This is a genomic window from Micromonospora sp. CA-248260 (assembly GCF_050942205.1).
GTDB lineage: Bacteria > Actinomycetota > Actinomycetes > Mycobacteriales > Micromonosporaceae > Micromonospora > Micromonospora antibiotica.
Genome location: NZ_CP192021.1, coordinates 5,097,141 through 5,558,513 on the forward strand (window position 1 = coordinate 5,097,141; position 461,373 = coordinate 5,558,513).

At 72.7% G+C, this 461,373-nt stretch carries 403 protein-coding genes, 3 tRNA genes, 1 other RNA gene, 12 pseudogenes and 1 riboswitch (1 of these 420 cut by a window edge); of the genes and pseudogenes, 171 read left to right on the plus strand and 248 right to left on the minus strand.

The features are described 5' to 3' along the window. Window positions 1-440: the 3' end of an AMP-dependent synthetase/ligase gene (locus tag ACQP2H_RS21740; RefSeq protein WP_208569704.1), read on the plus strand. The gene continues 1,387 nt to the left of window position 1, outside the view; 440 of the gene's 1,827 nt are visible here — the last part of the coding sequence; the start codon falls outside the window, past its left edge; it ends in the stop codon at window positions 438-440. A 58-nt stretch (window positions 441-498) separates the two neighbouring features. Here the strand turns inward: ACQP2H_RS21740 and ACQP2H_RS21745 are convergent, their stop codons facing one another. Both ACQP2H_RS21745 and ACQP2H_RS21750 read right to left on the minus strand, forming a co-directional pair. Further along, on the minus strand, window positions 499-1,803 hold the full coding sequence (locus tag ACQP2H_RS21745; protein ID WP_208569705.1) for a low temperature requirement protein A: 1,305 nt from the start codon (window positions 1,801-1,803) through the stop codon (window positions 499-501). 81 nt (window positions 1,804-1,884) lie between these two features. Further along, the gene (locus tag ACQP2H_RS21750) at window positions 1,885-3,342 is read right to left on the minus strand and encodes a PLP-dependent aminotransferase family protein (protein ID WP_219463889.1); all 1,458 of its coding nucleotides are present in this window, start codon (window positions 3,340-3,342) and stop codon (window positions 1,885-1,887) included. 58 nt (window positions 3,343-3,400) lie between these two features. On the opposite strand from ACQP2H_RS21750, the pseudogene ACQP2H_RS21755 reads away from it, so the two are divergent. Beyond that, window positions 3,401-4,051: pseudogene (locus ACQP2H_RS21755) on the plus strand (YczE/YyaS/YitT family protein); the annotation flags it as partial. A gap of 330 nt (window positions 4,052-4,381) precedes the next feature. Beyond that, window positions 4,382-4,840 (plus strand): hypothetical protein, encoded by a 459-nt coding sequence (locus tag ACQP2H_RS21760; RefSeq protein WP_208569707.1) that lies wholly within the window; start codon window positions 4,382-4,384, stop codon window positions 4,838-4,840. A gap of 91 nt (window positions 4,841-4,931) precedes the next feature. Here the strand turns inward: ACQP2H_RS21760 and hisF are convergent, their stop codons facing one another. The 12 genes from hisF to hisD all read right to left on the minus strand — a co-directional run bounded on the left by hisF (window position 4,932) and on the right by hisD (window position 13,381). Beyond that, window positions 4,932-5,699: an imidazole glycerol phosphate synthase subunit HisF gene (gene hisF / locus ACQP2H_RS21765; RefSeq protein ID WP_433228663.1), complete on the minus strand. Its 768-nt coding sequence runs from the start codon at window positions 5,697-5,699 to the stop codon at window positions 4,932-4,934. Between the two features lie 199 nt (window positions 5,700-5,898). Next, entirely contained in the window at window positions 5,899-6,897 is a 999-nt protein-coding gene (locus ACQP2H_RS21770; protein WP_219463891.1) for an NADP-dependent oxidoreductase, read from the minus strand. 46 nt (window positions 6,898-6,943) lie between these two features. Then, window positions 6,944-7,375: an organic hydroperoxide resistance protein gene (locus ACQP2H_RS21775; protein WP_244253193.1), complete on the minus strand. Its 432-nt coding sequence runs from the start codon at window positions 7,373-7,375 to the stop codon at window positions 6,944-6,946. Window positions 7,376-7,380: 5 nt separating this feature from the next. Beyond that, window positions 7,381-7,824 carry a MarR family winged helix-turn-helix transcriptional regulator gene (locus tag ACQP2H_RS21780; protein ID WP_363818464.1) on the minus strand — a complete coding sequence of 148 codons (444 nt, stop codon included), beginning with the start codon at window positions 7,822-7,824 and terminating at the stop codon, window positions 7,381-7,383. 162 nt (window positions 7,825-7,986) lie between these two features. Beyond that, window positions 7,987-8,403: a Rid family hydrolase gene (locus ACQP2H_RS21785; protein WP_208569712.1), complete on the minus strand. Its 417-nt coding sequence runs from the start codon at window positions 8,401-8,403 to the stop codon at window positions 7,987-7,989. Beyond that, complete coding sequence (priA, locus tag ACQP2H_RS21790; protein WP_219463896.1) at window positions 8,400-9,128, minus strand: bifunctional 1-(5-phosphoribosyl)-5-((5-phosphoribosylamino)methylideneamino)imidazole-4-carboxamide isomerase/phosphoribosylanthranilate isomerase PriA; 729 nt, start codon at window positions 9,126-9,128, stop codon at window positions 8,400-8,402. Before priA ends, ACQP2H_RS21785 begins: the two co-directional genes overlap by 4 nt. Before the next feature lie 16 nt (window positions 9,129-9,144). Continuing rightward, on the minus strand, window positions 9,145-9,468 hold the full coding sequence (locus ACQP2H_RS21795; protein WP_091237477.1) for a hypothetical protein: 324 nt from the start codon (window positions 9,466-9,468) through the stop codon (window positions 9,145-9,147). A 30-nt stretch (window positions 9,469-9,498) separates the two neighbouring features. Continuing rightward, complete coding sequence (gene hisH / locus ACQP2H_RS21800) at window positions 9,499-10,140, minus strand: imidazole glycerol phosphate synthase subunit HisH (protein ID WP_357536962.1); 642 nt, start codon at window positions 10,138-10,140, stop codon at window positions 9,499-9,501. After that, complete coding sequence (locus tag ACQP2H_RS21805; RefSeq protein ID WP_168222542.1) at window positions 10,140-10,310, minus strand: hypothetical protein; 171 nt, start codon at window positions 10,308-10,310, stop codon at window positions 10,140-10,142. Before ACQP2H_RS21805 ends, hisH begins: the two co-directional genes overlap by 1 nt. A gap of 70 nt (window positions 10,311-10,380) precedes the next feature. Continuing rightward, a complete protein-coding gene (gene hisB / locus ACQP2H_RS21810; protein ID WP_219463902.1) occupies window positions 10,381-10,992 on the minus strand; it encodes an imidazoleglycerol-phosphate dehydratase HisB in 612 nt (203 codons plus the stop codon). Then, on the minus strand, window positions 10,989-12,062 hold the full coding sequence (locus ACQP2H_RS21815) for a histidinol-phosphate transaminase (protein WP_219463904.1): 1,074 nt from the start codon (window positions 12,060-12,062) through the stop codon (window positions 10,989-10,991). The genes hisB and ACQP2H_RS21815 overlap by 4 nt, the downstream gene beginning before the upstream one ends. Next, complete coding sequence (hisD, locus tag ACQP2H_RS21820; RefSeq protein WP_208569717.1) at window positions 12,059-13,381, minus strand: histidinol dehydrogenase; 1,323 nt, start codon at window positions 13,379-13,381, stop codon at window positions 12,059-12,061. Before hisD ends, ACQP2H_RS21815 begins: the two co-directional genes overlap by 4 nt. A gap of 106 nt (window positions 13,382-13,487) precedes the next feature. Here hisD and ACQP2H_RS21825 point away from each other — a divergent pair, with 106 nt between their 5' ends. Next, window positions 13,488-14,186 carry an LON peptidase substrate-binding domain-containing protein gene (locus ACQP2H_RS21825; protein WP_219463906.1) on the plus strand — a complete coding sequence of 233 codons (699 nt, stop codon included), beginning with the start codon at window positions 13,488-13,490 and terminating at the stop codon, window positions 14,184-14,186. On the opposite strand, the gene ACQP2H_RS21830 is transcribed toward ACQP2H_RS21825, so the two are convergent. The 25 genes from ACQP2H_RS21830 to mraZ all read right to left on the minus strand — a co-directional run bounded on the left by ACQP2H_RS21830 (window position 14,101) and on the right by mraZ (window position 41,105). Next, window positions 14,101-15,042: a DUF2567 domain-containing protein gene (locus ACQP2H_RS21830; protein WP_357536965.1), complete on the minus strand. Its 942-nt coding sequence runs from the start codon at window positions 15,040-15,042 to the stop codon at window positions 14,101-14,103. The genes ACQP2H_RS21825 and ACQP2H_RS21830 overlap by 86 nt on opposite strands. Window positions 15,043-15,098: 56 nt before the next feature. Then, complete coding sequence (locus tag ACQP2H_RS21835; RefSeq protein ID WP_219463909.1) at window positions 15,099-16,709, minus strand: MinD/ParA family ATP-binding protein; 1,611 nt, start codon at window positions 16,707-16,709, stop codon at window positions 15,099-15,101. 97 nt (window positions 16,710-16,806) lie between these two features. Next, window positions 16,807-17,739 carry a hypothetical protein gene (locus tag ACQP2H_RS21840; protein WP_219463912.1) on the minus strand — a complete coding sequence of 311 codons (933 nt, stop codon included), beginning with the start codon at window positions 17,737-17,739 and terminating at the stop codon, window positions 16,807-16,809. Window positions 17,740-17,742: 3 nt separating this feature from the next. Then, window positions 17,743-18,621: an RluA family pseudouridine synthase gene (locus tag ACQP2H_RS21845; RefSeq protein WP_255598443.1), complete on the minus strand. Its 879-nt coding sequence runs from the start codon at window positions 18,619-18,621 to the stop codon at window positions 17,743-17,745. 53 nt (window positions 18,622-18,674) lie between these two features. Continuing rightward, entirely contained in the window at window positions 18,675-19,343 is a 669-nt protein-coding gene (gene lspA / locus ACQP2H_RS21850; RefSeq protein WP_219463913.1) for a signal peptidase II, read from the minus strand. Window positions 19,344-19,409: 66 nt separating this feature from the next. Then, a complete protein-coding gene (locus ACQP2H_RS21855; RefSeq protein ID WP_204959263.1) occupies window positions 19,410-19,841 on the minus strand; it encodes a TraR/DksA family transcriptional regulator in 432 nt (143 codons plus the stop codon). Between the two features lie 223 nt (window positions 19,842-20,064). After that, window positions 20,065-21,567: a potassium/proton antiporter gene (locus ACQP2H_RS21860; protein ID WP_208569723.1), complete on the minus strand. Its 1,503-nt coding sequence runs from the start codon at window positions 21,565-21,567 to the stop codon at window positions 20,065-20,067. A gap of 22 nt (window positions 21,568-21,589) precedes the next feature. Next, window positions 21,590-21,895: a DUF167 domain-containing protein gene (locus ACQP2H_RS21865; protein WP_208569724.1), complete on the minus strand. Its 306-nt coding sequence runs from the start codon at window positions 21,893-21,895 to the stop codon at window positions 21,590-21,592. Window positions 21,896-21,906: 11 nt separating this feature from the next. Beyond that, complete coding sequence (locus ACQP2H_RS21870; protein WP_374197571.1) at window positions 21,907-22,572, minus strand: hypothetical protein; 666 nt, start codon at window positions 22,570-22,572, stop codon at window positions 21,907-21,909. A 220-nt stretch (window positions 22,573-22,792) separates the two neighbouring features. Continuing rightward, entirely contained in the window at window positions 22,793-23,593 is an 801-nt protein-coding gene (locus ACQP2H_RS21875; RefSeq protein ID WP_088643047.1) for a DivIVA domain-containing protein, read from the minus strand. A gap of 43 nt (window positions 23,594-23,636) precedes the next feature. Further along, on the minus strand, window positions 23,637-23,942 hold the full coding sequence (locus ACQP2H_RS21880; protein ID WP_091237509.1) for a YggT family protein: 306 nt from the start codon (window positions 23,940-23,942) through the stop codon (window positions 23,637-23,639). 29 nt (window positions 23,943-23,971) lie between these two features. Beyond that, the gene (locus tag ACQP2H_RS21885) at window positions 23,972-24,697 is read right to left on the minus strand and encodes a cell division protein SepF (RefSeq protein ID WP_219463919.1); all 726 of its coding nucleotides are present in this window, start codon (window positions 24,695-24,697) and stop codon (window positions 23,972-23,974) included. Window positions 24,698-24,890: 193 nt separating this feature from the next. Continuing rightward, window positions 24,891-25,637, minus strand: a complete 747-nt coding sequence (locus ACQP2H_RS21890) for a YggS family pyridoxal phosphate-dependent enzyme (protein WP_433228672.1) — start codon at window positions 25,635-25,637, stop codon at window positions 24,891-24,893. A gap of 106 nt (window positions 25,638-25,743) precedes the next feature. Next, window positions 25,744-26,856 (minus strand): cell division protein FtsZ, encoded by a 1,113-nt coding sequence (gene ftsZ, locus ACQP2H_RS21895; protein ID WP_219463928.1) that lies wholly within the window; start codon window positions 26,854-26,856, stop codon window positions 25,744-25,746. Between the two features lie 240 nt (window positions 26,857-27,096). Then, entirely contained in the window at window positions 27,097-27,915 is an 819-nt protein-coding gene (locus tag ACQP2H_RS21900; RefSeq protein WP_208569729.1) for a cell division protein FtsQ/DivIB, read from the minus strand. After that, complete coding sequence (murC, locus tag ACQP2H_RS21905; RefSeq protein WP_433228674.1) at window positions 27,912-29,402, minus strand: UDP-N-acetylmuramate--L-alanine ligase; 1,491 nt, start codon at window positions 29,400-29,402, stop codon at window positions 27,912-27,914. The genes ACQP2H_RS21900 and murC overlap by 4 nt, the downstream gene beginning before the upstream one ends. Window positions 29,403-29,433: 31 nt before the next feature. Continuing rightward, the gene (gene murG / locus ACQP2H_RS21910; protein WP_208569730.1) at window positions 29,434-30,540 is read right to left on the minus strand and encodes an undecaprenyldiphospho-muramoylpentapeptide beta-N-acetylglucosaminyltransferase; all 1,107 of its coding nucleotides are present in this window, start codon (window positions 30,538-30,540) and stop codon (window positions 29,434-29,436) included. Continuing rightward, window positions 30,540-31,946 carry an FtsW/RodA/SpoVE family cell cycle protein gene (locus ACQP2H_RS21915; RefSeq protein WP_208569766.1) on the minus strand — a complete coding sequence of 469 codons (1,407 nt, stop codon included), beginning with the start codon at window positions 31,944-31,946 and terminating at the stop codon, window positions 30,540-30,542. Before ACQP2H_RS21915 ends, murG begins: the two co-directional genes overlap by 1 nt. A gap of 296 nt (window positions 31,947-32,242) precedes the next feature. Continuing rightward, window positions 32,243-33,379, minus strand: a complete 1,137-nt coding sequence (gene mraY / locus ACQP2H_RS21920; RefSeq protein ID WP_208569731.1) for a phospho-N-acetylmuramoyl-pentapeptide-transferase — start codon at window positions 33,377-33,379, stop codon at window positions 32,243-32,245. Further along, window positions 33,376-34,788, minus strand: coding sequence for a UDP-N-acetylmuramoyl-tripeptide--D-alanyl-D-alanine ligase (locus ACQP2H_RS21925; protein ID WP_433228677.1), 1,413 nt, complete (start codon window positions 34,786-34,788; stop codon window positions 33,376-33,378). The genes mraY and ACQP2H_RS21925 overlap by 4 nt, the downstream gene beginning before the upstream one ends. Continuing rightward, window positions 34,785-36,347, minus strand: coding sequence for a UDP-N-acetylmuramoyl-L-alanyl-D-glutamate--2,6-diaminopimelate ligase (locus ACQP2H_RS21930; protein ID WP_433228679.1), 1,563 nt, complete (start codon window positions 36,345-36,347; stop codon window positions 34,785-34,787). The genes ACQP2H_RS21925 and ACQP2H_RS21930 overlap by 4 nt, the downstream gene beginning before the upstream one ends. 52 nt (window positions 36,348-36,399) lie before the next feature. Next, window positions 36,400-38,073 (minus strand): peptidoglycan D,D-transpeptidase FtsI family protein, encoded by a 1,674-nt coding sequence (locus tag ACQP2H_RS21935; protein WP_433228681.1) that lies wholly within the window; start codon window positions 38,071-38,073, stop codon window positions 36,400-36,402. Window positions 38,074-38,761: 688 nt separating this feature from the next. Continuing rightward, complete coding sequence (locus ACQP2H_RS21940) at window positions 38,762-39,358, minus strand: hypothetical protein (RefSeq protein WP_208569735.1); 597 nt, start codon at window positions 39,356-39,358, stop codon at window positions 38,762-38,764. Then, window positions 39,355-40,464: a 16S rRNA (cytosine(1402)-N(4))-methyltransferase RsmH gene (rsmH, locus tag ACQP2H_RS21945; protein ID WP_433233623.1), complete on the minus strand. Its 1,110-nt coding sequence runs from the start codon at window positions 40,462-40,464 to the stop codon at window positions 39,355-39,357. The genes ACQP2H_RS21940 and rsmH overlap by 4 nt, the downstream gene beginning before the upstream one ends. A gap of 209 nt (window positions 40,465-40,673) precedes the next feature. Then, on the minus strand, window positions 40,674-41,105 hold the full coding sequence (gene mraZ / locus ACQP2H_RS21950; RefSeq protein ID WP_208569736.1) for a division/cell wall cluster transcriptional repressor MraZ: 432 nt from the start codon (window positions 41,103-41,105) through the stop codon (window positions 40,674-40,676). Window positions 41,106-41,459: 354 nt separating this feature from the next. Between mraZ and ACQP2H_RS21955 the strand changes: the two genes are divergently transcribed. From ACQP2H_RS21955 to ACQP2H_RS21965, 3 genes are read left to right on the plus strand one after another with little or no spacing between them, the layout of a single operon-like run. Next, window positions 41,460-42,707, plus strand: coding sequence for a MurT ligase domain-containing protein (locus ACQP2H_RS21955; protein WP_208569768.1), 1,248 nt, complete (start codon window positions 41,460-41,462; stop codon window positions 42,705-42,707). After that, the gene (locus ACQP2H_RS21960; protein WP_219463941.1) at window positions 42,697-43,419 is read left to right on the plus strand and encodes a type 1 glutamine amidotransferase; all 723 of its coding nucleotides are present in this window, start codon (window positions 42,697-42,699) and stop codon (window positions 43,417-43,419) included. Before ACQP2H_RS21955 ends, ACQP2H_RS21960 begins: the two co-directional genes overlap by 11 nt. Further along, window positions 43,416-44,132 (plus strand): TVP38/TMEM64 family protein, encoded by a 717-nt coding sequence (locus ACQP2H_RS21965; protein WP_433228684.1) that lies wholly within the window; start codon window positions 43,416-43,418, stop codon window positions 44,130-44,132. Before ACQP2H_RS21960 ends, ACQP2H_RS21965 begins: the two co-directional genes overlap by 4 nt. 256 nt (window positions 44,133-44,388) lie before the next feature. On the opposite strand, the gene leuS is transcribed toward ACQP2H_RS21965, so the two are convergent. Continuing rightward, window positions 44,389-47,253: a leucine--tRNA ligase gene (leuS, locus tag ACQP2H_RS21970; RefSeq protein WP_433228686.1), complete on the minus strand. Its 2,865-nt coding sequence runs from the start codon at window positions 47,251-47,253 to the stop codon at window positions 44,389-44,391. Window positions 47,254-47,750: 497 nt separating this feature from the next. Between leuS and ACQP2H_RS21975 the strand changes: the two genes are divergently transcribed. The 3 genes from ACQP2H_RS21975 to ACQP2H_RS21985 are packed head-to-tail and all read left to right on the plus strand — an operon-like array spanning window position 47,751 to window position 52,600. Continuing rightward, window positions 47,751-48,809, plus strand: coding sequence for an AAA family ATPase (locus ACQP2H_RS21975; protein ID WP_091237553.1), 1,059 nt, complete (start codon window positions 47,751-47,753; stop codon window positions 48,807-48,809). Window position 48,810: 1 nt separating this feature from the next. Then, the gene (locus tag ACQP2H_RS21980; protein ID WP_357535305.1) at window positions 48,811-50,109 is read left to right on the plus strand and encodes a DUF58 domain-containing protein; all 1,299 of its coding nucleotides are present in this window, start codon (window positions 48,811-48,813) and stop codon (window positions 50,107-50,109) included. Between the two features lie 28 nt (window positions 50,110-50,137). Then, window positions 50,138-52,600 (plus strand): transglutaminase TgpA family protein, encoded by a 2,463-nt coding sequence (locus ACQP2H_RS21985; protein WP_433228689.1) that lies wholly within the window; start codon window positions 50,138-50,140, stop codon window positions 52,598-52,600. 278 nt (window positions 52,601-52,878) lie between these two features. Here the strand turns inward: ACQP2H_RS21985 and ACQP2H_RS21990 are convergent, their stop codons facing one another. The 10 genes and pseudogenes from ACQP2H_RS21990 to ACQP2H_RS22035 form a co-directional block, all read right to left on the minus strand. Next, a complete protein-coding gene (locus ACQP2H_RS21990; protein ID WP_067301847.1) occupies window positions 52,879-53,274 on the minus strand; it encodes a DUF3040 domain-containing protein in 396 nt (131 codons plus the stop codon). Window positions 53,275-53,389: 115 nt separating this feature from the next. Continuing rightward, entirely contained in the window at window positions 53,390-54,652 is a 1,263-nt protein-coding gene (locus ACQP2H_RS21995) for a DNA polymerase IV (protein WP_433228691.1), read from the minus strand. Window positions 54,653-54,693: 41 nt separating this feature from the next. After that, complete coding sequence (locus tag ACQP2H_RS22000; protein WP_363818514.1) at window positions 54,694-55,923, minus strand: alkaline phosphatase family protein; 1,230 nt, start codon at window positions 55,921-55,923, stop codon at window positions 54,694-54,696. Beyond that, window positions 55,920-56,689: pseudogene (locus ACQP2H_RS22005) on the minus strand (methyltransferase domain-containing protein). The gene ACQP2H_RS22000 and the pseudogene ACQP2H_RS22005 overlap by 4 nt, the downstream one beginning before the upstream one ends. 42 nt (window positions 56,690-56,731) lie before the next feature. Further along, a complete protein-coding gene (locus ACQP2H_RS22010; RefSeq protein WP_244253196.1) occupies window positions 56,732-56,905 on the minus strand; it encodes a hypothetical protein in 174 nt (57 codons plus the stop codon). 98 nt (window positions 56,906-57,003) lie between these two features. Further along, window positions 57,004-60,486, minus strand: a complete 3,483-nt coding sequence (locus tag ACQP2H_RS22015; protein WP_433233625.1) for an error-prone DNA polymerase — start codon at window positions 60,484-60,486, stop codon at window positions 57,004-57,006. Between the two features lie 445 nt (window positions 60,487-60,931). Next, window positions 60,932-61,273, minus strand: a pseudogene (locus ACQP2H_RS22020) (DNA polymerase Y family protein); the annotation flags it as partial. 144 nt (window positions 61,274-61,417) lie between these two features. Continuing rightward, a pseudogene (locus ACQP2H_RS22025) lies at window positions 61,418-62,689 on the minus strand (DNA polymerase Y family protein); the annotation flags it as partial. Beyond that, window positions 62,686-63,423 carry a hypothetical protein gene (locus tag ACQP2H_RS22030; RefSeq protein ID WP_219463970.1) on the minus strand — a complete coding sequence of 246 codons (738 nt, stop codon included), beginning with the start codon at window positions 63,421-63,423 and terminating at the stop codon, window positions 62,686-62,688. The pseudogene ACQP2H_RS22025 and the gene ACQP2H_RS22030, both read right to left, overlap by 4 nt. Window positions 63,424-63,569: 146 nt before the next feature. Continuing rightward, complete coding sequence (locus ACQP2H_RS22035) at window positions 63,570-64,019, minus strand: SAV_6107 family HEPN domain-containing protein (protein WP_219463972.1); 450 nt, start codon at window positions 64,017-64,019, stop codon at window positions 63,570-63,572. A 501-nt stretch (window positions 64,020-64,520) separates the two neighbouring features. Between ACQP2H_RS22035 and ACQP2H_RS22040 the strand changes: the two genes are divergently transcribed. From ACQP2H_RS22040 to ACQP2H_RS22080, 9 genes are all read left to right on the plus strand, one after another. Continuing rightward, window positions 64,521-65,918, plus strand: coding sequence for a ferredoxin reductase family protein (locus ACQP2H_RS22040; protein ID WP_219463973.1), 1,398 nt, complete (start codon window positions 64,521-64,523; stop codon window positions 65,916-65,918). 19 nt (window positions 65,919-65,937) lie between these two features. Beyond that, entirely contained in the window at window positions 65,938-66,456 is a 519-nt protein-coding gene (locus tag ACQP2H_RS22045; protein ID WP_433228694.1) for an FMN-binding protein, read from the plus strand. Continuing rightward, window positions 66,453-67,277: an FAD:protein FMN transferase gene (locus tag ACQP2H_RS22050; RefSeq protein WP_363818528.1), complete on the plus strand. Its 825-nt coding sequence runs from the start codon at window positions 66,453-66,455 to the stop codon at window positions 67,275-67,277. Before ACQP2H_RS22045 ends, ACQP2H_RS22050 begins: the two co-directional genes overlap by 4 nt. Window positions 67,278-67,336: 59 nt before the next feature. Beyond that, on the plus strand, window positions 67,337-67,825 hold the full coding sequence (locus ACQP2H_RS22055; protein ID WP_219463977.1) for a YbaK/EbsC family protein: 489 nt from the start codon (window positions 67,337-67,339) through the stop codon (window positions 67,823-67,825). Then, window positions 67,822-68,541, plus strand: a complete 720-nt coding sequence (locus ACQP2H_RS22060; protein ID WP_219463978.1) for a monooxygenase — start codon at window positions 67,822-67,824, stop codon at window positions 68,539-68,541. Before ACQP2H_RS22055 ends, ACQP2H_RS22060 begins: the two co-directional genes overlap by 4 nt. Before the next feature lie 10 nt (window positions 68,542-68,551). After that, window positions 68,552-69,121, plus strand: a complete 570-nt coding sequence (locus ACQP2H_RS22065) for a GNAT family N-acetyltransferase (RefSeq protein WP_219463979.1) — start codon at window positions 68,552-68,554, stop codon at window positions 69,119-69,121. Further along, the gene (locus tag ACQP2H_RS22070) at window positions 69,118-70,044 is read left to right on the plus strand and encodes a carotenoid biosynthesis protein (RefSeq protein WP_357535325.1); all 927 of its coding nucleotides are present in this window, start codon (window positions 69,118-69,120) and stop codon (window positions 70,042-70,044) included. Before ACQP2H_RS22065 ends, ACQP2H_RS22070 begins: the two co-directional genes overlap by 4 nt. Window positions 70,045-70,144: 100 nt before the next feature. Continuing rightward, window positions 70,145-71,269, plus strand: a complete 1,125-nt coding sequence (locus ACQP2H_RS22075) for a glycosyltransferase (RefSeq protein WP_357535742.1) — start codon at window positions 70,145-70,147, stop codon at window positions 71,267-71,269. 10 nt (window positions 71,270-71,279) lie between these two features. Continuing rightward, window positions 71,280-72,767: a phytoene desaturase family protein gene (locus ACQP2H_RS22080; protein ID WP_219463981.1), complete on the plus strand. Its 1,488-nt coding sequence runs from the start codon at window positions 71,280-71,282 to the stop codon at window positions 72,765-72,767. Window positions 72,768-72,802: 35 nt separating this feature from the next. On the opposite strand, the gene ACQP2H_RS22085 is transcribed toward ACQP2H_RS22080, so the two are convergent. Both ACQP2H_RS22085 and metF read right to left on the minus strand, forming a co-directional pair. Next, window positions 72,803-73,492 carry a CDP-alcohol phosphatidyltransferase family protein gene (locus tag ACQP2H_RS22085; protein ID WP_208569760.1) on the minus strand — a complete coding sequence of 230 codons (690 nt, stop codon included), beginning with the start codon at window positions 73,490-73,492 and terminating at the stop codon, window positions 72,803-72,805. Between the two features lie 44 nt (window positions 73,493-73,536). After that, window positions 73,537-74,454 carry a methylenetetrahydrofolate reductase [NAD(P)H] gene (gene metF, locus ACQP2H_RS22090; RefSeq protein WP_219463984.1) on the minus strand — a complete coding sequence of 306 codons (918 nt, stop codon included), beginning with the start codon at window positions 74,452-74,454 and terminating at the stop codon, window positions 73,537-73,539. Between the two features lie 284 nt (window positions 74,455-74,738). Here metF and ACQP2H_RS22095 point away from each other — a divergent pair, with 284 nt between their 5' ends. Continuing rightward, complete coding sequence (locus ACQP2H_RS22095; protein ID WP_433228697.1) at window positions 74,739-75,401, plus strand: helix-turn-helix domain-containing protein; 663 nt, start codon at window positions 74,739-74,741, stop codon at window positions 75,399-75,401. A gap of 34 nt (window positions 75,402-75,435) precedes the next feature. Next, the gene (locus ACQP2H_RS22100; RefSeq protein ID WP_363818540.1) at window positions 75,436-76,518 is read left to right on the plus strand and encodes a polyprenyl synthetase family protein; all 1,083 of its coding nucleotides are present in this window, start codon (window positions 75,436-75,438) and stop codon (window positions 76,516-76,518) included. Between the two features lie 215 nt (window positions 76,519-76,733). Here ACQP2H_RS22100 and ACQP2H_RS22105 read toward each other — a convergent pair whose 3' ends face one another. Continuing rightward, complete coding sequence (locus ACQP2H_RS22105; protein WP_208568675.1) at window positions 76,734-77,123, minus strand: Rv2175c family DNA-binding protein; 390 nt, start codon at window positions 77,121-77,123, stop codon at window positions 76,734-76,736. Between the two features lie 143 nt (window positions 77,124-77,266). Here ACQP2H_RS22105 and ACQP2H_RS22110 point away from each other — a divergent pair, with 143 nt between their 5' ends. Both ACQP2H_RS22110 and ACQP2H_RS22115 read left to right on the plus strand, forming a co-directional pair. Next, complete coding sequence (locus ACQP2H_RS22110) at window positions 77,267-79,255, plus strand: Stk1 family PASTA domain-containing Ser/Thr kinase (RefSeq protein WP_357535329.1); 1,989 nt, start codon at window positions 77,267-77,269, stop codon at window positions 79,253-79,255. Beyond that, a complete protein-coding gene (locus ACQP2H_RS22115) occupies window positions 79,252-80,115 on the plus strand; it encodes a deoxyribonuclease IV (RefSeq protein ID WP_219463991.1) in 864 nt (287 codons plus the stop codon). The genes ACQP2H_RS22110 and ACQP2H_RS22115 overlap by 4 nt, the downstream gene beginning before the upstream one ends. Before the next feature lie 209 nt (window positions 80,116-80,324). Here ACQP2H_RS22115 and ACQP2H_RS22120 read toward each other — a convergent pair whose 3' ends face one another. From ACQP2H_RS22120 to ACQP2H_RS22135, 4 genes are all read right to left on the minus strand, one after another. Beyond that, a complete protein-coding gene (locus ACQP2H_RS22120; RefSeq protein WP_433233627.1) occupies window positions 80,325-81,299 on the minus strand; it encodes a threonine aldolase family protein in 975 nt (324 codons plus the stop codon). Window positions 81,300-81,423: 124 nt separating this feature from the next. Then, window positions 81,424-82,830, minus strand: coding sequence for a class II 3-deoxy-7-phosphoheptulonate synthase (locus ACQP2H_RS22125; protein WP_208568678.1), 1,407 nt, complete (start codon window positions 82,828-82,830; stop codon window positions 81,424-81,426). Between the two features lie 67 nt (window positions 82,831-82,897). Further along, window positions 82,898-83,374, minus strand: a complete 477-nt coding sequence (locus ACQP2H_RS22130) for a hypothetical protein (protein WP_219463993.1) — start codon at window positions 83,372-83,374, stop codon at window positions 82,898-82,900. 285 nt (window positions 83,375-83,659) lie between these two features. Next, window positions 83,660-85,294 (minus strand): glycosyl hydrolase family 18 protein, encoded by a 1,635-nt coding sequence (locus ACQP2H_RS22135; RefSeq protein ID WP_357535332.1) that lies wholly within the window; start codon window positions 85,292-85,294, stop codon window positions 83,660-83,662. A 210-nt stretch (window positions 85,295-85,504) separates the two neighbouring features. Between ACQP2H_RS22135 and ACQP2H_RS22140 the strand changes: the two genes are divergently transcribed. Further along, complete coding sequence (locus ACQP2H_RS22140; protein WP_357535334.1) at window positions 85,505-85,993, plus strand: glutathione peroxidase; 489 nt, start codon at window positions 85,505-85,507, stop codon at window positions 85,991-85,993. 744 nt (window positions 85,994-86,737) lie between these two features. Here the strand turns inward: ACQP2H_RS22140 and ACQP2H_RS22145 are convergent. Next, window positions 86,738-87,541 carry an SGNH/GDSL hydrolase family protein gene (locus tag ACQP2H_RS22145; RefSeq protein WP_219463995.1) on the minus strand — a complete coding sequence of 268 codons (804 nt, stop codon included), beginning with the start codon at window positions 87,539-87,541 and terminating at the stop codon, window positions 86,738-86,740. Between the two features lie 227 nt (window positions 87,542-87,768). On the opposite strand from ACQP2H_RS22145, the gene ACQP2H_RS22150 reads away from it, so the two are divergent. Beyond that, window positions 87,769-88,461, plus strand: a complete 693-nt coding sequence (locus ACQP2H_RS22150) for an NADPH-dependent F420 reductase (RefSeq protein ID WP_219463996.1) — start codon at window positions 87,769-87,771, stop codon at window positions 88,459-88,461. An 80-nt stretch (window positions 88,462-88,541) separates the two neighbouring features. Here ACQP2H_RS22150 and ACQP2H_RS22155 read toward each other — a convergent pair whose 3' ends face one another. Next, window positions 88,542-89,090 (minus strand): GNAT family N-acetyltransferase, encoded by a 549-nt coding sequence (locus ACQP2H_RS22155; RefSeq protein WP_219463997.1) that lies wholly within the window; start codon window positions 89,088-89,090, stop codon window positions 88,542-88,544. 3 nt (window positions 89,091-89,093) lie between these two features. Beyond that, window positions 89,094-89,588, minus strand: a complete 495-nt coding sequence (locus ACQP2H_RS22160; protein WP_433228703.1) for a GNAT family N-acetyltransferase — start codon at window positions 89,586-89,588, stop codon at window positions 89,094-89,096. Between the two features lie 197 nt (window positions 89,589-89,785). On the opposite strand from ACQP2H_RS22160, the gene ACQP2H_RS22165 reads away from it, so the two are divergent. Then, entirely contained in the window at window positions 89,786-90,649 is an 864-nt protein-coding gene (locus ACQP2H_RS22165) for a DUF4397 domain-containing protein (RefSeq protein ID WP_433228705.1), read from the plus strand. Window positions 90,650-90,896: 247 nt separating this feature from the next. Then, window positions 90,897-91,346: a sortase domain-containing protein gene (locus ACQP2H_RS22170; RefSeq protein ID WP_433228707.1), complete on the plus strand. Its 450-nt coding sequence runs from the start codon at window positions 90,897-90,899 to the stop codon at window positions 91,344-91,346. Between the two features lie 170 nt (window positions 91,347-91,516). Here the strand turns inward: ACQP2H_RS22170 and ACQP2H_RS22175 are convergent, their stop codons facing one another. From ACQP2H_RS22175 to ACQP2H_RS22195, 5 genes are all read right to left on the minus strand, one after another. Continuing rightward, entirely contained in the window at window positions 91,517-92,179 is a 663-nt protein-coding gene (locus ACQP2H_RS22175) for a DUF2203 family protein (protein ID WP_433228709.1), read from the minus strand. A gap of 12 nt (window positions 92,180-92,191) precedes the next feature. Continuing rightward, on the minus strand, window positions 92,192-93,010 hold the full coding sequence (gene proC / locus ACQP2H_RS22180) for a pyrroline-5-carboxylate reductase (protein WP_219464000.1): 819 nt from the start codon (window positions 93,008-93,010) through the stop codon (window positions 92,192-92,194). Between the two features lie 78 nt (window positions 93,011-93,088). After that, a complete protein-coding gene (locus ACQP2H_RS22185) occupies window positions 93,089-94,117 on the minus strand; it encodes a 6-phosphofructokinase (RefSeq protein WP_219464001.1) in 1,029 nt (342 codons plus the stop codon). A 178-nt stretch (window positions 94,118-94,295) separates the two neighbouring features. Further along, window positions 94,296-94,799 (minus strand): pyridoxamine 5'-phosphate oxidase family protein, encoded by a 504-nt coding sequence (locus ACQP2H_RS22190; protein WP_219464002.1) that lies wholly within the window; start codon window positions 94,797-94,799, stop codon window positions 94,296-94,298. Between the two features lie 147 nt (window positions 94,800-94,946). Then, the gene (locus ACQP2H_RS22195; RefSeq protein WP_208568690.1) at window positions 94,947-95,450 is read right to left on the minus strand and encodes a polyadenylate-specific 3'-exoribonuclease AS; all 504 of its coding nucleotides are present in this window, start codon (window positions 95,448-95,450) and stop codon (window positions 94,947-94,949) included. Window positions 95,451-95,791: 341 nt separating this feature from the next. Here ACQP2H_RS22195 and ACQP2H_RS22200 point away from each other — a divergent pair, with 341 nt between their 5' ends. The 5 genes and pseudogenes from ACQP2H_RS22200 to ACQP2H_RS22220 all read left to right on the plus strand — a co-directional run bounded on the left by ACQP2H_RS22200 (window position 95,792) and on the right by ACQP2H_RS22220 (window position 103,682). Then, a complete protein-coding gene (locus tag ACQP2H_RS22200; protein ID WP_208568691.1) occupies window positions 95,792-96,484 on the plus strand; it encodes a Crp/Fnr family transcriptional regulator in 693 nt (230 codons plus the stop codon). A 533-nt stretch (window positions 96,485-97,017) separates the two neighbouring features. Then, window positions 97,018-97,101 (plus strand): annotated as a pseudogene (locus tag ACQP2H_RS22205) (hypothetical protein); the annotation flags it as partial. A gap of 87 nt (window positions 97,102-97,188) precedes the next feature. Continuing rightward, window positions 97,189-100,683: an ATP-binding protein gene (locus ACQP2H_RS22210; protein WP_433228713.1), complete on the plus strand. Its 3,495-nt coding sequence runs from the start codon at window positions 97,189-97,191 to the stop codon at window positions 100,681-100,683. A 542-nt stretch (window positions 100,684-101,225) separates the two neighbouring features. Then, window positions 101,226-102,068 carry a DUF308 domain-containing protein gene (locus ACQP2H_RS22215; protein ID WP_219464004.1) on the plus strand — a complete coding sequence of 281 codons (843 nt, stop codon included), beginning with the start codon at window positions 101,226-101,228 and terminating at the stop codon, window positions 102,066-102,068. Window positions 102,069-102,263: 195 nt separating this feature from the next. Further along, window positions 102,264-103,682: an alpha,alpha-trehalose-phosphate synthase (UDP-forming) gene (locus ACQP2H_RS22220; RefSeq protein ID WP_219464005.1), complete on the plus strand. Its 1,419-nt coding sequence runs from the start codon at window positions 102,264-102,266 to the stop codon at window positions 103,680-103,682. 70 nt (window positions 103,683-103,752) lie between these two features. Here the strand turns inward: ACQP2H_RS22220 and ACQP2H_RS22225 are convergent, their stop codons facing one another. The 6 genes from ACQP2H_RS22225 to ACQP2H_RS22250 form a co-directional block, all read right to left on the minus strand. Then, window positions 103,753-104,580 carry an alpha/beta hydrolase gene (locus ACQP2H_RS22225; RefSeq protein WP_357535344.1) on the minus strand — a complete coding sequence of 276 codons (828 nt, stop codon included), beginning with the start codon at window positions 104,578-104,580 and terminating at the stop codon, window positions 103,753-103,755. Next, entirely contained in the window at window positions 104,577-105,983 is a 1,407-nt protein-coding gene (locus tag ACQP2H_RS22230; protein WP_208568695.1) for a flavin-containing monooxygenase, read from the minus strand. Before ACQP2H_RS22230 ends, ACQP2H_RS22225 begins: the two co-directional genes overlap by 4 nt. A gap of 156 nt (window positions 105,984-106,139) precedes the next feature. Next, complete coding sequence (locus ACQP2H_RS22235) at window positions 106,140-106,826, minus strand: endonuclease/exonuclease/phosphatase family protein (protein WP_208568809.1); 687 nt, start codon at window positions 106,824-106,826, stop codon at window positions 106,140-106,142. Between the two features lie 143 nt (window positions 106,827-106,969). Further along, complete coding sequence (locus ACQP2H_RS22240; protein ID WP_208568696.1) at window positions 106,970-107,917, minus strand: ROK family glucokinase; 948 nt, start codon at window positions 107,915-107,917, stop codon at window positions 106,970-106,972. Window positions 107,918-107,990: 73 nt separating this feature from the next. After that, window positions 107,991-108,674: a hypothetical protein gene (locus tag ACQP2H_RS22245; RefSeq protein ID WP_357535346.1), complete on the minus strand. Its 684-nt coding sequence runs from the start codon at window positions 108,672-108,674 to the stop codon at window positions 107,991-107,993. A 37-nt stretch (window positions 108,675-108,711) separates the two neighbouring features. Continuing rightward, window positions 108,712-109,164, minus strand: coding sequence for an SRPBCC family protein (locus ACQP2H_RS22250; RefSeq protein ID WP_208568698.1), 453 nt, complete (start codon window positions 109,162-109,164; stop codon window positions 108,712-108,714). A gap of 235 nt (window positions 109,165-109,399) precedes the next feature. On the opposite strand from ACQP2H_RS22250, the gene ACQP2H_RS22255 reads away from it, so the two are divergent. The 5 genes from ACQP2H_RS22255 (at window position 109,400) to ACQP2H_RS22275 (ending at window position 116,348) form a co-directional block, all read left to right on the plus strand. After that, complete coding sequence (locus ACQP2H_RS22255; protein WP_433228717.1) at window positions 109,400-111,199, plus strand: AMP-dependent synthetase/ligase; 1,800 nt, start codon at window positions 109,400-109,402, stop codon at window positions 111,197-111,199. Between the two features lie 14 nt (window positions 111,200-111,213). Continuing rightward, on the plus strand, window positions 111,214-112,905 hold the full coding sequence (locus ACQP2H_RS22260; RefSeq protein ID WP_357535350.1) for a GAF domain-containing sensor histidine kinase: 1,692 nt from the start codon (window positions 111,214-111,216) through the stop codon (window positions 112,903-112,905). Window positions 112,906-112,912: 7 nt separating this feature from the next. Further along, window positions 112,913-113,581, plus strand: a complete 669-nt coding sequence (locus ACQP2H_RS22265) for a response regulator transcription factor (protein ID WP_007072219.1) — start codon at window positions 112,913-112,915, stop codon at window positions 113,579-113,581. 204 nt (window positions 113,582-113,785) lie between these two features. Next, complete coding sequence (locus tag ACQP2H_RS22270; protein ID WP_433228719.1) at window positions 113,786-114,595, plus strand: SAM-dependent methyltransferase; 810 nt, start codon at window positions 113,786-113,788, stop codon at window positions 114,593-114,595. Beyond that, a complete protein-coding gene (locus tag ACQP2H_RS22275; RefSeq protein ID WP_363818563.1) occupies window positions 114,588-116,348 on the plus strand; it encodes a putative bifunctional diguanylate cyclase/phosphodiesterase in 1,761 nt (586 codons plus the stop codon). The genes ACQP2H_RS22270 and ACQP2H_RS22275 overlap by 8 nt, the downstream gene beginning before the upstream one ends. 82 nt (window positions 116,349-116,430) lie before the next feature. On the opposite strand, the gene ACQP2H_RS22280 is transcribed toward ACQP2H_RS22275, so the two are convergent. From ACQP2H_RS22280 to ACQP2H_RS22305, 6 genes are all read right to left on the minus strand, one after another. Next, complete coding sequence (locus tag ACQP2H_RS22280) at window positions 116,431-117,570, minus strand: glycosyltransferase family 4 protein (RefSeq protein ID WP_433228721.1); 1,140 nt, start codon at window positions 117,568-117,570, stop codon at window positions 116,431-116,433. Continuing rightward, the gene (locus ACQP2H_RS22285; protein ID WP_433228723.1) at window positions 117,567-118,826 is read right to left on the minus strand and encodes a M48 family metallopeptidase; all 1,260 of its coding nucleotides are present in this window, start codon (window positions 118,824-118,826) and stop codon (window positions 117,567-117,569) included. The genes ACQP2H_RS22280 and ACQP2H_RS22285 overlap by 4 nt, the downstream gene beginning before the upstream one ends. A 203-nt stretch (window positions 118,827-119,029) precedes the next feature. After that, window positions 119,030-119,239, minus strand: a complete 210-nt coding sequence (locus ACQP2H_RS22290) for a hypothetical protein (protein WP_091237684.1) — start codon at window positions 119,237-119,239, stop codon at window positions 119,030-119,032. Window positions 119,240-119,437: 198 nt separating this feature from the next. Beyond that, entirely contained in the window at window positions 119,438-119,986 is a 549-nt protein-coding gene (locus ACQP2H_RS22295) for a GNAT family N-acetyltransferase (protein WP_433228725.1), read from the minus strand. Next, window positions 119,983-121,374, minus strand: coding sequence for a helix-turn-helix domain-containing protein (locus ACQP2H_RS22300; RefSeq protein ID WP_357535362.1), 1,392 nt, complete (start codon window positions 121,372-121,374; stop codon window positions 119,983-119,985). The genes ACQP2H_RS22295 and ACQP2H_RS22300 overlap by 4 nt, the downstream gene beginning before the upstream one ends. 222 nt (window positions 121,375-121,596) lie before the next feature. Next, a complete protein-coding gene (locus ACQP2H_RS22305) occupies window positions 121,597-122,133 on the minus strand; it encodes a flavoprotein (protein ID WP_357535364.1) in 537 nt (178 codons plus the stop codon). A gap of 237 nt (window positions 122,134-122,370) precedes the next feature. Here ACQP2H_RS22305 and ACQP2H_RS22310 point away from each other — a divergent pair, with 237 nt between their 5' ends. Together ACQP2H_RS22310 and ACQP2H_RS22315 are read left to right on the plus strand one after the other, a co-directional pair. Further along, a complete protein-coding gene (locus ACQP2H_RS22310; RefSeq protein ID WP_357535366.1) occupies window positions 122,371-122,724 on the plus strand; it encodes a hypothetical protein in 354 nt (117 codons plus the stop codon). Beyond that, window positions 122,721-123,518, plus strand: coding sequence for an FAD-binding oxidoreductase (locus ACQP2H_RS22315; protein WP_433228729.1), 798 nt, complete (start codon window positions 122,721-122,723; stop codon window positions 123,516-123,518). The genes ACQP2H_RS22310 and ACQP2H_RS22315 overlap by 4 nt, the downstream gene beginning before the upstream one ends. Window positions 123,519-123,561: 43 nt before the next feature. Here ACQP2H_RS22315 and ACQP2H_RS22320 read toward each other — a convergent pair whose 3' ends face one another. Further along, window positions 123,562-125,079 carry an NYN domain-containing protein gene (locus ACQP2H_RS22320; protein ID WP_357535370.1) on the minus strand — a complete coding sequence of 506 codons (1,518 nt, stop codon included), beginning with the start codon at window positions 125,077-125,079 and terminating at the stop codon, window positions 123,562-123,564. A gap of 127 nt (window positions 125,080-125,206) precedes the next feature. Here ACQP2H_RS22320 and ACQP2H_RS22325 point away from each other — a divergent pair, with 127 nt between their 5' ends. The 6 genes from ACQP2H_RS22325 to ACQP2H_RS22350 all read left to right on the plus strand — a co-directional run bounded on the left by ACQP2H_RS22325 (window position 125,207) and on the right by ACQP2H_RS22350 (window position 131,362). Next, complete coding sequence (locus ACQP2H_RS22325) at window positions 125,207-126,964, plus strand: DEDD exonuclease domain-containing protein (RefSeq protein ID WP_433228731.1); 1,758 nt, start codon at window positions 125,207-125,209, stop codon at window positions 126,962-126,964. A 128-nt stretch (window positions 126,965-127,092) separates the two neighbouring features. Next, on the plus strand, window positions 127,093-128,880 hold the full coding sequence (locus ACQP2H_RS22330; protein WP_208568810.1) for a RelA/SpoT family protein: 1,788 nt from the start codon (window positions 127,093-127,095) through the stop codon (window positions 128,878-128,880). A gap of 66 nt (window positions 128,881-128,946) precedes the next feature. Then, the gene (locus tag ACQP2H_RS22335; RefSeq protein ID WP_363818585.1) at window positions 128,947-129,468 is read left to right on the plus strand and encodes an NUDIX hydrolase; all 522 of its coding nucleotides are present in this window, start codon (window positions 128,947-128,949) and stop codon (window positions 129,466-129,468) included. Further along, window positions 129,465-130,325, plus strand: coding sequence for a sugar phosphate nucleotidyltransferase (locus tag ACQP2H_RS22340; RefSeq protein ID WP_433228733.1), 861 nt, complete (start codon window positions 129,465-129,467; stop codon window positions 130,323-130,325). Before ACQP2H_RS22335 ends, ACQP2H_RS22340 begins: the two co-directional genes overlap by 4 nt. A 23-nt stretch (window positions 130,326-130,348) precedes the next feature. After that, a complete protein-coding gene (locus ACQP2H_RS22345; protein ID WP_357535376.1) occupies window positions 130,349-130,963 on the plus strand; it encodes a hypothetical protein in 615 nt (204 codons plus the stop codon). Window positions 130,964-131,074: 111 nt separating this feature from the next. Next, window positions 131,075-131,362 carry an Lrp/AsnC family transcriptional regulator gene (locus ACQP2H_RS22350; RefSeq protein ID WP_208568715.1) on the plus strand — a complete coding sequence of 96 codons (288 nt, stop codon included), beginning with the start codon at window positions 131,075-131,077 and terminating at the stop codon, window positions 131,360-131,362. 66 nt (window positions 131,363-131,428) lie between these two features. On the opposite strand, the gene ACQP2H_RS22355 is transcribed toward ACQP2H_RS22350, so the two are convergent. From ACQP2H_RS22355 to ctaE, 5 genes are all read right to left on the minus strand, one after another. Further along, window positions 131,429-132,106, minus strand: a complete 678-nt coding sequence (locus ACQP2H_RS22355; RefSeq protein ID WP_208568716.1) for a DUF4142 domain-containing protein — start codon at window positions 132,104-132,106, stop codon at window positions 131,429-131,431. Between the two features lie 227 nt (window positions 132,107-132,333). Next, window positions 132,334-133,959 (minus strand): cytochrome bc1 complex cytochrome b subunit, encoded by a 1,626-nt coding sequence (gene qcrB / locus ACQP2H_RS22360; RefSeq protein ID WP_219464031.1) that lies wholly within the window; start codon window positions 133,957-133,959, stop codon window positions 132,334-132,336. Next, the gene (gene qcrA / locus ACQP2H_RS22365; protein WP_208568718.1) at window positions 133,956-135,041 is read right to left on the minus strand and encodes a cytochrome bc1 complex Rieske iron-sulfur subunit; all 1,086 of its coding nucleotides are present in this window, start codon (window positions 135,039-135,041) and stop codon (window positions 133,956-133,958) included. The genes qcrB and qcrA overlap by 4 nt, the downstream gene beginning before the upstream one ends. Window positions 135,042-135,108: 67 nt before the next feature. After that, on the minus strand, window positions 135,109-135,942 hold the full coding sequence (gene qcrC, locus ACQP2H_RS22370; protein ID WP_208568719.1) for a cytochrome bc1 complex diheme cytochrome c subunit: 834 nt from the start codon (window positions 135,940-135,942) through the stop codon (window positions 135,109-135,111). 72 nt (window positions 135,943-136,014) lie between these two features. Further along, window positions 136,015-136,614, minus strand: a complete 600-nt coding sequence (gene ctaE / locus ACQP2H_RS22375; RefSeq protein WP_067314692.1) for an aa3-type cytochrome oxidase subunit III — start codon at window positions 136,612-136,614, stop codon at window positions 136,015-136,017. Between the two features lie 108 nt (window positions 136,615-136,722). Here ctaE and ACQP2H_RS22380 point away from each other — a divergent pair, with 108 nt between their 5' ends. The 5 genes from ACQP2H_RS22380 to ACQP2H_RS22400 all read left to right on the plus strand — a co-directional run bounded on the left by ACQP2H_RS22380 (window position 136,723) and on the right by ACQP2H_RS22400 (window position 140,321). After that, window positions 136,723-137,709 (plus strand): cytochrome c oxidase assembly protein, encoded by a 987-nt coding sequence (locus tag ACQP2H_RS22380; protein ID WP_433228737.1) that lies wholly within the window; start codon window positions 136,723-136,725, stop codon window positions 137,707-137,709. 175 nt (window positions 137,710-137,884) lie between these two features. Next, window positions 137,885-138,280: a hypothetical protein gene (locus tag ACQP2H_RS22385; RefSeq protein ID WP_208568721.1), complete on the plus strand. Its 396-nt coding sequence runs from the start codon at window positions 137,885-137,887 to the stop codon at window positions 138,278-138,280. A gap of 86 nt (window positions 138,281-138,366) precedes the next feature. Then, window positions 138,367-139,413, plus strand: a complete 1,047-nt coding sequence (gene trpD / locus ACQP2H_RS22390; protein ID WP_433228739.1) for an anthranilate phosphoribosyltransferase — start codon at window positions 138,367-138,369, stop codon at window positions 139,411-139,413. A 189-nt stretch (window positions 139,414-139,602) separates the two neighbouring features. Further along, window positions 139,603-139,809 carry a hypothetical protein gene (locus ACQP2H_RS22395; protein ID WP_357535382.1) on the plus strand — a complete coding sequence of 69 codons (207 nt, stop codon included), beginning with the start codon at window positions 139,603-139,605 and terminating at the stop codon, window positions 139,807-139,809. A gap of 101 nt (window positions 139,810-139,910) precedes the next feature. Beyond that, window positions 139,911-140,321, plus strand: coding sequence for a VOC family protein (locus tag ACQP2H_RS22400; protein WP_357535384.1), 411 nt, complete (start codon window positions 139,911-139,913; stop codon window positions 140,319-140,321). Window positions 140,322-140,524: 203 nt separating this feature from the next. Here the strand turns inward: ACQP2H_RS22400 and ACQP2H_RS22405 are convergent, their stop codons facing one another. Both ACQP2H_RS22405 and ctaC read right to left on the minus strand, forming a co-directional pair. Beyond that, a complete protein-coding gene (locus ACQP2H_RS22405; protein WP_208568725.1) occupies window positions 140,525-140,953 on the minus strand; it encodes a cytochrome c oxidase subunit 4 in 429 nt (142 codons plus the stop codon). 10 nt (window positions 140,954-140,963) lie between these two features. Beyond that, window positions 140,964-141,935, minus strand: a complete 972-nt coding sequence (gene ctaC, locus ACQP2H_RS22410; protein ID WP_208568726.1) for an aa3-type cytochrome oxidase subunit II — start codon at window positions 141,933-141,935, stop codon at window positions 140,964-140,966. Window positions 141,936-142,106: 171 nt separating this feature from the next. Here ctaC and ACQP2H_RS22415 point away from each other — a divergent pair, with 171 nt between their 5' ends. Then, entirely contained in the window at window positions 142,107-143,258 is a 1,152-nt protein-coding gene (locus tag ACQP2H_RS22415) for a cysteine desulfurase family protein (protein ID WP_433228742.1), read from the plus strand. A gap of 212 nt (window positions 143,259-143,470) precedes the next feature. Beyond that, entirely contained in the window at window positions 143,471-143,680 is a 210-nt protein-coding gene (locus tag ACQP2H_RS22420) for a sulfurtransferase TusA family protein (protein ID WP_219470244.1), read from the plus strand. Between the two features lie 234 nt (window positions 143,681-143,914). Here the strand turns inward: ACQP2H_RS22420 and ACQP2H_RS22425 are convergent, their stop codons facing one another. From ACQP2H_RS22425 to ACQP2H_RS22440, 4 genes are all read right to left on the minus strand, one after another. Further along, window positions 143,915-144,415: an AAA family ATPase gene (locus ACQP2H_RS22425; RefSeq protein ID WP_219464042.1), complete on the minus strand. Its 501-nt coding sequence runs from the start codon at window positions 144,413-144,415 to the stop codon at window positions 143,915-143,917. After that, a complete protein-coding gene (locus ACQP2H_RS22430; protein ID WP_208568732.1) occupies window positions 144,412-145,389 on the minus strand; it encodes a carbohydrate kinase family protein in 978 nt (325 codons plus the stop codon). Before ACQP2H_RS22430 ends, ACQP2H_RS22425 begins: the two co-directional genes overlap by 4 nt. Before the next feature lie 255 nt (window positions 145,390-145,644). Then, entirely contained in the window at window positions 145,645-146,013 is a 369-nt protein-coding gene (gene erpA, locus ACQP2H_RS22435) for an iron-sulfur cluster insertion protein ErpA (protein WP_091237771.1), read from the minus strand. A gap of 228 nt (window positions 146,014-146,241) precedes the next feature. After that, entirely contained in the window at window positions 146,242-147,378 is a 1,137-nt protein-coding gene (locus tag ACQP2H_RS22440; RefSeq protein ID WP_357535390.1) for a glycerate kinase family protein, read from the minus strand. Between the two features lie 95 nt (window positions 147,379-147,473). Between ACQP2H_RS22440 and nadA the strand changes: the two genes are divergently transcribed. The 3 genes from nadA (at window position 147,474) to ACQP2H_RS22455 (ending at window position 151,002) form a co-directional block, all read left to right on the plus strand. Beyond that, the gene (gene nadA, locus ACQP2H_RS22445; protein ID WP_357535392.1) at window positions 147,474-148,673 is read left to right on the plus strand and encodes a quinolinate synthase NadA; all 1,200 of its coding nucleotides are present in this window, start codon (window positions 147,474-147,476) and stop codon (window positions 148,671-148,673) included. A 239-nt stretch (window positions 148,674-148,912) separates the two neighbouring features. Further along, on the plus strand, window positions 148,913-150,268 hold the full coding sequence (murA, locus tag ACQP2H_RS22450; RefSeq protein WP_208568735.1) for a UDP-N-acetylglucosamine 1-carboxyvinyltransferase: 1,356 nt from the start codon (window positions 148,913-148,915) through the stop codon (window positions 150,266-150,268). An 89-nt stretch (window positions 150,269-150,357) separates the two neighbouring features. Further along, window positions 150,358-151,002 (plus strand): DUF3043 domain-containing protein, encoded by a 645-nt coding sequence (locus ACQP2H_RS22455; RefSeq protein ID WP_357014233.1) that lies wholly within the window; start codon window positions 150,358-150,360, stop codon window positions 151,000-151,002. A 127-nt stretch (window positions 151,003-151,129) separates the two neighbouring features. On the opposite strand, the pseudogene ACQP2H_RS22460 reads toward ACQP2H_RS22455, so the two are convergent. The 3 genes and pseudogenes from ACQP2H_RS22460 to ACQP2H_RS22470 all read right to left on the minus strand — a co-directional run. After that, window positions 151,130-152,068 (minus strand): annotated as a pseudogene (locus ACQP2H_RS22460) (ABC transporter ATP-binding protein); the annotation flags it as partial. A 38-nt stretch (window positions 152,069-152,106) separates the two neighbouring features. Further along, window positions 152,107-152,949: an ABC transporter permease gene (locus ACQP2H_RS22465; protein WP_307799479.1), complete on the minus strand. Its 843-nt coding sequence runs from the start codon at window positions 152,947-152,949 to the stop codon at window positions 152,107-152,109. Next, window positions 152,942-153,790: an ABC transporter permease gene (locus ACQP2H_RS22470; protein ID WP_433228745.1), complete on the minus strand. Its 849-nt coding sequence runs from the start codon at window positions 153,788-153,790 to the stop codon at window positions 152,942-152,944. The genes ACQP2H_RS22465 and ACQP2H_RS22470 overlap by 8 nt, the downstream gene beginning before the upstream one ends. Window positions 153,791-153,951: 161 nt before the next feature. Here ACQP2H_RS22470 and ACQP2H_RS22475 point away from each other — a divergent pair, with 161 nt between their 5' ends. Together ACQP2H_RS22475 and ACQP2H_RS22480 are read left to right on the plus strand one after the other, a co-directional pair. After that, entirely contained in the window at window positions 153,952-158,523 is a 4,572-nt protein-coding gene (locus tag ACQP2H_RS22475; RefSeq protein WP_433228747.1) for a WG repeat-containing protein, read from the plus strand. A gap of 90 nt (window positions 158,524-158,613) precedes the next feature. Then, on the plus strand, window positions 158,614-159,612 hold the full coding sequence (locus ACQP2H_RS22480) for an aldo/keto reductase family protein (RefSeq protein ID WP_219464048.1): 999 nt from the start codon (window positions 158,614-158,616) through the stop codon (window positions 159,610-159,612). 42 nt (window positions 159,613-159,654) lie between these two features. Here the strand turns inward: ACQP2H_RS22480 and ACQP2H_RS22485 are convergent, their stop codons facing one another. Both ACQP2H_RS22485 and ACQP2H_RS22490 read right to left on the minus strand, forming a co-directional pair. Continuing rightward, entirely contained in the window at window positions 159,655-160,452 is a 798-nt protein-coding gene (locus tag ACQP2H_RS22485; protein WP_208568740.1) for a site-2 protease family protein, read from the minus strand. Beyond that, a complete protein-coding gene (locus ACQP2H_RS22490; RefSeq protein WP_208568741.1) occupies window positions 160,452-160,652 on the minus strand; it encodes a hypothetical protein in 201 nt (66 codons plus the stop codon). Before ACQP2H_RS22490 ends, ACQP2H_RS22485 begins: the two co-directional genes overlap by 1 nt. A gap of 169 nt (window positions 160,653-160,821) precedes the next feature. On the opposite strand from ACQP2H_RS22490, the gene ACQP2H_RS22495 reads away from it, so the two are divergent. From ACQP2H_RS22495 to ACQP2H_RS22505, 3 genes are all read left to right on the plus strand, one after another. Further along, window positions 160,822-162,930 (plus strand): bifunctional adenosylcobinamide kinase/adenosylcobinamide-phosphate guanylyltransferase, encoded by a 2,109-nt coding sequence (locus tag ACQP2H_RS22495; RefSeq protein ID WP_433228750.1) that lies wholly within the window; start codon window positions 160,822-160,824, stop codon window positions 162,928-162,930. After that, a complete protein-coding gene (gene cobS / locus ACQP2H_RS22500; RefSeq protein WP_433228752.1) occupies window positions 162,920-163,693 on the plus strand; it encodes an adenosylcobinamide-GDP ribazoletransferase in 774 nt (257 codons plus the stop codon). The genes ACQP2H_RS22495 and cobS overlap by 11 nt, the downstream gene beginning before the upstream one ends. 65 nt (window positions 163,694-163,758) lie before the next feature. After that, window positions 163,759-165,054: a DUF2314 domain-containing protein gene (locus ACQP2H_RS22505; protein ID WP_219464050.1), complete on the plus strand. Its 1,296-nt coding sequence runs from the start codon at window positions 163,759-163,761 to the stop codon at window positions 165,052-165,054. Window positions 165,055-165,418: 364 nt separating this feature from the next. Here ACQP2H_RS22505 and gcvT read toward each other — a convergent pair whose 3' ends face one another. Next, window positions 165,419-166,549, minus strand: a complete 1,131-nt coding sequence (gene gcvT, locus ACQP2H_RS22510; protein ID WP_433228754.1) for a glycine cleavage system aminomethyltransferase GcvT — start codon at window positions 166,547-166,549, stop codon at window positions 165,419-165,421. Window positions 166,550-166,709: 160 nt separating this feature from the next. Between gcvT and ACQP2H_RS22515 the strand changes: the two genes are divergently transcribed. After that, complete coding sequence (locus tag ACQP2H_RS22515; RefSeq protein WP_219464053.1) at window positions 166,710-168,281, plus strand: leucyl aminopeptidase; 1,572 nt, start codon at window positions 166,710-166,712, stop codon at window positions 168,279-168,281. A gap of 105 nt (window positions 168,282-168,386) precedes the next feature. Here ACQP2H_RS22515 and ACQP2H_RS22520 read toward each other — a convergent pair whose 3' ends face one another. Continuing rightward, window positions 168,387-168,716, minus strand: a complete 330-nt coding sequence (locus ACQP2H_RS22520; RefSeq protein ID WP_219464054.1) for a hypothetical protein — start codon at window positions 168,714-168,716, stop codon at window positions 168,387-168,389. A 142-nt stretch (window positions 168,717-168,858) separates the two neighbouring features. Here ACQP2H_RS22520 and lpdA point away from each other — a divergent pair, with 142 nt between their 5' ends. Both lpdA and sucB read left to right on the plus strand, forming a co-directional pair. Next, on the plus strand, window positions 168,859-170,286 hold the full coding sequence (lpdA, locus tag ACQP2H_RS22525) for a dihydrolipoyl dehydrogenase (RefSeq protein ID WP_219464055.1): 1,428 nt from the start codon (window positions 168,859-168,861) through the stop codon (window positions 170,284-170,286). A 71-nt stretch (window positions 170,287-170,357) separates the two neighbouring features. Beyond that, complete coding sequence (gene sucB / locus ACQP2H_RS22530) at window positions 170,358-172,184, plus strand: 2-oxoglutarate dehydrogenase, E2 component, dihydrolipoamide succinyltransferase (protein ID WP_433228757.1); 1,827 nt, start codon at window positions 170,358-170,360, stop codon at window positions 172,182-172,184. Window positions 172,185-172,407: 223 nt separating this feature from the next. Here the strand turns inward: sucB and ACQP2H_RS22535 are convergent, their stop codons facing one another. Continuing rightward, window positions 172,408-173,352 carry an SDR family NAD(P)-dependent oxidoreductase gene (locus ACQP2H_RS22535; protein ID WP_219464057.1) on the minus strand — a complete coding sequence of 315 codons (945 nt, stop codon included), beginning with the start codon at window positions 173,350-173,352 and terminating at the stop codon, window positions 172,408-172,410. Window positions 173,353-173,650: 298 nt separating this feature from the next. Between ACQP2H_RS22535 and ACQP2H_RS22540 the strand changes: the two genes are divergently transcribed. From ACQP2H_RS22540 to ACQP2H_RS22575, 8 genes are all read left to right on the plus strand, one after another. Then, window positions 173,651-174,247: a TetR/AcrR family transcriptional regulator gene (locus ACQP2H_RS22540; RefSeq protein ID WP_433228760.1), complete on the plus strand. Its 597-nt coding sequence runs from the start codon at window positions 173,651-173,653 to the stop codon at window positions 174,245-174,247. Between the two features lie 295 nt (window positions 174,248-174,542). Then, window positions 174,543-175,061 (plus strand): hemerythrin domain-containing protein, encoded by a 519-nt coding sequence (locus ACQP2H_RS22545; protein WP_219464058.1) that lies wholly within the window; start codon window positions 174,543-174,545, stop codon window positions 175,059-175,061. Window positions 175,062-175,292: 231 nt separating this feature from the next. Beyond that, on the plus strand, window positions 175,293-176,231 hold the full coding sequence (locus ACQP2H_RS22550) for an LLM class flavin-dependent oxidoreductase (protein WP_433228762.1): 939 nt from the start codon (window positions 175,293-175,295) through the stop codon (window positions 176,229-176,231). 124 nt (window positions 176,232-176,355) lie between these two features. Beyond that, complete coding sequence (locus ACQP2H_RS22555; RefSeq protein ID WP_433228764.1) at window positions 176,356-177,369, plus strand: aldo/keto reductase; 1,014 nt, start codon at window positions 176,356-176,358, stop codon at window positions 177,367-177,369. Between the two features lie 253 nt (window positions 177,370-177,622). Beyond that, window positions 177,623-178,522 (plus strand): TIGR01777 family oxidoreductase, encoded by a 900-nt coding sequence (locus ACQP2H_RS22560; protein WP_357535410.1) that lies wholly within the window; start codon window positions 177,623-177,625, stop codon window positions 178,520-178,522. 63 nt (window positions 178,523-178,585) lie between these two features. Beyond that, window positions 178,586-180,409, plus strand: coding sequence for a DUF2079 domain-containing protein (locus tag ACQP2H_RS22565; protein ID WP_433228767.1), 1,824 nt, complete (start codon window positions 178,586-178,588; stop codon window positions 180,407-180,409). Window positions 180,410-180,548: 139 nt separating this feature from the next. Beyond that, a complete protein-coding gene (gene lipB, locus ACQP2H_RS22570) occupies window positions 180,549-181,187 on the plus strand; it encodes a lipoyl(octanoyl) transferase LipB (RefSeq protein WP_208568756.1) in 639 nt (212 codons plus the stop codon). Between the two features lie 4 nt (window positions 181,188-181,191). Further along, complete coding sequence (locus ACQP2H_RS22575) at window positions 181,192-181,584, plus strand: VOC family protein (RefSeq protein ID WP_357535415.1); 393 nt, start codon at window positions 181,192-181,194, stop codon at window positions 181,582-181,584. Between the two features lie 559 nt (window positions 181,585-182,143). Here ACQP2H_RS22575 and aspS read toward each other — a convergent pair. After that, on the minus strand, window positions 182,144-183,430 hold the full coding sequence (gene aspS, locus ACQP2H_RS22580) for an aspartate--tRNA(Asn) ligase (protein ID WP_433233630.1): 1,287 nt from the start codon (window positions 183,428-183,430) through the stop codon (window positions 182,144-182,146). 359 nt (window positions 183,431-183,789) lie between these two features. Here aspS and lipA point away from each other — a divergent pair, with 359 nt between their 5' ends. The 3 genes from lipA to ACQP2H_RS22595 all read left to right on the plus strand — a co-directional run bounded on the left by lipA (window position 183,790) and on the right by ACQP2H_RS22595 (window position 187,431). Further along, on the plus strand, window positions 183,790-184,839 hold the full coding sequence (lipA, locus tag ACQP2H_RS22585; RefSeq protein WP_357535417.1) for a lipoyl synthase: 1,050 nt from the start codon (window positions 183,790-183,792) through the stop codon (window positions 184,837-184,839). A gap of 214 nt (window positions 184,840-185,053) precedes the next feature. Next, window positions 185,054-186,580, plus strand: coding sequence for an NAD(P)/FAD-dependent oxidoreductase (locus tag ACQP2H_RS22590; RefSeq protein ID WP_357535419.1), 1,527 nt, complete (start codon window positions 185,054-185,056; stop codon window positions 186,578-186,580). A 161-nt stretch (window positions 186,581-186,741) separates the two neighbouring features. Next, complete coding sequence (locus ACQP2H_RS22595; protein ID WP_208568760.1) at window positions 186,742-187,431, plus strand: DUF4191 domain-containing protein; 690 nt, start codon at window positions 186,742-186,744, stop codon at window positions 187,429-187,431. 368 nt (window positions 187,432-187,799) lie between these two features. Here the strand turns inward: ACQP2H_RS22595 and ACQP2H_RS22600 are convergent, their stop codons facing one another. Next, the gene (locus ACQP2H_RS22600) at window positions 187,800-188,207 is read right to left on the minus strand and encodes an RDD family protein (protein ID WP_433228770.1); all 408 of its coding nucleotides are present in this window, start codon (window positions 188,205-188,207) and stop codon (window positions 187,800-187,802) included. A gap of 392 nt (window positions 188,208-188,599) precedes the next feature. On the opposite strand from ACQP2H_RS22600, the gene glnA (ACQP2H_RS22605) reads away from it, so the two are divergent. Beyond that, window positions 188,600-190,024 carry a type I glutamate--ammonia ligase gene (glnA, locus tag ACQP2H_RS22605; protein WP_208568762.1) on the plus strand — a complete coding sequence of 475 codons (1,425 nt, stop codon included), beginning with the start codon at window positions 188,600-188,602 and terminating at the stop codon, window positions 190,022-190,024. Between the two features lie 15 nt (window positions 190,025-190,039). On the opposite strand, the gene mptB (ACQP2H_RS22610) is transcribed toward glnA (ACQP2H_RS22605), so the two are convergent. The 4 genes from mptB (ACQP2H_RS22610) to ACQP2H_RS22625 all read right to left on the minus strand — a co-directional run bounded on the left by mptB (ACQP2H_RS22610) (window position 190,040) and on the right by ACQP2H_RS22625 (window position 195,507). Next, window positions 190,040-191,575, minus strand: a complete 1,536-nt coding sequence (gene mptB, locus ACQP2H_RS22610) for a polyprenol phosphomannose-dependent alpha 1,6 mannosyltransferase MptB (RefSeq protein ID WP_433228773.1) — start codon at window positions 191,573-191,575, stop codon at window positions 190,040-190,042. A 13-nt stretch (window positions 191,576-191,588) separates the two neighbouring features. After that, window positions 191,589-193,004 (minus strand): polyprenol phosphomannose-dependent alpha 1,6 mannosyltransferase MptB, encoded by a 1,416-nt coding sequence (gene mptB / locus ACQP2H_RS22615; protein ID WP_433228775.1) that lies wholly within the window; start codon window positions 193,002-193,004, stop codon window positions 191,589-191,591. Between the two features lie 154 nt (window positions 193,005-193,158). Continuing rightward, complete coding sequence (locus tag ACQP2H_RS22620) at window positions 193,159-194,772, minus strand: hypothetical protein (protein ID WP_357535425.1); 1,614 nt, start codon at window positions 194,770-194,772, stop codon at window positions 193,159-193,161. Between the two features lie 120 nt (window positions 194,773-194,892). Then, window positions 194,893-195,507, minus strand: coding sequence for a helix-turn-helix domain-containing protein (locus ACQP2H_RS22625; RefSeq protein ID WP_308290865.1), 615 nt, complete (start codon window positions 195,505-195,507; stop codon window positions 194,893-194,895). 101 nt (window positions 195,508-195,608) lie between these two features. Between ACQP2H_RS22625 and ACQP2H_RS22630 the strand changes: the two genes are divergently transcribed. Together ACQP2H_RS22630 and ACQP2H_RS22635 are read left to right on the plus strand one after the other, a co-directional pair. Continuing rightward, complete coding sequence (locus ACQP2H_RS22630) at window positions 195,609-196,658, plus strand: NAD(P)/FAD-dependent oxidoreductase (protein ID WP_433228778.1); 1,050 nt, start codon at window positions 195,609-195,611, stop codon at window positions 196,656-196,658. Between the two features lie 139 nt (window positions 196,659-196,797). Further along, a pseudogene (locus ACQP2H_RS22635) lies at window positions 196,798-197,384 on the plus strand (class I SAM-dependent methyltransferase). 201 nt (window positions 197,385-197,585) lie between these two features. Here the strand turns inward: ACQP2H_RS22635 and ACQP2H_RS22640 are convergent. Continuing rightward, window positions 197,586-200,600 carry a bifunctional [glutamine synthetase] adenylyltransferase/[glutamine synthetase]-adenylyl-L-tyrosine phosphorylase gene (locus ACQP2H_RS22640; RefSeq protein ID WP_219464070.1) on the minus strand — a complete coding sequence of 1,005 codons (3,015 nt, stop codon included), beginning with the start codon at window positions 200,598-200,600 and terminating at the stop codon, window positions 197,586-197,588. A gap of 1 nt (window position 200,601) precedes the next feature. Further along, window positions 200,602-201,366, minus strand: a complete 765-nt coding sequence (locus ACQP2H_RS22645; RefSeq protein WP_219464071.1) for a type 1 glutamine amidotransferase — start codon at window positions 201,364-201,366, stop codon at window positions 200,602-200,604. Window positions 201,367-201,505: 139 nt separating this feature from the next. On the opposite strand from ACQP2H_RS22645, the gene ACQP2H_RS22650 reads away from it, so the two are divergent. After that, the gene (locus ACQP2H_RS22650) at window positions 201,506-202,381 is read left to right on the plus strand and encodes a S66 peptidase family protein (protein ID WP_244252891.1); all 876 of its coding nucleotides are present in this window, start codon (window positions 201,506-201,508) and stop codon (window positions 202,379-202,381) included. 232 nt (window positions 202,382-202,613) lie between these two features. Next, a complete protein-coding gene (locus ACQP2H_RS22655; protein WP_219464075.1) occupies window positions 202,614-203,090 on the plus strand; it encodes a hypothetical protein in 477 nt (158 codons plus the stop codon). 145 nt (window positions 203,091-203,235) lie between these two features. Here the strand turns inward: ACQP2H_RS22655 and ACQP2H_RS22660 are convergent, their stop codons facing one another. From ACQP2H_RS22660 to glnA (ACQP2H_RS22675), 4 genes are all read right to left on the minus strand, one after another. Continuing rightward, complete coding sequence (locus ACQP2H_RS22660; RefSeq protein ID WP_208568771.1) at window positions 203,236-203,610, minus strand: VOC family protein; 375 nt, start codon at window positions 203,608-203,610, stop codon at window positions 203,236-203,238. A gap of 220 nt (window positions 203,611-203,830) precedes the next feature. Continuing rightward, window positions 203,831-204,523 (minus strand): helix-turn-helix transcriptional regulator, encoded by a 693-nt coding sequence (locus ACQP2H_RS22665; protein WP_219464076.1) that lies wholly within the window; start codon window positions 204,521-204,523, stop codon window positions 203,831-203,833. 103 nt (window positions 204,524-204,626) lie between these two features. After that, entirely contained in the window at window positions 204,627-205,052 is a 426-nt protein-coding gene (locus ACQP2H_RS22670; RefSeq protein ID WP_219464077.1) for a DUF350 domain-containing protein, read from the minus strand. 276 nt (window positions 205,053-205,328) lie between these two features. Further along, complete coding sequence (glnA, locus tag ACQP2H_RS22675; protein ID WP_208568774.1) at window positions 205,329-206,678, minus strand: type I glutamate--ammonia ligase; 1,350 nt, start codon at window positions 206,676-206,678, stop codon at window positions 205,329-205,331. A 245-nt stretch (window positions 206,679-206,923) separates the two neighbouring features. Here glnA (ACQP2H_RS22675) and ACQP2H_RS22680 point away from each other — a divergent pair, with 245 nt between their 5' ends. The 3 genes from ACQP2H_RS22680 to ACQP2H_RS22690 all read left to right on the plus strand — a co-directional run bounded on the left by ACQP2H_RS22680 (window position 206,924) and on the right by ACQP2H_RS22690 (window position 210,358). Beyond that, on the plus strand, window positions 206,924-208,684 hold the full coding sequence (locus ACQP2H_RS22680) for an NAD+ synthase (protein WP_357535435.1): 1,761 nt from the start codon (window positions 206,924-206,926) through the stop codon (window positions 208,682-208,684). Window positions 208,685-208,930: 246 nt separating this feature from the next. Continuing rightward, a complete protein-coding gene (panB, locus tag ACQP2H_RS22685) occupies window positions 208,931-209,776 on the plus strand; it encodes a 3-methyl-2-oxobutanoate hydroxymethyltransferase (protein ID WP_219464078.1) in 846 nt (281 codons plus the stop codon). A 66-nt stretch (window positions 209,777-209,842) separates the two neighbouring features. Next, entirely contained in the window at window positions 209,843-210,358 is a 516-nt protein-coding gene (locus ACQP2H_RS22690; RefSeq protein WP_433228783.1) for a hypothetical protein, read from the plus strand. Window positions 210,359-210,559: 201 nt separating this feature from the next. Here ACQP2H_RS22690 and npdG read toward each other — a convergent pair whose 3' ends face one another. From npdG to ACQP2H_RS22710, 4 genes are all read right to left on the minus strand, one after another. Beyond that, a complete protein-coding gene (npdG, locus tag ACQP2H_RS22695; RefSeq protein ID WP_219464080.1) occupies window positions 210,560-211,258 on the minus strand; it encodes an NADPH-dependent F420 reductase in 699 nt (232 codons plus the stop codon). Between the two features lie 106 nt (window positions 211,259-211,364). After that, the gene (locus ACQP2H_RS22700) at window positions 211,365-212,819 is read right to left on the minus strand and encodes an RNB domain-containing ribonuclease (protein WP_433228785.1); all 1,455 of its coding nucleotides are present in this window, start codon (window positions 212,817-212,819) and stop codon (window positions 211,365-211,367) included. A 65-nt stretch (window positions 212,820-212,884) separates the two neighbouring features. Further along, a complete protein-coding gene (locus tag ACQP2H_RS22705; protein ID WP_433228787.1) occupies window positions 212,885-213,862 on the minus strand; it encodes a histone in 978 nt (325 codons plus the stop codon). Window positions 213,863-213,944: 82 nt separating this feature from the next. Continuing rightward, window positions 213,945-214,217, minus strand: coding sequence for a hypothetical protein (locus tag ACQP2H_RS22710; protein WP_363792551.1), 273 nt, complete (start codon window positions 214,215-214,217; stop codon window positions 213,945-213,947). A 214-nt stretch (window positions 214,218-214,431) separates the two neighbouring features. On the opposite strand from ACQP2H_RS22710, the gene ACQP2H_RS22715 reads away from it, so the two are divergent. The 6 genes from ACQP2H_RS22715 (at window position 214,432) to ACQP2H_RS22740 (ending at window position 223,029) form a co-directional block, all read left to right on the plus strand. Then, on the plus strand, window positions 214,432-215,694 hold the full coding sequence (locus ACQP2H_RS22715) for a M48 family metalloprotease (RefSeq protein WP_363818679.1): 1,263 nt from the start codon (window positions 214,432-214,434) through the stop codon (window positions 215,692-215,694). Window positions 215,695-216,046: 352 nt separating this feature from the next. Beyond that, window positions 216,047-216,385 carry a hypothetical protein gene (locus tag ACQP2H_RS22720; protein WP_433233632.1) on the plus strand — a complete coding sequence of 113 codons (339 nt, stop codon included), beginning with the start codon at window positions 216,047-216,049 and terminating at the stop codon, window positions 216,383-216,385. After that, the gene (locus ACQP2H_RS22725) at window positions 216,382-216,870 is read left to right on the plus strand and encodes a roadblock/LC7 domain-containing protein (RefSeq protein WP_363669295.1); all 489 of its coding nucleotides are present in this window, start codon (window positions 216,382-216,384) and stop codon (window positions 216,868-216,870) included. The genes ACQP2H_RS22720 and ACQP2H_RS22725 overlap by 4 nt, the downstream gene beginning before the upstream one ends. Window positions 216,871-218,193: 1,323 nt before the next feature. After that, entirely contained in the window at window positions 218,194-218,799 is a 606-nt protein-coding gene (locus tag ACQP2H_RS22730) for a hypothetical protein (protein ID WP_363818682.1), read from the plus strand. Window positions 218,800-219,346: 547 nt separating this feature from the next. Then, window positions 219,347-222,256, plus strand: coding sequence for a glycosyl hydrolase family 95 catalytic domain-containing protein (locus ACQP2H_RS22735; RefSeq protein ID WP_363818685.1), 2,910 nt, complete (start codon window positions 219,347-219,349; stop codon window positions 222,254-222,256). Window positions 222,257-222,555: 299 nt separating this feature from the next. Further along, window positions 222,556-223,029: a hypothetical protein gene (locus ACQP2H_RS22740; RefSeq protein ID WP_363818688.1), complete on the plus strand. Its 474-nt coding sequence runs from the start codon at window positions 222,556-222,558 to the stop codon at window positions 223,027-223,029. 230 nt (window positions 223,030-223,259) lie between these two features. Here the strand turns inward: ACQP2H_RS22740 and ACQP2H_RS22745 are convergent, their stop codons facing one another. From ACQP2H_RS22745 to ACQP2H_RS22760, 4 genes are all read right to left on the minus strand, one after another. Further along, window positions 223,260-224,501: a hypothetical protein gene (locus ACQP2H_RS22745; protein WP_433228789.1), complete on the minus strand. Its 1,242-nt coding sequence runs from the start codon at window positions 224,499-224,501 to the stop codon at window positions 223,260-223,262. A 99-nt stretch (window positions 224,502-224,600) separates the two neighbouring features. After that, window positions 224,601-225,833 (minus strand): tyrosine-type recombinase/integrase, encoded by a 1,233-nt coding sequence (locus ACQP2H_RS22750; protein ID WP_433228791.1) that lies wholly within the window; start codon window positions 225,831-225,833, stop codon window positions 224,601-224,603. After that, the gene (locus ACQP2H_RS22755) at window positions 225,806-225,985 is read right to left on the minus strand and encodes a helix-turn-helix domain-containing protein (RefSeq protein ID WP_433233634.1); all 180 of its coding nucleotides are present in this window, start codon (window positions 225,983-225,985) and stop codon (window positions 225,806-225,808) included. Before ACQP2H_RS22755 ends, ACQP2H_RS22750 begins: the two co-directional genes overlap by 28 nt. 2 nt (window positions 225,986-225,987) lie before the next feature. Continuing rightward, a complete protein-coding gene (locus ACQP2H_RS22760; protein WP_433228793.1) occupies window positions 225,988-227,742 on the minus strand; it encodes a replication initiator in 1,755 nt (584 codons plus the stop codon). 95 nt (window positions 227,743-227,837) lie between these two features. Between ACQP2H_RS22760 and ACQP2H_RS22765 the strand changes: the two genes are divergently transcribed. Beyond that, a complete protein-coding gene (locus tag ACQP2H_RS22765) occupies window positions 227,838-228,191 on the plus strand; it encodes a hypothetical protein (RefSeq protein WP_208565248.1) in 354 nt (117 codons plus the stop codon). A 26-nt stretch (window positions 228,192-228,217) separates the two neighbouring features. On the opposite strand, the gene ACQP2H_RS22770 is transcribed toward ACQP2H_RS22765, so the two are convergent. From ACQP2H_RS22770 to ACQP2H_RS22790, 5 genes are all read right to left on the minus strand, one after another. Next, entirely contained in the window at window positions 228,218-228,787 is a 570-nt protein-coding gene (locus tag ACQP2H_RS22770) for a DUF2637 domain-containing protein (RefSeq protein WP_433228795.1), read from the minus strand. Then, window positions 228,784-228,975, minus strand: a complete 192-nt coding sequence (locus ACQP2H_RS22775; protein WP_145921118.1) for a hypothetical protein — start codon at window positions 228,973-228,975, stop codon at window positions 228,784-228,786. Before ACQP2H_RS22775 ends, ACQP2H_RS22770 begins: the two co-directional genes overlap by 4 nt. Window positions 228,976-228,980: 5 nt before the next feature. Beyond that, window positions 228,981-229,235, minus strand: a complete 255-nt coding sequence (locus ACQP2H_RS22780) for a hypothetical protein (protein WP_433228797.1) — start codon at window positions 229,233-229,235, stop codon at window positions 228,981-228,983. After that, window positions 229,232-230,821, minus strand: coding sequence for an FtsK/SpoIIIE domain-containing protein (locus ACQP2H_RS22785; protein ID WP_433233636.1), 1,590 nt, complete (start codon window positions 230,819-230,821; stop codon window positions 229,232-229,234). Before ACQP2H_RS22785 ends, ACQP2H_RS22780 begins: the two co-directional genes overlap by 4 nt. Window positions 230,822-231,130: 309 nt before the next feature. Further along, window positions 231,131-231,526, minus strand: a complete 396-nt coding sequence (locus ACQP2H_RS22790; protein WP_364310722.1) for a transcriptional regulator — start codon at window positions 231,524-231,526, stop codon at window positions 231,131-231,133. Between the two features lie 354 nt (window positions 231,527-231,880). Between ACQP2H_RS22790 and ACQP2H_RS22795 the strand changes: the two genes are divergently transcribed. Then, window positions 231,881-232,972, plus strand: coding sequence for an IS630 family transposase (locus ACQP2H_RS22795; protein WP_433228799.1), 1,092 nt, complete (start codon window positions 231,881-231,883; stop codon window positions 232,970-232,972). 4 nt (window positions 232,973-232,976) lie between these two features. Here the strand turns inward: ACQP2H_RS22795 and ACQP2H_RS22800 are convergent, their stop codons facing one another. From ACQP2H_RS22800 to ACQP2H_RS22820, 5 genes are all read right to left on the minus strand, one after another. Further along, window positions 232,977-233,201 (minus strand): hypothetical protein, encoded by a 225-nt coding sequence (locus ACQP2H_RS22800; RefSeq protein ID WP_433228801.1) that lies wholly within the window; start codon window positions 233,199-233,201, stop codon window positions 232,977-232,979. Window positions 233,202-234,046: 845 nt separating this feature from the next. After that, on the minus strand, window positions 234,047-234,826 hold the full coding sequence (locus ACQP2H_RS22805) for a glycosyltransferase family 2 protein (protein WP_433228803.1): 780 nt from the start codon (window positions 234,824-234,826) through the stop codon (window positions 234,047-234,049). Beyond that, a complete protein-coding gene (locus ACQP2H_RS22810; RefSeq protein WP_433228805.1) occupies window positions 234,814-235,635 on the minus strand; it encodes a GntR family transcriptional regulator in 822 nt (273 codons plus the stop codon). The genes ACQP2H_RS22805 and ACQP2H_RS22810 overlap by 13 nt, the downstream gene beginning before the upstream one ends. 149 nt (window positions 235,636-235,784) lie before the next feature. Beyond that, entirely contained in the window at window positions 235,785-235,982 is a 198-nt protein-coding gene (locus tag ACQP2H_RS22815) for a precorrin-4 C11-methyltransferase (protein ID WP_433228807.1), read from the minus strand. Between the two features lie 139 nt (window positions 235,983-236,121). After that, window positions 236,122-236,655, minus strand: coding sequence for a hypothetical protein (locus tag ACQP2H_RS22820; protein WP_433228808.1), 534 nt, complete (start codon window positions 236,653-236,655; stop codon window positions 236,122-236,124). A gap of 390 nt (window positions 236,656-237,045) precedes the next feature. Here ACQP2H_RS22820 and ACQP2H_RS22825 point away from each other — a divergent pair, with 390 nt between their 5' ends. Next, a complete protein-coding gene (locus ACQP2H_RS22825; protein WP_433233638.1) occupies window positions 237,046-237,423 on the plus strand; it encodes a GntR family transcriptional regulator in 378 nt (125 codons plus the stop codon). Window positions 237,424-237,588: 165 nt separating this feature from the next. Here ACQP2H_RS22825 and ACQP2H_RS22830 read toward each other — a convergent pair whose 3' ends face one another. Further along, window positions 237,589-238,470 (minus strand): hypothetical protein, encoded by an 882-nt coding sequence (locus ACQP2H_RS22830; RefSeq protein WP_433228810.1) that lies wholly within the window; start codon window positions 238,468-238,470, stop codon window positions 237,589-237,591. Between the two features lie 2 nt (window positions 238,471-238,472). Next, complete coding sequence (locus tag ACQP2H_RS22835; RefSeq protein WP_433228812.1) at window positions 238,473-239,798, minus strand: AAA family ATPase; 1,326 nt, start codon at window positions 239,796-239,798, stop codon at window positions 238,473-238,475. 425 nt (window positions 239,799-240,223) lie between these two features. Between ACQP2H_RS22835 and ACQP2H_RS22840 the strand changes: the two genes are divergently transcribed. Beyond that, window positions 240,224-240,697: a hypothetical protein gene (locus ACQP2H_RS22840; RefSeq protein WP_433228814.1), complete on the plus strand. Its 474-nt coding sequence runs from the start codon at window positions 240,224-240,226 to the stop codon at window positions 240,695-240,697. 382 nt (window positions 240,698-241,079) lie between these two features. Here ACQP2H_RS22840 and rnpB read toward each other — a convergent pair. Continuing rightward, window positions 241,080-241,498: RNase P RNA component class A (gene rnpB, locus ACQP2H_RS22845), an RNA gene on the minus strand. Window positions 241,499-241,634: 136 nt separating this feature from the next. Here rnpB and ACQP2H_RS22850 point away from each other — a divergent pair. After that, window positions 241,635-242,396: a sulfite exporter TauE/SafE family protein gene (locus ACQP2H_RS22850; protein WP_357014313.1), complete on the plus strand. Its 762-nt coding sequence runs from the start codon at window positions 241,635-241,637 to the stop codon at window positions 242,394-242,396. A 16-nt stretch (window positions 242,397-242,412) separates the two neighbouring features. Here the strand turns inward: ACQP2H_RS22850 and ACQP2H_RS22855 are convergent, their stop codons facing one another. Further along, window positions 242,413-243,636 carry an MFS transporter gene (locus tag ACQP2H_RS22855; protein ID WP_219464086.1) on the minus strand — a complete coding sequence of 408 codons (1,224 nt, stop codon included), beginning with the start codon at window positions 243,634-243,636 and terminating at the stop codon, window positions 242,413-242,415. Window positions 243,637-243,705: 69 nt separating this feature from the next. Between ACQP2H_RS22855 and ACQP2H_RS22860 the strand changes: the two genes are divergently transcribed. Beyond that, window positions 243,706-244,185 carry a MarR family winged helix-turn-helix transcriptional regulator gene (locus tag ACQP2H_RS22860; protein ID WP_357535471.1) on the plus strand — a complete coding sequence of 160 codons (480 nt, stop codon included), beginning with the start codon at window positions 243,706-243,708 and terminating at the stop codon, window positions 244,183-244,185. A gap of 290 nt (window positions 244,186-244,475) precedes the next feature. Here the strand turns inward: ACQP2H_RS22860 and mctP are convergent, their stop codons facing one another. The 7 genes from mctP to ACQP2H_RS22895 form a co-directional block, all read right to left on the minus strand. Then, a complete protein-coding gene (gene mctP, locus ACQP2H_RS22865) occupies window positions 244,476-246,131 on the minus strand; it encodes a monocarboxylate uptake permease MctP (RefSeq protein WP_357535473.1) in 1,656 nt (551 codons plus the stop codon). Window positions 246,132-246,189: 58 nt separating this feature from the next. Then, on the minus strand, window positions 246,190-246,432 hold the full coding sequence (locus tag ACQP2H_RS22870; protein WP_219464089.1) for a DUF3311 domain-containing protein: 243 nt from the start codon (window positions 246,430-246,432) through the stop codon (window positions 246,190-246,192). Window positions 246,433-246,658: 226 nt separating this feature from the next. After that, window positions 246,659-247,894, minus strand: a complete 1,236-nt coding sequence (locus ACQP2H_RS22875) for a bifunctional RNase H/acid phosphatase (protein WP_219464090.1) — start codon at window positions 247,892-247,894, stop codon at window positions 246,659-246,661. Between the two features lie 4 nt (window positions 247,895-247,898). Then, a complete protein-coding gene (locus tag ACQP2H_RS22880) occupies window positions 247,899-248,636 on the minus strand; it encodes a zinc ribbon domain-containing protein (protein ID WP_219464091.1) in 738 nt (245 codons plus the stop codon). Further along, window positions 248,633-249,499, minus strand: coding sequence for a Nif3-like dinuclear metal center hexameric protein (locus ACQP2H_RS22885; RefSeq protein ID WP_219464092.1), 867 nt, complete (start codon window positions 249,497-249,499; stop codon window positions 248,633-248,635). The genes ACQP2H_RS22880 and ACQP2H_RS22885 overlap by 4 nt, the downstream gene beginning before the upstream one ends. A 55-nt stretch (window positions 249,500-249,554) precedes the next feature. After that, window positions 249,555-250,136, minus strand: a complete 582-nt coding sequence (locus ACQP2H_RS22890) for a flavoprotein (RefSeq protein WP_208568793.1) — start codon at window positions 250,134-250,136, stop codon at window positions 249,555-249,557. Between the two features lie 16 nt (window positions 250,137-250,152). Next, window positions 250,153-251,379, minus strand: a complete 1,227-nt coding sequence (locus ACQP2H_RS22895) for a helix-turn-helix domain-containing protein (RefSeq protein WP_433228819.1) — start codon at window positions 251,377-251,379, stop codon at window positions 250,153-250,155. Between the two features lie 251 nt (window positions 251,380-251,630). On the opposite strand from ACQP2H_RS22895, the gene ACQP2H_RS22900 reads away from it, so the two are divergent. Then, complete coding sequence (locus ACQP2H_RS22900; RefSeq protein WP_208568795.1) at window positions 251,631-252,302, plus strand: bifunctional DNA primase/polymerase; 672 nt, start codon at window positions 251,631-251,633, stop codon at window positions 252,300-252,302. Window positions 252,303-252,763: 461 nt separating this feature from the next. Here ACQP2H_RS22900 and ACQP2H_RS22905 read toward each other — a convergent pair whose 3' ends face one another. The 5 genes from ACQP2H_RS22905 to ACQP2H_RS22925 are packed head-to-tail and all read right to left on the minus strand — an operon-like array spanning window position 252,764 to window position 258,932. After that, entirely contained in the window at window positions 252,764-253,486 is a 723-nt protein-coding gene (locus tag ACQP2H_RS22905; protein ID WP_433233640.1) for an FAD:protein FMN transferase, read from the minus strand. 47 nt (window positions 253,487-253,533) lie between these two features. Further along, window positions 253,534-254,112 (minus strand): FMN-binding protein, encoded by a 579-nt coding sequence (locus ACQP2H_RS22910; RefSeq protein ID WP_433228821.1) that lies wholly within the window; start codon window positions 254,110-254,112, stop codon window positions 253,534-253,536. A gap of 13 nt (window positions 254,113-254,125) precedes the next feature. Further along, complete coding sequence (locus tag ACQP2H_RS22915; RefSeq protein ID WP_357535478.1) at window positions 254,126-255,547, minus strand: ferredoxin reductase family protein; 1,422 nt, start codon at window positions 255,545-255,547, stop codon at window positions 254,126-254,128. Then, entirely contained in the window at window positions 255,544-256,911 is a 1,368-nt protein-coding gene (locus ACQP2H_RS22920) for a DUF1501 domain-containing protein (RefSeq protein ID WP_357535480.1), read from the minus strand. Before ACQP2H_RS22920 ends, ACQP2H_RS22915 begins: the two co-directional genes overlap by 4 nt. 44 nt (window positions 256,912-256,955) lie before the next feature. Further along, window positions 256,956-258,932 carry a DUF1800 domain-containing protein gene (locus ACQP2H_RS22925; protein WP_357535482.1) on the minus strand — a complete coding sequence of 659 codons (1,977 nt, stop codon included), beginning with the start codon at window positions 258,930-258,932 and terminating at the stop codon, window positions 256,956-256,958. A 639-nt stretch (window positions 258,933-259,571) separates the two neighbouring features. Between ACQP2H_RS22925 and ACQP2H_RS22930 the strand changes: the two genes are divergently transcribed. Then, window positions 259,572-259,829, plus strand: a complete 258-nt coding sequence (locus ACQP2H_RS22930) for a DUF3040 domain-containing protein (RefSeq protein ID WP_219464100.1) — start codon at window positions 259,572-259,574, stop codon at window positions 259,827-259,829. A gap of 117 nt (window positions 259,830-259,946) precedes the next feature. On the opposite strand, the gene ACQP2H_RS22935 is transcribed toward ACQP2H_RS22930, so the two are convergent. Further along, complete coding sequence (locus ACQP2H_RS22935; RefSeq protein WP_308290870.1) at window positions 259,947-260,981, minus strand: SWIM zinc finger family protein; 1,035 nt, start codon at window positions 260,979-260,981, stop codon at window positions 259,947-259,949. A gap of 98 nt (window positions 260,982-261,079) precedes the next feature. Continuing rightward, complete coding sequence (locus tag ACQP2H_RS22940; protein ID WP_219464103.1) at window positions 261,080-264,385, minus strand: DEAD/DEAH box helicase; 3,306 nt, start codon at window positions 264,383-264,385, stop codon at window positions 261,080-261,082. Between the two features lie 64 nt (window positions 264,386-264,449). Here ACQP2H_RS22940 and ACQP2H_RS22945 point away from each other — a divergent pair, with 64 nt between their 5' ends. Next, on the plus strand, window positions 264,450-265,343 hold the full coding sequence (locus ACQP2H_RS22945; RefSeq protein WP_219464104.1) for a carbohydrate kinase family protein: 894 nt from the start codon (window positions 264,450-264,452) through the stop codon (window positions 265,341-265,343). Window positions 265,344-265,363: 20 nt separating this feature from the next. Here the strand turns inward: ACQP2H_RS22945 and ACQP2H_RS22950 are convergent, their stop codons facing one another. Then, on the minus strand, window positions 265,364-265,885 hold the full coding sequence (locus tag ACQP2H_RS22950) for a DinB family protein (protein ID WP_219464105.1): 522 nt from the start codon (window positions 265,883-265,885) through the stop codon (window positions 265,364-265,366). 119 nt (window positions 265,886-266,004) lie between these two features. Between ACQP2H_RS22950 and ACQP2H_RS22955 the strand changes: the two genes are divergently transcribed. Continuing rightward, window positions 266,005-266,202, plus strand: a complete 198-nt coding sequence (locus tag ACQP2H_RS22955; RefSeq protein ID WP_208568803.1) for a hypothetical protein — start codon at window positions 266,005-266,007, stop codon at window positions 266,200-266,202. A 133-nt stretch (window positions 266,203-266,335) separates the two neighbouring features. On the opposite strand, the gene ACQP2H_RS22960 is transcribed toward ACQP2H_RS22955, so the two are convergent. Further along, entirely contained in the window at window positions 266,336-267,484 is a 1,149-nt protein-coding gene (locus tag ACQP2H_RS22960; protein WP_219464106.1) for a polysaccharide pyruvyl transferase family protein, read from the minus strand. A gap of 423 nt (window positions 267,485-267,907) precedes the next feature. On the opposite strand from ACQP2H_RS22960, the pseudogene ACQP2H_RS22965 reads away from it, so the two are divergent. Next, window positions 267,908-268,860, plus strand: a pseudogene (locus tag ACQP2H_RS22965) (phosphotransferase). A gap of 89 nt (window positions 268,861-268,949) precedes the next feature. Here ACQP2H_RS22965 and ACQP2H_RS22970 read toward each other — a convergent pair. The 7 genes from ACQP2H_RS22970 to ACQP2H_RS23000 all read right to left on the minus strand — a co-directional run bounded on the left by ACQP2H_RS22970 (window position 268,950) and on the right by ACQP2H_RS23000 (window position 275,097). Continuing rightward, entirely contained in the window at window positions 268,950-269,738 is a 789-nt protein-coding gene (locus ACQP2H_RS22970) for an alpha/beta fold hydrolase (RefSeq protein WP_433228825.1), read from the minus strand. A gap of 58 nt (window positions 269,739-269,796) precedes the next feature. Beyond that, complete coding sequence (locus ACQP2H_RS22975; protein ID WP_219464110.1) at window positions 269,797-270,156, minus strand: nuclear transport factor 2 family protein; 360 nt, start codon at window positions 270,154-270,156, stop codon at window positions 269,797-269,799. Window positions 270,157-270,267: 111 nt separating this feature from the next. Beyond that, window positions 270,268-270,339, minus strand: a tRNA-Val gene (locus ACQP2H_RS22980). 138 nt (window positions 270,340-270,477) lie between these two features. Next, window positions 270,478-270,945 (minus strand): peroxiredoxin, encoded by a 468-nt coding sequence (locus tag ACQP2H_RS22985; protein WP_204959437.1) that lies wholly within the window; start codon window positions 270,943-270,945, stop codon window positions 270,478-270,480. 104 nt (window positions 270,946-271,049) lie between these two features. Continuing rightward, a complete protein-coding gene (locus ACQP2H_RS22990) occupies window positions 271,050-271,487 on the minus strand; it encodes a DUF3052 domain-containing protein (protein WP_091238156.1) in 438 nt (145 codons plus the stop codon). 113 nt (window positions 271,488-271,600) lie between these two features. Beyond that, window positions 271,601-274,555: a thiamine pyrophosphate-dependent enzyme gene (locus ACQP2H_RS22995; RefSeq protein ID WP_433228828.1), complete on the minus strand. Its 2,955-nt coding sequence runs from the start codon at window positions 274,553-274,555 to the stop codon at window positions 271,601-271,603. Between the two features lie 62 nt (window positions 274,556-274,617). Further along, window positions 274,618-275,097 carry a MarR family winged helix-turn-helix transcriptional regulator gene (locus ACQP2H_RS23000; RefSeq protein ID WP_219464111.1) on the minus strand — a complete coding sequence of 160 codons (480 nt, stop codon included), beginning with the start codon at window positions 275,095-275,097 and terminating at the stop codon, window positions 274,618-274,620. A 243-nt stretch (window positions 275,098-275,340) separates the two neighbouring features. Between ACQP2H_RS23000 and ACQP2H_RS23005 the strand changes: the two genes are divergently transcribed. Then, complete coding sequence (locus ACQP2H_RS23005) at window positions 275,341-277,008, plus strand: alkaline phosphatase D family protein (protein WP_357535500.1); 1,668 nt, start codon at window positions 275,341-275,343, stop codon at window positions 277,006-277,008. Between the two features lie 189 nt (window positions 277,009-277,197). On the opposite strand, the gene ACQP2H_RS23010 is transcribed toward ACQP2H_RS23005, so the two are convergent. Continuing rightward, window positions 277,198-277,602, minus strand: a complete 405-nt coding sequence (locus ACQP2H_RS23010) for a YjbQ family protein (RefSeq protein WP_219464114.1) — start codon at window positions 277,600-277,602, stop codon at window positions 277,198-277,200. Between the two features lie 242 nt (window positions 277,603-277,844). Here ACQP2H_RS23010 and aceE point away from each other — a divergent pair, with 242 nt between their 5' ends. After that, complete coding sequence (gene aceE / locus ACQP2H_RS23015) at window positions 277,845-280,583, plus strand: pyruvate dehydrogenase (acetyl-transferring), homodimeric type (protein ID WP_219464116.1); 2,739 nt, start codon at window positions 277,845-277,847, stop codon at window positions 280,581-280,583. Window positions 280,584-280,710: 127 nt separating this feature from the next. Here the strand turns inward: aceE and ACQP2H_RS23020 are convergent, their stop codons facing one another. Continuing rightward, complete coding sequence (locus tag ACQP2H_RS23020; RefSeq protein ID WP_433228832.1) at window positions 280,711-281,157, minus strand: SRPBCC family protein; 447 nt, start codon at window positions 281,155-281,157, stop codon at window positions 280,711-280,713. 184 nt (window positions 281,158-281,341) lie between these two features. Between ACQP2H_RS23020 and ACQP2H_RS23025 the strand changes: the two genes are divergently transcribed. From ACQP2H_RS23025 to gltX, 3 genes are all read left to right on the plus strand, one after another. Then, window positions 281,342-282,667 carry a GH1 family beta-glucosidase gene (locus ACQP2H_RS23025; protein WP_219464118.1) on the plus strand — a complete coding sequence of 442 codons (1,326 nt, stop codon included), beginning with the start codon at window positions 281,342-281,344 and terminating at the stop codon, window positions 282,665-282,667. After that, the gene (locus ACQP2H_RS23030) at window positions 282,664-283,941 is read left to right on the plus strand and encodes an MFS transporter (RefSeq protein WP_219464119.1); all 1,278 of its coding nucleotides are present in this window, start codon (window positions 282,664-282,666) and stop codon (window positions 283,939-283,941) included. Before ACQP2H_RS23025 ends, ACQP2H_RS23030 begins: the two co-directional genes overlap by 4 nt. Window positions 283,942-284,077: 136 nt before the next feature. Then, window positions 284,078-285,487, plus strand: coding sequence for a glutamate--tRNA ligase (gltX, locus tag ACQP2H_RS23035; RefSeq protein WP_433228835.1), 1,410 nt, complete (start codon window positions 284,078-284,080; stop codon window positions 285,485-285,487). 91 nt (window positions 285,488-285,578) lie between these two features. On the opposite strand, the gene ACQP2H_RS23040 is transcribed toward gltX, so the two are convergent. Further along, window positions 285,579-286,196 (minus strand): copper resistance CopC family protein, encoded by a 618-nt coding sequence (locus ACQP2H_RS23040; RefSeq protein WP_219464120.1) that lies wholly within the window; start codon window positions 286,194-286,196, stop codon window positions 285,579-285,581. A 222-nt stretch (window positions 286,197-286,418) separates the two neighbouring features. On the opposite strand from ACQP2H_RS23040, the gene ACQP2H_RS23045 reads away from it, so the two are divergent. Continuing rightward, entirely contained in the window at window positions 286,419-287,081 is a 663-nt protein-coding gene (locus ACQP2H_RS23045; protein WP_208568929.1) for a hypothetical protein, read from the plus strand. Window positions 287,082-287,303: 222 nt separating this feature from the next. Here the strand turns inward: ACQP2H_RS23045 and ACQP2H_RS23050 are convergent, their stop codons facing one another. Further along, window positions 287,304-287,660, minus strand: a complete 357-nt coding sequence (locus ACQP2H_RS23050; protein WP_219464122.1) for a hypothetical protein — start codon at window positions 287,658-287,660, stop codon at window positions 287,304-287,306. 103 nt (window positions 287,661-287,763) lie between these two features. After that, the gene (locus ACQP2H_RS23055) at window positions 287,764-288,303 is read right to left on the minus strand and encodes a hypothetical protein (protein WP_219464123.1); all 540 of its coding nucleotides are present in this window, start codon (window positions 288,301-288,303) and stop codon (window positions 287,764-287,766) included. A gap of 188 nt (window positions 288,304-288,491) precedes the next feature. Here ACQP2H_RS23055 and ACQP2H_RS23060 point away from each other — a divergent pair, with 188 nt between their 5' ends. The 9 genes from ACQP2H_RS23060 (at window position 288,492) to ACQP2H_RS23100 (ending at window position 297,575) form a co-directional block, all read left to right on the plus strand. Next, the gene (locus tag ACQP2H_RS23060; RefSeq protein WP_357535513.1) at window positions 288,492-289,688 is read left to right on the plus strand and encodes a sensor histidine kinase; all 1,197 of its coding nucleotides are present in this window, start codon (window positions 288,492-288,494) and stop codon (window positions 289,686-289,688) included. Then, window positions 289,685-290,350: a response regulator transcription factor gene (locus tag ACQP2H_RS23065; protein WP_357535515.1), complete on the plus strand. Its 666-nt coding sequence runs from the start codon at window positions 289,685-289,687 to the stop codon at window positions 290,348-290,350. Before ACQP2H_RS23060 ends, ACQP2H_RS23065 begins: the two co-directional genes overlap by 4 nt. Before the next feature lie 203 nt (window positions 290,351-290,553). After that, window positions 290,554-291,633 (plus strand): cellulose binding domain-containing protein, encoded by a 1,080-nt coding sequence (locus tag ACQP2H_RS23070; RefSeq protein ID WP_357535517.1) that lies wholly within the window; start codon window positions 290,554-290,556, stop codon window positions 291,631-291,633. A 123-nt stretch (window positions 291,634-291,756) separates the two neighbouring features. After that, the gene (locus ACQP2H_RS23075) at window positions 291,757-292,947 is read left to right on the plus strand and encodes a PucR family transcriptional regulator (RefSeq protein ID WP_208568955.1); all 1,191 of its coding nucleotides are present in this window, start codon (window positions 291,757-291,759) and stop codon (window positions 292,945-292,947) included. Between the two features lie 133 nt (window positions 292,948-293,080). After that, window positions 293,081-294,250 carry an acyltransferase domain-containing protein gene (locus ACQP2H_RS23080; protein WP_219464128.1) on the plus strand — a complete coding sequence of 390 codons (1,170 nt, stop codon included), beginning with the start codon at window positions 293,081-293,083 and terminating at the stop codon, window positions 294,248-294,250. After that, a complete protein-coding gene (locus ACQP2H_RS23085) occupies window positions 294,247-295,191 on the plus strand; it encodes a beta-ketoacyl-ACP synthase III (protein ID WP_208568922.1) in 945 nt (314 codons plus the stop codon). Before ACQP2H_RS23080 ends, ACQP2H_RS23085 begins: the two co-directional genes overlap by 4 nt. Before the next feature lie 76 nt (window positions 295,192-295,267). Further along, window positions 295,268-295,507 (plus strand): acyl carrier protein, encoded by a 240-nt coding sequence (locus ACQP2H_RS23090; RefSeq protein ID WP_067313076.1) that lies wholly within the window; start codon window positions 295,268-295,270, stop codon window positions 295,505-295,507. Window position 295,508: 1 nt separating this feature from the next. Continuing rightward, window positions 295,509-296,735 carry a beta-ketoacyl-ACP synthase II gene (gene fabF / locus ACQP2H_RS23095; protein WP_208568921.1) on the plus strand — a complete coding sequence of 409 codons (1,227 nt, stop codon included), beginning with the start codon at window positions 295,509-295,511 and terminating at the stop codon, window positions 296,733-296,735. Window positions 296,736-296,948: 213 nt separating this feature from the next. Continuing rightward, window positions 296,949-297,575, plus strand: a complete 627-nt coding sequence (locus tag ACQP2H_RS23100; protein WP_219464129.1) for a lipoprotein — start codon at window positions 296,949-296,951, stop codon at window positions 297,573-297,575. Window positions 297,576-297,664: 89 nt separating this feature from the next. On the opposite strand, the gene ACQP2H_RS23105 is transcribed toward ACQP2H_RS23100, so the two are convergent. From ACQP2H_RS23105 to ACQP2H_RS23140, 8 genes are all read right to left on the minus strand, one after another. Beyond that, complete coding sequence (locus ACQP2H_RS23105; RefSeq protein WP_357535757.1) at window positions 297,665-298,579, minus strand: ROK family protein; 915 nt, start codon at window positions 298,577-298,579, stop codon at window positions 297,665-297,667. A gap of 103 nt (window positions 298,580-298,682) precedes the next feature. After that, on the minus strand, window positions 298,683-300,134 hold the full coding sequence (locus tag ACQP2H_RS23110) for an argininosuccinate lyase (RefSeq protein ID WP_433228841.1): 1,452 nt from the start codon (window positions 300,132-300,134) through the stop codon (window positions 298,683-298,685). Window positions 300,135-300,143: 9 nt separating this feature from the next. After that, a complete protein-coding gene (locus ACQP2H_RS23115) occupies window positions 300,144-301,154 on the minus strand; it encodes an amidohydrolase family protein (protein WP_208568918.1) in 1,011 nt (336 codons plus the stop codon). Continuing rightward, entirely contained in the window at window positions 301,151-302,155 is a 1,005-nt protein-coding gene (locus ACQP2H_RS23120) for a creatininase family protein (protein ID WP_433228844.1), read from the minus strand. Before ACQP2H_RS23120 ends, ACQP2H_RS23115 begins: the two co-directional genes overlap by 4 nt. Further along, window positions 302,152-303,933: an ABC transporter permease gene (locus ACQP2H_RS23125; RefSeq protein ID WP_357535524.1), complete on the minus strand. Its 1,782-nt coding sequence runs from the start codon at window positions 303,931-303,933 to the stop codon at window positions 302,152-302,154. The genes ACQP2H_RS23120 and ACQP2H_RS23125 overlap by 4 nt, the downstream gene beginning before the upstream one ends. 115 nt (window positions 303,934-304,048) lie before the next feature. Beyond that, on the minus strand, window positions 304,049-305,122 hold the full coding sequence (locus ACQP2H_RS23130; protein WP_363818798.1) for an ABC transporter ATP-binding protein: 1,074 nt from the start codon (window positions 305,120-305,122) through the stop codon (window positions 304,049-304,051). A 160-nt stretch (window positions 305,123-305,282) separates the two neighbouring features. Continuing rightward, complete coding sequence (locus ACQP2H_RS23135) at window positions 305,283-306,326, minus strand: extracellular solute-binding protein (RefSeq protein ID WP_219464133.1); 1,044 nt, start codon at window positions 306,324-306,326, stop codon at window positions 305,283-305,285. 42 nt (window positions 306,327-306,368) lie between these two features. Further along, the gene (locus ACQP2H_RS23140) at window positions 306,369-307,532 is read right to left on the minus strand and encodes an ROK family protein (protein WP_219464134.1); all 1,164 of its coding nucleotides are present in this window, start codon (window positions 307,530-307,532) and stop codon (window positions 306,369-306,371) included. Between the two features lie 414 nt (window positions 307,533-307,946). Here ACQP2H_RS23140 and ACQP2H_RS23145 point away from each other — a divergent pair, with 414 nt between their 5' ends. Next, on the plus strand, window positions 307,947-310,640 hold the full coding sequence (locus ACQP2H_RS23145) for a sugar-binding protein (RefSeq protein ID WP_433228848.1): 2,694 nt from the start codon (window positions 307,947-307,949) through the stop codon (window positions 310,638-310,640). A gap of 169 nt (window positions 310,641-310,809) precedes the next feature. On the opposite strand, the gene ACQP2H_RS23150 is transcribed toward ACQP2H_RS23145, so the two are convergent. Both ACQP2H_RS23150 and ACQP2H_RS23155 read right to left on the minus strand, forming a co-directional pair. Next, a complete protein-coding gene (locus ACQP2H_RS23150; protein WP_357535759.1) occupies window positions 310,810-312,540 on the minus strand; it encodes a glycoside hydrolase family 3 protein in 1,731 nt (576 codons plus the stop codon). Window positions 312,541-312,697: 157 nt separating this feature from the next. Then, on the minus strand, window positions 312,698-313,186 hold the full coding sequence (locus ACQP2H_RS23155; protein WP_088647746.1) for a DUF3145 domain-containing protein: 489 nt from the start codon (window positions 313,184-313,186) through the stop codon (window positions 312,698-312,700). Between the two features lie 357 nt (window positions 313,187-313,543). On the opposite strand from ACQP2H_RS23155, the gene ACQP2H_RS23160 reads away from it, so the two are divergent. Then, the gene (locus tag ACQP2H_RS23160; RefSeq protein WP_208568913.1) at window positions 313,544-313,873 is read left to right on the plus strand and encodes a hypothetical protein; all 330 of its coding nucleotides are present in this window, start codon (window positions 313,544-313,546) and stop codon (window positions 313,871-313,873) included. A gap of 291 nt (window positions 313,874-314,164) precedes the next feature. Here ACQP2H_RS23160 and ACQP2H_RS23165 read toward each other — a convergent pair whose 3' ends face one another. Continuing rightward, window positions 314,165-314,782 (minus strand): carbonic anhydrase, encoded by a 618-nt coding sequence (locus tag ACQP2H_RS23165; RefSeq protein ID WP_357535530.1) that lies wholly within the window; start codon window positions 314,780-314,782, stop codon window positions 314,165-314,167. 350 nt (window positions 314,783-315,132) lie between these two features. Between ACQP2H_RS23165 and ACQP2H_RS23170 the strand changes: the two are divergent. The 4 genes and pseudogenes from ACQP2H_RS23170 to ACQP2H_RS23185 form a co-directional block, all read left to right on the plus strand. Then, window positions 315,133-316,023, plus strand: a pseudogene (locus ACQP2H_RS23170) (alpha/beta fold hydrolase); the annotation flags it as partial. 330 nt (window positions 316,024-316,353) lie between these two features. Continuing rightward, window positions 316,354-318,471 (plus strand): HelD family protein, encoded by a 2,118-nt coding sequence (locus ACQP2H_RS23175; RefSeq protein ID WP_219464136.1) that lies wholly within the window; start codon window positions 316,354-316,356, stop codon window positions 318,469-318,471. Between the two features lie 194 nt (window positions 318,472-318,665). Further along, window positions 318,666-319,580, plus strand: a complete 915-nt coding sequence (locus ACQP2H_RS23180; protein WP_219464137.1) for a cation diffusion facilitator family transporter — start codon at window positions 318,666-318,668, stop codon at window positions 319,578-319,580. A gap of 232 nt (window positions 319,581-319,812) precedes the next feature. Further along, window positions 319,813-319,944: riboswitch (cyclic di-AMP (ydaO/yuaA leader) on the plus strand. Between the two features lie 3 nt (window positions 319,945-319,947). After that, on the plus strand, window positions 319,948-321,009 hold the full coding sequence (locus ACQP2H_RS23185) for a coiled-coil domain-containing protein (protein ID WP_219464139.1): 1,062 nt from the start codon (window positions 319,948-319,950) through the stop codon (window positions 321,007-321,009). Between the two features lie 130 nt (window positions 321,010-321,139). On the opposite strand, the gene ACQP2H_RS23190 is transcribed toward ACQP2H_RS23185, so the two are convergent. Then, window positions 321,140-321,607 (minus strand): SRPBCC family protein, encoded by a 468-nt coding sequence (locus tag ACQP2H_RS23190; RefSeq protein ID WP_219464141.1) that lies wholly within the window; start codon window positions 321,605-321,607, stop codon window positions 321,140-321,142. A gap of 98 nt (window positions 321,608-321,705) precedes the next feature. Further along, the gene (locus tag ACQP2H_RS23195; RefSeq protein ID WP_067309377.1) at window positions 321,706-322,068 is read right to left on the minus strand and encodes an STAS domain-containing protein; all 363 of its coding nucleotides are present in this window, start codon (window positions 322,066-322,068) and stop codon (window positions 321,706-321,708) included. Window positions 322,069-322,401: 333 nt separating this feature from the next. On the opposite strand from ACQP2H_RS23195, the gene ACQP2H_RS23200 reads away from it, so the two are divergent. Beyond that, window positions 322,402-322,548: a hypothetical protein gene (locus ACQP2H_RS23200; protein ID WP_208568905.1), complete on the plus strand. Its 147-nt coding sequence runs from the start codon at window positions 322,402-322,404 to the stop codon at window positions 322,546-322,548. A 286-nt stretch (window positions 322,549-322,834) separates the two neighbouring features. Continuing rightward, window positions 322,835-323,233 (plus strand): hypothetical protein, encoded by a 399-nt coding sequence (locus ACQP2H_RS23205; protein WP_208568904.1) that lies wholly within the window; start codon window positions 322,835-322,837, stop codon window positions 323,231-323,233. Window positions 323,234-323,465: 232 nt separating this feature from the next. On the opposite strand, the gene ACQP2H_RS23210 is transcribed toward ACQP2H_RS23205, so the two are convergent. Beyond that, complete coding sequence (locus tag ACQP2H_RS23210; RefSeq protein ID WP_357535537.1) at window positions 323,466-326,219, minus strand: cellulose binding domain-containing protein; 2,754 nt, start codon at window positions 326,217-326,219, stop codon at window positions 323,466-323,468. Window positions 326,220-326,393: 174 nt separating this feature from the next. Beyond that, window positions 326,394-328,466 (minus strand): hypothetical protein, encoded by a 2,073-nt coding sequence (locus ACQP2H_RS23215; RefSeq protein WP_357535539.1) that lies wholly within the window; start codon window positions 328,464-328,466, stop codon window positions 326,394-326,396. Window positions 328,467-328,833: 367 nt separating this feature from the next. On the opposite strand from ACQP2H_RS23215, the gene ACQP2H_RS23220 reads away from it, so the two are divergent. Continuing rightward, a complete protein-coding gene (locus tag ACQP2H_RS23220; protein ID WP_219464143.1) occupies window positions 328,834-329,331 on the plus strand; it encodes a redoxin domain-containing protein in 498 nt (165 codons plus the stop codon). Continuing rightward, window positions 329,328-329,873: a DsbA family protein gene (locus ACQP2H_RS23225; RefSeq protein ID WP_208568900.1), complete on the plus strand. Its 546-nt coding sequence runs from the start codon at window positions 329,328-329,330 to the stop codon at window positions 329,871-329,873. Before ACQP2H_RS23220 ends, ACQP2H_RS23225 begins: the two co-directional genes overlap by 4 nt. Window positions 329,874-330,082: 209 nt before the next feature. Here the strand turns inward: ACQP2H_RS23225 and ACQP2H_RS23230 are convergent. Continuing rightward, a pseudogene (locus ACQP2H_RS23230) lies at window positions 330,083-333,351 on the minus strand (LuxR C-terminal-related transcriptional regulator). 236 nt (window positions 333,352-333,587) lie between these two features. Between ACQP2H_RS23230 and ACQP2H_RS23235 the strand changes: the two are divergent. The 5 genes from ACQP2H_RS23235 to serS all read left to right on the plus strand — a co-directional run bounded on the left by ACQP2H_RS23235 (window position 333,588) and on the right by serS (window position 339,804). Beyond that, on the plus strand, window positions 333,588-334,070 hold the full coding sequence (locus tag ACQP2H_RS23235; RefSeq protein ID WP_433228855.1) for a hypothetical protein: 483 nt from the start codon (window positions 333,588-333,590) through the stop codon (window positions 334,068-334,070). Next, window positions 334,067-335,239: an alcohol dehydrogenase catalytic domain-containing protein gene (locus ACQP2H_RS23240; RefSeq protein ID WP_357535543.1), complete on the plus strand. Its 1,173-nt coding sequence runs from the start codon at window positions 334,067-334,069 to the stop codon at window positions 335,237-335,239. Before ACQP2H_RS23235 ends, ACQP2H_RS23240 begins: the two co-directional genes overlap by 4 nt. Before the next feature lie 90 nt (window positions 335,240-335,329). Continuing rightward, entirely contained in the window at window positions 335,330-336,511 is a 1,182-nt protein-coding gene (locus ACQP2H_RS23245; protein WP_433228858.1) for a saccharopine dehydrogenase family protein, read from the plus strand. Between the two features lie 53 nt (window positions 336,512-336,564). Continuing rightward, a complete protein-coding gene (locus ACQP2H_RS23250) occupies window positions 336,565-337,656 on the plus strand; it encodes a MerR family transcriptional regulator (RefSeq protein ID WP_433228860.1) in 1,092 nt (363 codons plus the stop codon). 861 nt (window positions 337,657-338,517) lie between these two features. Next, the gene (gene serS / locus ACQP2H_RS23255; protein ID WP_219464149.1) at window positions 338,518-339,804 is read left to right on the plus strand and encodes a serine--tRNA ligase; all 1,287 of its coding nucleotides are present in this window, start codon (window positions 338,518-338,520) and stop codon (window positions 339,802-339,804) included. Between the two features lie 139 nt (window positions 339,805-339,943). Here the strand turns inward: serS and ACQP2H_RS23260 are convergent, their stop codons facing one another. From ACQP2H_RS23260 to ACQP2H_RS23275, 4 genes are read right to left on the minus strand one after another with little or no spacing between them, the layout of a single operon-like run. After that, a complete protein-coding gene (locus tag ACQP2H_RS23260; RefSeq protein WP_363822686.1) occupies window positions 339,944-340,798 on the minus strand; it encodes a cytochrome c biogenesis CcdA family protein in 855 nt (284 codons plus the stop codon). Continuing rightward, a complete protein-coding gene (locus tag ACQP2H_RS23265) occupies window positions 340,798-341,427 on the minus strand; it encodes a redoxin domain-containing protein (RefSeq protein WP_433228863.1) in 630 nt (209 codons plus the stop codon). The genes ACQP2H_RS23260 and ACQP2H_RS23265 overlap by 1 nt, the downstream gene beginning before the upstream one ends. Window positions 341,428-341,486: 59 nt before the next feature. After that, complete coding sequence (locus ACQP2H_RS23270) at window positions 341,487-342,953, minus strand: NADH-quinone oxidoreductase subunit NuoF family protein (protein ID WP_208568893.1); 1,467 nt, start codon at window positions 342,951-342,953, stop codon at window positions 341,487-341,489. Beyond that, window positions 342,950-344,674 (minus strand): hypothetical protein, encoded by a 1,725-nt coding sequence (locus ACQP2H_RS23275; RefSeq protein WP_433228865.1) that lies wholly within the window; start codon window positions 344,672-344,674, stop codon window positions 342,950-342,952. Before ACQP2H_RS23275 ends, ACQP2H_RS23270 begins: the two co-directional genes overlap by 4 nt. Window positions 344,675-345,025: 351 nt before the next feature. Here ACQP2H_RS23275 and ACQP2H_RS23280 point away from each other — a divergent pair, with 351 nt between their 5' ends. Together ACQP2H_RS23280 and ACQP2H_RS23285 are read left to right on the plus strand one after the other, a co-directional pair. Further along, window positions 345,026-345,913, plus strand: coding sequence for a L,D-transpeptidase (locus ACQP2H_RS23280; RefSeq protein ID WP_433228867.1), 888 nt, complete (start codon window positions 345,026-345,028; stop codon window positions 345,911-345,913). Window positions 345,914-346,151: 238 nt separating this feature from the next. Then, entirely contained in the window at window positions 346,152-346,997 is an 846-nt protein-coding gene (locus ACQP2H_RS23285; protein ID WP_219464157.1) for an alpha/beta hydrolase, read from the plus strand. 69 nt (window positions 346,998-347,066) lie between these two features. Here the strand turns inward: ACQP2H_RS23285 and ACQP2H_RS23290 are convergent, their stop codons facing one another. Next, window positions 347,067-347,321 (minus strand): hypothetical protein, encoded by a 255-nt coding sequence (locus ACQP2H_RS23290; protein ID WP_208568889.1) that lies wholly within the window; start codon window positions 347,319-347,321, stop codon window positions 347,067-347,069. After that, a complete protein-coding gene (locus tag ACQP2H_RS23295) occupies window positions 347,318-347,632 on the minus strand; it encodes a DivIVA domain-containing protein (protein WP_219464159.1) in 315 nt (104 codons plus the stop codon). Before ACQP2H_RS23295 ends, ACQP2H_RS23290 begins: the two co-directional genes overlap by 4 nt. A gap of 362 nt (window positions 347,633-347,994) precedes the next feature. On the opposite strand from ACQP2H_RS23295, the gene ACQP2H_RS23300 reads away from it, so the two are divergent. From ACQP2H_RS23300 to ACQP2H_RS23315, 4 genes are all read left to right on the plus strand, one after another. Further along, window positions 347,995-348,873, plus strand: coding sequence for a helix-turn-helix domain-containing protein (locus tag ACQP2H_RS23300; protein ID WP_219470269.1), 879 nt, complete (start codon window positions 347,995-347,997; stop codon window positions 348,871-348,873). Beyond that, the gene (locus tag ACQP2H_RS23305; protein ID WP_219464161.1) at window positions 348,866-349,066 is read left to right on the plus strand and encodes a DUF397 domain-containing protein; all 201 of its coding nucleotides are present in this window, start codon (window positions 348,866-348,868) and stop codon (window positions 349,064-349,066) included. The genes ACQP2H_RS23300 and ACQP2H_RS23305 overlap by 8 nt, the downstream gene beginning before the upstream one ends. Window positions 349,067-349,240: 174 nt before the next feature. After that, window positions 349,241-349,972: an NPCBM/NEW2 domain-containing protein gene (locus ACQP2H_RS23310; RefSeq protein ID WP_219464162.1), complete on the plus strand. Its 732-nt coding sequence runs from the start codon at window positions 349,241-349,243 to the stop codon at window positions 349,970-349,972. Window positions 349,973-350,059: 87 nt separating this feature from the next. Continuing rightward, entirely contained in the window at window positions 350,060-350,323 is a 264-nt protein-coding gene (locus ACQP2H_RS23315; RefSeq protein WP_433233643.1) for a DUF397 domain-containing protein, read from the plus strand. Here the strand turns inward: ACQP2H_RS23315 and ACQP2H_RS23320 are convergent. The 7 genes from ACQP2H_RS23320 to ACQP2H_RS23350 form a co-directional block, all read right to left on the minus strand. Next, window positions 350,304-350,714: a hypothetical protein gene (locus ACQP2H_RS23320; protein WP_219464164.1), complete on the minus strand. Its 411-nt coding sequence runs from the start codon at window positions 350,712-350,714 to the stop codon at window positions 350,304-350,306. The genes ACQP2H_RS23315 and ACQP2H_RS23320 overlap by 20 nt on opposite strands. Continuing rightward, complete coding sequence (locus ACQP2H_RS23325) at window positions 350,711-350,992, minus strand: hypothetical protein (protein WP_145921196.1); 282 nt, start codon at window positions 350,990-350,992, stop codon at window positions 350,711-350,713. Before ACQP2H_RS23325 ends, ACQP2H_RS23320 begins: the two co-directional genes overlap by 4 nt. A 43-nt stretch (window positions 350,993-351,035) precedes the next feature. Continuing rightward, the gene (locus ACQP2H_RS23330; protein WP_357535561.1) at window positions 351,036-351,446 is read right to left on the minus strand and encodes a hypothetical protein; all 411 of its coding nucleotides are present in this window, start codon (window positions 351,444-351,446) and stop codon (window positions 351,036-351,038) included. After that, window positions 351,439-353,604 carry an ATP-binding protein gene (locus ACQP2H_RS23335; protein WP_433228872.1) on the minus strand — a complete coding sequence of 722 codons (2,166 nt, stop codon included), beginning with the start codon at window positions 353,602-353,604 and terminating at the stop codon, window positions 351,439-351,441. Before ACQP2H_RS23335 ends, ACQP2H_RS23330 begins: the two co-directional genes overlap by 8 nt. A gap of 93 nt (window positions 353,605-353,697) precedes the next feature. Then, window positions 353,698-354,237 (minus strand): DUF6879 family protein, encoded by a 540-nt coding sequence (locus tag ACQP2H_RS23340; RefSeq protein WP_357535565.1) that lies wholly within the window; start codon window positions 354,235-354,237, stop codon window positions 353,698-353,700. Window position 354,238: 1 nt separating this feature from the next. Beyond that, entirely contained in the window at window positions 354,239-354,439 is a 201-nt protein-coding gene (locus ACQP2H_RS23345) for a hypothetical protein (protein ID WP_208568880.1), read from the minus strand. Between the two features lie 202 nt (window positions 354,440-354,641). Continuing rightward, entirely contained in the window at window positions 354,642-356,786 is a 2,145-nt protein-coding gene (locus ACQP2H_RS23350) for a prolyl oligopeptidase family serine peptidase (protein ID WP_433228874.1), read from the minus strand. A 198-nt stretch (window positions 356,787-356,984) separates the two neighbouring features. Here ACQP2H_RS23350 and ACQP2H_RS23355 point away from each other — a divergent pair, with 198 nt between their 5' ends. Beyond that, window positions 356,985-358,112, plus strand: a complete 1,128-nt coding sequence (locus ACQP2H_RS23355) for a site-2 protease family protein (RefSeq protein ID WP_357535571.1) — start codon at window positions 356,985-356,987, stop codon at window positions 358,110-358,112. Here the strand turns inward: ACQP2H_RS23355 and ACQP2H_RS23360 are convergent. Then, window positions 358,109-358,975, minus strand: a complete 867-nt coding sequence (locus ACQP2H_RS23360; RefSeq protein WP_208568877.1) for an AraC family transcriptional regulator — start codon at window positions 358,973-358,975, stop codon at window positions 358,109-358,111. The two genes, ACQP2H_RS23355 and ACQP2H_RS23360, sit on opposite strands and share 4 nt — an antisense overlap. A 195-nt stretch (window positions 358,976-359,170) precedes the next feature. Here ACQP2H_RS23360 and ACQP2H_RS23365 point away from each other — a divergent pair, with 195 nt between their 5' ends. Genes ACQP2H_RS23365 through ACQP2H_RS23380 form a run of 4 tightly spaced genes read left to right on the plus strand, consistent with a single transcriptional unit; the run spans window position 359,171 to window position 361,955 of the window. Further along, window positions 359,171-359,644: a helix-turn-helix domain-containing protein gene (locus ACQP2H_RS23365; RefSeq protein WP_219464170.1), complete on the plus strand. Its 474-nt coding sequence runs from the start codon at window positions 359,171-359,173 to the stop codon at window positions 359,642-359,644. Beyond that, entirely contained in the window at window positions 359,620-360,147 is a 528-nt protein-coding gene (locus ACQP2H_RS23370) for an ImmA/IrrE family metallo-endopeptidase (RefSeq protein WP_219464171.1), read from the plus strand. Before ACQP2H_RS23365 ends, ACQP2H_RS23370 begins: the two co-directional genes overlap by 25 nt. Then, the gene (locus tag ACQP2H_RS23375; protein ID WP_219464172.1) at window positions 360,068-361,330 is read left to right on the plus strand and encodes an MAB_1171c family putative transporter; all 1,263 of its coding nucleotides are present in this window, start codon (window positions 360,068-360,070) and stop codon (window positions 361,328-361,330) included. Before ACQP2H_RS23370 ends, ACQP2H_RS23375 begins: the two co-directional genes overlap by 80 nt. Window positions 361,331-361,343: 13 nt before the next feature. Next, on the plus strand, window positions 361,344-361,955 hold the full coding sequence (locus ACQP2H_RS23380; protein ID WP_308290878.1) for a hypothetical protein: 612 nt from the start codon (window positions 361,344-361,346) through the stop codon (window positions 361,953-361,955). 140 nt (window positions 361,956-362,095) lie between these two features. Here the strand turns inward: ACQP2H_RS23380 and ACQP2H_RS23385 are convergent, their stop codons facing one another. Continuing rightward, the gene (locus ACQP2H_RS23385; RefSeq protein ID WP_219470274.1) at window positions 362,096-363,334 is read right to left on the minus strand and encodes an FAD-binding protein; all 1,239 of its coding nucleotides are present in this window, start codon (window positions 363,332-363,334) and stop codon (window positions 362,096-362,098) included. Window positions 363,335-363,339: 5 nt separating this feature from the next. Next, window positions 363,340-364,044 (minus strand): hypothetical protein, encoded by a 705-nt coding sequence (locus ACQP2H_RS23390; RefSeq protein ID WP_219464173.1) that lies wholly within the window; start codon window positions 364,042-364,044, stop codon window positions 363,340-363,342. 81 nt (window positions 364,045-364,125) lie between these two features. Between ACQP2H_RS23390 and ACQP2H_RS23395 the strand changes: the two genes are divergently transcribed. Continuing rightward, window positions 364,126-364,497 carry a hypothetical protein gene (locus ACQP2H_RS23395; protein ID WP_219464175.1) on the plus strand — a complete coding sequence of 124 codons (372 nt, stop codon included), beginning with the start codon at window positions 364,126-364,128 and terminating at the stop codon, window positions 364,495-364,497. A gap of 57 nt (window positions 364,498-364,554) precedes the next feature. On the opposite strand, the gene ACQP2H_RS23400 is transcribed toward ACQP2H_RS23395, so the two are convergent. Further along, entirely contained in the window at window positions 364,555-365,484 is a 930-nt protein-coding gene (locus ACQP2H_RS23400; RefSeq protein WP_219464177.1) for an LLM class F420-dependent oxidoreductase, read from the minus strand. Window positions 365,485-365,517: 33 nt separating this feature from the next. Further along, window positions 365,518-366,726 carry an FAD-dependent monooxygenase gene (locus ACQP2H_RS23405; protein ID WP_363822664.1) on the minus strand — a complete coding sequence of 403 codons (1,209 nt, stop codon included), beginning with the start codon at window positions 366,724-366,726 and terminating at the stop codon, window positions 365,518-365,520. Window positions 366,727-366,797: 71 nt separating this feature from the next. Between ACQP2H_RS23405 and ACQP2H_RS23410 the strand changes: the two genes are divergently transcribed. Then, complete coding sequence (locus ACQP2H_RS23410) at window positions 366,798-367,496, plus strand: TetR family transcriptional regulator (protein WP_433228878.1); 699 nt, start codon at window positions 366,798-366,800, stop codon at window positions 367,494-367,496. On the opposite strand, the gene ACQP2H_RS23415 is transcribed toward ACQP2H_RS23410, so the two are convergent. Further along, entirely contained in the window at window positions 367,456-367,839 is a 384-nt protein-coding gene (locus tag ACQP2H_RS23415) for a hypothetical protein (RefSeq protein WP_219470276.1), read from the minus strand. The two genes, ACQP2H_RS23410 and ACQP2H_RS23415, sit on opposite strands and share 41 nt — an antisense overlap. A 194-nt stretch (window positions 367,840-368,033) precedes the next feature. On the opposite strand from ACQP2H_RS23415, the gene ACQP2H_RS23420 reads away from it, so the two are divergent. The 8 genes from ACQP2H_RS23420 (at window position 368,034) to ACQP2H_RS23455 (ending at window position 376,599) form a co-directional block, all read left to right on the plus strand. Next, on the plus strand, window positions 368,034-368,339 hold the full coding sequence (locus ACQP2H_RS23420; RefSeq protein WP_219464181.1) for a DUF6403 family protein: 306 nt from the start codon (window positions 368,034-368,036) through the stop codon (window positions 368,337-368,339). Further along, window positions 368,336-369,694, plus strand: a complete 1,359-nt coding sequence (locus ACQP2H_RS23425) for a hypothetical protein (RefSeq protein WP_219464182.1) — start codon at window positions 368,336-368,338, stop codon at window positions 369,692-369,694. The genes ACQP2H_RS23420 and ACQP2H_RS23425 overlap by 4 nt, the downstream gene beginning before the upstream one ends. Then, window positions 369,691-370,725 carry a hypothetical protein gene (locus ACQP2H_RS23430; RefSeq protein ID WP_433228881.1) on the plus strand — a complete coding sequence of 345 codons (1,035 nt, stop codon included), beginning with the start codon at window positions 369,691-369,693 and terminating at the stop codon, window positions 370,723-370,725. The genes ACQP2H_RS23425 and ACQP2H_RS23430 overlap by 4 nt, the downstream gene beginning before the upstream one ends. Window positions 370,726-370,922: 197 nt before the next feature. Then, the gene (locus ACQP2H_RS23435) at window positions 370,923-371,327 is read left to right on the plus strand and encodes a hypothetical protein (protein WP_433228882.1); all 405 of its coding nucleotides are present in this window, start codon (window positions 370,923-370,925) and stop codon (window positions 371,325-371,327) included. 5 nt (window positions 371,328-371,332) lie between these two features. Further along, window positions 371,333-371,965 (plus strand): endonuclease domain-containing protein, encoded by a 633-nt coding sequence (locus ACQP2H_RS23440; protein WP_433228884.1) that lies wholly within the window; start codon window positions 371,333-371,335, stop codon window positions 371,963-371,965. Beyond that, entirely contained in the window at window positions 371,937-372,587 is a 651-nt protein-coding gene (locus ACQP2H_RS23445; RefSeq protein ID WP_219464185.1) for a hypothetical protein, read from the plus strand. Before ACQP2H_RS23440 ends, ACQP2H_RS23445 begins: the two co-directional genes overlap by 29 nt. Continuing rightward, entirely contained in the window at window positions 372,584-375,916 is a 3,333-nt protein-coding gene (locus tag ACQP2H_RS23450; RefSeq protein WP_433228886.1) for a helicase HerA domain-containing protein, read from the plus strand. The genes ACQP2H_RS23445 and ACQP2H_RS23450 overlap by 4 nt, the downstream gene beginning before the upstream one ends. Before the next feature lie 83 nt (window positions 375,917-375,999). Then, a complete protein-coding gene (locus ACQP2H_RS23455; RefSeq protein ID WP_219464189.1) occupies window positions 376,000-376,599 on the plus strand; it encodes a hypothetical protein in 600 nt (199 codons plus the stop codon). Window positions 376,600-376,627: 28 nt separating this feature from the next. Here ACQP2H_RS23455 and ACQP2H_RS23460 read toward each other — a convergent pair whose 3' ends face one another. Continuing rightward, window positions 376,628-377,650, minus strand: a complete 1,023-nt coding sequence (locus ACQP2H_RS23460) for a PaaX family transcriptional regulator (protein ID WP_357535593.1) — start codon at window positions 377,648-377,650, stop codon at window positions 376,628-376,630. 292 nt (window positions 377,651-377,942) lie between these two features. Here ACQP2H_RS23460 and ACQP2H_RS23465 point away from each other — a divergent pair, with 292 nt between their 5' ends. The 3 genes from ACQP2H_RS23465 to ACQP2H_RS23475 all read left to right on the plus strand — a co-directional run bounded on the left by ACQP2H_RS23465 (window position 377,943) and on the right by ACQP2H_RS23475 (window position 380,754). After that, on the plus strand, window positions 377,943-379,331 hold the full coding sequence (locus ACQP2H_RS23465) for an extracellular catalytic domain type 1 short-chain-length polyhydroxyalkanoate depolymerase (RefSeq protein WP_219464194.1): 1,389 nt from the start codon (window positions 377,943-377,945) through the stop codon (window positions 379,329-379,331). A gap of 288 nt (window positions 379,332-379,619) precedes the next feature. Continuing rightward, window positions 379,620-380,522 carry a hypothetical protein gene (locus ACQP2H_RS23470; RefSeq protein WP_208568860.1) on the plus strand — a complete coding sequence of 301 codons (903 nt, stop codon included), beginning with the start codon at window positions 379,620-379,622 and terminating at the stop codon, window positions 380,520-380,522. A 37-nt stretch (window positions 380,523-380,559) separates the two neighbouring features. After that, entirely contained in the window at window positions 380,560-380,754 is a 195-nt protein-coding gene (locus ACQP2H_RS23475; RefSeq protein ID WP_219464196.1) for a hypothetical protein, read from the plus strand. Window positions 380,755-380,890: 136 nt separating this feature from the next. Here the strand turns inward: ACQP2H_RS23475 and ACQP2H_RS23480 are convergent, their stop codons facing one another. Beyond that, window positions 380,891-382,450: an AMP-binding protein gene (locus ACQP2H_RS23480; RefSeq protein ID WP_219464197.1), complete on the minus strand. Its 1,560-nt coding sequence runs from the start codon at window positions 382,448-382,450 to the stop codon at window positions 380,891-380,893. Between the two features lie 342 nt (window positions 382,451-382,792). Between ACQP2H_RS23480 and ACQP2H_RS23485 the strand changes: the two genes are divergently transcribed. From ACQP2H_RS23485 to solA, 3 genes are read left to right on the plus strand one after another with little or no spacing between them, the layout of a single operon-like run. Next, a complete protein-coding gene (locus tag ACQP2H_RS23485) occupies window positions 382,793-383,686 on the plus strand; it encodes a TauD/TfdA dioxygenase family protein (protein WP_219464198.1) in 894 nt (297 codons plus the stop codon). After that, window positions 383,683-384,510, plus strand: a complete 828-nt coding sequence (gene proC, locus ACQP2H_RS23490) for a pyrroline-5-carboxylate reductase (protein WP_433228889.1) — start codon at window positions 383,683-383,685, stop codon at window positions 384,508-384,510. Before ACQP2H_RS23485 ends, proC (ACQP2H_RS23490) begins: the two co-directional genes overlap by 4 nt. Window position 384,511: 1 nt before the next feature. Further along, window positions 384,512-385,657: an N-methyl-L-tryptophan oxidase gene (gene solA, locus ACQP2H_RS23495; protein ID WP_219464200.1), complete on the plus strand. Its 1,146-nt coding sequence runs from the start codon at window positions 384,512-384,514 to the stop codon at window positions 385,655-385,657. Between the two features lie 71 nt (window positions 385,658-385,728). Here solA and ACQP2H_RS23500 read toward each other — a convergent pair whose 3' ends face one another. Together ACQP2H_RS23500 and ACQP2H_RS23505 are read right to left on the minus strand one after the other, a co-directional pair. Continuing rightward, entirely contained in the window at window positions 385,729-386,904 is a 1,176-nt protein-coding gene (locus ACQP2H_RS23500) for a pyridoxal phosphate-dependent aminotransferase (RefSeq protein ID WP_219464201.1), read from the minus strand. A gap of 71 nt (window positions 386,905-386,975) precedes the next feature. Next, window positions 386,976-388,574, minus strand: a complete 1,599-nt coding sequence (locus ACQP2H_RS23505; protein WP_357535602.1) for a thiamine pyrophosphate-dependent enzyme — start codon at window positions 388,572-388,574, stop codon at window positions 386,976-386,978. Window positions 388,575-389,019: 445 nt separating this feature from the next. Between ACQP2H_RS23505 and ACQP2H_RS23510 the strand changes: the two genes are divergently transcribed. Further along, the gene (locus ACQP2H_RS23510) at window positions 389,020-389,844 is read left to right on the plus strand and encodes a PIG-L deacetylase family protein (RefSeq protein WP_219464204.1); all 825 of its coding nucleotides are present in this window, start codon (window positions 389,020-389,022) and stop codon (window positions 389,842-389,844) included. Between the two features lie 105 nt (window positions 389,845-389,949). On the opposite strand, the gene ACQP2H_RS23515 is transcribed toward ACQP2H_RS23510, so the two are convergent. The 4 genes from ACQP2H_RS23515 to ACQP2H_RS23530 form a co-directional block, all read right to left on the minus strand. Then, window positions 389,950-390,609 (minus strand): cytidylyltransferase domain-containing protein, encoded by a 660-nt coding sequence (locus ACQP2H_RS23515; RefSeq protein ID WP_219464205.1) that lies wholly within the window; start codon window positions 390,607-390,609, stop codon window positions 389,950-389,952. Window positions 390,610-390,704: 95 nt separating this feature from the next. Further along, a complete protein-coding gene (locus ACQP2H_RS23520) occupies window positions 390,705-391,469 on the minus strand; it encodes a helix-turn-helix domain-containing protein (protein ID WP_433228893.1) in 765 nt (254 codons plus the stop codon). 149 nt (window positions 391,470-391,618) lie between these two features. After that, on the minus strand, window positions 391,619-392,800 hold the full coding sequence (locus ACQP2H_RS23525; protein ID WP_219464207.1) for a M20 family metallopeptidase: 1,182 nt from the start codon (window positions 392,798-392,800) through the stop codon (window positions 391,619-391,621). Window positions 392,801-392,860: 60 nt separating this feature from the next. After that, window positions 392,861-394,645 carry an AMP-binding protein gene (locus tag ACQP2H_RS23530; protein WP_219464208.1) on the minus strand — a complete coding sequence of 595 codons (1,785 nt, stop codon included), beginning with the start codon at window positions 394,643-394,645 and terminating at the stop codon, window positions 392,861-392,863. A gap of 431 nt (window positions 394,646-395,076) precedes the next feature. Between ACQP2H_RS23530 and ACQP2H_RS23535 the strand changes: the two genes are divergently transcribed. The 4 genes from ACQP2H_RS23535 (at window position 395,077) to ACQP2H_RS23550 (ending at window position 400,865) form a co-directional block, all read left to right on the plus strand. Next, window positions 395,077-396,408: a phenylacetate--CoA ligase family protein gene (locus tag ACQP2H_RS23535; RefSeq protein WP_219464209.1), complete on the plus strand. Its 1,332-nt coding sequence runs from the start codon at window positions 395,077-395,079 to the stop codon at window positions 396,406-396,408. Between the two features lies 1 nt (window position 396,409). Beyond that, complete coding sequence (locus ACQP2H_RS23540) at window positions 396,410-397,462, plus strand: SDR family oxidoreductase (protein ID WP_219464210.1); 1,053 nt, start codon at window positions 396,410-396,412, stop codon at window positions 397,460-397,462. 509 nt (window positions 397,463-397,971) lie between these two features. Beyond that, window positions 397,972-398,985, plus strand: a complete 1,014-nt coding sequence (locus ACQP2H_RS23545; protein ID WP_219464211.1) for a N5-glutamine methyltransferase family protein — start codon at window positions 397,972-397,974, stop codon at window positions 398,983-398,985. Window positions 398,986-399,254: 269 nt separating this feature from the next. Continuing rightward, entirely contained in the window at window positions 399,255-400,865 is a 1,611-nt protein-coding gene (locus ACQP2H_RS23550) for a DHA2 family efflux MFS transporter permease subunit (RefSeq protein WP_219464212.1), read from the plus strand. Here ACQP2H_RS23550 and rox read toward each other — a convergent pair. After that, window positions 400,853-402,295 carry a rifampin monooxygenase gene (gene rox, locus ACQP2H_RS23555; protein WP_357535606.1) on the minus strand — a complete coding sequence of 481 codons (1,443 nt, stop codon included), beginning with the start codon at window positions 402,293-402,295 and terminating at the stop codon, window positions 400,853-400,855. The genes ACQP2H_RS23550 and rox overlap by 13 nt on opposite strands. 227 nt (window positions 402,296-402,522) lie before the next feature. On the opposite strand from rox, the gene ACQP2H_RS23560 reads away from it, so the two are divergent. Further along, window positions 402,523-403,323, plus strand: a complete 801-nt coding sequence (locus ACQP2H_RS23560) for an ArsR/SmtB family transcription factor (protein WP_433233646.1) — start codon at window positions 402,523-402,525, stop codon at window positions 403,321-403,323. A 173-nt stretch (window positions 403,324-403,496) separates the two neighbouring features. Here the strand turns inward: ACQP2H_RS23560 and ACQP2H_RS23565 are convergent, their stop codons facing one another. From ACQP2H_RS23565 to ACQP2H_RS23575, 3 genes are all read right to left on the minus strand, one after another. Next, window positions 403,497-403,913: a type II toxin-antitoxin system VapC family toxin gene (locus tag ACQP2H_RS23565; RefSeq protein WP_219464215.1), complete on the minus strand. Its 417-nt coding sequence runs from the start codon at window positions 403,911-403,913 to the stop codon at window positions 403,497-403,499. Further along, window positions 403,895-404,149, minus strand: a complete 255-nt coding sequence (locus tag ACQP2H_RS23570; RefSeq protein ID WP_092381133.1) for a FitA-like ribbon-helix-helix domain-containing protein — start codon at window positions 404,147-404,149, stop codon at window positions 403,895-403,897. The genes ACQP2H_RS23565 and ACQP2H_RS23570 overlap by 19 nt, the downstream gene beginning before the upstream one ends. 308 nt (window positions 404,150-404,457) lie before the next feature. Continuing rightward, a complete protein-coding gene (locus ACQP2H_RS23575) occupies window positions 404,458-405,501 on the minus strand; it encodes a protein NO VEIN domain-containing protein (protein WP_433228897.1) in 1,044 nt (347 codons plus the stop codon). A 268-nt stretch (window positions 405,502-405,769) separates the two neighbouring features. Between ACQP2H_RS23575 and ACQP2H_RS23580 the strand changes: the two genes are divergently transcribed. After that, complete coding sequence (locus ACQP2H_RS23580; protein WP_219465140.1) at window positions 405,770-406,633, plus strand: IS5 family transposase; 864 nt, start codon at window positions 405,770-405,772, stop codon at window positions 406,631-406,633. A gap of 58 nt (window positions 406,634-406,691) precedes the next feature. On the opposite strand, the gene ACQP2H_RS23585 is transcribed toward ACQP2H_RS23580, so the two are convergent. The 10 genes from ACQP2H_RS23585 to ACQP2H_RS23630 all read right to left on the minus strand — a co-directional run bounded on the left by ACQP2H_RS23585 (window position 406,692) and on the right by ACQP2H_RS23630 (window position 414,380). Next, on the minus strand, window positions 406,692-408,026 hold the full coding sequence (locus tag ACQP2H_RS23585) for a DUF3631 domain-containing protein (RefSeq protein ID WP_433228899.1): 1,335 nt from the start codon (window positions 408,024-408,026) through the stop codon (window positions 406,692-406,694). Continuing rightward, complete coding sequence (locus ACQP2H_RS23590; RefSeq protein WP_433228900.1) at window positions 408,023-408,919, minus strand: bifunctional DNA primase/polymerase; 897 nt, start codon at window positions 408,917-408,919, stop codon at window positions 408,023-408,025. The genes ACQP2H_RS23585 and ACQP2H_RS23590 overlap by 4 nt, the downstream gene beginning before the upstream one ends. A gap of 272 nt (window positions 408,920-409,191) precedes the next feature. After that, window positions 409,192-409,419: a hypothetical protein gene (locus ACQP2H_RS23595; RefSeq protein ID WP_433228902.1), complete on the minus strand. Its 228-nt coding sequence runs from the start codon at window positions 409,417-409,419 to the stop codon at window positions 409,192-409,194. 182 nt (window positions 409,420-409,601) lie between these two features. Next, on the minus strand, window positions 409,602-411,539 hold the full coding sequence (locus tag ACQP2H_RS23600) for a conjugal transfer protein TraB (RefSeq protein ID WP_433228904.1): 1,938 nt from the start codon (window positions 411,537-411,539) through the stop codon (window positions 409,602-409,604). Between the two features lie 22 nt (window positions 411,540-411,561). Continuing rightward, window positions 411,562-411,939 (minus strand): hypothetical protein, encoded by a 378-nt coding sequence (locus tag ACQP2H_RS23605; RefSeq protein ID WP_433228906.1) that lies wholly within the window; start codon window positions 411,937-411,939, stop codon window positions 411,562-411,564. An 18-nt stretch (window positions 411,940-411,957) separates the two neighbouring features. Beyond that, the gene (locus ACQP2H_RS23610) at window positions 411,958-412,425 is read right to left on the minus strand and encodes a Pycsar system effector family protein (protein WP_433228908.1); all 468 of its coding nucleotides are present in this window, start codon (window positions 412,423-412,425) and stop codon (window positions 411,958-411,960) included. Between the two features lie 94 nt (window positions 412,426-412,519). Beyond that, window positions 412,520-413,416, minus strand: coding sequence for a DUF2637 domain-containing protein (locus ACQP2H_RS23615; protein WP_433228910.1), 897 nt, complete (start codon window positions 413,414-413,416; stop codon window positions 412,520-412,522). A 126-nt stretch (window positions 413,417-413,542) separates the two neighbouring features. Then, the gene (locus tag ACQP2H_RS23620; protein ID WP_433228912.1) at window positions 413,543-413,908 is read right to left on the minus strand and encodes an RRQRL motif-containing zinc-binding protein; all 366 of its coding nucleotides are present in this window, start codon (window positions 413,906-413,908) and stop codon (window positions 413,543-413,545) included. Beyond that, window positions 413,908-414,141 (minus strand): DUF6284 family protein, encoded by a 234-nt coding sequence (locus ACQP2H_RS23625; protein WP_433228914.1) that lies wholly within the window; start codon window positions 414,139-414,141, stop codon window positions 413,908-413,910. Before ACQP2H_RS23625 ends, ACQP2H_RS23620 begins: the two co-directional genes overlap by 1 nt. Continuing rightward, entirely contained in the window at window positions 414,141-414,380 is a 240-nt protein-coding gene (locus ACQP2H_RS23630) for a helix-turn-helix domain-containing protein (protein ID WP_020218358.1), read from the minus strand. Before ACQP2H_RS23630 ends, ACQP2H_RS23625 begins: the two co-directional genes overlap by 1 nt. Window positions 414,381-414,516: 136 nt before the next feature. Here ACQP2H_RS23630 and ACQP2H_RS23635 point away from each other — a divergent pair, with 136 nt between their 5' ends. Together ACQP2H_RS23635 and ACQP2H_RS23640 are read left to right on the plus strand one after the other, a co-directional pair. Further along, window positions 414,517-415,275, plus strand: coding sequence for an XRE family transcriptional regulator (locus ACQP2H_RS23635; protein ID WP_433233648.1), 759 nt, complete (start codon window positions 414,517-414,519; stop codon window positions 415,273-415,275). Window positions 415,276-415,279: 4 nt separating this feature from the next. After that, window positions 415,280-415,750, plus strand: coding sequence for an NUDIX domain-containing protein (locus ACQP2H_RS23640; protein ID WP_433228917.1), 471 nt, complete (start codon window positions 415,280-415,282; stop codon window positions 415,748-415,750). Here the strand turns inward: ACQP2H_RS23640 and ACQP2H_RS23645 are convergent. Next, the gene (locus tag ACQP2H_RS23645) at window positions 415,738-416,301 is read right to left on the minus strand and encodes an HD domain-containing protein (protein WP_433233650.1); all 564 of its coding nucleotides are present in this window, start codon (window positions 416,299-416,301) and stop codon (window positions 415,738-415,740) included. The genes ACQP2H_RS23640 and ACQP2H_RS23645 overlap by 13 nt on opposite strands. Window positions 416,302-416,438: 137 nt before the next feature. On the opposite strand from ACQP2H_RS23645, the gene ACQP2H_RS23650 reads away from it, so the two are divergent. After that, window positions 416,439-417,872 (plus strand): hypothetical protein, encoded by a 1,434-nt coding sequence (locus tag ACQP2H_RS23650; protein WP_433228919.1) that lies wholly within the window; start codon window positions 416,439-416,441, stop codon window positions 417,870-417,872. Here ACQP2H_RS23650 and ACQP2H_RS23655 read toward each other — a convergent pair. From ACQP2H_RS23655 to ACQP2H_RS23675, 5 genes are all read right to left on the minus strand, one after another. Next, window positions 417,829-419,094 (minus strand): tyrosine-type recombinase/integrase, encoded by a 1,266-nt coding sequence (locus ACQP2H_RS23655; protein ID WP_433228921.1) that lies wholly within the window; start codon window positions 419,092-419,094, stop codon window positions 417,829-417,831. The genes ACQP2H_RS23650 and ACQP2H_RS23655 overlap by 44 nt on opposite strands. 68 nt (window positions 419,095-419,162) lie before the next feature. After that, a tRNA-Ile gene (locus ACQP2H_RS23660) sits at window positions 419,163-419,239 on the minus strand. Window positions 419,240-419,394: 155 nt separating this feature from the next. Beyond that, a complete protein-coding gene (locus ACQP2H_RS23665; protein WP_219464216.1) occupies window positions 419,395-420,636 on the minus strand; it encodes an NAD(P)/FAD-dependent oxidoreductase in 1,242 nt (413 codons plus the stop codon). Further along, entirely contained in the window at window positions 420,626-422,752 is a 2,127-nt protein-coding gene (locus ACQP2H_RS23670) for an MMPL family transporter (RefSeq protein ID WP_357535609.1), read from the minus strand. The genes ACQP2H_RS23665 and ACQP2H_RS23670 overlap by 11 nt, the downstream gene beginning before the upstream one ends. A gap of 607 nt (window positions 422,753-423,359) precedes the next feature. Then, window positions 423,360-423,432 (minus strand) — tRNA-Asn (locus ACQP2H_RS23675). A gap of 292 nt (window positions 423,433-423,724) precedes the next feature. On the opposite strand from ACQP2H_RS23675, the gene ACQP2H_RS23680 reads away from it, so the two are divergent. Beyond that, complete coding sequence (locus ACQP2H_RS23680; RefSeq protein WP_219464218.1) at window positions 423,725-424,108, plus strand: hypothetical protein; 384 nt, start codon at window positions 423,725-423,727, stop codon at window positions 424,106-424,108. Between the two features lie 55 nt (window positions 424,109-424,163). On the opposite strand, the gene ACQP2H_RS23685 is transcribed toward ACQP2H_RS23680, so the two are convergent. From ACQP2H_RS23685 to ACQP2H_RS23765, 17 genes are all read right to left on the minus strand, one after another. After that, the gene (locus ACQP2H_RS23685; RefSeq protein ID WP_208568840.1) at window positions 424,164-425,174 is read right to left on the minus strand and encodes a sugar phosphate isomerase/epimerase family protein; all 1,011 of its coding nucleotides are present in this window, start codon (window positions 425,172-425,174) and stop codon (window positions 424,164-424,166) included. Between the two features lie 384 nt (window positions 425,175-425,558). Then, window positions 425,559-427,271, minus strand: a complete 1,713-nt coding sequence (locus tag ACQP2H_RS23690) for a ThuA domain-containing protein (RefSeq protein WP_219464219.1) — start codon at window positions 427,269-427,271, stop codon at window positions 425,559-425,561. Window positions 427,272-427,331: 60 nt separating this feature from the next. Next, window positions 427,332-430,196, minus strand: coding sequence for a carbohydrate-binding protein (locus tag ACQP2H_RS23695; RefSeq protein WP_357535614.1), 2,865 nt, complete (start codon window positions 430,194-430,196; stop codon window positions 427,332-427,334). Between the two features lie 562 nt (window positions 430,197-430,758). After that, a complete protein-coding gene (locus ACQP2H_RS23700; RefSeq protein WP_208568837.1) occupies window positions 430,759-431,826 on the minus strand; it encodes a polyprenyl synthetase family protein in 1,068 nt (355 codons plus the stop codon). Continuing rightward, window positions 431,823-433,265, minus strand: coding sequence for an alkaline phosphatase family protein (locus tag ACQP2H_RS23705; protein WP_433228925.1), 1,443 nt, complete (start codon window positions 433,263-433,265; stop codon window positions 431,823-431,825). Before ACQP2H_RS23705 ends, ACQP2H_RS23700 begins: the two co-directional genes overlap by 4 nt. 64 nt (window positions 433,266-433,329) lie before the next feature. Next, on the minus strand, window positions 433,330-434,538 hold the full coding sequence (gene eboE / locus ACQP2H_RS23710; RefSeq protein ID WP_219464223.1) for a metabolite traffic protein EboE: 1,209 nt from the start codon (window positions 434,536-434,538) through the stop codon (window positions 433,330-433,332). Beyond that, window positions 434,538-435,392 (minus strand): TatD family hydrolase, encoded by an 855-nt coding sequence (locus ACQP2H_RS23715; RefSeq protein ID WP_208568834.1) that lies wholly within the window; start codon window positions 435,390-435,392, stop codon window positions 434,538-434,540. The genes eboE and ACQP2H_RS23715 overlap by 1 nt, the downstream gene beginning before the upstream one ends. Continuing rightward, window positions 435,393-435,995, minus strand: a complete 603-nt coding sequence (locus ACQP2H_RS23720; protein WP_194821097.1) for an EboA domain-containing protein — start codon at window positions 435,993-435,995, stop codon at window positions 435,393-435,395. A gap of 37 nt (window positions 435,996-436,032) precedes the next feature. Next, the gene (locus ACQP2H_RS23725; RefSeq protein ID WP_433228929.1) at window positions 436,033-437,025 is read right to left on the minus strand and encodes a sugar phosphate isomerase/epimerase family protein; all 993 of its coding nucleotides are present in this window, start codon (window positions 437,023-437,025) and stop codon (window positions 436,033-436,035) included. Next, window positions 437,022-437,999 (minus strand): SCO3242 family prenyltransferase, encoded by a 978-nt coding sequence (locus ACQP2H_RS23730; protein ID WP_219464227.1) that lies wholly within the window; start codon window positions 437,997-437,999, stop codon window positions 437,022-437,024. Before ACQP2H_RS23730 ends, ACQP2H_RS23725 begins: the two co-directional genes overlap by 4 nt. Next, window positions 437,996-439,144, minus strand: a complete 1,149-nt coding sequence (locus tag ACQP2H_RS23735; protein ID WP_219464228.1) for an inositol-3-phosphate synthase — start codon at window positions 439,142-439,144, stop codon at window positions 437,996-437,998. Before ACQP2H_RS23735 ends, ACQP2H_RS23730 begins: the two co-directional genes overlap by 4 nt. Before the next feature lie 468 nt (window positions 439,145-439,612). Next, entirely contained in the window at window positions 439,613-440,788 is a 1,176-nt protein-coding gene (locus ACQP2H_RS23740) for a Gfo/Idh/MocA family protein (RefSeq protein WP_374197575.1), read from the minus strand. 53 nt (window positions 440,789-440,841) lie between these two features. Next, window positions 440,842-441,897 (minus strand): substrate-binding domain-containing protein, encoded by a 1,056-nt coding sequence (locus ACQP2H_RS23745; protein ID WP_208568829.1) that lies wholly within the window; start codon window positions 441,895-441,897, stop codon window positions 440,842-440,844. Between the two features lie 110 nt (window positions 441,898-442,007). Beyond that, the gene (locus ACQP2H_RS23750) at window positions 442,008-443,129 is read right to left on the minus strand and encodes an ABC transporter permease (protein WP_219464232.1); all 1,122 of its coding nucleotides are present in this window, start codon (window positions 443,127-443,129) and stop codon (window positions 442,008-442,010) included. A gap of 31 nt (window positions 443,130-443,160) precedes the next feature. Next, on the minus strand, window positions 443,161-444,750 hold the full coding sequence (locus ACQP2H_RS23755) for a sugar ABC transporter ATP-binding protein (RefSeq protein ID WP_357535626.1): 1,590 nt from the start codon (window positions 444,748-444,750) through the stop codon (window positions 443,161-443,163). Continuing rightward, a complete protein-coding gene (locus tag ACQP2H_RS23760) occupies window positions 444,747-445,925 on the minus strand; it encodes an ROK family transcriptional regulator (protein WP_208568827.1) in 1,179 nt (392 codons plus the stop codon). Before ACQP2H_RS23760 ends, ACQP2H_RS23755 begins: the two co-directional genes overlap by 4 nt. Before the next feature lie 417 nt (window positions 445,926-446,342). Continuing rightward, window positions 446,343-447,452, minus strand: coding sequence for a YihY/virulence factor BrkB family protein (locus tag ACQP2H_RS23765; protein ID WP_357535628.1), 1,110 nt, complete (start codon window positions 447,450-447,452; stop codon window positions 446,343-446,345). Window positions 447,453-447,680: 228 nt separating this feature from the next. On the opposite strand from ACQP2H_RS23765, the gene ACQP2H_RS23770 reads away from it, so the two are divergent. Together ACQP2H_RS23770 and ACQP2H_RS23775 are read left to right on the plus strand one after the other, a co-directional pair. Then, entirely contained in the window at window positions 447,681-448,013 is a 333-nt protein-coding gene (locus ACQP2H_RS23770) for a type II toxin-antitoxin system RelE/ParE family toxin (RefSeq protein WP_357535630.1), read from the plus strand. Next, the gene (locus tag ACQP2H_RS23775) at window positions 448,013-448,327 is read left to right on the plus strand and encodes a helix-turn-helix domain-containing protein (protein ID WP_357535632.1); all 315 of its coding nucleotides are present in this window, start codon (window positions 448,013-448,015) and stop codon (window positions 448,325-448,327) included. The genes ACQP2H_RS23770 and ACQP2H_RS23775 overlap by 1 nt, the downstream gene beginning before the upstream one ends. Before the next feature lie 119 nt (window positions 448,328-448,446). Here the strand turns inward: ACQP2H_RS23775 and ACQP2H_RS23780 are convergent, their stop codons facing one another. Beyond that, the gene (locus ACQP2H_RS23780) at window positions 448,447-448,638 is read right to left on the minus strand and encodes a DUF397 domain-containing protein (protein ID WP_357535634.1); all 192 of its coding nucleotides are present in this window, start codon (window positions 448,636-448,638) and stop codon (window positions 448,447-448,449) included. Next, the gene (locus ACQP2H_RS23785) at window positions 448,629-449,432 is read right to left on the minus strand and encodes a helix-turn-helix domain-containing protein (RefSeq protein WP_433228935.1); all 804 of its coding nucleotides are present in this window, start codon (window positions 449,430-449,432) and stop codon (window positions 448,629-448,631) included. Before ACQP2H_RS23785 ends, ACQP2H_RS23780 begins: the two co-directional genes overlap by 10 nt. A 289-nt stretch (window positions 449,433-449,721) precedes the next feature. Here ACQP2H_RS23785 and ACQP2H_RS23790 point away from each other — a divergent pair, with 289 nt between their 5' ends. Continuing rightward, window positions 449,722-449,967: a flavin reductase gene (locus ACQP2H_RS23790; protein ID WP_357535638.1), complete on the plus strand. Its 246-nt coding sequence runs from the start codon at window positions 449,722-449,724 to the stop codon at window positions 449,965-449,967. A 216-nt stretch (window positions 449,968-450,183) separates the two neighbouring features. Here the strand turns inward: ACQP2H_RS23790 and ACQP2H_RS23795 are convergent. The 7 genes and pseudogenes from ACQP2H_RS23795 to ppdK all read right to left on the minus strand — a co-directional run. After that, window positions 450,184-450,642, minus strand: a pseudogene (locus tag ACQP2H_RS23795) (hypothetical protein); the annotation flags it as partial. A gap of 509 nt (window positions 450,643-451,151) precedes the next feature. After that, complete coding sequence (gene dnaG, locus ACQP2H_RS23800) at window positions 451,152-453,026, minus strand: DNA primase (RefSeq protein WP_363822611.1); 1,875 nt, start codon at window positions 453,024-453,026, stop codon at window positions 451,152-451,154. An 86-nt stretch (window positions 453,027-453,112) separates the two neighbouring features. Continuing rightward, window positions 453,113-453,426: pseudogene (locus ACQP2H_RS23805) on the minus strand (BCCT family transporter); the annotation flags it as partial. A 96-nt stretch (window positions 453,427-453,522) separates the two neighbouring features. Next, complete coding sequence (locus ACQP2H_RS23810) at window positions 453,523-454,356, minus strand: siderophore-interacting protein (RefSeq protein WP_363822608.1); 834 nt, start codon at window positions 454,354-454,356, stop codon at window positions 453,523-453,525. Window positions 454,357-454,598: 242 nt separating this feature from the next. After that, window positions 454,599-455,957, minus strand: coding sequence for a deoxyguanosinetriphosphate triphosphohydrolase family protein (locus ACQP2H_RS23815; RefSeq protein WP_433228938.1), 1,359 nt, complete (start codon window positions 455,955-455,957; stop codon window positions 454,599-454,601). Between the two features lies 1 nt (window position 455,958). Further along, window positions 455,959-456,108 (minus strand): hypothetical protein, encoded by a 150-nt coding sequence (locus ACQP2H_RS23820; protein WP_357535644.1) that lies wholly within the window; start codon window positions 456,106-456,108, stop codon window positions 455,959-455,961. 154 nt (window positions 456,109-456,262) lie between these two features. Next, a complete protein-coding gene (gene ppdK, locus ACQP2H_RS23825; protein WP_433228941.1) occupies window positions 456,263-459,046 on the minus strand; it encodes a pyruvate, phosphate dikinase in 2,784 nt (927 codons plus the stop codon). A 407-nt stretch (window positions 459,047-459,453) separates the two neighbouring features. Between ppdK and ACQP2H_RS23830 the strand changes: the two genes are divergently transcribed. Then, on the plus strand, window positions 459,454-461,202 hold the full coding sequence (locus ACQP2H_RS23830) for a beta-N-acetylhexosaminidase (RefSeq protein WP_433233652.1): 1,749 nt from the start codon (window positions 459,454-459,456) through the stop codon (window positions 461,200-461,202). The last annotated feature ends 171 nt before the right edge of the window (window positions 461,203-461,373 follow it).

A 461,373-nucleotide genomic window follows, 5' to 3' on the forward strand; every position in this document is an offset into this window, starting at 1 on the left:
ACCGCAAGAAGGACCTGGTCAAGACCTCCGGCGGCAAGTACGTCGCGCCGTCGCACATCGAGGGGATGTTCAAGGCGATCTGCCCCTACACCTCGCAGGCGATCGTGATCGGTCAGGCCCGCAACTACTGCACCATGCTGGTCAGCCTGGACCCGGATGCGATCCGGGGTTGGGCGGCGGGCGGCCCGCTCGACGGGCGCGACTACGCCGAGATCGTCGCCTCGCCCGAGGCCCGGGCCATGGTCGAGGAGCACGTCGCCCAGCTCAACACCAAGCTCAACCGCTGGGAGACGATCAAGAAGGTGACCGTCCTGCCCCGCGACCTGACCATCGAGGACGGCGAGATGACCCCGTCGTTGAAGATCAAACGACGCGGGGTGGAGAGCAACTTCGCCGCCGAGATCGACCGGATGTACGCGGGCAGCCTGGCCGAGATCTGAGCGGTCCGGGCCGGTCGACGTCCGTGTCCCCCCGTCCCGGGACACGGCCGTCGACCGGTCACAGGTGCTCGCGACGCCACCGGCTCTGCTCGGCCTCGGCGGCTTCCTGTTCCGCCAGGGCCAGCTGGCGTACCCGGTGCCGACGCCGGCCCTGCCCCCGGGTCTCCACCACCACCAGGGCGACGCAGACCAGCGCCAGCAGGGCCAACGCGCCCACCTCGGACACCCGGGCCCCCACCGGGGCGAGCGCGGCCAGCGCCAGTACCGCCAGCACCGGCGGCCAGCGCAGCACCCGCAGCGCCCGCAGCCCGCAGGCGACGAGGCTGAGCAGGTAGAGACTCACCCCGCCGTAGAGCACCAGCACCCAGTAACCACCCAGCGGCACCCCCCAGTCCGGGTTGTCCGGGTCGGCCACCTCGGTCAGCAGGTCCTTGAGCCCGAGGGCGAAGAAGATGACCCCGGCGACGATCGGCAGGTGCAGGTAGGTGTAGGCGTCCCGGGCCAACCGGGCCCGGTGTGCCGGGTCCCGGCTGCGGTGCAGGGCCTGTTCCAGGGCGAGCGCCAGGGTGTCGAAGTAGGCCCACCAGAGCACCGACGCCACGGCGATGCCGAGCACCGCGGCGATCACCACCGGCCAGGTCAGCGGCAGGCCGGTGACGAACTTCGGGCCGACCCCCAGCGCGATGATCGACTCGCCGAGCGCGATCAGCACCATCAGGGCGTGCCGTTCCGCCCAGTGCCCGGCGGAGACCACCACCCAGTACGTCCCGCCCAGCCGCACCCCGGCCGCGTACTCCAGCAGCAGCGCGGCCGTCCACAGGGTGAGTTGCAGGGCGGTGGCGGCCCCGTCCCCGGAGATCCGGTTCGGCAGCAGCGCGGAGGCGACCAGCAGGGCGGCGGCGACCACCGGCAGCACCGCGAGCCGCCGCCACTGCCGCCACCGGGCCGCCTCGCCCCGGGCGAGCAGCCCGAAGACGGCCAACTGGCAGGCCCGGACCAAGAGGTAGCAGCCGACGAAGACCAACGGGCCGTTCAGCCCACCGGGCCGGTCGTTGAACGCCCCCGGCATGCTCAACGCCAGCAGGAAGGTGGCGGCGATGGTGACGAAGCCGACCACCGGCAACAGCCCCTGGTCGGCGCGGACCACGTTGCCGACGCCCGCGAACCCGGTCCAGCACCACCAGAGCAGCCCCAGCACCAGCAGGCAGCGCAGCAGGTTGGTGCCGGTGGGCTGCTGGGAGGTCAGCGCGGTGACGTTGAAGAAGGCGAAGACGAAGACCAGGTCGTAGAAGAGTTCCAGCCGGGTGGTCCGGGAGCCGGGCGCACCGAGCCGGACCCCGCGCGACCACTGCGGGCTGCCCACCCCGGCAGTCTCCCAGCCGACGCCCGCCGATCAGGCCGGTTCGTCCCGACCGGGACCGCCGGCAGTCCCCGGGGCGGGCCGTCAGGCGATCACTGCCGGTTCCCGCCAGCGCGCCCGGCCGGCACCCCGGTCGAGGTCGTAGCGGATCGCGGCCAGCCGCCCGACCGCCTCCACCAGGTCGGCGGCGGGCAGGGTGAAGGGCAGTCGCAGGAAGCGCTCCAGGGTGCCGTCGAGGCCGAACCGGGGACCGGGGGCCAGCCGTACGCCGACCTCCTCGGCTGCCCGGGCCAGGGCGCTGGAGATCGGGCCGTCCAGCTCCACCCAGAGCGTGACGCCCCCACGGGGCACCCCGACCCGCCAGTCCGGCAGCCGCTCGGCGAGCACGTCGAGCAGGGCGTCCCGCTGGGTGACGAGCTGCGCACGGCGGGCCGCGACGATCGCCGGTGCCTGGGCGAGCAGGTGCACCGCCACCAACTGGTCGAGCACCGGGCTGGCCATGTCCACCCCGACCCGGGCGGCGGCCAGCCGCTGCACCTGCGGCGCGGAGGCGCGTACCCAGCCGATCCGCAGACCGCCCCAGTAGGGCTTGCTCATCCCCCCGATGGAGATCACCCGGGAGTGCCGGTCGAAGACGGCGACCGGCGGGGGCAGCGGTGTGCCGTCCAACGGCAGGTCCACGAAGGACTCGTCGACGACCAGGTCGGTGCCGGCGGCGTGGGCGGTGGCGACCAGCCGCTCCCGCAGCTCGGCGGGCATCAGGTGGCCGGTGGGGTTCTGGAACTCGGGAATCAGGTAGGCCAGTTTGGGCCGGGTCTGCCGGACGCTGCCCAGCAGCAGGTCGGCGTCCCAGCCGGCGTCGACGGCGAGGCCGTGGGTGCTGATCCGGGCCCGCCGGGCCGCCAACGCGGCGAGCGCGTTCGGGTAGGTGGGCGATTCGACCAGCACGTTCCCGCCGGGCGCGAGGGCCAGCCGCAGCACCAGGTCCAGCGCGTGCTGGGTGCCGCTGGTCACCATGATCTGCTCGGCGCTGGTCGGCAACCCCCGCTCGGTGTACGCCCGGGCGACCGCCTCGCGCAGCTCGATGATGCCGGTCGGGTGGTAGCCCGCGCCGGACAGGTAACGCGGCAGGTCCTCCACGGCGGCTCGGGCGGCCGGCACCAGCTCGGGTGGGGCGGCCAACGCGGCCACCCCGAGATCGATCATGTCGCGGTCGTCCAGCGGGGTCCACAGGCCGGTGCTGGCGACCCGGTGGGTGCCGGGCAGCATGGTCCAGCTCCCCGCGCCGCGCCGGCTGGCCAGGTGGCCGCTCTCCCGCAACTGCCGGTACGCGGCGGTGACCGTGGTACGGCTGATCCGCAGCGCCTCGGCCAGCTCCCGCTCGGCCGGCAGGCGTACCCCCAGGGGGAGCCGGCCGTCGGCGAGCAGGCCCCGGACGGCGGCGGCGAGCGCGGCGTAGTCGGGGCTGCGGCGACGGCCCGGCAGCGCGTGCCACTGTCCGAGCAACCGGGCCAATTGGACCCCTCGCACCTGACTGGTCACGGCCACCCCTTCGGAATTGGCTCTTCTGTGGGTGATATTGGACTCTAGAGTGGCATGCATGGCTCTGATTGGCAATCTCCGGCACCGCCCCGCCCGGCGGCTCACCCAGCTCTATGCCGGGCTGGTCCTCTACGGGGTCAGCATGGCCATGATGATCCGCTCCGGGCTCGGGCTGGACCCGTGGGACGTCTTCCACCAGGGGCTGGCCCGGCAGACCGGCCTGTCGTTCGGCACCGTGACCATCGCCGTCGGCGCGGTGGTGCTGCTGCTCTGGATCCCGCTGCGGCAACGGCCGGGCCTCGGCACGATCAGCAACGTACTGGTGATCGGACTGGTGGTGGACGCCACGGTGGCCCTGCTGCCGGCCGGGTGGCCGCTGCCCGCCCGGATCGGCCTGCTGCTCGGCGGCATCGTCGCCAACGGCGCCGCCACCGGCCTCTACCTCGGCGCGCGGCTCGGCCCCGGCCCCCGCGACGGCCTGATGACCGGGTACGTCGCCCGCCGGCCGGGCCGCTCGGTCCGGCTGGTCCGCACCGTCATCGAGATCACCGTGCTGGCCCTGGGCTGGCTGCTCGGCGGCACGGTCGGCGTCGGCACCGTCGCGTACGCGCTGGGCATCGGCCCGTTGGCCCAGTTCTTCATCCCCCGCTTCGCCGTCCCCGCCGAACCGGTCCACCCGGAACCGGTCCACCCGGAACCGGACCCCGGACCACAGCTCCCCGGACCGCAGGTCCCCGGACCGCAGCTCTCCGGGCCGCCGCCTGCGGAGCCCGGCCGACGGGACCATCCGGAACCGACCCTCGGGCCACCCGTCGCCGGGCCACCCGTGTCGGCTTCCCCGCCGCCCCCGAGCCCAGCCACCGGGTCACCGGTGTCCGCCGTTCCGGCGTCCCCGGGGGCACCGGTTTTCCGGCCCCGGACAACGGTTACCGGCGAAACCGCCTGCCGAGGGTCCGGGGGTGACCACGCTGAGCTGCGCTGACAGAACAGGGGGGAAGTAGGTGTTTCCTCAACGGACACCTACAGGCATCATTCGTGCATGGGGGAGAATGCGTGGCGCTGGACGGACGCCTGGATCTTCGTGTCACTGGTGATCGCCAGCGGCGCCGGACGGCACCGCCGCGCGGCGGATTCGCGCCGCCCGGAAGGGGTCCGGCTCACTGACGTGCTGTCCACCGCCGACCACCTCAACCAGGCGATACCCGAACGGCACGACGTGGAGACAGCGGTCCAGCGGCTGGTCGGCGCGGGGCTGGTCACCGTCTCCGACGGCTGGTTCCGGATCACCCCCGACGGCGAGCAGCTCTGGCGTACCCGGCCCCGGGCCGGAGTGGGCGGCACGGTCGACAGCATGCAGGGGGTGCTCACCCGGCGACACGCCCCGGGCAGCGCGCAGTGGCACCTGCCCGAGGAGGACCACGCCGCCGCCGTGCAGGAGTACGTGGTCCGGTCGATCCCGGCCCCGCGCCGCTCCCCGGAGGGCCAGACCGGCCGCTGAGCCACCCGACCCGCAGAAGCAGTGCGCCGACCGGATGCACGGGGCGACCCGGCGGCGGTGCGCTCAGCCGACACAGTGCCCGGCGCTGCGTTCAGCGGACGGGGTGCCCGGCGGTGCGCAGGGCGTCCTTGACCTCGCCGACGGTCAGCTCGCCGAAGTGGAAGACGCTGGCGGCGAGCACCGCGTCGGCCCCCGCGCCGATCGCGGGCGGGAAGTGCGCCACCCGGCCGGCGCCGCCGCTGGCGATCACCGGCACGTCGACCACAGCGCGGACCGCCTCGATCAGGGTGAGGTCGAAGCCGGCCTTGGTGCCGTCGGCATCCATCGAGTTGAGCAGGATCTCCCCCGCGCCCAGCTCGGCCCCGCGCGCCGCCCACTCGACCGCGTCGAGCCCGGTGCCGCGGCGGCCACCGTGGGTGGTCACCTCGAAACCGCTGGGGGTGGTGCCGGCTGGTGGCCGCCGGACGTCCAACGAGAGCACCAGCACCTGCCGGCCGAAGCGGTCGGCGATCTCGGCGATCAGCTCGGGTCGGGCGATGGCGGCGGTGTTCACCCCGACCTTGTCGGCCCCGGCGCGCAGCAGGGTGTCCACGTCGGCGACCTGCCGGACCCCACCGCCGACGGTGAGCGGGATGAAGACCGACTCGGCGGTCCGGCGCACCACGTCGAGCATGGTGCCCCGGTCGCTCGAGGACGCGGTGACGTCCAGGAAGGTCAACTCGTCCGCACCGGCCCGGTCGTACGCCGCCGCCAGCTCCACCGGGTCACCGGCGTCGCGCAGGTCGAGGAAGTTGACCCCCTTGACCACCCGACCGGCGTCCACGTCCAGACACGGAATCACCCGTACCGCCACCGTCATGCGCCGAGCCTATCCAACGCCCCCGCCCCACCCCCTGCCCCGCCCACCCAACCCCACCTCCCCACCAACCCCGCCACCTCCCCGGTGATCAAGAGGTTTACGTCAGTTCGATCTCCAAAGGTGACGCAAACCTCTTGATCACCGATACCGGGGCGGGGGGCGGGGAGGGGGAAGGGGAGGAGAGGAGGGGGAGGGAGGGTTAGAGGCGGACGAGCATTTTGCCGAGGTTTTCGCCGCGGAGGAGGCCGAGGAACGCTTCGGGGGCGTTGTCGAGGCCGTCGACGATCGTCTCGTCGTAGGAGAGGCGGCCCTCGCGCAGCCAGCCGGCGACCTCGGTGACGAACTGCTCGCGCAGGTCGCCGTGGTCGCCGACCAGGAAGCCGCGCAGGGTGAGCCGCTTGCCGATGACCAGCGCCAGGTTGCGGGGCGCGGCCGGTGGCTCGGCCGAGTTGTACTGCGCGATCATGCCGCAGATCGCGGCCCGACCGTGCAGGTTCATCGCCCCGATGGCGGCCTCCAGGTGCTCGCCGCCGACGTTGTCGAAGTAGACGTCGACCCCGTCCGGAGCGGCGGCCTTCAGCGCGTCGCGGACCGGACCGTCGTGGTAGTCGAAGGCGGCGTCGAAGCCGAGCTCCGTCAACCGGGCCACCTTGGCCGGCGAGCCGGCGCTGCCGACCACCCGGCCGGCGCCCCGCAGCTTGGCAATCTGGCCGACCATGCTGCCCACCGCGCCGGCCGCGCCGGAGACGAACACGGTCTCCCCGGGCCGCATCGCCGCCACGTCGAGCAGCCCGGCGTACGCGGTCAGCCCGGTCATCCCGAGCACGCTCAGGTAGGCGCTGACCGGGCCGACGTCCGGATCGACACGGCGGGCGGACCGGCCGTCGAGCACGGCGTACTCCCGCCAGCCCAGCCCGTGCAGCACGGTGTCGCCGACGCTGATCCCGTCGGCCCCGCCGGCCACCACCTCGCCGACCGCCCCACCGTCGAGGGGCGCGTCCAGGGCGTACGGCGGCACGTAGGACTTGACGTCGTTCATCCGGCCACGCATGTACGGGTCGACCGACATGAACTGGTTGCGGACCACGATCTGCCCCGGGCCCGGGGTGGGCACCTCGGTCTCGACGAGGCGGAAGTTGTCGGCCGTCGGCCACCCCTGGGGGCGGGAGGCCAGGTGGATCTCACGGTTGCTGGTCATCCGGTGTCGTCCTCTCGTACGCGATGGTGGTGGTCTGCTGCGGCGCTCAGGCCGCAGCGGCCTCGCGCACGGTGAGCGCCACCTCGATGTTGCCCCGGGTGGCGTTCGAGTAGGGGCAGACCTGGTGGGCGGCCTCGACCAGCTGCTGGGCGGCGGCGCGCTCGACGGCCGGCAGGTCCACCACCAGGGTGACGGCAAGACCGAAGCCGCCGCTGCCGTTCGCTCCGATGCCGACCTCGGCCTCGACGACCGAGCCGGTCACGTCGGCCTTGGCCCGGCGGGCCACCACGCGCAGCGCGGAGTGGAAGCAGGCCGCGTAGCCGGCGGCGAAGAGCTGCTCAGGGTTGGCCGCGCCACCTGCGCCGCCCATCTCCTTCGGAATCGCCAGGTCCAGGTCGAGGGTGGAGTCGGAGGTCCGGACGTGGCCGTCCCGGCCGTCGCCGGTGGCGGTCGCGGACGCGGTGTAGAGAACCTGCATGGGAATCACTGCTCCTTCTGTCGGTGGATCGTCTCGGTGACCCGGGTGAGGGTGTCGCGCAACGCGACCAGCTCGGCCTCGTCGAGCCCGGTGGAACAGGCCACCCGCAACGGCACGTCGGTCATCCGTTGGCGCAGGGCCATGCCGTCGGCGGTCAGCCCCACCTCAACCCGTCGCTCGTCGAGCGCGGAGCGGGTGCGGACCACCAGGCCCGCCGCCGCCAGCCGTTTGAGCAGCGGGGAGAGGGTGCCGGAGTCGAGCCGCAGCGCGGTCCCCAGCTCGGAGACCGTGGGCGGGTCGTCGCGCTCCCACAGCACCAGCAGCACCAGGTACTGCGGGTAGGTGAGCCCGAACTCGTCGAGGATGGGGCGGTAGACGTCGGTGAGCGCGCGGGAGGCCGCATAGAGCGCGAAGCAGACCTGATCACGCAACACCAGATGGTCACTCACCGGGAAAACGTAGCTCGCAATTCAATTGCGTACAACTTATCTGGCCGGAAGTGACCCGGGTCTCCCCCCGGCGGCGGGCCGGCACGGGGAGCGCCACGGGCCGGGACGGGTCAGGGCGACAGGCCGGGACGGCGGGTCAGGGCGACAGGCCGGGACGGCGGGTCAGGACGGCGGCAGGTAGGCCTCCAGCTCGACCTCCACCAGATGGTCCGGATCGACCAGCCCGGCGACGACGACAAGCGTCGCAGCCGGCCGGACCGGGCCGAAAACGGCATTGTGGGCCCGGCCGACCTCGTCGAGGAAGAGCCGGTCGGTCACGTACAGCCGGGTCCGCACCACGTCGGCGGCACCCGCACCCACCTCGGCCAGGGCGGCCAGGGCGATCCGCAGCGCCTGGGCGGTCTGCGCGGCGGCGTCGCCGACGTGCGTCACCACCCCGTCGACGGTCGACGTGCAGCCGGCCGTCCAAGCCGACCGACCGGCCCGGACCACCCGGGAGTAGCCGTACACCGTCTCCCACGGGCCGCCCGAGCCGAGCCGGGTGACGGTCGCGTCGTCCGGCCCGGCCACGTCGGTCACCCGGCCACCCGCAACGTGGCAAGCGCCTCGGCCACCGTGAACGCACCGGCGTAGAGCGCCTTGCCGGCGATCACGCCCTCCACACCCGCCGGCTCCAGGGTCGCCAGGGCACGCAGGTCGTCCAGGGTCGACACGCCGCCCGAGGCGATCACCGGGGCGTCGGTACGGGCGCAGACCTCACGCAGCAGGTCCAGGTTCGGCCCGCGCATCGTGCCGTCCTTGGTGATGTCGGTCACCACGTACCGGGACGCACCGGCCGCGTCCAGCCGGGCCAGCACCTCCCACAGGTCACCGCCGTCGCGGGTCCAGCCCCGCGCCGAGAGGGTACGACCCCGCACGTCCAGACCGATCGCCACCCGGTCGCCGTACTCGGCGCAGATCCGGTCACACCACTGCGGGTCCTCCAGCGCGGCGGTGCCGATGTTCACCCGGGCCGCCCCGGTGCCGAGCGCCGCGCGCAGCGACGCGTCGTCGCGGATGCCCCCGGACAACTCCACCCGCACGTCCAGCTTGCCGACCACCTCGGCCAGCAGGGCGGCGTTGGAGCCCCGGCCGAAGGCCGCGTCCAGATCGACCAGGTGGATCCACTCCGCCCCGTCGTTCTGCCAGGCCAGCGCCGCGTCGAGCGGGTCGCCGTAGGCGGTCTCGCTGCCGGCGGCGCCCTGCACGAGCCGGACGGCTTGGCCGTCGGCGACGTCCACAGCGGGCAACAGGGTCAGGCTCACGTTTCCTACTCCTCGGTCAGATCCGACGGTCCAGGGCGATCACCACGATCGCCGGCAGGACCAGCAGCAACAGCACGACCAGCGCCACCCGCAGCGCGAGATCGTCGACGAACACCCAGATCAGCACCAGCGCCGCGCCGGTCAACCCGACGATGGCGGCCCGTTCCCCCCGGCTGCGCCGGGCCAACCGGCCCGTCCGGCCCCGCCGCCACTGCGGGGTGACCCGACGGACCAGGGCGCGGCGACGCTGCCGACGGGCCAACTTGCGCTGGCGTACGACACGGTCGCGGGCCGCCTCCGCCTCCCGGACGGCCCGCCGACGGGCCCGCTCCTTACTCACCGCGCACCCGACCCGGTGCGGCCGCGCGTCTCAGTCAACCGTGGCCAGCCAGTTGCGCAGCAGCACGGCACCCGTCTCGGCCGACTTCTCCGGGTGGAACTGGGCCGCCGACAGCGGGCCCCACTCCACTGCGGCGACGAACTCCGTGCCGTGGTGGGCGGTGGTGACCCGGGCGCCCGCCTCGCGCAACGACGCCTGGTCGAGCACCCCGTAGGAGTGCACGAAATAGAACCGGCTGTCGGCGGGCAACCCGGCGAAGAGCACCGACCCGTCCGGCGGGGTCACCGTGTTCCAGCCCATGTGGGGCAACCGGTCGGCGGGCAGCCGGGTCACCCCACCGGGCAGCAGCCCCAGCCCCTTGGTCACCACCCCGTGCTCGTCACCGTGCGCGAAGAGCACCTGCATGCCGACGCAGATGCCGAGCACCGGGCGGCCGGCGGCGACCCGTTCGGCGATCACCGGGCCGGCACCCGACGCCTCGATCCCGGCCATGCAGGCCGCGTACGCGCCGACACCCGGCACGACCAGGCCGTCGGCATCGGCGGCGGCGGTCAGGTCGGCGGTGACGGTCACGTCCGCCCCGGCGTGGGCCAGCGCCCGCTCGGCCGACCGCAGGTTGCCCGAGCCGTAGTCGAGCACCACGATCCGCTTGCCGGTGCCGTGCGCGCCCATCAGCCCTCCCCGGGTAGCAGCCAGAGCACCCCGCCGACGGTGGCCAGCACGGCGAGCAGCCCGGTGACCACGATCGCACCGCGTGGCGCGTCCTGCCGGTACAACGACCAGGCCCCACCGACGAGGATGCCGGCGAGGATCAGCAGCAGGGTCGGCAGCACCGGGCCCATCAGCGCCACCCCCCTGGTCGGCCGACCCGCGACGGGCAGTGCCGCGCGGAACCGGAGGCGACCGCGCCGGTCACAGCGCGCCCTTGGTGCTGGGCACCACACCGGCGTTGCGCGGGTCGAGCGCGGTGGCCTCCCGCAGCGCCCGGGAAACCGCCTTGAACTGGGCCTCCACCACGTGGTGGGCGTCCGGGTGGCCGCCCGGCCGGGCCGCCCGCAGCACGTCGACGTGCAGGGTGACCCGGGCCGACTGGCCGAAGGACTCCCAGATGTGCCGGGTCATGCTGGTCGGATAGACCGGCCCGATGTACGGCGACAGCGCCGGCTCGTCGTGCACCACGTACGGGCGGCCGGACAGGTCGACGGCGGCCCGGACGAGCACCTCGTCCATCGGGACGGTCGCCGAGCCGTACCGCCGGATGCCGGCCTTGTCGCCCAGCGCCTGGTCGAACGCGGCGCCCAGGGCCAGCGCGGTGTCCTCCATCGTGTGGTGGGCGTCGATCTCCAGGTCACCGACGGTGCGGACGGTCAGGTCGAAGCCGCCGTGCCGGGCGATCTGGTGGAGCATGTGGTCGTAGAAGCCGACCCCGGTGCTGATCTCGGCCTGGCCGGTGCCGTCGAGGTCGATCTCGACGAGGACCTTGGTCTCCTTGGTGATCCGCTCCACCCGGGCGGTGCGACTCATGACAGTTTCTCCATCGCGGTGAGGAAGGCGTCGGTCTCGGCGGGGGTGCCGGCGGTGACCCGCAACCAGCCGGGCAGGCCCACGTCCCGGACGAGCACCCCGGCGTCGAGCAGGGTCCGCCACGCGGTGGCCTGGTCGCCGCCGACGGCGAAGAGCACGAAGTTGGCGTCGCTGTCGGCCACCCGGAAACCCCGGCCCCGCAGCGTGTCGACGATCCGGTCCCGTTGCACCTTGATCGCGTCGACGGTGCCGAGCAGGGCGTCACGGTGGGCCAGCGCCGCGCGGGCGGCGGCCTGGGTGAGCGACGAGAGGTGGTACGGCAGCCGGACCAGCTGCACCGCCGACACCACCGCCGGGTCGGCGACCAGGTAGCCCAACCGGCCACCGGCGAAGCCGAACGCCTTGCTCATGGTCCGGGTCACCACCAGCCGGGGGTGGCCGGGCAGCAGCGCCAGGGCGTCGCTCGTGCCCGGTCGGGCGAACTCGGCGTACGCCTCGTCGACGACCACCATGCCGGGCGCGGCGTCGAGCACGGCGGTGACCACCGCCGGGTCCAGCGCGGTGCCGGTCGGGTTGTTCGGCGAGCAGAGGAAGACCACGTCGGGGCGGTGCTCCCGGACCTCGGCGACCGCCTCGTCGGCGGTCAGCCCGAAGTCGACCCCCCGCTGGGCCGGCACCCACCGGGTGCCGGTGCCCAGGGCCAGCAGCGGGTGCATCGAGTACGCCGGCACGAAGCCCAACGCGCTGCGCCCCGGCCCGCCGAACGCCTGCAGCAGCTGCTGCTGGATCTCGTTGGAGCCGTTGGCCGCCCAGACCTGCTCCGCGGTGATCCCGTGCCCGAGGTAGCCGGCCAGGTCGGCGCGCAGCGCCACCGCCTCGCGGTCCGGGTAGCGGTTGAGGTCACGCAGCTCGGCGGCGAGGGCCTTGCCGATCGCCTCCACCACCGGCTCGGGCACCGCGTAGGAGTTCTCGTTGGTGTTCAGCCGGACCGCCACGTCGAGCTGCGGCGCCCCGTACGGCGAGCGGCCCCGCAGGTCGTCGCGGATCGGCAGGTCGTCGAGGGTGGTCACGACGCCTCCCCGGCGAACCGCACCGCGACCGCCTGCCCGTGCGCCGGCAGGTCCTCCACGGTGGCCAGGGTCACCACGTGCGGTGCGACGTCACGCAGCGCCTCCCGGGTGTATTCCACCAGGTGCACCCCGCGCAGGAAGGACTGCACGGACAGCCCCGACGAGTGCCGGGCGCAGCCGCCGGTGGGCAGCACGTGGTTGGAGCCGGCGCAGTAGTCGCCGAGCGACACCGGCGCCCAGGGGCCCACGAAGATCGCCCCGGCGTTGCGTACCCGCAGCGCCCAGTCGCGGGCGTCGCGGGTCTGGATCTCCAGGTGCTCGGCGGCGTACGCGTCGACCACCCGCAACCCGTCGGCCAGGTCGTCGACCAGCACGATGCCGCTCTGCTGCCCGCCCAGCGCGGTGCCGACCCGCTCGGCGTGCTTGGTGGCCGGCACCTGCCGGGCCAGCTCCCGGTCGACCGCGTCGGCCAGCTCGACCGACGGGGTGACCAGCACGCTGGCCGCCAACGGGTCGTGCTCGGCCTGGCTGATCAGGTCGGCGGCGACGTGCGCCGGGTCGGCCGTGTCGTCGGCCAGCACGGCGATCTCGGTCGGGCCGGCCTCGGCGTCGATGCCGACCACCCCGCGCAGCAACCGCTTGGCGGCGGTGACCCAGATGTTGCCCGGCCCGGTGATCATGTCGACCGGCGCGCAGTGCAGGGTGCCCCCCGCGTCGACCGCCGACCCGTACGCCAGCATGGCGACCGCCTGGGCTCCGCCGACGGCGTACACCTCGTCGACGCCGAGCAGCGCGCAGGCGGCGAGGACCCGGGCGTCCGGGAGCCCCCCGTTGTCCAGCTGCGGCGGGCTGACCACCACCAGCGAGCGGACCCCGGCCACCTGGGCCGGCACCACGTTCATCACCACGGTCGACGGGTACATCGCCAGCCCGCCGGGGACGTAGAGGCCGACCCGGTCGACCGGCACCCAGCGCTCGGTGACCGTGCCGCCCGGCACCACCTGGGTGGTGTGGTCGGTGCGCCGCTGGTCGGCGTGCACCCGACGGGCCCGGCTGATCGACTCCAGCAGCGCGGCCCGCACGTCGGGGTCGAGCGTCCCCTCCGCCTCGGTGATCGCCTCGGCCGGGACCCGCAGTACCGGCGGGCAGACACCGTCGAACCGCTCGCTGGCCTCCCGGATCGCCGGGTACCCATGGTCACGGACGGCCTCGACGAGCGGGCGGATCCGCTCGACGGCCACGGACACGTCGAGCTGGGCACGGGGCAGCAGTCGGCGCGGGTCACGGACCCCGCCGCGCAGGTCGATCCGATTCAACACGCTCCCGAGTCTAGGCGGCGGCCCGGAGGGCGACCCGCGCCGCCCGTACCGCGAGACGGTGAGCCGGGACACGCCGACGTCGCGGGATCGGGCTACGCTCGGACGCGTGACCGCACGGCTGCCGGTGTTCCCCCTCGCCACGGTGCTCTTTCCAGGTCTGGTGCTGCCGTTGCACATCTTCGAGGAGCGTTACCGCCACCTGGTGCGGGACCTGGTCGGGCAGCCCGAGGGGGCGCCCCGCGAGTTCGGTGTGCTGGCGATCCGCTCCGGCTGGGAGGTCGCCCCGGGCGCGGGTCGGGCCACCCCGGGCGGCGGCGACGTGACCCTGCACGAGGTGGGCTGCACCGCCGAGCTACGCCAGGTCAACGAGCTGGACGACGGCGGCTTCGACATCGTCACGGTGGGCCGGCGACGGTTCCGGGTCACCGGGATCGACCGGGAGTCCGCCCCCTACCTGACCGCCGACGTCGAGTGGCTGCCCGAGCCGACCGGCCCGGACGAGGCCGCCGAGGTGCTGGCGGCCCGGGTGATCGCGGTCTTCCGGCAGTACCTTGGCCTGATCCGGGCCGACCCGCAGGAGCTGTCCGAGCAGCTCCCGGAGGACCCGACGGTGCTGTCGCACCTGGTGGCGGCCACCGCCGTGCTGACCGTGGCCGACCGGCAGCGGCTGCTCGCCATCGACGACACCACCGCCCGGCTCCGCGCCGAGCTGCGGCTGCTCAATCGCGAGTCGGCCCTGCTGCGTCAGGTGCGGGCGGTTCCGGTGCCGCTGTCGGAGCTGGCGTCCCCGCCGGCCCCCAACTGACCCCGGCCACCCCGTCGTCCCCCGGCTGGTCGGGGGCGGCGGGCATCCCGGGTCCGGGCGGCGGGCCGGTGACGCCGGCGCCCGACCACCCGGTGGCACCGGGGTCGACCGGCCATCCGGGCCCGCCGGGCTCCGGCTCCGGGCGCAGCGAGGGCCAGCGGGACCAGCCGGCCAGCAGGGTGTACGTGACGGCGGCGGCGAACGCCGGCAGCAGCAGGTTGCCGTACGGCAGCGGCAGCACACCGAGGACCCGTTCGATGCCCCCGGCCCGCAGGTCGGCCGGTTTGTCGAACGGCGTACCGGCGGGGGCGGTGGCGAGCAGCCGCTGGTAGCCGTCCAGCCCGATCCGGCGGCCCAGCTGCCAGGCGACCAGGGCGGTGCCGAGCGCCCCCACGGTCAGCGCGACCAGGTTCACCGGCCCGCGTCGGCGGCGCAGCAGCGTCCACACCGCGATCGCGGCGAGCACCCCGAACCCGAGGCCGAGCAGGCTGAACCAGCCGTCGGCGGCGATCGGCTGCTCCGGTTGGGGTTGGGCGTAGACGGCACCCTCGGCGGTCTTGAGCACCGGGGTGTCCGGGGCCAGCGCCGCCCAGAGCAGCCCCAGCGGCGCCCCGAGCAGGGTCAGGCCCAGCACGAGGCCGGCCGCCACCGCGCGGGTGTGCCGGGGGCGTTGCTCCCCCGGCTGCGTCGGCCCGCCCGACGGCGGCGGCCACGGCAGGTACGACCCGCCCGGGTCGTTACCGGCCACGGTCGGTGGCCCGTCGGCCGGTGCCCCGGTGGGGACGGTGTGCGGGGTGGGCGCGACACCCGCCGGGGCGTCGGCGGGGCGGTACGGATCGGGGGTGTCCGGGCTCACCCGATGATCCTCTCAGGCGGGGCGGTACGGCGGGGCGGCGGAGCCCGTACCGCCCCTCAGCGGGCGAACGGCTCCACCATCACCGAGGCGGCCCGCAGCCACGCGGCCCGGGTCTCGGCCTGGAGCTGGTGGTACTCGATCGACGACCCGGTCTCCAGCACCGGGTCGTACGGCACCACCGCGACGGCCCGGGTCCGGGTGGCGAAGTGCCGCTCCAGGTCGTCCTGGAGCGTCGACCGGCCCGGGGTGGGGCAGGAGATCAGGGTGACCGCGTTGTCGGCCAGCTCACCCATGCCCTCCTCGTGCAGCAGGTCGAGCATCCAGTCGGCGCTGAACGCGGCGTCCTCCCGGGGCACGGTGGTCACCACGAGCTGGTCGGCGGCGTGCATGACGGTGCGCCAGTTGGGGCTCTCCACGTTGTTGCCGGTGTCCACGCAGACCACGTCGTGGGTGCGCCGCAGCAGTTCCAGCACCCGTTTGACGGTGAACTGGTCGAGGCGCTGGGCGAACCGGGGGCTCTCCTCCCCGGCCAGCACGTCGTACGAGCCGTCGGAGGCGTGCCGCAGGTAGTCGTCGAGGGACTCCAGCAGCTCGGCGCCGTCGCGGATCTCGATGTGCGCCAGGTCGCTGATCAGGTGCCGGATCGTGCGGGCGTGCCGGGCGCTGCCGGCGCGCAGGCCGAGGGTGCCGCGCAGCTCGTTGTCGTCCCAGGCGAGCACGCCCCGGCCCCGGACGCTGCCGACGGTGGCGGCGGCGAGCACCGTGGCGGTGGTCTTGTGCACCCCGCCCTTGGGGTTGGCGAACGCGAGCACCCGGGGGGTGCCCAGGTCACGGCGGAGGATGCCGGCGGCGCGTTCCTGCTCGTCCTGGGGGCCCTGCTGACGCCACTCGATGCGGGCCGGCTCGATCCGGGCCGGGTAGCTCCGGTCGGCGGTCACCGCCGGCGGGTAGGTCGGCGGCTCCGGCTGGTAGGTGGGCGCGGCCGGGTAGCCGGGCTCCGGGTAGGCCGGCTCCGGGTAGGCGGGTTGCGGCGGCTGGTACGTCGGCTCCGGCGGCGCGTAGCCGGGCGCGCGGTATCCGTTGTCCAACAGGGCGTACCGGGACTCGGGGGGTGGCGGTTCGGACCGGTAGCCGTTGTCCAGCAGGGCGTAGCGGGACGGGACGACAGGCGGCTCCGGCGGCCGGGCCGGCTCCGGTGGGTAGCCGGGGTCGGCCGGGTAGCCGGGAGCGGCTGCGTAGCCGGGGTCGGCCGGGTAGCCGGGGGCGGAGCCGGCCGGATAACCGGGATCGGCCGGGTAGGCCGGGTCGGCGCGGTAGCCCGGGTCGGCGCGGTAGCCGGGAGCGGGCTCGACCGGATAGTCCGGCGCGGCGCGGCGCGGCGGGTCGACCCGGTAGCCGGCCCCGGCGCGGTAGCCCGGGTCCGGTTCGTAGCCGGGCTGCGCACCGTAGCCCGGGTCGGCGGGTGGTGGCACGGAAGCCGATCCCCGCCCGGACCAGCCGCCGGCGGGCCCCCGGCCGGGCAACGGGTCCCGGACCGGCTGCTCGTCGCGGCGGTCCGGCTCCGCCTGGTCGGCGGCGCGTCCGCCGAGGCGGGCACGCTCGAAGAGCGCCCGCCATCGCGGTGCCGGTTCGGCCGACCGACCCCAGCCGGTCTCGCTGCCGTCCAAGGCTCGCCCTCCCGCGCCGTCGATCTCCGCCTGACAGGCTACGAACGAAACCCTATTCGGACCACACCGGTCTGCACACATCCCCCGGGAACAATACTTACGGCGACCGGTCGGACGACCCACCGCTACGGGAGTCCGGGGAGGTGGGGGCGGGGGTCGGGGCGGACCCCGGCCCGACCCCGCTCGACGACGGTGCCGGGGCGATCACAGCGGGTGCCCCTTCCGACGAATCGCCCATCGCCCCACCCGGCGTCGGGACCGGGCCGGTGGACGCCGGGTGCGCCGGTGTTGCGGCGGTGTCGGCGGGTGGCCGGGCCACGTCCCGCTGTTCCGGCAGCGGCGGCAGGAACACCGTCCGGTCCAGCCGGGCCACTTCGGGGGCGGGATCGAGCGCCCGGACCCCGTCGCGTCCGGCCACGGCACGCAGCGCGGTCGGGTCGGCCCGGATCACCGCCGCGTAGACGCAGGCGCAGGCCGCCCGGTAGCCGGCCGCCTCCCGCCCGGCGACCTGCGCCCCGGTCTCGTACCCCTGACGGGCCGTGGGGTCGGTGGTGTCGGCGGCCCGCCGCCGCTGGTCGGCGGCCTCCCGGTCCTTGCGGTCCGCGAGGCCGGCCATGCCGGCGGTGACGTCCTGCGGCAGCAGTTGCGCCGGCAGCCGGACCACCTCGGTCTGCCGACCGGGCAGCGGCACCCGCACCACCACCGCGGCGACCTCGACGTCGGCGAGCAGCGCCGGCAACCGGTCCGGTACGAGGTAGCGGTCGAAGCTGACCAGCGCGTACGCCCCGGCGGTCAGCCCGGCGAGTTCGGCCCGGGCCGCGGCGGCGTACCCGGGCAGCGAGTCACCCGGCAGCACCCCGACCCGGGTCACCTGCCCGACCGTGCGGTCACCCACCGGCGCGGGTCGGCGGGCCACCCAGCCGACGGTGAGCAGCACCGCGCCGACGGCCAGCACCGCTGCGGTGACCAGCCCCCGGCGCGGCCGGGACGCGACGGCGGGCGGCCCGACGCCCGGGCGACTACCCGGCACCGGTCAGTCGCGCAGGATCGTCAGCGCGCGGGCCAGATCGTCCGGGTACTCGCTGACGAAGGTGACGTCGTCACCGGTACGCGGATGGGCGAAGGTCAACGACCGGGCGTGCAGCCACTGCCGGCGCAGTTCGAGCCGCGCCGACAGGGTCGGGTCGGCCCCGTAGGTGAGGTCGCCGACGCACGGGTGCCGCAGGGACGAGAAGTGCACCCGGATCTGGTGGGTACGCCCCGTCTCCAGCCGGACGTCGAGCAGGCTCGCCGCCGGGAACGCCTCGATGGTGTCGTAGTGGGTGATGCTCGGCTTGCCGTCGGAGACCACCGCCCAGCGGTAGTCGTGGTGCGGGTGCCTGTCGATCGGGGCGTCGATGGTGCCGCGCGACGGGTCGGGGTGACCCTGGACGACCGCGTGGTAGCGCTTCTCCACCTCGCGGTACTTGAACGCCCGCTTGAGCGCGGTGTACGCCTGCTCGCTCTTGGCCACCGCCATGATCCCGGTGGTGCCCACGTCGAGGCGGTGCACCACACCCTGCCGTTCGGCGGCCCCGCTGGTGGAGATCCGGTGGCCGATCGCGGCGAGGCCACCGATGACGGTCGGGCCGGTCCAGCCGGGGCTGGGGTGCGCGGCCACTCCGACCGGCTTGTCCACCACCACGATGTCGTCGTCGGCGTAGACCACGGTCAACCCGGGGACCGCCTGCGGCACCACGGTCGGCGGCGCGACCGGCGCGGGCAGCGTCACCTCCAGCCAGGAACCGGCCTTGACCTTGTGCGAGTTCTGCCGGATCACGCCGTCGACAAGCGCGTCCCCGGCGTCGACGAGCGCGGCGGCGGCGGTGCGGGAGAGCCCGAAGAGGCGTGCCACCGCCTGGTCCAGCCGCATGCCGTCGAGGCCGTCCGGCACGGGCAGGGAACGGTGGTCGCCACCGGCGGCGGTCACGCCCGCTCCCGCGGCTCGGCGTCGGTCGCCGTCGGCGCGGCGGCGGCCGGTCCGGTGGGGGCGGCGGCGGTCCGGGTCGCGTCGGTGGGGGCGGTGTCGGTGTCGCCCTTGGCACCGACCCGTCGCCCGTCGCGCTGGCGGCCGGTCAACTCCAGCAGCACGGCCAGCAGCACCCCGGAGACCAGGCAGCTGTCGGCCAGGTTGAACACCGGCCACACCTGGCCGTACGGGTCGAAGAGGCTGACCATGTCGACCACGTGACCGACGAAGTGACCGGGGGCCCGGAAGATCCGGTCGGCGAGGTTGCCCAGCGCCCCGCCCAGCACCAGCCCCAGGGAGACCGCCCACGGCAACGACCGCAGCCGGACCGCCATCCAGCTGATCCAGCCGACCACCCCGATGGTGATCAGCGGGAACACCCAGGTGTGGTCGGCGCCGATGCTCCACGCCGCACCGCTGTTGCGGGTCAGGGTGAGATAGACGGCCCCGCCGAGCAGGCGCACCGGCGCCCGGTCGTCGAGCAGTTGCAGGGCGAGATGCTTGGTGAGCAGATCCGTCAGCAACGCGAGCGTCGCGATGCCGACGAGGACCACGACCGCCCTGCGTCGGGGGGTGCGGCCGGCCGGCCCGGTGGTGCCGGGTCCGGCGGTCGGTGCTGTGGTCATCGACTCCCCATCGACTGTCCCGACGACGCGGGTCCGCCGTCTCTCGAGGTCACCGGGGAGTGGACGTCAGCGCCGCTCCTCCAGCTGCTTGCAGGTCACGCAGAGGGTCGCCGACGGGAAGGCGGCGAGCCGCTCCACCGGGATCGGGTTCCCGCACCGCTCGCACCATCCGTAGCCACCCTCGTCGAGCCGCTCCAGCGCGCGCTCGACCTGGGTGATCCGTTCCCGGATGCTGTTGGCGAGGGAGATCTCCTGCTCGCGCTCGAACGTCTTGGTGCCGGTGTCGGCCTGGTCGTCCCCGGCCGAATCGGTCAACCGGTCGCGCTGCAGCTCGGTGATCTCGCTCAGGGTCTGATCGTACTCGGCGCGCAGCTCGTCCCGTCGGGCCGCCAGGGCCGCCCGGATCTTCTCGGTCTCCGCCGCGCTGCGGGTGGCCTGCGCGGTGGCCTTCGCCGCCGGTTTGCGACCGGCCGTCCTGGTGTCGGCTGGCTTCGCCATCGTCAGCTCCCTCAGCCGCGGGACGCGGCGGTCGGCGGTGCCCGGACAGGGTGCGCCGACATGGCGTCCCCAGGTAACAAAACGGGCGCACGGCAACGGTGGCCGCGCACTCCGGAGGTTGGCAAGAATACGGAACGTACAGGTTTCCGACAACGTGCCGGACCGTTGCGCCGCTATTCAGCCACTAATAACCCCTAATTGGGGCAAAAAGAAGACTAGCAGATCATCCGTCCCGATCCTCGCCGTACTCGCCGAACCACCTCGCCAGGCGACCCCGCCGGCTGACCGCCCGCAGCCGGCGCTCCGCCTCGTCCCGCACCCCGGCGGTCGCCACGATCAACAGGCTGTCCCCGGTCTTGAGCCGGGTGTCCGCCCCCGGTACGAAGCCCACCCCGTCGCGCAGCACCAGGGTCACCGACGCGCCCACCGGCAGCCGCAACTCGTCGACGTGCACCCCGGCCAGCCGGGACCCCGCCGGCACCTCCAACTGGAGCAGGTCCGCCCGCATCCGCTCCAACGGCGCGGTCTCCACCCGGATCTCCGCCGGCTCGGCCGGGGCGGTCACCCGCAGCCGGCGGGCCGCCGGCGCGAGCGTGCCCGCCTGGAGCACCGTGAAGATCACCACCAGCACGAAGACCGCGTCGAACAACCGGTCCGCCCCGGGCACCCGGGCCGACAGCGGAATGGTGGCCAGCACGATCGGCACCGCACCCCGCAGCCCCGCCCAGGACAGGAAGAGCTGCTCACGCAGGCTCACCCGGAACGGCAGCGCCGACACCAGCACCGACAGCGGCCGGGCCAGCAGCAGCAGGGCCAGCCCGGTGACCACCGCCGGCAGCAGCGCGGTGTGCAGCCGCTGCGGCGTGGCCAGCAGCCCGAGCAGCACGAACAACCCGATCTGGGCCAGCCAGGCCAGCCCGTCGGCGAATCCCAGGATGGCCTGCCGGTGCGGCAGCCGGGCGTTGCCGAGCAGCACCCCGGCGACGTAGACGGCGAGGAAGCCGGAGGCGTGCAGCACCGCCCCGGCGGCGTACGCCAGCACGGTGAAACCGACGGCGGCGATGGGGTACAACCCGGAGGAGGGCAGCGCCGCCCGCCGCAACGCGAACCGGCCGGCCAGCCCGGCGGCCAACCCGACCGCCGCGCCCACCCCCAGCTCGTAGCCGACCAGGAGGACCTCGAACCACCACGGGTGCTCCACCGGCCCGGTGCGCGACAGCAGCACCACCAGGATCACCACCGGGGCGTCGTTCATGCCCGACTCGGCCTCCAGCGCGGCCACCAGCCGGGGCGGCAGCCGCAACCGGCGTAGCGTGGCGAAGACCGCCGCCGCGTCGGTGGAGGAGAGCACCGCGCCGTAGAGCAGGGCCAACCGCCAGTCCAGCCCGAGCAGCAGGTGCACCACCAGGCCCACGACGACGATGCTGACCAGCACCCCGACGGTGGACAACGCGCCGGCCAGCCCGAGCACCGGGCGCAGGGTGCTCCACCGGGCGGTGAGCCCGCCCTCCGCGATGATCACGATCAGCGCGCAGAAACCCAGCATCCGGGTCAGCTCGGCGTCGTCGAACCGGATGCCCAGCCCGGCCTCACCGATCGCCACCCCGAGCGCCAGATAGACGAGCAGACTCGGCACGCCCAACCGGGTGGAGAACCGCACCGCACCGATCGCCACCAGCAACACGGCCGCGCCGAGGAGCAGGGCCAGATCCAGTCCCGGCGTCACGGGCGCCCCACCCGGGGCGCCGTCACCCGGCCGATCCGTCGCGCAGCCGCCGCAGCAGCCCGCTCAGACCGGGCACCGGTCGGTCGACCAGGAAGAGCTTGTCCCGGCTGGCCGCACCGGTGCGCAGCGCCACCGCCGACGGGCGGACGCCCAGGGCACCGGCCAGCGCCCGCCGGGCCGCCTCGGTGGCCCGGCCGTCCACCGCCGGGGCGGTCACGGCGATCACCAGGGCGGGTCCGTGCGGGCCGGCGAAGCAGCCGCCGACGCGGGCCCGGGACGCGCCGGGCTTCACCCGCACCGCGACGGTCAGCGTGTCGTCCGTGGGCATCGACGCCGGCCTCAGCGGGGGTAGGTGTCGGCGAGCAGGGCGGTGTCCGGGTTGCAGAGACCGCACGGGGTGAACCCGAGGGAGATCGCCTCGTCCACCGGCAGCGGCTCGTGTTCCCGTTCGATCAGGTGGGCGCAGGAGGGCAGGTGGTAGCGGGGATGCCCGTCGACCACCAGCACCTCGGCGTCGAGTCGGGCCACCCGGGCGGCGTCGGCGGGTGGGACCCGCTGGGCCGGTGGATCCCACGGCGACGCGTCGTCCTCCGGCGGATCCCAGGGTGGCCCGGGGTCGTCCCCGGCCGCCCAGGCCGGGTCGTCCGCCGGGTCCCAGCGGGGGTCGTCCGGGTCGGGTCGGGCGGGGTCGGTCGGGGCACGGTCGGCCGGCGGGGCGGCGTGGTCCGGCCCCGACGCGGAGGGCACGACGACGGGGTCCCACGGGGCCTCCGCGTCGGGCTCCCAGGCACCGGCGTCGGGGCGGGTGGCCGCGCCGACGGGGTCGCCGGCCACCGGCTGGCCGGGTGGTTGCCGCCACCCGGCGCCACCGGTGCCGAACGTCGTCGGGGGGTACGTCGTCGGTTCGTCCGACGGCGCGGTCGTGGGCGGCGGGGCGGTCGGACGGGACTCCGTCGCGCTCCGACCGCGTGCCTCGGCCCGTTCCGCCGCCCTCGCCCTGGTCACGGCTGCCTGGCGGGCACCGGCCACCAGGGCGACGGCGGCCAGCAGACTGGCCGCGATGGAGCTGGTCAACAGGGTGCTGGAGCCGCCGACGAGACCGAACACCAGCAGGACCACGGCGACGAGGATGAGCAGGAGACTGGCGACTAGCACGGGCTCACCCCCGCAGCGTCGTGGGTCGTGGTGGGTCGGCGACCGTCGGGGGACGGTCGCCGACCGTGGATCAGCGGCCCGCTTCGAGGGCGCCGGAGCGACCGCCACCGTACGAGCCGGCGAGGCCCGCTGCGGCCAGACCGTTGCCACCGACGGCACGGGTGCCCTCGGCGCGGGTCATCTCGGCTTCGAGGCCCTGGCCCCGACCGTCGAGGTCCCGCAGCTGGCTCTCCAGGTAGGCCTTGAGCCGGGTGCGGTACTCGCGCTCGAACTGCTTGAGCTCCTCGATGTGCTTCTGCAACGCGGTCCGCTTGGCGTCCAGGCCCCCCATGGCCTCCTGGTGCCGCTGACGGGCGTCGCGCTCCAGCGCGTCGGCCTTGGCCCGCGCCTCGCGGGTGACCTCCTCGGCCTTGGAGCGGGCCTCGGAGAGCAGCTGGTCGGCCTCCCGACGGGCGTCGGAGACGTGGTCGTCGGCGGTGCGCTGGGCCATCATCAGCACCCGCAGCGCCTGCTGCTCGCCGTCGCCGCCGACGGCCGGACCGCCGGTCGTGCGGACCTGCTCCAGCTCCGCCTGCATCGCGCGGGCGGCCTGCTCGGCGGCGGCCTTGTCGCGCTGCACCCGGTCGAGCTGGGCCTTGACGTCGTTGAGCTCCGCCGCGAGCCGGGCGTCGCCACCGGGGCCGGCAGGGGCCCCGCCCCGACCGCCGCGCTCCACCTGCGCGCGCAGCTCGTTGTTCTCCTCGATCAGACGGGCCAGCTCACGCTCGACCTCGTCCAGGAAGGCGTCGACCTCCTCCTCGTCGTACCCCCGCTTGCCGATCGGCGGCTTTTTGAAGGCGACGTTGTGCACGTCGGCCGGTGTCAGCGGCATCGAAACTCCTCGGGTCAGTTGCGGCCGCGAAAGCGCGCGCTGGTCAGGAGAAGTTCCTGATCAGCGGATCTAACACAAACCTCATCAGCACGAACAGGATAACCAGGAGCACAAGGGAGGCCAGGTCGATGCTCACGGTACCAATTCGCAGTGGGGGGATCACCCGCCTCAACGCCTTGAGAGGCGGATCAGTGACGCTCCACACGGACTCAAGTCCGGCGGACGCGCCACGCCCCGGTTGCCACCGACGACCGTACTGGAGGACTGCACCGAGAACGAATCGGGCCAACAGCACAATAAGAAAGAGGTACACAATCAGGTACAAGAGTTGGAACATGATCGACAACACAGCAGACGACGTCCCTCGGTCGGGTGGACTTAGCTCAGGGAGAAGAAGCCACCCTCAGCGATCTTGGCCTTGTCCTCCGCGGTGACCTGGACGTTGGCCGGTGAGAGCAGGAACACCCGGTTGGTCACGCGCTCGATCGTACCGCGCAGCCCGAACGCCAGCCCGGCGGCGAAGTCCACCAGCCGGCGGGCGTCGGCCTCGTCCATCTCGGTGAGGTTGATGATCACCGGAACGCCGTCGCGGAAGTGCTCGCCGATGGTCCGCGCCTCGCGGTAGGTCGTCGGATGCAGGGTGGTGATCTGGTAACGCTGCTCCTCCTCGGCCACCACCGGCCGCTCCCGCGGCGACGCCTGCGGCGCCAGGGCGAGATTGTCCCGGGTGTGATAGCTCAGCGCGCCCGAGGACTCCGACCCACCGGACCTGGTGATCGACCGGACGCTCGCCCGCTCCGACCGTTCGGCCCGCTCCGAGCGCTCGGCCCGCTCCGACCGTTCGGCCCGCTCGTCGTCGGCGCGGTCGGCCTCGGCCAGCCGGCTGGACCGGTCCGTCAGCCGACCCCGGTCACCGAGGCGCGGACGCGGTGCCGGCGGCTCCTCCGCGTCGTCCTCGTCGTCGTCGGCGAACTCCTCGGCGTACCGGCTCGACCGGTACCGCGACTCGCGGTAGCCGGGCTTGTCGTAGCCCTCGTCGTAGCCCCGCTCGTCATCCTCCTCGACGAGACCGAGCCAGACCCCCGCCTTGCGCAGTGCACCCATCCCGCGCCCTTCCGTCCGCCGTGCGGCACGCACCCCCGTGCCGTGTCGCCATGATCGCGAATGGGCTTCCATGCCCACCGGATCGAAGTGGCAATCCCTCGACGCGCGATTCGCGGCTCGCCCGTCGTGGCCCCCGACCTGGGGACGCCGCTCCTGAACAACACTGATGTAATTTGCTTCTATCGCGGTCAGGCTACCGCAGCGTGGAACGCATTCCGAGCAACGCGCTGCCGACGCGGACATGTGTCGCGCCGTGTCCGATGGCCACCTCCAGGTCACCGCTCATCCCGGCGGAGAGCACCGTCGCCCCCGGATGGTCGGCCCGGAACCCCGCCGCCACCTCGGCCAACCGGGCGAACGCCCGCTCCGGTTCCCAGCCCAGCGGCGCCACCGCCATCAGCCCGGCCAGTCGCAGCGCCCCCGCCCCGGCCAACGCCCCGGCCACCGCACCGAGCCCCCGGTCGGCGTCCGCGGCACCCGGCAGGGCACCCCCTCGGGCCGGGTCGCCGTCGATGCTGACCTGGACCAACGTCTCCAACGGACGGTCCCGGCCGGACTCCGCGGCGGTGGCCAGCGCGCGGGCCAACCGGACACTGTCCACGGAGTGGACCACATCGGCGTACCGGACCACCGAACGGGCCTTGTTGCGTTGCAGTTGGCCGATGAAGTGCCACCGGGCGGCCACCCCCGCCGCCGCCACCTCGGCCGCCTTCGGTGCCGCCTCCTGGTCCCGGTTCTCCCCCAGGTCGGTGACCCCGAGCCCGGCCAGCGCGACCGCGTCGCCGGCCGGGTACGTCTTGGTCACGGCGATCATGGTCACCCCGGCCGGATCCCGGCCGGCGGCGGCGCAGGCGTCGGCGATCCGGGCCCGCACCACGGCCAGGCCGGCCGCGAGCGCGGCCCGGCGGTCCGCACCCACCGGATCGGGCGCGGCGTTCATCTGCCGGACCGCCCGGTCACCGGCGGGGCGGCCCGGCCGCCCCGGGACCCGTCCGGCGTCGTCGGGGTGGCGTGCCCGCCTGCGGGACTGCCCGTCATCAACGGGCTCAGGAACCGTTCTTGAGGAAGTCGGGCACGTCGACGTCGTCGAAGAGCACCCGGCGCGGCGACTGCTGCGGCGGCATGGTGGCCGGCGCGGTGACCGCCGGAGCCTGCGGCGTCGGCTGGTTCTGGTTGCTCTTGCGCGGCGACTCGGACGCCTTGTACGCGGGCGTGCCACCGTCGAAACCGGCGGCGATCACGGTGACCCGCACCTCGTCGCCGAGCGCGTCGTCGATGACCGCACCGAAGATGATGTTGGCGTCCGGGTGGGCCGCGTCGGTGACCAGCTGCGCGGCGTCGTTGATCTCGAACAGGCCCAGGTCGGAGCCACCGGCGATGGACAGCAGCACGCCCCGCGCACCGTCCATGCTCTGCTCCAGCAGCGGGCTGGAGATGGCCGCCTCGGCCGCCTCCACCGCCCGGTTCTCCCCCCGGGCGCTGCCGATGCCCATCAGCGCGCTGCCCGCCCCGCTCATCACACTCTTGACGTCGGCGAAGTCCAGGTTGATCAGACCCGGGGTGGTGATCAGGTCGGTGATGCCCTGGACACCGGAGAGCAGCACCTGGTCGGCGGTGCGGAAGGCGTCCATCATGCTGATGCCCCGGTCACCCAGGGCCAGCAGCCGGTCGTTGGGGATGACGATCAGCGTGTCGCACTGGTTGCGCAGTTCGTCTATTCCCGCCTCGGCCTGCACCTGGCGCCGCTTGCCCTCGAAGGAGAACGGCCGGGTCACCACGCCGATCGTCAACGCGCCGAGCTTGCGGGCGATGTTGGCCACCACCGGCGCCCCGCCGGTGCCGGTGCCGCCGCCCTCGCCGCAGGTGACGAAGACCATGTCGGCGCCCTTGAGCACCTCCTCGATCTCGTCGCGGTGATCCTCGGCGGCGTTCTTGCCGACGTCCGGGTTGGCGCCCGCGCCGAGTCCCCGGGTCAGCTCCCGGCCGACGTCGAGCTTGACGTCGGCGTCACTCATCAGCAGCGCCTGCGCGTCGGTGTTGATCGCGATGAACTCGACGCCCTTGAGCCCAACCTCGATCATCCGGTTGACGGCGTTGACGCCGCCGCCGCCGATGCCGACGACCTTGATGACCGCCAGGTAGTTGTGCGGAGGTGTCATCTCCGGTCCTTTCCGTTCGAGATTGGCTCGCACCGCCCCGGTACGGCGTGGCTCAGACCGGTGGTCGGCGAGCTGTCACCAGCGAGGATCAGAGGCGAACCCTAACCCTCTACTAGAGGGTTAGAGTTATGTCAACCACTGATCCTCTTCGGGGCAACGTAAGCGCCCCCACGCCGAGAGCCAAGGACCCCACCGGCGTGTCGCCGTCGCGAGAGTAACGACTCACGTTCGACACGGGCCTCACCGGAAGGTCACCACGTCAGGAGCGCTCACGTCGATCGTGTCGGCCTTACGACCCAGCAACGCCGTCGCCACCCGCGCCTTCTCCTCGCCCCGGGTCGCGTCGCCCCAGACCACCGTCCGCTCGTCACGCAGGGTCAGCCCGATCCGGGCCAGCCCCTCGACGGTCACCTCGACCAGAGCGGCCCGCAACGCCGGGGTGAGCACGGTCAGCACCTGCAACGCCGCCCGGGTGCCCGGATCGTCCGGGCCCGGGTCGGCCAGCCGCACCAGCGGCAACCCCGCCGGGGGCCGGGGCACCGTCCGGAACACCACCCCGCTGCGGTCCAGCACCACGAATTGGTCGTCCCGGGGCACCACCGCCACCCCGGTCCGCTCCACCACCGTCACCACCAGGGTGTCCGGCCAGTCCCGGCGTACGGTGGCCCGCTCGACGGGGGCCAACCCGCCGATCCGCCGGGCCGTCGCGGCCAGGTCCACCCGGGCCAGCGGCGCCCCGTCCGGCACCGCCGCCGCGTCGCGCACCTCGACCGGGGTGACCAGCCGGGCCCCCTCCACCCGGACCTCGCGCACCCCGAACAGGCCGGAGCCGAGCATCGCCCAGGCCACCAGGCCGGCCAGCACCAGCACCCCGGCGACCACCGCCCAGGGCAGGGCGGCCCGCATCCGCCGCTGCCGGGCCCGCGCCATGAACCGCCGGGTGGACGGCGGGACCGCATCGCTACCGGCCCGCACGAGCTGCCAACGCCGTGCCGGACCACGCCGGGAACCACCACCGTCCGCGCCTGCGGGACGGCCCCGCGCCGGCCCCGGACTCATCCGGTGGTGGAGACCGTGCCGTCCGGGCCGATGACCGGGCCCGGGGCGACCGGTTCGGCGACCCCGCCGGCCCGGACGGTCAACGCGTCGAGCAGCTGGTCGCCCAGCAGGGAGATCGGCGGGGCACCCATCGTCACCACCACGTCACCGGGACGGGCCCGCCGGGCCACCTCCACCGGCGCGTCGTCGAACGAGTCCACGAAGACCTTGTGCGCGGCGTCCAACGGCACCGCCGCCAGCAACGCCGCCGACCCCTCGCCCGGTTGCCGCAGCTCACCGGGGCCGAAGACCTCCAGCAGCACCAGCTCGTCGGCGATGCCCAGGGCGGCGGCGATCTCCGCCTGGAGGTCCCGGGTGCGGTAGAGCCGGTACGGCTGGAACACCACGATCAGCCGGCCGTCACCGGCGACCTCGCGCAGCGTCTGCAGGGCCAGGGTCATCGAGGTCGGGTGGTAGGCGTACTCGTCGTAGACCAGCACACCGTCGGCGACGCCCTTGCGTTCGAAACGGCGGCGTACCCCCGGGAACGCGGCCAGCGCCGCCTCCGCCGCCGCCACCGGCAGGCCGAGCAGGTGGGCGGCGAGCACCGCCGCGGCGCTGTTGAGCCCCATGTGCCGCCCCGGCACCGGCAGCCGGATCTCGCCCAACGACCGGCCGTCGAGCGCGGCCAGGTACCGCACCCCCTGGGCGGACGAGGCCATCTCGGACAACCGCAGGTCGGCGTCGGCCGCCTCGCCGTACGTCCAGACCCGCCGCCCCTCGGCGCGCAGCGTCTCGGCCAACCGCCGGCCGCCCGGGTCGTCGGCGCAGGTGATGACGAACCCGGCCGGGTCGGTGAGCCGGGCGAACTCGGCGAACGCCGCCTCCAGGGTGGCCAGGTCGCCGTAGGTGTTCAGGTGGTCGGCCTCGACGTTGGTGATGATCGACACGTACGGGCGGTAGATCAGGAACGACCTGTCGCTCTCGTCCGCCTCGACCACGAAGTGCTCGCCGGTGCCGTGGTGCGCGCCCGAGCCGACCTCGGAGATCTCCCCGCCGATCACGAAGGACGGGTCGACGCCGGCCTGCTGGAGCACCATGGTCACCATCGAGGTGGTGGTGGTCTTGCCGTGGGTGCCGGCCACCGCGACGGTACGCCGGCCGGTCATCGCCGCCGCCAGCGCCTCGGAGCGGTGCAGCACCCGCAGCCCGCGCCGCCGCGCCTCGACCATCTCCAGGTGGTCCTGCGGAATCGCCGAGGAGTAGACCACGGTGTCCACCCCGTCGAGGTTGGCCGCCTCGTGGCTCATGTGGATGGTGCCGCCCAGCGCCCGCATCCCGGCCAGCGACGGCCACTCGCGCAGTTCGCTGCCGGAGACCGGCAGGCCCCGGGTGAGGAAGAGCCGGGCCAGGCCGCTCATGCCGACCCCACCCACCCCGATCAGGTGGATCCGGCCCAGGTCCTCCGCGGTGAGCGTGCCGGCCGGGGTGAACTGCGCGGTGTTCATGCCAGGTACCTTTCCGTCGCGCTGGACCGGCTCACCGGGCCACCGCCTCGTAGACGAAGTTGAGCAGGGCCACGTCGCCGTCGCGGCGGCCGTACGCGGCGGCGGCGTGGCTCATCGCGGACAGCCGCTGCGGGTCGCGCAGCAGGGGCAGCACGGTGCGCTCCAGCCAGTCCGGGGTCAGCTCGGCGTCGTCGACGAGCAGCCCGCCGCCGGCCTCCACCACGGGCAGCGCGTTGCGCTTCTGCTCCTGGTTGGAGTGCGGGTACGGCACGTAGATGGTGGGCAGCCCGATGGCGGCCACCTCGGCGCAGGTCATCGCCCCGCCCCGGGCCAGCATCAGGTCGGCGGCGGCGTAACCCAGCTCCATCTCGGACAGGTAGGGCAGCGCCACGTACGGCACCGGCAGGTCGGTGGGGACCGGCACCGGTTCGTTGCGGGCACCCATCACGTGCAGCACCTGCACCCCGTTGCGGGACAGTTCCTTGGCCGCGCCGGAGACCGCCAGGTTGATCGACCGGGCACCCTGGGAGCCACCGGCGACGAAGAGCACCGGCAGGTCGGGGCGGAGTCCGAAGTGGGCGCGGGCGGCGGCCCGCATGGCGAAGCGGTCCAGCCCGGCGATGCCCCGGCGCAGCGGCACCCCGACCACCCGGGCGTCGCGCAGCGCCTCCGCCTGGGCCGGCTGGTGCGGGAATCCGACGGCGATGTTCTTGGTGAACTTCATGCCGAGCCGGTTGGCCACCCCCGGCGGGACGTTCACCTCGTGGATGACGATCGGCATCTCGCGCCGCCACGCGGCCAGGTAGCCGGGGACGGAGACGTACCCGCCGAAGCCGACGACCACGTCGGCGGCGACCTCGTCGATCACCTTGCCGGCGGCGCGGGCCGCCTTCCACATCCGGTCCGGGGTGCGCACCAGCCCCATGTTGACCGAGCGGGGCAGCTGGTAGGCGGGGATCTGCCGCAGGTCGTAGCCGGCCGGCGGGATCAGCTCGTTCTCCAGGCCCTTGGGGGTGCCGAGGCAGGTGATCCGGACGCCCGGGTCGTGTCGGCGCAGGCAGTCGGCGAAGGCGAGCAGCGGGTAGATGTGCCCACCGGTGCCCCCTCCACAGAGCACCACCGAACGCAGCGGACCCATCAGCGTCTCCTCTCGCTCGCCGGCCCGCCCCGGGTCCGGTCCTGCCGGACGCCGCGCGGTACGGCCTGATCGTCGGGTCGCCGCCCGCGCGCCCGGGGTACGGACCCCGGGGCAGCCGGTGGCGACGCCGGTCGGCTCCGCGCACCGGGAAGCGGCGGCAACGGGGCCCAGACTAGTCGGACCCATCGGGCGGGCGGACGGGCGTGCAGGGCTCGGGCGGCGTCGGGTTCGGCGCGGGCGAAGGAGGCGAGCATGCCGACCGCGGCCAGGGTGACGACCAGGGCGCTGCCGCCGTCGGAGATGAACGGCAGCGGCACCCCGGTCAGCGGCAGCAGCTTGGTCACCCCACCGATGTTGATCACGGCCTGGCCGGTCAGCCAGGCGGTGACGGCGGTGGCGGCGAGCCGGCGGAACGGGTCGGCGACCCGGCGGGCGATCCGCAGCCCGGTGTAGGCCAGCACGGCGAAGAGCACCAGGATGACGGTGCAGCCGACCACGCCCAGCTCCTCGGCGATGACGGCGAAGATGAAGTCGTTGTGGGCGGCCGGCAGCCAACCGAACTTGAGGCTGCTCTTGCCCAGCCCGACGCCGAACCAGCCGCCGTGTTCGATGGCGTTGCGGGCCTGGACCATCTGCCAGCAGGCGTCCTCGACGCACTTGGCCGGGTCGGGCGTGTCGAGGAACGAGGTGAGCCGGGCCAGCCGGTAGTTCTCCTGGCCGCGTGCCCCGGAGCCGGCGCCGAGGGAGGCCACCGCGACGAGCAGGCCGACGCCGGCCAGGCCGACGGCGGAGAGGGCGGCGAAGACCCGCAGCCGCACCCCGGCCGCCCAGAGCAGCCCGACCACGATGGCCAGCAGGCAGAGCATGCTGCCCAGGTCGTTGTAGCCGACCAGCACGAAGAGCAGGCCGACCACCGGGAACAGCGGGGTGGCCAACTCCTTCCACCAGCCCAGCGCGGCGCCCTTGCGGGCCACCACGTGCGCGCCCCACAGCACCAGCGCGAGCTTGGCCAGCTCGGCGGGCTGCACCTGGATCGGCCCGAGATAGAGCCAGAGCAGGTTGGCCTGCAGCGGCCCCAGCGACTTCAGCCCGAACAGCGCGTTGAGCGCCACCAGCAGGTTGAGCACCAGCAGCAGCACCACGGCCCCGCCGAGCAGCGGCCGGCCCAGCGAGCGGAAGGTGCTGGCCGGCAGCCGCTGGCAGGCCCAGAACGCGACGATGCCGATCACCGCGAAGATGGCCTGTTTGGTCACCGAGGCGGCGGCGTCGCCGGCCTCGGCGTAGTCGCGCACGCTGGTCGCCGAGAAGACCATGGTCAGGCCGATCAGCAGCAGCAGGCCGGCGCTGGACAGCAGCAGGTAGTAGGAGGCCAGCGGGCGGGCCAGCAGGCCGCGCAGCGCCGCCAGGCCGCCGGCCGGCCCCAGCCCGGACAGCACCGGGGGCGGATCGGCGGTACGCCCCGCGCCCGCGACCCGCCGTGGCTGGGTCTGCGCCGTCGTGCCGGTGCTGGTGCCTCGGTCCTCCCCCACCCGCCCATCATCGCCGCTGCGGGCGGCCGGTTCCGGCCGTTCCCCCCGGTCGGCGTGTCGAAATGCGCGACGGGGGCTCCTCCGGTAGGAGGAACCCCCGTCCGCCGGTGGTCCGGTGGCGGCCCGGCGCGGACGGAACCGGCGCGCGGGGCCGGTACCGGCCCGGAACGCGATCAGCCCATGCTGGCGAGGAAGTCGCTGTAGAACAGGCCCAGCGCGATGGCCACCCCGATGCCCGCGATGATCCAGAACCGGACCACGATGTTGACCTCGCTCCAGCCGGCCAACTCGAAGTGGTGCTGCAGCGGGGACATCCGGAACACCCGCTTGCCGGTGGTCCGGAACGAGATGATCTGGATCACCACGGACATCGTGATGATCACGAACAGCCCGCCGAGGATCGGCAGCAGCAGCACGGTACGGGTGGACATCGCCATCCCGGCGATCAGCCCGCCCAGGCCCAGCGCGCCGGTGTCGCCCATGAAGATCCGGGCCGGCGAGGTGTTCCACCACAGGAAGCCCACGCACGCCCCGGCCGCCGCCCCGGCGATCAGCGCGATCTCCAACGGGTCCCGGACGGCGTAGCAGTAGTTGTCCGGGTTGGCGGTGTACGTCGGGTCGGCGCACCAGTGCCGGTACTGCCAGAACGCGATCAGCGCGTACGCGGCCAGCACCATCACCGAGGCGCCGGTGGCCAGCCCGTCCAGCCCGTCGGTGAGGTTGACCCCGTTGGTCGCCGCCATCACCACCATGATGATCACGATCACCGAGGCGACCTTGCCGATCTCCAGGGCCGGGATGTCCCGGATGAAGCTCAGCGTGGTGCTGCCCACGGTCTCGGTGTTGGTCGTCGCGCCACTGGCGTCGGTCATGCTGCTCGGGAAGTAGAGCGCGACCACCCCGAAGACCGCGCCGACCAGGATCTGCCCGAACAGCTTGCCGCGCTTGTTGAGCCCGCCGCTGTGCCGCTTGCGCACCTTGAGGAAGTCGTCGATGAAGCCGACCGCGCCGGAGAAGACCATCAGCCCCAGCAGCACCAGGGCGGTGATGGTCGGCTCGACCTGGGCGATCTGCGCGTCCGGCAGGGTGGTCAGGGCGAGGTGGCCGGCGACGTAGGCGATGACCGTGGCCAGGATGAACACCACGCCGCCCATCGTCGGCGTGCCCTTCTTGCCCTCGTTGCTGGCCAGCCCGAGGTTCGATCGGATCGGCTGGCCGGCCTTGAGCCGGGCGAACACCTTGATCGCCAGCGGGGTGGCCAGCAGCGACACCAGGAACGCCACGCCGATGGCGACGATGACCGCCCTCACGCGGCACCCCCCGCGCCGGCCCCGTCAGCCTGGGCGTCGGCCCGCAGGGCGTCGACGACCTCCCAGGTGCGGTACCGGGAGCCCTTCACCAGGACGACGTCGCCCGGTCGTAGCTCGCTGCGCAGCACCTCGACGGCCGCCGCCTGATCGGTGAGCAGCACCGACTCTCCTCCCCAGTCACTTACCGCTGTCGCGCCCTCGTGGATCGGCGCGGCCGGCTCACCCAACACGAGCAGCCGGTCGACACCGAGTTCGGCCGCGAGCCGGCCGACCTCCCGGTGCCCTTCGTCCTCGTACGCGCCCAGCTCGGCCATGTAGCCCAGCGCGGCGAACGTCCGCCCGCCCCGGTGCATCCCGGCCAGCGCCCGCAGCGCCACCGCCATCGAGGCCGGGTTGGCGTTGTACGAGTCGTCGATCACGGTCACCCCGTCGGGACGGGTGAAGACGTCCATCCGGCGGCTGGAGACCAGCCCCAGGTCGCCCAGGGCCGCCGCCAGCTCGGCCAGCGGCATGCCCAGCTCGCGGGCCACCGCCGCCGCGGCGAGCGAGTTGGAGACCTGGTGCCGGCCGGTCAGGCCGAGCCGCACCGGGGCCGTCCCCTCCGGGGTGACCAGGGTGTACGCCGGCCGGCCCCGCTCGTCCAGGGTGACGTCGACCGCGCGGACGTCGGCGTCGGCGGACTCGCCGTAGCGGACCACCCGGGCGGCGGTGCGGGACGCCATCGCGGCGACCAGCGGGTCGTCGGCGTTGAGCACGGCCAGCCCGTCGGCCGGCAGCGCCTCCACCAGCTCCCCCTTGGCCAGGGCGATGTTCTCCACCGAACCGAACTCGCCCAGGTGCGCCACCCCGACGTTGAGCACCACCGAGACCTGCGGCGGCACCACGTCACAGAGGTAGCGGACGTGTCCGACGCCCCGGGCGCCCTTCTCCATCACCAGGTACCGGGTCTGCGCGGTGGCCTGCAACGCGGTGTACGGGTGCCCCAGCTCGTTGTTGAACGACCCGGGCGGGGCGACCGTCGGGCCGAGCCGCACGGCGAGCTGCGCGATCAGGTCCTTGGTGGTGGTCTTGCCCGAGGAACCGGTCAGCCCGATCACGGTGAGCCCGGGCAGCCGGTCCACCACCGTGCGGGCCAGCCGGCCCAGCGCGGCCAGCGCGTCGTCCACCAGCACCATCGGCACCCCGGGCAGCTCCCGGGTGCCGAGCACCGCCACCGCACCGGCGGCGACCGCACCGGCGGCGTAGTCGTGCCCGTCGACCCGCTCACCGGGGAAGGCGACGAAGAGCGCCCCGGCGGCGACCTTGCGGGAGTCGAACTCGACCGGACCGGTGACCACGGTGGCCGGGTCGGCGGCGTGCAGCCGGCCACCGACCGCCGTGGCGACCTCGGCCAGGCTCAGCGGGATCACCGGCGACCCGCCAGGTCGCCGAAGCGGACGCGCAGCGCCTGCGCCAGCTCGGTGCGGTCGTCGAACGGGTGCACCTCGCCGGCGATCTCCTGACCGCGTTCGTGTCCCTTGCCGAGCAGCGCCACCACGTCGCCCGGTGCGGCCAGCCGCACCGCCTCGGCGATCGCCTCCCGTCGGCCCGGCACCTCGACGATCCGGGCGGCGGCGTCGGCGGCGTACGCCCCGGCCAGCACCTCGGCCCGGATCGTCGCCGGGTCCTCGGTGCGCGGGTTGTCGTCGGTCACCAGCACCACGTCGGCACCCCGGGCGGCGGCGGCACCCATCACCGGCCGCTTGCCCCGGTCCCGGTCACCACCGGCGCCGATGACGCAGATCAACCGGCCGGTGCCGGTGTCGCGCAACGCGGCCAGGGCCGCCACCACGGCGTCGGTCTTGTGCGCGTAGTCGACCACGCCGCGCACCGGCGCGTCCCCGCTGACCAGTTCCAGCCGGCCGGGCACCCCGCCGCAGGCGGCCACCCCGGCGACGGCGGTCGCCGGGTCGACCCCGGCGGCGACCAGGCAGGCGACGGCGAGCAGCGCGTTGGCCACGTTGTGCCGGCCGGGCAGCGCCACCCCGGCGGGCAGGGCCAGGTCGTCCGGGCCGTGGGCGGTGAACCGCTGGGCGTAGCCCTCGCCGCCGACCCGGTCGGCCCACCAGGTGGCGGTCGGGTCGCCGGCCGCCGAGTAGCTGACCGTGGCCGGGCGGAACAGCGGACGCAGGGCCGGGTCGTCGTGGTTGAGCACCTCGACCCGGCAGCGCCCGTCGAACAGTTTCGCCTTGGCGGCGAAGTAGTCGGCCGAGTCGGCGTGGAAGTCGAGGTGGTCGGAGCCGAAGTTGGTGTAGCCGCCGACGGCGAACCGGACCCCGCCGACCCGGCCCATCGCCAGCGCGTGACTGGACACCTCCATGACCACCGCGGTCACCCCGCGCTCCCGCGCGGCGGCGAGCAGCGCGTGCAGGTCGGTGGCTTCCGGGGTGGTCCGGACGCTGTCGATCACCAGGTCACCCAACCGGGTCTCCACCGTGCCGATCAGGCCGGTGACGTGACCGGCGGCGCGCAGCCCCGACTCGATCAGGTAGGCGGTGGAGGTCTTGCCGGCGGTGCCGGTCACCCCGATCACGGTCAGCCCGTCGGTCGGGTCGCCGTAGACCGCGGCGGCCAGCTCACCCAGCACCGCCCGGGGGTCGGGCGTCACCAGCACGGGCAGCCCGGTCGCGCCGGCCGCCGCCGCACCGGACGGGTCGGTCAGCACGGCCACCGCGCCGGCCGTGGTGGCGGCGGCGGCGAACTCCGCGCCGTGCCGACGGGCACCGGGCAGCGCGGCGTACAGGTCGCCGGGGCGGACCTCCTGGCTGGCGTGGGTCACCCCGGTCACGACCAGCGCGGCGGCGTCGGCCGGCGGCGTCACGGCGAGCCGGTCGGCGAGGTCGCCGAGCCGGACTCCGGGCACGGTACGGGGGCGTGGATTGCCGGGCACGGCGTCAGACCCTACCCGGTCGTCCGGTTCCGGCCGCACAGCCGCCCCGGTGGTTCGTCGGCACTCACCGATGATGTCCCGCCGTTCCCGGTCAGCGCGGAAAGACCTCGAAGTTGGGAGACTTCCCGCGCGACGGCGGGACCCGGTAGTGACGCAGCGTGAAGCCCATCATCTCGCGGAACGCCGGGGCGACGACCGCGCCGCCACCGCCCTCGGGGTTCCACACGAAGACCGCCACCACGTACCGGGGTGCTTCGGCGGGGGCCATCCCGATGAACGAGCCGACCTCGCCGGGTTGCTGCTTGCCGTTGACGTAGCGCAGCCCGGTGCCGGTCTTGCCGGCGATCCGGTAGCCGGGCACCGCGGCGGCCAGGCCGGTCGCGCCGTCGACGGTGGTGACCGCCTCCAGCAGGGTACGCAGCGCGGCGGCGTTGCTCGGGCTGAGCACCGAACGGGTGACCGGGGCGGCGGCCGGGGTGCGTTTGCCGTCCGCCCCGACCACCTCCTTGATCAGGTGCGGCTGGACGTAGGTGCCGTCGTTGGCGATCGTGGCGTACGCGGCGGCCATCTGCAGCGGGGTCGCGTCGACGCTGTGCCCGATCGGCACCGAGCCGTAGGACGAGCCGCTCCACTGGTCGGCCGGGAGCAGCCGCCCGGACGCCTCGCCGGGCATCCCCTCGCCGGTGGGCTGCCCCAACCCGAACCGCTTCTGGTAGTCGATCAGCCGGTCCGGGCCGAGCCGGTCGCCGATCTCGATGGTGCCGACGTTGGACGAGTAGGCGAGCATCCCGGCCACGCTCAACTTCTTGCCCTCGGCCGGGTGGGTGTCGCGGAAGGTCACCCCGCCCCGGGTGATGGTGTTGGCGACCGGCCAGGCGCTGTCGGGGGTGATGACGCCCTCCTGCAACGCCGCGCCGTAGGTGATCGCCTTGTGCACCGAACCCGGGTCGACCACGAAACTGGTGGCCGCGTCCTCCCAGTCGGTGGGCCGGCTCTGATCCGGTGACGCCGCGTTGTAGGTCGGGTTGCTCGCCTGGGCCAGCACCTCACCGGTCTTGACGTCGAGCACCACGGCCGCGCCGATCGCGCCCCGGGTCTGCGCCATCTGCCGGCTGAGGATCTGCTGCACCTGGAACTGGAGGTCCCGGTCGGTGGTGAGCACCAGCGAGCTGCCCGGCCTGGGGGCGGTGGTCTGGCTGTAGCCGCCGGGGATGGGCGCGTCCAGGTCGCCCGCGCCGGCCTCGTAGACCCACCGGCCGTCCTGCCCGCGCAGCACGTCGTCGTAGCGGGCCTCCAGCCCCTCCAGGCCGTCCATGTCCGGGCTGGTGAAGCCGACCAGGTTGGCGGCCAGGTCACCGCCGGGCACCTCGCGGCGCTCGTCACGGTGGGTGCCGATGCCGGCCAGTTCGAGCGCCTCGATCTGCTTGGCCTGGGCGATGTCGACGCCCCGGGCCAGATAACGGAACTGGAGCCCGCCCTGGCGCTTCATCTTCTCGGCCAGCTCGGAGACGGGAATGCCGAGCAGCGGGGAAAGCAGCTTCGCGGTCTCCGTCCGGTCCTTGACCAGGGTGGGGTCGACGAAGACGTACCGCGCCTCGACGCTGCGGGCCAGCGGGGCGCCGTTGCGGTCCTCGATCGACCCGCGCGGGGCCGGCAGTTCGACCCGGCTGAGCCGGTTGCCGACGCCACCGCCGGCGTACGCCGGGGTGTCCACGGCCTGCAGGACGACCAGCCGGATACCGATCACGGCGAAGACCGCCAGCACGAGCGCGGTGCCCAGCCGCAGCCGGCGTCGCGGTTCGGCCAGCTTCGGCGGGCGACGCGGCTTGCGGACCGGTCGCCGGCCGGCGGGCCGGTCGGTGCGCCGGGGTGCCTCGGTCCGGCGGGGGCACCCCGGCCGGGTGCGTCGGTGCGGCGCGGGGTGGTGCGGCCGGGGCGGCGGCGCGGCGCGGGCGGATCGGCGAACTCGTCGTCGTCGGGGGCGGCCGTGGCCGGCACGGTCCGGATGACGCCGGTGCGCCCGGTCGGGGCGGCCTCCCGGCGGCCGGCCCGGTTGGCGGCGGCCCGGCCGCCGTCGAGCACCTGGAGGGCGGGCCGGAACGGGTCGCCGGAGCGTCCGGCCCGGGGGTACGCCGTTGCCCGCCCCGTTCGTCGCTGCTCTCCCGGATGGTCCGCCCCCGGGGGTGTACGCCCGCGCGTCGGAGATCCCCCGCCGTCCCCGGCGCGGGGCTGCCCGGTGCGGGCGTCCCCGGCCCGGCCCTGTCCCCGGGACTCACCGGCCCGGGGTCCGGCGGCCGGGGGTTCGCCGGTGCGCGACTGCGGGGTCCGTGGTTCTGGTGTGCGGGGCTCCGGCGGGCGTGGCTCGCCGCCCCGGGCGGTCCCACCACGAACCGATCCGCGCCGGGAGCCCGTGGCGTCCCGGCGCGGTTCGTCGGATCTGGGTGGCACGGGTGTTACCCCCCGTTGCCCTGCTGGCTGGTGATCGCCGGCTGTCCGTCGGCTGGCTGCGGCACGCCGATCAGCCGACCGTCCGGCAGCCGGATGTACGCCGGTTCGCCGGCCTCCACCAGGCCCAGCTTGCGGGCCTCGGCGGTCAGGTTGCCCGGCTCCTTGGCCTCCTCGATCTGCTTCTCCAGCTGCTGCTGGTCGACGTCGAGGCGGGCCTGCTGCTGCTGGAGCTGCTGGAGCCGGAACGCGTTCTCGTTGATCTTGGTGTTGACGGCGAGGATGCCCAGCACCCCACCGACCACCAGCACCACGATCAGTGCCGCGAACGGCGCCCGGGGCACCCGGACCGGCGGCGGCGGCGCCACCCGCAGTCGGGGTGAACCGGTGCCGGTGGCCCGGGTGGCCGGCTGCTCGGCCGGCCGCAGCGCGGCGCTGCCCTGGGTGGGGAACTCGCGCGCCCCCCGGCGAGCCTCCCCCGCTCGACCGGCGAGGTCCGCCGGCATCGTGGTACGGGTCGTGCGCTGCGCCGTGGTCCGGCCCCCCGACCGCGGTGCGCGCTGCCCGACGACCGCGTCGCGGTCGTCACGCTTGTTGACGTTCATGTCCCCTCCCCCTGTTCGTCCGTCCTGCCGTCCCCCGGCGTCACCCCGTCGTCCACTGTGGAACCCGGCGTCGACCCCGTGCCCGGTTGGTGCATCGCCCTGACCCGTCGGCGGGACCGTTCGCGGTCGGTCCGCCCCTGCTGCCCGGTGGTCGGGTCGAGTCGCTCCGCCGCCCGCAACCGCACGGATGCGGCCCGCGGGTTCGCGGTGACCTCGGCCTCCCCGGCGAGTTCGGCACCCCGGCTGAGCAGCCGGAACGTCGGACCCGACCCGGGTAGTTCCACCGGGAGGTCGACCGGGCCCTTACTGCGGACCCGGTCGGCGAGCGCCTGCTTGGTGAGCCGGTCCTCCAACGAGTGGTAGGACAGGACCACCATGCGACCGCCCACGTTGAGCGTGTCGAGGGCAGCCGGCAGCGCCGTCTCCAGCACCACCAGTTCCCTGTTTACCTCGATCCGTAAAGCCTGAAACGTTCTCTTGGCCGGGTGTCCCCCGGTTCGTCGCGCTGGTGCCGGAATGCTCTCCCTGACCAGCTCGGCCAACCGGGCCGACGAGGTGATCCGGCCCCGCTCCCGCTCCCGCAGGATCGCCGAGGCGATCCGGCCGGCGAACTTCTCCTCGCCGTAGACCCGCAACACCCGGGCCAGGTCCGGGTGGGAGTAGCTGTTGACCACCTCCTCGGCGGTCACCCCCCCGGTCTGGTCCATCCGCATGTCCAGGGGCGCGTCCTGGGCGTAGGCGAACCCGCGGTCGGGCGCGTCGAGTTGCAGTGAGGAGACGCCCAGGTCGAACAGCACCGAGTCGATGCCCGGATAGCCCAACCGCGCCACCACCTCGGGCAGCTCGTCGTAGACGGCGTGCTCCAGGTGGATCCGGTCGGCGAACCGGGCCAGCCGGACCCGGGCGTGCGCCAGGGCCTCGGTGTCCCGGTCCAGGCCGATCAGCACCGTGTGCGGGTGCCGTTGCAGCACCGCCTCGGCGTGCCCGGCCAGACCCAGCGTGGCATCGACGTGGACCGTACGGCCGCCCCGGTCCAGCGCGGGGGCCAGCAGCTCGAGGCACCGCTCGAGCAGCACCGGCACGTGCGTGCCGCGCAGCTCCCCCATGTCGACCCCCACTGTGGAATAAGTCTCGTCGTGTCGCGCTCTGCTCGTCGGACGACGCCGTACCGTCGTACCGCCAGATCCCCATCCGCTCCCGCTCCGGCTCCGGGTCACCGACCCGGGGTGGAGATCGTGCCCCTGGCACCGGGGAAGGGGCGCCAGGAACTCGAAAGCGGCTGGAGATCTCGCAGTACGTCGGGCGTCGCCACGCCCTACAGACCGCCGGGCAGCACCCCCTCCTCGATGTCGGCGAAGTCGTCTTCGCTGTCGGCGAGGTAGCTCTCCCAGGCCGCCCGGTCCCAGATCTCCACCCGGGTGGACGCCCCGATCACCACCAGATCCCGGTCGAGCGCGGCATAGGACCGTAGGTGGGCCGGGATGGTGACCCGGCCCTGCTTGTCGGGGACCTCGTCGTGCGCGCTGGCGAAGAAGACCCGGCTGTAGGCCCGGGCCGCCTTGTTCGTCATCGGCTGCGCGCGCAACTGCTCGGCGATCCGCTGGAACTCGGGCGTGGGGAAGACGTAGAGACAGCGATCCTGTCCTTTGGTGATCACGACACCCCCCGCCAGTTCGTCCCGGAACTTGGCCGGAAGGATCAACCGACCCTTTTCGTCCAGGCGCGGAGTGTGGGTGCCGAGGAACATCGGCCCAACCCCCTCGCCCTGAGCGGCGTTCGCGGCGCCGCTGACCCCCTGGGCCGGTGGGCCCTCCCGGCCTCACCAATGCGCCCCACTCTACTCCACTTCCCTCCACCTGCAACCAGAATCGCCCGCCCGGCGCGTCGCCGACGGGGATAAAACCGCACGTCAGAGCCGGTGGAGCGAAGTGGAGGGCCGAGCCGCCCCCGCGCCGCGTCCGCTACCCGACATTGATCGACTCCGTCCGGTGGAGCGCTCACCGACCGGACGCCCGGCCCACCCCGACCGAACGGTTCGCCGTCGGCGGCGATCTGGCGGGCGCGGAGGTCCGGTAACCTCGCTCGCGTGACAGACGCGAAGATGCCCCTGCGGGCGAAGGTGGCCAGCTCCGTGTCGAGGACCGCCGCGGCGCTGTCGCGCGCCGCCGGCCGGGGCGACGGCTCGGTGATCGGCGGGTGGATCGGGCTGAAGATCGACCCGGACCTGCTGGCCCACCTCTCGGCCGGTCGCGCCATCGCGCTGATCTCCGGCACCAACGGCAAGACCACCACCACCCGGCTCAGCGCCGCCGCCGTCGGCGTGCTCGGCCGGGTCGCCACCAACTCCTTCGGCGCCAACATGCCCACCGGGCACACCTCGGCGCTGGCCAAGGCCGGCAGCACCCCGTACGCGGTGCTGGAGGTCGACGAGCACTACCTCGCGCAGGTGCTGGAGGCCACCGAACCGCACGTGGTGGCCCTGCTCAACCTCTCCCGCGACCAGCTCGACCGGGCCAAGGAGGTGGCCATGATGGCGCAGCTCTGGCGGGCCGCCCTGATCCGGCACACCGACGTGCGGGTGGTGGCCAACGCCGACGACCCGATGGTGGTCTGGGCGGCGACCCCGCCGGCCGACCCCGCCCGGGGCGTCCGCCCGCCGCACGTCACCTGGTTCAGCGCCGGCCAGCGCTGGCACGACGACTCCTGGGTCTGCCCGGAGTGCGGCTCCACCATCCAGCGCTCCGGCGAGCAGTGGTGGTGCACCGGCTGCCCGCTGCGCCGCCCGGACGCCCAGTGGACGGTGGAGGACGACGGTGTGCTCGACCCCACCGGGGCCTGGCACAAGGTGACCCTCCAGCTCCCCGGCAAGGTCAACCTCGGCAACGCGGCCACCGCCCTCGCCGTCGCCGCCGAGTTCGGGGTACGCCCCGTCGACGCGGTCTCCCGGCTGCACACGGTCAGCTCGGTCGCCGGCCGGTACGCCCAGGTCGACCGGGACGGCCGCAACATCCGGCTGCTGCTGGCGAAGAACCCGGCCAGCTGGCTGGAGGCGTTCGACATGGCCGACGAGGCGCCGACCCTGCTGTCCATCAACGCCCGCGACCCCGACGGGCTGGACACCTCCTGGCTGTTCGACGTCGACTTCGCCCCGCTGCGCGGCCGGCAGGTCCTCATCACCGGCGACCGGGCGTACGACCTGGCGGTCCGGCTCGACGTCAACGGGGTGCCGTTCCAGCACGTCCGGGCGTTCGGCGAGGCGGTCCGGGCGGTGCCGCCGGGCCGGCTGGAGGTCATCGCGAACTACACCGCCTTCCAGGACATCCGAGCGGAGTTGGACCGTGTCAACTGAGAGCCTGCGTATCGTCTGGATCTACCCCGACCTGCTCTCCACCTACGGCGACCGGGGCAACCTGCTGATCCTGGCCCGCCGGGCGCAGCAGCGCGGGATGCCGGTCGAGGTGCTGGAGGTCCGCTCCGACCAGCGGCTGCCCGCCACCGCCGACATCTACCTGATCGGCGGCGGCGAGGACGGCCCGCAGGCACTCGGCGCGCAGCGCCTGCTCGCCGACGGTGGCCTGCACCGGGCCGTCGCCCAGGGGTCGGTGGTCTTCGGCGTCTGCGCCGGCTACCAACTGCTCGGCACCTCCTTCTTCGCCAAGGGCACCAAGTGCGCCGGGCTGGAGCTGCTCGACCTCTCCTCCGACCGGGGTCCCACCCGGGCGGTCGGCGAGCTGGCCGGCGAGATCGACCCGAGGCTGGGGGTGCCGGCGCTGTCCGGGTTCGAGAACCACGGCGGCCGGACCCACCTCGGCCCCGGTGTGTCGCCACTGGCCCGGGTCAGCGCCGGGGTCGGCAACGACGGCGTCACCGAGGGGGCCTGGCGGGGCAGCCTGCTGGGCACCTACTCGCACGGGCCGGCACTGGCCCGTAACCCGGCCCTGGCCGACCTGCTGCTGCGCTGGGCCACCGGCGCGCACCAACTCCCCCCGCTGGACGACACCTGGGCCGACCGGCTCCGCTCCGAACGCCGCACCGCGGTGGCCTCCGCCGCCCGGACATGACCCACCGTCGGGCGGCCGCGGTCGCCGCCGCCCGGCGGTCGCTCGGTCAGCCGTCCGCCCGGCGGTTCGCCCTGCTGCTGGTCATGCTCGTCGGGTTCGCGGCGGTGCTGCTGGTGGCACCCCGGCCGGACGTCGGCGAGCTGCCCCGGCTGGCCGACACCCTCGGCGGGTACGCCCCGGTCGTCGGGATCGTCGTCGGGGCGTTGCTGCTGGTGGCGCTCGTCCCCCGGACCTTCGTCACGCTCGTGGCGGGGGCCGTCTTCGGTGCCTTGGAGGGGGCGGCGTACGCGCTCGGCGCGGCGCTGCTGGCCGCCGCGCTCGGCTTCGCCGTCGGCCGGGTGCTGGGGCGGGAGTTCGTCGCCGAACGGGTACGCGGCCGGCTGGCCCGGCTCGACGGCTGGTTCGCCCGGCAGAGCGTGCTGGGCGTGATCACCGTACGGATGCTGCCGATCGCCGGGTTCGGCCTGGTCAGCTACGGCTACGGCACCACCGGGGCGCGGGTGCTGCCGTTCCTCGTCGGCAGCGTGCTGGCCTCCGCCCCGACCGCCTTCGGCTACGCCGCCATCGGCGCGGCGGCCAGCTCCCCCGGCAGCATCAACTGGTACGCCGCCGCCCCGGCCAGCCTCGGGCTGATCGCCAGCGCGGTGCTGGCGTACCAGTGGTGGCGGGCCGAACGCGCCCGCCGGTCCGTGGTCGCCGACCCGCGCCCCTGACCGGGACACGAGCCGGCCCCTGCGGCAGGCGGCGGCCGGAACGCCGGTCGCCGACATCCGGCCCGCTCCCGACGCCCCTGCCGGTCCGGGCCGCCGGCGTGGTCGCTCCGGCGAGCGGTATGCCGGAGAGTCATATTCATGCCCCTCAGGCATACCGCTCCACGTCGACAGTGGCCCCGTCCGCGGTCACTGCGCGCCACGGCGGCCCACAGGCCGGCAGGCCCGCGAGCCGCCCCGCCTCGGGCGGGTGGCACCGTCAGGCGACGACCGAGACCAGCCGGCCCGGCACCACGATGACCTTGCGCGGCTCCTTGCCGGCCAGCGCGGACGCGACCGCCGCCAGGGCCGCCGCCCGGACGGCCTCCTGCGGCGCGTCGGCGGGCACCTCGATCCGGCCCCGGACCTTGCCGTTGACCTGCACCGGGTAGGTGACCGTGTCGGCGACCAGCAGCGCCGGGTCGGCGGTCGGGAAGTCCGCGTACGCCAGGGAGGTGTCGTGGCCCAGCATCCGCCACAGCTCCTCGGCGACGTGCGGGGCGAACGGGGCCAGCATCAGCACCAGCGGCTCGGCCACCTCACGGGGGGTCTCCGCCAGCCGGGTCACCGCGTTGGTCAGCTCGATCAGCTTGGCGATCGCGGTGTTGAACCGGATGCCCTCCATGTCGGTCCGGACCCCGTCGATCACCCGGTGCAGCAGCCGGCGGGTCTCGGTGTCGGCGGGCGCGTCGGTGACCCGCAGCGTGCCGGTCTGCTCGTCGACCACGGCCCGCCAGACCCGTTGCAGGAACCGGTACGACCCGACCACCGCCCGGGTCTCCCACGGGCGGGACACCTCCAGCGGGCCCATCGACATCTCGTACACCCGGAAGGTGTCCGCGCCGTAGGCCGCGCACATGTCGTCCGGGGTGACCACGTTGCGCAGCGACTTGCCCATCTTGCCGTACTCGCGGGTCACCTCCTGTTCGCCGTGCATCCAGCGGCCGTCGACCTCGACGACCTCCTCGGCCGGCACCGGGGTGCCCCGGGAGTCGCGGAAGGCGTACGCCTGGATCATGCCCTGGTTGAACAGCTTGCGGAACGGCTCGAACGACGACACGTGCCCCAGGTCGTACAGCACCTTGTGCCAGAACCGGGCGTACAGCAGGTGCAGCACGGCGTGCTCGGCACCCCCGACGTACAGGTCGGTGCCCCCGCAGTCACCCTCGGCGCGCGGGCCCATCCAGTACGCCTCGTTCTCCGGGTCGACGAACCGCCCGGAGTTGGTCGGGTCCAGGTAGCGCAGCTCGTACCAGCAGGAGCCGGCCCACTGCGGCATCACGTTGGTCTCCCGGGTGTACCGCTGGGGCCCGTCGCCCAGGTCCAGCTCCACCTCGACCCAGTCGCGCCGCCGCGACAGCGGGGTCTCCGGGTTGCTGTCGGCGTCATCCGGGGCGAACGTCTTCGGGGAGAAGTCGTCCACCTCGGGCAGCTCGACCGGCAGCATCTCCTCGGGCAGCGCGATCGCCGCGCCGGTGGCGTCGTAGACGATCGGGAACGGCTCGCCCCAGTAGCGCTGCCGGGAGAACAGCCAGTCCCGCAGCCGCCAGGTGACCGCGCCGACACCGTGGCCGTTGGCCTCCAGCCAGGCGATGGTCGCCGCCTTGGCGTCGGCCACCCCCAGCCCGTTCAGGTCCAGGCCGCGCTCGGGCGCGGCGCTGTTGATCGCCGGCCCGTCCCCGGTGTACGCCTTCCCGTCGAACCCGTCGACCGGCTGCACGGTCCGCACGATCGGCAGCTCGAACACCTCGGCGAAGGCCCAGTCCCGCTCGTCCTGGGCGGGTACCGCCATGATCGCGCCGGTGCCGTAGCCGGCCAGCACGTAGTCGGCGATGAAGATCGGGATCTGCCCACCGGTGACCGGGTGGGTGGCGTACGCGCCGACGAAGACGCCGGTCTTCTCCTTGGTGTCGGCCTGCCGCTCCACGTCGGTCTTGGCCGCCGCCGCCTTCCGGTACGCCTCGACGGCCTCCCGGGGGCCGGCGTGCCCACCGGTCCAGGCGTCCCGGGTCCCGGCCGGCCAGGCGGCCGGCGTCAGCGCGTCGACCAGCTCGTGCTCGGGGGCCAGCACCAGGTAGGTGGCCCCGAAGATGGTGTCCGGCCGGGTGGTGAACACTCTGATGCGGGCTTCGCCCGCGACACCGGAATCGGTGGTCCCGGTGGCGAAGTCGATGTGCGCGCCGGTGGACCGGCCGATCCAGTTGCGCTGCTGCAGCTTGATCGACTCGGGCCAGTCCAGGGTGTCCAGGTCGTCCAGCAGCCGGTCACCGTACGCGGTGATCCGCATCATCCACTGCTTCAGGTTGCGCTTGAAGACGGGGAAGTTGCCCCGGTCGGAACGGCCGTCGGCGGTGACCTCCTCGTTGGCCAGCACGGTGCCCAGCCCCGGGCACCAGTTCACCGGCGCCTGCGAGACGTACGCCAGCCGGTGGTCGTCGACGATCCGCCGCTGCTCGGCCGGGCTCAGCTCGGCCCAGGCCCGACCGTCGGGGGTGGGCCGGTCACCGGCGGCGAACGCGGCGGTCAGCTCGGCGATCGGCCGGGCCCTGCGGGCGTCGGCGTCGTACCAGGAGTTGAAGACCTGCAGGAAGATCCACTGGGTCCACCGGTAGAAGTCGGTGTCGATGGTGGCCACCGAGCGCCGGTCGTCGTGGGCCAGCCCCAGCCGGCGCAGCTGCGCCTTGTACCGCTCGATGTTGGCCACGGTGGTCGTGCGGGGGTGGGTGCCGGTCTGCACCGCGTACTGCTCGGCGGGCAGGCCGAACGCGTCGAAGCCCATCGCGTGCAGCACGTTGCGCCCGGCCATCCGCTGGTAGCGGGCGAAGCAGTCGGTGCCGATGTAGCCCAGCGGGTGGCCGACGTGCAGCCCCGCCCCGGACGGGTACGGGAACATGTCCAGCACGTACAGCTTCTCCGCGCCCGCCCGCGGGTGCCCGGGGTCGGCCAGCGGACCGGTCGGGTTCGGTGCGTGGAAGGTCCCCTCCCGCTCCCAGGTGTCCTGCCACCGACGCTCGATCTCGTCGGCCATGGCCGCGGTGTACCGGAACGGGGGGATGTCGCCCGCAGGTGCGGCTGCCTCACTCATACCTACTCCTTGGCGCGGTCATCGCGGTCGTGTCGCACTGACGCGATCATCGGGGACCGGTGCCCTCGGGCGGGACCGGCGCGGTCGTGTCGGATCTGGGGAGCGTCGGGCCCGCAGGACCCTGCCGCGGGCACGAAAAAGCCCCTCGCACAGGAGGGGCCGCCGTGCTGTCGCGCGTCAGCGCATCAGCACGGCCCGGTAAGAAGCAGGGAGACTGCGCTCATGTCCCGCAGTCTACCCCCTGGCAGCCGCAGGCCGGGGACCGCACCCGCCCCGACGGTCACCTTCCGTGAGCACCCGGCCGCGTCGGGTCCCCCGACCTGACGAATATCCGCTGTGTGACCGGCCGACTTCCGGCAGGGTTCGGCGTTCACCGTAAACATGGTTAGCCTGAGAGACCAGTGCGATTCCTGCGGCAGACGAGGCTTCCCGTTGCGAACCGAACGACGGGTCCAGGTGCTCTTTACCGAGCTGCCGTCGCGACGAGGAGAAGGCCCGTGACACAACAGACCTGGGACGAGGTGGGCGGCGTACTGCCGCACGACGAGTTCCGCGCCGCCAGCGAGGCCGTGGTGGCCAACATCGAGCAGGTCATCGAGGGCAAGACAGCCACCGTGCGGCTCGCCCTGGCCGTCCTGCTCGCCGAGGGTCACCTGCTGATCGAGGACGTCCCAGGAGTCGGCAAGACCAAACTGGCCAAGGCGCTCGCCCGGTCCATCGACTGCTCGGTGCGGCGCATCCAGTTCACCCCCGACCTCCTGCCCAGCGACGTCACCGGGGTCAGCGTCTACAACCAGGAGACGCACGACTTCGAGTTCCGCCCCGGCGCGGTCTTCGCCAACCTGGTGGTCGGCGACGAGATCAACCGGGCCTCCCCCAAGACGCAGTCCGCCCTACTGGAGTGCATGGAGGAGCGTCAGGTCACCGTCGACGGGGTGACCTACCAGCTGCAGACGCCGTTCATGGTGATCGCCACCCAGAACCCGATCGAGATGGAGGGGACGTACCCCCTCCCCGAGGCGCAGCGGGACCGGTTCACCGCCCGCATCGCGATGGGCTACCCGGGCCCGGAGGCCGAACTGGCCATGCTGGACGGGCACGGCGCGGCCGACCCGCTCCAGGAGCTGCGGCCCGTCTCCGACGCCGACACGGTCCGCCGCCTGATCGCCACCGTCCGCAACGTGCACGTCGCCGACGCCGTCAAGCAGTACGCCGTCGACCTGGTCACCGCCACCCGGGAGGCCCCCGACCTGCGGCTGGGCGCGTCCCCCCGGGCCACCCTGCAACTGTTGCGCACCGCCCGCGCGGTGGCCGCCCTGGAGGGCCGCGACTACGTGCTGCCCGACGACCTCCAGGCGCTCGCGGTGCCGGTGCTGGCCCACCGGATCATCCCCACCGCCGACGCCCAGCTGGCCCGCCGCACCACCGACGCGATCGTCGCCGAGCTGGTGCACCGGCTGGCCCTGCCGGCGGACCGCAAGCGTCCCACCGGGTACGACACCCCCCGCCCCGCCGCCGGCAACGGCCGCCCGCCGTTCGAGCCGCGGAGGCCGTGACGTGCGTGCCGGGCTGCGTGGCCTGACCACCCGGGGCCGGTCGTTCCTGGCGGCGGCGATCGCCGCGGCGATCTCCGCCGGCATCCTCGGCGAACGGGACCTGCTCCGGGTGGCGGTGCTGCTCGGCGTCCTGCCGCTGCTCGCCGCGCTGTACGTCGGCCGGACCCGCTACAAACTGGCCTGCAACCGCTCGCTGGACCCGCACCGGGTGCCGGTCGGGGCCAGCTCCCGGGTGGTGCTGCGGTTGCAGAACATGTCCCGGCTACCCACCGGCACCCTGCTGCTGGAGGACCGGCTGCCCTACGCGCTGGGCAGCCGGCCCCGGGTGGTGCTGGAACGGCTCGGCGCGCACCAGGCCAGCTCGGTGGCGTACACGGTCCGCGCCGACGTACGCGGCCGCTACGAGGTGGGCCCGCTGGTGGTCCGGATGACCGACCCGTTCGGGCTGTGCGAGCTGAGCCGGGCCTTCCCCAGCACCGAGCAGCTGACCGTGATCCCGCAGGTCACCCCGCTGCCCTCGGTACGCCTACCCGGCGAGTACGCCGGCAGCGGCGACAGCCGGGCCCGGTCGGTGGCGGTGCACGGCGAGGACGACGCCGCCACCCGGGAGTACCGCAGGGGCGACGATCTGCGCCGGGTGCACTGGAAGTCGACGGCCCGCACCGGTGAGCTGATGGTGCGCCGGGAGGAACAGCCCTGGGAGAGCCGGGCCACGGTGCTGTTGGACACCCGGGCGCACGGTCACCGGGGCGACGGTCCCACGGCCAGTTTCGAGTGGTCGGTCTCCGCCGCCGCCAGCATCGCCTCGCACCTGCGGCAGGCCGGTTACAAGCTGCGCCTGGTCACCGGGGACGGGGTGGACGTGGACGCCACCGAGGCCACCGGGGACGGCCTGCTCCTCGACCAGCTCGCCGACGTCCGGCTCGACCAGCGTGGTGACGTGGCGACCCTGGTGCAGCGGGTCCGGCAACGCGCCGACGGGGGCCTGATCATCGCCTTGTTCGGCTCACTGACCACCAGTGAGGCGGAGCTGCTGAGCGGGCTGCGCGGCAGCGGCGCGACGTGCGTCGGCTTCGTGCTCAACAGCTCCACCTGGCTCAGCCTGCCGGAACGGGCCCGGTTCGAGGCCGAGCAGACCCACGCCGCCGCCGCGTTGGCCCTGTTGCAGGGCGGCTGGCGGGTCATCGGGGTCAACCACGACGGCCAACTGCCGGTGCTCTGGCCGCAGGCCGGGCGCGGTTCGCAGGGCTTCGCGCTGCGTGCCGCCCTCGCCGAGACGGTCGCCGGGGCCGTCCGGTGAGCCGTCCGACGACAGGAAGGGTGACGTCGTGATCGCGTCCCGGAACATCGGCTTCGTGGCAGCGGTGGCGACCCTGCTCGCCGCGGCACCACTGTCGTCGATCTTCCAACAGTGGACCTGGCTGATCCAGTCCGCCATCGCGGTCGCCGTGGTGGCCGGCGCGGCGGCACTCACCCGACTGGTCCGGGCCCCCCTGTGGGGTCAGGTGCTGGGCATGCTCGCCGGTCTGCTGCTCGCCCTGACCTGGCTCTTCCCCGGTGGTGGCGAGCTGATCGCCTTCCTGCCCACGCCGGCGACGCTGGCCCACTTCGGCGAGCTGGCGCAGGGCTCCTTGCAGGACATGCGCTCCTACGGGGTGAAGGTGCCCGACACCACCCCGCTGCTGTTCATCAGCGTGCTCGGGGTGGGCGCGGTCGCGGTGGTGGTCGACGTCCTCGCCGTCGGGCTGCGGCGACCGGCCCTGGCCGGACTGCCGATGCTGGCCATCTACTCGGTGCCGGTCGCGGTCTACGTCGACAGCGTCCCCGCGCTGCCGTTCGTGGTCGGCGCCGCCGGCTACCTCTGGCTGCTGGTGACCGACAACGTCGACCGGGTCCGCCGGTTCGGCCGCCGGTTCACCGGTGAGGGCCGCGACGTGGACGTCTGGGAGTCCTCCCCGCTGGCCGCCGCCGGTCGCCGGCTGGCGGTGGTCGGGGTGGCGCTGGCCGTGGTGCTGCCGTTGGCCGTGCCGGGGATGACCGGTGGGCTGCTGGACCAGTTCAACACCGCCGGCAACGGCACCGGCCGCCCCGGGCAGGGTGGCGGGCCAGGCCGGATCGACCTCTTCGCGTCGCTCAGCGGGCAGCTCAACCAGTCCGAGGTGGCCGACATGGTCAAGGTCACCACCACCGAGCAGAACCCGTTCTACCTGCGCTTCGGGGTCGCCGACGAGCTGCGCCCGGACGGTTTCCGGGTACGCCCGCCCAACGGCCGCCCGGTGAACCGGGAGCTGCCCGACCCGTCGGGTCGCACCGGGCCGGGGGTGGAGCAGCGGACCTACCGGGCGACGGTGGAGATCAACCGCACGCTGAGCATGCCCTTCGTGCCGCTCTACACCGACCCGGTCAGCTTCGACGGGCTCAACGGCAACTGGTCGTACGACCAGAACCTCGGGGTGGTCTTCTCCAACCGGGACAACTCCCGGAGCAAGCGCTACTCGTTCGAGTACGTGCGCTCGACGTTCACCCCGGCGGCGCTGCGTCGGGCCCGCCCGTTGCCGGCCGAGCACCCGATCCGGCTGCAACAGACCCGCACCCCGGAGGTCCGTGAGGTCAGCCTGCTGGTCAGCCGGCTGGTGGAGGGGAAGTCCACCGACTACGACCGGGTCCGGGCGATCTACGACTACTTCTCCCGGGAGAACGGCTTCAGCTACTCGCTGAGCACCAAGGGCGGCACCAGCGGCCAGGAGATCGTCGACTTCCTCACCAACAAGGTCGGCTACTGCCAGCAGTACGCGGCGGCGCTGGCCTGGCTGGTACGCGAGGCCGGCATCCCGGCCCGGGTGGCGTTCGGCTTCACCAACGGCAGCAGCGCCAACGGGGACACCTACACGTTGACCAACCGGAACCTGCACGCCTGGACGGAGGTCTACTTCGACCAGTTCGGTTGGGTCCCGTTCGACGCCACCCCGGCGTACGGCGTCCAGGGGGCGAACCGGTCGGCGTGGGCGCCGGACTCCGACGCCCCGGACCCGGAGCCGTCGGACACCGCCGCGCCGGCCGCCCCGCAGGACCCGGGGGCCACCACGGGACCGCAGCGGGACGAGGCCGCCGACAAGGACACCGACGCTGGTTTCGACCCGACCACCGGCGCTCCCGTCGAACGTGCCCCGACCTGGCCCTGGTGGACGGTGGGAGCGCTGCTCGCGGTGGCGGCGCTGTTGGCCGTCCCGGCGCTGCGGCGGCGGGCGCTGCGCCGGCAACGGCACCACCTGCCGACCCCGGTGGCGGCCGGGCCCGCCCCCGACGACGGGGCGGGCGGGAGCATCCCGATGACGGTGCTGGGCGTGGACGCCGAACGGGCCCGGGCGGACGCCCACGCGGCCTGGGACGAGTTGCTCGACACCCTGGTCGACTACCGGGTGCGGATCGACCGGACGGAGACGCCCCGGGCGACCGCCGAGCGGCTGGCCCGGGAGGCGGTCGGTGAGGACGCCGGCTCCGCCACGGCGGTACGGCTGCTCGGTCGCGCCGAGGAACGTGCCCGGTACGCCCGGGACCCGCTCACCGGCGAACCGCTGCACCCGGCGTTGCGGACGGTACGCGACAGTCTCGCCGCGCGGGCGGACCGGCGTACCCGGTTCCTCGCCGCCGTGCTGCCCCCCTCGGTGCTGCTGCGCTGGCGTACCTCGCTCGGCGACACGTCGGCGCGTCTGGTGACGGCTTCCGGCCGGCTCCGCCGCCTGCTGCTGCGCTGGAACCCGCGCCGCCTGCTCGCCACCCGCCGCGCCTGACCCCGCCCCGGCCGCCCCGCCCCGGCGGGGCGGCCGCTCGTGGGGCGGGCCGCTCGTGGGGCGATACAGCCGCGTCAGCCGTCCTGGACAACGCCACGTCGCCGCACGGGAGTGGGCCAGGGATGGTGAGGGGCGGCGTGGGGGCACCGACGGGCCCGGGTGGGCAACCTGGCTGGCAGCAGAGCGCGGGCATAGCGATATGACGGAGGTGGCCGGACCACAGGTCCGGCACCTACCGTCGTCGGCGACGCCCGTCCACCCTCAGGGGTGGGCCGGGTTCAGCGATGTCCCTCCGGACGTTGCCGCCACCGATCCTCCATGCGGTCCAGCAGCGACGGCCGACGGCCGCCCCGGCCACGCGGACGACGACGACTCGTCGTGCCGCCCACCACGTGCAGGTCCGGTGACTGCGCCCGCCGGTGCGACTGCACCGCATAGCCCAACGCGGCCAGCATGACGACGAAGCCCGCCACTGCCAGTGGCGGCGTCTTGATCACCGCGCCGTAGACCAACAGGGCCAGGCCGACGACCACCACGCCGGCAGCGACGAGCAGGCGACGCCGCGTATGGAAACGCGGGTCGCTGGCGCGCACGGCCGAGGCGAATTTGGGGTCCTCGGCAAGCGACCGCTCGATCTGCTCGAACAGCCGCTGCTCGTGCTCCGAGAGCGGCACGGCACTCCTCCCCGGTCACGTTGGTCGGCCCGGTCGGGCCGACAGACCGTGGCAGCCATCCGGCTGCTTGCCGCCAAGTCTACGAGGGGGGTCGCGCGTCGGAAAGCGGGACGACCTATGGCCGACTGCTATTTTCCCCGCGCCGGGGATCACGTTTACCGAGCAGACTGGCCGGACCTATGACGGACCGCCCGAAACGGGCAGCCGCCGCGTCGGCGGCGGTCTCCGCTTCCCGCCATCCCCGCTCCGGTGCGCCCAGCGTGAGTTGTCGCGGTGTGTCGACCGCTCCCGCCAGGCCCTCCACCCGGACGCCGACCAGCCGGACCGGCTCACCCGGGTCGAGAACCGTCCAGAGGCCCCAGGACGTGTCGAATATCTCCCGGGCCACGTCGGTCGCCCCGTCGAGGGTGCGGGACCGGCTGACGGTGCGGAAATCGGACATTCGGACCTTGATCGAGATGGTCCGGCCGACCTGGCCGGCCGCCCGGAGCCGACTGCCCACCTTTTCGCTGAGGGCGAGCAGCGCGCGCCGGATCTCCTGCGCGTCGACGACGTCGACGTCGAAGGTCACCTCGGCCCCGATCGACTTCTCCACCTGGTCCGGGCTGACCGGGCGCGCGTCGCGCCCCCGGGCCAACTCGTGCAGGTGGGTCGAGGACGCCACACCGAGCGCCTTGCGGAGCATCCCGGCGGGTGCCTCGGCCAGGTCGCCGACGGTGCGTAGGCCGAGCCGCCGCAGCGTCTCGGCGGACCGCTCCCCCACCCCCCACAACGCGTCGACCGGCAGTGGGTGGAGGAACTCCAACACCCGATCGGCCGGCACCACCAGCAGGCCGTCCGGCTTGGCCCGGGTGGAGCCGAGCTTGGCCACGAACTTACTCGGCCCCACCCCGACCGAGCAGGTCAACGCCTGCTCGGCGGCGACCCGGGCCCGGATCCGCCGGGCGATGGCGGCGGGCGGGCCGAACAGCCGGCGGGCACCCGTCACGTCGAGGAACGCCTCGTCGAGGGAGAGCGGCTCGACCAGCGGGGTGACGTCCCGGAAGATCCGCATCACCGCGTCGGAGGCCGCCCGGTAGCGGGCGAAGTCGGGGGGCAGGTAGACCGCGCCGGGGCAGAGCGCGCGGGCCCGCGCGGTGGGCATGGCGCTGCGCACGCCGAAGCGGCGGGCCTCGTAGCTGGCGGAACTGACCACACCCCGCGGCCCGACCCCGCCGACCACCACCGGACGGCCGGCCAACTCGGGCCGGTGACGCACCTCGACGGAGGCGAAGAAGGCATCCATGTCGACGTGCAGGATCGGGCTGGCCGAGTCGTCGGCGTCGGGCCCGAAACGCGGGTCACCAGCACCACGCGGCAACGACTGGCTCCGGCCCATCACCGCAGGCTAGCCGCCCGGTACGACAACCGGCCCGGCGGTCAGCCCCGGACCACCAGCAGCGGCACGGTCATCTCCGCCGCGCTGTCCGCCCCGTGGTACGCCACCAGCCGGGACGCCGCCGGCGGCTCCGACCGGGTGGCCAGCACCGCGTACGTGTCGCGGCAGGTCACCACCACGTCACCGACCCGGGACAGGTGTTCCTCGGCGACCGGGCCGAACCAGCCCTCGGCCACCAGCTCCTCCCGGGTGCACACCCGGGCGGCCGGCCCGAGCACCGCCGACCAGGTGGCCACCACGTCGTCCACCGCCCCCGGCTCGACGTGCAGGTACCGCACCCGGGGCTCACCGGCGACCACCCGGATGCCGGCCCGCAGCCGCAGATCGGTGTCCAGGTCGAAACGGTGGGCCGCCGGCACGTCGAGCTGGCCGTGGTCGGCGGTGACCAGCAGCGCGGCGTCGGCCGGCAACCCGTCGACGAGCCGGGCGAGCAGGCCGTCCACCTCGGCGGCGGCGATCCGCCAGGGCGCGGAGTCGACCCCGCTGAGGTGCCCGTGCCGGTCCAGGTCGGGGTGGTAGCCGGAGACCAGGGTGGGGCCGGCCCCGGCGGACAGCGCCGCCAGCATCGTCCGGCCCAGGGCGTCCACCCCGGCGGCGCCCCGGTAGTCGCCACCCCGGTTGGCGGCCAGGGTGAGCCCGCTGCCGGCGTACTCGGGACGACTCACCACGCTCACCGCGACCCCGGCGGCACGGGCCCGCTGCCACTGGGTGCGTACCGGCTGCCAGTGCAGCGGGTCCGGGTCGCCGTGCCAGTCGATGTGGTTGAGCACCCGGTCGGTGCCGGGCACCCGGACGGTGAAGCCGAGCACGCCGTGCGTGCCGGGGGCCGCGCCCGCGCCCAGGGTCACCAGGCTGGTCGGGGTGGTGGAGGGGAAGCCGCAGGTGAGCGGGCGGCCCACCGTCGCGGCCAGCCCGGTCAGGGTCGGGGCGTACCGGGCGGCGGTGGGGAGCTGGTACCAGCCGAGACCGTCGACGAGCAGCACGGCGACCCGGCGTACCCCGGCCAGGCCGGGGGCGAGCCCGAGCAGGTCGACCGCGCCCGGCACACCGAGCACGGCCAGCGCGCTGGGCAGCACGTCGGCCAGGCTGCCCCCGCCGTAGCGCGGCGACACCACCGCGAGCGGGTCCGCCGCAGGCACCGGCCCCGCCGCTCGGTCCACCGGCACAGCAGCCGGGGGCAGGGTCGTCCCGGCCGGGGGCAGGTCGGTCATGCCGGGCGGCGGGCGAACAGGTGCAGTTGGGCGGCGAGATCCCGGTAGGGCGGACGCCCGGCCAGCGCCTTCTCCAACTCGACCAGGGCACCCGGCTGACCGTCGGCGACGGCGGCGGGCAGCAGGTCGGCGAGGACGCGTACCCCGTGGATCTCCTCGACGGTGAGGCCGGCGGCGCGCAACAGGGCGGTGGCCTGCTCGGCGTCGAAGCGGCGGCGCAGCGTGTCCCGGGGGCGGCGGCGCCGTCGGTGGCGGCGGCCAGCGCGGCGGCGACGTCCAGGTAACCGTTCATCGCCCGACCCAGCACGGCGGCGGCCCGCCCGGCGACCAGCACACTCGCCGCCCCACCGGGGCGCAGCGCGGCGGCCAGCGCGGTCGTCACCGGCAGCGGGTCGTCGACCACCTCCAGCACCGCATGGCACAGCACCAGGTCGACGGAGGCCGGTTCGACCAGGCCGGTCAACGCGTCGCCGTCGCCCTGCACGGCGCGGACCCGGTCGGCCACCCCGGCCTCGGCGGCCCGGCGGGTGAGGGCGGCGAGGGCGTCGGGGCTGGCGTCGACCACGGTCACCCGGTGGCCGGCCTGGGCGAGCGGCACGGCGAAGCCGCCGGTGCCGCCGCCCACGTCGAGCACGGTCAGCGTGTCGTCGGCCCGCCGGTCCAGCTCGGCGGCGAGCACCGACCAGATGACGGCGGTACGGGGGGTCAACGGCGGCTCGACGAACCGACCTCGGGTGCTCTGCTCCACCCGGTGGAGCCTAGTCACCCGCCTCACCCGACCCCCGCTGGCGGTGCCGACGCCGACGGCTCAGATCTCGCCGCCGCCGGCCGGGTCCTCCTCGGCGCGGGACCGGCGGTCGTTCGCCACCGGGCCCTCGGTCACCTGGTACTCCCGCGGCTCGGCGTCCTGGGCGGGCGTCCAACCGGCGCCCAGCCGGGTACGCCGGGCGTTCGCCAGTCCACCGGTGTACGTGCTGTCCATCGTCACTGGTCATCCCCCTTGCCGCGAGCGGGCCGCTCTGCCCGCGCGTGCCGGAATTCTCCCGTCTCCCGGCCCGGAAAACCGTAATGTGGATCACTTCACCGGAAGTCGCGGGAGGCGGATTCCACCGGCGGCGTGATCGGGTCCAGCCGGTCGGCGGTGAGGTTGGTGACCCCCTCGTGCCGCTGCAACCGACCACGGACCACGAGGGCGCTGCTGGTGCGGGCGATTCGACGATAGCGCTGCCACAGCCCCGGGGAGCAAGTGACATTCAGCATCCCCGTCTCGTCCTCCAGGTTGAGGAAGGTGACCCCACCGGCGGTCGCCGGCCGTTGCCGGTGGGTGACGATCCCGCCGACCCGGACCCGCCGACCCGACTCCACCCGCCCCAACCGGGCGATCGGCACCGCACCCAGCGCGTCGAGCCGGTCCCGGACGAACCGGGCCGGGTGGGTCTCCGGGGACAGCCCGGTGGCCCAGACGTCGGCGACGAGCCGGTCCACCGCCTCCATCCCCGGCAGGGTCGGGGCCGCCGCGCCGGTCACCGTGCCGGGCAGCCGGCCCGGCCGGTCCTGGGCCGCCGCCCCGGCCGCCCAGAGCGCCTCCCGCCGGGTCAGCCCGAAACAGGCGAAGGCGTCCGCGGTGGCCAGCGCCTCCAGCTGACCCGCGGTGAGACCGACCCGCCGGGCCAGATCAGGCATGTCCCGGTACGCCCCGTGCGCCGTCCGCTCCGCCACGATCCGCCCGGCCAGGTCGTCGCCGAGGGTACGCACACCGCCCAGCCCGAGCCGGACCGCCGGACCGCCCAGCCCCCAGGCGTGCGGCGGTTCCCCCGGCACGCTCCCCCACCGGGTCTGCGGGGTGGACTCCAGCACCGCCCCGGCCCCACTGGCGTTGACGTCCGGCCGGCGGACCTCGACGCCGTGCCGCCGGGCGTCGTCGACCAGGGTCTGCGGCGCGTAGAACCCCATCGGCTGGGCGTTGAGCAGGGCGGCCAGGAACGCCGCCGGATGGTGCCGCTTGAGCCACGAGCTGGCGTACACCAGGTAGGCGAAACTCATCGCGTGGCTCTCCGGGAAGCCGTAGCTGGCGAACGCGGTGAGCTTGCGGTAGACGTCGTCGGCCAACTCGCCGGTGATGCCCCGCTCGGCCATCCCGGCGTAGAGCCGGTCGGCGAGCTGCGCCATCCGCTGCACCGACCGTTTCGCCCCCATCGCCCGGCGCAACTGGTCGGCCCCGGCGGCGTCGAAGCCGGCCAGGTCGATGGCGAGTTGCATCAGCTGCTCCTGGAACAGCGGCACGCCGAGGGTCTTCTCCAGCGCGTTGCGCATCAGCGGATGCGGGTACGTCACCGGCTCCTGGCCGTTCTTGCGCCTGATGTACGGGTGCACCGAGCCGCCCTGGATCGGGCCGGGCCGGATCAGCGCCACCTCCACCACCAGGTCGTAGAACTCGCGGGGTTTCAGCCGGGGCAGGGTGGCCATCTGGGCGCGGCTCTCCACCTGGAACACCCCGACCGAGTCGGCCCGGCAGAGCATGTCGTAGACCTCGGGGTCGTCCAACGTCATGTCGCCCAGGTCCAGCCTGGACCCGATCAGGTCGTAGCCGTAGTGCAGGGCCGACAGCATGCCCAGCCCGAGCAGGTCGAACTTGACCAGCCCGACGGCCGCGCAGTCGTCCTTGTCCCACTGGAGCACGCTGCGGCCGGGCATCCGCCCCCACTCCACCGGGCACACCTCGATCACCGGCCGGTCGCAGATCACCATCCCGCCGGAGTGGATGCCGAGGTGCCGGGGGAACGTCTGCAACTCGTTGGCGTACGCCACCACCTGCTCGGGGATGCCTTCGACGTCGACCGCCGCGACGGAACCCCAGCGGTCGATCTGCTTGCTCCAGGCGTCCTGCTGGCCGGGCGAGTAGCCGAACGCCTTCGCCACGTCCCGCACCGCCGACCGGGGCCGGTAGGAGATGACGTTGGCGACCTGGGCGGTGTGCTCCCGGCCGTAGCGGGCGTAGACGTGCTGGATCACCTCCTCCCGCCGGTCGGACTCGATGTCCACGTCGATGTCGGGTGGCCCGTCGCGTTCCGGGGCGAGGAACCGTTCGAACAGCAGCCGGTGCCGTACCGCGTCCACGTTGGTGATCCGCAGCGCGTAGCAGACCGCCGAGTTGGCCGCCGAACCCCGGCCCTGGCAGTAGATGTCCTGCGCGCGGCAGAACGCCACGATGTCGTAGACCACCAGGAAGTAGCCGGGGAAGCCCAGCTCGTCGATCATCCGCAGCTCGTGTTCCAGCTGCGCGTACGCCTCCGGGTGCGCCCCGGGCGGCCCGTAGCGCTCGTGCGCCCCGGCCAGCGTCAGGTGGCGCAGCCAGCTCATCTCGGTGTGCCCCGCCGGCACCGGGTACGCCGGCAGCCGGGGCGCGACCAGGTGCAGGTCGAAGGCGAGTTCCGCGCCGAACTCGGCGGCCCGGGACACCGCACCCGGGTACGCGGCGAAGCGGGCCGTCATCTCCGCACCGCTGCGCAGGTGGGCGGTGGCGGCAGCCGGCAGCCAACCGTCGATCTCGTCCAGGCTACGGCGGGCCCGGACAGCGGCCAGGGTGGTCGCCAACCGTCGTCGCCCCGGGCTGGCGTAGTGCACGTTGTTGCTGGCCACGGTGGGCAGCCCGGCGGTGGCGGCCAGCTCGGCGAGCGCGTCGTTGCGGTCGGCGTCGACCGGGTGCCCGTGGTCGGTAAGCTCCACCGCCACCGTCTCCGCGCCGAACAGCGCGGTGAGCCGGTCCAGCTCCCGGGCCGCCGCGTCGACCCCCGTGGTGAGCAGCGCCGCCGGCACGTGCCCCTTGCGGCAACCGGTCAGCACCAACACGTGGTCGCGCAGCTCGGCGGCGACCTCCTCCAGCTCGCCGTAGACCGGCCGGCCCTTCTCCCCGCCGCGTAGCTGGGCCCGGGAGATGACCGACGCGAGCCGGGCGTACCCCTCGTGGCCGTGGGCGAGCACCAGCAGGTGCCGGCCCAGCGGGTCGGGCTCGCCCTGCTGCGGGCCGGGCAGCCCCAGCGACAGCTCCGCCCCGAAGACCGTGGGCAGGCGCAGCGTACGGGCCGCCTCGGCGAACCGGACCACCCCGTAGAACCCGTCGTGGTCGGTCACGGCGAGCGCGGTCAGCCCCAACCGGGCGGCCTCCTCGGCCAGCTCCTCCGGGTGGCTCGCCCCGTCGAGGAAACTGAAGTTGGTGTGCGCGTGCAGCTCGGCGTAGGGCACCGGGTCGTCCGGGCGGGCCAGCTCGGGGGGCGCGTACCGCTCACGGTGCCGGGTCCAGGCCGGCGAGTCGCCGCCGTCGGCCTCGGCGAGCGGGTCCACCACGTGCAGGTGCCGTTCCCCGCGCCGCCGCCCGCCCCGCCCCCCGCCGTCCTGGGCCCCGCCGTCCCGGAGGCGGTCGTCCCGGAGGCGGTCGTCCCGGAGGCGGTCGTCACGGAGGCGGTCGTCACGGGAGCGGTGGTCCGCGCCGCCGTCGGTGGTGGACCGTCCGGACAGCACCCGCTCCAGCTCCGACCAGGGCAGCTTCGGATTGTGGAAGCTCATCCGGCCGCCCCGGTAGCGCGGGTCGGCCTTCTGCGTGCGGCGGTGGGACCGGGCGTGGCCACTACGGACAGCCATGGTCCTCCCGATGAGTGATATGCCACTGAGGCATATTTATGCCGCTGAGGCATACCACTCACCCGGAAACATCGTCGGGACGCGGGGTGACCCCGGACGGAACACCGCACCGATCGGCATACAGCCGACCGGCATGCGGTCAGCCGACACGCGGTCAGCCGGCAATGCCCGAACCGGCAGCACTCCGGCAGACCCGGAACCAGCGCGCACCCGACCGACCGGCATACCACCGGCCGACACACGGCCGACCTGCACGCAGCCGGCCGATCCGGGTCCAGCCCGGAAAGGTCCCACCGGCGCACACGAGGCCAGCGCGAACGAGGCCAGCCCAGGCAAGACCAGCCCGGACCGGACCAGCCCGGAGCACCGGTCAGTCATAGATCGCCTCCACCAGCCACCGGCCCGCCTCGACGGCCAGCAGCAGGGCGGCACCGTCGGCCAGGCAGACCTGGAACCGGGCCCGGCGACGGGCCTCGGCGGGGGCCCACCACCGCTCGTCCACCGGCCACGGGCCCGTCCAGCCGACGATCTCCGTCGGCGCGGTGCCGCCGACGACCAGCCGGGCGGGCGCCGCGCTGACCACCAGCCGGGCGCTGACCAGCACCGGTTCGCCGGTGGCGTCGTGCACGGTCGCGGTGAGCGGAACGGGCAGCACCACGGCCGGCGCGGGTGGCGGCAGTCGCCCCGGCCAGGGCGGTACGGGACCCGGCCGCCGTGGCCCGCCCCGCCTGGCACCCCCGGCCCCCGTCACCGCCTGCCCGGCACCCCCGGCCCCCGTCACCGCCCGCCCAACGCCCCCGGCCCCCGTCACCGCCCGCCCGGCACCAGCAGACTGCGCCACCGCCCGCCCGGCGGCACCAGGCTCCGCCTCGGTGACGCCCGGCAGTGGGGGCGGGCCGGGGCGGGCGGGGAGGCGTTCGTCGCCCCAGGGGACCAGGCGGGTCTGGTCGGCCGGGGACCGACCACCGCCCAGCACGGCGGTGACCACCGCCTCCGGACCGAGGATGCCCTGCACCCGGCTCAACGCCCGGTGTGCCCGGTCGCGTTCCTCGCCGACCTCCCCCCACAGGCCGGGTTGCAGCCCACCCCGGGACAGCAGCCCGTCGGGCACCAGCCGCAGCCGGATGATCCCGGCGGTCGGTCGGGCCGGTCGGGCACCGGCCCGACCGGTGCCGCCGGAGAGCCAACCGTCGAGCTGCCAACGCACCCGGTCGGCGATGGCGGCGGCGGTGAGCAGCCCGTCGTGCCGCCACACCCGGTGCAGTTCCTGGCCGTGCGCGGTGACCGCCTCGATGCCGAGCCGGGTGCAGGCCAGCCCGTGCCCGGCCAGCCGGTCGTGCAGCCGTTCGGCGAGCATCCGGGCGGCGAAGGCCGCCGCGTCGACCCGGTCGAGGGGTTCGTCGTGGTGGGCGGTGACGGTCAGGTCGACGGGGGGCTGCCGGACGGCGAGCGGCCGGTGGTCGTGCCCGGCGGCGAGCCGGTGGGCGAGGGCCCCGTCGAAGCCGAACCGGGCCAGCACGTCACCGGCGGGCAGCGCCGCGAAGTCGCCCAGCGTGCGTACGCCGAGCCGGCGCAGCAGGTCGGCCAGGGCCGGGCGGCCGATCGCCTCGACGGGCAGCCCCGCCAGGAACCCCGGCGTCCCGCCCGGCGGCACCACCTGACCGGTACGCGCGGCGAGGCCGGCGGCGAAGACCCCGTCGGCGATGCCGATCTGGCTCTCCACCGCGCAGGACTCGGCGACCTGCTCGACGATCCGCTCGGCGGCGGCCTCCTCACCACCGAGGTAGCGGGCGGGCCCCCGGGCGGCGAGCGCGCAGACGCCGGGGCGGACCACCTCGACCCCGGCGGCGACCTCCTCCACGGCGGCGACGACCGGTTCGAAGGCGCGGGCGTCCCGACCGGGGTCGTGGTCGACGACGGTCAGCGTGGGGCAGCGCCCCTGCGCCTCCCGGCGGCGCAGGCCCCGGCGTACCCCGGCGGCGCGGGCCGGTGCGGAGCAGGACACCACCCGATTGGCGTGCAGCACGGCCACCGGGCCGGTGGCGGGCACCCCGTCGACGATCTCGGCGGCGAGCACCGGCCAGTCCGGGCACCAGAGCAGCAGGGTGCGCACGGGCGTGCCGGTCACCCGGACCCGACCACGGTGAATCCGCCCGGCCGGGGCCCGGCGGTTGCGGCGGGGACGGCCGACGCGGCGGCGGGCACGACCCGGGTGAGCCCGTCGCCGGGCAGCCACATCGTGATCTCCTTGGGACGGGCCGCCGCTCCGCGTCCGCGTGCCGACACGGTGACCTCGCGTCGGCGCAGCCGGCCCTGCCCCGCCCCGAGCCCCTCCCAGACCCCCCGGACCACCTGGAGCGTCACGTCCGCGCCGGTCCACCGGCCGTACGGGACGAGCACGCAGCCGCGCTGCCGGGCCCGGGCGGCCAGCCGGTCGGCGACCGGGGCGGAGACGGTGTGCGGTACGGCGGTCACCACCACGTCGACCCCGTCGATCAGGGCGGCGACCACGGTGGGCCACTCCGGGCCGGGATGGGGCACCAGGGCCAGCCGGTCCAGGGCGATGCCGGCCTCGGCGGCGGCACCGGCCCCGAACGTGGGCACCCCGACCACCGCGCACCACGACCCGGCCCGGGACGCCTCGGCGAGCAACGCCAGCACCAGGGAGGTGCCGCCACTGCGCCGGGGCTGGCCGACGGTCACGGCGACGGTGCTGCCCCGGCGCAGCCCCCGGTGTGGCAGCAGGCCGGTCAGCTCGGGTGCCACCGGGAGCAGCCGGTGACCGACCGCCGGGTCCGGAGCGCTCGCCGGGCGTACCAGAGCGGCCAGTGCGGCGGAACCGCCCACCATGCGGCCCGCCATCGGACCAACCCCCCGTCGTGTCGTTGCGTGGATCAGGTGCACTGCGTGCTCGCCCCGGACGCGGTGGGACGCTGCGTCGAGGTGCTGCGGCGGGCCCGGTGCCGGCCGGATCAGGTGCCCGGCGGGGACCCGGGCACGCCCCCGGGTCAGGCGGCGAGGCCGTCGAGGGCGGGCTGGTGGGTCACGCCGAGCGCCTGCTCCACCACCGTCACGAACTGTTCGGCGGCCCGGAGCAGGTCGTCGGCCTCCCGGGCGTTCACCACCCGGGGTATGCCAGCCTCGGCGGCGGCCCGCTTGCCGGCGGCGGCGGCGAAGTAGCGGGACCACTCGTCCAGTTCGGGGGCGACCCCGGCGAGCAGCACCCAGACGCTGGTGATCCGGCGGCGGCGGGCGGGCGCGGGCCGGGCCCGGGCGGCCAGCAGGGCGGCGGCGGCGCGGAGCGCGGCCAGGTGGGCGGCGGCGTAGCGCAGCCCGTCGGGGCGGGTCTGGGCGGCCTCGGCCAGCCCGTGTCGGGCCACCGTGAGGAGTTGGGTCGGGGTGCGGTGCGGCAGCACGTGCGCGGGCACCGTCGGCGCCTGGGCCGGGTTGGTCGGCATGACTGTCTCCTCCGCGTGACCGGATCGGGCGGGACGCCCGGTGGAGGAGGTCCACCGGCGCGATGCCCGGGGCGGGTGGTGCGGAGGAAGACGCACCGCTGGGGGCCGGCCGGGTGCGGATGCTTCCCCACACCACACCCGGCCGGCGAACCGGCGGGTTCGTCGCCCGCCGCCCGGGGGTCGTGGGCGGCGGGCGACGACCTGCCTTGACGGGACCGGGCTCGCGACTGCCCGGAACCCGGTGCGGTCCGCGAAACCGCACCTGCCCGGGTCGACGCCGCGAAACACCGCCCGGGGGCGTTGGAACGGGTGTGCGACTGAATCGAACACTCGTTCTAACTGCTCTGACAGTACACCCTGCCCCCGACGAAAACGCAACGTCTGGCGTACGGCGTGCCAGCGACGATTCCCAGCCGGCGCACAGCGACGGCAAAGCCTGACCCGAGGTCACCGCCGCAGGGTGGAACGCATGAGTGAAGGACCCGCCGGAACGCCCCGCGGATGAGCGCCACCGTCCTGGACCGGGGTACCCCGCGCCGGCCGTTGCCCACCGCCCCCGGCTGGTGGGCCGACCTGGCCGGCAGCGCGGCGGTGCTCAGCCTGCTGGTCGTCGTCGCGCTCTGGACCGCCGACCGGGGGGTGCAGGAACTGCTCTCCGGGGTGGCCACCGGCCTCACCTCCGCCGGCCGGCTCACCGGCCTGCTCAGTGCCGACCTGATGCTCGTCCAGGTGGTGCTGATGGCCCGGGTGCCGCTCGTCGAACGGCGCTTCGGCCAGGACCGGATCGCCCGCTGGCACCGGCTGGCCGGCTTCACCTCGTTCCACCTGCTGCTGGCCCACGTGCTGCTGACCACCCTGGGGTACGCCGGCACCGCCCGGGAGAACCCCGTGACGCAGCTCTGGCTGCTGGTCACCGGGTACCCGGGGATGCTGCTGGCCACCGCCGCGCTGGCACTGCTGGTGCTGGTGGTGGTCACCTCCGTCCGGGCGGCCCGCCGTCGGCTGCGCTACGAGTCCTGGCACCTGCTGCACCTGTACGCGTACCTGGGGATCGGGTTGGCGCTGCCGCACCAGTTGTGGACCGGCGCGGACTTCGTCTCCTCGGCCGCCGCGCGGGCGTACTGGTGGACGGTGTACCTGGGGGCGCTGGGCAGTGTGCTGGTGTTCCGGCTCGGGCTGCCGGCGTACCGCTCGCTGCGGCACCGGGTCGAGGTGGCCGCGGTGGTCCCCGAGGCGCCCGGCGTCACCTCGGTCTGGTTGCGCGGGCGGGACCTGGACCGGCTGCCGGTCCGGGCCGGGCAGTTCTTCGGCTGGCGCTTCCTGACCGGCCCCGGCTGGTCCCGGGCGCACCCGTACTCGCTGTCCGCCCCGCCGACGGGCGACCTGATGCGGATCACCGTCAAGGACCTCGGCGACGACAGCTCCCGGGTGGCCACCCTGCGACCGGGCACCCGGGTGCTGTTGGAGGGCCCGTACGGGCGGCTGACCGGGCAGCACTGGCGCGGCGGCGGGATCACCCTGCTCGCCTGCGGGATCGGCGTCACCCCGCTGCTGGCCCTGCTCCGGGAGCTGCCGTACGCACCCGGGCAGGCGGTGCTGCTCTACCGCGTGCGTACCCAGCAGGAGCTGGCCTTCCGGGCGGAGCTGGAGCGGCTCGCGGTCGAACGCGGGGTGTCGGTCCACTACCTGGTCGGTCCGCGCGGCCGGCAACCCTCCTGGCTGCCCGGTTACGCGGCCGGGCTCCCGGACGCCGAGGCGCTGCGCCGGCTCTCCCCCGGCATCGCCGACCACGACGTCTACCTGTGCGGCCCGGACGGCTGGGTCGACGCGGTGCAGGCCGCGACCCGGGCCGCCGGGGTGCCCGAGCGGCACGTCCATCACGAACGCTTCGCCTGGTGACGGGCGGGAAGGGGGAACCGTGCGACGGATCACCATCTGGCTGCTCTCCACGGTGACCGCCCTGGTGCTGCTGTTCAGCTACCGGACCAGCACCATGGGCGTCGGCGGGGGGACCAGCGCCGTCGCCGTCGACCGTGGCGGCACCACCCCCGGCTCCGGGGACACGCCCTCCGGCACCGACCCGGGCTCGGGCGTGCCGGGCGGAGACACCGGCGAGGGTGGAAACACCGGCGACAGCGCAAGCACCGGCGACAGCGGCGGCGGAAGCTACGACGGGTCGGTGGCGCAGACCCGGTGGGGGCCGGTGCAGGTCCGGATCACCGTGGCGGGCGGGCGGATCACCGACGTCACGGCACTCCAGGTGCCCGACGGCAACTTCCGGGACCAGCAGATCAACGACTACGCGGTACCGATCCTGCGGCAGGCGGCGCTCACCGCGCAGAGCGCCCGGATCGACACCGTGTCCGGGGCGACCGTCACCAGCGACGGTTACCGCGAGTCCCTCCAGGCCGCCATCGACGCGGCGTACCTGAAATGAGCACGCCGACGGGCCGGACGGCGGAGCTGGACCGGCGGGCCTGGGTGGTGCAGGTGATGGGGCTGCCGGTGAGCGTGCACCTGCGCGGCCCGGACGTGCACGACGACGCGGTCGCCGCCCGGGTGGAGCGGTTCTTCACCTGGCTGGGCGCGATCGACGCGACGTTCAGCGTCTACCGGTCGGAGAGCGAGATCGGACGGCTGGCCGGGCGGGAACCCGATCCGGCCACCGCGAGCCCACTGGTGCGGGAGGTGGCGGAGCTGTGCGAACTGGCCCGGACGCGCACCGGCGGCCGGTTCGACGCCCGGCGGCTGCCGCTGCCCACCGGCGGTGCCGGCTACGACCCGTCCGGGCTGGTCAAGGGGTGGGCGGTGCAGCGGGCGGCCGGGTGGCTGGCCGACCTGGCCGGGCACGACCTCTGTCTCAACGCCGGTGGGGACGTGCTGCTGCGCGCCGAGGCGGACCGGCCGGCCTGGCGGGTCGGCATCGAGGACCCGGACCGCCCCGGCCACCTGCTGGACGTGCTGGACCGGCGCGACGGCGCGGTCGCCACCTCGGGCACCGCCCGGCGCGGCGCGCACATCGTGGACCCCCGCACCGGCCGACCGGCGACCGCGCTGCGGTCGGTCACCGTGGTCGGACCGGAGCTGCTCTGGGCCGACGTGTACGCCACCGCGGCGATGACCCGCGACGCCGACGACGCACTGACCTGGCTGACCGGCCTGGCCGACCACGAGGCGCTGCTGGTGACCGCCGACGGCCGGATCCGGGCCACCGGGCACTGGCCCGGCACCCGTCCCGGGTCGCCGCCCGCCCGCTGACCCGCCACGGTGGGCGGCCGGCTGCGGGGTGTCGGGGCGTACCGGGGAGAATGGGCCGCATGCAGTCACACCCGAACGTGCAGGCGGTGCAGCGGGCGCTCGACGAGGCGGGCGCGCGGGACGGTTCCGGTGCGGCCAGCCGGGTCCGTCTGCTACCCGAGGCGGCGCACACCGCCGCCGCGGCGGCCGACGCGCTCGGCGTCGACGTCGGCGCGATCGCCAACTCGCTGGTCTTCGAGGCCGACGGCACGCCGCTGCTGGTGCTCACCTCCGGCGCGCACCGGGTCGACACCGCCGGCCTGGCCGCCCAGCTCGGGGTGACCCACCTGCGCCGGGCCACCCCCGACTTCGTCCGGGAGCACACCGGCCAGGTGATCGGCGGGGTCGCCCCGGTCGGCCACCCCGGGCCGCTGCGCACCCTCGTCGACACCGCCCTGACCGGGCACCCGCAGGTGTGGGCCGCCGGTGGCGTACCGCAGGCGGTCTTCCCCACCACCTACCCGGAGCTGCTGCGGATCACCGGCGGCACCCCCGCCGAGGTGGCGTGAACACCACCCCGGAGCTGGTCACCCTGCACGTGTGGCGGGTGCCCCGGGCCGCCGTCGGTCGGGCGTTGGCCCGGATGGCCCGGCATCCGTGGCAGCTGCGACGCACCCCCGGCGTACGGTTCGGCAAGCTGCTCGGCACCGGGACCGGCACCGGCTTCGGCCCGGGGGACGCCGACCTGACCCGGTGGGCGGCGCTGGTGGTGTGGGAATCCCCCGCCGCGGCGGCCGGCTTCGACGCCTCCCCGGTCGGCCGTTCCTGGGCCCGGATCGCCCAGGCGTCGGCCCGGCTGGAGCTGCGCCCGGTGACCAGCCGGGGCGAGTGGTCGGGCCGGCGGCCGTTCGGCGATCCGGCGGGCGGCCGGGTCGACGGGCCGGTGCTGGCGCTGACCCGGGCCCGGCTGCGCCCCCGCCGCGCGCTCACCTTCTGGCAGGCCGTCCCGCCGGTCGCCGCCGCACTGCACGCCGCGCCGGGGCTGCTCGCCCGGTTCGGTGTCGGTGAGGCCCCGCTGGGTTGGCAGGGCACGGTCAGCGTGTGGCGCGACCCGACGGACCTCGTGGCCTTCGCGTACCGTCACCCGGAGCACCGGGCGGCGATCACCCGCACCCCCACCGAAGGGTGGTACGCGGAGGAGTTGTTCGCGCGCTTCGAGGTGCGCGCAGTGGTCGGTGACCGGTCGGTGCTGGGATGGGTCGCCGACGGTGATCCGCAACCGTGAGAGGACGCGCATGAGGTTGGTGCGGTGGACGCCGGAGGATCTCGTCCGGCGGCTCGACGACGTGGTCGCGGTGTACGGGGAGGCGATGGGCTACCGCAGCGACCTGCTGGAGGCCCGACGCGGCTACATCGCCACCCACGCCCGCCGGCCCGGGTTCCGCGCCGTCGCCAGCCTCACCAGCGAGGGCCACCTGGCCGGCTTCGGGTACGGCTACCTCGGCGCGGGTGGACAGTGGTGGCACGACCAGGTCTACCGGGCGCTGGACCCGGACGCCCGGCAGCGCTGGCTGACCCACTGCTTCGAGGTGGTCGAGTTGCACGTCCGGCCGCCCGCGCAGGGGCACGGCCTGGGTGCCCGGCAGCTCACCGCCCTGCTCAGCATCGCCGAGGGCGGCACCACCCTGCTGTCCACCCCGGAGGCCGACGAGCGGACGTCGCGGGCCTGGCGGCTCTACCGGCGGTTCGGCTTCGTCGACGTGCTGCGGCACTTCCGCTTCCCCGGCGACGAACGGCCGTTCGGGGTGCTCGGCCGGGACCTGCCGCTGCCCCGACCCGACACGTCCGGCCCGGCCTCGTCGTGACCCGCCGGCACGTCCCGTGGCTGCTGCTGGCCCTGCTGGTGCTGATCCAGATCTGCTACCCGCTCACCACCGGGGTCACCCGGGCCCGGCTCACCGTCGCCACGGTCGTGCTGGGCTACCTGCTGTCGGTGGGGCACGCGCTGCTCACCCGGGGTGCCCGTACGGCGGCGGCGCTGGTCGCGGTGGCCACCGGCGGCGGGTTCGCCATCGAGGCGCTGGGGGTGGCGACGGGCTTCCCGTTCGGCAGCTACGACTACTCGGGGGAGTTGGGGCCGAAGCTGGCCGGGGTGCCGTTGATCATCCCGCTGGCCTGGACCTGGATGGCCTGGCCCGCCTGGCTGGCCGCCGTGCGGCTGACCACGCCCGCCGGCCAACTGACCACGCCCGCCGGCCGGATGCCCGGCACCGCGCCGCCCGCCGGCCGGATGCCCGGCACCGTGTCGACCACCGGTCGGACGCCCGGCACCCTGACGCCGGCGGGGCACGTCGGGCGGGTGGCGTTGGCCACCGTCGGGCTGGCCGGCTGGGACCTCTTCCTCGACCCGCAGATGGTTGCCGAGGGCTACTGGGTGTGGCGCGACGCCACCCCGGCGCTGCCCGGACTGCCCGGCATCCCGGTCAGCAACTACCTGGGCTGGTTGCTGTTCGCGGTGCTGCTGATGAGCGCGCTGCGCCCGCTGGCGGGGCCGGCCGTCGCGGTCACCGGCTCCCGCGACGACCCGATGTTCGCCCTCTACCTGTGGACGTACTTCTCCAGCGTGCTGGCGCACGCGGTCTTCCTCCGGCTGCCCGCCTCGGCGCTCTGGGGTGCGGTGGGCATGGCGGTGGTGGCGGTGCCGCTGGCGGTGACCCTGCTGCGCGCCCGCCGACGGCCCGCCGACCGGCCGGCACCGCAGCGGCGCGGCGTCGACACCCCGGCATGAGCGGCACCCGCCCCGGCCGACCCGCCCCGCCACCGCGCCGGCACCCGACGCCGGGACGACGACCGCACCCGGCCTGGTCGGTGGGGGTCCGGCGGTGACCGTGGTTGCGCTCGTGCTGGCCGTCGCGGTGACCGCGCTGACCGCGCACACCTGGGTCAACGCCCGGTACTGGCTGCGCCGGCCCGCCGACGGGCCGGTCGGGGTCGACGAGACGGTGGCGGTGCTGCTGCCGCTGCGCGACGAGGCCGACCGGGTCACCCCGTGCCTGCGCGCGCTGCTCGCCCAGCAGGGGGTGCCCGGCCTACGGATCGTGGTGCTCGACGACGGTTCGACCGACGGCACCGCCGGGGTGGTCCGCGCGGTCGTCGGCGACGACCCCCGGGTCACCCTGCGCACCGGGGTCACCCCGCCACCGGGCTGGCTGGGCAAGCCGTACGCCTGCCACCAGCTCGCCGGGCACGCCGGGCCGGACGCCACCGTGTACGCCTTCGTCGACGCGGACGTGGTGCTCACCCCGTACGCGGTGGCGGCGGCGGTGACCGAGCTGCGCGCGGCACGGGCGACGCTGCTGTCGGCGTACCCGAGGATTCTGGTGCGGACGGTGGGTGACCGGCTGGTGCAGCCGCTGTTGCAGTGGTTGTGGCTGACCTTCCTGCCGCTGCGCGCGATGGAACGCTCGCCGCGGCCGTCGCTGGCCGCCGCCGGTGGGCAGTTCCTGCTGGTGGACCGGGCCGGCTACGAGCGGGCCGGCGGGCACGCCGCGGTCGCCGACCGGGTGCTGGAGGACATCGAGCTGGCCCGGGCGGTGAAACGCGCGGGCGGCCGGATCGCGCTGGCCGACGGCTCCCGGCTGGCCGCCTGCCGGATGTACGAGACCTGGCCGCAACTGCGCGACGGCTACACCAAGTCGCTCTGGGCCACCTTCGGCCACCCGGGGGCCGCCGCGACCGTGGTCGCCGCGCTGCTGCTGCTCTACACCGCGCCGCCGCTGCTGGCGGTGGCGGCGCTGGCGGCGGGTTCGCCGTCGGCCGCCGGGCTGGCCCTGACCGGGTACGCGGCGGGAGTCGCCGGGCGGGTGGTCGCCGCCCGCGCCACCGGCGGCCGGGCCTGGCCCGACGCGCTGGCCCACCCCGGCTCGGTCGTGGTGCTCGGTTGGCTGACCCTGCGGTCGTACCATCTGCGGAAGCGGCGTCGCCTGTCCTGGCGTGGCCGCCCGGTCAGCTAGGAGGCGCGGCATGGCGCGGATCGTGGTCATCGGCGCCGGCGTGGGCGGGCTGGCCACCGCCGCCCGGCTCGCCGTCAGCGGGCACGAGGTGACCGTCTTCGAACGGTCCGACACCGTCGGCGGCAAACTCGGCAGGTACGTCCACGACACCCCGGCGGGCAGCTTCCACTTCGACACCGGGCCGAGCCTGCTCACCCTGCCGCAGGTCTTCCACGACCTGTTCGAGGCCACCGGCGCGAAACTCGACGAGTACCTCGACCTGACCCCGCTGGACCCGATCGTGCGGCACGTCTTCCCCGGCGGCGGGCCGGCCCTCGACTCGTGCGCCGACCCGGACGAGTTCGCCGCCCGCATCGGCGTCGCCCTCGGCGACCGGGCCGCCGCCGACTGGCGGCGGCTGTGGCGGCGGGCCGCCCGGGTGTGGACCGCGTCGCACCGGGACATCCTGCGGCGTACGGTCGACTCGCCGCGCGACCTGGCGGCGCTGGCCTGGCGGCTGGGTGACCTGGCCGCCATCGGGCCCGGCCGTACCCTGCGCGGGCTGGGTCGCAGCCACCTGTCCGACCCCCGGCTGCGGATGCTGCTCGACCGGTACGCCACCTACACCGGCGCGGACCCGCGCCGGGCCCCGGCCGCGCTGGTCGCCGTCCCCTACGCCGAGCTGGCCTTCGGCGGCTGGTACCTGCGCGGCGGGCTGGGCACCCTGGCCGACGCGCTGCTCTCCCGCTGCCTGGACCTGGGCGTGACGGTCCGCACCGGGGAGACCGTCACCCGCATCGACGCCGCCGGTGGCCGGGTGCACGGGGTACGCCTCGCCGGGGTCCACGCGCCCGTCCCCGCCGACGTGGTCGTCGCCAACGCCGACGCGCTCACCGTCTACCGGGACCTGCTGCCGCACCCGGGCCGGCTGGCCGCCCTCACCGACCGCAGCCTGGCCGGTTTCGTGCTGCTGCTCGGGGTACGCGGCGACTCCGGGCTGGCCCACCACAACGTCTTCTTCCCCACCGACTACGACGCCGAGTTCGACGCCGTCTTCGGTGACCCCGGTCGGGGGGTGCGGGCCCGACCGGCGACCGACCCGACGATCTTCGTCACCGTGGCCGACGACCCGACCGCCCGCCCGACCGGGCACGAGGCGTGGTTCGTGCTGGTCAACGCCGCCCGCCACGGCACCGCCCCGGACGCCGTCAACTGGCGTCGGCCGGGGCTCGCCGACGCGTACGCCGACCGGATCCTCGACGTGCTCGCCGCGCGGGGGGTCGACGTCCGCGACCGGCTGGTGTTCCGCGAGACCCGTACCCCCGCCGACCTGGACGCCGCGACCGCCGCGCCCGGCGGGTCGATCTACGGCACGGCCGGTGGGCTGCTCCGCCCCGCCAACCGGGGGCCGGTGCACGGGTTGTGGCTGGTCGGCGGCTCCACCCACCCCGGCGGCGGCCTGCCCATGGTCACCCTGTCCGCGCAGATCGTCGCCGACGAGATCGGCCCCGCCTGGTAGGCCCCGCCCCTGCCCGGCCCGTCGGGGCGGGTGGGTCAGCCGGCGTCGAGCAGGGCGCGGCGGACGGTGGACAACAGCTGCCCCAGGCCGAAGCCGGCCAGCAGCACCCAGACGGCGGTGGCCATGGTGATGGTGCCGGCCGTCAGGTCGAGGTCGATGAGCCCGGTCAACCCGGCCAGCAGCAGCCCGACCAGGGCGACGCAGACCCGGGTGGGCCGCTCCCCCACGGTGACCGCGCCGATCTCCCGCATCCCGGCGGCGACCGCGCGGGCCCGCACGTACTCGTGCAGCCAGGACAACGCGCCGGCCGCGACGACCAGCGCGCCGGGCGCTCCGATCAGCCAGAAAGCCGCCAGCCAGGCGATCTCACCGAGCCGGTCGGCGACCGAGTCGTAGACGTAGCCGAGCCGGGTGGTCCGGCCGGTGGCGACCGCGACCGCCCCGTCGACACTGTCGGCGACCGAGGCCAACAGCACGAACAGCGCGCCGACGATCGGGCCCTGCGCCGACCGGACGCTGAACAGCGGCACGCACAGGCAGAGCAGCACCCCGCCGACGGTCACCGCGGTCGGGGTCACCCGCAGCCGTCCCAGCACATAGCCGACGTGGTACGCGAAACGCAGCCAGGCCCGGACCACCGGCGCCGCGACCCGGGGGTCGAAGCCACCGTGCAGCCGCGCCCACGCGGTCGCGTACTCGTCCCATTTCAGCTGTGTGCCCACCATCGGTCAACCGTCGCGGCCTGGTCGAGGTGTCGGGGTCGACGCGTTCACACCCGGGCGTCGGCCCGCAGGCTGCGCCACACCTCCCGGGTCGCGGGAGAACGGTTGAGGGTGATGAAGTGGATGCCGGGCACCCCCTCGTCGAGCAACCGGGCGCACATCTCGCTGGCCTGTTCGATGCCGAGCCGGCGGACCGCCTCCGGGTCGTCGGCGACCCGGGCGAACCGCTCGGCCAGCGCGGGCGGGAAGGGCGCTCCGGACAGCTGCACCGAGCGTTCGATGGTGCCGATCTGGGTCACCGGCATCACCCCGGCCAGGATCGGGGTGTCGCAGCCGGCCGCCGCGACCCGGTCGCGCAGCCGCAGGTAGTCGTCGGCGTCGAAGAACATCTGGGTGATGGCGAACTCCGCGCCGGCCCGACACTTACGCACGAAGTGCGCGGTGTCGCTGTCCACGTCGGCCGAGCGGGGATGCTTGTAGGGGAAGGCGGCCACCCCGACGCTGAAGTCGCCGGCCTCCCGGACCAGCCGGACCAGGTCCTCGGCGTAGTCGACGCCCTCCGGGTGCCGGATCCACTCCCCTCCCGGGTCACCGGGCGGGTCCCCACGGACGGCGAGCACGTTGCGCACCCCCACGCCGGCCAGCCGTCCGATCACGTTGCGCAGCTCGGCGACGGAGTGGTTGACGGCGGTCAGGTGGGCCATCGGCAGCAGCGTGGTCTCGGTGGCGATCCGTTCGGTCACCGCGACGGTGGTGTCCCGGGTCGAACCACCGGCCCCGTAGGTGATCGACACGAACGACGGGCGCAACGACTCCAGCTCCCGGATGGCCTGCCAGAGCAGCCGCTCGCCCTGCGCCGTCTTGGGCGGGAAGAACTCGAACGAGAACGTCGGCTGGCGGTCGCGGATCAGCTCCCCGATCGCCGGCTGGGGATTGGGAAGGACAGAGGGAAGACCGAGCGCCACGTGACGACTCTAGCGGGCGACCCGGCCCGACCCCACGCACTTCCCACCAGAGCATCGACACCCGCCGAAACCCGGCCGACCGACGCCGTCGCCACGCGGCGGCGCACGTCGTACCCCCGGGGTGGAAACGTCGTACGCCGGGGGTAGAACGGACGGGCGCGGGTGGCGTCGGTCGGTGCCGACGCCCGGGGTCACGCGCGGGGGTCGGCCACCGTGACCGGCGGCATCCCGGCCGTGCTGTGGGGCGGACGGGCATGGCCGCGTCGACACCCACCGGAGGACCGATGACCCCGTCCGACCCGAGCCTGCTCGGGCCGCTGATCACCCAACTGCGGCTGGCCCGTGGGTGGAGCCAGCAGCGGCTCGCCGACGAGCTGTGCGCCACCGCCGGCACACCCACCCTGACCCGGCACGAGGTGTCCCGGTGGGAACGGGCGGTACGGGTGCCGGGCGACCGCTGGCGACGGCAGCTCGCCGTCGTCCTCGACGCTCCGATCGGGTCCCTGGCCGGCGGCCCGACCCGCGACCGGCAGGCCGCTCCGACCCAGCGGGCCGACCCGACCCGGCGAGCCACTCCCACCCGGCAGGCCGACCCCACCCGGCAGGCCGCTCCCACCCGGCGAGCCACTCCCACCCGGCGAGCCACCCCGACCCGGCGAGCCACTCCGAAGCCGACCCGGGCCGGCAACGCCGCCCCGGGTCGATGGATCGAGCCGGGTCCGGACGGGCCGACACCGCAGCGGCGGCGGACCGGTCCGACGCCGGGCAAGGGACCGGGGTCGGGCGGCGGTCCCGTGTCGGGCAACGGACCGGGGTCGGGCGGCCGTCCCGTGTCGGGCAAAGGACCGGCGTCGGGCAACGGTCCGTCCCGTCCGGCGGGACACCCCGGCCGCCCGGTCGGGCGGGGTCGGGGTGGCGACCGGGGTGACGCGCCGAGCCGCTGGTGAGGCGGCGGCGGTGGGGACCGGCTAGCGTCGTGGCGTGACCCACGCTGCTCCCGTCTCCCCTGTCGACCGTGCCGGCCTGCGGCAGCGCGTCGACAAGGCGCTGACCGAGTTCCTGTCCGGCCGGCGCAGCTGGATGGCCGGCATCGACGAGGCACTGGCCCCGATCGCCGAGTCCATCGAGGGGTTCGTGCTCGGTGGCGGCAAGCGGCTGCGTCCGGCCTTCGCGTACTGGGGGTTCCGGGGTGCCGGCGGGGTGGACGCCGACCCGGTGGTGACCGCCCTGGCGGCACTGGAGTTCTTCCAGGCCAGCGCGCTGATCCACGACGACCTGATGGACCGGTCGGACACCCGGCGCGGTGAGCCTGCGGTGCACCGACGGTTCGCCACCCGACACCGGGCGTCCGGCTGGCACGGTGATCCGGACAGCTTCGGCGACGCGGCGGCGATCCTGCTCGGTGACCTCTGCCTGGTCTGGTCCGACGAGCTGCTGCACTCCGCCGGACTGGCCCCGCACACGGTGGCCCGGGCCCGACCGGTCTTCGACGAGATGCGCGGCGAGGTCACCGTCGGGCAGTACCTCGACGTCCTCACCCAGGCGACCGGGGAGGTCTCGCTGGAGCGGGCCGGCAAGGTGGCCCGGTACAAGTCGGCCAAGTACACCGTCGAGCGGCCGTTGCTGCTCGGCGCTGCGCTCGCCGACGCGTCGCCCGACGTGCGTACCGCCTACTCGGCGTACGGGTTGCCGCTCGGTGAGGCGTTCCAGCTCCGCGACGACGTGCTGGGGGTGTTCGGCGACCCGGCACAGACCGGCAAGCCGGCCGGGGACGACCTGCGCGAGGGTAAGCGCACCTACCTGGTGGCGGCGGCGGTGGAGGTCGCCGACGAGGCCGGCCGGGACCTGCTGCTCAGCCGGCTCGGCGATCCGGAGCTGGACGAGGACGGGGTGGCCCGGCTCCGCGAGCTGATCAGCGCCACCGGCGCGTTGACCCGCACCGAGCAGCGCATCGTCACCCTCACCGACACCGCCCTGGCCGCCCTGGCCGGCGTCGACCTCGACACCGAGGCCCGCCAGGCCCTGGTCGACCTGGCCATAGCCGCCACCCGCCGCGCCGACTAACCCCCTCCCCCTCCCCCGCCTCCCCCGCCTCCCCTCCCCGCCCGCCCCGCCCCGCCCGATCACGTTGATCAAGAGGTTTCGGTCACGAATGGGCCGTCAGATGACCCAAACCTCTTGATCAACTGACCCAAACCTCTTGATCAACGCGGGCGGGGGCAGGGGGGTGGGGGGTGGGGGTGGGGGTGGAAGGGGCGAGGGGTGGGGCGGGGGTCGGGCTAGAAGCCGAGGGCCTGGGCGCGGCGTTTCACCTCGCGGGCGTGGTCGCCGCCGAGGGTGACCGCGCCCGTGCCGCCGGAGAGGGTGTCGTCGGGCTCGTAGAGCCAGCGCAGGGCGGCCTCGTCGTCGTAGCCGGCGTCGGCGAGCAGGTTGAGCACGCCGGGCAGGTGCTTGAGCACCGTCTTGTTGGCCACCAGATCGGCGGGGATCCGGCGGACGCCGTCGCGACGGACGGCGATCAGCTCGCGGTCCCGGATCATCTGGTGGACCTTGCTGATCGACAGGTCGAGCCGCTCGGCGACGTCGGGGAGGGTGAGCCACTCGGCCGGGTCGCGGGGGCCGCCGAGGTCGCTGTCGGCAGGCTGGTCGGCGGGTACGGAATCGGTCACCGGACCACCCTGCCACGTCACCCGGCCACCCGTGCAGCGGCACCCCGTCGGGCCTGGGTGAGCGCGCCGGGACGGACCGGCGGGGACCCCGGCTGTAGCATCCTGTTCAACCTTCACCCTCAGGACACATAGACTCCCTGCCGATGGACATACAGGTCGCCGACACGTTGCTGGGCTCGCTGCTCGACGGGCGCTACCGCATTCGCGGCCGCGTGGCCCGTGGCGGCATGGCGACCGTGTACACCGCCACCGACGAGCGCCTGGAGCGTACCGTCGCGGTGAAGATCATCCACCCGTCCCAGGCCGCCGAGGCGCGGTCGCGGCTGGCGGGCTTTCCGGACCGGTTCACCGACGAGGCCAAGGCCATCGCCCGGCTGACCCACCCCAACGTGGTCGCCGTCTACGACCAGGGCACCCACCAGGGGCTGCCCTACCTGGTGATGGAGTACGTCCGGGGTCGCACCCTGCGTGAGGTGCTCGCCGAACGCCGCCGGCTGAACCCCGACGAGGCGCTTGCGATCATGGAGCAGATGCTCGCCGCGATCGCCGCCGCGCACCGGGCCGGACTGGTCCATCGTGATGTCAAGCCGGAGAACGTGCTGGTGGCCGAGGCGCCCACCGGCGGGGTCGCCAATCTGGTCGACAGCGTGGTCAAGGTCGCCGACTTCGGCCTGGCCCGCGCGGTGGAGGCCAGCGCCGAGGAGGGCGACGGCAACCAACTGATGGCGACCGTCGCGTACGTGGCGCCGGAGCTGGTCACCGACGGACGCGCCGATCCCCGTACCGACGTCTACTCGGCCGGCATCGTGCTGTTCGAGATGCTCACCGGCCGGGTGCCGTATGACGGGGACCGCCCGGTCGACGTGGCCTGGCAGCACGTCGACCGGGACGTCCCGGCCCCGTCGGTCCTGGTGCCGGGCCTGCCCCGGGTGCTCGACGAGTTGGTCGCCCGGGCGACCCGACGGGACCCGGGCGCGCGTCCGGCCGACGCGGGCGCCCTGCTGGCCGAGGTGCAGGTGGCCCGGGACGACCTGGGCAACCCGAACGCGCACACCGCCGTGCTGGGTCGGGTGGCCGAGGAGTTGCCGGCGGTGGCCCAGCCGACGATGGTGGTCGCGGCGGTCACCCCGGTCACCCGGCCGACCTGGGCGCGGCTGCCCGAGCCGGCCACCCCGCAGCGCCCGCACCGACGCCGGGCCGCCGAGAGCGCCGGCCTGGGGTCCCGCCTGGCGGAGCTGCGTACCCGGGTGATGGGCACCCCGCGCGGCCGGCTGTCGGTGGCGGCGGCCGTGGTGGTGGTCGGCCTGCTCGCCGCGATGGGCGGCTGGTGGGTGGGGGTGGGCCGGTACACGGTCGCGCCGCAGCTGGTGAACCTCAGCCGGGCCGACGCGCAGGCGCAGGCGGACCGGGCGGGTTTCCAGCTCGACTTCGCCGCGCCGCGCTACGACGAGAAGATCCCCCGCGACGGGGTGGTCGCCCAGGACCCGGGTTCGGCCGCCAAGATCCTCAAGGGTGGCACCATCACGGTGACCCTCTCCCTCGGCCCGGAGCGGTTCCCGCTGCCGGACGTCGTCGGCAAGGAGTTCGGCCTGGCCGAGGCCGACCTGACCGGCGCGAAGCTGGTGGTCGCCAAGGGCAGCCCCCGCTATGACGACAACCTGCCGGCCGGGGTGGTGGTGGACACCAACCCGAAGGTGGGCACCGAGGTCAAGCCGGGCACGAAGGTGACCGTCATCCTCAGCCGGGGCCGCGCCCCGATTACCGTGCCCGACCTGGTCGGCAAGAGCCTCAACGACGCCCGGTCCGCGTTGTCCCGGCTCGGGCTGGTGGTGGCCGAGACGACCTACAAGGAGTCCGACAAGCCCCGCGACGAGGTTCTCGGGCAGAGCCCGGCCGACGGTGCGGGCGTGGAGAAGGGCACCAAGGTCAAGCTGGAGGTCAGCAAGGGCCCGCCGCAGGTGACCGTCCCACGGGTCGTCGACCTGCCCTGCCAGCAGGCCAAGCAGCAGTTGGAGGGGGCCGGGTTCACGGTGAACGTCCAGTTCAACCCCAACGGCACCGTCCGGTTCCAGAACCCGGGCGAAAACTCGCAGGTGCCGCCGGGCACCCCGGTCACCCTGGGCTGCCTGTGAGCACCCGCCGGCCGGTCGGCTCGCACACCCCCACCTCGGGTGGGCTGGCCAGGGCCGCCCTGCCGTACGTGGACGCGGCCGGCTCCCAGGTGGTGCAGGTCTACGTCGCCAACTCGCGTGGCTGGGCGTTGCCGCCGGGCGACCCGGCTCAGGACGCACTGTTCGCCGAGGGTTGCGCCGCCCGGGGCGTGCCCGTCTACATCCACGCGTCGCTGCTGGTGAACCTCGGCTCGCCCACCCCGGCGACGGTGGAGAAGTCGACGCAGACGCTGGCGCACGCGCTGCGCCGGGGGCGGGCGATCGGCGCCCGGGGCGTGGTGTTCCACGCCGGTAGCGCGGTCGACGCCGGTTACGCCGAGACCGCCCTGCGGCAGGTACGCGAGTCGCTGCTGCCGCTGCTCGACGAGATCACGGCCGGCGGCGGTCCGCTGCTGCTGGTGGAGCCGAGCGCCGGTGGCGGCCGGTCACTGGCCTCCCGGGTGGAGCACCTCGGCCCCTATCTGGACGCGGTCGACCGGCATCCGGGGCTGGGCGTCTGCTTCGACACCTGCCACGCCTGGGCGGCCGGGCACGACCTGGCCGTGCCGGGCGGCATGACGGCGACCCTGGACACCCTGGTCGCCACGGTGGGGGCGGACCGGCTGAAGCTGATCCACGCCAACGACTCCAAGGACCTGTGCGGCTCCACCCGGGACCGGCACGAGAACATCGGCAAGGGCAACATCGGCGAGCCCGCCTTCGCCGAGCTGATGACCCACCCGGCGACCGCCGGCGTCCCCGTCGTCGTGGAAACCCCCTCGGACAAACACGAGGGCCACGCCACCGACATAGCCACCCTCACCCGCCTCCAAACCCCCTGACCCCCACCCCCGCACGCCCTCCCACCCGCCGCCCCCCACCCGCCGCCCCCGACTCGCCGCCCCCGACTCGGCGTCCCCGACTCGCCGTCCCCGGCGATCAAGAGGTTCGCGTCAAGTTTGATCTCCAGGCTGACGCAAACCTCTTGATCAACGCCCGACGGCGCGGAGGGTGCGGAGGGTGGAAGGGTGCGGGCAGCGCCGGTGGGAGGTCAGGGGGTTAGGAGGTGGGGGAGGATCTTGGTGGCGTGGTCGATGGCGGCGTCGTCGAGGTCGAGGTGGGTGACCAGGCGGGCGGTACGGGGGCCGAGCACCGACAGCAGCACCCCCTCGGCGCGGGCGGCGGCGGCCAGGGCCCGCGCGTCGAGCCGGTGCCCGGTCAGGTCCAACGGGACGATGTTGGTGCGTACCGGACCGGCGAGCACCCCGCACGGGGCGAGCGCCTCGGCGAGCCGGGCGGCGCGGGCGTGGTCGTCGGCGAGCCGGTCGAGATGGTGGGCCAGGGCGTACCGGCCGGCGGCGGCGAGCACCCCGACCTGCCGCATCCCGCCCCCCATCCGCTTGCGCAGGAACCGGGCCCGGTCGATCCGCTCGGCGCTGCCCACGACCAGCGAGCCGACCGGTGCGCCGAGGCCCTTGGACAGGCAGACCGACAGGGTGTCGAAGAGTGCGCCGTACTCGTGCAGCGGCACCCCGTCGGCGACGTGCGCGTGCCAGATCCGGGCGCCGTCGCAGTGCAGGGCGAGACCGGCGGTGTCGGCGACCCGGCGCAGCTCCCGCAGGGTCGCCAGCGGGATCACCCCACCACCACCCCGGTTGTGGGTCTGCTCCACGGCGATCGCCCGGGTCGGCACCGCGAAGTAGCCGTCCGGCCGGATCATCGCCGCCACCATGCCCGGGTCGAGGTCCGCGCCGACGGCCGGCCAGGTCCGGGTGGAGATCGCACCGTACGCCGCCGCCGCGCCGACCTCGTACGTGACCACGTGCGCGTCGGCGTCGCAGAGCAGTTCGTCACCCGGTGCGACGACCAGTTGCAGGGCGATCTGGTTGGCCATCGAGCCGGTCGGGGCGTAGAGCGCCGCCTCGTGCCCGAAGAGCGCGGCGACCTCGGCCTCCAACGCGTTGACCGTCGGGTCCTCGGCGTAGACGTCGTCGCCGACCTCGGCGGCGGCCATCGCTTCGCGCATTCCGGCGGTGGGCCGGGTCACCGTGTCGGAGCGCAGGTCCACCAGCGGGCCCGGGTCGCCGGGGCGGCCGGAACGCGCCGGGCCCGGCCCGCCCGTCGGGTCACCGGCGAGGTCGGCCGGATGGTCAGCCACGGAGCATCTCCGCGACCAGGAAGGCCAGCTCCAGCGACTGCTGGGTGTTAAGCCGGGGATCGCAGGCGGTCTCGTACCGGCCGGGCAGGTCGAGGTCCTCGATGCCCTGGGCGCCGCCGAGGCACTCGGTGACGTCCTCACCGGTCAGCTCGACGTGGATGCCGCCGGGGTGGGTGTCCAGCCCCCGGTGCACCTCGAAGTAGCCGAGCACCTCGTCGACGATCCGGTCGAAGTGCCGGGTCTTGTAGCCGTTCGACGACTCGTGGGTGTTGCCGTGCATCGGGTCGCACTGCCACACCACCTTCGCCCCGGCGGCGGTGACCTTGGCGACGATCGGCGGCAGCGCGTCGCGGACCTTGTGGTTGCCCATCCGGCTGATCAGGGTGAGCCGGCCCGGGATGTTCTCCGGGTTGAGCTTCTCGCACAGCTCGATCGCCTCGTCCGGGGTGGTCGTCGGGCCGAGCTTCACCCCGATCGGGTTGGCGATGCGGGAGATGTAGTCGATGTGCGCGCCGTCGAGCTGCCGGGTCCGCTCGCCGACCCACAGGAAGTGCCCGGACAGCCCGTACGCCCGGCGGTCGGAGACCCGGGTGAGCGCCCGGTCGTACTCCAGGGCCAGCGCCTCGTGGGAGCAGTAGAGGGTGACGGTACGCAGCGCGTCGTCCTCGGTCATCCCGCAGGCCCGGATGAACGCGATGGCCCGGTCGATCTCCCGGGCGATCGCCTCGTAGCGCTCCCCCGCCGGGGAGTTCTTCACGAAGCCCTTGTTCCAGTCGTGCACCGCGTGCAGGTCGGCCAGTCCGCCGGCCAGGTAGGCGCGCAGCATGTTCATCGCGGCGGCCGAGTTCGCGTACGCCCGGATCATGCGCTGCGGGTCGGCGACCCGGGCGGCCGGATCGGCCTCCAGCGCGTTGATCATGTCGCCGCGGTAGGCGGGCAGGCCCCGGGCGTCGGTCGGCAGCGACCGGGGCTTGGTGTACTGGCCGGCGACCCGGGCCACCTTCACCACCGGCAGGGACGCGCCGTAGGTGAGCACGATCGCCATCTGGAGCAGGGTGCGGGCGTTGGCCAGCAGGTGGCTCTCGGTGTTGTCGGCGAAGGTCTCGGCGCAGTCACCGCCCTGGAGCAGGAACGCCTTGCCCTCGCAGACCAGGGCGAGCTTGCGCCGCAGCTGGTCGACCTCGTAGGGGGCGACCACCGACGGCACGGTGTCGAGCACCTTGCACACCTCGGCGACCTGGGCCGGGTCGGACCACGGCGGGGTCTGCTGACGGGGCAGTTCGCGCCACCGGTCGAGGCCGAGCGCGGCGTCCTCGGCCGAGTCGACGGTGGGGCGGCTGGTCTGCAGCCCGGGGCTGCTCACGGCGGGGTAGCTCAGCTGATGCCACTCATGGCGCATGGGAGAAAGCGTACGGCGACGGTCCGGACGCCGCGCCCCCGAGGGGCGGGGTTCCGGAAGGTGGGAGTCAGGGGGTGACCGACGGTGCCGGGGTGTGCCCGCCGGGCTCCTCGCCCGCGATGCACCAGTCCGCGCCGTCGCGGGTGACGGTGAACAGCAGCGGCCGGGTGGTCTTCTTCGACCCCACCGACACGGTCACGGTGGTGCTGACCTCCTGGCCCCGGGAGCCGGCCCGGATGTCGGTGATCCTCGCGGCGGGCACCGTGAAGTGGTCGGCGAAGTCACCGTTCGGCCCGGTCGCGGCGGCGTCGAAGCCCGCCTGCATCGTCGCGCAGAGCTGGTTGCGGCCGGCGGCCGGGTCCTTGGCCGCCATCGCGTCGAGGTACGCCTGCACCCGCTCGCGGGCCTTGGCGGACGCCTCCTGGACGGGCACCCTGGTGGGCCCGCCGTCGGCCTCGTCGTCCCCCCCGAGACCGCAGCCGAGCAGGGCGAACGGCAGCAGGGCCAGCGGTACGACGCCGACGGTGCGGAACCTGCGGCCCATGCGTCCTCCCCGGGTGCGGATGTCGACCGGCCCCTGGGGCGGTTGTCGACCGGATGCCGAGCGGCGAGTCTGCCACACCGCACCCGTGCGGTGGCAACCCGTCACGGCCGCGCCGCCCGAGCCGGCCGGCGTTTCGTCCGACGGGACCGCCCGACGCCGGAAGCTGACCACCCTACCCGGCACGGGCCGACCCGGACGGGCGTCGGACGGGCCCCGGCCGCAGCCGGGCGGGGAGGGACCGGTGGCCGGTCCCTCCCCGCGCGGGTGGCGCGTCGGGCGCTCGGCTCAGCCGAGGCCGCCCTTGATGGCGCCGATCAGCTCACCGTTGCTCGTGTCGCCGGAGAGCTCCCAGAAGAACGCGCCGCCGAGGCCCTGGTTCTTCGCGTAGGTCATCTTGCCGCCGATGGTGGCCGGGGTGTCGTAGCTCCACCAGTTGCTGCCGCACTTGGCGTACGCGGTGCCGGCGATGGTGCCGGTGGCCGGGCAGGTGTTCTTCAGCACCTTGTAGTCCTCGATGCCCGCCTCGTAGGTGCCGGGGGCCGCGCCGGTGGCGGTGCCGCCCGGGGCGGCCTGGGTCACCCCGGTCCAGCCCCGACCGTAGAAGCCGACGCCGAGCAGGAGCTTGTTGGCCGGTACGCCCTTGGACTTGAGCTTCTGGATCGCCGCGTCGGAGTTGAAGCCCTGCTGCGGGATCCCGGTGTACGAGGTGAGCGGCGAGTGCGGGGCGGTGGGACCCTGGGCGTTGAACGCGCCGAAGTAGTCGTACGTCATCGGCATCAGCCAGTTGAGGTTGCCCACCGCACCGGCGTAGTCGGTGGCGTCGATCTTGCCGCCGTTGCTGCCGTCGGCCGTGATCGCGGCCGTGACCAGGGCCGACGAGCCGAACTTGGCCCGCAGCGCGGAGATCACGTTCTTGAACGCGTTCGGGCCGCTGCTGTCACAGCTCAGACCGCAGGCGTTGGGGTACTCCCAGTCGACGTCGATGCCGTCGAAGACGTCCGCCCAGCGCGGGTCCTCGACCAGGTTGTAGCAGCTGTCGGCGAACGCGGCCGGGTTCTGCGCGGCCTGGGTGAAGCCACCCGACCAGGTCCAGCCGCCGAAGGACCAGATCACCTTGAGGTGCGGGTACATCTTCTTGAGCTTGCGCAGCTGGTTGAAGCTGCCGCGCAGCGGCTGGTCCCAGGTGTCGGCGACGCCGTCCACGCTGTCGGCCGCGGTGTACGCCTTGTCGTAGTCGGCGTAGCTGTCCCCGATCGTGCACCGGCCGCCGGTGGTGTTGCCGAAGGCGTACAGGATGTGGGTGAGTTTGGCGGCGGAGCCGCTGGTGGCGATGTTCTTGACGTGGTAGTTGCGGCCGTAGACGCCCCACTCGGCGAAGTAGCCGACGACCTTCTTGTCCCCGCTGGGCGGGGTGGTCGTGGGTGGCGGGGTCGTCGGGGGCGGGGTCGTCGGCGGGGCGGTGGTGGGCGGGGCCGTGGTGGGCGGCGGGGTCGTCGGCGGCTTCGTGGTGGGCGGGGTGCCGCCGCCGCACGACGCGCCGTTGATCGTGCAGTTCAGCGGCGCCTTGTACGGCCCGGTGCCGTTGTAGCCCCAGCTGAAGCTGGCCCCCGGGGCGAGCGGCCCGGCCCAGCTCTTCTTCACCGCCACGTAGTGGTTGCCGCTGCTGGTGACGTCGGCGTCCCAGAAGCTGCTGATGGTGGTGCCGGACGGCAGGTCGAACTCGATGCGCCAGGTGCTGACGCTGGCGCTGGAGCCGTTGGCCACGGTGACCCGCCCTTCGTGGCCGGTCCCCCAGTCCTGGGCCGAGGCGAATGTCGCGGTGACGCTTCCGGCGCCGAACGCCGAGGTCACCGGTACCGCCGCCACGGTCAGCGCCATGACGGCGCCGGCCCAGAGGGCGCGGCGGAGCGATCTCTTCATGAGGCGCCTCCTCAAACAGTTAGGAAACTTTCCAAATCGATGGGGAGACGCTACTCACACCGTCATCACTTCGTCAAGATGCGCATCCGTCGATTCGTCACCGGCCCGGGGCGACGGGACGAGCAGCGGACCCGCCGGCGGGACGAGCAGCGAAGCGGGCGGCGGGACGAGCAGCGAAGCGGGCGGCGGCCCGGGCGCTAACCTCGCCACATGACCGTCTTCGACATCGAGATCGACGCCCTGGCCGGTGGCCCGGCCGACCTGGCCGGCTACCGGGGCCGGGCACTGCTGGTGGTGAACGTGGCCTCCCGCTGCGGCCTCACCCCGCAGTACGCCGCCCTCCAGGCGCTGGCCACCGAGTACGCCGACCGGGGCCTGGTGGTGCTCGGCGTACCGTGCAACCAGTTCGCCGGGCAGGAACCCGGCACGGCCGCCGAGATCGGCGAATTCTGCCAGGTCAACTATCGCGTCACCTTTCCGCTGACCGAGAAGGTCGACGTCAACGGCCCGGCCCGGCACCCCCTCTACGCGGCGCTGGTCGACACTCCCGACGCCGAGGGGCACGACGGCGACGTCCGGTGGAACTTCGAGAAGTTCCTGGTCGCCCCGGACGGCACCGTCGCCGCCCGGTTCGCGCCGACCGTCACGCCGGACTCGGCCGAGCTACGCGCCGCCATCGAGAAGGTTCTCCCCGCCTAAAGGCTCGCCCCTGCGTCCGGGTCGCACCGTCCGGGTCGGTCCCGTTCCGGGGCCGCCCACCGGTCCGACCCGGACGGTTCGGGCCGACCGCCGGCCGAGCCCCCGTCGGCCGGCTCACCCCTACCCGCCGGGCGCCGCCCACGACGCGGACCGCCCCGCCCCCACAAGGGTCTCCTCGCGCCCTTTCGAGCTGACGACACCAACGAGTCACCCCGCCCGGACAGGACGACACCCCACTCCCCCGCGTAGGAAGCCGGGCCGAGTCGACCGCGAACCCCGACCTACGCCGAGCAGCGCCGTCCGGACCCCGGTGGGGACACGCCACGTGATTTCCACCGGTCCCGACGACCCACCCCGGCCGGGGTGGACCAGCACGCGCTGCGGGCGCGGTCTGCGTCGACGACACCCGTCCAGCCCCCGTCCAGACGCCGAGCGGCCGGACGGGGGCCGCCGGAGCCGGGCCGGGCAGCGAGTCGTCAACGTCATCAGCTCGAAAGCGTCCGCGACGGCATCGGCAGGAGGGCAGACGCCCGGCACTCGACCGGACGGCCCGACCACGCCCGCAAGCCAACCCACCCACGCCCGCAAGCCGGCCGACCCGCACCCCGGAAGCCGGCCGGAACAGGGACACCTGCGGACCCGACCCGGCCGGACAGGATGCCGCAGACCCACCCGACGGCCGTGACCGCGCCGACCCGGGCGGGGCGACGCGGTCACGGTGGAGCCGGCGGGACGCGGTTCAGGTCAACCGGCGGCGGAGCGGAAGACCGGGTAGTAGCCGCCGGACTGCCCGGCCGCCGTCGGGTGGTACGAGACGCCGAGGTTGGCGAAGTTCAACGCGTGCAGCCACTTCTCGCCGTAGCTGCACAGCTGGTGACCGACGAAGATGGACCGTACGTCGGCGAACGTGAAGCCGGCCGAGGTGGCGGCGGTGCGGGTGATGTCGTCGATCAGGTTGATGCCTTCGTTGATCTTCGCGCGGGAGTTCGCGCTGAGCCCCACGCAGACCGTGCCGAGCTGGTAGAAGACCGGGTAGCCGACGACCACCACCCGGGCCGACGGCGCACGCGACCTGATCCCGTTGTAGACGGTGGCGAGCTTGGCGGGCAGTTCCGCGCGGGCCTTGTTCTCGGCGGCCTGCACGGCCGCGACGCACTGGGTCTCCCCCTGGAGCACGCAGGTCGACATGATCGTGGTGAACCCGACGTCGTTGCCACCGATGGTGACGCTGACCAGGGTGGTGGTCGAGGTCAGCGCGGAGAGCTGGTTGTTGACCACGTCGGTGGTGGTCGCGCCGGAGCAGGCCACCGACTTGTACGAGGCCGGCTTGATGTTGGTGTTGTACAGCGCCGGGTACGCGTTGGTGCTGCGCTGACAGGAGCCGCTCTCGGAGGTGTAGCTGCCGGCGCCGACACCGGAGGCGTACGAGTCGCCGAGGGCCACGTACCGGTCGGTGGGGGCGGCCTGGACGGGCACCGCCGCGCCGAGGGTCACGCCGATGGACGCCGCGAGACTCACGGCGAGGGTCACGAGTCGGGATCTCCGCACGTCGCACTCCTGGGGGTTAGGAAGTGGTGGTGGGAGATAGATATCACTCAATCATATGTTTACGGAAGATTATCGATGGGCAACAGGGGTTACTAGGGGTTCATCCGCACGTGACGTCGCCGTCGGACAGACGGCCCGGCCGGGCCGACGTGGACGGTCGACATCCGGCGCACAACCCATCGGTCAGGTCGGGAATACCCACCCACGCCGGCCGGTTGGTCACCGGCATGACAACTGTGGGACTCATCGGCAGCGGCAACATCGGCAGCACCCTGGCCCGGCTGGCGGTCACCGCCGGACATGACGTGGTGCTCAGCAACTCACGCGGCCCGGAGACGCTCAAGGACCTGGTCGACGAGTTGGGCATACGGGCCCGGGCGGCCACCCCGGCCGAGGCGGCGGCAGCGGGCGACCTGGTGGTGGTCACCATCCCGCTGCGCGCCTACCGGGAGGTGCCGGCCGCGCCGCTCGCCGGCAAGACCGTCATCGACACCAACAACTACTACCCGGAGCGCGACGACAGCTTCCCGGAGCTGGACGACGAGTCGACCACCACCAGCGAGCTGCTCCAGCGGCACCTGCCGGAGTCGCAGGTGGTCAAGGCCTTCAACAACATCTACTTCAAGCACCTGCTCGCGCTGGCCCGCCCGGCGGGGGCCACCGACCGTACCTCGCTGCCGGTCGCCGGGGACGACGCCGCGGCCAAGGCCGAGGTCACCGCGTTCATCGACTCCGTCGGGTACGACACCGTCGACGTGGGGCCGCTCGCCGAGGGCTGGCGGTTCCAGCGGGACACCGCCGCGTACGGCGTCTTCTACACCGCCGACCCGGCGGCCGGCTACGAACAGCCGGGCCTGCCGACCGACGCGCAGCGGCTGCGCGACGCCCTGGCCGCCGCCCGCCGCTACGCCGACGTCTGACCGGTACCACCACCGCGCCGGCCGGGACGGCAGCCGCGAGGCCCGTCCCGGCCGGTGCGGCCGGCGGGCGGCCCCCCGTGTCAGCGAGGAGCCTGCCACTCGTCGGCCAGCACCGCCCACACCTCCATGTCCACCCGGCCCGCCGGCCCCCGAGCGACCTGACGCAGGGTGCCCTCGTGCCGCATGCCGAGCCGCCGGGCCACCGCGATGCTGCGGACGTTGCCGACGCTGGTCCGCCACTCGACCCGGTGGATGCCGCGTTCCCGGATCGCCCAGTCCACGATCCGGGTCGCCGCCCGGGTCACCAGGCCCCGACCCTCGGCGGCCGGCTCCAGCCAGCAGCCCGCCTCCGCCACCCCCGTCGCCGTGCTGAACGACACGAACAGCACCCCGCCGACCAGGACGCCGTCGAGCCAGATCCCCCAGATGCCCCCGGCGTCGTCGGCCCACTTGTCGGCCGACCGACGCAGCACCCGGCGGGCCGCCTCCAGGTCGGTGGCCACGAAGGACGTACCCACCCACGGGGCGATGTGTGCCCGGGCCCGGTCCAGGTGGGCCAGGAACTCCTCGGCCTGCCACGGTGCGAGCGGACGCAGCTCGGCGTCCCCGGTCAGCGGTAGTGCGAACATCCGTCAGTTCCTCCGGTGTTCGACCGGCAGGCTCAGCCGCAGCGTGGGCCCGGGAGTGGGGACGAAGCCCAGCGACCGGTAGAGCGGCTCGCCGTCGGTCGAAGCCCGCAGGTCGACCTTGCCGACCCCGCGCTGCCGGTACCAGTCCAGCAACGCCTCCAGGCAGGCCCGGGCGTAGCCGCGCCGACGGTGCACCGGCTCGGTGGCCACGTTGAAGACGTACCCGGTCAGGCCGTCGGGGTTGCCGGGGCCGCCGAGACGCTGCTCGATGGTCCCGGTCGCGCAGGCCGCCAGGACGCCGGGCCGGGCCGGGTCGTCGACGACGAAGACCGCCATCAGGTCGGCCGGCTCGGCCAGCCGTCGGTGCAGCACCTCCCGGGACGCCTGCTGCCAGGGCCCCGGCGCCGGGTCCAACTGGTCGATGTCGGCCAGCATCACCCCACGCAGGCGAACGATCTCACCAGCGTCGGCGACCACGGCCCGTCGAACGTTGATCACGAACGGACGGTACCGGATGCCCCGGGCGGACCGCCGACCCGAACCGCGCCGACCCGGGACCGCCCGACCGGAAACGACGGAACCGGCCCGGAACCGCGCCGACCGGAAAGTGCCGGAACACGACGTCCGGCCAACTTGCCATCGGGTCCCACTCACGGGACGCTGGGGGTCGGGACCGACACCACCTCGGAGGCGAGATGCCCCAGCTCCCCACCGTTCCGCGTCGGCTGCTCGCCGCCGCCGGCACGCTCCTGCTCGGCACCGCGCTGGCCACCATCGGCATCACGCCCGCCGGGGCGGCGGCCGGCGACGTCGGCTACGTCCGGCTCGCCCACCTCTCCCCCGACACCCCGGCCGTGGACGTCTACCTCTCCGCCCCGGGCGCGGCGGCGCCGCAGGTCTTCCCCGCCGTCGGCTACGGCGTCGTCTCCCGTTACCTGCCCCTGGCCGTCGGCCGGTACGCGGTGGCGATGCGGCAGGCCGGCACCCCGGCCAGCGAACCCCCGGTGCTCACCACCGAGGTGGACCTCGGCGCGGGCGAGGCGTACACGGTGGCCGGGGTGGGCCGTTACGCCGACCTGGGCCTGCGGGTGCTCGCCGACGACCTCACCGCCCCGGCCCCCGGCCAGGCGAAGGTACGGGTCGTCCACGCCTCCGTGCGCGCCCCGGTGGTCGACGTGACGGCCGACGACGGGCCGACCATCGCCGACGCCGTCCGGTTCGCCACCACCACCAACTACCGGCAGGTCGAGCCGGGTCGTTGGCGGCTGCGCCTCGGCGGCGGCAGCGGCCCGAGCACCGACGCCGAGGTGACCCTCACCGGTGGGCGGGTCTACTCGCTGCTGGTGCTCGACGGCAAGCGGGGCGGACTCACCACCGAGCTGCGCGAGGACGCCCGGGGCGGCGGGGTCGCCCCGGCCGGTGGCGTGCCGGCGGGAGCGGGAGGGCTGGCCGGGGACGGGCCCGGGGCGTACCCGATGGTGGCCGGCGGGGTGCTCGCGGGGGCCGTGGTGGTGGGGGCGACGGTGCTGGCGCGGCGACGGCGGCGACCGGTCTGGTGACCGGGCCCGGCTTCGCGATCCGCCGGCACCGCGCCCGCCGGACGCCGGCCGCCGCCCTGGTCGCGGCCGGGGCGGTGCTCTGTCTGGCCGCCGGCACCGGCGTCGGCCTGGCCACCGACACGCGCCTGACCAGCGACTCCGCCCGCCCGGCCGACCCGGCCGGCGCCTGGCAGCCCGGCTGCGCGGCCGGTTGCGCCACCAGCGCCGGCACCCCCGCGCCACCCCGACACCGCCCACCCGGGTACGCGTGGCGCGGATCGGCGTCGACTCCCCACTCACCGCCCTCGGGCTGGACCGGGCCGGCATCCTGGTCCCCCCGGCGGACTTCACCCGGGCCGGCTGGTACGGCGGCGGCCCCGCGCCGGGCGACCCGGGACCGGCGGTGATCGCCGGGCACCTCGACTCGCGGCGCGGCCCGGCCGTCTTCGCCCGCCTCGGCGAACTGCGCCCCGGCGACCGGATCGAGGTGTGGCGGGGCGGACGACGGGTGCCGTTCCGGGTCACCGGCGCGCTGCGCACCCCGAAGGACGCCTTCCCCACCGCCACCGTGTACGGCCCGACGCCCGGCCCGGAGCTGCGGCTGATCACCTGCGGCGGCGACTTCGACAGACGGGTCGGCCACTACCGGGACAACGTGGTGGTCTTCGCCGTCGCCGACGCACCGGCCGATCCCCTCCCCCGCTCCGCCGCCGACTGACTCACCCGGCCACCCGCCGAGCTGACCTGCCCCGGGTGTCGCGCGCGATCTTGGAGTTCTGGTGCCGATTTCGCGGTGATACACCCCTTTTGCAACCCACCACAACTCCATGATCGACGCGGAGGGGTGGGGCGCGGGGGTGGGGAGGGGCGGAGGGTGGGGGTGGGGGGTTAGCGGATGGGGCGGCGGCCGGCGAAGCCGCACTCGACGCGGTGGAACCAGCGGACGTCGGGGTCACCCTCCAGCCAGCACCAGAGCACCGCCCGGCCCTCGTGTTCGCCGGGGAAGTCGAGCAGCACCGGGGCGATCCCCTTGACCTGGATGTCGTGCGAGTTCAGCTCCTCCAGCACGCCGTGCAGCCGGGCCTCCAGGGCCTTGACCTCGGCCCGGCCGCCCAGCGCCGACATCCCCGGGCCGGCCAGGTCGGCCCGCAGCTCGGCCAGGTCGGCCCGGATGCCGATCAGCTCGTCGATGCGGGGGTGCAGGGTGGCGACCAGGTACCGCGCCTGGGCGAGAGTGAACACGGGGCCAGTATGGGGCACCCGGGTGATCCGCACCGACCCGTCCGCCGGCTTCAGTCGGCCCGGAGGCGTCCGAACCGACCCGTCGACCGCCTCGGCGTACTCGGATGCGCTCGGCAGGCGTGCCGACATGCCGGAGCCGAGGTGGAAGGTCCAGTTGTCCCAGCCGCCGTTGGCGACCGGTTCGACCGGCAGTTCGGCCCAGTGCGGAAACTGGGTGGCGACGAGGCGGCGCACCTGCGCCACGTCGACGACGACCCGTTCGGGTGGCGGACCGAGATCCGGAATGCCGTCGGCCCCCGCCCCTGACACGGCGAGCCCGGGTCAGTCGGCCTGGGCGGCGAGTTCGCGGGCGCGGTCGCGGGCGGCTTCCAGCGCCGCCAGCAGCGCCGCGCGTACCCCGTGTTTCTCCAGCTCGCGGACGGCGGAGATGGTGGTGCCGGCCGGCGAGGTGACCGCCTCGCGGAGCTTGACCGGGTGTTCGCCGGAGTCGCGCAGCATCACGGCCGAACCGATCGCGGTCTGCACGATCAGCTCGTGCGCCACCTGCCGGGGCAGGCCGAGCAGGATGCCGGCGTCGATCATGGCTTCGACCAGCAGGTAGAAGTAGGCCGGGCCGGAGCCGGAGAGGGCGGTGACCGCGTCCTGCTGCGACTCGGGCACCCGCAGGGTCGCCCCGAGCGGGGCGAACATCTCCTCGGCCAGGGCCAGGTGTTCGCCGGTGGCGTGGGCGCCGGCCGAGATGGCGCTCATCGCCTGGTCGACCAGGGCCGGGGTGTTGGTCATCACCCGGACCACCGGGGTGCCCTCGGGCAGCCGGCGGCTGAAGAAGCTGGTGGGCAGCCCGGCGCAGAGCGAGACGACCAGCTTGTCGGCCGGCACCTTGGGGCCGATCTCGTCCAGCAGGACCCCTGCGTCCTGGGGTTTCACGGCGATCGCCAGCACCGCCGCCTCGGTCACGGCGGTCAGGTTGTCGACCACCCGTACGCCGTACCGGGTGGCCAGTTCCTCGGCCCGGACGGGTCGGCGGGCGGTCGCCAGCAGGCGCTGCGCCGGCCAGCCGGACCGCAACAGCCCGGAGAGCACCAGCTCGCCGATCTTTCCCGCCCCGATCACCGCGACGGTGTGTCTCGCCGACCCCATGTCACCCTTCCGTCCCGCTCGTCCGGTCCCGTGCCCCTTCCCCTCCGGCGCTGCGGAGGGGAAGGGGATGGGCTGCGATCAGCTGCCGAAGAAGACCTCGGCCTCGTCGTAGCGCTCGACCGGGACGGTCTTCAGCTCGCGGGTGGCCTCGGCCAGCGGCACCCGGACGATGTCCGTGCTCTGCATCGCGACCATCTTGCCCCAGTCACCCTCGTGCGCGGCGTCGATGGCCTGGAGGCCGAGCCGGGTGGCGAGCACCCGGTCGAACGCGGTCGGGGTGCCGCCGCGCTGGATGTGCCCGAGCACGACGGTGCGGGCCTCCTTGCCGGTCTTGGCCTCCAGCTGCTCGGCCAGCCACTGGCCGATGCCACCCAGCCGGACGTGCCCGAAGGCGTCCAGCTCCTGGTTGTGCAGGACCATCTGGCCGTCCAGCGGCTGGGCGCCCTCGGCGACCACGACGATCGGGGCGTACTGGTGCTGGAAGCGCTTCTCGACGTAGCCGGCGACCTGGTCGACGTCGAACTTGCGCTCCGGCAGCAGGATCACGTTGGCGCCGCCGGCGAGGCCGGCGTGCAGGGCGATCCAGCCGGCGTGCCGGCCCATCACCTCGACGACGAGGGTGCGGTGGTGGCTCTCCGCGGTGGTGTGCAGCCGGTCGATCGCCTCCATGGCGATGTTGACGGCGGTGTCGAAGCCGAAGGTGTAGTCGGTGGCGCCCAGGTCGTTGTCGATCGTCTTCGGTACGCCGACCACGTTGACGCCCAGCTCGTGCAGCTTGGTGGCGACGCCCAGGGTGTCCTCGCCGCCGATCGCGATCAGCGCGTCCACGCCCTGCCCGGCGAGGTTCTCCTTGATCCGCTCCACGCCGTTCTCGATCTTGAACGGGTTGGTGCGGGACGAACCGAGGATGGTGCCGCCGCGCGGGAGGATGCCCCGCACCTCAGGAATGCCGAGCGGCTTGGACAGGCCCTCCAGCGGACCCTTCCACCCGTCCCGGAAACCCACGAACTCGTGACCGTAAGTAGCGACGCCCTTACGGACCACCGCTCGAATGACCGCGTTGAGACCTGGGCAGTCGCCGCCGCCGGTGAGCACGCCGATACGCATGATCTGCTCATCCTCCTGGAACGTCAGGTGAAGCCCGGATAAGCCCCAGGATATGTGTCCGCTCAGACCATCGGCGTCGTTGCCGGCCCGGGGCGGGCCGTCAGTGCGCACTGTAGTCGGCTCAGCTGCACGCCGACACCGCGCCCCGGCCGGTCCCGCCCACCCCGGCGGCTACCGGTCAGTAGCTGACCTCGTGGTTCTCCCCCGCCTCCGGCGGCCTCCCGGTGACCGCCGCCCTGGCGAACCCGAGCAGGTTGACCACCGTGCCACCCGGGGAGTCCCAGTACTCGGCCGAGCTGGCGTGCACCTTGAGCAGGGTCAGCCCGGGGGTGTCCAGCCCGTCGGGGAACCAGGCCTTGAACAGCGGGTTCCACAGCTGCTCGGCCCGCGCCCGGTCGTACGCCTCCTGGGCGGTGCCGGCGATCGACACCCAGGCGTGGTGGCGCTGGTCGGAGAAGGCGACGTTGACCTCCGGGTTGACCCGGATCTGACGCACCTTGGCGGAGTCGGCGTAGGCGAAGAACCACAGGTCGCCGTCGAACTCGGCCGCCTGGAGCGCCATCGGCCGGCTGAGCATCCGACCGTCCACGCCGATCGTGGTCAACATGCAGATCCGGGCGTCCCGGATCAGCTCGGTCACCCGCCGCCGGGCGTCGGTGATGGTGGTCGCGTCGTCGGCCATGGCGCACTCCCTCGGATCGGCTCGCCCGGACCCGGTGCCCCCGACGGGACCAGCCAAACCTGCTGATCGTCACGGGCTGTCATCAGCCACCCGGCCAGCCAGGGAGCGGCCGGGCCGCCGGCCGGACCCGGCGGGCCGGGCCGGGGCTCAGACCGGACGGGCCGTCATCGCCCGCCAGCGGGCCAGGTTGTGCCGGGCGTCGACCAGCGCGTCGTGCCGGTCGGCCGCCGCGTCCGGCAACCGGGGACGACCGACGTCGTCCCAGAGCTGCCGCAGCTCCTTGGTGAACCGGGGGATCTCCCGGGGCAGCGCCGGCATCGCCCCCCAGAGCTGGGCCAGCACCACATGGTCGTACGCGGCGTACCAGGCCCACAGCTCCAGCTGCTCGTTCGGCCGGTCGCGGACCGGCTCCAGCAGGAACTCGTGCAGGTCGTCGCGGATGCGGGCCCGGGAGCGCCAGGCCCGGTCGGCCGGCGACGGGAGCTTGTCCAGCACGTTACGGCGGACCCAGGGCACGGCGCGGGAGTCGTCGAACTCGGTGGAGACCGCGTAGAACTCGCGGCCGTACTCGTCGACGACACCGATCGACACGAGGTCGACGCTGCGGCCGTCCTCGATGAATTCGCAGTCGTAGAAATAGCGGTAGACCATCGCCGTCCATCCTCGCCCACCCCCGGTGACCGCCGACGGGCGGGGCGGCACCGGAGCGGCCGGGTGGGCGGTGCCGGAGCGGCGGGTGGACGGTGCCGGAGCGGCGGGTGGGCGGTGCCGGAGCGGCCGGGTGGGGCTCCAGGGCCGTACCCTCGCCGTCCGCCGCAGCTCCGGAGTGTCACGGAAAGGTCTACAGGGGTGTACAGCAAGCGACTGGGCCGTCATGATCTGATGTGTACCGCTACCGGACGCCGAACCGGTGTCAGTTCACCTCTGCAGGGGCCGTCAGGGTTCACCCGGTGAGCGAAATTTGTGGTCCTTGACCGGGGAGGGGTGGGGCGGTGGAGATGCGCCTACCGGAGCCGGGTGACGCCCTCACGGGGGTGGAGATGTTCGCCGGGTTGGAGCCCGAGGTGCGCCAGCGGGTGATCGCCGCAGCCGTGCCGCGCACCTACCGTAAGGGTCAGCTGCTCTTCGTCGAGAACGATCCCGGTGAGTCGCTGATCGTCCTGCGTCGGGGGGCGGTGGCGGTGTTCCGCACCGCGCCGACCGGAGAGCGTGCCGTGTTGTCGGTCATCCGACCACCGGACGTGCTGGGTGAGGTCTCCCTGCTGGACGCCTCCACCCGGTCCGCCTCGGCCGAGGCGATCGAGGACTGTGCGGCGCTCGCCCTGTCCCGTCCGGCCTTCATGGAACTGGTGCACTCCAACCCGCGCATCCTGGACGCGGTGATGCGGTCGCTGGGCGCGCTGATCCGGCGGCTCACCGAGCAGAACGCCGACCATGTCTTCCTCGACCTGCCCGGTCGGGTGGCCAAGACGCTGGTCCGGCTGGCCGGCGAGAGCCAGGCCCCGATGATCACCATCGAGCTGAACCAGAGCCAGCTGGCCGAGATGGCCGGTGGTTCCCGACAGAGCGTCAACCAGGCGATCGGCTCCTTCGCCAACCGGGGCTGGCTGCGTACCGAGGGGCGCCGGATCGTGGTCACCGACGTGGCGGCGCTGCGCCGACGCGCCGGCATGAACGACCGCTGACCGACGATCCCCGGCGGACGCCCGCATCCAGGCGACGGCGGCGGGTTTCCTGGCGGGGCCGGGGTACGTGACGGTGGCACCGACAGCGGCGTGGCCGGTGGACCTGGTCCGCCGGCCACGCCGGTCACTCACTTGCCGCTGTCGTCCGCGGGCGGGGCACCCGGTCCGGGTCCGATCTCGTCCGGCGGTGTGCCTGGTCCGGGCCCGATCTTCTGCGGCTTTGACGGCGAGGTCGTGGTCGTGCCAGTGTCCGAGGACGCCTTGCTGTCGGGATTCTCCACCATGCCCTGTTCCTCCATTCTGGCGAGAGTGACCGCGTCGACGTCGACCGTCTCCCCGGGAGACCGGACGGTACCGTTCGGGTCGGTCCAGTAGCCGGACAATCGCACCTGCACGGCACTCTCCTGACAGTGAGTTTTCCTCGTGAGGAACACTAGTGGCGGCCGACCAGCGGCAGGGTCCGCCCGCACGTCGGGTACCCGACTGGCCCGCCGCAGCGGGATAATGGGACCTCCTCACGTACGGAGTTCGTCATCGACCTCAAGTGTGGACACTGCTCCCGGGCGGCGGGACCGGACGACCGCTTCTGCGGCGGCTGCGGACAGGCGCTGTCGCTCGGCTGTGCCTCCTGCGGGCACGGCAACAACCCCGAGGCCAACTTCTGCACCAACTGCGGGCAGCCGCTGCGTGACCACGGGGTCACCGTGCAGGAGGACCGCCGCCAGGTCAGCGTGCTCTTCATCGACATCGTCGACTTCACCACGTACGCCGAGCGGGCCGACCCGGAGCAGGCGCGCAGCCTCCAGCAGGCGTACTTCGCCACCGTCCGCAAGCTGGTCCACCAGTACGGCGGGGTGGTCGAGAAGTACATCGGCGACGCGGTGATGGCGCTGTTCGGTGCCCCCGTCGCCACGGACAACGACGCGCTGCGCTGCGTACGGGCCGGTCTGGAGCTGCAACGCAACCTGGCCCGGCAGGCCGCCGGCCCGCACCCGCCGCTGGGTTTCCGGGTGGGTGTCGCCACCGGTGAGGCGCTGGTGGACCTGTCCGCCACCCGTGACGGCGGCCAGGCGTTCGTCACCGGCGACGTGGTGAACACCGCCTCCCGGTTGCAGGCGCTGGCGCCCACCGGCGGGGTGGTCGTCGACGAGAGCACCTGGGCGGCGACCCGACACGAGTTGGAGTACGTCGACCGGCCGGCCGTCACCCTGCGGGGGCGCTCGGCGGTGAGCCGGATCTGGCTCGCCGTACGGGCCCGGCCGCGCAGCGGGCCGCAGGCCGCCGAGCTGACCCCGATGGTCGACCGGGAGCACGAGCGCGGGCTGCTGGTCAGTGCCCTGCACCGCACCGTCAACGAGCGCACCTCCCAACTGGTGACCGTCTTCGGGCCGGCCGGGGTGGGCAAGAGCCGGTTGCTGCGCGAGTTGTCCCGGCACGCCGCCAACCTGCCCGGCCACCGGGTCACCTGGCTGGTCGGGCAGTGCCCGCCGTTCGGCGAGAACGTCACCTACGCTGCCCTGGCGGACATCGTCAAGGGGTGGCTGGGGGTGCCGGAGGGCGACGACCCGGAGCCGCTGCGCGACCGGCTGCGCCAACGGCTGGGCCAGCTCGGCGATCCGCACGCCACCCGGTTGGCCAACGCCCTGGGGCCGCTGCTCGGGGTCGCCGCCGGCACCCGGCTCAACTCGGGGGAGACCGAGGCGGCCTGGCGGCGGTTCCTGCTCACCCTGGCCGGGCAGGGGCCGACGGTGCTGGTGTTCGAGGACATGCACTGGGCCGACCAGGCGATGCTCACCTTCGTCGAGCAGCTCGGCGCGGCGGCCCGGGGCGTACCGCTGCTGGTGGTGGCGACCGCGCGGCCGGAGCTGCGGGAGCGGCAGCCGGCCTGGACGGGCACGATCAGCGGGGCGATGTCGATCTCGGTGCCGCCCATGCACGACGCGGACATCGACACCCTCTACTCGCTGCTACTCGGGCAGGCCGCGCTGCCGGCGGCGGCCCGTGAGCCGCTGATCGAGTTCGCCGACGGCAATCCGCTCTACGCCCAGGAGTACGCCCGGATGCTGATGGACGGCGGGCTGCTGGAGCCGGCCGCCCGGTTCGCCCCGGCCGGCACCAGCGACATGCCACGCACCGTCCAGGCCGTCATCGCCAACCGGCTCGACCTGCTCGACCCGGCGGACCGGGCGGTGCTCCAGGCCGCCGCCGTGGTGGGGGTGCAGTTCTGGCCGGTGCCGGTGGCGACCGCGCTGGGGCGGACGGTGGAGTGGGTGGAGCGGGCGCTGGACCGGTTGCAGCGCCGGGACATGGTCTTCGAACTGCCCGCCTCCACCATGGCCGGTCAGCCGGAGTACCGGTTCCGGCACATCCTGGTCCGCGACGTGTGCTACCAGCGGCTGCCCCGGGCGGAACGGGTGCTGCGCCACCAGCGCACCGCCGACTGGCTCGCCCAGCTCACCGACGCCGGGCAGCAGGACCTGGCCGAGGTGCTGGCCAACCACCGCTGGACCGCCCACGAGATCGCCCGGACGGTCGGACTGGACCCGACCCCGTACGCGGTGGCGGCCCGGACGGCGCTGCACCAGGCCGCCCGCCGGGCGTACGAGCTGCACGCGTTGGAGAACGCCGCGACGTTGGTCGGGCGGGCCCTGGCCGTCGGCGGGGACCCCGACCCGGGGCTGGAGCTGTTCGCCGCCGAGCTGGCCTTCTTCCGGGACGGGGACGCCTTCCTCGTCGACGGGGGGACCGAGGTGCTGGCCGGGCTCACCGAGCGGTTGGCCGCCGTCGGGGACCGTGCCGGCGCGGCCCGCGCCTGGACCCGGCTCGCCACCGCCGCCTGGAGCCGGGCCGACCGGTCCGAGACGCTGCGTTGCCTGGACCGGGCCAACGCGATCTACGCGGAGTTGCCGGAGTCCGAGGAGAAGGCGGAGGCCCTGCTGGAGCTGGCCCGGGTCCGGATGCTCAACGCCGAGACCGATCAGGCCTGCGTGGCGGCCCGCGCGGCGGTCGAGCTGGCCGAGCGGCTGCTGCTGCCCGAGGTACGCGCCAACGCGCGGATCACCCTGGCGGTGGCCCGGTACATGGCCGGCGAGCAGCAGGCGTACGCGGAGCTGGCCGAGGTCGCCGAGCAGTGCCGGGTGGACCGGTTGGCCAGCCGACGCCGGGCGGTGCACAACCTGGCCTGGGCGGCGCAGGAGGAGGGTGACCTGGCCCGGTCGGCCGAACTGGTCGACGAGCAGCGCACGCTGGACCCGGGTGGCGGGCACAGCCTCGCGACCAGTTTCGCCGACAAGTGGGCCCGGGCGTACTACGCCGGCGACTGGGTGGCGGCGCTGGAGCTGGGCACCGAGTCGACCCGGCTGCCGACCGCCGAGTGGGACCTGCACATCGTCGCGATCTCGGGGTGGATGCGCGCCCTGCGCGCCGACGACCCACCCGCCCACCCGACGACCCAACCACCGGCTCGTCCGCCGGCCGGCCAGCCGGCTCATCCGCTGGTGCCGATCCAGCCCGGCCCGGCCGACGAGGGGCCCCGGGCGTCGGCCCCGACCCGCCACACGCCGAGCGGTCCCGGGACGCCCGACCCGGAGGCACCCGACGCCGAGGCGGCCGGCCCGGGGTCGGGCGACGCCGGGGCGGACGATCACGATCTGGTGTCCCGGGCCCTGGTCGCGGCGCGGCGCAGCGGTTTCCACCGGGTGTTGCAGTCGACGCTGGCGCACGCCGCGCTCTGCCGGGCGGTCCGGGGCCGCCGGGACGAGGCGATGCGGCTGCTGGTGGAGTTGGACGAGGACTGGGGCCGGACCCGGATGATCCCGTTCGCCGAGTGGGTGCCGGCGGTCGGTCACGTCGCCGCGGTGCTCGGCCCGCAGGCCGCCCGGCTGGTGCACGACATGCTCGACCGGTCCCCCCGGATGACCCCCTGGGCGGAGGCCGCCGGGCAGGTCGCCGACGCCACCCTGGCGCTGGCCGACGGGGACGCCGAGCGGTCCGCCCGGCTGTTCCGCACGGCGGCGCAGAGCTACGCCCGGATGACCGACGCCACGGACCACGTGCTGACCACCGCGCTGTCGGTGCGGGCGCTGGCCGTCGCCGACCCCGCCCAGGCGGCGGCCACCATCGACCGGGTACGCGACTTCGCCGATCGCAACGACGTGCCCGGTCTGCTCCGGCTCGCCACTGCGGCCCCCGCGACCTGACCCCGCCCACCACCCGCCCGGGCCAGGCCGACCCGGGCCAGGACGGGCCAGGCACCTTGATCAACTTGCTCGGACCGCTCGCGGTACGGGGATACCCGGTGAAGTATTCCGTTTCGCGCCGGATGTGAGTTCTTGCAGACACTGCCCCGGAACGGGCCGGTGGAGAGTGGTCGGATCCGCCGCCGACGCGGGGCACCGGACCGCCGACGGGCAGGTCGACGGCGCCTCCCCCGGCAGCGGATGGTCCCGCCCCGCGCGGCGCAACGGCGCCCAGTTGCACTACCAGCCGGTACGGCCACGGTTCGCGGCCTCCACCCGGGCCCGGACTCCGGGTCCAGAGAGTCCGGGCAGCTCGGCCAGGGCGGCCGGACGATCGTCCACGACGGTGACCGACGGGGAGGCGGCCGGCCCGGAGCCGACGAACCACGAGCGGCACGCCACAACGCACTCCCGGAACGGGGTGCCGACGTGTCACGATTCAGAGCACGGCGTACGGGGCGCCGACACGACCGCACCGGGAGGTGCGCGGAGGAGGATGTCCGGTGTCAGCGGGTGGTGCCCGCCGGGGACGGCGGGACAACGGGCTCGACGCGAGCGAGTACGCCGTCGCGGGCGACGTCGATCCGCGCGTCGGCGAGCACCTGCTCGACGTGCTCGCCGCGGGCGGGATCGCCGCCTACCTCCAGCCCTCCGCCGACCTGAACCCGATCACCCGGACCACCACCGTGCCGTCCCGGCCGGTCGACCGGCTCTACGTGGACCGCTCGCACCTGACCACCGCCCGGGACTACCTCACCCAGCTCGCCGACGAGGCGACGCCGGAGCCGGCCCGGGCCGAGCCGGACGTCGACGCCGAGTGGGAACGCCTGGTCGCCGCCTTCCACACCGCCCCGGCCGCCGGCAGTCATCCCTGGCCGGCCGCCGAGGACGTCGACGACGAGCCGACCGACCCGACCACCCGGGCCGGTGGATCGACGACCCGGGCCGACGAGCCGACCGGCCCGACCGCCACCGACGTGCGGCGGCTGCCGTACGCGGCTGACATCTCCGGCATCTCGGTGACCCCCCGGGGCCGCCAGGACGAGCCGTCGCTGCTGGACGGCCTGGACACCTTCGGGGCGGACCTGCCGGACGATCCGGAGGAGGGGTACACCCCGCCGCCACCCCCGCCGCTGCCCCGGATCTCGAAGTACGCGGTGGTCGGCGTGCTGGGGATCGTGCTCGGTTTCGTCCTGTTCCTCAATCCGTCGTTGCTGCCGGTGGACGCCTCGGTGGTGACCCTGCTCGGTTTCACCGGCATCCTCGCCGGGTTCGTCACGTTGATCTGGCGACTGCGCCCCGGTGACGAGGACGACCACGACCCCGACGACGGCGCGGTCGTCTGAGTCCCCACCCCCTGCACATCACCGCCCCCGCCGTCGACCTTCGCCCGCATCCCGGGACACCGTCGCCCCCACGCCGGGCGTAACAGTGGTGTAACTTACGGTCAGTAGGAATACCGCTGTAGGTCACTTCGCCCACCGACTGCCCGGTTGTTCCTTGCTCGCGTGGTCGGTCCCCTGCCGATCGGAATGCCCGAGATGCGACAGAGTTCCCTGGTGGTGGTCGCCAACCGGCTCCCCATCGACGACAGCGTGGCGCCCGACGGCGCCTGCGAGTGGCGCCGCAGCCCCGGCGGGCTGGTCAGCGCGCTGCACCCACTGCTCCGACAGACCCCGGCCACCTGGGTGGGCTGGGCCGGCGGCACCGGGCCGGCGCCCGTGCTGCCCGACGTGGACGGCGTGCACATGCAGACCGTCCCGCTCAGCGCCGACGACCTGCGCGACCACTACGAGGGCTTCGCCAACGCGACCCTCTGGCCGCTCTACCACGACGCCGTCGAGCAACCCGAATACCACCGCCGCTGGTGGGAGGCGTACCAGCGGGTCAACCAGCGGTTCGCCGAGGCGACCGCCGAGGTGGCCGACCCGGGCGCGGTGGTCTGGGTGCAGGACTACCACCTGCAACTGGTCCCCGGCCTGCTCCGCGAGCTACGGCCCGACCTGCGGATCGGCTTCTTCCTGCACGTGCCGTTCCCACCGCCGGAGCTGTTCATGCAGCTGCCCCGCCGGGCGGAGCTGCTACGTGGGATGCTCGGTGCCGACCTGATCGGTTTCCAGCGGGCCCAGGCGGCACACAACTTCGCCCAGCTGGCCAGCAAGGTCCTCGGGCTGCCCGCCACCGACCGGCGGATCGGCGTGCAGGACCGGGTGGTGCGGATCGGGGCGTACCCGGTCTCGATCGACACCGCCGAGATGGCGGCGCTGGCCGGCCGACCGGACGTCACCGCGCGGGCCCGCCGCCTGCGGCACGACCTGGGCGACCCGGAGCGGGTCATCCTCAGCCTCGACCGGATGGACTACACCAAGGGCATCGAGCAGCGGCTGAAGGCCTACAGCGAGCTGCTCGCCAGCGGTGACGTCAAGGTCCGCGACACGGTGCTGGTGCAGGTCGCCATGCCGAGCCGGGAACGTGTCGGCCAGTACCAGATCCTGCGCGAACGGATCGAACGCGAGGTCGGCCGGATCAACGGCGAGTTCGGCCGGGTCGGCGAGCCGGCCATCCACTACCTCACCCAGCCCTTCGACCGGGCCGAGCTGGCGGCGCTCTACCGGGTCGCCGACGTCATGGCGGTCACTCCGCTGCGCGACGGGATGAACCTCGTCGCCAAGGAGTACGTGGCCGCCCGGGTCGACGACACGGGTGCGTTGCTGCTCAGCGAGTTCGCCGGAGCGGCAGCCGAGCTGGACCAGGCGTACCTGGTCAATCCGCACGACCTGGAGGGGCTCAAGCAGGGGCTGTTGTCGGCGTTGCGGGCCGGGCCGGACGACGTCGGCGACCGGATGCGGGCGATGCGCGACCACCTGCACCGGCACGACATCCGGGCCTGGGCCCGCTCCTACCTCAGCGCCCTGGACGACACCGGCTCCCTGCTCACCCGGCTCAGCAGCACCGGCTGACCCGCCGCCGGCCCGGCTACCCCGCCCGGCGGGGTGGCCGGTGTCCGCCGAGCCGGCGACGGGGCGACGGTCAGCGGCGGCCCGGCTCCTTGACCAGCCAGTCCAGGAGGGCGTCCAGCGGCTCCTGCCACCGGGTGTCCAGCATCAGGTCGTGGCCCATGCCGGGGAAGAGCAGCGGGGCCGCGCCGTACCTGCCGGCCGCCCGGGTCAGGGCGGCCGGCGGGACGACCCGGTCGTCCGGGCTGCCCAGCACCAGCACGGGTGGGTGGCCCACCGCCGGCTCGGCCGGTCGGCCGGCGAGCAGCTGCCACTGGGCCCGCCGGTCGGCCCGCCCCAGCCGGGCCAGGTGCCGCCGGGCGTCCGCGTCGGGCAGTTCCCGGCCGAACAGCTGCCGGCGGTGCAGCCGCAGCGCCCCGCCGAACAGGGCGGGCAGCGTGCCGACCGGGTTGGCCCGCAGCGCCGCGAGGGCCGTGGCCGGGCCGCCGAGCACCGGCGCGACCAGCACCGCGGCCCGGGCCGGATACCGCGCCAACGCGTGCGACACCACCAACGCCCCGGCGCCGTGCCCCACCAGCACCGCCTGCCGTGGCAGCTCCGCCGCCGCCTGGACCACATCATGGGTGTACGCCCGCAGCGTCGCCCCCGGCGCAGGTTCGCTGCCGCCGTGCCCGCGCAGGCTCACCGCGTACGCGGGAAACCCGCGCGACGCGGCGTGCTCCAGCCAGTGCTCGGCGAACGCCCAGGCCCCGTGCCCGAACCCCGGGACGAACAGCAGCGGCGGGCGTCCCTCGTCCAGCTCGGGCACGGCGCTGAGCACCTCCCGGCGGGCCGGACGGACCGGGTGCGCCCACTCCCGGCCCCGCAGGATCCGTACCCGCTCCTCGGTCGTCCCGCTCACTTGCCCTCCAAGTCGTCGAGGGCGCGCTGCACCGCGCGCAGGTAGTCGACGTGGCCCACCTCGAACCAGTGCCGGCTGCTGTCCTTGACCCTCCCGGCGTACCGCTCCCCCGCGCCGGCCGCCACCCGGGACGCGAACGCGGCGGCCCGCTGCGGCCGGTCCCGACGCAACCGCAGCGACCGGGCGAAGAGCACCGTCTGCCAGTGCGCCAGGGTGAACAGGCCCGAGTCGGGCTGCAACAGCCCGGCCACCGCCAGGGTCGGGTGGCCCGGCGGGAAGGCGTGCAGCCAGAGCCGGGGCCGGCCGGAGCCGTCGGCGTCGCCGAGGATCTGCGGGTCGAGGAACTCGAAGCGGGGCAGGTAACCGGTGGCGAAGACGACCAGCTCGGGGTCGATCTCCCGGCCGTCGGTGAGGCTCACCCCGCCGGGATGGAACCGGGCCACCTCCGGGACCGGGGTGATCTCGCCGTGGCCGACGTAGTAGACCAGTTGGCTGTTGGCGATCGGGTGCGTCTCGTAGACCCGGTGGTCGGGCTTCGGCAGCCCGAACCGGGTCAGGTCGCCGACGGTCAGCCGCAGGGTCCGGTGGTAGAGCCACTGCCGCAACCGCAGCGGCACCCGCCACGACAGCAGCGCGTCGTTGACCTGGTCGGCGGGGCGGCCGAGGACGTACTTGGGGGCGTACCAGTAGCCGCGGCGGGTGGAGTGCCAGCAGCGGGACGCCTGCTGGGCGGCCTCGACGGCCAGGTCACAGCCGGTGTTTCCGGCCCCGACCACCAGCACCCGCTTGCCGCGCAGCTGGGCGGGGTCCTTGTAGGACGAGGCGTGCATGACCTCGCCCCGGAACTCCTCCAGCCCCTCGTAGCGGGGCAGCTTCGGTGACCAGTTGTGCCCGTTGGCGACCAGCACGGCGGCGTACCGGGAGGTGCGTTCGGGGCCGTACCCGCCGGTGCTGCGGGTGGTGACGTCCCACCGGTCACCGTCGACCGGCTCCACCCGGACCACCTCGGTGCCGAACCAGATGTGCCGGCGCAGGTCGAAGTGGTCGGCGTACCGCTCGAAGTAGGACAGCACCTGACCGTGGTGCGGGTAGTCCGGCCAGGAGTCCGGCATGGGGAAGTCGGGGAACTGGGTGAACGGCCGCGACGAGATGAGGTGGGTGCTGGCGTACACCGGGCTGCGGTCGTGCCGCCAGTTCCAGGCACCGCCGACGCCGGTTTCCCGTTCGTAGCAGTCGACACCGAAGCCGTGTTCGGTGAGGTTCTTGACGGCGGTGAGGCCGCTGGCCCCGGCCCCGATCACGCAGACCGTGTCGCCCCGGTCGGAGACCGGCCGGCCGTCCCGGCTCGGGGCGGGCGTCGTGGTCTCCGGATCGGGCCGGCCGTGCTCGGTGGAGGAGGGCACCGGAAATCTCCTTTGATGCGGCCAGGTACGCCGGTTCGACGGGCATCCTCCCCGTACCCGCATCCCGTTGTCCAGCCCGGCTCGCGGGGGCCCGGACCCGGCGACGGCTGCTCCCCGGTCGGCGGCGTCGGCCCGCCGGGGACGCCTGCCGGCCGGTCAGCCGGCGGCGGGCAGCAGCAGGTCGACCAGGACCGGGAAGTGGTCGCTGGCCCGGCGGGTCGTCGGGGTGTCCACCACGTCGTAGCCGACGACCTCGACGCGTGGGTCGACGAAGAGGGCGTCGATGCGCCGGCGCGGGTTGGTGCACGAGTAGGTGTGCCGGTCGGCCGCGTCGGCGGCGACCGCGGCGTCGACGAGTCCGCTCGCGACGGTGCCCCAGGCCGGGCCGTCCGGGCCCTCGTTGAGGTCGGCCCCGAAGACCACCGGCAGGTCGCTCGCGGCCAGTTCCCGCTTGAGCAGCGCGGCCTGGCCGGGGCGTTCGGCCGGGTCGGTGGCCAGGTGCGAGCCGGCCAGCAGGAACCGGGCCCCGCCGACCTGGCAGCGGGCGTACGCCGCGCCGCGCAGGTGCCGGCCGGGGGTGAGCGGGAACCGTTGGCAGTGCGTCCCGGTCACCCGGACCCGCAGGCTGGTCAGCAGCAGGTTGCCCAGCGAGGGCAGGCCACCGGCGGCCACCACCAGGCCGAACGAGTCGGCGAGGGTGGCGGACTTCTGCCGCCACCGGAACCGGCGCGGTGCCTCCTGCACGATCACCACGTCCGGGGCGGCCTCGCGGACCACGCTGGCCAGCGCCGCGGTGTCGTCGCGCTGGCTGTGGATGTTGTACGACACCACCCGCAGCGGCACCTGCCCGGCACCGGTCGGGGCGGCCCCGGCGGGGGCACCCGATCCGGAGGCCCCGGCGGCGGCGAGCCTGTCGGCGCCGGTGCTGGCGGCGGTAGGGCTGGCGGTGGTGGGGCCGGCGGCGGCCGGGTCCTGCGGTGCGGCGGTCACCGGCGGCGGGCCAGGTCGGCGGCGCCGATGACGCCGGCGGTGTTGCCCAGCTCGGCGGGGCGCACCTGCGCCACCGGGAGTCGGCTGCGCTGGGCCAGCGCGTCGGCGAAGGACCGCCGGGTCGGGCCGAGCAGCAGGTCACCGGCGTCCACCACGCCGCCGCCGACCACCAGCACCTGCGGGTCGAGGATCTGGGCCATGTCGGCGAGGCTGGTGCCGAGCCAGCGGCCGATCTGGGCGAACGCCTCGGCCGAGATCGGGTCGCCGGCCTGCGCGGCGGTGGTGACCATCGGCCCGGTGATCGCCTCGGCCTCACCACCGGCCAGCTCCAGCAGGGCGGTGGCCCGCTGCGGCTCCTGTCGGGCGCCGGCCCGGGCGAACCGGACCAGGGCGCTGCCGCTGGCGTACTGCTCGATGCAGCCGAGCCGGCCGCAGCCGCACTGGTGGCCGTCGGGGACGGTGAGCATGTGGCCCAGCTCGGCGGCGATGCCGTTGGCGCCACGGACCAGCTCACCGCCGAGCACGATGCCGCCGCCGACACCGGTGCCGATGGTGAACATGACCATGGAGTCGTCGGCGTCGCGGGCCGCGCCGTGCCGGAACTCGGCCCAGGCCGCCACGTTGCCGTCGTTCTCGACGATCACCGGCAGCCCGGTGGCGGTGCTGACGTAGTCGCGCAGCGGTTCGTCGCGCCAGGCCAGGTTGGGGGCGAAGAGGACGGTGGAGCGGGAGGCGTCGATCCAGCCGGCCGCGCCGATCCCCACCGCGTCCACCTGGTGGCCGGTGGACAGCTCGGTGACCAGCTCGATGATGACGTCGCGGGTCTTGCCGACGTCGTCCGCGGGGGTGTCCCGCCGGGCCTGCACGAGAACCCGGCCGGTGTCGTCCACGACACCGCCGGCCACCTTCGTGCCACCGACGTCGACTCCGATGGTCAGCGTCACCGCGGCCACTCCCCTCTGCTGTGCTGCCCGGCATCGACCGAAACAGGCCGTACGCTGCCGGGATGTCCGGTGGTCAGGCCCCGTCGCCTGGTGCGTCCCCGTCCGCGCCGGCCGGCGCGCGCGAGGCGGGCACCACGTGACCGTCGGCCGTGGGCCGGACCTGCTGGGCCGGCGCGGCCGGCCCGGCGTCGTCGACGGGCGGTGCGGCGACGGCCGGTGCGACCGCGTCCTCCGCCCGGGTGGCGGCGGACCAGACGTCCCGCTCCGGCGCCGACGCAGAATCATGCCCGGTACGGGTGGCCTCGCGCCACACATGATCGGCCTCGGAATCGGAAGGGCCGCCCCGACCTGTCGTCGCGCTGGCGTCACCGGGCGTCCCGTGGGATGCTTCCCCGCCTGCGGGCGGGGCGAACGCACGCATCATGCTGGCGATTCCGGCGGCCAGGTCCCCCGCGCCGGTGGCGAGCCGCTCGGCGAACTCGGGACTGGGATCGCGCAAGGCGGTGACAGCCCGGCAGATCGGACAGATGCAGCACTCGGGTGATCCGGTGGCGAAACCCTCCGCCCGGTGGGTGCCGGCGGTCGGCCGGGCCGCGCCGGCACTGTGACCGAGGACACCCGAGACGATCCCACCGAGCGGACCCCACGGTCCCGCCCCCGACCCGGTGCCGGCGGAGGCCAGCCGGGCCGTCGCGAGCAGCGTGGCGACCAGCCGTTCCGCTTCCTCCCGGGCCGAGCCCGGTTCCGTTGCGCCCATGGTCGGCTCCTCCGTCGTGTCGCCGGCCGTTGTGTCGCTACGCCGCACCGGGTGCTTCTACCCGGCGCTTGAGCTGCTTCAACGCCGTATCCATGATCATTTTCTCGGCTTTGCGGCGAAACATGCCGAGCATGCCCACCGACAGCTCGACCTCAAGCGTGTAGGTCACCGTGCAGGTGCCGTCCGGGTTGCCGACCAGGTCGTACGAGCCACGCTGGGTCTTCTGCATCTTCGAGGGTGCCACCAGGTGCCACTCGACGCGGGAGAGGTCCTCGGCGTACTCGTAGGCCAGCACGTACTCGTCGGCCATCACCCCGGCGTCGATGGTGAACCGGACCTGGCTGGCGTAGCCGTCCTCGTACTCCTCGACGACCTCGGCCCGACGCACCGCCTCGGTCCACCGGGGGTAACTCGCGAAGTCACAGATGACGGCCGCCACCCGGTCCGGTGACGCGCCGATGATGATCGACTGGGTGGAGGAGTCCGCCATGGGGGGAGGCTACCCGCCGCTTCCGCCGGCCGCCCCGCTCCACCCCCGAAGCCGGGTCCCGGGCCGCCCCGCAGCGGGGCCGGGGGTGGCCCGCCGCGGGCTCCCGGGCCGTCCCCGACGGGGTCCGGGCCGGTGGGGCGGGCAACCTGCCTGGGGCGTTCGGGGGGCCGGCCGGGTAGGTTTCGACCATGCCGACCAAGGTCGGCCCGGCCAGTGCGAGCACGAGGGAGTGCAGGTGCGCGAGTTCTCCGTTCCGCCGATCGTCAGCATCGGCGACGCGGCAAACCTGACCGACCCGGTCTGGGACAACGCCGAGGCGGCCCCGGACGCGGTGCAGTTCGTCCGGCCCGCCGCCGACGGCAGCGCCGGGATCGACGTCACCTGCCGGCAGTTCCGCGACGAGGTCGTGGCGGTCGCCCGGGGCCTGGCCGGCGCGGGGGTGGCCCCCGGTGACCGGGTCGCCCTGATGAGCCGCACCCGCTACGAGTGGACCCTGCTCGATTACGCCATCTGGGTGGCCGGCGCGGTCACCGTCCCGATCTACGAGACGTCCAGCGCCGAGCAGGCCGCCTGGATCCTCGCCGACTCCGGCGCGGTCGCCGTGGTGGTGGAGACCAACAGCCACGCCACCCTGGTCGCCGGGGTCCGCGACCGGCTGCCCGAGCTGCGCGACGTCTGGCAGATCGAGCTGGGTGGGGTGGACGAGATCGTCGCCGCCGGAGCGTCGGTCGACCCCGCCGAGATCGAGCGCCGCCGCACCTCGGTCCGCGCCGACGACGTCGCCACGATCATCTACACCAGCGGCACCACCGGCCGCCCCAAGGGCTGCGTGCTGACCCACCGCAACATGTACGCCGACATCGCCAATGCGGTGCCGGTGCTGCCGAACCTGTTCCGGCCGGGGGCCTCGACCCTGCTGTTCCTCCCCCTGGCACACGCCTTCGCCCGGCTCATCCAGATCGGGGTGGTGCAGGCCCGGGCCACGATGGCGCACTGCGCCGACACCCGGGACCTGGTCGCCCAGCTCCAGGAGTTCCGGCCGACGTTCGTGCTCTCGGTGCCACGGGTCTTCGAGAAGGTCTACAACGGCGCCCGGCAGAAGGCCCAGGCCGACGGCAAGGGCGCGATCTTCGACCGGGCGGAGAAGGTCGCCATCGCCTGGAGCGAGGCGCAGGAGATCCCGGGGGGTCCCGGGTTCGCGCTGCGCGCCCAGCACGCGGTCTTCGACCGGCTGGTCTACCGGAAGCTGCGGGCCGCCCTCGGTGGCCGGTGCCGGGACGCGATCTCCGGCGGTGCCCCGCTCGGCGCCCGGCTCGGGCACTTCTTCCGGGGCATCGGGGTGACCATCTGCGAGGGGTACGGCCTCACCGAGACCTCCCCAGCCGCCGCGGCCAACCTGCCCACCGGCACGAAGATCGGCACCGTCGGCCGGCCGCTGCCCGGCGTGACCATCCGGATCGCCGACGACGGCGAGATCCTGATCGCCGGTGACCTGATCTTCCAGGGCTACTGGAAGAACGAGTCGGCCACCGCCGAGGCGCTCGTCGACGGCTGGTTCCGCACCGGCGACCTGGGGCACCTCGACGACGACGGCTTCCTGCGCATCACCGGCCGCAAGAAGGAGATCATCGTGACGGCCGCCGGCAAGAACGTCGCCCCGGCCGTGCTGGAGGACCAGGTCCGGGCGCATCCGCTGGTCAGCCAGTGCGTGGTGGTCGGTGACCGGCAGCCGTTCATCGCCGCCCTGGTCACCGTCGACGAGGAGGCCCTGCCGAAGTGGCTGGCCGGGCACGGACTGCCCGAGGACACCCCGGTCGAACAGCTCGTGACGCACGACGGGCTGCGGGCCGAGATCCAGGGGGCGGTGGACACCGCCAACCTGGCCGTCTCCAAGGCCGAATCGATCAAGGTGTTCCGCATCCTGCCCCGCGACTTCACCGAGGCGACCGGCGAGCTGACCCCCTCACTCAAGGTCAAGCGGCAGGTCGTGCACAAGTCGTACGCGGCCGAGATCGCGGAGATCTACCAAGGCTGACTACGATCCGTCACGTGTCCGCCTCCACAGCTGTCCGCCCCCAGACGCGACCCGTCGCCGCCGCCGCGCGTGCGGTGATGCTCGCGCTGGTCGGCACACTGACCCTGATCGCCACCGGCGATCCCGCCCAGCTCTGGTGGATCGCCCTGTTGGCGGTCGCCGGGGCACCCGCCCTGCTGGCCCCCGAGCACCGGTTGATCGGTCCGTTGAGCCGGCTCGCCGAGGCGGTGGTGATCGGGCTGGCCGCCAGCCAGGTCGCCGTCTCCTCCACCCTCGGCTCGTCGGTCGGCGGGCTGGGCGCCTCGGCCGTACTGCCCTATCTGGCGGTGCCGGTGACGGTCACCGCGCTGCGCCGGCAGTTCCGTGAGGGGGCGGTGCTGCTCGGGGTCACCGCCGCCACCCTGGTGGTCGCCGGTGGTTTCACCGAGGTCGACGGCGGGCGGCAGTTGGGCCAGCCGGGCTACCTGGCGGTCTGCGCGCAGTGGTTGATCCTCGCCGGGCTCGGCCTCTACGCCGCCGGCACGCTGCACCAGGTGATGCGGGTCCGGGCCGAGGGCAAGCCCCAGCCGTACGCCGAGGCGACCCGGCTGCTGACCCAGCTGCGCACGGTCGCCCGGCAGCTGCCCGGGGCCACCCTCGATCCGGGCGGTATCTCCGAGCACCTGCTGGAGGAGCTGCGGACCGTCGCCCCCGTCAACCGGGGCGCGGTGCTGTCGGCCAGCGGCGGCGGGCGGCTGGTGGTGCTCGCCCAGATCGGCGTGGACCGGGTCGACTGGGAGACGACGCTGGACTCCGACTCGGCGATCGCCGACGCCTGGGCCAGTCAGCAGCCCCAGACCGCGGCCCGGTCGCAGGCCCGCTCGCACACCGGCGGGGACGTCTCGTCGCTGATCGTTCCGCTGGTCGCCGGGGTCCGCACGGTCGGCCTGGTGGTGCTGGAGGCGGACGCGGCACACGCGTACCCGCCGCCGGTGGTGTCCCGGGTGACCGCGCTGACCGGCCCGGCGGCGCTGCGGCTGGAGGCGGCGCTGCTCTTCGACGACGTGCGGTCGCTGGCCACCAACGAGGAGCGGCAGCGGCTGGCCCGGGAGATCCACGACGGGGTGGCGCAGGAGCTGGTGATGGTCGGCTACGGCATCGACAACGCGCTGGCCTACGTCGACGAGGACCCGAAGGAGACCGCCGAGGCGCTGCGCACCCTGCGCGGCGAGGTGACCCGGGTGATCACCGAGCTGCGGTTGAGCCTGTTCGAGCTGCGCAGCGAGGTGGACCGGCACGGCGGCCTGGCGGCGGCGATCGCCGAGTACGCCCGGACCGTGGGTTCGGCCGGCGGGCTGCGGGTGCACCTGTCGCTGGACGAGTCGACCGCCCGGCTGCCGGCCGCCACCGAGGCCGAGTTGCTGCGCATCGCGCAGGAGGCGGTGACCAACGCCCGCAAGCACGCCGGGGCGTCGAATCTCTGGGTCACCTGTGAAGTGGACCCCCCGTACGCGCAAATTGAAGTGTCGGATGACGGTCACGGCATCGGTGACCAGCGCACCGACGGTCACTACGGCCTTGCGATCATGGCGGAGAGGGCGGAACGTATCCGGGGCCGGTTGGAGATCAGTCCCCGGCAACCCAGTGGTACGACCGTGGCGGTGGTGGTGGGTTCGTCGCCCCGGCGCGATAACGTGCGTGGCAGCGCAGCAGCAGAAGTGGAGTAATTCGAGGATGACCACAAGCCCGACACCGGCCACCCGTACCAAGGTCCTCCTTGTCGACGATCACGACCTGATCCGCAAGGGGCTGCGGCACGCCTTCGAGCGGGACCGTCAGTTCGAGGTCGTCGGCGAGGCCGCCACGGCGGCGGAGGGCGTGCGCCAGGCCGGCGCGCTGCAACCGGACGTCGTGATCATGGATCTGCGGCTTCCCGACGGCAGCGGCCTGGAGGCCACCCGGGCGCTGCGCAAGTCCAGCGCGTCGATGGGCATCGTGGTGCTCACCATGTACGCCGGCGACGACCAGCTCTTCGGCGCGTTGGAGGCCGGGGCGAGCGCGTTCGTGCCGAAGACCGCGCCGGCCGACGAGGTGGTCGCCGCCGCCCGGCACGCCGCCTCCTCGCCCAGCGCGTTCACCGCGGCCGACCTGGCCGAGGCGATGAAGCGCCGGCTGGCCCCGTCCGGCCCGCAGCTCTCCCCCCGCGAGGGGCAGGTGCTGCGGCTGCTCGCCGACGGCATGAGCGTGGCCGGCATCGCCAAGCAGCTCTTCGTCAGCGAGTCCACCGCCAAGACCCACATCTCCAAGCTCTACGAGAAGCTGGGTGCGGCCAACCGGGCGCAGGCGTTGATGACCGCCCTGCGGTTGGGTCTGCTCGAGGCGCCGGACGCCCCGAAGTTCTGAGCGGGTCCCCACCCGCAGGCCGGCAGGCCCGGATCCCTCGTCGGACCGGGCCTGCCGGGCGATCCACAGGTTTCGATTGCACCCGGTGAGGGGATGATCGCGCACAGATCGCGGTCTTTGCACCTGGGCAACGGGCGGGCACAATACCCGGGTGAACCGCGCAGGCTACGACCCACGTGGTGATACTCGACAAAGGGGTTGGGGATGCAGCGACCGGACTGGGCACCCGACGACATCGACGTCGAACGCCCCAGCGTCGCCCGCATGTACGACTACTATCTCGGCGGCTCGCACAACTTCGCCGCCGACCGGGTCGCCGCCCGGGCGATGGTCGACGCGGTCCCCGACGCGCCGCTGATGGCCCAGGCCAACCGGGCGTTCCTGCGCCGGGTGGTGCAACATCTCATCGACGCCGGCATCCGGCAGTTCCTCGACATCGGCTCCGGCATCCCCACCGTCGGCAACGTGCACGAGATCGCCCAGCGGGCCGTCCCGGACGCCCGGGTGGTCTACGTCGACGTCGATCCGGTCGCCGTGGCGCACAGCCAGGAGATCCTCGCCGGCAACCGCAACGCCACCGTCGTCCGGGAGGACCTGCGCCGGCCGGAGGCGATCCTGCGGCACCCGGAGGTGACCCGCCTGATCGACTTCTCCCAGCCGGTGGCGGTGCTGGTCGTGGCGGTGCTGCACTTCATCCCGCACGCGGACCATCCGGAGGAAACCCTGCGGACGTTGCGCGCGGCGCTGGCCCCCGGCAGTCACCTGGTCCTCTCCCAGGCCGGCGAGGACGGTCGCCGCAGGGCGGAGCGGGTCGAGGCGGAACGGGTCTACCGGCGTACCGACAATCCGCTGTGCATCCGCAGCCGGGCCGAGCTGACCGCGTTCTTCGACGGTTTCACGCTCGTCGACCCCGGGGTGGTCTGGGTGCCGCAGTGGCGACCCGAGACACCGGAGAGCGCCGAGGACGCCGAACGGGCCGGCTTCCTGGGCGGCGTCGGGCGTCTCGATGGGTGAGCCGGTGACCCCCGGGGCGTCCTGCCCGGGCACCTTCGCCCGCGCCTGGGCCAAGGCGGTCTCCGGCACCAGCTACCTGCCGATGACCCAGGCCCAACTCGAGGAGCTGCTGCAACGGCTCACCCACCGGTTGGCCGCCGCGCTGCGGGCCGAGCCGTTCGACCCGCGTGTCGGCCACCAGGTGGGTGCCGAACTGGTGGCCGCGCACATCGCCTCGGCCGAGGGGTTGGGGCGTACCGTCGAGGTCATCCAGCTCCGTCTGCTGCGTGACCTCGGCCTCGTCGGCGACGACATCTCCGACCGGCTGGCCCGGCTGCTCGCCACCATCACCACCGGGTACGCCCGCGCGCTGCGCGACCGGACGCTCGACGAGCAGGAGTCGATCCGGCGGGCCGCGATGGTGGCCCGCGCGCAGGCCGAACGGGCGCTGCGCGACAGCGAGTCCCGGTTCCGCCACCAGGCCACCCATGACCCCCTCACCGACCTGCCCAACCGCACCCTGTTCACCGAACGGCTCGCCGCCGCCATCAACGCGCCGGGGCGGGGTGCCGACCGGGTCGGGGTCTGTTTCCTCGACCTCGACCGGTTCAAGGTGGTCAACGACTCGCTCGGGCACCAGCTCGGCGACGCGCTGCTGGTGCAGATGGCGCAACGGCTGCGTCGGGCGCTCGGCGAGCACCTGGTGGCCCGGCTGGGCGGCGACGAGTTCGTGATCCTGGTCGAGCGGACGGGCGGCACCGACGACGTGGTCAAGGCGGCCGAGGCGGCGCTGGCGGCGGTCAGTGAACCGGCCCTGGTCGACGGGCACGAGCTGAGCGTCACGGCCAGCGTCGGCATCGTGGAACGACCGGTCGCCGGCACCACGCCCGGCGAGTTGATGCGGGCCGCCGACAGCACCCTGCACTGGGCCAAGGCGGCCGGCGGTGCCCGGTGGGCGCTGTTCGACCCGGCCCGGCACCGCACCGAACTGGCCCGGTACGCCCTGTCGGCGGCGATCCCCGCCGCCCTGGACCGGGGTGAGTTCTTCCTGGACTACCAGCCGCTGACGTCGCTGCGCGACGGCACCCTGCTGGGGGTGGAGGCGCTGGTCCGCTGGCGGCACCCCGAGCTGGGGGTGCTGCGCCCGGACAGCTTCATCGGGCTGGCCGAGGAGACCGGGCTGATCGTCCGGCTGGGCGGCTGGGTGCTCGCCGAGGCGTGCCGGGAGGCGGAGAGCTGGGGTGCCGACGGTGGGCCGGCGCCGTTCGTCAGCGTCAACCTCGCCGTCCGGCAGGTGAACCGCCCCGACCTGGTGCAGGAGGTACGCGGGCTGCTGGCCCAGACCGGCCTGCCACCGCAACGGCTCCAGCTGGAGATCACCGAGAGCACGATGATGAGCGCCGGCGCGGAGGACCCGGTCCGGGCCCTGCGGGCGCTCAACGACCTGGGCGTGCGGATCGCCATCGACGACTTCGGCACCGGTTACAGCAACCTGGCCTACCTGCGGGACCTGCCGGTGACCGAGCTGAAGATGGCCGGCGAGTTCGTGACCGGGCTGCGTGCCCCGCAGGTCGACCCGGCGAGCCGTACCGACGAACGGATCCTGGCCTCGCTGGTGTCGTTGGCCCACGCGTTGGACCTGACCGTCACCGCCGAGGGGGTGGAGACCGCCGACCAGGCCGACCTGCTGCGCGCCATCGGCTGCGACGCCGGCCAGGGCTGGCACTTCGGCCGGCCCGCACCCGCAGCCCGCATCCTCGAACAGATCCGCTGACCGGTCGGCCGGGGTGACCGGCCCGGCACCTGCCGCTGCGGCGACGCCGGCCGGGCCACACCGGTGGGCGGTCAGTGCCGGCTCAGCCGGGTGCGGTGGTGCCGGTGAGCAGGTCGGTGAGTCGTCGGGCCTGGGTCTCCCAGCGCCACTCCTTCTCCACCCAGGCCCGGCCGGCCGCGCCGAGCTGGCGGGCCAGGTCCCGGTCGGCGAGCAGGGTGGCCACCCGGTCGGCGAGTTGGGCGACGTCGCGGCCCGGGACCACGTATCCGGTCTCGCCCTCGCGGACCGCGTCCGGTGCGCCGCCGGAGTCACCGGCCACCACCGGCAGCCCGGTCGCCGACGCCTCCAGGTAGACGATGCCCAGCCCCTCGACGTCCAGGCCCCGGTTGCGGGTGCGGCAGGGCATCGCGTAGACGTCACCGGCGGCGTAGTGGGCGGGTAGCGCCTCCCACGGCACCGAGCCGGTGAACACCACGTCCCGTTCGACACCGGTGGACCGGGCCAGCTTCTCCAGCGTCGCCCGGTAGGGCCCGCCCCCGACCACCAGCAGCGCCGCGTCGGGCACCCGGCGGCGGATCGCCGGCAGGGCCCGGATCAGCGTGTCCTGGCCCTTGCGGGCGACCAGCCGGGAGACGCAGACCACCACCGGCCGGTCGGTCAGCCCGAGCCGGGCCCGCACCGGTGCGCCGTCCACCGCCGGGTGGTAGGTGTCCACGTCGACCCCGGGGGCGAGCCGGTGCAGCTCGGTGACGCCGTGCAGGGCGCGCTCCAGGCGTACCCGGGTGTAGTCGCCGAGGTAGGTGACCACGTCGGTGTGCCGGCCGATCCGGCGCAGCGCGGCGCGGGCCCCGGGCAGGGTCGCCCAGCCGGCCTCGTGGCCGTGGGTCAACGCGACCGCCCGACGGATGCCGGCGCGTCGCCGCAGCCCTCCGGCGAGCAGGCCCAGCGGGGCGGCGGCACCGAACCAGACGGTGTCGCAGCCGTGCTCGCGGGCCAGCCCGGCGGCCCGGCGGGCGACCCGTGGGGTGGGCAGCAGCACCCGGGTGGCGTCCCGGATCACCGGGAAGGGTTGCGCGGCGTCGAACTCGGCGGTGTCGCGCCAACTGGAGGCGTAGACCACCACCGACCCGGGCGGCTGACGGACCGCCAAGTGGTGCACGAACGACTGGATGCCGCCGGGTCGGGGCGGGAAGTCGTTGGTGATCAGCAGGATACGGCTCATCGACCGACCTCCCGGGCGTAGGCACGGGCGGCGGCCATCCGCTCCACCGTCGACGGATGCGACGCCGCCCAGAGGTACTCCCAGCGGGGCGGGTCCGGGTCGGCCCGGTTGACCCCGGCGAGCCGGCGTTGCATCGCCTCGAAGGTGGCCGGGTCACCGGTGAGCGCCAGGGCGTGCGCGTCGGCCCGCGCCTCGACCCGACGCGACATCAGCGCCTGCACCGGGCCGGCGACCAGCCCGACGACCGTCACCAGGGCGATCAGCAGCGCGAATGCCCGGGGCTCGGCGATCGAGTCGACGCCGGCCCGGCGCAGCAGTGGCGTCCAGGAGCCGAGCAGGTAGAGCGCGACCACCGCGGCGGCGGCACCGAGCGCGCCGGTCACCGTGCCGGTCCACACGTCCCGGTCCTTGGCGTGGCCCAGCTCGTGCGCGACGACGCTGGTCACCTCGGCCGGGGTGGCCTCGCGCAGCAGGGTGTCGTAGACCACCACCCGCCGGGTCGGCCCCAGCCCGGACACGTACGCGTTGACCGCCGTGGTCCGCCGGGAGGCGTCGGCGACCAGCACGTCCCGCACGGGTACGCCGTCGCGGGCGGCCAGCGCGGTCAGCTCGGTGCGCAGCGGCCCCTGCTCCATCGGGGTGAACCGGTTGAACACCGGCTCCACCAGCACCGGCAGCACGAAGGAGAGCAGCACCACCAGCCCGGCCGCGCCGGCCGCCCCGAACGCCCACCACCAGCGCGGGGCCAGCCGGGTGACGGTGTAGAAGCCGAGCAGCACGGTCGCGGCGAGCACCGCGCTGAGGGCGTACGACTTGAGCAGGTCGACCGTCCAGCCGCCCCAGCCCTGGGTGCTCAGCCCGTAGCGGGTCAGCACCGACTGCCGCCAGGCGGCGAAGGGCAGGGTGAGCAGGTCGGCGACGAGCACCACGGCGATCCCACCGAGCACGGCGCGGGCGATCCAGTGGTCACCGAAGGGCCGCCCGGCCAACTCGACCAGCCGGGCACCGAGCGGGGTCAGCCCGAGCAGCAGCGCCGCGACAAGCCCGACGGCCAGCCCGGTGTAGCGGCCGGGGCGCAGGGCCGCCTGCAGCGCCCGCCCCCGGGCCACCTGGTCGGCGGGCAGGTCACGCAGCGCGGCGAGTTGGTCGGAGCGGGGTGCCGGAGGGCGGCTCCACGGGACCAGCAGGGCCGCGACGACGAGCAGCGCCAGCACCAACGCCGCCAGGGTGAGCACCGCCCAGCCGCGCGGGGTCACCTCGGCACCCCGTGGACGGGCCTGCGGGTGTGGCGTCGTACCCGTGTCATGCCGCCGCTCCTCCCGCCGTGAGCGCCCATCCTATGGCCCACCGAGGCGGCCCCGGCGCGGTGTGTGCCCCGGCCCCACCCGGCCCGCGCGGAGCAACCGTCAGCCACGGACATCGCTGGCCTGGCGGGCCTGCCCCGGCGGGGCGGCGACGGTCAGGCGACCCGGCGACGGGTGGACCGGGCCCGGCGGGTCTCGTGGGCCAGCACCTCCACCTCGAAGCCGGAGCGGGTGAGCACCTCGATCGCCCGGTGCTCGGCGGCACCCAGGCCGGCGGCCGGCGAGTCGGTGTCGAGCAGGGCCGTCACCAGGCAGCCGGCGCAGCCCGCGCCCCGGACCCGGCAACCGTCGCAGTCGATGAGCATCGTGCCTCCTGACGCAGTGCGGCGTCGGGCGGAGGACCATCGTCACCACCCGAGCACCGTCGGTCAGGTCGGACACTAACCATCGGGTACGACACAATCGGACAACCGGTGATCAACCAGGGCCGAGCCGATGGACAACGGCAGGCCACCCAGGATGATCCGCCCACGTCACCCGATGGTCCCTCGTCAGAACCTATGTCACTTCTTCATGCCCGGATCGCGGGTGAGCACGTCGAACAGGGGTGCCTCGGGCCAGCCGGGTCGAAGGCGGGTGACGGTCCGCCATCCCCAGGATCGGTACGCCGCCTGCGCGGGGCCGTTGTCCGGCCGGGCGAGAAGCGTCATCCGCTCCTCGTGTCGGCTCCCCACCAGATCGTCATGCAGTGCCCGCGCAACACCCTGCCGCCGCGATGCCGCGCGTACCAACAACTCGGAGATGGCGAAGGTGCGGTGCCCGTCCTCCTCGGTGAAACCGACCGGTACGGGTTCCTCGATGCCGTCCCACCACCGGGTGTCCGGTGCGAGTGGAAACCCGTACACGTAGCCGATCAGCTCCTCGTTGAGCCATGCGGTGACCAGCGCCCAGCCGTCCCGCTGCCGGTGCGCCGAGAGTTGGCGACGGTAACGGTCCTCACCGTAGAAATCGCCCTGCCCGGCATGGACCTCCAGGTAAAGAGCGATCAGTTGCTCGATGATTCCTTCGGATTCGGCCGCGCCGTAGTGGCGGAGGGTCAGATTCTCGGTCATCGGACGGCCACGCCGTCGAAGGCTTCGATGAAGTCTCGGACCGGGGCGGCCGGTCGAGGTAGCTGACCCACCGTCGAACGGATGTCAGCCAGGTGCCGAGTCACCCGGCCGGAGTTCATCTGCCGCACCTCGGGTAGGAGGTCAACTGCCATCCGGGCGGCCTCGTTGACGTCGCCCTCCCGGTAGGTCGCCTCGACCAGCCGTACCCGGTAGTAGACCTGGTTGCGCCGGTGTGTGGGGGACCCGTTGGCGATGGCGTCCCGGAGCGCCTCGGCGGCGCGATTCGGCTGGTCGAGCGAGAGGAGCGACAACGCCTCCAGGCCCTGGACCTCTTGGAAGTTGACGAAGTGGGTGAACTCGGGATCCTCCTCGCGCGTACCCCGCTCCAGTTGCTGGCGTGCGTTGCGCATCTCGCGCTCGAAGGCGCTGCGGTCGTTCAGCTCGGCGAACGCGCATGCCCGCCGAAGGTGCAGAAGCGTACGCAGCCGTGGAGTGGCCCAGCCTGCGGAGACCCGGAGTGCGGCGTCCGCGCAGTGCAGGGACTCGGTGGGCTGGGACTTCCAGGCGAGGAGTGCGAGTTGCGCGAGCGCGCGTGCCTCGACCTGAAGATCGTCGGCGAGACGTGCCCTCGCGATCGCCTCGTGGAGGTACGGACGCGCGGCGGCCCTGCGATCGGCGTCGTGGGCCAGCCACGCCGTCTCCACGGCAAGGTCGGCGAGCGAAGCCTGGAGGGCTTCACCGACATCCCGGCTGTAGTGCGCCTTCGCCGCCCAGGACGCCAGACGGCCATGGACATGGATGGCGATGTCGCACAGTTGGTTGGCACCGGTCGCCGCGTCGGCCTCCCGGAACTCCTTTACCAGGGAACCAGCCAGCCGGACGTGTTCGAGGCCAATGGACGGCGACTGGTCCGCGAGCGTGGCGAAGAAGCCCAGATTGCTCACGGAGGCCAGGCCCGCCAATGCTGCCAGTGCGTGGAACTGCCGGCGATCCGTCGTGACCACCCCCTTCATCGATGATGCGAACGATGCTGACGTTGCCTCAACGTTCGCGTGGTCATGGCAATCGCGCCCCCACGCCCCCGGTGCTGTCGCCGAGTCCGTGGTCGAGCCGGGCCGCGCGTCGGGAAGGCTGAACCACAGCAGGGCACCCGGTATCCCGAGGATCGTCGCCCAGTGCGCCAACCGGTCCAGGTGCACCACCGGCGGTCCGTTCTCGACCCGGCTCAGTTGTGCCTGCGTGATCCCCAACCAGCCCGCCACCACGGTCTGCGACAACGCCAACCGCCCGTGGTAGGGGTGGAACCGGTAGGCCCTGATCACCCGCCCGAGGTGTCGGTCGGCGAGCGCCTGCCCGAGCGGTTCGTGATCCCAGAAGGACGCCGGCACCTCGGGTGGTGCACTGAGCCGGTCTCGCTCCGCGGCCTGACAGGGCGCGCAGCGTCCGCTGTCGTTGTCACGGGCGAGTCGCCCGCCACAGCGTGGGCAGTTCGCAGATGTCACCGGCAACCTCGCCAATCGCGGGCGGCTGAGTCCGAAGTCGAGCGTAGCCATTCAACCCGCTCCGTGCAGGATCGGTATACGTAGCGCGCATATCGAGGACGCCCACGCTCATGTCGTACCGGTCGGCCGGCCTGTTCGACGGAGGGTGTCGACCACGATCGCCCAACGGTCGGGCGTCATCTCGTCGCCGGGCCGGAGGAAGCTGGCGTCGTGGAAGACGACCCCGGCTTCCCCGAGCAACCGGAGGTGCCCTGCGTAGGCGGGGTGGGCGGCGAGAGTCGCCTTCACCCGGGGAAAGGCGTGGACCGGCAGGCCGGTGCCGATCGCCTCGTTGAGGATGCCCAGCGCCAGCGTGTCACTCGCCCCGACCGCCCACTTGTTCACCGTGTTGAAGGTGACCGGAACGACCAGCAGCGCGTCGGCCGGTGGATGAGGCTCCGTATCACCGGGCCTGCGCCACTCCGCCCGTACCGGATAGCCGGTCTGTTCCTGCAACGCCGACCGGTCGAGCCAGGACGCCGCGACCGGGGTGGCGATGAGGCACACCGTCCACCCGTCCGCCATCAGCAGGTCGACGAGTTCGCCGATGCGGTCCACCGGCGGGGCCGCGCAGACCACGAGATGCAGCACTCCCCGATCATTCATGCCAGCAGTGTCACCCACGGGCGGGCGGGTCCATCCGCGTAGTCGGTCGGATACGGTGCGCGCATGCCGCTCACGATCAGCACCGCATAACGGAACCCCTGGTCAGCGGCGATGGTCGACGGCATGGCCCGGGGCGGGTGCCGGGCTCCGGGGTGGTGTCGACCCGAACGACACGACCTCGTCCCCGCCCGCCCCGGCGTCCGTCCACCTTCCGCGACGCACAGGGGCGCAGACACGATGACCACCAGGGCAGACATCCCCGACGGGGACCGGCCACCCGGCGACGACAAGCCGGAGCGGGACGCCTGCGGCATGACACCGGCCGAGATCGTCCGCCGCTGGTTGCGGCTGGTGACGGCGGACGCGGAGCTGTCGCCGTACCTCATCGGGGTGGATCGGGTCCGGCTTGCCGGGCACCTGACGGCGGGCGTGACCGCCGCGCTCGTCGGGGAGCCGGCGGACGCCTGGGGTGGGCTCGGCCTGTCCGAGGAGCAGCACCGGCGCATCGGTGACTACCTGGTCGGAGTGTGCTGGGCGGCGGACCTGCCCGACGGGTTGATCGCCCAGGTGCGCCGGGCGGTGGCCCGATGAGCGCCGCCCACCACCCGCCGCCGGAGCGGTCCGCCGCGCTGCCGCAGGTGACGCGGGCCGACACCGCCGAGCCGGCGGGGTGGGCCGGCGACAGCGTGCCGGCCCGGGTGATCGATCACGACCGGCCCTGCCCCGGCACCGCCATCCTGACCGTCCGCCCCTGGTCGCGGCTGCCGCACCGCCCCGGCCAGGCCGTCCCCGTGCACACCCCACACCACCCCGGCCGGTGGCGCTGGTACTCCCCCGCCAACGCCCCACGCCCCGACGGCACCATCGAGCTACATGTCCGCGCGGTGCCCGCCGGCGCCGTCTCGGCCAGCCTCGTCAACGAGGTACGCCCCGGCGACCTGCTGCACCTCGGCCCACCTCGCGACACCGGCCTGCACCTGCGCGACGGTGACCTGCTGCTGGTCGCGGGCGGCACCGGCCTGGCCCCACTGCGCGCCCTGGTCGAACAGGTCGCCGCCGCCCCCGACGGCCGCCGGGTCACCCTGATCGCCGCCACCCGCACCTTCACCGACCTGTACGACGCGATCACCCTCGACACACTCCAGCAGGCCCACGACTGGCTGACCATCGTGCCCGCCTTCTCCCACGACCCGCACGCCGCGCCGGCCGAGCAGGGCGACGCGCTCACCCTCGCCCTGCGCCACCACCGACCCCACCACCAGGTGTACGTCTGCGGCCCACCAGCGCTTCTCGACGACGCCCGCCGCCAGCTACCCCTCGCCGGGGTACCCGTAGACCGCCTCCACCTGCCCGAACCACCACGCCGCACGAAGACGCACCGCTGACGCGCGACCACCACCGACGATGTGGGTGCCCTGCTGCACCGGCTCAGGAGCGGGCGAGCCGGCGCAGCAGCGAATCCGCGCCCAGCGGGTACGCCCCGTGCCGGCGTACCCCGTCGGCGACCTCCCGGTCGGAGGAGACCACCACCACCGGACGGCCGGGCGGTTCGGCCCGGACCAGCCGGCGGATCAGCTCGTCGGCGGTTTCGCCCTTGCGGGAGAAGAGCACCCGCACCCCGCGCGGGGTGGGCGGCAGCCCGTGCATCCGTTCCGCCCCGTCGAAGACCACGGTCACCTCGTCACCGGTCTGCGCGGCGATCCCGCCCAGCCCGGTGATCAGCCGTTTGCGCTGCTGTTCCAGGGACATCTCGCCGAATCCGCGCTTGGTGACGTTGTAGCCGTCGACGACCAGGTGGGCGCGGGGCAGGGCGAGGAGTTGGTCCAGTCGGGCCGGGTCGTCGGTGTCCCGGGCGCGGGCGGCCGGCCCGCCCTGGGTGGTGACCGGGGCGTCGGTGAAGGCGTCGGCCACGAAGTCGGCGGGGAGCTTGTCCACCGGGTCCAGGGCCAGCTCCCGGCGTAGCCCCACGGCGGCCTGACCGATCGTCTCCAGCAGCAGCCACAGCCGGGCGTCGTCGACCGAGCGGGCTTCCTTGGCGCTGGCCTTGGCCACCCCCGCCGCCGCCTCGGCCTCGGCCAGCCGGGCCCGCGCGCGGCGCAGTTCGGCGTCGGTGTCGGCGGCGGCCCGGGTGGCCCGGCCACGTTCGGTGGCGAGCAGCTCGTTGGCCCGGCGTTCCCGGGCCTGGGTCTCCCGCAGGCTGCGCTGGAGCTGGCGGCTTTCCTCCCGGAGCTGGCCCAGCTCCTCGCGGACCCGGGCCAGCTCGTCGCGGAGCTTGTCCGCCTCCACCCGGGCCACCGCCCGGTCGTGCTCGGCGCGGGTGGCCCGCTGCTCGGCCTCCCGGACCAGCTCGGCGACGACGGCACTGTCCGCCTCGGCGCGGACCACCGCGCCGCTGGTGTCGATCAGCTCCCGCCAACCCCGGGGACGGACCAGGTAGGCCAGGGCGGCCACCTCGACCGGGTCGGCGGCGGCCGGCGCGGTGCCCTCGACGACGGCCGCGCCGAGGTCACCGGCGTCGGTCAGCACCCGGGCGGTGACCCGCTGCCGGAACAGCGGGTCGGCGGTGAGCTGGGCGGCGATCACCGAGCCACCGAGCCGGGCCCGGCGGTTCGGGGCGAACTTCGCCACCCGGCGCAGCGGCACCGGCACCTCGTCGGCGGGCAGACCGGGCAGGACGGCGGCGGTGAGGGCCACGATCCGCTGCCGGACCGGCTCGGGCAGGACGGGCTCCGGCTCCGGCAGCCCGGCCCCGGGCTCACCGTCGTCGGATTCGTCGGGCGTGGGCAGGGCTGGCTCCGGCTCGGGCAGGCCGGGCGCGGACTCCGGCTCGGGCAGGGTGGGTCCGGGCTCGGGTGCCCCCGCACCCAGGTCCCCGCCGGCCTCGGGCACGGCGGCGGACGACCCCTCCTCCGGGAGGCGGTCGTCGTGCGGCTCGGTGAGGGGCATGGGGCAAGTCTCCCACCGCGACCGGGCCCACCGCCGGTTGAGTGAGCCGATCTCTCATCCTATGCCGGCCGGGGCCCCTGGGGCTGCGGTGACGCGAGTGTCGCACCGAACGGTTAGCCTGCCGCCCGTGGCACCTGGGGAGTACGTCCAGCAGACCCTGGCCGGTCTGGACCAGTCGGCCGGCGGCGTCGATCCGGCCCTGCCGCTGTACGCGACGACGTTCGTGGTGGTCGACCTGGAGACCACCGGCGGCTCACCCGACGGCGGGGGCATCACCGAGATCGGCGCGGTCAAGGTGCGGGGCGGCGAGGAGCTGGGGGTGCTCGCCACCCTGGTCAACCCGGGGGTGCCGATCCCGCCGTTCATCACCGTGCTGACCGGCATCACCCAGGCCATGCTGGTCCCCGCCCCGCCGATCGAGGAGGTCCTGCCGAGCTTCCTGGAGTTCGTCGCCGACGCGGTGCTGGTGGCCCACAACGCGCCGTACGACGTGGGCTTCCTCAAGGCCGCCTGCGCGAAGCACGGCTACCGCTGGCCCAACCCCCGGGTGCTGGACACGGCGGCCCTGGCCCGCCGGGTGCTCAGCCGCGACGAGGTGCCCAACCGCAAGCTGGGCACCCTGGCCGCCTACTTCCGCACCGCCACCCAGCCCACCCACCGGGCGCTCGACGACGCCAAGGCGACGGTGGACGTACTGCACGGGCTGATCGCCCGGCTCGGCGGGCACCGGGTCGACACGGTCGGCGACGCGATCGAGTTCGCCCGCGCGGTCACCCCCACCCAGCGGCGCAAGCGGCACCTCGCCGACGGGCTACCCAAGGCGCCCGGGGTCTACATCTTCCGGGCCGCCGACGACCGGCCGCTCTACGTCGGCACCTCCGGGGACATCGCCACCCGGGTGCGCAGCTACTTCACCGCCGCCGAGAAGCGGGCCCGGATGTCGGAGATGCTGGCCGCCGCCGAGCGGGTGGAGGCGGTCGAGTGCGCCCACCCGCTGGAGGCGGAGGTGCGCGAGCTGCGCCTGATCGCCGCGCACGCGCCGCCGTACAACCGGCGGTCGAAGTATCCGGAACGGATGGTGTGGCTCAAGCTCACCGGCGGGCCGTACCCCCGGTTGTCGGTGGTGCGCGGCCTGGCCCCCGGTGACACCGCCTACCTGGGTCCGTTCCGCTCCACCCGGGCCGCCGAGCTGGCCGCCGCCGGGTTCCACGACGCGGTGCCGCTGCGCCAGTGCACCCACCGGCTCTCACTGCGCACGATCACACCGGCCTGCGCGCTGGCCGAGCTGGGCCGCTGCCCGGCACCCTGCGAGCACCGGATCACCCCGCAGGAGTACGACGACCGCGCCGTCGCGCCGTTCCGCACCGCCACCACCAGTGACCCGCAGGTGGTGGTGGACGCCCTGCTGGCCCGGATCGAGGCGCTGTCGACGGCGCAGCGCTACGAGGAGGCGGCGGTGGTGCGGTCCCGGCTGGCGGCGGTGCTGCGGGCCTCCGTCCGGATGCAGCGGCTGGCCGCGTTGACCCGGATCGCCGAGGTGGCCGCCGCCCGACCCGCCACCGGGGGTGGCTGGGAGCTGGCGCTGGTCCGGTACGGGCGGCTCGCCGGTGCCGGGGTTTCCCCGCCGGGTGTCCATCCGCGACCGACGATCACCGCGATCCGGGCCACCGCCGAGACGGTGGAACCGGGTGGGCACGGGCCGGTGCCCCGGGCCACCGCCGAGGAGACCGAGCGGATCCTGTCCTGGTTGGAGCGACCGGAGACCCGGCTGGTGGAGATGACGTCCGTTTGGTCGTCCCCGGTGGCCGGCGCGGGGCGGTTCCGTGACCTGCTGGTCAAGGCCGAGGGCGGCGGGTCCCACCAACTCTCGACCGAACGCCCATGAGCAAGTGACCGATCGGACGACCTCGCCTCGCTTAGTCTGTTAAGGGAGTGCAGTCCTGCCCGTTTCGTGGGCCTGCTTCCGGTTGCCGGTGACGGTGACCGTGGAGCCGGGGTGAGGAGGTGTCCCACGTGGACGTCGACGCCGGACACGGCGCCGCCCTGGGGGGTGCGCTCCCGGCCCAGCCGGGTGAGTTGCCCCTGGCCCGGCGGCTCCGGTCCCTGTTGAGTTGGCCGGCCAACGACGCCGACCCGGTGACCCAGCTCGTCCGTACCCACCGCGGCATCCACTCCAGCGCGGACGCCTCGGTGCTGCGCCGGGCGTACACGATCGCCGAGAACATGCACCGCGGTCAGTTCCGCAAGAGCGGCGAGCCCTACATCACCCACCCGCTGGCGGTCGCCCAGATCTGTGCCGACCTCGGGATGGACACCACCACCCTGGTCGCGGCGCTGCTGCACGACACGGTGGAGGACACCCGCTACACCCTCCAGGCGCTCAGCGAGGACTTCGGCCACGAGGTGGCGCACCTGGTCGACGGGGTGACCAAGTTCGACAAGGCGTTCTACGGCAAGGCCGCCGAGGCGGAGACGATCCGCAAGATGATCATCGCGGCCGGCAAGGACGTCCGGGTGCTGATCATCAAGCTGGCCGACCGGCTGCACAACATGCGTACCCTCGGGGTCCGCTCGGCCGCCTCCCGGGAGCGGATCGCCCGCAAGACCCAGGAGGTCCTGGTCCCGCTCTGCGACCGGCTCGGCATCCAGACCCTCAAGCGTGACCTGGACGACGTGGTGCTGCTGCACCTGGAGCCCGACGAGCACGCCCGGCTGGCCCGGCACGTGCACGACCGGCCCGGCTGGGACGCCTACCTCGACGACGTGGTGGCCCAGGCCAAGGTGGCGCTGCGCCGCAGCCGGGTGGACGCCGAGGTGAGCGTTCGCCCCCGGCACCTCTACTCGATCTGGAAGGACACCGTGGCCGGCGGGCACGCCCAGCCGTACGACCTGCCCCGGATCGTGATCGTGGTCGACGGCCCGGCCACCGACTGTTACGCCGCCCTCGGCGCGGTGCACGGCCGCTGGCGGCCGGTCTCCGGCCGGTTCAAGGACTTCATCGCCTCCCCCAAGAACAACCTCTACCGCTCCCTGCACACCAGCGTCTGCGGCCCGCAGAACCGCACCGTCGAGGTGCTGATCCGCACCCGGGAGATGCACCGTTGCGCCGAGTACGGCGTGGCCGCCGACTTCCGCTTCCCCCGCGCCGCCACCGGGGCCAGCAACACCGACCAGCTCTCCTGGCTGCGCCGGGTGCTCGACTGGGAGCAGGAGGCCCCCGACCCGGCCCAGTTCCTCCAGTCGCTGCGGTGCGACCTGGCCGAGGCGCAGATCCAGGTGGTCGCCGACGGCCGGCAGGTGGTGCTCCCGGCCGGGGCCACCCCGATCGACCTGGCCTACGAGCTGGGCACCGAGCGGGGCGACCACTGCCTCGCCGCGCGGATCAACGGCCGGCTCGCCCCACTGGCGTCCGAACTGGACGAGGGCGACGTGGTGGAGATCTACTCGGAGAGCAGCGTCGCGAGCGGCTTCGAGGCGGACGTCGCCCCCCGGGGCCCCCGCCGCGAGTGGCTCGACTTCGTCAAGTCGCCGCACGCGCAGATGCAGATCAGCCGCTGGTTCACCGAGCACGTCGAGCCGGGCATCTCCATCGCCGACAAGGTCCGCCTCGGCCGGGCCACCATCGGCCTGGCGCTGCGTACGCACAACCGGGGGCTGGCCAGCGACCTGCCGTTGCTGCGGCTGTCGGAGGAGCTCGGCTACCCCGACCTGGAGACCCTGTTGGTCGCGGTCTTCGACCGGGCGGTCGAACCGGACACCGTGGTCCGTCAGCTCATCGACCTGGTCGACCATCGACAGTGAGTCCCTGGCCGGGTGACCGGTCGCCCCGCACCCCACGGCAGCACGCCGACGGCCTAGCCTGGAGCGATGATCCTCCGTTCCCGCGCCACCGGCCGGGCCGTGGCGTACAAGGTCTTCTACCGGCTGCCGGTCTCGGTGCGGCGTCGCCTGGTCCGGCTCGCCGGGCCGAAGTACGTCGTCGGCGCGGTGACCCTGGTCCGGGACAGCGAGGCCGACGGCGCCGGCCGCCTGCTGCTGCTGCGCCAACCCCCCGGGCACAGTTGGACGCTACCCGCCGGCCTGCTCCAACGCGGTGAGACCCCGGTCGTCGGCGCGGCCCGCGAACTGCACGAGGAGTCCGGGGTCCGGCTCGCCCCGGAGCAGCTCCGCCCGGCCGTGCCGAACGCCGTGGTGCACACCCGGGGTTGGGTGGACATGGTCTTCGAGGCGGAGGTGCCCGCCGCCACCACCACCCTGGCCGTCGACGGCGCGGAGGTCTTCGAGGCCGCCTGGCACCCGCTGGACGACCTGCCCCGGCTGAGCCGGGCCACCGCCAACCTGCTCGGCCACTACGGCATCGGGCCGCAGGCCGGCCAGCCGACGACGTGACCGCCCCGGACGGCCTGTGCGCGGTGGTGCTCGCCGCCGGTGAGGGCACCCGGCTGCGCCCGCTCACCGCCCGGGTGCCCAAGGCGCTCTGCCCGGTCGGCAACGTGCCGCTGCTGGACCGGGCCCTGCACCGGCTCGCCGGGCTGGGCCTGACCGGGCCCCGGCGGGTCGCGGTGAACGCCTGTTACCTGGCCGACCAGGTGGTGGCGCACGTCAGCGACCGGGCGCACCTGTCGGTGGAGCCGGGTGACCCGTTGGGCACCGCCGGTGGCCTGGGCAACCTGCGGGACTGGATCGCCGGTCGGGGGGTGCTGGTCGGCAACGCCGACGCCTACCTGGCCGATCCGGGGGCCGCCCCCGGCCCCGACATCGCGGCGCTGCTGGCCGGGTGGGACTTCCACTCCGTACGGCTGCTGGGTCGGCCGGCGCCCGACCCGCGCGCGCCCGGCACCTTCGACGGGCACGTCTTCACCGGCTTCTCCCTGCTGCCCTGGCACCGGGTGCGCGAGCTGCCGGCCAGCTTCGGTGACCTGGTCCGCGCGGTGTGGCGGCCGGCGGAGGCGGCCGGCGAGCTGACCGTGGTGCCGTACCCGGGCACGTTCTTCGACACCGGCACGCCCGCCGACTACCTGGCGGCCAACCTGCACGCCGCCGGCGACGACGCCCTGATCGCCCCGGACGCCACCGTCACCGGTCGGGTCCGGCACGCGGTGGTCGGCGCTTGCGCGGTGGTACGCGGCGACGTGGAGCGCGTGGTGGTCTGGCCCGGCGCGACGGTCGGCCCGGACGAACGGCTCCGCGACGCGATCCGGGCCGACGACGGGCTCTCCGTCGCCGCCCCACCAGGCGGACGTTGATCACCGGTGTCAGAATCACCAGCATGCAGCCCTCCGTGCCTCGGATCCCCCTGTCGGTCGGCTACCGGTCGAGCCGTACCGGTCGGGTCGTCTCGTTGCTGGTGCTGGGTGTCATCCTGACTGTCGGTTGCGGTTGTGTCGGCGCCTTCATCGGCACCGGCATCAACGCGGCCGGCGGCAACGACACCTCGGGCAGCGCGGCGGTGCCGGCGATCGCCGCGCTGGTGTCGGCCGGGCTGGTCCTGCTCCTCATCGGCCTGCTGGTGACCAGCATCGTGCGCAGCGGCGCCTGGTTGGAGGGCAGCCGGCTCACCGTGGTCGGGCTCACCACGAAGAGCGTCGACCTGCGGGCCGCCCGGTCGGTGTCGCTGCACGCGGCGGCCGTCGCGCAGACCGGCGTCTCCAGTGACGGTTCGCTGGTCGCCACCGGCGCGGTCACCCGGACCCCGGTGCTCACCGTCACCGCCGACTCCGGCACCGTCAAGCTGGGGCTGCGCAGCAGGGAGAGCCTGCTCATCCCGCCGCCCGAGATGTACGCCCTGGCCGCCGCGCTGGACACCGCCCGCTGCCCCGGGGCGGCGGAGGCGGCCGCCTGGCTGCGCGCCATGGCCGCCGACCCGCGCACCATGCTGCTCTGACCGGCAGCCGGGTCCACCGGAGGGCCGCCCGCGGGCGGCGAGGGCGGCACTAGCATGGTCGACGACACCAGGCCGGCGTCGCGCCGGGCACGACGAACGGAGAATCGTCCAGTGATCACCGCGATCGTCCTGATCGACTGCGCCACCGACTCGATCCCCGAGGTGGCCGAGAACCTGGCCAACCTGCCCGGTGTCAGCGAGGTCTACTCGGTGGCCGGACACGTCGACCTGATCGCCATCGTCCGGGTCCGGGAGTTCGAGCAGATCGCCCAGGTCATCGCCGGCAGCATCTCCAAGGTGCCGGGGGTGCTCAACACCGAGTCGCACATCGCCTTCCGCGCGTACTCCCAGCACGACCTGGAGGAGGCGTTCGCGATCGGCCTGGCCAGCGCCGACTGACCGACGCCCGGACAGGCGACGGTGGCCGGCCCCTGGGGACCGGCCACCATCAGGTGGTACGAGAGGTCAGCTGTTGCCCGGAACGGGCGTCTCGGTGGTGCCGCCCGGTTCCGGCGACTCCGTGCCGCCGCCCGGGGTCGGGGACCCGGTCGTGCCACCCGGTGCCGGCGTACCGCTGCCACCCGGGCTCGCGGTGCCGCTGGCGCTGGTCTGCGGGACCGGGATGCCCAACTCCTGGGCCAGGGCCACCAGCGCGTCGTAGTGCGCCTGCAACACCGGCAGGGCGTCCTGCGCCAACTGGACCACCGACTGCTCGGAGCCCTGCGAGATCTCGGTCTGGGTGGCCTGGATGGCCTGCACGTGACCGGCCAGCTCAGCGGTCACCCAGGCCTTGTCGAACGCGGCGCCCTTGAGGCCGTTGAGCTTGTCGATCACCTTCTGCTGATCGGCTGTCGGCGCGTTCGGCAGGGTCACGTTCAGCTGCTGCGCGGTGCTCTGCACCGTCTGGTCGAGCTGGGTGTGATCCGTGACGAACTGCTGCCCCAACTGCTTGACCTGCTCGTTCTGCCCCTTCTTCTGGGCCAGGTTCCCGGTGACGATCTCCGCCAGGTTGACCTGGTGCACCGCCTGCAGGTACTGGGTGTCCTGCGCCGACGGTTGCGCGGCGGCCTGCGCGGCAGCCGCGGGTGCCAGGCCGACCACCGCCAGCGTGGCCAGCAGTCCCAGGCGTTTGATACCCAACATGTTTCCTCCCCGTTTTCGGTGGACCGCACGGATACCCGACTGGCGAGGGTTAATCCTGGCTTTCCACCCGTTGGGGTCCGGCCGCGCCGGCCCGCCGGCCGGAAAACGGACACCGCACCGCACGCCCCCACCGCACCGGAGCGGATACGGACGAGGCGGGCCGGGATACGGACGAGGCGCCCGCCGGAATCCTCCGGCGGGCGCCTCGGTCGCGTGGTACGGGCAGGTCAGCGGCGGGAATCTCCGCTGCCGATCTCCTCCCGCTCCGGGCGGGGTTCCACCGGCGGGTGCCCCGGCGAGACCGGTGCCTCGACCGGCTTCTCGATCGGGTAGAAGAAGCCCCGGATCGCCGGGCCGAGCGCCCCGAGCCGGTTCATCTTCTTCGGCACCACCCAGCCGACGTAGTCCAACTCGCCGTGCCCGTGGCCGTCACCGGCGCTGAGCGGCTGGTGGACCTCCTCGAACCGGCCGTCGGGCAGGCGGCGGATGATGCCGGTCTCCACGCCGTGGGCCAGCACCTCCCGGTCGTGCTGCTGGAGCCCGAGGCAGATCCGGTAGGTGACGTAGTACGCCACCGGCGGGACGATCAGCAGGCCGATCCGGCCCGCCCAGGTCATCGCGTTCAGGCTGATGTGGAACTTGTCGGCGATCACGTCGTTCGCGCCGGAGAGGGTCAGCACGATGTAGAAGGCGACGGCCATCGCGCCCACCGCGGTCCGGGCCGGGACGTCCCGGGGCCGCTGGAGCAGGTTGTGGTGCCGGTAGTCCTTGAGCTGCCGGGCCTCCACGAACGGATAGAGCGTGGAGAGGCCGACCAGGATGCCGGGCAGGACGACCGTCGGCCAGAACAGCGGCGGGATGACGTACCCGTTGCCGATCGGGATGTTGATCTCCCAGGCCGGCATCAGTCGGGTCGAGCCGTCGAGGAACATGACGTACCAGTCGGGCTGGCTGGCGGCCGAGACCACCCACGCCTCGTACGGGCCGAAGTACCAGATCGGGTTGATCTGGAACAGGCCGCCCATCAGCGCGATCACGCCGAAGACGACCATGAAGAAGCCGCCCTGCTTGAGCGCGTAGCGGGGGAACATCCGCTCGCCGACCACGTTGTCGTTGGTCCGGCCGGGGCCGGGCCACTGGGTGTGCTTCTGCTTGAACACCAGGCCCAGGTGGGCGCTGATCAACGCGACCAGCAGACCCGGGATGAGCAGCACGTGGGCGATGAAGAACCGGCTGATGATGATCTCACCGGGGAACTCGCCGCCGAAGATCGACGAGGTGACCCAGGAGCCGATCACCGGGATCGACAGCATGATGCCGGAGGCGATCCGCAGGCCGGTGCCGGACAGGCCGTCGTCCGGCAGCGAGTAGCCGGAGAAACCGGCGAGGAAGCCGACCCAGAACAGCAGCGACCCGATGATCCAGTTGGTCTCCCGCGGCTTGCGGAACGCGCCGGTGAAGAAGACCCGCATCATGTGCACCACGATCGCGGCCATGAACAGCAGCGCGGACCAGTGGTGCATCTGCCGCATGATCAGGCCACCCCGGACATCGAACGAGATGTCCAGGCTGGAGGCGTACGCGGCGGACATCGGGGTGCCCCGCAGCGGGGCGTAACTGCCGTTGTAGACCACCTCGGTCATCGCCGGCTCGTAGAAGAAGGTCAGGAAGACGCCGGTCAGCAGCAGCACGACGAACGAGAAGAGCGCGATCTCGCCGAGCAGGAACGACCAGTGGTCCGGGAAGACCTTGTTGAGCAGCTTGCGCAACGGGGTGGCGACCTGGAAGCGGTCGTCCACTCCCCCGGCGGCCTTGCCCGGCACCGCTGCTACGTCAAACTTTCGGCGCTTCATGGCCGCTCCCAGAAGTCGGGGCCGACGGTTTCGGTGTAGTCGGACTTCGCCACGAAGAAGCCTTCCTCGTCCACCTCGATCGGCAGCTGGGGCAGCCGCCGGCTCGCCGGGCCGAAGACCGGACGGGCGTTGTCGGTGATCAGGAACTGGCTCTGGTGACACGGGCAGAGCAGCCGGTTGGTCTGCTGCTCGTACAGGCTCGCCGGGCAGCCGGCGTGCGTGCAGATCTTGGAGTACGCCGCGTAGTTGCCCCACATGTAGTCACCGTGACCGACCCGCGAGTTGGCCTGCCGGGACTTCTCCGCGTCGGACTCCCGCAGGTGGATCAGCAGCGTCGGCGAGTCGGCGTGCTTGTTGCTCACGCCGTGCTCGATGCCGGGGAAGACGGTCAGCTGACCACCGGTGCTGACGTCGGCGGGCCGGATCGGCCGGCCGTCCTCGCGGACCAGCCGGATCTTCTTGCCGTCGGCCGGCGCGAACCCGGTGGTGAACATCTGGTTGTTCTTGTGCGGGTTGGAGATCAGGCCACCGACCAGCGGGGCCGCCGCGACCGCACCGACCGGCAGCAGGCCGGCGACCAGCGAGACACCGAGCAGCGGACGACGCCGTACCCCCATCTCGTCGGCGAGGTAGAGCATCGTCTCGCCGGTGATCTTCCGGTCCTCCGCCGACCCGGGACCGTCGTGCCGGTCCTGGATCGAGACCTCCTTGGGCAGCAGCTTCTTACCCCAGGTGAGGATGCCGAAGCCGATGCCGAGCAGGGCGACACCCAGGGTGAGGCCGAGCAGCGGGGTGTACCACTTGTCACCGCCGCGACCCGGCTCGTACTCCCAGGGCCACCAGATGTAGACGACCAGGAACGCGGTGGCGGCCAGGCCGGTGAGCAGGAACATCGCCGCGACCGTACGGGTCAGCCGGCGCTCGGCCTTGCTGCCCGGGACGACCTGCTCCTCGTAGTGGACGATCTCGATGTCGTCCCGGCGGGCGCCCTCGGTGACGATGTCGAACCGGGAGAGCCGGGGGTCGTGGACGTCGAGCGGCTCCCGACCCTGCGGGGCGTGCTGCTCGGTCTGGGTGCTCATGCCGTCACCTCGCTACGGGCGGTGCCGGCGCACGGCACCACGGCAATGCTGTTGACGATCCGCTCGGTCACGACTTGCCCGCAATCCACAGGCTCGCGAAGACCAGCGCGACGATGCCCACCAGGAAGATCGCCAGACCCTCGGTGGACGGGCCGTACCGGCCGAGGTTGAAGCCACCCTGGTCCTGGTCGGCCTTCAGGGACTCCTGGATGTAGGCGATGATGTCCGCCTTCTGCTCCGGGGTGATCTGGTTGTCGCCGAACACCGGCATGTTCTGCGGGCCGCTGAGCATCGCGGCGTAGATCTGCGCGTCGCTGGCCGGTGCGAGGCTCGGGGCGTACTTGCCCGAGGAGAGCGCGCCGCCGCCGCCGCCGAAGGCGTGGCACTGCGAGCAGTTGATCCGGAACAGCTCGCCGCCGGTGGCGAGGTTGGCGCCCTCGCGGAGGTTGCCCTGCGGGACCTGCGGGCCGCCGCCGAGCTCCTGGATGTACTGGCCGAGCTGGCGGACCTGCTCGTCGGTGAAGACCGGCGGCTTGCGCATGGCCTGCGCTTCCTGCCGGGCCATCGGCATCCGACCGCTGCTGACCTGGAACTCCACCGAGGCGGAGCCGACACCGATCAGGCTCGGGCCACGACCCTCGACGCCCTGGGCGTTGCGGCCGTGGCAGGTCACGCAGCTCACGTCGAACAGCGCCCGACCCTCGGCTGCGGCACCGGTCAGCGGCGGGTTTTCCTGCGCCTGCACGCCGGGGGCGAAGACGGTGTAGGCGCCGCCGGCCAGCGTCAACGCGGCGATCAGCCGGAACGCCGCGCCCAGCCGGCGGCGGCCCCTGCTGCGCGCCGCGGGCCGCCCGCGCAGGCGCGCGAGCAGACCGCGTCGGCGGTCGTTGTCAGAAGTCATGACCTGTGTCCTTAACCGGTTGGACCTTGTCTCAGGGGACGGAGCAGCGGCGCGGAACGTGACACGCCAAGATCACTGAAGCCAGTAGATCATGGCGTAGAGCCCGATCCACACGACGTCGACGAAGTGCCAGTAGTACGACACGACGATCGCCGACGTGGCCTGGGCCGGGGTGAAGCGGCCCATGGTCGTGCGGATCATGAAGATGATGAAGGCGATGAGACCGCCGGTCACGTGCAGGCCGTGGAAGCCGGTGGTCAGGTAGAACATCGACCCGTAACCGTCTTCGTTGATCTTCACGCCCTCGTGCACCAGGGTCAGGTACTCGTTCGCCTGGCCGAGCACGAAGATCAGGCCCATCACGAAGGTGAGCGTGAACCAGCGCCGCAGGGCGTGGACGTCACCCTTCTCGGCCGCGAAGACACCGAGCTGGCAGGTCACCGAGGACAGCACCAGGATCACCGTGAAGGTGGTCGCATAGGGGATGTTGAGTACCTCGGTGTGCTTCTCCCACTGCTCCGGCGCCGCCGCACGGATCGAGAAGTACATCGCGAACAGCGCCGCGAAGAACATGAGTTCGCTGGAGAGCCACACGATCGTCCCGACGCTGACCATGTTGGGCCGCGTCAGAGAGTGGATCCGGCTCTTGTCAATGGCTGGGGCCGCAGTCACGCGGTCATTATTGCCCTTGACCGGGGCGGGCGATCAGCGGGGGGCCAAACCCGGGTGAGGGATGGCCCGATCGTGGCGGTCCGGTTCGCCTGGCCTAGCCTGAAAAGCGTGCTGCACGTCGATTCGATCTTCGCCGCCACCTCGACGGCCCCGTCCACCGGCCTCGCGGCGGGCGGCGTCGAGGTACCGCCGCCGTTCGACATCACCCGGGTCTTCACCGAGACCCGGCTGGACAGCTGGCTCGCCCTGGGCCTGGTCCTCGCCGCCGGCCTCTACCTCTACGGGGTCCACCGGCTCCGGCTGCGCGGCGACCACTGGCCGGTGGTCCGTACCGTCTGCTTCCTCGGGCCGGGCCTGGGCGGCATCGCCGCGGTCACGGTCAGCGGCCTGCACGCCTACGACACCGCCCTGCTCTCGGTGCACATGGTGCAGCACATGGTGCTGTCGATGGTCTCCCCGATCTTCCTGGCCCTGGGCGCACCGATCACCCTGGCGCTGCGCACCCTGCCGGTCGGCCCGCGCAAACGGCTGCTGGCGGTGGTGCACAGCCGGATCGCCCGGATCTACAGCTTCCCGCTGGTGGCGTTCACCATCTTCGTGGTCAACCCGTTCGCGCTCTACTTCACCGACCTGTACCGCTACACCCTCGAACACGCCTGGGCGCACGAGCTGGTGCACGCGCACTTCATCATGACCGGCTGCGTGTTCTTCTGGCCGCTGCTCGGGCTGGACCCGTTGCCCGGCCGCTGGCCGTACCCGGCGCGGGCGCTGCTGATGCTGCTGTCGGTGCCGTTCCACACCGTGCTCGGGCTCACCATCATGCAGAGCACCACGCTGTTCGGCGGCGACTGGTACCCGTCGCTCAACCTGGCCTGGTCCGACCCGTGGAACGACCAGGTGGTCGCCGGCGGCGTCCTGTGGGCCGGCGGGGAGTTCGTCAGCGTGACGATGCTCGCGGTGCTGGTGGTGCAGTGGGTGAAGCAGTCCGAGCGGGAGGCCCGCCGGGTGGACCGCGAGCTGGACCGGCAGGAGGCCCGCGACCGCGCCGCCGAGGCCGCCGCCACCCCGGCCGCGGCCCCCGGAACCCCGTCCTGAGCTGCCGCGACACCCGGTCGGCCCGGGGCCGGCAGGCGGGATGTCGGGTACGCCACACCGCCCGGTACGATCAACGGCAGCAACGAGGAGTACAGCCCATGAGTGAGCGCAGCGAGCGAGTCAGGCTCAGTGCGACGGTGCCTCATCACGGCACGGAGCGAAGCGGAGTGTCGGCATGAGCGAGCGTCTCTGCACCGTCCTGCTCTACAGCGACGACGCGCAGGTCCGGGACCGGATGCGGCTGGCCGTCGGCACCCGTCCCGCCCCCGGGATCACGATCGAGTTCGTCGAGGCGTCCGACTACTTCGGCTGCGTCCGGCTGGTCGACGACTACGAGATCGACCTGATGCTGCTCGACGGCGAGGCCAGCCCCGGCGGCGGCATCGGCATCGCCCGCCAGATCAAGGACGACCGGGAAGACGCCCCGCCCACCTGCGTGGTCATCGCCCGCGCCGCCGACCGATGGCTCGCCTCGTACGCGCAGGTCGACGGCGTGCTGATGCACCCGCTCGACCCGGTGACCACCGGCACCACGGTCGCCGAGCTGCTGCGTACGCACGCCGCCGCCTGAGTCGGACGCACTCGGCGGCGTCCCTGGCGCCCGGGGTGACGGGCGCACCGTCCACCCCCACCCCACGCCCGCTCGGGAGGCCCATCATGGGCGAACGGACCTGGCCGCACCTGCTCAACGCGCTGCTGCGCGGCGACGAGCTGTCCACCGCCGACACCGCCTGGGCGATGAACGAGATCATGGCCGGCGCCGCCACCCCGGCGCAGATCGCCGGTTTCGCGGTCGCGCTGCGCGCCAAGGGCGAGACCCCCGCCGAGCTGGCCGGTCTGGTCGAGGCGATGTTCGACAACTCGGTCCGGGTGACCCTGCCGGAGGAGCTGCGCCGGACGGCGGTCGACGTGGTGGGCACCGGTGGTGACCTCGCCCACACGGTCAACATCTCGACGATGACGGCGCTGGTGGTGGCCGGTGCCGGGGTCCGGGTGGTGAAGCACGGCAACCGGGCCGCCTCGTCGCTGTGCGGCACCGCCGACCTGCTGGAGTTCTTCGGCGTGCCGCTGGATCTGGGCCCTGAGCAGGTGGCCCGGTGTGTGGCCGAGGTCGGGATCGGCTTCTGCTTCGCGGCCCGTTTCCACCCCAGCATGCGGCACACCGGCCCGGTCCGGCGGGAGATCGGCGTGCCGACCGCGTTCAACTTCCTCGGCCCGCTGACCAACCCGGCCCGGCCGCACGCCGGGGCGGTCGGCTGCTTCGACGCCCGGATGGCCCCGGTAATGGCCGAGGTCTTCGCCGGCCGGGGCGACTCGGTGATCGTGATGCGCGGCGAGGACGGCCTGGACGAGTTCACCACCGCCGCGCCCACCCGGGTCTGGGTGGCCCAGCAGGGCGCCGTCCGGGAGGCCGTGCTGGACGCGGCCGACCTCGGGGTGCCCCGGGCCACCCTGGCCGACCTACGGGGCGGTGACGCCGCGCACAACGCCGCCGTGGCCCGCCGGCTGCTCGCCGGCGAGACCGGTCCGGTACGCGACGCCGTCCTGGTCAACGCGGCCGTCGCGCTGGCCACCCAGACCCCGCTGGACGGTGACCTCACCGAGGCGGTACGCGCCGGCATGGCCCGGGCCGCCGAGTCCGTCGACTCGGGGGCGGCGGCGGCCGTCCTGGACCGCTGGGTCGACGTCGCCCGTTCCCTCTGACCCGCCGTTCAGCGCGGCCCGCTCTGACCCGCCGTTCAGCGCGGCCCGCTCCCCCGGGCCGAGCGGTGTGCCGGGCGGGGCTGGCGGGGAAGTGTCGGAGGGGCGTGGGAAACTACATGGGAGTAATTTTCCGTTTCCGGTGATGGCGGCGATGTCCATCGGCGGGTTCCGGAACGAGAGGAGACGCCCGTGTCGGACCGCGAGCTCTACTGCGACACCTGCGAGGGCGTTCAGCCGTTCGAGGTGCCGCCGTGCGCCGACGGCCACGGTGCCGACTGCCCCGAGCTGGCCTGCACCGGCTGCGGCACGGCGGTGCTGATCGCCACCTTCGCCTTCCAGCCCACCCGCCTGGCCGACCGTCGCCGCCGCCCGTCAGCCGGTCGTCACGCGGCCTGACCCCTGCCGGTCGTCACGCGGCCTGACCCCTGCCGGGCACCGCCGGCTCCCTGGTCCTGTCGGGAGATCCGGCCTGCTCAGTTGCGTGGCAGGATCACCGGATGCTCCGACTCACGGATTTCATCATCGACTGCCCGGACACCATGAGGCTGGCGGCCTTCTACGCCGCGGTGACGGGTCGCCCGGTCAGGGAGGGCAGTGACGGGGACTGGGCCGGCATCCGGTTCGGCGAGATCGAGCTGGCCTTCATCAGGGTGACGGATTACCGCGCCCCGCAGTGGCCCGACGGCGAGCACCCCAAACAGTTCCACCTCGACTTCGAGGTCGATGACATCGAGGCCGAGCAGGCCCGCGTCCTGGCCCTCGGCGCGACCCTGGCGCAGGATTTCCTCGGCCCCGAAGGCTACGGATGGCGGGTCTACACCGACCCGGTCGGTCACCCCTTCTGCCTCTGCCGCAACAGGGGTGTCACCTGGACCGACCAGGGACCCGTCTGGCCCGAGCCGGCCTGATCCACTCAGCCTGCCTGATCCACCCAGGCCGAGCCGAAACAGCGGCATCAGCCCGCCGGGGACACCGCGACTTCGGCCCCCTGGAGTCGATCACCCGCCCAACGACGACAGGCCCGCCTCCCCGGGTGGGGGGGGCGGGCCCGTCGGGTGGTTCTCCGGGCGCTGACGCGGCGAACGGGGCTCGCCGCGAGCAGGCCGGTGGGTCAGTGCTCGGCGGTGCGGCGGGTGCCGGAGTAGTACTCGAAGAGCAGGCCACAGGCGGTGACGATGACCAGCACCAGACCGAGGCCCAGCAGCCAGAACTGCCAGAACACCAGGCCCAGGCCGGCGACCGCGGCGGCCAGCGCGAGGCCGAACGGCCAGTAGCTGCCGGGGCTGAAGAAGCCGATCTCGCCCGCGCCGTCGGCGATCTCGCCGTCCGGCCGGTCCTCCGGGCGCAGGTCGATACGGCGGGAGACGAACCAGAAGAAGCCGCCGCACATCGCGCAGAGCAGGAAGGACAGCAGCAGGGCCACCGTGCCGACCCACTCGACCTGGCCACCGGAGTCGCCGTACGTCCAGGCGCCGTAGAGGATCGTCGCGCCGAGGAGGAACCCGGCGATGATGAGGAAGATGCGCCACTCGGTCTTCATGCCGGATACCTCAGTTTCCCGCGCCCGCGGACGCGCCGTCCGGGTTGAAGTTGTCCTTGGTCCGCCGGGTGTCGAACGGCTGGGTGGTCTTCGCGTACGGGTCCTGGCCGATGGCGGTGAGAGCCTCCTGCGTCGACTTGCCGTCCCGCTTGGCCGCCAGGAACTGGTCGTACGCCTCCGGGGAGACCACCCGCAGCTCGAAGTTCATGAAGGCGTGGTAGCTGCCGCACAGCTCGGCGCAGCGGCCCACGTACGCCCCCTCGGACTCCAGCTTGGAGACCTCGAACACGTTACGGATCTTGCCGGGCATCACGTCGCGCTTGAACAGCAGCTCCGGCACCCAGAAGGAGTGGATGACGTCGCGGCTGGTCTCCTCGAACCGGATGGACCGGTTGGTCGGCAGCACCAGCACCGGGATGACCTCGCTGGTGCCCAGCACCGACGCCACGGTGTTGGCCTCGGTGCCCTGGCCGTCGCGGTAGTTGAACTGCCAGTTCCACTTGAAGGCGACGACCTCGACGGTGACGTCGGGGTTCTTGGTCGTCCGCACCACGTCGGTCTGGACCACGGCCGTGTAGTAGAAGAGCACCGAGACGATCAGGATCGGCGCGATGGTGTAGAGGAACTCCATCGGCAGGTTGTAGCGGGTCTGCACCGGCAGCTCGTTGCCGCGCTTGCGGTAACGCACCACACACCAGAAGATCAGGCCCCAGACGAAGACACCGACCGCCAGGGCGGCGATGCAGGAGGCGATCCACAGGTCGTACATCCGGTGCGATTCGGGGGTGATGCCGCCCTGCGGCCAGCCGAAGCCGTCGACCGAGCGGCCGACGTCACACCCGGTGAGCAGAACCAGCAGCGCAGCTCCGCCGAGACCGAGCCCGGCGAGCCGGCCAGCACCACGCCGCCGACGCTCACCGGCTCCGGGGGAAGCGCTGTGCCGTACGGCCGACGGCCGTACCTCCGAACTCCTTGCGACCACCTGGTCCTGCCTCCCTAGCGCGCCGCGGTGGGGCTTTCCATCAGCACCGACGGCAAAGGCGTCACCGACGGTCGCAGATTACTCGACCATGGCGGGCTCGACCGTCTTGGGGTCGCTGTCCGACCCCATCGGGGGGATCGTGGCCATCCCGACGCGATAGCGTCGTCAGCCGTGAGTGCCCACCCGGTCTACCTGGACGCGGCCACTGCCGCGCCGCTGCACCCGGTCGCCCGGCAGGCGTTGCTGGCGGCCCTCGACGACGGCTGGGCCGACCCCGCCCGCCTCTACAGCCGGGCCCGTCGGGCCGCCCAACTCCTCGACGCCGCCCGCGAGGCCACCGCCGGCACCCTCGGCGTCCGCCCCGACGAGGTCTCCTTCACCCCCAGCGGTACGCACGCCGCGCACTCCGCCGTGCTCGGCGGCCTGGCCGGTCGGCAGCGCACCGGCGACACGCTTGTGCACTCGGCGATCGAACACTCGGCGGTGCTGCACGCCGCGCAGCGGCACGTGGCGGCCGGTGGCACCGCGACCTCCGTAGCGGTGGACCGGCTCGGCCGGCTCGACCTGACCGCCTGGTCGGCGGCGGTGCGCTCCCCCGGGGTGGCGCTGGCGACGCTGATCGGGGCCAGTCACGAGGTGGGCACCGTGCAGCCGGTCACCGGGGCGGCCGACGCCTGCGCCACCGTCGGGGTGCCGCTGCACGTCGACGCGGCCCAGCTCGTCGGCCGGGTGCCGGTGCCGGACGGGTGGTCGGTGCTGACCGCCAGCGCGCACAAGTGGGGCGGCCCACCCGGCGTCGGGCTGCTCGTGGTCCGCAAGGGCACCCGCTGGGAGTCGCCGTGGCCGGCCGACGAGCGGGAGTTCGGACGTACCCCCGGGGTGGTGAACCTGCCGGCGGTGGTGGCGGCGGCGGCGAGCCTGCGCGCGGCGGCGGCCGACGCGGCGGCCGAGGCGGCCCGGCTGACCCCGCTGGTGGACCTGATCCGGGCCCGGGTCGCCGCCGAGGTGCCGGACGTGGAGGTCGTCGGCGACCCCGTCGACCGGCTCCCCCACCTGGTCACCTTCTCCTGCCTGTACGTCGACGGCGAGGTGCTGCTGCACGCGTTGGACCGGCGCGGCTTCGCCGTCTCCTCCGGCTCCTCCTGCACCTCCTCGACGCTGCGCCCGTCGCACGTGCTGGAGGCGATGGGGGTGCTGTCGCACGGCAACGTCCGGGTCTCGCTGCACCGGGAGACCACCACGGCGGACGTCGAGCGGTTCCTCGCCGAACTGCCCGGGATCGTCGCCGACCTGCGCGCCGACGCCGGCGTGGTGGGCCTGTGACCACCCCGACCAGCCCGGACAGCCCCCCGACCGGCGCGGACAGCCCCCCGACCGGCGCGGACAGCCTCCCGACCGGCGCGGACGGCCTCCCGACCGGCGCGGACAGCCTCCCGACCGGCGCGGACAGCCTCCCGACCGGCGCGGACGGCCTCCCGACCGGGCCGGGCGGCGGCGAGGCCGGACCGGGCGGCGACGGGGCGGGGCCGGTCGAGGTGCTGGACTGTCGGGGGCAGCGCTGCCCGCTACCGGTGATCGCGCTGGCCCGCCGGCTGCCTGAGCTGCCCGTCGGCGCGGTGCTGCGGGTCCTCGCCGACGACCCGGCCGCCGCCGTGGACATCCCCGCCTGGTGCCGGATGCGCGCCCAGCAGTTCGTCACCGCCATCCCCGACGGCCCGGGCTACGAGGTACGCCGCACCCACTGACCCACCCCGCCCCGCTCCGTCGATCATGGAGTTGTGGTGGCCGATCTGCGGCACTAATGCCGTTTCGAAGGCACCACAACTCCATGATCGCGATCGGCAAATTCGTCCTGCTGGACTTCGCCAACGTACGCCCGCCCGAAATCGGCCGCCAGCCCCACCAGCCGCACGCCAGGTGCCCCGGACCGGGACAGCCAGGTACCCAGACCGGGATCGGGACAGCCAGTCGGGTCGGGATCAGGTGAGGTAACGCAGGAGCGCCGGGAGCGGGTCGATCGCGATGGCGGTGTCGACCACCAGCCGGGGGCCGATCAACGGTTCGTACTCCGCGCCACGCTGCCGGGTCTGCTCCCAGGTCGGAGCGTGCGGGTCGGCGGCGTGCCGGGCCTCGACCCGGCGACGCAGCTCCGCCTCGTCACCGCAGTGCACCTCGATCAGCCGCAGCGGCACCCCGGACCGCACGGCCAGGTCGAGCCAGAGCCCTCGCGCGCCGGCCACCGGGTTCGCCGCGTCGACCACCACGCCGGTGCCCAGCCCGAGCTGCACCTCGGCCAGCCCGGCCAACGCGTCGTAGCCGGCCAGGCCCGTGCCGGGGCCGGTCAGCCCGTGCCGGGCCAGTGCCCGCTCGATCGGGTCGACAGGCAGCACCGGGGCACCCAGGGCCACGCCGACCTGCCGGGCGATGGTGCTCTTACCCACCCCCGGCAGACCGGCGAAGACGACCAGGAGCTGCGTCACGGCACCAGGTGTGGCCGGACGTCCTGGGCGGCGGCGTCCCCGTACGACTCGGCCAGCCGCTTGACGAACACGTCGCGGCGCACGTCGTACTCCTGGGTGCCGACGGTCTCCAGGACCAGGGCGGCCAGCAGCGAACCGACCTGGGCGGCACGTTCCAGGCCGAGGCCCCAGGACAGGGCGGCAAAGAAACCGGCCCGGAAGCCGTCACCGACCCCGGTGGGGTCGACGGCCCGCGCGTCCCGGACGATCGGCACCCGCAACGACTCCCCGTCCCGGGTGGCGATCTCCACGCCGTCCTTGCCGAGGGTGGTGACCCGGACCTTCACCCGTTCCAGGAGCTGGGCGTCGGTGAGGCCGGCCTTGCTCTGCAGCAGCGACTTCTCGTACTCGTTGGTCATCAGGTACTCGGCGCCATCGATCAGCGCGACCACGTCGTCGCCGTCCATCCGGGCGAGCTGCTGCGACGGGTCGGCGACGAAGGCGTAGCCGCGGTCCCGGCACTCGGCCGAGTGCCGGATCATCGCCTCCGGGTCGTTCGCGCTGACCAGGACCAGGTCGAGGCCGCCGAGCCGGTCCGCGACGGGGCCCAGCTCGATGTTGCGGGCCTCGCTCATCGCACCGGCATAGAACGAGGCGATCTGGCACATGTCGGTGTCGGTGGTGCAGACGAAACGGGCGGTGTGCGCCACCTCGCTGACGTGCACCGAGTCGCAGTCCACGCCGTGCCGCTCCAGCCAGGAACGGTAGTCGGCGAAGTCGGCACCCACCGCGCCGAGCAGGATCGGGCTCAGCCCGAGCTGCCCCATGCCGAAGGCGATGTTGGCGGCCACCCCGCCCCGGCGCAACACCAGGTCGTCCACCAGGAAGGAGAGCGACACCTTGTGCAACTGGTCGGCGATGAGCTGGTCGGCGAAGCGACCCGGGAAGCTCATCAGGTGGTCGGTCGCGATCGAGCCGGTCACGGCGATCTTCATGTCAACCCTCGGGGTCGGGAGCACGGCGCGGGTCAGCCTACCGGTCGCGCGCGAACGACGGTCGACGGTCGGACGGGCACCGGCCACCACCTGCTCATCCGCCCGCCACACACCGGCAACCCCGTGCCACCGGGCACATCGGCACGAGCAGCCCGGCCACCGCGACCGGCACCGCCTCGGCCCGGACAGGGTTGCCGGACGCGCGCCGGGGCCGCCCCGTGGTGGGGCGGCCCCGGCGACGGCGACGGTCGCGACTCAGCTGAACGAGTCGCCGCAGGCGCAGGAGCTGCCCGCGTTGGGGTTGTCGATGGTGAAGCCCTGGGCGTCGATCCGGTCGGCGAAGTCGATGGTCGCCCCGGACAGGTAGGGGGCGCTCATCCGGTCGACGACGACGCCGACGCCGTCGAAGTCGGTGACGACGTCACCGTCGAGCGAACGCTCGTCGAAGAAGAGCTGGTACCGCAGGCCGGAGCAGCCACCCGGCTGCACCGCGACCCTGAGCCGCAGGTCGTCGCGGCCTTCCTGCTCGATCAGGGCCTTGACCTTCTGCGCCGCGACGTCGGTGAGGACGACGGAAGTAGGGGCCTGGGCCTCGGTCGAGTCGGTCTGCGCTGGCGTGGTCACGTGGAAATCTCCCTGCGCGGTATGGGTCCGGACACCCTGGTCAACAGCACGCGTCGCCCAGTGATTCCCGGTTTGGTCCAGCTTCGATGGTACGCCGCCCCGGCCGACCCCACCCGGCCGGCGTGATCGCCGCTCCAGGCCACCCGCACCACCCCACCCGCCCGCGCCCACCCGGTGCACGTGCGAGCCGGTCGCACCCCGGTGGTCCGGCCCACCCCGGTGGTCCGGTCAGCGGCTCCACTGGCGGGCCAGTCGGGCACCGAGCGCCCGCAGCCCCTCGACGGGCCGGCCCATCGCCGCCGCCACCCCGCCGCGTTCCTCACCACCGAAGTGCTCCACCAGGCTGTACGCCTCGGTCACCCCGGCGGAGGCGGCCTCCCGCCGGCCGGTGCTCACCCGACCCGCCAGCACCACGCAGGGCACCCCCCGGTCGCGGGCCGCCCCGGCCACCCCGGCGACCACCTTGCCGCGCAGCGACTGGTGGTCGAACGATCCCTCCCCGGTGATCACCAGATCGCAGTCGTCGAGCGCGGCCTCCAGCCCGATCGCCCGGCTGACCAGGTCGATGCCGGATTCGCAGCGCCCGCCGAGGGCCAGGATCGCCGCGCCGAGGCCGCCGGCCGCGCCGCCACCGGGCAGCGTGCCCAGGCCGGGCGGGCAGCCGGGCAGGTCCCGTTCCAGCACCGCCGCCCACCGCTGCAGTGCGGCGTCGAGCAGCAGCACGTCGGCCCGGTCGGCGCCCTTCTGCGGACCGTAGACGTTGCTCGCGCCGTGCAGGCCGAGCAGCGGGTTGTCCACGTCGGTGGCGGCGACCAGGGTCACCCCGCGCAGTCGGGGGACACCGTCGAGGGCGGCGACGGCGGTCAGCGCCGCACCGCCGTACGGCAGGGCCCGGCCGGCGTCGTCGAGCGGGGTCGCACCGAGCGCGGTGAACAGGCCGGCCCCGCCGTCGTTGGTGCCGGAGCCGCCCAGCCCGATCACCACCGTCCGGGCCCCGTGCTCCACGGCGGCGGCGACCAGCGCGCCGAGGCCGTACGAGGTGGCGGCCTTCGGGTCCCGCTCGGCGGCGGCCAGCAGGTGCAGCCCGCAGGCCTGGGCGCTCTCCAGGTAGCCGACGCCGTCGGCGGTGAGCAGGATCTCACCGGTGACGGGCCGGCCCAGCGGGTCGAGGGTGGAGACCGGCACCCGCCGCCCGTCGAGAGCGTCGGCGAGCACCGTGATGAAGCCCGGCCCGCCGTCGGCGAGGGGACGGATGAGCAGCTCGCCGACGTCGTCCACCTCGCGCCAGCCGGCGGCGACGGCGGCCGCCACCTCGGGCGCTTCCAGGGTGCCGGCGAACTTGTCGGGACAGAGCAGCACGCGCATGCCCAGAGTGTGGCAGGCCACATCGGCGCGGGGGCAGTGTGGCAGCCCACACCGGCAGCGGTCGTGCGAACGCCCCGTTGTGGGACCATGAGGACGTGACTTCGACCTGGGTGGAACCCTCCAACACGGCGACCGCGCTGCTGCTCCTCGGCCGCGGCAGCGACCCCGCCACCGAGCGTGGCGTGGAGTGTCCGGGAGACCTGCCGGCGCCGAGCGACCCGGACCTGGTGGCCCGGGCGGCGGCGGCGAAGGCCGCGCTGGGCACGAAGGTGTTCGTTCTCGGCCACCACTACCAGCGCGACGAGGTGATCCAGTTCGCCGACGTCACCGGCGACTCGTTCAAGCTGGCCCGGGAGGCGGCGGCCCGCCCCGACGCGGAGTACATCGTCTTCTGCGGCGTGCACTTCATGGCCGAGAGCGCGGACATCCTCACCACCGACGCGCAGCGGGTGATCCTGCCCGACCTGGCGGCCGGTTGCTCGATGGCCGACATGGCGGTGCTGTCGCAGGTCGAGCGGGCCTGGGAGGTGCTGACCGACCTGGGCGTCGCGGCGGACACCGTTCCGGTGACGTACATGAACTCCTCGGCGGACATCAAGGGCTTCGTCGGCCGCAACGGCGGCGTGGTCTGCACCTCGTCGAACGCGAAGCGGGCGCTGGACTGGGCCTACGCGCAGGGTTCGAAGGTGCTGTTCCTGCCCGACCAGCACCTGGGCCGCAACACGGCGGTGCTGGAGATGGGCTACTCGCTGGACGACTGCGTGCTCTACGACCCGCACAAGCCGAACGGTGGGCTCACCGCCGAGGAGCTGCGCGACGCGAAGATGATCCTGTGGCGCGGGCACTGCTCGGTGCACGGCCGGTTCACCCTGGACAGCGTCGAGGACGTCCGGGCCCGGGTGCCCGGGGTCAACGTGCTGGTGCACCCGGAGTGCCGGCACGAGGTGGTCACCGCCGCCGACCAGGTCGGTTCGACGGAGTACATCATCAAGGCGATCGAGGCGGCACCGGCCGGCTCGGCGTGGGCGGTCGGCACCGAGCTGAACCTGGTCCGCCGGCTGGCGCTGGCCCACCCCGACAAGCAGATCATGTTCCTGGACAAGGCGGTCTGCTACTGCTCCACGATGAACCGGATCGACCTGCCGCACCTGGTCTGGGCGTTGGAGGAGCTGGTCGCCGGCCGGGTGGTCAACCAGATCACCGTCGACGCGGACACCGCGCACCACGCCCGGGTGGCGCTGGACCAGATGCTCGCGCTGCCGGGTGCCGACACCCCGCCGCCCGCCGCAACCTGATCACCTACGGTCACCGCCGAGGTACGGGAACGTACCGGATTCACCGGTTCGTTCCGTAACCCGTGCGGTGACCGATTCCTATTTCGTCACGGAGGGCTATGCTGCCGGGGCGACGTACCACGGGGACCGTTTTGAGCCGGCCCCGTCCCGGGTAGCTGGACAGCTCGTATCGGACAGCTGGACAGCATGCCCCATCATCGACTCACACCGCACCACCCGACACGCGCTGGAGGTTTGCGTTGACGGACGACGTCCTGGTCGTACACGGAGGTACCCCGCTCGAAGGGCGGATCCGCGTGCGCGGCGCGAAGAACCTGGTCTCCAAGGCGATGGTCGCGGCCCTGCTGGGCGACTCGCCCAGCCGGCTGTTCGACGTCCCCAAGATCCGTGACGTCGAGGTGGTCCGCGGGCTGCTCGGCCTGCACGGGGTGAAGGTGACCGACGGCACCGAGGACGGCGAGCTGGTCTTCGACCCGTCCAACGTCGAGAGCGCCAGCACCGACCAGATCAACGTGCACGCCGGGTCCAGCCGGATCCCGATCCTGTTCTGCGGCCCGCTGCTGCACCGGCTCGGCCACGCGTTCATCCCCGACCTGGGCGGCTGCCACATCGGCCCCCGCCCGATCGACTTCCACCTCCAGGCGCTGCGCGAGTTCGGCGCGACGGTGGAGAAGACCCCCGAGGGTCTGCACCTGTCCGCACCCAACGGGCTGCACGGCACGAAGTTCGCCCTGCCGTACCCGAGCGTCGGCGCGACCGAGCAGGTGCTACTGACCGCGGTGATGGCCGAGGGCGTCACCGAGCTGCGCAACGCCGCCGTCGAGCCCGAGATCATCGACCTGATCTGCATCCTGCAGAAGATGGGCGCGATCATCAAGGTGCACACCGACCGGGTGATCGAGATCCAGGGCGTCAAGCGGCTGCACGGCTACAGCCACCGGCCGATCCCGGACCGGATCGAGGCGGCGAGCTGGGCGGCGGCGGCGCTGGCCACCCGGGGTCACGTCGAGGTGCTCGGCGCGCAGCAGGCCGACATGATGACCTTCCTCAACATCTTCCGCTCCGTCGGCGGCGAGTACGAGGTCACCGACGCCCGGCCGCCGAAGCTCAGCGACCCGGGCCAGGAGGGCGGCATCCGGTTCTGGCACCCCGGCGGTGAGCTGAACGCGGTGGCGTTGGAGACCGACGTGCACCCCGGCTTCATGACCGACTGGCAGCAGCCCCTCGTCGTGGCGCTGACCCAGGCCCGGGGCCTGTCGATCGTCCACGAGACGGTCTACGAGCAGCGGCTGGGCTACACCGAGGCGCTGAACACGATGGGCGCCAACATCCAGGTCTACCGGGACTGCCTCGGCGGCACCCCGTGCCGGTTCGGCCGGCGCAACTTCAAGCACTCCGCGGTGATCGCCGGCCCGAGCAAGCTGCACGCCGCCGACCTGGTCATCCCGGACCTGCGGGCCGGGTTCAGCCACCTGATCGCGGCACTCGCCGCCGAGGGCACCTCCCGGGTGTACGGCGTCGACCTGATCAACCGGGGCTACGAGGACTTCGAGGCCAAGCTGGCCAGCCTCGGCGCGCACGTAGAACGGCCGTAACCGACCGTCCCCCCGGCGGCCCCGACCGCCACCCGACGGCCCCCGTGGGCCCGTTCGACCCGCTCCACCGAGCGCCCGGTGCACCCGTGATGTGCACCGGGCGCCGTCGGGTGGCTACCCTTCACCTCGTGCCGTCGCTGTTTCGCCGCAAGTCCGCCGACTCCGACTCCTCCGCCACCGCCACGGTGGTGACCGAGGAGCCATCCGCCGCGCGCCCCCGGGGCTACACCCCGAGCAAGAAGGAACTGGGCGTCGAGACCCCGAAACGGCCGGTCGCCGGCCGCCGGCCGGCCGGTCCGACCCGGCCGCTGACCAAGGAGGAAGCCCGGGAGCAGCGCCGCAAGGCGCGCACCGAGGCCGCCGCCGAGTTCCGCCGCGAGGGCGGCCCCCGGGACCGGGGGCCGGAGCGGCTGCTGGCCCGCAACGTCGTCGACTCGCGGCGGACGATCGGCACCTGGTTCTTCGGTGGCGCGTTGATCGTGCTGATCGGGTCGAACGCCGCGATGCCGCAGGCGATCCGGCTCGCCTCCAACGTCGTGTGGGGGGCGCTCGCGCTCGGCGTGGTGATCGACTCGGTGCTGATCTCCCGCCGGATCAAGAAGCTGGTGCGGGAGCGCCACCCCAACAGCGGCGAGCGGATGGGTTCGCTCTACCTCTACGCGATCATGCGGTCGATCACCTTCCGCCGGATGCGCGCCCCGGCACCCCGGGTGAACATCGGCGACCCGATCTGACCGACGTCTCCCGACGGCCCCGCCCCGGTGGCGGGGCCGTCGTCGTGTCCGGAAGCCGTCGTCGCGTCCGGAAGCCGTCGTCGCGTCCGGCGGCTCGGAACGGCGGGCGGGACCGGTCCGGGACCGGTCAGGACGGGCGGCGCGGGTCGGGGGCCGGGCTGCGGTAGAGCCGGGCCACCACGTCCTCGATGTCCGGTTCGACGATCGAGACGTCACGCAGCGCGGCCAGCCCGGCCAGCGCGGAGACCACCTCCGCCACCCCCGCCGACTCCAGCGCGTAGACCAACCGGCGGCCGTCGGCCTCGACCCGGTGCAGCGGCGCCCCCACCGGCTGCGGCGGCGTCGACAACGGGGCGTCCAACTCGGCGACGACCAGCCGGCGGGAACCGTAGCGGGCGTGCAGGGCGGCGATCGAACCGTCGTGCACCACCCGGCCGTGGTCGACCACCACCAGCCGGGCGCAGAGCCGCTCGATGTCGGCCAGGTCGTGGGTGGTCAGCACCAGCGTGGTGTCACCGGCCCGACCCAACTCGGCGAGGAACCCCCGGACCGCCTGCTTGCTCACCACGTCCAGCCCGATGGTCGGCTCGTCGAGGAAGAGCACCTGCGGGCCGTGCAGCAGCGCCGCGGTCAACTCGCCGCGCATCCGCTGCCCCAGCGACAACTGCCGCACCGGGGTGTCCAGGAAGGCGTCCAGGTCGAGCAGGTCACGACAGCGGCGCAGCCGGGCGGCGTGGTCGGCGGTAGGCACCCGGTAGAGGTGGCGCAGCAGGTCGAACGAGTCGCCCAGCGGCAGGTCCCACCACAACTGGGACCGCTGGCCGAAGACCACCCCGATGCGCAGCGCCAGCCGGGTGCGGTCGGCGACCGGGCGCAGGCCGCAGACCCGGGCCTGACCCGCCGACGGGCTCAGCACCCCGGTGAGCATCTTCAGGGTGGTCGACTTGCCCGCCCCGTTCGGGCCGATGTAGCCGAGCATCTCGCCCTGCTCCACCCGCAGGTCGATGCCGTCCACGGCGGTGACCGTCCGCTTCTCCCGGCGTAGCCGGCCCGCCTTCACCCGTACCGTGAACTCCTTGCGTAGCCCGTCCAGTTCGATGACGCTCATGACCCCGTACTCCGGTAGTGGCGGATGCCGGTGCGCCAGGCCGTCGCCGCGAGCGCGGCGGCGACCAGGGCCACCGCCGGCGCCGCCCAGCCGGCCCACGACGGCAGGCCGAGCGGGTCGGCGCGGCCCAGCAGCGCCAGCGCCGGCTGGTAACTGACGAAGGCGAACCCCAGGCCGTACGCGAAGGCGGCCCGGAACCACCCGTCGAAGATGGTCACCGGGTACGTGGTGAAGTCCCGCCCGCCGTAGGTGACCGAGTTGGCCAGCTCACCGGAGTCCACCCACCAGAACGACACGGTGGCGGTCGCCACGAAGAGCGACCCGAAGAACACCACCCCGGCCAGCGGGGCGACCACCGCCAACGCCACCCGGGCCGGCGTCCAGTCGATCCCGGCCGAGGTCAGCGCCACCACCAGCACGCCCACCCCGAACACGCCCCGGGACACCTTGCGCAGCGGCAGGTTCATCAGCAGCAGTTGGGGCAGCGCGCCGAGCGGGCGCAGCAGCACCGCGTCGAACAGGCCGGTCCGCACGTGGGTGGGCAGCCGCTCGATGTTGCCGACCAGCAGGTCCGCCACCGCGAAGGCGCTGGCCGACAGCCCCACCATCACCAGCGTCTCGCGCAGCGTGAACCCGCCCAGCTCCCGGGTCACCCCGTAGATCACCAGGACGGTGACCACGTCGAACACGGTGGCCCCCACGTTGCCCAGCAGGTCCAGCAGGAACGATGCCCGGTACGCCGTCTGCGACCGGGCCTGCGCCCCGAGCAGCGCCCGGTACGCCCGCAACGTCCCACCCGGCCGGACCGCCTCGCCGGTGCACACCCCCTGCTCAACCACCCTGCACCACCAGCCGACGTTCGGCCCGCCGCTGCACCAGCCGGCAGGCGGCCAGCACCAGCACCGCCCAGCCGAGCTGGAGCGCGACCAGGCCGACCTGGACGGCCGGCGGATCCCGCTCCACCAGCACGTCCAGCGGGGTCTGCAGCAGGCTCGGGAACGGGGTGCCACACCACAGCACCAGTTGCAGCCACTCCGGCAGAAACCGCAACGGGAAGTAGAGCCCAGCCAGCACCCCCGACCCGAGGGTCCACAGCAGCAACGGACCCCGCGCGTCCTGCCACCAGTACGCGGTGGCGTTGACCAGGAAGCGGCAACCGAAGCAGAGCACCACGGCGGTCACCACGGAGACCACGAAGAGCCCGACGGTGGGCCACCGCGACGGCAGGTAGACGTCGAAGAACAACGGCCCCACCAGGACCGGCGGCAGCAGCCGGGCCAGCGCCGCGTAGCCTGCCCGACCCAGGTCGGTGGCGAGGTAGCTGGTCACCGGGTGCACCGGGCGGAGCAGGTCGGCGGCCACGTCACCGGTGCGGATCCGGTCGGCCAGGTCGCTCCAGCCCCAGAGCAGCACCACGGCGAGCAGCCCCTGGCCCGCCCAGACGAAGGTCGCGAGCTGTGGCCGGTCGTACCCACCGACGGTCCCGGAACCGGCCGCGGCCAGCAGCACCGCGCAGCGCAGGAAGCCGAACACGGTGTTGGTCACGGCACCGGCCACGGCCGCCTGCCGGTAGGTGGAGTAACGACGGAAGCCGGCCCGGGATAAAGCCCCGAATGTCCGGAACCATCGGGTAACGTTTGCGCTCGTGGCCGGTGCCACAGTGGCGGTGACCGAGCCCACGCCGTTACCCTCCTTCCGCAGCCCCGCCGTGCCGGACGGGGGACTCTACCGGCATCCCGGAGCGCCCCGCACGACAATTTGCAACGAGGTGACACCGCCGTGAGCGAGCGACGCGAGCCGGGCATCGGACCGCGCCGCACGCGTGGCCACGGAGCCCCCCGATGACGGGCGGTTGGCCCGACCGTTGGGACGCCCCGCCGGAACCCGCCTGGATGATCGAGCCGACCGGCGAATGGCATCCCCAGTTCCCCGGCCAGCGCTACCCCGGCGACATCGGCAGCCAGTACGCCGACCCCCGGGGGCGGGTCGCCGCCTCCGGTCGTGCCGAGGTGCCCCCACTCGCCCCGACCCGCCCCGACGGCACCTACCTCGGCCGGTCCTGGGCCGACCAGCAGGACGACCAGACGAACCTCAGGGGCGAACCGCACACCGACCACGACGCGTACCGGCGACCGACCGACGACGCGTACCGGCGGCTCCCGGACGAGCCGATCTGGCAGCGGGAACGCCGTCAGCCCGCAGCGGACCGGCACGTACCCGACCGGTACGACGCACTGTCGGCCCTGGACCGGCAGACCGGCCGGACCAACTGGTCCGACCGGCGGCGCGGCACCGCCGAGCCGGCCCCGACCGGGTGGCACCGCGACCAGGCCGGCGGCGACCGGCACGACGCTGGCCGGCACGACGACACCGGGCGGCACGACGACACCGGCCGGCACGACGCCCCGCCCCGCCAGGACCGCACCGCCCCCGGTGTCACGCCGGTCTCCCCCGGCCGCCCTCCGGTATCCCCCGCCCCCCGCCACGAGCCGCCCCACGGTGCCCGGCCCGACCGGTCCACCGAACCGGGCTGGGGGGCCGCCCCGACGCAGAACCCACCCCGCCGCCGGGTCACCGGGGAACGCCCCAGCGCCGACCGTCGCACCACCGACGACACACACGACTACGACCGGCTGACCGCCGAGGACTTCGCCGAGCCCGACCAGCGGGCCGGCAACGGCGCGCAGCACCGCACCACCGGTGGGTACGAACCTCACCCGGCCCGGCCGGCACCGACCGGACGGGACCTGCCACCCCGGTTCCGCGACGACGACCCGCAGCGGTCCCCCCGCCGGGACGACGACGGACGACCCGCCGCGCACAGCCACGACGACCAGCGGTACCGCCTGCCCGGGGACGCCCCACGGCACCGCCCGCCCGACGGCGGCCGAGGGGCGATGGCCGCCATTCCCGAGGAGCGTTGGCAGCACCCGCGCGGGCCCGACGAGCGCCGGTCGCCGGACCCACGCGAGGCGGCCGTGCGCAGCGAGTCGTACCCCGACCTACGCTCCCGCGAGGTGGTCACACCACCCCGCGAGCCGTGGAACACCTCCGGCACCGACCGGGCGGAGCCGCTGCGCCCCGCCCGGGAAGCGGAGCACGGTCGCGACGTCCGGCAGCCGTACTCCCGGCCGGAACGCCACCCGGCGGAGCCGACCCGGCCCCCCGCCCCGCCTGCCCCGTCCGGCCCGTGGGGTCCCCGTCCCGGCCCGCCCCCGGCGCAGCCCGGCGAGCACCCCGCCACTGCCCGCCCGGGCGACGCCGACGCCACCAACCCGGGCGTCGGGCGGCCCGACCCGGTGCCGCCGGGCACGCCCGTACCGCCGGCCGACCTGCCGACCCGGCAGCGCCGCACCGACCGGTGGTCGCCCGCGCCCGACCCGGACGAGACCGCCCCGGTCTCGGCGCCGCCGGCCGCCCGGTTGCACCTCGAGTTCCGCCAGCCCACGCCGGCCACCCCGCCGGCCGACCGGCCCACCACGGGGTCCGGCACCGGCCGGGCCGTTCCCGGGCGGACCCCGGCGGCGGCCACGGCTGGCTCCGCAACCGACCGGACCGCTCTGGAGATCACCCCGGACCGACCACGCCGGTACGTCCCACCGACGCCGGAACCCGACCCGACCGACCACCGGGACACCGCTGCCGGTACCACGTCCGGGGGTCCCGCAGCCTGGTTCCAACCCGGCCGCTCGACCTCCGCACCAACCACGCCCGCCGCACCGTCCAGCCCGCCCACGCCATCCGGCCCGACGCCCACGCCATCCGGCCCGACCGTGTCGCACAGGCCGACCGCGTCGGCCGGCGCTGCGCCCGCCACGGTCGAGCCGCCGGCACCGCGCACCGGTCGACCGGCCTCCACCCCACCCCCCTCGGACGTGTCACGGGCGGAGGGCACGGAGGTCCGGGCCCCCCGGTCGCCGGCCCCCGACGCCGCTCCCCGGCCGACCCCGCCCATCGCTCCCCCTCCCGCCGAGGACCGGCCGGAGACCCCGGTAGCCGACGCCGCCGACACCCGTGGGCGGCCGACCGTCGTCGACCGAGAAACGGGGTCGGCCGCCCACGGGCTCGCCGAGCGCGAAACGGGGTCGGTGGACCTGGCGCCCAGTTCCGGCGCCTCCGGCACCCGACCCGGTCCCGACCGTGGTCCCCTGCCGACCGCCGGTCGGGACGCCCCGTCCCCCGTCGCCGGCCCCCCGGGTGGGACCGGGCTGCCTCCGTCAACTGACCCCGGCACGGCCGGCCCCGGCACGGTTGCCGGCTCCCGCCCGACCGCCCCTGTCACGGACGGCACCGGCACGGACGAAACCGGACCCGCCGACGACGATCCGGCCACCGGTACCGCCACGGGCGTGAGTGCCGCGGCGGCGGCGACCGCCGCTCCCACGCCGCCCGACACCGCAACGGTGCCCGACACCGCAACGCCGCCGGGCACCACGCCACCGCCGGGCACCGCAACACCGCCCCGCCCGACAGCGCCGACCGATACCCCGCCATCGCGCGACACCACAGCACCGCCGGGCACCACGCCACCGCCCGGTACCCCGGCACGGACCGGCACCACGCCACGCGCCGGCACCACAGCACCGGTCGACACCCCGGCACTGACCAGCGCGGGGGTGTCGAACGCCACGGCAGCGCCGACCGCCGCCGGAGTTCCGCCGGGCGACCTCGCACGGGCAACCGCCGCGCCCGCCACCGACGCAGTGGCCGACGCCGTCGGGCCGGCCGGTGGCACACCGGAGCCGGCCACCACCGGGACCCGACCGGACACCACCGGGGTCCAGCAGGACACCACCGGGGTCCAGCAGACCGCTACCGGGGTCCAGCCGGAGACCACCAGCCTGGCGGCGACGGTGGTCGGCGGCCTGGACCGGACGTCATCTCCGGACCGGCCCCCGGCTCCGGGGCGAGCCACGACCACGGACCCGACCACCAGCACGGAACGGAACACGGCTCCCGAAGGGGCCACGACCACCGGGCAGACCTCGACCACCGGGCAGACCTCGACCACGGACCGGTCCGGCACTGCCGAACAGGCTGCGACACCCGAGCTGGTCCCGGCCACGGGCGGTGCCGCTGCTGCCCGGCAGGCCGCGTCGACGCACCTGCCCCAGGGCGATCCGGAGCAGGCGCTGGCCGGCTACCGGTGGCAGCTGGACCCGCAGACCCTGCGCGAGGTGGTCGACGACCCGACCGAACTACGACTCATCCGCCGCCGGTTGACCGAGAAGCTCGCCTCGGCCCTGGACAACCGGGCCCGGGCCCGGCTGCTCAGTCTCCGGGCGGTGCTCTCCCGGCTGGTCGGCGACCTCGCCGACGCGGTGGCCGACGGCCGGCTCGCGCTGACCTACGCCGAGGCGACCGGTGAACTGCGGCGTACCGCGCTGGCCCGGGCGCGGCTGGCCGAGGCGCTGCGCTGGAAGGGTGAGTTCGCCGAGGCCGACCGGCTCTTCGCCGAGGCCAACTCGACGGAGCTGCCGGACCGGCTGCGGTCGGCCCTGCACGAGCACGCCGGCCGGTGCTGCTATGACCAGGGCCGGTTGATCGAGGCGTGCGGGCACTTCGAGCGGGCCCTCGACCTGCACCGGGCCGACGATCCGGAGCTGACCGAGCGGATCGGGGTGGCGCTGGACGCGGTGTACGCGCGGGCGGTGGCCCGGGAGGGGTTCGGGCCGTACCCACGCAGCCGTGACGAGGTGCGGCACGGCCGCCGGTCCCCGCGGCCCACCCAGGACGGCCGGGGCCGCTGGGGGTACGCGGACACCGACGGTGACCTCGTCGTCGACTACCGCTACGCCGAGGCGCAGCCGTTCCACGAGCGGCTGGCCTGGGTACGCCGCCCCGACCAGGCCGGCTGGGAGCTGATCGACGAGTCGGGCGTCACCCGGCTCGACACCGCGTACGCCCGGGTGCTGGCCTTCTCCGACGGCCTGGCCTGGGTGTCGCAGGGCGGCGACGCGGACTGGTCGGCGATCGAGCCCGACGGCACGGTGGTGGTGCCGGCGGGTTTCGAGGAGGTACGACCGTTCCGGGCCGGGGTGGCGGCCGTACGGCGGGGCGGCTGGGGGGCGGTGGACCGGCACGGTCGACTGGTCGTCCCCCCGCGCTACCACGGGCTCGACACGATGCTGTCCGACGGTCGCCGGCTCGACGGCTTCACCGACGAGGGGCTGGTCGTGGTGGAGCTGGCCGGCCGCCGGGGCGTGCTCGACCGCACCGGCGCGGTGCTGGTCCGGCCGGTGCACCCGGCGTTGGTGATCCATCCGGTGGCGTTCCTGGTCGGCGACGGGATGAGCCACTGGGGGGCGTTGGACCGGCGGGGCGAACCGCTGATCCCCCCGGTGCACCCCGACTGGGACACGGTGGTGGCGGAGATCGACAGGCTGCTCGCCGACACCCACCCGGTGCTCTGACACCCATCCGGTGCACCGACGCCCACCGGGTGCTCTGATGCCCGACCGCGTCGGCGGGTGCCCGGGGCCGGTCGGGGCTAGGGTCGCAGGATGGAATTCCGACACCTTGGCCGTTCGGGCCTCATGGTCAGTGAGATCTCGTACGGCAACTGGATCACCCACGGTTCCCAGGTCGAGGAGGAGGCGGCGCTGGCGTGTGTCCGGGCCGCCCTGGACAACGGCATCACCACCTTCGACACCGCCGACGTCTACGCCGGCACGCGCGCCGAGACGGTGCTCGGCAAGGCCCTCGCCGGGGAGCGCCGGGAGGGGTTGGAGATCTTCACCAAGGTCTACTGGCCGACCGGCCCCGGCCGCAACGACCGTGGCCTGTCCCGCAAGCACATCATGGAGTCGATCAACGGTTCGCTACGCCGCCTCCAGACCGACCACGTGGACCTCTACCAGGCCCACCGGTACGACTACAGCACGCCGCTGGAGGAGACGATGGAGGCGTTCGCCGACGTCGTACGTGCCGGCAAGGCGCACTACATCGGTGTGTCGGAGTGGAAGGCGTCACAGCTGCGCGAGGCGCACGCCCTCGCCCGGGAACTGCGCATCCCGCTGGTGTCCAACCAGCCGCAGTACTCGATGCTGTGGCGGGTCATCGAGGCCGAGGTGGTGCCCGCCAGCGAGGAGCTGGGCATCTCCCAGATCGTCTGGTCGCCGATGGCCCAGGGGGTGCTGTCCGGCAAGTACCTGCCGGGCCAGCCGCCGCCGGCCGGTTCCCGGGCCACCGACGAGAAGTCCGGTGCCAACTTCATCGCGCAGTGGCTGGGCGACGAGGTGCTGACCCGGGTGCAGCAGCTCAAGCCGCTCGCCGAGCAGGCCGGGCTGACCATGCCGCAGCTCGCCGTCGCCTGGGTGCTCCAGAACCGCAACGTCGCCTCGGCGATCATCGGCGCGTCCCGCCCCGACCAGGTGCACGACAACGTCAAGGCGGCCGGGGTGACCCTGGAGGCCGACCTGCTCAAGGCCATCGACGAGATCGTCGCCCCGGTCACCGAGCGGGACCCGGCCAAAACCGAGAGCCCGGCCCAGCGCCCCTGACCGGCGCCGGTCCCATCCCACCCCGTCCGGGGTGGGATGGGATCAGGTCTGCCAGAAGCGGATCAGGGACAGCGCGGTGCTGTAGAGCCACGGCGGCAGGCCCAGCAGGTCGCTCAGCCAGAAGACGGCGGTGAAGAACCAGTTGCCGATGCGCGGGTTCCAGAGCAGGGCGAAGAGCAGGATGAAGCCGAACGGCGCGAACATGTCGTACATCCGGCGCCACTGCGGGTTGAGCCACGGCTGGATCATGTTGCCGCCGTCCAGGCCGGGCACCGGGAGCAGGTTCAGCACGCTCGCGGTGAGCTGGAGGAACGCCAGCAGCGCCACCCCGGCCCAGAACTCGATCGGGCCGCCCGCGTCGATGCCCACCCGCAGCACCACCACCAGCAGCAGGGTGAACAGCACGTTGGTGGCCGGGCCGGCGAGGCTGACCAGGGTGTGCCGCAGCCGACCCGGGATGGCGTGCCGGTCGACCCACACCGCCCCACCGGGCAGGCCGATGCCGCCGAGCAGCACCACCACCACCGGCAGCACGATCGACAGCAGCGGGTGGGTGTACTTGAGCGGGTTCAACGTCAGGTAGCCCCGGTGGGCGATGTCCCGGTCACCGGCCCGGTAGGCGACCACCGCGTGCGCGTACTCGTGCAGGCACAGCGAGACCAGCCAGCCGGAGACGACGAAGAGGAACACGTCGAACCGGACGTTGCCCACCCCGTTCCAGACCAGCACGCCACTGGTGACGAAGAGCGCCACCAGGGCCAGGAAGATCGGGCTGGGCCGGAACGCCGCCCGGGGCACACCGAGCACCAGCGGCTCGCCCCCCGGGCGGTCGTACCCCATCACTCCGCCGTCGGCAGCAGGCTCATCCGGTAGTCCACCCGATCGTCCTCGACGAGCGTGACCGAGGTGACGCCGGACGTCGCGAGCTCCCGCCAGGTCTGACCGATCCAGGACTCGGCGTCCGCCTGGCTGCTGAACGTCTCCGCCGGCCCGTCGACCGGTGCGCCGTCCGTGCCCTCGTACCGCCAGCTCCACGCCATGCCGCGTCTCCCCTCGCCGCTCAACCGTCCCCGGGGGACGGACCCCCGCAAGCGTAGTCGGCCGGTGCGGAGCGCACCGGACGCACGCCCCCTGGCTGCCGGGTTCCGCGCAGCGTGACGGGCCCGGGCCGGCGGGCGGGGCCGGGTCGGGCGGCCTTAAGGTACGGGCATGTCCGTTGACGGGTGGAACACGGTCCTGGTGCTCGGCGGTACGCGTTCGGGCAAGTCGGAGTTCGCCGAGTCCCTGGTGGCCGAAGCCCCCACGGTGCGGTATGTGGCGACGTCGGCCGCCGCCGACCCGGACGACACCGAGTGGGCCACCCGACTGGCCGCCCACCGGGCCCGCCGGCCGGGCAGCTGGACCACCGAGGAGACCGCCGAGGACCCGCGCCGGCTCGCCGACGTGCTCGCCTCGGCCGGGCCGAACGAGACGCTGCTCGTCGACGACCTGGGCGGCTGGGTGACCGTGCTGCTCGACCCGACCCACCAGCCGGCCGACGACGTCGCCACGATCACCGAGCTGGCCGACGCGGTACGCGCCAGCGAGGCGCGGATCGTGCTGGTCAGCCCGGAGGTGGGGCTGTCGCTGGTGCCGACCACCCCGTTGGGGCGGGCGTTCACCGATGCGCTGGGCGCCGCCAACCGGGCCGTCGCGGACGCCTGCGACGCCGTCGCGCTGGTGGTCGCCGGCCAGCCGGTCTGGCTCAAGCCGGCCACCCCGGCCCGACCGGTCGACGTACCCACCCAGGCCACCCCGACCACCGGTGCGGCCGCGCCGACCGGCGGTGTGGCGGACCCGACCGGCGGCGCGCAGCCGCCGCTGCCGGACGTGCTGACCCCCACCGTGCCGGCGGCCCCGGCCGCACCGACCGCCGACGGCACCGGCTGGGCGGCACCGACCATGGCGCTGCCGGTGGTCGCCACCGGGCTCGTCATCCAGCCCGGCATGGAACTGCCGATGCCCGACGAGTACTCCGGACCGCAGGCGGTGCAGCGGCTCGGCACCCTGGACCTGCCGGGGGCAGGGCTGGGCGTGCTGGAGCGGGTGGTCGAGTTCGCCGCCGCCACCCAGGGCACGCCGACGCCTACGCCGTGGACCGGTGTCCGGGTGCTGCTACTGCACGGCGACCACGCCGGTGGCGCGGCGGCCGGGGCACCGGTCGGGGAGTCGGCCCGACTGGCCCGGCAGGCCCGCGCCGGCCGGGGTGCGTTGGCCCGGCTGGCCGCCGAGAGCGGTGCCAGCCTCCAGGTGGTGGACGCCCCGCCGTCCGCGCCGATCGAACACGGGCCGGCGCTGGACGCCGACGCCGTCGAGGCGGCGCTGCGCTACGGCTGGCGGTTGGCCGAGGAGGCCGCCGAGGCGGGCGTACGACTGCTGGTGCTGGGGGCCTGCGGCGCGGGCGCGGAGGCCGCTGCGGCGGCGGTGCTCGTCGCGACGGCCGGCGCGGAGGCCCCGACCGTGCTGGGCCGGGTGCACACCGCCGACGGCGAGATCGACGACGCCGCCTGGATGGTGCGGTGCGCGACCGTACGGGACGCCCTGCACCGCACCCGTCGCTCCCCCCGCGACGCCAAGGACATCCTGGCCGAGCTGGGCGGCGGCGACGTGGCGGTGGCGGCCGGTGTGCTGCTCGGTGCGACCGCCCGCCGGGTGCCGGTGCTGCTGGACGGGCCGGTCGGGCTGGCCGCCGGCATGGTCGCCCGGGACCTGGCCGGCCAGGCCCGGCACTGGTGCCTGCTGGTCGACCACGGCGGCCACCCGGCGGTCCGGCTCGCCGCCGACGTGCTCGGCCTGACCCCGCTGCTGGACCTGCGGCTCGACCTGGGCGAGGGGGCCAACGCGCTGGCCGCCCTGCCGCTGCTGCGTTCGGTGCTGGCGCTGGCCGGGTCGCTGCCCGCGCACCCGCACCACGGTGGCCCCGACGACGAGCCCACCGGCACCACGCCGACCGGCGACGCCGCCACGACCACGCCGACCGCCGCCACGACCACGCCGACCGGTGAGGTCGGGGCCACGCCGACCGGTGAGGTCGGGGCCACCACCGCTCCGGCCACCACCGACCGGGCCACCGGCCTCCCGGCCGGCGACGCCGCGACCGGGGCGGCGGACCCCGACGCCGGGCCGGCCGGGGCCGAGGTGGCCGATCCCGATGCCGGGCCCGCCGGGCCGGACGCCACCCCGGAGTTCGCGGAGCCGGTGCCGGCCGGCCCGGGCCCGACCACCACCGCCACCGACGCCGGGCCGGAACGCGACCCGTCCGGCCGGCGTGCCGGCTGAGTCGGGGCGCGGCGACGGGTTCCGACTGGCGCTGACCACCCTCACCACCGTGCCGGTCCGCGCCGGCCGGATCGACCGGGCCACGGCGGGCACCGCGATGGCGCTCGCCCCACTGGTCGGGGTGCTGCTCGGCGTGCTGCTCGGGGCGGTGCTGCTGGTCCTGGCCGCGCTCGCCCCGCCCCTGGTCGCCGCCGGGCTGACCGTCGGAGTGGCGGCCCTGCTGACCCGGGGGCTGCACCTGGACGGGTTGGCCGACACCGTGGACGCGCTGGGGTCGTACCGGCGCGGGGCGGCGGCGCTGGAGATCATGAAAAAGCCGGACGTGGGCCCGTTCGGCGTGGTCGCGCTGGTGGTCGTCCTGCTGCTCCAGACGGCGACCCTCGCCGAGCTGGCCGGACGCTCCTGGCCGACGGCGCTCGCCGCGGTGGTCGCCGGCACCGCCGCCGGTCGGCTCGGGATCACCCTGGCCTGCTGCCGGGGCGTGCCGGCGGCCCGCCCCGACGGGATGGGCGCGCTGGTCGCCGGGACGGTCGGGCCGGTCGCACCGGTCGTCGGCACCCTCGTCGTCGCGCTGGCGGCGGTGCCGGCCGTGCCGGGCCGCCCGTGGCAGGGGCCGCTGGCCGTGCTGGCCGCCCTCGCCGTCGCCACCGGCCTGCTCCGCCATCTGGTACGCCGCCTCGGCGGGATCACCGGCGACGTGCTCGGGGCCCTCGTGGAGGTGGTGACCACGCTGGTCTACCTGGGCTTGGTGCTGTCCGGCTGAGGACGACGCGGCGCGCCGGGTAGCGTTTGCCCCGACAGCACCGGCACGGCCTTCCGGGGGACGACTTGCTCATCACGGACGACTTCCTGCCCGTACCGGTCCCGGAGTCGCTCAGCGCGACCTACCTGGTACCGATGGCGGGGTTGCCACCGGTGAGCCCGAAGACCGCGGTACGGGCGTTGGCGGGCCGGCTCGCCGACCCGGTCTACGGACTGGCCACGCAGATGCTGGACAGCCCGCTGATGTCGGTGGACACCCGCTCGATCGACGAGTTCCCGCAGCTGCCGCCGGACCTGCTCACCGCCTTCGGCGCGACCGAGGCCCAGTTGGGCCGGCTCGCCGCCGCCAGCCACCTGGTGGTGGTGCAGGCCGAGTACCGGCCGGGTTGGCCACCGGCGCACGAGTGGGCGGCCCGCGCGGTGGCCGCCGCCGTCGCCGAATCCGTCGACGGTGACGTGGTGGACGTGTTCGGGTTGCAGTTCCTCGACCCGGCGACGGCGCTGAAGTCGCTGCCGGACGCACAGGGCCGCATCCGGCTGGTCGACTGGGTGCTGGTCCCGTACTCCTCGGACACCGAGGGGCTGTGGTTCACCACCAAGGGGTTGCGCCGCTTCGGGCTGCTGGAGTTGCAGACCCAGGGGGTGCCCGACCACCTCACCCGGGCCTGGGGCGCGGTGCTGACCGGTGCCGCCCGCCGGCTGCTGCGGGACTGGACCGACGGGCTCGCCGGCGAGGAGGTGCCGGCGTTCGTGCAGCTGCCGGTGCTGGCCACGGTGACCGGCCACGACATCGCGGTGGCGTACGGCAACCCGGAGCAGCACGGCGCGACGGCCCCGGTGCTGCTGCGCTTGGAGCTGGACCCGGCGACCGACCCGGAGGCCGACTCGTTCCTCAGCCTGCGCCCGCCGCCCGGCCACCCCGGGCCGGACGGTCGCTACTTCGCGGCGGCCTGCGCGACCCTCTTCTCCGGCATCGAGCCGGACGTCCGGTACGCCCGCTCGGGCGACGCGATGAGCCGGGCCGTCGCCACCGCCCGCGCCGGGTTGGACGACATCCGGGCCCGGTTCCTCGCCGACGGGCTGCCACCGGAGGCCCAACTGGTGATCAAGTACGGCCTACCCGGCGACGACGGCCCCGAGTACGTCTGGGCCGGGGTCAACTCGTGGGACGCCCCGGAGCGGATCGTCGGCGCGAGCGCCAGCGACGCCAACACCGACCCCACCGTCCGGATCGGCTCCCCGGTCGAGGTGGCCGTCACCGAGGTCGTCGACTGGGCGGTCCTCGACGGCACCGGGGTCATCGAGGGCGGCTGGACCCAGGCCGTCCTCGACGCCGGCGAACGCCCCCACCCCACCCACTGACCCCACCCGGCCCACCCCGGCCCGGCCCGCCCCGGCTCGGCCCGCCCCGGCCCGGCTCGGCCCGCCCCGGCTCGGCCCGGTGATCAAGAGGTTTAGGTCAAAATCTCGGCCTGACATGACGTAAACCTCTTGATCACCGAGGCCGGTCGGAGGCGCGGAGGCCAGCCTCGGGTGATCAAGAGGTTTAGGTCAGGATTTCGGCCCGACGTGACGTAAACCTCTTGATCACCGAGGCCAGCCCCCCGGGGGCGGAGGCCAACCCGGGGGCGGAGGCCAACCCGGGGGCGGAGGCCAACCCGGGGGCGGAGGCCAACCCGGGGGCGGAGGCCAACCGGGGGGCGACGCCAGGACCGGTGGGGTGGGGTCAGCGGACGGAGGGGGTGACGAAGGGGGGGCGGGTGATGCGCATCTGGGCGCGGCGGCCCCGGATGTCGACCTCGACGAGGTCGCCGTCGGCGAGTTTCGGGGCGGTGTCCAGCAGGGCGAGGGCGATGCCCTGCTTGCGGGTGGGGCTGAAGGTGCCGCTGGTGACCGTGCCGACCGGGGCGTCACCGGCGTAGACGGTCATCCCGGCGCGGGGGATGGCCCGGTCGACGGCCTCCAGGCCGCGCAGCGTACGGCGGGGGCCGGCGGTCTTCTCGGCGCGCAGCGCGTCGCGGCCCCAGAAGGCCGGCTTGTCCCAGCCGACGGCCCAGCCGGAGCGCCCCTGCACGGGGGTGACGTCCAGGGAGAGGTCCTGCCCGTGCAGCGGGTAGCCCATCTCGGTACGCAGGGTGTCCCGGGCGCCCAGCCCGCAGGCGCGCAGCTCGACCTGCTCCCCGGCGGCGAAGAGCGCGTCCCAGACGGCGACGGCGTGTTCGGCCGGCACCACCAGCTCGTAGCCCAGCTCACCGGTGTAGCCGGTACGGCAGACGGTCAGTTCGGCACCGGCCAGTGCCGCCGGGGAGAAGCTCATGTAGTCGTGCCCGGTGGGCAGGCCCAGCGCGTCGAGCAGCTCGGCCGAGCGGGGGCCCTGCACGGCCAGCACGGCGTACCGGTCGTGTTCGTCGGTGACCTCGACGTCGGCCGGGGCGGCGGCGCGCAGCCGGCGTACCACCTCGGCGGTGTTCGCCGCGTTGGGGATGAGGAAGACGTGGTCGTCGGCGTACCGGTAGGCGATGATGTCGTCGACCACCCCGCCGGTGGCGTCGTCGCAGCAGAGCGTGTACTGCGCCTTGCCCGCCCCGATCCGGTCCAGGTCGTTGGTCAGGCAGGAGTTGACGAACCGCGTCGCGCCGGGGCCGGTGACCCGCGCCTTGCCCAGGTGCGAGACGTCGAAGACGCCGACCGCCGTCCGGACCGCCGCGTGTTCCCTGAGTACGCCGCCGCCGGCGTACTCCAGGGGCATCTCCCAACCCCCGAAGGGGGCGAACTTGACACCGAGCGCGGTGTGCCGCGCGTGCAGCGGGGAACGGCGCAGCCGGGTCGCGGCGGCGTCGGAGGTCACGTCCGTCATGGGTGGCAACTTACCGGTGGGTGCGCCGCTGGTTAGCATCGGCGGGACCCGTCGGCAGTTCGGCGGGACGCACCCGCGCTCCGGCGGATAGGTTGCCGCCGGAGACCATCACCGCCGGTACGCGACGACGCGGCCGGCCCGGCCCGCCCGGAGTAGCTCAGTGACATCGTCCAGCACCACCCTCAGCCTGGTCGACACCGACCCCGCCGAGCTCACGGTCGACGCGATCGTGATCGGCGTACACAGTCAGACCACCGGCCCGGACGCCACGAGCGGTCCCGCCGGCACCCTGCTGCTGGCCGACGGCGCGGAGAGTATCGCCGCCGCCTTCGACGGCAAGCTGACCGCGACGCTGGCCCTGCTCGGCGCGACCGGCGGCCCCGGCGAGGTGATCAAGCTGGCCACGCTGGGCACCGTCACCGCACCGCTGGTCGTGGCGGTCGGGCTGGGTCCGGAGCCGACCGGTGCCGCCCCCGCCCCGGAGACCCTGCGCCGGGCCGCCGGCGCGGCGGTCCGGGCGCTGGCCGGGGCACCCCGGGTGGCGCTGAGCCTGCCGCTGCCCGACAACGCCGACGCCCCGGCCGTGCTGCGCGCGGTCGCCGAGGGCGCGCTGCTCGGCGGCTACCGGTTCGCCGGTTACAAGACCAAGCCGCAGCCGTCCCGGCGGGAGCCGGTGGCCGAGGTGCTGATCGCCGTGCCGGACGCCGCCGACGCGACCGCCAAGGCCGAGATCGACCGGGCCACCGCGGTGGCCGGTGCGGTGCGCACCAGCCGGGACTGGGTCAACACCGCGCCGAACGAGCTGCGTCCGCCGGCCTTCGCCGACGCCGTCGCCACCGCCGCCCGCGCTGCCGGCCTCGACGTCGAAGTGCTCGACGAGCAGGAGCTGAGGGCCGGCGGGTACGGTGGCATCACCGCCGTCGGGCAGGGCTCCGAGGCCCCGCCGCGCCTGGTCAAGCTCACCTGGACCCCGCAGGGTGAGACGAACGGCAAGCGGGTCGCGCTGGTCGGCAAGGGCATCACCTTCGACACCGGCGGTATCTCGATCAAGCCGGCGCAGGGCATGTGGGAGATGAAGTCCGACATGGCCGGCGCGGCGGCCGTCGGGGCGGCGATGCTGGCGATCGCCGCGCTCAAGCCGTCCGTGACGGTGACCGGTTACCTGCCGATGGCGGAGAACATGCCGTCGGGTACCAGCTACCGGCCGGGTGACGTGGTCACCATGTTCAACGGCAAGCGGGTCGAGGTGCTCAACACCGACGCCGAGGGCCGGATGATCCTCGGCGACGCGATGGCCCGGGCCTGCGCCGACGGCACCGACTACCTGTTCGAGACGTCCACCCTCACCGGTGGTCAGGTGATCTCGTTGGGCAAGCGGATCGCCGGGGTGATGGGTACCCCCGAGTTGTGCGAGCGGGTGAAGGTGGCCGGTGACACGGTCGGCGAGCCGGCCTGGCCGATGCCGCTGCCGGACGACGTCCGCAAGGGCATGGACTCGGACGTGGCGGACATCTCGCAGGTCAACGCGGGCATGGACCGGGCCGGTCACATGCTCCAGGGTGGGGTGTTCCTGCGCGAGTTCGTCACCGACGACGTCGCCTGGGCGCACATCGACATCGCCGGCCCCGGCTACCACTCGGGTGAGCCGACCGGCTACTGGACCAAGGGCGGCACCGGTGTGCCGGTGCGTACCCTGGTGCAGCTGGTCGAGGACGTCGCCGCCAACGGCTGACGGATTCGCGACACGACGACGGGACGCCCACGGGCGTCCCGTCCGCGTTTTCCCGGGCCGGGCGCGTCGCCGGTCGGGCGTGACGTCGCCGGCGCCGGGCGGGACTCAGAACAGCTCGGGTCGGCGTTTGCGGCGTTCGTTGTAGTCGCGCATCCGCTGCGGGTAGCCCATCAGCCGGACGTCGTAGATCGGGATGCCCAGGGCGTGCGCGAAGCGGCGGGCGCCCTCCGGGCCGTCGATGCGCCGCCGGGTCCACTCGCCGTCGTCGGCGATCATGATGACGGTGGTCTCGGTCATCGTGGTCCGGGGTTCGACGAACGCCTCGACCCCCCGGCGGGTGCGGGCGAAGTTGGCCAGGTGATCCAGGTCAGCCCGTTCGGCCGGCCGGTCACGGTTGGCCGGGGTCGGCGGTTTGCGTCGCCGGAACAGCGCCACCGGGCTACTCCTCTCCCCCGTCCGTCGTCGAGGACGGTGCCAAGAGTACGTGTCGGGGACGTGTCGTTGGGCACCTCGGTACGCGCCCCGGACGGGCAAGTGACAAGATGACCGAGGTGGGGTCTGCCCGTGCCGCCCCGCCGTGACCCCCCGATGCAGCGAAGCGACCAGGGAGTTGGACGTGAGCGAGCCGAACGACGCAACCTTCGACATCGTCATTCTCGGAGGTGGCAGCGGCGGCTACGCGGCGGCGCTGCGTGCCGCCCAGCTTGACCTCTCCGTCGCGCTGATCGAGAAGGGCAAGCTCGGCGGCACCTGCCTGCACAACGGCTGCATCCCGACCAAGGCGCTGCTGCACGCGGCGGAGATCGCCGACCAGACCCGGGAGTCGGCGCAGTTCGGCGTCCAGGCCGAGCTGGTCGGCATCGACATGGCCGGGGTCAACGCGTACAAGGACGGGGTGATCTCCCGCCTCTACAAGGGCCTGCAGGGGCTGGTCGGCGGCAGCAAGAACATCACCTTCGTGGCGGGTGCCGGCAAGCTGGTCGGCAAGAACGTCGTCGAGGTGGACGGCAAGCGCTACACCGGCCGCAACGTGATCCTGGCCTCCGGTTCGTACGCCAAGAGCCTGCCCGGCCTGGAGGTCGACGGCGAGCGGATCATCACCAGTGACCACGCGCTGACCCTGGACCGGGTGCCCGCGTCGGTGATCGTGCTGGGCGGCGGCGTGATCGGCGTCGAGTTCGCCAGCGTGTGGAAGTCCTTCGGGGTGGACGTCACCATCGTCGAGGCGCTGCCCCGGCTGGTGGCCGCCGAGGACGAGGAGTCGTCCAAGGCGCTGGAGCGGGCGTTCCGCAAGCGGAAGATCAACTTCAAGGTCGGCAAGCCCTTCGAGAAGGTCGAGAAGACCGAGAAGGGCGTCAAGCTGACCATCGCCGGCGGCGAGACCGTCGAGGCCGAGCTGCTGCTGGTCGCCGTCGGCCGGGGCCCGAACACCGCCGACCTCGGCTACGCCGAGCAGGGCGTCAAGCTCGACCGGGGGTACGTGCTGACCGACGAGCGGCTGCGCACCGGCGTGCCGAACGTCTACGCGGTCGGCGACATCGTGCCCGGCCTCCAGCTCGCCCACCGGGGTTTCGCCCAGGGCATCTTCGTCGCCGAGGAGATCGCCGGCCTGAACCCGGCCGTGATCGACGAGGCCGGCATCCCGCGCGTCACCTACTCCGACCCGGAGCTGGCGTCGGTGGGGCTGAGCGAGGCCAAGGCCAAGGAGCAGTACGGCGACAAGGTCAAGGTCTACAACTACAACCTCGGCGGCAACGGCAAGAGCCAGATCCTCAAGACCGCCGGTTTCGTGAAGCTGGTACGCGTCGAGGACGGGCCGGTGGTCGGCGTACACATGGTCGGTGCCCGGGTCGGCGAGCTGATCGGCGAGGCGCAGCTCATCTACAACTGGGAGGCCTACCCGGCGGAGGTGGCGCAGCTCGTGCACGCCCACCCGACCCAGAACGAGGCGCTGGGCGAGGCGCACCTGGCCCTGGCCGGCAAGCCGCTGCACGCGCACGCCTGACCCACACTCATTCCGCGACGCCGGCGGCAAGCGGGCGAGGATCGCACCAGGCCACGAAGGAGTTTCAGAACATGCCGGTATCGGTCACCATGCCTCGGCTCGGCGAGAGCGTCACCGAGGGCACCGTCACCCGCTGGCTCAAGCAGGAGGGCGAGACCGTCGAGGTCGACGAGCCGCTGCTGGAGGTCTCCACCGACAAGGTCGACACCGAGATCCCCTCCCCCGCCGCGGGGGTGCTGAGCCGGATCGTGGTCGGTGAGGACGAGACCGCCGAGGTGGGCAGCGAACTGGCCGTCATCTCCGGCGAGGGCGAGTCGGCCGGCTCGCAGGACGACGGCGGGGCCGCCGAGCCGGAGCAGGCCGAGCCGGCCACCGAGCCGACGGCCGCCGCCGAGGGCACCGGCCCGGAGCCGGAGCAGCCGGAGCAGGAGCAGCCGGCGGCGCAGGCCGCCCCGGCGTCCTCGGGCGAGGGCACCGCGGTGAAGATGCCGGCGCTGGGCGAGAGCGTCACCGAGGGCACCGTCACCCGGTGGCTCAAGCAGGTCGGCGAGACCGTCGAGGTCGACGAGGCGCTGCTGGAGGTCTCCACCGACAAGGTCGACACCGAGATCCCGTCGCCGGTCGCCGGCACCGTCCTGGAGATCAAGGTCGCGGAGGACGAGACCGCCGCCGTCGGCGCGGACCTGGCGATCATCGGTACGGCGGACGCCGCCCCGGCCGAGTCGACGCCGGAGCCGGAGCCCGCCCCGAAGGCGCAGGCCACGCCCGCGCCGAAGGCCGAGCCGAAGCCGGAGCCCGAGGTCACCGAGCCGACCCAGGGCGCGGGATACAACGAGCCGGCCGCCGAGACCGAGTCGGCGGCCCAGCCGGCGAAGGCGGAGCAGGCCGCCCAGCCGGCCGCCCCGACCGCCACGCCGGCCCGGCCGTCCGCCCCCGTCCAGGGCGGCGGCGAGGAGGCCGCCGGTTACGTGACCCCGCTGGTGCGCAAGCTGGCCGGCCAGCACGGCGTCGACCTGGCCTCGGTCACCGGCACCGGCGTCGGTGGCCGGATCCGCAAGCAGGACGTGCTGGAGGCGGCGGAGAAGGCGAAGGCGGCCAAGGCCGCTCCGGCGGCCCCCGCGCAGCCGGCTGCGAAGGCTCCGGCGAAGCCGGCGGCCAAGGCGCAGCCGAGCGCCAAGCGCGGCAGCACCGAGAAGCTGCCCCGGATCCGGGCGACCATCGCCAAGCGGATGCAGCAGTCGCTGCACGAGATGGCGCAGCTGACCACGGTGATCGAGGTGGACGTCACCCGGATCGCCAAGCTGCGCGCCCAGGCCAAGGAGGCGTTCCAGCAGCGGCACGGCGTGAAGCTGTCGTTCCTGCCGTTCTTCGCCCTGGCGACCATCGAGGCGTTGCAGACGTACCCGATCGTCAACGCGAGCATGGACCTCGACGCGGGCACGATCACCTACCCCGACGCCGAGCACCTGGGCATCGCGGTGGACACCGAGCGCGGCCTGATGGTGCCGGTCATCCACGGCGCGGGCGACCTCAACCTGGGCGGCATCGCCAAGCGGATCGCCGACCTGGCCGAGCGCACCCGGACCAACAAGATCAGCCCGGACGAGATCGCCGGGGCGACCTTCACGCTGACCAACACCGGCAGCCGGGGGGCGCTCTTCGACACCCCGATCGTGCCGTCGCCGCAGTCGGCGATGCTCGGCACCGGTGCCGTGGTGAAGCGTCCGGTCGTGGTGAACGACCCGGACCTCGGCGAGGTCGTCGCGGTCCGGTCGATGGTCTACCTGGCCCTGTCCTACGACCACCGGCTGATCGACGGCGCCGACGCGGCCCGTTTCCTGGTCGCGGTCAAGGAGCGGCTGGAGGGCGGCAACTTCGAGGCCGAGTTGGGCCTGTAACACCCGCGTTCGACGGAGGCGCCCCGGTCGGTCGACCGGGGCGCCTGCGTCGTCAGCACGCCAGGTGCCGGCACGGGCGGACCGACCGGCCACCACCCGCCGGGCCGTGCCGGGCCGCGCGGGGCGGGGAGGGGCATGGCGGGCGCACCGACCGGCTACCGCACGTCGGGCCCCTCGATCCGAGCAGGGCGGGCCGGGGCACGGCACCCGGCGGATCGGCGGGTCAGCCGCGCAGGGTCTGCTCGGAGACCGTCCAGAGCCGCTCGGCGGCGGCCGGGTCGAGGGCGTACGCGGCGACGCCGGTGCGGGTGCCGGGCTGGTGCGGGGCGGCCTGCTGGCAGTCCTCGAAGTACCGGCCACCGATCCCGTCGAGCAGCGGCGAGGTGGCGACCAGGACGGAGGTGGCGGCACCCTGCTCGACGGTCTTCCAGGTGGCCGCGCCGCCACCGCTGGCGGCCCGCATCCGCTCCAGTTCCTCGGCGCTGACGTACCGCTGGAGGTTGGTGTGGATCGCGCCGGGCATCAGCGCGTTGCTGAGGATGCCGTCGTCGGCCCAGCGCCGGGTCGCCTCGACGGCGAACAGCACGTTCGCGGTCTTCGACTGCCCGTACGCCGCCCACGGGTCGTAGGGGCGCTGCCGGAAGTGGATGTCGTCGAAGACCACCGGGGACCGCAGGTGCGCCGCGGAGCTGACCGAGACGATGCGGGCACCGTCGGCGGCGGCGAGGGCGCGGTGCAGCCCGGTGGCGAGGGCGAAGTGCCCGAGGTGGTTGGTGGCGAACTGCAACTCCCAGCCCTCGGGGGTACGCCGCTCGGGCGAGGCCATGATGCCGGCGTTGTCGACCAGCAGGTGCAGCGGCCCGTCCCAGGTGGCCACGAAGGCGGCCACCGACGCCTGGTCGGCGAGGTCGAGCGGGGCGACCAGCAGCCGGTCGTTGCCGGTGCTGGCGGTGATGTCCCCGGCGGCCCGCTGGCCGGCGTCGAGGTCCCGGACGGCCAGGGTGACGTCGGCTCCGGCGGCGGCGAGGGCGCGGGCGGTCTCCACGCCGATGCCGGAGGCACCGCCGGTCACCACGGCACGGCGGCCGGTGAGGTCGACGTCGCGGACCACCTCCAGGGCGGTGGTACGGGCGTCGAAGGGGGTGTGGACTGGCGAGTCGGTGGTCATGATCCGTCCTTGTCGGTGCGGTACGGGCCGGACGACCCGACCGCTACGATGAGAAGTGGAGGGCCCTCCGTTACAACTCCGAGCCTAACCGGAGGATCCTCCGTTTGCCACCCGACCCCCGAGCGGACCTGATCCCCGCGCAGACCCGCCCCTGAGCAGACCCGACCCTGACCGGACCCGGACCCGGACCCGGACCTGAGCAGACCCGGACCTGAGCAGACCCGGACCGGGGCCTGAGCGGACCCGACCGCCGGAGACACCACCCGTCAGCACCACTGCACCAGATCCAGGAGGCGACGTGTCGCAGAACCGCTCAGGAGGCGACGTGCCGGAGCGCGGTTCCCGGCCGCTGCGCGCCGACGCGCTGCGCAACCGGCAGCGGCTGCTCGACACCGCCGTGAAGGCGTTCTCCCGACAGGGGCCGGAGGTGACCCTGGAGTCGATCGCCCGGGACGCCGGGGTGGGCATCGGCACCCTCTACCGGCACTTCCCCACCCGGGAGGCATTGGTCGAGGCCGCCTACCGCAGCGAACTGGCCAAGCTCTGTGCCGCCGCCGACGACCTGCTGACCCGACTGCCGCCCGCCGAGGCGACCCGGGCCTGGATGGGCCGCTTCGTCGACTACCTGGCCACCAAACGGGGCATGGCCGACGCCCTGCGCCTGGTGATCGCCGCCGGCACCAACCCGTACGCGCAGAGCCGGGACCTGCTGGTCGCCGCGCTGACCCGGCTGCTGGCGGCCGGCGTCGCCGACGGCACGATCCGTCCGGACGTCGACCCCGGCGACGTGCTGGCCGGGCTGGGCGGGATGTCGCTGGCGGCGCAGGGACCCGAGCAGCGAGACCTCGCCGGCCGCCTGCTCGATCTCCTCCTGGCCGGCCTACGCCGACACTGACGGCCCGGGTGCCGACGCCCGTCGGCAGGCCAGGGCCGACACCCGTGACGGTGGGCCGGGTCGGCACCAACGGCGATGGACCGGCACCCGTGACGACAGGTCGGGTCGACACCCACGGCGATGGGCCGGCACCCGTGACGGTGGGCCGGGTCGACAACCGGCGGTGGGTCGGCATCCGTGGCGGTGGGAGGGCGGACAGCGCGGCGGGTGGGTCGTAGGATCGTCGCCAGCGTCGCAGTGCACCCGGCAAGGAGACCGCCGAGGGCATGGAGGCGCGGGACAGCATGGGACACACGTGCACCCCGATTCCACCCCGGCCGACCGGTTGACCGCGCTCGGCCACCAACTGGTAGAGATCCACCTCTGGTTGCTCGACGAACTCGACCAGCTCCGGGCCGGCCTCGACGCCGGTCCCGACGGATCACCCGGGGCAGGCCGGCTGCGCGGCCTGCGCACCCACTGCCTCAGCTTCTGCGCGGCGCTCACCCGGCACCACACCGGCGAGGACGCCGGGGCGTTCCTGGTGCTCGCCGACGAGGCACCCGAGCTGCGGCCCGTGCTCGACAAGCTCAGCCGGGACCACCGCATGGTCGACTGGATCGTCCACCGGATCGAGGCGCTGTTCACCGACCCACCGCCCGACGACCCGGCGGCCCTCGACCGGGTACGCGTCGAGCTGGACGGGCTGTCCGCCATCCTCGAATCGCACTTCCGCTACGAGGAACGCACCCTCACCGCCGCCCTCGACGCGCTCGGCGACCGGGCCGGCGGCACCACCGAACTGCTCGGGGTGACCCCACCGCCGGACTGGTGACCCCACCGGGGCACAGCAGACCCGGCCAGGCCGCATCAGACCCGGCCAGGCCGCAACAGACCCGGCCAGGGCGCAACAGACCCGGCCAGGGCGCAACAGACCCGGCCGGCGCGCAGCAGACCCGGCCGGGGCGCGCGGTAGGACCGTCGGACCGCGGGCGGTGATTCTCCGGTTGGCAGAATCCGGGGTCGCGGGCTGGCCGGAACGGCACGCGACGGCAAAGCTGGGCCGGTGACCGTCTTCTCGCTCCAGGCCACCCCGACCGACGCGGCGGGCTGGGTCGACCTCGCCCGCCGGGCCGAGGCGGTCGGCTTCGACGCCCTGCTCGCCGCCGACCACCCGGGCGACGTGACGTCCCCGTTCGTCGCGCTCGCCGCCGCCGCGTCGGTGACCACCACGATCGGGCTCGGCTCGTACGTGTCGAATCTGGGGGTGCGGGAGCCGATCCTGCTCGCCGCCGACGTGGCCACCCTCGACCTGGTCTCCGGCGGGCGGGCCCGGCTCGGTGTCGGGGCCGGCCACACCCCCGCCGAGTGGGCCGCCGTCGGCCGGGTACGCCCCGACGTGGCCGGCCGGGTACGCCGCTGCGTGGCCGTCGCCGAGGCGGTCCGTGCCCTGCTCGACGGTTCCCCGGTGACTGTCGACTCCCCCGACCTGGTGGCGCGGGAGGCCCGGCTGACCTCGCCCCGGCCGGTGCAGGAGCGCATCCCGCTGACCATGGGCACCGCCAACTCGACGCTGCTGCGCTGGGCCGGCGCGCACGCCGACGTGGTCGGGTTGACGGGTTTCGGGCGTACCCTCGCCGACGGTCACCGGCACGAGGCGCGTTGGCGGACCGACCAGATCGAGGCGCAGCTCGCCCAGGTGGCCGCCGGCGCGGCCGGCCGGGACACCCCGCCCGCGGTGGAGGCGCTGGTGCAGACGGTGGTGGTCACCGACGACGCCGAGGCCGCCGCCGCCGAACAGGCCGGCCGGATCGGGCTGACCGTCGCCGAGCTGCTGGCCACCCCGTTCGTGTTGATCGGCACGGTGGACGAGATCGTCGCGGCGGTCGCGGCCCACCGGCGTCGCTGGGGCGTCACCCGCTTCGTGGTACGCCGGGACGCCCTCGAACCGCTCGTCCCGGTCCTGTCCCGGCTGCCCGGCGCCGCACCGACGCGGGACGGGTGAGGTCCCGGTCCGCGGGCACAGCGGAGGGTGCCGGGGCTGGAACACCCACGGGCGTCGGGCGTCCGCCGAGGGGCGGAGGCCATCGCTTGACCTGGAGCGCGCTCCAGGTTGAACACTGGTCGGCATGACGACGACACGGACTCTGGGCCGCAGTGGAATCGAGGTCGGCGCGATCGGCATGGGGTGCTGGGCGATCGGTGGCCCGCTCTGGGGCGACGACGGTCAGCCGTACGGCTGGGGTGAGGTGGACGACGACGAGTCGGTCGCCACCATCCACCAGGCCCTCGACCTGGGTGTCACCCTCTTCGACACGGCCAGCAACTACGGGGCCGGGCACAGCGAGCGGGTGCTCGGCCGGGCGCTCGCCGGCCGGCGGGACCGGGCGGTGATCGTCACCAAGTTCGGCAACCGCAGCGACGAGGCGACCCGGCGGGCGCTGGGCGTGGACGCCAGCCCGGCGTACGCGGTGGCCAGCCTGGAGGGGTCGCTGCGTCGGCTCGGCACCGACCACGTGGACCTCTACCTGCTGCACCTCAACGACCTGCCGGCGTCCGCCGCGCTCGACCTGGTCGACACCCTGGAGGGCCTGGTCACCCAGGGCAAGATCCGCGGGTACGGCTGGAGCACCGACAACCCGGGGTCGGCGCGGGCGTTCGCCGGGGCGGGGCCGCACTGCGTCGCCGTCGAACACGACGAGTCGGTGCTGAACGACAACCCGGAGGTGCTCGCCGTCTGCGACACCTTCGACCTGGCCAGCCTCAACCGGGGACCGCTGGCAATGGGCCTGCTCACCGGGGCCACCCGCACGCTGGGCGCGGACGACGTGCGGGGCCGGGCGCCGCAGTGGCTGGTCTGGTTCCGCGACGGCCGGCCCACCCCCGAGTGGTCGGCCCGGGTGGCGGCGATCCGGGCGGCGTTGACCTCGGACGGCCGTACCCTCGCCCAGGGGGCGCTGGGCTGGCTGCTGGCCCGCAGCCCCCGTACGCTGCCGATCCCCGGGTGCCGGACGGTGGCGCAGGCCCGGGAGAACTTCGCCGCCCTCACCCTCGGCCCCCTCCCGGCGGACGCGTTCGCCGAGGTGGAGCGCCTCCTGGCCGACCTGCGCCCCACCCCCGCCGGCGCCCCCGCCACCCGGTAGGTCCCGCCACCGCGCACCCCACCCCACCCCACCCGCCTCCCTCCCGCCCCGACTTCCCCACCCCACCTCGGCGGGTCGCCAGCCGGCCCCGGTGATCAAGAGGTTCAGGTCAGTTGATCAAGAGGTTCAGGTCAAATTGAAGATCAATCTTGACGCAAACCTCTTGATCACCGGGACGAGGCGGGCGGGGGCGGGGGTTGGGGGGTTGGTGGTCGGCGCATCTGATCGGGGGCGCGTGCCCGAAGATGGGGGTATGCGGATCCTGATGGCCGGCGTGTCCGGCTTCCTCGGCACCCGGCTGGTCGACCGGCTCACCGGCGACGGGCACCAGGTCACCCGGCTGGTCCGGCGCTCGCCGCGTACCCCCGACGAACAGCGGTGGGACCCGGCCGCCGGGCAGCTCGACCCGGCCGTGGTGGCCGCGGCCGACGCGGTGGTCAACCTGGCCGGGGCCGGGGTCGGCGACAAGCGGTGGACCGACGACTACCGCCGGGTGATCCGGTCCAGCCGGGTGGACAGCACCACCACGCTGGCCGTGACGATCGCCGGGCTACCGGCGGCGGACCGGCCCCGGGTGCTGCTCAACTCCTCGGCGGTCGGCTGGTACGGCAACACCGGCGACCGGGTGGTCGAGGAGGACGCCCCCGCAGGTGAGGGGTTCCTCGCCGACGTGTGCCGGGTCTGGGAGGCGGCGACCCGGCCCGCCGAGGACGCCGGGGTACGGGTGGTGCGGCTGCGGACGGGCCTGCCGCTGCACCGCGACGGAGGGCTGCTCAAGCCGCAACTGCTGCCGTTCAAACTGGGCATCGCCGGCCGGCTCGGCAGTGGGCGGCAGTGGCTGCCGTGGATCTCACTGTTGGACTGGCTGGACGCCACGGTGTACCTGCTGACCGCCGGGGAGGTCGCCGGCGCGGTCAACGTGGTCGGCCCGCACCCGGTCACCAACGCCGAGTTCACCCGGGAGTTCGCCCGCCAACTGCACCGGCCGGCGATCGTCCCGATTCCGGCGCTCGCCCTGAAGGTCGCCCTGGGCGGCTTCGCCCAGGAGGCGCTGACCAGCACCCGGGTCCTGCCCGCCGTGCTCACCCGGGCCGGTTTCCCCTGGACCCACCCCGAGCTGCCCGCCGCGCTGCACGCCGCCCTGCACGACTGACCCGCCGGGTCGGGGTCGCGGGTCCGACCGGTCGGTCCAGTTCCGGTTGGTAACGTCCGCTCCGTGCCGACTTCCCCGACCCTGGCCGCCGACCAGCCACCCACCGCCGCCCCGGACACCGCCCGGGGTCGGCGGGCCGACCTGATCATGCTGGTCGTCGCGGTGGCGCTGGCGGTCTGGGTGACCAGCGGCCTGTGGCGCGACCCGAACCAGCGGGCGATCACCGTGAACTCCAGCGACCAGGCACTCTTCGAGTGGTTGCTCGCCTTCGGCGGGCACGCGGTCACGCACGGGGAGAACCCGCTCTTCACCCATCTGCTCAACGTGCCGGACGGGGTGAACCTCGCCGTCAACACCTCGATCACCGTGTACGCGGTGGTCTTCGCACCGCTGACGTACCTGATCGGGCCGCCGGCGACGTTCCTGGTGATCCTCACCCTCAACCTCGCCGCCACCGCGCTGGCCTGGTACTGGTTGCTCTCCCGGCACCTGGTCGCCAGTCGGCTCGCGGCGGGCGTCGGGGCGCTGTTCGTCGCCTACTCCCCCGGCATGGTCGCGCACGCCAACGCCCACCTGAACTGGACCGCCGGCTGGTTGGTGCCGCTGCTGGTGGCCGGGGTGTTCGCGCTGCGCCGGCCGGGCCGTTGGTTGCGGGGCGGGCTGGTGCTCGGGGTGCTGGTCGCGGTGGCCTTCTCGATCGCCGCCGAGGGGTTGTTCTTCACCGCGCTGGCAGTCGCCGTCTTCCTCGCCGTCTGGGCGCTGCACCCGGCCCGCCGGGCGCAGGCCCGCGCCGCGTTGCCGGACCTCCTGCGCGGGTTGGCGGTGACCGCGCTGGTCGCCGGGGTGTTGCTGGCGTACCCGCTGTGGTTGCACTTCGCCGGGCCGCAACGGTTCCACGGCACCGGCTTCGACCCGGTCATCCACGCCGAGGACATCGCCGCGTTCGGGGCGTACCCGAGCCGGTCGGTGGCCGGGGCGCTGGGCTGGGACACCACGCTGGCGCCCAACCCGACCGAGGAGAACAGCTTCTTCGGGGTGCCGCTGCTGCTGCTCACCGTGGTCTGCTTCGGGTGGCTGTGGCGTCGGGCCAGCCCCGGCCGGCAGGCCACGCTGACCGCGCTCGGGGTGACCGCCGTGGTGTTCGCGGTGCTGTCCTGGGGGCCGGTGGCGAAGTGGAACGGGAGCCGTACCGGCCAACTGCTGCCTTTCGGGGTGCTGGACGACCTGCCGGTGGTCAACGCCGCCCTGCCGTCCCGGCTGGCCCTGGTGGTCGCCCCGGTCATCGGGGTGCTGCTGGCGTACACCGTCGACCGGCTGCGGGCGACGCCACCGGGTCGCACGGCGGCCTGGATGTGGGGGGTGGGTTTCGCGGCGGCGCTGCTGCCGCTGCTGCCGACCCCGCTGCTGACCAGCGTCCGCCCGCCGGTGCCGGAGTTCGTCACCGCCGGCACCTGGCGGGAGTACGTCTCACCGGGCGGGGTGCTCACCCCGATCCCGCTGACCCTGGACGTGACCCCCGACGGGCAGCGCTGGCAGGCGTACGCCCTGTCCCACCGGCAGGGTGAGTTCCGGCTGCCCGCCGGCTTCTTCCTCGGCCCGGGCGGCCCCGACGGGCGGGGGCGGATCGGGCCGCCGCCGCGCACCTTCGACACGCTGATGGACCAGGCCGGCCGGACCGGGCTGGTGCCGATCGTCACCGAGGGCAGCATCCGCCTGTCCCGGGCGGACCTGCGGTACTGGGGGGTCGAGGCGGTCGTCCTGCCCGACGAGGTGCACGGGGCCAAGTACGACCTCGACGAGGACGCCCTGCGCCGCACCGCCACCGCCCTGCTCGGCGAGCCCCGCCGGGTGGACGACGTGTGGCTCTGGACGGTCCCCGCCGCCTGACGGTCCCCCTGACCGGTCACGCCCACGGCGCAGGTCCACGCCCGGACGCGCGGGGTCACGCCCAGCGCCTGGGGTCACGCAGGGTGGGGCGACGAGGCTCACGGGGCGGAGCGCGGGCGGGCGGGGCTAGGGTGGCGGGGTGAGCGTGACGACTTCCGGGGTGACCGCCGTCCGGGCCGGTGTGGTCGACTACCCGACCGCGTGGGACGAGCAGCGGCGGCTGCACGCCGAGGTGGTGGCCGGTGAGCGTGGCGACACCGTGCTGCTGCTGGAACACCCGAGCGTCTACACCGCCGGCAAGCGCACCGAGCCCTGGGACCGGCCCATGGACGGCACCCCGGTGGTCGACGTCGACCGGGGCGGCAAGATCACCTGGCATGGTCCGGGGCAGCTCGTCGGCTATCCCATCGTCCGGCTGCCCGACCCGGTCGACGTGGTCGCCTACGTCCGCCGCACCGAGCAGTTGCTGATCGACGTCTGCGCCGAGTTCGGGCTGACCGCCGGCCGGGTCGAGGGGCGCAGTGGCGTCTGGGTGCCCGACGACGACCGGGGCCCGGCCCGCAAGGTGGCCGCCATCGGCATCCGGGTCGCCCGGGGCGTCACCCAGCACGGCTTCGCGATCAACTGCGACTGCGACCTGTCGTACTACGACCGGATCGTGCCCTGCGGCATCGCCGACGCCGGCACCACCTCGCTCACCGCCGAGCTGGGCCGCCCCGTGACGGTGGCCGAGGTGCTGCCCGTGGTGGAGCGGCACCTGCCCACCCTGCTCGGCTGAGCGGGTGCGGATCGACCTCGTCACCGTCGTCGTCGCCGACTACGACCCGGCCATCGCGTTCTTCACCGGGATCCTCGGTTTCGAACTGGTCGAGGACGAGCCGTCGCTGACCAACGACGGCCGCCCGAAGCGGTGGGTGGTGGTCCGCCCGCCCGGCGCGCAGACCGGCATCCTGCTGGCCCGCGCCGACGGGGAACGGCAGGAGGCGGTGGTCGGTGACCAGGTGGCCGGCCGGGTCGGGTTCTTCCTCCAGGTCGACGACTTCGACGCCGTCCACCGGCGAATGGTCGACGCCGGCGTGGAGTTCGTGAAGCAGCCGCGCACCGAACCGTACGGTCGGGTGGCGGTGTTCCGGGACATCGCCGGCAACCGCTGGGACCTGCTCGGCCCGGCCTGACACCGCTGCCCCGCTGCCTCCGTCGAGCCGCCGCAGCTCCACCGGGCCCGGTATCCGCCGGGCCGGGGCCCAGGTCCTACCTCCCGGTCCCGCCCCCGCATTCCCCATCTGTTCCGATCCCGGCCCGGCCCCCGCCCTGGTCCCGCTCCCGGGCTCCGCTCCCGGCTGCCGATCCCGGGCTCCGCTCCCGGGTCCCGCTCCAGCCGCCGCAGCACCTCTCCGTCCGCTACGCAGCGTAAAGACCCCGCCGGGCGTCACTTACCTCACTCGCACACTTTGCTCTGCTGCCCTGGATGCACCACATGCGGAAAGTGACCGTCGCGTCGATGGCAGCAGAGCAAAGTGCGGATGAGCGGGTAAGTGGGACAGGAAGAGGTGGCAGCAAAGCTCCTGTTCAGCGAGGTGCGGGCTGTTGCCCGGCAAAAATCAGCTCCGCCCACACCTCGCATCGATCACGGAGAGCAACCAACAGCGAGTTCAGCAAGACCACTACCCAGAGTGCGTACCCAGACGCCCGGTGAGGGCCCACGGCAGGCCGGTCGCGCGGACACCCGGCGGCTCAGGGGGCCAGCCGGTGCAGGTCGCGGGGAAAGGCGGTGACCTCCCGGACGTTCGTCGCACCGACCAGCCGGGCCACGAAGCGTTCCAGGCCGATCGCGAAGCCGCCGTGCGGCGGCATCCCGTGCCGGAACGCGTCCACGTACCCGGCGTACGGCTCGACCGGCTCGCCGCGCGCCGCCAGCGCCGCCAGGTAGTCGGCGTGGCGGTGCAGCCGCTGCCCGCCGGTGACCAGCTCCAACCCGCGAAAGAGCAGGTCGAAGCCGTTCGAGTACGCGGGCCGGGTCGGGTCGGGGTGGGTGTAGAACGGCCGCTTCGCCATCGGGTACCCGGTGACGAAGAGGAAGTCCGAGCCGTGGGTGGCACGGGCCCACGCGCTCAGTGTCCGCTCGTGGGCGGGGGCCAGGTCGGGTTCGTCGGCGGGTGCGCCGGCGATCCGCAGCGCCTCGGTGAAGTGCACGGCCGGGATCTCGACCGGCACGTCGGGCAGGGTCAGCCCCAGGGTCGCCACCGCGCCGCCGGCCCGCCGGGCCACCTCGGCGAGCATCCCCTCGAGGGTGTCCCGCAGCACCGCCATCACGTCCCGGTGGTCGTCGACGAAGCCCAACTCGACGTCGAGCGAGGTGTACTGGGCCAGGTGCCGGACGGTGTCGTGCGGTTCGGCCCGGAACACCGGCCCCACCTCGTAGACCCGCTCGAAGACGCCCACCATGAGCTGCTTGTAGAACTGCGGCGACTGGGCCAGGTAGGCGGGCCGGCCGAACCAGTCGAGGGCGAAGACGTTCGCCCCGCTCTCGGTGGACGTGGCGACCACCTTCGGGGTGTGCACCTCCACGAAGTCACGGGCGTCCAGGGTGGCCCGGAAGCCGGCCACCGCCGCCGCCGAGATCCGCAGGGCCGCCGAGCGGGTCGGGTGCCGCAGCGCCACCGGGGCGTGGTCGAGCTGGGTGGGCAGGGTCGCGGTGAGCGCCGGCCGGTACAGGTCGAACGGCGGCGGCACGGCGGCTGGGCCGAGTGGTCGTACCGTCGGATGGGTCACCTCGACCCCGGCGGGCGCGGTGCCGTTCGCGGTGACCGTGCCGACCACCTCGACCACGGTCTCCTCGGGCAGTGCCGTCACGGCGGCCCGGACGGCCGGGTCGGTGACCACCACCTGGGTCAGGCCGGCGGCGTCCCGGACGATCAGGAAGGCCACCGACTTCAACAGTCGGCGGCGGTGCACCCACCCGGCGACCCGCACGGTCTCGCCGACGCGGGTGGGCAGGTGGGAGGACAGGATGCGTTGCACGGCGGTTACCTCCTCGATCAATCGCAACGCGATCCCCGGGAGGTGTGGGCGAGCGGGAACCTCGCGGTGCCACCACACCTTCGCCCCCGCCGTGGCGGGGGCCTCATTCGTCGCCTTTTCACCGGGGCCAGCCGGGCGGGGTCTACTGGGCGCGCGGACGCGCCGTTCTTCCCGCGGCTCGGGAGGGTCTTCGCACCCCGGCGTCAGACCGCCTTCCAGCAAACCGGCGGCTCTCTGCACTGGCGGATCGGGGCGGTACTCGGCTCCGTCACAGCTCTGCCGGCACGCTAACACCCGTTCCCCCCGGCTGTAACGGGCTTTTTCGGCCCGCCGGTGTCCGGTGTCACAAGACCGGTGACGTGACGCCGGTCGCCCGACGTGCATCGATCGCCGCCGTCGGGCGTAGGCTCGGTTTTGTGACGATCGAGCACTCCGCGCCGACGACCCAGCAGGCAGCGCGCTCCGCGACGGTCGCCCCCGAGGGGCGACGGATGCTGCGGATCGAGGCGCGCAACGCCGAGACGCCGATCGAGCGCAAACCGCCGTGGATCAAAGTCAAGGCCAAGATGGGGCCGGAGTACACCGAGCTACGCGGACTGGTCTCCCGCGAGGGACTGCACACCGTCTGCCAGGAGGCCGGCTGTCCCAACATCTACGAGTGCTGGGAGGACCGGGAGGCCACCTTCCTCATCGGCGGCGACCAGTGCACCCGGCGCTGCGACTTCTGCCAGATCGACACGGGCAAGCCGGCCGAGTTCGACGCCGACGAGCCCCGCCGGGTCGCCGAGTCGGTCGCCACGATGGGGCTGCGCTACGCCACCATCACCGGTGTGGCCCGGGACGACCTGCCCGACGGCGGCGCGTGGTTGTACGCCGAGACCGTCCGGCAGATCCACGCGTTGCGGTCCGGCTGCGGCGTCGAGCTACTGATCCCCGACTTCAACGCGGTCCCCGAGCAGCTCGCCGAGGTGTTCGGTGCCCGGCCGGAGGTGCTGGCGCACAACGTCGAGACGGTGCCCCGGATCTTCAAGCGGATCCGTCCGGCGTTCCGCTACGAGCGTTCGCTCGACGTGATCCGGCAGGCCCGCGCCGCCGGTCTGGTCACCAAGAGCAACCTGATCCTGGGCATGGGCGAGGAGCGGGCCGAGGTCTCCCAGGCGCTGCGCGACCTGCACGAGGCCGGCTGCGAGCTGATCACCATCACCCAGTACCTGCGCCCCACCCCCCGGCACCACCCGGTGACCCGTTGGGTCAAGCCGGAGGAGTTCGTCGAGCTGCGCGAGGAGGCCGAGGAGATCGGCTTCGCCGGGGTGATGAGCGGGCCGCTGGTGCGCTCGTCGTACCGGGCGGGGCGGCTCTACCAGCAGGCCCTGACGGCCCGTCAGGACGCCACGGTCACGGTCGGCTGACCCGGGACGCCACCGGGCCACGCCCCAGGATTCCACCGGCCACGGCGGCGACCGCCGGGCATTCGAGTGTGTCGATCTTCCCAGACGTCGGCGACGCCCGCAAGGGGCAGCCAACCGATGATCCGGGTCGACCCGTGGGCACTCCCCGAGCAGGGCGAGATCGTGTTAGATTCCGCCAGCCCCGACCCTCAAATCATCGATGGTGGTGTCTTTAATGGCGCAGCCGCACACGGTTGTTATCGGCGCCGGCCCGGCCGGCCTGACCGCCGCGTACGAGTTGACCCGTAGACACGCCCCGGTGGAGGTCGTCGAGGCCGACGACGTGGTCGGCGGGATCAGCCGCACCGTGGAGCGGGAGGGCTGGCGGTTCGACATCGGCGGGCACCGGTTCTTCACGAAGGTGTCCCGGGTCGAGGCGTTCTGGCACGAGTTGCTCTCCGACGACGACTTCCTGCTGCGCCCCCGGATGAGCCGGATCCACTACCGGGGACGGCTGTTCGACTATCCGCTGCGGGCCGGCAACGCCCTGAAGAACCTGGGGGTGCTGGAGGCGTCCCGGTGTGTCGGGTCGTACCTGTGGGCGCGGGTGCGTCCGCCAGCCGACCAGACCCACTTCGAGGGTTGGGTGTCGGCCCGGTTCGGGGCCCGGCTGTACCGGATGTTGTTCAAGACGTACACCGAGAAGGTGTGGGGCATTCCCGCGACGGAGCTGCAGGCGGACTGGGCGGCCCAGCGGATCCGCAACCTCTCCCTCGGTGCGGCGATCCGCGGGGCGCTGCTGCCCAAGCGGGGCGGCAACGACGTGACCAGCCTGATCGAGGAGTTCCGTTACCCCCGGCTCGGCCCGGGGATGATGTGGGAGCGCTGCGCCGAACTGGTGGTCAAGGCCGGCGGGACGGTCGAGCTGGAGACTGCGGTACGCACCGTGCACCGTGAGGACGGCCGGGCGGTCGCGGTGACCGTCGACGGCCCGGCCGGTGAGCGACGGATCTCCGCCGACCACGTGGTGTCCAGCATGCCGATCTCGGCCCTGGTCCGGGCGATGGACCCGCCCGCCCCGGCGGCGGTGCGCGACGCCGCCGACCTGCTGCGGTACCGGGACTTCCTGACCGTGGCGCTGGTGGTGCCCGCCGAGGCCAGCTTCCCCGACAACTGGATCTACGTACACACCCCGGGGGTGAAGGTCGGCCGGATCCAGAACTTCGGCGCCTGGTCGCCGGAGATGGTCCGTGACGGCGGCACCTGCCTCGGCCTGGAGTATTTCGTCAACGAGGGTGACGAGCTGTGGTCGACCCCCGACCCGGAGCTGGTCGCCTTCGGCACCGCCGAGCTGGAGCGGCTCGGCCTGGTCAGCCCCGGCTCGGTCACCACCGGATACGTGGTGCGGATGCCGAAGGCCTACCCGGTCTACGACGAGGGCTACGGCGAGGCCGTCGAGGTGATCCGCCGCTGGCTGGCCGAGGCCGTACCGAACGTGCACCCGGTGGGTCGCAACGGCATGCACCGGTACAACAACCAGGACCACTCGATGCTCACCGCGATGCTGACGGCGGAGAACATCCTCGACGGCACCGACCACGACGTCTGGGCCGTCAACGTGGAGGAGGACTACCACGAGGAGGGCGGCAGCGACGGTGCCGGCCACGCCGGCACAGGTCAGAGCGGCACCGGCCGCGCCGCCCCGGTCATCCCGCGCCCCCGCACCGCGCCGCCGGCCGGGGACCGCTCCCCCACCGGCTGACCACCGTCGGGAACAGCCCCGGTCGATCACGGCCCGACCGACCCCGTCGGCCGGGGATCGACCCCGCTCGCGGTGGTCCCGCCACCCGGGAACACCGCGGCCCACCGCCGACCACCGGCCGGGGATCATCCGTCCTGGCGGCGACCACTAGACTCGGCGGCATGGCAAAGCCCCAGGAGAAGGTCTCGTTCGGCCAACGGCTGAAGCAGATCGGGATGGTGTTCAAGTTCACCGCCAAGCAGGACCGGTGGTTCGCGCCACTGGCCGCCGGGGCGGTGCTGATCCCGCTCGCGCTCACCGTGGTCGCGGTGATCCTCTGGGGCTGGCTGTGGCTGCCGATCGGCATCCTGTTCGCCCTGCTCGCCCTACTCGTCGTGCTCAACCTGCGGTCCAACAAGGCGATGATGAACGCCGCCGAGGGGCAGCCCGGCGCGGCGGCGCAGATCATGGAGAGCATGCGTGGCGACTGGCGGGTCACCCCGGCGGTCAGCTCCACCACCCAGATGGACATGGTGCACCTGGTGATCGGCCGGCCCGGCGTGATCCTGCTCGCCGAGGGCAACCCGCAGCGGGTCCGTGGCCTGCTGGGCCAGGAGAAGCGCCGGCTGGCCAAGGTGATCGGCTCCGCGCCGCTGCACGACTACGTGATCGGCCAGGGCGAGGGTGAGCTGCCGATCCGCAAGCTGCGGATGACCCTGATGCGGCTGCCGCGCACCCTCAACGGCAAGGACGTCAACTCGCTCGACAAGCGGCTCAAGGCGCTGACCGCCCGCCCGCAGATGCCCAAGGGCGCGATCCCGAAGAACATGCGGCCCCCGGGCCGCGCGTTCCGCCAGACCCGGGGCCGCTGACACCCCCGTCGTACGCCCGGCCACCGGCCACCGGCCACCGGCCACCCGCCGGCTGCCACCTGCCACCGGCCGGCTCCGTGCCCACCCGGCTCTGCCCGTGCCCACCCGGCTCTGCCCGTGCCACCCGGCTCTGCCTCGTGCCCGTGTGTCCACCTCTGCGCGGGGGACAACGCCTGCCCGCCCCGCGCCCACCCGTGCCGCGCCTGCACGCGACCCGGCGTGGTCCTCTCCGCAGCGGGGGTCGGCCGCGAGCGCCCGGGCGGCGAGCACCTGGCGGGCAGCGCGAGCACTCGCCGGGCAGCGCCGCGAGCACCCGCCGGGCGGGGCGGGCACCCGGCGGGCGGGGCGGGCACCCGGCGGCGGGGCGATCAGGTGGTGGGGCGGGGGGCGTCGGCGATGACCGCGCCGGTGAGGCGGTCGTGCAGGCCCCGGCGCTGCTCGTCCATGATCAGCGGCGGTACGACCAGGGCCAGGAGCAGGCCGCGCAGGAGCGCCCGGGGGACGCCGATCCGCCCGCCGTCGGACCAGTCGAGGCAGCGCAGCCGGGTGATCCTCATCCCGGGGGTCTGGGCGAAGAGGCCGAGGAAGAGGCCGTACTCGGCGATGAGCACCGCCACCGGGGCCCAGCCGTCGCGGACCGGGTCGGCGAAGAAGTTCGCCACCAGCAGGCAGAGCACCCAGTCGATCACCAGGGCCCCGAACCGTCGGCCGAGGGTCGGCGGGGTGAAGGCGGGATCGGTGGCGGGCGGCACCGGCGCCGCAGGCGAACTCGTCACGGTGCTCAAGGGTAGTCAGCACCGCCCTGCCACCGGCCGGGGCGGCACCGGCACCCGCCACCACTCAGGGCGGCACCGGCACCCGCTACCGCTCAGGGACGGCGGCCGGCCGGGGGTGGTCACCCGGGCCCCGGGTCGGTCGGCGGCCGGTCACCAGGTGGACAGGCAGGGTGTTCCAGCAATCTGTGCACATTCGGTCTAATCACTACGAATGGCAGCACAGCACTTCAGCCGGTATCGTCCGAACGGACAACCCGGCGGGTACTGAGCGGCGCAGATGACGCTCCGCTAGCGGCGTAACACGGCAGAAACATTGGAGACACGGGCGAGCAACCCCACGGTCATAGCGTCGCCAGAGCCCAGCCACCGGAGTGGACGTGCCAGGAGGACGTGTGTTTGCCAATCCCGAGGAACTCCTGCGATACCTCAAGAACGAGGACGTAAAGTTCGTCGACGTACGTTTTTGTGACCTGCCCGGCGTGATGCAGCACTTCAATCTGCCGGTGGAGTCCTTCGACGACAGCGTCTTCACCGACGGTCTCGCGTTCGACGGTTCGTCGATCCGCGGTTTCCAGGCGATCCACGAGTCGGACATGCTCCTGCTCCCGGACGTCGCGACCGCCTTCATCGACCCGTTCCGCGCGCAGAAGACCCTCGCGCTCAACTTCTTCATCCACGACCCGTTCACCCGTGAGGCGTACTCGCGGGACCCGCGCAACGTGGCCAAGAAGGCCGAGGCCTACCTCGCCGCCAGCGGCATCGCCGACACCGCGTACTTCGGTGCCGAGGCCGAGTTCTACATCTTCGACTCGATCCGCCACGAGACCTCGGCGCACCAGTCGTTCTACTACATCGACTCGATCGAGGGCGCGTGGAACACCGGTCGTGAGGAGGCCGGCGGCAACCGCGGCTACAAGACCGCGTACAAGGGTGGTTACTTCCCGGTGCCGCCGGTGGACCACTACGCCGACCTGCGCGACTCGATCGTGCGTCGGCTGGTCGACGGCGGGTTCACCGTGGAGCGTTCGCACCACGAGGTCGGCACCGCCGGCCAGTCGGAGATCAACTACAAGTTCTCCACCCTGCTGCACGCCGGTGACCAGCTCCAGCTCTTCAAGTACATCGTGAAGAACGAGGCCTGGGCCAACGGCAAGACGGCCACCTTCATGCCCAAGCCGCTCTTCGGCGACAACGGCTCCGGCATGCACACCCACCAGAGCCTCTGGCTCAACGGAGAGCCGCTGTTCTACGACGAGACCGGTTACGCCGGCCTGTCGGACACCGCCCGCTGGTACATCGGTGGCCTGCTGCACCACGCCCCGTCGCTGCTGGCGTTCACCAACCCGACGGTCAACTCGTACCGTCGCCTGGTGCCCGGCTACGAGGCCCCGGTCAACCTGGTCTACTCGCAGCGCAACCGCTCCGCCTGCACCCGCATTCCGGTCACCGGCAGCAACGCCAAGGCCAAGCGGGTCGAGTTCCGGGTGCCGGACCCGTCCAGCAACCCGTACCTCGCCTTCTCGGCCATGATGATGGCCGGCCTGGACGGCATCAAGAGCAAGATGGAGCCGCCGGCTCCGATCGACAAGGACCTCTACGACCTCCCGCCGGAGGAGTGGGGCGACGTCAAGCAGGTGCCGGGCTCGCTGCCGGAGGTGCTCGACGCGCTGGAGGCCGACCACGACTACCTGCTCGACGGTGGCGTCTTCACCCCCGACCTGATCTCCACCTGGGTCGGCTGGAAGCGGGCCAACGAGGTCGACCCGGTGCGTCTGCGCCCGACCCCGCACGAGTTCGCGATGTACTTCGACTGCTGAGGTCCGCCTCGACTGTCACGTTCCACCGGCCGGGCCGGCTCCGCTTCCGCGGAGCCGGCCCGTTCCGTCACGCGGACCCGCACCGTCACGCCCGCCCGTTGGATGCCACCGGCCCCGTGCCGCGCCGACCAGCAGCACCAGCAGCAGCGCGGTCATCACGATCGCGCCGGGTGCCTTGGTGTACCGGGCGACCGACGTGCCGTCGGGCAGGGTGAGGAAGGCCGCCACCGCCGCCGGCGCCACGAACCAGGTCGTCCGGGTCGCCGACACCGCGAGCAGCAGCAACGGCCAGGTCACGTACCACGGGTGCAGGACCGGGGCGAGCAGCACCGTCGCGGCCAGCGCCGCGCCCGCCGCGCCCAGGGTGACCCGGGGCCGGGCCGCCGCCAGCCGGTGCACCCGCTGCCGGACGTCGTTGAGCCGGCGCAGCGCCGTCCACGCCCGCCACCAGAGCAGCACCAGCAGCCCCGCCAGGAGCAGCAGGCCCACCGCCCGGGTCACCGGCACCGCGTCCGGCCGCCGACCGGCCAGCTCGCCGACGTAGTCGACCACGAAGCCGACCGCCGTCGGCGCCGACGTCCACTGCTGTGAGTCACCGCTGCGGGCCAACCCGGCGACCCAGCCCAGCCCCAGGCCGGACAGCGCCGAGACCGCCGCCAGGGTGGCCAGGGCCACCCCGGCTAGCCGGCCGCCGTCGCACAGCAGGGTCCGGAGGGTGTAGCGGCCGTGCACCGCCGCCAACGCCGCGAACGGCAGCACCACCACCGCTGTCGCCTTCACCGCCACCGCCAGCCCGAGCAGCACCCCGGCGACGAGCAGCCCCCGGGTCCGGCCGGGCGCGCGCACCAGCACCAGCAGGCCCAGCAGGAGCAGACCGAGCATCACCACGTCGTTGTGCGCGCCGGCCACCATGTGCACCCCGACCAGGGGGGAGGCCAACCCCAGCCAGGCCGCCCGGCGGGTGGGTACCCCGGCGGCGCGGGCCAGGCCGGGCAGGCAGAGCGCCACCAGCAGCACCCCGGCCACCGCGTACAGCCGCAGCACCATCAGGGTGCCGACCAGGGTCCCGCCGAGCACCGCGGCGAGCGCGGCCAGCAGCACGAAGGCGGGGCCGTACGGGGCCGGGGTGTCCCGCCAGATCGGCGCGACCGCGTCGACCCACGGGCAGCCGGCCGCCGCCACCCCCACCCGGTACGGGTCGTGCCCGGCCGCGTACGACCAGCCCTGGCAGGCGTACGAGTAGACGTCCCGGCTGGCCAGCGGTGGGGTGAGCAGCAGCGGCAGGGTCCACAGCCCGGCGGTGACGTACGCCCACCGGGTGGACGGGGCACCGGCGCGCAACGCCCACCAGGCACCCACCATCAGCGCCGTCCCGACCAGCCAGCAGAGGACCGCGGCCGGCCCGTGTGGCGCGCGCCACGGCCCGGTCGGCGGCACTTCGGGCAGCACCCCGCCCAGCCAGCCGGCCACGGCGAGCAGCACCGCTCCGGTCAACCCGAGGTGACGCGCCGCACGGGCCCGCCTCCCGGTCGGCACGCCGGGCTCGGTCACCGGCCACCTCTCCTCAGTCGGCGGGCGCGTCCACGGTGGCGGGCCGCCGGCCCGCCCGAGCCGACCGTACCAACCGGACGGCCACCACGATCACCAACAGCGTCATCAGCGGGGCACCGGGCATCTTGGTGTACCGGGGCAGCCCGGTGCCGTCGGGCAGCACCAGGAACGACGAGAGCAACGCCACCAGCGCGAACCACCGGGTCGTCCGGTGGGTGGTCGCGGCGAGCACGGCCAGCGGCCACAGCCAGTACCAGGGGTGGAACAGCGGCGCGAGGGCCACCGTCGCGGCGAGTGCCAGGCCGGCGTGCCAGAGCGGGTCGCGGGTGCGGGCCCGCCACCACAACCAGACCAGCAGCACCGCCAGCACCAGCATGCCGATCGTCCGGGTCACCGGTAGCGCGTCGACGTCCGCGCCGAACAGGGCCGCGACGTAGCCGGCGGTCTGCCCGACGGCGGTCGGCGGCGACGTCCAGGCGATCGCCAGGCCACCCTGCTGCAGGCCGGAGATCCAGCCGAAGTTCAGTCCGGCCGCCAACGTCGCCCCGACCACCGTCCCCACCGCGCCACCGACCACCCAGCCGCCGTCCCGGCAGAGCCTGCGGATGGAGTACGTTCCGGCCAGCGCGGCCAACGCGGCGAAGGGCACGACGACCAACGCGGTCACCTTGATCCCGGCAGCCAGGCCGAGCAGCATGCCACCGGCCAGCAGCGGGCCGGGGCGGCCGGGATGTGACGCCACCACCGCCAGCCCGGCGACGAGCAGTCCGACCATCAGCGCGTCGTTGTGCGCGCCGGCGACCAGGTGCACCCCGACCAGCGGCGACCCGAGTGTCAGCCACAGCGCCCGTTCCGGTGGCACCCCGCATCGGCGGGCCAGTACCGGCAGCACCGCCGCGAGCAGGGCGACCCCGGCCACCGCCAGCAACCGGAACAGCACGATGCTGCCGACCAGTGAGTCCGTCGCCGCCACCGCCGCGCCGGAGAGCAGGGCGAACAGCGGCCCGTACGGGGCCGGGGTGTCCCGCCAGATCGGCGAGACCGTGTCCAACCACGGGCACGGCAGCGCCGACACCCCCTGCTCGTACGGGTTGAACCCGGCGGCGTAGGTGGCACCCTGGCAGGCGTACGCGTACACGTCCCGACTGGCCAGTGGGGGGGCGACGAGCAGCGGGACGAGCCAGAGCCCGATGGTCACCAGCGCCCACCGGGTCGACGGGACGCGATCGCGCAGCGTCCACCACACTGCGGCCATCAGCCCCAGCCCGACCACCCACAGCGCGACGAGCAGGGGCCCGTTCGGGCCCTGCCAGATGCCGACCGGGGTGTTTCCGTGCGGCGAGGAAGGCAGCGCGCCGCCCAGGAACGCTGCGACGGCGAGCATCGTCGAGCCGGCCAGGCCGGTCCAGCGCGCCAAGGGGAGGGGCATGGGAGAACATGCTGCCAGTACCACGGTGACGCCACGGGGGTGGGCTATGGCAGTGGGCTACGGCGGCGGTGGGCGGGAGCGCCCTGGTGTCGGCACCGGGGCCGCTCGGCGGGTGGGCGCGGGCCGGCCACGTCGCGGCGGCCGGTCGACCCGGTCAGCAGTGACGCGCGGGCAGGAGGTCGCTCGACATCCAGAACTCACCCGGGCCGTCCACCCTGATCTCGGTCCACCCGTCGGGTCCCGGCCGCAGACAGCCGGCTGCCCCCGACAGCGAGAGCCAGCGCGACCACCGTACGCGCACCTGCACGTTCCCGGTCCGGTCGGCCGTGAACCGGACCCCGCTCTGATCCGCGGAGACCAGCCGTCCGGGAGCGCTCACCATCGGCGCGGGGTCGGCGACGGCGTACAGCCGCCAGTCGGCGTTGCGCCACACCTCGCGCAGGTAGGGCTGGCCGCCCAGCACCAGGTTGGCTTCGTCGCGCGCCCACCGGTCGGGTGGCGCGTCGGGCGCGACGGCGACGTAGCGGACGGCGTTGGCGCGCAGCCATCGGGCGTACGACTCGGCGGTCAGCCGGCCGGTGTAGAAGATCGCGTTGCGGTCGGCGTCGACCTGCCGTTCCCACCCCCGGGCCAGCGGGACGGTCGGTGAGAGGTACGCCGACTCCCAGTGGTCGCGCAGCGGCACCACCTCGGCCCGGCCCACCGGTTGCCGTCGGGCCAGTTCGTCGACGAGCGGACGGTAGAAGGCGGCGCCGCTCTGCACCGAACCGGCGCGCGTCACGTCGCTGACCATCACCGGGTTCTGCCACCAGACAGCGGCGACGAGCAGACCGGCCAGCCACGGTCCGCGCACCGCAGCGAACGCGGCGAGCAGCGGCAGGCCGAAGAGCATCGGCAGCCGCAGGGCGTTGGAGCCGATCGGGCTGGGCAGGTAGAAGGCGGCGACCAGCAACACCACGGTCAGCAGCGCGCCGATGCGCAGCACCCGGTGTTGCCGGCCGAGGACGGCGTACCCCAGCACGGCCAGCGCCACGTTGATCCGCATCGACTCGGCCGAGTACGGCTGGGTGCCGCCGTTGCCGAACAGCACCGCCATCGGCGCGAGGGCGAGCGCGGGGGTGAGGCTGAGGACGAGTCCGTCGGCCACCGGGCTGGTGGTCCGCCAGCCGCCGGGCAGTGCTCTGCCCGGGCCGTCGCCTCGTCGCAGGGCGGCCAGCAGCACTGCGGCACCGGCCAGTCCGGTGAACAGACCGGCGACCGGGCTGGCCCAGGTGGCGAGGGCGGCGAGCAGGGCGGCTGCCACCAGCCGCAGTGGCCGGCCGGGTCGTTGCGCCGCCACCGCGCAGAGGGCGAGCAGCCCGAACGCGAGCCCGACGGCGAAGGTGATCCGGCCGCTCGCCAGGTTCCCGACCAGGACCACCGCGCCCAGGACCGCGCCCAGCAGGCAATGACGGGCACCGGAGCGGACGAACAGCCAGGCCAGTGCCGCCGACGAGACGACCGCTGCCGACGCGCCGAGCGGCCGTACGCCGACCAGCGCGCCGAGCAGTTGGGTGTAGAGGCTGTAACCGCCCTGGTGGACTCCGCCGTACCAGGCGAAGTCGATGGGGGCCAGGCCGTTGCGGTCGGCGAAGCCCGCGCGGGCGACCTGGGCCGACAGGTCGGTGCCCATCGGCGGGGCGAGCAGGAATGCGACGGCGAGCAGCAGCGACACCGCCAGCGCCGCGAGGACGGGACGCGCGGACTGCTCACGGCGGGTCGTCGGCACCGAGCAGTCCTACCACGGTAGGCGCGGTGACACCCGCCCGGGGTCGTCGCGCACGCCGCCAGTGCACCGGCAGCGCACGCCGCCAGTGCACCGCCAGCGCGCCGGCACCCGGGCTGCCGGTCAGGGGCGGGTGGGGCGGACCGGGGACGGGCGGGCGCGGACGTGCAGGCGCTCACCCTGGGGGCCGAAGAGGCTGAGGATCTCCGCCGGCTCGTCGTAGGGGTTGCCGAACCAGTGCGGGGTGCGGGTGTCGAACTCGGCGACCTCACCGGCGTCGAGGGTGAGATCGTGGCTGCCGAGCAGCAGCCGGACCCGGCCGGAGAGCACGTAGAGCCACTCGTACCCCTCGTGCGCCTGCTGGGTCGGCTCCCCCACCGGCACCTGCGGTGGATAGATCATCTTGTACGCCTGGACGCCACCCGGGCGACGGGTCAACGGCACGATGGTGACGCCGTGACGGACGACGGGCCGGCGGTGGACCCGGGGGTCGCGGGTCTGCGGCGTGCCGACCAGATCGTCCAGCGGCACCCGGTGGAAGCGGGCCAGGGCGAGCAGGAGTTCCAGGGTGGGCCGCCGGCCACCGGACTCCAGCCGGGACAGCGTGCTGACCGAGATGCCGGTCGCCGCGCCGAGCTGACCCAGGGTCACGCCGCGCTGCTGCCGCAGCGCCCGCAGCCGGGGTCCGACGGCGGTGAGCACCTCGTCCGGGGGGATGTCGCTGTGGTCGTCGGTCACCGCACCAGTTTGCCATTTCGGCAACCAGATTTGGCAGTACGGTGATCCGGGCGCACGATCCGGGGCATCGGCGGGACGGACCCGCCCGTGAGGAGACAGTCATGACGTACCCGGTGGTGCACGACGTGGTGGTGGTCGGTGGCGGTGCGGCCGGGCTCAGCGGTGCGCTCGCCCTGGGCCGGTTCCGCCGCGACGTGGTGGTGGTCGACGGTGGTGCCCCGCGCAACGCCCCGGCCGACCACGTGCACAACTTCCTGACCAACGAGGGTGTCCCACCCGCCGACCTGTACGCGACGGGCCGGTCCGAGGTGGCCCGGTACGGCGTGACCGTCCTCGACGGCACCGTCACCGCCACCCACCCGATCGACCCGGCCCACCCGCACGACGCCACGGCACCGGCGGGCGACGTCGGTCCGGGGCGGTTCGCGGTGACCCTGGCCGACGGCCGTACCCTGCACACCCGCCGGTTGCTGGTCACCACCGGCCTGGTCGACGAGTTGCCCGACGTGTCGGGCCTGGCCGACCGCTGGGGCCGCGACGTGCTGCACTGCCCCTACTGCCACGGGTGGGAGGTACGCGACCAGGCCGTCGGGGTGCTCGCCACCGGCCCGATGGCCGCCCACCAGGCGCTGCTGTTCCGTCAGCTCACCGACGACGTGGTGGTCTTCACGCACACCGCCGGGCCGTTGCCCGCCGACGAGGCGGAGAAGCTGGCCGCCCGGGGCGTCACCGTGGTCGACGGGGAGGTGGCGGAGCTGGAGGTCACCGGCGACCGGCTCACCGGCGTACGGCTGCGGTCCGGCCGGGTGGTCCCCCGGGAGGCGCTGGTGGTGGCCCCCCGGTTCGGCGCGCGGGCCGCTTTCCTCGCCGGGCTCGGGTTGCCCACCGAGGAATTCGTCGTCGGTGGGCACACCTTCGGTGACCGGGTGGCCGCCGACGCCTCCGGCGCGACCGGGGTGCCCGGCGTCTGGGTGGCCGGCAACGTCACCGACCCGCAGGCCACCGTGATCGCCGCCGCCGCGGCGGGGCTGAAGGCCGCCGCCGCGCTCAACGCCGACCTGATCGCCGAGGACACCGACCGGGCGGTGGCCGCGCACCGGGCCACCGCCGCCCGCACCGGCGACGAGGACGGCGGACAGGCCAGTGAGTGACCACGGGACCGGCAACGAGGACGGCGGGCAGGGCCGCAGTACCCACGGGACCGGCAACGAGGACGGGCAGGGCGGCGGGACGCACGGAACCGTTGTCGACGCGGCCGTGGACGAGCAGACCGCCCGGCACTGGGACGAGATGTACCGGGCCCGGGGGCGGCAGTGGAGCGGCCGACCCAATCCGCACCTGGTCGACGTCGTCGGGGCGCTGCCGCCGGGCAGCGCCCTCGACCTCGGTTGCGGCGAGGGCGGCGACGCGGTGTGGCTGGCCCGGCAGGGCTGGCGGGTGACGGCGGTCGACGTCTCCACCACCGCGTTGGAGCGGTCGGCCGCCGCCGTGACGGCCGCCGGGGTGGCGTCCCTGGTCGACTTCCAGCGGCACGACCTGGCCCGGACCTTCCCGGCGGGCAGGTTCGACCTGGTCTCGGCGCAGTTCCTCCAGTCGCCGCTGGACTTCCCCCGGGCGCAGGTGCTGCGGGCGGCGGTCCGGGCGGTCGCCACGGGCGGACGGCTGCTGGTGGTCGAGCACGGCGCGGTGCCCCCGTGGGGTGCCGCCGAACATCGCCACGTGCGGTTCCCCACCCGCAGGAGACCCTGGCCGAGCTCGACCTCGACCCGGACGGATGGCACGTCGAGCGCCTCGACGCGCCGCAGCGGCAGGCCACCGGCCCCAACGGCGAGGCCGGCACCCTGATCGACCATCTGGTGCTGGTCCGCCGCCGGTGACCCGGCGAGGCCGGTGACCGGGCCGCCCTGGTGACCGGGCCGCCGTCGTCGCCCGGCTACCCGGCCCGGCACGGCCGCCCGGCCCGGCATGGCCGCCCGGCCCGGCACGGCACGGCCGCCCGGCCCGGCTGCCCGGCCCGGCTGCCCGGCCCGGCTGCCCGGCCCGACTATGCCAACGGCTTCGGTGCCGGCGGCGGGGGCTCAGCTCTCCAGGACCCGCTGCATGGCGGCCCGGGACCGCCGGGCGGTGCGCAGGTAGTCGTCGAGGAACTCCCCCGGGTCGTCCGCACCGAGCAACCGCGCCACACCGGCCAGCTCCACCCCGTGCCGGGGAAGCTGGTCGCCGGCCCGACCCCGGACCAGCATCAACGCGTTGCGGACCTGCGCGGCGAGGGTCCACCCGGCGACCATCGCGGCGGCGTCCGCCGGGTCGACCAGCCCCGCCTCCCGGGCCGCCGCGAGGGCATCGAGGGTACGCGTGCCGCGCAGCTGCGGGTACGCCCCGGCGTTGCGCAGCTGCAGCAGCTGCACCGCCCACTCGACGTCGGCCAGGCCACCCCGCCCGAGCTTGGTGTGGGTGGCCGGGTCGGCGCCCCGGGGCAGTCGTTCGTTCTCCACCCGGGCCTTGATCCGGCGGATCTCGACGACCTGCTCCCGGGTCAACCCGTCGGCCGGGTAGCGGACCGGATCGACCATCGTCTCGAACTCGGTGCCCAGGTCGGCGTCGCCGCAGACGAAGCGGGCCCGCAGCAGCGCCTGCGCCTCCCACACCCGCGACCAGCGGGCGTAGTACTGGGCGTAGGCGGCGAGGCTGCGGACCAGCGGGCCCTGCCGTCCCTCGGGGCGCAGGTCGGCGTCGACGCCGAGCGCCGGATCGGGGGCGGGGGCGGCGAGCAGCCGGCGCAGTTCCTCGGCGATCGCGTGCGCGGCGGCGCTGGCGGTGCTCTCCGCCGTCCCGGCCGGCGGGTCGTAGACGAACAGCACGTCGGCGTCGGAGAGGTAGTTCGACTCGTACCCGCCGAGGCGACCGAGGCCGATCACCGCGAACCGCAGGCCGGGTAGCTCCGGCTGGGCGGCCCGGACGGCGCGCAGCGCGGCGGACAGGGTGGCGTCGGTGACGTACGACAGGCCGGTGCCGACCCGGGTGACGTCGGCCAGCGGGCCGACCGGCACACCACGCTCGGGTCGCGGGGCCAGCCCGCCGGCCCGGCTGAGCACGTCGGCGCAGGCGATCCGGACGAGTTCCCGGCGGCGCAGCGCGCGTACCGCCCGGGTCGCCTCGACCGGGTCGGCGTGCCGGGCCGCCGCGGCGGCGAACCCGTCGCAGAGCACCTCCCGGGGTCGGGGCGTCAACTCGTTCTCCTCGGCCAGCAGCCGCAGCGCCTCCGGTTCCCGGGCCAGCAGGTCGGCCGCGTAGCGGGACGACGACAGCACCCGGGCCAGCCGCCGGGCCACCGGCCCGGAGTCGCGCAGCAGCCGTAGGTACCACGGGGTGCTGCCGAGGGAGTCGGAGACCTGCCGGTAGTTGAGCAGCCCCCGGTCCGGTTCGGGCGCGTCGGCGAACTCGCTGAGCAGCACCGGCAGCAGGGTCCGCTGAATGGCGGCGGTCCGGCTCACCCCGCCGGTGAGGGCTTCGAGGTGGCGCAGCGCCCCGGCCGGGTCGGCGAAACCGAGGATCTCCAGCCGGTGCCGGGCCGCCTCCGGGGTGAGCCGCAGGCCGTCGGCGGGCACCCGGGCCACCGACTCCAGCAACGGCCGGTAGAGCAGTTTGGCGTGCAGCCGGCGTACCTCGGTGGCGTGCGCGACCCAGTCGGCGCGGAAGCTCTCCACGGCGCTGCGGCCCGGGATGGCGGCGTAGCCGAGCGCGGCGGCCAGCCAGCGCAGCGCGGCCGGCTCGGTCGGCACGGTGTGGGTGCGCCGCAGCGCCTGGAGCTGGAGCCGGTGTTCGACCCCGCGCAGGAAGCGGTATCCGCGCAGCAGCGCCTCACCGTCGGCCCGCCCGACGTAACCGCCGGCCACCAGCGCGCGCAGCGCCGGCACGGTGCCCGGCACCCGCAGCGACTCGTCGCCCCGGCCGTGCACCAGTTGCAGCAGTTGGACGGCGAACTCGATGTCCCGCAGCCCGCCCGGACCGCGCTTGATCTCGCGGTCCAGCTCCTTCGGCGGGATGTTGTCGATGATCCGGCGGCGCATGGCGCGTACGTCGGAGACCGCTTCGGGACGCTCGGAGGCCCGCCAGACCAGCGGGGCGAGGGCGTCGACCCACTCGCCGGCCAACGCCAGGTCACCGGCGGCCGGGCGGGCCTTGAGCAGCGCCTGGAACTCCCAGGTGCGAGCCCACCGCTGGTAGTAGGCGAGGTGGCTGGCCAGGGTACGCACCAGCGGCCCCCGGTTGCCCTCGGGGCGCAGCGCGGCGTCCACCGGCCAGGCGACCAGCCCGCAGATGTGGATCAGCCGGGCGGCGACGGTGGTCGCGGCGGGCAGGTCCTCGTCGGTCGCGGCCACGAAGATCACGTCGACGTCGGAGACGTAGTTCAGCTCGTCGCCACCGCACTTGCCCATCGCCACCACGGCCAGCCGGGGCCGGGGCGTGCCCGCCGGCAGCTCACCCACCGCGATCTCGTACGCCGCCGCGAGGGTCGCGTCGGCCAGCGCGGACAGCGCCGACATCACCTGCTCCAGGCCGCGTCCGCCGGTCAGGTCGGCCGCCGAGATCCGCAGCAACGCCAGCCGGTACGCCTGCCGCAGCACCGCCACCGGCGCGGTGGCGACGGTCAACCGGCCGGCGAGGGCCAGGTCGAGTCGACCGTCGGCGGTGGGGGCCAGCCCGTCCGGGGCGGTGCCGAGCACCGTCCACTGCCCCGGGTTGGCGACCAGGTGGTCACCCAGTGCGGAGGAGGCCCCGAGGACGGCGACCAGCCGACGCCGCAGACCCGGATCGGCGGCGAGCCCGGCCAGCAGGGCCGACCCGGTGGCGTCGGCGGCGGTGCGGCGTTCGGTCTCCACCATCCGGTGCAGTTGACGCAGCGCCAGATCCGGGTCGGCGGCCCGGGAGAGCGCGGCCAGCAGGTCGGCCGCCGCGCGGTCGGTGGGCTCCTGCTCGTCGGCCTGCCACAGCCCGAGCCCGTCCGCGCCGAGCAGGTCGGCGGCGCGGACCCCGCCGTCGCCCTCGGCGAAGCCGTAGCGGGCCAGCCGTCCCCTGGTCGATCTGCTCATCTCAGTGCCCGAGCAGGGGCAGGCTGCGGCGGGTGTCGTCGTCCAGCTCGCCGAGGGCGAGGGCGGCGAACCGGACGGCGAACGGCTGCCACACCTCCTCGACGTCGGCCATCACCCGGTCGCAGGCGGCCACCACCAGGTCCTCGTCGTAACCCAGCTCGGCGAGCAGTTCGGAGCCGCGCGCCCACCCGGCGATCATCGCGGTGTCGCACTCGATGTGGAACTGCAGGCCCCAGGCCCGGTCGCCGAGCCGGAACGCCTGGTGCGGGTAGCGGGTCGAGGCGGCCAGCAGGGTGGCGGCCCGGGGCAGCTCGGTGATCTCGTCGGTGTGCCACTGGAGCACGTCCGGGATCAGCGGCACGTACCGGAACAGCAGGTCACTTTCGGCGGCGTCGCGCCGGCCGACCACGCCCGGGCCCACCTCGGGGCCGGACGGGCTGCGCTCGACCAGGCCGGCGTGCGCGGTGGCGAGCAGTTGCGCGCCGAGGCAGACGCCGAGGGTCGGCACCCGGTGCCGCACGGCCTTGCGCAGCAACCCTTCGAGCTTCGGGAACCAGGGTGCGCCGGGGGTGCCGTCGGGGGCCGGGTAGGCGTGCTGGTCACCGCCGAGCACCACCAGCGCCACGTGGCCGGCGAGGTCGTCGGGGAGTTCGTCGCCGGCGTACGGGCGCAGCAGCCGCAGCTCCAGGCCCCCCTCCACCAGCCACTCCCCCAGCCGTCGGGGGTCGTCGGTCGGGTCGTTCTCGATCACCAGTGCGGTTCCCACGCCGTCGAGGCTATCGGGTTCGTCGACGGACACCCGGAACGCCTCGGACCGCGCGGCGGGGCGACTATGCTCGGCCGCTGTGATCGCCGACGACCCGTCCGTCCTGCGCCCGCCCGTGCTGCGCGAGGGCGACACGGTGATGCTGGTCTCGCCGTCCGGGCCGACCCGGCCGGAGCGGGTGGCCCGGGGTGTCGAGTTACTGACCGGCTGGGGGCTGCGCCCGGTGGTGGCACCGAACGCGTACGCCCGACGGGGTTACCTCGCCGGTGACGACGCGCTGCGCGCCGCGGACCTGAACGCCGCCTTCGCCGACCCGCAGGTGCGCGGGGTGATCTGCACCCGGGGCGGGTACGGCGCGCAGCGGGTGGTCGACCTGATCGACATGGCCGCCGTGCGGCGGGACCCGAAGGTGGTGGCCGGGTTCTCCGACATCACCGCCCTGCAGTTCGCCCTCTGGCGGGGGGCCCGGCTGACCGGCGTGCACGGCCCCGGGGCGGCCTGGGTCGACGAGCGGACCCCGCTGCGCTCGGCGGAGTCGCTGCACGCCGCGCTGATGACCACCGCGCCGGTGACCGTGGCGGCGGTGCCCACGGAGGAGACCTACCCGGTGCGGGTCCCCGGTCGGGCGGTGGGTCGGCTGCTCGGCGGGAACCTCTGCCTGATCACCGCCACCCTGGGCACCCCGGACATGCCGGACCTGACCGGGGCGGTGCTGCTCGTCGAGGAGGTGCAGGAGCCGCCGTACAAGGTCGACCGGATGCTCACCCACCTGCGCCGCGCGGGCGTGCTGGACGGCCTGGCCGGGGTGGCGGTGGGCCAGTTCACCGACTGCGCCGACGGCTGGGACACCACCGTCGTGGACGTGCTCACCGACCGGCTGGGCGACCTCGGCGTGCCGGTCCTCGGCGGCCTGCCGATCGGCCACGGCCCCGGCCAACTCACCGTCCCGGTGGGCACCCCCGCCACCCTCGACACCGAAACCGGCACCCTCACCACCACCCCCGCCGTCCAGTAACCCCCACCCCCACGCCCCACCCCCACCCCCACCCCACCCGCTCCGGCCCCGACCGTTCCGGTGATCAAGAGGTTCGCGTCACCGGAAAGCCCGTTCCTGACCGAAACCTCTTGATCACCGGGGCGGTGGGCGGGATTTTCAGCTGGGGGACAGGGTCGGGAAGGGGGATTCCCAGGTTCGGTGGTCACTGTCGGTGACGTCAACGCATCACCACCGACGTACTGGAGGACCGATGTCCCGCATGATGTCGAAGAAGCGCCTGCTGGTCGGTTTCGCCGCCGCTGGTGTGCTCGGGGTGGGGATCGCCGCTCCCACGGTCGCCTTCGCCGAGAACGGGGCCACCCCGACGCCGAGCGCCAGCAGCGAGGCCGCTCAGGGCACCGACCGGCAGCAGCAGCGCGCCGACCGGCAGAACGAGTTCGTCGAGGCGCTCGCCAAGGAGTTGGGCGTGGACACCGACAAAGTGACCGCCGCCCTGGAAAAGGTGCGCGAGCAGCACAAGGACCGCGCCACGGGTGACCGGCCGGAGCGTCCGTCGCCGCAGGACCGGCAGGAGAAGCTGGCCGAGCGGCTGGCCCAGGCGGTCAAGGACGGCAAGCTCACCCAGGACCAGGCCGACGCGATCACCAAGGCCGTCGAGGCCGGGGTCTTCCCGGGGCCGGGTGGCCCCGGTCACCACCGCGGCCCGGCGGGTACGCCCGGCGAGTGACCCACCTCCGGCCCGCCCGACCCGGCGGGCCGACAATCGACCCGCCAGGGCCGACGTTGCGGTGTCCGACGCACTGGGACACCGCAACGTCGGCCCTGGCGTAAAGCGCTGCCACCCGAGGAAGCGCAACACCGACCCGCTGGCGTCAGGCGCTGCCACCCGAGGAGAAGAGACCGAGGTGGGTGCCCACCGGGTCGCGCACCAGGGCGAGGGTCAGGCCGCTCGGCGTGGTCCGGGGCGGGGTCAGCACCGTGCCGCCCGCCGCCTCGGCCCGCCCGCAGGTCTGCGCCACGTCGGCCACCTCGGCGTAGAGGATCGCGTAGCCGGGCGCGTCCTCGGCGAGAGCCCGGATGCCGCCGCCGATGCCGGTCGGCTCCCCCGCCGTGGTCGTCCGGTAGGAACCGCCCTCGGCCGTGCCCTCCTCGGTGAAGGTCCAGCCGAACAACTCCGCATAGAAGCTCTGCGCCTCGTCCGGCCGGTCGGTGCCGATCTCGAACCAGGTGACGGGTGTACTGGTCACGCGTTGCCTCCTGTTCCCCGCCGACCGGGCGGCCGGCGGGCTCGGCAGTCAGCCTCCCGGGTGTCCGCGACACCGTCCTGTCGGTGTTTACCGCCCGGTCCACACGGCCCGCACGCCGACCCGTCCGGACAGCCCGCACGCCAACCGGCCTGCACGGCCCGCACGCCGACCCGTCCGGACAGCCCGCGCCGACCGGACTGTGCGGCCGGCCCACGCCGAGTCAGACCAGGGTCAGCCGGCGCACCCGCTCGGCCGGGACGTCCAGGTCGGCCGGGGAGAACTCCCGGGTCACCCGCTGCGACAACGCCTCGACCCCGACGATCCGGTCGGTACGGAAGCAGCGCAGCCCGTCGCGGAGCCGGCACCAGGCGAGCAGGTACCAGTGCCGGTCGTTGCCCAGGTAACCCAGCGGCTCGACCTCGCGCGACGAGGGCACCCCGCAGCGGTCGGCGTACCGCAGGCGGAGCATCCGACGGGCGGAGACCGCGTCGGCGACGACGGCCGGGACGGACGTGCCCGGCCCGGTGCCGACCAGCAGCACCCGGCCGGCGAGCAGGCGCGCGGCATCGGCGTCGGCGGCCGGCAGCACCGCGAGCAGCTTGCGCAGTGCGGTGCTGCCGGCCACGGCGAACGGGGTGCCGGCGAGCCGGTGCAGGGCCACCGCCATCGCCACCGCCTCGGTGGCGGTCAGGTTGACCGGCGGCAGGGTGTGCGACCGGTCGACCACGTAACCGCCGGTGCGGCCGGGCTCGGCCCAGATCGGCACGCCGGAACCCTGGAGGGCGACGATGTCGCGTTCGACGGTGCGGGTGCTGACCTCGAAACGGTTGGCCAGCCAACGGGCGCTGCGCGGCCGGGGCGACACCGCCCGCAGCTCCTCCACCAGGGCGTAGAGACGATCCGTCCGGTTCACCCCCGCACGCTACGACGGGGGTACGACGCACCGCCCCTGTCCGCCCCGGCGGGGAGGGCGGACGGGGGTCGGCTCGGACGGTACGGGCGGCAGGGCCCCCGGTTCAGGCGATGCAGGCGCAGACGATCAGAGCCGCACCGAAGTGGGTGGCGGCGCTGACCCGGGCCGCCGGGTGCGGCTGGTCCGAGCAGATGACCTCACCGAGCTTGCCCGGGGTGAGCAGGTCCAGCACGCCGAAGGCGAGCGCCATGACAGCCAGCCCGATCAGCCCGAAGAGCACCGTGGAGGCGAGCCCTTTGGCGAAGTCGTCGTAGCTGGTCACGATCGCGGTGAAGACGATGCCGGCGACACCCAGCTGATTGGCGGCCAGCAGCAGCCCGGCGTTGCCGTTGCGCTGCACCCAGATCAGCTCGCGCAGCTTGCCCGGGGTGAGCACGTCGACCAGCACGAAGCCGGCCGCCATCAGCGCCACCCCGACGATCCCGAACACGACGCTCTGCCATGCTCCGGTGAGCAGATCATCCAGCACCGACGGCCTCCCGACCTCCTGCGCCCGGCGCGGGTGCCGGCACGGTGATCGAGACGATAGCGGCACCGCGCCACCCCCGACACCCCCCGGACCGTCGAACGCCCGGACCGTCGGCAGACCCGGCACCGCCGAACGCCCGGGCCGTCAGCCGACCCGGCACCGCCGAACGCCCGGACCGTCAGCCGGCCCGGCACCGCCGAACGCCCTGGGCCCCGGCGGACCCGGGACGTCGAGGACCCGGGGCCGCGCGGGCCCCGGGTCCTCGACGTCAACGGGTCACAACGACAGGTAGCGCTGCCGCTCGTACGGGGTGACCTCGCGGCGGTACTGCTCCCACTCGGCCCGCTTGTTGCGCAGGAAGAAGTCGAAGACGTGCTCCCCGAGCACCTCGGCGACCAACTCGGAGCCGGCCATCACGTCGATCGCCTCGGACAGGTTCTCCGGCAGTGCCTCGTAGCCCATCGCGCGGCGCTCGGCGCTGGTCAGCGACCAGACGTCGTCCTCCGCGCCGGGTGGCAGCTCGTAGCCCTCCTCGATGCCCTTCAGGCCGGCGCCGAGCATCACCGCGAACGCCAGGTAGGGGTTGGTCGCCGAGTCCAGCGACCGGACCTCCACTCGGGCCGAGTTCGGCTTGCCGTACGCGGGCACGCGGACCAGCGCGGACCGGTTCAGGTGCCCCCAGCAGACGTACGCCGGGCTCTCGGTGATCCGGTCCGGCAAGGCCTGCGGGAACAGCCGCTTGTACGAGTTGACCCACTGGTTGGTGACGGCGGTGTACTCCCGGGCGTGCATCAGCAGGCCGGCGATGAACGACTTCGCCACCTTCGACAGTTTCATCGGGTCACCGGAGTCGTGGAACGCGTTGCGCTCCCCCTCGAACAGCGACAGGTGGGTGTGCATGCCGCTGCCCGGCTGGTCGGTGAACGGCTTCGGCATGAAGCTGGCCTGTACGCCGGTGGACAGCGCCACCTCCTTGACCACGTGCCGGAAGGTCATGATGTTGTCGGCGGTGGTCAGCGCGTCGGCGTAGCGCAGATCGATCTCCTGCTGGCCGGGGGCGACCTCGTGGTGGCTGAACTCCACCGAGATGCCGATCCGCTCCAGCGCGAGCACGGCCTGGCGGCGGAAGTCCCGCGCGACGGCGTGCGTAGTGTGCTCGAAGTAGCCGCCGGTGTCCACGGCGGTGGGCACCGAGCCGTCCTGCGGGCCGTTCTCCAGCAGGAAGAACTCGATCTCCGGGTGGGTGTAGAAGGTGAAGCCCTTCTCGGCCGCCTTGGACAGCATCCGGCGCAGCACGTGCCGTGGGTCGGCCCAGGACGGGCCGCCGTCGGGCAGCAGGATGTCGCAGAACATCCGGGCGCTCTCACCGCTCACCCCGCCCTCGAAGGGGAACACCTGGAAGGTGGTCGGATCCGGCATAGCGACCATGTCGGACTCGAAGACCCGGGCGAAGCCCTCGATGGCCGAGCCGTCGAACCCGATGCCCTCCTCGAAGGCTGCCTCCAGCTCCGCCGGGGCGACTGAGACGCTCTTGAGCGTCCCCAGCACGTCGGTGAACCACAGCCGGACGAACCGGATGTCCCGCTCTTCCAGCGTACGGAGGACGAACTCCTGCTGACGGTCCACTTCCCCAACCCCTCGCGACGTACGTCCGGCACCGGTCGGCCGGTCCGTCCTGACCGCCCAGTCTTCACCGGCCTGGTTAAGCAGACGTTACGCGACCTGCCGCCGCTCGTCCTGCGGTGTCCCGACGGCCGGATCGACGGGCGGCCCCGCCACCAGCGGCGGGCCGGCCGGGCGCGGCGAGAGGGTGGCCGTCGTCTCGTCGCAGCCGCCGGGTCGACCGCCTGCGGCTGGGGCAAGATGAGGTCATGCCCACCCTGCGTCTGGCCCTGTGCCAGGTCAACCCGACCGTCGGCGACACCGTCGGCAACGCCGAGCTGATCCGCGCCTGGACCCGTCGGGCCGCCGACGCCGGCGCCCAGCTCGTCGCCTTCCCGGAGATGACACTCACCGGCTACCCCGTCGAGGATCTGGTCTTCCGCCGTTCCTTCGTCGCCGCCTCACAGGCCGCGGTGCGGCAGCTCGCCGCCGATCTGGCCGCCGACGGCCTCGGCGACCTGCCGGTCGTGGTCGGCTACCTGGACGCCGACGGTCCACCCCAGGTCAGCGGGGACGCCCAGCCGGGCCGGGGGGCCCGCAACGCCGCCGCGCTGCTGCACCGGGGTGAGGTGGTCGCGACCTACTTCAAGCACCACCTGCCCAACTACGGCGTCTTCGACGAGGACCGCTACTTCGTGCCCGGCGACACCCTGACCGTGGTCCGGGTGGGCGGGGTGGACGTGGCGTTGACCATCTGCGAGGACCTGTGGCAGGCCGGGGGCCCGTTCGCGGTGGCCCGGCAGGCCGGCGTCGGCCTGGTGGTCAACATCAACGGCTCGCCGTACGAGTTGAACAAGGACGACGTCCGGCTGCCGCTGGTGCGTCGCCGGGCCGCCGAGGCCGGGGCCCCGATCGCGTACGTCAACATGGTCGGTGGTCAGGACGAACTGGTCTTCGAGGGCGACTCGATGATCGTGGACGCCGACGGGGAACTGCTCACCCGCGCGCCGCAGTTCGTCGAGCACCTGCTCGTGCACGACGTGGAGCTGGCCGGGGCGGGACCGCACGCCGCCGACACCGAGGACCTCGCCGACGGGATGCGGGTGCTGCGTCGTACCGTCGAGGTGGTGCCGGCGGCCCCGACCGGGCCGGCGGCCGACGGCGGCCTGCTGGCGCCGGTGGCCGACGAGGCCGAGGTGTGGCAGGCGCTGGTGCTGGGCCTGCGGGACTACGTCAACAAGAACCGCTTCCCCTCGGTGGTGCTGGGCCTGTCCGGCGGGATCGACTCGGCGGTGGTGGCCGCGCTGGCCGTCGACGCGCTCGGCCCACGGCGGGTGGTCGGCGTGTCACTGCCCAGCCAGCACTCCTCGGAGCACTCCCGGACCGACGCGGAGGACCTGGCCAAGCGCACCGGCCTGGACTACCGCGTCGAGCCGATCCAGCCGATGGTGGACACCTTCCTGGCGAACATCTCGCTGTCCGGGGTGGCGGTGGAGAACCTCCAGGCCCGGGTGCGCGGGGTGATCCTGATGGCACTGTCGAACCAGGAGGGCCACCTGGTCCTCACCACCGGCAACAAGAGTGAGCTGGCGGTCGGCTACTCGACCCTCTACGGCGACTCGGTCGGCGGGTTCAACCCGGTCAAGGACGTCTGGAAGACGCTGATCTGGCGGCTGGCGAAGTGGCGCAACGCCGACGCGGCCCGCCGGGGCGAGACCCCGCCGATCCCGGAGAACTCCATCGGCAAGCCCCCGTCGGCCGAGCTGAGCCCCGGCCAGCTCGACAGTGACAGCCTGCCCGACTACGACGTGCTGGACCCGATCCTGATCGGTTACGTCGACGGTGACCTGGGCCGGGCCGGCCTGGTCGAGTCCGGCCACGACCCGGCGGTGGTCGACCGGGTGCTGCGGCTGGTGGACACCGCCGAGTACAAGCGTCGGCAGTCCGCCCCGGGCACGAAGATCTCGATGAAGGCGTTCGGCCGCGACCGTCGGCTGCCGATCACCAACCGCTGGCGCGAGGACGGCTGAGCATCCGGGCCGGCCGACCTGCGGCCGGCTGAGCGTCCGGGACCGACCGACCCGGGTCGGCTGAGCAGCACAGCCCGACCGACCCGGGTCGGTCGGGCACCCCGACGCCGGCCGGCCACGGTCGGTCGGCGTCGCCCCGGCGGAGTGAAATCCTGCACTGTTCCCTGCCGTCGACCGGTCGCGTGGTGCGACGATCGCGACGGAACCCGGGGACCGCGACAGCGGCCTCGAGGAAAGGAGACAGTCATGGTGGAGTCCACCCCGACCGAGGTGACCGCCCTGTACGGCGGGCCGGCCACCCGACGGGTCCGCACCCGCGACCTGATCGCCGCCAAGAAGCGCGGCGACCGGTGGGCGATGCTCACCTCGTACGACCAGTACACCGCCGGAATCTTCGACCAGGCGGGGATTCCGGTGCTGCTGGTCGGCGACTCGGCGGCGAACAACGTGTTCGGTTACGAGACCACCCTGCCGGTGACCGTCGACGAGTTGTTGCCGCTGGTCAGGGCCGTGGTCCGGGCGACTCGGCACACCCTGGTCGTCGGTGACCTGCCGTTCGGCTCGTACGAGGAGGGGCCGACGCAGGCGTTGCGCACGGCGGTGCGGTTCATGAAGGAGGGTGGCTGCCACGCGGTGAAGCTGGAGGGCGGCCGACGCTGCGCCGACCAGATCGCGGCGATCACCGGGGCGGGCATCCCGGTGATGGCGCACATCGGCTTCACCCCGCAGAGCGAACACACCCTGGGCGGCTACCGGGTGCAGGGTCGCGGCGACACCGCCGACGAGGTGCTCGCCGACGCGCGGGCGGTGGCCGGGGCGGGGGCGTTCGCGGTGGTGCTGGAGATGGTGCCGGGTGAGGTCGCCAAGCGGGTCACCGCCGAACTGGCGATTCCCACCGTCGGCATCGGCGCCGGCCCCGACACCGACGCCCAGGTGCTGGTCTGGCAGGACATGGCGGGGCTGCGCACCGGGAAGGCCCCCCGGTTCGTCAAGCGTTACGCCGACCTGGCCGGGGCGCTGACCGAGGCGACCCGCCGGTTCGCCGACGAGGTACGCGGCGGCGACTTCCCCGCCACCGAACACACCTTCTGAGGTCGCGCCGGAGCCTGGTGGGGCGCTGCCCCCACCGCCCCACCAGGCTCCGCTAGGGTTCCGCTCGTGAATCATGCTCGCTTCTCGACTGTCGCCCTGACCTGTCTCTCCGTCCTGGCACTCGCGGCGTGCAGCGAGGCGAAGCCGTCGACGACGGCCGCGCCGTCGTCCTCCGCCACCAGCGCGGCTGCGCCGGCCACCTCCCCCTCCGCCACGACCGCGCCGACCACCGACGCCCCGACCGCAGCCGCCGACCCGGCAGCCGACAAGAAGCTCTGCACGGCGGCCAAGAAGATCGCCGAGACGACGAAGGTCGACGTCGTGAAGGCCGCGATGGCGGGTGGTGACCCGAACCCGGCCATCAAGAAGGCCTACAACGAGATGGCGTCGGGCCTGGCGAAGGCCACGGCCGGCACCCCCGGCAGCGAGGCGGCCACCGCGCTGGCGGCGTTCGGCGTCGCCGCCGGCAGGGTGGCCACCGCCCCGGACATGGACGCCGCCGCCGACGGCCCCGAGTTCCAGAAGACCAGCGCCATGGTGAACGCCGCCTGCAAGAAGGCCGGCGTCGACATCAACTTCTGACGGTGACGAAGGAGCAGGTCACCCGGGCCGTCCGACCCACCGCCCGACCACCCGCACCGGGGGCCGGCCGGGGTCCCGGAGGTCACCCGTGACCGCGACGGGGCAGCACACCTCGGCACAGCCGGGTGGCCCGCTCCCGCATCCGCACGGTCAGCAACCGAGTCGGGGCAGCCGGGTTGATCTGCTCCCACATTCCCACCGTCAAAGGTCGGTGACCCGGATGCCGGCGTGCGCCTTGTAACGCTTGTTGATGGCGATCAGGTTGGCGGTGAACGCCTCGATCTGGTGGGCGTTGCGCAGCCGGCCGGCGTAGATGCCGCGCATCCCGGGGATCCGGGCGGCCAACGCGCCGACGATGTCGACCAGTTCCCGCTCCTCGGTGCAGATCAGCACGTCGAGGTCGATCCGGTCGATCTCCGGGTCGGCCAGCAACGGCGCGCTGACATGGTTGAATGCCGCGCAGACCCGCGAGTCGGGCAGCAGTGCCGCCGCCTGCTGCACCGCGCTGCCCTCGGCGACCGGCAGCGCGTACGGGCCCTGCTTGTCGAAGCCGAGCGGGTTGACACAGTCCACGACGATCTTGCCGGCCAGTGGCCCGGCCAGCGCGCCGACGGTGGCCGCGTGCCCGTCCCACGGCACCGCGATCACCACCACGTCGCTGCGGCGGGCCACCTCGTCGTTGTCCGCGCCGGTCACGTCGACCCCGGCGGGCAGCCGGGGCAGCACGGCGATCTCCGCCGCCGCCTCGGCCGCCCGGTCGGCGGAGCGGGACCCGATCAGCACCTGCTGACCGGCGCGGGCGAACCGGTAGGCCAGCCCCCGCCCCTGGTCGCCGGTGCCACCGATGATGCCGACGGTCAGCCCGGACACGTCGGGAAGGGTGCTCGCGTCGTATGCCATGGCGTCATCCTCGCAAACCGCCCGCACGGTCAGCGGCACAAGGCGCTGTGACGCTGGCCGCCCCGCCAGGGCCGCCGGACAGGGCGGGACCCCGCCGGGGCCGGGTTCAGGCCCGCGCGAAGAGGACCTTGCGGCCGACCGGGTCGGCGGTGACCAGGCGTACGGTGACCCGCTCCCCCAGTGGCAGCTCACCGGTGCAGCGGGCCCGTACCGGCGGATCGTCCAACGCCACCGTCCCGCCGGGCACCCGACCGGGCTTCGACTGACTGTTCGGCGGTGCGTCCACGTCCAGCACCGCCGCCGAGAACGTCTCCCCCACCCGGTGCTCCAGCAGCACCGCCTCGGCCAGCTCGATCGCACCCCGGGTGGCGGTGCCCGCCGTCCGGTCGGTCGAGGCCATCGCCTCCGGCAGCCGGGGCAGCGCCGTACGGGCCCACTCCGGCACCTCACGGCCCTCGTGCAGGGCCAGGCAGACCTCCGTGGCGTACCGGTCGGCCAGTCGACGCAGCGGGGCGGTGACATGGGCGTACGCGGCTGCCACCCCACCGTGCTCCGGCTGCTCGGGCAGCTCGCCGTCGAACGCCGTGTACGCCGCACCGCGCATCAACTCCGCCGCCTGGTCGACGAAGGCGGCGGCCCGGGGCTGCGAGGCGTCCAACCCGGCCAGCACCTCGCCCACCCGTACCCCGTCCGGCCAGTGCACGCCCAGCGGGGCCGCCGCCGCGCGCAGCCGGGCCACCGCCTCCGGCTTCGGTGCCGGCATGGTACGCAGCAACCCGATCCGGCCGGCGAGCATGATGTCCGCCGCCGCCATCCCGGTCAGCAGGGAGATCTGGGCGTTGTGGTCCTCCATCGGGCCGGGGCCGCGCAGCACCAGCCGCCACCCGTCCCCGTCGGGCTCGACGTCCTGCTCGGGCAGGGGCAGGTTGATCGCACCCCGGCGCAGGCCACGGGCGGTGAGCAGGGCACCGATCTCGGGCAGCAGGGCGATCGGGTCGGGCAGCCGACCGGCGTCGGCAGCCACCTGGACGCCCGAATAGTCCAGTTTGGCGCGGCTGCGGACCAGGGCGCGTTCCAGCGCGACGGCGACGGTGGCCCCGTCGGTGTCGAGGTCGATGGTCCACAGCACCGCTGCCCGGTCGACGTCGGGCAGCAGGCTGGCCGCCCCCTCGCTGAGGGTGTGCGGGTGCAACGGCACGTTGCCGTCGGGCAGGTAGACGGTCTGCCCGCGCCGCCAGGTCTCCTCCTCCAACGGCCCGCCGGGGCGCACGTGGGCAGCGACGTCGGCGATGGCGTACCGCACCCGGTAGCCGCCGGGGCGGGCGCTGAGGTGCATCGCCTGGTCCAGGTCGCGGGAGGCGGCCGGGTCGACCGTGACGAACGGGATGTCGGTACGGTCGGCCACGGCGGGCGGCGGGGCGTCGGCCACGGCGGGCGGCGGGGCGTCGGCCGCCTCGTCCGCCTCGCGCTGCGCTGCGGCCGGGAAGCTGTCGGGCAGTCCCAGCTCGCGGCGCAGCGCGCCGAAGTCGATGCGGGGCGCGAGCACACGTCGGATGACCACGGGTCAATCCTGGCAGCGTGCCGCGCGATCCGCTCTCCGGCAGGCGGGCGACGGTCTCCGTACGGTCAGCCGGTGGCCTTCCGGGCGCGGGAGCGGGCGCTGGCCGGCGCGGTGGCGCGCGCCGGCGCCGTACGGCCGGGGGCCTTGCGGGCGGTGACCTTCTTGGCGGGCGTCTTCGTGGCGGTCGCCTTCTTCGCCGCCGCCGTACGGGTGGCCGTCGCGCTCGCCTTCCGGGCCGGGGCCTTCTTCGCGGTCGACTTCGACGCGGGTGCCGTCTTCGCGGTCGACTTCCTGGCCGGCGCCTTCTTGGCTGCGGCGGCCTTCTTGGCGGGCATCGTCGTCTTCGCCGCCGCGCTCTTGCGGACCGCCGTGCTCTTCGCGGGCATCGTCGCCTTCGTCGCCGTGGTCTTCCGGGCGGCCGTGCTCTTCGCGGGCGTCGTTTTCTTCGCGGCCGTGGACTTCGTGGCGGCTGTCTTCTTCGCGGGCGTCGTCTTCTTCGCCGCAGTGGTCTTCCTGGCGGCGGTCCGGGCGGTCGCGGTGGTCTTCGCCGCCGCCGCCGCGGTCGTCCGCTTCGCCGCCGTGGTCTTCTTCGCCGCCGTGGCCCGAGCGGTGGCCGTGGTCTTCTTCGCTGCGCCGACGGTCTTCCGGGCGGCGGCGGTGGTCTTGCTGGCGGCCTTCTTCGCCGGGGCCTTCCGCGCGGTCGACTTCGACGCGGTGCTCCTGGCCGCCGGGGCCTTCTTCGCCGTCGACTTCGATGCGGGAGCCGTCTTGGCGGTGCTCCTGGCGGCCGGGGCCTTCTTCGCCGTGCCGGTCATGCCGGCCGCCGTCTTCCGGGCCGTGGCCGTGCCGGCAGCCGGGGTCCGGCCCGAGCCGGCACCCGCCGCGTTCGCCGTCGCCCGGCCGGCCGACGTCTTGCGGGCCGCAGCCGTGGTGGTGGTGGTGGAGCGGCGGGCCGCAGTGCTTCGGGTCGCGCCTGCGGTCCGCGCCGCCGCGGCGGTCTTCGTCGCGGCCGGGCGGGTGGTGGCCTTTGTTGCTTCGGCCATCTCGGTTCCCTCCTTGGGGACATGCTCCCGCGTGCCTCCTCACGGAGGCACGGAGTCCTCGACGCGGGCCGTCCCGCGCCGTTCAGTTGCCCTCCCCGGCCCAGCGGGCATCTTCGGCCTCCCACGCCTCGTTACGCTCCTGCACCTTCTGCAGGGCGTTCTCCGCGTCGGCAGCCGAGGGATACGGTCCGAGAACGTGCTTGGCAGGGCACACGTCGGCATCGGTCTCGACCCGGTGGTGTCGGGTGCACCAGTAGTAGTGCCCACCACTTCCGCTGTCGTTCATGAGATCACTGTGCACCGGGCGCAGCCCGACCGCCACCGGATCGCCGCAATTGGTCGCGACCACATCCACAGTAGACGTGCTCGGACGCCCCGGAGGCGAAACCGCGAAATCGGCCCCGACCTGCCCGGGAGCACCCGAAACCGGCCCGGCGACACCGCGCCGGAGACCCGGTTCGGGGGCAGACACGGCTCGGGCACGCCCCCGGGCCGCCGGCTCCGCGCGGGATCGGGTGAGCCGGAAAGCTGGTGGTACGACTCCCGGGGCACCGGCAGAATCGGGCGTCGTGATCACGACGGGGACCTGTCCGCGCTGCGGCACGGCGACGGTGTCGATACGGGCGGCGATGCCCTGGTGCGCGGACTGCGAGTGGAACCTGGACGGCTACGATCCCGGGCGTCGGGCGCCCGAGTTCGGCTGGGCGTGGGTCGATCGGCGCACCCACCGGATCGCGACCCGGCTGAACCGTCGGCAGTACGCCATCCTCGTCGGCCGTCCGTTGGAGCCGGCCGGACCGGGGCTGGCCGGGATGGTGACGGCGACCGCCGCGCTACTGCTGGTGGTCGGGGTGCTGGCGCTGGCCGGGCTCGGCTGCTCGCTGCTCTTCGCGTACCCGTTCCCGAATGCCGCGGTGGTCTTCGGGGTGGCGCTGGTCGGGCTGGCGGTGGTGCTGCGACCTCGTGTCGGGCGGCTCGATGCCGATCTGGAGGTGCTCGACCCTCGACGGGCTCCGGAGTTGCACGCGCTGGTCGCGGAGGTGGCGGCAGCGGTCGGCGCGCCCGTGCCGCAGGTGATCGGGGTGGACGGCAGCTTCAACGCGTACTCGACCTCGGTGGGGTTGCGGCGGCAGCGGGTGCTCTGTCTCGGACTGCCACTGTGGGGTGCCCTCGACGGGGCGCAGCGGGTCGCGTTGATCGGCCACGAGTTGGCGCACTTCGTCAACGGCGACGTCCGCCGGCTGCTGGTCACCCAGCCCGCGCTGACGATGCTCGGCAACGCCGCCGACCTGTTCCGGCCGTCTCCCACCGGCCGGCCCGGCGGGTTGCTGGAGATGGTCGGCGCGGCGTTGGGCCGGGCGGTCTCGTGGATGCTGTCCCGGCTGCTCTTCGGCGTTCACCTGCTGCTGGTCTGGACGGCGTTGCGGGACAGCCAGCGGGCCGAGTACCTGGCCGACGAGTTGGCCGCCCGGGCGGCGGGCAGCACCGGCGCGCGCGACCTGCTCGACGTCCTGCTCAGCGGGGACTCGGTCACCCTGGTGGTGCGGCAGGCGTCCCGGGGCGGGCAGGGACCACGACAGTGGCGGTCCGAGGTGGCGCGGGCCCGGACGGCGGCGGCCGGGCGAATGCCGCTGGTCCGTCAGTTGTCGGTCCGGGAACACGCGTCGCTCTTCGCCTCGCACCCGCCGGCCGGACTGCGCCACCGGATGCTCACCGCCCGCGCCCCGCACGAGCCGACGGTGACGCTGGACGAGAGTCGGATGGCGCGCCTCGACGCGGAGTTGGGCCGGCACTTCGACCGGGCGGCCCGGATCGTCGCCTGGTCCGGCTGAGCCCTCGTCCATGGTGCTCGGGGTCCGAACGCGGGACACGGCAACCAGCGGATCAGGGACTTCCGCCCCTTCCATCCGGAGCAGGTACCTGGTAGCAGCTCGCCCCGGGATGAACCATCCTTCGGCGTGGTCCTCCTGACGGGACTGTCCGGCCGGCCCGGGTCGACCGGACAGTCCCGATGCGGCAGCCCCGAGTGCGACCGGGTCGAGGTGTGTGCGAGTGTCGTCAGACCTCTTGCGGCGCTGCCACCGCCCGTCAACTGGGCGGGACGACGACGATGTCAACGGCGCCGCCCTGTCGAACCGGGAGAACACCACCGTGGCTAGCCTGGACGTCACCCTGAAGAACGCGATGAGCATCGATGGAGCGATCGGGGTGGCACTCGTCGACTACAACAGCGGGATGACCCTCGGCGTGGCCGGCGGCACCGGCGAGATCGATCTGACCGTCGCCGCCGCCGGCAACACCGATGTCGTCCGCGCCAAGATGCGCACCCTGGAAATGCTCAAGATCGAGGACGAGATCGAGGACATCCTGATCACACTCGGCGGTCAGTACCACCTGATCCGACCGCTGACCGGCCGCACCGGCAAGGGCCTGTTCCTTTATCTGATGGTGAGCAAGAGCCGGGCCAACCTGGCCATGGCCCGACACCAGCTGCGCACCATCGAGGAGAGCCTGGAACTGTGAGCGCAGACAAGACCGAGAAGACCCTGCCCCGCCGCTCCGCGCGCGCCACCAAGCTGCCGGCCGCCCGGCTGCTCCCGCCGTCGCTCGCCGGGGACCGCTCGTTGCCGTACCCGGCGATCGGTCGCGAGCTGGCGGAGCTGCGGCACCAGATCCCCGGGGTGCACGGCTGCGTGCTGGGCGGCGTCGACGGCCTGCTCATCACCCATAACCTGCAGACCGAGGTGGACCCGAACGACCTGGCCGCGCTCGCCGCGACCACCTTCGGCCTCGGCCGGCAGGTCGGCATGCGGCTCGGTCAGGGGGACTTCCAGCAGTCCACCGTACGCAACCAGAGCGGTTACCTGAGCGTCTACGCGGTCAGCGACCAGGCTCTGCTCGCCGTGGTCGGCACGGACGCCGTCAACGTCGCCCGGCTGCACCTGCACGCCCCGGGAGTGGCCGGCCGCCTCGCGGCGCTGCTGACCCGCGTACCGACGGATGCCTGATCCGGACGGCGGGGCCTGATCCGGACGGCGGGGGCCTGATCCGGACGGCGGGGGCGGCGGCGGATCACGCCGTCCCCCGGCCGGCCCGGACCACCCGGCCGCGCCGGCCCACCCAGGTCGGAGACACTCTTTAACGGGCGAATCCCGGCCTCTGTCCACACTCCACCGCACCACCCGACCAGATACCCCGGATCTGGCTTTTCCGAAATAGTCGCCACTGCTGGGAAATAGTCATCGCAGATGGTCGGAACGCGCGCCACAGCAACGATAATTGACCGCGAAAGTAACTGTGTCGACACATATTTCTGATCAAGTCTACGGATGCCACTCTCCGTACTCACACCAACGACGCGGGGTACGCGTCGTCGGCCATTCCTGTTGCTGTCCGGGCTGATCGCACTGACCATTCCCCTGGTAGCCACCCCTGCCGAGGCGGAACGTTCCGCCGCCGCCGCCGTCACCATGCCGACCTGCGCCTGGTCGTCGAAGTACGGGGCGACAAGCCTGAACGCCTACTGGCCGGACACCGCCGCCACCTACTGGTCGACCGTCTATCCGGTGACGCCGGGCCTGGAAATCACCATCTCCGGGGTCTTTCCCGACGCCAGATACGCGTCTTTCAACGTGTACGACGACAAGCCCACCTACTTTACGCGTAATGGCGTCAGCTCAAGCATGCCCGATTACCTGATCATGCCGGACACGGGCAGCCTGAATCCGTGGCAGTCCAGTGCGTCACCGGGCGGCCGGTTCACCCTCACCATCAGCCCCGAGGTGGCCTTCGGACAGACCAACCGAATGCCCCTGGCCCGGGAGGACGCCCTGCCCGGCGCGAAGGCGTCGGTGATCTTCCGGGTCTATCTGCCGGCCGGTGGTGATGCGACGGTGGTCCTGCCCACCATCACCCTCACCCTCGACGGGGTGCCGCAGACCCTGCCGCCCTGCACCTCGGGAAGCACCGCCCCCACCACCGCAGCAGTGGCGGACACGGAAAGGTCCGGCGCGGGCGGGCCTGGCGGGCCCGGCGGGCCCGGGCATCCCGGGGGCGGATCCGGCGTACCCGGACATCACCCTGGCGGGCCGGGCGGGCCCGGACATCCCGGGGGCCCTGGACATCCAGGCGGACCTGGGCCCGGCGGACCGGGTGGGCCGGGGCATCCTGGTGGGCCGGGGCCCGGCGGACCGGGTGGGCCGGGTGGACCGGGTGGGCCTGGCGGACCGGGCGGACCCGGCGGACCCGGCGGACCGGGTGGTCCCGGTGGGCCTGGTGGGCCTGGTGGGCCTGGTGGGCCTGGTGGGCCTGGGCATCCTGGTGGGCCGGGGTTGCCGGAGGAGACCGGGCAGAAGCTCTTCACCCGGACGTCCGAGGTGGAGAACCTCGCGCCGAACCCGGACAACGCGTATCTCGGCACCTGGATCACCCCGCCGGCGGCGGACCAGGTCGTGGTGATCCGGGGCCGGGCGCCCCGCGCGGTCTCCGGCAACCATCCGGGCGTCTGGCCGCGCCGGCACACCGACCTGCGCTACTTCTCGATGTGCACCAACCTCGGCGGCCAGGTCAAGCCCGTCGTGATCAACCGGTTCACCGACGCGCCGCCGAGCCTCGGCTGCCGCTACGACGACGACACCCGCCTCGACCGGCACGGCTACTACACCTACGTGCTCGGCCGGGAGCAGCAGCGGACGGCGATCGAGGCGGTGGACAACGCCACCTTCCTGCCGTTCTCCGTCTCCTACCCGGTGGCCCCGCACATGGTCCTGCTGCGCAACCTGCTGCCGGTCGCCGGTTTTCCGCACGCCACCCAGAACGTGCCGGTGGACAGCACGGCGGAGACCGCCGCGACCGTCATGGGGCCGCACTACCCGTTGTCGAAGGTCTGTTCCCTGACCAGCCTCACGGCCGACGGGGGGCGCGGGTGCACCGTCTGACCTGATCGGGATGGGGGTGGTGCCGCGTAGGTCAGCAGAGCGACCCACGCCGCACCACCCCGGACCGCCAGCCGGCTGCGCCTGAAGCGGGTGAGCCGGACTTAACGCCACACAGACCACAGCCCTCCTCTCGGACGTCCCGCACCGGACGCCACCCAACCCGCCGGCCGCCGCCCCTCGGCAGGCCAGGAAACAGCCCCGGCAAGGCCCAGCCGGCGGACGCGACGGGTAGCCGGCCACCAGGATTTGTGGCAATCGACGCCGATCGCCACCACGAACAGGAGCCATCCTGTGGCGCAGCCGCCGCAGGAATGGAAGCGGTGGAGGTGACTGGGCGCGCCGCGGCGGTGGCCAGCGGCCGAGCGGCCAGACCGCGCTACTGAAGGGGTACGACCCCACCCCGCACCGACCCCTCTTACATTGACACTTATCAACGACCATCTTTAGGATGGCCGCGAATCGATTCGCTGGCGCGCCATGTGCGCCGTACCGGCGACGCAGGGACACCACGGGAGGTCGCGTTCGTGAGAGACAGTGAGTTCAGCGCGTGAGCCTCTCCGAACGTCCCATCCGGCGCAGGCAGCTGCTCGCGACCACGGCGCTGTCGGCCGGTGCTGTCGCGTTGGCCGACGGGTTGACGCCCGGATGGGCGGCGGCGGCCGTCCCGGCGCAGGTCACGCTCCCCGAGCGGGGCATCTACGACACGGCGGCGGCGACCGCGTGGACCGATGGCTTCCTGACCGGCAACGGTGAGTACGGCGCGGTGCTCCACGGAACGCCGACGCTGGAGAAGGTGATCTTCAACCATCACCGGTTCGTGTTGCCGAACGGCTCCCGGGGCGTGCTGCCGCCGGTGAACTCCGGGCAGCTCTCCCGGGCCCGGGACCAGGCCATGTCCGGAAACTACAGCGGGGCGACGGCCACCTTCGTCAACGGCTGGGCGCTGCGGTGGACGCAGACCTACCACCCCGGCCACGAGTTGCAGATCAGCACGCCGGCGATGACGACGGTCAACAACTATGCCCGGATCACCGACTTCCGCACCGGCGAGGTCAGCCACAGCTGGATCGACGGTTCGGGCACCTGGCTGCGCCGCGTCTTCGCCTCGCGCGCCGACCGGGTCGTCGTCCACGAGCTGCTGCCGGCGGCCGGACAGACGCTGGACGCGACCCTGCGCGTCAACACCGGGTTGGCGGGCGCGCCGGGCAACGTGGGCTACACGGTCTCCGCAACGGTGGCCGCCGGCTCCGGGTACCTGGACGTGCGCGGTACGTATCCGTCCGGCGGCGCGTACGGGTTCGAAGGGGTCACCCGCGTCGTGGCCAGCGGCGGCCAGGCGTCGGTCACGGTGAGCGGTTCGGCGCTCGTGGTGTCTCGGGCCACCAGGATCCTGCTGCTGACGAAGCTCGACCGGTACGAGACGGCCGGTGCTTGGAACGGGCAGCCGTTGCAGGCCGCGCTGGCCGCGCTGCCCGCCGACTACGCCGTCCTGCTGGGCCGGCACGTCCCACCACACCAGGCGATGTACGACCGCTCCGGCATCGATCTGGGCGTCTCCGCCGCCGACCGGCAGCTGTCCACCAGCCAGCTGATCGCCCGCCAGAAGGCGAACACCTCCGTCATCGACGTCGCGCTGCTGGAGCGCCTGTACGACTCGGGTCGCTATCTCTTCGTCAGCTCCAGTGGGATCCTGCCGCCGCGCCTGACCGGGATCTGGACCGGCACCTGGACCGGGGCCTGGGCCGACGACTTCACCACCGACGCCAACATCAACCTCCAGGTCGCGGGCGGGAACATCCTCGACCTCGGTGACGCGATGCAGGGGTACCGCACCCTGGTCCTCGGGCAGCTCGCCCACTGGCGGGAGAACGCCCGCCGGCTCTACGGCGCGCGCGGCTTCCTGGCCCCGAGCCGCACCGACGGCGAGTACGGCTACATGCTGCACTTCGACGGCGGCTTCCCCGGGCACTGCTGGACGGGTGGCGCGGACTGGCTGCTGTACCCGCTGCTGGAGTACTACCAGACCACCGGGGACACCACCTTCCTGCGTGACCAGCTCGGCCCCGCCCTGATCGAGCTGGCCCTCTTCTACGAGGACTTCCTCACCCGTACCGACTCGGCCGGCAAGGTGGTCTTCGTCCCGTCCTTCTCCATGGAGAACCGGCCGGCCAGCACCGGCCAACTCCTCGCGATCAACGCCACCGGCGACATCATGGCCGGTCGGCACGCGTTGACGGCCGCCATCGACGCGGCCAACACGCTCGGCGTCGAGCAGGGCGCCGGGCAGGGCGTGCAACGCTGGACCGCGCTGCTGGCCAGACTCCCCGGCTACACCGTCAACGGCGACGGCGCGCTGGCCGAATGGTCCTGGCCCGGCCTGACCGACAACTACAACCACCGGCACGTACATCACCTGTACGGCGCCTGGCCGTTGCACGAGATCAACCCGGAGGACCGGCCCGATCTCGTCCGCACCGCCCGCCGGGCGCTGGACCTGCGCGGCGACGAGAACCTCTCGGCCCACGGCAGCCTGCACCGCGCCCTGGCCCGGGCCCGCCTCAAGGACGGCTCCGGCGTGTACGGCAACCTGCTGAAGATCCTCGGCCGCAACATGGTGTTCCGGTCCCTGATGACCGCCCACAACCCGAATCTGGACATCTACAACGCCGACGCCGCCAACGCCATCCCCGCGGTGCTCGCCGAGGCGCTGCTCTACACCCGACCGGGCGTCCTGGAGCTGTTGCCCGCGCTACCGGACCAACTCCCCCGGGGGACCATCACGGGGGTCCGGGGCCGCAACCGGATCCTGGTCGAGAAGCTCACCTGGGACATCAGCGCTCGCACCGCCACCGTCACCCTGAACTCGGCGGTCGCCCAGGAGATCAGCCTGATCTGCCGCCGGGGCATCGCCTCCGTCACCACCTCCCCCTCGGTCACCGTCGCCTCCTCCCCCCTCGGCAACCACGCCCGGGTCGTCGCGCTGCCCGCCGCCACCACGATCCAGATCACCGTGGGCCTCTCCGCGAACGCTCCCGCCGGAAAGTACCGGCTGGTCAACCGGAACAGCGGCAAGGTGATCGACGTCAACGGCGGGTCCACCGCCGACGGCGCGCGCATCATCCAGTGGACGTGGACCGGTGCCACCAACCAACAGTGGACCCTGGAACCCAACCCGGACGGGTCCTACCGCCTGCGCAGCGTCAGCAGCGGCAAAGTGCTGCACAGCGCCGGCGGCTCCGCGCAGGGCGCGGCGTTGACCCAGTCGACCGACACCAGCAGCGACAACCAGTGGTGGAAGCTCGTGCCCGCCAGCACCAGCGGCTACCACCGGCTGGTCAACGTGCGTAACGGCTGGTGTGCCGACGTGTCCGGCGCCTCGACGGCCGACGGAGGAAGCGTCATTCAATGGTCTCCCGGCACCGGCGCCAACCAGGAATGGCAACTCGTCGCCCTGTAGACCGTCCCGACGCGAGATCCCTGGTCAGCCCTTCACCGCGCCTGCGGTGAGCCCTTCTTAGCCGCACGCCACCACCGGTAGACGAATACCCGCCGGAACCAGCAGAAATCCGGCACGGCCGACGTCAGCAGCACCTCACCGCGAGGCCGCCCGACGAATTGGCACCCCGGAGCGCCCCGAACCGGCCCGACGCACCCCGGACCAGAGGAACGGAAGGACGATCTGCCCGTCGCAGCCACCGCCCCATGAGGTTCGGTATCGGATTGCCGGGCGACCAGGAAGCCTGAACCATCCACCGGGTGGACATCGTCGCCCAGTGGGTCCGCGTCTCCTGGACCAAGCAGTCACGCGGAGGCCACCACGCCGCCCGCCGCAACGCCCTACCCTCGGCGTTCACGCTGCCGCAGCACCATGCGCCCCTCACCCACGAAATCACGATGCACGAGCACGACGAGTTCCAACCAGTGATTTCCCTTCACAACGGCACACCTTCCTGCGACGCCGTCCAACTCCGCCACACCGACGACCAGGTCCGCATCGCGCTGATCCCGACGGCTTGGGGCATGCCCCGCCGACACCGCCGCCCGCCAGCCGTACGCCTCCCCCGAGGCCAATGGCTGCGCTGGCAGATCAACTACCGCTTCACCCACCACTGCACCGGGAACTGGCTCTACCGCTCGGACACACTGAACATCGCCCACGGCCCCGTACCCATCGACGTCTTCCTGACAGAACCACACCAGAGCATCGACGAACGGGCCTACCTACGCTGACCGCAGCCGACGCACGGCGGCACGGAAGCCGGCGGGGTCGCTCAGAATGGCCAGCTCAGAGCCTTGATCACGGCTGTGAGCTGGTGGGCGACGGACGAGTCGACCTGTACGCCGGATTACGAAGGTGATTCATGCCCTGACCAGGCGTTCTGTTCGGCTGAAGCCCGCTCAGGGCGTCGCCAGGGCGTCACAGTCCAAGTGCACGAGAGAGTCCAACGAGTGCAGATGACCTATTTAGGCCAGAGGGGCGTAGCCTGCCCTACACCACAGAATCTGGCCAGCTCAGCCGCCTGAGTCGGAGTTAAATTGGATGGACCGGCAAGCGGAACTACCGTAATGGTGAATGCAGGCTCCCGTTGAGGCACCCCATAGAACATGATGCCGATGGTCTCCCGGACGCCCCCACTCTCTGCTAGGGGCTGCATACCGTGTTGCAAATGCGTCAGCGCCTCGAACCGCGGAGCACTTTCAGAGGGGTGAACCTCAGTAACACCGAATACGAACTGCGTGTGACTAGAACCCTCCTGCACGACGAAAAAGTCAAGCTGCGAGCCAGTGCCCCGAAGTCGAGAGGTAAGGTGATTTGCAATCTCTTCACGCATCGAAAAGGGCAGGCGATCAAATCGCGCCATTGTTTCTAGCCGCACCCACTCATGCTCCGGCTTGAATCTACACTCAGACAGCGAAAGATAAAGGTTGCGCCAGAATTCTTCACACGTCGGCAGCGATTCCCCCATCCGGATAAGCGGCAAGGTCGGATCAACGAGAGGGACTTGAGTGTCAGGATTGGCGCTGCCACTACTCCACAGCCCGCCAGCCACGATGACCTGCTCATTAAAGCGAGCTAGCTCATCACCAAGCGGCACCGCCGGCAGCAATGCAACTCCATGGACATACCGATGAAGCCCGTGCACAGAACGCAACTGAGCAATCAAGAATTCCCACTCGTACCGCAACAGTATTAGCGTAGGGTTCTTTGCCTCAGGCACCTCAAGAAGCACTTTCGGTGGGTCAGGATGATCAATCACCACGACATTGCATACAATTAGGCGATCGAAGCTGATATCTACTTCACGACCAAGGCGGTTCACAAACCTCCCTCCACCCGTCTTGATCATGGCTCTCAAGCTTCCTTCCGCCTGACGCACCCCCTTCGCCGCATGCTTCTTAATCCATCGCCCCTCCTTATCTGCATCACCAGAAGCCGCCAAGGGATCGCGAGCTTTAACTTGCACGCTCAACGCGAGATCACTAGCGATAATCAATGCATCGGTAACTTCCCTGACAGCACCACCTTTTGAAACCTTAAGCGGGTCGAAGACAAAATCAGGAACGGCAAAGGCGGACGCAGCTTCCCTAACCCGCTCCTCAACCAACTGAGTGTAGATACCCTCTTCAGCTATAGGCGAAGGCGCATCAGTCGCTTGGATAAACACGCCGTCAGACGTTTCCACGAAATAGACACGAGGCATAACTAAATTATGCCCAACCGAGGCCTGAGGTCCAAGTAGAATTTCTTGGCACTGCGCCAGCATCGCCGATCGCAGCAGGCTCGCGGCCCCCACCTCGATTTATCGAGGGGTGTCACTTATTTTGAACAGGTCGTCGATCGCGTTGCGGGTGCGTTCCTCGCTGGCCGGCATCAGGTGGGTGTAGACGCGGAGGGTGAAGCCGGGGTCGGCGTGGCCGAGGTACGACGCGAGCGCCTTGATGCTCTCCCCGGCGTCGAGAAGTGACGAGGCGTAGAAGTGGCGTAGCGCGTGCATGCCGGTGGCCCGGGTCGGCGTGATGCCGGCCGCAACGACAGCCGGTCGCCAACTCTTGTTGTCGAAGGTGCGCCGGTTGATCGCACCCCGCCGGGTGGTGGTGAACAGCAGCGGCACCGTCACCCGCTCGTCATCGGCCGGGTTCTCCCACGGGAGGGTGAGCGGCACCGGGGCGAAGTTGTCGAGGTGTTGGCGCAGCACCTGGGCGACGGAGTCGGGCAGCGGCACCCGGCGGTCACGGTCGTTCTTGGGCAGTCCGAAGACGAGCCGGGAGCGGACGAGCTTGACCTGACGCGAGACGTGCACCCACCCCGCATCGAGGTCGATGTCGTCGACACCGAGCCCCAGGATTTCCCCCTGCCGTAGCCCGCAGCCCGCGCCGAGGTCGACCATCGGGCGGTACCGCTGGGCGAGGCCACCGCGGATTGCCGAAACCTGTTCGTATCGCCACGGCACCACCCGACGTTGCACCGGTCGCGGCGGGGTGACCGACTTTGCCGAACACGGATTCTTGGCGATCCGCTCGTCGTCGACGGCCGCGCCGAGGATGGTGCGGAGGTGGGCGAAGACGACAGCCCGGGTCGCCGGGGCCAGCTTGCCGACCATCCCGGCGTCCCACTCGCGGACGTGCCCCGGCTTGATCTCGGCCAGCTTCCGCGCGCCGAAGAACGGGAGCAGGTGTTTCCGTACCCGGAACTCCGTGCTCTCCCGGGTCGACTCGTCGAAGGAGCGGGTACGGAGCCAGGTTTCGGCGTACTCGGCGAAGGTCATCCGGCCAGCGACCGGGTCGACGTAGGAACCCCGGAGCTTATCCGTCTCGGTCGAGACGAGGAACGCGTCAGCTTCGCGCTTGGCCCGGTCGGGGTAGGACTTCTTCCGTTCCTTGCCGTCCGGCCCGATGTACCGCACCCGGTAGCGCAGCCCTTTGCCGAACAGGTTTGTCTTGACCCGCTCCCGTCGCCCGCCCGGGTGGTGAACCGTCTTGTACCAGCGATCCTCTACGTGCCCCATCAGGCCGCCGCCTGCGCGCGTACCCATGCCCGGACCATTTCCGGTTCGTACCGCAGGTGTCGGCCGACCCGGGCCGCCGGCGGACCGTATTTGACCTTGCGCCAGCGGTACAGCGTTTCCTGCGGCACCCGCAGGTAGGCCGCCACCTCCCGTACCGTCCAGAGTCCGTCGTTCACCACCGTCACAGCCCCTCCCCCGTCGAGCCGTCCGCTTCCGTCGTCGATCCCTTGTCGGGGAGCTGCGCGGCTCGGTCCTTGGCGGCGAGCAGCTCGGAGCGCCAGCGGGCACGTTCGCTGATCGACCGCAGCAACCGGTGAGCCATGGCCGGTACGTCGGGGTCATCGGGTCGGGCGAGTTCCCAGGCGTGCCGGACCGGTTCGACGGTGGCGCCCTGGTCGTCGACCCCATCCAGGCCGACCGTGACACCGAGCAGCGACCGCACCCAGGCCCGGACATCGTGCTTGTGATCGCTCAGCGTCTTGCCGGACCAGTCCCGCGAGATGAGGATGCGCCGGCCGCCGATGCCGAGGGTGTCCCGCTGGTGGACCTTGCCCCTACAGCGGCCCGGCTTGAGCTTCGGGTTCGCCTTCTTGGGTTGGACGCCGTAGAGCAGCCAGTTGGCGCATCGGTCGGTGCAGGGCGTGACGCGCAGTTCCCGCCAGAGCCGGTCGAGGTGTTTGCGTTGCCGGTCGGTGGTGGCCTTGTGCACGTCGCCCGTGTGTTTGGTGATGTACTTCGTGACGTACCGGATGGTCCGCTCCGCGTCGGTGGTGCCGGGCATGACGCCGCGCGCATCGACCTGGGTACCGAAGCGCACGACGTGCACCGGTTCCGCGTGCGGGTCGTCGTCGATGGCGTCAAGCGCTTCACCCCAGGTGGTCAACGGGCACCGGGTGTCCGGGTCAACCCACGCCGAAGCGTCCTCGTCCCACACTGGAGGCCGGTCGGCGGTGTACTGCTGGACGTCGACCACCGGCCACCACACCTGGTGATAGGTGGCCGCCGCGACGGTGCGGAGGGTGTCGCGGGGGATGGTGCCCCGGATGGCGAAGTGCGCGTGTGGAGCAAGACGACGTTGCGGCTCGACGCAGCCGGCGTACTGGACGTTCCAGCCCTCACACCGCCGCAGGTTCTGCCAGAACCGATCGAGCAGTCGGGGGAAGTGCACGGCGTCCCAGGCGGCGCGGCGGTAGTCGTACCGGTCGGGGTTGACGGGGGTGCCGTCGGGCCGGACCGGGCCGTAGGAGTCGAGGGTGAGGGTCAGCCACATCGACGGCCGGTAGGTGGTGCCGTCCGCAGCGGTGTACGTCCTGCCGACCGTGCGCCGCTCGACCTTTCGGCGCGGCAGCTCGGGCGCATCCTGCCGCCGCCGGGTCGACCGCTTCCGACGCAGGCCGGTGTCGTCGTCGCCCTGGTCGTCGTCGCCGGTCTGGTGCGGCGGGGCGACCCGGCCCCGAAGCCCTTCGGCCGCAATCGCCTCTTCCACCTCGCGGATAGCGTCGTCGAGGTCTTCGACCTGGTCCCACTGGCACGCCCGCGATGCCTCGTCACGGGAGAACTCCAGATGCCCCCGCAGCAGGATCAGCGCCTTCTGTTCCTCGGTCGCCGGTTCCGGCGGCGGCAGAGGCTCGTCGTCGCGGTGCCAGCCCTCCCTGATCTGGGCCTGCCGCAGTCGGCGGTTCTTCTTCGCGCACGGGGCGCACTTGTCTTCCCGGGTGGCCCCGCAAGGCAGGTCGATGACCTCGGTCAGGCCGGTGTCGAGATCGGTGCGGCGCATGGCGAGGGGGCGCACGCAGACGCCGTACTCGGCGGCGACTTCCTTGAGGACGTCGACCGAGCGGGGTAGCGCCATGCGGGCCGCCCGCGACCCCGGCCGAGGAGGCGCAGCCGGGGTCGGGGCGACGGGTTCGAGACCGGGCAGGGTCGGAGCGGTCATCGGCTCGCCCCCGCCGTGAGCGGAATGCGGTGGTTCCGGGTGCGGGTGCGCCGGTACTGTCCGGGCTCACCAGGAACCCGAGTGGCGAGGTCGACATGAGCGGCGATGACGGTACGACGGTGCTGTGGCGTCCGACCGGGCCGGAAGAGTTGGATCTCGTCCGCGAGTCCGGATGGCGGGCGTGGCCGCCGCGTCTGCCGGATCAGCCGATCTTCTACCCGGTCCTGAACGAGGACTACGCGGTGATGATCGCCCGGGACTGGAACGTGCCCGCGTCCGGCGTCGGTTACGTCACCCGCTTCCGGGTGGAGTCGGAGTTTCTGCGCCGGTACCCGGTCCAGCAGGCCGGCGGGAAGACCATCCTGGAGCTGTGGGTTCCGGCCGAGGAACTGGACGAGTTCAACGCGCACATCGTCGGGTTGATCGAGGTCGTGCACGAGTTTCGGTAGCCGCCGGCCGGCGGTGAAGGTGGCGGTCATCGGATGATCCCGACGACGTGCGGCCGGTTCGACGGGACGACACGTGGAGGCAGCACGGCCGCCGGGGCAGAGATGGCCGCCGGAGCAGGGACAGCCGGCGGCACGGGGTCAGCCGGGCGCTCGGGTTCAGTGGTGGCCTGCTCGGGCACTTCGTACCAGTCGCCCGGGGGTTGGTCCGGTTCGAGAGCAGGCGGGGTAACCGGCGCGTTGGACAGGACGACCTTGACCAGGGCGAGGAACGCCAGCGATGGCACGGCTGCCACGGTCCAACCCCACACCGACGGTTCGGCTTCCGCGACCTGGGCGGCGAGGGACAGCAGCGCGAACGCGACCAGGAGCGAGCCGACCAGGCCGACGGGCCGACCCGTGCGACGTCGGGCGCGGAGTTCCAGGCCGAGGTAGATCGCCATCAGCTCGACCGCAACGGCGTTGGCCCAGCCGATCCAGTCCGGTTGGCCGTGGGTGACGGACAGGTCGTGGACGTGGGTGAAGGCGGCTGCGCCGGCCATGGTGCCGATGGCGAGCAGGATCACCAGGCGTACGGCGGTTTCGGTGCGTGCGGTCATCGCCACTCCTGCATCGGCTTCTCGCGGATGGTGAGGTCGATGCGGATGCGCCGGTCGGCCATGTCGGGGCGGCGGTTGACCATGTGCGCAAGGCCGTGCAGGGCGGCGGCGGTCTGGTCGGCCGGGCCGACGAGCCGGATACGCAGCGGACGCCGGAGCCGGTTGATGACGCGGGCAAGGGTGGTCATGACGGTTACCTCCGGGCCGGTCGGATGTCAGTGCGGATGTAGTCGGGAGGGGTGCCGAGCGTGGCGACCGCTTCGGAGAGGCAGCGCCATAACGCCCACGCCTCATCAGAGGTCAGGGACATCCGCCGCCGGCCCGCCCCGACCGCCAGGTAGACGGGGTACGGGTCGGGTCGGTCGGGGTCGACGCGCACGGACACGGCGGTGACCGGTTCGGGGGTCCGCAGCCGGTAGAAGCGCCGGCCGTCGGTCGGGCCGGTCATCGGGGTTCACCCTGGTCGGCGTCGAGGATGGTGCGCAGCGCGTCGGGCAGCAGTGGCCCGCGTCGGGGCCGGGGCAGCGCCGGCCGGGCCGGTTCCGGGGTGGACTCGCGGCCGACCTGGGCGAGGATGTCCGCCGCGTCGGCCGGAGCCGGGTACCGGTGGGCCAAGTCGCGGATGTCGTCGTCGCTGACGTAGGAGAACCGGACCCGCATCGGTTCCGGGGTGCCGTCCAGGATCACGTACCCCACGCCCTTGGCCCATCGGGGCATCTGGTCTGCGAGGGCGCCCCGGTTGCGGGCACCGTCACCCAACACGAGGTCAACCTGAGCCGCCTCGGTCAGCCCGAGAGCGATGCGGGTCGGGAACAGGTCCCGGAACGGCAACACTTCCTTACGCGGGTCCTGCAACGCGGCCACCACCAGCACGCCGACCCCGGCACCCTGCGACAGCAGCAACCCCAGCGAGGACGCGATGCGCTTGCGGAGGTCGACGTCTTGCAGGTACGCGGTCAGTGCGGCCATTTCGTCGATGACGACCACGACCAGGGGGTCGACCTCGGTCGGCGTGTGCAGCCGCACGGTTCCGGCGAGGCGGGTCTGACGTTCCCGCATCACGGTCACGGCCTCGTCGAGGAGATCGGCCATGGCCTCGAACGACTTGCAGGCGAACCGGGCGAACAGCGGCCGGCCCATGGCGAACTCCATCCCGCCCTTGGGGTCGATCACCCACAGCCGCACCAGGCCCGACGTGATGCCACCGGCCAGCGAGCGGACCAGCGACCACAGGACCGAGCCTTTGCCGGAGCGGGTGGCCCCACCGATCAGCACATGGGTGGCGAGCAGGTGCAGCGACCAGGTCCCCAGGTCCTCCCGCCGCGCCAACGGCAACGCCGTGAAGTCGGGAACGGCCGGGGTGTCGAACGGCGGCACCACCGGCCGCAGCGCGTCGGTACGGACGAGCACCAGATAGACCAGCGTGGGCCGGTCCCGGAACCTCAGCCGATCCACCCAGCCCAGCGGCAGCGCCCAGTAGCCGGTACGGGTCGGCGGGGTGTCGGGCCGCTCGGAGTAGACCCGGGCGTGCCGCCGGCCGAAGGTGTACGCGAGGTTCGCGGTGACCTGTTGGAAGTCGGCCGGGGTCTGCCCCCGGACCATGCGCACGGTCAGCACGTCCAGGGCCTGATCGGAGCGCACGCGTAGTAACTCGGGCAGGACTGGCCGGTGGTCGTACGTTGCGGCCAGGCCGCACAGGGTCATGGCCTCCTGCCAGGCCCGCCGGTAGACGATGACCTGACGGAACCGGCCGAGCAGCGGCCCGGCGCACCACCGCCACCAGGACGCCTCATCACGCCACCGCCACACCGCCGACACCGCCGACACCAGCACCAGCGGCACCACCAGGCCCGGCCAACCGTGCTCGACGTAGAGGACGACGGCGGCCACGGCCAGGCCCACGGTGAGCGGGTGACGCAGGCACCACCAGCAGAACCGGGCGGCCCAGCGCAGCACCAGGCCGAGCACGACCAGCCACATCGGCAGGACGAACCGCTTCGGCCGGACCACCAGCAGATCCCCGGCGGTCACCATCACCACCCCGCCACGAGGCCGGCGCATCATCGCCCACCACCGCGCAGCGACACGAACCGGCCCGACGCATCCCGGACCGGAGGAAACGGAAGAACGAGCTGACCCACACAGCCGCCACACCGACCATCGGCACCGGTGGCCGGGTCGAGCCGGGACTGACACACCTCGCACCGAGGCGAAGCCGGGGCAGCCGAACGCCTACGCTTGGACACGTCACTACCTCTCTCGACAGAGCAGGGGAAAGAGACACCAAGGGGGCGGGGCTGCCGTCCGCCAAGACCAGACAGCCCCGCCCCCAACCACCAGCGGCTACGCCGCCGCCTTCTTCGCCACACCCGCCGGAGCACGCATCCCGGTCGCCCGCAGCGAGTACGCCATCCGGTTGTTGTTGGTCACGTACGGCGTGACCGTCATGCCCTCGAACTCCACCGCCTCGAACGGCGCACCCGACGGCGGCACCGGCTGGTAGTCGGCGGAGATCTTGACCGTCGTCTCCCGGGACCGCTTGCCAAGCTCCGGGTCCAGGTCCATCACCCGCACCTGCCACACCCGCTGACCGGTCAACTTGTCCTTCGCCGGGCTACGCCGCCCGGTCTTCTCGTCGTAGTCCTCGACCTCACCCAGGGACTCGGGGACCAGGGCGCATCCCGCCGGGAACACGTCCTCACAACGCACGGCGAACCTCGTACCGCCACGCAGAGCCATCGCTCAACCTCCAGGTTGTTGGCATGTCTGCCAAGTTGAGACTCCAAGGTAGACCCCACTTGGCAGACAAGTCAACAACCTTGGATAGAGCACCGCACCCCCCTGCCTTCGGGCAGGCCAGCAGCGCGTACCTCAGGGGCGAAGCCTGGAATACAAAGTGGCCACCCCTCAGGGGTGGCCACTGCTCTTTCCGCCGAAAGATCCGCACGCGAGGAACCTTCGGCAAATTATCGACGCGGCAAGGGCGTGATGTCGAAGCCCTTTACAAGGCCAAGGGTATGGATCAGAGAATATGGCCACTAGCTAGTGTCCTGCGCCTGAAATTCGCCTTATAACTAGGTGTAGCGTGGTGGGATGCCGAGGACCGGACGCCCCACTGCACCGTTGACGCTGTCGGACGAGGAACGGGCGACGTTGCTGCGATGGGCCCGACGGGCGAAGTCGTCGCAGGTCCTGGCGATGCGGGCGAAGATCGTCCTGGCCTGCGCCGACGGGCTGTCCAACGTTGAGGTGGCGGCGAAACTGGCGGTGCATCTGTCCACCGTGGGCAAGTGGCGGCGCCGTTTCCTGGCCGAACGCCTGAACGGCATGATCGACGAACAACGGCCGGGCCGGCCCCCATCGATCACTCTTGACCAGGTGGAACAGGTCGTGGTCGACACCTTGGAGCAGACCCCGCGTGACGCCACCCACTGGTCACGAGCGTCGATGGCAGAGAAGTCCGGACTATCGAAATCGACGATCGGCCGGATCTGGCGCGACTTCGGCCTCAAGCCACACCGGGCGGATACCTTCAAGTTGTCGACCGACCCGCAGTTCATCGAGAAGGTCGTCGACGTCGTCGGCCTCTACCACCACCCGCCCGAACGGGCGGTCGTGCTGTGCGTCGACGAGAAATCCCAGATCCAGGCACTCGACCGGTCCCAGCCAGTCCTGCCGATGATGCCGGGCATGCCCGAACGACGCACGCACGACTACCACCGCAACGGCATCACCAGCCTGTTCGCCGCCTTCAACATCGCTGACGGCACCGTGATCAGCGAGCTGCACCGCCAGCACCGGGCCACCGAGTTCACACAGTTCCTGATCGCCATCGACAAGCAGGTACCCGCCGGCCTGGACGTGCACTTGGTCTGCGACAACTACGGCACGCACAAGACCCCGGCGATCCGGGCCTGGCTCGCCCGGCATCCCCGCTTCCACATGCACTTCACACCGACCGGATCGTCCTGGATCAACCAGGTCGAACGCTGGTTCGGATTCCTCACCGACCAGAAGATCCGCCGCGGCGCCCACAAGAGCGTCCAGGCCCTTGAAGCCGACATCCGAGACTGGATCGCCGACTGGAACACCCACCCACGCCCGTTCATCTGGACCAAGACCGCCGAGGAGATCCTCGAATCACTCGCCCGATTTTGTAGCCGAATTTCAGGCGCAGGACACTAGTCGGCTAGCTATCATCCCGCTTCTTGCGAAGATACTCTGCCACCACCTTGGTAATAATGGCCGAGGCGGCAAGAGCGACACCAATTGCAGGGAAGGCAGCCACTCCGGCCGCTACAGCTATAGAAGCGACTGCACTGCCAACAGTTGCAGCCGCGCCTGCGGCCGCAGCCACCTTTTCGGATTGAGAGTGACCTTCAAAATTGTCGGACTCATTCCTATTGTCGGTCATAAACCGCCACCCCTGCCCAAACGGCGCTCAAGAGAACGAGCACTCCAAAGGCATTGGCCACTAGGACCCACCCGAGCCCCCACCAACCCCAAGGCTTAATCTCAGCATTAGGCCCGTAGGCGAATATCCTCAGGAAAAAGGGGAGGCCGCTGCAGCCGAAGAATATTGCAACGAAACATAGGAAGAGTTGCAGCTGAGGAATCTGCTTGCCCTGACTCGCCGACACGACTATAGATCCAGAGAGTGCAAGCGCTGCCGCAATCACCCAATCGGACCAGAAGAGGGCATCGTCTCGACTCAAGCCGTGATTTTTTCCCGCATAATTGGTTCGACTGAGACCCTTCATTACAAGTTGGAGCGCTGCGGTGCCCAGTGCCATAACAATAGTGGTAACAACTTCTCGCAGCCGAATCACCTCCTTCTTAACAACTTCACGGCACGCTTCGACAGCCTGCATCCATCTTTGGATTCCAGGCCAAGATCGGTAGCCGGCCGCTTGCTGAGCCTTGCATCGATAGTGGGCGAGTCGCAACCTAAGGGCAACCAGACAACGCAATTGTCAGAAATTTGACAAAATCTCGCGTTGCATCTTGTGGTCACGGATTGATCGCAGGAGCGAACAGGTGAGGTCTCTGCTGTCTGGTATGGCCAGAGCTAGTCGACCTGAATTTCGGTGCGGGAGCGCAACGTGTCGGCGAATAGATGGACGTGCAGGTCATGGAGTAGTCCAATGACAGTCATTTCGTGCGACTCAGGGCATCACGCGGGCCGCGAGAGTTGGACCAGCGCTGGCGGCGGGGTGAAGGAGAAACAGAGGTATACGTATGGGATGCTGGGACACAAAGCTAGGCTTTTGCACCGCAGCCACCGAAGCCGTTGGGGATCATCGAGGTCAGGGCGTTGGCTCTGGCTTCGATGATCTTCATGCGTGCTTGGTATTCGGCGGGTTCGCGGTGTGCGGCTTGGCTGGTGACCTGGCCGGGCCATTTGCGGTAGAGCAGGCCGTATTCGCGGGTGAAGTAGCCGGCGGTGACGGCGTTGGCGGCCAGGAGCAGGCCGGTGTCTTCGGAGGCGGGGAGGGCCATCCAGCCGCCGAGGGCGAAGACGAGATCCCGCCGCAGGCACAGGGTCGCCGGGTGTACGGACGCCCGGTAGTCGTTGGCCTGCCAGAAGGCCAGGACCGCGCCCCGGTCGATGACGCCCCCGGCCGGGTCTTTGTCCCATCCGGCGGTCGACCCGTCGGGAAGCAGGTCGAGTACCCGCGAGGTGGTCCATCCGATCTGCGGATGCGCGCCGAACGCGGCGATATCCCGCCCCAGCGCACCCGGGGTCAACTGGTCGTCAGCATCAAGAACCTTGATGAGATCCCCGTCAACCCGAGACAACGCAAGGGTCCGAGCAACACCAGGCCCGCCAGGTCGGCCGGTGCCGAGGCTGATCCGGGGGTCGTCGGGCAGTACGTCGGCCAGGGCTCCGGTCTGTCCGTCTTCCTGGACGAGCCATTGCCAATCCCACCCCGGCGGCATCTCCTGCTTGGCCAGCGACTCGTACGCGCCAGCCAGGTACTCGATGCTGGGCGCGTGGACCGGGGTGATGACCGAGACGAGCTGCGTCAAGTTTGCCACCGCTGGAGTTTGTGGGAGTAGACAAGCTCGGTCCGGTCCCCCGGCATCACCACGTCAGCCACCTCGACCACCCGGCCGGTGGTGTCGACCGAGGTTTTCCGCACGGTGAGCACGGAGACGCCCGGGTCGATGTCCAACAGCTCAGCCTCATCCGGCGACGGCGGACGCGCCCGGATCTCGTCGTCGATGCGGTCCAGCTCGACGCCGAGGGTGTACAGCTGGTGTTGCGTGCCGCCGGGCCAGGGTTCCTTGCCGGCGTCGAGCAGGTCCGGGTTCGCGGCGACCAGGTCATACGGGAGGTAGGAGTACGACACGGTCAGCGGCGCGTTCTCGTGCCGCGACGACGTCCAGTAGACCCGGCGCAGCAGCGGCGCACCCGGCTCGACCTGGAGGGCAACCGCCATCTCATCATCGGCGTCTACGCGGGTGTACTCGGCGTGGAACTTGAGGTCATCGACGGTCAGGCCGGTGTCGTGCTCGGTCGCGCCGGTCTTCAACCGTTCGTCCTCGTCAAGCAGGACCCGGTCCTTCTCCCACTGGTACCGCTCGGTATTGCGGCGGCGTACCCGCTGGCGGGGTGCCCGCACGTAGGTGCCGCGCCCCTGCTCCGCCCGGACCAGTCCCCATTCCCGGAGCTGCCGGATGGCGTTGCGGACGCTCGTGCGGGACAGCCCGGACGACTCGGCCAGCTCGGTTTCGCTCGGCATCAGCGTCCCGGGGGCAAGCTCCCCGCTCATGATCTTCGCCCGCAACTCTTCGGCGAGTTGCAGGTAGCGAGGGCGCCAGTCCCGGCCATGCACACCGGTCACCGTACCCCCTAGACGTTCCAACGTCTGCCAGGTGGTCCCCCCAGCCGGCCGCTCCGGCACCGCCGGCACCACCACCGCCCCTGCTCGCGGGGGCTGCCCACGACGCCCACCAGGCGCACGGGCGGCAGCGGCCCGCCGGCCGTTGGTGTTCACCGCGTCTCTCCCGTCCGCCCGCGCCGCCTGTTCGCTGCTTGCATGGCTTGGCGGGCGTGGGTCAGTTCCTCGATGAGTCGGTCGACGTGGGTGAGCGTCAGGAGCACGGTTTGCGTGGTGCCGTAGTGGGTCGCGTCGAGCTTGATCGCCGGGTCGCGGCGGGTGAACCGGTCGATGAGCAGTTGCAGACTCACCCACCCGGTCCCCTCCCGCCCGATCGTGGCCAGGTACCCCCGGTGCATTGGATCGTTCGGCCCACAACCCCGGCACCACGGCGGACACACCACCGGCCGAGGCGACGCCGGCCCCCGCCGGTTCATCATCGGAAAGCCGTCACTCATCGCCGGCCCCCTGCCCGCCGGCCTGCGCCAGCAACCCCCGCAACTGCTCCACCAGCTCGGCCGCTTCCGGCAGCGACAACTCCGCCCACGCGTTCCCCGCCCGACACGACGCGTGCACGCACACCAGCGGACCACCGGGAGCCTCCGCACTGATCAGGTACGTGACGACGAGCCCACTCGCCCGCTTCTCACCAACCCGGAGCATGTGGCCGCGATGACGACGGGCCATGTGCGCCATCACCGGCGGCACCAGGTAACCGCACCGCTCCGGCGTACACCAGTCCGGGTGACTCGTGACCGGGGTCGGCTTGCTCGGGCGGGTCATCGTGTCCACCGTCCGCCGTGGCCCCGGTGCGCCTGCGCCACCGTCATCAACGGCGCGTACCGCAGCACGGGCAGCTCCCGCGTCACGCCGGCCGACCACCACGGCGCAGGGCCGGTCGATCCGCCGGACGACGCCGACGGCGTGTTGCCACTGGGGGTCGAGATCGGCGTACGTCTGCGAGACCGCCAGGACGACAACCAACCGCGTCGACGATGAGAGCCAGACATCGCACCTCCACAGGTAGACGAGGAACCGGCGGCCGACCACGAGCTTGGTCGTGGCCGACCGCCGGCCCGGATGAAGGCACGGCGCACCGTCCGACGCCGGACGGGTCGGGTATCGCCGAGCCAACTTGTCTACGCGGCTACCGCAACCGGTCCCACAGGGACGCCGCGCATAGGTGCGGCCAGGGCCGACACCGCGACCACCCCTGACACGAGCCGTGACCCCGGCCGCACACCAGGAAACGTATCTACAAGTGGACGAGTTGTCTAGACGTCGAAACACGTCGCTTGCTTGGCACTTGGTACAACAAGTGCCAGGTACGGTGAGCAGGTGCCCACCCCGCACTACGGACAACCCCGCTACCGCGTGATCGCCGACGAACTCAGACACCGCATCGAGGCCGGCATCATTACGCCAGGTGCACTTATACCGACCGAAGCAGCGTTAACCGCTGAATTTCGGGCAGCGCGTGGCACGGTTCGACAAGCCATAGCTGTGCTGCGTGAGGAGGGCCTAGTGATCACCGAACACGGCCGAGGAACATCAGCCGCACCCCTTCCGGAAAAAAATGATCTAGCGAGGGGCGAAGAGTCAGAAGGACGGCAGCGTGAAGTTGCAGCTGATCCAGAGCTAGCTGCAATCTTTGACGTTGCTGGCGGAACCTGTTTAATTGAGGAACAAAGCGTTCGGTGGCGTGACGGAGTAGTCGAAAGTGTGCTCAGACGCTACTACTTAAGGCCATAGGAATACCCTCAGCTCGTATGGCCGATCGCTCTAGAACGCGCCGCGCTGAGCCACTTCGATGTAGCGCCACCACGCCAACTGGCGCATACCCATTTTTGCACAATTAGCGCAGACTCAATGAGCGAAGGAATCCACCTCAAATCCGGTTCTTTCGAGCTTCCGCACCTAGCGAGGCCTAGGAATTCGGGCAGTCCGATTCTTATGCAATCCTTCGATAAAGCGTTCGAAATCTTTACCCCACTCTGAGTCCCTTACCGACTTGCTGGCGATCGCTCTCAGTACGCCAGCCAAATGCTCCGGGTCTGTCGCAGCCTTTTGGCAGGAGCCGAACTGATGCCGCAGCCCTACGCCAGCGGCCGCAAGGAAGTCTCGTCCGCGATAGTACGGAAAGGAACGACGAGGGCAGGAAGGCTCAGGCCGAATAGGAGTGGTGCCGTCGGCAACCGAGATAAGCGTCCCAAGCGGCGGCGAATCCTGGGTGGCCTGACGCAGGGCAGCGCAGTATCCACTCAAGTTGAATGACAGACTTCTCAGCGACACCTTGCTGGAAAGATCTACCTGATCAAAGGCTAAACCCCAGCCATTTCTACAATTCGCGGCACGCAACCTTGCAACAGATACTACAATCTCTTGCACAATTCTTACCAAAGCCCGCGGGCCACCAGCATCTTTAATCTTTTTCTCACTACCAATTTCAAGCACCATTAGGTGAAATGCATCTGTTTGGGAGATCATCGCTTCCAAGTCAGCGTTTTCATAAGCGAATACTGGCAAGCCTTCAGCTTCCCTTTCAGTTACAACGCTGTCAAAATCGCGATCCACCACACAGGCAGCGCCCTCGATTCCCCAAGCCACCAGCTGGGCTGTCGCATCTAGAGCCGTACTCCGGGTTCCGCAGGGAAAGACAACATACTTGTCATCAAATCCCGCTCGAAGGAAGCGCGCATCGGTAGGCCCTTCTACTACAACTACTGGGCGCGTATCAGCCTGCCGGTGCTGCCTGATCCGATCAGCAACCCTATCATAATCTCTTATCGATACAGACATCTCTACCTACGCGATCCGAGCTCTTGAACTAAGTCCCAACGGCCGTTTATTATTCCGCTTGAGTGGGTCGCTAAGATGATCTGCAGATCGGCAATGTTAGCGACGTCAGTAATGTCATCCAGGAAAGCGTGCTTCCATGCAGCGTGGAGAGAGATTTCCGGCTCGTCTATCAGAACCACTGACCCCGGCTGCGCAGAGAAAAGCAGCATGGTAAAAAGGGCAAGAATATGCTGTTCGCCCGACGAGAGCAACGTTACTGGAATAACGGACTCATCACCTGTTGCAACAAATATTAGCGCACCCGTCTTATCTAGCCTCAGCCTCTTCCCGATGAACTTATCGTTTACGATCCGCTGCAAAACCTTCAACTTATCGTTGACTGGTAGTAGCGGTTCCAGCTTACTTTGCCAGTCGTCGATAAAAATTGAAAGGACTCGGGTTTCAGTCTCGTCGACAGCGCTTGACGGGAACTGCACATCAACCAACGTCTGCGAGAGGCCACTTCTATACAATTCCGCGCTTCGCTCAGCAATGTCTTCATATCGCCTTTTGAGATCTTCCCCTCGAATCACCTTCTTTGACCGGGTAAGAACTCTCTTGGCGAAGGTTTGATCTGACTCTTGTGTGACAGCTAGTGATGCTCGCCTGGCATCTGCCACTTGCACCTTGACTTGCTCAATATATTCGTCAATTCGAGACTGAAAGGCGGGAGCCCCTTCGGACCCGCCCTTCGCTTGAGGCGTGTCGAGCCTCTTGGTATCAATGAAAATCGGGTTACGATTTTCGATTAAATCATTTATCCAGGAATGCTCTGCGAGAGCGTCATCGCCGAACAATGCCGACTGCTCATTCATTACGCCACGCCGCTGCCTGAGGCGCACATGCTGAATATAATCGTCGAGGTACGCAGCGGACACAACACGCCCCGTTCGTCGATCTAAAAACTTCCCCTCCCCGTCAGGCATAAAGCGGTCCAGCGCTAACTCGTGAGCCGGGTCGATCACGAATTCGGCCCTACCCAATTTGCGACCGCGCGGGCCGATGCCTTCAAATACCAAACGAACACCGTTGCGGCGCTCAACCGATTGACGGAGTACAGATAATGAGCGGCCATCCGCAAACCTTAACTGGGCAGACTCATAAGGGATTCTTAACAAAGTGCTGATATTCAAACTTAGAATGGCGTGAATCAGCCTCAGGACATGAGTTTTACCAACGCCATTTAAGCCAGAGATGATCGTTACGCGCCCGTCTTTCGAGAAAGAAATTTTGTGCGCGAGCGCACTGTCAAATAGTCCATCAACCGAAAATTGCCGGATCTGCCGCATAGCATCGCATCCCTTAGGTTTTCCGGGTGACTATACACAAGGGAAGCCGGTTGAGACAGCGCTCGCTCTGTCGCAGATCCGTCAAATCTGCCAGTTGACTGCCCCTTATTTGCACATAGAGAGGCACGTGCGAAACCGTCTATCAGAGTGGACACCATGCTTGACAAGGTGCGGGAGTCTTACTATGCGATCACTGCAGCGTCCATCGTCGTGGTGTCCATCGTCATGGGTGCTGCCGAAATGCCCTCTTCTGAATCAAGGCACCGCGCTTCGCGCGGTGCGGGGCGGCAAGCCCGGCCGGCGGCAAGCCGCCCCGGACGCCTACGGCACCGGGGCGGTGAGCCACCGACAGCCGCCGGGACACCGCCCCAGGAGGCTCGGTATCGGATTGCCAAGGTGACCAGGAAGCCTGAACCATCCACCGGGTGGACATCGTCGCCCAGTGGGTCCGCGTCTCCTGGACCAAGCAGTCACGCGGAGGCCACCACGCCGCCCGCCGCAACGCCCTGCCCACGGCGTTCACGCTGCCGCAGCACCATGCGCCCCTCACCCACGAAGTCACGATGCACGAGCACGACGGCTTCCAACCAGTCATTTCCCTGCACAACAACGCACCATCCTGCGATGCCGTCCAACTCCGCCACACCCAGGACCAGGTCCGCGTCGAGCTGATCCCGACGGCTTGGGGCATGCCCCGCCGACACCGCCGCCCGCCAGCCGTACGCCTCCCCCGAGGCCAATGGCTGCGCTGGCAGATCAACTACCGCTTCACCCACCACTGCACCGGAGATTGGCTCTACCGCCTCGACACGCTGAACATCGCCCACGGCCCCGTGCCCGCCGGTGTCTTCCTGACCGAACCACACCAGAGCATCGATGAACGGGCCTACCTGCGCTGACCGCACCCGACGCACGGCGGTACGGAAGCCGGCGGGGTCGGCCTGGTCGCGTGGTCGGGGCTTCCGGCTGCCGCGCCAGTCCAACCCCGGGACTGGCTTGCCACCGGGTACCGGGTCACGCCAGCAGCTCGACCGCCAGGACGTACCCGGCCCCATCCCGCACGCCGTCCGCCGTCAACGAGGACCAGGCCGCCACCGAGCCCCAGCAGGCACCGCAGACGGTCCAACTGACCCGGGAGTCAAGGAATGCTGGGCCGTCTCTGGGCCGTCTGGGCCGTCACCGGGCCGTCAAATGCCACCTAACAATGACCAAGAACGACCATCGACGCCCGAACATAGAACCAGCTCAGAGCCATGATCGAGGCTCTGAGCTGGTGGGCGACGGACGAGTCGACCTGTACGCCGGATTCTGTGCGCGGCGCGTACCCCTTGCGGGGCCCGCACCGGCGGCGGCCATCCATCTCGGCCTACCGTCGCCGGCAGGCTCCTGCGGCCTACCCGCAGACATCGGGCGGGCAGCCCTCAAGCGTCTGCGCCGGGTCGTCAGCTTGCGGTGACGGCCCTTGCTTGGCCTTGCTCCGGGTGGGGTTTACCTAGCCACCCCGGTCACCCGGGGTGCTGGTGGGCTCTTACCCCACCGTTTCACCCTTACCGTCCCCGAGTGGGGTCGGCGGTCTGTTTTCTGTGGCACTGTCCCGCGGGTCGCCCCGGGTTGCCGTTAACAACCACCCTGCCCTGTGGAGTCCGGACGTTCCTCGGCGGCGGGCCGCAGCCCGCCGACGCGACCGCCCGGTCGACTCGTCCGTCGCGTCCCCATCCTAACGGCGCGGCGTCCCGCGCCCATCTCACCCCGGGCCGGGCCGTAACAAACCCGAAAATGGTACGCGGTCGACGCGGTGGAGGGGCTCTGATCAGGGCGTACTAGCCTCTGGGCACCATGGACCTCTCCGATGCCGTACTGCTGATCATCGCCGGTCTCGCCGCGGGCACGGTGAACGCGGCGGCCGGCGGTGGTTCCCTGATCACCTTTCCGGCGATGATCGCGGTGGGCATTCCGCCCGTGGCGGCGAACGTCAGCAACTCGGTGTCGGTCTTTCCCGGTTATGCGGCGAGTGTGGCGGGCAGCCGGATGGATCTGCCGCACCGGCGGACGCTGTGGCCGTTGCTGCCGACGGCGGTGCTCGGCACGGGGGTCGGCTGTCTGCTCCTACTGGCCACCCCGGCGCGGGCGTTCGACCTGGTGGTGCCGTTCCTGGTGCTCGGGGCCACGGCGGTGTTGGCGTTCCAGGGGCCGCTGCGCCGGCTGGTCGGTCATCCGGCCGAGTTGGGCCCGCGCCGCCGTACCCTCACGGTGCAGGCGATGGTCGCGGTCGGCACGGTGTACGGCGGCTATTTCGGCGCGGCGCTCGGGGTGATGTTGGTGGCCGGCCTGGCCCTGGTGCTCGATGCGACGCTGGCCCGGGTGTCGGCGGTGAAGAACCTGCTGTCGGCCGTGGTGGGGTTGACCACGCTTGTGGTGTTCGCCCTGTTCGGGCCGGTCAACTGGGCGGCGGTCGCGGTGGTCGCGCCGGCCACGATGCTCGGCGGGTACGTGGGGGCGCGGGTGACCCGCCGGTTGCCGCCGGTGGTGCTCCGGACGCTGATCGTCTGCTTCGGTACGGCGATCGGTCTCTACCTGCTCTGGCGGGCGCTGGGCTGAGCAGCCCCGGGGCCGTTCAGTAGGCCTCCCCGACGGGTTCGTGCTCGGCCTGCCGGGCGGCCCGGTTCCAGTGGGACCAGCGCAGCCGTTCGCCGTAGCCGGCGGCCATCAGGTGGGCGAAGGTCAGGTAGACGAGCAGGCCGACGGCGAGCACCCCGGCGCCGACCCAGAACGGCAGCGTCAGGCTGTGCTCGGCGAGCTTGCCGGCCAGGATCGGCGCGGGTGCGGCGGCACCCCAGCGGACCAGGTTGAACGCGCCGGTGGCGACCCGGCGGTCGGCGGAGCCGAGGCCGAGGGCCAGGTCGGTGAGGTTGGCGTTGGCCAGGCCCATGCACAGGCCGGCGACGACGAGCACCACGAGCGACTCGGCGGTGCCGGCCGAGGTGGCGAAGAGGACCATGCAGGCCAGCAGGCCCACGAGGGCCACCCCGACGGTCTGCACCGCGCCGATCCGGTGGGCGAGCCGGTGGCCGATGAGCAGGATGCCGGCGGCCAGGCCGAGGCCCCAGCCGGTGAAGGCGAGGCCGAGGGGAATGACGTCGAGGCCGAGGAAGAGCGGCGTGTAGCCGAGCACCACGAAGAAGACGAAGTTGTAGGCGGCGGTGACCACGCAGAGGATGAGGAACGCCGGCCGGCGGTAGGTGGCGAAGATCTGCCCCAGTCGTACGGGCGGCTGCCGGTTGGTCGGCTCACGGAGCTTGCGGGCGGCGACCAGCAGGGCGAACACCATGAACATGCCGCAGACGAAGAACGGCAGTCGCCAGCTGATCTCGCCGAGTAGGCCGCCGATCAGCGGGCCGACGGCGAAGCCGAGGCCGAGTGCGGTCTCGAAGAGGCCGACCACCCATTCCCGGTCGTTGGCGAGGTTGACCAGGACCACCATGGCGGTGGCGAAGAACATCGCGTTGCCCAGCCCCCAGACGCCGCGCAGCACCGACAGTTGCACGATGTCGTTGCTGAACGAGGCGGCGATGGCGGCCAGCCCGACCACCGAGACGCCGGTGACGAGCACCGGTTTGAAGCCGAAGCGTCCGCTGGCCAGGGTCGCCGGGATCATCCCGACCGCCATCACCGCGATGTACGCCGTGAAGAGCAGCTCGACCTGCCAGGCGGTGACCCCGATCGCGGTGCCGATGGCGGGCAGGATGGGGTCCACCACGGCGATACCGGCGATGGCGAGGAAGGCCACCAGCGTGGTGGCGTAGATGGCACTGCGGTGGGGCTCGGTTCGCCGGTCCACTCCGCCTCCTGTCGGGCCGAAGCCACAGATAGCTGTATCATACAGTTAATTCTGTTGTATCATACAGCTATGAGCGACGACCAGGCGAAGCGAACGGAGTCGGACGAGGCCACCCTCGGCCGGATCGAGACCGAGGTCGCCCTGTTGATGCGGCTGGGCGAGGCCACCCGCCGGGCCACCGGCAGCGCCGAGCACCGGGTCCTCGACCGGGCGGCGTACGTGATCCTGCGCCACCTGGACACCACCGGCCCGCAGAACGTCTCGGCGCTGGCCGCCCGGCTAAACCTCGACGGCTCCACGGTCACCCGCCAGGTGTCGGCGCTGCAACGCGACGGCCTGATCGCCCGCGCCCCCGACCCGGTCGACGGCCGGGGCACGGTGATCTCTCCCACCCCCGCCGGCCTGCACCGGATGGCCGCCGTCCGGGCCGCCCGGACCCGGCTCTACGGCGACATCCTGGCCGACTGGACCCCCACCGACCGCGACACCCTGGCCACCCTCCTGACCCGCCTCAACCAGGCCCTGGACACCCGCACCCGCCGCCCCTAACCCCACCCCCACCCCACCCCCGCCCGCTCCCCTCCACCCCCCGCCTCGCCCCCCGCCTGCCCCCGTTGATCAAGAGGTTTGCGTCAACTTGAAGATCGAACTTGACGCAAACCTCTTGATCACCAGCCCCAGCCGGCCGACCCGGGGCACGGTGACCGGGCCGGTCGCGTGATCAAGAGGTTTGCGTCAGTTCTTGGTCGGATGTTGACGTAAAGCTCTTGATCAACAGGGGCAGGCGGGGGGGGCGAGGCGGGGAGGCGGGGGCGAGGCAGGGAGGCGGGGAGGCGGGGTTAGGCGATTGGTTCGCGGGCCGGGTCGGTGGCGCGGGCGGGGTCGGGGGTGACGCGGGGGTCGCCCTCGTCGGCGAAGTAGTCGTCGGGGGTGGTGCCGTCCACTCCCTCGGCCACCTTCGCCGCCCGCAGTGCCAGCGTGACCAGCGCCGCCACCACCAGGTTCACCAGCACGGCCACGATGCCGACATAGATCGTCTTCTTGGTGTCGAAGCCGAAGTCGGACAGCGGGAACGCCGACCCGCCGAAGTGCGCGCGCTTCGACGCCGGGTTGGGGATCTGGTAGAGCATCCACATGCCCAACCCCATGCCGGCCGCCCAGCCGGCGATCAGCGCGCCCCGGTGGAACCAGCGGGTGTAGAGGCCCAGCGCCACCGCCGGCAGCGTCTGCAGGATGATCACACCGCCGATGAGCTGGAGGTCGATGGAGAACTGCGGGTCGAGGAAGACGATGCAGGCCACCGCGCCGACCTTGACCACCAGCGAGGTGATCTTCGAGACGTTCGCCTCCTGGGCCGGGCTGGCGTCCCGCTTCAGGTACTCCTTGTAGATGTTGCGGGTGAACAGGTTCGCCGCCGCGATCGACATGATCGCCGCCGGCACCAGCGCGCCGATGCCGATCGCCGCGTACGCCACCCCCGCGAACCAGTCCGGGAACTGCTGGTCGAACAGCACCGGCACCACCGTGTTGCTGTCGACGGTGCCCTCCTTCGCCCCGGGCAGCGGCTTCACCCCGGCCGCGATGGCCATGAAACCGAGCAGCGCGATCAGGCCGAGCAGCAGGCTGTACGCCGGCAACGCCGACATGTTCCGCTTGATCACGTCCCGGTTCCGGCTGGCCAGCACGCCGGTGATGCTGTGCGGATAGAGGAACAGCGCCAGCGCCGAACCGAACGCCAGGGTGACGTACTGGAGCTGGTTGTTGGCGTTGAGCAGGATGCCGTCGTTCGGATTGGGTGAGGCGGCGAACTTCGCGTCCGCCGCGTCGAAGATCGAACCCCAACCCCCCAGCTTGTACGGCAGGTAGATCACCGCCACCAGGATGACGATGTAGATCAGGGTGTCCTTGACGAACGCGATCAGCGCCGGAGCACGCAGCCCCGACTGGTAGGTGTAGGCGGCCAGGATCGCGAAGGCGATGATGATCGGCAGGTGCCGCGCCACCGCGCTGTCCCCGGTGACCCCCATCGTCTTGAGCACCGCCTCGATGCCCACCAACTGCAACGCGATGTACGGCATGGTCGCGACGATGCCGGTGATCGCGATCAGCAGCGCCAGCACCGGCGAGTCGAACCGGCGGCGGACGAAGTCGGCCGGCGTGACGAAGCCGTGCCGGTGCGACACCGACCAGAGCCGGCAGAGCACCAGGAACACCAGCGGATAGATGACGATCGTGTACGGCACGGCGAAGAACCCGGCCGCGCCCGCCCCGAACATCAGCGCCGGCACCGCCACGAACGTGTACGCCGTGTAGAGGTCACCGCCGACCAGGAACCAGGTGATCCAGCCGCCGAAGCTGCGCCCGCCCAGCCCCCACTCGTCGAGGTGGGCCATGTCCTTCGGCGCCCGCCACCGGGCCGCCACGAAACCCATGCCGCTGACCAGCAGGAACAGCGCCGAGAAGACGATGATCTCGGTCAAGTGATCGCGCCACATCAGAGCACCCCCTCCGTTCGCGACTGCGGGGCTCGCAAACCCGGCTCACTCCTCGCGCTCACCGGTGCCCCCGCTTCTTGGTCATCTGGTAGACCAGCGTGGTGGTGGCCACGCCGAGCAGGATCCAGACCAGTTGCAGCCAGTAGAAGCGCGGAAAGCCGAACAACCGGGGCGAGTCCGCATTGAAGAACATCGGGATCAGCGGTACCACGATCGGGATGAAGAGCAACCAGTTCCAGGGGCTGTGGTCCTTCGCCCTGGACGACGCCGCACGCGGCGTCTCCGGTTCGGCAGCGGTCATCTGACCCACCTCCGGTAGTCGTGCCGGCCAGTAACGGCCGGACGCTACGACCCGGTGAACCCGATCACGTTCAATCGGCGCGCGACGATGCGCTCAACGGCCGCCCGGCTGCGCCGAACGGCGCGACGCACGGGCCGACACATCGACCCACGACGAACGATGCGGCGACTCACGACGAACCGGGAAACGACGAACCGGCCCGGGCCGGCCGACGGACTATCCGTGATCAGCGGGTCGGGAGGTGGGCGGTGTCGTTGACGGAGCGGACGGCGACGCCCCCGTCGGGCCACATGTCGAGCACCGAGATGCCGGCCGCGTCCAGGTAGAGCCGGTGCAGGATGGCGTCGCCGGCCGCGAGGGCGTCGCGCAACGCCAGCTTGATCGGCGAGACGTGCGAGACGACCACCACGGTCTCCCCGGGGTACGCCTCCCGCAGCGCCACCATCGCCCGGTCGACGCGCTGCCCGACCTCGGTGAACGACTCACCGCCCGGCGGGGCCACCCGGGTGGAGGCGAGCCAGGCGTCCAGTTCGCCCGGCCACCGGTCGCGTACCTCGGCGAAGGTGTGGCCGTCCCAGTCGCCGAAGTCGCACTCGACCCAGTCGTCCTGCCGACGGACCGGCAGACCGCCGAGCGCCCCGGCGATCGCCTCGGCGGTGGCCGTACACCGGGACAGCGGGGAGCTGAGCACGGCCGCGACGGACGGGGCCAGCGCGGCCACCCGGGTGGCGGTGGCCCGCGCCTGGGCCTGGCCGGACTCGGACAGCGGCACGTCGGCGCGGCCGGCGTAGCGGTGCTGCACGGTCCACTCGGTCTCTCCGTGCCGGACCAGGATCAGCCGGGTGGCGGTGAAGCTCGGCCTCGGCTCCCAGGACGCCTTGGCGGTCGCCGGGTCGGTCCCGGCGCTGCGGGTGGCGGCACGGGCGGCCACCTCGCGGGCCTGCGCCCGGCCCGGCGAGTCGACGCCCGCCACCGACCGGGACGGCTCGTCACCGGGAGACCGGGACGCCTCGCCGCCGGCCGGTACGGCCACCGCGCGGGACGGTTTGCCGACGGCGGCGTCCATCGCCGCGTTCGCCAGGGCATCGGCGTGCCGGTTGCGTTCCCGGGGGATCCAACTGAACCGGACGGTGTCGAAGCGGTCCACCAGGGCGGCGGCCCGCGCGGCGAGCGGACGCAGCCCGGGGTGCTTGATCTGCCACCGGCCGCACATCTGCTCGACGACCAGCTTGGAGTCCATCCGGGCGTCGACCTCGACCGCGCCCAGCTCGGCGGCGGCCTCCAGCCCGGCGATCAGCCCCCGGTACTCGGCGACGTTGTTGGTGGCCGTCCCGATCGCCTCGGCGCGTTCGGCCAGCACCTCGCCGGAGGTCGGGTCCCGGACCACGGCACCGAAACCGGCCGGCCCGGGGTTGCCCCGCGACCCGCCGTCGGCCTCGATGACGACCGCGCGTACCGCCACCGGGCTACAGCCCCGACTCGTTGGTACGCACCATGATCCGCCGGCAGTCCTCGCAGCGGACCACCTCGTCCGGGTCCGAACTGCGGATCCGGGCCAGGTCCGCGCCGGACAGCTCCAGCCGGCAGCCACCGCAACGGCCCGCGGTGAGCAGCGCCGCACCGAGGCCGGTGTCCGCGCGGATCTTGTCGTAGAGGGTGACCAGGTCGGCGGGGAGGTCCGCGGCGAGCGGCTTGCGCGCGCCCTGCTTGAACTCCTCCTCCTTGGCGATGGCGGCGAGGCTCTCGTCGCGGCGCTGCTCGGCGGCGGCCCGCCGGTCCCGGGTCTCGGCGAGCCGGGACTCGATCCCGTCGAGGGTGGCTTGCGCCGTCTCCCGCTGCTCCATCAGCTCCAACTCGGCGTCCTCCAGGTCACCCTGGCGGCGGTTGAGGGAGACCAGCTCGTGCTGGAGCGCCTCCAGCTCGCGGGCCGGCCCGCTGCCGCTGGCCAACCGGGACTCGTCCTTGCTCTTGCGGGCCCGGACCTGGTCGATGTCCTTCTCCAGCCGGGCGATGTCGCGGTCCAGGTCGTCGACGGCGACCTGGGCGCGGACCCGCTCGTCCTCCAGCGCGGACAGCTCCCGGGCCAGGCCCTCCAGTTCGGCCCGTTCGGGCAGCGACCGGCGGCGGTGGGCGAGCTGGGCGAGGGTGGTGTCGATCGCCTGGAGATCGAGCAGGCGGCGCTGGACCTGGGGTTCAGCCTTCACGGTCGGGGCTCCTTGTCGTCCATCGCGGGTGCGGCGGCGTGCACGGTCCACGGGTCGGTGTCCAGATCGGACACCACGGTCTCGACGCCGAAGTCGGCCCGCAGGTGGGCGGCCACGTCGTCCAGCCAGGGTCGTTCGGTCGCCCAGTGCGCGGCCTCCAACAGGGCGGGCCCACCGGCGGCGAGGTGCTCACCGGAGGGGTGGTGCCGCAGGTCGGAGCTGAGGAACGCGTCCACCCCGGCGGCGGACGCGGCAGCCAGGAAACCTTCGCCCGAGCCACCGCTGACCGCGAGGGTACGCACGATACGCCCGGGATCGCCTCCGGCGCGAACCCCCCAGACCGTGGCGGGCAGGACGGCGGCGGCGTGCCGGGTCAGCTCGGCCAACGTCAGCGGGGCGGGCAGCTCGCCGATGCGGCCGATGCCCCGACCACCACCGGCGGACGGGGCACCGGGGGCGGACGGCGCGAGGGGACGCAGGCCGGTCAGCCCGAACCGGGCGGCCAGCGCGTCGGAGACACCCGGCGCGGCGATGTCGGCGTTGGTGTGCGCCACGTAGAGGGCCACCCCGGCGCGGATCAGGTCGTGCACGATCCGCCCCTTCCAGGTGGTCGGGGCGACCGAGGACACACCACGCAGCAGCAACGGATGGTGCGCGACGATCAGGTCGGCCCCGGCGGCGAGGGCCTCGGCGACCGTCTCGGGAACGACGTCCACCGTGCCGTAGACCCGGCGGACCGGGTCGGTGGGCTCGCCGAGCACCAGACCGACCCGGTCCCACTCCTCGGCCCAGGCCGGCGGGTAACGCCGGTCCAGCTCGGTGACGACGTCGGCGACGGACGGCGGGGACGCGGTTGTGCTCACGGCCGGTCAGCTTACCGGCGCGCACTGGCGGCCACGCCCACGCCCGTCCGGCGGGTCAGGCGGCCGAGGCGGCCCGGGACCGGTCGGGCAGGGCCGCCACCGCCGCCTCCCACGGGAAGGTGTGCAGGTGCCGTTCCCCCGTGCCGGGCGGGTGCAGCGGGTAGACGTGGTCGCCGAAGAGCACCGTGGCACCCCACTCGCCCAGCCGTTGCAGACCGGCCCGGAACGCCGGGTGCGCGGCCATCGCCGCGTTGGTGAACGGCACCACCACCACCGGCACCCCCCGGCCCTGCCCCTCGACCAGCAGGCCCAGCGCCAGGGTGTCGGTGATCCCGGCCGCCCATTTGTTGACCGTGTTGACGGTCGCCGGGCAGACGACCATCGCGTCCGCCGGGGGCAGCAGATCCGGGTCGCCCGGATTCTTGTAATGGGTACGCACCGGGTGCCCGGTCTGCCGGGCCAGCTCGGCCCGGTCCACGAACTTGGCCCCGTCGGGGGTGGTGACGACGCAGACCTCCCAGCCGTCGTCCTGGGCGAGGCCGACGAGTCGATCGAGGTGACGGGCCAGCGGCGAACCGCAGGCGATGACGTAGAGCACTCCGCGGTGCTCACTGCTCTGGTGGGGGCTGCCGCTCATCCGGCCGCCGCCGTGTTCATACTCCGACTCCCATCTGCTCAGCCAACTCCGCTATCGGCGCGGGCAACGCACCCCGTGTGCGACGCAGCACGTCGGACATCACTTCGTGGGCGATGGGTCGGCAGCGGATCTCGGACGGGGCGAGCCGGTCACCGCGCAGCAGCATCTCCCCCGCCTGGGCGACGTCACCGAGCTGGGCGTAGCCCCGGGCGATGTCGAGCAGGTGGTGGGCCCGGCGTTCGGGCAGCAGCCCGTTGAAGCTCGGCTCGGGGATGCGCTGGTGGATCTCCACGGCCCGCCCGCCGTCGCCCAGCTCCACGGCGGCGGCGGCCCGGTGCAGCTCCAGGTTGGTCGGGCCGAACGAGGTCCAGTAGTGGTTCTGGTCGCCGCCGAGCATCAGGGCCGCCTCGTGGGCCCCGTGCAGCAGGTCCTCGACCGTGTCCGAGTCGCCGAACCGGGCCGCCGCCATCGCGCCCTGCAACAGCAGCATGCCGTAGACGGAGAGCCGGTCCGGCGCGCTGTCGTTCATGCCGCCGGGGGCGAGCCGGTTGGCGATGCTGACGTTCAGCTCCAGGGCGGGCCGGGCCCGGCCCATCGCCACCAGCGCGTTGCAGACCCGGGCGGTGGCGACGCCGGCCAGCAACTGGTCGTCGGCGCGCTGGGCGACCGCCATCGACCGGTCGGCCGCCAACCAGGCCAGCTCGCACTCGCCGAGCTTGCGTAGGACCGAGGAGGCGATCTGGTAGACCTGCCCGAGCAGGTGGGCGGCTTCCTTGCCCTGCTCCCCGCCGTAGCCGGCGTCGGCCGCCTGGGCCTCCCGCAGCAGCTTCGGCAGCGCCCGGGTGAGCATCCCGTAGCGGCCGTACTGGTAGGTGAGCCAGGCGTGCGTGACGGCCTTGCGCATGTCGGACAGCGGCGGCGGGTACGCCACGGCGTCGAAGTAGACGGTCATCGAGGCGTACTGCTCCAGGGCGGCCCGGATCTCCTGCACCTCGACCTGGTCGATGCAGCTGAACGCGTCGCTGCGCCGTTCCGGGTCCTTGCCGAGCAGCAGCTGCACGTCGATCCGGAGGATCACGGCGATCTCGTACAGCACGGAGAACTTGTCCAGCCGGCGGACCCCGCGCTCGACCTTGTCGACCCAGCTCTTGGACTTGCCGAGTCGGTCGGCGAAGACCTGCTGGGACATTTTGCGCCGTCCGCGCCAGTAGGCCACCCGCCGCCCTATCGGAAGCTCGTCCATCTTCTCCCGTTCCTCCCCCTCGTGGGTCGTCCGACCGGGCTCCGGACGACCCGCACTGGGCGCCTCCGATCCGTCCGTCCCAGGTATTCGCTGGTCGCACAGGGTGTACGTCGTTCGTACACCTGCTTTTCGTACCTTCGTGCAAGTTGCATGAGCCGTTCGTCAGGTCAACGATCCCGGATCACGACAGTGACGGCGCTCGACGTGAGGGGTGGCGGGTGACCGGTCGAGGCCAGAGGAGAGCACGGGACATGTGGGGGAACGTCGGGCCACGGGTCGCCCAGCTGTCGCCGATCGAACGGGTCCGGCTGCGCCGGATCGCCGTGCGGTACGCGGTGCACGGCTGGGAGGTGACCCCCGGCGCCTGTTTGGCGCGCAGCCGCTTCGTGTGCGGCCGGGCCGGCTGTCCCACCGTCGGCTGCCATCCCGCGCTGGAGAACTGGGAACGGGGGGCGAGCACCGATCCGGCCCGGGTGGCCACCTGGTGGCGCAGCCGCCCGCACGGGGTGCTGCTGCCCACCGGTCGGGCGTTCGACGTGCTGGAGGTGTCGGCGCACCTGGGCCGCCGGCTGCTCGACGCCGTGCCCGGCCACCCCGCCGGCCCCGGGGCCCGGGGTCCGGTGGTGGTGACCCCGACCGGGCGGTGGATGTTCCTGGTCCGCCCCGGTGACCCGCTGCGCCCCGAGCTGGAACACTGCTTCCACGTGGTCCGGCACGGCACCGGCTCGTGGATCCCCGCGCCCCCCACCAGGCTGCCCGAGGGACCGGTGCGCTGGGCGGTCGCCCCCGAGCAGGCCCGCTGGCAGCTGCCCGACTCGTACCTGTTGCAGAACACTTTGATCGGGGCGTTGCGGGCCGACGGGGTGACGCTGACCCCGGAGTTGCTGCCCGGCCAGCTCCCGCTGCCCCGCCGCGGCCACTGACCGCCGGGGCGCGACGGGACGGGCGTCGGCGGGGTCGGGTTCCCGCCAACGTCCCCGCCGACGCCGGACTCGTTGCACACCACGACGGCGCGCACGCGCCACCGGAGCGGGGGTAGGACATGGCCAGGGACGACGAGATGCGGCACACCGGCGGCACCGAACCACCCCACCGGCGACGGCCCCGACACTGGTCGGACACCCGGCCCGCCGGTTCCCGACCCGGCCGCCCCCGGCCGACCGGCTCCCGCCCGGCCGGCACCCACCGCACAGCCCGGTGAACGCCCGCACCGGGCACGCTCGGGTGAGAGCCCACACCGCGCCCGGCCGGGTGAAAATTTGCACCCCACGCGGCCCGGTGAACGCCCGCAACCCACACGGCCCGGAGCACCCCGGACTGCGGGCCGCCGACCTGTGCGTCGGCGCGCGTCGTCCACCGACCTGGTGACACTCGGCACGGGCGGTCAGTCGGCCAGCGGCAGGGCGGTGGAGCGCAGCAGCCGACCGTCGTCGGTGACCACCGCGTGCAGGTGGCCGGGCAGCCGGTCGAGCCAGCCGATCCCGGCCACGCCCATCGCCACCGCCGCCGTGGCGTACGCGTCGGCGACGCCCAGGTCCGGGCCGACCACGGTGACCGAGCGCAGCCCCCGGGCCGGGCCGCCCCGCCGGGGATCGACGACGTGGTGGCCCCGCTCGTAGACGCCCGAGGTGGCGACCGCCAGATCGGTGCCGGTGAGCACCAGGCAGGTGGCGTACGCGTCCCAGGGGTGCCGGACGCCGATCCGCCACGGCCGCCCGGACGACGAGTGCCCGCGTACCCGGACGTCACCGCCGGCGTTGAGGCAGTGGTCGACCGCCCCGGCGGCCACCAGCCGGTCAGAGGCGACCTGCGCCGCCCAGCCCTTCACGTAACCGGAGGGGTCCAGCCGCCCGGTGGCGTACGCGTCGAAGAAGCCGTCGGTGTCGCCCCACAGGTCGGCGCAGCGGGCCAGCACCGCCCGCAGGTCCGCCGACGCCCCGGACAGCGGCAACTCCCCCCGGTCGACGCGGCGCACCTCGCTGTCCTCGGCGTAGGTGGTGAACCGGGCGTCGACCTCGCGCAGCCAGCGGAACGTGTCGTCGGCCAACTCGCGCAGGGTGGCGGCGGGCAGGTCGTCGGCGAGGTCCAGGCTGATCGCCGTACCCATCACCTGCTCGACCCGGCGCAGGCCGGGCCGGGTCACCGGCGCGGTCATCAGCGCACCTGGTCGAGGGCGGCCTGCAACGACTGCCGGTAACCGTTGCTGGTGGCGGTCGCCTGGGAGACGGTGTCCAGGTTGGCGTCCTGCTGGCGTACCACCGTGCCGGAGGTGCCGCTGTAGGTGTCGTCGACCCGGTTGCTGCGCAGGTCGGACTGACCGCCCTGGGGCAGTTCCAGGGCCACCGCGTTGACGATCTTCGTGCCGGTGACGGTGATCTGCACCTGCACGTTGCCGAACTCCGTGACGACCACCGGCCCGGTGACCTTGCGGGTGGTCGACTTCGGCGCGGCGGCGCTGGTCCTCGGGGCGGCCGGGGTGCTGCGTGGGCCGGCTCCGGTGCCGGTCCGGCCCGCCCCCGGGGTGCGGGCCGCGGTGGCGTCGGGTCGGCCGGTCGGTCGGGGTTTCGCGGCGGCCCGCTCCGGAGCCGCGCCGGGTGTGGCCGCAGTGGTGCCGCCCGGCGCACCGGCCGGCAGGTCCTGGGCGACCTGGCGGGCGTCCGGTGCGCCCTTGAGCACCACCAGGGCGGTGGTGCCGGCGGCCAGCCCGGTGATCGCGAGCAGCGCGCGACGCATGTCAGGTGCCTTCCTACAGCTCGAACGGGGCGAGGTGGATCTGCCGGCGGGGCACACCGGCCTGGCGGAGCACCCGCATCGACGACTCGACCAGCCCCTCCGGCCCGCACAGGTACACGTCGCGGCGGATCAGGTCGGGCACCAGCCGGCGCAGCCCGTCCGGGCTCATCACCTGGCGGGGGCCGGGGTCGTCCCGGGAGCCGATGACATACCAGACCGACGTCTGCCGGGCCTGGGCCAACCAGTCCAGCTCGTGGTGCAGCAGCACGTCGGCCGGGGTGCGGGCCCGGTAGATCAGGGCCGCGCCGGGTGGCAACTCCTCAAGCATCGCCCGCAGCGGTCCGATGCCGCTGCCACCGGCGATCAGCAGGGCCCGGTCCCGGGTCCGGTGCGCGGCGGTGAACGTGCCGGACGGGCCCTCCACCCAGACCCGGGTGCCGGGGTCGAGGTCGCGCAGGTCGGCGGTGTGCCCGCCGACCACCTTGACGGTCAGCCGCAGCCAGCGGCCGTTCGCGGCGGCGGAGAGCGAGAACGGGTGTGACTGCCACCAGCAGCCCCGGGTCAGGAACCGCCAGCGCAGGTACTGCCCGCCGAGCAGGTCGAGTTGCTGGAGCCGACGACCGGTCAGATAGAGCGACACCGTGTCGGGGCTCTCCGCCACCACGTCGGCCACCCGCAGCCGGTGCCGCAGGTTGAGCAGCAGCGGCGCGACCAGCCGGCCCCACACCAGGGCGGCGGCGACCAGCAGGTAGCCGGTGATCCAGCCGGTGCGTACCGGGCCGGGTGGGAAGAGCTGCGCACCGTTGCTGAACTGGTGGCCGAAACCGAGCAGCAGCGCCAGGTAGCTGGTCAGGTGCAGGTGGTACCAGAGTTCGTAGGGCACCGCCCGGCGGACCGCCCGGATGCCGGTGCAGCCGACCAGCACCAGGATGCCGGCCGCGACGAACGCGGACACCATGTCGTCGAAGTCACGCAGCAGCACCCCCACCTGGGCGGTGACCGGGTTGCCCTGGGTGCGCGCGTAGCCGACCACCAGCAGCGACAGGTGGGCCAGCACCGCCACCAGCAGCGTCGCGCCCAGGTCCCGGTGCACCCGGGACAGCCGCTCGCCGCCGACCCCGCGTTCCAGCACCCCGAGCCGGCTCATCATCAGCACCTGCACCAGCAGCAGGTAGCCGGCGACCAGGCCGGTGACCCGACCGGCGGCGGTGAGCACGTCGGCGGTGCCGGCCAGCGAACCGGCCGGGGTGTCGAGCCACCACGGCAGCACCGCGGCCACCAGGCCCACCCAGAACAGCCCGGACACCACCCGCCGACCGGCCGACCCCCGTCGTGGCAGGGCGGGCGGCGGGCGTACGGACGCAGCCGACCGGCCGCCGGACCGGGACGGGTCCCCGGTGCGACGGCCGGCGGCGTGCATGTCCTGATAGGTCACGCGTAGAGCTTCATCGGGGTGTACTTCTTCCTCGGGAAGATCTTGTCGACCTGGGCGGTGGTCAGCCCGAACCGGCCCTGCGCCACCGCACCGTAGACGTCGAACATGTTGTTGTACTCAGGTACGTCTCCCGAGTCCAGATCGCTCAATCCGTCCCACCTGCCGAGCAGCGAGCCGGCGAGCCGACGCCCGGACAGGATGGTGACCACCCCGCCGTGGCCGTGGTCGGTGCCGCCGCCGTTGGAGGCGACCCGACGGCCGAACTCGCTGGACACCATGATCGTGACGTCGGCGGCCCGGTCGCCCAGGTCGGTGAAGAACGCCGCCATCGCGCCGGCCAGTTCGCCGAGCCGACGGTGCAGCTGACCGCCGGGGCGGGTGCCCTGGTTCTCGTGGGTGTCGTAGCCGCCCATCCCGACCGTGGCGACCCGGACGTTCGCCCCGCCCTTGATCAGCTGGGCGAGCTGCTGGAAGGCGTACCCGACGCCCTGGTAGGTCACGCCCTCCGCCGGCTGGTACGGCTTGGCGGCGAGCTGCTGGGCGGTCGCCAACGCGCCCATCCCCTCGATCACCGCCTCCTCGACGGGGTGGTTGATCCCGGTGAACAGGCCCCGGATCGCCTTCTCGGTGGCCGCCCGGTAGCGGTCGTCGCCGTTGAGCCGCAGCGAGCCGACGCTGTTGAGCGACAACGCGCCGTTGGTGCCGACCAGCGAGCGGGGCAGCGTGCTGCCGATGCCGACGCTGCGGAACGCGGTGCCCTTGCCGAGGGCGTCGACGAGGCTGTCCAGCCAGCCCCGGCCGCCGGTCTCGCTGGGCAGACCACCCAGGTTGCAGGCGTCGGCGGCCTGGAAGTGGCTGCGCGACAACCGCTCGTCGGAGACCGCCGGGACGAAACCGAGCTGACCGGCCCTGAGCCACTTCTCCAACGGGGCGAACGCGCTGGTCAGCGTGAAGCCCCGGCCCAGGGCCAGCGAGTCGCCGCCGAGCAGCAGGTCGGGGCGGGCCTTGGCGAGCACCGGGTCGTCGGCGGGGGCGACCAGGCTGAGCCCGTCGAGCCCGCCGTAGAGGAAGACGTGGATCAGGGTGCCGGTCCTCGTCGCCGCGAACGAGGCGGAGGTGGTGACGAACTGGGCGGTGGCCAGCGTGGTGGCGGTGGCGGCGGCCCCGGCGACGAACGTCCGCCGGGTCACCCCGCGCCCGTCCTGCTGGGCCTCCTCCAGGTCCTCCAGCCGGCGGTAGCGGTCGGCCTCGGCGGCGTTCTCGGCGGCGACGACGTCGGCCTCGGCCCGCAGCAGCGCCTCGGTCGGGTCGTCGGCGAGGCGGCGCAGGTCGGGGCACTCGGGGTGCAGGGGGAACGCGGGCACGGTCTTCTCCCTCGGGTGCGTCACCGGCTTGTCCATCGTCTGCCTCACCGCAGGTGGTGCTGGGGGGACGCGAGGATCGCCCGCGCGACGGCGGCGATCGCCCCGTTGAACGTGGCGTCGACCCGTGCGGTGGCGGACACCCCGGCCACCCCGAGGATCAGGGTGCGCTCCCGCGCCGACAGCTTCTGGTGCACCAGCCGCAGGGCCAACGCGTCCACGTACGCCCCGGCGGTCGTCGGCGGCTTCGCCACCAGCTTCTCCGGCCGGGTGTACGTGAACTGGGTGCGACGGCCGGCGATCAGCTCCGCGGCCTCGTTCCAGCCGTTGACCATCGTGCCGGCCGACGTCCAGGCGACGTAGACGTCCGGGTAGCCGTCGGGGGTGGGTTGGCCCATCGGGTACTGGCCCAGCTCGCGCAGCTTGTCGTGGATCTGGCGCAGCCCCTGGGCGAAGGCGGTGCGTTTGCTGTCGCCCTGCCGGAAGCCCGGCCCGGCCTGCGGCCCGACGCCCAGCGTCCGGTACGTGGCGACCAGGTACTCCATCGGTCGGCGCACCTTCTGCCCGACCGCCGCCCAGAACTCCGACGAGCTGAACAGCGACATCAGCAGCGGCTTCACCGAGCCCCTGTTGACCGTGTAGATGTTGGCGAGCCGGTCCACCAGGGACTTCGGCGGGGTGTCCGAGACGAACCGGGTGGCCAGGCTGCGGGCCACGTACCTGGCGGTCGACGGGTGCAGCGCGAGGTACGTGAGGTACGCGTCGATGACCTGGTCGGCCTTCTTCGGGTCGGTCGAGTCGTTGGGGTGGCTGAAGCCGAGGATCTTCACCTTGCCCCGGTAGTGCCGCTCGGGACGGAAGACGTACCGCCCGTCGTCGACGCCCCGGCCGGTCTGCAGCAGGGCGGCCTGCCGGACGTCCTTCTCGGTGTAGCCGCCGTCGACCCCGACCGAGTACAGCTCCAGGTTCTCCCGGGCCAGGTTCTCGTTGACCGCGTCGGCCCGGGAGTCGTTCTGGTTGAGGTAGAGCAGCAACGCCGGGTGCCTGTTGGCCGCCACCAGCATGTCCGGATAGCTGCCCATGGCGTGCTTGCGGACCACGTCCCGATCGAACGAGTTCCGGTACGCCTCACCGCCGTCGAAGTCCGCCGCGACGTGCAGGAAGTCGTTCCAGAAGTCGACCATCACCTCGTACAGCTGCCGTTCCGACCAGATCTGCCGGGCCAGCGTCCCGTCGACCATCTCCCGCTCCGGCTGCGCGCCCCGCGCGTTGAGCTGTTCCCGCTGGTCGCGTAGCTGCTGGCTGGTCAGTTTGAGGGTGGGCAGCTCGGCGAGCTTCAGCTCGGCGGCGCTCGGCGCGATCTTCTCCGGGTCGAGCTGCTGGCGTACCCAGGCGTCGATGCCCATCCGCCTGATGTCGGCGAGCACCTTCGGGGTGGCCCCGAAGGTGGCCCGGCCGGCCAGGTGCCGCACCGGGTCCTTGGCCAGCACGGTCTGCACCGTCACCCGGGTCTGCGCCGCCGCGTCGGCCGGGCCGGAGAAGGTACGCCCCCCGCTGGGCGAGTTCTTCTTCAGCGCCGCACCGGCCCGGGAGCCCATGTAGCTCTCGTTCTGCTCGGTGTAGGTGCGTACCGTGCTGGGCTGCTGGCCGCTCGGGCGGGCCGGGGTGCCGTCGGTGGCGGTGACGCCGGTGGCGTCCCCGGCGGCGTCGTCGCCGAACAGGCCGCGCACCTGGGGGCTCATCGCCAGCGCCGCGCCGCCGGCCACCACGGCGGCGGTGCCGCCCAGCGCGACCAGTGCGCGCCGCCGGCCGACCCGGTCGCGGGCGTCGCCGTCGTCGTCCAGGTGCGGTAGTCCGGTGCCGGCCGGCTGGTGGAACGCCTGCCGACCCAACCCCTCGGGCCCCACCCACTGTGGTCCCCGGGACACCGGCGGGGGTCCGGCGGTCGGCTCGCCGTAGGGTGCGCCGGAACGCCTCTCGTCGGTGGCGTGCGGTCGGCGCGGTGGCACCTTCTGGTCGGCCATGTACCGGTCCCGTTTTCTTTCGATGCGTCGTACCACTGCGGCCAGGGGCGGGCAGGGGTGCGGCGGCGGCTGCCGGAGGAGTCGTTGCGGGGAAGGTAGCCAAGGGTTGCGGCGCCTTCAAGGCGGGTCGCGGCGGCCCCGGCGGGCACTTAAGCCGCAGCTCAGCACCCCGATCAGCCGGGCTGCCACACCCCGGTCGGCCGGCGGCGTCCCCAGCAGGGACGACGTGTCCGTCGGCAGCCCTGCCGTCACGACGCAGCGGTACGCGTCACCGCATCCGACGTTCACCGGCACAGCGAAACTTAAGCCACCGGTAAGCCTGGGCGAAGAGTCACCGCACGCCCCCGCAGCCCGGTTTCACCCGGCCCGCCCACCCTCAGGCCGGGCCGGGCCACCCGCAGCCTCGCCGCGCCCGTCCGCCAGCCGGGCCCGGTGTCGGCCGGTCTGTCGCGGTGCCGTCGACCGCTCTGCGTCGTTCGGTCGGCCGGGTGCGCCTTCGGTCGGCCTGTCCCCTTCGGCTGGTGGGTGGGACCGAAAGTAGCAGCAGCAGGAGGGCGTGACCCGCAGCCGGAGCGGGTAAGCCGCCGAACCGCTGACAAGCCGCCGAACCGCTGACAGCCGTGAGGGGAAGGCACCGCCATGCTCAGCAAAGAGGATCAGCGCAGATTCGAACAGATCACCCGGCAGCTCCGGGAGAGCGACCCGAAGTTCTTCGCGAGACTCGACCATCGGATCCGGGCCCGGCGCGGACGCTGGCTGATGTTGCTGACCGTCATCCTGTGGGCGTCGCTGCCCGCGATGACCGTCGTGGCCGGACGGACGGCCGGTGCCGCGTGCGTCGTGCTCGTGGCAGCCAACACCGGCCTGATGTGGCATTTCCGGCACCGCTGGCGTTGACCCGCGTCATGGTCGACACCAGGGTGGCGATGGTGCGGGGTCGACGCGACGGGGACACCCCGACATCGCCCCACTGGTGTCGACCATGAACCGTCACGGGTCGGGGCGGACCACTGGTCAGGACGGGCCGAGGGCCTGGTAGGCCCGGCGCAGGCGTTCCAGCAGGCCGGGGCCGCCGATCGTCGCAGCGGGCGAGCCGAGTTGCCGCAGCAGCAGTTCCGGACCGGTGGCCAGGATGGGCGGCCGGTCCGGCAACGGCACCGGCGGCAGCCAGAACCGGTCCACCGCCTCGGTGAGCGGCGCGTCGGGCAGGTCGGCGAGCACCCGGGCCGCCCCCGCCACAGCGCTCGGTGGCCCGGATGCCACCCCTTCCACCACCGACGACCCGGGCCCCGACGTCCGATCGGGCGTACCGGCGTCCGGCCCACCGTCCGGTACGCGCGACACCGGAACACCGGCCGGCCCGCTCGCCGATCCGACCCCCTGCCGCCCGGCGGCAGGGTCGACGACGGCGGGCGGAGACGACCCGACCGCCCCGGCAGGCAGCGGCCGGCCGACCGCCTCGGCGCGCAGGGAGCGGAGCCGGCCCAGCAGGGCGTCGCGACTGCGGCCCCGCCAGTGCAACAGTTGGAACGGGTCGGCGTCGAACGCCTCGGCGAGCAGATAGAACGTCGCCGCGAGATGCTTGCACGGCACCGCGAAGTCGGGGCACCCGCAGCGTTGGGTCAGCTCCCCCACCGAGTCGGGGAACAACGGCGCACCGGCACCGGCGAACAGCTCCTCCAACTCGGCCGGTAGGTCACCGGCGAGCAGCCGGGCGCTGAAGAACGCCTGACCGGCCAGCTCGCGTTCGACCCGGGCCCAGAGCGCCTCCGGAAACGGCGGCAGGGTGATGACCACCGGGTAGGGCCGGGGGCGGGAACCCTGCACACTCGCCTCGACCCGCCCGGGTGACACGTCGAGCCGGAGCACCTGCCCCCGGCGGGCGTACGCCCGGCCCCGGGTGAGTCGAGTGCCGAGCGCGAACGACTCCAGCACCTCCAGGAACCGCCGGGACCACCAGGAGACCCCGATCGCCCCCCGGGTGCTGCGCGCCCGCAATCCGCCGTCGACCCGACGCGGCGGGCCGAAGTCGGCGAACGCGCCCCCCACCCCGGAGCCCTCCGCCGCCGGACCAGTCGGCCCCGACCCGACCGGGTCAGGATCAGCCGTGCCGGGGCCGTCGGCGGGGGGTCCGGCACGCCGGGGGGTCATTCGACCACCGCCCCGGCGTCCAGCGTGAACAGTTCCCGCAGCTGCCCGGTGGACAGCTCGGTGACCCACTGTTCGCCGCTGCCCACGACCGATGCGGCCAGGGCCCGCTTGTCGGCGATCATCGCGGCCACCTTCTCCTCGACGGTGCCGGCACACACGAACTTGCGGACCTGCACCCGTCGCCGTTGGCCGATCCGGAACGCCCGGTCGGTGGCCTGGTCCTCCACCGCCGGGTTCCACCACCGGTCGACGTGTACGACGTGGTTGGCGGCGGTCAGGGTGAGCCCGGTACCGCCGGCCTTGAGGGAGAGTACGAACAGGGCCGGTCCGTCCGGGGACTGGAAGCGGGTGACCAGGTCGTCCCGGTCGGCCTTGCCCACCCCGCCGTGCAGGTAGAGCACCTCGCGACCGAAGCGGGCCGACAGGTGGCCGCGCAGCAGCGCGCCGAACTCGGCGTACTGGGTGAACAGCAGGGCTTTCTCGCCGGCCGCGAGCACCTCGTCGACGATCTCCTCCAACCGTTGCAGTTTGCCCGAGCGGGCGGCCAGCGGTGAACCGTCGCGCAGCAGTTGGGCGGGGTGGTTGCAGACCTGTTTGAGCCGGGTCATGGTGGCCAGCACCAGGCCCCGCCGTTCCATCCCGTCGCTGGACTCGATCTTCGCGAGCATCTCGTCGACGATCGCCCGGTAGAGCGACGCCTGCTCGGCGGTGAGGTTGCAGACCACCTCCATCTCCAGCTTCTCCGGCAGGTCGGAGATGATCGAGGAGTCGGTCTTGAGCCGGCGCAGCACGAACGGGCCGGTGATCCGGCGCAGCCGGGCCGCCGCGTCGGCGTCCCCGTGCCGCTCGATCGGCACCGCGTAGGACTGTCGGAAGCTGCTGGCCGGGCCGAGCAGGCCGGGGTTGGCGAACTGCATGATCGACCAGAGGTCGGCCAGCCGGTTCTCCACCGGCGTACCGGTGACGGCGACCCGGTGCCGGGCGGGCAGCGCCCGGACCGCCTCGGCCTGCCGGGTGGCGGCGTTCTTGATCGCCTGGGCCTCGTCGACAACCAGCCGGTGCCAGCCCACCGACGCCAACGCGACCGCGTCCCGGGCCGCCACCGAGTACGTGGTGAGCACCAGGTCGGCGGCGTGCACCGCAGCTTCGAACTCCGCTCCCCGGGCCCGGTCCGCGCCGTGGTGCACGTGCACCCGCAACCCGGGGGTGAACCGGGCCGCCTCCCGCTGCCAGTTGCCGACCAACGACATCGGGCACACCAGCAGGGTCGGCCCGGCGTCCGGTCGGTCCCCGGCGAGCAGGGCGAGCAGCTGCACGGTCTTGCCCAACCCCATGTCGTCGGCGAGCACCCCGCCGAGCCCCAACGACTGGAGGAAGGCCAGCCAGGCCAACCCGCGCCGCTGGTAGGGCCGCAGGGTTCCCTGAAAGGTGGGCGGCGGGTCCAGCGGGACGAGCCGCCGTTCGGCCTGCCCGGCCAGCAGGTCACCGAGCGGCCCGTCGGCGGTCACCTGAAGCACCGGCAGCGCCTCCGGGTCGTCCGCCCCGGTCAGACCCATCTTGAGCAGGTCGGCGACGGTCAGCTCGCCGGGGGAACGCAGCAGTCGCAGGCCGGCGGCCAGCCGCTTCGGGTCCAGCTCCACCCACCGGCCCCGCAGCCGCACCAGCGGGGTCTTCATCGCGGCCAGGGCGGCCAACTCGTCGGCGTCGACCGTCTCGTCACCGAGCGCCACCTCCCATCGGTAGTCGACGAGCGCGTCCAGCCCGAGCCCCCCGGAGGTGGCGGCGACGGTGCCCGGGGCCGTCCGGCTGCTGGCCCGCAACCGGGTGCCGAGCCGCGCCGACGGCCGCCGCCACCACGACGGCAGCAGCACCCCGAAGCCGGCGGCGTGCAGCACCGGTGCGCCGTCACGCAGGAACCGGTGCGCACCCTCGACGTCCAACTCCAACTGCTCCGGGGTGGGGGTGCGCAACGCCTCGTCCAGCTCCGGCCAGAGCCGCCCGGCCCGGCCCAGCTCGGCCAGCAGGGTCTCCTGCGGGTCGTTCCACCGGCCGGCGAGCGCCGGCAACCGCTCCGGCGTCCGCCAGATGTCACCGGCGGCCACGTGCAGGCCCGGCTCGTCGGCGGCCTGGAGGCCGAACTCGATCCGCCACCGTCCACCCTGCCCGATGACGGTCGACGGGTCGGCCGGCACCACGGTCAGGGTTTCGACGATCTCGTCGTCGGCCGGCTCGACCAGCCGGAAACTGGCCCGGACCGGGCCGCCCACCGCGTCGCGCTGCCAGGCGTCCAGCTCGGTGCGGAGGGTGGCCAACGCGGTGGGCTCGGCGGTGAAACGCCGCTGCGGGCCGGTCAGGGCCGCCAGCCAACCGGCCGTCGCGCCGTCGCGCCGACCGCCCCGGACCAGGTCGGTGTCGGCCAGCACCCGGCGGGCGGCGGCATCCGTGAGCAGGTCCACCGCGTCGGCGACCAGACCTGCCGACCCGACCACGGCAATACCGGACCGCGCGCCCGCCACCGCGTCGGAACCGGACCAGGCCCCGGCCGGCACGTCGACACCGGGTCGGGCCGCCGTGGTGGTGCCGGAACCGGGCGACACCTCCCCGGGTTCGGACCGCAGGCCGGTCGGCCGGCGTGACCCGGAACGGGAGCGGGAAGTGGGCGTGGGGGTGTCGACGGCGGCCCGGGTGGCCGGCGGCAGGGCCAGGGCCAACGACCGGGCCCAGGCGGCGTCCGCGCCGGTGAGCAGGGGTCGCCACACCGCCCATCCGACCGCCGCTCCCGCCGACGGCACCGACCGGCCGGCCGCCCGCCGGCCCGCCGGTGACCGGGGCACCTCCCCCGGCGGGCGGTCGGCCACACCGGGCAGCAACCGGCCGCGGGCCACCAGGTCGGCGGCGAAGTCGGCAAGCTCCGCGAGGTGCCGCAGGCCCGCCCCGACCACGGCGTCGAGCCCGTCGAGGGTACGCAGCAGGGCGAACGCGTCGTCCGGGGCGTACCGGAGGGCGGGGGTCCGCCAGGCGGCGAGGGTGACTGGGCCGCGGACCGGTTCCCCGACGGTGGCCGGGACCAGCTCCGGGGAGTGCAGCGGCGCACCGGCCCGGGTGGGGAGGGTGAGCAGCACGGCGTCGGCCGGGCGGTCACCGAACAACGCGCACAGGGCGGCCGGTTCGGCGGCGAAGGGGTGGGGGCGTTCGCGCGGGGCCCGGCCGGGGCGGCGCGGCACCTGCGTCGGGCGGGTGGAATCCTCCGCCCACACCGCCAGACCGGCCCCGACCAGCCACACCCCGTGGACGACCAGCACAGTTTCCCCCTCGTCGACGCCCGGGGGCCAGGATAGGCGGCGGCGCCCGGTTACCGTCGACGCCATGGTGGACCTGCTCGTCGTCGGTGGGCTGGGCGTCGACATCCGCACCCGGGTGCCCGCGCTGCCGCTGCCCCTCGCCGACTCCGTCACCGTTCCCGGGATCGAGCTGCGGGTCGGCAACACCGGGTCGGGGGTGGCACTGGCCGCCGCAGCGCTCGGACTGACGGTGACCGTGGTCGACGTGCTGGGGGTCGACCCGGCCGGCGACGTGGTCCGCGCCGCGCTGGCCCGCACCGGCATCCGGTCGGTGCTGGCCGACGATCCCGGGGGCACCCGCCGGTCGGTCAACCTGGTCGACCCGGCCGGCCGCCGGATGGCGCTCTACGACCCCCGACCGTGGCGTGGGGAGCCGCCGTTCCCGCGCGCCGAACTGGCCGCGCTGGCCGGCGGCGCGGCCCACGTCCACGTTTCGATCATGGACTGGGTCCGGGGCCGGTTGCCCACGCTGCGCGCCGCGCTGGCCCCGGGCGTGCTGCTCTCCACCGACCTGCACGACTGGGACGGCGACGACCCGTACCACCGGCCCTTCGCCGAGGCGGCGGACCTGGTCTTCGTCAGCGGCGTCCGGCTGGGCGACCGGGCCCCGGCGGTCGCCGCGGCGCTCGCCCCCCGGACGGTGGTGGTGACCCGGGGAGCGGACGGCGCGGACGTCCACCCGGGCGACCGGCCCCCGGTGCGGGTGCCGACGACGACACCGCCCGGTGCGGTGGTCGACACCAACGGGGCCGGCGACGCCTTCGCCGCCGGCCTGATCGCCGCCCGGCTGCGCGGGGCGGCGCTGCTGCCGGCCACCGGGTACGCCGCCAGGGTCGCTGCGGCTGCCTGCACCCACGACGGGATGGAGTATCCGACCGGGCTGTTCCCCGCCACGCCCGGCCCACACCGGCCCGGCTGACGTCGTGCTCCGGCAGGGGGTCAGACCGCGCCGGTGCTGCCGTCGGTCAGCTCACGGAGGATGTCGGCGTGCCCGGCGTGCCGGGCCGTCTCCTCGATCATGTGCACCATGATCCAACGCAGCGACACCTCACCGAGCTGCGGCTGCGCGACCACATGGTCCAGGGGGAACCGGGCGGCCAACTCTCGGGACCGGGCACACGCCCGCTCGTAGCCGTCGGTGAGCTGGTCGAGGGTCTCCCCCGGCATCAGGGCGAAGCTGGCCGCCGCGTCCTCCTCGGAGGTGGGGAAGACATCGCCGGGGGCCGGGGCGAGCAGGAACGGGAACCAGTTCCGCTCGACCAGGGTGAGGTGCCGCAGGATGCCGGCCAGGGTGGTCGCCGACGGCACCAGCCGACGGGACGCCTCGGCGTCGGTCAAGCCCCGTGCCTTGCGCAGCACGGTCGCACGGTGGAAGTCGAGGAACGCGTCGAGCACCGCCCGCTCGTCACCGGTGCGGGCCAGTACCGGAGCGAGCGTCGGGTCGATCTGGATCTCCGCCATCAGCGGACGATACCCGCACCCCGACCCTGCCGGCCGACCGGCGCGGCCCGGACCGTCGGAGCCGTCCCGCTGTCCCGGCAAACCCTGCGGCCCGGCGGCCGGCTTGGCAGGATGGGCGCATGTCTTCGACGGTACGGATTCCCCTGGCGGACGGCCCGGCTGACGGCGAGGCGGTCGACGTCGAGCTGGACAGCAACGACCGGCCCCCGCTGACCCATCACCACCTCGGCCCGCAGGGGCTGGCCGACGCCCACATCTACGAGCTGGAGTCGGCCGGCGACCAGTGGCGCTACCGCTGGCGCGGCCCGGTGCTCTGACCCCGCCCCGGTTGCCGGGAACCGACCTGCCCGCCGATCAGGCAACCATCCGGGCCGCGTGCCCGCCGATCACACAACCATCCGGGCCTCGTGCCCGCCGATCACACAACCATCCGGGCCGCCTGCCCGCCGATCAGGCGGCCATCCGGGCCAGGGTGCGTGAACGCAGGCCGTCCAGCACCGCCCGGGTGACCTGGGAGGTGCCTCGGGCCTGGTCGCACACCTCGGCGACGCGGCGGGCGGTGGCCTCGCGGCGGGAGTCCCGTTCGTCCCAGAGCCGGTCGACCTCCGCCAGCAGCGGACCCTCCACCTCACGTTCCACGCCGCGCAGCGCCGGCACGCCGAGCCGCTGGGCCAGGTCGAAGACCTTCCCCGCGTACGGCAGGGGCAGGAACGGGGTGCCGACCATCGCCGCGAAGATCAGGAAGTGCAGCCGCATGCCGACCGCCAGGTCAAAGTGCTTCATCAGGCCGAGCACCTGCCGGGGCGAGTAGTCACCGTGCAGGATGCGCCCCCGGTCGGCGGCGATCATGTGGGACAGCACCCCGTGCGAGTGCCGGATGTCGTCGCGTTCCATCGGTACGAACAGCACGTGCGCGTCGATCCGTTGCACCAGGAAGTCGCCGATCTGGGCGAGCAACCGGTGGTACCCGTCGACGTCGAGTCGTTCCGCGGCCCGCCCCGGCTCCCGGACGCTCAGCCCGACCAGCCGCTTGCCGGCGGGCACCCCCTCCTCGCGCAGCAGCCGGGCCGGAAAGTCCTCCGGCTCCAACAGGAACGCCGGGTCGGCGGTGACGGTGATCGGGTTGAGCAACCCGGCCTCCTCCAGCACCATCCGGGACTCCTGATCCCGGACGGTCACCTCGGTCGCCCCGGCCAGCGTCTCCCGGACCATGCCGGTGTCCACCCCGTCGCTGAGCGGCCCGACCCCCACCGCGTACGTCAGCAGGGGCAGCCCACGTTCCTGGGCGACCCGCACGACGCGCAGGTAGCGGCGGGCCTCCTTGTCGTACAGGATGCCGCCCCCGCCGAGGATGAGCAGGTCGAGCTGGGCCAGCACCTCGGCCGAGTCGACCCGGCTCACGCCCTCCCAGGGCACCGCCTCGACGTCGGGGTGGGCCAGCGCGGTGTGCGCCGGATTACGGGAGAACACGATGATCCGGGCGTTCGGCTCCTGTTCCCGCAGGTCAGCCAGCAGACCGGTGAGGATCGCCTCGTCACCGAGGTTCCGACCGCCGTACGAGCCGAGCACACCGATGGTCAATCCGGTGGGACCCCTCATCCGTCACTCCTCCCCAGAACCGTCCCGCCCGCATTCCCCCCCAACCCCAACCCATGCCCCAGCCGAGCCCCCGCCCCTCCCCCGTCCCCGCCCTCCCCCGTCCCCGCCCCGGTGATCAAGAGGTTTACGTCAACCCACCCGGGCGGAATGACGTAAACCTCTTGATCACCGAAAACAGCGGTGGGGGTGGGCGGGTGATCAAGAGGTTTGCGTCAGGTCGGGCCGGTGGGGTGACGCAAACTTCTTGATCACCGGGACGGGGCGCGGGCGGGGCTGGGGACGGGACGAGGGCGGGGACGGGGCGGGGACGGGGCGGGGACGGGGACGGGACGAGGGCGGGGACGAGGGCGGGGTGGGGCGGTACGTGGGGTGGGTGGGGTAATCGGGTTGCCTGGGGTGTGGGGTGCTCGCCAGGGTGGGGGGATGGCGGATGCGAACGCGGGTGGGGGCAGGATCGGGTGGGATGAGCTGCCCGGGCATGTCCGGCAGGCGGTGGAACGGATCATCGGTGACCGGGTGGTCGAAGCGGTCTCCCAGCCCGGTGGATACTCCCCCGGCACGGCCGACCGGGTGCTGACGGCCGACGGGCGACGGGCGTTCGTCAAGGCGGTCAGCTCGGCGCAGAACCCGGACACCCCCCGGATGCACCGCGCCGAGGCCCGGCACACGGCCGCACTGCCCCGGTGCGCCCCGACGCCCCGGCTGCTCGGCTGTCACGACGACGGTGAGTGGGTGGCGCTCGTACTCACCGATGTCGACGGCCGGCACCCGCACACGCCGTGGCGGCCCGCGGACCTCGACCCGGTGCTGCGCGCGTTGGAGGCGCTGGCCGACACGCTCACCCCGAGCCCGGTGCCGGACGTGCCGACCGCCGCCGAGCGGCTGGCCCACGATTTCGCCGGCTGGCGGCGGATCGTCGCCGACCCGCCGCCCCGGCTCGACCCGTGGGTCGCCGCGCACCTGGTCGAGTTGTGCGCGGCGGCCGACCGGGGGCTGGCCGGGCTGACCGGAGACACCCTGTGCCACCTGGACGTGCGGGCCGACAACCTGTTGATCGACGCGGACGGTGCGGTCACCGTGGTGGACTGGCCGTGGGCCTGCCGGGGGCCCACCTGGTTGGACACGGCGCTGCTGCTGGTCAACGTGCGGCTGCACGGCGGGCACGACACCGAGGCGCTGCTGCGCCGGTTGCCACTCACCGCCGATGTCGACCCCGCCACCCTGACCGGCTTCTATGCCGGCCTGGCCGGTTTCTTCACCGACAGCGCCCGCCACCGGCCGGCATCCCCACCGTCCGTGCCTTCCAACAGGCCCAGGCCACCGCCCTCGTCCCCTGGCTCCGCCACCGCCTCGAAACCCCCGGAGCAGTCCGGTGATCAAGAGGTTCACGTCAGCCTGCACCGCTTTTCTGACGAATACCTCTTGATCACCGCACCGGTGGTGGGGTGACCTCGGCGGGTCGGGGTCAGCGGAGCTGGTGGGCGAGGAAGGGGACGACCAGTTGGGGCAGGAGGGGGGTGGTGAGGATGTCGTGATGGGTGAGGCCGGGGAGTACCGCCAGGCGGGAGGTGGGGCGGCCGGTGCCGTCTGCGCCCGGGTGCCGGTGGCCACCGCCGAGCAGCCGGTAGAACTCGGCCATGTGGGTGACCGGGATCGAGTCGGCGTCGGCGAAGACCAGCAGGGTCGGTACGGCGAGGGCGGCCACCTCCGGCGACCAGTCGTACTCGTGGCGCAGCAGGGCACCGGACTTGGCCCACAGCTGCGGCCAGTCCTGGGGCCGGGGGGCGATCCGTTGGTAGAGCTGGTGCGGGGGCGTACCACGCATCTGCTCGCCCGCCCGTTCGTCCTGGCCGGCCATCATGGTCAGCACCTCGGGATACCAGCCCCGCCGCCGGCACGGGGTGGAGATGAGCACCAGCCGACGCACCAGTTCCGGGTGTTGGATCGCGGTACGCAGCGCCACCCCGCCACCGAGGGAGTAGCCGAGCACCTCCGCCCCGGGCAGGTCGAGGTGGCGTAGCAGCGCGGCGACGTCGTAGGCCATCGACTCGTACCGCAGGGGTCGGTCCACGTCGGCGGTCCGGCCGTGGCCCTGGAGATCCACCGCGATCACCCGGCGACGCTCGGCCAACGCCTGCAGGATCGGGGCGAACGTCTCCGTCGAGCCGTAACCACCGTGCAACAGCACCAGCGGCGGTCCGTCGCCGTGCTCCTCGTACCAGAGGCGCAACCCGTTGACGTCCGCGTAGCTCACCGGTGTCTCCCCGCCTCGGGCCCGGGGGCGTCGCCCGGGCCACCACGACGGCAGCGCCTCACGCCTCGGGCCGGTCGGGGGCGGCCTGCGGCTTCGCCGACAGGCCCCACAGCTCCACGATCCGGTCGTCGCGGAAGGTGAACATCTCCAGCATCGTCGCCGTCGAGCCGTCGGCGAGGCCGACCATCTCGGTCCGGGTCGCCACGCGCTCTCCGTCCGCGACCAGATCCTTCAGGGTCACCCTCAGGTCGGGATGCTGCGCCCACATCTGCTGCCAGGCCTGCTGCACGCGCCCCCGGCCGGTGGCCCGCAACGGATGGCTGTAGAAGGTGCCGGCGAAGATGGTCTCGATGGCCGCCACGTCCCGGCGGTTGAACGCGTCGTACATGCGCTCGGCGATCCGGCGTCCCTGATCCACCAGGCGAGTATGCCCGATGTACGTCTCCACGGGAGGCCGGTCGGGACCGTCGCTGCGGTCAGCCGCCGGATCCCCGCTCTACGGGATCGCCACGGTGCCTGTGGTGCGGGGTGGGCGCGGCAGGTTTCGAACCTGCGACCCCTCGCTTGTAAGGCGAGTGCTCTCCCACTGAGCTACGCGCCCGGAACGCCCGTGCGGGCGGGCCGGTGGCTGGCAAGCTTACCTGCCGGCCGCCGGCCCGTCGCAACGGTGTGCCGATCGAGCGGTGTGCCGCCGCACCGGCGGAACCGGTACGGCGGCACGCGCGGTCGCCGCGGAACGTCAGGCGGCGACCGTGTCGGCGAGCGCCTTGCGCCAGCTCTGCTGGTCACGCGCCTCACCCGGCATGTTCATCTCGGCGAACCGGACGATGCCCGCCTTGTCGATGACGAAGGTGCCCCGGTTGGCGATGCCGGCGAGGTCGTTGAAGACGCCGTACGCCTGGGCGACCGCCCCGTGCGGCCAGAAGTCGGCCAGCAGCGGGAACTGGTAGCCCTCCTTCTCGGCCCAGATCTTGTGGGCGTAGATCGAGTCGACGCTGACGGTGAGCACCTGCACGTCGTCGTTGACGTAGTCGTTGAGGTTGTCCCGCACCTCGCACAGCTCACCCTGGCAGATGCCGGTGAAGGCGAGCGGGTAGAAGACCAGCAGCACGGTGCGGTTGCCCCGGTAGTCCGAGAGCCGTACCTCCTGGTTGTTCTGGTCCTTCAACAGGAAGTCGGGCGCCTCGGCACCAACCTCGATCGGCATGCGAACTCCTTGGGTCGACTCTGAGGTGGGTCCAGCCTGCCACACCCGGCGCGGACGCCCCGGGTGCGGGATTGCTCAGTTGGGCCACGGCCCGGCCGGGGAGCCTACTTACGCCCCTTGGACCCCCGGCGCAGCACGAGCCGGGCGGCGCTCCAGTCCAGGCCGGCGTTGAGGGTCGAGGTCTGCTGGAGCCCGGCGGTCTGCGCCGACTCGGCGACCTCGCTCGGCTCGACGTGCCCGTCCCGGCCGGCCTTCGGGGTCAACAGCCACACGACTCCGGCGTCGGCCAACGGACCGAGGGCGTCGACGAGAAGCTCGAAGAGGTCACCGTCTCCGTCGCGGTACCAGACGAGCACCGCGTCGACCACCTCGTCGGTGTCCTCGTCGACCAGTTCTCCACAGCGGTCGGTCAGGGCGTCCCGGAGATCCTGGTCGACGTCCTCGTCGTACCCCATCTCCATGACGACCATGCCCGGTTCGATCCCGAACCGGTCCGCCAGGAGACGTACCCCGTCGGCGGCCTGACCAGCGGTCGCGCTCACTGTCGCGTGCCTCCTCATCTCGTCCCTGCCCAGCGGCGTCGCGGTGACGCCGTCAGGCAGAGTCCACACAGTTGTGGTCCGTCGCGCAAGTGGCGCACCGGGTGGAACGGAATTTACCGTGCCAGCAGCGTACGGGCACCCTGGGTAATGGCATCCTCGGAGACCAGCACCTGACGGGCAGCCGGACCTAATGGTACAAACGAGTCGACTGCGGCCACCCGCCGCGCCGCTCCCACAAATCCGGCGTCGACAAGCGTCGCGAGGATCCCCTCACCGACCCCGCCGGACCGCCGGGTCTCATCCACCACCAGCACCCGACCGGTCGCGGACGCCTCCCGGATCAGGTCCGCCACCGGCAGCGGTGCCAGCCACCGCAGGTCCACCACCCGGCAGCCGATCCCCTCGTCGGCCAGGGTCGACGCCGCCCGCAGCGACATCCGCACCCCGTTACCGAACGTGACGATGGTGACGTCCTCGGCCGAGCCGACGCCGTACACCCGGGCCCGGCCGATCGGCGCGTGACCGGCCGCCCAGTCGGCCGGCTCGGCGTAGGACCCCAGCCACTCGCCGTCACCCGGCTCGTACAGGTCCCGGGTGTGGTAGAGCGCGATCGGCTCCAGGAACACCGAGACGGTGCCGTCCACCACGGCGGCGGCCAGGCAGGTCCGCAGCAGCGGACCGGCGTCGTCCGGCCGCGCCGGCACCGCGACCACCAGACCAGGCACGTCCCGCAGTACGGCCACCGAGTTGTCGTTGTGGAAGTGCCCGCCGAACCCCTCCTGGTAGGCCAGCCCCGGCACCCGAACCACCATCGGGTTGCGGAACGCCCCCTGCGAGAAGAACTGCAACGTGGCCGCCTCGCCCCGCAGCTGGTCCTCGGCGTTGTGCAGGTACGCCAGGTACTGGATCTCCGGCACCGGCAGCATCCCGGCCAGCCCGGCGCCCAGCCCCAACCCCAGCACCGACGTCTCGTCCAGCAGGGTGTCGAAGACCCGGGCCGCCCCGAACCGCTCCCGCAGCCCCTTGGTGACCCCGTACACCCCGCCCTTGGCCGCGACGTCCTCCCCGAAGACCGCCAACTGCGGGTGGCTGAGCATCCCGTCGGCGAGCGCGGCGTTGATGCTCTGCGCCAGGGTCAGCGGGCCGGCCAACTCCGGGGGCTTGCCACCGAACGCCGCCACCCGGTCGGCCGCATCCGGCCCGGCCGCCCGCTGCGCCGCCTGCGCCACCGTCGTGGCGACCCGCTTGGGCCGGCGGGGCGACAGCGGGGCCACCACGTCGACCGGGGCAGCCAGCTTCGGCTCGTCGAGCACCTCCTCGGCGGTCCGCCGCACCTGCCAGCCCCGCTCGTCGTAGCGGGCCAGCAGTTCCTCGCCGGTGGCCACCCCCGCCTCGACGAGCAGCCGGGCGGTGGCCAGCACCGGATCGCGCGCCTCGTCGGCGGCGATCTCGGCGGTGCTGCGGTACGCCCGCTCGGCGTCCGCCCCGGCGTGCCCCAGCAGCCGTACCGTCCGCAGGTGCAGCACCGCCGGCCGCCGGTGCCGCCGCACCCAGCCGGCGGCCTCGGCGGCCACCGCGTGCACGGCCACCGGGTCGGTGCCGTCGGCGGTGAAGTAGCGCACCCCGGGCCGGGCCCGCAGGACCCGCTCCACCCAGCCGTCCGGCGACCGGACGCTGATGCCCAGGCCGTTGTCCTCGCAGACGAAGAGCACCGGGATCCGCAGGCCGGTGTGGTCGTACCAGCCGGCGGTGTTGAACGCGGCGGTGGCGCTGGCGTGGTTGACCGAGGCGTCGCCGAACGAACAGACCACGATGGCGTCGCGGGGCCACGGCGAGCGCGGCGGACCGGCCGGGTCGTCGCGCCGGCCGGCGGTGTCGATCCGGCGCAGCCGTTCCAGGGCCAGGCCCAGGCCGACCGCCCGGGGCAGGTGCGAGGCGATGGTGGAGGTCGTCGGCACCACCGCCAGGTCGGCCCGGCCGAAGACCTTGTGCCGGCCCCCGGCGATCGGGTCGAGGGTCGAGGCGACCATCCCGCGCAGCACGTCCCGGGCCGCCCCGGCGTACGCCTCCTGCCACCCGTCGTCCCCGCCCGGTCCCGGGTCGACCGCCGTTGCCGGGGACGTCCCGGTCACCGGGAGCCCGGGGCCGGCCGGACCGGGACCGGCGGAGACGGGACCGGCGGAGACGGCATCGGTGGCGGTGGGGACGGCATCGGCGGCGGTGGGACTGCCCGGGGCGGGGTCCGGGGCGGCGGTCACCGGGGCGGCGGCGGGGGCGGCGGGGGTGCCCTCCGGGGCGGCGGGCCGCTGCCGGGGCACCGGCTCGGTGGTGCCGTCGCTGCCCACCCGGTAGGCCACCGGGCCGACCGGGACGGGCTGGCCGACCGGGCCGGCGTCACCGTCGAGGGGGTCGGTCGTGCCCACCGGCGCGGGGCGTTCGTCCCCGGCGTCGGCCGCTGGACCGGCTGCCGGCGACGATCCGGCGGGGCCGCTCCCGGCGGCCGACGACGCACCTGTGCGGTCCGGTGCCCCGACCGGGTGGAGGGATTCCGGCTCACCGGCCCCCGGGGCGGTGCCGTCGTCGGGGTCACCGCCGGCGGGCGGGGAACCGATCGCCGCCACGCCGTCCCCGCCGGTGCGGTCGACGGCCGGACCGTCGCCGCCCGGGGAGCCGACAGCCACGGCGTCACCGTCCGGGAAGCTGCCGGCCGAGGCGTCGCCGCCCGGGAAGCTGCCGGCCGCCTGGGCAGCGCGCAGACAGTAGAAGGCGCCCGAGCGGTAGTGCAGCAGGGCCGGGTCGGTGGGGCGCAGCGCCGCGGCCACCGCCGCGTTGGCCTCGTGCCCGGCGGAGCCGATCGTGTAGAAGCCCTCGTCGAAGCTGCGCAGCCAGCGGCCGGCCAGGTCGAGCTGACGGCTGGTCACCTGCGCGTCGAAGAGGGCGAGCAACTGCCGGCCGGTCAGCGCGGCGGCCGGCCGTAGCGGTTGCCCGGGGTCACGCCGCCGCTCGGGCTCGGGTAACGCGCCCAGGGTCTCCCGGAACCGGTCGTCGAGATCTTGCGGGGTGGTCACGCGATCAGCATTACCGACGGAGGCCACGGTCGCCCACTCAGACACGACCCGACCGGGGTGAGTCAGTCCACCGCGCACCGCTGCGGGCAGTCCCCGTCGGACACCTTCTCCACCAGTTCCCGCAGCGTGGACAGCTCCTCGACGGTCAATCCGACGAGCAGCCGGGAACCCGACAGCGCCTCGCGCACCCGTTCCCGCACCCGGCGGCCCTCGTCGGTGACCAGCAGTGTCTTCTGCCGCCGGTCGATCGGGTCGACCCGGCGGGTGACCAGCCCGGCCTGTTCCAGCCGGTCGACCAGGGCGGTCACGTTGGACCGGTCGCACGCCAACCGGACGGCGAGGTCACGCGCCGGCGACGGCCGGTCCGGGTCCAATTCGCACAGTGCGCGGGCCGCCGCCGGGGTGAGTCCCAGCGCACCGAGAGCGGCCTCCTGGTCGTGCCGGATCGCGTCGGCGACGTGCAGGAACCGGCGTACCGTCTCGCCCGTCAACCCGGCGCGGTCGCCCCGGTCGGCCTGCGTGCGGCCGGCCTCCTGCGTCATCCCCCGACTGTACGGCCGCGCCTACCGCCCACCGCACCACCGGGCCGATCGACACCGCTGCCCGCCGGATGCCGACGTCGGGCTGCGCCGCCCGACCAACGGCCGCCCGACACGCCGCCCGGGGCGGTCGCCGGCCGCTGTTCGGCTGGCGGAGACGACGACGGTCTCCAGTCGTCACCTGACGGTCACCGTGGGTCGCGACGCTGCCGGGGTCAGGTACGCACCACATCCCGGGAGGTTCCCATGGCACTGTCCCGCCGTACCGTCCTGCTCTCCGGCGCGGCGCTCGGCGCGGCCGGCGCGACCGCCGGTCTGCCGACGTCCGCCGACGCCGCCGACGGGCGTCCCGCCCGCCCGGTGGGCACCGCCCGCCACCGACCGTTGATCTGGCCGTTCACCCTCGGGGTGGCCTCCGGCGACCCGGACCACGAGGGGGTGGTGCTGTGGACCCGGCTGGCCCCGCAGCCGCTGGCCGAGGACGGGTTGGGCGGCATGCCCGACCGGACGGTCGAGGTGCAGTGGGAGGTGGCCGCCGACGAGCTGTTCCGGCACGTCGTCCAGCGGGGTACGGCGATCGCCCGGCCCGAGTCGGCGCACAGCGTGCACGTCGAGCTGACCGGGCTGCTGCCGGGGCGGGAGTACTTCTACCGGTTCCGGGCCGAGGGGCACCTCTCCCCCACCGCCCGGACCCGCACCGCGCCCGACCCGGCGTCCCTGCCCGCCGCGCTGGCGATGGGTTTCGTCTCCTGCTCCCACTACGAGCAGGGGTACTTCACCGCCTACCGGCGGCTGGCCGAGAGCGCGCCGGAGCTGATCCTGCACCTCGGCGACTACCAGTACGAGTACGCCCGGGAGTACGGCCCGGACCGGCCGCGCGGGCACGAGGGGCCGGAGACCCGGACACTGGCCGGCTACCGGCAGCGGCACGCCCAGTACAAGACCGACCCGGATCTGCAGACGGCGCACGCGGTGGCCCCCTGGGCGGTGGTCTTCGACGACCACGAGGTGGAGAACAACTGGGCCGGCGCGGTGCCGGAGGAGCCGGACCCGAACTTCCTGGCCCGGCGGGCCGCCGCCTTCCAGGCGTACCACGAGAACATGCCGCTGCGGCGGTCCTCGGTGCCGCGCGGTCCGGACATCGCGCTGCACCGGCGGTTGCGCTGGGGGCGGCTGGCCACCTTCCACCTGCTCGACACGCGGCAGTTCCGGGACGACCAGGCGTGCGGGGACGGCTACCGGGACTGCCCGGCGGCGGCCGACCCGGGCCGCACCATCACCGGGACGGCACAGGAGCAGTGGCTGCTGGACGGGTTCCGCCGCTCCGACACCCGCTGGGACCTCCTCGCCCAGCAGGTGTTCTTCGCCGCCCGGGACCGCGACCCCGGGCCGACCCGGCTGACCAGCATGGACGCCTGGGACGGCTACCTGGCCTCCCGGGACCGGATCACCCGGGGCTGGGTGACCGCCGGGGTGCGCAACCCGGTGGTGCTCACCGGGGACGTGCACGCGCACTGGGCCGCCGACCTGAAGCTGGACTACACCGACCCGGGCGCGCGGACGGTCGGCACCGAGCTGGTCTGCTCCTCGGTCACCTCGGGCGGGGACGGGTTCGACTCGGCCAGCGGCTCGCACCCCTGGCTGCGCACCAATCCGCACCTGCGGTTCCAGAACGACCTGCGTGGTTTCGTCCGGACCACGATCACCCCGGCGCAGCTCAGCGCGGACTTCATGGTGCTGCCGTACGTGAGCCGGGCGGGCGCCCCGGCGTACCCACGGGCGTCGTTCGTGGTCGAGGACCGGGTGCCCGGCCTGCACCAGACGGGCGACCGCCCGCCGACGACGGCCCGCGCGCTGCCGCCGGGCGTGGACCGGGACCGGTACACCGTCGAGACGGAGACCGGGCTGCGCTGAGCCGCCCCGGGGCGGCGGCCGGGACGCGCCGGGGCCGGTGCGGCCGGGACGCGCCGGGGGCCGGTGCGGCCGGGCGACGGGACGGCCGGGCGACGGGACGGCCGGGCGACGGGACGGCCGGGCGACGGGACGGCCGGGCGACGGGACGCGGCGCCCGGGTGGCCGGCGGCGAGGGCGGGCGGGGCGGGGTCAGCCGGGGAGGAAGGAGAAACGGAGCTGGCGCGACGGGTTGTCACCGTTGGGGTCGACCAGGCAGACCGACTGCCAGGTGCCGAGCTGGAGTCGCCCGCCGAGCACCGGCAGGGTCGCGTACGGCGGCACGAAGGCGGGCAGCACGTGGTCGCGGCCGTGGCCGGGCGAGCCGTGCCGGTGCCGCCAGCGGTCGTCGGTGGGCAGCAGGTCGTCGAGGGCCCGCAGCAGGTCGTCGTCGGAGCCGGCGCCGGTCTCGATGATCGCCACCCCGGCGGTGGCGTGCGGCACGAAGACGTGCAGCAGGCCGTCGCCCTGCCCGGCGACGAATCGCTCGGCCTCGGCCGTGACGTCGACGACGGTGGGTCGGGAACCGGTCCGGACGGTGATCACCTCGCTGCGCATACGGCGCATTCTGCCGCATCCGACCCGTTACCGCCGCCGTCCCCGGCCGCCGGGGCCGGGCCCCCGGTGGGCCGACCCCGGCGGGGCGACGGCGGCCGGCCCCGACGCGGCCGACCGGGCAAAGTTACCGGTGGGTACCTGTGTTCAGCGTCGCGTCTGGGGGAGCTAGAGGTGACGACGGGTGCCACCAGAGGGCAGGATGGCGCTAGAGACCTATCCCACACACAACCGAGGGAACGCCTGTGGCTACGGAACGCAAGCGCCCGGTGATCACCGCTGGTCTGCCGAGCCAGCTTCCGGACATCGACCCCGAAGAAACCAGCGAGTGGGTCGAGTCGCTCGACGGTGTCATCGACGAGCGCGGAACCAAACGCGCCCGGTACGTCATGCTGAGCCTGCTGGAGCGGGCCCGCGAGCGGCAGGTCGGGGTGCCGTCCCTGACCACCACCGACTACATCAACACCATCACCCCGGAGCAGGAACCCTGGTTCCCGGGTGACGAGCACATCGAGCGGCGGATCCGGGCGTACGTCCGGTGGAACGCGGCGATGCTGGTGCACCGGGCGCAGCGGCCGGAGATCGGCGTCGGTGGGCACATCTCCACCTTCGCCAGCTCCGCCTCCCTCTACGAGGTGGGCTTCAACCACTTCTTCAAGGGCAAGAACCACCCGGGCGGCGGCGACCACATCTTCTACCAGGGGCACGCCTCCCCCGGCATGTACGGGCGGGCGTTCCTGGAGGGTCGGCTCTCGGAGGACCAGCTCGACGGGTTCCGGCAGGAGCTGTCCCACCCGGGCGGCGGACTGCCGTCCTACCCGCACCCGCGGCTGATGCCCGACTTCTGGGAGTTCCCCACGGTCTCCATGGGTCTGGGCCCGCTGAACGCGATCTACCAGGCCCGGTTCAACCGCTACCTGCAGCACCGGGGCATCAAGGACACCTCCCAGCAGCACGTCTGGGCCTTCCTCGGCGACGGCGAGATGGACGAGGTCGAGTCGCTCGGCGCGATCGGCGTGGCCGCCCGCGAGGAGCTGGACAACCTCACCTTCGTGATCAACTGCAACCTTCAGCGGCTGGACGGCCCGGTCCGGGGCAACGGCAAGGTGATGCAGGAGCTGGAGGCGTTCTTCCGGGGCGCCGGGTGGAACGTGATCAAGGTGGTCTGGGGCCGGGAGTGGGACCCGCTGCTCGCCGCGGACACCGACGGCGCGCTGGTCAACCTGATGAACACCACCCCCGACGGCGACTACCAGACCTACAAGGCGGAGTCCGGGGCGTACGTGCGGGAGCACTTCTTCGGCCGGGACCAGCGGACCCGCAAGATGGTCGAGCACCTGTCCGACGACGAGATCTGGAACCTCAAGCGGGGCGGGCACGACTACCGCAAGCTCTACGCGGCATACAAGGCGGCTACCGAGCACACCGGGCAGCCGACCGTCATCCTGGCCAAGACCATCAAGGGCTGGACGCTGGGCTCGCACTTCGAGGGCCGCAACGCCACGCACCAGATGAAGAAGCTGACGCTTGACGACCTCAAGCTGTTCCGCGACCGGCTCTACCTGGACATCCCGGACAAGGCGCTGGAGGACAACCCCTACCTGCCGCCGTACTACACCCCGGGTGAGTCCTCGGACGAGATGGCCTACCTGCGGGAGCGGCGCGAGCAGCTCGGCGGTTACCTGCCGTCCCGGCGGACCAGCCACAAGAAGCTGGCGATCCCGGGGCCAGAGCGGTTCGCCGACGTCAAGCGCGGCTCGGGCAAGCAGAAGGTGGCCACCACGATGGCCTTCGTCCGCCTGCTCAAGGACATCATGAAGGACAAGGAGTTCGGCAAGCGCTGGGTGCCGATCATCCCGGACGAGGCGCGTACCTTCGGCCTCGACTCGATCTTCCCGACGGCGAAGATCTACTCCCCGCACGGCCAGCGGTACACCTCGGTCGACCGGGACCTGTTCCTGTCCTACAAGGAGTCGACGACCGGGCAGATCCTGCACGAGGGGATCAACGAGGCCGGTTCGGTCGCCTCGTTCACCGCCGCCGGCACCGCGTACGCCACCCACGACGAGCCGATGATCCCGATGTACATCTTCTACTCGATGTTCGGGTTCCAGCGCACCGGTGACGGCTTCTGGGCGGCGGCCGACCAGATGGCCCGGGGCTTCGTCCTCGGCGCGACCGCCGGGCGGACCACGCTCAACGGTGAGGGCCTCCAGCACGAGGACGGCCACTCGCTGCTGCTGGCCGCGACCAACCCGGCGGTGGTCGCCTACGACGCGGCGTTCGGGTTCGAGCTGGCGCACATCGTGGAGCGCGGCCTGCACCGGATGTACGGCGAGGACCAGGAGAACATCTTCTACTACCTCACCGTCTACAACGAGCCGATCCACCAGCCGGTCGAGCCGTCCGAGCTGGACGTCGAGGGGCTGCTCAAGGGCATCTACCGCTATGCGCCGGCCCCGCAGGTCGACGGGCCGCGGGCCAACATCCTGGCCTCCGGCACCGGCATGCAGTGGGCGCTCAAGGCGCAGCAGCTGCTCGCCCAGGACTGGGGGGTGGCCGCCGACGTCTGGTCGGTGACCTCGTGGTCGGAGCTGCGCCGCGACGCGGTGCTCTGCGAGGAGCACAACCTGCTCAACCCGGGCGCGGAGCAGCGGGTGCCGTACATCCAGGAGAAGCTGGCCGAGGCCGACGGGCCGAAGGTCGCGGTCAGCGACTGGATGCGCGCGGTACCGGACCTGATCGCCCGCTGGGTACCTGGTGACTACACCTCGCTCGGCACCGACGGCTTCGGCATGTCGGACACCCGGCACGCGCTGCGTCGGCACTTCCACGTCGACGCCGAGTCGGTTGCGGTGGCGACGCTGCGGCAGCTCGCCCTGCGCGGGACGATCCCGGCCGGTGTCCCGGCCGAGGCGGCCAAGAAGTACGCGATCGACGACGTCAACGCCGCCCCGGTCGGTGAGACCGGCGGCGACAGCTAGTTCCCGGGTACGACGAAGGGCCCGGCGCCTCGCGCCGGGCCCTTCTCGTGTCCTCCGCCCGCTCCGCCCCTGCGTGATCGAGCGTGATCTTGACCGGATCCGCAGGTGGTGCCGACGGGGTGTCGGGTCAGCCGACGACGGCCAGGTCGGTCAGCCGGGCCAACGAGTCCTCCAGGTCGGTGCCGACCCGACGCAGCCCGAGGCGCAGCAGGGCGCCCTTGACCGGGCCGGCCGGCCAGCGGACCACGATCAGTCGGACGATCGTGCCGCCCTCCTCCTCGTCGGCGGTGAGCTGCACGTAGATCTCGGTGCGTGCCTCGGCTCGGGCACCGGCCCCCCGGGCGCGTTCCCGCCAGCCGATCAGGTTGGGCTCCTGGTAGGCGATCACCTCGGCCTCGTGCGCCGAGCCGCGCCCGGCCTGGACGAGTTGTCGACGGCCGAAGCCCTCCCCCGAGAGGACCTCGGCGGCCCGGACCCCGGCCAGCCAGGCGGGCAACTGCTCGGCCCGCTGGACGACTTCCCAGACCGCTTCCACCGGCGCCGTCACGTGCGCACTGCGTTCGACGAGGATCATTCTGTTTCTTCCCCCACTGAGGACATCCGCGATATTCCGCACTCTATGCGCTAAATCGGACTTACTGGGACGTGTTCGGAAAAAGACACGCCGGAAGCCCTTGCGCCCGCATTGCCCCGCACCTATGGCGCTCCCGGGCTTCGCGCCCTAGAGTGCGAACACGTTTCGCGTTCTGGGAGGGTGGATGACGACCGCACCGATCCCCGGTTTCCCCGCCGGCTTCCGTTGGGGGGTGTCCACCTCCGCGTACCAGATCGAGGGAGGCGCCACCGCCGACGGCCGGGGAGCGTCCATCTGGGACACCTTCGCGCACACCCCCGGCCGGATCATCGACGGCAGCACCGGCGACGTGGCCTGCGACCACTACCACCGGCACCGGGAGGACGTCGCGCTGCTGGCCGGGCTCGGGGTGTCGGCGTACCGGTTCTCGATCGCCTGGCCCCGGGTCCGCCCCGGCGGCACCGGCCCGGTCAACGCCGCCGGCCTGGACTTCTACGACCGGCTCGTCGACGACCTGCTGGCCGCCGGCATCGACCCGGTCGCCACCCTGTTCCACTGGGACCTGCCGCAGCCGCTCCAGGACGCCGGCGGCTGGCTGAACCGGGACACCGCCGCCCACTTCGCCGAGTACGCCGACGTGACCGCCGAACGCCTCGGCGACCGGGTGAAACTCTGGATCACCCTCAACGAGCCGTTCATCCACCTGAGCCTCGGCCACGGCACCGGCGAACACGCCCCCGGCCAGACCCTGCTCTTCGACTCCTTCCCCGCCGCCCACCACCAACTGCTCGGGCACGGGCTGGCGGTGACCGCGCTGCGCGCCCACAGCACCGCCCCGGTGGCCATCGCCAACAACTACTCGCCTGTCGTCCGCCACGGCGACACCGACGCCGACCACGCCGCCGCGGCGGCGTACGACGCCCTGCACAACCACCTGTTCACCGACCCGCTGCTGGGCCGGAGCTACCCCGACGGCTTCGACCCGGGCGTGGTACGCGACGGCGACCTGGCGGTGATCGCCGCGCCGCTGGACGTGCTGGGGGTCAACTACTACAACCCCACCGGGGTACGCGCCCCCGAGGAGGGCTCGCCGCTGCCGTTCGAGCTGGTCCCGCTGGAGGGCTACCCGCGTACCGCGTTCGACTGGCCGGTGGTCCCGGACGGGCTGCGTACCCTGCTCGTCGGCCTGCGTGACCGGTACGGCGACGCGCTGCCGCCGATCCAGGTCACCGAGGGCGGCTGCGCCTACGACGACGTCCCGGACGCCGACGGTCAGGTGCCCGACCCGGACCGGATCGCCTACCTCGACGGGCACCTGCGCGCCGTCCTCGCCGCCATCGACGAGGGTGTCGACGTGACCGGGTACTTCGTCTGGTCGCTGCTGGACAACTGGGAGTGGGCGGAGGGCTTCACCAAGCGCTTCGGCCTGGTGCACGTCGACTTCGCCACCGGCACCCGTACCCCGAAGTCCTCGTACGCCTGGTACCGGTCCCAGGTCGGCCGGGGGTGACCACCGTCGACCCGACGCCGGCCTCGCTGCCGGCGGCGCTCGCCGACCCGGTCGTCCCGGTCCGGCGCAGCTGGATCGCGTTGATCTTCGCGGCCAACCTCGGCGTGTGGATGGCCTTCTTCACCCCCATCCAGGTGCTGCTGCCCCAGCAGGTGGAACGGATCTCGCCGGACCACAAGGAGGCGATGCTGGCCGTCGTCACCGGGCTGGGCGCGCTCGCGGCCGTGCTGGCCAACCCGCTCGCCGGGGCGCTGTCGGACCGCACCTGCCTACGCGTCGGCGGGCGGGAGTTCGGCCGCCGGCACGTCTGGACCGCAGGTGGGGCGGTGCTCGGCGCGCTGGCGCTGGTGCTGCTGGCCCGGCAGCAGACCATCGCCGGGGTGGCGCTGGGCTGGGTCGCCGCCCAGGTCTGCTTCAACGCGATGCTGGCCAGCCTCACCGCCGGCATCCCCGACCGGGTGCCGGTGGTGCAGCGCGGCGGGGTCTCCGGGTGGGTGGGCATCCCGCAGGCGCTCGGCCTGGTGCTCGGCGCGGTGCTGGTCACCGCCCTGGTCAGCGGCACCGTCCCCGGCTACACGGCGATGGCGTTGGCGGTGCTGCTGCTGTCGCTGCCGTTCGCGTTCCTCACCCCCGACGACCCGCTGCCCCGGGAACACCGCCCACCGCTGCGGCTGCGCGCGCTGGTCGCCTCGATGTGGATCGACCCACGCCGGCACCCCGACTTCGCCTGGGCCTGGATCACCCGGTTCCTGGTGCAGATCGGCAACGCCCTGGGCACCCTCTACCTGCTGTACTTCCTCACCGACGGGGTGCGCTACCCCGATCCCGAGGGCGGGCTGCTGGTGCTGATCCTGCTCTACACCCTGGGCATGATGCTCACCGCCGTGGTCTCCGGGATGCTGTCCGACCGCTCCGGCCGGCGCAAGGTCTACGTGATCGTCTCCGGGGTGGTGATGGCGGTGGCCGCGCTGCTACTGGCGGTCGCGCCGACCTGGTCGATGGCGCTGGTCGCGGCCGTGCTGCTCGGTGCCGGCTACGGCGTCTACCTCTCGGTCGACGCGGCGCTGATCACCGAGGTGCTACCGCGCGCCACCGACCGGGCCAAGGACCTCGGGGTGATCAACATCGCGAACTCGGCACCCCAGGTGCTCGGCCCGGCGCTGTCCGCCCCGATCGTGGTCCACCTGGGCGGCTACCCCACGCTCTACGCCGTGACCGCCGTGGTCACCCTGCTCGGCAGCGCCCTGGTCCTCAAGATCCGGGGCGTGCGCTGACCCCCGGCGGCGACCCGGCCGGTCCGGGCCGGGTCGCCGCCGCCCGCAGGTCGGGAACGCCCGTCGGTGGCCGGCCCGGCAACGGCGTCCGGCCCCCTGGGGAAACCGGGTCGCGGCCGGCCGTAGGCTGGACGGCGTGACGGTACGTGTGCGCTTCGCCCCTTCCCCGACCGGTATGTTCCACGTCGGCGGCGCCCGCTCGGCGCTGCAGAACTGGATCTACGCCAAGCAGCAGGGCGGGGTGTTCGTGCTGCGCGTCGAGGACACCGACGCCGCCCGCAACAGGCCCGAGTGGACCGAGGGCATCCTGTCCGCGCTGGACTGGATCGGCATCGCCCGCGACACCTACGAGGGCCCCTACTTCCAGTCCGCGTACGCCGGTGAGCACCGGGCCGCCGCCCAGCGGCTGCACGACGCCGGGCGGGCCTACTACTGCGACTGCACCCGGGAGGCCGTGCAGGCGCGTACCGGCTCGCAGTACCAGGGCTACGACGGCTTCTGCCGGGACCGGGGCCTGCCGCCGGGCGAGGGGCGGGCGTTGCGCTTCCGGACCCCCGACGAGGGCACGACCGTGGTGGTCGACCTGATCCGGGGCGAGCCGACGTTCGAGAACAAGCTGATCGAGGACTTCGTCATCGCCCGCGGCGACGGCTCCCCGGTGTTCCTGCTCGCCAACGTCGTGGACGACATGACGATGGGAATCACCCACGTGATCCGGGCCGAGGAGCACCTGCCGAACACCCCGAAGCAGCAGCTGCTCTGGGACGCGCTGGGCGTCAAGCCGCCGATCTGGGCGCACGTGCCGGTGGTGGTCAACGAGAAGCGGCAGAAGCTGTCCAAGCGGCGCGACAAGGTGGCCCTGGAGGCGTACCGGGACGAGGGTTATCTCGCCGCCGCGATGCGCAACTACCTGATGCTGCTCGGCTGGGCGCCGTCGGGCGACCGGGAGATCGTGCCCTGGTCGGTGATCGAGGAGGAGTTCCGGTTGACCGAGGTCAACCCCTCCCCTGCCTTCTTCGACGAGAAGAAGCTGCGCGCGTTCAACGGCGAGTACATCCGGGCGCTGCCGGTCGACGAGTTCGTGGTCGCCTGCCAGCCCTGGCTGACCGGCACCGGCACCATCGCGCCGCCGCCGTGGCAGCCGGCGGAGTTCGACGCCGGCGCCTTCGCGGCGGTGGCCCCGCTGGCGCAGACCCGGATCGCGGTGCTCAGCGAGATCGTGCCGAACGTCGACTTCCTCTTCCTCGCCGAGCCGCTGATCGACGAGGCGGCCTGGGCCAAGGCGATGAAGGAGGGTGCGGCCGAGCTGCTCGACGCGGCCGTCGCCGGCTACACGGAGCTGGCGTCCTGGGACGCGGCGTCGCTGAAGTCGACGTTGGAGGCGGTCGGCGCGGAGCGTGGCCTCAAGCTGGGTAAGGCGCAGGCCCCGGTCCGGGTGGCGGTCACCGGCCGCACCGTCGGGCTGCCGCTGTTCGAGTCGCTGGAGGTGCTCGGTCGGGAACGCACCCTGACCCGGCTGCGCGCCGCCCGACTCCGCCTGGTCTGACCACCACGGCACCCGTCAGGGCCCGCCGTTTCCCGGCGGGCCCTCGCCGCACCCGGTCAGGGGCGGGCCGATCGGTCATCGGCGGGGCCGGTCAGGGGCGGGCGGAGCGGCGTCGGCGCAGGAACAGGCCGGCGGCGAGCACGGCCAGCAGCACCAGGCCGCCGGCCGCCCAGAGCCAGCCCCGACCGGTGTCGTCGGTGCCGGCAGCGGCGACCGGGGTGGTCGACGGGGAGGCGGGGGCGGGGCTGCTGCTCGGCGTCGGGGTGGTGCCGGCCGTCGGGGTGGTGCCGGCCGTCGGGGTGACCGACGGGGGTGCGGCGGCGGTGCCGGTGGTGAGGGTGAACCGCACCTCCCCCTTGACCGGGTGCCCGTCGTTGGAGGGCAGTTGGTATCCGACGATGTAGAGACCGGCCGCCCCGGGGGAGAACGGCACGCTGACCCGGCTGCCGGAGAAGGCCGGTGCGCCACCGGCGGCCGGGACGTTGTCCGGTCCGACCACTGTGATCTTCGTCCGTTCGGGGTCCAGTTTGGCCAGAAAGCGCAGCTCGACCTTGGCCGGCGCGGTGGCCACCTTGGCACCGTTGACGGGATTGCTCCCGGTAAGCGAGTTATGCGCGAACGCCGGCGTCGCCGGCAGCAACGCCACGCCGAGCGCCACGCCGACGAGCACTGGCACCGCCCGCGTCAACCGTGGGACCCTGCCCCCCATGAAGCCCTCCGCAAAGGTACGATCCGCCCGCTGATCACGCGGCTTCCCATTGGTCGTTCCAGGATCACAGATAGTTCCACATATTGTTCCCAGAGCTGCATCCGCGCGATGTTCCATGAAGTCTATGAGGTGGGCCGGTGTCGTCCGGTCGATCACCGACGTCGACCGACCCGCACGTGACCCGCAGCACAGCCATCCATCGAACGGGGCGAGGAGGCGGCTATGGTCGACAGGGTGAGGCGGCTACTCTCAGTGGTCACCACGGTCGTGACGGCGGCGGTGCTGGCCACCGGCGTGTCCGCGCAGCCGGCCGGGGCACACCGGGCGGCGCCGAAGACGCCACCCGCCGGGGTGGACATCACCGGCGTCGGGTTGACCGAGCCGTTGCGCCTGCGCACCGACACCGCTGCGACCCAGGTGGTCGCGGTCATCGACCAGGTCAGCTGGTTCGGCCGCACCGGCGAGGCCAAGGGGCCCAAGCCGGCCGACCTCGGTCCGAAGTACACCATCGTGGTGCTCGCCGGAGACGTCCCCAAGCAGACGTACGACCTCTATCCGCTGGCCAAGGGCGGCCCCCGGGCCTTCCGGCCGGCCAAGCAGCCCGACGCGCGCAAGACCACCGCCGGGTGGTTCCTGGGCCGGCTCAACATGTCCGAGACGCTGCGCGCCGCCGGGGTGCCGCTGGAGCGGCGACCCGACACGGTCACCGGTGGCGTCGGTGGCGGCGAGCGGACGCTCCCGGAGGAGGCCCTGAACCCGGGCCGGGGTTTCGACGACGCGATCGACGAACTCCAGCGGCTGCTGCTGCTCAACGTCGGCGTGATGCTGGTGATCACCGTCGGCCTGGCGGGCATCGCCCTGCTGGTCCGCCGCCGCACCCGCTGATCCACACCGCCGACCTCCGCACCCTCGGGGGGCGGGGGGCGGGGGTTGCGTGCCCGCTCGGCACGGCGGTCGGCGAGACACCCCTCGGCACCTACGGTCGGCGAGACACCCGCTCAGCGTGGCGACCGGCGGCGACGCAGGTCGCGCCGGACGCCGCGTCAACACCAGCGGCGGCAGTCAGCACCAGCGTTGTGGCGGGCGGTCAACGGCAGCGGCGAGCGGTCAGCACCAGCGTTGTGGCGGGCGTTGGAGACGCTGCGGACGCCGGCCCGGCCGCACCGGCCCGTGCCGGTGGGCACCGGCCCATCCGGCCAGGTCGCTGCGGCAGTGCCGGGTCGGCGCGTCGGGCTGACCCGGCGGACCGGGTTCCACCGCCGCCGGTCGGGACACCGGCGCATCGGCCGGCTCGGTGCCCCGCTGGCGGGGCAGCGCCACCTCGTCGTCGGCCCGCTCAGCCACCCGACAGACCTGTTCCGTCGCCAGCCGGCGGTGCGGTCGGGCCGCCCCCGGCTGGTCGTGGTGGCCCGGCCGGCAGGGCTCGCCCTGGGCGCAGCCGTGTTCGGCCTCCCCGTGCGCCATCCCGGTCTCCTCACGTTCGCGTCGCGCGCCGCGACGACACCCCGGCGCGGCAGTGCCACCGTACTGGCCGGCACCGACGCGTCGTGCAGCGCGTACCCCGGTGTCAGGACTTGGGTCGACGCGGGAAGATCGTCTCCCAGACCGGGAACGCGACCAGCCAGATCAGCAGCCCGACGGTGAGGTTACGGATCCAGTCCGACAGCTCCCGGGTGCGCTCGTCGTCACCGACGATCACGATCGCGGTGACGAGCAGGGCACACGCGACGGCCCAACCGAGCAGCGCCTTCCCCCACTCCCGCCACTCGTACCGGGTCCGCGCCCAGCCGTACCGGGGCGGCTTCACCGGCGGCGGGCCGCCCGCGAACCGGTGGGCGAAGCGCTGGTCCGCCCAGCGGATCAGGGAGTGCCCGAACGCCACCGAGAAGCCGAGGTAGATGGCGGCCAGCCCGTGGGTGGCGTCCGCGGTGGCGCCCCGGCGCAGGTCCACCGCCGCCGCCACCAGCAGCACCAGGTCGACCAGCGGGACGCAGACCAGCAGCGCCGCCCCGAGTCGGGGTCGACGCAGCGGGTACCGGGCGATCAGCCCGGCGACGAGCAGCACCCAGAATCCGATCTCGCAGCCGATGATGATCGCCAGCAGCATGCACACCTCCCCGTTCGGTTCCAGCGTGCCGGGGCGGTCCGGCACCCACCTCACCGGCGGGGACGAGTTGCGGGTCCATCGTTCGACGGACCGGCGGCCCGGCGTACCTCCTTCGACGGACGGCCGGGCGCACGGTGTCCTGCCCAGGTCGGAGGGGACCGGGCCGGGGGTGTGATGGGATCGGGAGCATGCGGATGCCGGGCTGGGCCGGCTCCGGCCGGCCGGGACGCGACCTGGCCCTGGCCGGGGCCTCCCTGATCGGCGGCCTGGCGGTGTGGGGTGCCGGCCTGCAACCCCAGTTCCCCTGGGCGCCGGACGTGCCGAGGGCGTGTTTCCTGCTGCCGCTGCTGGCGGTGAGCGTGGCCGTCGGGCTGCGCCGGGTGGCGACCCGGACCGGTCTGGCGGTGGGCACCGGGGCGGTGCTGGCCGACGCCGCGCTCGGCGTCTCGGTCGGCAGCACCGTGATCTACACCCAGGTGTTGTACGACACGTGCGTGTACGGCCCGCCCCCGTTGCGGCGCTGGCTGCTGCGGGTCACCGTCGGGCTCAGTGTCGGCAGCACCGCCCTCGGCCTGCTGGTCTGGGGTTTTCGGGGTGCCGCCGTCGGGGTGCCGTTCGCGCTGCTCGGGGTCCTGCCGGTGGTCACCGGGGTCAGCGTGCGGCAGTACCGGGACCAGGCGTCGGCCGAACGGGCCCGCGCCGAGCAGACCGCCCGGCTGGTCGAGCTGGACCGGCGGCAGGCGGTGCTGGCCGAGCGGGCCCGGATGGCCCGCGAGCTGCACGACGTGGTGGCCAACCACCTCAGCGCGGTGGCCCTGCACGCCACCGCCGTGCTCGCCGCGCCCGGGCTGGACCGGCCCCGGGTCGACGCTGCGCTGCGGGTGATCCGGGAGAGCAGCGTGCAGGGGATGGCCGAGATGCGGCAGGTCATCGGGTTTCTGCGGGAGCCGTCCGTCGATGCGGCGCAGGAGGCCACCCGGGTCCGCCTGGACGAGTTGGACCAGCTGCTGGACCGGATGGCTGCGGCCGGTCTGCGGGTCCGGACGACGGTCGAGGGCCGGTCCCGGGAGCTGCCGGTCGGGGTCGACCTGGCGGCGTACCGGATCGTGCAGGAGTCGTTGACCAATGCGCTGCGCCACGGCAGGGGCACGGCGGAGCTGACCGTGGCGTACCGGCCGACGGAGGTGGTGGTGACGGTGGAGAACCCGGTCGGTTCCGGCGGGGCCGGTGCCTCGGCGGCGGTCGGTGCGGGGCTGCCGGGTGGCGGCGCGGGGCTGATCGGGATGCGGGAGCGGGCCACCCTGCTCGACGGGCAGTTCACCGGTGGCCTGCGGGACGGGTGTTGGCGGGTCCGGGCGGCGTTGCCCACCGGGGCGTCGGGGTGACCGCCCCGGTGCGGGTCGTGCTGGCCGACGACCAGGCGGCGGTGCGGGCCGGTCTGGTGTTGATCCTGGCCGGTGCGCCGGAGATCGAGGTGGTGGGCGAGGCGGCCGACGGGGAGGCGGCGGTCCGGCTCTGCCGGGAGCTGCGCCCCGACGTGGCGGTGCTCGACGTCCGGATGCCCCGGTTGGACGGGGTGTCGGCGACCCGGGAGATCGTCGCCGCCGGCACCGCCGAGGTGCTGGTCCTGACCACCTTCGACCTCGACGAGTACGTCTTCGGCGCGCTGCGGGCCGGGGCGGCCGGTTTCCTGCTCAAGGACACCGACGCGGCCGGACTGGTGGCGGCGGTGCGTACGGTCGCCCGGGGTGAGGGGGTGATCGCCCCGACCCTGACCCGGCGTCTGATCGCGGCCTTCGCGGCGACCGCGCCGGGCGTCGGTGGGGCGCAGCGGGCTGCCGTGGCCGCGTTGACCCCCCGGGAGCGGGACGTGCTGGCCTGTCTGGGTGTCGGCCTGTCCAACCAGCAGATCGCCGACCGGCTGGCGGTGGCGGAGAGCACCGCCAAGACCCATGTCAGCCGGATCCTGGCGAAGTTGGCGCTGCGCAGCCGGGTGCAGGCGGCGATCCTGGCCCAGGAGTTGGCCCTGCCGGTGCCGCCGCCGTGACCCGGGCGGCCCGGTCGACCTCCCCGACGACGTGGCACCCGGTCCGTCAGCGAGGGGCACGCAGGGAGCTTCACATGCATTGATGCAAATCTATTGACTGCTCTCCCGGGCGGTCATATGGTGCGTTACCAGGGGCTTGCCGGCCAGCACCTGCCGTCCGACGCCGCGCCCGGCCGGAGATCAGCCGGATCGGAGGAATGGCCATGATCGCTTCCAGGCGGTCCGTCCTGACGGCGGGCGGCATCCTCGCCGCCACCACCGTCGCCGCCCTCGGTATGACCACGATCGCCCGTGGCACGCCCGCCACCGCCACCCCGGCCGGCGGGTGCACCGCCACGGTCCGGGTCGACTCCCGCTGGGGCAGCGGCGAGAGTGGCGGCCAGATCGTCACCTTCACCGTCGCGAACACCTCGTCGACGACCGCCAACCGGTGGACGGTCACCTGGCCGCTCGCCGACGGCCAGCGGATCGTGTCGTCCTGGAACACCTCGATCGCCGCGACGGGCGGCACCGCGACCGCGACCAACGCTCCGTACAACGGGGTGCTGCCGTCGGGCGCGTCGACCACCTTCGGTGTCCAGCTCGCCGGCCCCACCACCGCACCCACGCCGAGCTGCACCAACGACGCCGTCCCGCCGACCACCACCAGCCCGCCGACCGGGGCCGACGTCACCGTCCGCGAGGTCGACAACCAGCGCACCGTCACCCTGTACGTCGGGCAGACGCTGGGCGTGACCCTGGCGGCCGACTACCTGCCGGTCACCACCACCGGCAGCGCGCTGACCCCCGTGTCGACCAGCGGCGGCTTCCCGACCGGGCAGCCCCTCGTGGCGACGTTGCGGGCCGTGACCCCGGGCACCGCCGAGTTGACCACCCGTACCGACCACGCCTGCCAGCACGCCACCCCGCCGTGCACCCTGCCGAGCGTGCTGTGGCGGGTGCAGGTCGCGGTCATCGAGCTGCCGCCGACCGACGCCGGGCGGACCGTCGTCGTCTCCGCGCCCGACAACCAGCGTGACCTCACGCTGCGCGTCGGTGACACGCTCGTGGTGAGCCTGGCCAGCAACTACCTGCCCCCGACGCTCTCCCCCGCCGGGGTCGTCGTGCCCGCCGAGGTGACCGGCGGCTACCCGAGCGGCCAGCCGCTCATCGCCCGCTACGTGGCGACCGCCCCCGGCCGGGTCGACGTCTCCACCATCACCGACAACCTCTGCCGGCACCAGCCGACCCCCTGCCCGTCCCCCCAGGTGCGCTGGGTGGTGCACCTGACCGTCACCAGCTGAACTCGGCACCGCCGACCTGCACCCCGACCCGCCGGTGGCCCGCCCCCGGCGGGTCGCCCCGGAGCCGGCGTCGAGTCCCTGCTCAGGGCATGTCACGCTGGAGCGGTGAGCGAGCCGGACGGGATGGAACTGACGGCCACCCTGCGCCGGATCGAACGGGCGGCGGGGGCGCTGGCCACGGCCAGCGTGGCCCGGATGGACGAGAGTCTGCCCTGGTTCCGTGAGCTGCCGGCCGAGCAGCGCTCCTGGGTGATGCTGGTGGCGCAGGCCGGGGCCCGGTCCCTGGTCGAGTGGCTGGGTTCCGGCGGTGGCACCACCGACAGCACCCAGGAGGTGTCCGACGAGGTCTTCGCCACCGCGCCGCTGGCCCTGGCCCGGTCGATCAGCCTCCAGCAGACGGTCGCGCTGATCAAGGTGACCATCGACGTGGTCGAGGAGCAGGTGTCGCACCTGGCCGCGCCCGGCGAGGAGCAGCAGCTACGCGAGGCGGTGCTGCGGTTCTCCCGGGAGATCGCCTTCGCCGCCGCCCGGGTGTACGCCCGCGCCGCCGAGTCCCGGGGCTCCTGGGACGCCCGGTTGCAGGCGCTGCTGGTCGACGCCCTGCTGCGCGGGGACTCCCCCGACGTGCTGGCCAGCCGGGCCGCCGCACTGGGCTGGGCGGACGCCCCACCGGTGGCGGTGGCCGTCGGGCGGTCCCCCGGCGGGGAGGTGTCCGCCGTGCTGCACACCGTCTACCGGTACGCCCGCCGGATCGGGGTGGAGGTGATCGGCGGTGTGCACGGCGACCGGCTGGTGATCGTGCTCGGTGGCGCGGCCGACCCGATGGCCGCCACCGAGAAGCTGCTCCCCGGGTTCGGTGACGGGCCGGTGGTGGTCGGTCCCGCCGTACCCAGTCTGGACGAGGCGACGGACTCGGCACGGGCCGCGTTGGCCGGCTACCGGGCGGCGCCGGCCTGGCCGACCGCGCCCCGGCCGGTGCCGGCGGCGGACCTGCTGCCCGAACGGGCCCTCGCCGGTGACGCCGAGGCCCGCCGCCGGCTGCGCCACGACGTGTACGCCGCCCTGGTGCGTGCCGGCGGCGAACTGCTGGAGACGTTGGACGCCTTCTTCGCCGCCGGTGGGACGCTGGAGAGCGCGGCCCGTGCCCTGTTCGTCCACCCCAACACCGTGCGTTACCGACTGCGTCGGATCGCCGAGGTGACCGGATTCTCGCCCCTGACCCCCCGGGACGCGTTCGCCCTCCAGGTCGCGCTGACGGTGGGCCGGCTGGATCCGATCGCGCCGGCCGGGATACCCGGACCGAGCCAGAAATGACCCCGGGTAGCCTGAGCAGCACCGCTGAACGACGATCACCACCGATGTTTGTAGGAAACCTCCAAGACTTCTAGTGCGGTTTGGTGTCAGCCCGCACAGCGCTTACCCGGGGGTATCGGGAAGAGTCATAGACGTGCTCGCCGTCCTCTCTCCCGGCCAGGGTTCCCAGAAGCCCGGCTTCCTGACGCCCTGGCTCGCCCTGCGTGGCGTCGAGTCACGGCTGCGTTGGTGGTCGGTGCCGGCCGGGGTCGACCTGGTCCGGCTCGGCACCGAGGCGGACGCCGACGAGATCCGCGACACCGCCCGCACCCAGCCGCTGCTGGTGGCCTCGGCCCTGCTGGCCGCCGAGCAGCTGCCGCTGCACGACGTGGACCTGGTCGCCGGGCACAGCGTCGGCGAGCTGGCCGCCGCCGCACTGGCCGGGGTGTTCTCCGCCGAGACGGCGATCACCCTCGCCGGGGTGCGCGGCCGGGAGATGGCCGCCGCCTGTTCCCTGGAATCGACCGGGATGGCCGCCGTCCTCGGCGGCGACCCCGACGAGGTGCTCGCCGCCCTGGCCACCCACGGGCTGCACCCGGCCAACCGCAACGGCGGTGGCCAGGTGGTGGCCGCCGGCACGCTCGACGCCCTGGACAAGCTCGCTGCCGAGCCCCCCGCGAAGGCCCGGATCATCCGGCTCCAGGTCGCCGGGGCGTTCCACACCCCCTACATGGCCCCCGCCGAGCAGGCGCTGGCCGTCGTCGCCGCCGGGATCACGCCGTCGGCCCCGGTCCGGATCCTGCTCTCCGACCTCGACGGCACTGCCGTCCCGCACGGCCGGGAACTGGTCCACCGGCTGGTCCGGCAGGTCACCGCGCCGGTGCGCTGGGACCTGTGCATGCGGACGCTGGCCGACCTGGGGGTCACCGGCGTGCTCGAACTCCCCCCGGCCGGCACCCTCGCCGGGCTGGTCAAGCGGGAGCTCAAGGCCACCGGCGCACCGGAGATCGTCACCCTGAACACCCCCGCCGACCTGCCCGCCGCCCGGGACCTGATCGCCCGGCACAGCGGTCCGCCCGGTCGCCGGCCGACGTCGCGCTCCCGGGTCGTCGTCGCCCCCGCCGTGGGCACCTTCGCCCCGGTGGAGGGTCTCACCGAGGGCGCCGAACTGAGCACCGGCCAGGTGCTCGGGCAGATCACCACCCGGCAGGGGCCGGTCGAGGTGACCGCCCACGACAGCGGCCCGCTCACCGAGTGGCTCGCCCACCAGGACGACCCGGTCGCGCCGGGCCGCCCCATCGCCCGCATCGGAGGCCAGGCATGAGCGGCAGTCGGATCGTCGCCCTCGGGCACTACCAGCCTTCCCGGGTGGTGACCAACAACGACATCGCCCAGTTCGTCGACACCAACGACGAGTGGATCCGGGACCGGGTCGGCATCGCCAGCCGGCGCATCGCCGACGGCGAGACGGTGGCCGACATGGCCACCGCCGCCGCCGACAAGGCGCTTGCCAACTCGGGTCTCACCGCCGCCGACATCGACCTGGTGGTCGTCGCCACCTGCACCTCGATCGACCGCAGCCCCAACGTGGCCTGCCGGGTCGCCGCCAAGCTGGGCATCACCGCCCCGGGCGCGTTCGACCTCAACACCGCCTGCTCCGGCTTCGCCTACGCGTTGGGCACCGTCGACCACGCCATCCGGGCCGGCGCGTCGCGCAACGCGCTGGTCATCGGCGCGGAGAAGCTCTCCGACTTCACCGACTGGACGGACCGCTCCACCTGCATCATCTTCGCCGACGGCGCGGGTGCCGCGGTGGTCACCGCCACCACCGGCGACGAGCCGGCCGGGATCGGCCCGGTGGTGTGGGGCTCCGCACCGGACAAGAGCGACGCGGTACGCATCGAGGGCTGGCGGCCGTACATCGCGCAGGAGGGGCAGTCGGTGTTCCGCTGGGCCACCACCGCGCTGGCCCCGCTGGCCCTGCAGGCGTGCGAGAAGGCCGGCGTCGACCCGTCCGAGCTGGCCGCGTTCGTGCCGCACCAGGCCAACTCGCGGATCATCGACGGCATCGCCAAGCGGCTGAACATCCCGCAGGCGATCATCGCCAAGGACATCGTCGAGTCCGGCAACACCTCGGCGGCGAGCGTGCCGCTGGCCCTGTCCAAGCTGGTCGAGCGCCGGGAGGTGCCCTCGGGCGCACCGGTGCTGCTGTTCGGCTTCGGCGGCGGTCTGACCTACGCCGGTCAGGTCGTCCGCTGCCCCTGAAGACCCGCCGTGGTCGGCGACCGCGGCGCACCGCCATCCGGCGGAGAACAAACCCCGATGAGAGGAACCCACCGCAATGACCCGTGACGAGATCACCTCCGGCCTCGCCGAGATCCTCGAAGAGGTTGCCGGGGTGAACCCGGACGACGTGGCCGAGGGGAAGTCCTTCACCGACGACCTCGACGTCGACTCGCTGTCGATGGTGGAGGTCGTGGTCGCCGCCGAGGAGAAGTTCGGCGTCAAGATCCCGGACAACGAGGTGCAGAACCTGAAGACCGTCGGGGACGCCGTCAGCTTCATCGAGGCGCAGTCCTGAGATGAGTCGCATCGACGTCGTCGTCACCGGGCTCGGCGCGACCACCCCGCTGGGCGGGGACGTCGCGTCGACCTGGGACGCCATGCTCGCCGGCCGCTCCGGGGTGGGTCCGCTCACCCAGGAGTGGGCCGGCCAGCTCCCGGTCCGGATCGCCGCCCAACTCGCGGTGGAACCGACCGAGGTGCTGGACCGGGTCAAGCTGCGCCGGTTGGACCGCTCCGAGGCGATCGCGCTCATCGCGGCGCAGCAGGCCTGGGCGGACTCCGGGCTCGCCGACTCCGGGCTCGACCCGGAGCGGTTGGGGGCCAGCGTCGGCTCGGGCATCGGGGGCGCCCTGACCCTGCTCGCGCAGGACGACATCCTGGAGGCGTCCGGCCCGCGCCGGGTCTCCCCGCACACCATCCCGATGCTGATGCCCAACGGTCCCGCCGCCTGGGTGGGGTTGGAGCTGGGCGCGCAGGCCGGGGTGCACTCGGTGGCGAGCGCCTGCGCGACCGGCGCGGAGGCGATCGCACTCGGCCTGGACATGATCAGGTCCGGTCGGGCCGACGTGGTGGTGGCCGGCGGCACCGAGGCGGTCATCCACCCACTGCCGATCGCCGGGTTCAGCTCCATGCGGGCCATGTCGACCCGTAACGACGAGCCGGAGCAGGCCTCCCGGCCGTGGGACAAGAGCCGCGACGGCTTCGTCCTCGGCGAGGGCGCCGGCATCCTGGTGTTGGAGCGCGCCGACCACGCCGCCGCCCGGGGCGCGCACGTCTACGCCCGGCTCGCCGGTGCGGGCATCACCTCCGACGGGTACGACATCGTCCAGCCGCACCCCGAGGGGGCCGGCGCGATCCGGGCCATCGCCAAGGCGATCGCCGACGCGGACGTGGCCAAGGCCGACATCGTGCACGTCAACGCGCACGCCACCTCGACGCCGGTGGGCGACCTGGCCGAGATCAAGGCGCTGCACCGGGCGCTCGGTGACCATCCGGTGCTGACCGCCACCAAGTCGATGACCGGGCACCTGCTCGGCGCGGCCGGCGCGTTGGAGTCGATCGCCACCATCCTGACCATCCGCGACGGCGTCATCCCGCCGACGATCAACCTGGACGACCCGGACGACGGCCTCGACATGGACGTCGCCGCGAACAAGGTCCGCCACCTGGACGTGCCGGCGGCGCTGAACAACTCGTTCGGCTTCGGCGGCCACAACGTCGCCCTGGTCTTCACCCGCCCCTGACGGCAGCAGCAGTCCGACGGCCCGGCCCCCTCGGGGTGCCGGGCCGTCGGCGTCCAGCGTGGTCGGACGGCGAGCGGTGGGGCGGATCTGCGGCAACCGCACAGTGATCATGGGCTTGGTCGCCGCAAACGGTCAGCAGGGCCAGCCATCCGTCGGCTAGCATCCGTCGGCCACCGCAACCGACGGCGGCAACTCCAACGGGGAAACGGGACGATGATCCGACGTACGACCGCACTTGCCGCGCTCACCCTCACCCTCACCGCCGGCTGCGCCGGTGACACCACGGAGCGGGCGACGACGCCCGCGCCGTCGACCAGCCCGACCGCCTCGCCGGTCGCCGCCGGTCCACCGTGGTACGACGACGTCGCCCCGGCCGCCGCCGCCACCACGGTCGGCCCGAAAGGCAGCGCCTGCACGCTGTCGATGACCTTCTCGGTGCCGGCGAAGTGGAAGGTCAAGGCGGTGAAGGGCGGGGCCGATCTCAAGCTCGGCCCGGCCGTGCCGCTGTGCGAGATCGACGCGAAGCCGGCCGGGAACATCGGTTTCCTGCGGGTCTGGCAGATCACCGGGGCCGCACCGCTGAACCCGCAGGTCACCGTGGACAAGTACCTCGCCGCGTTCAACAGCCCGAAGGAGCAGCAGTACCGGCGGACCAAGGCCGGCCCGCTGGACGCCTTCGAGGCCACCTGGACCGAGGACGGCGAACCCAACCGGGCGATCCTGGTGTCCACCCTGTACGGCACGCTGATGATCACCCTCGACGGCCTGGACACCGAGGAGTTCGAGGAGATGCTGCCGGCGTACCAGCTGGCGAAGTCGAGCGCCGACCTGCCGAAGTGACCGCGCCGTGCGTCCGGCCCGCCCGAGGGTGGGCCGGACGCACGGGCCGACCGGTCCGCCCCCTCGCGGCCGGACGCACAGGTGGCCGGTCAGCGGGGTGCCGGCACCGCCTCCCGGGCCAGGGTGACCGCGCCGAGCAGCGCCGCGTCGTCGGCGAACCGGGACAGCACCACGTCGGGGCGGTTCGGGAGCACCTCGGCCAGCCGGTCGACGAGCAGCCCCCGGATCAGCGCGCTGCCGGCCACCCCGCCGACCAGCACCACCCGCTGTGGATCGAGCAGCAGGCAGCAGGTGACCAGGTGCCGGGCCAGCTCGTCGACCCGGGCGGTGAGCGCGTCACGGGCCACGCCGGGCACTTCGGCGGCGGCGGCCAGCCCGGCCGCGTGCCCGGCCACCCCCAGCTCGTCGGCCAACCGGTCCAGCGCCCGGCCGGAGAAGTCCAGCTCCAGCATGGTGCCCGGCCAGGGGCCGCCGGCCACCGCGTACCCGATCTCGCCGGCCGCCCCCCGATGCCCGGCGAGGACCCGGCCGCCGACGGTGACCGCCGCCGCCACGCCGGTGCCGATCCCCACCACCAGCCCGGGGTCGGCGTCACGCAGCGCGCCGAGGCGCAGCTCGGCCAGGGCGGCGGCGTTCAGGTCGTTGTCCACCGCCACCCGGGCCACCCCGAGGGCGGCGGACACCGCGTCGGCCAGTCGCAACCGCTCCCAACCGGGCACGTTCGGGGCCAGGTCGATGCCGTCGGGGCGGACCACCCCCGGTGAGGCCACCCCGGCCGCCACCAGCGGCCCGCCGACCTCGGCGACCAGCGTGGCCGCCAACTCCAGCGCCCGGTCCAACGCCTGCGGGGCACCCCGCTCGGCGTGGGTGGCGATCCGCCGGTGGGCCAGCAGCCGACCGGTGCCGTCGGCCACCCCGACGGCCATCTTGGTGCCGCCGAAGTCGATGCCGAGCAGCCGCTCGTCGGTGCGGGTGCCGGCGGCGGCCCGGCCGGCCAGTCGCATGCTCACCTGGTCCACCGCCCGGTCACCACCGTCGACCGCGGTCGCGCCGGTGCCCCGCCGGACAGCCGGGCCGGACCGGAGCCGGATCGTCGGATCGACGCGCTCACCGGCCGGCCACCTCGGCGGCGACCGTGTCCAGCGCCTCGTCGGCGCGGGCCAGCCGGTCCCGGGTCGCGGCGAGCCGGTCGGCGACGGCGTCGAACGCGACCCGCAGGGTGCCGACCTGGGCGCGGACGGCGGCGGCACCCGGCCCGTCCACCTGCACCCGGTCCAGCACCAGGTCGGGCTGGACGGCGGCGGCGATCAGGTCGGCGACGGCGTCGTCGGTCAGCCCGGCGGTCAGCCCGGCGGCGGCGGCCCGGACCCCCTCGGCGGTCCAGGTGTCCGGCGCACCGGCCCGGACCAGCCGGCCGACGACCGAGTGGGCGGCCCGGAACGGCACCCCGTGCCGGGTCAACGCGTCGGCCGCCGCGGTGGTGGTGGCCCCGGACGCGACGATCTCCTCCCGGGTCGGCGGGTACAGCGGCTCCAGTTCGGCGAGGAAGCCGCCGACCAGGGCGAAGAACCGGTCCGCCCGGTCGTTGCTGTCCCAGAGCCGGACCTGCACGTCGGTGGTGGCGTTGTTGGAGTCCTCCCACCAGGCCGCCCCGACGTTGTTGAGCACCGACGCGGCGTCGGCGGCGCTCGCGCCGGCCATCGACACCAGGTGCTCCAGCACCACCGGGTTGCGTTTCTGCGGCATGATGCTGCTGCCCTGGGTGAAGTCGCCGGGGGTGGCCACCCACTGCCAGGTCAGCCAATCCATCAGGGTACGGGCCAGCCGGGCGCCGGTGGCCAGGGCCTGGGCGTTGAGGGTGCCCACCCGCACCAGGTGGTCGGCCCCGGCGACCGCCTCGTAGGAGTTGGTCACCAGCCCGTCGAAGCCGAGCAGCTCGGCCACCCGGGCCGGGGCGATGTCCAGGTCGGTGCCGGCGAACGCGCAGGACCCCAGCGGCGAGACGTTGAGCTGGTCGATCACGTCGGCGTACGCGGTGGCCTCACCGGCCAGCGCCTCGGCGTAACCGGCCAGCGCGTGCCCGATGGTGGTGGGCTGGGCGGGCCGGCGGTGGGTGTAACCGGTGATCACCACGTCGGCGTACCGGTCGGCGACGTCCAGGGCGGTCCGGCCGGTGGCCAGCACCCGGTCCAGCACGTCGAGGAGCTGGCCGCGCAGCAGCATCCGGAACACCCCGGCGTCGAGGTCGTTGCGGCTGCGGGCCATCTGCACGTCCAGTTCGGACGCCGGCACGCCGCACGCCTGCGCGAGCGTGGACTCCAGCAGGTAGTAGGTGTCCTCGAAGCTGCCGTCGAACGCCGGGGCCGGACTGTCGTCGGCGCGCAGCGTGGCCAGCCCGCGCAACAGTCGGGCGCCCCGCTCGGCCGGGACGAGGCCCTGCTCGGTCAGCATCACCACGTGCGCCTGGCTGGCGCGCACCATCGCCGGGTAGAGGTGCCCGACGTGGTGGTCGTAGGTCGGGGCCAGGTGGTGCCGCTGGTAGGTGGTCAGCTCGCTCATGGCGGTTCCTTACTTCCTTCCGGGCCGGGACGCGGCACGGGGGCCGGCTCCCGGGTTCTCGGCTGGTCGGTCGGTCAGGCCCAGCAGCCGTTCGGCGTTACCGGCGAAGATCGTCCGGAGGTGGTCGTCGGGCATCCCCAGCTCGCGGCAGACCCGCAACTGGTCGTCGAGGTAGCGGGTGACGTAGCCGCGCGGGAACCACGACGAGTCGCTGCCGTACACGATGCGCTGCGGGCCGATCGTCTCGTAGCAGCGGCGGAACAGGTCCTCCAGCGTCAGCTTGTACGGCATCCAGCGCACCCACTGGTTGGAGCCGGACGTGTCGACGTGGATGTTGGGGCAGCCCCAGGCGGCGAAGAGCAGATCCTGCACGTGCTGGACGCCGAAGTGCGGCACCACCACGTTCAGCTCGGGGAAGCGGCGGGCCATCCGGGCCAGCTCGTCGGGGCCGCCGTACCGGCCGAAGGAGAGGCCGCCGGCGCTGCCGTAGTGGCCGATGTGGATCAGCACCGGCACCCCGAGGCGCTGGGCGGTGGACCACAGCGGGTCCAGGTCGGCGTGGTCCAGCGGGCCGCGTAGCAGCGGGGCGAACAGCTTCAGCCCGCGCAGCCCCCGTTCGGTCACCGCGCGTTCCAGCTCGGCGGCGGCCCCCGGCGAGTACGGGTCGTGGTGGGCGAAGCCGAGCAGCAGGTCGGGGTGCCGGTCGACCACGTCGGCGACGGTGTCATTGCCGCCGCCGGTGACGAAGACCGCCCGCCGTACCCCGACCGCACGCAGCTCGTCGGCCCACCGGTCGGCCTCGTCCTGCCAGCGTGGGGCGGGCGGCTCGGGGTCGGGGAAGCTCCACGCCTGCCGCCACGCCTTCGCGTACGGGGCGGAGCCGGCTGCCCGGACGGCCCGCTCGTGTTCCCCGCCGGGGTGCATCCCGGCGGCGTCCTCGCAGGCGTGGATCGTCTCGTCGGTGCCGATGCGGAAGTGCAGGTGGAAGTCGACGATGTCGAGTCCCCGGTCCACGCTCACCGCTCTCCCCCGGTCACCGTCGTAGGGTCACCGGCCGCCGGGGCCGGCCCGGCCGTCGGTGCCGGGCCGTCGGCCGCCGCGTCGGGTAGCGGGTCGGCGGTGGGCGGGGCGGGCGGTGGGGCGGCCACCCAGGCGGCGACGATCTCCCGCAGCCGCGCGCCGGCCGTGGCGCGGACCTGCCGGCCGGCCGCCTCGGAGGCCAGCGAGATGTGCCCGGACCAGCCCTGCCACGGGTCGGGACGGGACTCGACCAGCACGTAGGGATGGCCGACCGGCAGCTTCGGCTTCGGCGGCAGGTCGGTCACGGCGTCGAGGCGGACCGCGCCGGGATCGAACCCGAGCACCCCGGAGGTCTCGTACGCGCCGCCGTGCCCCCGGGCGGTCAGCGGCCCGTACAGCTCGGTGGTCTCCGCCGGGGTGACCAGTTGGAACCAGTTGACCAGCAGCAGGCTGGCGGTTCGCCGGCCGGAGACCCATTCCATCGCGGCCCGCACGGTGGACATGTTGGCGTCGTGGCCGTTGACGATCAGCAGCCGGGGGAAACCGGCGGCGACGATCCCCTCGATCACGTCGGCGAGGTAGCCGACGGCGATCTCCGGCCGGATCGACACCGTGCCCGGCCAGGGCCGGGTCTGCCCAGGGCAGGCCGCATAGGGCACCGCCGGGAAGAGCACCCCGCGCGGCCCGGGGGAGCCGGTGGTCGTATCCCCCGAGGAGCTGGCGGCCGACGCGGACCCGGCGGCCGACGCGACAGCGCCACCGGCCCCGGCGGCCGGGCTGGACGTGCCGCCGGCTTCGGCGGCCGGGCTGGACGTGCCGCCGGCTTCGGCGGCGAAGCCTTCGGCGAGGATCAGGTCGGTGCCGAGCGGCAGGTGCGGGCCGTGCCACTCGACGGCGCCGACGGGCAGCACCGCGTAGTCGGCCGCCGCCGCGACGGCGGCCAGCTCGCCGCCGGGAATCCGGGTGGCGGGCAGCAGCCCGCCACCGGTCGGCCAGGTCACGCCGTCCACTTCGCCGCCTCCCGGGTGGCCCGGCCGCCGTTCTGCAGGCGGCCGGAGAACACCATCACCAAGAAGATCAACACCACCTGGAGCATGCCGTACGCGGCGGCGGTGCCGACCTCGAACGAGTACATCCGGTTGTTGATCTCGACCGAGATGGGTGCCGTCTCCGAGGTGTAGATCAGCACCGAGGCGACGAACTCGCCCACCCCGTTGACGAAGGCGAGCAGCGCGCCGGCCAGCACACCGGGCAGCATCAGCCGCAGGGTGACCGTGCCGAACGCCCGCCACCAGGGGGCGCCGAGGTTGCGGGCCGCCTCCTCCAACGACGGGTCGATCTGCGCCAGCGTCGCCGAACTCGACCGGAACACCAACGGCAGGAACCGCACGAAGTACGCCAACGGCATGATCCAGAAGGTGCCGATCAGCACCTGACCGAAGCTGAACGCGTTACCCGTGCTGAACGCGGAGATCAGGTTGATCGCCACCACCGTGCCGGGCAGCGCCCAGGCCAGCATGACCGCCACGTCGAGCAGCCCCCGGCCCCGGAAGTCGAGCCGGCGCACCGCGTACGCGATCAGCACGCCGACCAGCACGCAGCCGACCGTGGCGAGCACGCTCATCCGCAACGAGTTGAGGATCGGCCGGTACGCCCCCGGGTCGGAGAAGATCGTGACGAAGTTCTGCATCGTGTACTCCGACGGGATCACCTCCGTGGTCCACGAGCCGTCCCGGGAGAAGGCGACCAGGGCGATCGTCGCCACCGGGGCGAGCAGCACCATGGTCGCCAGCACCGAGGCGACCAGGGCCAGCCACTTGCCGAGCGGGTTGGTGATCTCCCGGCGGTGCGAGGCGACGCCCTTGGACTGGGAGCGGTAGCTGCGCCGCCCCTCGTACCAGCGCATCCCGAGCAGGAACAGCACCGAGGACACCGCCAGCACCGACGCGTAGGTCGAGGCCATCGGCAGGTCGCCGTTGGTGCGGTTGATGTAGATCTGCATGGTCATCGTGCGGTCCACGCCGAACAGCAACGGCGCGGTGTACGACGCCAGCGACGTCATGAAGACCAGTAGCGACGCGGAGACCAGCGCCGGGGTGAGCATCGGCAGCAGCACGGTGCGCCACACCCGGACCCGGCTCGCGCCCAGGTTGTAGGCCGCCTCCTCCACCGACGGGTCCATCCCGACCAGGGCGGCCGAGGCGGCGAGGTAGAAGAACGGGTACATGGTGAAGGTGTGCACCACCAGCACGCCGGCGATGCCGGTGAACGGCAGCACCGGGTTCTCCGTGCCGAGGAGCTGTTGCAGGCCGCGCGGCAGGATGCCGGTCTCGCTGTAGAGCAGCTGGAACGAGATCGCCCCGATCAGCGGCGGCAGCGCCGCCGGCACCAGGATGATCGCCTCGATCAGCCGCCGGCCGGGAAACGAGAAGCGCTTGAGCAGGAAGGCCATCGCCACCCCGACGATCCCGCAGAGCAGCACGCTGGCCGCCGAGATCATCAGCGAGGTGAGCAGCGCCGACCGGGCCACCCCGGAGCCGGTGACGAACTCCGTGTAGTTGGCCACCCCCTCCACCCCGACACTCTCGGCGAAGGTGGCGAACATCGGCTGCACCACGTAGCCGAAGAGGATCAGCGCCAGCGGGAAGACCAGCAGGTACGGAAACCAGGGCGAGTTGGCGTTGAGGCCGCGCCGGGGCCGGTCGGCACGCGGCGGGGCGGGGTCCTTGGTGACCGGCGGCACGGTGGCCGGACTCGGCGTGGCGGGAATGGTACTCACGGCGTCACCTCAGTTCGCGACTGCGGGGCTCGCAAAACCGGCTCACTCCTCGCGCTCACGGCCGTCACCTCGGTTCGCGACTGCGGGGCTCGCAAAACCGGCTCACTCCTCGCGCTCACGGGCGCACCACCCACATGCGCTGGCGGTTCAGCCGCAGGCCGACCTGGTCGCCGACGGCGATGCCGGCCGGGACGTCGATCGCGGCGACCTGGACCGGCTCGCCGGCCACCTCGACCACGAGGTTGGTGGCCATGCCGGTGAACTCCACCTCGGTCACCCGGCCGGTGAGCGCGCCGGCCTCGGTGGCCGAGGTGAGCCCGAGGTGCTCGGGGCGTACCGAGACCAGGGCGGTGTCCCCGGCGCGCAGGCCGTGGTCGGCGGGGGCGGTGACGGCGGTCTCGCTGCCGTCGGGCAGGCCCACGGTGACCGTCTCGGCGGTGGCGGTGACCACCGGCAGGTTGAGCACGTTGCTGCGGCCGATGAACCGGGCCACGAAGGCGGTCGCCGGCCGGTGGTAGATCTCCTGCGGGGCGCCGATCTGCCGGACCCGGCCGGATTCCATGACGGCGATCCGGTCGGACATCGCCATCGCCTCGGCCTGGTCGTGGGTGACGTAGATGGCGGTGGTGCCGGCCTCCTGCTGGATCCGGCGGATCTCCACCCGGGTCTCCTCGCGCAGCTTGGCGTCGAGGTTGGACAGCGGCTCGTCGAGCAGCAGGGTACGCGGCCGGATGACCAGCGCGCGGGCCAGCGCCACCCGCTGCTGCTGGCCACCGGAGAGCTGGTCGATCCGGCGGTCGCCGTAGCCGGCGAGGTGGACCTGGCCGAGGGCCTCCTCGATCCGCCGGGCGGACTCGGCCCGCCCCACCTTGCGGATCTTCAGCCCGTACGCGACGTTCTGCGCGACGGACATGTGCGGGAAGAGGGCGTAGTTCTGGAACACCATGCCGGTGTCGCGCTTGTTCGGCGGCCGGTGGGTGACGTCCTCCGTGCCGAACCGGATCCGCCCCGAGGTGGGGAAGTAGAACCCGGCCACCATCCGCAGGGTGGTGGTCTTGCCGCAGCCGCTCGGCCCGAGCAGGGTGAAGAACTCCCCGGCGGCGATGCTGATGTCGACGTCGTCGACGGCAGCGGTGTCGCCGGCACGCGCGAAGCGCTTGCTCACCGACTCCAGCGTGACATCGATCATGATGTCCTCTCCTTCATGCGGTACCGGACCTGGCCGGGCGGGGTGGCGGGACCGGGCCCGTGGGCACGGGGAAACGGATGACGGTTGCGAAGACGGGCCGCCCGGGTGGGCGGCGCGACGGGCGGTGCCGGGGGCGGGACGACCCCCGGCACCCGTACGGTCAGCCCTTGTTCTTGATCTGGCTGTTCCAGTGGTTGATCCACTCGGTCTCGTTCTTGCCGATGATGTCCCAGTTGACGTCGAGCGGCTTGAGGTTGAGCTGGGCCAGCCACTCCGGCTGCTGGGCGATCTCCACGGCCGGGATCTGGTAGTAGTCCTTGGCCAGGTCGGCGCGGAGCGTGTCGTCGAAGAGGAACTCGATGAACTTCTGCGCGCCGGCGCTGTTGCCGCCCTTGACCGCGGCGAGCCCGTCGACCAGCACCGGGGCGCCGGAGGCCGGCATCACGTAGCCGAACGGCATGTTGGACTGGTTGGCCTGGAGCAGGATGTCCTGCAGGTTCCAGGCGCTCAGCGTGCCCTGCTGGCGGGAGAGCTTGAGGTAGAGGTCGGCCGGGTTGGCCGCGTACGAGCCGGTGTTGGCGTCGAGCTTCTTGAGCCAGTCGTAGCCGGGCTGCGGGTTGCTGCCGTCCGGCGACTGCCGCATGATCATCGCGGCGTAGATCGACCGCATGGTGCCCGAGGCGGCCACGTCCCGGATGACGATCTTGTCTTTCCACTCCGGCTTCAGCAGGTCGTCCCAGTCCTTCGGGGCCTGCTCCGGGGTGAGCGCCTTGTTGTTGTACATGATGACCTCGGGCAGCAGGATCTCACCGAACCAGCGACCCTCGGCGTCCTTGTACTTCGCGTCCATCTTGCCGGCGAACGCGGGCTGCCAGGCGGTGAGCAGGTCCTCACCGGCACCGGCGGACAGCCCCTGCTGGGTGCCGCCCCACCAGACGTCGGCCTGCGGGTTGGCCTTCTCGGCCCGGACCCGCTCCAGGATCTCCTGGGCGCCCAGGTTGAGGATCTCCACCTTCCCCTTGTACTCGGGGTACTTGGCGGTGAACTTGTCCACCACGAAGGTGGAGACCTTCTTGTCGCGGGCGGTGTAGATCGTCAGCTTCTCCGTCTCACCCGCAGCGGTGTCGTCCGAGCCGCCGCCGCAGGCGGTGCCGGCGGCGAGGACGGTGGCGAGCGCTCCGGCGAGCAGAAGTCGACGTCTCATGGGATACCTCCGAGGGGTTGGGGAGAAGTGAGGCGGGGCAGGTCAGGGGGCCGGCAACAGGGTGGGCAACCCGGCTGCGGCGGCGGAGAGGGCGTAGCTGACCGCGCCGTGCAGCACGGCCCGGTCGCCGAGCACGGCCCGGCGCACCTCGGTGGTGCTGGGTGCGGCGGCGGTGACCAGGTCCTGGAGCCGGCCGACGGCGGCGTCGTCGAGGTCGGCGGCGGCACCGCTGAGCAGCACCCGCCCCGGGTCGATGACGCAGACGCAGGAGACGATCAGCCGGGACCAGGCGTGCAGCAGTTCGTCGAGGTAGCCGGCGGCGCGCGGATCGGTGACGGCCAGGGCGACCAGCGCGCGTACCGGCGAGTCGGGGCGGCGGCCCGGGGCCAGTGCGACGACCCGTTCGGCGATCGCGTTCTCCGACCAGCGGGCCTCGAACGGGCCGATCCCGTCGTGTCCCCGGCCGGCCGGGTCCAGCGGCAGGAAACCGACCTCGCCGGCCGCGCCCCGGGCCCCCCGCCGGACCTGGCCGTCGAGCACCAGGCCCGCGCCGATGCCGTCGGCGACGTGCAGCAGCAGCAGGTCGGCGACGTCGGTGCCGGCCCCGGCGGCGTGTTCGCCGGCCGCCATCAGGTTGACGTCGTTGTCCACCACCACCGGCACGCCCAGCGTTCGCTGGACCGACTCCCCTATCGGTCGGCCCTCGATCAGGCCGACCGAGGGGGCGAGTCGGACCGCGCCGCCGGAGATGACGCCGGGCGCGGCGATGGCCACCCCGCGCAGCGCCGGCAGGCCGTCCCCGGCCAGCTCGGGCACCGAGCGGCAGATGGTGTCGACGATGTCGCCGGTCAGCCGGATCGCGCGGTGGGCGACGACCGCGCCGTCGCTGTCGGCGATCTCGCAGCTGATCCGGGACGGTTCCAGCGAGACGGCGGCGACCAGCTCGGCGCGCGGGTTGAACTCCAGCATCGCCCGGGGGCGGCCGGCCCGGGAGGTGCCCGGCCCGCGTTCGATCAGGTAGCCCTCGGCGATCAGGTCACGCACGAGCGGGGTGAGCGTCGCGGGGCTCAGGCCGGTCAGCTCGGTCAGCTCGGCCCGGGAGAGCAGCCGGACCTGGCGGGCGGTGGAGATCACGGAAAGCCGCTTGATCTCCTTCGACCGCTCCCGGCTCACCGGGCTCGTTGGTGGCGTCACCACGTCTGTCACACTTCCTTCCTACGGCGAACGAATTAAAGAGTCAAGTAACAAGTCCGTCTCGACCAGCGCGCAGACAGCACCGGAGCAGCGACGACATCCGCGCCGGGGCCGACGCCCGGGACGGGCCGGCCGTGGCGGAATATCACCGGACATCCCGGACAGGGCGTACTTTATTTCTTCTGCAAAGAAAGAAATACCTTCCAGAACATTGACGTGCCGCCACGCTGGTCCCTAGCGTCACCGGGCGAAGGCCTTCCAGTGTGTACGGAACCCGTACCGCTGCCGTACCCGGTGCACCGCGTCCAACGACGCCCACCGTTCCCGTTCCCGCCGCCTCACCGTCCACCGACGACCGCTCGTCGGACGCCCCGCGTCCGACGAGGACCGTCGCTGCCCGGACATCGTGGTTCCGGAAGGATCTGCATGCGCATCAAGGGTTTCCTGCTACCCACCGCACTCGCCCTGGCCGTGGCCGGGGCGCCCGCCACCGCCGTCGCCGCCCCGGCCGACGTCCGCCCCGCCAAGGCCGTCGACCTCGACGTGCTCTTCGTCAGCGCCCACCCCGACGACGAGGCCGGCAGCCTCGCCACCCTCGGCCAGTGGAAGGAGAAGTACGGCGCCAAGGCCGGCGTCGTCACCATCACCCGCGGTGAGGGCGGCGGTAACGCCGTCGGCCTGGAAGAGGGGCCACCGCTGGGCATCATCCGTGAACGCGAGGAGCGCACCGCGATCGGCAAGGCCGGCGTGGAGAACCTCTACAACCTCGACCGGGTCGACTTCTGGTACACCGCGTCCGCCCCGCTGTCCGAGCAGATCTGGGGCCACGACGACACCCTGGGTCAGATCGTCCGGGTCATCCGGACCACCCGGCCCGAGATCATCATGACGATGAACCCGTCGCCGACCCCGGGCAACCACGGCAACCACCAGCAGGCCGCCCGGTTCGCCGCCGAGGCGTTCGCCGCCGCCGCCGACCCGAACGCCTTCCCCGAGCAGCTCAGCGCCGAGGGCCTCACCCCGTTCCGGGCCGCGAAGTTCCTGCGCAGCGGCGGCACCGGCAGCTCCGCCGCCGGGCCGCAGTGCGCGACCAGCTTCACCCCCACCGTCCCCACCGACCAGGTCTTCGGCGTCTGGGAGGGCACCGCGAGCGCCAGCGGGAAGACCTGGGCCGAGATCGAGGTCGACGCCCGCCGGGAGTACGTCACCCAGGGCTGGGCCGGCACCGCCGCCGCCCCCACCGACCCGACCAAGATCCGGTGTGACTTCTACACCCTGATCGACAGCCGCGTCCCGTACGACCCGGCGGACACCTCCCCGGAGGCGATCCTGCGCGGCTCGGTGCTGCCGCCGGTGACCGGTGGCCTGCCCAAGGGCACCGAGCTGTACCTCACCACCGACCGGTTCGACCTGGCCCCCGGCGCGACCGTCGAGGTCACCGCGCACCTGCGCGCCCCGCACAACCGTGCCCTGGTCAAGCCCCGGATCGACCTGCGGCTGCCGGCCGGCTGGAAGGTCAAGGGCTCCGGCGTGCTCAACAGTGACGTGCCGTCGGGCAAGGAGCGGACCCGGAAGTTCACCGTCACCGTTGCGGCCGACGCCGCCACCAATCAGCAGCAGCTCATCGGGGCCACCCTGACCACCCGTCAGGGTGCCGGGCGCACCGACCGGGCCGTCCGGGTGGTCGCCGACGTCCGGGGCACCCTGGAGCCGCTGCCCGAGGTGGGCACGTTCCGCACCTGGGCCGGTGAGGGCGGATACCCGCAGCTGGACACCCTGATCAAGCCGGTGCTCACCATCGGCTCCGGTCAGCAGCGCACGGTCCGCATCGACCTGCGCAACCACGGCCGGGTCAGCCGCAGCGGCACCGTCACCCTCGGCCTGCCGGCCGGCTTCACCGCCGACGCGGCCACCAAGAGCTACCCCGCGCTGGCCCCCGGCGCGACCGGGGCGGTCACCTTCACCGTCACCAACACCGACGCCACCCTGCCGACCGCCAACGAGGGCGGCACGGACGGCGACTACGGCATCACCATCACCACCACCAGCGCCGCCGGCAGCACCGTGGAGACCGGCGCACTGGAGATCGTCCCGACCACCGAGGTCCCGGCCGCCGGGGCCGGCACCGTCGACGGGGTCGCCTCGCCCGGCGAGTACCCCGGCCCGGAGCTGGACTTCTCCCGCATCTGGGAGGGGCAGGCCACGACCCCGCAGGACGCCTCGGCGACCGGCCGGATCGCCTGGACCGCCGACGGGCTGAAGGTGCTCGTCCAGGTCACCGACGACGTGCTGGGCAAGAAGGTCGTCCCGCAGGACTGCAAGCGGCAGCGCCGCACCGACAGCGTGGAGATCATCGTCGACCCGAAGGGGAACTCGACGGACACCTCCACCGTGTTCAAGGCCGGCATCTTCCCGATCACCGACGACCCGGCCAACGGCGACCCGCCGTGCTGGCAGCGCGACGCCGACAACCGGCAGGGCCCGGGGGCGACCACCGCACCCGGGATGACCGTGGTCAGCAGGGTCAGCTCCCCGTACACCGGCTACACCATCGAGACGATGATCCCGTTCGCGGTGCTGCCGGACGCCGTGGACCCGGCCCGGATGGGCTTCAACGTGCTGGTCTACGACTCGGACACCCAGGACCTCAGCTCGCAGTCCCGGCTGGGCTGGTCCACCTTCACCGGCGTCCGGGCCGACCCGTACCGCTACGGTCTGACCACCCTGCCCGGCTACCAGCCGGCGGCCCGGCAGCCCAGCACGCCGGTGTTCCCGGACACCTCGGCGCGCAGCGTGCACAGCCCGCAGACCATCGCCCAGTCGGCCGTGGACGGGGTCGCCCCGGCCGCCGTGCCGAGGCTGAAGAACTCGGCGCTGCGGCTGACCTCGGCCCACCGCGTCACCGACGGCGTGCAGGTCACCCTGCGTGCCGACCGGGCCGGAACCGCCTACCTGTACGCCTGGGACGGCGACACGGCCCAGGGCGAGCACACGGTACGGCTGGCCGCCGGTGACCGGGTCACCGTGACGGTCCCGACCAGCGGGGGCACCCCGACGTCGCTGCTGGCCGCCTTCGAGTCCGGTGGCGCGGCAGTGGCCCAGCAGGTCCCGCTGAACTGATCCACCACCGCACCGGCCGTGGCCGGTCGTCGACCTCCGTCGGCGACCGGCCACGTCGGCGTCGGACGCCGCGCGGCCCGGCTCCCTCGGGGGCGGGCCGGGCACCCGGACCGCCCACCCCTCGCCAGAGCGGACAGCGGGGGCAAGCAGACAGCGGGCGCAGTCGGGGTCAGCCGGTGCAGGTGGTGGTGGGCAGCCCGGTCAGCGGCACCGGGGAACGCCCGGTCGGCTTCGCCTTGCCGGCCAGCACCCCGGCGAGCGCGGTCATCGAGGCCCGGCTGGACGAATAGGTCGCCAGCAGCGTCGGCGAGGCCGCCTTCTCCAGCACGTACGGGGTGTCCATCGCCACGGTGACCGCCGCGTCGGCGGCGAGATCCTTCGGGCCGTCGCCGTAGCCGACCAGGTGCACCCGCGTGCCGCCCTTGGGCACCACCCGCACGCCCGCATCGGTCAACGCCTCGGTGAGCGCCGCCCGGGTCTTGTCCCGCCCGTCGGAGGTGGTGACGGTGACCGGGCCGGACACCGCCACGCCGCACTTCCCGCGTAGCTGGGTGACCGCCGCGGCGGCCAACGCGGTGGCGGCGGCCCGGTGCGGGGCGCTGTCGAGCGTGGACATCGCCGGCGTCGGTCGGTCGGCCAGCCGGAACTTCATGGTCAACACCCGGGTGACCGCCGCCACCAGCCGGTCCCGGGGCAGCGTGCCGTCGCGCAGCGCGGCCAGCAGCCCGTCGTACGCCTGGCCGACGTTCGGGGTCATCAGGATCAGGTCGTTGCCGGCGAGCAGGGCCTTCACCGCCGCCTCGCCCGGCGGGTAGCGCTTCGCCGGCGGCATGTTCATCCCGTCGGTGATCACCACGCCCTGGAAACCCAGCTCGCCGCGCAGCACGTCGGTGAGCAGCTTGCGGGAGAAGGTGGCCGGGGTGCCCGGGTCCACGGCGGTGACGTCGAGGTGCGCCGACATCACCGCCATCGCCCCGGCGTCGATGCCGGCCCGGAACGGCGGGAAGGCGGTGGCGTCCAACTCGGCCCGGGGCTGCGCCACCACCGGGACCTCCTGGTGCGAGTCGGCGGCGCTGAGCCCGTGCCCGGGGAAGTGCTTGACGCTGGCCGCCACCCCGGCGCTCTGCAACCCCTGGACCGCGCCCGCGACCTGCCCGGCGGCCCGCTTCGGGTCGGCGCCGAAGGACCGCGAGCCGATCACCGTGCTGCGGGTGGCCAGGACGTCGGCGACCGGGGCGAAGTCCAGGTTCACCCCCATCGCGGCCAGTTCGGTGCCGGCGGCCTTCCAGGCGGCCTCGGTCCGGGCCGGATCGTCGGCCGCCCCGGCGGCGAGCGCGCTGGGCAGCGTGGTCACCCCGTCGGTGATCCGGGTGACCACCCCGTACTCCTGGTCGGTGCCGACCAGGAACGGGGCCGGGCCGGCGGCCAGCTTCCCGGCGGCCTGGCGCAGCCCGGCGGTCAGCTTCTTCACCTGGGCCGGGTTGTCGACGTTGGTGGTGGACTGGTTGCCGGAGGTGGGATCGTCGGCGCTGAACCCGACCAGGATCAGCCCGCCGAGCCGGTACTTCGCGATCATCTCGGCCGGGGTGTCGACCCCGGCGAGGGCCTGGTTGCCGGTGGCCGATCCGGGCGTCACCGTCGTCGCCGAACTGCCGTACGCGTAGGGCATCAGCACCTGGCCGACCAGGTCCTCGTCGGCGAGCGTGCCGGCCAGCGCGGCGGCCCGACCGGCCGGGTCGTCGGCGGTGGGCGCCGCGACGGTCGGGCTGGCTGTCGGGGCGGCCCCGGACAGGGCCGGCGCGGGAGCCTGCCCCTCCCCCGCGCATCCGGAGGCGAGCAGCGCGGTCAGGGCGGCGACAGCGACGCCGGCACGTCGCGAGGAGTTCGGCACCCGGCCCATCCAACCCGCGCCGGAGATCAGCGGCAACCCGACCAGGTCAGGCGATGGGTGGAGGATGCCTGTCCCCGACCGGGTGTCCGGCTGACCCGCTCGCTCTCCTGGCCGTCGGACGGCCGGTCCGGGTGAGCAGACTCACCCACTTCAGGCGCCGCTGCGGTCAGCCGACCCGGGTGAGCAGGGTCACCGGCGCACCGTCCCCGGCGTACCGGTAGGGCTCCAGCTCCGCGTCCCAGGCCGTGCCCATCGCCTTGTCCAGGGCGTGCGCCAACGCCTCCGGGCGTACCGACGCCATGATGCTGCGCAGCCGGTCCTCGCCGAGCTGGATGTCGCCGGCCGCGCCCACCGCGGCCCGGAACAGGCCCCGGCCGGGCACGTGCATGAAACGCTCGCCGTCCGCGCCGGTGCTGGGTTCCTCGGTCACCTCGAAACGGATCATGGGCCACTGCCTGAGGGCAGCAGCCAGCTCGGCACCCGTCCCCGGCCGGCCGGTCCATCCGCACTCGGCCCGGCGGGCGCCGGGATCGACGGGCTGGGCCGTCCAGTGCAGGTTGACCGGCGCGGCAAGGACGCGCGCGATCGCCCACTCGACGTGTGAGCACACGGCGAGCGGGGTCGAGTGGACGTATACGACGCCACGCGTTGGCACGGTGACCTCCCGGAGAGCGAGGTGCGTCTTCCCCTACGACCTCGACCACCCGAGTGGCTGTTGCCACACATGATGACTCCTGTGACGGATGGTGCGCCAGGGAATCGGAAAATTCGCCGGCGGGAAATACCCGGACCGGTGACCCGGTTGTGCTCTCCGACGGCACGGTGAGCTGCCAGGCACCGTGGTCGTGTATATTTCTCTGGGCGGTTCTGCGCCGTCGCACCACTTCGCGGGCCGACGATCCAACCGGGCGTTCGATGACCCACCTGGGCGTTCGACGATCCGACCGGGCGTCACCCGCTACAGCCCCCGGACGATCCCCGTCCTCCCGTACGTCTTGCAAGGAGCATCTCCGTGGCAGGCAACACCTCTAAGACCGCGCGCGCGTCAGTCCGGGCCGGCCAGGCTGGCCAGGGTGGCGCCCTCAGCGTGCTGGGCGAGTTCAAGTACCTCATCCCGCTCAACGGCGGCAAGCACGCCTACGTGCGGAACCTGACCAACGGCAAGACCGCGCACCTGCGTACCGACTCCGACGCCTTCGTCGAGGAGATCCGGACGCTGGCCACCGCCGGCCACGCCGCCAAGATCCGCGCCGAGATCAACAACCTCGCCGCCACCCACCCGGACCACGGCTGGGACAAGACCGAGAAGCGTCTCGTCGAGGCCGGCGTCTTCGAGGGCTGAGCCCTCACCGAGCACATCTGGAACCGCCCGTCGGGTCACCCCGGCGGGCGGTTCCTCTTTCTCGTCCCCTCACCGTCACGGCGGGATCATCCTCATCCCGCCGTGACGATCGCGCTGCGCCCATGATCGCGCTGCGATCATGGGCGCAGCATGCGGCCCCTGGGGCAGCACGCGGTCCCCGGACAGCATGCGATCATGCGCAGCATGCTGCCTCCCGGGCAGCAGAGCGGGACAGCACGGCGGCGGGGCGGAGCAGCACGGCGGCGGGGTGGGGTAGCGCGGGGACGGGAGTCAGGGGTCGAGCAGGGTGACCTCGCCGGTGTCCAGGGCGTACAGGGCACCGACGACGTCGACATCGCCCGTGCCGACCGGGCCGGCCAGCAGGTCGTCGGTGCGCAGCGCCCGCACCGTACGCCGTACGTGCCGACGGACCGCCAGGGGATGGACTGCCGGGTGGTGCGCGCCCACCTCGACCACCGCCGGGGCGATCCGGTCGACGAGGTATCCCAGGTCACCGCCGGGCCGCTGCCCCGTGCGCAGGCTCTGCACGGTCGAGGCGACCGCCCCGCACCGCTCGTGTCCGAGCACCATCACCAGCGTCACCCCGAGCTGGTCCACCACGTACTCGATCGAGCCTCGCACGGCCCGGTCCAGCACGTGCCCTCCGGTGCGGATCACGCAGATCGAGCCGAAGGTCTGATCGAAGATCGCCTCCAGCGGCACCCGCGAGTCGATGCAGCCGAGCAGCACCGCGTAGGGCTGCTGGTCGCCGGAGGCGACGGCTGCGGCGGCGGTGACGTCGTGGCCGTGGATCGGTCGGCCGCTGACGAAGCGCCGGTTGCCGGCGAGCAGCTCTGCCAGCGCCGCCCGGGGCGGACGGACGGACCGGGGCGGCCCGCCAGGCCCCACAGGCGACGACCCGACGGCACCCACGGATGCCACCGGAGACGACCCGACAACGCCCGCACGTGCCACCGGAGACGACCCGACAACGCCCGCACGTGCCACCGGAGACAGCCCGGCAGCGCCCGCAGGTTCCGCTGGAGACGACCCGACAGCGCCCACGGGGGCCGTCCGGGGAGGCCGGGCCGCTCCGGCGGGCGAACGGTGCATGTCTCCAGACTGGCCGTCGGGGCGGCCCCGCGCGGGGCGGTCGGGAATCTTCTCTCCACCGCGGTTGGCGTGGTCTGATGTCGGGTAGCCGGTGTTACCGCCGGGTCACACCGGTGAATGTGTCCCGGTGGCCTGGGGAGGTGGCGATGCCGGATCAGCGGGAGTTGCGGCTACCCGACGAGGTACGACTGCATGTCGAGGTGAGTGGCCCGACCGATGCCGAGGTCACCGTGGTCCTGCTGCACGGCTGGACGCTGGACGGTCGGGCCTGGCACAAGCAGCTCGCCGACCTGCGCAGCCGGTTCGGCGACCGGGTGCGGGTGGTCGCCTACGACGCCCGGGGGCACGGCCGGTCCAGCTGCATGGCGCTGCGCACGGCGACCCTGGCCCAGCTCGGCGACGACCTGGCGGCGGTGCTGGACGAGGTGGCCCCGGCCGGGACGGTGGTGCTGGTCGGGCACTCGATGGGCGGGATGACGGTGATGGAGTACGCCCACCGGCATCCGGTCCACTTCGCCGCCCGTACGGCCGGGCTGGTCTTCGTCTCCACCACCGCCGAGGGGCACACCCACACGGTGTACGGTCTGTCGCCGCGGATCGCCCGGCTGATCCGGCTCGCCGAGACCACCGGGGCGGGGGTGCTGGCCCGGTGCGGCTCGTGGCGGCCACCTCGTCCGCTGCTGCGCGCCCTCGCGCCGAGCATCCGGTGGATGCTCTTCGGTGACCGGTGCTCCGGCTCCGACATCCGCCTGGTCACCTCGGCGGTGGCCCGCGCGTCGCTGCGCTCGATCGGTGGTTTCCGCGCCTCGATCGGTGCCCAGCACCGGCTGGCCACCCTGGCCGCGTTGGCGCACCTGCCGGCGGCGGCACTGGTCGGTGACCGGGACCGGTTGACCCCGCCGCCGTGCGCGGAGTCGATCGCGGCGGCGCTGCCGGCCACCGAGCTGACCGTCTGCCCGGGTGCCGGGCACATGCTGATGATGGAACGCCCGGACGAGGTGAACGCCGCCCTCGCCGGCGTGCTGCACCGGGTGTTGACCGCCGGCCGGCGAGCCTGGCGCGACCCTGCGGACCAGGTCACGGCCGCCGCGCCGCCGCCCGGTCCTCGCCGGCCCGCCGTCGTCCCGGCGAGGACCGGGCCGACCGGCTGAACCGCCGGGCGGCACGCGGTTCCCCGCCCCCGGCCACCTCCGCCCACTCCCCCGGTCGGTCCGGGACGGGGAAGGACCACCGGCCGGAGGCCCCGTGGAGGTGGTGGAGGTCGCCGGACGGGTATCGCCCCGACGCGGGGTGGGTGGGTGCCCGTACCCTCATTCCGCCTGGCATGCACCCGTGCCCGGCGTCGCCGTCGCACAGGAGCCGGTACGTTGACCGACCAGACCACCCTGGAACAGGAGATCGCCGCCGAACAACGGCATCTCGACCGGGTGTACGCCCGGCTCGCCGAGCTGCGTCGCGCGGCGGCCCGCGCCGAGCGGGACGGCTACCGGATGGCCGGGGTCGGCACCTTCGGTGCGCTGGTGGAGCGGGACGCCATGGTGTTCCACGCCGCCCAGCGGCGGCACCTGTTGGACGCTGAGCACGAGGGGCTGGTCTTCGGCCGGCTGGACCTGCGCGACCGGCAGGTGCTGCACGTCGGACGGCTCGGGGTGCGCGGTGACGACGCCGAGACGCTGGTGGTCGACTGGCGGGCCCCGGCCGCCGCCGCCTTCTACCGGGCCACTCCGGCGGAGCCGCTGGGCGTGGTGCGGCGGCGCACGATCAGCTCGTCGGACGAGAAGGTCACCCGGATCGAGGACGACCTGCTCGACCCGGAGGCCGCCCCGCCGGACATGCCGGTGGTGGGTGACGGGGCGCTGCTGGCGACCCTGTCCCGGGCGACCGGTCGGGGGATGCGGGACATCATCGCGACCATCCAGCGGGAGCAGGACGAGGCGATCCGCTCCCCCGGTTCGGGGGTCACCATCGTCTCCGGTGGGCCGGGCACCGGGAAGACGGCGGTGGCCCTGCACCGGGCGGCGTACCTGCTCTATGCCGACCGCAGCCGGTACGGTGGCGGCGGCATCCTGGTGGTGGGCCCGTCGGCGGTCTTCGTGGAGTACATCGCCTCGGTGCTGCCGTCGTTGGGTGAGGAGACCGCCACCCTGCACTCGCTGGGGTCGCTGTTCCCCGGCATGTCGGCGACCCGTACGGACGGGCCCGAGGTGGCGGCGGTGAAGGGTTCGCTGCGGATGCGTCGGGTGTTGGAGCGGGCGGCCCGGGACGCGGTGCCGGACGGCCCGCAGGAGCTGCGGCTGCTCTACCGGGGGACGCTGCTGCGGTTGGAGCGGCGTGAGCTGGACGGCATCCGGGACCGGGCGTTGCACCGGGGGGCCCGCCGTAACGAGGTGCGCCGGGTCGGCTTCGACGGGGTGCTCGCCGCGCTCTACGCGCAGGCCCGTCGGTCGGCTGTCAGCGGGCTGCCCGAGCAGCGTGCCTTCGAGGACGAGATCATCGAGCGGCCGGAGTTCCGGGAGTTCCTCAAGGCGTGGTGGCCCCGGCTGCATCCGCGGCACGTGCTGGGCTGGCTGGCCCGCCCGGACCGGCTGCACCGGTACGCGGCCGGCATCCTCTCCCGGGCGGAGATCGGATTGCTCGTCGCGGCGTACCGGTCGTTGGACGTCGAGGGGCTGACGGTGGCCGACATCGCCCTCCTGGACGAGTTGGACGCCCTGCTGGGCCGGCCGGTGCGGCCGAAGAAGGCGAACCGGGACCCGTTCCAGCTGGCCGGCGGTGTGCGGGAGCTGAGCACGTTCGGTGAGCGGCAGCGCGCGGCCCGGGCGGCGGCCCGGGAACGGCCCGAGGACTACCGGGACTACGCGCACGTGGTGGTGGACGAGTCGCAGGACGTCTCGCCGATGCAGTGGCGGATGGTCGGCCGGCGTGGTCGGCTCGCCTCCTGGACGGTGGTGGGTGATCCGGCGCAGACCGCCTGGACGGGCGACCAGCAGGAGTTGGACCGGGCCCGGGACCAGGCGCTGGGCCGGCGGCGGCGGCACCGGTTCACGCTCTCCACCAACTACCGCAACTCGGCGGAGATCTTCGCGGTGGCGGCGGCGGAGATCCGCCGGCTCTATCCCGACCTGGAGTTGCCGAGTGCGGTGCGGTCCACCGGGGTGGAGCCGGTGGCGCTGCACGTGCCGGCGGCGGAGCTGGCCCCGGCGACGGTGGACGCGGTGGACGCGGTGCTGGCCGAGGTGGCCGGGACGGTCGGCGTGATCACGCCGGTGCCGCGCCGCGACGAGGTCGCCGGCTGGTTGGGCGACCGGGGCGGGGCGCGGCTTCAGGTGGTGACGAGTCTCCAGGCCAAGGGCATGGAGTACGACGGGGTGGTGCTGGTCTGCCCCGGGGAGATCCGGGCCGATCCGGGCTCGGGGGTACGGACGCTCTACGTCGCGTTGTCCCGGGCCACCCAGCGCCTCACCACCATCGACCCCACCGGCTGAGCCACCGGCCCCGATCGGCCCGGCCCCTGGTCGAGGGCCACACCGAACGCTTCTGGGTCGTCGGCGACCCCGCTGTCGTGCTGGGTCGACGGCCCCTGCTGTCGCTCCTGGCCGAAGGCCCGGCTGTCACTTGCATACATAGCGATGTGAGCATAGATTGGATCGGGTCCGCAGCGGCGACGGAAGGTGTGGACGTGGGCGCAGGTCATGACCACAGTGCGACGGTCAGTAACGCCGCACACCGGCACCGCGGTCGGCTCTGGGCGGCTTTCGGACTGCTCGCCGTGTTCATGGTGGTCGAGGCGGTGGCCGCGTTCGGCACCGGCTCACTGGCCCTGCTCTCCGACGCCGGCCACATGTTCACCGACGTCCTCGGCATCGGGATGGCCCTGGCGGCGATCACCGCCACCCGGCGGGCCACGCAGGACCCGCAGCGCACCTTCGGCCTCTACCGGCTGGAGGTGCTCGCCGCGCTGGCCAACGCCGTCCTGCTCAGCGGGGTGGCGATCTACGTGCTGATCGAGGCGGTCCGCCGCTTCGGCGAGCCACCCGAGGTGCTGGCCGGCCCGATGCTGGTGGTGGCGGTGCTCGGCCTGCTCGCCAACCTCGTCGCGTTCGGCCTGCTGCGCGAGGGGGCCAAGGAGAGCATCAACCTGCGCGGGGCGTACCTGGAGGTGGTCGGCGACCTGCTCGGCTCCCTCGGCGTGATCGCGGCGGCGCTGCTGATCGCCGGCACCGGCTGGTGGTGGGCCGACCCGGTGGTCGCCGTGGCGATCGGCGTGTTCATCCTGCCCCGCACCTGGCGGCTCGGGCGGGCGGCGGTGCGCATCCTGGTGCAGGCCGCCCCGGAGCATCTCCCGGTGACCGCCGTACACGACCGGTTGACCGCCGTGCCCGGCGTCGCCGAGGTGCACGACCTGCACGTCTGGACGCTCACCTCCGGCATGGACGTCGCCTCGGCCCACCTCACCCTGGCCGGCGACGCCGAGGCCGGCACCGTGCTCGCCGCCGCCCGTGGTGCCCTGCGGGAGGACTTCCACATCGAGCACGCCACTCTTCAGATCGAGCCCCGAGCGACCCCCGGAGCATGCGGCCCGACCCACTGGTGACCCCGACTGCCGCCCTGCGGCCGGGCCGCCGCCCTGCGACCCGGCCGCCGTCTCGTGCCCGGTGGTCGGGCCCACTCTCCGGGAATCGCGCTGTAGATCAACGGCAATTTGCGCCGTTCACACCTTTTGGCAGTATTCACTCTCGTACCCTCAGTCACGAGGTAGGCAGCTGTCCCACGCGTACCGGTAGGCTCGGCTCCGGCCACCGCCAGGCGGCGCCCACCGGCGCCGGCAGTGGCCGCCGCCTAATCGCCCACCAGGGCGAACCGGGGAACCACGTTCCTGGGGTGCATCCGCGTCAGCGGTAGGGATCTTCCGTCCCGAACCCGTCAGCTAACCCGGTCGGCGGCTGACGGAAGGACATCACATGCACGTACGCACCACCACGCGACTACTGGCCGCAGTCGTCACGGCGCTCGCCCTGGGCGTGTCGTCCGCGCCGTTCAGCCCGGCCGTCGCCGCGCCCACCACCCGCCTCGCCGCCCCCGGCGACGACGAGGAGGGCGGCACCCCGGCCCTACGCGACCAGCTCGACGCGGCCAGCAAGGGGTGGCTCGACGCGAAGACCGCCCTCGAGCGCTCCACCCGACGTCAGCAGGAGTTGGACGGCCAGCTCAAGGCCATCGAGGCCCAGCTGGTCACGCAGACCGGCAAGGTCGGCGAGATCGCCGGAGCGGCCTACCGCACCGGCCGCCTCGGGCCGATGTCCGCCCTGCTCAACAGCAACAGCCCCGGTGGCTTCATGGACCGCGCGTCGGCGTTGGAGACGGTCGCGGCCCGGGAGGACCAGGAACTGCGCAAGATGATCGAGACCCGGGACCAGGCCGCCCGGACCCGGGCCGCCGTCAGTCGGGAGATCACCGAGCAGCGCAAGCAGGTCGCCACCATGGGCAAGCGGAAGGATCAGGCCGAACGCGCGCTGGCCGTGGCCGCCGCCGACAAGCCGGCCCCCACCTCCTCCAACGACTCCGGCAGTTCGGAGGGCACGTCCAGCAGCAACGCCAAGGGGGCGCCCCGTAACTCCGACGGTTCCTGGCCGTCCGAGTCGTGCAGCGTCAACGACCCGACCCCGGCCAACGGCTGCATCACCCCGCGTACCCTCAACGCCCTCCAGCAGGCCAAGGCGGCCGGTTTCACCCGGTACGTCTCCTGCCACCGTCCCAGTGGTTCCGGTGAACACCCCAAGGGCCGCGCGTGCGACTTCGCCGCGCAGAAGAACGGCTTCGGCGGGGTGGCCAGCGGCGGCGACCGGACGTACGGCAACAACCTCGCCGCCTACTTCATCCGTAACGCCGACCGGCTCGGCGTGCTCTACGTGATCTGGTTCAAGCGGATCTGGCTGCCGAGCAGCGGCTGGAAGGCGTACAGCGGGGGCAACGGCGACCCGTCCAGCGACCACACCAACCACGTGCACCTGTCGATGTACTGAGCTGGCCCGGTGGCCCGTCCACGACGGGCCACCGGAACACCGCCGACAGCCAACCGGAAGACCGCCCGACGGGCCACCGGAACACCGCCCGACCGCAGGGTCGGGCCCGGTGTCGCAGGTCGGCCCCAGGTCAGCCGGCGGCAGACGGGTCGCCGGCCCGGCCGTCCAGCACCGCGCCGAGCCGGCTGGCCAGCCCGAGGTGAGCGGCGCGGGCCTGCCGGAAGGCGTACCCGAACAACGGTGCCGGCGCGGCGAGGGTGATCTCCACGTCGATCCGCAGCAGGTCACCCTCCGTCCGCAGCCGGGTGTGGTTGCGGACCGTGGTGCCCGGCTGCTGTCGGGCCACCGTCACGATCTCGTCGTCGCCGACCTGCAGGACATCCGCCTGATAGGTGACGGGAAACCGCAGCGGCCCCAACTCCAGCCGATCGGTGATCGCATAGCTGGCCAGGGCGCCCGGCCGGGCGGGCAACCGCCGCACCCGGACGATCAGGGGATGCAGTTCCTCCTGCCGGGACAGGTCGCTCAGCAAGGCCACCGCGTCCGCCTGTGCGCAGCGCGCCTGCACCGTGTAGCTGAAGCTCTCCCGCCGGACCACCGGGCCTCCTGACCGTCGTCGGTCGCACGATCGTGCCGCACCCGGGACGGACTGGCAACGTCCCAGGCCAGCGGGCTCAGGCGGGGCCGGTGGTGCGGTCAGGCGCCCGGCAGCACCTCGGGGGTGGCGGCACCGGCGAAGTATGGCTCCGGAGCGCCGAAGAGACCGAGCAGACCGGTGACCCAGAGCTGCCGGTGCACGAACCGGCTCGGTTCGGTGACGATCAACTTGACCCCACTGACCTCGGCGGTCTGGAACCCGGCGACCATCGCGCTGATCCCGACGGAGTCGATGAAGGTGACCAGTCGCATGTTGAGCTCGATCCGGGCGGGCCGGCCCTTGGCCAGCACCTCGGCGATCGCCTCACGTACCTCGTAGGCGGTGTCGACGTCGATCTCGCCACGAGGGGCGATCTCGATGACACCGGCCGGCAGGACCGACTTCACGATCGACAGGCTCACGCGAGCACCTCCACTCGCCCGTCCCCGGGCGCCTCATCAGTACGCGGGCCGCGACCGAGAGTATTCCTCCGACGGCCTCGGTCGCCACCCCTCGGGATGAGCAATTCGCGGATCCGGACGGACCGGGCCGTCCTTTCCCGCACCGTTGCTGGTCCTGTTCTCTCCGACGAACGGCTCAGCTGGGCCGTTCCAACCGTCCCAGAGTAGCGGTCCGGGTCCACTCCGAGCCGGATGCGGAGGGTCGGGCGAGCCCCGTCCGGCCTCCCGGCGCTGGTTGTGCCCGGTGCCTAGCCTGGGCGAGAGATGGGTCACCACGATCGAGGAGACGGATCGATGCTCAAGAGACTGCTCGGCCTGGCCGGCGTCGGCGCACTGCTCGCTCTCGTGCTCGCCTGCGGCTTCGGCGGTGGCGGGGACGACGACGATGACGACGACGGCGACGATTTCGCCCGCGCGACGTCGGTGGTCCTGGTCCGCTAGCCCCGTGACGTCGGCCCGGTGACCGCGGTCACCGGGCCGACGTCACGGCCGGGACAGGCCGAGTCCCGTCCACCGGTCCGAGGTCACGGTCGGGCCGGGTCGACCAGGAGGGGATGATTTCCACCGGCCGGGATCACGCTCCGTCCGCGTCGGGTTTGCGACCCGGTCGGGTGGGGCACTGCTGGGAGGACGGGCGGACGACCGGGCGGGCGAGTACCGTCACGAGCCGCAGAGACGTCGAAGTCCGAAGTGGCCGCAGACTTCGGCATTCGAGGAGGTAATCACGATGTTCGGCAGCAACCTTCTGGAGCGCCGCAGCAAGCCCGAGCGGATCGCCGACCAGGCCTGGCACCACCTGCTCTCGGCGGTCGACTCCGCCGGTGACAGCGTGCGGGACGCCGCCAGGTCGGTCCGGGACTCGGGACTGGCCGACGCCGGTGACCTGGTCGGCTCGACCGCCGACGAGGCACGCCGACGGGCCACGCTCGCCTTCGACGCGCTCGCCGGCCGCCGCCCGGCCCTGCCCTGGACCCTGCTGATCAGCGCGGCGCTGGTCGGCGCGGCGATCGGCTGGGCTGCCGGCACCGCCGCGCGGGCTGCCGGCAGCAGAGATGACCGGGCCGCCGACGACATCGAGTTCGTCGACGTGGACCGGCCCAACTCCCCGGTCGGTCTGGACGACTGACCGTCCCACGGCACGCACAGGCCCCGGTCGCGCCCTTCGGCGCCGACCGGGGCCTGTGCCGTCTTCGATCCACTCCGTTGGGGCGATGTTGCGGTAGAGACCCGGGGTCGACGCCGCACCATCGCCGCCACTGAGTCGATCAGCCACCGGCCGGGCGGGTCCCAGGCCGGACACGCGCCGGCTCCCCCGACGGGATCGGGGGAGCCGGCAGGTGTCGGATAGTTGATAGTCGTCAGCGGCTGGTGCAGGTGACCGCCGGGACGGTGTTGCTGCCGGTGACGTTGGCGGTGAAGCCGACGCTGGTGGTGGCCCCGGCACCGAGCGCGCCGTTCCACCCGGCGTCGCGCACCGAGACGCGCGCCCCGGTCTGGGTCAGGGTGCCGCCCCAGAGCGAGTTGATCGTCTGACCGTTGGCGAACGTCCAGCTGAGCGTCCAGCCGGCGATCGGCGCGGTGCCCGCGTTCCGCACCGTCACCTCGCCCTGGAAGCCACCCGGCCACGACCCGGTCACCTGGTACGTCGCCGCGCACCCACCGGTGGGCGGCGGGGTCGTCGGCGGCGGGGTGGTGGGCGGAGGCGTGGTGGGGGGCGGCGTGGTCGGCGGAGGCGTGGTCGGCGGAGGGGTGGTGGGGGGCGGCGTGGTGGGGGGCGGCGTGGTCGGCGGAGGCGTGGTCGGGTTGCTGCCGAGCCGGTCGGCGACCAGGATGCCCCGGCCGTTGGTGCCCAGGTAGACCCGGCCGTAGACCCTCGGGTCCCCGGTGAGCGCCTCGCCCGCGTTGCCGTACTGGTGCTGGTCGTCGTTGATCCGCACCCAGGCCCCGCCGGTGTTGTCGGAGCGGTAGACGCCGGCCTTGCCGTCGACGGTGCCGAAGGTGAACACCGCCGGGTACGTCTGCCCGGGGGCGGCCTTGCCGAAGCCGACGTTCACCGCCGCCGACACCCCGGCCAACTTGGTGAAGCTGGCCCCGGAGTCGGTGGAGCGCCACAGCCCGCCCTCACCGGCCAGCCAGACGTCGCCCTCCTTGCCGGGCACCGCCTTGAACTTCACGTTCCCGGTGGCCGGCAGGCCGGTGGCGGCGGAGGCGGTGAAGCTGGCCCCACCGTTGGTGCTGACATAGAACTTGCCGGCGCTGAAGCCGTAGAACTTGTTCTTGTTGACCCGGTCGGACTCGACGACCGCGTTGGCCGGGATACCGGTGGCGGCGGTCCACGAGTTGCCGAAGCCCACCGAGCGGATGACCTGCTGCCCGGCGTCACCCGGGGCCCAGACGAACTGGCTGCCGTCGGCGGCGGCGGCGACCGTGCCGCCGTTGTTGACCCCGCCCGGCTCGCTGCCCTGGAACCAGTTCGCCCCGCCGTCGGTGGAGAACGCGATGTGGCTGTCGTTGGGGCGGTCGGCGTCGGTGAAGTTGCCGGCCCGCACCATCGTCGCCGGGTTCGCCTCGGCGTAGTCGAGGCTGGTGGTGGTGGTGAAGACCGGCTGGGTGAACAGCATCGGCGGCACCGCGTCGAGGTCGGTGTGCCGGAACCCGCCGATGTCACCGAGCCCGCTGATCAGCGGTGCCCCGGTGGGCGGGCTGATCAGGTCCTGTACGGCGGTCTCCTCCAGGCCCTTGACCATCGGCTTGATGGTGAGCTGGCCACCGGTGTCCCACTTGGTGAGGTCGGTGCTGCCGTAGATGGTCGCGCCGGTGCCGTACATGAAGCGGTTCGAGTCGAACGGGTCGATCTCCACCGACTCGTTCATCCAGCCCAGCTTCGGGGACTCCTCCGGCGGGGCCGGGTTGGCCCCGAAGGTCAGCCACGGCACCGAGCTGATGTCCATCTTGAACTTCTTGGTGCGCTCCGGGTAGCTGCCGAACTCCCAGATCCGGCTCCAGGTCGCGCCGCCGTCGGTGCTGCGCCAGAAGATCGCGTCCGGCCACCAGGAGATCTGGGTCGCGACCATCAGGGTGTTCGGCTTCTGCCGGTCGATGGTCAGCCCCGAGTAGCCGAAGTAGGCGTCGCTGCTGGACGACGGGATCGGGCTGATCTGCGTCCACGCCCCGGTGGCCCGGTTGAACTTCCACACGTCACCCTTGCCCCCGTCGTACGGGCCGCCGGTGTCGCTGGTGGCGATGTAGAGGAAGCCGCCGACGGGGTCCACCACACCCTTGTGGGCCAGGTAGCCGGTGGGCTGACCGGCGATCCGCTCCCAGCTGGTGCCACCGTTGGTCGAGCGGTACACCGGGTTCGCCTTGTCCGCCACGCCGACGTAGATGGTCTGCGTGGCGTTGCCCACCGTACCGGTGCTCTTGTCGAAGGTGACCCAGGTCAGGCCCTGGTTCTGGCTCTGGTAGCCGGTGGTGTCGTTGGGGTCGGCCCGGTAGTTGCCGACGTTGGGGAAGTTCGCCACCTTGGCCCAGGTGACCCCGAAGTCGGTGCTGCGCCACAGGCCGTTGCCGCCCTCGGCGCCGTAGTAGATGACGCTGTTCTTGTTGGGGTCGACGGCGAGCCGCTCGCCCATGCCCCGGCCGGGCATGTTGCCGCCGTTCTTGAACGGCAGCGCGGTGGCCTGCCAGGTGGCACCCTTGTCCGAAGAGCGCAGGATCGCGCCGTTGTTCGGGTCCCAGTCGTTGGTGTACATGCCGACGGCCGCGTACACCCGGTTGGTCTGCACCGGGTCGGTGGCCAGGCTGACCACGCCGTTGTAGCCCCACTTGTCCGCGCCGACCCAGTCGAGCAGCGGCGTCCAGGACTGGCTGGCCTGCTCCCACCGGTACGCGCCGCCGATGTCGGTGCGCGCGTAGATCAGGTTCTTCTCGGTCTGGTTGAAGACGATGCCGGGGACGAAGCCGCCACCGTCGATCCGGACGTTCTTCCAGCTGTACGGTTCGGCCGCCGCCGCGGCGGCCTCGGTGGATGGTGCGACGGTGAACTGTACGGCCACGACGGCCGTGGCAGCGGCCAGCACGGTGGTGACCGCGCCGACGAGACTTCTCCGCATCTGCGGTTCCTCTCGGGATGCCAGGGTGAGGGTGCGACGCCCCGTGGGGACGTCGACGGGTGCGAAGAGCTGCCCTGGCTCCCCGCCGGCACGCTTGGCTCCCGCTGCCGAAGAAGAAGTCAACAGTAACCGCTGCGCCGCCGAATTAGGAAGCGCTCCCAACTAACTCGGCCATCAGAGCCGGTAGATGACGTCCTCGCCGACCATTTCCCGACTGATGCCCAACCCGTCCACCGGTCGGGCGGCCACGTCCGCCCACGGGGTGCCGGGCGCCCAACCGGGCAGCAGCACCACCGTGCGCACCCCCACCTGCCGCAGGTACGCCACCGAGGTCGCGTCCGGGAAGGTCATGCTCGCCGCCCGGATCCGCTCCTGGGACTGTGGGGTGAACGAGGCCAGCCCGTTGACCACCTTGGGGAACCCGTCGGTGGACCACAGCATCACGTGCAACTCCCGGATACCGTCGCTGGGCAGCACCAACGCCGGGCCGGTCAGCCCGCGCAGCACCGCCGGTTGCACCGGTGCCGGCACGTGCGGGGTGCGGTTGACCCCTTCCAGCAGGACCAGCACCAGCGGCACCAGCAACGCCAACCGGGCCAGCCGCCACTGCCCGCCGTCCCGCTTCGGGGCCGGCTTCCGGGGGGCCGTCTGCTCGGCCGCCGGTTCGGACCACGCCGCCGACCGCAGCATCGGTCGCGCCGCCGCCTGCGCCTGCCCCGGTACGACCACCTCCGCCGGCACCGCCGCCCGCACCGGTACGGCCCCCTCCGCCGAGGGTGCCAGCGCTCCCCGGTCCGCCGCCATCGCGACGGCCGGGTCCGCCGGTCGCAGCGTCGGCGGCGCTCCCGGTTCCACCGCCCCGGACACGACCGACTCCGCCCCCGGCACGGCCGACTCCGCCCCCGGCTCCGGTGGTTGCCCCCCGGTCGGCCCCGGTGCCGGTTCCCCGTCCCGCACGGCCCGGGAAGCCGGCTCGCGCACCGTCAACGCCCCGGCGGCGAGCAGGCCGAGCAGCAGGGTCGTCCACAGCACCAGCCGGCCCGGGGTGCGCACCCCGTCCCAGCCCGGGGCGTGCTCGACAAGCGTCACGTAACCGGGGTTGCCGTCACCGCCGAACGTGGTGCCCGCCGCGAGCGCCACGCTGACCAACGCCGCGCCGGCCAGCATCAGCCGGTGCCGCAGCCGCCACGCGGAGAAGAACAGCCCGGCCATCGCCAGGGACAACAGCACCACCCCGGGCAGCAGGGTCATCTCACCCGGGAAGCCGAGCGTGGCCCGGGCCGCCTCGTGCCGCTCCCCCCACAGCCAGGACTCCGGCGGCGCGGTGACGAACCCCCGCCACGGCGGGGAGAACATCTCGATCTGGGCCACCGTGCGCCGACCGGACGGGTTGCGGGCCACCACCTCGAAGTACGGTGCGGCCATCGCCAGGGTCACCACGGCGAAGCCGATCCCCCCGGCCAGGTCGGCCAGGAGCAGGCCACGCGGCACCGCCGGCCGGGACCGCCGCCGCCGCCACACCACGGCGTACGTCACCGCCACGCCGAGGCAGATCAGTCCCAGCGCGTACGCGAAGGGCAGGCCGATGCCGAAGCCGAGGGTGACCTGCCAGGCGGCGACCGCCCACCCGGCGACCGCCCAGCCGGGGCGGACCCGGTCGGGCCGGTGGCCGTGCCGCAGCGACCAGCCGTGCCCCCGGGCCAGCATGGCCAACGCGAGGGCGATCCCGCCGATGCTGATCACGTGCAGGTGACCGGCCTGGGCGAGCTTCCACGGGGCGTACGCGAAGGACACCCCGGCCACCGCCGCACCCGCCCGGCCGGCCCCCACCTGCCGGGCCAGCGCGTACGCCCCGAACAGGGCGAGGGCGTGGGTCAGCATGTAGAGCAGGTTGTAGCGGATCACGGCGGCCACCGGACCGTCCCCGATCATCCCGAACGGGGCGTACCCGAGCAGGGTGTCGGAGTAGGCATAGGTGTACGGCTCGGGATAGAACGTGTTGGAGTGCCAGACCTGGAACGGGTTGGTGAGCAGGGCGTGCCCACCCCAGGCCACCTGCCACGCCTGGAGCGTCGGATCACCGGTGTCCTGCGGGATGGTGCTCGCCGGATCCCGCAGGGTCGGCCAGGTCAGCACCACGGCCAGCAGCAGCGCGGCGACCGCCGCCAGGGTCCATTCGTGCCGGGCCACCCGCCACGACACCCCCGCCAGCCGGCGGCCGAACACCCGAATCTGATCGACGTCCATCTCTCCACCCCGTCCTTTGCCGTCCGTCAGACTGCCCGAGTCCGATCCGGTTGTCGACACCGTGACCCGCCCGATTTTCAGACCGGGCTCCCCTTCGTCGTCCGAATCCGATCCGCTGGCGACCACCGGATCGGACTACCGGTTCGGGTCCGGGGCGACCACCGGGGCGGGTTCGGCCCGGTCGCGGACCACCAGGGCGGATCCGGTCGCGGACCACCAGGTCGGGCCCGGTCGCGGACCACCAGGGCGGGCCCGGTCGCGGAGCACCAGGGCGGATATGGGCGGACCATCGGGGCGGGTCCGGGCGGACGAGGACCACCCGGGTCGGGTGAGTCGGCCTCACCCGGGCTGCCGGAGGGTGGGAGGCATGACTGGACCCGACGGACTGATCCGACCCGGGACGCCGGCCCCCGAGTTCACCCTGCCGGCCACCCCGGACGGGCGACGGACCGGCCCCGGGCAGTTCCGTGGCCGGCCGGTGGTGCTCGCCTTCTATCCCGCTGACTGGTCCCCGGTGTGCGGCGACCAGATGGCGCTCTACCAGGCCGCGATGCCGGAGTTCGAGCGGTACGACGCGGTGGTGCTGGGCGTCTCGGTGGACAGCCTCTGGTCACACCGGGCCTTCGCCGAGGCCCGGGGCGTCCGGTTTCCGCTGCTGTCCGACTTCGAACCCAAGGGTGAGGTGGCCCGGGTCTACGGGGCGTACACGCCGCAGGGGCAGGCCGGTCGGGCCCTGGTGGTGCTCGACCCGGCCGGGACGGTGACCTGGAGCTACCTGTCCCCCGCCGAGGTGAACCCGGGTGCCGACGGCATCCTCGACGCGTTGGACCAGCTCGGCACCGGGCGGCAGGTGGTGGCCCGATGAGCACCCCGTTGCAGGTCACCGCCCGACTCCGGGTGCCGGTGACGGAAACCGACCACATCCGCGGGCCACTGGACGCACCGGTCACCATCGTGCAGTACGGCGACTTCCAGTGCCCGTACTGCGGGGCCGCCCACCCGAACCTGACCGAGGTGCTGCGGCAGCGCCAGGACACCGTACGGCTGGTCTACCGGCACTTCCCGATCACCAACCTCCACCCGTACGCCGAGCGGGCCGCCGAGGTGGCCGAGGCGGCCGGCCGCCGGGACCGGTTCTGGGAGATGCACGACTGGCTCTACGAACACCAGGACCAACTCGACCCGGTGCACCTGTCGCTCGGCGTGGCGCAGGTGGGTCTGCCGCCGGACGAGATCGACGCGGAGGTCGACCGGCACGCGTACGGCGACCGGGTCCGTCACGACTTCACCGGCGGCATCCGCAGCGGGGTGAACGGCACCCCCACCCTCTTCATCGGCGACCACCGTCACGAGGGCCCCTTGGACCTCCCCACCCTCCTGACCGCAGTAGACACCACCACCCCCTGACCCACCCACCCCACCCAGCCCCACCCACCCACATTGATCAAGAGGTTTGCGTCAACCAACCCACCTCCGCCCCGTTGATCAAGAGGTTTGCGTCAACTTGAAGATCGAACTTGACGCAAACCTCTTGATCAACGGGGCGGCAGGGTTGGCGGGGCGGGGGTGGCGGCGGCGGGGGTGGGGCAGGGGGCAGGGTGGGTGGGGTGGGGTTGTTAGAGGAGGCGGAGGGAGCGGGCTCGGCGGACGGCTTCGCGGCGGCGGGTGGCGTCGAGCTTGCGGTAGATGTTGCGGACGTGGGTCTTGACGGTGTTGACCGACAGGGAGAGTTCACCGGCGATCTCGACGTTGGACAGGATGCTCTGGAGATACCGCAGAATGGTCAGCTCCCGCTCGGTGAGCGGCTCGGGGAGCGCCCGTTCCGGAGCGCCCGGCCCCCACTGCGGGTCACCCGATCCGTGCTCGGTCGGTTGTTCGGCGTCGCGTACCAGGTCGCTGACCGCCGGCCAGTGCGCCGTACCCGAGTCCAGGTGGGCGGCGAGCAGGTCCCGGACCTCCGGTTCGGCCCGGGTGAACACCCGGCGGTAACCGTGTCGGCCGGACAGGTCCAGCACCCGTTCCAACAGCCGACCGGCCCGGCGCTCGTCACCGGACCGCCGGGCCAGCACCGCGTCGAGGACACCGGTGGCGAGCCGTACCGACAGCGGCCAGCCGGCGGCGTCCGGGGCGTCCCAGTCGGGTAGCGCGTGACCGGCGGCCCGGACGTCGCCCGCCCGCAGCTCCACCCGGGCCAGCGCCAGGCCCAGCACCGGGTCGGGGTCCGGCTCCCGGGACCGCTCGGCGAGCAACCGGCGGGCGGTGTCCAGGTCCCCCTGTTCACCCCGTAGGTCCGCCTCCAGCGCGAGCAGCCGATCGGCCAACCCTCCGCCCCCCACCAGCCCTCCACCCCACACCCCGTCTCCGGCCAGCCCTCCGTCCCCGGCCGGCCCCACATCCCACACCCCGACCTCGACCAGCCCCCCATCCCCGGCCGACTCTCCGCCCCCGGTCAGACCTCCACCCCACACCCCACCCCCGGTCAGCGCTGCGCCGGGGAGGGTACGGGCTCCGGTCAGCTCGTTCCGGGCCCGGCGCACCACCTCGATCGCCGCCGCCGGCTCGCCGGCGTCACGCAGCAAGGTCGCCCGACACAGCGCCACCACCGCACCGACCGTGCCCCCGCCAGGTGCCACCCCGACCATGACCGGAGCAGCCGCCGCACCGACCCCCACCCCCGCCCCACCCCGAGCAGCCGCCGCACCGAACGCCACCCCGGCCCCGACACGAGCGGACGCCACCCCGAACCCGACCGGGGTAGGCAGCGCACCGATCGCCGCGTCGGCCGTAGGGGTGCCGGATGTCGTACCGCCCGCACCGGATGCCTCGCCCGGCATGGCCGCGCCGGCCGCCGCCAGTTCGGCGGTCGCCTCCGTGGGCTGGTCCCGGTGCAGCGCCACCAGGGCCAGGGCCAGATGGGCGTAGCCACAGTCGACCCGACTCGACCAGCCCTGGCAGGGGGGCATGACCAGCGCCGCGTGGGCGGTCTCTTCGGCTGGCGCAAGCTCACCGGCCAGGGCGAGCAGCAGTGCGGTGCGGGTCGCGTCGACCAGTTCGGTCCGGGGCCGCCCGGCCTGCCGGGCCGCCGCCAGCGCCCGGGTGAACCATGCCCCGGCCGACCGTAGTTCCCCCTCGGCCAGCTCGACCAGGCCGAGCGCGGTGCCGGCCACCGCCAGGACGTCCACGTCCTCGCCGGTCCGGGGGTCGTCGCCGGTCGGTGCCACCGCTTCGGGGTGGTCGCCAACGACGGCCGGCCGGTGGGTCGGCGTCGCGGCGGGCCGGCAGGGCGGCGGAGTCGGCGGCAGGGCAGGCCCGGTGACGGTGGCGAGCAGTCGGGCGGCGGCCCGGCGTACCCCGGATGGTCGCCGGCCAACCGGGCGAGGGTGAGTTCCAACGCCAGGGCCAGCCGGTGGAACCGGTCACGGCGCGGAGCCGGCAGCGAGCGGGCCGCCGCCACCGCGTCGCGCAGCCAGGCGGTCGCCGCCTCCCGGTCGCCCGCGTACGCCCGCTCGGTGCCGGCGGCCAACGCCAGCTCCGGGTCCCGGTGCACCGCCTCGGCGGGCGGCGGCGCGGGCGGGGCCACATCCGGTGTCCCCCGGTCGTACGGCAGCAGCTCCGGCCAGTGGGTCAGCAGCAACCCGGTGGCCCGGTCCCACTGCCCGGCGGTGAGCGCGTGGCGCAACGCCTCGGCCGGCCGGTCGTGGTCGGTGTGCCAGTCGGCGGCCCGCCCGTGCAGCTCGGCGCGTTCCCCGTCGGCGAGGTCGGCGAGTTCCTCGCGCAGCAGGTCGGCCAGCAGCGGATGCGGTCGGTACCAGGGTGGGTCGCTGTCGTCGCGGTGCAGGAATCCGCCGTCGCGGGCCAGCCCGGCCAGCAGGTGCCCGGCGTCGGCACGACCGGTCAACGCGTCGGCCAGGTCGGCGCGGACCGCCGGGCCGACGGCGCAGCGCCGCAGCACTTCCCGGGCCGGCGGCGGCAGCTGCCCCAGCACCTCGGCCCGCAGGTACGCCGCCACGTCCGGGTGGTCACCCCCGAACCGGGCCGCCCACCGCTGCGGATCGGACTGCCCCCGGGCGGCGAGCGCGGCGAACCGCAGACCCGCCGGCCAACCACCCGTGCGGTCCCGCAGCCGGGCGACCGCCGCCGCAGGCAGGGGCACCCCGTGCGCCACCAGCAGGTCGGCCACCTCGTCGGTGGTGAAGGCCAACTCGTCGGGGCCGATCTCGGTCAGGTCACCGGCCAGCCGTAGCCGGTGCAGGGCCGGTGGCAGGTCGGTGCGGGCGGCGGCGATCAGGCGCAGCCGGCCGTCGGCGTGCCGCAGCAGGAACTCCAGGCCGGTGAGCACCGCCGGGTCGGTGACCCGGTGCAGGTCGTCGACGACGAGCCGGACCGGGCGTTCCCGGGCGGCCAGGGTCGCGGCGAGCGCCTCCAACTGCTCCGACCGCACCGGCACGACCGACGGCTGGGCGGCCGACGCGCCAGGCCGCCCGGCAGGCGGTGCGCCAGGCCGCCCGGCAGGCGGTGCGCCAGGCAGGGCGGCAGGCGGTGCGCCAGGCAGGGCGGCGGGTGGTGCGTGCGGCGGTGGCTCGGCCGCGCCCCGCAGGGCTGCCGTGAGGTACGCCCAGAGCCGCTCCCCGCTGTCGCCCGCCTCGACCTGAACCCAGGCCGGGGGGTCCTCGTCCGCCGCTCGCGCCCAGGCGGTGAGGATCGTCGTCTTGCCCCACCCTGCGGCGGCCCGGACCAGGGTGAGGGTGCCGGCAGCTCCGGCGTCGAGGCGGGCCGACAGCCGGGGACGCCACAGCATCGGCTCCGGCGGGGCGGGCGGGGTGAGCCGGGACGCCAGCAGCGGCGGGCCGGCGGGCACCTCGGCGCTGTCGTGCTGCTGCGGCATCCGCCCTCCCCCGGTCAGCGCGTTCCGCCCCGGTCGGCGCCCTCCGGCCGGTCGGCGCGTTCCTCCCGGTCGGCGCGCTCCGGACCGGTCGGCGGCGGTTACCCGGACCGGACCGGTTCACCCCTTCGGGACGAGTCCGGTTCACCCGGTCCCCACCGAGGATGGGCGGATCGGGCAGCCGGTGTGGCGTGACCGGCTGCTGCGCACCGGTCCCGGCGAAGAGGCGGGTGGTACGGATGGGACGACTGACCCGTGGCGGGTTCACCCTCCTTCGGGCGCACCGGGCGGGGGTCGACGCCCGGTCGGGCCGCTGGCAGGTGGTCACGGTCGGGGTGTCGGCGGCCGAGCTGATGCCCGACGGGCGGTGGCCGGAGCCGCTGCGCCCACTGGCTGACGCGGTGGAGCTGCACCTGCGGCCGGCCCCCGGTGGGCGGGGCACCGAGCTTTCGGTCCGCCCCCTCGGCGGGGTGGCGACCCTGCCCGGGATGGCCGCCCACCTGGTCGGCGACGATCCCGACGGCTACCTGCGGCAGGTGTTGCGCACGGTCCGGCAGCTCGCCGAGACCGGTGAGGTGCTACGCGCCGACCGGCCCGCCGCCGAACGCCCCGCGACCGCGCCACCCGGGACCGGGCCGCACGCGACCGGGCCGCCCGCGACCGGGCCGCCCGCGACCGGGACCGGGCCGCACGGGACCGACGGCCCGGTGGTGCCCGGATGAGGGCGCTGTGCTGGGAGGGCGTCGACCGGCTCGCGGTACGCCAGGTGCCCGACCCGGAACTGCGCAACGCCCACGACATGATCGTCCGGGTCCGGCGCAGCACCACCTGCGGGGCCGACCTGCCGATGCTCGCCGGCCGGGTGCCGGGCCTGGCCGCCGGGGACGTGCTCGGGCACGAGTTCCTCGGCGACGTGGCCGAGGTCGGCCCGGCGGTCCGGCGGCACCGCGTCGGTGACCGGGTGGTGGTCTGCGCGGCCGTGGCCTGCGGGAACTGTTGGTACTGCCGGCAGGGGCTCTACTCGTGCTGCGACAACGGCACGGCCACCGGGACGGTCGGCGAGGCGGCCTGGGGGCAGCCCACCGGCGGCTGCTACGGCCATCCCCGGACAGCGGGTGGGTTCGCCGGCAGCCACGCCGAGTACGTCCGGGTGCCGTACGCCGACGTGGGGGCGTTCACCGTGCCCGACCCGGTCAGCGACGACCGGGCGGTCTTCGCCTCGGACGCCGCCCCGGCCGGTTGGATGGGTGCCGAGCTGGGTGCGGTCCGCCCCGGTGACGTGGTCGCGGTCTGGGGGGCGGGTGCGGTGGGGCAGCTCACCGCGCAGGCGGCGACGGTGCTCGGGGCGGAACGGGTGATCGTGATCGACCGGTACCCGGAACGGTTGCGGATGGCCGAACGGCACACCGGCGCCGAGACGTTGCACTACGAACACACTGATGTCCCCGCCGAACTGCGGGAACGCAGTGGTGGCCGGGGGCCCGACGTCTGCGTGGAGGCGGTGGGGGTGGCCGACGGCGGGGGCCGGCCGGTCTCGCTCGCCGACCGGTTCACCGGCCGGGGCGGCCCGGTCGAGGACCCCCTGGCGGTACGGGAGGCGGTGCACGCCTGCCGCAAGGGTGGCACGGTCTTCGTCTCGGGCACCTTCACCGGTTTCGTGGACGCCTTCCCGCTGGGCGCGGTGATGCACAAGGGTCTCACCCTGCGCAGCGCCCGGCAGCACGGTCAGCGGTGGATTCCGATGCTGCTGGACCGGATGGCCCGCGACGAGCTGCGTACCGAACACCTGGCGACGCACCGGTTCGACCTGGACCAGGCCCCGACGGGGTACGCGCTGTTCCGGGACCGCGCCGACGGTTGTGTGCGGGCGGTGTTCAGCCCGCACGGCTGAGTCGTCCGGGTGGGTGCCGGTCGCCGCGGTGCGGACCGGTCCACCCCCGGTGCCCAGGTGAGGGCCGGGTGCGGGTGGCACACTCGGCGGATGTCCCACGACCGCCCGTACGACATCGTCCTGTTCGGCGCGACCGGCTTCACCGGCGGGCTGACCGCCGAATATCTGGCCCGGCACGCCCCGGTGGGGTTGCGTTGGGCGTTGGCCGGCCGCAACCCGGCGAAGCTGGCGGCGGTCCGGGACCGGCTCGCCGCCATCGACCCGGCCCTGGCCGGGCTGCCGCTGCTCACCGCCGACGTCACCGACGCCGGGTCGCTGCGGGTGGTGGCGGAGGCGACCCGGGTGCTCGCCACCACCGTCGGACCGTACGTGCACCACGGGGAGCCGCTGGTCGCGGCGTGTGCCGCCGTCGGCACCGACTATCTCGACATCACCGGTGAGCCGGAGTTCGTGGACCTGATGTACGTGCGGCACCACGCCGAGGCGGTGCGTACCGGGGCCCGGTTGGTGCACGCCTGCGGTTTCGACTCGATCCCGCACGACCTGGGCGTCTGGTACACGGTCCGGCAGTTGCCGTCGGACGGGCCGATCATGGTGGACGGGTTCGTCCGGGCCGGGGGGAAGTTCTCCGCCGGCACGTACCATTCGGCGCTCACCGCGTTCTCGCGTACCGCGCAGACGAAGCAGGCGGCGCGGGCCCGGCGGGCGGTCGAACCCCGCCCGGACGGACGCCGGGCCCGCGCGGTGGCCGGGAAGTTGGGCCGGTCCGCGGCGACCGGCATGTGGGCGGTGCCGCTGCCCACCATCGACCCGCAGGTGGTACGCCGGTCCGCCGCGGCCTGCCCGGAGTACGGCCCGGACTTCCGCTACCGGCACTTCGCCGCCGTCAAGCGGCTGCCGACGGTGCTGCTGGCCGGGGTGGGGATGGCCGGGGTGGTCGGGCTGGTGAAGCTGCCACCGACCCGGCGCTGGCTGCTCGGCCGGCTCGCCTCCGGGCAGGGTCCGAGCGCCGCGCAGCGGGCCCGGTCGTGGTTCCGGGTGCGGTTCGTCGGCGAGGGCGGGGGCCGCACCGTCCGCACCGAGGTCTCCGGCGGTGATCCCGGCTACGACGAGACCGCCAAGATGCTCGCCGAGTCGGCCCTCTGCCTGGCGTACGACGAACTGCCCGCCACCAGCGGGCAGCTGACCCCGGTGACGGCGATGGGCGATGCGCTGCTGGACCGCTTGGTGAGGGCCGGCATGACGTTCCGGGTCCTCCCGGCGGGGAGCTGACCGGGGCGACGACCCGACGGCTTGACCCTCGACCTGGTGGAGGCGACAGCATCATGGGCGTGGAGAGCGAACTGCTGAGTATCGGCGAGCTGGCCCGGGCCAGTGGCCTGACGGTCAGCGCGTTGCGGTTTTACGACCGGTGCGGGGTGCTGACGCCGACGCTGGTCGACCCGGTGAACGGTTACCGCTGGTACACCGACGCGCAGGTGACGCCGGCCCGGCTGGTGGCCGGGCTACGTCGGGTCGGTATGCCGCTGGTCGAGATCACCGCCGCGCTGCGGCTGCGGCACGAACCCGCGCGGGTGGGGCGGTTGTTCGACGCCCACCTACGCCGGTTGGAGGACGGTCTCGCCGACGCCCGCCGTGAACTCTCCCGGGTCCGCACCCTGATCGATCCCGAGGAGTACCCGATGACCACCACGATCGTGCTTGCCCGCGCCGACCTGGCCGCTGCCGTCGACGCCGTCCGGTTCGCCGTCGGCACCGACCCCGACCTGCCGATGCTCACCGGTGTGCTGTTGGACGTGGAGTCCGACGGCGTACGACTGGTCGCCACCGACCGGTACCGGATGGCGTTGGCCCGGGCCGGCGGTCGGGTGGACGGCCCGCCGGTGCGGGCGCTGCTCCCGGCGGCGGCGGTCGACGAGTTCCGGGCCCTGCTGGATGCCGACACGCAGGAGCAGGCGCACCTGACGCTCGCCGGGGGCCGGGTCGCCGTCACCGTCGCCGGTGCCGTGGCCAGCTCGGCGGTGTTGCCGTACGAGTTCACCGACTACCGCCGGCTGCTGCGCCGACCGGCGGACGCACCGGCCCGGCAGGTCCCGGTCGACGTGGCGAGGCTGCGCGCCGCGCTGCGGGCCGGTACCCCCACGGTCACCCGGGTGCACGAGGGGGTGCCGCTGCCGGTGACCGTGCTCGGGGTGGACGACCACGACGGGCTGCGCCTGGTCGACGCGACCGAACTGGCCGGGCCGGACCGGACCGACCTGCTGGTCGGCGTGAACGGGGACTTCCTGCTCGATGCCCTGGAGGCTGCCGGTGGCCCGCAACTGATGCTGGAACTCGACGGCCCGATCGCCCCGCTGGCCGTCCGGCGGCCCGGTGACGAGGACACCTTCTCCATCCTGATGCCGATCCGCCTCTGACGGTCATGGGCCGGCCGGCCGGCAGCCCAGCCGGCGTTCCGCGTCGGCCTCGGACCCAGCGGGTCCGGTCCCACACCGGCCGCACCCCGTTTCGCCTCGCCCCGGCGCAGCACGATCAGGTGCCGGGCGGTCGCCGGGTGACCCGCCTCGGCACCGGGCCTGCCGGAGAGTGACCCACGTCGGGCACCGGGCCCGCCGGTGCGCCATCGACGGACAACGACACCCCACCATTACGGAGGGTAGCTACAACCCTCCCCCCACCTACTCCCCTGTGCACGCTTTGCTCTGCTGCCACCGAAGCAACAGGCACGGCGGGTAACCGTCGCGCCGGTGGCAGCAGAGCAAAGCGTCGGAGTGGGGGTGGTGAGGGGTGGCGAGTCGATGCGGCATTTGAGCAGCTCAGAGGGGATCTGCCGCTGGAAGCCCATCCGGGCACGGTAAGAACAACACCCCAAGGATCACCCAGAGTGACAAAATGGGGGTCGGCGTCGACTCATCACCGTAAGTCACCGCTCGGGTCGACGGCGTCATCTGTCGGGATCGGACCGGACGACCGGGCCCCTGCGGCGCGGCCGGCCGGCGGTCCCACCGGCGCGGACACGACCGCTCCGGGGACGGCGGTCAGCGCGGCACCGGCCGGACAGCACCCCGGCCACACCACGCACGGCAGCGCCGATCGGACCCGTGGGACCGGTGGGGCCAGAGCAGCGCCGATCGGACCGGTCGGGCCAGCAGCACCGATCGGGCCGGTGGGGCAGCGCGGGTGAGGCCATGCCTCCGGCCGGGGCCGGATGGCGGCAGGCGCGACGGTAGCATCGGAGGGTCCCACCCCGACCGCCTGGACGGAGCGTACGGAGCAGCATGCTCGACATGGAGTTGATCCGCAAGGATCGCGAGGCGGTGGCGACCGCGCTGGCGAAGCGTCTGGCTCCCGCCGAGGTCAATCGGATCCTGGACGAGATCCAGCGACTCGATCAGGAGCGTCGCGCCCTGATCACGGAGATCGACGCCGAGCGGCAGCGCCGCAAGGCCGACGCCCGGGCGTACGCGCAGGCGAAGCGGGCCGGCACCACGCCGGAGTCCGTCGCGCCGGAGGTCGAGCGCAAGCAGCTCGCCGACCTGGAGTCCCAGCTGGACGAGGTGCAGTCCCGGCTGCGCGGCACGATGAGCGAGCTGCCCAACCTGCCCGCCGACGACGTGGTGCCCGGCGGCAAGGAGGCCAACCGGGTGGTGAAGGCCTTCGGCGAGCCCCCGGTCATCGAGAAGATCCGCGACCACGTGGAACTGAGCCGCGCACTCGGCCTGGTCGACCACGAGCGCGGCGTCAAGCTCGGCGGTTCGGGCTTCTGGATGTACACCGGCCTGGGCGCCCGGCTGGAATGGGCGCTGATCAACTGGTTCATCGACGAGCACGTGCGGGCCGGCTACGAGTTCCTGCTCCCGCCGCACCTGCTGCTGGACACCGCCGGCTTCGCCGCCGGCCAGTTCCCGAAGTTCTACGACGACGTCTACCACCTGGACCGGGAGTCCGCCCCGCGCGGGCAGTTCCTGCTGCCCACCTCGGAGACGGCCATCCTCGGGGCCTACCAGGACGAGATCCTGGAGACGTCGAAGCTGCCGCTGAAGGCGTTCGCGTACACCCCCTGCTACCGCCGCGAGGCGGCCGGCTCGCACTCCGACGAGCGCGGCACCGTGCGTGGGCACCAGTTCAACAAGGTGGAGATCTTCCAGTTCACCCTGCCGGAGCAGGCAGACGCGGCGCTGGAGGAGATGCTCGCCCACGCGGAGAGCCTGGTCGAGAAGCTGGGCCTGCACTACCAGCGCAGCCTGCTGTCCGCCGGTGACGCCAGCGCGTCGATGAAGAAGACCCTCGACATCGAGGTGTGGATGCCGAGCACCGGCAAGTACAAGGAGGTGTCGTCGGTCTCGTGGGCCGGTGACTACCAGGCCCGCCGGGCCGCCATCCGCTACCGCGAGCCGGGGGGCAAGCAGACCCGGTTCGTGCACACCCTCAACGGGTCGGCGCTGGCCACCAGCCGGCTCTTCCCGGCCATCCTGGAGCAGTTCCAGCAGCCCGACGGCTCGGTAGTGGTGCCCGAGGTGCTCCGCGACCGGCTCGGCACCGACCGGCTCACCCCGCTGCGCTGAGGCTCGCGGTGCGGGGCGGGGCCTCCGGGCCACCGCCCCGCACCACACCCACCCGGCCCGCCGCACACCCGGCCCGCCGCACACCCGACCGACATCGGCCAGCCGCGCACCAGCCCGGCGGGGTCACCGGCCGGTTGTCTCACACCCGTTCGGTGTCACCGGTCCGGGTACGGCTGCGGTGCAGCAGCGCCGCCACCGCGAGCAACCCGAGCAGCAGCCCGGCGAGCACCACCGGCCCGGCCGTGTCCAAGGCCGTCACCAGCATCCGTTGGACCCGGGCCGCACCTACCACCACCGGGTCGCCGAAGGCGTCGTGCCGACCCTGGGCGAGCCGGACCTCGTACCAGCCGTACCAGGCGACGTAGCCGCCGGCGACGAGCAGCACCAGGCCACTGAGGCGGGGCACCCAGGCGCCCGCCCCGCGCAACCCACTCACCACCCGCCCGCGCAGCAGCGCCACGCCGAGCGCCGCCACCGCCACCACCAGACCCATCCCGAGCGCGTACGCGACGAACAGCGCCAGCCCGCGCAGGGTCGAGCCGGCCTGGAGGCTGGTCACCACGATCGCCAGGAACGGCGCGATCGAGCAGCTCAGCGACGCCAGCGCGTACGCCATGCCGAACAGCGCCATGGACGGCAGCGAGCGGGTCAGCCGGGGCGCGCGGGCCGACGGACGCGGGGTGGGCAGGCGGCGTCCGGCGAGCAGCCACAACCCGAGCGCCAGCAGGCCCAGCCCCAGGGTCACGGTCAGCCACGGCAACCGTGGGCGCAGCCAGTCGGCCAAGGGTGCCACGGCCAACCCGAAAGCCCCGAACACCACGACGTACCCACAGGTCAGGCCGGCCGCCGCGGTGAGTGCCCGGCCGATCGCGCCGCGGCCGTCCGCGGGCCCGGCGACCAGCAGCGACAGGTACGCCGGCAGCATCGCGAAGCCGCACGGGTTGACCGCGCCGAGCATCCCGGCGGTCAGCGCGAGCAGCAGCGGGCCGGTCATCAGCCGGCCAGGGCGGCGACCCGGCGGGTCAGGTCCTCACCGTCGAGGAAGCCCTGGTGGACGACCTTCCCCTCCCGATCGATGATCAGGAAGGTGCTCTGTTCGACGATCTCGAAGCGCCGCCACAACGCGCCGGCCCGGTCGTCGATCTGCGTGGTGCCGCCGAGTTCGAACTCGGTGACGAAGCTGCGCATCGCCTTCTGCTCGCCGAGGCCGGCCACCCCGACGATCGGCACGGTGTCCCGGTATTTCGGGGCGATCTCGGCGACCGTCCACGCCTGGCTGGCGCAGGTGGCGCACCACGGCGCCCAGAACCAGAGCACCACCGGCCGGCCGGCCAGGGCGGCGGCGGAGAACGCCGTACCGTCGAGGGTCTTGGCGGTGAAGCGCAACGCGTCGGGCACCGGGGCGGGTGCCCCGGTGGTGGCGGGTGCCCCGGTCGGGGTCGGCTCGGCGGGCAGCGGCGACGAGGTGGCGATCGGCACGGCGACCTCGGCGGCCGGTTGCGCCGTCGTCGGCCCGACGGCGCACGCCGAGGCGGCCAGCAGGGTGCCGGCCAGGGTGGCGGCGACGGCGAGCCGGACGGCCGGTCGGCCAACCGGCCGGGTCCTGGGGTACGACGACCGCATCCGAATCTCCTCTCGGTGGTGCTACGTGACCCCGACGGTGCCGGGTGACCTCGACGGTGCTACTTGACCTCGACCAACCGCAGCGCGAGCTCGGGGCAGACCTTGACGGCCTTCATCGCCCCCTCCTTCAGCCAGGTCGGCACGGGGGTGGGCGGGAAGGCGGGGTAGCCGTTGCCGTCGAGCCGGATGAAGTCCGGTACGACGTGGGCGCAGAGTCCGTGCCCGTCACAGCGGGACCAGTCCAGGGTGAGCATCTTCGGGTTGGCGTCGGGGGCACCGGGCAGCCCCATCACGCCCTTGACCCGTTTGCCGCACCCCTCACCGGTGGTGTGCTGCCGCAGGTCGTCGGCGAACACCTCCATCGCGGAGAGCGCGAAACGGGAGGTGCCGTCGGGGTGGCTGCACGCGCCCCGGCCCTTCACGTCACCGGCGGCGGCCCGCACGACCTCCACCGGGGCGCTGCCGGAGACCGCCAGGTCGACGGCGCGGGCCAGGTCGGGCAGGCCCCGCTTGCACGGCCCGCACTGGCCGGCGGACTCCCCGGCCAGGTAGCGGACCACCTGGGCGGCTTCGCCGAGCGGGCAGGTGTCGCGGCCGAGCGGGATGATGATGCCGGCGCCGAGGGTGCCGCCGACGCTGGTGAGGCTCTTGCGGGTGATCTCCGCCCGCTGCGCCGCCTCCCAGGTGATCCAGCGGCCGTGGTAGCCGCCCATCAGGATGCCCGGCCCCTCCGGCACCTCGCACAGTTCGAGGATGTCCCGTAGCGGGGTGCCGGCGGCGCACTCCACCACGGCGGCGCGTTTGGCCTGGCCGGTCACGGTGAGCAGGACGGTGCCCGGCTCGTCGTCGGTGCCGAGCGCCGCGTACTCGTACGGGCCGAGCCGGGCGGCGATGGCCACCTGGGCGTACGTCTCGGCGTTGGACAGCAGGGTGGGCAGGTTGCGTACGCCCGAGTCGCTGGACCGCTTCTTGGTGCCCGGCGGGATGTGCGGCAGTCCGTTGATCCCGTTGACCAGTGCGCCGCCCTCGCCGGAGATGAACCGGTGCGGCACGGTGACGATGGTGGTGGGGACCGGCATCCGACGTTCGGCGAGTGCCTCGGTGAGCGAGTCCCGGCCGATCAGGTCGTCGGCGACGCAGAGCACGATCTCCTCGGCGTCCAGCGCGTAGGCGGACAGGGCGGCACCGTCGAGGATCAGGTGCGGGGCCCGGGTGAGCAGCACCTTGTCCTTCCAGCTCGCCGGTTCCCCCTCGGTGGCGTTGACCACCACCACGGCGGGCAGGTCCTGCCGTTCACAGGACTCCAGCACCGCCTTGAACTTCCGGTAGAACGGGAAACCCGCGCCGCCCTTGCCCTTGAGCTGGATGGCCTCGGCCAGTCGGAGCAGGTTGGCCGGTTCCATCGGGCCGATCGGGCCGTGCACCGTCTCGTGTGCCATCAGGTCCAGCCGACCGAACTCGGCGAAACCGGCGGTGAGCCGGGGCTCGCCGATGCAGGCGACCGGGGGCACCTTGGTCCGCATCACTTGGCTTCACCGCGCAGCCCGGCCCAGTACGCCCCGTCGACGGCGTCCGCGTTGGCTTTGCCCTTGCGCCGGCTGCGGCCGTCGCCGGTGGCCTTGCGGGCCCGCCGGGAGGCCAGGTCGACCAGGGTCGGGGTGTCGTCGACCGGGATGTCGTCGGCGACGTAGCGGGCCGGCGGACGCCAGTAGTCCGGCTCCTCGGGCACGTCCGGCTCGACGCTGTGCCGGCCGGAGCCGCTGCGCGGGGCGGCGGAGATGGGTTCGGCCGAGACGGGCCGGCTGGACTCCCACCGGTTCGGGCTGTCCCACGGCTCCTCGGGCTCCTCGGTGCGCCGCCGGGGCGGGGCCGAGTAGCGGGCGGCCAGGTCGTCGTCGTCGCGTCGGGCCCGCCGACCGGTGGAGACCGGGGCGATATCCTCGTCCTCGTACCGGGACCGGCGGGTGCCCGACACGGGGGCCACGTCCTCCTCGTACCGGGACCGGCGGGTGCCCGACACCGGGGCGACGTCCTCCTCGTAGCGGGACCGGCGGGTGCCCGACACGGGGGCCACGTCCTCCTCGTACCGGGACCGGCGGCCACCGGAGACCGGGGCGACGTCCTCGTCGCGGCGGCGACTGCCGGACACCGGCGCGACGTCCTCCTCGTAGCGGGCGCGGCGACTGCCGGACACCGGGGCGACGTCCTCCTCGTAGCGGGACCGGCGACTGCCGGAGACCGGGGCGACGTCCTCGTCGCGGCGGCGGGGCCGTTCGTCGCGTTCGTCGCGCTCGACGGTGCGGCGTCGGGCGGCCGGTTCCAGGTCACGCTCGCGGCGGGGGGCCGACGTCTCCCGGGCGGGTCGGCCGCCCCGGACGGGTTCCCGCAGGGTGCCGGGCTCGGGCACCACCGGAACGGTGAACCGCTCGGGGTCACGACGCCGGGCAGTGCCGGTCGGCGCGTTCCAGGACGGGGTCAGGGTGGTCTCGGCCCAACCGGTCCGGCTGTCCTTGGTCTCCTCCTCCTTTTTACGGCCGAGGCCACTGAGCAGCGTCCGCCCCTTGCCCTCGTCGGTCGCCTTGGCGGTCATCGCCTTGTTCAGCGCGGCGGCCTGCTGCTGCTCACGGGTGCGCTTGCCGAGGTAGACCGACAGCCGCACCATCAGCGCCACCACCACCAGCAGCACGCACGCCAGGTAGCTGAGCACCACCCAGGACTTGGCGGCGCGGCCGGCGTTGAGGCCGTGGAACAGGGCGAACGGCCAGGAGAGGTACGCCAGGGAGTGCAGGCTGCGCCAGAACCACTTGGGGCCGACACCGGCGAAGCGGACCCGGACGATGCCGGTCCAGAACACGCTCACCATGAGGAACGCGGCCACCGTGCCGAGACCGACGTAGAGCCCGCTGCCGCCGATGAACGGGACCACGGCGTCGGTGGGGCCGGCCCGACCGATCGCGATCTTGGTGATGACGTGGAACACCAGGCCGGCGACACCGAGGACACCGGTGGCCCGGTGCGCCGACTGGAGCAGCACCCGGTGCCGGATCATCAGGACCAGCCGGTCGGTGGCGAGCAGGCCCATCATCACGGTGAGGCTGAGCGCCACCAGGGCGACCACCCCGGCGAAGAACTCGGTGAAGAAGAACCCGTACGCGTACATCACCGAGCCGTTGCCGGTCATCTCGACACCGGCCCAGAGCAGGCCCAGCGCGGACGCCACCATCAGTGCCAGCACGGATTTCGACACGGTCCGGACACCACGGCTACTGGTGGAGGTCCGGACGGTCGCGGCCTTCTCGTTCTGCTTTGCCCGGGCCATCTGCTCCTCGATCGTCTAACGGCGGCGCCACCACCGGCCGACCTTGCTCCCACCTCCAGTACGGACCTCCGGCGCGTACGGATCAGTGCGGGTGGTGAAAATTCTCGGTGGATTGTCGAACCACCCCGGCCCGGCGCACGTGTAGCCCCCGGCGCACCGCGTCGACGGCGCACCGGCGCAGCGACGACCGTCCATCCGTTGACCGGTGGCGCCCCGTCGGGCGAACCTGTCCGGACGATTCACGCCGACCGGAAGCTATGCACCCGTTAGTCTTTGTTTGTGCTGTTTGACCGAATGATCGACCGGTGGGGGCGGGGTCCGCTCGCCGCCGTCGTCGGCGTACCGGCGCTGCTGGTGCTGGCCCTGCTGGTCGGCGCGGCGCTGCGGTACGACGCACCCGCACCGACCCGCCGGGCCGCCCCGCCACCGACCGCGACCGCCGCCCCGGCCGAGGACGAGACCGTGCCGCCCGCCGCACCGGCCCCCGCCGGGCTGCCGGTGATCGACTACGATCCGGCACCCGCCGGCTTCCCGGCCGACCCGCGCCCGCTCGACGTGACCCCGTTGACCGAGGGGCTCACCCCGACCCGGAACATCGCCGCGTACGACGCCCCCGGCGGACGCCCCCGCGCCCTGCTCGCCCCCACCATCAACGGTGTCGAGCTGACCATGCCGGTGGTGGAACGCCGGACCGGCTGGACGGCGGTCCTGCTGCCCTCGGCGAGCCGCCGACTGGCCTGGCTGCCGGCGGGCGGCTGGACCCCGGTGGCCCTGCGCGACCAGCTCGTGGTGCAGCGGCGGACCCACCGGCTCACCTGGTACCGGCACGGCAGCCCGCAGCACACCTGGCCGGTCAGCCTCGGCCTGCCCGGCCAGGAGACCCCGCTCGGCCGGACCTTCATCCTCGGCACCACGCCCCCGCCCGAGCCGGTCTACGGCGGGGTGGACGTCTTCGCCCTCGGCGCGATCCCCGACGACCTGGACGCGGTGCCCACCGGCCTCAAGGGCGCACACATCGGCCTGCACACCTGGCAGGACGACGACACCCTCGGCGAGAACGTCACCAACGGCTGTATCCGGCTGACCCGCACCGCCCAGCAGACCCTCCTCGACGAGGTCCGCCCCGGCACCGAACTGGTAGTCGTCGACACCCTCCCCACCTCCTGAGCCAGCGCACCGCCGCCCCCGCCGCCTCGCCGCCTCCGCCGGCCCCGCCGCCCCCGCCGCCTCGCCGCCCCCGCCGCCCCCGGTGATCAAGAGGTTTGCGTCAAAATCTGGCCGTCGGATGACGCAAACCTCTTGATCACCGGGCGTATTCGGGCCCGCCGGATGGGGTGGGGGCATTGCGGGGTAGGAGGTGGGTATGCGGCCGGGGTTGGGGGTGGGTGAGGTCGGGGAGGACGGCATGGGGAACACGTCGAATGCGCGGGTCGACACGGTGGTGCTCGTGCACGGGCTGTGGATGACACCACGTAGTTGGGAGGGGTGGGTCGAGCGGTACGAGGCACGCGGGTTCCGGGTGCTCGCCCCGGCCTGGCCGGGCTTCGACCGGGAGGTGACCGCGCTGCGCGCCGACCCGGGCACGATCGCCGGCACCACCCTGCGGCAGGTGATCGACCACTACGCGGCGGTGATCCGTGAGCTGCCGAGCCCACCGATCGTGATCGGCCACTCGTTCGGCGGGCTGGTCGCCCAGGTGCTGGCCGACCGGGGGCTCGGCGCGGCCACCGTGGCGGTCGCGTCCGCGCCGGTCAAGGGGGTGCTCCGGCTGCCGATCAGCACGCTGCGGGCGTCGTACCCGGTGCTGCACAGCCCGGTCAACCGGCACCGGGGGGTGCAGATCAGCCCGGACGAGTTCCGGTACGCCTTCGGCAACACCCTCCAACCGGACGACTCCGACCGGGCCTGGCGGCGGTACGCCGTACCGGCCGCCGGGCACGTGCTCTTCGAGGGGGCGTTCGCCAACCTCGACCCGCACTCCGCCGCGACCGTCGACACCGGGCGCGACGACCGCCCGCCGCTGCTGCTGATCGCCGGTGGCGAGGACCATGTCGCCCCGCCGTCGCTGGTGAAGGCGAACGCCGGGCTCTATCAGAAGTCGCGGGCGGTGACCGCGTACCACGAGTTCCCGGGCCGCTCCCACTTCACGGTGGGTGAGCCGGGCTGGGAGGCGGTCGCCGACCACGCCCTGGACTGGGCGGTGCGGATGACGCGGACCCCGGCGACGGCGGGCAGCGCACCCCGCCGCTGAGCCGGACGGCACCGCAGCGTCACGGCCGGTCGGCCCGGACGCGCGGCACCGCCCCTCACCGGAGCCCGCTCACCGCCACCCGCGCCGCCGGGAGCACTCGCCGTCGTGGTCGGGGCGGAGCAGGCAGCGCCGACCACCGGAGAGCAGCCGGTCACAGAACACCCAGTGGCGGACGTTCTGGTCGTCCTCGACGGAGACGGTGGTGCCGCCCGGGTCGGTCTGCGGCAGGACGTGCGTCCAGTGCGCCACCACCCGGGCCAGCCGCTGCGCGGAGAGCAGATCGTCGGTGACCACCGGCAGGTGGATGACGAAGCGCCCGGTCACCGGTCCCACTCCCGCTCGTTGCGGCCGTGCGCCCGCTCGGCTTGCAGCTGGCACAGCGCGATCCTGACCCGGCCGGCCTCCCGCCGGCTCTGCCGCAGCGCGTCGTAGGCGGCGGCCAGCTCACCGGCGACCTGGTCGAGGAACTCCCGCACCTCCTGCGGGTCGAGCCCGCGCCGCCCGAACCGCGCCGGCCGGAACCGCCGCTCCCGCACCTGCCACGGCAACAACCGATTGGGTACGCCCGGACGACGCCCCACCGACGCCGGCAGCGGTCGTCGGCTCTCCGGAATCCGGCGGAAGAAGTCACGCATGACGGAACCTGCCTCTCCTGACGATCGACCCGGGCGGGGGTGGGTCCACCGGCCCGCCGCGCACCGGCGGACCCACCCCGTGCACCCGCCGTCGCAGCGCTCACCAGCCACCCGACAACGGGGATCAGATGGCCGCTGAGCAGCGGGAACTTCCCAGCGACCGCCGAAGCAGTCAAACACCGGAAGCCACTGATTGCAACGTCTCAATTGCGCTGCGCGACCGCACGGCTAGCTATAGACACGCACTCTGTGTAATGTGTCCATTACTGCGGAGACGCGGGGCCGTCGAAAATGGACGGGAGGGTGTTCAGGCCAGCCGAGCCGGGAGGACGATGGTGTCACAATCCGTGACCGGGACGACGATGCTCCGCCGCCAGATCGGGCGGAAGTTCGAGTCGTTGCGCAGGGCGGCCGGGCTGACGATGGAGCAGGCCGCCGAGCAGTTGGACCGGGCACGGGCCACCCTGCACCGGATCGAGAACGGTGCCGAGCACGTCCGCTACCGGCAGGCCGACGTGCAGCAGATGCTCGACCTCTACGGTGCCTCCACCGAGGACAGCGAGTTGCTCCTGGCCATGACGGCGGCCACCCGGGAGAACAAGAACTGGTGGCACGACTACGTCGGCTCCGGCCTGCCCCGCTGGTTCCAGCTCTACATCGGACTGGAATCGGCCGCATCACACATCCGCCAGTACGAGGCCGAGTTGGTCCCCGGCCTGCTCCAAACCCGCGCCTACGCGGAACATGTCTCCCGACTCCCCAGCGGCGGGATCGACACCAGCGACGACGAGACGCATCAGCGGGCTGTTCAACTTCGGGTGGAGCGACAGGCGTTGCTCATCCGGTTCTCCCCGCCGCAACTCAGCGTGATACTCAACGAGGCCGTGCTACGTCGGCCGGTGGGCAGCAAGGAGATCATGGCTGAACAGCTTCATCAGATCATCAAGGCCGCAGAACTACCCAACGTCACCGTAAGAATGATGGAATTTTCTGCCGGACTACACGCCGGAATGACGGCTGGAAGCTTCTCGATGCTGGAGTTTCCGCAGGACGCCACCGGCAGGGAGGTGGAGCCGCCCGTGACCTACATCGAGTCCGCGACGGGGGCGATCTACCTGGACAAGCCGCACGAGACGGCCGTGTACGGCGCTATCTGGGCCGACATGACGAGCCGTGTCCTCAATGAGTCCCGGTCAATGAGCCTGATCCACCGAATAGCAGAGGAGCACTCCCGTGCCTGACCTGACCGGTGCCGTCTGGCGCAAGTCCACCCGCAGCAACGCTGGCGGCAACTGCGTCGAGGTCGCCGACAACATGCCCGGCGTCGTCGGACTCCGCGACAGCAAGGACCCCACCGGCCCAGTCCTCACCTTCGCACCCCGAACGTGGACGCGTTTTCTGGCGAGCCTCAAGCAGCAGCCGCCCCGGTACTGAAAGGGACACCGCACAGACCGGGCTGCCCTGCCCCCGATCTGGTGCCGGTGCGCGACGCGGATGGCGTCAGCTTTGCGACACCCACCTCGACACGCCAGACCGAACGGCACACAATCGGCCGCCCCGACCTGCATAGGTGAGGGCACGTCGAATTCGCCGCCCGGAAGGTGCACCGTGTCACGCTACTTCGGCTGGGTCAAGGATCATCAGAAGTTGGCTCTCGCCGGAGTCATCATCGGCGCGGCGAGCCTCTTGGTGGCGACACTCGGCTTTGGGCGTGATCTGTTCGGCATCGAATTCTCGCAGGCCAGCCATCCCGCACCTACCTCAGCGGCCGGGCCGAGTCCTTCCGCGTACCTGACGCCGCCGGCTTCCGAGGACCCGACCTCCGACATCTCGGAGAGCCCGAGCGATGAGGCGCGTCCCACGCCCACCGAGACGGTCGACCCCACACCCACGCCGGAGGACAGCCCTGAGGAAGTCTCGGTCCGCTACCTCGACGAACTCGACGCGGAGGACCGCAACGGGGGTTATGTCAAAGGGCTGGTGACCATGGGCAACAAACCCTACGACCGGAGCATCGAACTCAGCTGCAACGGCACCAGCACCTACTTCGTCTTTCCCGTCGCAGGGATGCGGACCCTCGACTTCTGGCTGGGCATCGACGACAACACCCCCGGTGCCTCCGGGCTGGTCGCCGACGTGGCCTTCTACCGGGACAGCGGAGGACAGCTCGACAGCAACAAGGTGGCCAAGCTGGGGCCCGCCACCCATGTCAAGGTCGATATCACCGGTACCACCCAGTTGAAGATCCGCTGCACCGGCCGGAATGCCAACTCGGGCCGTCAGGCCAACGTGGCCCACGTCGCCTTCGGCAAGGCGGTGCTCACCGCTTCCCCGCGCTGACCGGTACCGTCTGGCGCAAGTCCACCCCGCAGCAACAACGGGACCGACTGCGACGAGGTCGCCGACGACCCTTCCGGAATCGCCGGGCTGCACGACAGCGAGGACCCAACCGGCCCCACCTCCACCTTCACACCCCCGGCGTGGACGCGCCTCCTGACGAGCACCGCGCTCAAAGAGACCGGACCGTCCCGGCTGCACCAGCACAGGCCAAGCCTGACTGACCGTTCGACCGTGTCGGCCTACCCGCCGGGCAGGCCGGCACGCGCCGTCACCGCCGGCACCCGCTCGCTGTCGTGGTCGGGCCGGCGCAGCGAGCACTTTCCCGGGAACGTCAGTCCCAGGTCTCGCTGATGTCGAGGATCTCCATTCCCGGGGGCAGCGCCGGCGTCAGGGCCTTCGGATCCCGGGTGACCAGATAGCAGCGGTAGAGCACGGCGGTGGTGACGGCATGCGCGGCATCCAGCGACACCTGTGTACGCGCCGCCAGCCGCGCCACCCGCCGGCTCGTCGCGGCATCGTAGACGGCCACCTGAATGTCACGGTCCTCGGTGAACAGCAGGTCGAGCAGGGCGGCGGAGGCGGTACCCGCCAGTTCGAGCTGTGCCTGCCCGAGGCAGAGCGCGGGTACCCACAGCTGCTGCTCCGGGTCCTCCTCGGCGAGGGTGAGCATGGCACCGGGCTCGACGCTGGTTCCCGAGGCGTAAGCGAGCAGCGCAGAGGTGTCGAGGACCAGGCCGTTCACGCCGCGGCGCTTCCGTCCTCGTCGAACTGGCGAAGCCATTCGAGATTCCGGGCATGCTGCTCGTCACTGATCGGTGGCAGAGCTGCCAGACGACTCCTCGTCGATTCCACGTCGTCGTCGGTGACGACGTAACCGAGCTGCGCCCAGCGCGCCCGGAGGTCGTCCGCCCGCATCTTCCGACGGAGGACTCCCGCGATGAAACCGGACGTGTTGCCCTGGGTGCGTTCGACGTAGGCGGCCACGTCGTCGGGCAAGCTGATGGTGATACGGCGAGTCATACTCTCAGCATAACTGCTGCATACCGACGATCGGCCCATCACGTCATGACGCGCCGTCACCACCACGTGCGGGCATCCCCACGTGCACCCCGCCGGAGATGTCGCGCGCCTGCACCACCGGGCCGGTGACCTGACCCGACACCGTGTTCGTCACCGCGTCGGCCCGTACGGTCGTCGGCTGGAAGGTCTCCCAGCGGCGGCGCAGCTCCTGGTCGAAGTCCGGATCACGGGCGGCGGCGTCGCCCAGTGCCCGACGCAACTCCACGGCCCGGTCGTCGCCCTCGGCGGATGTGGGCTCGGCGACGAGCGAGGCCCGAAGCTCCCGGTGGCCGGCCGCCTTACGGCGAACGAGATGCATCAGCGACGCGAGGGCCTCCCTGCCCGCATCGGTCAGGCCCTCGACGGCACGGGTCGACAGTGCCACGGCGATCGCCGTGAGAATCGGGTCATCCATCCCGCTCCCCCTGGTCAGTTGAGGTGTCGTGGTGGTCGAGGGCGGCCAGGCGTCGTCGTACGTCCGCCGCGAGGGGGTCGTCGAGTTCCAGCAGCGTCAGCAGCGCGTCGGCCAGGGCTTCGCGGGCGGCGTGCGGCTGGTGGAGCTGGAGGTGGGCGTCGCCCTCGTACGCGCGGGCCAGGGCGGCGTGCCGGCGGTCACCGAGTTCGCGGAACAACGCGGCGGCCGAGGTCACCGCCGCCAGCGCCGGCGCGGGCTCACCGGTGTGCAGCAGCGTCTGCCCCCGGTGGAGCGCGACGAGCCCCTGACTCCACCGGTTGCCCAGCCGCTCGAACACCGTCATCGCGTCGTCGTACGAGACGAGGGCCTCAGCGAAGCGACCGGCGCCACGTTGCGCGTTGCCGAGGCTCATCAGGGCCAGTCCGGTGCCGCGTTCCTCGCCCGACTGGCGGAAGGTCCGCAGCGCCTCCCGGGCGTAGCGGGTCGCCTCGGGGAAGTCTCCCCGGTCCTCGTCCACCAGGCCGCATCCGCGCAGGGCGTACCCGGTGGTCCACGCGTCCCCGACCTCCCGTGCCGCGTGCAGCGAACCGGCGTAGCAGCGCCCGGCCTCGTCGAGGTCGCCCCGGTCCCACCAGGCGTCGCCGAGGCTGAGCAGCAGCCATCCTTCGGCACGACGGTCGCCGAGGTGACGGGCGCAGTCCAGACCCGCCAGGTGGCTGTCGATCCACGCCTTCCAGTAGGACCTACGCTCGAAGAAGGCCATGCTGGCGAGCGCGATCTGCCAGCCGAGCCGGTGATGGCCCCACTCGGGCGCGGCACGGATGACGTCGAGCAGGTTGAGCCGTTCGTGTTCGCACCACCGCAGCGCGTCGTCGAGCGTCGCGTCGGGTGGGACGTCGACGTCGGGCAGGGGCCGGCCCTGCGGAAGGATCGCCCGGTAGGCCGCATAGGTGTGGTGCAGATACCACCTCAGCAGCCGCTCCCGGGCGGCGTGGACGGCCTCCGGGCTCTCGTCGAGGGTCGCTCGCTCCATCGCATACAGCCTCAGCAGATCGTGCAGGCGGAACCGGTGCGGTCCGCTGCGGGTGAGCAGGTGCAGTCCGACAAGCGAATCGAGGTGGCGACGCGTGACCGAGGGGGCGAGCCCGGTGAGGCGGACCGCCGCGTCGAGCGCGATGTCGGCTCCGGGGTGCAGGCCGACCAGCCGGAACACCCGGGCCGTCTCGGCGGCCAGTGCCTGGTAGGACCAGGAGAAGACCGTCCGGACGGCCGACAGGTCGTCCTCCTCGACGGCCAGCGCGTCGAGGCGGCTCTCCTCGGCGGTCAACTCCTCCACCAACTCGGCGAGCGGCCGTTCCTCGTCGAGCCGGGCGCGGTCGGCGACGATGCGTAGTGCGAGTGGCAGATGGGAGCAGAGTTCGATCAGCCGGTCCACCATCTCGGGTTGCCGGTCCACCCGATCGGCACCGACAGTCACCCGGAGCAGCCGGGTCGCGTCGTGGCTCGACAACACGTCCAACACCGCCCGGATGGCGCCGTCGCGGACGGTCAGCCCCGACAGCCGGCTGCGGCTCGTGATGATCACCATGCAACTCGGTGCGGCGGGGAGCAGTGGCCGCACCTGCTCGGCGGTGGCGGCGTTGTCGAGCAGGATCAGCATCCGCCGGCCGGTGGTCAACGACCGGTAGAGCGCGGTGCGGTCGTGCAGGTCGCGCGGCACCTTCTCGGCGGGCACGTCCATCGCCCGGAGGAATCCGTCGAGGGCCTCGTGCGGGGTCAGCGGCGGAACGGCGTCATATCCGCGCAGGTTGATGTAGAGGTCACCGTCGGGAAAACGCTCCCGTACCCGGTGCGCCCAGTGCACGGCCAGCGCCGTCTTGCCCACCCCGGCGCTGCCCGAGATCGTGGAGATCGTGACGACGGGCAACCGCGACTTGTCGGTGATCAACTCAACCTCGTCGAGGAGCGAGTCGAGTTGCTGAATGTGCACCTCGCGGTCGATGAAACCCTTGGTCGCGGGTGGCAACTGCCGGGGCGACGGCAATGGCGTCTCCGTGACCGCACGCAGGTTCACGTTGCCCTGAATGAGCCCGGCCTGGATCACCGCCCCGCTGCGGCCGGAAAAATCGTTGTCCACCCGGCCCCGGTCGTCACTCATGACACCGTCTAATGGGGAATCGACGGGCCGGGAGAGCGCCGATCGCATTGACGTCCGGCAGTCCGTGTCGACCCCGCAACATCGTGGTGCCGATCAGGCCGCTGCCGCGACGGTGGGCGGCAACGCCGAGAAGGGGATGGCCCTCGTCCAGGCCCGGTCGCGGCACTGGCAGTGCTTCAACACCTCGGCCGGATCTTCGGTGGTGCTGAAACCCACGAACTGGTCGTCGTCGGTGAAGTGCAGGAACGCGACCAGTTGCGAGTCGAACAACCAGAAGTCGTACTGCGGCAGCGCCAGCTCGGTCGCCCGGCGGCGGTCGAGGTAGCGGATGTCCTCGCCCGCCGCGATGTTGTGGGGCGTCACCGACATCTCGAAACGCAGGTAGTCGCTCGGTGGCTCGTCGACGACCCGCACCCGCTCCACCCGCTTGCCCTTCGCCGTCTCGGCCCGCATCAGGTCGAGCCACGACCGCAGCCATCCGACGCCCGGGTCTCCCCCGGCGAGAAAGACCTGGAACGGCTCGTCCTCGGACGGCACGCCGTACGACCGGCGGACCTCCAGCTTGAAAGCGGCGTGGTGGAAGTCCTCGAAGAGGCGCTGGAACGTGGCGGGGTCGGTGACGAGCGACCCCATGTCAGTCTTTCTGCTCGAACCAGGACATCAGTGCCCGGGGCACGACGACGAAGGTCTCGTCGGGCAGCACGTCCCGCAGCTGGGCGAGCGCCTCCGGATCGGTCAACCGGTAACCCTGCACCACGATGTCACCGTCGTCGGTCTCGTACAGGCTCGGGCACGAGCCCGAATTGCTGGAAGTAGCGAGGAATTTTATCTTCACGGTCCCCCCCGAAGTCGACAACTACAGATAGTAGTCAACCGGGTACCGCAATTCAATAGGAGCCCACCCATCGAGTCGCCTCGCCGACAAACGTGAATAATGTCGAGGAAACTAATTCATCTCAATCGCGGAAGTCCCGTGCCCGCCGATGTCGATGGTCTCTATTCCCGCAAAGTGAGGGATCGCCCCGTCAACACAGCCGTCACCGGCCACCCAGCCGTTGCCACAGAAAGCGCCACGTCAACGCCGACAGGAACGCCCGCTGCTCGTTGTTGCTCGCCGCGCCGTGCCCACCCTCGACGTTCTCGTAGTACGCCACGTCGTGACCGTGCTCGCGCAGCAGGGCCGCCATCTTCCGGGCGTGCCCCGGGTGCACCCGGTCGTCGCGGGTCGAGGTGACGAACAGGACCGGCGGGTACGTCACCCCGGGCCGCACGTTGTGGTACGGCGAATAGTCCCGCAGGTAGGCCCAGTCGGCCGGATCGTCCGGATCGCCGTACTCGGCCATCCAGGAGGCCCCGGCGAGCAGCAGGTGGTAGCGGCGCATGTCCAGCAGCGGCACGTTCGCCACCACCGCGCCGACCAGCGTCGGGTAGCGGGTCAGCATCGCCCCCATCAACAGGCCGCCGTTGCTGCCGCCCTCGATGCCGAGCTTCTCCGGGGTGGTGATCCCCCGCGCCACCAGGTCGGCGGCGACGGCGGCGAAGTCCTCGTACGCCCGGGGGCGGTTCCCGCGCAGCGCCGCCCGGTGCCACTGCGGGCCGTACTCCCCGCCGCCCCGGATGTTCGCCACCACGTAGCTGCCGCCCCGGGCCAGCCAGGCCCGGCCGACGACCCCGTCGTAGTGGGGCGTCAGCGAGATCTCGAACCCGCCGTACCCGGTGAGCAGGGTGGGCCCGGCGGACGCCGTCGGGTCGCCGACCACGGAGTAGGGCACCCGGGTCCCGTCGGCGGAGGTGGCGAAGAACTGGCGCACGGCCAGGCCGCTGGCGTCGAAGAACGCCGGCTCCTGCTTGAGGGTCTCGACCGGGCCGCCGATCCGCCCCAGCCGCAGCGTCGCCGGCCGCAGGTGGCCGGTCGAGGCGATCAGGTAGTCGTCGCCGACGTCGGGGTCGGTGTCCACGATCCAGGTGTCGTCGTCGGCCGACACCCCGGCCAGCGGCTCCCGCCGCCACCGGACCCCACCGGCCGCCGCCCCCTGACCGTCGCCGGACCCCGGACCGCCGCACGACCCCGGCCCGCCGGGACCCTGCCGGCCGTCGGGACCAGGCGGGACATCGCGGGCCGGCGGGCCGTCGGGGGTCAGCACCTCCAGCCGCCGGCGTACGTCGACCAGGGTGGCCAGGATCAGGTGGTGCCGGGTCCAGACGTGGTAGCTCAGCGCCGTCCGCTCGTCGGGTTCGAACAGCACGGTGAGGTCGCGATCCCCGGCGAGGAAGTCGTCGAACCGGGCCACCAGCAGCGCCCCGGCGGGGTAGGTGACCCCGGCGACCTCCCACGGCGAGCGCGGCCGGACCAGCAGCCACTGCCGGTGCACGTCCCACCGGGCGTCGTCGGGCACCGGGACCGGAACCTGCCCGCCGTCGGGGGTCAGCAGGAAGCTCCGGGTCCGGTAGAAGTCCAGGCTGCGACCGACGAAGTCACGCTCGAATCCGGGCGTCGGGTCGTGCGAGGCGTACGCGGAGACGTCGTCGACCTGTCCCTCGTACACGATCTCGGCCTCGGCCAGCGGGGTGCCCCGCCGCCACCGGCGGATCACCCTCGGGTAGCCGGAGGTGGTCAGCGAGCCGGGGCCGAGGTCGGTGCCGACGTAGATCCGGTCGGTGTCGATCCAGGTGACGTCGCTCTTGGCCTCGTCGAGGGTGAACCCGTCGGCGACGAAGGCGCGGGTGTCCAGGTCGTACTCGCGGACCACCACCGCGTCCTTGCCGCCCCGGGACAGGCTGACCAGGCAGCGTCGGTGGCCGGGTTTGAGCACCGTCACCCCGCCCCAGACCCAGTTCTCGTCCTCGGCGGCGGCCAGCGCGTCGAGGTCGAGCAGGACGTCCCAGGCCGGCTCGGGCCGCCGGTACTGCGCCAGTGTGGTGCGCCGCCACAGCCCCCGGGGGTGCGCCGCGTCCCGCCAGAAGCCGTAGTAGAACCCGTCGCCACGCCAGCCGGGGTACGGGATGCGGTCGTCGGCGTCGAGCACCTGCCGGATCTCCGCCTGCACTTCGGCGAACGTGTCGTCATCGGTCAGCGCCGCGACGGTCGCCGCGTTGCGCTCGCGGACCCAGCCGGCGGCGTCCGCCCCGTCCAGCTCCTCCAGCCAGCGGTACGGGTCGTCACCCTCATCGATCAGCGTCACCCCTGCCACTATTCCCGACCGGTCAACCCGCACCGGACCGATATCCACCGTGCGACCACGACATGATCACCGCCAGCACCGGCCAGCCCCCTGGGTGACCCGGCCGGCACGGCGGACTGAGCGGTCCCGCCGACGAAACGGTCGTCCCGGGACCTTCCGCCCTGGCATGGGCGCGGCGTCGCCGGGTATGACGGGGGCATGAGGGCGAGCTTCCGGCTTGGCCGGATCGCGGGGGTACCCGTCGGGGTCAACTGGAGCGTCCTGGTCATCTTCGTGCTGATCGCGTGGCTGCTGTCGGCCAACCAGTTCCCCCGCGCGTACCCCGACCGGCCCGGCTGGGCGTACCTGCTGGCCGGGCTCGCGGCGGCGGTGGTCTTCTTCGTCGGCCTCCTGGCCCACGAGGTGTCGCACGCGGTGGTGGCGAAACGCAACGGCCTCCAGGTGGAGGGGATCACGCTGTGGCTGTTCGGCGGCGTCGCCGAGCTGCGCGGCGAGCCCTCCGACCCGGGCGCGGAGCTACGCATCTCCGGGGTCGGCCCGCTGGTCAGCCTGCTTCTCGGGGTCTTCTTCGGGGCGATCGCGGTGCTGCTGGCGCTGGCCGGGCAGGAGGGGCTGCTGCTCGGCTCGGTGTCCTGGCTGGCCGGGATCAACGTGCTGCTGGCGGTGTTCAACATCCTGCCGGCCGCCCCGCTCGACGGGGGCCGGCTGCTGCGCGCCGCCGTCTGGAAGGCCACCGGTGACCGGGCCCGGGCGTCGGTGGTGGCCGCCCGCGCCGGCTGGGTGCTCGGCGTGCTGCTGATCGGCCTGGGCATCTGGCAGTTCCTGGCCGGCTACGGGGTGGGCGGGCTCTGGTTGGCGCTGATCGGCTGGTTCCTGATCGGCGCGGCCGGGATGGAGGAACGCCAGGCCCGGCTGGGCAGCGCACTGACCGGCGTCCGGGTCGGTGAGGTGATGACCCCGCAGCCACAGACCGCCTCGGCGGAGCTGACCGTCGCCGACTTCGTCGACCACTACCTGTTCGCCTACCGGCACACCGCACTGCCGCTGACCGAGAACGGCCGGCCCGTCGGCCTGGTCACCCTGGACCGGGTACGCGGCATCCCGGCCGACCGGCGGGCCGCCACCACCCTGGCCGAGGTCGCCTGCCGGGCCGACGACCTGGTGCTGGCCCGGCCGGAGGAGCAGCTCAACGACCTGCTCCCCCGGCTCAACGAGTGCTCCGACGGCCGTGCCCTGGTGGTGACCGGCGACCAGCTCGTCGGCATCGTCTCCCCCAGCGACATCAGCCGCGCCGTCCAACGCAGCAGCCTGCGCCCCCATCGTTAGCCGGCGGTGCGCTCCACCGGGATCCACAGCTCGGCGTCGGCGTGGGTGCCGCCGGCCGAGATGCGGACGCTGGAGATCTCCGGCCCCGGCCGGCTCCGGTACGGATTCGACGGGAACCACTGGGTGAACACGTCCCGCCACAGGTACTGCACGGCGGCCGGGAACTCCCCGGAGCTCTCGAAGACCGCCCACGTCCCCGCCGGTACGTCGAGCGCGTCCAGGTCGTCCGGCACGTCCGCGCCGGTCACCGCGCCGTACCAGTAGTCCAGCTCGACGCCCTCGGACCGGTCCTCGCCGAGCAGGTCGCTGACGTTGACGATGCCCGCCGGCTCCTGGTCGGACAGGGCCTCGATCCGGGCCGTCGTCTCCGCCGGGATGCCCTTGACGAACGCCACGATCGCCGGATTCATCCCCTCGTGCACCAGGGGCACCCGGGCCCGCTGCCCCACCAGCCGGAACGCCGGCTTCTCCACCACCCGATACCGCATGTTGCCACTCCCTTCGACGACGAGCCGGAAGGACAACCGCTGCTGGGAGTGCAACGCGGCCCCCGTGCGCCGCGCCTCACCCGGCCCGATGCCGTGCATCGCGCGGAACGCCCGGGTGAACGCCTCGGTCGAGCCGTACCCGTGGCGGATTGCGACGTCGAGCAACGTCCGCTCTCCCGCCAGCACCTCGGCCGCCGCGACGGTGAGCCGCCGCCTGCGGACGTACTCCGACAGGGGCATCCCGGCCAGCGCCGAGAACATCCGCCGGAAGTGGTACTCCGAGGTGAGCGTGATCCGCGCCAGGTCCGCCACCTCGATCGGTGCGTCGAGGTGCCGCTCCACGTGTGCCAGGGCCTCGTTCAGCCGGTCCAGCATGGGATTCTCCTTCCGCTTACGTGATCCACGCTAGGCAGCCGGGGGGACGTGGGCCCGACTTCTGTTGCCCGCTGCGGTCGGGTGCCGGGCGAGCCGGCCGGACGACGAACGGGTCCGTCAACTCGACTGGACGGATTTCCGTCAATGCGTCCAATACATTTGACGCGCGGCCGGACAGTTGGAATGATCTGCCGTGTGTTCGAGGAACATCCTGATGAGTTGTTCGCTGCGCGACTCAACCACCTGTTCGAGGTCGCGCGCCGGCCAGGTGGCCTGCGCTGGGAAAACTCCGAGGTGGGGGCCCGCTGCGGGCTGTCCCGCGCCCAGCTGCACAATCTGCGCAATCCCAAGCAGGGCGGCAACCGCAGTCGCGGGCCGACCTGGGAGACCATAAATGCGCTCGCGTCGTTCTTCGAGGTCGAACCGAACTACTTCTTCCTGCCCGCCACCAGCACACCGCAGAGCGACCTGGGTCGCCGGATGGCCGATCTCGAGGTGCAGCACGTGGCGATGAACACCGTCGGCGAGGACCTCGCCCAGGTAAAGGCCACCGTCATTGCCGTGCTGGCCCACATTCAACGGATCGAGGATCAGCTCGGCGGTCACGTGGTGACCGGGGAAGCCGACGGCGTCGACGGGGAACGATGGACCACCGAGCAGCGCGACTGATCGCCGGGCTGACCCTGCCCACCCCCTGGGACCTCACCGCCCTCGTCGGGCAGATCGCCAGGCAGCGGGACCGCCCCGTCCATCTCCTGGCCGTCGAGATGCACGGCGGCGTCCTGCACGGCCTGTGGGTCGCCACGCCACGGGCCGACTACATCGCCTATCCGGCCCGCAGCGGTCCGTTCAAGCAGACCGCGATCGTGTTGCACGAGGTCGCACACATGTGGCTCGGGCACCCCTCGCGGGACCTCGCCGAGCTCGACGGACGGGTCAGCCACCGCCCCTACGACCAACGGCACGAGTTCGAGGCCGACGAGTTCGCCGAGACGATCCTCCGGCGCGCGGCATCACCCCCGGCACCGCCACCCCTGGAACCGGACGACGTACTCCGCGTCATCGACACCTTCGGAACGGGCACCCCCACCGATGATCTTCACCATCCTCGTGGCCTCCGTGGCGCTGTGCGCCGCCGGGTACACCGCCTTCACCCTGCTCGGTGGTCGTGAGCACGGCCCCGCACGCGCCTGGATGGGCGGCAGTCTCTTCTGCCTCGCCCTCGCCCTCGCCACCGTCGCCCCCGGCATAAACGACGCTGTCGACGGCCTGGTCGGGGTTCCCCACGTCAGCCGGCTCATCGCCCACGTCCTCACGGTGTGGGCGGCCATCGCGGTGTCGTGCATGCTCGTGTACTGGACGCGTAGCCCCGAATCCACCCGACGGGCCGTCCGGCGGCGGCTGCTCCTCGCCGGCTCGGCGACCGTCGTCCTCGCGGCGTTGTTCCTGATCGCCCGGACACCCGCCGCGCCGGGCGACTGGTTCGCGACCTACCATCGACGGCCGCCTGTCATGATCTACATGACGCTGTTCGGCGGGATCCTCACCTACGCCCTGATCGACCTGGCCCGCCTGTCGCTGCGCTACGCCACCCGCGTCACCACCCGACCGGTCACCCGCGTCGGTCTGCGCATGTTCGCCGCCGGTGGGCTGATCAGCCTCGGCTACTCGGTCACGATCGTGGCGGTGGCCGTCGCCGGGCAGTTCGGCATCGACGTCGGCACCGCCTGGACGTACGTCACCATGACCAGTCAACTGACCGGCATCGGGCTCATCGCTGCCGGCTCCGCTGTGCCCGGCACCACCGCAGCGGCCTCGGCCGCCCTGCGTCGGGCCCACGACGCACACCAGTGCGAGCGGATGGAGCTGCTCTGGCGGGCGATCGTCCAGGCCCACCCGGCCATCCCCCGACGGCAGCCCCACCCGACGCACTGGTGGGGACGCGGGCTTGCCTGGACGACCAGTTGGCTGGGTGACGGGCGCAGCCTGTCCCGCCGGGTCCTGGAGATCCGCGACGGCTACCTCCAGCTCACCCCGTGGTTCGACGGCGCAGTGCGGGACCGCGCGCTGCAACTCGGCCAACGGGCCGGCATGACCGGAAGTGACCTGATGGCGACCGTGGAGGCCACGGTCGTCGCGGTCGCCCTCGACGCCAAGGCCGCCGGGGACGATCCGGTCGATACCGGCCGGGTCGAGGCCGGGGGGACAGATCTCACCAGCGAGGTGGTCTGGCTGGGCCGGGTGTCGCAGGCCCTGGCACGATCCCCGGTCGTGGTGAGCGTCCGCGCCGGGCAGGCCCACGCCCGCGCCGCCCCCGCCAACGGATCTCCCGCACCGTCCACCACGTCAGAATGAGATAGGGCAGCACGTGACCGAACACGCCACCACCGGCGGCACCCGCACCTCGACGCGGATCGCCCAGGCCATCACCGAGGTACTCCAGCCCGCCGTGTGGGCGGCTGCCATGCCCGTCGTCGTGGCGGTGCTCGCCGCCCGGACCGTCCCCGCCGGCCTCGGTTGGGGAGCGCTCGCGGCGCTGTTCACCGCCGTCGTGCCGTTCGGGGCGATCCTCTACGCCAAGCGCACCGGCCGGGTCACCGACCATCACCTCAGCCGCCGGGAGCAGCGCAGAGGAGTGCTGCTCGTGGGTATCGCATCGGTCGCCGTGGGTCTGGCCCTGTTCGTGGCCCTGGGCGCTCCCCGGCCGCTGATCGCCGTGATCGCCGTGATGCTGGCCGTGCTGGCCGGCACCACCGCCGTCAACCAGGTGTGGAAGATGAGCGCCCACACGGCCGTCTCCGCCGGTGCGTGCACCGTCCTGGTCCTGCTGGTCGGGCCGGCGCTGGCGGTCGGGGTGCTCGTCGTGGCGCTGATCGGTTGGTCCCGGGTGCATCTCGGTGCGCACACCGTCGCCCAGGTGGTCGCCGGCGCGGTCTCAGGGACGGTGCTCGCGGCGGGGTTCTACACGGCTGTCGTCTGAGCCACCCGTCGACAGGTGGCGCGCTGTCCGGGGTGTAGGAGTGTCCCGTGCCGCGACGGGGGTGGGTGCGGGACACTCCCACACCCCGGACAGACCCGCCACCCGCAGCACCGGGGCGTCGGCCCCGACAGCCGACCCCGTCAGTCGCGCGGGAAGTAGCGGTCCAGCAGCGGGGTGCGGAACACCCCGGCCGGGTCCAGCTCGGTGAGCAGGGCGGCGAAGTCGGCGTACCGGGGGAAGGCGGCGGCGACCACGGCCGGGTCGAGGGTGAAGACCTTGCCCCAGTGCGGCCGGGGGTCGAACGGGGCCAGCCGGGCCTCGATCTCGGCCAGCACCGGCTGCACCGCCGCCGCGTCGTCGACCCAGGTGAAGTGCACGGCCAGCGTGTCGCGCCCCTGGTTGGGGCTGAGCCACAGCTCGTCGGCGGCGACGGTGCGCAGCTCACAGATCTGCAACACGGGGGCGATCCGGTGCCGCATCTCGTGCAGGGCGGCAAGCGCCTCCGCCCCCGCCGACCGGGGCAGGTGGTATTCGGACTGGATCTCGTCGCCGCTGCTCGGCATGAAACCGAGCCGGAAGTGCGGCAGCCGCTCGTGCCACGGGCCGGGCTCGCCGAACTGCGGGGTGCAGCTGACCGGATCCATGCCGGGCACCGGGTGCGCCGGCCGGTCGGCCGGGGTGGTGCCGAGCCAGTCCGGCTCCGGCGGCGGGGCGTCGGCGAGCTGCTTGCGCCAGACCTGGTCGATGTCCGTCGACCGCCAGGTGGTGAACCCGCTGACGCTGTACGCCGAGGCGAGCGCCGCGTCCAGGGCACCGACGGGCAGGCCCTCACGGACGTACTGGCGGACGGTGAAGGTGGGCAGCACGTCCAGGGTGACCCGGGTGACCACACCCAGCGCGCCGAGCGACACCACCATGCCGGCGAACCGGTCGCCGGCGGACCGGTCGACGGTGAGCACCTCCCCGTCGGCGGTGACCAGTTCGAGGCCGGCCACGGCGGCGGCCAGGTTGCGGTTGCCGTCGCCGGAACCGTGGGTGCCGGTGGCGACCGCACCGGCCACCGAGATGTGCGGCAGCGAGGCGAGGTTGGCCAGGGCCAGCCCCTGCTCGTGCAGCCGGGTCGCCACGTCCCCGTAACGCAGCCCGGCGGCCACGGTCACGGTGCCGCGTTCCCGGTCGACCTCGACGGTGGGCGGCAACCCGGCCAGCGAGACCAGGTCGCCGGTGGTGTCGCCGATCCGGTTGAACGAGTGGCCGCTGCCGACCGCCCGCACCCGGTCACTGCCGGCGACCAGCCGACGCAGCTCGTCGAGGGTGGTCGGCCGGTGGAAGGCGCGGGCGGCGTAGTGGACGTTGCCGGCCCAGTTGTGCCGGGGCACCCCGCTCACGCGTCGCCGCCCTCGGTCAGCGCCGCGTGCAGATCGTCCAACGCCTCGTCGACCTGCCTGACGTCGTAGCCGCGCAGGGCGACCGGCAGGCCCTGCGCCCTGGCGGCGGCCACCTCGTCGCGGACCGCCCGGCACCGCGCCGGGTCGTCCGAGTCCAGTGCCGCCCGGGCGTGTCCCACCAGTGTGTCGACCACGTCGGAACTGTACCCGCGCAGTCCGACGCTGAACTCGGCACCGGAACGGACCGCGACGTCGCGGTCGTCGCGGAACCGGTCGCCGGCGTACCGGGCCAGGGCCGCCGCGATCTCGTCGGGGTTCTCCCGCAGCTGACCCAGGTCGAGCAGTTCGGTCGCCGGCCGGCCGTCGACCCGGGCGTCGGGCGGCAACCCCACACCCTCGACGGGTACGCCGAGCAGCCGCACCCCGCCGGTGCCGGATGCCGGGCGGTCCAGCACGACCAGGGCCAGCTCGGCCCAGCGGAGCTGCCGGCGCAGGCCCTGTCGGCGTACGGTCAGGCCGTCGGCGTCGATGACGAACCGGAACGGTCGCAGGCTGTTGGCCAGCCCCACCCCGCCCAGCGCGACGCCCCCGAGGGCGGTGGTCGTCCGCAGCGGCCCGCCGCCGGTGGCCAGCAGCACCGTCCCGGCCAGTACGCACACCGCCGCCAGCACCTGCCGGCCCCGTTCCCGGTGCAGCTCCACGTCGTCTCCCCGTCGATGAGCGCGGTCCCGGTGCATCATCCGGCACGGTTGTCGACGGCGTCCACGGGGAACCATGGCGCGATGAGCAGCTACCGCGACCCGATCCTGCACGGCGACGTCTACCCGTCCGAGGAGGAGATCGACCCGACCGGGGTCGGCCTGGAGCCGGCGAGCGCCCCGCCGTCGGCGTACCCGCAGCACGGTGTGCCGACGCCCGCGCCGCAGCCCCCGTCGACGCCCCCGGTTGCGGGGACCGGGGCGCACTCGATCGTCACCCACCACCTGGACGGGTCGACGCAGGTGGTGACGGACCTGGACGGGGACGGGATCGCCGACGTGGTCCAGTTCGACCTGGACGGGGACGGCATCGCGGACATCACCTACCTGGACAGCGACCGGGACGGCCGGTTGGACACCGTGGTACGCGAGCCGGGTGGCCGCCGCCACCGCTGACCACCCGCCGGTCCCGGCCTCCGGCCCCGGACTCCCGCCTGCCTGCGGTGGGCCGGGTCAGAGCTGGGGCATCACCTCGGCGGCGACCAGTTCCAACTGGTCCAGGTCGGCCAGGTCGAGCACCTGGAGGTAGATCCGCTCGCTGCCGGCCTCGGCGTAGCGGCCGATCGTGTCGACCACCTCGGCGGGGGTGCCGGCGACCCCGTTCTGCCGCAGCTCGGCCGGTTCCCGACCGATGACGGCGGCCCGACGGGCCACCTCGGCGTCGTCCCGGCCGCAGCAGAGCACCAGCGCGTTGGACCAGCGCAGGGTGCCCGGGTCGCGACCGGCCTCGGCGCAGGCCGCGCGGACCCGGCCGAACTGGGCCACCGTCTCGTCGACCGAGACGAAGGGCAGGTTGAACTCGTCGGCGTACCGGGCGGCCAGGCGCGGGGTGCGCTTGGGGCCCTTGCCGCCGAGCAGGATCGGCGGGCGGGGCTGCTGCACCGGCTTGGGCAGCGCCGGGGAGTTGGCGACCGGGTAGTGCTTCCCGGCGTGGTCGAACCGCTCACCGGCCGGGGTCGCCCACAGCCCGGTGATGACGGCGAGCTGCTCCTCCAGCCGGTCGAAGCGCTCCCCCACCGACGGGAACGGGATGCCGTAGGCGGTGTGCTCCTCGGCGAACCAGCCGGCGCCGATGCCCAGCTCGACCCGGCCGCCGCTCATCTGGTCGACCTGGGCGACGGTGATCGCCAGGGGGCCGGGCAGCCGGAAGGTGGCCGCCGTGACCAGCGTGCCGAGCCGGATCCGGGAGGTGTCCCGGGCCAGCCCGGCCAGGGTGGTCCAGGCGTCGGTGGGGCCGGGCTCGCCGGTGGACGACCCCATCGCCACGTAGTGGTCGGAACGGAAGAACGCGCCGTAGCCGGCGTCCTCGGCGGCGCGGGCCACCGTGAGCAGTTGGTCGTAGGTGGCGCCCTGCTGGGGCTCGGTGAAGATCCGCAGTTCCATTCCCCGAGCATAGGGAGCCGGGCGGCCGGCCGCTCAGGCTCCGCCGGGCGGGCCCACGTCGGGCAGGGTGATCGCGGTCGCCGCCCGGCGGATCGGCTCGGTCACCCGGCGGATCATCCGCTCCCGGCCGGGCAGCCGGGGCAGCAGCCGCAGCATCGTCAGCTGGACGCGGATCTGGGCGGTGGAACCGAGCACCATCCCGCGCAGGTTGCGTTCGGCCAGCTCCTGATTGGCCCGGACGAAGGGACGCAGTTGCCGTTCGTGGTCGGCGAATCCGACGGTCGGGTCCCCGCCGGCCCGGGCCAACGCCGCCGCCAGCACGTACGCCCCGACCAGGCCGAGGCTGGTGCCCTGGCCGGAGGCGGGTGACGGCCCGTACGCGGCGTCCCCGACCAGCGCGATCCGCCCGGTGGACCAGTGGTCCATCCGTACCTGGCTGATGGCGTCGAGGTAGAGGTCGTCGGCGTCGGCGGCTGCGGCGAGCAGCCGGGGCACCTGCCAGCCGAGACCGGCGAACTCCCGGGCCAGCAGCGCACGACGCCCGGCGGTGTCGCCGGGGGCGGGGACCTCGGCCGGGGACCGGAAGAGGAACAGTGCGCGGGCGTCGGGAGCGCCCGCGGTGCGGTAGACACCGACGCTGCGGCCCGGGGTGACGTGCATCAGCTCGGTGCGGTCGAGGCCGAACTCGGCCGGCACGGTGCACACGGCGATGTGGTGGCCGAGCGGGCGTACCGGGTCCGGGTCGTTGCCGAAGGCCAGCCGGCGCACCTGCGAGTGCAGCCCATCCGCCCCGATCACCAGGTCGAACGTCTGCCGGTGGCCGCTGGCGAAGCCCACCCGTACCGCGTCGGCGGTGGGGGTGAGGGTGGTGATCGAGTCGCCGAGCAGGAGGGGGACGTCGGTGGTGGCACCGGCCAGGAGGTCGACCAGTTCGCCGCGCATGATCTCGACGTCGTCGCCTTCCCGCCCACCGAAGAGGCTGGCGTCCATGGCGGCGAGGGTGTCGCCCCGGGAGTCGACGAACCGGGTCCGGAGCATGCCGGTGTCGTGCCGCCGGACCTGGTCGCCCAGCCCCATCCGGTCGACCACCTGCAGCGCCACGCCCCGGATGTCGACCTTGTAGCCGCCCGCGCGCAGGGCCGGGGCCCGCTCGACGAGGGTCGGCCGGAAGCCGTGCCGGCGCAGCCACCAGGCGAGGGTGAGGCCGGCGACGCCGCCGCCGGAGATCAGGACATTCGTCATGCCGACGATAGTACGAACGTGTCAGACGATTGTGCAAGACCTTTGTGCGAGGGACCCGCTACGCTGTGCCCATGGGCAATCGGGAGGACCTGCTCGCCGGCGCGAAACGCTGCCTGATGGAGAAGGGCTACGCCGGCACCACCGCACGGGACGTGGCCGCCGCGGCCGGCACCAGCCTGGCCGCCATCGGCTACCACTTCCGCACCACCCGGGCCCTGCTGGACCAGGCGCTCTTCGAGGCGATGGAGGAGTGGGGCCAGGAGCTGGAACGGGCGTTCACGGTCGACGCCGGCCCGGACGCCACCCCACGGCAACGGTTCGAGGCGGCCTGGACCCGGGTGATCGAGTCGTTCGACCGGCTGCGCCCCCTCTGGGCCGTCCAGTTCGAGCTGATCTCCCAGCTCGACCGCTCCCCCGAACTGCGGGAGGCGCTCCGCGCCGCCAACCACCGCGCCCGGCTCGGACTGGCCGCGATCTTCCACCAGCTCGACCCCGAGGCCGACGAGGCCGAGGCGCTGGCCCTCGGCGCCTTTTACCAGACCCTGCTCGGTGGCCTGGCCGCCCAGTCACTTGTCGACCCGCAGAGCACCCCGACCGCAGCCGACCTGACCCGCACCCTCATCCGGATCACCGACGAACTCACCGACCAGACCGCCACCGCGCGGCGGATGCCCGCCGCACCGGCACCACCGCCAGGCGGGGAGCCGGGTACAGGTACCCGGGCGACGGTCAGCGGGCGCGGCGGCGGACGAGCCGGCTGCCGAGGCTGACCAGGGTGCTGCCGACGCCGGTGCCGAGCAGCACCAGCACCGCCCCCACCACCCAGAGCCCCGAGTCGTCGGTGGCCGCCGCGTGCCCCGACCAGCAGGCCGTGAACGCCACCGTCATCACCGGCGCGACCAGCACCGGGCTGAGCAGCCACCCGGCGACGGCGGCGACCACGACCAGGGTGAGTACCGCGCCGACCACCTGCCAGACCGCGTACGGCCCGCTGGTCGCGCCGGTACGCGGGTCCGTCGAGTAGCCGCTCTCCCACCCCAGCCAGGCCGCCCAGGTGCCGATCGTCGCGGCCGCGAGGAGCACACCGCCGAGGAGGGTACGGGTACGCGTCATCTGCACGCCCCGATCATCGTCCGCCGGGTGGGTCACCGGATGAGCACCCGTACTCACGATCACCGTCACACCACCCTTCGCAGCGACAACCGCCCTGGTCGGGGCGCGTGTGGCGCGGGTTGACCCGATCAGCGAGACTCGGTCGGACCACCCCCGGGGGCCGTCCCCCGGACCCCGGCGAACGGTTGGAGCCCATGGCACACCCCTACCTGTTCTGGCTGGCCGGCGCGGTGCTGCTGGTGGCCGCGGGCGTGGTGACCACCCTGCTGCCCCACCGTCGGGCCCGCTCCGAGCAGCGGCGGACCGCCTGGTCGGCCGCGCGGGCGGCGATCGACAGCGCGGCCGTCAGCCGGGACGCCGCGCCGGACCGGGTGCCCGAGGCGGAACGGTTGCTGACCCGCGCCGAGTCGCTCGCTGGTGCCCGCGGCGGGGTGGACGCGGCGCGGGCGGCGGCCGAACACGCCCGGCAGGCCGACCGGTTGTGGCGGGGACAGCGATGAGCGCCCGCGGATACCGCCGCCTGGCCGAGCCGTTGCGCTGGGCGCTGCTCGGGGTCGCCGTGCTCGTGCTGGTGGTCTTCCTGCTCGCCCAGCGGCAGCAGGGCATCGACGTCAGCTACGGCCGGTCACCGGCGTCGACGGCCGGGGTCGCCACGGACAGCGCCGGCACCGCCGACCGGGCCACCGTGCCGTCGGTGGACGAGATGACCGCGCTGGTCGCCGCCGCGCCGGTGGTACGCCTACCGGGGGCGGTGGCGTACTGGAACGAGCAGCGGGTCCGGGAGGTGGCCGGCGACACCCGGATCCTGGTCGCCCCACCCGGCCTCGACAAAGATGAACGCGAGCGGGTCCGGGACGTGGAGAACGCCACGATCCGGGTGATCGGCACCGAGGTCAGCGGCGGTTTCTACCAGGCCAGCTCCGACACGCTGCCCGCCTGGCGGGCGCAGTTCGCCACCGGGGACGTGACCGACCTGCTGATCGCCCTGATCACCGCGCTGCGCAAGGAGTCCACCCCGGCCGACCGGGACGAGCTGCGCTGGCGCGAGCCGAGCGGGCCGGAGCTGACCGCCGTCCTGACCGACCTGCGGGCGACCGGTAGGCACGTCGCGCCCGGCGCGACCCTCACCGACGTGCCCGAGACCGCCGCCCGCAACGCCTTTCCCGACGGCGCCTGGTACGTCGCGCTGCCCGTGCAGCGCTACGGCAAACCCCTGCCCCGGTACGGCCCCGCCCTGAGCGCCCAGTTCCCCGACCAGCCGATCGTGGTGATGTACGGGCTCTGGATCGAATACCACGGGCCCGGCGCCGCGGACTTCGCGGAGCTGGCCGGGGCGAGCTTCTACGGCCAGTTCGCCAGCGTGCTCAGCCGCTCCGACTATCCGCAGCGCAACGTGCTGGGCGTCTACCTCAACCGGGTCACCGACCTGCGCTACGCGGGCCTGTTCGAGCGGCCGTTGCCCTACCGGCCGGCCGATCCGCTGCGGGTGGCGCTGCCGGCGCTGCCGTGGCTCTTCGCGGGCTGCGTGGCGGCGTTCCTGATCCTGTCGGCCCGGTCGCTGCGCCGCCCCGACCGAGGGCTGGGCCGCCGACGGGACACCGCCCCGGTCCGGCTGGCCGGGTTGACCGCGCTGGCCGTCGAGGTGTCCCTGCTGACCGACGCCCGCAGCAACCCGGCGCTGACCCGGGGCATCGTCGCGCTCCAGGCCGCCCGGTCGGCGTGGGAGGAGAAGCTGCCCGCCCGGCACGTCCGTACGCTGCTCGACGAGGCGGCGGCCGAGTTGGACGACACCGCCCGCCAGGTCGGCATCGCCAGCTACCGCCCGGACAACTACCTGCGAGGCCGGCTGTCATGACCCGTTCCGACTCCCGGCGGACCGGTGCCGGCCCCTCCCGGCCGCAGCGCGCCGATCCGTCCCGGCGGACCAGTGCCGGCCCTTCCCGGCCGCAGCGTGTCATCGGTCTGCTCGGTACCCCGTTCGGCCTGGCCGTGCTGGCCTGCCTGGCGCTGGCCGGCTGGGCGGTGTGGAGCGGCGGGGCGCTGGACGGGCCGGTCGCCCGGCAGGTGCGCACCATGTCGTTCTATGCCGACCCGGGGCTCGACGTGGACCGGGCCGCAGCGGAACGGATCATCGGCAACCGCCGGCTGGTGGTCATCCTGCGCTCCCCCGGGGCCGACCTGCGCGACACCTGCAAGCAGGTGCACCGGGCCGCCGACGGGACCGTCGTGCTGGTGCTCAGCCGCGACGGCGACGACTACGACACCTACGGCTGCGCCCTGGTGCCCGGATACGACAAGAAGAACCTGGGCAAGGCCGCCGCCGCAGAAATGATCATCGGCCGGGGCATCGACACCTTCGCCGACCGCCCGCTGGAGGCGGTGAAGGTCATCGCCGTCAACTACGACCGGCTGGTCAAGGCCGGCACCGTACCCGACGGGGCCCGCACGATCAGCCCGTCGCTGCCCCGGTTCCTGCTCGCCGCCGCGGCGGTGAGCGGGGTCGTCGCCGGAGCGTCGCTGCTCTACCTCGGCGGCCGGCGGGCCGGGCGGCTCGCGGCGGCCCGGCGGGTCCGCCGCGACGGGCTCACCGACAGCCGCAGCGCGCTCAGCGCCGCCACCGCCGGGCTCGCCCAGCAGATCATCGACCTCGACCCGACGTACGCCCTGTTGTACGGGCGTCAGGGCGACGACAGCGGCTTCGCCCGGCGCTACCGGCAGTTGACCGCCGACCATGCCGCTCTGCTCGACCGGTTGGCGACCCTGGACGACACCGACGAGGCAGCCGTCGGGAAGCTGACCGCCCACGTCGAGTCGCTGAGCCGCCGGGCGCAGGCGCTCGCCGACAAACAACCGGAGCGGCACGACGCGCAGCCGGGGAAGAGCTAGCTCCTGCCCGGTTCCGTCGCGCGGTCGGGTGTCCGAAGCACGACTGACCGGGGACAGCTATGGCGCTGGCGGCGAACCGCTTCGTAGTGTGTTCGGGTTCGTCCGATGGCCGCCCGGGGAGGATGAGGACCGCTGAGTTCCACCCGATCCGCTCCCCCTCCGGAGAGGGTCGTCGCGGTCCGCGCCGGTGACCGGCCATGAGTCTCGTCCGTCAACTCGCCGCGTTGCCCACGGATCGCGTCGTGCAGATTCCGGGGGTGCCCACCGGCACCGTCGCGGCAACCGTCACCGGGGAACCGGTCGGCCCGGCCGCCGTCGTGCTGCAACCCGGCCCGACCCGTACCGCCGGTTCCTTCGTCCACGCCGTCCTCGACGAGCTGGAACGGGTGGCGGTGGGCTGCTACCGGGGTGGCTCCCCGAGGCCGCCGACCTCCCCCGCGCCGACCCGTACGGCCTGGCCGCCGTCCGGGCCGCCGCGGTCGCCCGGGCGCGGGGCTCCGCGCACTCCGCCGCGTTCCTGGCGCACCTGGCCACCGTGGCGTTGTCCGGCCGACGACCACCGGTCGACCCGTTCCCCCCGGAGATCCGGTGTCCGGGGCTGACCCGGGTGGTGGCGCAGGGGTTCGGACGCCCTCGGGCGAATCTGCTGATCGAGGTGCCCGCCGGCCTCGACCCGGCCGGCGAGCAGGCCGTCGTGGCGGGCGCGGAGTGGCTGTGTCACCACGGCCGGGTCGGCGTGTGGTTGGCTGGAGCACCCTTACGGCACGAGGACCGGGTGGTCACCGTCGTGCTGACCCGGGAGGCGGCGGACGGGCAGCCGGGACCGGTGCCGACGACACCCCCGGCGGTGGTCGGACGCCCCCACCCCGGCAGCGCGACCGAGGCGCTGTTGGAGGCCGCGCTGGCCGGCGAGAGCTGGTCGGCGGGCCGGATCTGGAACCGGTACCACCAGCCGCACCCCCTCTCACCCGCGGTCTGCCTGGACCTGCTCTGGCCCGACGATCGGTGTGTCGTCGAGATCGACGGCCCGGAGCACTGCCGGCCGGACCGGTTCGAGGCGGACCGGCAACGCGACGTGCGGTTGCAGTTGGACGGTTACGCCGTCCTGCGCTTCACCAATGCCCGAATCAACCACGACGTCGGGGCGGTGGTGCACCAGATCGGCACCCTGATCCGGGCCCGGCGACGTGACCTGGCGGAAGGAAGATCCCATGGCCGGCGACGACCTCACCCCCTCTGAGGCCGCGATCCTGTTCGTGTTGATGGCGGAGGCCCGGGAGGTGCCCAACACCGAGTTGCGCAACCGGTACGGCGTCGACGTGCGCAAGTCCTACCGGGACAAGCTCAACCGCCTCGGATTCGTCGACAGCCGCCGGGAGGGCAACACCTTCCTGCACCAGCTCGCCGACAAGGGTTGGGTCCGGGTGCAGGAGGATCTGCCCTTCCAGTCGGCGCAGGGCCGCATCCTCGGCGGGGCGCTGACGGCGTTGCAGGTCAACCTGCGGGACCGGGTCATGGTCCGCAGCGACTACCGCTCGTTCGGTGAGCTGTTCGCGCTGACCGACGTACGGGCCGGTACGGCGGAACCGGACCTGCGGCGCACCCTGGGTCTGCGCGTCCGGCACGCGTACGCGGCGCTGGCCGCCGAGCCGGGGGCCTGGGTCAGCCTGACCCGACTGCGGCCGTTCTTCGGCGACGTCGACCCCGCCGACCTCGACGAGGCGCTGCGGGACCTGGAGCGCGAGCCGGACGTGGACATCGTCCCGGAATCCAACCAGAAGGCGCTCACCACGGCGGACGTCGCGGCGGCCCTGCGGCTGGGCGGCCAGGACAAGCACCTGCTGGCGATCGGGGTGGGATGACCGTGGCGGAGCACGCGGCCCTGGCGGCGCTCAGGCTCGACTGGGCGCCGGTGCCCGACGACGTCTGGCGGCCCTCGCCGTTCCATGTGGAGGGTCTGCACACCGCCGTGGCCCGCGACGTCCTCGCCGGGGTGGCCGACGCCCGGGACAGCGCCGACAGCAGCCCGATCGGGTTGGTGCTGCAGGGTCAGCGTGGCTCGGGCAAGACCCACCTGCTGGGCTGGATCCGCCAGCAGGTGCAGCAGCAGGGCGGCTACTTCTTCCTGGTCGGGCTGCTCGACGCGCACGGCTTCTGGGACAGTGTGCTCGCCTGCATGCTCGACGGGCTGTCCCGCCCGGTGCCCGGCGCCGAGAGCCAGCTCCGGCTGCTACTGCGCCGGCTCTCCTCGATGGTCGGGGCGCCCCGCTCGGCCCGCCGGGCGGTGATGGGTGACACCGAACTGACCCGGCCGGCCCTGGACGCGTTCGTCGACGGGCTCGTCGGGTACGCCCCGCACGTGGCGCGCGCCTGCCGGGAGACGGCCCGGGCGCTCGCGCTGAGCGCCTCGGAGGACGGCACCCACCGCGACATCGCGGAGAACTACTTCACCTCCGGTGAGGAGGGGGAGCCGGGCGAGCGCGGCGCCTGGGGCATGCGACGGGCACCCCGCAACGCGCAGCAGATCGTCCAGGAGATCTCCTGGCTGTTGGCCCTCACCGGCCCGTCCGTGATCGCCGTCGACCAGATCGACACCCTGATCGCGCAGTCCGTGGCCGCCGGTGACGTCCTGCGCCACCGGTCGGGCGGGCAGGACGACCCGGAGCAGGCCGCCGTGCACGCCCGGATCGCCGACGGCCTGATGTCACTGCGCCAGCTCACCCGCCGCACGCTCACCCTGGTGGCCTGCCTGCCGACCTCGTGGACGATCATCACGAGCCGGACGGTGGACACGGTGAGCGACCGGTTCCGGGTGGCACCCCGGCTCACCACCATCCACGACGCCACCCTGGCCCGGCAGATCGTCGAGCGGCGGTTCGCCGCCCGGTTCGCCGAGCGCGGCTTCGTACCCCCGTATCCGTCGTGGCCGGTGCGGCCCGAAGCCTTCGCGCAGGCCGCGCAGATGACACCCCGGCAGTTGCTGATCGACATCGACCGGCACGTCCGGGCCTGCGTCGCCGCCGGTGAGGTGCGGGAGCTGACCCGGCTCGGTGCCACGGCGGAACCGCGACCCCACCGCCCGCGCCTGTCCCCCGTGGGGGACCTGGAGCGCTTCGACACCAGGTTCGCCCAGCTCAAGAGCGAGGTCGGCGTGTCCGGCCCGCTGGCCCGTGACAGTGAGGACAGCACGGTCCCCGCCCTGCTCGCGGCGGGCCTGACCGCCTGGGTGGTGGAGCGCGGCGAGGGCGGTGGATCGTTCAGCGTGGATCCGCCGCCGAGCGCCCAGCCGCCGCTGCACGCCCGGCTCCGGCTCACCCTCGACGAGGCCACCGAGGACCAGGTCCACTGGTGTTTCCGGGCGATCAGCGAGGAGCACCATGCGATCGCCGCGCTCACCCGGCTCCGCAAGGCGTGCACGGTGGCGGGGCTCGACGCCCGGGTGACCCGCCGCAAGCTCTTCCTGCTCCGCAACGGCGCCTGGTCGAGCGGGGCCAAGACCAGGCAGGCGATCGCGGCCTTCACCCGGGCCGGCGGGACGATCCTCCCGTTGGACCCCGAGGATCTCCGCATCCTGGGGGCCCTGCGGGTCATGCTCGCCGAGTCACCCGTCGACCTGCGGGGTTGGCTGACCGCCCGTCGACCGACCCGGAACGTCACCGTGTTGCGACAGGCCCTGGGCTCCGTGGCCGACTGGCTCCCCGACCCTCCCGGTGGCGACGCAGCCGATGCGGCGGTACGACCGGACCGCACCGAACCGGTCGCCGCCGAACCGGTCGCCGCCGGACCGGTCGCCGCCGGACCGGTCGCCGCCGGACCGGTCGCCGCCGGACCGGTCGAGACGACGGCGGCCGACGTGGCACCGGCCGAGACGGCACCGGCGGGAACGGGTGACGTGGGGGCGGGTGACGGGCGCTCCGGGGCGGGGCGGGGTGATCCGCCGCCGGCCGACGGTGGGCAGGCCGGTCCGCACCTCATCGTGGGGTACGACCACCGCACCGGTGCACCCGTGCCGCTCTCCCTCGAAGCCCTCCGCAAGCACACCACCCTCTTCGCCGGCTCCGGGTCCGGCAAGACGGTGCTGATCCGGCGGATCCTGGAGGAGTGTGCTCTCGCCGGGGTCTCCGCCATCGTCCTCGACCCCAACAACGACCTGGCCCGGCTCGGTGACGGGTGGCCGGAGCCACCGCCGCAGTGGCGTGCCGGGGACGCGGAGAAGGCCGATGCGTACCTCGCCGGGACCGACGTACTGGTGTGGACGCCGCGCCGGTCGTCGGGACGTCCGCTGAGCTTCCAGCCGCTACCGGACTTCCGCGGTGTGCGCGACGACCCCGACGAGTTCCACGAGGCCGTCGAGGCGGCGGTCGCCGCACTGGCGCCCCGTGCCCAGCTGACCGGTCGCACCAACAAGGTCCACCTGGGGCTCGCCGTGCTGCGTAAGGCCGTCGAGCACTACGGCCGGCGCGGCGGCAGCCGGGTGCAGGGCCTGATCGACACTCTCGCCGACCTGCCGGACGGGCTGCTGGACATCGACGGGGCGGACAAGATCGGGGTGGGGATCGCGCAGTCGCTGGCGGCCGCGATGGTCAACGATCCGCTGTTCGGCGGCGAGGGCAGCCCGATGGACCCGGGGCTGCTGTTGACCCCCGAGCCGGGCCGGCGGGCGCGGATCTCCGTCATCAGCCTCGTCGGCCTGCAATCCGACGAGGCCCGGCAGGGCTTCGTCAACCAGTTGCAGATGGCGCTGTTCGCCTGGATCAAGCAGCATCCGGCGAACGACCGGCCGCTGCTCGGGCTGCTGGTGATGGACGAGGCACAGACGTTCGCCCCGTCCGGCGCGATGACCGCGTGCACCCAGAGCACGCTGGCGCTGGCGGCCCAGGCCCGCAAGTACGGCCTGGGTCTGATCTTCGCCACCCAGTCGCCCAAGGGGCTGCACAACCGCATCCCGGGCAACGCGGCGACCCAGCTCTACGGCCGGCTGAACAGCCCGATCCAGCTGGAGGCGGCCCGGGAGATGGCGAAGGCGAAGGGCGGCGACGTCGCCGACATCTCCCGCCTCGGCACCGGTGAGTTCTACCTCGCCGCCGAGGGTGCCGCGCCGGTGAAGATCCGTACCCCGCTGTCGCTCAGCCACCATCCGCGCAGCCCGCTCACCGCCGAGGAGGTGCTGGACCGGGCCCGCCGCCGGTGAGCTCGACGACCCCGCCACCCTGCGGATCTTGCCACCGGGATCTAGCGTGGAAGGAGCCTGCTCACCGGCAGTAAGGATCATCGATGTTGCGCAAGCATCTGGTCGGGTTGATCGTCGGCGTCGTCGTCATCGTGGTGCTGGGTGCCGCCGCCGTGGTCTGGATCACGCTCAACAAGCCGGAGCCGACCGGGCCGGGTCCGGACGCGGCGGCACCGGCCGGGGCAACCACCTCCGGGGCAACGCAATCGCCGTCCGGCAGTCCCACCCCGTCGACCGCCGCGCCCGGCACGGCCGCTTCGGCGTCGCCGGAGTCCGGCCCCCGGCGGATGAGTCGCCTCCTCTACGACGACGGGCAGAACACGGCGACCGTCACGGGTCTGGAGGTGACGGCGGGTACGGTGCGGGTGCAGCTGCGTTATGCGACCCGGTCCCCCGGCGGCTGGGTGCTCAGCTGCCCGGCCCGGACGGCGGATCTCCAGTCGTCGCATCTGACGCTGGGCGACGGGCGGCAGGTCTTCCCGGTCGACACGTACTGCGCGTCGCAGCGGCCCGGCACGGATTTCACCCTGCGGCCCGGTGCGGTCCTGGAGAGCTGGGGCGTGTTCCCGGTCGTGCCGTCCGGCGACAGCCCCTTCTCCCTCACCTGGTACGACCTGGGCACCGTGGAGGGGCTGAAACTCTGAGCGGGCCGAGGGGCCGGCAGTGGCCGGGTCAGTGCGACGGGGACGACTCCGCCAGGTCGGTGTCGGCTGTGGGTGGGGCGGGGCTGCGGGCTTCGGTGGCACACACCCCGGCGAGCAGGTCGGCGGTGCTGTGCGCCCGCACGTCGGCGTACGTGCCGTCGGCGAACCGGGCGACGACTGCCCGGACGTGCCGCTCGGCGGTGTCGGCGAGCCCGTCGTAGACGGCGGCGAAGGTCTCCCGGGCGGGGCCGCGCAGCCAGCCGGCGGGCAGCAGCCGCAGCGGTAGCTGCGGGTCGAGGGTGGGGAAACGCCGGAAGGTGTCCATCACCTCGGTCCGGGCCCGCACCGCCTCGGCGCCGTCGACCTGACCGGCGGCGATCCGCGGCAGGAGGGGCCGCCAGCGCCGCAGGAAGCTCTCGTACTGGGCGGCGACGGCCGCGACGTCCCAGGCGTCGAGCGGGTCGCGCCCGGCGACCGCGTCGAGGTCGACCCGCCGGCCCCGGAAGACGGTGACCGCGCCGAGGTGCAGCTGGGTGAGCTGGGCCCTGGCCTTCGGGGTCAACTCGTGCGGGGAGATCCACAGCCCGTCGTACAGCGGCGCGTAGCCCAGCCAGCGCAGCCGGCCACGCAGGGCCCGCCGTTGCGCGCTGCGCTCCTGCGGCAGGGAGAAGGCGACGAGTGTCCAGCACTCGTCCCACGGTTGGGTCGTGGTGGTGGCGGCCATCACCCAGCTGCCGCCGACGGAGAGGCTGACGGCGGCGGACCGGCTGAGCCGGTACGAGCTGCGCCGCCCCTGCCGGCTGCCCTCCAGGACGCCCCGGCGGGCCAGTCGGCTGATCACGGTCCGCGCGCCGGCGAGGCTGACGTGCGACTCGGCCAGCAGCGCGACGATGGCGGCGGACGGCAACCAGGCGCGGGTACGCAGGGTGTAGTCGGCCAGCAGGGTCACCGCGACGCCCTGGGGCGAGTTGCCGGCCTGCCGCCGGGGCAGCCGTACCGGGTGGTCCCCGTCGTCGGGGAATATCTCCTCGATGTCGAACGGGTGTGGCACGGGGACGCTCCGGGCTCGGCTCGGCGACGGTGGCACCGACTGTAGACGGCGTACCCGGGCCCGCCTACCGGGCGTGGTTCCACGGTGGACCGGGCGTACGTCGGTGATCGACCAGTGTATCGAGGCCATTCGATTGACACTTGTCGGACCGAAGAGAACACTAAGTGCCATGCAATGCCACCTCGGGCCGGGGCAGGGCATGCCGGACGCCAAGGGCCGGCGCGGACCACACGGGCATCCGGGCGCACCCGTGCCGCGCGGCCGATCTCAACCTGTGAGGGAGTCACGCCCCATGAGAATCAGACGGAAACTGTTACTCGCCCTGGCGGCGCCACTGGTGGCCACACTGACGGCCGCCGCCCTGGTGGTACCGACGCTCCAACCGGCGTACGCCGCGTCGTTGGTCGAGGTGACCAACTTCGGCGACAACCCCGGCCGGATGCGGATGCACATCTACGTACCGAACACCCGCCCGACCAACCCGGCGGTCGTGGTCGCCATGCACGGTTGCGGCGGCACCGGCCCCGGTTTCTACTCCAGCAGCGAGTTCGCCTCGCTGGCCGACCGGTACGGCTACATCGTGATCTACCCGTCCGCGACCCAGCAGGCCGGCTTCGGCAACTGCTTCGACACCTGGTCGGACGCCGCGAAGCGCCGGGGCGGTGGCAGTGACCCGGTGTCGATCGTCTCGATGATCAACTATGCCCAGCGGCAGTACGGCGGCGACCCCCGCCGGGTGTTCGCCACCGGCAGTTCCTCCGGCGGCATGATGACCAACCACATGCTGGCGCTCTACCCCGACGTGTTCGCCGCCGGGGCCGCCTTCATGGGGGTGCCCTACAACTGCTTCGCCAACGCCGCCGACTACCCGCCCGGCGCCAGCCAGTGCACCGGCGGGAACATGAACCGCACCCCGCAGCAGTGGGGTGACGCGGTCCGCCAGCAGGCGTACCCCGGCTACTCCGGTCCCCGGCCGAAGGTGCAGCTGTGGCACGGCACCGCCGACACCCTGGTGCCGTACTCGCTGCTCCAGGAGACCATCGAGCAGTGGACCAACGTGTTCGGGCTCAGCCAGACACCCACCTCCACCGACACCCCCCAGGCCAACTGGAACCGCCGCCGCTACGCCGACGCCAGCGGCAACGTCCTCGTCGAGGCGTACAGCGTCCAGGGTGCCGGGCACAGCCTGCCCTCCGGTGGGATGGCCGCCGTCGCCCTCGGGTTCTTCGGCCTGACCAACCCGCCCCCGACCACGCCGCCCCCGACCACCCCGCCGCCGACCACCCCGCCTCCTACCACGCCGCCGCCGACCACGCCGCCCCCGACCACCCCGCCGCCGACGACGACCCCGCCGCCCAGCTCCGGGGCCTGCCGGGTCACCGCCAGCGTCAACGCCTGGAACAGCGGCCTGACCGAGAACCTGACCATCACCAACACCGGTTCCAGCGCCGTCAACGGCTGGTCGCTGGTCTTCACGCTGCCCGGCGGGCAGAGCATCACCTCCGGGTGGAACGCCTCCTACTCCCCCTCGTCCGGCCAGGTGACGGCCCGTAACGCCAGCTACAACGCCGCCATCCCGGCCGGCGGGTCGGTCGACATCGGATTCCAGGCCAACCACACCGGCAACACCGCCAAGCCCACCTCGTTCACCCTCAACGGCGCGGCCTGCACGGTCGCCTGACCCCACCTACGGGTGCGGGGACGGTCCCCGCCCGACCGCACCGCCACCACGACTCTCCCCCGCCCGCCGTCGGGCGGGGGAGAGCGCGACGGCGGAGCGGCAAGCACGGCAGCGGTGCGGCAAGCACGGCAGCGGGTGGGAAGCGCCAAGCGCGGCGGTGGGCGGGTCCGGCGGCGACAAGCACTCCGACATCGACCCCGGCCATTTCGGAAAACGTACGTGGCCGGTGCGGCACCCCCGTCGTAGTACCCTGTCGGCCAGCGTTCCGGCAAGGCGGAAGGACCTCCCGTGGCGGCGTTCTACCTCTCCTCCATCGCCCATCTGCACGGGACGAAACACCTCGTCCGGGAGCTGGACGAGGTGGGTGCCGACAATCCACGGTTGCTCGACGACGGGCTGGAGTCGTATGGAGTGACGACAATGTCCTCGATCGAGATGGCCGGCGAGGTCGGTGCGCGTGCGCTCGCCGGCGGGCTGGTGCCGGACGCGATCGTCTACGCGACGGAGACCGCCGACGGGGACGGCGTACGCAGGAACAACGTGCGCCTCGCCCGGGCCGTGGACGCACCCGGCGCCGCGACCCAGACCGTCGCCGGTCACGGGTGCGCCAACCTCGGCCTGCTGCTGGGCACGGTGCAGGGGCTGTTCGCGACGACCGACGTCGACACCGTCCTCGTCGTCACCGCGGACCGTGTCGTCGGTCGCGGCCGGATGATGGACGCGGAGCTGTCGGTCCTCAGCGACGGTGCCGCCGCAGCCCTGGTGACCCGGCACCGGCCGGCGGGTGACGGGCTCGTCCTGCTCGTCAACGGCATGGCGCTGCGCAGCGACTGGCGCGGTGACCTCACCGACAACAGCCCCGCCGCGCAGCGCCGCAACGTGCTGCTCGGCCGGTCGGCCGTCAAGGCCGCCCGGGAGGCCACCGGTCGCGGTCCGCGCGACTTCACCCACGCCCTGTTCAACAACTACCGGCTGCCCGCCCAGCGGTTCCTCACCGGCGCGGCCGGCTACTCCTTCGACCAGCTGCTGCCCGGTCGCCTGGCCGCGCACGCCCACGAGTTCGCAGCGGACCTGCTCGTCAACGCCGACCTGCTGGCCGCCGACGGCGTGCTCACCGCCGGCGACCGGTTGGCACTCGTGGCCACCGGACCGCACTCCTGGGCCGTGATCGACGCCGAGGTCGTCGGCTAGGCCCGGTATCGAAGCAGGTGGTGACTAGACTCGCCGCATGCGGCAGGCGATGAAGGAGCTGACCTTCTCCGAGTGGTACGGCTTGGGCCCGCTGGCGCTTGCCGTCCTGGCGGGCATCCGCGCCATGGTGGCCGACGAGCCCTTCGCCCGCTGGGCATGGACCAGCATCGTCGTCCTCATGCTGATCCTCTGCGCCGGCTACGTCATCTGGACGAGGAAGCAGCGCTCCTGAGACCTGCGCCACGGCCGTTCGTCGACAGCGGCGACAGCGACGCCGGCTGCGCGGCGCACGGCAGCCTGTCGGACCGGGTCGCGACAGCGCGGTGGCGTCCGAGCCGGTTGATGCCGCATTCGACGGTTCCCGCACCTCAGCGGGACCCGTCGGCGGCGACCGAGGCCAACCGCAGGTAGTCCACCTTGCCGTTCTGGTTGAGGGGCATCGCCTCGAGCCACTCGACCCGGGTGGGCGTCATGTACGGCGGCAGCACCCCGCGCAGCTCCGTGGCCACCCGGGCCGGCTCGGTGTCGCCGGTGCAGAACGCCACCAGCGACTCGGCCGGGGCCTGCCCGAGCAGGACGACGGCAGCGTCGATGACGCCGTCCAGCCCGCGCAGCGCCGCCTCGATCTCGCCGAGTTCGACGCGGTAGCCGCGGATCTTGACCTGCCGGTCGAGGCGGCCCAGATGGACCAGGTGACCGTTCTCGACCCGGACCCGGTCACCGGTGCGGTACCAGTGCGCCGGGGTGAGCGGTCCGGTCCCGTCGTAGACCCGCGCACGGGCGTCGCCCCCGGCGTCGAAGCTGAGGAAGCGCGCGGTGTTCTCCTCGGGATCGAGGTAGCCCGCGAACCGCTGGACGCCCCGCACGCACAGCTCGCCGTCGCGCCCGGCCCGGCCGTCGCGGTCGACCAGGATCCAGTCGTGCTCGGGCAGCACCAGCCCGATGGGCACCGTCGCGTTGCTCGTCGTCGGCCAGTCGGTCGGCGACCCGGGTAGCCGGTACTCAGCACAGCTCACGGTGAGTTCGGTAGGACCGTACACGTTCTCGATCACGCTGCGCGGCGCCGCCGCGTGCCACACGGCCGCCTGCTCACGGGTGAACGGCTCCCCGATGAAGATGCTCCAGCCGAGGTCGGGCATGGCGTCGGGGGCGAGCAGCCGCAGCCGGCGCGCGTAGGAGACCTGCGACGGCACCGAGAACCAGTGGGTGATCCGTCGCTCGTTGACGAACGTCGCCGGACGCAGGAGTTCCCTGGCGGTGGCGACCACCAGCGTCGCGCCGCTGCTCCAGGCCGCGAACAGGTCGAACACGGACGGGTCGAAGGTCAGGTCGAAGTTCTGCGTGAGCCGGGAGCCGACGCCGATGTCGTAGCGGCGTACCACGTGCTGCACGTAGGCGGCGGCACTGCGGTGGGCGATCGGCACCCCCTTGGGCACTCCGGTGGAGCCGGAGGTGAACAGGAGGTAGGCGACGTCGTCGCCGGTGACCGTCCGTCCGCCGTCGTCGGGTACGCCGCCGACCACCGGCCGGTCGTCGTCCGGGTGGACCAGACGGACGCCCACGTCGGCCAACGCACCGAGGAGGGCCGGATCGACCTCGTCGACGACGACGGCGGCCAGGCCGGCCCGGCGCGCGATGCCGGCGTTGCGCGTCACGGGAGCGCCGGGGTGCAGGGGCACCACGGTCGCGCCGAGCCGGAGCACCGCCAGATAGGCGAGGTACGAGGTCACGGAGCGGGTCGAGAACAGCCCGACGCGGGTGGCGCCGGGGGCCGTGGCGGCGATCCGCGCCGCGAGGAGGCCCGCGCGTCGCCAGAGTTCCGGGTAGCTCAGGAACTGGTCGCCGACTTCCAGCGCGACCGCCTCCGGATGGTCGGCAACCGATCGCCGCACCAACCCGGCAAGGTCGACGGCGGTCCCCACGCCCATGAACCGACACCCCCACATATAGACCGACATCTACCAGTGCGTCAGGGAAGGTACCCCACGATCCGCCCGCCGCCGACCCCTCCCGGCTGGGCGGACGGCCATCCGACAGTCGTCCACACTATCGACGTTCTTACATATAGATTTAGGTCACGATCCGGTAACGCTGCCCCAACTTGGGAGATTTCATCCACTTGAGAGGGTTGCCGGGGCGTGGAAAATGGTGTCCAGGAAACCGCCTATTCACATTCGGCGTCGAATGCGTGCCAATGTCGGCCTTCGATGCCTGTGTCCTCCCTGTGATCTGTGCCGACGTCTTCCCTGACCGCTGATAAGGAGACATCCGTGGCGATAACCCTCAAGCCACTCCATCCGCTCTTCGTCGCAGAGGTGACCGGCGTCGACCTGACCACGCCCGTACCGGAGGACGTCTTCGCCGAGATCCACGCGGCCTTCGAGCGCTACGCGGTCCTCGTCTTTCCCGACCAACCGGTCACCGACGAGCAGCAGACCAGCTTCAGCCGGCTGTTCGGGCCGCTGGAGACCGCCCCGAACTTCGCCGGCAAGGCGCTGCGGCTGAGCAACGAGTTCACCGACATCTCCAACCTCGACCACGAGGGCAAGCTCCTCGACCCCGAGGACCGCCTCACCCGCTACAACCTGGGCAACCAGATGTGGCACACCGACAGCTCCTTCAAGGCCGTCCGGGCGAAGTGTTCGCTGCTGTCCGCCCGGGAGATCCCCCCCACCGGAGGCGAGACCCAGTACGCGGACATGCGCGCCGCCTACGACGCGCTGCCGCCGGAGCGCAAACGCCAGGTCGAGAACCTCGTCGCCGAACACAGCATCGCCCACTCCCGGGCGAAGTCCGGGTTCGACAGCTTCAACTCCGACATCGCCACCGCGCTGCCACCGGTGCCGCAGCGGGTCGTCGACCACTACCCGGGTTCCGGCCGCAGCAGCCTCTTCCTCGCCTCGCACGCCTCACACATCGTCGGCTGGCCGGTCGAACAGGGGCGGGCCCTGCTCGAAGAGCTGGTCGAGTTCGCCACCCAGGACCGGTTCGTCTACACCCACCACTGGCGCGTCGGCGACCTCACGGTATGGGACAACCGCTGCACCATGCACCGCGGCCGCCCGTACGACCTGCGGCAACGGCGGGTCCTGCACCGTACGACGGTGTCCGACGTCGTCACCAACTACCAGGTGACGATGGCACACGCGGAGTCGCGCGGATGACCGCCACCCGGCGGCTGGTCATCGTCGGCGGTGGTCACATGGGGCTGGCGATCATCCGCGGGCTGCTCGGCGGACCGGCCGGTCCGGAACTCGTCGTGGTCGAGCGCAGCGCCGCCCGACGCGAACTCCTCGCCGAACTCGACGGACTCACGGTCGTCGCCCACCTGGATCTGGCCGAGGGCGACTTCGTCGTGCTGGCCGTCCCGCCGCAGGTCTTCGCCGAGTTCGCCGACGCCGAACGCCACCGGTTCACCGCGTGGACGCCGGTGCTGTCGGTGATGGCCGGCCTCACCGCCGAGACGATCGCCACGGCGCTGGGCACCACGCAGGTCGTCCGGTCCATCCCCAACACACCGTCCGAGGTGTTCCAGGGGATGTCGGTCTACCACGCCGGCCCGCAGGTGTCGGCGGAGACCACGGCCCAGGCGGAGGCCCTGCTGGGGGTGATCGGCCGGGTGCTGCGGGTCGACCGCGAGGAACTGGTCGACGACGCCACCGCGATCTGCGGCGGCGGACCGGCGTTCGTGAGCTACATCGTCGACGCCTTCTGCCAGTTCGCCGCCGCCCGGGGCTTCAGCGAGGCGGCCGGCCGGGAGATGGCGGTGCAGGTGTTCGGCGGGACCGCGACCCTCATCGCGGAGAGCGGGAAACCGCCGATGCAGCTCTGCCACGAGGTGATGACGCCCAACGGCACCACCGAGCGCGGCATCGCCGCGTTCGACGCCGCCGGGCTGAAGGGCTCCATCCTGACCGCGCTCACCGCCGCCGCGCAGCGCTCACGGGAACTGGCCCGCCCCCACGGGCCCGGATGCGCGGTGGGGTGAGGTGTCCCCCACCTACGACGTGGTGGTCGTCGGGCTCGGGATCATGGGTGCGTCGGCGCTCCACCAGCTCAGCCGGCGGGGAGCGCGGGTGTTGGGCGTCGAGGCCCACGGACCGTTGCACGACCTGGGTTCCTCGCACGGCCAGACCCGCATCTTCCGGCGGGCGTACTGGGAGGGCGAGCAGTACGTCCCGCTGCTGGACAGCTCGTACGAGGGGTGGTGGGAACTCGACGCCGCGACCGACGAGACGATCGCGCTGCGCACCGGCGGCCTGTTCGTCGGCTCCCCCGACTCCAAGCTGGTGCAGGGCTCCCGGGACACCGCGCTCCGGTGCGGGATCAACCACGAGTACCTCGACGCGGGCGAGATCACCAGCCGGTTTCCCGCCTTCCACGTCCAGCCCGACGCGGTCGCCGTCCACGAGCCGGACGCGCTGATGCTCTTCGCCGACAACGCCCGGCTCACCTACCTGACGCGGGCGACCGCCGCCGGCGCCCACCTGGTCCACGGACGTGCCGTGCGCACGCTCTCCCCCGGCTCCGGGGGCACCGTCACGGTCGTCGGCGACGGGTGGGAGGTGAGCTGCGGCGCGGTGGTGCTGACGGTCGGCGGCTGGGTGGGTCGCTTCCTGCCCGGTGAGATCGCCCCCGCCGTCACCCCGATGCGCATTCCCGTCTTCGAGTTCGACGTGGCCGAGGCGCGGGAGCGGGACCACCTGCCCGGACGCTTCCCGGCCTTCCTCTACGAGGACGCCGGGGGAGCCCTGGTCTACGGGCTCCCCCGCTGGCGGTCGGTCGACGGCGGGCTGAAGATCGGCTTCCACAACCGGCAACTGTCACCGCAGGACGTCGACGGTGACCGGCGTCCACCCAGCGACGCGGAGCGGCATGAGCTGTGGCGGACGATCAGCCCGGTGCTGCCGGCCGTCCAGCCCACGGGCCGGGGTCGCTCCTGCATCTACACGATGTCGACCGACGAGAGTTTCCTCATCGGCCGCTCCCGGGAACTCGACGGCGTCTGCTACGCCAGCGCCTGCTCCGGCCACGGCTTCAAGTTCGCCCCGGGCATCGGGGAGGTCCTGGCGCAGCTCGCGCTCGACGGACGGTCGACGGTGGACATCTCCGCGTTCAGCCCCGACCGGCTCTGACGCCCCGCCAGGTTGACCCGCGCCGTGCGCCCCGCCCCGACCACCCGCAGTGGTGGCCCGTGCGGGACCGGTCAGACCGCGGCGATGAGGCGTTCGAGGGCGAGTTGCAGGCGCTTCGGGTCCTGGGCGAAGCAGATCCGGAAGTAGCCGTCGAATCCGTCGCCGAACGCGGAGCCGGGCGCGATGCCGACCCCGGCACGGGCGACGAGTTCCTTGGCGTACGCCAGGGAGTTGTCGACACCCTCGATCCGGAAGAACGAGTAGAAGGAGGCCGGGACGTCCGGCGCGAGGATGCGCGGGTGGCCCTGGAAGGCGTCCGCCACGGTCTCCCGGCCCCGCGCGCTGCGCTCCACCATCTCGGCCACGAACGGCTCACCCTCGCGGATCGCCGCGACCCCCGCGTGCTGCACGAAGGTGGCCGACCCGGTGCTGTTGATCGCGCTGAGGTTACCCACCTGGTGGGCCAGGCCGGCGGGGTGCACCAGCCAGCCGAGCCGCCAGCCGGTCATCGACCAGGTCTTGGAGAAGCTCTGCACGACGAAGAGCGCGTCGTTGTCGTCGGCGACCTCCAGCATCGACGGCGTCGCGACGGACCCGTCGAAGACCAGCCGGTTGTACACCTCGTCGGAGATGATCCAGATGCCCTTGCGCCGGGTCAGCTCCAACAGTTCCCGCTGCTGGGCCGAGGTCATCGTCCAGCCGGTCGGGTTGCCGGGTGAGGCCAGGAACACCGCGCGCGTCCGGTCGTCGCAGTTCGCCTCGACCTGCTCGAGATCCAGCGACCACCCGTCCGGGTCGGCTTCGAGGTTGACGAACCGTACGGTCGCGCCCATCGACTCGACGGCGATGACGATGTTCGGCCACACCGGCGCCACGACGACGACGTTGTCCCCCGGCTCCACCAGGCACTGCAACGAGATCATGATGGAGGTCATCCCCGACGAGGTCGCCGACAACCGCTCCAGCTCGACCTCCACCCCGTTGGTACGCCGGTGGTACTCCTGGATCGCCTGCCGCAGTGGTGCGATGCCCCGGCGGTCCGCGTAGCGGGTCTTGCCCTGGTCCATGGCGAGTTCGGCGGCCTGCCGTACGACCAGCGGGGTGGGGAGATCCGACTCACCGAAGCAGAGACTGACGGCGTCGGGATAGTCCTGGCACAGGCGCGCGACGGCCACGATCTCCTGCGTCCGCATGTGCGCGAGGGCGGCGCGGAACGGGGGGACGTCGTTGCGCGGGGCGGTCGGCATGGGTGGTCTCCTTGACGGCTGGGGCGCACGTCCGGCGCGGGGAATGGGCGACGCATCGAAGTCTGGCGTTGTCAGCGCACCCGCGGCAATCGGATCCACGGCCACGGATTGGCCATCTCCCCGACCGGAACCTCGATCACCGTCGGCACCCGCTCCCGGGCGAGGCCCTTCTCGATCTCGGCCCGCAACTCCTGCGGGTCGTGGGCGCGGACACCGACCGCGCCGAACGCCTCCGCGAGCTTGACGAAGTCGGGGTTGTGCAGTTCGGTGCCGATCGTCTGGGTCAGGAACTTGCGCTGGGCGCGCTTCACGTTGGCGTAGGACCCGTCGTCGAAGACGACGGCGACGACCCCGATCCCGTGCTGGACCGCCGTCGCCAGCTCCGCCGCGGTGAACAGGAAACCGCCGTCACCCGAGATGGACAGCACCGCGCGGTCCGGGTAGGCGACCTTGACACCGAGCGCCGCCGCGAACCCGAAACCGAGCGCCCCGACGTACGTCGGCAGCACGTAGGTCGACGGGCGCAGCACCGGGAACATCAGCCGGGCGACGTAACCCACCTGGGTCATCTCGTCGACGAAGAACCCGTCCTCCGGCAACGCGGCACGCATCGCCCGGACGAGGTCGACCTGGGGGGCGAGCTTGTCGAGCTCGGCGTCCACCGCGTGCCGGGCGTCCGCGACCGCGGCCCGCCACTGCGACCGCCGCGCAGGCGGCGGCAGCCCGTCGAGCAGCGCGCGGAGCACCTCGGTGGCGTCCCCCACCAGGGACACCGCCGGCGGGGACACCCGGTGGATCTCCTCCTCGTCGAGGTCGACACGGATGATCCGCAGGCCCTCGGTGCCCCACTCGACCTGGGGCCGCAGCAGCCGGGTCCCGACAGCCAGGACGACGTCGGCGTGCGGCCACAACCGGTGTGCGACGGGCAACGACACCGACAGCTCATGGTCGTCCCGCAGCACCCCGCGCCCGCCCAGCTCCGTCGTGACGGGCGCCTGGAGCAGCTCGGCGAGCCGGGCGACCTCCGCCGTCGCGCCGCGCGCCCCGCTGCCGACGAAGATGACGGGCGTGCGGGCGGCGGCCAGCTCCGCGCGGGCCGCCTCGACGGCGCGCGGGTCCGGCGGCGCGGGGGGCGGCGACGCCGGCCACGGTGGGGCGGCGGTGACCTCCGCGGCCAGCACGTCGGTCGGGATCTCGATCGCGACGGGCCGGGGGCGGTGGTGACCCAGCCGGTGGAACGCCTCACCGAGCACGCGGGTGATCGACGCGGGCTCCTCGACCCGGGCCGCCCACCCCGTCAGCGACCGGAGCACGCCCAACTGGTCGGGGATCTCGTGCGGGACACCCAGGTTCCGCCCGAGCACCGGGGTGGGGATCTGGGTGGCGACGCACAGCACCCGGGCGTCGCCCGCGTAGGCGGTGGCCAGCCCGGTCAACGAGTTGAGCACGCCCGGCCCGGAGATGACGAGGTACACGCCGACCCGGCGGCTGGCCCGGGCGTACCCGTAGGCCATCAGCGCGGCGGCCTGCTCGTGCCGGGTGTGCACCACCCGGATCGTCGTGTCGGCGAGCGCCGCGAAGATGGCGTCGTGCTGCTCACCCGGCACGGTGAAGACGACCTCCACCCCTTCCTCGACGAGTTTCGCGACGAGGTGCTCTCCGACGTTCATGCGGCCTCACCAATCGCTCTCGGCACCGACGGATCTCGGACTTCCCGGCCGGTTGCCGGCGGCGACGGTGTCCACCGCCCGGCCGCGACACCCGGCCGCACCGGCCCGGCCGCCGTCCGGCGCACACCTGTGCACCCGGCACGCCGACGCGTCCCGCACCACGGACTGCCACAATTCGCCGGAATGGACGTGATCAGTACGAAGGGTGGCGACAGTTCCAGCGGGTCGGCCTTTCAGGAGGATTCGTCGCGCAGAAGTGGCACTCAGGGTGGTGTTCGGTGAGGCGAAGTCGGTGCCGTGGTGCGTCATGTCCGTTGCTGCGCTGCTCATTGCGGTGTCGTCCGACAGATCAGAGAACACCGCCGTCAAATGCTAAACGTCAATAACCTGGGCCGCAACCAGCACGGCGTCGATCAATGTCGCCCGTAGCGTGTATGTTGCCGCCATGACGCCCGCTTCCCCGGCTGATTCCGGTCGACTCCTGCCGCTGCCCCGCAGCTTCCACCGGGTCCTGGTGATCGCCGCCCACCCGGACGACGCCGAATTCGCCTTCGGCGCCACCGTCGCCCGCCTCACCGGCGAGGGCGCGCAGGTGACCTATCTGGTCGTCACCGACGGCGCGCAGGGTGGCGAGGATCCGACCGTGCCGGCCCCCGAGCTGACCGCCACCCGGTATGCCGAGCAGCGCGACGCGGCCCGGATGCTCGGCGTCACCGACGTGGTCTTCCTGGGGCTGCCCGACGGCCTGCTCACGGACACCCCCGCGCTCAGACTCGCCCTGACCCGCCAGATCCGGCGGCACCGGCCGGAACTCGTCCTCACCCACCAACCGCTGCGGTCGCTGCAGTTCCCGATCGGTGCGTCCCACCCCGACCACCTCGCCGTCGGGCAGGCCGCGCTGAACGCCGTCTACCCCGACGCCCGCAACCCCCGGGCCTTCCCCGAGCTGCTGGCCGAGGGTCTGCCCGCACACCGGGTGGCCGAGGTCTGGGTGCCGGGGCACGAGCACACCGACCTGCTCGTCGACGTCGGGGAGACCGCCGAGCTGAAGGTGTCGGCCATCCTCGCCCACCGCAGCCAGTTCCGCAGCTCACCGGATCCCCGCGCCGACGTCCAGTGGGTGGTGGACCGGATGCGCGGCAACGGCACGGCCATCGGCTGCGAGTACGCCGAGGCGTACAAACGCATCGTCACGGACGCGGCCGGCGCGGCCGGTCCGACCCCGACGGCCCGGCGGCCCACCACCGAGGTCCCGACCCGCACGCCGTGAACCGACCTCCCGGCCGCGCCGCCCGACGAACCCGGCCGGGGCCGGCGGGTGGACGGTGGGGACCCACCGTCCACCCGATACCGCCCCGGCGGCGGACCCGGACGGTCAGGCCGGGTTGCTCAGCTCGTACAGCCGGGCGGCGAGATCGAACTGGGCCTGGGTGTCGATGTCGATCGTCAGGTTCGTCGCCTGGTGCCAGATCGGGCGGGCACCGACCAACCCGATGGTCGTCGCCACGTGCCGGGTCATGATCGAGCAGGAGAACCCGAGCTGGTAATAGGTCGGCAGCTCCTGCGAGGGGCGGTGCCAGGGGCCGAACCCGAACCCCATCGGGTTGAAGTTCGGGTCGAGGAGGTACTCCTTCATCGGGTACACCACCACGATCGAGTCCGCAGCGGCCGTGTCGCGGGCCCGCCAGGTACGCACCACCTCCCCGTGTTCGTCGAAGAACGGGTCGGTGGCGTGGCACCACATCACGTCGTCGTCGCCGGGCAACTGCTTGCAGACCTCGTTGACCACGGACTGGAACGGGTACGAGTTCTCCGTGAGGTGCCGGGGCCGGGGCAGATAGGTGGCGCCGTACCGGTCGGCCAGCTCCCGGGTCGACGCGTCCTCGGAGGACAGGCAGACGTCGCCCGGATCGTCGGCCAGCCGGGCGAGCTTCTCGACGAGAATGTCGAGCAACGACTTCCCCCCGGCGAACGGGCGGTAGTTCTTGTCGGGCACCCTCGTCGACGAACGCTTGGCGGGGATGACGAACTTCATGACGGTCTCCTGTCTCCAGCCGGATGGGTCGTCGCCGGCCGACGGGCCACGGGGACTCGGCGGGCCGGCGACGCGGCCGACCCCCACCCGGTCACCTAGACGGCCAGGTGGCCGACGGTCTCGACGAGTTCACCGAACCGGGCGAGTTCCGCCGCGTCGAGCGTGGAGAAGTACGGGACCAGGATCGCCGCGGTCAACCGTTCGGCTTCCAGCCGCTGCTCGCGTACCTCGGCCGGGTCCCGGAACGGCCCCCGGTAGCCCATCCGCTCGGCGTAGGCGGGCCCGGTGCGGGGCGGCGGATGGGGGGCGGCGAGGATCGCGTCGAGCGGCGTGAGGCCACAGGCCAGGATCGCGGCGATGTGGGCGGCGCCGCGCAGTTCGCGGATCAGGTGGATCGTCAACGCGGCCCGGCCGGGCAACGCCACCGGGGGCGGGAGTTCCCGCCAGCCGGTGAAGAGGGCGCCCACCGCCGCAGGTGCCGCATCGACGACGCGGCGGCCCAGGGTGTCGATGACGCCGAGCGTGTCGGGGTCGACGTCCGCGAAGACCCGCTCGCCCCAGCCGGTGATCCGGTCCCGGTAGTGCAGCGCCACGTCGTGGTGGGTCAGGCCCGCCGGCACCGCGAGCCACGCCCGGCGCACCTCCTCGACCGGCTCGAACGCGATCGCCGCCGCCGCCACCTCGACCGGGCAACTGCCGAGCACGCCGGCCCGACCGACGATCCAGAACTGAACCCCGGTCGCGAATCCCAGCTCCACCCCGTACGCGTTGGTGGACTTCGCCATGATCCAGCTGCGACTCAACTGCTGCACCGGCTCACACACCCGGTCGATGGTCTCCGCAGCCGTGGCTGTCGCCATCTGTCCTCCCTCCCTGGCCACCCGCCTGGCAGGGGCGGGGATGACGTACCGCGTCGGCTCTGCCGCGTGGACGGACGACCGCCGACGCGCCCGGGGTGCGGCAGCGCGGGTCGCGACGCCGGGAAGGCCCGCCGATCCCGCCGGCCCGGTCAGCCGGGCGAGAGCCACGACGTCAGGACGTCGGCGAGCCGTCGCAGGTCCGGGATGTCGATCCGCTCGGTGGCCTGATGAGCGTCCTCGATGGATCCAGGGCCGAAGACTACCAATTCCTCGGCCAGACCGGAGTACCGCAACGCGTTGGCACCGAAGGGTGCGACCGTGGGCCGGGTGCCGCAGGTCCGCGCCAGGAACTGCACGAGTCCGCTGTCGGGCCGCTGGTAGAACGCGGGCGAGGCGGGCCTGCCGTCGGGCGTACGCGGCAGCAGCGAGACCACGTCGCAGGGCACGGGGCAGGCGGCCCGGGCGATGGCGGTCAGCTCGGCCAGCACCTCGACCGGGTCCTCGCCGGGGACGATGCGCCGGCCCACGGTGATCGAGCAGCGGTCGGGGATCACGTTGCTGCCGGAGCCGCCCGTGATCTGGGTGACCGACAGCGTGCCGCCGCCCAGCTCGGTGCGCCCCGGGGTCGCGCTCAGCCGCTCGTGGGCGGCGGCGAAGGCGGCGAGCACCGGCACCATCGCGTCGATGGCGTTCACCCCGAGGTCGGGTCGCGCCGAGTGCGCCGCCACCCCGTGCGTCGTCACCTCGATCAGGACGAGCCCCTTCAGCCCGTGCACGGGCCGGAACTCGGTCGGCTCGGCCACCAGGAGCTGATCGATCCGCAGGCCCTGCTGTCTCGCCCAGGGGGCGAACCGGGTCGCCCCGAGCAGGCCGCCGGCCTCCTCGCCGATCGAGCCGACCAGTAGCAGGGTGGGGTCGGGGCGGCGGCCGTCGCGGTGCATCGCGGCGAGCAGCGCGAGGACCACCCCCATGGTCGCCTTGGTGTCCAAGGCACCACGACCCCAGACGGCGTCGTGCTCGATGCGTCCGTCGAAGGGCGGGTCGGTCATGTGCTCGACGGCGACGGTGTCGGTGTGCACGTCCAGCACCACGAGCCGGTCGGACCGGCCCGGAAAGCGGCCGTAGACGTTGGGTCGGTCCGGCCGGACCTCGTCCAGCACGACCTCGGCGGCACCGCAGCGGTCGAAGCGGTCCGCGAGGTGCCGGGCGATCGCCCCCTCACCGACCGGACCGTGCTCCTCGGCTCTCGGCCCGGTGTGCAGCGGGTTGACGCTGGGGATGCGGACGAGCTCGGCGACCGCCTCCGCCAGCACCCGGCCGTCGAGATCCATTGCAGGATTATCGATGCGTGACCCCGGGATGACAATCTCCGCCATCGATGCCTGGCGCGGTCACCCGCCCGGCACCGGATCGGCGTCCGCGCTGTCGAGCAGCTGCCGCAGGCTGCCGTCGACGAAGAACTCCCCCAGGTCGACCGGGACACCGAGGGCGTTCATCCGGGTCACGATCTCCACCGCCAGCTGGGAGGTGCCGCCCGACTCCAGGAACGGCACGTCGGGGTCGACGGTGTCGAGGTCCAGGACCGACTTCCAGGTCTCGACGATCCGGGCGCGGACGTCGTCGCCGTCCGTCCGTTGGCGGGTGACCGTGCCGCCGCCCTCCAGCGCGGACCGGACGGTACGCCGGTCGGCCTTGCCCGGCCCGAGCGTCGCGATCGCGGGCACGATCTCGATCCGGTGCGGCACGCAGTGCACCGGGGCGTGCCGGCGCACGTGGTCCACGAGGTCGACCGCGCTCGCCGTCGCCCCCGGCCGCAGGACGACGTGCGCGCCGGCGACCGCGCCCAGGGCCGGGTCGGGCAGGCCGACGACGCACGCGTCGAGGACGTCCGGATGGGCGACGAGGATCTGCTCGACCTGCAACGGGAAGACGTTCTCGCCGCCACAGACGAACATGTCGTCGATGCGGCCGACGAAGAAGTACCAGCCGTCGACCACCCGGAAGATGTCCTTGGTCCGCAGCCAGCCGTCGAGGTAGCGCTCGCGCGTCGTCACCGGGTCGAGGATGGTGCCCTCGGAGATGAGGTCGCTGCGCAGCCACAGCTCACCCTCGGCGCTGTCGCGGCCGGCGTCGTCCAGGACCCGGGCGGTGACCCCCACCCAGGGCCGCCCGCAGCTCTCCAGCGGCTGCTGCTCCCCCGGCGGTTGCCCGAGGCACGGCGCGCACTCGGTGAGCGCGTAGACGTTGAGGATCTCGGTGCTGCCGAAGGCCGACCGCAGGCGCTGGAGCAGCTCGGGGGTGGACGGGCCGCTGGCCACCCGGACCGAGCGCAGGTGGCGCAGGTCGAGGTCGCGTAGCAGGGCCGTCTCCCGCAGCAGCACGGCCGCCTGCGAGGGGGTGAACAACACGGTCGAGCAGCGGTGGCGGGCCAGCTGGCGCAGCACGTGCGCCGGGTGGAAGGCACCGGCGAGCACCCCCGTCCAGCCCCGCAGCAGACCGAGCATGACGCCCGCGTTCATGCCTCCCGTGTGGTAGAGCGACGTGGCCACCAGATAGCGCGTCGGCGTGCCGGGCTCCCCCGGCGACGAGGCGGTGTAGGCGCCGCTGCGGTAGCGGGACAGCAGGTGGAAGTGCTCGTGGGTCTTGATGATCATCTTTGGTCGTCCGGTGCTGCCCGACGTCGAGAAGGCGACCGCCGGATGCCGGGGCGGCACGTGCTCCGGCAGCGCGACCCGCTCGGCACGCAGGAGTTCCGCGAACGGTCGCCCCCAACGCCCGCTGACCGTGAACCGGTGCGGCACGGCGGAGTCGGCGACGGCGTCGTCCACCCCCGATCCGACGCCCTCGACGATCGCCGCCACGCACCCCACGTCCGCGAGGTACGCCTCAGCCGTCGGCCCCGGCAGCCCCGGGTCGCACAGCACGGCGGTCAGGCCGGCCCGGATGGTGCCGTAGACCGCCTGGAGCAGCCCCGGTCCCGGCTGGGTCGAGATCAGCACCCGGTCGGCCGGCGCGAGTCCGAGCGCGGACAGCCCTGCCGCGACCCGGTGCACGGCCTCGTCGAACTCGGCGTAGGTCACCCGGGTCTCGGTGCCGTCGGACTCGGCGATGAAGGCGATCCGATCCGGAGTCGCCACCACGTGCTCACGAAACAGCAGTGCCCCGTTTGTCTGCATCGGACCTCCACAACCATGGACGTCAATGTTCGGACAGAAAGTTACACGACCATTCGGCGGCGGTGGGCCGGCCACCCGGCGCGGCGGGCACCCCGGCACCGTCCATGTCGGATTCCAGATACTTGTGATCTTGGATGGAGCGTGAAACCTTCTGTGCCATTACCTGGGACGCGACCTGTCGCAGCCGGCCCGTCCCGGGCGGGTCGACCCGACCGGGCCAGGGCGCGACGCAGCACCGAATTGTGGATACGACCAGGCTCCTGCGACGCCTCGACACCGACGGGACGCCGGACCCGGCGGGCGACCAGCCGAACCCGGGTGCAGCCATCTCCGTACCGCCCGTCCCCATCCGAAACCCTTCACAGAGAGAGTCCCGACACGTGGATACCGCCCCGTGGGTTGACTTCATGGAACGATGGAACGAGGGACGCGTGAGCGCGGCGGAGCTCACCGACTGGCAGACGACGGCGCTGCGGACGGTGCTCGGCCACGTTCACGACAGATCGCCCTTCTACCGACGGCACCTGGCGGGTGCGAACCTCGACATCGAGGAGCTCGCGGACCTGGCGCACCTGCCCTACACGACCAAGGACGACCTCCGCGAGGCCATGCACGACATGCTCAGCGGGCCGGTCGGCGACGCGCAGTTCTACTTCGAGACCACGGGGACGACCGGCCGACCCACCCCGTGCCCCCGGGCGGCGATCGACTTCGACCTCAACGTGCTGCCGCTGGCGCACGCGCTCGACCGCATCGTGCACAAGCACTTCCCGGACGGCGGCGAGCGCCCCATCCTGGCCGTGGTGGCCCCCAACGACGTCCACGCGGCCTGCCTGAGCCTGTCCTTCGCCGCCAAGCAGATCGGCATCGCCAAGCTGGACCTGTTTCCGATCACCCCGACCCTCGGGTTCGCCCGGTTCTTCGAGGTGCTCGTCGAGCTGCGGGTCAACATGATCCTCTGCTCGCCGGGGCTGCTGATGGCGCTGGCCGAGATGAGTTCCTCCTACGGTGTGGAGGTGCCGGACGACCTGGCGGTCAAGGTGCTGCTCACCACCGGCGAGATGTGCTCGGACGGCATGGGCCGGCTGCTCGCCCAGACGTGGAACGCCGAGACCTACAACTTCATGTACGGCTCCCAGGAGGCGGGGTGTCCGGCGGTGACCCGCCCGGACGGCACGGTGGTGGCGATCGAGCCCACCTACCTGCTGGAGGTGCTGGACCTGGAGACCGAGCAGACGCTGGGGCTGGAGGGCTACGGCGAACTCTGCCTCACCACCCTGGTGCCCGGCCTCAAGCCCCTCATCCGCTACCGGACCGGCGACCTGGTCTCGATCGTGCCGGACGACTCCGGCCGGCGGACCGTCAAGGTGCTCGGCCGGGTCAAGGACATGACCGAACTCGGTGGCCGCAGGCGCAGCGCCGCCGAGATCGACGACACCATCCTGGCCGATCCCGAGCTCAAGTACGGGTACGAGCTGGAGGTCGACTCGGTCGACGGCCAGGACCGGGTGCAGGTCCGGATCAAGGCCAAGGAGGGCGCCGACCACGACCACCTCAAGACGCTCGTCGCGGACCGGGTCACCGCCGCGTTCGGCGTCCCCACCGAGGTCACCATCCATCCGTTGCTGGATCTGAAGAGCGCCACCGGTGGCTGGGTGAGCTGGAAGACCGCCCGGATCAAGGACCGTCGGGTGCCGCAGTCCGACGACATCGAGTCCCGCTCCGCAGCCGATCTGGCGCGGGCCGTCGAGCGGGCGATCTGAGATGACCGACCATGTGCTGACCGGTGCGACCGGGTTCGTCGGCAGCCACCTGCTGACCGACCTCCTCCTGGACGACACCGCCGGTAACGTGTCCGCGCTGGCCCGGGGGACCTCGCGGCAACCGGCGAGCGACCGGGTCCACGCGGCGTTGGACGAGGCGGGGGGTGACCTTCCGCCGGCCCGCCGCCGGATGACCGTGGTGGAGTCGGAACTGACCGAACCGCGCTGCGGGGTCGCCCCCGACGCCGTCCGGCGCGGTGCCGGGCCGCTGGTCTTCTGGCACCTCGCGGCGTCGTTGCAGTGGCGGCGGGGACAGCGCGAACAGGTGTTCCGCACCAACGTCGAGGGCACCCGGCACGCGTTGGAGCTGGCGACGGAGCTCGGTGCCGACCTGTTCGTCTACGTGTCGACGGCGTTCACCTGCGGCACGCTGCACGGCGAGGTGCCCGAGGCGCTGCACCGGCCGCCCCGGTTCAGCAACGTCTACGAGGAGAGCAAGTGCGCGGCCGAGCACCTGGTGGCCGGCTTCGACGGGCCACGGCGGCTGATCCTGCGTCCCTCGATCATCACCGGCACCTCGCACGACTACCGGCCCAGCGGCAGTTACACGGGCCTCTACGGCTTCCTCAGCGAACTGCGCAAGTTCCGGGAGATGCTCGGCGATTCCGACGAGTCGGTCCGCTTCACCGCCGACCGCAGCACCCGGCTGTCCTTCATTCCGGTGGATCACGTCGTGGCGGACCTGCGGGCGATCGTGGCGGCCGAGATGGCGTCGCCGCGGCAGGACATCTACCACGTCAGCGGGCGTTCCGAGGCCGCTACCGGCGACATCCTCGACTACATGCTGAAACTGCTCGGGCTGGAGGACCGCCTGTTCGTCATCAACGAGAGCTTCGACGACCCCTCCACCCTGGAGCGCTTCTTCGCCAAGCGGATCGACTTCTTCTCCGAGTACCTGCGCAGGGAAAAGCGGTTCGTCCGTACCGCCGCGCCGGAGCGCGCCGTTCCGCTCGCGGAACTCGTGAGGTTCATCGATGCCGAGAATGCGCTCTGACCGAACGGGCACCGCCACTCGCGGCGGGCCCGGTCCGGACGGTGTGCCGTCTTCCCGGGGGGGGCGGGTGCCGGTTCCCCGGCCACGTTGGACCCGGTCGGGAATCCGTCGGTCGCCGTCCGTACGGACGGCGACCCCACACCGGCCCGCCCGACATCACGTCATTGGGGGCAATAATTGCAGACATTCATATGCTTGTGATCATGAATGTCTATGTGACACCGTTCGTTGCCGTGACCGGGGGGTACGGCTCGTCGCAAATCCTATTGCCCACCGGTCGAGTCACCATCGGTCCACGGGCGCGATCCGCTGAACCACAGACCGCGCACCTCGGCCCGGCAGTCGCACCAGGATCGCCACACACATCGGGGAAATGGCCATGACCAATGCCGGGTGTCTGTTCATCGTCAGTGCTGGCCCCACGGGACGGATGACCGTCCGAGGATCCCTCGGCGTGACCGCGTCCACCGACGGAGTCTCGCAGGGCGGCGCACGCCCCGGTGGGTCCGATGGCTGAGGTACCGCCCACCGGCACCGACGTCCCCCCGGTGGGCGGCCCCGACGGTGACACCTACGAGGCCGAGTTCGGGTGCGGGCACCACTTCCGCCTGTTCGACCGACCGGGGACCTTCCACGTCAGCCGCGCCGGTATCGCCCTCGGCGACTACCTGGTCCGCAGCCTGCGCGGACGGGACATCACCGGCCGCATCCTGGAGATCGGCACCGGAAGTGGCGCGATCGCGCTGCTGCTACGCCACCTGGGCGCCACCTCGGTCACCGCCACCGACATCTCCGCCTCGGCCGTCGCCACCGCCCGACAGAACGAACTCGCCAATTTCGGTGTCCCGACCATCGACTTCTGGCACAGCGACCTCTTTCCGCCCGCCGTGGACGGGGAGCCGGCCCTGTTCGACCTCATCGTCTTCAACCCGCCCGGCTGGCGTACCCCGTCGGACAATCTCATCGCGGAACTCGACGAGAAGCACCATTCGCTCGGCCTGGAGGCGATGTTCTACGGCGACAGCGTCCTGCTGCGCTTTCTGCAACAACTGCCCGACCATCTGACCGCGAACGGACGCGCCATCATCGGGCTGAACTCGCTGATCGGCATCGCCGACATCTTCACCCGTTCCCGGTCGACGCATCCGCCCCAGGACGGCAGCGTCATCCGGTCCCGGCTGCTCGAACGCATCGAGATCCCGCTGCTGTTCTACACCGACGAGTGGTTGCAGGTGAAGAACTCGCTGCTGGCCCAGTTCGAGAAAGGGCGGCAGGAGTACGCCGCCAGCTACGTGACGAAGGGCGACACCATCCACTGGTTCTACGAGATCACCGAGGTCACCGTGCAGGGGCAGCCGACGGCCCCGGTCCTGCCGGGGCGGGAGAACACCCGGCAGCCCGCCGGCCGGGCAGTCCGCGACCTGCCCGGCGGCAACCCGTGCCTGCTCCCGTACGCGGGTGGTCCGGCGCAGTTGGCCCCGGTCGCGCGGCACTCGGGTGAGCCCGAGCCACTGGTCAGCTAGCCATGACCGACCGCACCGGCCCGCACCGACACACGGCGTCGTGGTCGTGGTCGCGGGGCCACCTGCTGTGGGAGCCTGCGGTGGCGGACGTGCCGTGCGGCGGGGGCGACCGGCCGGGCCGGCCCCCACGTGCTGCGGGAACGGCCGGCCCGGGCGGCTCCGGCCGACCGTCGGACGGCGGCAACCGGCGGCCCGCCGGTTGCCGTCGTCGGGCCCGGCCGCGGCAGCCGACCTCCCGGCAGCGATGACAGTCACCACTGGAGGCCCACATGGACCACGATCAGGTAGCCGGACGGCAGGCGCGGCCGGACGTCGCCGGCGGGGCACCGGTCGGCCGGCAACCCGACCGGGCAGCCGACCCCGGGCCGACCACCGGGCCGACGCCCACGCCGGACGACACGTCGGGGCTGCCCCCCGGCTACCGCCCCTGGCCGGCGCTGTGGGCGATGCTGGCGGGCATCTTCATGATCCTGCTGGACTCCACCATCGTCTCGGTGGCCGCCGACGCCATCTGGGTGGACCTCAAGACCGACCTCAACGCGGTCGTCTGGGTCACCAGCGGCTACCTGCTGGCCTACGTGGTGCCGCTGCTGCTGGCCGGCCAACTCGGTGACATGTTCGGCCCCAAGCGCCCGTACCTGCTCGGTCTGCTGCTGTTCACCGCCGCCTCGGTGTGGTGCGGGCTGTCACCCACCGCGGAGGTGTTGATCGCCGCGCGGGTGGTCCAGGGCCTCGGCGCGGCGCTGATGGCGCCGCAGACGATGGCCGTGATCACCCGCACCTTCCCCCGGCAGCAGCGCGGCACCGCCATGGCGGTGTGGGGTTCGGTGGCGGGGGTGGCGATCCTGGTCGGGCCGTTGGCGGGTGGCCTCCTCGTCGACGGGCTCGGCTGGCAGTGGGTGTTCTTCATCAACCTTCCGCTGGGCGTGGCCGCCTTCGTCGCCGCGACGGTGCTGGTGCCGACGCTGCCGGCCCACCGGCAGCGGGTCGACCACCCGGGCATCGCGTTGAGCGGGGTCGGGCTGTTCCTGGTGGCGTTCGGGCTCCAGCAGGGGCAACGGTACGACTGGGGGCTCGTGCGTGAGGTGGGTCCGGTGCCCATCACGGTGTGGAGCCTGATCGGCACCGGCGTCGCCACCCTGCTGCTGTTCGTGTGGTGGCAGACCCGGGCGGCCCACCCGCTGATGACGCTGGCGCTGTTCCGGGACCGCAACTTCGCCCTGTCCAACGTCGCCGTCGCCTGCATGGGTTTCTCGATCACCGGCATGGCCGTCCCGCTGATGCTGTTCGCGCAGAAGTCGATGGGCCTGAGCCCCACCGGGTCGGCGGCGCTCCTGATCCCCCTGGCCGTCCTCGCCGGGGCGCTGGCGCTGCCGGCGGGCAAGCTGGCCGACCGGGTGCACCCCCGCTACCTGACCGGGTTCGGTTTCGCCACCAACGCCGGCGCCCTCTTCTGGCTGGGTCTGGTGACCGGGGACGACACCCGGGTGGGCACCGTCCTGGCACCGCTCGCCCTGGTCGGTGTCGGCAACGCGTTCATCTGGGGGCCGCTGACGGCGACGGCCAACCGCAACATTCCGCTGCGGCTGGCCGGCGCCGGTTCCGGTGTCTACAACACCACCCGTCAGGTCGGTGCCGTGTTGGGCAGCGCCGCCGTCGGCGTACTCATGCAGCACCAGGTCGAGAGCAGGTTCGGGCAGTCCGGCGGCACGGTGTCGGCGGGGGCCGCCGCCCAGTCCACCGGGCCGCTGCCCGAGGTGCTGCGCGGATCATTCGCCGAGGCGATGGGCACGAGCATCTTCCTGCCGGCCGCCGCGTTGGTGCTCGGCTTCGTGGTGGTGCAGTTCTTCACCCACACCGAGCCGACTCACGATGCGTGAGCGGTGGCGGACCCGAACCACCGGGCCAGTTCGGCACGCAGTTCCTGCTGGTCGTCGCCGACCCACGCCACGTGTCCGTCCGGGCGCAGCAGCAGCGCGGGCACGTCCAGTTCCTCGCTGACGTCGTCGACCCGGTCGACCCGGTCCGCCCAGCCCGCCACCGAGAGCCCGCCGGTCTGATCCAGCAGCAGCCCCCGCCCCTGGTGCATCAGCCCGTAGAGGCGTCCCCGCTTCAGCCCCACGTCGCGCAGCCGCCGGCCGAGCAGGTCGTGGCCCGCACCGAGGTCGTACCGGACCGAGATCGCGGTGATCTTCTCGATCAGGTACCGGTTGACCTCCTCGAAGTCCATCAGCTCCGCCACCAGCTTCCGCACCGCCTGCGGGCCCGCCTCCAGCGCCATCAGCTCGGTCTGCGCGCGGGTGTTGTCCAGCACGTCCGCCGCCACCGGCCGGCGCTCGGCCTGGTACGTATCCAGCAGCGCGTCGGGTGCCCAGCCGGCGACCTGTGCGGCCAGCTTCCAGCCCAGGTTGAACGCGTCCTGGATACCGAGGTTGAGCCCCTGTCCGCCCAGCGGCGGGTGCACGTGCGCCGCGTCGCCGGCCAGCAGCACCCGGTCGACCCGGTACCGGTCGGCCAGCCGGGTGGCGTCGCCGAAGCGGGACAGCCAGCGGGGCGAGTGCACCCCGAAGTCGGTGCCGGCGGTCGCCTGCAACTGCTGCCGGAAGTCCTCGATGGTCGGGGGGACCGCCCGGTCCTCGCTCACCCCTGCGGCGGGTACGACGACGCGGTACAGCCCCTCGCCGTCCCCGACCGGGCCGACCCCGAACCGCAGCTGCGTCCTGCGTACCCGGGTCATCACCGCGACGACCTCGTCGTGCGGCGCGGTCAGCTCCATCACGCCCAGCAGCGTCTCGTTCCGGGTGGGCTCACCGGGAAAGCCGACACCCAGCAGCTTGCGAACGGTGCTGCGACCGCCGTCGCAGCCGACGAGATAGCGGGTACGCAGGCGGGTGCCGTCGGCCAGCTCGGCGGTCACCGCGTCGGCGTCCTGGCTCAGCCCGACCAGTTCGGTGCCCCGCCGGATCTCGACGCCGACCCCGGTGGCGTGCTCGGTCAGCAGCCGCTCGGTGACCGGCTGCGGGATGCCGAGGATGTATCCGTGCGCGGTGTCCATCCGCGACGGCCACTCCTTGGCGATGCCGGCGAAGTAGCCGCCGACCTGGAACTGTTTGCCGTGGGCGAGGAACCGCTCCAGCAGGCCCCGCTGGTCGAGAACCTCGATGCTGCGTACGTGCATGCCGAGCGAGCGCACCACGCTTGTCGGTTCGGCGTCGCGCTCCAGCACCACCACCCGTACGTCGTGCAGCCGCAGCTCCGTGGCCAGCATCAGGCCGGTCGGTCCGCCGCCCACGACGATGACGTCGATCATGGAATCCCCGTTCGGTTGTTCGCGCCGCCCGTTGCGTCGATACCAACACATGCTTCGCGAATCACAGATTTCGCCAGGTTCTGGCGTCGAGTGGAGATTCTGCACCAGCACCGGGGTCTTGCCACAAGCCCCAGGGTGCGATATACGTTAGAAGTGGCAGGGAGGCGTCTACTCCCTGCCTTTGCTTTTGCCCGCTCCCGGCCTTCGCCGACCCGACCCGCCGCCGCCTGCTCGACAGCCTTCGCCGGGAAGACGGTCAGACCCTGGGCCAACTCTGTGCCCAGCTGGCCATGACCCGGCAGTCGGTGACGCAGCACATCGGCGTGTTGCAGGAGGCCAACCTGGTCAACGCCGTCCGGCGAGGCCGGGAGAAGTGGCACTATCTCAACCCCGTCCCCATCCACGAATTGCCGCAACGCTGGATCGCCGCCTTCGAGGAACCTCGGCTGCGGGTGCTCGACGGGATCCGCCGGCAGGCAGAGGAGCCGCAGATGAACGTCGCCAGGCCCACGTTCGTTTACGTGACCTACATCCACGCCACCCCGGAACGGGTCTGGGAGGCGTTGACCGATGCGGACCTGACCGGCACCTACTGGGGCCACCGCAACGTCTCCGACTGGCGGCCCGGCTCCCGGTGGGAACACCAACGCACCGACGGCTCGGGCATCGCCGACGGCGGCGGCACGATCCTCGAAGCGACCCCGCCGACCCGGCTGGTGATGACCTTCGGCGACGTCGACGCCGAAGCCGGGCCGGACGCCTCCACGGTCACCTTCCTCATCGAACCGCACCGGGACATCGTCCGACTGACCGTCACGCACGTGAACCTGCCGTCCGACGACGACTTCGAGGCCGTCTCCGCCGGCTGGCCCGCGGTCATGGCCAACCTGAAGTCACTGCTCGAAACCGGCCGTGTGCTGCCCCAGGCGCCCTGGGAGATGCCCGCCGCCCAGCAGAACGGCCACGACGGCACAGAACGGACCGACTCGACGCGCCCCGACGCCGACCCTGCCGCCCGTAACGGATGAACCTGGACAACCCCGGGTACGCGGGCACCGGCAGAGCACCGACTGACCATGTCTGCGCTGGTGGGCCGGAGGTACCACCATGCGAACCACACCGCCACGATCGCCGGTGACCCGCTTCCACTCAGGTTTGCCGACCCAAGGGCGTCAGGCCGATGATCCTCGGGCGGCCACCGTCAGGACACCGCGAGCAATCGGAACTCGCAGCGGACGCCGCTGGCCTTGGCGAGCCGACCATCACCGGTCACGAGTGGGCAGGCCACCAGCTCCGCCGCCGCGACGTAAGCCGCGTCGTACGCCGTGACATTGCCCCGCAACTGCCACATCCGGTCGAGCAGCACAGCGATGGCAACCTCATCGATGACCAACGAGGGCAGGGTGTCGATCGCCTCCTGAGCCCGGGCAAGGCCCAGCTTCCCACCGAGAACCTTGCCTCTGATCACCGACATGACCTCAACCAGAAGATGGCTCGGTGCGGCCCAGTGCGGATCTCCGGTCAGCTCCGCCCGCGCCGCGTCGCCGACCGGCCCGTCGTCGACCAGGGCATCGGCCAGAACCGACGCATCCACGACGATCATGCCGCGCTTCCCCATGGTCCGCGCTGCTCCCGCTGGTCATTCAACTCGGCCGCGCTCTCCCCCGGTAGGGAGCGAGCACCGTCCGATCGGCCGGCGAAGCGATCAAGGGCCGCGGTGTTGCGCAGCCGCCGGGCCTGCGTTTCCACCAGATCCAGCAGGTACGCCTGGAGTGACTGCCCGCGCGCCTTGGCCTGTGCCGCCAGGGCGTCTCGTACTTCTTCCGGCACGTCCCGAATCTGGAGAGCAACCATGCATTCATTATGCATGCATAATGACCCGCTCGCCAGGAAAGGCTCGAAACTTCGATCAACCGGTTCGCATGACGACTGCGACATGGCCAAGAACCGCAGGTCAGAGAAGTCCGTGGGGCGGGCGGGGCTCGAACCCGCGACCGAGGGATTATGAGTGGCATCCATGGTCAGGACCCACTCCCCTACCTGCAACTCTGGTGTCATCCGGCAGGACCCTGGCCCCTGGACCAACTCTGGTTGCCCACGGTTCGCACCACGCGCCGCACCACGCCGCGCCTCGCACTCCACTGCTCGGCTACCCCTGGCTGCTACTCAACGTAACGACGCTTTCCGCCAGAGGGAAGCCGATAGCGGTAGCGGGTCGGCTTGAGCGCCTTCTCGGCCGGCACCCACGACTCCCAGACCCGGACTCGCCCGCCGGACGTCTCGACGGTTCCGTCCGGCAACCGCCTCCAGTCGATACAGTCCACGACAACGAGGTGAGTGCTGGCCTCGGCGGCGTGCTGCACCTCGTTGGCTGTGAGCTCTACGGTGTCGGCATCACCAGATGATCCCTTGACCTCGATGTGAAGCTCCCCCTGATCCGATAGGGCAAGCACGTCGTAGGACTTGGTGGCGCCGACATCCGTCACGTCGTAGCCCTGGCTGCTGTAGTGGCTCAACACCCAATCCACAGCGTGCCGCTCGATCGCTAGCCGGACCACCTCGTCGCGCATATACCCGGCTCCCCGCCGCTTCCGAGCCGCAACGGCGAGCTCAGACGAGGCCGGGCGCGGTCTTGGAACTCGCCCGTCTCCTACCCGAGGAATCTGCATGAGTTCCGGCACAGCGGAGATCACCTCAGCAGGGAGCTTCACCAAGTATCCCTGGGCGGCCCGTACCGGGCGCTTGTCCGAGAAGGCGAACGGGAAGTACAGACTCCCGGGGTGATGCACTTCCAGTCGTTCCTTGATCCGACGGAGCCGCTCCTCCACTCGCCGGAAGGCATCCTGGTTCACAGGACGCGCTAACGGTGTGTACCCCGTCAAGGCATAGCGCCACGCGGGCTCTGGGCCGCTGGCGGCGCGGTTTCGGCCATAACTGCCCTGCGATGCCCAGACGATTTCGTCGGCCTCCGGCCCTTCAGCAGCAATCGAATAGCCAACGATGCCGGGTGAGCCGAGAAGGGACTTGTGCCAGTGCAGGACCACGTCTCCGGGCTGGACGGCTGTCACTAGCGCATACGACCAGTACTCGCGACCAGCATCGTCAACCTGCGGCGCATGCAGGTCGGAACCAAGGTCGGTGCGATCTGTGATCTCCATCCAATAGCGCTCAGCCGGGTCATCGCTCCACCACTCATTGATACCCACGCAGCATTTCTATCGGATCTCCACAAGGGAGAAGCGCCTCACCCTAACTGGACGTTTCCTTCACCTTCACGCCAGTGTGACCGATTAGCGCCCCGGCCTTGGCCGGGCAACATGTCCCACTCCGGGTAGAATAGCCTCATCCCGCCCGGCTCAACCCTGACCAGAAACGCAGCATTTCACCCCGGAATGGCGTCTGGTTCACATTCGGCTATACATCGACGGACATGACGTCCGCCCAGCCGTCGCCCCGACACCGTACGCCTACTGCATGACCGCACGACGCCCCTACCCGTCCGACCTGTCCGACGCCCGGTGGGCCCTCATCGCACCCCGGCTGACCGCATGGCGACAGGCCCGCACCGATGCCGGCGTCAGCGGCCGGACCCCCACCCACGACCTACGCGAGATCTTCAACGCGATCCTCTACGTCAACCGCACCGGCATCGCCTGGCGCTACCTGCCCCACGACTTCCCACCCCACCCGACGGTCTACGGCTACTTCGCCGCTTGGAGCAAGGAAGGCATCTTCACCGCACTCAACTACCAACTCACCGGCCTCGTCCGCGACCACCACGGCCGCACCATCGCCCCCACCGCGTCCATCATGGACAGCCAGAGCGTCAAGACCTCCACCAACGTGCCACTGTCCACACAGGGCACCGACGCCGGCAAGAAGATCGTCGGCCGCAAACGCGGCATCATCACCGACACCCTCGGCCTCCTCCTCGCCGTCACCGTCTGCGCCGCCAGCGCCAGCGACAACACCATCGGCATGGACCTACTCGACCAGGCCACCACCACCTACCCCACCCTCACCAAAACCTGGGTCGACGCCGGCTTCAAAAACCGCGTCATCGAACACGGCGCCCACCTCGGAGTCGACGTCGAGATCGTCACCAAAGACCCACAGATCAAGGGCTTCAGCGTCGTCAAACGCCGATGGGTCGTCGAACGCACCATCGGCTGGCTCATGCACCACCGCCGACTCGTCCGCGACTACGAAACCCGACCCGACAACTCCGCCAGCATGATCACCCTCGCCATGATCGACAACCTCGCCAAACGCCTCACCACCGAAACCACCCCAACCTGGCGAGAAACCCCACAACCACAAAACACACAAAATACGTGAATCAGACGTCCTCTAAGGGCGAGGCGCTTCCGATGTCCTCCGGATAGCCGATGCTTGCTCAGGCTGTCGAGCGTTGGCAAGCCAAGGATGCCCCGGGGGTGTCCGTCCCATCCGTCCCAAGCTCGTTTTGCCTGTTCAGGGCCGGTACGGATTGGTTTCCTGGGACGCTTCGACCCGTCCCAGAGGCGATGTCGGCGCGTGTGGGCGGGACGGTTTGATCCGTCCCAGGGGTGCAATCCGTCCCGGGGATGACCTGCGGAAATGAGTGTGGGACGGATGGGACGGCAGGGGGTGACGTGTGCGGTGGGCAGTAGCGCTGCCATGCGTCGGTGAAGGTTTCTCGGGTGTAGCCCTTGGCCTGGCCGACGGGAAACCGGACGTTACCGGAGGTAATCCCGAACTCTCGGAGCAGGTCGCCGAGCTTCTTGCCGGTTAGGCCTGCCGGGCCGGAGCCGGCCCAGGGTGCTTCGTCGTCGTCGTTGAGCACCTTGAGGAGTTGGGTGGTGGCGACGGCGGGCGGATCGCCGAGGGCGGTAAACGCCGTACGGATGTCGGCGAGCAGCCGAATGCGGGTCGACACGTTCGCCGACTCGTGGGCTTCGGCGGTGAGAATCGTGACAGCGTGCCGAGCACGCTGAGGCCAGATCCCGCCGGCGAGGTCAGCGACAGCCACCAGGGGTTCCCAGGTGTCGGCAGCTCGGTCCTCCACCGGCATGGGTGGTTCGGCCGCTTCGAGGGCGGCGAGGTTGGCGCGGAGCCATTCGGCCAGTTGCTGGGCGACGGTGCGGAGGGCGGGGCCGTCGCGGCGGTGGCGGTAGGGGGCGACGGTTTCGCCGGGGGCGCGGCGGCGCATGCGGATAACGACGGCGCGGTCTTCGATGGTGTCGGGCATTGCGCCGATGCCGGCGAGTGCGGCCATGGCGAAGGTGGGGATCTTCTCCAGGCTTTGGGTGTTGTTGTCCCAGCGGATGGCGGGTCGGTTGCGTTGGTGGCCGGCGTTGAGGAGTCCACGTAGGTCTTCGTTGGCGTCGGCGTTCTTGCCGCCAAAGATGGTGTCGGCTTCGTCGACGAGCAGGGTTGGCGGGTTGTCGGTGCCGATGGCGCGGTAGACGGCGGCGGGTGAGGCGTTGACGGTGATGAGCGGGTTGTGGCAGCAGCCCTCGACCACGTCGAGGAGCCGCGATTTCCCGCAGCGCTTCTCGGGTGCCCGAATCACGAGGCGCGGCGCGTGTGCCCAGGCCGCTTGGGCGTGGGTAGCGGCGATCCACAGCGATACCGCGTCGACTGCCTCAGGGCTGGGCAGGATCACGTACTTGGTGAGGCAGGCGTGCAACTGGTCGAGGATCGCCGCACCGTTGATGGGCTGTTCGGTGGTGCTGGTCGGTGGGTTCATGCGGCGATTCCTTCGGCGCGGAAGCCACCTCGGATGGCGGCATGAATGTCTCGGTCGGTCTGCTCGGCCTGATGGCCGGCGGTGGTAAGCGCGGCTACCGCGTCGTCGTGGGTGATCGCGTTGACGGCGACCATGCGGGCGATTCCTCGGGCTGCGCCGTAGAGGGTGGTCCGGCGGGTCCCCTGCGGGGCGGTGGCGACCGCGTGCAGGTGTGCGGCGAGTAGCCGGTCGGGATGGGAGATGCCCTCCGCCTCACGGGTGCTGGTCGGCGTGTGCGCCGGGACCGGGGCAGGTGGGGGCGGGGCGGGTCGACAGGCACCGACCAGCGCGGGGGGCATCTCCTGCATCTCCCTGCGCGGCGCCCACCGGTACGGGCGGCCCGTGCGCGGGTGCACGCTCGGCGGCAGTACCACGTACCCGCCGTCGGCTTTGACGTCGATGCCGGGGCCGAGTCCCTGCCCGGGCTTGCCCTGACTGCACAACACGGGTGTTCCGGGGTGCCGGTAGTACAGGTGCAACCCACCCGACCCGGTCACCACATAGGCGGTAGGCGGCAACAGCCCAGCGGCGATGAGCCGGTTCATGGTCTCTCGTCCGCCGTGGGCGGGGTCGACGTCGACCACGACGGTGCCGGACGCGGCACCGGTACGCAGGGCGAGCTGCCCGGTGGGGACGGCGGCAACGATCGCGGCGACCCGGTCCGGGTCGGTGGTGGCGGCGTAGAAGCCGTGGCAGGTCAGGCACGCGCAGATGTCCCGGTCGTGGTCGGGGCCGGCGGTGGTGCAGGGCTGGCAGTTGGCGACGGGTCGTTTCGACCGGGCGAGCATGAACACGGGCCACCCGCGTTCGGCGTAGGTGAGGGCGGGGGCGACCAGGGCAGACGTGTCGGGCATGGCGCTCCTCTCGGGTTCGTTCAGGGACGTCGATGAGGGCTCGGGCCGTCCGGCCAGCGCGTTCGGGGTGTGGGCCGGGCAGCGCGGGCCTTGCAGGTAGGGGCGGACACCGTCGGGGTGGTGGCAGTAGCGCCGTTGCGTGCCGATCCAGTGCCCGCACCGGGTGCTGTCCGGGGGCATGGGCCGCTCCTTCCCGGGTACGGCGTGACGATGGCCAGCGCCGGCGGGCACTGGCCGCCAAGGGGTGAGGGCGCGAAGCGCGCCGTTGAGTGTTAGCGGTGGGGCCGCAACAGCGCCCAGACCACGAACACGACGACGGCCACGACCACCGCGACGACCAGCAGCCAGCCGCTGAGATCGCGCAGAAGCCAGCCGGTCATTCGGGCGCGGGCAAGGGTGGCGTCGGCGTACCAGGCGACGCGTTCGACGCGACGGCCGAGCGGCACGCCGAGGATCAGGCCGAGTAGCGCGCCCAGCACGAGCGCGGTGATGGTCAGCATGGGGGTACTCCCGAGGGTGTGCGCGGGCAGTGTTTGGTTACGGGCTGCGATGGCGTGGGGTGGTGGGTGGCCGTCCGGACGGTCCGGATGAGGGCGTCCGGACGGCTACCTACTTAGACCCTGGCGGGGTCGTCCGGACGGTCCGGACCGTCCGGACGACCCCGGGGTGTGGTGACGGTGGGTTACGCCGGTTCGGGGATGCGGATCTTGTAGGTGCCCCGGTCGGTCTTGCGGAGCATGGCGTCGGGGCCGGTGGAGAGTCGGCCGAGTGCCTTGCGCACCCAGTCGCCGGACAGACCGGTAGCGGCTATGACGTCACCCAGATCCCCGGGCCGTACGACGTTGACGCCCGCGTCGTACAGGTCGTGCAGGTGCCCGCGCAGATGGTCGTACGCCTCATCGGTGCTCATCGCTGGTTGGCGGAGTCCGAGGGGGATACGGGGCATGCCGGGTGGGATGCGGATGGGCTGTGCGGGGTCGACGTCGTCGGGTGGGTCGTGGGGGTTGATGGCTTGGTTGGGTTCGTCGTCGTGGTCGGTGCCGTCGTCGTCGGTCGGGGTCGGCTTCGGGCCGGGGTGGGGTGCCGGCCGCGCAGGTTCCGGGTGGGTGGGGCCGGTGGTGGGTTGTCCGCCGAGGTACGGCGCGACGGCGTCGGCGCGGTGGTCTTCGTCGGCGACGTAGCTGCGGCAGGGCATCGACCAGCGGGTGGTATCGGTCCCGGGGACCTCGGCGTAGAGGTAGCCCGGCTTGGTGTTCTTCCACGCCCACGGCATCGCCCCCGCATCGAGCGTGGCCTCGGACAGGGCCATGCCCGCGTCAACGTCCTTGTCGACGCCGAGGCAGATCGACCCGGGGATGTTCGCCCGCGCCGAGGTCGGGAACCGGTCGTGTGACGCCCGCTGCAACCCGAACACCAGACTGATACCAGCGGACCGCGCGGCCTCGGTCAGCTCGGTCACGAGGGGGTTCCCGGCGGCGACCTGGGAGGCTTCGTCGATGATGGCGACGCGGTAGCGGGGGCACTGCCGGCATCCCTTGGTCCACTGCTTGTGGCCGTGTGCGCCGATCTGCCTGGCCCTCCCGGTGATGTCGGTGTAGAGGTCTTCCAGCAGTTCGTTCGTGTCGTCTTCGGTGCCGGCGGTCCGGGCAGCTCCCTGGACGGCCCAGGTGGGGAGTTGGTCGAACTTGCGGGGGTCGGCCAGCCACAGTTCCGCGTCGGTGCGGGAGATGACCTCAGCGGCGATGTTGAGGATGACCTCGGTCTTGCCTGCGCCGGACATGCCCACGATCAGGAAGTGCGCCGCATTCCGCCCCGCCGCGTGATCACCCGGCAGCCACAGCGTCAACAGTTCGCCGTCCTCCATCACCCCCAGCACGATCGGCTCCGCGATCGACCGACCCGGCGCGGACAGGCCGGGCCAGGGGACCATGGCGCGCAGCTGGTCGACGGGGACGACTTCGACCCGTCCACGTCGGGCGGAGTCCGGGTCGGGGATGACCCGCACCGCCGTCTCCGGCACGTCGAGCGCGGACGCTAGAGCGGCCCGGTCGGCGGCCAGTTCCCTCACCGACGTACCCGCCTCCAGCGTTACCGCAGCTGCTGCCTTCGCGCCCTTGATCGTGGGTCGGGCCACGCTGGCGTTACGCAGGCTCTTGACCGCGTCGGCCAGCCCACCCCCGGCGGTAGCGGGGTCGTCGCCGTCGCCGTTGCGCAGCACCCGCACCACGGCCATGGCGAGGCTGGCCGTGGGTGCGCCGATGAGCCACATGTCCAACCACGGCGACGACCAAGGGCCGGCGATCGTCGCGCCGATCGCCCACACCGACCCCGCCACACACGTGGTCGTCGCTACCGCCCGGCGCACGGCACCCCGGGCGGCGGCGGCACGCCACGTCAACGACGTCAACGCGGTCCCGGCGAGGGTCAGACCGGCGGCAGCAGCGCCGATGGAGGTGGGTTGGTCGCCCCACCGCCAATGGGCCAGGCCGGTAGCGACAGCCAGGCCGACCGACCCGGTCGGGGTGACCAGGTACGGCCACAACGGCAGCCGCACCGTGTGCACAGCGGCCAACCCAGACGGGTCGGAGATCCCGCCGTTCTTCGGCATCCGTGACTTCACGACTGTTCCTCCCTTCCTTCGGTTAGGCGGTGAACTTGAAGTCGGGGCGGCGGGCACCCCGGTAGCCGACCTGCTCCAACTCGGGCATGTAGGCAGTGACGAACCGGTTGTTCGCCGTGATCACGTACTGACTCGCGATCACCAGGGCCTCACTGGCCTGTTGGAGGGGCTTGGCGACCTGCCGGGCACGCGCCCGCGCGGTCAGACCACCCACGACGACGGCCCCACCGCCGACCCGCCGCAACCGGGCGTCCAACTCACTGGCGGTGATCCCCAACTCCAGGGCGGCGGCGTGCAGGATCCGGCGGGTGCTCTCGCACCACTCGATCAGAGCGTGGTTATCCGTCAGGGAATCCGCACCAGAGAACAGCGTGCGACCCTGCGGGTTGGTGTTCGACACGAAACGACTCCTTCGTGATCAGGCAAGGGTGGCGAGCAGGGCGGTAAGCGCGGTGCCGACCAGGCCGGCCAGCAGCAGATCTACAGCGGTGCGGACCCGCCGGTACTTGCGGACGGCGGTGCGGGACAGCCACACCAGGTGGTGCGCCCGTTCGGCGGCGGCGGACAGCGGCGGGGCGGTGGCCTCGGTAATCAGGTCCCCCGGCGCAGCAGCGGCGTAGTGGACCAGGCCGTGACCACCACCGAGGCACGGCCGGACCGCACCGGCGAGCAGCCCCACCGCCGTACCGACCAGGGCGACGGTGGTGACCCCGGCGGCCAGCGCGGGGCCGGGCAGGTCGGTGCGGGCGAGGATCGCCACGCCGACCGTCACCGCTGCACCGGCGACGGCCATCAATGTGGACGCTTTGGTGTCGGCGCGGGCGAGTTCGGCGCGGACTTCGGTGATCCGGTCGGTGAACCACACCGGATCGGGTACTGGCACCATCAGAGGTGCCCTCCTCTCGTGTGGGGGTTGGGTGACCGGACCGGCGGCACAGCACGGGTTTCTCAGGCCAATGGGGCTGTGCCGCCGGGCGGGGTCAACTGCGGTTGCCGGCGGCGATCCGACCGCCCAGCTCGACCAGGCAGATCGACGCGACGACCACCAGGCCATCGACGGACAGCGGGAGCAGGTACTGCGCCCCGTTGGTCTCCCCGTAGTGCGCGGCGACGGAGGCCATGTGCCAGTAGGACACCCACGCGGCGATCCCCGCGATCAGCGCCGTCGCCGCCCACCGCCCGATCGCCAGCCGACGCGAGTGCACCGGCACCCGGGAGATCAGCTCGATCGTCAGCAGCAAGGCCAGGGGCGACCAGGCGGAGATGACCTGACTGATGATCTCGTCCCGGGCGTGGAGCACGTTGCCCGCGATCGACGCGGCCACCCCGAGCGCGAGCACCACCCGCACCGCCCACCGGATGCGCTTGAACTGCCTGACCTGCCCAGCCTCAGGCCCCTCCGGCACCGGGTCGGGGGTGGGGGTGGGGGTGGGGGTGGGGGTGATCTTCGGACCCGGGTGTCCGTCCACCCGGACCTGCGACGACTCACCCACCACCGGACGACGGCGGAACCACCCCCGACGCGGCTGGGACGCCTCGGTGGCCTCCGGGGCGACCGCCACCGGCACCGGGTCCGAGGGCGGGGCCGGGACCGGGCCGATCGGCTCCGGGTAGTCCCACACCACCTGCTCAACGCCAACGGCCGGGTCCGGGCCGACCACCGGGTCGGGGGTGGCGACCGGGTCGGGGGTGGCGACCGGGTCGGGGGTGCGGGTCAGCAGTCGTTCGCGTAGCTCGGTGGCCTTCGGTGCACCGATCTTGAACTGCTTCTGAAGGCGGTTGCGGGAGGGAACCTCGCCGAGCTGGTCGGCAAGCGCCAACGCGCCCGGGTAGAGGTCATCGACACTGCGAGGATGAATGCTGGCGGGAGCGGTCATCGAAGGGTCTCCTTCATCGTCGGGGTCTCGCTGTTGAGGGCGTGGGCGATAGCGAACGGGGCGAGCATCACGGCGGTGCCGCCCAGCACGATGAGCAGCAGAACCAGCACGATCACGGGGTGCCTCCTAGGCACACAGGGGCGAGCACTCGGTGCACTCGCCCAGCGAGCGCGGGATGTAGTAGGGGCGCACCCGCTCGCAGGTCGGACAGGTACGGCGAGCGGTCAGCGCGGCGCGAACCGCGCGCAACTGCGCGGGGGTAGCAGTGCGCTTCGGCCGGGCCAGGTCGATCCGGTAGAGGTAGGCGGCGCGGGTGCCGCCGATACCGCGCCAGAGCACCTGAGCGGCAATCTCCTGACCACCGGGGCGCAGGCCGGCGGCCCGCAGTTGGCGGCGGGTGGCGTAACCGGACGGGGCACCCCGCCACCAGAAAGTGGGGATGCCGTACCGCTTGCCGTCCGGATCGTTGAAGGCAGCGCGAACGCGGGACATCACGCCACCTGCCGCTCCGACGTAGCGCGCACCGCGAGCAGGGCACGCGCCTCCCGCAGCACCCGACGCTGCGCCCGACGCAGCCGCTGCCAGTCCAACTCGGTCGGTCCGCCGTCGCCCGTCAGCACGACAATCTGCGCGTCGAGCAACAACACCTCCGCCTCGATCAACGGCAACTCCTGCTCGATCTCGGCCAGGTCGGCGGCACTCGGCTCGTAGTCGAAGGTCGTCATCACGCCACGCTCCGGGTGGTGTAGTCGGCGGCGTCGACCAGGCCGTTAGCCAGGGCACCCGCTTCCATCGCGTCGATGGCCTTCGCGGGAACGACGTACCGCCCTCGGATGCGGATGGCCGGGAACTCGCCCACGCGGATCGACCGGTACAGCGTCATGTCGCAGGTTCGCAGCAACTGAGCCGCTTCGGCGACGGTGTAGAACCGCTGGGGGTGGCCAGCAGGTCGATCGGTCTTCATTGGTGTCCTTCCGCCTCATCGATCGGGGTGCACATAGGTTCCGATCACGAGGGGTGACACCTTCACCACCACACTGGACGACTTGGGACGTCCTTGCTATCTTCAAGTCGTCCCTAGAAGTATCTCGGAGGTGGCAATGCCGAACGACCGGCTACGCGATGCAATGCTCCGCAACGGCTTGACGCCGTCGTCCGTGGCCGAACAGCTCGGGGTAGACCCGAAGACCGTGGAACGGTGGATCACGCAGGGACGGGCACCGTATCCGCGCTACCGGCATGCGATCGCTGCGCTGATCAAGGAGAGTGAGTCGTACCTGTGGCCTGACGCCATGCCGCAGGAGCGCGCGAACCGCGTAGCGCAGTCCGAGGTAGTGCAGGTATACCCGCGACGCGCGGCAGTGCCGGACGACCTCTGGCGACGGCTGATCTCGCAAGCACAGGAGCGGGTCGGCATCCTGGTCTACGCAGGGCTTTTCCTGCCCGAACAGCAACCGCAGCTGGTCACCACGCTCAAGGCGAAGGCAGCAGCCGGCATGCGGGTTGAGATCCTGCTCGGCGACCCGGAGAGTCCCGAGGTAGCGCAACGCGGGGCGGACGAGGGCATCGGCGACGCGATGGCTGGCAAGGTGCGGAATGTGCTCGCCTTCTACCAGCGACTACGCGATGTCCCGGGGGTGAACGTGCACTTCCACCGGACGACGCTCTACAACTCGATCTTCCGGTTCGATGACGAGATGCTCGTCAACTCACACGTCTTCGGCTTCCCGGCCGCACACACGCCCGTCATGCACCTGCGCCGGCTTGCCGGCGGCGACCTGTTCGACACGTACGCGGACAGCTTCGACCGAGTGCGGGAGTCCTCATTGCCCACGTGGCAGCCAATGGTGGCAAACTGAGGGCATGACCAGGATCGAGTACTACGACGACCCGAAGGCGCCGAAGGCAAACAGCATCGTCCCAGCGGTGACGGTGTTCGTCCTAGACGCACAGGACCGGGTACTACTCATCCGCCGGACCGATAACGGCTTATGGGCGATTCCCGGTGGTGCACAGGACTTTGGCGAGTACATCGCGGAGACCGCCGTACGTGAAGCGAAAGAAGAGTCGGGGATCGACGTCGAGGTAACCGAAATTGTCGGCATCTACACCGATCCAAAACACGTCATGGCCTACACTGACGGTGAGGTCCGGCAACAGTTCTCCATCTGCTTCCGCGCTCGCCCTATCGGCGGAGAACCCACCCCAAGCAGTGAATCGTCAGAGGTGCGATGGGTAGGCAGAGACCACCTGCGTGAGCTGCCCATCCATCCATCAATTCAACTCCGCATCACCCATGGATACGAGCACCGCACCCAGCCTTACATTGGCTGAAATCCTGCTACAGCCAATCGCTCCTGAGTGCGATTTACTGCCTCCATAAGCACCGGTTCTGCCTTCACCCAAAATCGGGTCACGAGATGATCGGGGCCATACCTAGTCCGCACTTCGCTTAGGCGCTCCTGCACGGTCAAATTCTGCCCGTCTGGCCCAGTTGTCATGTCGGCACACCAAAGAGCGTCGCGTACTGGCGACCCCTCATCGCTAAACTCCGCTTGCAACACGTCCACGAGACCACGCTCCTGCGCCTCATATTCGGCGCATGAATGATAAGCCACTAGACCAGCAACACGCTCGTTGCATTTCCGACCCCTGAGCCATAGCGCTCCGTCAAGCGCGTGCAGTCCGGTAGAGATCACCTGCGGCGAGTACCCGACGTCATGCAACCACGCCGAAGCAACCAGAACGTCCGCATCGACATCCCGAAAGACGTTTGCAAGTCGCTCCGCTTTGGCGGCCACTGCCTGCACATGACGCCACCTGCGAGGCAGCGCACGAGAAAGCTGCTCTTCGGCTAGATCGCGAGCAGCAGCAGATAGGCCCATCCCCACAGGATACGCGAAGCCCAGGTCACGCGGACTTCCAAGGGCACGCAGATGCTGATTGGCTCGTTGCACAGCACGATTGTCGCCTACTTGACACACCAATCACACGCAGATGATCAGACCCTACTCTCGCCAGAATGAACGTCCTGAGCCAAATCATCCCAGGTGTGCGCGAAGCACGAACACCGCTTGCAATCGGTGTAATTTGGTCGATAATAGCATGGATTGCTTGCTCCCTAGCCCCTAAAGAGGTCTGGCAGAAAGATGTCTTCGCTGGCGCAGCTAGTCAAATCGGGAAGATTCCCACGGAGGCGTTAATCGGGATCGCTGCCCTAATCGTCTACCTAGTCGGAATCTTCCTACAATCCGTAGGCGAAGCAGTCTCGAAATTGGCCATACCTACCATTCTCGCAGGTTCGGCAATAGTTCTGTTCATTGCATTGATTCCAGCCATCATGGAGCTTGCATTAACCTGCATCACCGTGTGCGCAATTCTACTTTTCGCTGTAGCGGGATTACGACACCACCGCATCAAATCGGGCACCTACTGGACGACGGTAGAGGATACCCTGACAGCAGCCTGGCAGAACTTAATCAACTATATTGAGCACTCCTGGCTCTCATATCGAAATTCACGCGAGACGCGCCATTCAATCTTCAACGAGATATGCGCCGATTCACTCGAAGACTACTACGCATCGAATCCCGGCTTCCTTGAAGAAAAAGTCAAGGAACTGACGCACTCTTCGCTACATCAAGCAGCCCTTGGCACCAACCTAACACTGGAGGAAGCGTATGCGGAAGGAAATCACAAGGAGGTTATCCCGGCCCACCTAAAAACGCTAGCAGACCTACGCTTACATCTCGCAAACGCAGAAGAATACGACAACGGTATTCGAATAGCTCTTATAAAGAAGCTTAAAAGGGACAGGCAGGCGCGAGTCGGACTAACTCAAGTACTAGACCTCTCAGCCTATCAGGATTGGCTAATCCGACGCTTGGACCGGGTAGACCACGAGCTACGCTCCACCCGCCCCGAGTTGTATCTGGAGTACGATAGAATCCGATCCGAAGGCGAATTTCGTAGAGGGATATCTTTCCCCCTTGGAGCCCTTATAGCGATCATTTGCTATAAGTGGCATCTCACATTTAACGCCCTCGGCCCTAAGGCCCTCTTATGGGGGCCATTAATAGGTTCGGTAGCCGTCTGGCTAGTAGTCCATTCAGCAGGAACTTCGCAGACCGACAGAGCCGCACGAATGCTATATGCGGCAGTCCGAGATAAGACGATCGAGTTGCCGGACGAGACCCCTTTTGGAGAGCCCATATTTGTCTTCCGCCCCTTGCCGGAGGTCAGGCGTCCAGCAACAGTTACGTTCGTCGCCAAGAACAGGCTTCAAAAGCTGCTTCGAAGGCCCCTTCAGCGCATTTTTCCTGAGCTCGCAGAGCGCGAACCCCTGACAGCCACTCATCACAATGACCAGATTCTTTCTGGTGATCTAGAACTCGGGAGCACCCCAGTGCATGTCAGCCCACCACCGGGCGAGGCGGCATCCGACCGGCAAGCTTGACTGCCGCACGCTGATCGGACTCTGAAAGCCAGGCGGAGTAGACCCGCAAGGTCGTTGCTCCTCCCCCGCCATGACCAAGCCGACCCGCCACTGTTCGGACATCCACACCGGCAGCAATTAACTCTGTAGCCGAATAGTGCCTCAATGCGTGCAGATTCGTAGTTAGGTCAAGTCGCGCGGCCATCCGGCCAAATCGCTGGGTGGCCGTGTCCGGCACGAGTGGCGTACCTCCGTCCGGGTCCGGCGAGAACACGTACGCGTCAGCGGCCAGCGACAGCCCGAGGACTGACGCGCGTTCCTCGCAGCGCGCCAGCTGGTCGCGCAGCACCTCTACCGTCTCCGCGTCCAGGGCCACGCGCCGCTGCTGGTGCGTCTTGGTGTCCTTCTCCCGCAGCTTCCCCGCGTCGTCCACGTACAGCGCACTCCGCAGCGTCAGCACGGCGGCGTCCAGGTCGACGGCGGACCATCGCAGCGCGCACAGCTCACTACGCCGCGCCCCCGTCGTCATAGCCACCCACACGAACGCACCCCAGTCGGGGTCCTTCCACGCCTGGGTGACCAGACGCGCCGCTTCCGGTGCCGTTGGTGGGTGCGGGTTGGGCTGAGGCATCCCGGGCTTCTCCGCTTGATCTGCCGGGTTGACCCCGATCCAACGCCACCGTACGGCCCGGTTCAGCGCGCCGGACAGGATCCAGTGAATCTGCCGGATCGATGCCGGGGCGAGCGGCTTGCACTCGTGCGGCCGGCACTTCTCGGTGCAGTCGTGCGGCCCCACCTTCCGGTGCTCGATGGCCTTCCGTGCGCCTCCACAGTGGTCCCGGCACTTCCGCAGCACGGCATAGAACGACTCCAGCGTCTCGGCGTCCAGCCGGCCCACCGGCAGCTTGCCGAGCAGCGGCCGTACGTGCTTGTTCAGCTTCTTGACGTACCCCTGCCGGGTCGACGCCTCGACGTCGAGCACTTCCAGCCACCGGTCAAGCAGCTGGTCGACCGTCGCGCGCGTCCGTGGGTTGCGCCGCTCGTCCACCTGGGCGAGGAACCGCGTACGCGCCTTCTCGGCTTCCTTCCGAGCCGTCGCACCGGGCGGAATCGTCTCGGTCAGGTAGTGCCGCTTCTTCGTGATGGGGTCAACGCCCGCGTAGACCTTCACCCTCAGTGAGCCGCTGGGCAGTTCCTCGATCTCGCCGCGCTGGCGCTTCCCGCGCCCGTTCGCCGTCGCCATGGGGCCGACCGTAGCGCGCTCGCACCACGAGTAGCACCACGGGAAGATCATGGATCTAGTGTTTGCGCTGGTGGGGCGGGCGGGGTTCGAACCCGCGACCGAGGGATTATGAGTCCCCTGCTCTAACCCGCTGAGCTACCGCCCCGATACCGCGCCGGATCGTAACCTGCCCGCCAGACCACCTGCCAGCACCCGAACCGGTAGGACGAGAAGTCACCGCCCGGTACGATGGGCAACGCGAGAATAACAGTCAGCAGTCGATCCGGACGCACCCGAACCGGTGTTGCGCGAGCCTGCGGATCAGCCCGCCGCGCGCAGTTCCGTGAGCACCGCCCCGGCCGTACGCCAGCCGCTGGCCAGAGCACCCTGGATGGACGGACTGTCCCGGTGGTCACCGGCCACGAAGATCCCTCCGCCGAGCGCCACCGGCTTACGCAGCCGTCCCTGCGGCGGGGGTGCGGCGGGCAGGGCGTGCGGCACCGACACGGTGGTCAGGTGGTCCCAGTCCGCTGTGGAGCATCCGTAGAGCCGGTCCAGTTCGGCCCGGACCGTCGGCTCGGGCGGGGCGTCGGGGCCGACCACGGAGGTCGCCACGAGGTGCCGCCCGGCCGGGGCGTACGACGGGACGGCCCGGCTGACCACCACCGTGTTGGCGACGAGTTCCCGCCGGTCGCCGTCGACGAGCAGGATCGGTTCGTCGAGCGGCGCCTCGGGGGCGCTGTGGTAGTAGGTGGTGTAGCTGTGGGTGCGTACCCGGGGCAGGGTGGGCAGCAGCGTGGTCGCGGCCGGCGGGTCGGCGGCGACCACGACGGCGCGGCAGGCGATCTCACCGTCCGGGGTGCGGACCCGGCCGGGGGCGACCGAGGTGACCGGGGTGTCGCAGGTGATCAGGTCGGCGGGCAGCGGGGCGGCCACGGCCTGCGGCAGCGCGGCCATCCCCCGGGCGGGCAGGCCGATGCGGCCCCGGACGAAGGACCGCAGGATCATCGCCAGCACGCGGCTGGAGGTTTCCAGTTCCCGGTCGATGAGCACGCCGGACAGGAACGGCCGGATGAGCTCCTCGATGATGGTGTCGGACAGGCCGGCCCGGCGCAGCGCCGCCTCGCTGGTGGTCTCCGGCGCGGTCAGCAGCCGGTGCGCCGGCAGGGTGGCGCAACCGGTGGCGAGGGCGGCGAAGCGCAGCCGGTCGGCCAGCGAACCGATGCCGGCGAGCGCGGTAGCGGGTGCGCCGCCGGGTTCGCGCAGCGGATGGACCAGCCGGTCGAGCCGGTCGCCGCGGCGGACCAGCACCCCGGAGGTGAACCACCCGAGGTCGAGGGTGCCCAGGTCGAGCAGGGTGCCGAGCCTCGGGTACGCGGTGTTGAGCACCTGGAAGCCCCGGTCGAGCAGGTAGCCGTCGACGGTGTCGGTGGCGACCCGGCCGCCGATCCGGTCGCCGGCCTCCAGCAGCCGCCAGGGCACCCCGGCCCGGTGCAGCCGGCGGGCGACCGCCAGCCCGGCGAGTCCACCGCCGACGATCACCACGTCCGTCTCAGCGGGCACGTTGCACCTCCGTGTCGTTGCGCGCCGACCGGGACAGCCGGCTCGGCCACCACACCTTCGGCCCGATGTCGTACGACAGTGCGGGCACCAGCAGCGAGCGGACCACGATGGTGTCCAGCAGTACCCCTACGGCCACCGCCACACCCAATTCGACCAGTACCACCAACGGGAGTACGGCCAGCGCGGAGAAGGTGGCGGCGAGCACGATGCCGGCGGAGGTGATCACCCCGCCGGTGACGGTCAGCCCGGCCAGCACCCCCGCCCGGGTGCCCCGACGGACCGACTCCTCGCGGACCCGGCTCATCAGGAAGATGTTGTAGTCGATGCCCAGGGCGACCAGGAAGACGAAGGCGAACAGCGGGAACGACGCGTCGACGCCGGGAAAGTCCAGCAGGTAGCGGAAGATCACCGCGCAGAGGCCGAGGGTGGCCAGGAACGACAGCACCACCGTCGCGATCAGCAGCACCGGCGCGACCAGGGCCCGCAGCAGCAGCGCCAGGATGACCGCGATCACCGCCAGGACGACCGGGATGATGACGTTGCGGTCCCGGGTGGACGCGTCGGAGGTGTCCACGTCGATCGCGGTGAACCCACCGACGACGGCGTCGGCGGCCGGCACCCGGTGCACCGCCTCACGCAGGTCGCGGATGGTCCGCTCGGCCGCATCGCTGTCCGGCGGGTCGGTGAGGGTCGCCTCCAGCTGCACCCGCCCGTCGACCACCAGGGGCGGGGCGTCCGGGTCCGGCGGACCGGTCTGGTCACGCCGGGTCACCGGGCGGACGGCGGCCACCCCGGGCACGCCCTGCGCGACCTGGGCGACCTGCCCGGCGCTCTGCTGGCGGGTGAAGATGGTCGCCGGGCTGCCGGTGCCGGCCGGGTAGTGCCGGGCGATCACCTCCTGCCCGGCGACCGAGTCGGTGCGGTCGGTGAACAGCTCCGACTGACCGAGGGTGGTCGCACCGAGCTGGGTGAGGCCGAGGGTGAGCAGGGCCAGCACCACGGCGGTGGTCAGCCAGACCACCCGGGCCCGCCGGGCGACGAAGCCGGCGATCCGGGCCCACAGCCCGTGTTCGGCCTGTGGGTCCGCCCGGTCCACCCTGGGGGTACGCGGCCAGAACGCCCGCCGGCCGCCGAGCACCAGCAGGGCGGGCAGGAACGTCAGCATCACCAGCAGGGTGGCGGCGATACCGATGGCGGCGACCGGGCCGAGCGCCCGGTTGGAGTTCAGGCTGGACAACAGCAGGCAGAGCAGACTGACGATGACGGTCGCGCCGGAGGCGGCGATGGCCGGGGCGGCACCCCGCCAGGCGGCGCGCATGGCGTCCCAGGGGCGCTCGTGCCGGTGCAGCTCCTCCCGGTAACGGGCGATCAGCAGCAATGCGTAGTCGGTGCCGGCGCCGAAGACGAGCACGGTGAGGATGCCCTGGGCCTGCCCGTTCAGCTTGATCACGTCGTTCTTGGCCAGGGAGTAGACGAAGACCGACGCCAACGCGTACGACATCCCTGCCGCCAGCAGCGGAAAGACCCAGAGCACCGGGCTGCGGTAGACGATCAGCAGGATGATCAGCACCACCACCAGGGTGACCAGCAGCAGTGGCCCGTCGATGGCGGAGAAGACCTCGATCAGGTCGGCGAGCAGACCGGCCGGGCCGGCGACGTCCACGGTGAGCCCGTCGCGGTCGCCCCCCGCGATGCTCCGCAGTTCGTCGACCACCTGGCCGATCCGCTCCCCCTCGGAGTCGTCGATCGGCACCACCACCTGCAGGGCCTGCCCGTCCTGGCTGGCGATCGGTGGGGGCAGCGGCCCGACGACCCCGTCGACCTGGGCGAACCGGGCACTGTCGGCGACCGCCCGCCGGGTGTCGGCGGGGGTGATGCCGGTGCTTCGGGCATAGACCACCAGGGCGGGGGTGGTCGGCTCCGCGACGAAGCCGGCGGCCAGGTCCTGCGCCCGGGTCGCCTCGGCGTCGGCAGGCAGGAAGGAGGCGTTGTCGTTGGTCGCGACGTCGCCCAACTTTCCCGCGTACGGCCCGGCGATCCCACCGACGACCAGCCACGCCAGCACGACCGCCACGGCGATCAGCGTGGCCGCGCCCCGGCTCCGCCCACCGGCCATCCCCGGTCCACCCCTCAATCGACGCAGCAATCGACGCAACAGGAGTCTAGGTCGACAGTTGTCATCCTGCCGTCCGAATACGCCGCCCGGGGCCGAAACCGCCCATCCACCTCGCGTCAGCCCTCACGCCACCTGCCGGCGCCGCCCCGAGTCGTACTCCCGGCCCCCTCACCGCCCCGGCCCCCTCACCGCCCCCGACCGGCGTACCCACCGTCCGCACCCGAGGATCGTGGAGACTTCTTGCTGCCCCGGCGACAACAAATCTCCACGGACGGACCCGGCGGCACCGGCGACAGCAGCCGGACACCGAGCGACGCGAACGGAAGCGGGGCGGGCAGCAGAGCGGTGGCGCGGGCAGCAGAGCGGCGCGGGCAGCAGAGCGGCGCGGGCAGCAGAGCGGCGCGGGTAGCGGTGACGCGGGCAGCGGTGACGCGGGCAGGGCGGGCAGCAGAGCGGTGGGCGAAAACAGCAGAGCAGCAGAGCGGAAGAGCGGGGCGGGTAGCGGTGGCGCGGGTGTGGCGATGACCGCGCGCGGGTCGCGGCGGCGGGGGCGGGCGCAGGGAAAAGCCCGTCGGCAGGTGCCGACGGGCTCGTGGTGGGGATTGTGCTCCCCCGTTTGGACTCGAACCAAAAACCTGCCGGTTAACAGCCGGCTGCTCTGCCAATTGAGCTACGGGGGACTGCCGTGTCGCAGTGAACCGGATCTCTCCGGCGCTCGGCGACGGCACAAGAGTACAGGACTTCGGGGGGGTTCGGTCCAGGGGGTTGCCGCTTTCGACCGCGTCGCCACGGGGTGGGACGATCAGCTCCAACAATAAGGACAAATCGCCATCCCCACCCAAGCAGGTATGACTGCGGAGCAGGATGGGTAGTTAGCTGTCGACCGAGAAATTGTGGGGCGCGACGATGGTCGTTCCCGACCGGCACCACCGGACGGGAACGACGGGAGCGTCAGGTACGGAAGGAGCCGCCATGCGCGGAAAGATCATGTTTCTTGGCGGGCTGGCTGCGGGCTTCGTCCTGGGCGCCCGTGCCGGCCGGGAGAAGTACGAGGAGCTGGTGGTGCGGGGCCGCAAGGTGCTCGACCACCCGACCGTCCAGGAGGCGGCCGGGGTCGCGCAGGCCCAGGCCAACCGCCTCTACAGCGAGGGCAAGGACAAGCTCGGCCAGTCCAAGCTCGGCGAGAAGCTGCACACCGGCAACGGTGGCAAGCCGGAGCTGACCCCGGCGGACGACGCCTTCGCGGGCGCCCCCGCCACCGTCGGCGCCAAGTCGGGCGTCAGCCCGACCAGCTCGTCGGTGACCACCCCGAAGCCCAAGGCGCCGGGCACCGGCACCAACGGCAGCACCCTCTGATCGTCCGTACGTCGTTCGGGCCGGTCGCCACGTGGCGACCGGCCCGAAGTACGTCTCAGTCCTTGCCGCTGCTGAACGCCGCGTCGAACGCCGCCGTCGGGGCGTCGAAGGCGAGCCGGCGGACGAACTCCAGCGCCTCCGGCGCACCGACCAGCCGGTCCATCCCGGCGTCCTCCCACTCCACGGAGATCGGCCCGGTGTAGCCGATCGCGTTCAACGCCCGGAAGCAGTCCTCCCAGGGGACGTCACCGTGGCCGGTGGAGACGAAGTCCCAGCCGCGCCGCAGGTCGGCCCAGGGCAGGTGGGAGGCGAGCCGGCCCCGCCGACCGTCCCCGGTGCGTACCTTCGCGTCCTTGCAGTCGACGTGGTAGATCCGGTCGGCGAAGTCGAAGATGAAGTTCACCGGGTCCAGCTCCTGCCACACGAAGTGCGACGGGTCCCAGTTGAGGCCGAACGCGGGCCGGTGGTCGATCGCCTCCAGGGTCCGCTTGGTGGTGTAGTAGTCGTACGCGATCTCGCTGGGGTGCACCTCGTGGGCGAACCGCACCCCCACCTCGTCGAAGACGTCGAGGATCGGGTTCCAACGGTCGGCGAAGTCCTGGTAGCCGCGTTCGATCATGGCCGGCGGCACCGGCGGGAACATCGCCAGGGTGTGCCAGATGGACGATCCGGTGAAGCCGACCACCGTGTCCACCCCGAGCTTCGCCGCCGCGCGGGCGGTGTCCTTGATCTCCTCGGCGGCCCGCTGGCGTACCCCCTCGGGTTCGCCGTCGCCCCAGATCCGGGCGGGCAGGATGTCCTGGTGCCGCTCGTCGATCGGGTGGTCGCAGACGGCCTGGCCCACCAGGTGGTTGGAGATCGTGAAGACCTTCAGGTTGTGCTTGGCCAGCGTCTCCCGCTTGCGCTCGACGTACGAGTCGTCGGCGAGCGCCTTGTCGACCTCGAAGTGGTCGCCCCAGCAGGCGATCTCCAGTCCGTCGTAGCCCCATTCGGAGGCGAGCCGACATACCTCCTCGAACGGCAGGTCGGCCCACTGGCCGGTGAAGAGCGTGATCGGTCGCGCCATCGTCTGTCTCTCCCCTGTTGTGGTGGGGATTCCTGGGCGGGACCGGGGCGAGGGTGACCGGGCCGGGCCGGTACGTCGGCGGCCGTGCCGGATCACCGGTGGGTGCACGCGCACCTGGGCCCAACGGGTTGCGCCTCCCGTCGGGTCACCGGCCACCCGCAGGTCGCCGCCCACCACTCTAAGCCCACCCCACCCCCCACGAAACCCCTCTCCCCCACCCACCAGCCCCCGCTCCCCACCCGCCTCAGCCCGCCCACTCGCCCACTCGCCCACGACGATCAAGAGGTTTGCGTCACGACGGGCGACCCGCGTGACGCAAACCTCTTGATCACCGATGCGAACCCACGGACGGGAGCCGGGGGCGGAGTGGGTGGGTGGATGGGGTTACTGGGGGAGGGTCCACTTCTGGTTGGGGGCGGAGGAACTGCACGTCCAGAGCAGGACCACGGTGTTGTCGGCGGAGTTGTTGCCGGAGACGTCCAGGCACTTGCCCGAGGCGGGGTTACGCAGGGTGCCGTCGGACTGCGACGACCAGACCTGCGGGCTGCCACCGGTGCAGGTCCAGAGCTGGATCTTCGTGCCGTTGGCGGTGCCGCCGCCCGAGACGTCCAGGCACTTGCCCAGCGCCTTGATCGGGCCGTTCGGGGTCACCGTCCAGGTCTGGCGGGCGCTGCCGTTGCAGGTGAAGATCTGGATCTGGGTGCCGTCGGCGGTGGCGCCGTTGCGCACGTCCAGGCACTTGCCGCCCAGGCCCTTGATCGGGCCGGTGCCGTTGGTCGGCGTGGTGCCGCCCAGCTCCTTGATCCGGATGTTGCGGAACGAGGCGTCGTCACCGGTGCCGTGGTTCTGGATGCCGATGTGGCCGGCGAGCGAGCGCACCGGGTTGGTGTTGGTGAAGTCGTTGATCTTCGCTCCGTTGAGGAAGACCTGGAGCCGCTCCCCCTCGACCAGCAGCTCGTAGGTGTTCCACTCCCCCGGCGGGTTCAGCGCCGCGTCCCGGGCTGCCTGGTCGGCGGCCTGGAACGAGTAGACCGAGCCGGTGGTCCGGTCGACGGTGTCGGTGGCGTCGATCTGCACCTCGTAGCCGTTGTCCATCGCCGAGTTCGGGTCGCTCGACGGCGGGAAACCGATCAGGACGCCGGAGTTGTCGTCCCCGTCCACCTTCCAGTCCAGCTTGAGCGAGTAGTTGGTGAACTGCTTCGCGCTGTACCAGAGCATGCCCAGCCCGCCGACGGAGCTGAGGGTGGCGTTGGAGTTGGTGAAGCTGCCCGGCCCGGCCTGCGACCAGCCGTTGGTGGAGCCGTTGTAGAGGGCGGTGTAACCGGTCTCGGGCCGGCAGTCGGCCTTCGTCCGGCCGGCCGCGTACCGGATGCCGCCGAGCAGGTGGGCCCGGAACGCCGGCTCGGAGTACGCCGACTGGTTGTGCCCGGCGCCGGTGTAGAACGACCGGCCGCCGTTGTACGTCTTGCACCACACGTGCGGGTGGTCGGCCCCCATCCCACCCCCCGAGTACGACGACTCGTCGAGGTTGGCCAGCACGTGCGCGGTGGAGCGGGCGTTGGTGCGGAAGTTGTACCACTCGTCGGTGCGCTGCCAGGTCGGGCCGAGGTGGGCGGTGGCCGCGTGCGCGCGGTCCTCCACCCGTACGGTGGCCTGCTGGATGGCCGGGTGGGAGGCGAACCACGCCCCGACCAGGTTGCCGTAGAACGGCCAGTCGTACTCGGTGTCGGCGGCGGAGTGCACGCCCATGTACCCGCCACCGGCGGCGATGTACGACTCGAAGGCGCTCTGCTGGCTGGCGTTGAGCACGTCGCCTGTGGTGTTGAGGAAGATCACCGCCTCGAACCGGGCGAGGTTGGCGCTGGTGAACTGGCCACCGTCCTCGGTGGCGGTGACGGTGAAGTTGTTGGCCGCGCCCAGGTCACGGATGGCCTGGGTGCCGACCGCGATGGAGTCGTGCCGGAAGCCGGCGGTCTTGGAGAAGACCAGCACGTCGTAGGCGACGTCGGCGGCCGACGCGGGGGTGGCCGGGGCGGTGCAGGCGAGGGCGGCGAGGACGGCGGTGGCCGCGCCGAGGATGGGCCGGAAAAGTCTCATGTCGTGCTCCAGTACGCCGGGGGCGCGGGACCGGACACTGCCGGTCCCGCGCCCGTCAGGTCAGGGCAGGGTCCACTTCTGGTTTGCGGCGGCGCTACAGGTCCACAGCAGGACCACGGTGCTGTCGGCCGAGGTGTTGCCGGAGACGTCCAGGCACTTGCCCGAGGCGGGGTTGCGCAGGGTCCCGTCGGTCTGCGCCGACCAGACCTGCGGGCTGCCGCCGGTGCAGGTCCACAGCTGGATCTTGGTGCCGTTGGCGGTGCCGCCGCCGTTGACGTCCAGGCACTTGCCCAGCGCCTTGATCGGGCCGTTCGGGGTGACCGTCCAGGTCTGCCCGGCCCCACCGTTGCAGGTGAAGATCTGCACCTGGGTGCCGTCGGCGGTGGCCGCGTTACGCACGTCCAGGCACTTGCCGCCCAGGCCCTTGATCGGCCCGGTGCCGTTGGTCGGCGGCGGGACGGTGCCGGTGTTGAGGGTGAACGCGTCCAGGTCGTAGAGCAGCCCGGTGCCACCGGCGAAGGTCAGGTAGAGCGTGGTGGTGCCGGTGGGTGCGCCGGACACCGTGCCGGTGACCGTGGTGAAGGTGTCCCAGCCGCCGGTGACCGGCACGGTGGCCTGCCCGAGCACGGTGCCGGTGGCCGAGCCGGCGCGGATCTGGAGGGTGCCGCCGGCACCGGCCGAGGAGACCCGGGCGGTGAACGAGGTGACGTTGCCGATCTGGTACGGGGAGAACCCGATCCAGTCCCCGTTCTCGATGTTGCCGACGGTCTTGCCGCCCTCGGCGGGGGTCTTGTCGAAGGTGGCGACGCCGGACGAGGTCTTGAAGTGCTCGGCCTGCCGGTGCCGGGGCTGGAGGGTGTGCTGGGTGTGCGTGGTGAGCCCACCGGCGTCGGTGTACTCGGCGTCGAAGATCGCGAAGATGTTCGCCGCGTCGTCGTGCTCGCCGTCGACCGGGATGGTGATCGTGCCGGAGCAGCCGTCGACCGAGGAGATCTGGTGACCGTGCTGGTCGTGGCCGAGCACGTAGGTCATCTTGACCTTGGTGCAGTCGACCGTGCCGTCCTCGGGGTCGGTGACGGTGATGCTGAACGGCACCGTGTCACCGAAGGAGAACAGCGAGCCGTCGACCGGGCCGTTGATGGTGACCGTCGGGGCGGTGTTGCCGACGCTGACCGTCACGCTGTTCGTGCCGGTCGCCCCCTGCGGGTCCCGCACGGTGAGCGTCGCGGTGTACGAGCCGTCCGCGGTGTACGTCTTCGTCGGGTTGGCCGCCGTGGAGGTGGTGCCGTCACCGAACGCCCACGAGTAGGTCAACGCCCCGCCCTCGGGGTCGGCGGAACCGGCCGAGGAGAAGTTCACGGTCAGCGGCGCGGGTCCGGAGGTCCGGTCGGCGCTCGCCCGGGCGGCCGGCGCCCGGTTGCCGACGCCGACGTAGTCGAAGCGGTACAGGGCCGAGTTGGCGTCACCGTTGTAGTAGCCGGTGCCGTAGTCGAGCAGGTAGTACGCCCCGTCGGGGCCGAACGCGGAGTCCATCACCTGCTTGCCCACCCAGGGGAAGCTGTCGATGGTGCCGGGCGACCCGTCGGAGTTGACGTGGATCGGCTTGACCCAGCCCCGGCCGAACTCGGTGGCGAAGAACTGCCCGTCGAAGGTCTGCGGGAACTTCGTCGCCGAGGGGTTGTTCGGGTCGTACCGGTAGACCGGGCCGGCCGCCGGGGATTCGGAGCCGCCGCCGAACGCGGCCGGGCTGCCGGCGTCGCCGCCGTACCGGATCCAGGAGGGCTTGGCCGGCGGGAGGGTGGTCAGGCCCGTGTTGCGGAACGAGTTGTTGGTCGGCCCGCCGGTGCAGTTGTACTTGGGGCCGGTGGAGTTGGTCGCGAAGTTCCACTCGTTGTACGTCTCGGACGTGGTGTTGGTGCCGGTGCAGTACGGCCAGCCGTAGTTGCCCGGGCCGGTGACCCGGTTGAACTCGACCTGGCCGGAGGGGCCCCGGTTGGCGTTGGTGCTGCCGGCGTCCGGCCCGTAGTCGCCGACGTAGACGACGCCGGTGGCCTTGTCGACGCTGATCCGGAACGGGTTGCGGAAGCCCATCGCGTAGATCTCGGGGCGGGTCTTCGCGGTGCCCGGGGGGAACAGGTTCCCACTCGGGATCGAGTACGTCCCGTCGGCGTTCATCTTGATCCGCAGGAGCTTGCCCCGCAGGTCGTTGGTGTTGCCGGCACCGCGCTGGGAGTCGTACGCCGGGTTGCGGTTGGTCCGCTCGTCCAGCGGCGAGTAGCCGGCGGAGTCGAAGGGGTTGCTGTCGTCGCCGGTGGACAGGTAGAGGTTCCCGGCGGCGTCGAAGTCCATGTCGCTGCCGACGTGGCAGCAGATGCCCCGGTCGGTCGCCACGTCCAGCACGTCGACCTTGCTGGTCTGGTTGATGGTGAAGTCGCTGTTGAGGGTGAACCGGGAGAGCCGGTTGACGCCCTGCCAGGCGGACCAGTTGCTGCCGGTGGCGGGCGCGTCGCCGCCGGGGGTGGACAGCGGCGGCGCGTAGTAGAGGTAGATGAACCGGTTGGTGGCGAAGTTCGGGTCGACCCCGAGGCTCTGCAACCCCTCCTCGTCGTGGGTGTAGACGGGGATGGTGCCGATCACCCGGGTCACGCCGGCGGAGTCGGTGCGCCGCACGGTGCCGTTGCGGGCGGTGTGCAGCACGGACCGGTCCGGCAGCACGGCCAGCGACATGGGCTCGCCCATCTCGTTGACGCCCCGGGCCAGCTCGACCTGCTGGAAGTCGCTGGCGTTGATGGTGTGCGCGGCGGCCGGGGCGGCCGGGCCGGTGGTGGTGGCGGCGACCGTACCGGCGGTGACGGCCAGCAGCAGTGCTGCTGCGGAGGGTAGCCACCGTCGGGAACGGTGACCGGTGTAGTCCTTTGTGGACATTGGAGGGCTGTCCCTTCCTGACGGATCACGGCCAGGGCGGGACGCGTGCCGCCGCGCCGGATGCCGGGGTGGTGGGGTGGAGTGGTGGGGTGTGGCAGGGCAGGCCGGGCGGCCGGGGGTGCCCCGGTCGGCCGGTCAGAACCCTCGGCCGGGGCGCGAACCGCCGGCGGAAGGTCGCTCGTCGAGGGGTTACCGCGCCGCCGGTTCACCTTGACGAAACATGCCCGTGATGCCACAAACATTAATGGTGACCTATGTCAATGTCCATACCCTCTGCCCACCGGTGTGGGTTTTCATCAGATGAAGCCCGTCCACCGGTCGGGCATCCCCGGTCCCGCGCCGAGCAGCGGCGGGCCGGTCGACCCGTGGGTCACCGAACGGTGACGAGCAGTTCCACCCCGGGTAGCCCCGACCTGCCGCAGCCCGGCGGCACCGGCCGGCAGTCGGGGACGACCCGGCCGTACGGGAATCCACATTCATCTGATGAAAGACCGGGCGGCTGCCGGTCGGAGCACCGCCCACCGCGCCGGACCCACAGCCCGGACCGTCGGAGCGGCCCGCCTCAGTGCTGCCGGTGCACGGCCTGGTCGGCCAGGCCCGCCAGGGCGGCACGGGCCGGCTCCGCCAGCGGCACCTGGGCCAGCGCGACCCGGGCGGCGTCGGCCCGGACCCGGATCAGCCGCTCGATCTTCTCCCGCGCGCCGGTCGCCTCGATGATGGCCCGCAGGTCGGCGGCCCCCGCCGCGTCCAGCTCAGGGTTGCCGAACAACTCCCGCAGCCGGGCGGCCTGCGCCCGGTCGGCGGCGTCGCGGGCCATCGCCATCATCACCGTCGGCTTGCCCTCCCGCAGGTCGTCCAGGATCGACTTCCCGGTCACCGCCGGATCACCGAAGACACCCAGCACGTCGTCGCGGAGCTGGAAGGCGTCCCCCAGCGGGTCACCGAAGTCGACGAGCGCGGCGACCAGCTCCGCCGGGGCCCCGGCCAACGCCGCACCGATCTGCAACGGCCGGGTCACCGTGTAGCGGGCCGCCTTCATCCGGATCACGGTGAGCGCGCTGGCCACCGAGCCGTCCCCGACCCCGGAGACCAGATCCAGGTACTCCCCCGCGATCACCTCGGTACGCATCCGGGCGAAGACCCGGTACCCCTGCCAGATCTGCGCGGAGGTCATCCCGCACTCGTGGAACATCTGATCCGACCAGGCCGCGCAGAGGTCCCCGCAGAGCAGGGCGGTGTTGCGGCCGTAGGTCTCCGGGTCGCCCCGCCACGCCGAACGGGTGTGCAGCTCGGCGAAGACCCGGTGCACCGACGGCGCACCCCGACGGTGGTCACTGCCGTCGAGGATGTCGTCGTGGATCAGCGCGAACGCGTGGAACAGCTCCAACGCCGCCGCGGCCACCACGATCGGGCGGTCGTCCGCTCCCCCGGCACCCCGCCAACCCCAGTAGCAGAACAGCGGACGCAGCCGCTTCCCGCCGGCCAGCACGAACCGGTGCAGGGCGGTGAAGATGCCCCGTGGGGCACCGTCCGGCCAGTCCGGGCCCTGCCGGTCGAGAAAGGCCACCAGCTCGGCGTCGAAGCGGGTCCGCAGCTCACTGGCGTCGGTCGGGGCGGCGGTGAGGGTCACCGCCGGTCCCCCGTGCCCGGCGGGCCGGTCGGGGCCGTCGACGCCCCGTCGGCACCCGCTCCCAGCCCGGCGAGGTCCAGCAGCAGCGCCTTGACCTCCGTCGCGGCGAAGGAGTCCCGGGCCAGCGACGGGTCGGAACAGAGCAGCACCGGGCCGTCCGCCGGGTCGGCCGGCAACCGGCCGTGCGAACCCCGGACCGCCCGCGCCCCCGCGTCCAGACCCACCACGCTCATCAGGTAACGCATGCCGAGCTTCTTGCGGGCCAGCGCCACCCCCGCCCGCCGCTTCGCCGCACCCGGCGCGGCCGGGTCGAAGAACAGCTCCGCCGGGTCGTACCCGGGCTTGCGGTGGATCTCCACGTTCCGGGCGAAATCCGGGGCACGGGCGTCGTCGAGCCAGTAGTAGTAGGTGAACCAGGAGTCCGGCTCGGCCACCAGCACCAGTTCACCGGCCCGCTCGTGGTCCAGACCGGCCGCCGCCTTGCCCTCGGCGTCGAGCACCTCGGCCACCCCGGGCAGCCCGGCGCAGAGCTTCGCCACCGCCGCCACGTCCGCCGGGTCCTTCACGTAGACGTGGGCTATCTGGTGGTCGGCGACGGCGAACGCCCGGGACGTCCACGGGTCCAGGTACTCCATGCCGTCCTGGGTGTAGACCCGCAGCAGCCCCTCGGCGCGCAGCAGCCGGTTGACGTCCACCGGGCGGGAGACGTCGGTGATGCCGTACTCCGACAGTGCCACCACCGTCGCGTCGGCGGCCCGTGCGGCGTCCAGCAGCGGCGCGAGCACCGCGTCCAGCTCCGCCGCCGCGGCGGCGGCCCGCGGCGAGGACGGCCCGAAGCGTTGCAGGTCGTAGTCGAGGTGCGGGACGTAGACCAGGGTCAGGTCGGGGGCCTGGTGGGCGAGGATCCGCTCAGCCGCCTGACAGATCCAGCGGGACGAGGGCAGCCCCGCCCCCGGCCCCCAGTAGGTGAACAGCGGGAAGGTGCCCAGCGCGGCGGTGAGCGTGTCGTGCAGCTCCGGCGGGTCGGTCCAACAGTCCGGTTCCTTGCGCCCGTCGGCGTAGTAGATCGGGCGGGGGGTGACCGTCCAGTCGACGTCCGCGCCCATCGCGTACCACCAGCAGACGTTGGCCACCGTGTAGCCGGGCTCGACCCGGCGGGCCGCCTGCCACACCTTCTCCCCGCCGACCAGCGCGTGGTGCTGCCGCCACAGCAGCACCTCACCGAGGTCACGGAAGTACCAGCCGTTGCCGACGATGCCGTGCCCGGACGGCTGCTCACCGGTCAGCAGGGTGGCCTGCGCCGAGCAGGTGACCGCCGGCAGCACGGTACCCAGTTCGGCGGAGAACCCCTGCTCGGCGACGGCACGCAACCGGGGCATGTGGGCCAGCAGCCGGGGGGTCAGCCCGACCACGTCCAGCACCACCAGCCGGCGGCTCATGCCGACATCCCGCTGCGCCCGGCACGGCGGTGGCACCGCACGGTGCCCGGTCGGTGACGCTCGCTCATCGTCGTACCCCCAGGGTCGTCGGGACGGCTCGCTCGGCCGGGGTGAGGCCGAGGGTGACCAGTTCGTCGCGGGCGAAGGCCAGCTCGGCGGCGATCCCGAGGGCCAGCTCCGCATCGGTGCGGGGACGCCGCGCCGCCGGCAGCACCCCCCACGTGTACGTCTCGACGTCCAGGTGGTCGCAGCCGGCCGTCGGGCCGGCGAGCAGCGCGGCCAGCGCGGTGCGCAGCACCGGCAGGGTGGAGGTCAACGGCGGCTCGGGCGGGGCGTGCAACGGCACGTGGTAGTGCACCCGCCACGCCCCGGGCAGCCGCGCGGCCAGCGCCTCATCCAGGTCGTCGGCCGCGTACCCCGGGTCGGCCGGGTCGGCGGCGTGGGCGCAGCCGGCGGTGCGGGTCTGGTGCAGGAACCTCGGCTCCACCCAGCGGCCCAGCGCCTCGGCGTCGGCGACCGGGTCGGCCGACTCCAGCGCGGCGGAGACCTGCACCTTGACCACCGGCAGCCCGGCGGAACGCAGCCGGGCCAGCGCTTCGACGGGCTCCTCCCAGGCGCAGGCGAGGTGGGCCAGGTCGAGACAGATCCCGAGGCGTTGCGGGTCGAGGTCGGCCAGCAGCGCGGCGGCCTGCCCGCTGCTCTCCACCACGCACCCCGGTTCCGGTTCGAAACCGACCCGCACCGGGCGGCCGGTGTCGCGTTCCACCTCGGCCAGGCCGGCGGTGAGCGCGTCGAGCCGGCGGCGGGCCGCCCCGGCGTGCGTCGGGTCCCAGGGCTGCCGCCAAGCCAGCGGCAGGGTGGAGATCGATCCCCTGGCGGCGTCGTCGGGGAGCAGGTCGGCCAGCACCCGGGCCAGGTCCAGGGTGTAGCGCAGCCGCTGCCCGGTGGTCCAGTCCGGGTGGTAGACCGCGCCCTTGACCACCGGGGCCTGGAAGGCCGCGTACGGGAAGCCGTTGAGGGTGACCACCTCCAGCCCCCGGTGGGTCAGTTCGGCGCGCAGCCGGCGACGGGCGGCCGGGTCGGCGGCCAGCTCGGCGGCGACGGGGGCGGCCAGCCACAGCCCCAGGCCGAGCAGGTCCGAGCCGAGCGCCTCGCGCACCGGCAGGGCGTACGTGTCGAGTTGGGCGAGGATGCCGGCGGTGTCCTCGGCGGGGTGCACGTTGGTGCAGTAGCCGAGGTGGACGGTGCTGCCGTCGGCGTGCCGCAGCCGCATCAGTCGCCGCCGCGCAGGATGGAGTTGCCCTCGAAGGTGCCGCTGGACGGGGTGTCCAGGTCGGTCAGGTCGAGCCGGCCGGACTGCCCGTAGAACTCCACCGGGTTGCGCCAGAGCACCAGGTCGACGTCGTCGTCGGTGAATCCGGCGGCCAGCATCGCCTCACCGGTGGCCCGGGTCAGCAGCGGGTCGGAGCGGCCCCAGTCGGCGGCCGAGTTGACCAGCATCCGCTCGGTGCCGTACGTGCGCAGCAGCTCCACCATCCGCGGCGGCGACATCTTGGTGTCCGGGTAGATGGAGAAACCGAGCCAGCAGCCGCTGTCGCGGGCCAGCTTCACGGTCACCTCGTTGAGGTGGTCCAGCGCCACCCGGCCCGGCGCGATGCCGCTCTCGGCGACCACCGCGAGGCTGCGTTCGACGCCGCGCGCCTTGTCCCGGTGCGGGGTGTGCACCAGGGCCGGCAGGTCGTGGTCGACGGCCAGCGCGAGCTGGGTGGCGAACGCCTCGTCCTCGGCCGGGGTCATGTCGTCGTAGCCGATCTCGCCGACCGCGACCACGGCGTCCTTCTCCAGGTAGCGGGGCAGCAGGTCGAGCACCGGGCGGCAGCGCGGGTCGTTGGCCTCCTTGGGGTTCAGCGCCACGGTAGCGTGGTGCCGGACGCCGAACTGGCCGGCCCGGAACGGCTCCCAGCCGATCAGCGAGTCGAAGTAGTCGGCGAAGGAGGCGGCGCTGGTGCGCGGCTGCCCCAGCCAGAAGGCCGGCTCGACCACGGCACGGACCCCGGCGGCGGCCATCCGCTCGTAGTCGTCGGTGGTCCGCGACGTCATGTGGATGTGCGGGTCGAAGATGCGCATTCACGCCTCCCTGATGGTGAGCCGGTCGAGCAGTGCGGTGGCGTCGGCGGGGAGCTGCCGACCGGCGGCGTGCCGTTCCGCCGCGAGCGCGGCGAGCATGGTGGCCAGTTCCCCGTCGGCCCGGTCGTCGAGGTCGGCGACGACGGCCAGCGGCACCCCGATGAAGACGCACTTGAGCACCGCCTGCCGCCAGGCGTCCGCCGCCAGGTGCCGGGCGTACGGGCCGAGCGCGGCGGCGACCAGCCGGGTGTCGTTGGTGCGGATCGCGTCGTGCAGCAGCGGCACCCCGGCGTCGCCGATCGGCAGCAGCGGCAGGGCCTTGAGTACGGCCCGCTTCTCGGCGGCGTCGCCGTACCGGTAGACCTCCTCGGCCTGCGCGGCGGCCTGGTCGGCGGGGAGCGCGGCCAGCAGCAGCGCCCGCGCCGCCTCGTCGGCGGTCCAGCCGGGGGCGCCGGGCAGGTCGTGCCGGCCGCACCGCCGGGCGGCGGCGGGAAAGTACCGTCCGACCGCGCCGGGCTCGGCCGCGACGCGGCGCAGTGCGGTCTCCAGCCAGTCGGGATCGGGTGCGCCCTCCAGCGCGGCCCGCAGTCGATCCGGTGTCATCCGTCTCCCCTCCCCAGGTGTGTGCGTCCGGCGGTGGTCAGTCCGCCCCGGTGGTGCCGGCGGGGGCGGGTGCCGCGCCCGCCGCGAGGCCGGCGTCCCGGGCGGCGGTACGCAGGAAGTCCAGCGACCGGGCCGCCACGGTGGGTGCGGCGTGCGAGTGCCGGGGCAACTCCACGGCGACCAGTCCCCGGTAGCCGGCGTCGGCCAGGGCGCGCAGCACCGGCGGGAAGTCGATCTCGCCGGTGCCGAACTCCAGGTGCTCGTGCACCCCCCGGCGCATGTCGTCGATCTGCACGTTGACCAGGTGCCCGGCGACCTGGCGCACACAGTCCGCCACGGTCGACGACTCCAGGCAGCGGCAGTGTCCGATGTCGAGGGTGATGCCGAAGCGGGCCGGCTCGCCGAGGGCCCGGTGCAGCCGACGCCAGCCGGCGATGTCCTCGACCAGCATTCCGGGCTCCGGTTCGAAGCCCAGGGTCACCCCGGCCCGGTCGGCGGCGGCGGTCACCGTCGCGCAGCCGGCGACCAGCCGGTCCCACGCGACCTCGGGGGCGACGTGACCGGGTCGGATGCCGGCCCAGAAGGAGACCGCCTCGGCACCGAGGTCCGCGCCGACGCGGACGGCCCGGTCCAGGAAGTCGATCCGGCCGGCCGGGTCGTCGTGCAGCAGCGTCGGGGCATGCTTGCGCCACGGGTCGAGCAGGTAGCGGGCACCGGTCTCGACCACCACGCCGAGACCGAGCGCGGCCAGCCGGTGCGCCACGGCGTCGACCCGGCGGGCCAGTCCCGGCGCGTACGGGTCGAGGTGGTCGTGGTCGAGGGTGAGCGCGACCCCCTCGTAGCCGAGGTCGGCCAGCACCGTCAGGGCGTCGTCGAGCCGGTGGTTGGCGAAGCCGTTGGTGCCGTAGCCGAACCGCAGCCGGTCCACCTCGCCGGCCGGCGGGCCGGCGGGGTCGGCCGGGCGGTCCGGGGCCGGGCTGCGGCGGGGCGTGTCGGCAGCGGTCGGCGGGACGGCGTCCGGGGCGGTCATGTCGGGGAGAGTTTCCGGGCCAGCCGGCCGCCCAGCGGCGCGGCGAGCGCGACCAGCGCGCCGACCAGCCCGGCACCGGCGCGGGCGGTGAGCGCACCCTGCAACGAGGGCAGCCCGGTGATGCCGGCCCCGACGGCGGCCCGGACCCGGCCGGCGGTGGGGTCGGCGGCCACCCGGGCCTGCGCGCCGCCGTACCGGGCGACGTACCAGCCGGCCAACGCCACCGGCAGCGCGCCGGCGAGTGACCGGCCGACCCCGACGGCACCGGTGCGGACGCCCGGTGCGCTACGACGGCCGGGCGCGTCGGTCGCCGCCGGCGCATCGTCCACGGGGGACGGCCGGCCGGCGGGACGGGGCGGGGTGGTGGCGCGGGGCAGGGTGGTGGCGGCCAGCGCGACCAGGGCGGTGCCGGCGAGGGTACGCCGGGGCAGCGCCGCGTCGGCCCCGGTCACCTCACGACGGGACAGGGCGGTGACCGTCCAGGTGTGCGCGGCGACGGTCAGCGCCGCCGGCAGCGCCCGGACCGGTCGGCCGGACGACGCGCCGAGCAGCACGTCCAGCCCCCGGCAGGCGGCCATCACGGCGGGACCGGCGGCGGTGTTCTTGGCCACCAGGTCGTACCCCCAGATGGTGGCGGCGAGCGGGAGCGCGACGGCGGTGGCCCGCCGGCCGCCCACGGCGGCGGCCAGGCCCAGGCCGGCGGCGGTGAGCCCGATGGCGACCCCGGCGGCGGCGGCCGGGGTGATCCGGCCGCTGGGGATCGGCCGTTCCGGGCGTTCCTCGGCGTCCAACCCCCGGTCGGCCCAGTCGTTGGCGGCCATCCCGGCCCAGTAGAGCAGGACCGACGCGCCGGCCAGCCCGGCGGTACGCGGGCCGAGCACCCCGGCCGCCGCCGCCCCGGCCACCAGGTCCCCCGGTACGGACAGTGCGGCCGGTGCCCGGACCAGCTCGGCCAGGTCGGCCACGCTGGTCACCCGGCACCCCCGGCGTGCAGCTCCCGGGTGAAGTCGACCAGCCGCTGCCACTGCTCGCTCAGCGAGTGGGTGGGTGCGTCGATCGGGTCCTTGAAGAAGAAGGCCAGCTCGGGCAGGGGGCCGACCCGGCCGGCGGCGTGCGCGGCGGCGGTGAGCCGGGCCAGGTCCAGCACCAGCGGGGCGGCCAGCGCGGAGTCGCAGCCGTGCCAGGTGAACTCCATCCGCATCCCGGTGCCGAGGAACCCGGCGAAGGTGATCAGGTCCCAGGCGGTCTTGAAGTCACCGAGGTCCTCGACGTAGTCGATCCGGGTGCCGCCCTGCGGCACGTAGCCCAGCGTCTCGCCGAGGACCCGCTGCTTGCTGTCCACCTTGGCGGCGTTGGCGCCCGGCTCGGCCAGGGTCGCCCCGTCGCCGCCACCGAGCAGGTTGACCCCGGACCAGGAGCGCACCGCGAGGTGACGCATCGCGAACATCGGGGCGAGCACCGACTTGACCAGGGTCTCCCCGGTCTTGCCGTCGTGCCCGGCGTACGGCAGGCCACGCTGCGCGGCGAGCGCGGCGAGCGCCGGCAGGCGCAGCCCGGTGGACGGGGTGAAGTCGACGTACGGGCAGCCCGCCTCGACGGCCGCGTAGGCGTACAGCGAGCTGGGCGGCAGCACCTCGTCGCCGCTGGCGAGGGCGGCCCGCAGGGCGTCCGGGTCGGCGTGGCCGGGGTGCGGTGACGGGGCCGGTTCGGTGGCCGAGACGTTGACCACCACCACCCGGTCGAGCCGGTGCCGGTCGCGGAACGCGGTCAGGTCGGCGGTGACCGCGGCGGCCCGGTCGGCCTGACTGCCGCCGGTCGGCGCGGGCCGCAGGTCCTCCTCGACGGCGGCCAGGTCGGCGGCGAGCGCGGCGGCCAGCCGGCCGGGCAGCACCCCGGCGGCGGCGAGCGCCTCGGCCCGTTTGGTCAGCGGCGTGGTGGCCACGTCGTGACCGCCGAAGACCAGGTCGGCGAAGGGGGGCAGGGCGGGTCCCCGCAGGTCGGGCAGTTCGGTGACGCAGCCGGTGGGGGCGGTGAGGCCGGCCCGTAGGGCGAGCCCGCCGACGATGCCGGTGGTCGCGACGGAACCGCGCGCTCCCACCAGCCAGACACCCGTACGCATGGTGCTCCTTCCGGATGGAACGTGCTCGGTTCGGTCGTGCCGGCGGGGCGCGGGGTGGCCCCGCCCGCCCGGTCGTGCGGGATGGCACCGGTGACGGCGTAGACGTCGGCGGCGTCGACGCCGTACCCGGTCCCGCACGGCGTGCGGGCGGGGCTGGCAGGCAGGGCCGGTTCGGCGTCTCGGCCCTGCCTCCCCGCATCCGGCCAACGGCGGCGGCGCGCCCTCGGCCGGACGAATGGGTGGTGATGAACCGGATTCCCCAGGGAACCCGAATCATACTTATCTATATTCCTACTGGCGGCCCTCCGGTGCGACCGGGGAATCCCGGTCCGGCCGCACCGGACGGCCATCGTGCGCGTGTCCCCGGGCCGGGTGGCCCGGGTGCGCGCCCTCCACTGCCGACCCCGGCCCGGCCGCGGGGCGCAACCGCGGCCGGTCCCTCGCCGGTCGACGGCGGAGGTGCCTGGGTCAGACGGCGAGCGCGGCCAGGGCCGGCTCGACGTCGGTCCACCGTGAACCGAGATCCGCCGAGCGGGTCACCGCGTCCAGCACCAGCTGGACCTGCAACGCGTCGGCGAACGACGGGGTCGGGTCGACACCGTTGGCGACCGCCTCGACGAAGTCGCGCATCTCGTGGGTGAAGGAGTGCTCGTAGCCGATGATGTGGCCCGGCGGCCACCACGCCGCCATGTACGGGTGTTCGGCCTCGGTGACCAGGATCCGGGTGAATCCCTGCTCGGTCGCCGGCCGGGAGGCGTCGTAGAACTCCAACTCGTTGAGGCGTTCCAGGTCGAACACCACCGAGCCGAGCGAACCGTTGATCTCCACCCGGAGGGCGTTCTTACGGCCCGTGGCGAACCGCGTCGCCTCGTACGTGGCCAGTGCCCCGTCGTCGAGCCGGGCCACGAAGATCGCGGCGTCGTCGACGGTGACCGTGCCGGTCGCCGTCGCGGTGCCGTCGACCTCGGCGGCCAGTCCGCTCGACGCACCCGGCAGCGGGCGCTCCTTGACGAACGTCTCGGTCACCGCGCTGACCCCGGTGATCCGTTGGCCGGTCACGAACTGGGTCAGGTCGATGATGTGCGCCCCGATGTCACCGAGGGCACCGGAGCCCGCCTTGTCCTTCTGCAGCCTCCAGACCAGGGGGAACTGCGGATCGACGATCCAGTCCTGGAGGTACGTCGCGCGGACGTGCCGGATCGTGCCGAGCCGGCCTTCGGCGACCAGTTGTCGCATCAGCGCGACGGCCGGCACCCGGCGGTAGTTGAACCCGCACATGGACCGGATCCCGGCGGCCCCGGCGGTGGCGGCGGCAGCGGTCATCGCCCGCGCCTCCTCCACCGTGTTGGCCAACGGTTTCTCGCAGATCACGTGCTTGCCGGCGGCGAGCGCGGCAAGGGCGATCTCGGCGTGGCTGTCACCTGGGGTGCAGATGTCGACCACGTCGATGTCGTCCGAGGCGACCAGGGCACGCCAGTCTGTGGTGTGCGTGTCCCAGCCCAGCCGGTCGGCTGCCTCGGCGACCTTCGCGGCGTCCCGGCCGCAGATCTGCGCCATCCGAACCCGGGCAGGCAGTTCGTACACCCGGTTCACGGTGCGCCACGCCTGTGAGTGCGCGGCGCCCATGAACGAGTATCCGATCATGCCGACCCGGAGTTCGCGGTGATGAGTGGACAAGGTGGGTCTCCCCCCGTGTATCAGAACCCGAGCTTGAGGTAGTTGCTCGCGTTCTCCTTGGTGATCGTCTCCGAGGCGAGGACGATCTCCTTGGGCACCTGGAGTTCCACCAGGTCGGACATGCCCTTGCCCTGGCCGATCAGGCGGGCCAGGGAGATGGCCGAGGAGGCCATCGACGGGCTGTAGGTCACGGTCGCCTTGAGCACCGTGTTGTCGGCCTGGATGTCCTCCATGGCCTTCTTCGAGCCGGCGCCGCCGACCATGAAGAACTCCTTGCGGTTGGCCTGGTTGACGGCGGCCAGGACACCGATGCCCTGGTCGTCGTCGTGGTTCCAGATCGCGTCGATCTTGGGCAGCGCCTGGAACAGGCCGGTGGCGGCCTGCTGGCCGGAGTCGGCGGTGAACTCCGCCGGCCGCCGGTTGGCCACCTTGAAGCCGGCCGTGGCGAGGGTGTCGGCGAAACCCTTGGACCGCTGCTGGGTCAGCTCCAGCGAGTCGATGCCGGGGATCTCGCCGATGACCGGGGCGCTGACACCCTTGGCCTTGAGCTGCGCCACGATGTAGTTCGCGGCGGCCACACCCATGCCGTAGTTGTCGCCCATGATCTGGAGCCGGTAGGCCAGCGCGTCCGGGAAGGCACGGTCCAGGTTGACCACCGGGATACCGGCCTTCATCGCCTCCAGGCCGAAGGCGTTGAGCTCCTTGCCGTCGTGCGGCAGCACCACGATGACGTCCGGCTTCTGGGCGACCAGGGTGGACAGCGCGGCCCGCTGGGCAGCCGCGTCCGCACCCGCCTCCACGGTCTTGAAGTCCACGTCGGAGTACGCCCCGGCCTGCGCCTTGGCGTTGTTGGTGATGGCGGCGATCCAGCCGTGGTCGGCGGCGGGGGCGGAGAAGCCGATGGTGACCTTCTTGCCGGGGGCGGCGTTGCCACCACCGGAGTTGTCGGCCGCCTTGGTCTGCGCCGCGGTCGGTGTGGACTCGTTGCTGGTGCAACCGGCGAGGAGCACACCGGCGCCGACCGCCGCACCGCCGAAGAGCAACCGGCGACGGGACAGGTCACGGGGCTGGGTCATGACGACCTCCTGAAATGACGGATGGTGGGGTGAAAAAGGTTGTGCTGATCCCGGCCACCGTCGGTGGCCGCCGGAATTGCGCTGGTGCGAAGGGGTAGGGACGTGCCCGGTCAGGCGGAGGTGGTGGCCTTGTTGCGGCCGAGGAACTGGGTGACGCTGCGGAACTGCACCTGCTGGATCAGGACGGCGCCGACGATGATGCCGCCCTTGACCATGTTCTGCGCCTCGGTGGACAGGCCGTTGATGGCGAAGAGGTTGGTGATGGTGGAGAAGATCAGCACCCCGAGCAGGGAGCCGACGATGGTGCCCCGGCCGCCGCTGAGCAGCGTGCCGCCGATGATGGCCGCGGCGATCGCGTCCAGCTCGTACAGGTTGGCCATGGCCGCCTGGGCGGAGTTGGCCTGCGCGGTCAGCATGATCGCGGCGATGCCGCAGCAGAGCCCGGACAGCGCGTACAGCAGCAGGGTGTGCCGCCGCACGTTGATCCCGGCGAGCCGGGCCGCCTCGGGGTTGCCGCCGACGGCGACCGTACGCCGGCCGAAGGTGGTCCGGTTGAGCAGCACCCAGCCGGCGGCGACCACGGCGGCCAGGATGTAGACCAGCAGCGGGATGCCGAGCAGGTCGGTGCTGGCGATGCCGTTGATGAAGGAGTTGTTCGACACCTGGGTCTGCTTGCCGGAGATCTGTGCGGCCAGGCCCCGGGCGGCGACCATCATGGCCAGCGTGGCGATGAACGCCACCAGCCGGCCGTAGGAGATGAGTATCCCGTTGACCACCCCGACCGCCGTGCCGACCACGATCGCGGTGAAGATCATGCCGCCGGCGCCGTAGCTCTGGGTGGCGAGCGTGGTCGCCCACACCCCGGCGAGGGCGACGATCGCGCCGACCGACAGGTCGATGCCGCCGCCGATGATCACGAAGGTCATCCCGACGGTGACCACCCCGACCACCGAGGCGAGCTTGAGGATGGTCAGCGTGTTGCCCCACACCCAGTCCGGGTCGGAGTAGAGGTCCCAGCGGGTCGCGGCGCCGATCACGACCAGCACCACCAGCACGCCGATCAGGCCGAGGTTACGCTTCGCGCCCTCACCCCCGTCGCCCTGCCAAAAGGACAACCCGCCCGTCCGCGGCTTCTCCTTGAGCGACGCCGTCACCGCCGGGTCGACCGGCGGGGACTGCGCCGGCAGGTCCGCCGGCCGGTCCGGTGTCGCGGTCCCGGTCGACTCACTCATGCCGTCACCTCGTTATGTCCACTGCGCTCGCTCATGCCGGCGCGCCTTCCATCAGAGACCCCGCCATGACGAGGTCGAGCACGGTGTTCTCGTCCAGTTCGCCGGCGGGCGCCTCGCGCACCATCCGGCCCTCGCGCATCACCAGCACCCGGTCGGCCAGACCGAGCACCTCGGGTACCTCGCTGGAGACCAGCAGCACGCCGACCCCCTGGGCGGCCAGGCCACGGATCACCCGGTACAGCTCGGCCCGGGCCCCCACGTCCACCCCCCGGGTCGGCTCGTCGAGCAGCAGCAGCCGGGTGTCGCCGAGCAGCCAGCGCCCAACCACCACCTTCTGCTGGTTGCCGCCGGACAGGGTGCGTACCGCCCGGCGCACGTCGTTGGGCCGGAGCTGGAGTTCGTCGGCGATCCGTTCCGCCTCGGCCCGCTCCCGCCCGGCGTTGGTGAAGCCGAGGCGGGCGTACCGGGAGAAGGTCGCCAGGGTGACGTTGCGGTGGATCGGCTCGCCGAGCAGCAACGCCTGACTCTTCCGCTCCTCCGGGGCCATGCCCATGCCGGCCCGTACCGCCGCGCCGACGCTGCCCGGCCGCAGGGTCCGGCCGCCCATCCGGACGGTGCCGGACTCGGCGCGGCGGGCCCCGTAGATCGTCTCCAGCAGCTCCGAGCGCCCGGAGCCGACCAGGCCGGCGATGCCGACGATCTCACCGGGACGGACGCTGAGCGAGACGTCGGCGAACTCGCCGGTGCGGCTCAGCCCCTCGACCCGCAGCAGCTCGTCACCGGCGGTCGGCGCGGTCGGGCGGTCCGGGAAGACGTACTCGATGTTCCGGCCGGTCATCCGGGCGACCAGGTCGCGGGTCGGGGTGTCGCGGGCCGGCAGGTTCGCCGCCGTGGTCCGGCCGTCCTTGAGTACGGTGACCCGGTCGCCGATCTCGCGGATCTCCTCCATCCGGTGCGAGATGTAGATGACCGCGATGCCCTGGGCGGTGAGTTCCCGGATGATCCGGAACAGGTTGTCGACCTCGTCGTGGGCCAGCACCGCGCTCGGCTCGTCCATGATGATCAGTCGGGCCTCGTGGGACAGCGCGCGGGCCATGCTGACCACCTGCTTGCCGGCGGCCGGCAACGCGCGCACCATCCGGCCGGGCGGGATCTCGCCGTGGCCGAGCCGGCTCAGGATCTCCCGGGTACGCCGGGCCATGTGGCCGCGCCGGACGAACCCGGCGACCTTGGGCTCGTGGCCGAGGAAGGCGTTCTCCGCGACCGAGAGGTCCTCGACCAGGTCGAGTTCCTGGTAGATGGTGGCGATGCCGGCGCGCATGGCGGCCTGCGGGTTGGCGAAGTGCACCGGCTCACCGCGCCACTGCACCTGGCCGGAGTCCGGCCGGTGCACCCCGGCGAGCACCTTGATCAGGGTCGACTTGCCGGCGCCGTTCTGCCCGAGCAGGCAGTGCACCTCACCGGCCCGCACCTCCAACTGCACGCCGTCGAGGGCGCGTACCCCGGGGAAGGTCTTGACCACGTCGGTCAGCCGGAGCACCACCTCACCGGCGACGGTGTCGGCGGGCGCCTCGACCAGCGGGCTGTTGTCCCCGGCGGCGGAGGTCGGTGCGTTGCTCATGATGCCTCCCCGAAGGCGACGTCGCTGGCGAGGACGGCCGCGCCGGCGACGCCGGCGCGCGGTCCCAGCTCGGACAGGACGACCGGCAGGTTGCCGGTGGCCAGCGGCAGCGACCGGCGGTAGACCACGCTGCGGATCTCGGCGAGCAGGATGTGCCCGAGGTGGGCCAGCCCGCCGCCGATGACGATCATCGAAGGGTTGGTGAAGCTGACCAGCCCGGCCAGCACCTGCCCGACCCGGCGACCCCCGTCGCGGATCAGCTGGATGCAGGTGACGTCACCCTCGATCGCCGCCTCGGCGACGTCGCGGGCGGAGACGGCACCCCGGGCGGCGAGCCGCTCGGCCAGCGCGGGCGAGGCGCCGGTACGCGCGGCGACGCCGGCCTCCCGGGCCAGGGCCGCTCCGCTGAAGAGCGCCTCCAGGCAACCGGCGTTGCCGCAGGAGCAGGTCGGCCCCCCGGCGTCGACCTGGATGTGCCCGATGTCCCCCGCGCACCCGTCGGTGCCCCGGTAGACGTCGCCGCTGAGGTAGATCCCACACCCTATTCCGGTGCCGATCTTGATGAAGAGGAAGTCGTCGACCGAGTGCGCCACCCCCCCGTGCCGCTCCCCGATCGCCATGATGTTGACGTCGTTGTCGACCACCGCCGGGCAGCCGTGCTCCCGGCTGAGCAGTTCGCGCACCGGGTAGCGGTCCCAGCCGGGCATGATCGGCGGCGACACCGGCAGCCCGTCGCGGAAGCTCACCGGCCCGGGGACCCCGACGCCGACGCCGTTGAGCCGCTCGTACGCCCCGTCCACCCGGGCCTTGTGCAGCAGGTCGTTGACCCGGTGCAGGATGGCCTTCGGACCGGAGCGGATGTCGGCCACCTCGGCGTACGCGGCGACCGGCTCCAGCCGCCCGTTGACCACCTCGACGTCGATCGAGCTGGCGCCCATGTCGACGGCGGCGAACCGGAGGTCGGGGTTCAGCTCGACCAGGGTGGAGCGACGGCCGCCCCGGGAGGCGGCCAGTCCGGCCTCGGCCACCAGGCCCAGCCCGACCAGGCGTTCCAACTCGGCGAGGAGCCGGGGACGGGGCATCTGCAACCGGTCACCCAGCTCGGCCCGGGACGCGGGCCCCTCGTCGCGGAGCAGCCGCAACAGCTGCACATGCAGGGGATCTGCCGCCCGCACGGGACTCACCTCCGTCTCAGGGTTCACATTGACGTCACGCCGATGTGTTGTGGTCGACACAGTAGGAGAGTTCCGAGGCGCATGTCCATACCTTCAGTCGTTCCGCCGGCAACTTTTGTCCGAAAGAACAAAAGCTACTAGTGGATCAAGAAAAGGTTGACAGACTGAGAAACATCCGCAACGACCTGCTACCACCACCGGGTGACCCTCGCACACCGGCCCCGCTCCGCGCGGCCGAAGCACTACCGGATCAGGCCGGCCGTGACAAGTGGCCACCCCGCCACGGAGACGCGGCGGGGTGCGGCAGGCGGGGCGGGGCGGCGTGGGGCAGGCGGGGCGGCGTGGGGTCGCCGGGGCAGGGGCGCGGCAGGTGCGGGGTGGGCGACGCAGGCTGGGCGGCGTGGGGTCGCCGGTGGGTCAGCGGCCGGGGGCGGCGTTGCGCTTCTTACGCAGCTTGCGGTCGTCGCGCAACTCGACGTACGGCTCCTCGTCGGGGTCGTGACCGGCGGAGATGGCCCGGCCCCGTTCCAGCTCGGCGTCGAACTCCGCACCGAGCAGGATCGCGATGTTGCTCAGCCAGAGCCAGACCAGGAAGATGATCACGCCGGCCAGCGCGCCGTAGGTCTTGTTGTAGGACCCGAAGTTGCTCACGTACAGGGCGAACAGGCCGGAGACGAGCAGCCAGAGCAGCACCGCCAGCACGCCGCCCGGGCTGACCCAGCGGAACCCGCCGTGCCGGGCGTTCGGCGACGCCCAGTAGAGGATCGCGAACATCAGGCTGACCAGCACCAGCAGCACCGGCCACTTGGCGATGTTCCACACCGTCAGCGCCGTGGAGCCGAGCCCGATCGCGTTGCCGACCTGCTCGGCGAGGCCGCCGGTGAAGACCACGATCACCGCGGCGGCGAGCAGCAGCACCCCGACCAGGGCGGTCACCCCGAGCCGGATGGGCAGGGTCTTCCACACCGGCCGCCCCTCCGGCACGTCGTAGATGCTGTTCGAGGCGCGCATGAACGCGCCCACGTAACCGGAGGCCGACCAGAAGGCGGCGACCAGACCGATGATCGCGGCGACGCTGGCCAGCCCACCGGACTGGCCGGCCTGGTCGATCGCGGTCTCGATGATGGTCCGGATGTTCTCCTCCGGCACCACCTGGCCGACCGTGTCCCGGACCCCGCTGGTGGCCCGCTCGCCGAGCAGACCGAGGATCGAGATCAGCACCAGCATCCCGGGGAAGATCGACAGCACCCCGTAGTAGGTCAACGCGGCGGCCCAGTCGGTCAGGCTGTCCTCCTGGAACTCCCGCCCGGTGCGCTTGAGCGCCGCCTTCCAGTCCGCCCGATGCAGGTCCGTGGGGCTGTCCGGGCCGTCGTCGGGACCGACCGGTCGGGTACGCGCGTCGGCCTCCCGCCGGTCACCGGGCAGCCGATCGCCCGACGGCCGGTCGTCGGACCGGTCCCGGCCGCGCCGCGCAGCGGTCACGGTGGCCGCGTCGTCGCGGTCGGCGTGGGTCTCGTCGGAGGCCATCGCCCCTCCTCGGGGATCTGCGGATGTCACCCTCCGACATGCCCCACCGACCCCGCCGACTAAACCGGCAGCACAGACCCGTCACCTCGCGGGCAGACGACGACCAATCCCAGACAGGGGCGCCTCGACCAGCCGCTCCGGCCAGGGTTCCCGATCATGGGATCGAACCCAGCCGCGTTGATCTGTGCGCACCCTGGTTCGACATCGCAAGTTTGCTATAGTTGGCAAGTGTCCCGGCCAGTCTTCTACCACCCTGAGGCCGGAACCGAGCTTCACGCCCTCCCCACCACCGAACAAGCAGCAATCGGTCACGCGGTCGAGAAGTTGGAAAGCCAGGGCGTGAGCCTCGGCTACCCCCACTCAAGCTCCATCAAGACTGCGAACGGCCTACGGGAACTGCGCCCACGTGGTGGACACAGCCGGTGGCGAGCCATCTACGGGCAGGCCGGCGCCGCGTTCATCGTCGGAGCAATCGGCCCTGAAGCCAGCGTCAACCAGCGAAGATTCAACCGAGCAGTGACAGCCGCAGAACAGAGGATCAAAGACATAGAGGACGCGTGATGAAGCTCTCCGACCTGAAAACCTCGCAGCAAGTCATCGACGAACGCCGCAAGGATCCGGCGTTCCGCGCCGAGTGGGACCGGACAGCATTCGCCCGCGACGTGGCTCTCCGCATCGTGAAGTACCGCGAAGACAACGGTCTCACGCAGACTGCCCTGGCGCGCATGGTGGGCATGACCCAGTCCGTCATTGCCCGCTTGGAGTCCGGCGACCAACCACCCTCCATCGCCACCCTGGCAAAGCTCTCCAAGGGAACCGACATGAGCTTCGACGTCAGGATCACCCATGGTGAGGTCGAGTTCATAGCCGCATAGAGTCTCGACCCCGGGGCGAGACTCTGTGTCGACCTTCCCTGCGTGGCAAGCGACACATCGACGTTTCGATCAAATCCACGAGGCGCCGCTACGGAGCACTGCGCCACGGATCGCCGCCGTTAAGGTCGGCCGCCCACCTGCGCCACGAAGGCACACCAGGCGCGCGGTCCGAAGGCCAGCACCGGCCCGTCCGGGTCCTTGGAATCACGTACGGCCACCACGCCGGCCAGGTTGTCGGCCACCTCGACGCAGTTGCCTCCCTGACCGTTGCTGCGGCTGCTCTTGCGCCACCGGGCGTCGCTCAGATCCATGTCTCCGCCACTTCTGCTATCAGTTCCAAGGACTGCTGCTGCGACAGTGCCTCACCACGGATCGATTCCCAGACCTCGACCATCTGCCGAAGATAATCGGAGCGGTCGACCACCTGCCCATGGAGCTGACCCTCCTGGTAGACGACATCCTCCCCGTGCGGCGAGGTGGCGATCACGAAGGGGCCATTGATCCCAGGGTACGCGCCGGCCGAAAACGGCACGACCTGCATTCGGACCCGAGGCAACGTGGATCCCGATTTCACCAGATGACGCAACTGCTCGCGCATCACCTCCGGTCCGCCGATCTGGCGACGCAGCACGCACTCATCGATGACGGCGGTGAGCAGTGGCGGCCGGTCCCGGGTGAGTATCACTTGGCGATCGAGGCGGGTCGTCACCTGCTGTTCGATCTCGTCGGTCGCGAACAGCCCACCTCCGGACAGCAGTGCATGAGCATAAGCCTCGGTCTGCAACAGGCCCGGCACGCAAAGCGGTTCGAACGTGCGCAGCGCCGTGGCTTCCTGCTCGATGCCAGCCCAGTCCCGAAACCAGGGCACCACGGTTTCTCGGCTGATCCGGCGTTGGATGCGTTCGAAGCGGCCGTCGGTGGTGAACACCGTGTCGCAGCGGCGCGCGAAGTCCAGGCTCGGCCGACGCTCGCAGGTCTCCACCTTGGCCACCAGCGCGCCCGAATAGCTCAGCGCCTCGGCCAGCGCCGCCTGGGACATGCCGTTGGCGGCCCGCACGAGCCGCAACTCCTCCGCGAAGTGGTCCAGCATGGACGAACGTTCCACCAGACAGCCTCCGTACATCCTCGTACCGTTCCGGGTCGACCGGTCCACGCCTGGGCCGTCGGCAGGTCGAACCTCCCACCGTAGTCGGATCATCAACAGAATGTCACTCAGCGGGACCGCTCCCGGGATCGGACGGTGGGCGGAACCAGGCCGGGAGCGTCCGTCGGTGTCGTCGGCGGGCGCTCCCCTCCACCAGTGACGGAGGCTCGACCATGCGCCAGACCAGCCGGCCCCGCTGCGGATTCCCGCGTCACCCCCACCCCCGCAGCGGTCGGCCAGGGGTGCGCTGATGCCCCGGTACCGCCCACATGTCGCGGCCCGTCCCTCCTGGCGTTGCCGGGTGTGCGGGGCGGCCTGGCCGTGCTCGCCGGCCCGGTTGGCGCTGCTCGGCGAGTACCGCGAGGATCGCACCGCCCTGCTGTTCTACCTGGGCACCCTGTTGGGCGAGGCGATGAGCGATCTCGCCACCCTGCACGACGGTGTCGCCCCACCCGACCTGACCGCACGCTTCGTGACCTGGGCAAGAGCCCGCTGACCCGGTCGGTATCGGTCCGCCTGGGTCGGCCTCGGTCGGTATCGGTCGGCCTCGGTCGGCCTGGCCGGTCACCACGATCTCGCCGCGCCGGGCTCGAACCGCACCGCCAACCCCGGCCCCCGCGACCATGATCGACTCAACGGGGCCGAGATGGCGGCATCCGTCTCGCGGCGACCACGCGACATGGCCGGAGTTGCGAGACGTACCCGCCGAGAGTCAGAGGTCGGCCGGGGCGGTGGCGGCGCGGGCGGCGGCGACCAGTTGGTCGGTCTCGGCGCGTACCCCGTCGGCGTCGACCGGGGTGCCGGGGTCGTAGCGGACCGTCCAGGTCAGACCGTCCGCCCCGGCCACCCGCCGGGCCGCGATCCGGCCCGAGCCGCCGGGCACCGGGTGCTGCTGGGTGTACGCCACCGAGCGGGTCACCCGCGCCCGCACCTGGTGCGGCAGGTCCCCCGGATCGAGCAGCAGGTACGTCTCGACGGGACCGTCGGCGACCACCAGGTAACCGTCCCGCTCGTCGATCGTCTCCGCCACCGTGACGGTCAGCTCCCGCCCGGACCAGACGGCCTTGAGGATGTCGTGCCAGCCCAGCCGCTCCGCCCGACCGGGCAGCCAGAGCCCGAGGTTGGTCGCCACCAGCACCCCGCCGCCACCAGAACCGGTACCGGCCGACGCACCGCCAACAGCCGACGCACCGCCAACGACCGACGCACCGCCAACGACCGACGGGCCGGTGCCAGCCGACGCACCGCCAACGACCGACGCACCGCCAACGACCGACGGGCCGGTGCCAGCCGACGCACCGCCAACGACCGACGCACCGCCAACGACCGACGGGCCGGTGCCAGCCGACGGGCCGGCGACAGCCGACGAGCCGGTGGCGACGGAAGACGTACCGTCAGCGGCAGGCACATCGTCGGCGGGCGGCGGGCCGGTGACAGCCGACGGGCCGGCAGTGACAGGCACACCGTCAGCGGCAGGCACATCGTCGGCGGGCGGCGGGCCGGTGACAGCCGACGGGCCGGCAGTGACAGGCACACCGTCAGCGGCAGGCACATCGTCGGTGGGCGGTGCGTCGTTGCTGCCGCCGTTGCCAGGGGCGGCCCAGGCCAGCACCCGCTCCCCGGCGGTCAGGGCGGGGCGGGCGGCGGCGGGCAGCTTGGGCTTGCGGCCGAACAGTCCCATCAGAGTCCTCCCGCGGCCTGCTCGCGCAAGGCCCGCGCATGCTGTTCCAGCGAGAGCAGTTCCCCGAAGAGGGCGAAATACTCGTCCTTCTGGTTGACCGGGTTGATCCGCTGGATCTTGGACTTCAGGTCGCGGATCCGGGCGGTCACCGAGCCCCACTGCAACTGGGCGAGGGTGCTGGAGACGTACCTCGGGTCGGGTTCGCCGTCGAGCCGCAGCGGCTCCACCGCCAGCTCACCGACGAGCGCCTGGGCGGCCAGGTCCTCGCAGGCGTCACGCACGGCACCGATCCACACCGCGCCGCCGGCCGCCACCGCCACCCCGCCGGCCGCCGCGATCGCCGTACGGACCGCGACGTGCACCGGGTGCCGGTACTCGGCGGCCTCGACGGCGTCGAACATCGGGCCGGCGAGGACCGGCTCCTGGAGGGCGAGTTTCAACGCCTCCCGCTCGACCATCGACTCCGGGCTGTCCACGGCGGGCGCGGCCGGACGGGTCCGACCCCGGGGCGGGGCGGTGGCCTCCCGTTCGCCGGGGGAGTTGGCGGCGGCCAGCACCGCCCGCTGCACCGGCTCGATCTCCATGCCGAGGTCACCGGCGAGCTTGCGGACGTACTCGGGACGCTTCTCCCGGTCCTTGATCTTGGCAACCAGGGGCGCGGCCCGGCGCATCGCCTCGACCCGGCCGTCCACCGTGTCCAGGTCGTAGCGGTTGATCACGTGGCGGAGGGCGAAGTCGACGAGCGGCTCGCGGCGGGCCACCAGGTCACGGATCGCCAGGTCGCCCTTTGCCAACCGCAGGTCGCACGGGTCCATGTTGTCGGGGCTGACCGCGATGAAGGTACGCCCGACGAAGCGCTGGTCGTCCTCGAAGGCACGCAGCGCGGCCTTCTGCCCGGCGGCGTCCCCGTCGAAGGTGAAGATCACCTCACCGGCCACCGCGTCGGTGTCGAGCAGCAGCCGGCGCAGTACGCCGATGTGGTCGGCGCCGAAGGCGGTGCCGCAGGTCGCCACGGCGGTCGGGACCCCGGCCAGGTGGCAGGCCATCACGTCGGTGTAACCCTCGACGACGACCACCCGGCCCTGCTTGGCGATCTCCCGTTTGGCCTGGTCGATGCCGTAGAGCACGTGCGACTTCTTATAGATCGGCGTCTCGGGGGTGTTGAGGTATTTCGGGCCGTCGTCGTCGTCGAAGAGTTTCCGCGCCCCGAAGCCGATCACGTCACCGGCGATGTCGCGGATCGGCCACATCAGCCGGCGACGGAACCGGTCGATCAGGGTGCCCGAGCGCGACGGCCGGGACAACCCACCGGTGACCAGCTCGTCATGGGTGAACCCCTGCTGACGCAGGTGCTTGGTGAGCAGGTCCCAGGCGTCCGGGGCGAAGCCGCACCCGTACCGCTGCGCGGCGGCCCGGTCGAAACCGCGCCGGGCCAGGAACTCCCGGGCCGGGCGGGCGCCGGCCGTGGTGAGCTGCGCCTGATAGAACTCCACGGCGGCGGCGTGCGCGGCCACCAGCCGCTGCTTCTGCCCCTGCTGCGGACGGGCCCGGGGCGCGGCCTGGTCACCCTCGACGTAGCGCAGCTGGATGCCGACCCGGTCGGCGAGCCGCTCGACGGACTCGACGAAGGTGAGATGCTCCGCGTCCATCAGGAACTTGATCGCGTCGCCACCGACGCCGCAACCGAAGCAGTAGAAGACGTTACGGGCCGGTGAGACGTTGAACGACGGGCTCTTCTCGTCGTGGAACGGACAGAGGCCCTTGAGGTTGCCACCACCTGCCGACTTGAGGGTCACCGTGTCCGAGATGACCTCGGCGATGGAGGCACGCTCGCGGACCAATGCGATGTCCTCGTCCCTGATCCGCCCAGCCATGCGGTGCCACCCCCTCGGCCCTCCATCCTGCCCTGCCGGACCGACGATCCGTCGGGCGGGGGACGGGCGGCTGGCGAACGCCCGGCTCAGCGGGGAGGACGGTGCAGCCAGTGGGTGACCGGGGGCGGGTTCTCCTCGTCGTACGACCGGGCGGCCCGCACGGCGGCGGACAGGCCGGACCGGCGTCCCCGGTCCGGGTGCGGGTTGACCGCCGGGTCCCGGACCATGTCACGCAGCAGCGCCACGGCGAGCCCGAGCATCACCACCACGAACGGCAGCGCCACCATGATGGTCGCCTGTTGCAGGGCGGCCAGGCCCCCGGCGAGCAGCAGCGCGGCGGCGACCGCCCCGATCAGCACCCCCAGAGCACCACGAGTACGCGGTGCGGGCGCAGTGCGCCCCCGAGGTGTGCTCAGGCCCCGTGGGCGGTACTCATCAGGCCCCCGTGGGCGGTACTCAGGCCCCGTGGGCGATGCTCAGGCCCCGTGGGCGGTGCTCAGGTCAGGACTTCGGCCTCCTCGGCCTCCACCTGGCGGTTCCAGTCGGGCTTGGTGGAGCGCCAGCCCTCGTCGTCCATGCCCTGCCGCCAGTAGCCGGAGATGGACAGGTCGGCCCGGGGCACGTTCCGCTCGACCCGCAGCAGCCGGCGCAGCTCCTTGACGAAGGTGGCCTCGCCGTGCACGAAGGCGTGCACCCGGCCGGGCGGGAACTCCAGCTCCCGAACCGCCGCGACCAGGGCCTCGCCGACCGGTCGGCCAGCCCGGTGCAGCCAGGTCAACGCCACCGCGCCGGGGCTGGGCAACGACTGCTCGTCGGCCGGGTCGGCGATCTCGACCAGGACGACCGCCGGGGCACCCTCGGGCAGCCGCTCCAACGCGGCGCCGATCGCCGGCAGGGCACTCTCGTCACCCACCAGCAGGTGCCAGTCCGCCGTCGGGTCCGGCGCGTACGCCCCGCCGGGGCCGGTGAACAGCACCTCGTCGCCGGGCCGCAGCCGCGCCGCCCAGGGCCCGGCCAGCCCCTCGTCGCCGTGGTGCACCACGTCGATGGTCAGCTCGCCGGCCGCCGCGTCCCAGGCCCGCACGGTGTACGCGCGCAGCCGGGGCCATTGCTCCCGGGGCAGCTCCTGCTTGATCGCCGTCAGGTCCAGCGGCCTCGGCAGGTCCACCCCCTCGGGCGGAAAGACCAGCTTGACGTAGTGGTCGGTGAACTCCCCCACCGGCAGCCCGGTCAACTCCTCCCCACCGAGAACGAGTCGGACCAGGTGCGGGGTGGGCCGCCCGACCCGCACCACCCGCGCCGCAGTAACCATCTTGGAGCGCTCCGCCATAAAACTAAGGCTACCCTAACTCCCCCACCCCCTCTCCCCCACCCCTCCGCCCCGCCCCTCGATCCGGTGATCAAGAGGTTTGCGTCACCCTCCCCGGTGATCAAGAGGTTTGCGTCAATCCAGCGATCAACTTTGACGTAAACCTCTTGATCAACTGACGCAAAGCTCTTGATCACCGGATCGAGGGGCGGGAGCGGGGGAGCGGAGGGCGGGAGCGGGGGGCGGGAGCGGGGCAGCGGGTTTCAGGTGAGGTGGGTGTGCCAGGTCAGGGCGGCGGGGTCGGTGAGGGAGGCGACCTGGTCGATGATGACGCGTAGGCGGGCCGGGTCGTCTCCGGCCTGCCGCCAGAGGGGGGCGAAGACCGGGTCGAGGGCGTCCGGGGCGCGGTCGACGAGCACGGTGACCAGTTCGGTGAGGACGTCCCGCTGACGGTCGTAGCGGGTGCGGGCGTCCGGGCGGCACATCACGTACCGCCAGGCGATGCCCTTGAGTAGGGCACACTGCGCCCTGATCCGGCGCGGCACGACCAGGTCGGCGGCGTAGCGGTGGTGCGGGCCGGGGCCGAAGCGGTCCCGGGTCGCCCCGACCACGGTCGCCACGAACCGGCCGGTGAGCACGCTGGTGGTGGCCTTGAGGGCGACCTGCGCCCGGTGGCTGCCGTCGTACCCGGCCAACGGGGTGAGCACCGGGTCGGCGAGCAACTCGACAAGCACCCCGCCGAGGTCGTCCGGGGACTCCCCGGAGTAGACGGCGGCCACGTCGACGCAGAGCGCGGCGCGTTCGTCCGGGTCGTTCAGGAGGGGACGCAACGAGACGTACCCGCCGTGGATGCCGTCCTCGACGTCGTGCACCGAGTACGCCACGTCGTCGGCCCAGTCCATCACCTGCGCCTCCAGGCACCGGCGGGCCCCAGCGAACGGGTCGACGGCAGGCCGGCCACGCCGATCGGCACCAGACCCCACAGCAAGCGGGTCGGCAGCAGCCGGGCCGACGGCCAGCGGGTCGGCAGCAGCCGGGTCGACGGCAGACGTGGCGGGGGTGCCGGCGCGTAGCCAGTCGAAGACCGGGCGGTCGTCGCCGTACGCGCCGAACTTGCGCAGCCCGGGGCGGCGGGGCCACGGGTACTTGCTGACCGCGTCGAGCGCGGCCCGGGTGAGGTTGAGCCCCGCAGGGCTGCCGTCCGGGGCGAGGACCTTGGCCTCCAGCCGGGTGAGCACCCGCAGCGTCTGCGCGTTGCCCTCGAAGCCGCCGCAGGACGCGGCGAGCCCGTCCAGGGTGTCCTCGCCGTTGTGCCCGAAGGGCGGGTGCCCGAGGTCGTGGGCCAGCCCGGCGGTGTCCACCAGATCCGGGTCGCAGCCGAGGCGGGCACCCATCTCCCGGGCGATCTGGGCCACCTCCAGCGAATGGGTCAGCCGGGTACGCAGGAAGTCGTCGGTCCCGGCGACGTGCACCTGGGTCTTCGCGGCGAGCCGACGGAACGCCGCCGAGTGCAGCACCCGGGCCCGGTCCCGCTCGTACGGGGACCGGCCGTGGCCGGTGTCCTTGGGCGTCTCCTCGACCCACCGTTGCGCGTCGGCCGGGTGCCCGTCGACTGTGGGCATCTCAGCCCCGCCGGGGCTCGTCGTCGCCGGACAGGGCCGGCCCGGACACGCCGGACAGGGCCGGCCCGAACGCAACCGGCCCGAACGCGCCGGGCGCGACCGGCCCGAACACGCAGGTCCCGGGTCGGCCGGCATCGACGGTGGCGCTCATCCGGTCACCCCTTCACGGTCGTACCCCATGGTCGCGGGAGCCCAGGTTACGCCGCACCGCGCCGGGGGCGCGCGCACCGGGAACCCCGCGACCCGGCCGGGCACCGACGCCGCGCGACGCCCACCGGCGGCGGGCCGGTGGGCGTCGCGGGCGGTCAGCGGCTGTCGGAGCCGGTCGTCTCGATGGCGGCCCGGCCGGCCTCCAGCCGGGCGACCGGCACCCGGAACGGCGAGCAGGAGACGTAGTCAAGCCCCACCTCGTGGAAGAAGTGCACCGAGTCGGGGTCGCCGCCGTGTTCGCCGCAGACGCCGAGCTTCAGCCCGGGGCGGGCGGCCCGCCCCTCCTCGGCGGCGATCCGGATGAGCCGGCCGACCCCGTCGCGGTCGATCGACTCGAACGGGGAGATGCCGAAGATGCCCAGTTCCAGGTAGCGCCAGAAGAATGCGCCTTCGACGTCGTCGCGGGAGAAACCCCAGCCCATCTGGGTGAGGTCGTTGGTGCCGAAGGAGAAGAACTGGGCCGCCTCGGCGATCTGGCCGGCGGTCAACGCCGCCCGGGGTACCTCGATCATGGTGCCGATCAGCACCTCGACCCCGCTGTCCCCGACCACCTCGGCGATGATCTTCTCGGCTTCGGCGCGTACCGTCTCGAGCTCCTGGACGGCGCCGACCAGCGGGACCATGATCTCCGGGCAGGCCGCGCCGCCGTCGCGGGTGACCGCGACGGCCGCCTCGGCGATCGCGCGGACCTGCATCGCGAACAGGCCGGGGATGACCAGGCCGAGGCGCACGCCGCGCAGGCCGAGCATCGGGTTCTCCTCGTGCATCCGCCGGACGGCGGCGAGCAGCGCCTCCTCCTTGGCGACGTCCTCGCCGCGTTCCTGGGCGACGGCGACGTTGACCGCGAGCTGTTCCAGCGGGGGCAGGAACTCGTGCAGCGGCGGGTCGATCAGCCGGACGGTGACGGGGAGCCCGGCCATCTCGCGGAAGATCTCCACGAAGTCCTGGCGCTGCAGGGGCAGCAGAGCGGCGAGGGCGTCGGTGCGGTCGGTGTCGGTGGCGGCGAGGATCAGGCGTTCGACCAGTTCCCGCCGGTCGCCGAGGAACATGTGCTCGGTGCGGCACAGGCCGATGCCCTCGGCACCGAACCGCCGGGCGCGGGCCGCGTCCGCCCCGGTGTCGGCGTTCGTCCGCACCGCCAGCCGCCGCCGTGCGTCGGCGTGCGTCATGATCCGGTGTACGGCCCGGACCAGCGCGTTGTCGACGTGCGCCGGGTCGAGGCTGCCCTCGAAGTACTGGACCACCTCGGACGGCACGACCGGCACCTCGCCCAGGTAGACCTTGCCGGTGGTGCCGTCGATGGAGACGACGTCGCCCTCGGAGACGGTGCGCCCGCCGACGGTGAACCGCTTCGCCGGCACGTTGACCTCGATCTCGTCGGCCCCGGAGACGCAGGTCTTGCCCATCCCCCGGGCCACCACGGCGGCGTGGCTGGTCTTGCCGCCGCGCGAGGTGAGGATGCCCTGGGCGGCGATCATGCCGTTGAGGTCGTCGGGGTTGGTCTCCCGGCGGACCAGGATCACCGCCTTGCCCTCGGCGGCCAGCTCGACGGCGCGGGCGGAGGTGAAGACCACCGCGCCGGACGCGGCACCCGGGGAGGCCCCGATGCCCCGGGCGACCGGCGGGACGTCGTGGTCGAGCTGGAAGCGGGGGAACATCAGCTGGGCGAGCTGCGCGCCGTTGACCCGGTGCAGCGCCTCGTCGAGGTCGATCAGGCCCTCGTCGACGAGCTGCCCGGCGATGACGAACGCGGCGGCGGCGGTGCGCTTGCCCACCCGGGTCTGGAGCATCCAGAGCTTGCCCCGCTCGATGGTGAACTCGATGTCGCAGAGATCCTGGTAGTGCCCTTCCAGCCGGGCCATGATGTCGAGCAGCTGGTCGTAGGAGGTCTTGTCGAGCCGTTCCAGTTCCTGCAACGGCACGGTGTTGCGGATGCCCGCGACGACGTCCTCACCCTGGGCGTTGGCCAGGTAGTCGCCGTAGATGCCCTGCGCGCCGCTGCCCGGGTCGCGGGTGAAGGCGACACCGGTGCCGGAGTCGGGGCCGAGGTTGCCGAAGACCATGGCCACCACGTTGACGGCGGTGCCGAGGTCGGCCGGGATGCGTTCCTGGCGGCGGTAGAGGATCGCCCGCTCGGCGTTCCACGACTCGAAGACCGCCCGGATGGCCAGGTCGAGCTGCTCGCGCGGCTCCTGCGGGAACTCCCGCCCGGTGTGCTCGGCAAAGATCTTCTTGTACGTCTCGACCAGCCCGCGCAGGTCGTCGGCGTCCAGGTCGAGGTCGTCGTGGGTGCCCTTGGCCCGCTTGGCCTCGTCGAGGGCGTGTTCGAACTCCTCGCCCGGTACCTCGCAGACGGTCTTGCCGAACATCTGGATCAGCCGGCGGTAGGAGTCCCAGGCGAACCGGTCGTTGCCGCCGGAGGCGGTCGGGTCCGCGTTGCCGCCGGAGGCGGTCGGGTCCGCGTTGCCGCCGGAGGCGGTCGGGTCCGCGCTGCCGCCGGCCTGGCGGGCGAGTCCTACGACGCTGCGGTCGTTGAGGCCGACGTTGAGGACGGTCTCCATCATGCCGGGCATCGAGAACCGGGCACCGGAGCGTACCGAGACCAGCAGTGGGTCGTCCGGGTCACCGAGACGACGCCCCATCTCCCGTTCCAGGGCTTGCAGGTGGGCCTCGATCTGGCCGGCCAGCCCGTCCGGCTCCCGCCCGGTCGCCAGGTACGCCTGGCACGCCCCGGTGGTGATGGTGAAACCGGGCGGCACCGGCAGGCCGAGATTGGTCATCTCGGCGAGATTGGCGCCCTTTCCACCGAGCAGGTCCTTGAGATCCTTGTTGCCCTCGGCGAAGTCGTAGACGTACTTGTCCGTCTCGTGCGCTGTCACCAGAAGCCTCCCACGCGCGCCGGAATTGACACTTAACGAAGGTTCAGTTCTGACCTACCCCGGGGCCGACCTCCGGCAATCCGGCCTGGTCAGCGATCGGTGGGCGAAGGTTAAGCGAACATCGGGCAGCCTGGGACCGTTCGGTGACAATAGGCACAGCCATCACGACTATCCGCGTTCGCGCCGGTTTCTGGGAACGCTTCCATGCGCACGATCACGCAATTCCGCTTCCTCCTCGTACTCTTGACGTCACCGGTTCCGCAAACCTGACCTTTGCCATATCCCTCGCGAATACACCCCGGAGCTGCCCCGTGTCGCCCACCCCGCCGCCCGGCCTCGTCCCCGCCCCAGCCCCCGAGCAGCCAGCCCCCGCCGACCTCCCGTCCCCGCCCGACCAGGCCCCCACCATGCCGGCCGCGCCGACAACGGACGGGCCCACGACGGACGGGCCCACGACGGGCTTCGTGGTCACCGGGGTCGAGCCGGCGGCGGCCGAGCTGGCGGGCAGCGCCGCCGGAGCCGCCGAACGGCTGCTCACCCGGCCGTCGGTCGGGTTGGGCGACGTGGTGCCGGCGCCCGCGTCGGTGAGGCCGCAGCCGGCCGCGAACTTCGTCCTCCCGGCCGATGCGGCGGTACGGGTGAGCGCCGACCCGGCCGCCCGGGACGTCGCCGAACGTCTCGCGGAGTTGCTGCGTCCCGCCACCGGCCTGCCGCTGCCGGTCACCGACCTGCCCACGATCCCGGGCACGCTGATGCTCACCCTGTCCGCCACCGCGCCGCGCCCGTCGGCGCCGGCGGCGCGGGAGTGGGCAGCGGAGGAGTACCGCGTCGACGTCGACATCGATGGGGTACGCATCACCGCCGGCACCGCGACCGGCCTCTTCCACGGTGTGCAGACGCTGCGGCAACTGCTGCCGGCGGCCGTCGAGAGCCGGACCACGGTGGCCGAGCGGTGGGTGGTGCCCGGCGGCACGATCGTCGACCGCCCCCACTTCCCCTACCGGGGCGCGATGCTCGACGTGGCGCGGCACTTCTTCACCGTCGACGACGTGTGTCGGGTGATCGACCACCTGGCCCGGTACAAGCTCAACCACCTGCACCTGCACCTCACCGACGACCAGGGCTGGCGGATCGCCGTCGACTCCTGGCCCCGGCTGACCACCGTCGGCGGGCGCACCGAGGTGGGCGGCGGCCCCGGTGGCTGGTACACCGCCGCCGACTACCGACGCATCGTCGGGTACGCCGCCCGGCGGCACGTCACCGTCGTCCCCGAGGTGGACCTGCCCGGCCACACCAACGCGGCGCTGGTCGCCTACCCGGAGCTGGCGCCGGACAAGGTCGCGCCACCGCCGTACACCGGCACCGAGGTCGGCTTCAGCTACGTCGACCCCACCGACGAGCGGACGTACGACTTCGTCGCCGACGTGCTCGGCGAGGTGGCCGCGCTGACCCCCGGGCCGTGGCTGCACATCGGCGGTGACGAGGCGTACAAGGTGAAGGGGGCGGCGTACACCGGTTTCGTGGAGCGGGTGCAGCAGATCGTCGCCGGGCTCGGCCGGACCGTGGTCGGCTGGCACCAGATCGCCCCCGCCGACCACGTCGACGGCCGGGTCCTGCAGTGGTGGGGCACCGACGGCGACGACCCGACCGTCGCCGAGGCGGTACGCCGGGGCGCCCGGCTGATCCTCTCCCCCGGCAACCACGCCTACCTGGACATGAAGTACGCCCCGGACACACCGCTCGGCCACGACTGGGCGGGCCTGATCGACGTGCACCGGGCGTACCACTGGGACCCGGCGACCCACCTGACCGGCGTCCCGGCGGAGGCGGTGCTCGGCGTGGAGGCCCCGCTCTGGACCGAGTCGGTGACGTCGTTGGCCGAGATCGAGTTCCTGCTCCTCCCCCGGCTGCCCGCCCTCGCCGAGGTGGCCTGGTCCGCGCCGTCGACCCGGAGCTGGGCGGGCTTCCGGGAGCGGCTGGCCGGCCACGGCCCGCGCTGGCAGGCCGCCGGCATCACGTTCCACCCGTCCCCGGAGATCCCCTGGCCCCACCCCTCCGACAACGTCCGAATCGCCGGCAGACCCACCACCAGCCCGCCAGCCTCGACCACTTTCCGTCACATCCGGCCACGGGCAGACCAAAATCACTTAGAGTAACCGATTTTTCGGTCCCATTCCGGGTCCAGCCGGTCCCATCATCCCCAGAACCTGCCTGAGCTGCCCATTCTCCCCAACTCCCGGCGACCCCCACCAACCCCCATCCGCATCCTTTGCTCTGCCGCCACATACGCACCAGACACAAAGCGTGACCGTCGCGCCGAGGGCAGC

Bases quoted from the DNA above. Each gene is read 5' to 3' on its own strand.
- ACQP2H_RS21760 (WP_208569707.1), top strand. From the start codon at position 4,382: ATGGGGGAGAATGCGTGGCGCTGGACGGACGCCTGGATCTTCGTGTCA.
- hisF (WP_433228663.1), bottom strand. From the start codon at position 5,699: ATGACGGTGGCGGTACGGGTGATTCCGTGTCTGGACGTGGACGCCGGT.
- ACQP2H_RS21770 (WP_219463891.1), bottom strand. From the start codon at position 6,897: ATGACCAGCAACCGTGAGATCCACCTGGCCTCCCGCCCCCAGGGGTGG.
- ACQP2H_RS21775 (WP_244253193.1), bottom strand. From the start codon at position 7,375: ATGCAGGTTCTCTACACCGCGTCCGCGACCGCCACCGGCGACGGCCGG.
- hisH (WP_357536962.1), bottom strand. From the start codon at position 10,140: ATGGGCGCGCACGGCACCGGCAAGCGGATCGTGGTGCTCGACTACGGC.
- ACQP2H_RS21805 (WP_168222542.1), bottom strand. From the start codon at position 10,310: ATGGGCCCGGTGCTGCCGACCCTGCTGCTGATCCTCGCCGGCATCCTC.
- hisB (WP_219463902.1), bottom strand. From the start codon at position 10,992: ATGAGTCGCACCGCCCGGGTGGAGCGGATCACCAAGGAGACCAAGGTC.
- ACQP2H_RS21845 (WP_255598443.1), bottom strand. From the start codon at position 18,621: ATGCGGCTGGACCAGGCGGTGGCACGCCTCTTCGGGCTCTCCCGCACC.
- lspA (WP_219463913.1), bottom strand. From the start codon at position 19,343: ATGACCACAGCACCGACCGCCGGACCCGGCACCACCGGGCCGGCCGGC.
- ACQP2H_RS21855 (WP_204959263.1), bottom strand. From the start codon at position 19,841: ATGGCGAAGCCAGCCGACACCAGGACGGCCGGTCGCAAACCGGCGGCG.
- ACQP2H_RS21865 (WP_208569724.1), bottom strand. From the start codon at position 21,895: ATGCCCACGGACGACACGCTGACCGTCGCGGTGCGGGTGAAGCCCGGC.
- ACQP2H_RS21875 (WP_088643047.1), bottom strand. From the start codon at position 23,593: ATGCCGCTGACACCGGCCGACGTGCACAACGTCGCCTTCAAAAAGCCG.
- ACQP2H_RS21885 (WP_219463919.1), bottom strand. From the start codon at position 24,697: ATGGGTGCACTGCGCAAGGCGGGGGTCTGGCTCGGTCTCGTCGAGGAG.
- ACQP2H_RS21890 (WP_433228672.1), bottom strand. From the start codon at position 25,637: ATGAACGCCGCGCCCGATCCGGTGGGTGCGGACCGCCGGGCCGCGCTC.
- ftsZ (WP_219463928.1), bottom strand. From the start codon at position 26,856: ATGACACCTCCGCACAACTACCTGGCGGTCATCAAGGTCGTCGGCATC.
- ACQP2H_RS21900 (WP_208569729.1), bottom strand. From the start codon at position 27,915: ATGAGTCCGGGGCCGGCGCGGGGCCGTCCCGCAGGCGCGGACGGTGGT.
- murC (WP_433228674.1), bottom strand. From the start codon at position 29,402: ATGAACACCGCGCAGTTCACCCCGGCCGGCACGCTCACCGCGGAGGAC.
- murG (WP_208569730.1), bottom strand. From the start codon at position 30,540: ATGGGTCCGCTGCGTTCGGTGGTGCTCTGTGGAGGGGGCACCGGTGGG.
- ACQP2H_RS21940 (WP_208569735.1), bottom strand. From the start codon at position 39,358: ATGAACGTCAACAAGCGTGACGACCGCGACGCGGTCGTCGGGCAGCGC.
- rsmH (WP_433233623.1), bottom strand. From the start codon at position 40,464: ATGGGGGAGCTGCGCGGCACGCACGTGCCGGTGCTGCTCGAGCGGTGC.
- mraZ (WP_208569736.1), bottom strand. From the start codon at position 41,105: ATGTTCCTCGGCACCCACACTCCGCGCCTGGACGAAAAGGGTCGGTTG.
- ACQP2H_RS21955 (WP_208569768.1), top strand. From the start codon at position 41,460: ATGCCCCTGCGGGCGAAGGTGGCCAGCTCCGTGTCGAGGACCGCCGCG.
- ACQP2H_RS21965 (WP_433228684.1), top strand. From the start codon at position 43,416: ATGACCCACCGTCGGGCGGCCGCGGTCGCCGCCGCCCGGCGGTCGCTC.
- leuS (WP_433228686.1), bottom strand. From the start codon at position 47,253: ATGAGTGAGGCAGCCGCACCTGCGGGCGACATCCCCCCGTTCCGGTAC.
- ACQP2H_RS21995 (WP_433228691.1), bottom strand. From the start codon at position 54,652: ATGGGCCGGAGCCAGTCGTTGCCGCGTGGTGCTGGTGACCCGCGTTTC.
- ACQP2H_RS22000 (WP_363818514.1), bottom strand. From the start codon at position 55,923: ATGACCGACCTGCCCCCGGCCGGGACGACCCTGCCCCCGGCTGCTGTG.
- ACQP2H_RS22010 (WP_244253196.1), bottom strand. From the start codon at position 56,905: ATGGACAGCACGTACACCGGTGGACTGGCGAACGCCCGGCGTACCCGG.
- ACQP2H_RS22015 (WP_433233625.1), bottom strand. From the start codon at position 60,486: ATGAGCTTCCACAATCCGAAGCTGCCCTGGTCGGAGCTGGAGCGGGTG.
- ACQP2H_RS22030 (WP_219463970.1), bottom strand. From the start codon at position 63,423: ATGGCGGGCCGCATGGTGGGCGGTTCCGCCGCACTGGCCGCTCTGGTA.
- ACQP2H_RS22035 (WP_219463972.1), bottom strand. From the start codon at position 64,019: ATGCCGACCAACCCGGCCCAGGCGCCGACGGTGCCCGCGCACGTGCTG.
- ACQP2H_RS22040 (WP_219463973.1), top strand. From the start codon at position 64,521: ATGAGCGCCACCGTCCTGGACCGGGGTACCCCGCGCCGGCCGTTGCCC.
- ACQP2H_RS22050 (WP_363818528.1), top strand. From the start codon at position 66,453: ATGAGCACGCCGACGGGCCGGACGGCGGAGCTGGACCGGCGGGCCTGG.
- ACQP2H_RS22055 (WP_219463977.1), top strand. From the start codon at position 67,337: ATGCAGTCACACCCGAACGTGCAGGCGGTGCAGCGGGCGCTCGACGAG.
- ACQP2H_RS22065 (WP_219463979.1), top strand. From the start codon at position 68,552: ATGAGGTTGGTGCGGTGGACGCCGGAGGATCTCGTCCGGCGGCTCGAC.
- ACQP2H_RS22080 (WP_219463981.1), top strand. From the start codon at position 71,280: ATGGCGCGGATCGTGGTCATCGGCGCCGGCGTGGGCGGGCTGGCCACC.
- ACQP2H_RS22085 (WP_208569760.1), bottom strand. From the start codon at position 73,492: ATGGTGGGCACACAGCTGAAATGGGACGAGTACGCGACCGCGTGGGCG.
- ACQP2H_RS22095 (WP_433228697.1), top strand. From the start codon at position 74,739: ATGACCCCGTCCGACCCGAGCCTGCTCGGGCCGCTGATCACCCAACTG.
- ACQP2H_RS22110 (WP_357535329.1), top strand. From the start codon at position 77,267: ATGGACATACAGGTCGCCGACACGTTGCTGGGCTCGCTGCTCGACGGG.
- ACQP2H_RS22120 (WP_433233627.1), bottom strand. From the start codon at position 81,299: ATGCGCGAAGCGATGGCCGCCGCCGAGGTCGGCGACGACGTCTACGCC.
- ACQP2H_RS22125 (WP_208568678.1), bottom strand. From the start codon at position 82,830: ATGCGCCATGAGTGGCATCAGCTGAGCTACCCCGCCGTGAGCAGCCCC.
- ACQP2H_RS22130 (WP_219463993.1), bottom strand. From the start codon at position 83,374: ATGGGCCGCAGGTTCCGCACCGTCGGCGTCGTACCGCTGGCCCTGCTG.
- ACQP2H_RS22135 (WP_357535332.1), bottom strand. From the start codon at position 85,294: ATGAAGAGATCGCTCCGCCGCGCCCTCTGGGCCGGCGCCGTCATGGCG.
- ACQP2H_RS22140 (WP_357535334.1), top strand. From the start codon at position 85,505: ATGACCGTCTTCGACATCGAGATCGACGCCCTGGCCGGTGGCCCGGCC.
- ACQP2H_RS22150 (WP_219463996.1), top strand. From the start codon at position 87,769: ATGACAACTGTGGGACTCATCGGCAGCGGCAACATCGGCAGCACCCTG.
- ACQP2H_RS22155 (WP_219463997.1), bottom strand. From the start codon at position 89,090: ATGTTCGCACTACCGCTGACCGGGGACGCCGAGCTGCGTCCGCTCGCA.
- ACQP2H_RS22165 (WP_433228705.1), top strand. From the start codon at position 89,786: ATGCCCCAGCTCCCCACCGTTCCGCGTCGGCTGCTCGCCGCCGCCGGC.
- proC (WP_219464000.1), bottom strand. From the start codon at position 93,010: ATGGGGTCGGCGAGACACACCGTCGCGGTGATCGGGGCGGGAAAGATC.
- ACQP2H_RS22185 (WP_219464001.1), bottom strand. From the start codon at position 94,117: ATGCGTATCGGCGTGCTCACCGGCGGCGGCGACTGCCCAGGTCTCAAC.
- ACQP2H_RS22190 (WP_219464002.1), bottom strand. From the start codon at position 94,799: ATGGCCGACGACGCGACCACCATCACCGACGCCCGGCGGCGGGTGACC.
- ACQP2H_RS22195 (WP_208568690.1), bottom strand. From the start codon at position 95,450: ATGGTCTACCGCTATTTCTACGACTGCGAATTCATCGAGGACGGCCGC.
- ACQP2H_RS22220 (WP_219464005.1), top strand. From the start codon at position 102,264: ATGCGACAGAGTTCCCTGGTGGTGGTCGCCAACCGGCTCCCCATCGAC.
- ACQP2H_RS22245 (WP_357535346.1), bottom strand. From the start codon at position 108,674: ATGGGCGCAACGGAACCGGGCTCGGCCCGGGAGGAAGCGGAACGGCTG.
- ACQP2H_RS22250 (WP_208568698.1), bottom strand. From the start codon at position 109,164: ATGGCGGACTCCTCCACCCAGTCGATCATCATCGGCGCGTCACCGGAC.
- ACQP2H_RS22265 (WP_007072219.1), top strand. From the start codon at position 112,913: ATGACCACAAGCCCGACACCGGCCACCCGTACCAAGGTCCTCCTTGTC.
- ACQP2H_RS22270 (WP_433228719.1), top strand. From the start codon at position 113,786: ATGCAGCGACCGGACTGGGCACCCGACGACATCGACGTCGAACGCCCC.
- ACQP2H_RS22275 (WP_363818563.1), top strand. From the start codon at position 114,588: ATGGGTGAGCCGGTGACCCCCGGGGCGTCCTGCCCGGGCACCTTCGCC.
- ACQP2H_RS22280 (WP_433228721.1), bottom strand. From the start codon at position 117,570: ATGAGCCGTATCCTGCTGATCACCAACGACTTCCCGCCCCGACCCGGC.
- ACQP2H_RS22290 (WP_091237684.1), bottom strand. From the start codon at position 119,239: ATGCTCATCGACTGCGACGGTTGCCGGGTCCGGGGCGCGGGCTGCGCC.
- ACQP2H_RS22295 (WP_433228725.1), bottom strand. From the start codon at position 119,986: ATGACCGAGAATCTGACCCTCCGCCACTACGGCGCGGCCGAATCCGAA.
- ACQP2H_RS22305 (WP_357535364.1), bottom strand. From the start codon at position 122,133: ATGAATGATCGGGGAGTGCTGCATCTCGTGGTCTGCGCGGCCCCGCCG.
- ACQP2H_RS22310 (WP_357535366.1), top strand. From the start codon at position 122,371: ATGACCACCAGGGCAGACATCCCCGACGGGGACCGGCCACCCGGCGAC.
- ACQP2H_RS22315 (WP_433228729.1), top strand. From the start codon at position 122,721: ATGAGCGCCGCCCACCACCCGCCGCCGGAGCGGTCCGCCGCGCTGCCG.
- ACQP2H_RS22320 (WP_357535370.1), bottom strand. From the start codon at position 125,079: ATGCCCCTCACCGAGCCGCACGACGACCGCCTCCCGGAGGAGGGGTCG.
- ACQP2H_RS22335 (WP_363818585.1), top strand. From the start codon at position 128,947: ATGATCCTCCGTTCCCGCGCCACCGGCCGGGCCGTGGCGTACAAGGTC.
- ACQP2H_RS22345 (WP_357535376.1), top strand. From the start codon at position 130,349: ATGCAGCCCTCCGTGCCTCGGATCCCCCTGTCGGTCGGCTACCGGTCG.
- ACQP2H_RS22355 (WP_208568716.1), bottom strand. From the start codon at position 132,106: ATGTTGGGTATCAAACGCCTGGGACTGCTGGCCACGCTGGCGGTGGTC.
- qcrB (WP_219464031.1), bottom strand. From the start codon at position 133,959: ATGAAGCGCCGAAAGTTTGACGTAGCAGCGGTGCCGGGCAAGGCCGCC.
- qcrA (WP_208568718.1), bottom strand. From the start codon at position 135,041: ATGAGCACCCAGACCGAGCAGCACGCCCCGCAGGGTCGGGAGCCGCTC.
- qcrC (WP_208568719.1), bottom strand. From the start codon at position 135,942: ATGACTTCTGACAACGACCGCCGACGCGGTCTGCTCGCGCGCCTGCGC.
- ACQP2H_RS22385 (WP_208568721.1), top strand. From the start codon at position 137,885: ATGAGCGAGCGTCTCTGCACCGTCCTGCTCTACAGCGACGACGCGCAG.
- trpD (WP_433228739.1), top strand. From the start codon at position 138,367: ATGGGCGAACGGACCTGGCCGCACCTGCTCAACGCGCTGCTGCGCGGC.
- ACQP2H_RS22400 (WP_357535384.1), top strand. From the start codon at position 139,911: ATGCTCCGACTCACGGATTTCATCATCGACTGCCCGGACACCATGAGG.
- ACQP2H_RS22405 (WP_208568725.1), bottom strand. From the start codon at position 140,953: ATGAAGACCGAGTGGCGCATCTTCCTCATCATCGCCGGGTTCCTCCTC.
- ACQP2H_RS22430 (WP_208568732.1), bottom strand. From the start codon at position 145,389: ATGAAGATCGCCGTGACCGGCTCGATCGCGACCGACCACCTGATGAGC.
- ACQP2H_RS22440 (WP_357535390.1), bottom strand. From the start codon at position 147,378: ATGCGCGTGCTGCTCTGTCCCGACAAGTTCGCCGGCACCCTGGAAGCG.
- ACQP2H_RS22455 (WP_357014233.1), top strand. From the start codon at position 150,358: ATGTGCACCGGGCGCCGTCGGGTGGCTACCCTTCACCTCGTGCCGTCG.
- ACQP2H_RS22475 (WP_433228747.1), top strand. From the start codon at position 153,952: ATGACGGGCGGTTGGCCCGACCGTTGGGACGCCCCGCCGGAACCCGCC.
- ACQP2H_RS22480 (WP_219464048.1), top strand. From the start codon at position 158,614: ATGGAATTCCGACACCTTGGCCGTTCGGGCCTCATGGTCAGTGAGATC.
- ACQP2H_RS22485 (WP_208568740.1), bottom strand. From the start codon at position 160,452: ATGGGGTACGACCGCCCGGGGGGCGAGCCGCTGGTGCTCGGTGTGCCC.
- ACQP2H_RS22490 (WP_208568741.1), bottom strand. From the start codon at position 160,652: ATGGCGTGGAGCTGGCGGTACGAGGGCACGGACGGCGCACCGGTCGAC.
- ACQP2H_RS22495 (WP_433228750.1), top strand. From the start codon at position 160,822: ATGTCCGTTGACGGGTGGAACACGGTCCTGGTGCTCGGCGGTACGCGT.
- gcvT (WP_433228754.1), bottom strand. From the start codon at position 166,549: ATGACGGACGTGACCTCCGACGCCGCCGCGACCCGGCTGCGCCGTTCC.
- sucB (WP_433228757.1), top strand. From the start codon at position 170,358: ATGCCGGTATCGGTCACCATGCCTCGGCTCGGCGAGAGCGTCACCGAG.
- ACQP2H_RS22535 (WP_219464057.1), bottom strand. From the start codon at position 173,352: ATGACCACCGACTCGCCAGTCCACACCCCCTTCGACGCCCGTACCACC.
- ACQP2H_RS22555 (WP_433228764.1), top strand. From the start codon at position 176,356: ATGACGACGACACGGACTCTGGGCCGCAGTGGAATCGAGGTCGGCGCG.
- ACQP2H_RS22560 (WP_357535410.1), top strand. From the start codon at position 177,623: ATGCGGATCCTGATGGCCGGCGTGTCCGGCTTCCTCGGCACCCGGCTG.
- ACQP2H_RS22590 (WP_357535419.1), top strand. From the start codon at position 185,054: ATGGCGCAGCCGCACACGGTTGTTATCGGCGCCGGCCCGGCCGGCCTG.
- ACQP2H_RS22595 (WP_208568760.1), top strand. From the start codon at position 186,742: ATGGCAAAGCCCCAGGAGAAGGTCTCGTTCGGCCAACGGCTGAAGCAG.
- mptB (WP_433228775.1), bottom strand. From the start codon at position 193,004: ATGCCCCTCCCCTTGGCGCGCTGGACCGGCCTGGCCGGCTCGACGATG.
- ACQP2H_RS22630 (WP_433228778.1), top strand. From the start codon at position 195,609: ATGACGTACCCGGTGGTGCACGACGTGGTGGTGGTCGGTGGCGGTGCG.
- ACQP2H_RS22640 (WP_219464070.1), bottom strand. From the start codon at position 200,600: ATGAGCAGATCGACCAGGGGACGGCTGGCCCGCTACGGCTTCGCCGAG.
- ACQP2H_RS22650 (WP_244252891.1), top strand. From the start codon at position 201,506: ATGCTGGTCTCGCCGTCCGGGCCGACCCGGCCGGAGCGGGTGGCCCGG.
- ACQP2H_RS22655 (WP_219464075.1), top strand. From the start codon at position 202,614: ATGTCCCGCATGATGTCGAAGAAGCGCCTGCTGGTCGGTTTCGCCGCC.
- ACQP2H_RS22680 (WP_357535435.1), top strand. From the start codon at position 206,924: ATGCCCACCCTGCGTCTGGCCCTGTGCCAGGTCAACCCGACCGTCGGC.
- panB (WP_219464078.1), top strand. From the start codon at position 208,931: ATGGTGGAGTCCACCCCGACCGAGGTGACCGCCCTGTACGGCGGGCCG.
- npdG (WP_219464080.1), bottom strand. From the start codon at position 211,258: ATGGCATACGACGCGAGCACCCTTCCCGACGTGTCCGGGCTGACCGTC.
- ACQP2H_RS22705 (WP_433228787.1), bottom strand. From the start codon at position 213,862: ATGGCCGAAGCAACAAAGGCCACCACCCGCCCGGCCGCGACGAAGACC.
- ACQP2H_RS22720 (WP_433233632.1), top strand. From the start codon at position 216,047: ATGAGCATCGATGGAGCGATCGGGGTGGCACTCGTCGACTACAACAGC.
- ACQP2H_RS22745 (WP_433228789.1), bottom strand. From the start codon at position 224,501: ATGCCTCGTGTCTATTTCGTGGAAACGTCTGACGGCGTGTTTATCCAA.
- ACQP2H_RS22750 (WP_433228791.1), bottom strand. From the start codon at position 225,833: ATGGGTACGCGCGCAGGCGGCGGCCTGATGGGGCACGTAGAGGATCGC.
- ACQP2H_RS22760 (WP_433228793.1), bottom strand. From the start codon at position 227,742: ATGACCGCTCCGACCCTGCCCGGTCTCGAACCCGTCGCCCCGACCCCG.
- ACQP2H_RS22765 (WP_208565248.1), top strand. From the start codon at position 227,838: ATGAGCGGCGATGACGGTACGACGGTGCTGTGGCGTCCGACCGGGCCG.
- ACQP2H_RS22770 (WP_433228795.1), bottom strand. From the start codon at position 228,787: ATGACCGCACGCACCGAAACCGCCGTACGCCTGGTGATCCTGCTCGCC.
- ACQP2H_RS22775 (WP_145921118.1), bottom strand. From the start codon at position 228,975: ATGACCACCCTTGCCCGCGTCATCAACCGGCTCCGGCGTCCGCTGCGT.
- ACQP2H_RS22780 (WP_433228797.1), bottom strand. From the start codon at position 229,235: ATGACCGGCCCGACCGACGGCCGGCGCTTCTACCGGCTGCGGACCCCC.
- ACQP2H_RS22785 (WP_433233636.1), bottom strand. From the start codon at position 230,821: ATGGTGACCGCCGGGGATCTGCTGGTGGTCCGGCCGAAGCGGTTCGTC.
- ACQP2H_RS22790 (WP_364310722.1), bottom strand. From the start codon at position 231,526: ATGGCTCTGCGTGGCGGTACGAGGTTCGCCGTGCGTTGTGAGGACGTG.
- ACQP2H_RS22795 (WP_433228799.1), top strand. From the start codon at position 231,881: ATGCCGAGGACCGGACGCCCCACTGCACCGTTGACGCTGTCGGACGAG.
- ACQP2H_RS22800 (WP_433228801.1), bottom strand. From the start codon at position 233,201: ATGACCGACAATAGGAATGAGTCCGACAATTTTGAAGGTCACTCTCAA.
- ACQP2H_RS22830 (WP_433228810.1), bottom strand. From the start codon at position 238,470: ATGTCTGTATCGATAAGAGATTATGATAGGGTTGCTGATCGGATCAGG.
- ACQP2H_RS22835 (WP_433228812.1), bottom strand. From the start codon at position 239,798: ATGCGGCAGATCCGGCAATTTTCGGTTGATGGACTATTTGACAGTGCG.
- ACQP2H_RS22850 (WP_357014313.1), top strand. From the start codon at position 241,635: ATGGACCTCTCCGATGCCGTACTGCTGATCATCGCCGGTCTCGCCGCG.
- ACQP2H_RS22860 (WP_357535471.1), top strand. From the start codon at position 243,706: ATGAGCGACGACCAGGCGAAGCGAACGGAGTCGGACGAGGCCACCCTC.
- mctP (WP_357535473.1), bottom strand. From the start codon at position 246,131: ATGTGGCGCGATCACTTGACCGAGATCATCGTCTTCTCGGCGCTGTTC.
- ACQP2H_RS22870 (WP_219464089.1), bottom strand. From the start codon at position 246,432: ATGACCGCTGCCGAACCGGAGACGCCGCGTGCGGCGTCGTCCAGGGCG.
- ACQP2H_RS22890 (WP_208568793.1), bottom strand. From the start codon at position 250,136: ATGAGCGGCAGCCCCCACCAGAGCAGTGAGCACCGCGGAGTGCTCTAC.
- ACQP2H_RS22895 (WP_433228819.1), bottom strand. From the start codon at position 251,379: ATGGACGAGCTTCCGATAGGGCGGCGGGTGGCCTACTGGCGCGGACGG.
- ACQP2H_RS22900 (WP_208568795.1), top strand. From the start codon at position 251,631: ATGTGGGGGAACGTCGGGCCACGGGTCGCCCAGCTGTCGCCGATCGAA.
- ACQP2H_RS22905 (WP_433233640.1), bottom strand. From the start codon at position 253,486: ATGGGTACGGCGATCAGCCTGGACCTCGCCGACGACCTGCCCGCCGCC.
- ACQP2H_RS22910 (WP_433228821.1), bottom strand. From the start codon at position 254,112: ATGCGTCGCGCGCTGCTCGCGATCACCGGGCTGGCCGCCGGCACCACC.
- ACQP2H_RS22925 (WP_357535482.1), bottom strand. From the start codon at position 258,932: ATGGCCGACCAGAAGGTGCCACCGCGCCGACCGCACGCCACCGACGAG.
- ACQP2H_RS22930 (WP_219464100.1), top strand. From the start codon at position 259,572: ATGCTCAGCAAAGAGGATCAGCGCAGATTCGAACAGATCACCCGGCAG.
- ACQP2H_RS22945 (WP_219464104.1), top strand. From the start codon at position 264,450: ATGGTGGACCTGCTCGTCGTCGGTGGGCTGGGCGTCGACATCCGCACC.
- ACQP2H_RS22950 (WP_219464105.1), bottom strand. From the start codon at position 265,885: ATGGCGGAGATCCAGATCGACCCGACGCTCGCTCCGGTACTGGCCCGC.
- ACQP2H_RS22955 (WP_208568803.1), top strand. From the start codon at position 266,005: ATGTCTTCGACGGTACGGATTCCCCTGGCGGACGGCCCGGCTGACGGC.
- ACQP2H_RS22960 (WP_219464106.1), bottom strand. From the start codon at position 267,484: ATGAGGGGTCCCACCGGATTGACCATCGGTGTGCTCGGCTCGTACGGC.
- ACQP2H_RS22985 (WP_204959437.1), bottom strand. From the start codon at position 270,945: ATGCCGATCGAGGTTGGTGCCGAGGCGCCCGACTTCCTGTTGAAGGAC.
- ACQP2H_RS23000 (WP_219464111.1), bottom strand. From the start codon at position 275,097: ATGACGCAGGAGGCCGGCCGCACGCAGGCCGACCGGGGCGACCGCGCC.
- ACQP2H_RS23005 (WP_357535500.1), top strand. From the start codon at position 275,341: ATGGCACTGTCCCGCCGTACCGTCCTGCTCTCCGGCGCGGCGCTCGGC.
- ACQP2H_RS23010 (WP_219464114.1), bottom strand. From the start codon at position 277,602: ATGCGCAGCGAGGTGATCACCGTCCGGACCGGTTCCCGACCCACCGTC.
- ACQP2H_RS23020 (WP_433228832.1), bottom strand. From the start codon at position 281,157: ATGATCCTCGTCGAACGCAGTGCGCACGTGACGGCGCCGGTGGAAGCG.
- ACQP2H_RS23025 (WP_219464118.1), top strand. From the start codon at position 281,342: ATGACGACCGCACCGATCCCCGGTTTCCCCGCCGGCTTCCGTTGGGGG.
- ACQP2H_RS23040 (WP_219464120.1), bottom strand. From the start codon at position 286,196: ATGGGGGGCAGGGTCCCACGGTTGACGCGGGCGGTGCCAGTGCTCGTC.
- ACQP2H_RS23045 (WP_208568929.1), top strand. From the start codon at position 286,419: ATGGTCGACAGGGTGAGGCGGCTACTCTCAGTGGTCACCACGGTCGTG.
- ACQP2H_RS23050 (WP_219464122.1), bottom strand. From the start codon at position 287,660: ATGGCGCACGGGGAGGCCGAACACGGCTGCGCCCAGGGCGAGCCCTGC.
- ACQP2H_RS23055 (WP_219464123.1), bottom strand. From the start codon at position 288,303: ATGCTGCTGGCGATCATCATCGGCTGCGAGATCGGATTCTGGGTGCTG.
- ACQP2H_RS23060 (WP_357535513.1), top strand. From the start codon at position 288,492: ATGCGGATGCCGGGCTGGGCCGGCTCCGGCCGGCCGGGACGCGACCTG.
- ACQP2H_RS23070 (WP_357535517.1), top strand. From the start codon at position 290,554: ATGATCGCTTCCAGGCGGTCCGTCCTGACGGCGGGCGGCATCCTCGCC.
- ACQP2H_RS23075 (WP_208568955.1), top strand. From the start codon at position 291,757: ATGGAACTGACGGCCACCCTGCGCCGGATCGAACGGGCGGCGGGGGCG.
- ACQP2H_RS23085 (WP_208568922.1), top strand. From the start codon at position 294,247: ATGAGCGGCAGTCGGATCGTCGCCCTCGGGCACTACCAGCCTTCCCGG.
- ACQP2H_RS23090 (WP_067313076.1), top strand. From the start codon at position 295,268: ATGACCCGTGACGAGATCACCTCCGGCCTCGCCGAGATCCTCGAAGAG.
- fabF (WP_208568921.1), top strand. From the start codon at position 295,509: ATGAGTCGCATCGACGTCGTCGTCACCGGGCTCGGCGCGACCACCCCG.
- ACQP2H_RS23100 (WP_219464129.1), top strand. From the start codon at position 296,949: ATGATCCGACGTACGACCGCACTTGCCGCGCTCACCCTCACCCTCACC.
- ACQP2H_RS23105 (WP_357535757.1), bottom strand. From the start codon at position 298,579: ATGCGACTGGCCGGCCGGGCCGCCGCCGGCACCCGCACCGACGAGCGG.
- ACQP2H_RS23110 (WP_433228841.1), bottom strand. From the start codon at position 300,134: ATGAGCGAGCTGACCACCTACCAGCGGCACCACCTGGCCCCGACCTAC.
- ACQP2H_RS23130 (WP_363818798.1), bottom strand. From the start codon at position 305,122: ATGATCGATGTCACGCTGGAGTCGGTGAGCAAGCGCTTCGCGCGTGCC.
- ACQP2H_RS23135 (WP_219464133.1), bottom strand. From the start codon at position 306,326: ATGAGACGTCGACTTCTGCTCGCCGGAGCGCTCGCCACCGTCCTCGCC.
- ACQP2H_RS23145 (WP_433228848.1), top strand. From the start codon at position 307,947: ATGCGCATCAAGGGTTTCCTGCTACCCACCGCACTCGCCCTGGCCGTG.
- ACQP2H_RS23150 (WP_357535759.1), bottom strand. From the start codon at position 312,540: ATGGGCCGGGTGCCGAACTCCTCGCGACGTGCCGGCGTCGCTGTCGCC.
- ACQP2H_RS23185 (WP_219464139.1), top strand. From the start codon at position 319,948: ATGCACGTACGCACCACCACGCGACTACTGGCCGCAGTCGTCACGGCG.
- ACQP2H_RS23200 (WP_208568905.1), top strand. From the start codon at position 322,402: ATGCTCAAGAGACTGCTCGGCCTGGCCGGCGTCGGCGCACTGCTCGCT.
- ACQP2H_RS23205 (WP_208568904.1), top strand. From the start codon at position 322,835: ATGTTCGGCAGCAACCTTCTGGAGCGCCGCAGCAAGCCCGAGCGGATC.
- ACQP2H_RS23210 (WP_357535537.1), bottom strand. From the start codon at position 326,219: ATGCGGAGAAGTCTCGTCGGCGCGGTCACCACCGTGCTGGCCGCTGCC.
- ACQP2H_RS23215 (WP_357535539.1), bottom strand. From the start codon at position 328,466: ATGGACGTCGATCAGATTCGGGTGTTCGGCCGCCGGCTGGCGGGGGTG.
- ACQP2H_RS23220 (WP_219464143.1), top strand. From the start codon at position 328,834: ATGACTGGACCCGACGGACTGATCCGACCCGGGACGCCGGCCCCCGAG.
- ACQP2H_RS23225 (WP_208568900.1), top strand. From the start codon at position 329,328: ATGAGCACCCCGTTGCAGGTCACCGCCCGACTCCGGGTGCCGGTGACG.
- ACQP2H_RS23235 (WP_433228855.1), top strand. From the start codon at position 333,588: ATGGGACGACTGACCCGTGGCGGGTTCACCCTCCTTCGGGCGCACCGG.
- ACQP2H_RS23240 (WP_357535543.1), top strand. From the start codon at position 334,067: ATGAGGGCGCTGTGCTGGGAGGGCGTCGACCGGCTCGCGGTACGCCAG.
- ACQP2H_RS23245 (WP_433228858.1), top strand. From the start codon at position 335,330: ATGTCCCACGACCGCCCGTACGACATCGTCCTGTTCGGCGCGACCGGC.
- ACQP2H_RS23250 (WP_433228860.1), top strand. From the start codon at position 336,565: ATGGGCGTGGAGAGCGAACTGCTGAGTATCGGCGAGCTGGCCCGGGCC.
- serS (WP_219464149.1), top strand. From the start codon at position 338,518: ATGCTCGACATGGAGTTGATCCGCAAGGATCGCGAGGCGGTGGCGACC.
- ACQP2H_RS23260 (WP_363822686.1), bottom strand. From the start codon at position 340,798: ATGACCGGCCCGCTGCTGCTCGCGCTGACCGCCGGGATGCTCGGCGCG.
- ACQP2H_RS23265 (WP_433228863.1), bottom strand. From the start codon at position 341,427: ATGCGGTCGTCGTACCCCAGGACCCGGCCGGTTGGCCGACCGGCCGTC.
- ACQP2H_RS23285 (WP_219464157.1), top strand. From the start codon at position 346,152: ATGGGGAACACGTCGAATGCGCGGGTCGACACGGTGGTGCTCGTGCAC.
- ACQP2H_RS23295 (WP_219464159.1), bottom strand. From the start codon at position 347,632: ATGCGTGACTTCTTCCGCCGGATTCCGGAGAGCCGACGACCGCTGCCG.
- ACQP2H_RS23300 (WP_219470269.1), top strand. From the start codon at position 347,995: ATGCTCCGCCGCCAGATCGGGCGGAAGTTCGAGTCGTTGCGCAGGGCG.
- ACQP2H_RS23325 (WP_145921196.1), bottom strand. From the start codon at position 350,992: ATGACTCGCCGTATCACCATCAGCTTGCCCGACGACGTGGCCGCCTAC.
- ACQP2H_RS23330 (WP_357535561.1), bottom strand. From the start codon at position 351,446: ATGGATGACCCGATTCTCACGGCGATCGCCGTGGCACTGTCGACCCGT.
- ACQP2H_RS23335 (WP_433228872.1), bottom strand. From the start codon at position 353,604: ATGAGTGACGACCGGGGCCGGGTGGACAACGATTTTTCCGGCCGCAGC.
- ACQP2H_RS23340 (WP_357535565.1), bottom strand. From the start codon at position 354,237: ATGGGGTCGCTCGTCACCGACCCCGCCACGTTCCAGCGCCTCTTCGAG.
- ACQP2H_RS23355 (WP_357535571.1), top strand. From the start codon at position 356,985: ATGAGGGCGAGCTTCCGGCTTGGCCGGATCGCGGGGGTACCCGTCGGG.
- ACQP2H_RS23360 (WP_208568877.1), bottom strand. From the start codon at position 358,975: ATGCTGGACCGGCTGAACGAGGCCCTGGCACACGTGGAGCGGCACCTC.
- ACQP2H_RS23370 (WP_219464171.1), top strand. From the start codon at position 359,620: ATGGACCACCGAGCAGCGCGACTGATCGCCGGGCTGACCCTGCCCACC.
- ACQP2H_RS23375 (WP_219464172.1), top strand. From the start codon at position 360,068: ATGATCTTCACCATCCTCGTGGCCTCCGTGGCGCTGTGCGCCGCCGGG.
- ACQP2H_RS23395 (WP_219464175.1), top strand. From the start codon at position 364,126: ATGAGCAGCTACCGCGACCCGATCCTGCACGGCGACGTCTACCCGTCC.
- ACQP2H_RS23400 (WP_219464177.1), bottom strand. From the start codon at position 365,484: ATGGAACTGCGGATCTTCACCGAGCCCCAGCAGGGCGCCACCTACGAC.
- ACQP2H_RS23405 (WP_363822664.1), bottom strand. From the start codon at position 366,726: ATGACGAATGTCCTGATCTCCGGCGGCGGCGTCGCCGGCCTCACCCTC.
- ACQP2H_RS23410 (WP_433228878.1), top strand. From the start codon at position 366,798: ATGGGCAATCGGGAGGACCTGCTCGCCGGCGCGAAACGCTGCCTGATG.
- ACQP2H_RS23415 (WP_219470276.1), bottom strand. From the start codon at position 367,839: ATGACGCGTACCCGTACCCTCCTCGGCGGTGTGCTCCTCGCGGCCGCG.
- ACQP2H_RS23420 (WP_219464181.1), top strand. From the start codon at position 368,034: ATGGCACACCCCTACCTGTTCTGGCTGGCCGGCGCGGTGCTGCTGGTG.
- ACQP2H_RS23425 (WP_219464182.1), top strand. From the start codon at position 368,336: ATGAGCGCCCGCGGATACCGCCGCCTGGCCGAGCCGTTGCGCTGGGCG.
- ACQP2H_RS23430 (WP_433228881.1), top strand. From the start codon at position 369,691: ATGACCCGTTCCGACTCCCGGCGGACCGGTGCCGGCCCCTCCCGGCCG.
- ACQP2H_RS23435 (WP_433228882.1), top strand. From the start codon at position 370,923: ATGAGTCTCGTCCGTCAACTCGCCGCGTTGCCCACGGATCGCGTCGTG.
- ACQP2H_RS23445 (WP_219464185.1), top strand. From the start codon at position 371,937: ATGGCCGGCGACGACCTCACCCCCTCTGAGGCCGCGATCCTGTTCGTG.
- ACQP2H_RS23450 (WP_433228886.1), top strand. From the start codon at position 372,584: ATGACCGTGGCGGAGCACGCGGCCCTGGCGGCGCTCAGGCTCGACTGG.
- ACQP2H_RS23455 (WP_219464189.1), top strand. From the start codon at position 376,000: ATGTTGCGCAAGCATCTGGTCGGGTTGATCGTCGGCGTCGTCGTCATC.
- ACQP2H_RS23465 (WP_219464194.1), top strand. From the start codon at position 377,943: ATGAGAATCAGACGGAAACTGTTACTCGCCCTGGCGGCGCCACTGGTG.
- ACQP2H_RS23475 (WP_219464196.1), top strand. From the start codon at position 380,560: ATGCGGCAGGCGATGAAGGAGCTGACCTTCTCCGAGTGGTACGGCTTG.
- ACQP2H_RS23480 (WP_219464197.1), bottom strand. From the start codon at position 382,450: ATGGGCGTGGGGACCGCCGTCGACCTTGCCGGGTTGGTGCGGCGATCG.
- proC (WP_433228889.1), top strand. From the start codon at position 383,683: ATGACCGCCACCCGGCGGCTGGTCATCGTCGGCGGTGGTCACATGGGG.
- ACQP2H_RS23500 (WP_219464201.1), bottom strand. From the start codon at position 386,904: ATGCCGACCGCCCCGCGCAACGACGTCCCCCCGTTCCGCGCCGCCCTC.
- ACQP2H_RS23505 (WP_357535602.1), bottom strand. From the start codon at position 388,574: ATGAACGTCGGAGAGCACCTCGTCGCGAAACTCGTCGAGGAAGGGGTG.
- ACQP2H_RS23510 (WP_219464204.1), top strand. From the start codon at position 389,020: ATGACGCCCGCTTCCCCGGCTGATTCCGGTCGACTCCTGCCGCTGCCC.
- ACQP2H_RS23515 (WP_219464205.1), bottom strand. From the start codon at position 390,609: ATGAAGTTCGTCATCCCCGCCAAGCGTTCGTCGACGAGGGTGCCCGAC.
- ACQP2H_RS23520 (WP_433228893.1), bottom strand. From the start codon at position 391,469: ATGGCGACAGCCACGGCTGCGGAGACCATCGACCGGGTGTGTGAGCCG.
- ACQP2H_RS23525 (WP_219464207.1), bottom strand. From the start codon at position 392,800: ATGGATCTCGACGGCCGGGTGCTGGCGGAGGCGGTCGCCGAGCTCGTC.
- ACQP2H_RS23530 (WP_219464208.1), bottom strand. From the start codon at position 394,645: ATGCAGACAAACGGGGCACTGCTGTTTCGTGAGCACGTGGTGGCGACT.
- ACQP2H_RS23540 (WP_219464210.1), top strand. From the start codon at position 396,410: ATGACCGACCATGTGCTGACCGGTGCGACCGGGTTCGTCGGCAGCCAC.
- ACQP2H_RS23545 (WP_219464211.1), top strand. From the start codon at position 397,972: ATGGCTGAGGTACCGCCCACCGGCACCGACGTCCCCCCGGTGGGCGGC.
- ACQP2H_RS23550 (WP_219464212.1), top strand. From the start codon at position 399,255: ATGGACCACGATCAGGTAGCCGGACGGCAGGCGCGGCCGGACGTCGCC.
- rox (WP_357535606.1), bottom strand. From the start codon at position 402,295: ATGATCGACGTCATCGTCGTGGGCGGCGGACCGACCGGCCTGATGCTG.
- ACQP2H_RS23565 (WP_219464215.1), bottom strand. From the start codon at position 403,913: ATGGGGAAGCGCGGCATGATCGTCGTGGATGCGTCGGTTCTGGCCGAT.
- ACQP2H_RS23570 (WP_092381133.1), bottom strand. From the start codon at position 404,149: ATGGTTGCTCTCCAGATTCGGGACGTGCCGGAAGAAGTACGAGACGCC.
- ACQP2H_RS23580 (WP_219465140.1), top strand. From the start codon at position 405,770: ATGACCGCACGACGCCCCTACCCGTCCGACCTGTCCGACGCCCGGTGG.
- ACQP2H_RS23585 (WP_433228899.1), bottom strand. From the start codon at position 408,026: ATGAACCCACCGACCAGCACCACCGAACAGCCCATCAACGGTGCGGCG.
- ACQP2H_RS23590 (WP_433228900.1), bottom strand. From the start codon at position 408,919: ATGCCCGACACGTCTGCCCTGGTCGCCCCCGCCCTCACCTACGCCGAA.
- ACQP2H_RS23595 (WP_433228902.1), bottom strand. From the start codon at position 409,419: ATGCTGACCATCACCGCGCTCGTGCTGGGCGCGCTACTCGGCCTGATC.
- ACQP2H_RS23610 (WP_433228908.1), bottom strand. From the start codon at position 412,425: ATGGTGCCAGTACCCGATCCGGTGTGGTTCACCGACCGGATCACCGAA.
- ACQP2H_RS23615 (WP_433228910.1), bottom strand. From the start codon at position 413,416: ATGACCGCTCCCGCCAGCATTCATCCTCGCAGTGTCGATGACCTCTAC.
- ACQP2H_RS23620 (WP_433228912.1), bottom strand. From the start codon at position 413,908: ATGTCCCGCGTTCGCGCTGCCTTCAACGATCCGGACGGCAAGCGGTAC.
- ACQP2H_RS23625 (WP_433228914.1), bottom strand. From the start codon at position 414,141: ATGACGACCTTCGACTACGAGCCGAGTGCCGCCGACCTGGCCGAGATC.
- ACQP2H_RS23630 (WP_020218358.1), bottom strand. From the start codon at position 414,380: ATGAAGACCGATCGACCTGCTGGCCACCCCCAGCGGTTCTACACCGTC.
- ACQP2H_RS23635 (WP_433233648.1), top strand. From the start codon at position 414,517: ATGCCGAACGACCGGCTACGCGATGCAATGCTCCGCAACGGCTTGACG.
- ACQP2H_RS23640 (WP_433228917.1), top strand. From the start codon at position 415,280: ATGACCAGGATCGAGTACTACGACGACCCGAAGGCGCCGAAGGCAAAC.
- ACQP2H_RS23645 (WP_433233650.1), bottom strand. From the start codon at position 416,301: ATGGGCCTATCTGCTGCTGCTCGCGATCTAGCCGAAGAGCAGCTTTCT.
- ACQP2H_RS23650 (WP_433228919.1), top strand. From the start codon at position 416,439: ATGAACGTCCTGAGCCAAATCATCCCAGGTGTGCGCGAAGCACGAACA.
- ACQP2H_RS23655 (WP_433228921.1), bottom strand. From the start codon at position 419,094: ATGGCGACGGCGAACGGGCGCGGGAAGCGCCAGCGCGGCGAGATCGAG.
- ACQP2H_RS23670 (WP_357535609.1), bottom strand. From the start codon at position 422,752: ATGGCCGGTGGGCGGAGCCGGGGCGCGGCCACGCTGATCGCCGTGGCG.
- ACQP2H_RS23680 (WP_219464218.1), top strand. From the start codon at position 423,725: ATGCGCGGAAAGATCATGTTTCTTGGCGGGCTGGCTGCGGGCTTCGTC.
- ACQP2H_RS23685 (WP_208568840.1), bottom strand. From the start codon at position 425,174: ATGGCGCGACCGATCACGCTCTTCACCGGCCAGTGGGCCGACCTGCCG.
- ACQP2H_RS23690 (WP_219464219.1), bottom strand. From the start codon at position 427,271: ATGAGACTTTTCCGGCCCATCCTCGGCGCGGCCACCGCCGTCCTCGCC.
- ACQP2H_RS23695 (WP_357535614.1), bottom strand. From the start codon at position 430,196: ATGTCCACAAAGGACTACACCGGTCACCGTTCCCGACGGTGGCTACCC.
- ACQP2H_RS23705 (WP_433228925.1), bottom strand. From the start codon at position 433,265: ATGAGCCGCCGGCTGGTGGTGCTGGACGTGGTCGGGCTGACCCCCCGG.
- eboE (WP_219464223.1), bottom strand. From the start codon at position 434,538: ATGCGGCTGCGGCACGCCGACGGCAGCACCGTCCACCTCGGCTACTGC.
- ACQP2H_RS23715 (WP_208568834.1), bottom strand. From the start codon at position 435,392: ATGCGCATCTTCGACCCGCACATCCACATGACGTCGCGGACCACCGAC.
- ACQP2H_RS23720 (WP_194821097.1), bottom strand. From the start codon at position 435,995: ATGACACCGGATCGACTGCGGGCCGCGCTGGAGGGCGCACCCGATCCC.
- ACQP2H_RS23725 (WP_433228929.1), bottom strand. From the start codon at position 437,025: ATGACCGCCCCGGACGCCGTCCCGCCGACCGCTGCCGACACGCCCCGC.
- ACQP2H_RS23735 (WP_219464228.1), bottom strand. From the start codon at position 439,144: ATGCGTACGGGTGTCTGGCTGGTGGGAGCGCGCGGTTCCGTCGCGACC.
- ACQP2H_RS23740 (WP_374197575.1), bottom strand. From the start codon at position 440,788: ATGATCGGATACTCGTTCATGGGCGCCGCGCACTCACAGGCGTGGCGC.
- ACQP2H_RS23745 (WP_208568829.1), bottom strand. From the start codon at position 441,897: ATGACCCAGCCCCGTGACCTGTCCCGTCGCCGGTTGCTCTTCGGCGGT.
- ACQP2H_RS23750 (WP_219464232.1), bottom strand. From the start codon at position 443,129: ATGAGTGAGTCGACCGGGACCGCGACACCGGACCGGCCGGCGGACCTG.
- ACQP2H_RS23755 (WP_357535626.1), bottom strand. From the start codon at position 444,750: ATGAGCAACGCACCGACCTCCGCCGCCGGGGACAACAGCCCGCTGGTC.
- ACQP2H_RS23765 (WP_357535628.1), bottom strand. From the start codon at position 447,452: ATGGCCTCCGACGAGACCCACGCCGACCGCGACGACGCGGCCACCGTG.
- ACQP2H_RS23775 (WP_357535632.1), top strand. From the start codon at position 448,013: ATGAAGCTCTCCGACCTGAAAACCTCGCAGCAAGTCATCGACGAACGC.
- ACQP2H_RS23780 (WP_357535634.1), bottom strand. From the start codon at position 448,638: ATGGATCTGAGCGACGCCCGGTGGCGCAAGAGCAGCCGCAGCAACGGT.
- ACQP2H_RS23790 (WP_357535638.1), top strand. From the start codon at position 449,722: ATGCCCCGGTACCGCCCACATGTCGCGGCCCGTCCCTCCTGGCGTTGC.
- dnaG (WP_363822611.1), bottom strand. From the start codon at position 453,026: ATGGCTGGGCGGATCAGGGACGAGGACATCGCATTGGTCCGCGAGCGT.
- ACQP2H_RS23810 (WP_363822608.1), bottom strand. From the start codon at position 454,356: ATGGCGGAGCGCTCCAAGATGGTTACTGCGGCGCGGGTGGTGCGGGTC.
- ACQP2H_RS23815 (WP_433228938.1), bottom strand. From the start codon at position 455,957: ATGCCCACAGTCGACGGGCACCCGGCCGACGCGCAACGGTGGGTCGAG.
- ACQP2H_RS23820 (WP_357535644.1), bottom strand. From the start codon at position 456,108: ATGAGCGCCACCGTCGATGCCGGCCGACCCGGGACCTGCGTGTTCGGG.
- ACQP2H_RS23830 (WP_433233652.1), top strand. From the start codon at position 459,454: ATGCCGGCCGCGCCGACAACGGACGGGCCCACGACGGACGGGCCCACG.